The 427,807-nt window shown below is 69.1% G+C and carries 330 protein-coding genes, 9 pseudogenes and 1 riboswitch; of the genes and pseudogenes, 199 read left to right on the top strand and 140 right to left on the bottom strand.

Translation table 11 applies throughout. The features are described 5' to 3' along the window. Positions 1 to 563 precede the first annotated feature (563 nt). From FHW79_RS14025 to FHW79_RS14000, 6 genes are all read left to right on the top strand, one after another. Positions 564 to 4,364 carry a M20/M25/M40 family metallo-hydrolase gene (locus FHW79_RS14025; RefSeq protein WP_183179489.1) on the top strand — a complete coding sequence of 1,267 codons (3,801 nt, stop codon included), beginning with the start codon at positions 564 to 566 and terminating at the stop codon, positions 4,362 to 4,364. A 25-nt stretch (positions 4,365 to 4,389) separates the two neighbouring features. Then, positions 4,390 to 6,579: a pyridoxal-dependent decarboxylase gene (locus FHW79_RS14020; RefSeq protein WP_211108269.1), complete on the top strand. Its 2,190-nt coding sequence runs from the start codon at positions 4,390 to 4,392 to the stop codon at positions 6,577 to 6,579. A 1-nt stretch (position 6,580) separates the two neighbouring features. After that, a complete protein-coding gene (locus tag FHW79_RS14015) occupies positions 6,581 to 7,543 on the top strand; it encodes a hypothetical protein (RefSeq protein ID WP_183179488.1) in 963 nt (320 codons plus the stop codon). Positions 7,544 to 7,681: 138 nt separating this feature from the next. After that, positions 7,682 to 11,602 carry a S8 family serine peptidase gene (locus tag FHW79_RS33260; protein WP_183179487.1) on the top strand — a complete coding sequence of 1,307 codons (3,921 nt, stop codon included), beginning with the start codon at positions 7,682 to 7,684 and terminating at the stop codon, positions 11,600 to 11,602. A gap of 79 nt (positions 11,603 to 11,681) precedes the next feature. Further along, positions 11,682 to 15,899 (top strand): phospholipase D-like domain-containing protein, encoded by a 4,218-nt coding sequence (locus FHW79_RS14005; protein WP_183179486.1) that lies wholly within the window; start codon positions 11,682 to 11,684, stop codon positions 15,897 to 15,899. Positions 15,900 to 15,996: 97 nt separating this feature from the next. After that, positions 15,997 to 16,206: a DUF2817 domain-containing protein gene (locus FHW79_RS14000; RefSeq protein WP_183179485.1), complete on the top strand. Its 210-nt coding sequence runs from the start codon at positions 15,997 to 15,999 to the stop codon at positions 16,204 to 16,206. Between the two features lie 18 nt (positions 16,207 to 16,224). Here FHW79_RS14000 and FHW79_RS13995 read toward each other — a convergent pair. The 3 genes and pseudogenes from FHW79_RS13995 to FHW79_RS13985 form a co-directional block, all read right to left on the bottom strand. Then, positions 16,225 to 16,848 (bottom strand): annotated as a pseudogene (locus tag FHW79_RS13995) (IS3 family transposase); the annotation flags it as partial. 54 nt (positions 16,849 to 16,902) lie between these two features. Further along, positions 16,903 to 17,617: pseudogene (locus FHW79_RS13990) on the bottom strand (IS6 family transposase). Positions 17,618 to 17,903: 286 nt separating this feature from the next. Beyond that, a complete protein-coding gene (locus FHW79_RS13985; RefSeq protein ID WP_183179484.1) occupies positions 17,904 to 18,818 on the bottom strand; it encodes a LysR family transcriptional regulator in 915 nt (304 codons plus the stop codon). A gap of 237 nt (positions 18,819 to 19,055) precedes the next feature. Here FHW79_RS13985 and FHW79_RS13980 point away from each other — a divergent pair, with 237 nt between their 5' ends. The 18 genes and pseudogenes from FHW79_RS13980 to FHW79_RS32710 form a co-directional block, all read left to right on the top strand. Further along, complete coding sequence (locus FHW79_RS13980) at positions 19,056 to 20,390, top strand: acyclic terpene utilization AtuA family protein (RefSeq protein WP_183179483.1); 1,335 nt, start codon at positions 19,056 to 19,058, stop codon at positions 20,388 to 20,390. 3 nt (positions 20,391 to 20,393) lie between these two features. Further along, complete coding sequence (locus tag FHW79_RS13975) at positions 20,394 to 20,738, top strand: hypothetical protein (protein ID WP_183179482.1); 345 nt, start codon at positions 20,394 to 20,396, stop codon at positions 20,736 to 20,738. Continuing rightward, on the top strand, positions 20,735 to 21,976 hold the full coding sequence (locus FHW79_RS13970; protein WP_183179481.1) for an ABC transporter substrate-binding protein: 1,242 nt from the start codon (positions 20,735 to 20,737) through the stop codon (positions 21,974 to 21,976). The genes FHW79_RS13975 and FHW79_RS13970 overlap by 4 nt, the downstream gene beginning before the upstream one ends. A 32-nt stretch (positions 21,977 to 22,008) precedes the next feature. Then, entirely contained in the window at positions 22,009 to 22,905 is an 897-nt protein-coding gene (locus FHW79_RS13965) for a branched-chain amino acid ABC transporter permease (protein ID WP_014199347.1), read from the top strand. Continuing rightward, the gene (locus FHW79_RS13960; protein ID WP_183179480.1) at positions 22,902 to 24,713 is read left to right on the top strand and encodes a branched-chain amino acid ABC transporter ATP-binding protein/permease; all 1,812 of its coding nucleotides are present in this window, start codon (positions 22,902 to 22,904) and stop codon (positions 24,711 to 24,713) included. Before FHW79_RS13965 ends, FHW79_RS13960 begins: the two co-directional genes overlap by 4 nt. Further along, positions 24,707 to 25,432, top strand: a complete 726-nt coding sequence (locus FHW79_RS13955; protein WP_183179479.1) for an ABC transporter ATP-binding protein — start codon at positions 24,707 to 24,709, stop codon at positions 25,430 to 25,432. The genes FHW79_RS13960 and FHW79_RS13955 overlap by 7 nt, the downstream gene beginning before the upstream one ends. Before the next feature lie 71 nt (positions 25,433 to 25,503). Beyond that, positions 25,504 to 26,964 carry an aldehyde dehydrogenase family protein gene (locus FHW79_RS13950; protein WP_183179478.1) on the top strand — a complete coding sequence of 487 codons (1,461 nt, stop codon included), beginning with the start codon at positions 25,504 to 25,506 and terminating at the stop codon, positions 26,962 to 26,964. 27 nt (positions 26,965 to 26,991) lie between these two features. Continuing rightward, positions 26,992 to 28,170, top strand: coding sequence for an iron-containing alcohol dehydrogenase (locus FHW79_RS13945; protein WP_183179477.1), 1,179 nt, complete (start codon positions 26,992 to 26,994; stop codon positions 28,168 to 28,170). 550 nt (positions 28,171 to 28,720) lie between these two features. After that, on the top strand, positions 28,721 to 30,562 hold the full coding sequence (locus tag FHW79_RS13940) for a TonB-dependent receptor (RefSeq protein WP_348984151.1): 1,842 nt from the start codon (positions 28,721 to 28,723) through the stop codon (positions 30,560 to 30,562). A 25-nt stretch (positions 30,563 to 30,587) separates the two neighbouring features. Then, positions 30,588 to 34,466 (top strand): cobaltochelatase subunit CobN, encoded by a 3,879-nt coding sequence (cobN, locus tag FHW79_RS13935; protein ID WP_348984149.1) that lies wholly within the window; start codon positions 30,588 to 30,590, stop codon positions 34,464 to 34,466. Next, positions 34,463 to 34,951, top strand: a complete 489-nt coding sequence (locus tag FHW79_RS13930) for a MotA/TolQ/ExbB proton channel family protein (RefSeq protein WP_183179474.1) — start codon at positions 34,463 to 34,465, stop codon at positions 34,949 to 34,951. Before cobN ends, FHW79_RS13930 begins: the two co-directional genes overlap by 4 nt. Further along, on the top strand, positions 34,951 to 35,277 hold the full coding sequence (locus FHW79_RS13925; protein ID WP_183179473.1) for a DUF2149 domain-containing protein: 327 nt from the start codon (positions 34,951 to 34,953) through the stop codon (positions 35,275 to 35,277). The genes FHW79_RS13930 and FHW79_RS13925 overlap by 1 nt, the downstream gene beginning before the upstream one ends. 96 nt (positions 35,278 to 35,373) lie before the next feature. After that, a riboswitch (cobalamin riboswitch) is annotated at positions 35,374 to 35,593 on the top strand. Positions 35,594 to 35,715: 122 nt separating this feature from the next. Further along, on the top strand, positions 35,716 to 36,582 hold the full coding sequence (locus tag FHW79_RS13920) for an ABC transporter ATP-binding protein (protein ID WP_183179472.1): 867 nt from the start codon (positions 35,716 to 35,718) through the stop codon (positions 36,580 to 36,582). 182 nt (positions 36,583 to 36,764) lie between these two features. Then, positions 36,765 to 37,580: an ABC transporter substrate-binding protein gene (locus FHW79_RS13915; RefSeq protein WP_247884352.1), complete on the top strand. Its 816-nt coding sequence runs from the start codon at positions 36,765 to 36,767 to the stop codon at positions 37,578 to 37,580. Next, the gene (locus FHW79_RS13910; RefSeq protein ID WP_183179471.1) at positions 37,577 to 38,605 is read left to right on the top strand and encodes an iron ABC transporter permease; all 1,029 of its coding nucleotides are present in this window, start codon (positions 37,577 to 37,579) and stop codon (positions 38,603 to 38,605) included. Before FHW79_RS13915 ends, FHW79_RS13910 begins: the two co-directional genes overlap by 4 nt. 14 nt (positions 38,606 to 38,619) lie before the next feature. Beyond that, complete coding sequence (locus FHW79_RS13905; protein WP_183179470.1) at positions 38,620 to 39,405, top strand: (2Fe-2S) ferredoxin domain-containing protein; 786 nt, start codon at positions 38,620 to 38,622, stop codon at positions 39,403 to 39,405. A 121-nt stretch (positions 39,406 to 39,526) separates the two neighbouring features. Continuing rightward, positions 39,527 to 41,686 carry a TonB-dependent receptor gene (locus FHW79_RS13900; RefSeq protein ID WP_183179469.1) on the top strand — a complete coding sequence of 720 codons (2,160 nt, stop codon included), beginning with the start codon at positions 39,527 to 39,529 and terminating at the stop codon, positions 41,684 to 41,686. A 170-nt stretch (positions 41,687 to 41,856) separates the two neighbouring features. Then, positions 41,857 to 42,078 (top strand): annotated as a pseudogene (locus FHW79_RS32710) (hypothetical protein); the annotation flags it as partial. Positions 42,079 to 42,133: 55 nt separating this feature from the next. Here the strand turns inward: FHW79_RS32710 and FHW79_RS33255 are convergent. Then, positions 42,134 to 60,016: a calcium-binding protein gene (locus FHW79_RS33255; protein ID WP_183179468.1), complete on the bottom strand. Its 17,883-nt coding sequence runs from the start codon at positions 60,014 to 60,016 to the stop codon at positions 42,134 to 42,136. A gap of 334 nt (positions 60,017 to 60,350) precedes the next feature. Here FHW79_RS33255 and FHW79_RS13890 point away from each other — a divergent pair, with 334 nt between their 5' ends. Further along, the gene (locus FHW79_RS13890; RefSeq protein WP_183179467.1) at positions 60,351 to 60,677 is read left to right on the top strand and encodes a hypothetical protein; all 327 of its coding nucleotides are present in this window, start codon (positions 60,351 to 60,353) and stop codon (positions 60,675 to 60,677) included. A 145-nt stretch (positions 60,678 to 60,822) separates the two neighbouring features. Here the strand turns inward: FHW79_RS13890 and FHW79_RS13885 are convergent, their stop codons facing one another. Next, on the bottom strand, positions 60,823 to 61,530 hold the full coding sequence (locus tag FHW79_RS13885; protein WP_183179466.1) for an FCD domain-containing protein: 708 nt from the start codon (positions 61,528 to 61,530) through the stop codon (positions 60,823 to 60,825). A gap of 244 nt (positions 61,531 to 61,774) precedes the next feature. On the opposite strand from FHW79_RS13885, the gene FHW79_RS13880 reads away from it, so the two are divergent. The 20 genes and pseudogenes from FHW79_RS13880 (at position 61,775) to FHW79_RS13790 (ending at position 83,305) form a co-directional block, all read left to right on the top strand. Continuing rightward, the gene (locus FHW79_RS13880) at positions 61,775 to 62,656 is read left to right on the top strand and encodes a fumarylacetoacetate hydrolase family protein (RefSeq protein WP_183179465.1); all 882 of its coding nucleotides are present in this window, start codon (positions 61,775 to 61,777) and stop codon (positions 62,654 to 62,656) included. 42 nt (positions 62,657 to 62,698) lie between these two features. Then, positions 62,699 to 63,463 (top strand): alpha/beta fold hydrolase, encoded by a 765-nt coding sequence (locus FHW79_RS13875; RefSeq protein ID WP_183179464.1) that lies wholly within the window; start codon positions 62,699 to 62,701, stop codon positions 63,461 to 63,463. A 181-nt stretch (positions 63,464 to 63,644) separates the two neighbouring features. Beyond that, positions 63,645 to 64,892, top strand: coding sequence for an amidohydrolase family protein (locus FHW79_RS13870; protein ID WP_348984148.1), 1,248 nt, complete (start codon positions 63,645 to 63,647; stop codon positions 64,890 to 64,892). 126 nt (positions 64,893 to 65,018) lie between these two features. Next, entirely contained in the window at positions 65,019 to 65,918 is a 900-nt protein-coding gene (locus FHW79_RS13865; RefSeq protein ID WP_183179462.1) for a CoA ester lyase, read from the top strand. Between the two features lie 118 nt (positions 65,919 to 66,036). Beyond that, entirely contained in the window at positions 66,037 to 67,746 is a 1,710-nt protein-coding gene (locus FHW79_RS13860; RefSeq protein ID WP_348984147.1) for an arylsulfatase, read from the top strand. 81 nt (positions 67,747 to 67,827) lie between these two features. Next, on the top strand, positions 67,828 to 68,877 hold the full coding sequence (locus FHW79_RS13855) for a formylglycine-generating enzyme family protein (RefSeq protein ID WP_183179460.1): 1,050 nt from the start codon (positions 67,828 to 67,830) through the stop codon (positions 68,875 to 68,877). Between the two features lie 105 nt (positions 68,878 to 68,982). Next, positions 68,983 to 69,168: pseudogene (locus tag FHW79_RS13850) on the top strand (DUF4347 domain-containing protein); the annotation flags it as partial. Further along, a pseudogene (locus tag FHW79_RS32670) lies at positions 69,125 to 69,325 on the top strand (hypothetical protein); the annotation flags it as partial. The pseudogenes FHW79_RS13850 and FHW79_RS32670, both read left to right, overlap by 44 nt. Before the next feature lie 63 nt (positions 69,326 to 69,388). Next, complete coding sequence (locus tag FHW79_RS32665; RefSeq protein ID WP_247884373.1) at positions 69,389 to 69,562, top strand: hypothetical protein; 174 nt, start codon at positions 69,389 to 69,391, stop codon at positions 69,560 to 69,562. Positions 69,563 to 70,422: 860 nt separating this feature from the next. Continuing rightward, on the top strand, positions 70,423 to 72,393 hold the full coding sequence (locus FHW79_RS13840; RefSeq protein WP_183179458.1) for a glycoside hydrolase family 15 protein: 1,971 nt from the start codon (positions 70,423 to 70,425) through the stop codon (positions 72,391 to 72,393). Further along, positions 72,393 to 72,887, top strand: a complete 495-nt coding sequence (locus FHW79_RS13835) for a hypothetical protein (RefSeq protein ID WP_183179457.1) — start codon at positions 72,393 to 72,395, stop codon at positions 72,885 to 72,887. The genes FHW79_RS13840 and FHW79_RS13835 overlap by 1 nt, the downstream gene beginning before the upstream one ends. After that, on the top strand, positions 72,884 to 74,677 hold the full coding sequence (locus tag FHW79_RS13830) for a GMC family oxidoreductase (RefSeq protein ID WP_183179456.1): 1,794 nt from the start codon (positions 72,884 to 72,886) through the stop codon (positions 74,675 to 74,677). The genes FHW79_RS13835 and FHW79_RS13830 overlap by 4 nt, the downstream gene beginning before the upstream one ends. 48 nt (positions 74,678 to 74,725) lie before the next feature. Further along, positions 74,726 to 76,579: a GMC family oxidoreductase gene (locus tag FHW79_RS13825; RefSeq protein ID WP_183179455.1), complete on the top strand. Its 1,854-nt coding sequence runs from the start codon at positions 74,726 to 74,728 to the stop codon at positions 76,577 to 76,579. Positions 76,580 to 76,627: 48 nt separating this feature from the next. Beyond that, positions 76,628 to 77,731: a ferritin-like protein gene (locus FHW79_RS13820; RefSeq protein WP_183179454.1), complete on the top strand. Its 1,104-nt coding sequence runs from the start codon at positions 76,628 to 76,630 to the stop codon at positions 77,729 to 77,731. Further along, on the top strand, positions 77,728 to 78,294 hold the full coding sequence (locus tag FHW79_RS13815; protein ID WP_211108268.1) for a hypothetical protein: 567 nt from the start codon (positions 77,728 to 77,730) through the stop codon (positions 78,292 to 78,294). The genes FHW79_RS13820 and FHW79_RS13815 overlap by 4 nt, the downstream gene beginning before the upstream one ends. A 79-nt stretch (positions 78,295 to 78,373) precedes the next feature. Beyond that, entirely contained in the window at positions 78,374 to 79,312 is a 939-nt protein-coding gene (gene iolE / locus FHW79_RS13810) for a myo-inosose-2 dehydratase (RefSeq protein ID WP_183179453.1), read from the top strand. Between the two features lie 2 nt (positions 79,313 to 79,314). Then, on the top strand, positions 79,315 to 80,325 hold the full coding sequence (locus tag FHW79_RS13805) for a sugar phosphate isomerase/epimerase family protein (protein ID WP_183179452.1): 1,011 nt from the start codon (positions 79,315 to 79,317) through the stop codon (positions 80,323 to 80,325). 52 nt (positions 80,326 to 80,377) lie between these two features. Further along, positions 80,378 to 81,334 (top strand): heme-binding protein, encoded by a 957-nt coding sequence (locus FHW79_RS13800; protein ID WP_183179451.1) that lies wholly within the window; start codon positions 80,378 to 80,380, stop codon positions 81,332 to 81,334. Positions 81,335 to 81,701: 367 nt separating this feature from the next. Then, positions 81,702 to 82,616: an aldo/keto reductase gene (locus FHW79_RS13795; RefSeq protein WP_183179450.1), complete on the top strand. Its 915-nt coding sequence runs from the start codon at positions 81,702 to 81,704 to the stop codon at positions 82,614 to 82,616. After that, positions 82,616 to 83,305 (top strand): DUF6064 family protein, encoded by a 690-nt coding sequence (locus FHW79_RS13790; protein WP_183179449.1) that lies wholly within the window; start codon positions 82,616 to 82,618, stop codon positions 83,303 to 83,305. Before FHW79_RS13795 ends, FHW79_RS13790 begins: the two co-directional genes overlap by 1 nt. Positions 83,306 to 83,505: 200 nt before the next feature. On the opposite strand, the gene FHW79_RS13785 is transcribed toward FHW79_RS13790, so the two are convergent. From FHW79_RS13785 to FHW79_RS13750, 8 genes are all read right to left on the bottom strand, one after another. Beyond that, positions 83,506 to 85,413 carry a VWA domain-containing protein gene (locus FHW79_RS13785; protein ID WP_183179448.1) on the bottom strand — a complete coding sequence of 636 codons (1,908 nt, stop codon included), beginning with the start codon at positions 85,411 to 85,413 and terminating at the stop codon, positions 83,506 to 83,508. 12 nt (positions 85,414 to 85,425) lie between these two features. Then, positions 85,426 to 86,238: a CbbQ/NirQ/NorQ/GpvN family protein gene (locus FHW79_RS13780; RefSeq protein WP_183179447.1), complete on the bottom strand. Its 813-nt coding sequence runs from the start codon at positions 86,236 to 86,238 to the stop codon at positions 85,426 to 85,428. Positions 86,239 to 86,325: 87 nt separating this feature from the next. Next, positions 86,326 to 87,678, bottom strand: a complete 1,353-nt coding sequence (locus FHW79_RS13775; protein WP_183179446.1) for a cbb3-type cytochrome c oxidase subunit I — start codon at positions 87,676 to 87,678, stop codon at positions 86,326 to 86,328. 16 nt (positions 87,679 to 87,694) lie between these two features. Further along, entirely contained in the window at positions 87,695 to 88,147 is a 453-nt protein-coding gene (locus tag FHW79_RS13770; RefSeq protein ID WP_014199532.1) for a cytochrome c, read from the bottom strand. Positions 88,148 to 88,424: 277 nt separating this feature from the next. Continuing rightward, on the bottom strand, positions 88,425 to 89,297 hold the full coding sequence (locus FHW79_RS13765; protein ID WP_183179445.1) for a ParB/RepB/Spo0J family partition protein: 873 nt from the start codon (positions 89,295 to 89,297) through the stop codon (positions 88,425 to 88,427). After that, positions 89,287 to 90,276 (bottom strand): AAA family ATPase, encoded by a 990-nt coding sequence (locus FHW79_RS13760; protein ID WP_247884351.1) that lies wholly within the window; start codon positions 90,274 to 90,276, stop codon positions 89,287 to 89,289. The genes FHW79_RS13765 and FHW79_RS13760 overlap by 11 nt, the downstream gene beginning before the upstream one ends. A 128-nt stretch (positions 90,277 to 90,404) precedes the next feature. Next, positions 90,405 to 90,989, bottom strand: a complete 585-nt coding sequence (locus FHW79_RS13755; RefSeq protein WP_183179443.1) for a hypothetical protein — start codon at positions 90,987 to 90,989, stop codon at positions 90,405 to 90,407. A gap of 10 nt (positions 90,990 to 90,999) precedes the next feature. Next, complete coding sequence (locus FHW79_RS13750) at positions 91,000 to 91,815, bottom strand: helix-turn-helix domain-containing protein (RefSeq protein WP_183179442.1); 816 nt, start codon at positions 91,813 to 91,815, stop codon at positions 91,000 to 91,002. A 769-nt stretch (positions 91,816 to 92,584) separates the two neighbouring features. Here FHW79_RS13750 and FHW79_RS13745 point away from each other — a divergent pair. Then, positions 92,585 to 93,883: a plasmid replication protein gene (locus FHW79_RS13745; protein ID WP_183179441.1), complete on the top strand. Its 1,299-nt coding sequence runs from the start codon at positions 92,585 to 92,587 to the stop codon at positions 93,881 to 93,883. Between the two features lie 61 nt (positions 93,884 to 93,944). Here the strand turns inward: FHW79_RS13745 and FHW79_RS13740 are convergent. Then, positions 93,945 to 94,112, bottom strand: a pseudogene (locus tag FHW79_RS13740) (IS5/IS1182 family transposase); the annotation flags it as partial. Positions 94,113 to 94,148: 36 nt separating this feature from the next. After that, positions 94,149 to 94,778 (bottom strand): TetR/AcrR family transcriptional regulator, encoded by a 630-nt coding sequence (locus tag FHW79_RS13735; protein WP_183179439.1) that lies wholly within the window; start codon positions 94,776 to 94,778, stop codon positions 94,149 to 94,151. Between the two features lie 67 nt (positions 94,779 to 94,845). Here FHW79_RS13735 and FHW79_RS13730 point away from each other — a divergent pair, with 67 nt between their 5' ends. Next, positions 94,846 to 96,039, top strand: coding sequence for a serine hydrolase domain-containing protein (locus FHW79_RS13730; RefSeq protein WP_183179438.1), 1,194 nt, complete (start codon positions 94,846 to 94,848; stop codon positions 96,037 to 96,039). 97 nt (positions 96,040 to 96,136) lie between these two features. Here the strand turns inward: FHW79_RS13730 and FHW79_RS13725 are convergent, their stop codons facing one another. The 11 genes from FHW79_RS13725 to dapA (FHW79_RS13675) form a co-directional block, all read right to left on the bottom strand. Next, complete coding sequence (locus tag FHW79_RS13725) at positions 96,137 to 97,684, bottom strand: PepSY-associated TM helix domain-containing protein (protein WP_183179437.1); 1,548 nt, start codon at positions 97,682 to 97,684, stop codon at positions 96,137 to 96,139. Continuing rightward, a complete protein-coding gene (locus tag FHW79_RS13720; protein ID WP_211108267.1) occupies positions 97,681 to 97,959 on the bottom strand; it encodes a hypothetical protein in 279 nt (92 codons plus the stop codon). The genes FHW79_RS13725 and FHW79_RS13720 overlap by 4 nt, the downstream gene beginning before the upstream one ends. Before the next feature lie 8 nt (positions 97,960 to 97,967). Next, positions 97,968 to 100,457 carry a TonB-dependent siderophore receptor gene (locus tag FHW79_RS13715; RefSeq protein WP_247884350.1) on the bottom strand — a complete coding sequence of 830 codons (2,490 nt, stop codon included), beginning with the start codon at positions 100,455 to 100,457 and terminating at the stop codon, positions 97,968 to 97,970. Positions 100,458 to 100,631: 174 nt separating this feature from the next. Next, positions 100,632 to 101,648: a FecR domain-containing protein gene (locus tag FHW79_RS13710; RefSeq protein ID WP_183179434.1), complete on the bottom strand. Its 1,017-nt coding sequence runs from the start codon at positions 101,646 to 101,648 to the stop codon at positions 100,632 to 100,634. A gap of 20 nt (positions 101,649 to 101,668) precedes the next feature. Beyond that, the gene (locus FHW79_RS13705; RefSeq protein WP_183179433.1) at positions 101,669 to 102,244 is read right to left on the bottom strand and encodes an RNA polymerase sigma factor; all 576 of its coding nucleotides are present in this window, start codon (positions 102,242 to 102,244) and stop codon (positions 101,669 to 101,671) included. A 217-nt stretch (positions 102,245 to 102,461) separates the two neighbouring features. Continuing rightward, positions 102,462 to 102,878 (bottom strand): DUF3830 family protein, encoded by a 417-nt coding sequence (locus FHW79_RS13700; RefSeq protein WP_040137713.1) that lies wholly within the window; start codon positions 102,876 to 102,878, stop codon positions 102,462 to 102,464. Between the two features lie 96 nt (positions 102,879 to 102,974). Beyond that, a complete protein-coding gene (gene hydA / locus FHW79_RS13695) occupies positions 102,975 to 104,399 on the bottom strand; it encodes a dihydropyrimidinase (protein ID WP_183179432.1) in 1,425 nt (474 codons plus the stop codon). 144 nt (positions 104,400 to 104,543) lie between these two features. After that, the gene (locus FHW79_RS13690) at positions 104,544 to 105,227 is read right to left on the bottom strand and encodes a GntR family transcriptional regulator (RefSeq protein WP_183179431.1); all 684 of its coding nucleotides are present in this window, start codon (positions 105,225 to 105,227) and stop codon (positions 104,544 to 104,546) included. Positions 105,228 to 105,237: 10 nt separating this feature from the next. Beyond that, the gene (locus FHW79_RS13685; protein WP_094305872.1) at positions 105,238 to 105,933 is read right to left on the bottom strand and encodes an amino acid ABC transporter permease; all 696 of its coding nucleotides are present in this window, start codon (positions 105,931 to 105,933) and stop codon (positions 105,238 to 105,240) included. Between the two features lie 72 nt (positions 105,934 to 106,005). Further along, entirely contained in the window at positions 106,006 to 106,833 is an 828-nt protein-coding gene (locus FHW79_RS13680) for an ABC transporter substrate-binding protein (RefSeq protein WP_183179430.1), read from the bottom strand. 34 nt (positions 106,834 to 106,867) lie between these two features. Next, positions 106,868 to 107,761, bottom strand: coding sequence for a 4-hydroxy-tetrahydrodipicolinate synthase (dapA, locus tag FHW79_RS13675; protein ID WP_183179429.1), 894 nt, complete (start codon positions 107,759 to 107,761; stop codon positions 106,868 to 106,870). A 139-nt stretch (positions 107,762 to 107,900) separates the two neighbouring features. Here dapA (FHW79_RS13675) and FHW79_RS13670 point away from each other — a divergent pair, with 139 nt between their 5' ends. From FHW79_RS13670 to FHW79_RS13660, 3 genes are all read left to right on the top strand, one after another. Then, entirely contained in the window at positions 107,901 to 110,858 is a 2,958-nt protein-coding gene (locus FHW79_RS13670; protein ID WP_183179428.1) for an FAD-dependent oxidoreductase, read from the top strand. 61 nt (positions 110,859 to 110,919) lie between these two features. Next, on the top strand, positions 110,920 to 111,648 hold the full coding sequence (locus tag FHW79_RS13665) for an amino acid ABC transporter ATP-binding protein (protein ID WP_183179427.1): 729 nt from the start codon (positions 110,920 to 110,922) through the stop codon (positions 111,646 to 111,648). A gap of 112 nt (positions 111,649 to 111,760) precedes the next feature. Further along, entirely contained in the window at positions 111,761 to 112,438 is a 678-nt protein-coding gene (locus tag FHW79_RS13660; RefSeq protein ID WP_183179426.1) for a GntR family transcriptional regulator, read from the top strand. Positions 112,439 to 112,444: 6 nt separating this feature from the next. Here FHW79_RS13660 and xylB read toward each other — a convergent pair whose 3' ends face one another. From xylB to FHW79_RS13625, 7 genes are all read right to left on the bottom strand, one after another. Continuing rightward, positions 112,445 to 113,920: a xylulokinase gene (gene xylB, locus FHW79_RS13655; protein WP_183179425.1), complete on the bottom strand. Its 1,476-nt coding sequence runs from the start codon at positions 113,918 to 113,920 to the stop codon at positions 112,445 to 112,447. Between the two features lie 28 nt (positions 113,921 to 113,948). Continuing rightward, positions 113,949 to 115,256: a xylose isomerase gene (xylA, locus tag FHW79_RS13650; RefSeq protein ID WP_183179424.1), complete on the bottom strand. Its 1,308-nt coding sequence runs from the start codon at positions 115,254 to 115,256 to the stop codon at positions 113,949 to 113,951. An 11-nt stretch (positions 115,257 to 115,267) separates the two neighbouring features. Then, complete coding sequence (locus FHW79_RS13645; protein ID WP_183179423.1) at positions 115,268 to 116,443, bottom strand: Gfo/Idh/MocA family oxidoreductase; 1,176 nt, start codon at positions 116,441 to 116,443, stop codon at positions 115,268 to 115,270. Positions 116,444 to 116,456: 13 nt separating this feature from the next. Next, positions 116,457 to 117,512 (bottom strand): sugar phosphate isomerase/epimerase, encoded by a 1,056-nt coding sequence (locus FHW79_RS13640; RefSeq protein ID WP_183179422.1) that lies wholly within the window; start codon positions 117,510 to 117,512, stop codon positions 116,457 to 116,459. Positions 117,513 to 117,590: 78 nt separating this feature from the next. Then, complete coding sequence (locus FHW79_RS13635) at positions 117,591 to 118,544, bottom strand: substrate-binding domain-containing protein (protein ID WP_035681887.1); 954 nt, start codon at positions 118,542 to 118,544, stop codon at positions 117,591 to 117,593. Positions 118,545 to 118,586: 42 nt separating this feature from the next. Next, positions 118,587 to 119,591 (bottom strand): ABC transporter permease, encoded by a 1,005-nt coding sequence (locus tag FHW79_RS13630; protein ID WP_183179421.1) that lies wholly within the window; start codon positions 119,589 to 119,591, stop codon positions 118,587 to 118,589. Continuing rightward, a complete protein-coding gene (locus FHW79_RS13625; RefSeq protein ID WP_183179420.1) occupies positions 119,569 to 121,116 on the bottom strand; it encodes a sugar ABC transporter ATP-binding protein in 1,548 nt (515 codons plus the stop codon). The genes FHW79_RS13630 and FHW79_RS13625 overlap by 23 nt, the downstream gene beginning before the upstream one ends. Before the next feature lie 189 nt (positions 121,117 to 121,305). Between FHW79_RS13625 and FHW79_RS13620 the strand changes: the two genes are divergently transcribed. The 9 genes from FHW79_RS13620 to FHW79_RS13580 all read left to right on the top strand — a co-directional run bounded on the left by FHW79_RS13620 (position 121,306) and on the right by FHW79_RS13580 (position 128,535). After that, positions 121,306 to 122,481, top strand: coding sequence for an ROK family transcriptional regulator (locus tag FHW79_RS13620; RefSeq protein WP_183179419.1), 1,176 nt, complete (start codon positions 121,306 to 121,308; stop codon positions 122,479 to 122,481). Between the two features lie 150 nt (positions 122,482 to 122,631). Continuing rightward, positions 122,632 to 123,780, top strand: a complete 1,149-nt coding sequence (locus tag FHW79_RS13615; protein ID WP_183179418.1) for a PepSY-associated TM helix domain-containing protein — start codon at positions 122,632 to 122,634, stop codon at positions 123,778 to 123,780. Further along, complete coding sequence (locus FHW79_RS13610) at positions 123,773 to 124,246, top strand: hypothetical protein (RefSeq protein WP_247884349.1); 474 nt, start codon at positions 123,773 to 123,775, stop codon at positions 124,244 to 124,246. Before FHW79_RS13615 ends, FHW79_RS13610 begins: the two co-directional genes overlap by 8 nt. Further along, positions 124,243 to 124,560: a hypothetical protein gene (locus FHW79_RS13605; protein ID WP_183179417.1), complete on the top strand. Its 318-nt coding sequence runs from the start codon at positions 124,243 to 124,245 to the stop codon at positions 124,558 to 124,560. Before FHW79_RS13610 ends, FHW79_RS13605 begins: the two co-directional genes overlap by 4 nt. A gap of 22 nt (positions 124,561 to 124,582) precedes the next feature. After that, positions 124,583 to 125,134 (top strand): DUF6162 family protein, encoded by a 552-nt coding sequence (locus FHW79_RS13600; protein ID WP_183179416.1) that lies wholly within the window; start codon positions 124,583 to 124,585, stop codon positions 125,132 to 125,134. Further along, on the top strand, positions 125,131 to 126,063 hold the full coding sequence (locus FHW79_RS13595) for a zinc ABC transporter substrate-binding protein (RefSeq protein ID WP_183179415.1): 933 nt from the start codon (positions 125,131 to 125,133) through the stop codon (positions 126,061 to 126,063). Before FHW79_RS13600 ends, FHW79_RS13595 begins: the two co-directional genes overlap by 4 nt. Further along, on the top strand, positions 126,060 to 126,788 hold the full coding sequence (locus tag FHW79_RS13590) for a metal ABC transporter ATP-binding protein (RefSeq protein ID WP_183179414.1): 729 nt from the start codon (positions 126,060 to 126,062) through the stop codon (positions 126,786 to 126,788). Before FHW79_RS13595 ends, FHW79_RS13590 begins: the two co-directional genes overlap by 4 nt. Then, entirely contained in the window at positions 126,785 to 127,675 is an 891-nt protein-coding gene (locus FHW79_RS13585; protein ID WP_014199230.1) for a metal ABC transporter permease, read from the top strand. The genes FHW79_RS13590 and FHW79_RS13585 overlap by 4 nt, the downstream gene beginning before the upstream one ends. Then, the gene (locus tag FHW79_RS13580; RefSeq protein ID WP_183179413.1) at positions 127,672 to 128,535 is read left to right on the top strand and encodes a zinc ABC transporter substrate-binding protein; all 864 of its coding nucleotides are present in this window, start codon (positions 127,672 to 127,674) and stop codon (positions 128,533 to 128,535) included. Before FHW79_RS13585 ends, FHW79_RS13580 begins: the two co-directional genes overlap by 4 nt. 124 nt (positions 128,536 to 128,659) lie before the next feature. Here FHW79_RS13580 and FHW79_RS13575 read toward each other — a convergent pair whose 3' ends face one another. The 6 genes from FHW79_RS13575 to FHW79_RS13550 form a co-directional block, all read right to left on the bottom strand. Continuing rightward, a complete protein-coding gene (locus FHW79_RS13575; RefSeq protein WP_183179412.1) occupies positions 128,660 to 130,597 on the bottom strand; it encodes a MacB family efflux pump subunit in 1,938 nt (645 codons plus the stop codon). Next, entirely contained in the window at positions 130,594 to 131,793 is a 1,200-nt protein-coding gene (locus FHW79_RS13570) for an efflux RND transporter periplasmic adaptor subunit (protein WP_247884348.1), read from the bottom strand. Before FHW79_RS13570 ends, FHW79_RS13575 begins: the two co-directional genes overlap by 4 nt. A 29-nt stretch (positions 131,794 to 131,822) precedes the next feature. Next, positions 131,823 to 134,333 carry a TonB-dependent siderophore receptor gene (locus FHW79_RS13565; RefSeq protein WP_183179410.1) on the bottom strand — a complete coding sequence of 837 codons (2,511 nt, stop codon included), beginning with the start codon at positions 134,331 to 134,333 and terminating at the stop codon, positions 131,823 to 131,825. Between the two features lie 112 nt (positions 134,334 to 134,445). Then, complete coding sequence (locus FHW79_RS13560) at positions 134,446 to 135,393, bottom strand: FecR domain-containing protein (protein ID WP_183179409.1); 948 nt, start codon at positions 135,391 to 135,393, stop codon at positions 134,446 to 134,448. Then, the gene (locus tag FHW79_RS13555; protein WP_183179408.1) at positions 135,393 to 135,899 is read right to left on the bottom strand and encodes a sigma-70 family RNA polymerase sigma factor; all 507 of its coding nucleotides are present in this window, start codon (positions 135,897 to 135,899) and stop codon (positions 135,393 to 135,395) included. The genes FHW79_RS13560 and FHW79_RS13555 overlap by 1 nt, the downstream gene beginning before the upstream one ends. Before the next feature lie 223 nt (positions 135,900 to 136,122). Continuing rightward, positions 136,123 to 136,581, bottom strand: a complete 459-nt coding sequence (locus FHW79_RS13550) for a DUF1810 domain-containing protein (RefSeq protein WP_183179407.1) — start codon at positions 136,579 to 136,581, stop codon at positions 136,123 to 136,125. Positions 136,582 to 136,826: 245 nt separating this feature from the next. On the opposite strand from FHW79_RS13550, the gene FHW79_RS13545 reads away from it, so the two are divergent. From FHW79_RS13545 to FHW79_RS13520, 6 genes are all read left to right on the top strand, one after another. Beyond that, a complete protein-coding gene (locus tag FHW79_RS13545; RefSeq protein WP_183179406.1) occupies positions 136,827 to 137,711 on the top strand; it encodes an AraC family transcriptional regulator in 885 nt (294 codons plus the stop codon). A 184-nt stretch (positions 137,712 to 137,895) separates the two neighbouring features. After that, positions 137,896 to 140,049 carry a TonB-dependent siderophore receptor gene (locus FHW79_RS13540; protein ID WP_183179405.1) on the top strand — a complete coding sequence of 718 codons (2,154 nt, stop codon included), beginning with the start codon at positions 137,896 to 137,898 and terminating at the stop codon, positions 140,047 to 140,049. 59 nt (positions 140,050 to 140,108) lie between these two features. Continuing rightward, a complete protein-coding gene (locus FHW79_RS13535) occupies positions 140,109 to 140,903 on the top strand; it encodes an ATP-binding cassette domain-containing protein (RefSeq protein ID WP_183179404.1) in 795 nt (264 codons plus the stop codon). Continuing rightward, positions 140,900 to 141,796 carry an ABC transporter substrate-binding protein gene (locus FHW79_RS13530; RefSeq protein WP_183179403.1) on the top strand — a complete coding sequence of 299 codons (897 nt, stop codon included), beginning with the start codon at positions 140,900 to 140,902 and terminating at the stop codon, positions 141,794 to 141,796. The genes FHW79_RS13535 and FHW79_RS13530 overlap by 4 nt, the downstream gene beginning before the upstream one ends. Next, positions 141,789 to 143,777 (top strand): Fe(3+)-hydroxamate ABC transporter permease FhuB, encoded by a 1,989-nt coding sequence (gene fhuB / locus FHW79_RS13525; protein ID WP_183179402.1) that lies wholly within the window; start codon positions 141,789 to 141,791, stop codon positions 143,775 to 143,777. Before FHW79_RS13530 ends, fhuB (FHW79_RS13525) begins: the two co-directional genes overlap by 8 nt. A gap of 43 nt (positions 143,778 to 143,820) precedes the next feature. Further along, positions 143,821 to 145,497, top strand: coding sequence for an ABC transporter ATP-binding protein (locus tag FHW79_RS13520; RefSeq protein WP_183179401.1), 1,677 nt, complete (start codon positions 143,821 to 143,823; stop codon positions 145,495 to 145,497). A gap of 41 nt (positions 145,498 to 145,538) precedes the next feature. Here FHW79_RS13520 and FHW79_RS13515 read toward each other — a convergent pair whose 3' ends face one another. Beyond that, entirely contained in the window at positions 145,539 to 146,456 is a 918-nt protein-coding gene (locus tag FHW79_RS13515) for a LysR family transcriptional regulator (protein WP_183179400.1), read from the bottom strand. A 166-nt stretch (positions 146,457 to 146,622) separates the two neighbouring features. On the opposite strand from FHW79_RS13515, the gene FHW79_RS13510 reads away from it, so the two are divergent. From FHW79_RS13510 to FHW79_RS13480, 7 genes are read left to right on the top strand one after another with little or no spacing between them, the layout of a single operon-like run. Next, complete coding sequence (locus tag FHW79_RS13510; protein WP_183179399.1) at positions 146,623 to 147,663, top strand: ABC transporter substrate-binding protein; 1,041 nt, start codon at positions 146,623 to 146,625, stop codon at positions 147,661 to 147,663. A gap of 34 nt (positions 147,664 to 147,697) precedes the next feature. Then, positions 147,698 to 148,489, top strand: coding sequence for an SDR family NAD(P)-dependent oxidoreductase (locus FHW79_RS13505; protein ID WP_183179398.1), 792 nt, complete (start codon positions 147,698 to 147,700; stop codon positions 148,487 to 148,489). Positions 148,490 to 148,527: 38 nt separating this feature from the next. Beyond that, positions 148,528 to 149,409 carry an ABC transporter ATP-binding protein gene (locus tag FHW79_RS13500; RefSeq protein WP_183179397.1) on the top strand — a complete coding sequence of 294 codons (882 nt, stop codon included), beginning with the start codon at positions 148,528 to 148,530 and terminating at the stop codon, positions 149,407 to 149,409. Further along, positions 149,406 to 150,179 carry an ABC transporter permease gene (locus tag FHW79_RS13495; protein ID WP_040137649.1) on the top strand — a complete coding sequence of 258 codons (774 nt, stop codon included), beginning with the start codon at positions 149,406 to 149,408 and terminating at the stop codon, positions 150,177 to 150,179. Before FHW79_RS13500 ends, FHW79_RS13495 begins: the two co-directional genes overlap by 4 nt. A gap of 52 nt (positions 150,180 to 150,231) precedes the next feature. Then, complete coding sequence (locus tag FHW79_RS13490) at positions 150,232 to 151,278, top strand: ABC transporter substrate-binding protein (RefSeq protein ID WP_211108264.1); 1,047 nt, start codon at positions 150,232 to 150,234, stop codon at positions 151,276 to 151,278. Between the two features lie 7 nt (positions 151,279 to 151,285). Next, positions 151,286 to 152,740: an amidohydrolase family protein gene (locus FHW79_RS13485; protein ID WP_183179396.1), complete on the top strand. Its 1,455-nt coding sequence runs from the start codon at positions 151,286 to 151,288 to the stop codon at positions 152,738 to 152,740. Positions 152,741 to 152,766: 26 nt separating this feature from the next. After that, complete coding sequence (locus FHW79_RS13480; RefSeq protein ID WP_183179395.1) at positions 152,767 to 153,726, top strand: acetamidase/formamidase family protein; 960 nt, start codon at positions 152,767 to 152,769, stop codon at positions 153,724 to 153,726. 48 nt (positions 153,727 to 153,774) lie between these two features. Here the strand turns inward: FHW79_RS13480 and FHW79_RS13475 are convergent, their stop codons facing one another. The 3 genes from FHW79_RS13475 to FHW79_RS13465 form a co-directional block, all read right to left on the bottom strand. Further along, the gene (locus FHW79_RS13475; RefSeq protein ID WP_183179394.1) at positions 153,775 to 154,188 is read right to left on the bottom strand and encodes a DUF3830 family protein; all 414 of its coding nucleotides are present in this window, start codon (positions 154,186 to 154,188) and stop codon (positions 153,775 to 153,777) included. A 14-nt stretch (positions 154,189 to 154,202) separates the two neighbouring features. Then, entirely contained in the window at positions 154,203 to 155,642 is a 1,440-nt protein-coding gene (locus FHW79_RS13470; protein ID WP_348984143.1) for a dihydroorotase family protein, read from the bottom strand. 215 nt (positions 155,643 to 155,857) lie between these two features. Beyond that, positions 155,858 to 156,361 carry a hypothetical protein gene (locus FHW79_RS13465; protein WP_183179393.1) on the bottom strand — a complete coding sequence of 168 codons (504 nt, stop codon included), beginning with the start codon at positions 156,359 to 156,361 and terminating at the stop codon, positions 155,858 to 155,860. Positions 156,362 to 156,652: 291 nt separating this feature from the next. On the opposite strand from FHW79_RS13465, the gene FHW79_RS13460 reads away from it, so the two are divergent. The 5 genes from FHW79_RS13460 (at position 156,653) to FHW79_RS13440 (ending at position 166,156) form a co-directional block, all read left to right on the top strand. Continuing rightward, positions 156,653 to 157,828 (top strand): efflux RND transporter periplasmic adaptor subunit, encoded by a 1,176-nt coding sequence (locus FHW79_RS13460; protein ID WP_247884363.1) that lies wholly within the window; start codon positions 156,653 to 156,655, stop codon positions 157,826 to 157,828. A 14-nt stretch (positions 157,829 to 157,842) separates the two neighbouring features. Continuing rightward, positions 157,843 to 161,094 (top strand): multidrug efflux RND transporter permease subunit, encoded by a 3,252-nt coding sequence (locus FHW79_RS13455; protein WP_183179391.1) that lies wholly within the window; start codon positions 157,843 to 157,845, stop codon positions 161,092 to 161,094. Positions 161,095 to 161,222: 128 nt separating this feature from the next. Beyond that, complete coding sequence (locus FHW79_RS13450) at positions 161,223 to 162,293, top strand: HlyD family efflux transporter periplasmic adaptor subunit (RefSeq protein WP_183179390.1); 1,071 nt, start codon at positions 161,223 to 161,225, stop codon at positions 162,291 to 162,293. Beyond that, positions 162,290 to 165,031, top strand: a complete 2,742-nt coding sequence (gene rbbA / locus FHW79_RS13445; protein WP_183179389.1) for a ribosome-associated ATPase/putative transporter RbbA — start codon at positions 162,290 to 162,292, stop codon at positions 165,029 to 165,031. The genes FHW79_RS13450 and rbbA overlap by 4 nt, the downstream gene beginning before the upstream one ends. Before the next feature lie 3 nt (positions 165,032 to 165,034). Continuing rightward, positions 165,035 to 166,156: an ABC transporter permease gene (locus FHW79_RS13440; protein ID WP_183179388.1), complete on the top strand. Its 1,122-nt coding sequence runs from the start codon at positions 165,035 to 165,037 to the stop codon at positions 166,154 to 166,156. A gap of 42 nt (positions 166,157 to 166,198) precedes the next feature. Here the strand turns inward: FHW79_RS13440 and FHW79_RS13435 are convergent, their stop codons facing one another. The 13 genes from FHW79_RS13435 to FHW79_RS13375 form a co-directional block, all read right to left on the bottom strand. Then, positions 166,199 to 168,529, bottom strand: a complete 2,331-nt coding sequence (locus FHW79_RS13435; protein ID WP_183179387.1) for a TonB-dependent hemoglobin/transferrin/lactoferrin family receptor — start codon at positions 168,527 to 168,529, stop codon at positions 166,199 to 166,201. A gap of 99 nt (positions 168,530 to 168,628) precedes the next feature. Further along, entirely contained in the window at positions 168,629 to 169,186 is a 558-nt protein-coding gene (hutX, locus tag FHW79_RS13430; protein ID WP_183179386.1) for a heme utilization cystosolic carrier protein HutX, read from the bottom strand. Between the two features lie 87 nt (positions 169,187 to 169,273). Next, complete coding sequence (locus tag FHW79_RS13425; protein WP_183179385.1) at positions 169,274 to 170,740, bottom strand: HAMP domain-containing sensor histidine kinase; 1,467 nt, start codon at positions 170,738 to 170,740, stop codon at positions 169,274 to 169,276. Then, complete coding sequence (locus FHW79_RS13420) at positions 170,727 to 171,395, bottom strand: response regulator transcription factor (protein WP_094302809.1); 669 nt, start codon at positions 171,393 to 171,395, stop codon at positions 170,727 to 170,729. Before FHW79_RS13420 ends, FHW79_RS13425 begins: the two co-directional genes overlap by 14 nt. A 62-nt stretch (positions 171,396 to 171,457) precedes the next feature. Continuing rightward, on the bottom strand, positions 171,458 to 172,279 hold the full coding sequence (locus FHW79_RS13415; RefSeq protein ID WP_183179384.1) for an ATP-binding cassette domain-containing protein: 822 nt from the start codon (positions 172,277 to 172,279) through the stop codon (positions 171,458 to 171,460). A 2-nt stretch (positions 172,280 to 172,281) separates the two neighbouring features. Next, entirely contained in the window at positions 172,282 to 173,391 is a 1,110-nt protein-coding gene (locus FHW79_RS13410; protein ID WP_183179383.1) for an iron ABC transporter permease, read from the bottom strand. After that, entirely contained in the window at positions 173,388 to 174,263 is an 876-nt protein-coding gene (locus tag FHW79_RS13405; RefSeq protein ID WP_183179382.1) for an ABC transporter substrate-binding protein, read from the bottom strand. The genes FHW79_RS13410 and FHW79_RS13405 overlap by 4 nt, the downstream gene beginning before the upstream one ends. 17 nt (positions 174,264 to 174,280) lie before the next feature. Next, positions 174,281 to 175,252 carry a ChuX/HutX family heme-like substrate-binding protein gene (locus FHW79_RS13400; protein ID WP_183179381.1) on the bottom strand — a complete coding sequence of 324 codons (972 nt, stop codon included), beginning with the start codon at positions 175,250 to 175,252 and terminating at the stop codon, positions 174,281 to 174,283. A 206-nt stretch (positions 175,253 to 175,458) separates the two neighbouring features. Then, positions 175,459 to 176,430 carry a carbon-nitrogen hydrolase family protein gene (locus FHW79_RS13395; RefSeq protein ID WP_183179380.1) on the bottom strand — a complete coding sequence of 324 codons (972 nt, stop codon included), beginning with the start codon at positions 176,428 to 176,430 and terminating at the stop codon, positions 175,459 to 175,461. Then, positions 176,427 to 177,155, bottom strand: coding sequence for a flavin reductase family protein (locus FHW79_RS13390; protein ID WP_211108263.1), 729 nt, complete (start codon positions 177,153 to 177,155; stop codon positions 176,427 to 176,429). Before FHW79_RS13390 ends, FHW79_RS13395 begins: the two co-directional genes overlap by 4 nt. Before the next feature lie 71 nt (positions 177,156 to 177,226). Continuing rightward, positions 177,227 to 178,285, bottom strand: coding sequence for an ABC transporter substrate-binding protein (locus tag FHW79_RS13385; RefSeq protein ID WP_247884347.1), 1,059 nt, complete (start codon positions 178,283 to 178,285; stop codon positions 177,227 to 177,229). Beyond that, complete coding sequence (locus FHW79_RS13380) at positions 178,282 to 179,124, bottom strand: ABC transporter ATP-binding protein (protein ID WP_183179378.1); 843 nt, start codon at positions 179,122 to 179,124, stop codon at positions 178,282 to 178,284. The genes FHW79_RS13385 and FHW79_RS13380 overlap by 4 nt, the downstream gene beginning before the upstream one ends. Before the next feature lie 17 nt (positions 179,125 to 179,141). Continuing rightward, the gene (locus tag FHW79_RS13375) at positions 179,142 to 179,915 is read right to left on the bottom strand and encodes an ABC transporter permease (protein ID WP_348984142.1); all 774 of its coding nucleotides are present in this window, start codon (positions 179,913 to 179,915) and stop codon (positions 179,142 to 179,144) included. Positions 179,916 to 180,276: 361 nt separating this feature from the next. Here FHW79_RS13375 and FHW79_RS13370 point away from each other — a divergent pair, with 361 nt between their 5' ends. Next, a complete protein-coding gene (locus FHW79_RS13370) occupies positions 180,277 to 181,026 on the top strand; it encodes a helix-turn-helix domain-containing protein (protein WP_348984140.1) in 750 nt (249 codons plus the stop codon). Positions 181,027 to 181,032: 6 nt separating this feature from the next. Here the strand turns inward: FHW79_RS13370 and FHW79_RS13365 are convergent, their stop codons facing one another. The 4 genes from FHW79_RS13365 to FHW79_RS13350 all read right to left on the bottom strand — a co-directional run bounded on the left by FHW79_RS13365 (position 181,033) and on the right by FHW79_RS13350 (position 185,281). Beyond that, a complete protein-coding gene (locus FHW79_RS13365; protein ID WP_183179375.1) occupies positions 181,033 to 181,923 on the bottom strand; it encodes a LysR substrate-binding domain-containing protein in 891 nt (296 codons plus the stop codon). A 97-nt stretch (positions 181,924 to 182,020) separates the two neighbouring features. Continuing rightward, positions 182,021 to 182,485, bottom strand: a complete 465-nt coding sequence (locus FHW79_RS13360) for a DUF1348 family protein (protein ID WP_183179374.1) — start codon at positions 182,483 to 182,485, stop codon at positions 182,021 to 182,023. Between the two features lie 48 nt (positions 182,486 to 182,533). Continuing rightward, entirely contained in the window at positions 182,534 to 184,609 is a 2,076-nt protein-coding gene (locus FHW79_RS33250; protein ID WP_183179373.1) for a pyridoxamine 5'-phosphate oxidase family protein, read from the bottom strand. A 57-nt stretch (positions 184,610 to 184,666) separates the two neighbouring features. Beyond that, positions 184,667 to 185,281: a glutathione S-transferase gene (locus FHW79_RS13350; RefSeq protein WP_183179372.1), complete on the bottom strand. Its 615-nt coding sequence runs from the start codon at positions 185,279 to 185,281 to the stop codon at positions 184,667 to 184,669. Between the two features lie 421 nt (positions 185,282 to 185,702). Here FHW79_RS13350 and FHW79_RS13345 point away from each other — a divergent pair, with 421 nt between their 5' ends. The 3 genes from FHW79_RS13345 (at position 185,703) to FHW79_RS13335 (ending at position 188,853) form a co-directional block, all read left to right on the top strand. Continuing rightward, the gene (locus tag FHW79_RS13345) at positions 185,703 to 186,386 is read left to right on the top strand and encodes a GntR family transcriptional regulator (protein ID WP_183179371.1); all 684 of its coding nucleotides are present in this window, start codon (positions 185,703 to 185,705) and stop codon (positions 186,384 to 186,386) included. Positions 186,387 to 186,480: 94 nt separating this feature from the next. Continuing rightward, the gene (locus tag FHW79_RS13340) at positions 186,481 to 187,530 is read left to right on the top strand and encodes a phosphotransferase (RefSeq protein WP_183179370.1); all 1,050 of its coding nucleotides are present in this window, start codon (positions 186,481 to 186,483) and stop codon (positions 187,528 to 187,530) included. Positions 187,531 to 187,536: 6 nt separating this feature from the next. Continuing rightward, the gene (locus FHW79_RS13335; protein ID WP_183179369.1) at positions 187,537 to 188,853 is read left to right on the top strand and encodes an aminotransferase class III-fold pyridoxal phosphate-dependent enzyme; all 1,317 of its coding nucleotides are present in this window, start codon (positions 187,537 to 187,539) and stop codon (positions 188,851 to 188,853) included. A 134-nt stretch (positions 188,854 to 188,987) separates the two neighbouring features. Here the strand turns inward: FHW79_RS13335 and FHW79_RS13330 are convergent, their stop codons facing one another. Together FHW79_RS13330 and FHW79_RS13325 are read right to left on the bottom strand one after the other, a co-directional pair. Continuing rightward, positions 188,988 to 189,608 (bottom strand): pentapeptide repeat-containing protein, encoded by a 621-nt coding sequence (locus tag FHW79_RS13330; protein ID WP_183179368.1) that lies wholly within the window; start codon positions 189,606 to 189,608, stop codon positions 188,988 to 188,990. 84 nt (positions 189,609 to 189,692) lie between these two features. Further along, positions 189,693 to 191,579 (bottom strand): methanol/ethanol family PQQ-dependent dehydrogenase, encoded by a 1,887-nt coding sequence (locus tag FHW79_RS13325; protein WP_183179512.1) that lies wholly within the window; start codon positions 191,577 to 191,579, stop codon positions 189,693 to 189,695. Between the two features lie 325 nt (positions 191,580 to 191,904). Here FHW79_RS13325 and FHW79_RS13320 point away from each other — a divergent pair, with 325 nt between their 5' ends. Further along, positions 191,905 to 193,269 carry an ATP-binding protein gene (locus FHW79_RS13320; protein WP_211108262.1) on the top strand — a complete coding sequence of 455 codons (1,365 nt, stop codon included), beginning with the start codon at positions 191,905 to 191,907 and terminating at the stop codon, positions 193,267 to 193,269. Beyond that, positions 193,266 to 193,913, top strand: coding sequence for a response regulator transcription factor (locus FHW79_RS13315; protein ID WP_183179367.1), 648 nt, complete (start codon positions 193,266 to 193,268; stop codon positions 193,911 to 193,913). The genes FHW79_RS13320 and FHW79_RS13315 overlap by 4 nt, the downstream gene beginning before the upstream one ends. Positions 193,914 to 193,934: 21 nt before the next feature. Here FHW79_RS13315 and FHW79_RS13310 read toward each other — a convergent pair whose 3' ends face one another. Continuing rightward, positions 193,935 to 194,975, bottom strand: coding sequence for a GlxA family transcriptional regulator (locus FHW79_RS13310; protein WP_247884346.1), 1,041 nt, complete (start codon positions 194,973 to 194,975; stop codon positions 193,935 to 193,937). 119 nt (positions 194,976 to 195,094) lie between these two features. Here FHW79_RS13310 and FHW79_RS13305 point away from each other — a divergent pair, with 119 nt between their 5' ends. The 5 genes from FHW79_RS13305 (at position 195,095) to FHW79_RS13285 (ending at position 200,001) form a co-directional block, all read left to right on the top strand. After that, entirely contained in the window at positions 195,095 to 196,165 is a 1,071-nt protein-coding gene (locus FHW79_RS13305; protein WP_183179366.1) for an ABC transporter substrate-binding protein, read from the top strand. Positions 196,166 to 196,191: 26 nt separating this feature from the next. Then, positions 196,192 to 197,274: an ABC transporter ATP-binding protein gene (locus FHW79_RS13300; RefSeq protein WP_183179365.1), complete on the top strand. Its 1,083-nt coding sequence runs from the start codon at positions 196,192 to 196,194 to the stop codon at positions 197,272 to 197,274. Then, positions 197,271 to 198,134 carry an ABC transporter permease gene (locus tag FHW79_RS13295; RefSeq protein ID WP_211108261.1) on the top strand — a complete coding sequence of 288 codons (864 nt, stop codon included), beginning with the start codon at positions 197,271 to 197,273 and terminating at the stop codon, positions 198,132 to 198,134. Before FHW79_RS13300 ends, FHW79_RS13295 begins: the two co-directional genes overlap by 4 nt. Next, positions 198,131 to 198,919 carry an ABC transporter permease gene (locus tag FHW79_RS13290; RefSeq protein ID WP_183179364.1) on the top strand — a complete coding sequence of 263 codons (789 nt, stop codon included), beginning with the start codon at positions 198,131 to 198,133 and terminating at the stop codon, positions 198,917 to 198,919. The genes FHW79_RS13295 and FHW79_RS13290 overlap by 4 nt, the downstream gene beginning before the upstream one ends. A 68-nt stretch (positions 198,920 to 198,987) precedes the next feature. Next, entirely contained in the window at positions 198,988 to 200,001 is a 1,014-nt protein-coding gene (locus FHW79_RS13285) for a proline racemase family protein (protein WP_183179363.1), read from the top strand. 126 nt (positions 200,002 to 200,127) lie between these two features. On the opposite strand, the gene FHW79_RS13280 is transcribed toward FHW79_RS13285, so the two are convergent. Continuing rightward, positions 200,128 to 200,829 carry a GntR family transcriptional regulator gene (locus FHW79_RS13280; protein ID WP_183179362.1) on the bottom strand — a complete coding sequence of 234 codons (702 nt, stop codon included), beginning with the start codon at positions 200,827 to 200,829 and terminating at the stop codon, positions 200,128 to 200,130. Positions 200,830 to 200,990: 161 nt separating this feature from the next. Between FHW79_RS13280 and FHW79_RS13275 the strand changes: the two genes are divergently transcribed. From FHW79_RS13275 to FHW79_RS13240, 8 genes are read left to right on the top strand one after another with little or no spacing between them, the layout of a single operon-like run. Beyond that, complete coding sequence (locus tag FHW79_RS13275; RefSeq protein ID WP_183179361.1) at positions 200,991 to 201,863, top strand: isocitrate lyase/PEP mutase family protein; 873 nt, start codon at positions 200,991 to 200,993, stop codon at positions 201,861 to 201,863. A gap of 26 nt (positions 201,864 to 201,889) precedes the next feature. Then, positions 201,890 to 203,305 (top strand): 3-isopropylmalate dehydratase large subunit, encoded by a 1,416-nt coding sequence (gene leuC, locus FHW79_RS13270; protein WP_183179360.1) that lies wholly within the window; start codon positions 201,890 to 201,892, stop codon positions 203,303 to 203,305. Position 203,306: 1 nt separating this feature from the next. After that, on the top strand, positions 203,307 to 203,933 hold the full coding sequence (leuD, locus tag FHW79_RS13265; protein WP_183179359.1) for a 3-isopropylmalate dehydratase small subunit: 627 nt from the start codon (positions 203,307 to 203,309) through the stop codon (positions 203,931 to 203,933). Positions 203,934 to 203,989: 56 nt separating this feature from the next. Then, entirely contained in the window at positions 203,990 to 204,949 is a 960-nt protein-coding gene (locus FHW79_RS13260) for an ABC transporter substrate-binding protein (protein ID WP_183179358.1), read from the top strand. 54 nt (positions 204,950 to 205,003) lie between these two features. Next, positions 205,004 to 205,864, top strand: coding sequence for an ABC transporter ATP-binding protein (locus FHW79_RS13255; protein ID WP_183179357.1), 861 nt, complete (start codon positions 205,004 to 205,006; stop codon positions 205,862 to 205,864). Further along, complete coding sequence (locus tag FHW79_RS13250; RefSeq protein ID WP_183179356.1) at positions 205,861 to 206,610, top strand: ABC transporter permease subunit; 750 nt, start codon at positions 205,861 to 205,863, stop codon at positions 206,608 to 206,610. Before FHW79_RS13255 ends, FHW79_RS13250 begins: the two co-directional genes overlap by 4 nt. A 5-nt stretch (positions 206,611 to 206,615) precedes the next feature. Then, positions 206,616 to 207,353, top strand: coding sequence for an ABC transporter permease subunit (locus tag FHW79_RS13245; protein WP_183179355.1), 738 nt, complete (start codon positions 206,616 to 206,618; stop codon positions 207,351 to 207,353). Between the two features lie 23 nt (positions 207,354 to 207,376). Then, on the top strand, positions 207,377 to 208,240 hold the full coding sequence (locus tag FHW79_RS13240) for an isocitrate lyase/PEP mutase family protein (protein WP_183179354.1): 864 nt from the start codon (positions 207,377 to 207,379) through the stop codon (positions 208,238 to 208,240). A 12-nt stretch (positions 208,241 to 208,252) separates the two neighbouring features. On the opposite strand, the gene FHW79_RS13235 is transcribed toward FHW79_RS13240, so the two are convergent. Beyond that, positions 208,253 to 214,012 carry an AAA family ATPase gene (locus FHW79_RS13235; RefSeq protein ID WP_183179353.1) on the bottom strand — a complete coding sequence of 1,920 codons (5,760 nt, stop codon included), beginning with the start codon at positions 214,010 to 214,012 and terminating at the stop codon, positions 208,253 to 208,255. Between the two features lie 264 nt (positions 214,013 to 214,276). On the opposite strand from FHW79_RS13235, the gene FHW79_RS13230 reads away from it, so the two are divergent. Together FHW79_RS13230 and FHW79_RS13225 are read left to right on the top strand one after the other, a co-directional pair. Further along, positions 214,277 to 216,571 (top strand): NAD(P)-binding protein, encoded by a 2,295-nt coding sequence (locus tag FHW79_RS13230; protein ID WP_211108260.1) that lies wholly within the window; start codon positions 214,277 to 214,279, stop codon positions 216,569 to 216,571. After that, the gene (locus FHW79_RS13225; protein WP_183179351.1) at positions 216,568 to 217,533 is read left to right on the top strand and encodes an acetoacetate decarboxylase family protein; all 966 of its coding nucleotides are present in this window, start codon (positions 216,568 to 216,570) and stop codon (positions 217,531 to 217,533) included. The genes FHW79_RS13230 and FHW79_RS13225 overlap by 4 nt, the downstream gene beginning before the upstream one ends. Before the next feature lie 58 nt (positions 217,534 to 217,591). Here FHW79_RS13225 and FHW79_RS13220 read toward each other — a convergent pair whose 3' ends face one another. From FHW79_RS13220 to FHW79_RS13205, 4 genes are all read right to left on the bottom strand, one after another. Beyond that, positions 217,592 to 218,971 carry an outer membrane protein transport protein gene (locus tag FHW79_RS13220; protein ID WP_183179350.1) on the bottom strand — a complete coding sequence of 460 codons (1,380 nt, stop codon included), beginning with the start codon at positions 218,969 to 218,971 and terminating at the stop codon, positions 217,592 to 217,594. Positions 218,972 to 218,984: 13 nt separating this feature from the next. Then, positions 218,985 to 220,994 (bottom strand): FAD-dependent oxidoreductase, encoded by a 2,010-nt coding sequence (locus FHW79_RS13215; RefSeq protein WP_211108259.1) that lies wholly within the window; start codon positions 220,992 to 220,994, stop codon positions 218,985 to 218,987. Between the two features lie 115 nt (positions 220,995 to 221,109). Beyond that, positions 221,110 to 221,907, bottom strand: coding sequence for an ethanolamine ammonia-lyase subunit EutC (gene eutC, locus FHW79_RS13210; RefSeq protein WP_183179349.1), 798 nt, complete (start codon positions 221,905 to 221,907; stop codon positions 221,110 to 221,112). Beyond that, a complete protein-coding gene (locus FHW79_RS13205; protein ID WP_183179348.1) occupies positions 221,904 to 223,298 on the bottom strand; it encodes an ethanolamine ammonia-lyase subunit EutB in 1,395 nt (464 codons plus the stop codon). Before FHW79_RS13205 ends, eutC begins: the two co-directional genes overlap by 4 nt. Positions 223,299 to 223,786: 488 nt before the next feature. Between FHW79_RS13205 and FHW79_RS13200 the strand changes: the two genes are divergently transcribed. The 13 genes from FHW79_RS13200 (at position 223,787) to FHW79_RS13140 (ending at position 244,574) form a co-directional block, all read left to right on the top strand. Further along, positions 223,787 to 225,265, top strand: coding sequence for a phage tail tube protein (locus FHW79_RS13200; RefSeq protein WP_183179347.1), 1,479 nt, complete (start codon positions 223,787 to 223,789; stop codon positions 225,263 to 225,265). Between the two features lie 136 nt (positions 225,266 to 225,401). Next, positions 225,402 to 225,854, top strand: a complete 453-nt coding sequence (locus tag FHW79_RS13195; protein ID WP_183179346.1) for a hypothetical protein — start codon at positions 225,402 to 225,404, stop codon at positions 225,852 to 225,854. Positions 225,855 to 225,916: 62 nt separating this feature from the next. Next, on the top strand, positions 225,917 to 226,249 hold the full coding sequence (locus FHW79_RS13190) for a hypothetical protein (RefSeq protein WP_183179345.1): 333 nt from the start codon (positions 225,917 to 225,919) through the stop codon (positions 226,247 to 226,249). Positions 226,250 to 226,335: 86 nt separating this feature from the next. After that, the gene (locus tag FHW79_RS13185) at positions 226,336 to 229,623 is read left to right on the top strand and encodes a phage tail tape measure C-terminal domain-containing protein (RefSeq protein ID WP_183179344.1); all 3,288 of its coding nucleotides are present in this window, start codon (positions 226,336 to 226,338) and stop codon (positions 229,621 to 229,623) included. Further along, a complete protein-coding gene (locus FHW79_RS13180) occupies positions 229,623 to 231,350 on the top strand; it encodes a hypothetical protein (protein ID WP_183179343.1) in 1,728 nt (575 codons plus the stop codon). Before FHW79_RS13185 ends, FHW79_RS13180 begins: the two co-directional genes overlap by 1 nt. Before the next feature lies 1 nt (position 231,351). Beyond that, positions 231,352 to 232,131 (top strand): hypothetical protein, encoded by a 780-nt coding sequence (locus FHW79_RS13175; RefSeq protein WP_183179342.1) that lies wholly within the window; start codon positions 231,352 to 231,354, stop codon positions 232,129 to 232,131. Beyond that, on the top strand, positions 232,131 to 236,168 hold the full coding sequence (locus tag FHW79_RS13170; protein WP_183179341.1) for a DUF1983 domain-containing protein: 4,038 nt from the start codon (positions 232,131 to 232,133) through the stop codon (positions 236,166 to 236,168). Before FHW79_RS13175 ends, FHW79_RS13170 begins: the two co-directional genes overlap by 1 nt. Positions 236,169 to 236,184: 16 nt before the next feature. Then, positions 236,185 to 236,625: a hypothetical protein gene (locus FHW79_RS13165; RefSeq protein WP_183179340.1), complete on the top strand. Its 441-nt coding sequence runs from the start codon at positions 236,185 to 236,187 to the stop codon at positions 236,623 to 236,625. After that, positions 236,615 to 236,842 (top strand): tail fiber assembly protein, encoded by a 228-nt coding sequence (locus tag FHW79_RS13160; RefSeq protein ID WP_183179339.1) that lies wholly within the window; start codon positions 236,615 to 236,617, stop codon positions 236,840 to 236,842. Before FHW79_RS13165 ends, FHW79_RS13160 begins: the two co-directional genes overlap by 11 nt. Further along, positions 236,839 to 239,019 (top strand): head fiber protein, encoded by a 2,181-nt coding sequence (locus FHW79_RS13155; protein ID WP_183179338.1) that lies wholly within the window; start codon positions 236,839 to 236,841, stop codon positions 239,017 to 239,019. Before FHW79_RS13160 ends, FHW79_RS13155 begins: the two co-directional genes overlap by 4 nt. A gap of 76 nt (positions 239,020 to 239,095) precedes the next feature. Next, positions 239,096 to 239,329: a hypothetical protein gene (locus FHW79_RS13150; RefSeq protein ID WP_183179337.1), complete on the top strand. Its 234-nt coding sequence runs from the start codon at positions 239,096 to 239,098 to the stop codon at positions 239,327 to 239,329. Positions 239,330 to 239,331: 2 nt separating this feature from the next. Further along, a complete protein-coding gene (locus tag FHW79_RS33510; protein WP_183179336.1) occupies positions 239,332 to 240,174 on the top strand; it encodes a lysozyme in 843 nt (280 codons plus the stop codon). Between the two features lie 350 nt (positions 240,175 to 240,524). Then, the gene (locus FHW79_RS13140; protein WP_183179335.1) at positions 240,525 to 244,574 is read left to right on the top strand and encodes a tetratricopeptide repeat protein; all 4,050 of its coding nucleotides are present in this window, start codon (positions 240,525 to 240,527) and stop codon (positions 244,572 to 244,574) included. Between the two features lie 28 nt (positions 244,575 to 244,602). Here FHW79_RS13140 and FHW79_RS13135 read toward each other — a convergent pair whose 3' ends face one another. The 10 genes from FHW79_RS13135 to FHW79_RS13090 form a co-directional block, all read right to left on the bottom strand. Further along, on the bottom strand, positions 244,603 to 245,373 hold the full coding sequence (locus FHW79_RS13135; RefSeq protein WP_183179334.1) for a short-chain dehydrogenase/reductase: 771 nt from the start codon (positions 245,371 to 245,373) through the stop codon (positions 244,603 to 244,605). A 3-nt stretch (positions 245,374 to 245,376) separates the two neighbouring features. After that, complete coding sequence (locus FHW79_RS13130) at positions 245,377 to 246,267, bottom strand: polysaccharide deacetylase family protein (protein ID WP_183179333.1); 891 nt, start codon at positions 246,265 to 246,267, stop codon at positions 245,377 to 245,379. Continuing rightward, positions 246,264 to 247,031, bottom strand: coding sequence for an ABC transporter ATP-binding protein (locus FHW79_RS13125; RefSeq protein ID WP_079285148.1), 768 nt, complete (start codon positions 247,029 to 247,031; stop codon positions 246,264 to 246,266). The genes FHW79_RS13130 and FHW79_RS13125 overlap by 4 nt, the downstream gene beginning before the upstream one ends. A gap of 15 nt (positions 247,032 to 247,046) precedes the next feature. Next, positions 247,047 to 247,928, bottom strand: coding sequence for an ABC transporter permease (locus FHW79_RS13120; RefSeq protein WP_183179332.1), 882 nt, complete (start codon positions 247,926 to 247,928; stop codon positions 247,047 to 247,049). Between the two features lie 79 nt (positions 247,929 to 248,007). Beyond that, entirely contained in the window at positions 248,008 to 248,994 is a 987-nt protein-coding gene (locus FHW79_RS13115; RefSeq protein WP_183179331.1) for an ABC transporter substrate-binding protein, read from the bottom strand. A gap of 51 nt (positions 248,995 to 249,045) precedes the next feature. Further along, complete coding sequence (locus tag FHW79_RS13110) at positions 249,046 to 249,855, bottom strand: enoyl-CoA hydratase (protein WP_183179330.1); 810 nt, start codon at positions 249,853 to 249,855, stop codon at positions 249,046 to 249,048. After that, on the bottom strand, positions 249,855 to 251,048 hold the full coding sequence (locus FHW79_RS13105) for a CoA transferase (RefSeq protein ID WP_183179329.1): 1,194 nt from the start codon (positions 251,046 to 251,048) through the stop codon (positions 249,855 to 249,857). The genes FHW79_RS13110 and FHW79_RS13105 overlap by 1 nt, the downstream gene beginning before the upstream one ends. Continuing rightward, the gene (locus FHW79_RS13100) at positions 251,045 to 252,418 is read right to left on the bottom strand and encodes an amidase (protein ID WP_183179328.1); all 1,374 of its coding nucleotides are present in this window, start codon (positions 252,416 to 252,418) and stop codon (positions 251,045 to 251,047) included. Before FHW79_RS13100 ends, FHW79_RS13105 begins: the two co-directional genes overlap by 4 nt. A 95-nt stretch (positions 252,419 to 252,513) precedes the next feature. Next, entirely contained in the window at positions 252,514 to 253,416 is a 903-nt protein-coding gene (locus FHW79_RS13095) for a LysR family transcriptional regulator (RefSeq protein WP_183179327.1), read from the bottom strand. Positions 253,417 to 253,537: 121 nt separating this feature from the next. Beyond that, positions 253,538 to 254,320, bottom strand: coding sequence for a FadR/GntR family transcriptional regulator (locus FHW79_RS13090; protein ID WP_211108258.1), 783 nt, complete (start codon positions 254,318 to 254,320; stop codon positions 253,538 to 253,540). 157 nt (positions 254,321 to 254,477) lie between these two features. Here FHW79_RS13090 and FHW79_RS13085 point away from each other — a divergent pair, with 157 nt between their 5' ends. The 9 genes from FHW79_RS13085 to FHW79_RS13045 all read left to right on the top strand — a co-directional run bounded on the left by FHW79_RS13085 (position 254,478) and on the right by FHW79_RS13045 (position 263,649). Continuing rightward, entirely contained in the window at positions 254,478 to 255,659 is a 1,182-nt protein-coding gene (locus tag FHW79_RS13085) for a four-carbon acid sugar kinase family protein (RefSeq protein WP_183179326.1), read from the top strand. Further along, positions 255,656 to 256,684, top strand: coding sequence for a 4-hydroxythreonine-4-phosphate dehydrogenase PdxA (gene pdxA / locus FHW79_RS13080; RefSeq protein ID WP_183179325.1), 1,029 nt, complete (start codon positions 255,656 to 255,658; stop codon positions 256,682 to 256,684). The genes FHW79_RS13085 and pdxA overlap by 4 nt, the downstream gene beginning before the upstream one ends. Positions 256,685 to 256,700: 16 nt before the next feature. Further along, positions 256,701 to 257,855 carry an iron-containing alcohol dehydrogenase gene (locus tag FHW79_RS13075; RefSeq protein WP_183179324.1) on the top strand — a complete coding sequence of 385 codons (1,155 nt, stop codon included), beginning with the start codon at positions 256,701 to 256,703 and terminating at the stop codon, positions 257,853 to 257,855. A 78-nt stretch (positions 257,856 to 257,933) separates the two neighbouring features. Continuing rightward, positions 257,934 to 258,836: a dihydrodipicolinate synthase family protein gene (locus tag FHW79_RS13070; RefSeq protein ID WP_183179323.1), complete on the top strand. Its 903-nt coding sequence runs from the start codon at positions 257,934 to 257,936 to the stop codon at positions 258,834 to 258,836. A 5-nt stretch (positions 258,837 to 258,841) separates the two neighbouring features. After that, the gene (locus FHW79_RS13065; RefSeq protein ID WP_183179322.1) at positions 258,842 to 260,092 is read left to right on the top strand and encodes a sialidase family protein; all 1,251 of its coding nucleotides are present in this window, start codon (positions 258,842 to 258,844) and stop codon (positions 260,090 to 260,092) included. A 19-nt stretch (positions 260,093 to 260,111) separates the two neighbouring features. Next, positions 260,112 to 260,918, top strand: coding sequence for an ABC transporter ATP-binding protein (locus FHW79_RS13060; RefSeq protein ID WP_247883135.1), 807 nt, complete (start codon positions 260,112 to 260,114; stop codon positions 260,916 to 260,918). Beyond that, complete coding sequence (locus FHW79_RS13055; protein ID WP_109138944.1) at positions 260,918 to 261,778, top strand: ABC transporter permease; 861 nt, start codon at positions 260,918 to 260,920, stop codon at positions 261,776 to 261,778. Before FHW79_RS13060 ends, FHW79_RS13055 begins: the two co-directional genes overlap by 1 nt. 76 nt (positions 261,779 to 261,854) lie before the next feature. Next, a complete protein-coding gene (locus FHW79_RS13050) occupies positions 261,855 to 262,940 on the top strand; it encodes an ABC transporter substrate-binding protein (RefSeq protein WP_183179321.1) in 1,086 nt (361 codons plus the stop codon). After that, positions 262,933 to 263,649, top strand: a complete 717-nt coding sequence (locus tag FHW79_RS13045; RefSeq protein ID WP_183179320.1) for an SDR family oxidoreductase — start codon at positions 262,933 to 262,935, stop codon at positions 263,647 to 263,649. Before FHW79_RS13050 ends, FHW79_RS13045 begins: the two co-directional genes overlap by 8 nt. A 15-nt stretch (positions 263,650 to 263,664) precedes the next feature. Here the strand turns inward: FHW79_RS13045 and FHW79_RS13040 are convergent, their stop codons facing one another. After that, positions 263,665 to 264,627: a bile acid:sodium symporter gene (locus FHW79_RS13040; RefSeq protein WP_183179319.1), complete on the bottom strand. Its 963-nt coding sequence runs from the start codon at positions 264,625 to 264,627 to the stop codon at positions 263,665 to 263,667. Between the two features lie 52 nt (positions 264,628 to 264,679). After that, positions 264,680 to 265,111, bottom strand: coding sequence for a helix-turn-helix domain-containing protein (locus FHW79_RS13035; protein WP_183179318.1), 432 nt, complete (start codon positions 265,109 to 265,111; stop codon positions 264,680 to 264,682). Positions 265,112 to 265,220: 109 nt separating this feature from the next. Between FHW79_RS13035 and FHW79_RS13030 the strand changes: the two genes are divergently transcribed. Continuing rightward, the gene (locus FHW79_RS13030; RefSeq protein WP_183179317.1) at positions 265,221 to 267,416 is read left to right on the top strand and encodes a heavy metal translocating P-type ATPase; all 2,196 of its coding nucleotides are present in this window, start codon (positions 265,221 to 265,223) and stop codon (positions 267,414 to 267,416) included. Positions 267,417 to 267,427: 11 nt separating this feature from the next. Continuing rightward, positions 267,428 to 267,955, top strand: coding sequence for a signal peptidase II (gene lspA, locus FHW79_RS13025; RefSeq protein ID WP_183179316.1), 528 nt, complete (start codon positions 267,428 to 267,430; stop codon positions 267,953 to 267,955). A gap of 8 nt (positions 267,956 to 267,963) precedes the next feature. On the opposite strand, the gene FHW79_RS13020 is transcribed toward lspA, so the two are convergent. Then, positions 267,964 to 269,361, bottom strand: a complete 1,398-nt coding sequence (locus FHW79_RS13020) for a PLP-dependent aminotransferase family protein (RefSeq protein WP_183179315.1) — start codon at positions 269,359 to 269,361, stop codon at positions 267,964 to 267,966. Between the two features lie 137 nt (positions 269,362 to 269,498). Here FHW79_RS13020 and FHW79_RS13015 point away from each other — a divergent pair, with 137 nt between their 5' ends. Continuing rightward, a complete protein-coding gene (locus FHW79_RS13015) occupies positions 269,499 to 270,359 on the top strand; it encodes a DMT family transporter (RefSeq protein ID WP_183179314.1) in 861 nt (286 codons plus the stop codon). A gap of 182 nt (positions 270,360 to 270,541) precedes the next feature. After that, positions 270,542 to 274,846, top strand: a complete 4,305-nt coding sequence (locus tag FHW79_RS13010; protein WP_247884345.1) for a response regulator — start codon at positions 270,542 to 270,544, stop codon at positions 274,844 to 274,846. A gap of 112 nt (positions 274,847 to 274,958) precedes the next feature. On the opposite strand, the gene FHW79_RS32645 is transcribed toward FHW79_RS13010, so the two are convergent. Next, positions 274,959 to 277,313, bottom strand: coding sequence for a hypothetical protein (locus FHW79_RS32645; RefSeq protein WP_183179313.1), 2,355 nt, complete (start codon positions 277,311 to 277,313; stop codon positions 274,959 to 274,961). Between the two features lie 195 nt (positions 277,314 to 277,508). Here FHW79_RS32645 and FHW79_RS13000 point away from each other — a divergent pair, with 195 nt between their 5' ends. Continuing rightward, on the top strand, positions 277,509 to 278,234 hold the full coding sequence (locus FHW79_RS13000) for a GntR family transcriptional regulator (protein WP_183179312.1): 726 nt from the start codon (positions 277,509 to 277,511) through the stop codon (positions 278,232 to 278,234). A gap of 30 nt (positions 278,235 to 278,264) precedes the next feature. On the opposite strand, the gene FHW79_RS12995 is transcribed toward FHW79_RS13000, so the two are convergent. The 7 genes from FHW79_RS12995 to FHW79_RS32640 form a co-directional block, all read right to left on the bottom strand. Beyond that, positions 278,265 to 279,248 (bottom strand): hypothetical protein, encoded by a 984-nt coding sequence (locus tag FHW79_RS12995; RefSeq protein WP_211108256.1) that lies wholly within the window; start codon positions 279,246 to 279,248, stop codon positions 278,265 to 278,267. Between the two features lie 17 nt (positions 279,249 to 279,265). Next, entirely contained in the window at positions 279,266 to 280,849 is a 1,584-nt protein-coding gene (locus FHW79_RS12990) for an exopolysaccharide biosynthesis polyprenyl glycosylphosphotransferase (protein ID WP_183179311.1), read from the bottom strand. Between the two features lie 10 nt (positions 280,850 to 280,859). Next, positions 280,860 to 281,693 (bottom strand): class I SAM-dependent methyltransferase, encoded by an 834-nt coding sequence (locus FHW79_RS12985; RefSeq protein ID WP_211108255.1) that lies wholly within the window; start codon positions 281,691 to 281,693, stop codon positions 280,860 to 280,862. Positions 281,694 to 281,788: 95 nt separating this feature from the next. Beyond that, entirely contained in the window at positions 281,789 to 283,126 is a 1,338-nt protein-coding gene (locus tag FHW79_RS12980; RefSeq protein WP_183179310.1) for a hypothetical protein, read from the bottom strand. Then, positions 283,123 to 283,935: a WecB/TagA/CpsF family glycosyltransferase gene (locus FHW79_RS12975; RefSeq protein WP_183179309.1), complete on the bottom strand. Its 813-nt coding sequence runs from the start codon at positions 283,933 to 283,935 to the stop codon at positions 283,123 to 283,125. The genes FHW79_RS12980 and FHW79_RS12975 overlap by 4 nt, the downstream gene beginning before the upstream one ends. Further along, the gene (locus tag FHW79_RS12970) at positions 283,932 to 284,672 is read right to left on the bottom strand and encodes a polysaccharide biosynthesis/export family protein (protein WP_247881774.1); all 741 of its coding nucleotides are present in this window, start codon (positions 284,670 to 284,672) and stop codon (positions 283,932 to 283,934) included. Before FHW79_RS12970 ends, FHW79_RS12975 begins: the two co-directional genes overlap by 4 nt. Further along, the gene (locus tag FHW79_RS32640) at positions 284,663 to 286,813 is read right to left on the bottom strand and encodes a hypothetical protein (protein ID WP_183179308.1); all 2,151 of its coding nucleotides are present in this window, start codon (positions 286,811 to 286,813) and stop codon (positions 284,663 to 284,665) included. The genes FHW79_RS12970 and FHW79_RS32640 overlap by 10 nt, the downstream gene beginning before the upstream one ends. Positions 286,814 to 287,091: 278 nt before the next feature. On the opposite strand from FHW79_RS32640, the gene FHW79_RS12960 reads away from it, so the two are divergent. Further along, complete coding sequence (locus FHW79_RS12960; protein ID WP_183179307.1) at positions 287,092 to 287,922, top strand: FkbM family methyltransferase; 831 nt, start codon at positions 287,092 to 287,094, stop codon at positions 287,920 to 287,922. A 17-nt stretch (positions 287,923 to 287,939) separates the two neighbouring features. On the opposite strand, the gene FHW79_RS12955 is transcribed toward FHW79_RS12960, so the two are convergent. Continuing rightward, complete coding sequence (locus FHW79_RS12955; RefSeq protein WP_247884344.1) at positions 287,940 to 288,272, bottom strand: hypothetical protein; 333 nt, start codon at positions 288,270 to 288,272, stop codon at positions 287,940 to 287,942. A gap of 149 nt (positions 288,273 to 288,421) precedes the next feature. On the opposite strand from FHW79_RS12955, the gene FHW79_RS12950 reads away from it, so the two are divergent. The 3 genes from FHW79_RS12950 to FHW79_RS12940 all read left to right on the top strand — a co-directional run bounded on the left by FHW79_RS12950 (position 288,422) and on the right by FHW79_RS12940 (position 290,458). Further along, a complete protein-coding gene (locus FHW79_RS12950; RefSeq protein WP_183179306.1) occupies positions 288,422 to 289,753 on the top strand; it encodes an oligosaccharide flippase family protein in 1,332 nt (443 codons plus the stop codon). Between the two features lie 61 nt (positions 289,754 to 289,814). Continuing rightward, the gene (locus FHW79_RS12945; protein WP_183179305.1) at positions 289,815 to 290,072 is read left to right on the top strand and encodes a type II toxin-antitoxin system Phd/YefM family antitoxin; all 258 of its coding nucleotides are present in this window, start codon (positions 289,815 to 289,817) and stop codon (positions 290,070 to 290,072) included. Next, entirely contained in the window at positions 290,072 to 290,458 is a 387-nt protein-coding gene (locus FHW79_RS12940; RefSeq protein ID WP_183179304.1) for a type II toxin-antitoxin system VapC family toxin, read from the top strand. The genes FHW79_RS12945 and FHW79_RS12940 overlap by 1 nt, the downstream gene beginning before the upstream one ends. A 185-nt stretch (positions 290,459 to 290,643) precedes the next feature. On the opposite strand, the gene FHW79_RS12935 is transcribed toward FHW79_RS12940, so the two are convergent. After that, the gene (locus FHW79_RS12935; RefSeq protein ID WP_183179303.1) at positions 290,644 to 291,726 is read right to left on the bottom strand and encodes a LacI family DNA-binding transcriptional regulator; all 1,083 of its coding nucleotides are present in this window, start codon (positions 291,724 to 291,726) and stop codon (positions 290,644 to 290,646) included. A gap of 209 nt (positions 291,727 to 291,935) precedes the next feature. Between FHW79_RS12935 and FHW79_RS12930 the strand changes: the two genes are divergently transcribed. From FHW79_RS12930 to FHW79_RS12905, 6 genes are all read left to right on the top strand, one after another. Beyond that, positions 291,936 to 293,780 (top strand): glycoside hydrolase family 2 TIM barrel-domain containing protein, encoded by a 1,845-nt coding sequence (locus tag FHW79_RS12930; protein ID WP_183179302.1) that lies wholly within the window; start codon positions 291,936 to 291,938, stop codon positions 293,778 to 293,780. 14 nt (positions 293,781 to 293,794) lie between these two features. Next, positions 293,795 to 294,787 (top strand): TRAP transporter substrate-binding protein, encoded by a 993-nt coding sequence (locus FHW79_RS12925; RefSeq protein ID WP_183179301.1) that lies wholly within the window; start codon positions 293,795 to 293,797, stop codon positions 294,785 to 294,787. 47 nt (positions 294,788 to 294,834) lie between these two features. Next, positions 294,835 to 295,344 (top strand): TRAP transporter small permease, encoded by a 510-nt coding sequence (locus FHW79_RS12920; RefSeq protein WP_183179300.1) that lies wholly within the window; start codon positions 294,835 to 294,837, stop codon positions 295,342 to 295,344. 31 nt (positions 295,345 to 295,375) lie between these two features. Then, positions 295,376 to 296,677 (top strand): TRAP transporter large permease, encoded by a 1,302-nt coding sequence (locus FHW79_RS12915; RefSeq protein WP_183179299.1) that lies wholly within the window; start codon positions 295,376 to 295,378, stop codon positions 296,675 to 296,677. 82 nt (positions 296,678 to 296,759) lie between these two features. Next, positions 296,760 to 299,138 (top strand): TIM-barrel domain-containing protein, encoded by a 2,379-nt coding sequence (locus FHW79_RS12910; RefSeq protein ID WP_183179298.1) that lies wholly within the window; start codon positions 296,760 to 296,762, stop codon positions 299,136 to 299,138. Positions 299,139 to 299,418: 280 nt separating this feature from the next. After that, positions 299,419 to 300,093 (top strand): TerC family protein, encoded by a 675-nt coding sequence (locus FHW79_RS12905; protein WP_183179297.1) that lies wholly within the window; start codon positions 299,419 to 299,421, stop codon positions 300,091 to 300,093. Between the two features lie 104 nt (positions 300,094 to 300,197). Here FHW79_RS12905 and FHW79_RS12900 read toward each other — a convergent pair whose 3' ends face one another. The 11 genes from FHW79_RS12900 to FHW79_RS12850 form a co-directional block, all read right to left on the bottom strand. Then, positions 300,198 to 300,545, bottom strand: a complete 348-nt coding sequence (locus FHW79_RS12900) for a RidA family protein (protein ID WP_035680290.1) — start codon at positions 300,543 to 300,545, stop codon at positions 300,198 to 300,200. 57 nt (positions 300,546 to 300,602) lie between these two features. Further along, complete coding sequence (locus FHW79_RS12895) at positions 300,603 to 301,382, bottom strand: transporter substrate-binding domain-containing protein (protein ID WP_183179296.1); 780 nt, start codon at positions 301,380 to 301,382, stop codon at positions 300,603 to 300,605. Positions 301,383 to 301,417: 35 nt separating this feature from the next. Then, complete coding sequence (locus FHW79_RS12890) at positions 301,418 to 301,780, bottom strand: RidA family protein (RefSeq protein ID WP_183179295.1); 363 nt, start codon at positions 301,778 to 301,780, stop codon at positions 301,418 to 301,420. A gap of 38 nt (positions 301,781 to 301,818) precedes the next feature. Next, positions 301,819 to 302,946 carry an FAD-dependent oxidoreductase gene (locus FHW79_RS12885; RefSeq protein ID WP_183179294.1) on the bottom strand — a complete coding sequence of 376 codons (1,128 nt, stop codon included), beginning with the start codon at positions 302,944 to 302,946 and terminating at the stop codon, positions 301,819 to 301,821. An 18-nt stretch (positions 302,947 to 302,964) separates the two neighbouring features. Next, positions 302,965 to 304,383: an NAD(P)/FAD-dependent oxidoreductase gene (locus tag FHW79_RS12880; RefSeq protein ID WP_348984136.1), complete on the bottom strand. Its 1,419-nt coding sequence runs from the start codon at positions 304,381 to 304,383 to the stop codon at positions 302,965 to 302,967. Further along, positions 304,380 to 304,676 carry a (2Fe-2S)-binding protein gene (locus tag FHW79_RS12875; protein ID WP_145675382.1) on the bottom strand — a complete coding sequence of 99 codons (297 nt, stop codon included), beginning with the start codon at positions 304,674 to 304,676 and terminating at the stop codon, positions 304,380 to 304,382. Before FHW79_RS12875 ends, FHW79_RS12880 begins: the two co-directional genes overlap by 4 nt. Further along, positions 304,657 to 305,790 carry an FAD-dependent oxidoreductase gene (locus tag FHW79_RS12870; protein ID WP_183179293.1) on the bottom strand — a complete coding sequence of 378 codons (1,134 nt, stop codon included), beginning with the start codon at positions 305,788 to 305,790 and terminating at the stop codon, positions 304,657 to 304,659. Before FHW79_RS12870 ends, FHW79_RS12875 begins: the two co-directional genes overlap by 20 nt. Before the next feature lie 8 nt (positions 305,791 to 305,798). Beyond that, positions 305,799 to 306,599, bottom strand: a complete 801-nt coding sequence (locus FHW79_RS12865) for an ABC transporter permease (RefSeq protein ID WP_183179292.1) — start codon at positions 306,597 to 306,599, stop codon at positions 305,799 to 305,801. Continuing rightward, positions 306,596 to 307,540 (bottom strand): ABC transporter permease, encoded by a 945-nt coding sequence (locus FHW79_RS12860; protein WP_183179291.1) that lies wholly within the window; start codon positions 307,538 to 307,540, stop codon positions 306,596 to 306,598. The genes FHW79_RS12865 and FHW79_RS12860 overlap by 4 nt, the downstream gene beginning before the upstream one ends. After that, complete coding sequence (locus FHW79_RS12855) at positions 307,537 to 308,580, bottom strand: ABC transporter ATP-binding protein (RefSeq protein WP_183179290.1); 1,044 nt, start codon at positions 308,578 to 308,580, stop codon at positions 307,537 to 307,539. Before FHW79_RS12855 ends, FHW79_RS12860 begins: the two co-directional genes overlap by 4 nt. Positions 308,581 to 308,647: 67 nt before the next feature. Beyond that, positions 308,648 to 309,682: an ABC transporter substrate-binding protein gene (locus FHW79_RS12850; protein WP_183179289.1), complete on the bottom strand. Its 1,035-nt coding sequence runs from the start codon at positions 309,680 to 309,682 to the stop codon at positions 308,648 to 308,650. A 160-nt stretch (positions 309,683 to 309,842) separates the two neighbouring features. Here FHW79_RS12850 and FHW79_RS12845 point away from each other — a divergent pair, with 160 nt between their 5' ends. After that, positions 309,843 to 310,748 (top strand): LysR substrate-binding domain-containing protein, encoded by a 906-nt coding sequence (locus FHW79_RS12845; RefSeq protein ID WP_183179288.1) that lies wholly within the window; start codon positions 309,843 to 309,845, stop codon positions 310,746 to 310,748. A 19-nt stretch (positions 310,749 to 310,767) separates the two neighbouring features. Here the strand turns inward: FHW79_RS12845 and FHW79_RS12840 are convergent, their stop codons facing one another. The 5 genes from FHW79_RS12840 to FHW79_RS12820 form a co-directional block, all read right to left on the bottom strand. Then, positions 310,768 to 311,532 (bottom strand): amino acid ABC transporter ATP-binding protein, encoded by a 765-nt coding sequence (locus FHW79_RS12840; RefSeq protein WP_183179287.1) that lies wholly within the window; start codon positions 311,530 to 311,532, stop codon positions 310,768 to 310,770. Positions 311,533 to 311,585: 53 nt separating this feature from the next. Beyond that, positions 311,586 to 312,248, bottom strand: coding sequence for an amino acid ABC transporter permease (locus FHW79_RS12835; RefSeq protein WP_183179286.1), 663 nt, complete (start codon positions 312,246 to 312,248; stop codon positions 311,586 to 311,588). 93 nt (positions 312,249 to 312,341) lie between these two features. Further along, on the bottom strand, positions 312,342 to 313,196 hold the full coding sequence (locus FHW79_RS12830) for a transporter substrate-binding domain-containing protein (RefSeq protein ID WP_183179285.1): 855 nt from the start codon (positions 313,194 to 313,196) through the stop codon (positions 312,342 to 312,344). Between the two features lie 156 nt (positions 313,197 to 313,352). Beyond that, positions 313,353 to 314,252 carry a 4-hydroxy-tetrahydrodipicolinate synthase gene (dapA, locus tag FHW79_RS12825; RefSeq protein ID WP_183179284.1) on the bottom strand — a complete coding sequence of 300 codons (900 nt, stop codon included), beginning with the start codon at positions 314,250 to 314,252 and terminating at the stop codon, positions 313,353 to 313,355. Between the two features lie 387 nt (positions 314,253 to 314,639). Beyond that, the gene (locus FHW79_RS12820; RefSeq protein WP_183179283.1) at positions 314,640 to 315,794 is read right to left on the bottom strand and encodes an alpha-hydroxy acid oxidase; all 1,155 of its coding nucleotides are present in this window, start codon (positions 315,792 to 315,794) and stop codon (positions 314,640 to 314,642) included. A gap of 206 nt (positions 315,795 to 316,000) precedes the next feature. Here FHW79_RS12820 and FHW79_RS12815 point away from each other — a divergent pair, with 206 nt between their 5' ends. Both FHW79_RS12815 and FHW79_RS12810 read left to right on the top strand, forming a co-directional pair. Further along, positions 316,001 to 317,437 (top strand): FAD-binding oxidoreductase, encoded by a 1,437-nt coding sequence (locus FHW79_RS12815; RefSeq protein ID WP_183179282.1) that lies wholly within the window; start codon positions 316,001 to 316,003, stop codon positions 317,435 to 317,437. After that, positions 317,434 to 318,129 carry an XRE family transcriptional regulator gene (locus tag FHW79_RS12810; protein ID WP_183179281.1) on the top strand — a complete coding sequence of 232 codons (696 nt, stop codon included), beginning with the start codon at positions 317,434 to 317,436 and terminating at the stop codon, positions 318,127 to 318,129. Before FHW79_RS12815 ends, FHW79_RS12810 begins: the two co-directional genes overlap by 4 nt. A gap of 57 nt (positions 318,130 to 318,186) precedes the next feature. On the opposite strand, the gene FHW79_RS12805 is transcribed toward FHW79_RS12810, so the two are convergent. From FHW79_RS12805 to FHW79_RS12770, 8 genes are all read right to left on the bottom strand, one after another. Continuing rightward, entirely contained in the window at positions 318,187 to 318,969 is a 783-nt protein-coding gene (locus FHW79_RS12805; protein ID WP_247884343.1) for a TonB family protein, read from the bottom strand. Positions 318,970 to 319,079: 110 nt separating this feature from the next. Next, positions 319,080 to 321,149: a TonB-dependent receptor gene (locus FHW79_RS12800; protein WP_247884342.1), complete on the bottom strand. Its 2,070-nt coding sequence runs from the start codon at positions 321,147 to 321,149 to the stop codon at positions 319,080 to 319,082. 39 nt (positions 321,150 to 321,188) lie between these two features. Beyond that, positions 321,189 to 322,613, bottom strand: a complete 1,425-nt coding sequence (locus tag FHW79_RS12795; protein ID WP_183179279.1) for a di-heme oxidoredictase family protein — start codon at positions 322,611 to 322,613, stop codon at positions 321,189 to 321,191. 3 nt (positions 322,614 to 322,616) lie between these two features. Then, complete coding sequence (locus FHW79_RS12790; protein ID WP_183179278.1) at positions 322,617 to 323,903, bottom strand: extracellular solute-binding protein; 1,287 nt, start codon at positions 323,901 to 323,903, stop codon at positions 322,617 to 322,619. A 190-nt stretch (positions 323,904 to 324,093) separates the two neighbouring features. Further along, positions 324,094 to 325,308: an ABC transporter substrate-binding protein gene (locus tag FHW79_RS12785; protein ID WP_183179277.1), complete on the bottom strand. Its 1,215-nt coding sequence runs from the start codon at positions 325,306 to 325,308 to the stop codon at positions 324,094 to 324,096. A 41-nt stretch (positions 325,309 to 325,349) separates the two neighbouring features. Then, entirely contained in the window at positions 325,350 to 326,132 is a 783-nt protein-coding gene (locus tag FHW79_RS12780) for a 3-hydroxybutyrate dehydrogenase (protein WP_348984134.1), read from the bottom strand. A 57-nt stretch (positions 326,133 to 326,189) separates the two neighbouring features. Beyond that, on the bottom strand, positions 326,190 to 327,140 hold the full coding sequence (locus FHW79_RS12775; RefSeq protein ID WP_183179276.1) for a 3-keto-5-aminohexanoate cleavage protein: 951 nt from the start codon (positions 327,138 to 327,140) through the stop codon (positions 326,190 to 326,192). Positions 327,141 to 327,198: 58 nt separating this feature from the next. Then, a complete protein-coding gene (locus FHW79_RS12770) occupies positions 327,199 to 328,110 on the bottom strand; it encodes a 3-hydroxyacyl-CoA dehydrogenase NAD-binding domain-containing protein (protein WP_183179275.1) in 912 nt (303 codons plus the stop codon). Between the two features lie 275 nt (positions 328,111 to 328,385). Between FHW79_RS12770 and FHW79_RS12765 the strand changes: the two genes are divergently transcribed. Next, positions 328,386 to 329,813 carry a sigma 54-interacting transcriptional regulator gene (locus FHW79_RS12765; RefSeq protein ID WP_183179274.1) on the top strand — a complete coding sequence of 476 codons (1,428 nt, stop codon included), beginning with the start codon at positions 328,386 to 328,388 and terminating at the stop codon, positions 329,811 to 329,813. 13 nt (positions 329,814 to 329,826) lie between these two features. Here the strand turns inward: FHW79_RS12765 and FHW79_RS12760 are convergent, their stop codons facing one another. The 7 genes from FHW79_RS12760 to FHW79_RS12730 all read right to left on the bottom strand — a co-directional run bounded on the left by FHW79_RS12760 (position 329,827) and on the right by FHW79_RS12730 (position 338,234). Then, positions 329,827 to 330,396 (bottom strand): hemerythrin domain-containing protein, encoded by a 570-nt coding sequence (locus FHW79_RS12760; RefSeq protein ID WP_247884341.1) that lies wholly within the window; start codon positions 330,394 to 330,396, stop codon positions 329,827 to 329,829. Between the two features lie 59 nt (positions 330,397 to 330,455). Then, on the bottom strand, positions 330,456 to 333,599 hold the full coding sequence (locus tag FHW79_RS12755) for a multidrug efflux RND transporter permease subunit (RefSeq protein ID WP_183179272.1): 3,144 nt from the start codon (positions 333,597 to 333,599) through the stop codon (positions 330,456 to 330,458). 6 nt (positions 333,600 to 333,605) lie between these two features. Next, the gene (locus FHW79_RS12750) at positions 333,606 to 334,748 is read right to left on the bottom strand and encodes an efflux RND transporter periplasmic adaptor subunit (RefSeq protein ID WP_183179271.1); all 1,143 of its coding nucleotides are present in this window, start codon (positions 334,746 to 334,748) and stop codon (positions 333,606 to 333,608) included. 183 nt (positions 334,749 to 334,931) lie between these two features. Further along, the gene (infC, locus tag FHW79_RS12745; protein ID WP_183179499.1) at positions 334,932 to 335,465 is read right to left on the bottom strand and encodes a translation initiation factor IF-3; all 534 of its coding nucleotides are present in this window, start codon (positions 335,463 to 335,465) and stop codon (positions 334,932 to 334,934) included. A 92-nt stretch (positions 335,466 to 335,557) separates the two neighbouring features. Next, positions 335,558 to 335,761 (bottom strand): 30S ribosomal protein S21, encoded by a 204-nt coding sequence (gene rpsU, locus FHW79_RS12740; protein WP_183179270.1) that lies wholly within the window; start codon positions 335,759 to 335,761, stop codon positions 335,558 to 335,560. Between the two features lie 287 nt (positions 335,762 to 336,048). Further along, positions 336,049 to 336,258, bottom strand: a complete 210-nt coding sequence (locus FHW79_RS12735; RefSeq protein WP_183179269.1) for a cold-shock protein — start codon at positions 336,256 to 336,258, stop codon at positions 336,049 to 336,051. Between the two features lie 242 nt (positions 336,259 to 336,500). After that, the gene (locus FHW79_RS12730) at positions 336,501 to 338,234 is read right to left on the bottom strand and encodes a sensor histidine kinase (protein WP_247884340.1); all 1,734 of its coding nucleotides are present in this window, start codon (positions 338,232 to 338,234) and stop codon (positions 336,501 to 336,503) included. A 239-nt stretch (positions 338,235 to 338,473) separates the two neighbouring features. Between FHW79_RS12730 and FHW79_RS12725 the strand changes: the two genes are divergently transcribed. The 3 genes from FHW79_RS12725 to FHW79_RS32635 all read left to right on the top strand — a co-directional run bounded on the left by FHW79_RS12725 (position 338,474) and on the right by FHW79_RS32635 (position 340,575). Continuing rightward, entirely contained in the window at positions 338,474 to 338,860 is a 387-nt protein-coding gene (locus FHW79_RS12725) for a response regulator (RefSeq protein ID WP_183179268.1), read from the top strand. 30 nt (positions 338,861 to 338,890) lie between these two features. Next, entirely contained in the window at positions 338,891 to 339,970 is a 1,080-nt protein-coding gene (locus FHW79_RS12720; protein ID WP_183179267.1) for a metal-dependent hydrolase, read from the top strand. A gap of 113 nt (positions 339,971 to 340,083) precedes the next feature. Further along, the gene (locus FHW79_RS32635; protein WP_247884339.1) at positions 340,084 to 340,575 is read left to right on the top strand and encodes a hypothetical protein; all 492 of its coding nucleotides are present in this window, start codon (positions 340,084 to 340,086) and stop codon (positions 340,573 to 340,575) included. Here FHW79_RS32635 and FHW79_RS12710 read toward each other — a convergent pair. Then, entirely contained in the window at positions 340,533 to 341,441 is a 909-nt protein-coding gene (locus tag FHW79_RS12710; protein WP_183179266.1) for a hypothetical protein, read from the bottom strand. The two genes, FHW79_RS32635 and FHW79_RS12710, sit on opposite strands and share 43 nt — an antisense overlap. Positions 341,442 to 341,615: 174 nt before the next feature. Beyond that, a complete protein-coding gene (locus tag FHW79_RS12705; protein WP_183179265.1) occupies positions 341,616 to 342,149 on the bottom strand; it encodes an RNA polymerase factor sigma-70 in 534 nt (177 codons plus the stop codon). A 154-nt stretch (positions 342,150 to 342,303) separates the two neighbouring features. On the opposite strand from FHW79_RS12705, the gene FHW79_RS12700 reads away from it, so the two are divergent. After that, on the top strand, positions 342,304 to 344,733 hold the full coding sequence (locus tag FHW79_RS12700) for a TonB-dependent siderophore receptor (protein ID WP_183179264.1): 2,430 nt from the start codon (positions 342,304 to 342,306) through the stop codon (positions 344,731 to 344,733). 13 nt (positions 344,734 to 344,746) lie between these two features. Here the strand turns inward: FHW79_RS12700 and FHW79_RS12695 are convergent, their stop codons facing one another. Next, positions 344,747 to 345,739: a FecR domain-containing protein gene (locus FHW79_RS12695; protein WP_183179263.1), complete on the bottom strand. Its 993-nt coding sequence runs from the start codon at positions 345,737 to 345,739 to the stop codon at positions 344,747 to 344,749. Between the two features lie 207 nt (positions 345,740 to 345,946). Between FHW79_RS12695 and FHW79_RS12690 the strand changes: the two genes are divergently transcribed. From FHW79_RS12690 to FHW79_RS12665, 6 genes are all read left to right on the top strand, one after another. Continuing rightward, positions 345,947 to 347,614 (top strand): cyclic peptide export ABC transporter, encoded by a 1,668-nt coding sequence (locus FHW79_RS12690; protein ID WP_183179262.1) that lies wholly within the window; start codon positions 345,947 to 345,949, stop codon positions 347,612 to 347,614. 90 nt (positions 347,615 to 347,704) lie between these two features. Then, positions 347,705 to 349,954, top strand: a complete 2,250-nt coding sequence (locus tag FHW79_RS12685; RefSeq protein WP_183179261.1) for a TonB-dependent siderophore receptor — start codon at positions 347,705 to 347,707, stop codon at positions 349,952 to 349,954. A gap of 10 nt (positions 349,955 to 349,964) precedes the next feature. Next, positions 349,965 to 350,918 carry an ABC transporter substrate-binding protein gene (locus tag FHW79_RS12680; RefSeq protein WP_183179260.1) on the top strand — a complete coding sequence of 318 codons (954 nt, stop codon included), beginning with the start codon at positions 349,965 to 349,967 and terminating at the stop codon, positions 350,916 to 350,918. Then, positions 350,911 to 352,905 (top strand): Fe(3+)-hydroxamate ABC transporter permease FhuB, encoded by a 1,995-nt coding sequence (fhuB, locus tag FHW79_RS12675; protein WP_247884338.1) that lies wholly within the window; start codon positions 350,911 to 350,913, stop codon positions 352,903 to 352,905. Before FHW79_RS12680 ends, fhuB (FHW79_RS12675) begins: the two co-directional genes overlap by 8 nt. Continuing rightward, complete coding sequence (locus tag FHW79_RS12670) at positions 352,905 to 354,008, top strand: siderophore-interacting protein (RefSeq protein WP_183179259.1); 1,104 nt, start codon at positions 352,905 to 352,907, stop codon at positions 354,006 to 354,008. Before fhuB (FHW79_RS12675) ends, FHW79_RS12670 begins: the two co-directional genes overlap by 1 nt. Next, the gene (locus FHW79_RS12665) at positions 354,005 to 354,793 is read left to right on the top strand and encodes an ATP-binding cassette domain-containing protein (protein ID WP_183179258.1); all 789 of its coding nucleotides are present in this window, start codon (positions 354,005 to 354,007) and stop codon (positions 354,791 to 354,793) included. Before FHW79_RS12670 ends, FHW79_RS12665 begins: the two co-directional genes overlap by 4 nt. Before the next feature lie 16 nt (positions 354,794 to 354,809). On the opposite strand, the gene FHW79_RS12660 is transcribed toward FHW79_RS12665, so the two are convergent. After that, the gene (locus FHW79_RS12660) at positions 354,810 to 355,421 is read right to left on the bottom strand and encodes a TetR/AcrR family transcriptional regulator (RefSeq protein WP_183179257.1); all 612 of its coding nucleotides are present in this window, start codon (positions 355,419 to 355,421) and stop codon (positions 354,810 to 354,812) included. 126 nt (positions 355,422 to 355,547) lie between these two features. On the opposite strand from FHW79_RS12660, the gene FHW79_RS12655 reads away from it, so the two are divergent. The 22 genes from FHW79_RS12655 (at position 355,548) to FHW79_RS12550 (ending at position 390,388) form a co-directional block, all read left to right on the top strand. Then, positions 355,548 to 356,303 carry an SDR family oxidoreductase gene (locus tag FHW79_RS12655; protein ID WP_014199259.1) on the top strand — a complete coding sequence of 252 codons (756 nt, stop codon included), beginning with the start codon at positions 355,548 to 355,550 and terminating at the stop codon, positions 356,301 to 356,303. A 28-nt stretch (positions 356,304 to 356,331) separates the two neighbouring features. Beyond that, on the top strand, positions 356,332 to 357,534 hold the full coding sequence (locus FHW79_RS12650) for an acetyl-CoA C-acyltransferase (protein ID WP_183179256.1): 1,203 nt from the start codon (positions 356,332 to 356,334) through the stop codon (positions 357,532 to 357,534). Between the two features lie 175 nt (positions 357,535 to 357,709). After that, the gene (locus FHW79_RS12645) at positions 357,710 to 358,996 is read left to right on the top strand and encodes an MFS transporter (RefSeq protein WP_183179255.1); all 1,287 of its coding nucleotides are present in this window, start codon (positions 357,710 to 357,712) and stop codon (positions 358,994 to 358,996) included. Positions 358,997 to 359,184: 188 nt separating this feature from the next. After that, on the top strand, positions 359,185 to 359,472 hold the full coding sequence (locus FHW79_RS12640; RefSeq protein WP_183179254.1) for a hypothetical protein: 288 nt from the start codon (positions 359,185 to 359,187) through the stop codon (positions 359,470 to 359,472). A 3-nt stretch (positions 359,473 to 359,475) separates the two neighbouring features. Next, positions 359,476 to 359,793 (top strand): hypothetical protein, encoded by a 318-nt coding sequence (locus tag FHW79_RS12635; RefSeq protein WP_183179253.1) that lies wholly within the window; start codon positions 359,476 to 359,478, stop codon positions 359,791 to 359,793. Positions 359,794 to 359,836: 43 nt separating this feature from the next. Continuing rightward, entirely contained in the window at positions 359,837 to 361,462 is a 1,626-nt protein-coding gene (locus FHW79_RS12630; RefSeq protein WP_183179252.1) for a PepSY-associated TM helix domain-containing protein, read from the top strand. A gap of 136 nt (positions 361,463 to 361,598) precedes the next feature. Beyond that, positions 361,599 to 363,602, top strand: a complete 2,004-nt coding sequence (locus FHW79_RS12625) for a TonB-dependent receptor (RefSeq protein ID WP_247884337.1) — start codon at positions 361,599 to 361,601, stop codon at positions 363,600 to 363,602. An 88-nt stretch (positions 363,603 to 363,690) separates the two neighbouring features. Further along, positions 363,691 to 364,953 carry an enterobactin transporter EntS gene (gene entS, locus FHW79_RS12620; RefSeq protein ID WP_183179251.1) on the top strand — a complete coding sequence of 421 codons (1,263 nt, stop codon included), beginning with the start codon at positions 363,691 to 363,693 and terminating at the stop codon, positions 364,951 to 364,953. After that, positions 364,950 to 366,050, top strand: a complete 1,101-nt coding sequence (locus FHW79_RS12615) for an efflux RND transporter periplasmic adaptor subunit (protein WP_247884336.1) — start codon at positions 364,950 to 364,952, stop codon at positions 366,048 to 366,050. Before entS ends, FHW79_RS12615 begins: the two co-directional genes overlap by 4 nt. A 177-nt stretch (positions 366,051 to 366,227) precedes the next feature. After that, complete coding sequence (locus tag FHW79_RS12610) at positions 366,228 to 369,383, top strand: efflux RND transporter permease subunit (protein WP_183179250.1); 3,156 nt, start codon at positions 366,228 to 366,230, stop codon at positions 369,381 to 369,383. Positions 369,384 to 369,614: 231 nt separating this feature from the next. Next, positions 369,615 to 370,826 (top strand): isochorismate synthase, encoded by a 1,212-nt coding sequence (locus FHW79_RS12605; RefSeq protein ID WP_183179249.1) that lies wholly within the window; start codon positions 369,615 to 369,617, stop codon positions 370,824 to 370,826. Next, positions 370,823 to 372,448, top strand: a complete 1,626-nt coding sequence (locus tag FHW79_RS12600) for a (2,3-dihydroxybenzoyl)adenylate synthase (protein ID WP_183179248.1) — start codon at positions 370,823 to 370,825, stop codon at positions 372,446 to 372,448. Before FHW79_RS12605 ends, FHW79_RS12600 begins: the two co-directional genes overlap by 4 nt. Next, positions 372,445 to 373,320, top strand: a complete 876-nt coding sequence (locus FHW79_RS12595) for an isochorismatase family protein (RefSeq protein WP_183179247.1) — start codon at positions 372,445 to 372,447, stop codon at positions 373,318 to 373,320. Before FHW79_RS12600 ends, FHW79_RS12595 begins: the two co-directional genes overlap by 4 nt. Beyond that, a complete protein-coding gene (dhbA, locus tag FHW79_RS12590) occupies positions 373,317 to 374,072 on the top strand; it encodes a 2,3-dihydro-2,3-dihydroxybenzoate dehydrogenase (protein ID WP_183179246.1) in 756 nt (251 codons plus the stop codon). The genes FHW79_RS12595 and dhbA overlap by 4 nt, the downstream gene beginning before the upstream one ends. Before the next feature lie 25 nt (positions 374,073 to 374,097). After that, positions 374,098 to 374,304, top strand: a complete 207-nt coding sequence (locus FHW79_RS12585; protein ID WP_035679370.1) for an MbtH family protein — start codon at positions 374,098 to 374,100, stop codon at positions 374,302 to 374,304. A 32-nt stretch (positions 374,305 to 374,336) separates the two neighbouring features. After that, on the top strand, positions 374,337 to 381,527 hold the full coding sequence (locus FHW79_RS12580; protein WP_183179245.1) for a non-ribosomal peptide synthetase: 7,191 nt from the start codon (positions 374,337 to 374,339) through the stop codon (positions 381,525 to 381,527). 14 nt (positions 381,528 to 381,541) lie between these two features. Next, a complete protein-coding gene (locus tag FHW79_RS12575; protein WP_348984132.1) occupies positions 381,542 to 383,143 on the top strand; it encodes an alpha/beta hydrolase-fold protein in 1,602 nt (533 codons plus the stop codon). Positions 383,144 to 383,284: 141 nt separating this feature from the next. Continuing rightward, entirely contained in the window at positions 383,285 to 384,283 is a 999-nt protein-coding gene (locus FHW79_RS12570; protein WP_183179244.1) for a LysR family transcriptional regulator, read from the top strand. Between the two features lie 128 nt (positions 384,284 to 384,411). Beyond that, positions 384,412 to 385,263, top strand: a complete 852-nt coding sequence (locus tag FHW79_RS12565; protein ID WP_183179243.1) for an alpha/beta hydrolase — start codon at positions 384,412 to 384,414, stop codon at positions 385,261 to 385,263. A gap of 21 nt (positions 385,264 to 385,284) precedes the next feature. Then, positions 385,285 to 386,466 carry an efflux RND transporter periplasmic adaptor subunit gene (locus tag FHW79_RS12560; RefSeq protein WP_183179242.1) on the top strand — a complete coding sequence of 394 codons (1,182 nt, stop codon included), beginning with the start codon at positions 385,285 to 385,287 and terminating at the stop codon, positions 386,464 to 386,466. Positions 386,467 to 386,558: 92 nt separating this feature from the next. Next, complete coding sequence (locus tag FHW79_RS12555; RefSeq protein WP_183179241.1) at positions 386,559 to 389,744, top strand: efflux RND transporter permease subunit; 3,186 nt, start codon at positions 386,559 to 386,561, stop codon at positions 389,742 to 389,744. 188 nt (positions 389,745 to 389,932) lie between these two features. After that, positions 389,933 to 390,388: a hemerythrin domain-containing protein gene (locus FHW79_RS12550; protein WP_014199267.1), complete on the top strand. Its 456-nt coding sequence runs from the start codon at positions 389,933 to 389,935 to the stop codon at positions 390,386 to 390,388. Positions 390,389 to 390,450: 62 nt separating this feature from the next. Here the strand turns inward: FHW79_RS12550 and FHW79_RS12545 are convergent, their stop codons facing one another. Both FHW79_RS12545 and FHW79_RS12540 read right to left on the bottom strand, forming a co-directional pair. Next, positions 390,451 to 390,705, bottom strand: coding sequence for a DUF1858 domain-containing protein (locus tag FHW79_RS12545; protein ID WP_211108254.1), 255 nt, complete (start codon positions 390,703 to 390,705; stop codon positions 390,451 to 390,453). A 53-nt stretch (positions 390,706 to 390,758) separates the two neighbouring features. Next, a complete protein-coding gene (locus FHW79_RS12540; RefSeq protein WP_183179240.1) occupies positions 390,759 to 391,502 on the bottom strand; it encodes a Crp/Fnr family transcriptional regulator in 744 nt (247 codons plus the stop codon). 218 nt (positions 391,503 to 391,720) lie between these two features. Between FHW79_RS12540 and FHW79_RS12535 the strand changes: the two genes are divergently transcribed. The 8 genes and pseudogenes from FHW79_RS12535 to FHW79_RS12500 all read left to right on the top strand — a co-directional run. Next, positions 391,721 to 392,233 carry a DUF2249 domain-containing protein gene (locus FHW79_RS12535; protein ID WP_183179239.1) on the top strand — a complete coding sequence of 171 codons (513 nt, stop codon included), beginning with the start codon at positions 391,721 to 391,723 and terminating at the stop codon, positions 392,231 to 392,233. Positions 392,234 to 392,382: 149 nt separating this feature from the next. Beyond that, positions 392,383 to 393,012 carry an SCP2 sterol-binding domain-containing protein gene (locus FHW79_RS12530; RefSeq protein ID WP_247884335.1) on the top strand — a complete coding sequence of 210 codons (630 nt, stop codon included), beginning with the start codon at positions 392,383 to 392,385 and terminating at the stop codon, positions 393,010 to 393,012. 4 nt (positions 393,013 to 393,016) lie between these two features. Beyond that, entirely contained in the window at positions 393,017 to 394,015 is a 999-nt protein-coding gene (locus tag FHW79_RS12525) for a peptidase U32 family protein (RefSeq protein WP_183179237.1), read from the top strand. A 12-nt stretch (positions 394,016 to 394,027) separates the two neighbouring features. Next, positions 394,028 to 394,936 (top strand): U32 family peptidase, encoded by a 909-nt coding sequence (locus FHW79_RS12520; RefSeq protein WP_183179236.1) that lies wholly within the window; start codon positions 394,028 to 394,030, stop codon positions 394,934 to 394,936. A gap of 83 nt (positions 394,937 to 395,019) precedes the next feature. Further along, a complete protein-coding gene (locus FHW79_RS12515) occupies positions 395,020 to 395,388 on the top strand; it encodes a cytochrome c family protein (protein WP_183179235.1) in 369 nt (122 codons plus the stop codon). 463 nt (positions 395,389 to 395,851) lie between these two features. Next, entirely contained in the window at positions 395,852 to 396,223 is a 372-nt protein-coding gene (locus tag FHW79_RS12510) for a c-type cytochrome (protein ID WP_183179234.1), read from the top strand. After that, positions 396,220 to 396,546: a c-type cytochrome gene (locus FHW79_RS12505; RefSeq protein ID WP_183179233.1), complete on the top strand. Its 327-nt coding sequence runs from the start codon at positions 396,220 to 396,222 to the stop codon at positions 396,544 to 396,546. Before FHW79_RS12510 ends, FHW79_RS12505 begins: the two co-directional genes overlap by 4 nt. A 384-nt stretch (positions 396,547 to 396,930) precedes the next feature. Next, positions 396,931 to 397,193, top strand: a pseudogene (locus FHW79_RS12500) (alpha/beta hydrolase); the annotation flags it as partial. A gap of 66 nt (positions 397,194 to 397,259) precedes the next feature. Here the strand turns inward: FHW79_RS12500 and FHW79_RS12495 are convergent. Then, complete coding sequence (locus tag FHW79_RS12495) at positions 397,260 to 398,060, bottom strand: Crp/Fnr family transcriptional regulator (RefSeq protein ID WP_183179232.1); 801 nt, start codon at positions 398,058 to 398,060, stop codon at positions 397,260 to 397,262. A gap of 907 nt (positions 398,061 to 398,967) precedes the next feature. Here FHW79_RS12495 and FHW79_RS12490 point away from each other — a divergent pair. From FHW79_RS12490 to FHW79_RS12475, 4 genes are all read left to right on the top strand, one after another. Next, positions 398,968 to 400,683 (top strand): sensor histidine kinase, encoded by a 1,716-nt coding sequence (locus FHW79_RS12490; protein WP_183179231.1) that lies wholly within the window; start codon positions 398,968 to 398,970, stop codon positions 400,681 to 400,683. 99 nt (positions 400,684 to 400,782) lie between these two features. Further along, a complete protein-coding gene (locus tag FHW79_RS12485) occupies positions 400,783 to 401,088 on the top strand; it encodes a hypothetical protein (protein WP_348984131.1) in 306 nt (101 codons plus the stop codon). A 77-nt stretch (positions 401,089 to 401,165) separates the two neighbouring features. Continuing rightward, on the top strand, positions 401,166 to 401,735 hold the full coding sequence (locus tag FHW79_RS12480; protein ID WP_183179230.1) for a hypothetical protein: 570 nt from the start codon (positions 401,166 to 401,168) through the stop codon (positions 401,733 to 401,735). After that, positions 401,732 to 402,925, top strand: a complete 1,194-nt coding sequence (locus FHW79_RS12475; RefSeq protein WP_183179229.1) for a GAF domain-containing protein — start codon at positions 401,732 to 401,734, stop codon at positions 402,923 to 402,925. The genes FHW79_RS12480 and FHW79_RS12475 overlap by 4 nt, the downstream gene beginning before the upstream one ends. 343 nt (positions 402,926 to 403,268) lie before the next feature. On the opposite strand, the gene FHW79_RS12470 is transcribed toward FHW79_RS12475, so the two are convergent. Both FHW79_RS12470 and FHW79_RS12465 read right to left on the bottom strand, forming a co-directional pair. After that, complete coding sequence (locus FHW79_RS12470; RefSeq protein ID WP_183179228.1) at positions 403,269 to 403,505, bottom strand: 4-oxalocrotonate tautomerase family protein; 237 nt, start codon at positions 403,503 to 403,505, stop codon at positions 403,269 to 403,271. Positions 403,506 to 403,546: 41 nt separating this feature from the next. Then, on the bottom strand, positions 403,547 to 404,257 hold the full coding sequence (locus tag FHW79_RS12465; protein ID WP_183179227.1) for an SDR family oxidoreductase: 711 nt from the start codon (positions 404,255 to 404,257) through the stop codon (positions 403,547 to 403,549). Between the two features lie 240 nt (positions 404,258 to 404,497). Here FHW79_RS12465 and FHW79_RS12460 point away from each other — a divergent pair, with 240 nt between their 5' ends. After that, on the top strand, positions 404,498 to 405,424 hold the full coding sequence (locus FHW79_RS12460; RefSeq protein ID WP_183179226.1) for a transcriptional regulator GcvA: 927 nt from the start codon (positions 404,498 to 404,500) through the stop codon (positions 405,422 to 405,424). 10 nt (positions 405,425 to 405,434) lie between these two features. On the opposite strand, the gene FHW79_RS12455 is transcribed toward FHW79_RS12460, so the two are convergent. Then, entirely contained in the window at positions 405,435 to 405,884 is a 450-nt protein-coding gene (locus tag FHW79_RS12455) for a MarR family transcriptional regulator (protein ID WP_183179225.1), read from the bottom strand. Positions 405,885 to 406,059: 175 nt separating this feature from the next. On the opposite strand from FHW79_RS12455, the gene FHW79_RS12450 reads away from it, so the two are divergent. From FHW79_RS12450 to FHW79_RS12440, 3 genes are all read left to right on the top strand, one after another. Then, entirely contained in the window at positions 406,060 to 406,479 is a 420-nt protein-coding gene (locus FHW79_RS12450) for an organic hydroperoxide resistance protein (RefSeq protein ID WP_183179224.1), read from the top strand. 149 nt (positions 406,480 to 406,628) lie between these two features. Beyond that, complete coding sequence (locus FHW79_RS12445) at positions 406,629 to 407,678, top strand: alpha/beta hydrolase (protein ID WP_183179223.1); 1,050 nt, start codon at positions 406,629 to 406,631, stop codon at positions 407,676 to 407,678. A gap of 84 nt (positions 407,679 to 407,762) precedes the next feature. Further along, a complete protein-coding gene (locus tag FHW79_RS12440; protein WP_247884334.1) occupies positions 407,763 to 409,544 on the top strand; it encodes a cytochrome c biogenesis protein DipZ in 1,782 nt (593 codons plus the stop codon). 213 nt (positions 409,545 to 409,757) lie between these two features. Here FHW79_RS12440 and FHW79_RS32630 read toward each other — a convergent pair. Beyond that, positions 409,758 to 409,882: pseudogene (locus FHW79_RS32630) on the bottom strand (IS6 family transposase); the annotation flags it as partial. Between FHW79_RS32630 and FHW79_RS12435 the strand changes: the two are divergent. The 3 genes from FHW79_RS12435 (at position 409,842) to FHW79_RS12425 (ending at position 414,838) form a co-directional block, all read left to right on the top strand. Then, complete coding sequence (locus FHW79_RS12435; protein WP_183179222.1) at positions 409,842 to 410,156, top strand: hypothetical protein; 315 nt, start codon at positions 409,842 to 409,844, stop codon at positions 410,154 to 410,156. The pseudogene FHW79_RS32630 and the gene FHW79_RS12435 overlap by 41 nt on opposite strands. A gap of 1,099 nt (positions 410,157 to 411,255) precedes the next feature. Next, positions 411,256 to 412,533: a formyl-CoA transferase gene (gene frc, locus FHW79_RS12430; RefSeq protein ID WP_183179221.1), complete on the top strand. Its 1,278-nt coding sequence runs from the start codon at positions 411,256 to 411,258 to the stop codon at positions 412,531 to 412,533. 148 nt (positions 412,534 to 412,681) lie between these two features. Further along, on the top strand, positions 412,682 to 414,838 hold the full coding sequence (locus FHW79_RS12425) for an acetate--CoA ligase family protein (protein ID WP_183179220.1): 2,157 nt from the start codon (positions 412,682 to 412,684) through the stop codon (positions 414,836 to 414,838). Between the two features lie 535 nt (positions 414,839 to 415,373). Here the strand turns inward: FHW79_RS12425 and FHW79_RS12420 are convergent. Beyond that, positions 415,374 to 416,975 (bottom strand): winged helix-turn-helix domain-containing protein, encoded by a 1,602-nt coding sequence (locus FHW79_RS12420; RefSeq protein WP_348984130.1) that lies wholly within the window; start codon positions 416,973 to 416,975, stop codon positions 415,374 to 415,376. A gap of 605 nt (positions 416,976 to 417,580) precedes the next feature. On the opposite strand from FHW79_RS12420, the gene FHW79_RS12410 reads away from it, so the two are divergent. Beyond that, the gene (locus FHW79_RS12410; protein WP_183179218.1) at positions 417,581 to 418,027 is read left to right on the top strand and encodes a carboxymuconolactone decarboxylase family protein; all 447 of its coding nucleotides are present in this window, start codon (positions 417,581 to 417,583) and stop codon (positions 418,025 to 418,027) included. 541 nt (positions 418,028 to 418,568) lie between these two features. Then, positions 418,569 to 419,774, top strand: coding sequence for an NO-inducible flavohemoprotein (gene hmpA / locus FHW79_RS12405; protein ID WP_183179491.1), 1,206 nt, complete (start codon positions 418,569 to 418,571; stop codon positions 419,772 to 419,774). 14 nt (positions 419,775 to 419,788) lie between these two features. Here hmpA and FHW79_RS12400 read toward each other — a convergent pair whose 3' ends face one another. After that, entirely contained in the window at positions 419,789 to 420,283 is a 495-nt protein-coding gene (locus FHW79_RS12400; RefSeq protein ID WP_183179490.1) for an Rrf2 family transcriptional regulator, read from the bottom strand. A 344-nt stretch (positions 420,284 to 420,627) separates the two neighbouring features. Between FHW79_RS12400 and FHW79_RS12395 the strand changes: the two genes are divergently transcribed. The 7 genes from FHW79_RS12395 (at position 420,628) to FHW79_RS33245 (ending at position 425,043) form a co-directional block, all read left to right on the top strand. Further along, positions 420,628 to 421,185: a substrate binding domain-containing protein gene (locus tag FHW79_RS12395; RefSeq protein ID WP_183179217.1), complete on the top strand. Its 558-nt coding sequence runs from the start codon at positions 420,628 to 420,630 to the stop codon at positions 421,183 to 421,185. A 222-nt stretch (positions 421,186 to 421,407) separates the two neighbouring features. Continuing rightward, entirely contained in the window at positions 421,408 to 422,163 is a 756-nt protein-coding gene (locus FHW79_RS12390) for an SDR family oxidoreductase (RefSeq protein WP_183179216.1), read from the top strand. Positions 422,164 to 422,234: 71 nt separating this feature from the next. Further along, entirely contained in the window at positions 422,235 to 422,651 is a 417-nt protein-coding gene (locus FHW79_RS12385) for a cupin domain-containing protein (RefSeq protein ID WP_183179215.1), read from the top strand. 87 nt (positions 422,652 to 422,738) lie between these two features. After that, on the top strand, positions 422,739 to 423,269 hold the full coding sequence (locus FHW79_RS12380; RefSeq protein WP_183179214.1) for an Rrf2 family transcriptional regulator: 531 nt from the start codon (positions 422,739 to 422,741) through the stop codon (positions 423,267 to 423,269). A gap of 399 nt (positions 423,270 to 423,668) precedes the next feature. Further along, on the top strand, positions 423,669 to 424,331 hold the full coding sequence (locus FHW79_RS12375) for an alternative oxidase (RefSeq protein WP_183179213.1): 663 nt from the start codon (positions 423,669 to 423,671) through the stop codon (positions 424,329 to 424,331). 20 nt (positions 424,332 to 424,351) lie between these two features. Continuing rightward, a complete protein-coding gene (locus FHW79_RS12370; protein ID WP_183179212.1) occupies positions 424,352 to 424,789 on the top strand; it encodes a group III truncated hemoglobin in 438 nt (145 codons plus the stop codon). A gap of 128 nt (positions 424,790 to 424,917) precedes the next feature. After that, complete coding sequence (locus tag FHW79_RS33245) at positions 424,918 to 425,043, top strand: hypothetical protein (protein WP_282183993.1); 126 nt, start codon at positions 424,918 to 424,920, stop codon at positions 425,041 to 425,043. Positions 425,044 to 425,166: 123 nt separating this feature from the next. Here the strand turns inward: FHW79_RS33245 and FHW79_RS12365 are convergent, their stop codons facing one another. From FHW79_RS12365 to FHW79_RS12350, 4 genes and pseudogenes are all read right to left on the bottom strand, one after another. Further along, positions 425,167 to 426,099, bottom strand: a complete 933-nt coding sequence (locus tag FHW79_RS12365; protein ID WP_183179211.1) for a L,D-transpeptidase family protein — start codon at positions 426,097 to 426,099, stop codon at positions 425,167 to 425,169. A 17-nt stretch (positions 426,100 to 426,116) separates the two neighbouring features. After that, positions 426,117 to 426,380: an alanine-zipper protein gene (locus FHW79_RS12360; RefSeq protein WP_183179210.1), complete on the bottom strand. Its 264-nt coding sequence runs from the start codon at positions 426,378 to 426,380 to the stop codon at positions 426,117 to 426,119. A 303-nt stretch (positions 426,381 to 426,683) separates the two neighbouring features. After that, positions 426,684 to 426,872, bottom strand: a pseudogene (locus FHW79_RS12355) (transposase); the annotation flags it as partial. A 300-nt stretch (positions 426,873 to 427,172) separates the two neighbouring features. After that, positions 427,173 to 427,807: RES family NAD+ phosphorylase (locus tag FHW79_RS12350; protein ID WP_183179209.1), on the bottom strand; the 635-nt coding region annotated here is incomplete at its 5' end.

Here is a 427,807-nt window from a genome sequence, read left to right as displayed (position 1 = left end):
ATAGGGGGACCTCGTCGCTGTGGTCCCTCCCGTGAATCACACCGCCCGGCTCAGCGGGAATCGCCGCATGAGTCGTACTCCGCAGGACTTGGTATTACCCGATCTCCGCCCGCCGGCAAACTTTGCAACGGAACCCTTCGTCCAATCGGCGGGCCGCTGCGAATAGGGAAGGCAATAAATGTTTGTGTCAGAGAATCGTGTACTCAAAATAGCGCGCGCAACCTATGCGACAAATCATAGGAAAAACTACGTATGGCCCCATCGGGATGACAGCAATTTTGATTATTCACAGAATAATGCGGGTGGTGGGCTGACATGATCTGCGTGACTTCATCGAGATAATAAAAATGAAAGATAATTTTCTTGACGGAAAGCATACTCGAGTATGCAATCCTGAACGGATTGGCGATCACCTCTTTAGCTTTGTTGACAGGACGCAATGTTTGTGTTGCGATTTGTTTCACAGCGAACGAAAGGCCGCCACGAGTGTCGCGGCCCATTCATTTGGCGCAAAATGGAATTGATCGCGCGTCGAAAAACGCGCGTCAATAAGGGAGGGCGCCTTGACCATAAAATCAGTCTTCTTCGACTTGGGGGACACGCTCGGCGAGGCTGTTCTTTCGCCGTCGCCAGCGCATCTTATCGGGTTCCATGCTTATCCATATGTTCCTCTGTTGCTCTCCCAACTGACCGCCCGACATCTCCGCTTGGGGATCATATCGAATACGGGGAACGATAGAGGCGTGCAAGTGAATCAGGTCCTTAATCAAGCTGGAATACTGGACCACTTTGACTCGGCGCTGTGCATCTACAGCGCGGATGTGGGCTTGCGTAAGGACAGCCCGGAAATTTTCCGCCAAGCGGCCGCAGGTGCGGGGCATGCCCCCTCGGAATGCCTTTTCGTCGGGGAGGATGCCGCTGAACGCGCACACGCCGCCGCTGCTGGGCTCCAAATCTGCCCCCATCCCTTGCTGGCCCAAGCTGTCATCGACGGAATACCGCTGCGCTACATCCGCGTGTCGGGCGGTCCGGACGCACCATTGGTTCGGCTCACCGGACGAATCGACTCAGCGGGATTGGTGCCACTCCACATCGCCGGGCGGGGCCACAGCCTGCTGTATGCAATCGCATCAGACGCCATCTTGCCAACTCTGGCCAAGGAGCCTTTGCGCGTCGATTTCCTCGGCGCAGCCGGGCTTCCGCTGCTCACCGATCTTTTTATTCTGCGTGACGCCGCCAGCCTCATGACGGGTGAGGAGGGCAGTCTGGTCCTCGCGACCGCCCCGGAAGGCCTTGTAGTGGCGCTGCCGGCGCACCGTTCGATGGCGGAGCTTCACCTCGACACCATGCGGCATGGCCATACGCTGAAACTCATGGCCGATCCCGATCTGCTGGCGCCGGCGCCCCCATCGACCTTGAGACCAGGCGTCGGCTTCGCTTCACTGGCGTTGGAGGAAAAAGCGGCCGCCGTTCTGCGCGCGCTCGACGGCACGGCAATCCGCGAGCGCGTTGACCGCTTTGCCGGCGTCACCGATCTGCGGGATGGGCGGACGCTGGTCAGTCGGCATCTCGCCCACCCCGACAATCGCCGTGCGGTGGACGAGGCGGTGGCCGAGCTGTCGACTCTAGGGCCGGACCTGATCACGGTTCGGTTGCACCGGTTCAGCCATCGGGGACGGGAACTGTTCAACGTCGAGGCAGAGATCGCAGGCCGGACGCCGGACATGGTGCTGGTTACAGCACATCTGGACTCCACCGCCGCCAACAGCTCGCCTTATGACGAGACAACCGACCGGGCCCCAGGGGCCGACGACGACGCGAGCGGCGTGGCCGCGGTCCTGGCCTTGGCCGAACAGCTGGCCCGTCTCGCCAAGGACAATCCGCCGGAGCGGTCGATCCGGTTCGTGCTGTTCAACGCTGAAGAGGAAGGGCTGGTCGGCAGTCGTGCGTACGCGCGGATGCTTCGGGCCCGTGGGGCCGCCATTGCCGGCGTCCTTCAGATGGACATGATCGGCTTCAACCGCGCCGAACCGCGGTCGTGGGAGCTTCATGTCGGATGCGCGACCACTCCCGACGTCGAAGGCCTCTCCTTTCGCCTGGCCGATTGCGTCCGCCAGATGGCCGGCCATGTGGCGCCCGCCCTGGAAGCGGCGCAGATCTACCGCACCGGAACAATAGGCGGCGACCCTGCGGACGGTCGCAGCGATCACAGCTCGTTCCACGCCTATGGCTACCCGGCGCTCGTCGCGTCCGAGGATTTCTTCGTCGGACCCGGCGACAACGCGCCCGAACCGGAAGCCAACCCGCACTACCATCAGCGCGACGACACCTTCATCGACGCCGACTACGCCGCCGACATCGCTCGGGCGATCGGGGCCGCTGCGTGGGTGCTGGCGAGCGCGCCATCCACAGCGCCCCCATCGCGCGCCTTTCATGTTGCCGCCAGGGAGGATCGCATGAGCAGCTCGCGCGAGTTCGACAGCCGCAAGACCGCCGCTCCGCCGGCCGGCACCGCCGCATCCGCGCCGCAGGCCTTGCGGGCGCGCACCAATCCGGTGACGGGCACGCCCTTCGCGGCCGCCGCACAGCCCTCCGGCGGGGAACCGGCCCTCGTCGCGAAGGCATTGTCGTTCGTTCAAAGCCAAAACTTTGGCGGTGCAACCGGGCGCGCCGAATTCGTTCCCGATCCCGCCATTCAGCGGACGAGCAGCGGCGCCACGGCCGTCAACCTGCACCAGTTTCACCGCGGCATCCCGATCTTCCAAATGACCCGCACCGTGCGGTTCGATGTGCAAGCACAGCCAGTCGACGCGCTCGGGGACAGCACGGCTGTTCCCAAGGATTTCAGCACCGTGCCGCTGCTTGCAGCGGATGCTGCGGTGCTGCTGGCGGCAAAGTTCCTGGCCGATGCGCCATCCTACGAGATCGAAAGCCAGTACGGAGACCGACACCCGGCGCCGACCATTGACATCAGCGCGTACGAGCCCCAAATCCTGACATCGTTTCCGTTGCTTCCGGCGGCCCCCACCATCATCAGCAAGGGGCCGTTCGAAAACGACATACAGGCGTTCCTGATCATCTTCGTCGAGTCCGGCGGTGTCCGGCTCGCCTGGCACGCAGTCCTTACCTTCCCGGATTACACGGACCAGTACGTGATGATCGTCGCCGCCGACAGGCCGGAGGGCGAGGTGCTGTATTCGCACAGCACCGTGCATCGCGCCAAGGCCCGGGGGGTCGTCCACGAGTTCAGCCCCGGCATTTCCGCCGAACGCAAGGAGGTGCCGTTTCCAAGGCCATTGGACGACTATCCCGTCATGCCCACCACGCCCCTGGCTCTCTTCCCGGCGGATTGGATCGATAATCCGGGCGAAACCATCGGCAACTCCACGATCGCGACGCTTGGATCCAGCACCGTCACGCTTAAGGGGACCCGTCAATCGGACGGCAGCTACCTGTTCGATCCCGCCGAGCCCTTCGGTGACGATCAGAAAATCCTGAACATCTTCTATTTCTGCTGCTACATGCACGATTTTCTTTACATTCTCGGCTTCGATGAGCCGTCGGGGAACTTCCAGAAAACCAACTTCACCCGCACCGGCCTCGGCAACGATCCGGTCCGTGCCCGCGCGCACAGCGGTCCGGTCTTCGGGACGGCCAACATGGCCACCGGGCCGGACGGCCAGCCCCCGACAATGAACATGGGCCTGGTGCAGAGTTCCAATCGGCACACCGCCTTTGACTTCGACGTGGTGGCACACGAGTACACTCATGGCCTGACCACCCGTTTGGTCGGTGGCCGCCTGAACGCGACCGCGCTCGACGCGCTTCAGAGCGGCGGAATGGGCGAGGGATGGAGCGATTATTTCGCCCTGACCATACAAAGCTATCGCCTCGGCAGAGAGAAAGTCGTGACCGGCGACTGGGTCGTGGACAATCGTAACGGAATCCGCCGGGCACCCTACGATGACGACTATCCCTTTGGATTCGGCGATCTGGCGTCGTTCCCGGAGGTCCACGACATCGGAGAGGTCTGGTGCGCGGCTCTCATGAAGATGACCAGACTCATCAGGGCGGCCCTCAACGACGACCAATCGGGTTACCGGCTGGCGTGGCAGATGGTCGTCGACGGCCTCAAGCTGACGCCGCCCAACCCAACGTTCCTCGATGCCCGCGACGCCATCCTGCGCGCCCTCGACGACATGGTGGAGGTCCACCACGTCACGGCGGAGGTCCACCGGACGGTGCGGCGGGCCGCCTGGGAGGCCTTTGCCAAGTTCGGTATGGGCGCTGCGGCACGCTCCGGGAACGCCGACATCGACGACATCGTGGCCGACAACAGCCTGCCCGCCGATCTGGTCGCCTGATTCTGGTCGTCTGATGGAGGCTTTGATGGACAGCGTCATGAAGGATCGGGCACGCCAAGGGTTCGCTGCTTTGCTTGGGCAATCGGGGGCGCCGCACCTCCGCACCGCCGGAAGCCGTGCCGTCGAAGCCTGGTTCCTGGGGCCGAAAGGAGAAAACGCCGAGCTGCTCGAAGCGCTCCTCGCTGAGGCCGTCCGCGACCAGGCTCATTGGCGGCGCAACTACCGGCCGGGCGATCCGACCCATATAACCGAGGCCATCAAGCGGTCGCCGGAATACCTGGCCGCGCTCGACGCCCTAAACGCCGGCTACCGGGAACTCCTGGCCTTTCTGAAGAAGTCGGTGCCCTTCTTCAGCATGCGCTACCAAGGGCATATGAACTGGGATCTGACGATTCCGGGTATCGTCGGCTACTTCGCCGCGATGCTGTACAACCCCAACAACGTCGCGTTCGAAGGGTCGACGGCGACGACGCTGCTCGAGTTGCTGGTCGGCGACGACCTCTGCCGCATGCTCGGCTACTCCATTCCCGAGCCGCACACCGCTGACGCCGTGCGCCCATGGGGCCATATCACCTGCGACGGTTCCGTCGCCAACATCGAGGCGATGTGGTCGGCGCGCAATCTCCGCTTCTATCCGTTGGCGTTGCGCCGGGCGTTGGCGACGTCGGACAAGCTGGCGGACGCCCGCGACGTCGACCTGCCCGTGCCGCAGGGTGGACGGGCCCGTCTTCGCGACCTCGGCCCTTGGGAACTGATGAATCTGAACCCGGACGAGGTGCTGAAACTGCCACGCCGCTTCGCCCAGGAATTCGGAATCGCGTCCCAGACCGTGTCCCAGGAAGTCGCCCCGTTCGGGCTGCAGACGTTGGGGCTGCCCAGGTTTGCCCGAGAGTTTCTGGCCGGTGTCCCCGACCCGGTGATCTTTGTTCCCGGAACGAAGCATTACTCGTTCCCCAAGGCGGGCGCTCTTCTTGGCTTGGGGGCCGGCAACCTGATCGACATCCCCGTCGACAACGACGCACGCCTCGATGTCGACATCCTCCGAGAAAGGCTCGAGGCCTGTTTGCAGGACCGGCGGCCGGTCATTGCCGTCGTTGGGGTGGTCGGCACCACGGAAGAGAGCGCGATCGATCCTCTCGACGCTATGGCGGATCTGCGTGACGCCCTGGCCGGGCGTGGTCTGGTCGTGCACCTGCACGTGGATGCCGCGTGGGGAGGCTATCATCGTTCGACGATCAACGAGCCGTTCGATATGCCGCGGCCGTCCGGTTTCAACGCTCCACCGCCGGCCGTGCCCCTGAGCCGCTACGCAGAACGGCATATGAGGGCGCTCGATCGCGCGGACTCGATCACCGTCGATCCTCACAAATCGGGCTATATCCCCTATCCGGCCGGCGCTCTGTGCTACCGCAACGGCGCCATGCGTCATCTCGTCGCTTTCAGCGCTCCCGTGGTTTTCCATGGCGAGGCCGAGCCGACGGTCGGCATCTACGGCGTCGAGGGTTCCAAGCCCGGTGCCGCCGCCGCCGCCGTCTATCTCAGCCATCGCGTGATCAGGCCGACCATCGACGGCTACGGCCGGATCATCGGCCAAGCGCTTTTCAGCTGCCGCAAGCTGTACGCCCGCTTGCTCAGCCTGGCGCGCCCGGACGATCCGTTCATCGTCGTGCCCGTTCCCCGGCTGCCGGCCGAGCGAAGCGGAGCGTCCGACGAGGTGGTGGTGGCGGAACGGAAGCGCATCCGCGAGGTGATCGACCTTCGCAGCGGGGACGAGATCCGAGCCGATCCGACTGCCCTGGACCTGCTCCGCGAGATTGGCCCGGACCAGAACATCCTGTCTTATGCCTTTAATTTCCGGCTGCCGGATGGCGCCGTGAATGGCGACCTTGCCCTGATGAACGCTCTGAATCAGGCGCTTTACAAGCGGCTGAGCATCGACCCGGGCCACGACATCCACGGATACGACCTCATCGTGAGTACCACGGACCTCGTGCGTGGGGCGTACGGCTCCGCGTTCATCGACGACATGAAGCGGCGCTTGGGTGTGGCCGGTTCGGAGGGTGACACCATCACGGTCCTGCGCTCCGTGATCATGGATCCCTGGGTGACGGAAACCGACCAGGGCTCATTCATTGATGTCCTGGAGCGTGAACTCCGCCGAGCCATCCTGGAGGCGGTGGAAACCGTCCGGCCCACCCAAACGAGAGGGCTGTGAGATGCCCGGACGCCGAATAGCCCTGTATTTTTCCTGGAACTGGCCAGCCGAGGCCGGTGCCGAACTGGGGGGCCTCGAAAACCGATACCCGACTCTGTTCGAATTCCGTCGCGCCCTCTGGCCCCATTTCGAGCATGCTGCCGATCCCAAACGTTTCGATCAAGGCATCGGCGGTTTCCTCAAAGATGTCGTGCTGGGGGATTTCGATCTCTTCCGTCGCGTGGTGAAGGAATCGACGGGGAACGAGGTGACGGTCATACACCGCACGGCGGATAAGGGTGTTGCGCGCGAACTCGACCGTGATTTCTTGGCCGGAATAGATACCCTCATCGTCGTGAGTCTTGACCATCGAAGGACGGCGCAGCGGCCAACCAGCGGCGAGGCCGAGATGCTTCGCGATTTCCTGGCGAGGGAGGAGGCGTGCCTCGTCGTCTGCCCGCACCACGATGTCGGCGCGAGCGAGGATCCGAGCACGCGGATTGCCGAGTTCACTCATCACGCGGACCGGCTGGTGCCCGCGCAACAAAGGATCGGTGGCTTCGCCTGCGGGATCCTGGAAGCGCTCGGTATCCCCGTGGTGAATTGCTACGGCTTGAGCCCCGCACGCGCGACGGACGGCTCACCGGAGCGCCTTGTCGTCCACACGGATTTGGATGTAGACGGGCTTCTCCGGGGTGTGATCACCTTCAACCTCCACCCCCACCTGCCTCATCTGGCGGTCCTGCCCACCGGCGCCTACACTGTCGATGTGCTGGCGGAGCGGGTGATCAACCCCGCAGCAACCGAGCATCCGTTCGTCTTGCAGGGACACCGAACCTTCAACGCACTGCTTCGCACACGTGCCGGCCTGGCAGGACGCGTTGTCATCGGCGATGCCACCCTGTGGAGCGCGGCTTTTCAGGGACTGGAGAGCCTGAAAGCATTCTGGCGAAACATTGCTGAATTGCCACTAGGAGAACGCTGATGTTTATTTCCCGATCTACAATGAATCGCTGCTGCGGTTGACGAAAGCGGCGACGTCAGGCCAAGCAACGGTCAAAGAACTCGTTTTTTTGGTCTGGCGAATATTGTGCTGCAGCGATGCAGACTGAGGGGATCCGTCATGGCGATGGGCGATCGGCCAAACCCGATGAGCAATCCGACCGACTCCAGTACGGATGCGCAAGCGGTCGTGCGGGACGATTCGAACCAAGGCGTTCCGTTCATTCCGGCAAGCGCCACCGGTCAGAGCGGGCTAAACGCCAACGTGGCCCCGCTATCGCCGGCGGTGGAAGACGTGGTTGTTGAGGTGGAGTTCGCCCGCGGCGTGGCGCCGGTTGGCGCCGCCCTTGCCGGCGATACAAGCGCCTTCCTGTCGGGAACCGGGGGACCATTCGCGCCAATCGAGTCGGAGTTGAGCGCTGTGCTTCGCCAATTCGGTTTGCAGGAAGCGCGGTTGGTGTCCTCGCCCGAGCAAGTGCGCACGGAACAGGCGCGCCTGGCCAGCTTGCGACAGGCTGCCGCAATGGGCGCTGCAACGGCCGAGCAGGTGAGCGCGCTCGAGAGCCTGCCCCCCCTCGACGGGTTCGTGCGCCTGCGCTTCCCGCCCGGAACGAAGGCGGCCGAGGTGACCGCCGCGCTGAAACGTCTCCCGGAAGTCGCGCGTGCGGTTGTCGTACCGCGCGCCATGCCGCCGGCGGTGAGCTTGGCGCCCCCACCGCTGAGCGATCCGCTGGTCGGAAATGACGGCGGTCCCCTCACCCAGGATCCGGCGACCGGACTCGAGTGGCAATGGTACCTGCACCGGACCCGGGCCCCGCACGCGTGGCGCTTCGCGCGCGGGGCCGGCGTTGTGGTGGCCGACATCGACTGGGGTTTCAGAACCACGCACAACGAACTGAGGGCAGGGATCGAGCGTCGTTACAACGCCGTGGATGGCGGGGCCGATGTCAGCCACGGCAATTTCGCGGCACACGGCACCGCGGTGCTTGGCATTGCCGGTGCCCGCGCGGACGGCGCTGGCATCGCGGGCTACGCCCCCGAAGCCGACCTCTGGGCCGTACAGGGCGACAGCGCCCCGACGCCGTCGGTTTTCGAGGAGTCTTGGGCCGAGGCTATCGACTGGGTGCGGCGGACCGATTCCAGTGGACGGCGCAAGGTGATCATACTCGAGGTGCAAACCGCCACTGGCGGCAACTACGAGCAGATTCCCGTGGTGCACCGGGCCGTCCGGGCCGCCATCGCCGACGGGTGCGTGGTGTGTGTCGCTGCCGGGAACGGGGATCGCCCGGCCGACAGGACCGACGCCGGCGACCCGTTCGATCCGACCGGCTCGATTCTCGTCGGAGCCACCGCCTACGCCCTCGACAGCAACAAGCGGGCATTTTTCAGCAATTATGGAAGGCGTGTGGTCGTCTCGGCGCCGGGCGATCCAGCGCACGACCTGACCTGCGGACAGGCAGCCGACAACGCTTACCGAAACGGCTTCGGCGGCACCTCCGGCGCCACCCCGAAGGTCGCGGGCACGATCGCGCTCATGCTGTCGGTCAACCCTGGCCTCTCCCACGCTGACGTGCGCGACATCCTGGCCGGCACGGGCATGCCGCTCCTCGAGGATCCCGGCAAGCCGGTCGGCGTCTTCCTGAACACGGAAGCCGCGGTCGCCGAAGCGTTGAGGAGGCGGGGCGAGATCACTCCTTCGCCGGTGCCGCACACACCCGGCGCGGAAGCTTCTCCCGAACCGGGCGGCTCGAGGGCCACGCATGGCGTGCGCCGACGCCAGCGCCAATTGGTGCTGCCGGACGATCCGCGCGGCCCCCTCGTCTGGCCGTCGGCAGCCCCTGAGGCCACGGCCGCCGATGCGTCTGCCGCTCCGGAGGACGAACTGCCCCCCGCCGGCGACCAGACGCTGCGGCGGTTCCGGGAAAGCGTCGAGGGCACACTGACGCAGCAGGACCGCATTCTCATCGTCGAGCAGGCGATCAAGATGCTCGACAACTTTTACGTCCACCGCCCCCTCAAAGAGGCCATTCACGCCGTCCGCCCCATCCAGCGCCTGCGGGTGCTGCAGCGGCGCCTTCAACAGCAATTGCAACAGCAGGCCGACATCCCGGCCGGGCAGCGGGACGAGCTGGCCTTCCACAACACACTGACTCAAATCTTCAATTCGGTCCGCGACCTCCACACCAATTATCTACTGCCGCGCCCCTACCGCGACTACATCGCCTACCTGCCCTTCGAGGTCGCGCCTTTCTACGAGGCGAACTGCCGGCGTTATCTGGTAACACGCGTGACGCCCGGCTACCGGTTCGCCGCTGCGGCTTTCGGACCCGGCGTCGAGCTCCTCAACTGGAATGGCATGGCAATCGAGCGCGCGGTGCTTGCCAACGCCGATCAGACCGCGGGGAGCAACGAGGCGGCGCGTCACGCGCGCGGCGTCAGCTCGCTCACCATCCGCCCAATGAACACTGCGCTGCCGCCGGACGCCGACTTCGTTGATCTGGAATTCGTCCCGCCCGGGACGGTCGCGGACGACCCCGCCGCCCGGGTCTCGATGCGCCAATCCTGGTTCGTGCGCTACGCCCCAGCAACGGTCGCGCAGGTCCAGGCCACCGTGGCGGCAGGAACGCCACCGAGCCGGGCGGCCACACCACCCGTCCATGCGCGCCACGCGCAGTCGTCGCTCGACCTCAGCCGCGAAAGCATCGCCCGATCGGCCGACCTGATCTTCGAACCGCCGAAGGCCGCTGCGCCAAGCCCAGCAAGCACCCCGCAGCCCCGCGCCAATCTCGCTTTGGCGGGGGCGCTGGGCCTTGATGTCACGGCCGACGCCGTGCGGGAGGCACGCCAGCTTCTCTTCGAGCCCGACATCTTGCGCGTGCTGCAGGACGCCGCCGACGGGCAGGAGATATGTGGCACCCGCAGCAGCGCCTCCCCCGAATCGGCCGGAGAGACGGCCGGCGCGGACGAGATTAAGGTGCGCGTGCCATGGAACGCGGCCTTTCGCGCCCGCTCCCTCACGGTCAAGGGGCACAGGTTCGGCCACATCTGCATCCGCACCTTTTACGTCGACAACCCGGACGGATTCATTGACGAGTTCATCCGCCTGCTCGGCCAAATTCCGGAGACGGGGCTCATCCTTGACGTGCGCGGAAATGGGGGTGGCCACATCTGGGCGGCGGAGCGGCTGCTGCAAACCTTGTCTCCGGTCGAGATCGAACCGGAGCGGATGCTGTTTGTGGTGACCCCTGGAACGGTGGATCTCTGCCACAACAATCCCGCGACATCACAAATCCCGCTGCACCTCTGGCAATCTTCGCTCGACGAAGCGGTGGAGACTGGCTCGGTCTATTCGCACGCCTTTCCCGTCACGGATCCCGCGAGCTGCAACGCGATCGGGCAATGCTACTACGGCCCGGTCGTGCTCATCGTCGACGGCAACTGCTACTCCGCAACCGACATTTTCTCCGCCGGGTTCCAGGATCACAGGATCGGCCCGATCCTTGGCGTGTCCGACAACACCGGCGCGGGTGGTGCCAACGTCTGGGAGCACTGGCTGCTCACCGCGGTGCTGCCGTTCGGCTGGGGGTTGAAACCGCTCCCCAACCAAGCCGGAATGCGCGTGGCCGTGCGCCAGTGTCTCCGGGTCAAACAGCGCGCCGGGGCATTGCTGGAGGATTTCGGAGTCGTTCCCGACCACATCCACAAAGTCACGCGCGCGGATGTGATGCACGGCGACCCCGACCTGCTGGCGGACGCTGCCGACCTGTTGCTGACGCTCAAACCGCGTGGCATCAAGCTCACGGTAGGCGCTTCCGACCCGGGGAATCCGGCGAACAAGTGCGTCGCGATCACCACCCGGGGGCTCGATCGGCTGGACTTCTTCATTGATGACCGCCCGCTGGCCTCGGTCGATCTGACCACCGATACGGCGGGAGTCGCCACGCTGCAGCCGAGCGTGCGCATTGGGGCGCGGTTGAAGCTCGTCGGCTTTGAACGAGAGAATCCCGAACAGGTCGCCTTGTACAAGGGGACCGTGTCATGACGGCCGGTCGGTGGTCGGCCGTCTCCCCCGGATGGGCGTGGCTGGTGGCCCGCCAATCGGTGCGACCGGGTGCCGCGCCATGACCCTTCATCGCGAGCAGCAGCGCTTCCCGACGCGCAATTATCCCTACGGGGGCTGCGACGCCCTCAGCGACGCGGCCCCCGATGCGACGGCGCTGCCACAGCCGAACGTTCTCTACCGGCGCATCGGGGGCCTCGACATGAAGCCGCGGCCAATCACAACCGACGAGCTGCCGGACCTCGACGATCCGTTTGGCCGGCTGCTGCGCTCGGGGCAGCCCTTCCCGCTGAGCTTGCGCGCGGTCCTCGCTGCGGTCGATGCGCTCGACGGCACCGCGTCGGCACTGCCCGACCAGCTGGTTTTCCTGGTGGCCGACGGCGGCCACATTCCGTGGTCTCCCGAAACCGACCGGCTGCAGCGGTCCTTCCGGTTTGCCGTCGCGCGCGGCAACGGCGACTTTCCGCTGTTGATCTCCTCGAGCACGGTGGTGAACTCGGCCGCCGATCCGGCTTTCCTGCAGGTCATCGGCTGGGACGCCACCCACGAGGTTTTCCACTACTACGAGCGCCTGCGCGGCACCTTTTTCTGGGCGGGAGCGTCGCCGCACGCCCTGGCGCCCCCGACGCGGGGGCACGGCCCGTTCGACAGCCATGTGAACGGCTCGCTGGTGATGAAGGAGCTGCGCTCGCCCTGGCAGCACTGGCACGCGCCGCAGGCGGGCATCAACAACGATGCGCTGGCCCCGGACGATCCTCTTCGCGACGATCCGCTGTTCACAGCGCGCGTGACCGCCGAGCGGCTCGAAACCGAGGTGGTGAAGCCGGGCATCCGGCGCTGGAACGCCGCTCGCGTGCGCAAAGCGGTCGGCCCCGATGGCGTCTGGCGGCAGGTGGGCGACTTCCTGCGCCAGGCGGTCTCCGACACCACGGTCAATCTCACGACTTCGGAGACGGCCAGCCACCTTTTGAACGACGCCTCCATCCTGCGGCCGCCGCTGTCGTTCTTCATCAACCGGGACACGCTGTTCGACACACTCGGGCTAGTGCCGGGCGACCCCGCCGTCGCCGACATCGCGATTCCGGGCGCGCTCTACCTCCAGTGCCTAACTCGTTACGGCGTCCATCGGTCGGACGGCGCCATCAGAATCGACGGCGACACGCACTTCGCCTTTCTCACGCCGGAGCCGGCGTTCGAGGATACACAGCTCGTCGATGAGATGGTGCAGGCGGGTCTGCTCGGCCCGCGCTTCGTCGCGTGTCTCGCCATGGTGGACTTCCCAAACCCGGTGTTCTCGCCGCGCCGCGCCGCGCTTTTGCGCTATATTCCGGACGCGGTCGGCGGTTCCGACCCGGCGCGGCAGCTCGAGACGCAGGTCGTCGCGGCGCTGGAGACGGCCGTCGCCACCGGCTCCGACGGCGCCGGACAGCCCGGCAGTCCCGAGCGCGAATTCCTGGCGAATTGGACCACAGAACATCACGAAGCCGCGTTCATCGCCCGAATCACCGCGTACTTCCAGGCGCTCCGCGCCGGCATGGTCGATGCGACCGTGGTCGACGGCTGGTTCCGCTTGGCCGAGCATCGCCGGCGCCGCTTCCGGTGTCGGCCGCTGGCCGAATTCACGCTGACGACACCGCGCACGAACATTCCCGCGGACGCACCCGCCTTGCGGATGACCGAAACCGGGCGCGTCGAGACGATCACAACGGTCCCATGCGCCTTGCAGGATCAACCATTGAGTGAGAGGAGGCCGCCCGTGCAGCGCTTCGACCCTCCAGGCTTTCTGAACGACTTCCGTGACGATGAGAAGGACCAGTGGAGCCAGCTCATCTCGGGGTGGCTGGACGAGGCGCGTGCCGGTGTGCCGGAGGAAAACGACGGACCGCGTCCCCAGTTCTTCAACGCGTTGACCAACCCGCCCGCCGCCGATGCACGGGTGGCCACCATCTCCTGGAACGCCTTTCCGCGCCAGGTGAAAAGCCGGGCTTTGAGCGACAAACAGCGATGGCGGGTGGCCGACGGTGACCGCAACCTCCAGGACGAATACTGTGAGTGGTCCGTCAGCCACGATCCGGCGAGCGGCAAGATCCTCCACGTCTCCTTCACCTGCGAAGGGCCGGAGTACTGGGAGGTGCTTGCCACGCTCAACCCGGACAAGGTGGTGGACCTGTACCGAGAATTTGTCTCCCCCCGGGTCAAACGGGAGGATCTGTTCCTCGGGGGGCGCTACAACCGCCAGAACCGCTTCAACCGCACCACCACGGACGGTGCCATGCACCTGATCCAGCGGGCGAATTCGCTGCGGGCGGAAATTGAGCTTGGCGCCGCCGCCACGATCCGCCGGATCAAGAGTGGCGTGGAACTGTCCGGCGCGCAGGAATTGATCCTCTGCTCGGCTTACGGGGAACCGGGCCGCAACAGCGATCCGTACATCGGCGAGCAGGTCAACGCGCTCGCCCGGCAGAGAGCGGAGATCACCCTCAACAACCCCGTTGGCCTCTATTTCGAAGGCTTCAACCCGGTCGGCTGGCGGACGCCCGACGGTGCCGATCCGCGCGAGTTCTGGCGCTACGTGCGGGGCAGCGACGAACATTTCGTGCGCGCGGTGTTCGAAGTGCCGCCGGACCGGGGCTACACCGTGAGCGACATAACGATCGCCGGCCGCCCCATTGAGTTCGGCGCACAGATCGTGGATTTCGTCACCATCAAGCTTGAAGGCCTCGCGACTCGTTTCGGCCAAGCCACCACCGCTCCGCTGTCGGGTTGCCGCGTGCGCGCGCCGGCCCCCGTTGTGGCCGCGGCGGCAGCGCCGTCCCCGTTGGCAGCGCAGCCGCCGTGCAGCCGCGCGCCATTGCCCGCCACGCCCATGGCCGCGGCCACCCCGGCGGCCGGCGGTGCGGGGGCCGCCGAGCGGACGCTCGCGGACCTGCCGGAGGCGCTCCGGCGTAGGCTCGACATCGAATTGACCGAGGGGGCCGCGCCGCCGTTCCTCGTTCCCTACCCGAAGCTGCCACCAGAGCAGCTTCGGACGCGCTACGTCTCCGGCCGGATCATGGCCTACGCATCGCCGGACTCGACCTACGCCGTCACGAGCAGGCTTATCGACAGCGCCCGGCAGTCGATCGTGATCGGCCTCTACGACTTCAGCGCCGGCTACATGAAGGAGCTTCTGAAACGGGCGTTGCGGCGCGGCGTCAGCGTGTCGCTGATGCTCGACACCAACGACGCAGACGACCCGAACCTGTTCGCCGAGCTCGGCAGACTTGGCGCGCGTTGCGTCAGGGCGCCCTCGAGTTCGGCCGGCCACCCGAACGCTTACTTTGGCAACGCTCATGAAAAGATCATCGTCGTTGACGGCGAGATCGTCATGATCCAGAGCGGCAATTGGTCGGAAAACAGCATCCCGTTCAACGAGGGCGACGGCGTTGTCGTTGGGCGGTTCGAGACCGGCAACCGCGACATGGGCGTTGCTGTGCATTCGCGGGAACTCGCCGACTTCTTTGCGGCGCTCGTCGCGCGGGACATGCGGCTGTCGGAAGGCCTGCCGCCGGAGAGCGCGGCGGCGGAAAGCGCCCCGGCGGCCGTTCTTGCTGCCCCGGGATCGGCGGCATCGCTGTTTTTCGAAGCGGCGCCGTCCAACCCCCCGACCAAGCTCTTTCCGAGCCTGACCGTCACGCCGGGGGAGCCGGTGGCAATCACTCCGGTCGTGACCCCGGAGAACTTCGAGGAGACGCTCGAGGCCTTTCTCGGCTCCGCCGTCCGCAGCATCCGCATCGAGCAGCAATACATTCGAGGCGGACAATCCACGGTGGACGCCATGCTGCGGACCATTCAGAAGGTCCGGAACGACCATCCGGAGCTTTCCGTCCAGATCATCGTTTCTCCCAAATATCTTTACGGTGAGAAGAGGCAGAAATTCCTCGATTCCATGGCGGAGTTTAAGCTGGATTTCGACGACAACTTCCGCTTTTTGTCGGCCCGGCATTTCGTGCATTGCCACAACAAGCTGATCGTCGTCGACGAGAGGAGGGTTCTGATCGGCTCGCAGAACTGGTCGACCACCGGCATTCAGTCGAACCGCGAGGCCAGCCTTCTCGTCGAACACGCGGGCATTGCTGGCTACTTTGCGAACATCTTTGACGAGGATTGGGCTCTGAGCGAACCGGAGGCCACATTCTCGCTTGATCCGCTGCGGCGGAGCGTCCCCGAGGTGACTGTGGCCGACTTCACGAAGGGCCGAGCCGTGGTTTCAAGCGCGCGGGACTATGCCGAGGTGTGAGGCCGCGGTTGCGTTTAAGCCGCTGCGATCTCCGCTCCGGGGATGTCCGTGCGGATGATCGTCAGAGCCAGAATGTTCGGACACAAGGAGGCGGGGAATGGATGCTTCTGAAAGTTTTGCGGCCAGTTACGAGGAAGCGCGAACCAAGTTCCTGGAAGCGGCGGCGGCGGTCAAAGCCGACATCGAACATGTGAACAATCGGCATCGCGGACCGAGTGGTGAGGCTCTTGCGACGGACGTTGCTTGGCTCGGTCCCCGCGACGCTGAGCTGGTCCCCGTTTCCCGGACAGAATTGCGGCTGGGATAAGCTTGGTTCAGGTTTTTGTCATGCCGCCAATCTGATCCGGTCCGGTGTGCCCTCGTAGGCCTCATCCGGTGTTTTGCCGCCGAGCGCGGAGTGCGGTCGGTCGGCGTTGTAGTAGTCGATCCACCGGCCGATTCCGGCCCTGGCCTCGCTGCCTGTCTCGAAGGCGTGGAGGTAGACGCACTCGTATTTCATCGATCGCCACAGCCGCTCGATGAACACGTTGTCCATCCACCGGCCGCGCCCGTCCATCGACACCCGAATGCCGGCTGCGGTCAAGAGGCCGGTGAAGCGCGGGCTGGTGAACTGGCTGCCCTAATCGGTGTTGAAGATGTCCGGCCGGCCGTAGCGCGCCATCGCCTCCTCCACGGCCTCGATGCAGAACTCGACGTCCATGGTGTTCGATAGCCGCCACGCCAGCACCCGGCGCGAGGCCCAGTCCATCACCGCTACCAGGTACAGGAAGCCGCGACGCATGGGAATGTACGTGATATCGGTGCACCACACCTGGTTGGGCCGGTCGATGGACAGGTCGCGCAGCAGTTACGGCCAGATCTTGTGCTCCGGATGCGGCACGCTCGTCTTCGGGCGCTGGTAGACCGCCTGCAGCCCCATCCGCAGCATCAGGCGGCGGACCCGCTTGCGGTGGTTCTGTTGCAAAGTCTGGCCTGGGATGATCGCGCCTCCGGTTCAGCAACTTCAGGCGGCAACACCGAACAGGCTGGCGATGAAGGTCGCCTGGGCGGGCATGTCGTTGGCGGGAATGGCGGCGACCTGCCCCTTGCGCACCATCGCCAGGATCTCGTAGCCGGCGATCGTCCGGCGCGCGGTGTGGAAGCCCTTGAACCCGAGCCCCGGCCGGACCAGCCGCTTGATCCGTCGGTAATCCTGTTCAACGATGTTGTTCAGGTACTTGACTTGGCGCAGCTTGGTGAACTGCCAGAGCTCGCCGCTCTTCTTCATCGCCTTGGTCGCGCTCGGATAGGCGGCGTTCTTGTCCACGGTCACGGTGCGCGGGTTCACCGTGTGCGCCTGCTTCAGCGCCTTGCGGAAGAAGCGCCGGGCGGTGGCGGCATCGCGCTTGGCGCTGAGCAGGAAGTCGATGGTCTGCCCGCGCGCATCGACGGCGCGGTACAGGTACATCCACCGGCCCTTCACCTTCACGTACGTCTCGTCCACCCGCCAGGAGCCGGCCGTCGTGCGCAGGTGCGGCCGGAGGCGCTTGTCCAGCTCCGGCGCATAGGCCTGGATCCAGCGGTAGAGGGTGGTGTGATCGACCGTTACGCCGCGGTCGGCCAGCATCCGTTCCAGATCCCGGTAGCTGATCGGAAATTGCAGGTACCAGCGCACCGCCCATAAAGATCACCGCCGCCGTGAACTGCCGGCCCTTGAACGGGCTCTTCCCGCTGCGCATCACCGTCTCACCCCAGCCGCCGAAAGCAGCCGGGTTTTACCCGATCTCCGCCCGCCGGCAAACTTTGCAACGGAACCGTTTTTCGAGGCGTCCGATATGCTCGGCTGGTTGGTCCATGAGTGTGGAATCGAGCCATACATCCCGGTCTTCGACAAATCCGAACGCCACGACTGGTCCTGCGAGCGGGCCGAGGCGCCGCGCCGGCTCCGGACCGACGGAACCCATGAGGGAGTAAGGATTCCTGCTTCCTATGCAGGAAAACCATCGCTTCAGGGGTAAGCTCCGTTCACCCCACCCGGTGAAACATCCGGCAATCGTTGAGAACACAGCAGAGGTGATCGAGGAACGCTCCGGCCAGCGGCGGCAGCGACCGCCCCGTCTTGCGGATGACCCTGACGGGACGGGAAAACCCGAACATGTCAATGGGACGCGAGCGCAATGCCGGTTCCGCGGCGATCTCGCGCGCGGAGCCCGGCAGGATCGTCAATCCCAGCCCCGCCCGCACCATCGCGATGGCTGTCATCATGTAGGTCGCCTCGCAAACCGGCTTGGCGATCCGTCCAGCGGACAGGAACGCCTCGTCGACGATCTCCCGGACGCTGGTCGCCGGGTCCATCAGCACCAGCGGCACTTCGGCCAGCGTCTCGATGGTCACCCGCGGAAGATCGCCGACGGCATGGCCCTTCGGGAAGACGATGTGCATCCGGTCGCGCACCTCCAGCACCGTGTCGATGTCCTGTCCCTTCGCCTCGCCCCCTGTGATCCCCAGGTCCACCTCCTCTGACCGGACGAGCCCGAGCACGCGGCTGGCGATGACGTCCTTCAAAACGAAGGTCACGCCGGGATGACGTTCACGGAAGGACTGGATGGCGTCGGGCAGCACGCCCGCCGCTATGGTCGGCAGCGCCGCCACGCGCACCACCCCGCGCCGCATGGCGGCGATCTCATGCGTGTCGACCACCACGGCGTCCAGGTCGTGGACCATGCGCTGGAAGACCGGCAGCAGTTCGCTGCCGATGCGGGTCAGCTCGACGGAGCGGGTGTTGCGGTCGAACAGCTTGACCGCCAGGGCTTCCTCCAGCCGCCGGATCTGCACCGTCAGGGTCGGCTGGGCGACGTGCAGCGACTCCGCCGCCCGCGTGAAACTGCGGGTCTGCGCGGCGGCGAGGAAGGCGCGTATCTGGCGGAGGCTGAGATCCATAGCTCAACTCTATTACTGGGATTGAATCAATTCAATTGTTTGCACGAACAATCTCGGCAAGGATGATCTGCATACAGCGGAATTCATCCCCGCCGGTGCGACGCGCCGGAGCGGCTGAACCGGAACGAACAAGAATGCAGGGGGGAGACCATGCCAGCCTCGATCACCGGCGGCACCCGAGCCGCCATGGGCGCCGCCGCGTCCCACGCCGTCCCTTCGCCGCGCTGAGGACCGTCGATGCACCGCATCAGGATCGGTTCCGGCGCCGGCTATTCCGGCGACCGCATCGAACCGGCAATCGATCTCGCGGAACGGGGCGGCCTTGACTACCTCGTCTTCGAATGCCTTGCCGAGCGGACGATCGCCCTGGCCCAGCAGGCGCGGCAACGCGACCCCGCCGGGGGCTACGACCCGCTGCTGACGGTCCGCATGACCGCCGTGCTCGGCGCCTGCCGGCGCAACGGGGTGCGGCTGATCACCAACATGGGAGCGGCCAACCCGCTCGGCGCCGCCGAGGCGACGCGGGCCGTCGCCCGCTCCCTTGGGCTGGACGGGCTGCGGATCGCCGCCGTGACCGGGGACGACGTGCTGGCGGCCGCGCGGGAACTCGACGTCGCTCTGGAGGACGGCGGCACCCTGCGCGGTCTCGGCGACCGCGTGATTTCGGCCAACGCCTACATCGGAGCCGGCCCCATCGTCGAGGCGCTGGCCGCCCACGCCGACGTGGTCATCACCGGACGGGCCGCCGACCCGGCCTTGTTCCTCGCTCCGATGGTCCATGAATTCGGCTGGCGGATGGACGATTGGGACGCGCTGGGGCGCGGCACCATGGCCGGCCATCTGCTGGAATGCGCCGGGCAGGTGACCGGCGGCTATTTCGCGGACCCCGGCGTCAAGGACGTGCCGGAACTGGCCCGGCTGGGCTTTCCCATCGGCGAAATCCTCGCCGACGGCACGCTCCTCCTGACCAAGCTGCCGGAGACGGGAGGCTGCGTCACGCCGGCGACGGTGAAGGAGCAACTGCTCTACGAGATCCACGACCCTGCCCGCTACTACCAGCCGGACGTGGTCGCCGACTTCTCCGCCGCCCGCGTCGAGGGCGACGGGCCGGACCGGGTGCGCGTCCATGGCGGGCGCGGCGCCGCGCGGACCGGGCTTCTGAAGCTGTCCATCGGCTACATCGACAGCTGCATCGGCGAGGGGCAGATCTCCTACGCCGGACCGGGAGCGGTCGAGCGCGGGCGGCTCGCGCTGGAGATCGTCCGCGACCGGCTGGCCCTGACCGGCGTGCGGGCCGAGGAGCTGCGGTTCGACCTGATCGGCCTCGACGCGCTGCACGGCGACCGGCGGTCACGCGGCCACACGCCCTACGAGGTCCGCCTGCGGGTGGCCGGGCGGACGGCCACGCTGGAGGAGGCGGCCCGGATCGGAAACGAGGTCGAAACGCTCTACACCAACGGTCCGGCTGGCGGCGGCGGCGCCTGGAAGTCGGCGCGCGAGATCGTCGCCGTCGCGTCTGCCCTGCTGCCGGAAAGCGCCGTGCGCACCACGGTCACCCTGCTGGAGGCGTAAGCCATGAAACTCCGGGACATCGCGCACGCCCGCTCCGGCGACAAGGGCAACATCTCCAATATCTCGGTCATCGCGTTGGACGAGACCGACTACCCGTTCCTGGCGGAGCATCTGACGGCCCAGAGCGTCGCCACGCATTTCCAGGGAATCGTGACCGGAACGGTGACCCGCTACGAGCTGCCGACCCTGGGGGCGCTCAACTTCGTGCTGACCGGGGCGCTCGGCGGCGGGGTCACCCGCTCGCTCGCCCTGGACGCCCACGGCAAGGCGCTGAGTTCCGCCCTGCTCGACCTCGAACTGCCGAACCGCAACCGGCAGAACAACCAACATGGAGGGGAACGCCCATGAAAAATACAACGTCCACCGGCACGGCGTCCAACAACACGGCGCCCGCGCGCCCGCGCCTGACGGCGCTCCTGGGAGCCGCCGCCGCCGTCCTGATGACCGCATCGCTTCAGGCCCAGGCCGCCGACCCGATCAAGATCGCCTACAACGGCGACATCTCCGGTTCGCCGTCGGCGGAATCGGGGCAGATCGGCGTGCTCGGCATCGGCGCCGCCGTGGAGGACATCAACAAGCGCGGCGGCGTGTTGGGCCGTCCCCTGGAGTTCCTGGTCCGCGACGACCTGGGCCAGCCGCCCAAGGCGATCCAGAACATGACCGACCTGATCGACCGCGAGAAGGTCTCGGTCGTCTTCGGCCCGACCAATTCGGGCAACGCCCTGGCCTGGAAGCACATCGCCAACCAGAAGCGCATGCCGGTGCTGGTCTCCAGCGCGTCGAGCACGGCCATCACCGAAGGGCCGTCCAGCGGCAACTACCTGTTCCGCGTCTCCATGGTGGACCGCGAGCAGGCCTCCGCCCTGCTGGCCTACGTGAAGAAGAACCCCGAGGCGAAGGCGGTCGGCTTCTTCGTGGAGACGACCGGCTACGGACAGGCGGGGCTGAAGGATCTGGAGCAGATCGCGGCGCTGCACGACATGAAGCCGGTGTCCATCGAGAAGTTCGACGCCCGCGACACCGATATGACCTCGCAACTGTCCAAGGCCAAGGCGGCGGGAGCGGACACGCTGGTGGTCTGGGCGCAGGCGGCCCCGCTCGGGCATCTCGTGCGCAGCATGGAGAAACTGGACTACTTCCCGAAGGTCTTCACCACCTGGGCGGCGTCCTTCAGCGGCTTCCCCGAGGTCGCGGGGCCGAAGCTGATGGAATGGCCGGTCTTCCTGACCACCTCCAGCGAGCGCAAGTCGGCGGAAGCGGAATCGCTGTTCGCACGGATCGGGCCGAAGCTGGCCAACCCGTCGATGTTCTGGGCGGCCTCGCAGGCCTATGACACCGTCCTGCTGTGGGCCGCGGCGGCCGAGCAGGCCGGCGACACCAAGGGCGAGGCGGTGCGCGCCGCGCTGGAATCCCTGAACAAGCCGGTCGCCGGCATGGTCAAGACCTACGACAAGCCCTTCTCCGCCACCCAGCACGAGGGGCTGACGGCCGCGGACTACCACTGGTCGCGCTGGAAGGACGGCAAGGTCGTCGATTTCAACGACCCGGTGCTGGCCGGGCTGCAACCGGCGGACTTCAAGAAGTGACGCGGCCCGCGAACCGTCACGGAGGGTGACCCATGCTGCAAGCCATCATCGGCGGGCTGACGCTGGGCAGCGTCTACGCCCTGATCGCCCTCGGCTTCAACCTGACCTACACCACCACGCGGACGCTGAACTTCGCGCAGGGTGACTTCGTGTCGGTCGGCGCCTTCGTCGGGCTGGGAACGGTGGGGGTGCTCACCGCGGCGCTCGGGGCCGACGCGGTCGGCTATGTCTGGCTCTACGCGCTGGCGGCGGTCGCCGCGGCGCTGGCGATGGGGGTGCTGGGGCTGCCGCTCTATCTGGCGGCGATCCGGCCCTTCGCCGGCAAGCCGGGCATGTCCTGGGTGGTCAGCACGATCGGCTTCGGCATCGTCCTGCAAAGCGCCGCCCTGTCGGTGTGGGGGCTGGGGGCGCGGATGCTGCCCGCCCCCTTCGGCGACGAGGTGTTCCGCGTCGGCGAGGCCGGCTTCCGCTCGCAGGAGCTGGTGGTGCTGGTCCTCGCCTTCGCCATCCTGGGGGCGTTCGACCTCGCCATGCGTCGCACGGCCATCGGCCGCTGCATGCGGGCGGTGGCGCTGAACCGCGACGCCGCCGCGCTGATGGGCATCGACGTGCCCCGCGTCATGGCGATGGCCTTCCTCGCCAGCTCGGCGCTGGCCGGGCTGAGCGGGGTGCTGGTCGCGCCGATCCTGTCGGCCTCCCTCTTCATGGGGGTCATCATCGCCCTGAAGGGCTTCTCCGCGGCGATCATCGGCGGTCTGACCAACCCGCGCGGCTGCATGGCCGGCGGCCTGCTGATCGGTCTGGTGGAGTCCCTCACGGCCCTGTGGAGCGCGCAATGGCGGGAAATCATGGTCTTTCTCCTGGTCATCCTGGTGCTGGCCATGGCGCCCAACGGCCTGTTCGGCCGGAAGCTGGTGGAAAAGGTATGATGGAGGCCTCCGTACTCCGGCCGGCGGCCCGCCGCTCCGCCCTGCTGCGGGCGGCCCCGACCCTGGGCATCGGCGCGGCGCTGGTGGCGCTTGCCCTGACGCTGAGCAACGATTTCTACCTCTACGTCGCTTTCATGGCCGGCGTTTACTACATCTGCGCCTCCGGCATGAACGTGCTGGCGGGTTATGCCGGGCAGAAGTCGCTCGGGCAGGCGGGACTGTTCGCGGCGGGGGCCTACACGGTGGCCCTGCTGACGACCCGGCTGGAGCTTCCGCCGGCGCTGGCGCTGGCCGCCGCCCCGCTGGTGGCCGCCGCGGTGGGCGTGCTGATCGCCCTGCCGTCGCTGCGGGTGAAGGGACCCAGCCTCGCCCTGGTCACGCTGGCCTTCGGGCTGGTGGTGGAGAAGCTGGTGACCGAATGGACCGACCTGTTCGGCGGCGCCCAGGGCATCTACGGCATCGCCCCGCTGGCGCTGGGGGACGAGCCCTTCGCGCTCAAGCATTGGGTGGTCCTGGTGATCGTGCTGGGCGTGGCGGTCCATCTCGCCTTGTCCCATCTGCTGAACGGGCGGTTCGGGCGCGCGCTGCTGGCGCTGCAAAGCGACGAGATCGCCGCGGAGTGCGCGGGCATCTCGGTTTACCGTTACAAGACGCTCGCCTTCGTTCTGGCCGCCGCGCTGTGCGGGCTGGGCGGCGCGCTGGTGGCGCAGCAGAACCAGTATTTCAATTCCGACTTCGTGACCTTCCACCTGTCGGTCTTCATCCTTCTGCTGGTGCTGCTGGGCGGGGCCGGCAACATCTACGGTCCCATCGCCGGTGCGGCGATCCTCACGATGACCGAGGTGTTCCTGGCGCAATGGCCGTCGGTGCAGCACTTCATCTACGGCGCGATGCTGCTGTTCGCGCTCTACCTGATGCCGACGGGCGTCGCCGGCGCGATCGCGCGCGTCCTGCCTCGCCGGATGGCGGTCCTGGATGGGATGGAGACTCCCCCGCTGACCGCGATGGAGCGCGGCCGGGCGGAGCCGTCCGCCGGCCCCCTACTGGAGGTGGCCGACGTCAGCAAGGCGTTCGGCGGCGTGGTGACCGCGGACAAGGTCGGGCTGCGGCTTCACGCCCACCGGATCCACGCCCTGATCGGTCCCAACGGCGCCGGCAAGAGCACCCTCATCAACATCCTGACCGGCGTGATCACCGCGGATTCCGGGACCATCCGGCTGGCTGGACAGGACATCACCCGCGGCGCGCCCCACGCCCGGGCCGCCAGCGGCATCGCCCGCACCTTCCAGAACCTGCGCCTGTTCGGCTCCATGACGGTGCTGGACAACGTGCTGATCGGCGCCCACGCGCGGATCAGCGTGACCGGGCGGGAGGAGGATGCCGTCGCCAAGGCGAAGGCCGTCCTGGACTTCGTGGGGCTGGGCGAGCACGCCGGGGCGCTGGCCGGCAGCCTGCCCTACGGCCTGCAACGCCGGGTCGAGCTGGCCCGCGCGCTGGCCGGAGACCCGGTCCTGCTGCTGCTGGACGAGCCTGCCGCCGGCCTGAACCCACGGGAGACCGCCGAGCTTGGGCAGCTCATCAAGCGCATCGGCCAGCTCGGCATCGCGGTGCTGATGGTGGAGCACGACATGGGCCTGGTGATGAGGATCTCCGACGAGATCGTCGTCCTTGACCGGGGCGTGGTGATCGCCGAAGGCGGGCCCCGCGACATCCAGACCAACCCCCGCGTCATCGAGGCCTATCTGGGCCGCGAGGACAGCCCGGCTCCGGACGGGCCGGAAGTTGACAAGGAGGAGCGCGCATGCTGACCGTCGCCGACCTGAGCGTCTCCTATGGGCCGATCCGTGCCTTGCGCGGGGTGTCCATCCGGGTCGGGGCCGGCGAGATCGTCGCCCTGATCGGTGCCAACGGCGCCGGAAAGAGCAGTCTCCTGCGCGGCATCACCGGCCTCGTCCCGGCGGCGGGGCGGGTGACCTTCGACGGCCGGCCGATCGACGGGCTGAGCACCCCGCAGCGCGTCGCGCTGGGCGTCGCCATGGCCCCGGAGGGGCGGCAGATCTTCACCGACCAGACGGTCCACGAGAATCTGCTGCTCGGCGGGCATCTGCTGCGCTCTCAGCCGCAGCGGATCGCCGCCAACATCGACCGTTTCTACGCGCTGTTCCCCCGGCTGTTGGAACGGCGCGACCAGATCGCCGGCACGCTGAGCGGCGGCGAACAGCAGATGCTCGCCATCGCCCGCGCCCTGATGACGGAACCCAAGCTGCTGATTCTCGACGAACCCTCGCTCGGGCTCGCGCCCATCATCACCGCCGACATCTTCAGAACGCTCGTCGGTCTGCGCCGGGACGGCATGACCATTCTGCTCGTCGAGCAGATGGCCAACCAGGCGCTGGCCATCGCCGACCGCGCCTATGTGCTGGAAGGCGGGTCGATCGTGCTGGAGGGCGCCGCCCCCGCGCTGCGCCGCGACCCCCGCATCCGCGAAGCCTATCTCGGCGGCGACCTCGCCCACCACGCCGCCTGACCGGCGGCTCCCGTCCCAATTGGCCGCCTGACCGGCGGCTCTGCCCTCCACCTCGGATTCGGATTCCCACCATGTCCCTGCCTTCCTACGACTGCTTCATCGACGGCCAATGGCGCCCGGCCCATTCGCGCGAGACGCTTGAGATCCTCGATCCCGCCGACGGCGCCGTCCTCGCACACATCGCCCGCGGCGGCGCGTCGGACATCGACGAGGCCGTGCGGGCCGCGCAGGCGGCTCTGCCGGGCTGGGCCGACTGCGTGCCGGTGCAGCGCGGGCGCGTCCTCCACGCCATCGCCCGCCGCATCCTGGAGGAGCAGGACCGCCTCGCCCGCCTCGAAAGCCAGGACACCGGCAAGCCGCTGGCGCAGGCCCAGGCCGACGCGGTCGCCGCGGCGCGCTTCTTCGAATATTACGCCGGCGTCGCCGACAAGGTGCTGGGCAGCTCCATCCCGCTCGGCCCCGACTACGCCGATTTCACGGTGCGCGAGCCGCTGGGCGTGACGGCGCAGATCGTCCCCTGGAACTACCCGTTGCAGATCGCCTCCCGCGGGTTGGCGCCGGCGCTGGCGACCGGCAACACAGTGGTCCTGAAGCCCGCCGAACTGGCCTGCCTGAGCGTGCTGGAGCTGACCCGCATCTGCCACGAGGAAGGGCTGCCGCCCGGCGTGCTGAACGTCGTTCCGGGTCTGGGGCAGGAAGCGGGTTACGCCCTCGCCGCGCACCCCGGCGTCAATCTGGTCGTCTTCACCGGGTCGGTCGCGACCGGCGCCCAGGTGATGCGCACGGCGGCGGACAACATCGTCCCGGTGCTGCTGGAGCTGGGCGGCAAGTCGCCGAACATCGTGCTGGCCGACGCTGACCTCGACGACGCGCTGCCGGTGCTCCTGAAGGCGGCCTTTCCCAACTCGGGCCAGACCTGCTCGGCCGGGTCGCGCGTCCTGGTGCAGCGCGCCCGGCACCGCGAACTGGTCGACCGGCTGGCGGCGCTCTGCCATGGCCTGAAGGTCGGCCCCGGCCTGCAGAACCCGGACATCGGCCCGCTGGTCAGCCGCGCCCAGCAAGGCAAGGTGCTGGATTACATCGGCATCGCCCGCGACGAGGGGGCGGAGGTCATCACCGGCGGGACTCCCCTGCCCGGCGCCGATCTCGGCCGCGGGAACTTCGTGTCGCCGACGCTGCTGGACGGCGCGCGCCCGGAGATGCGCGTCCATCGGGAGGAGATCTTCGGCCCGGTTCTGACCATCCTCCCCTTCGACGAGGTCGAGGAGGCGGCGGCGCTCGCCAACGCGACCGACTATGGGCTGGTCGCCGGGATCTGGGGCCGCGACGTCGGCGCCACCAACTGGCTGGCCCGCACCGTCAAGGCGGGGCAGATCTTCATCAACTGCTACGGCGCCGGCGGCGGCGTGGAGCTTCCCTTCGGCGGGTACCGCAAGTCCGGCTTCGGGCGCGAGAAGGGCCTCGACGCGCTGCTCTCCTACACGCAGGTGAAGAACATCTGCACCCGCATCGCCCTCCCCCGCCGCTCCTGAGCCCTTCCGCACCACGAGGCCCCCGCCATGTCCTCCCTCGCCATATCCGCCTTCCCCGTCTCCTCCTTCTCCTGCCCGACGAAGATCCTCTTCGGCGTCGGGGCGCACGAGCGGCTTCCCGACGTCCTGCGCGAATGGAACGCCGCGCGCCTGTTCGTCCTGCTGGACCCGGCCCTGGCGGACAGCGCCATCTTCCGCCGGATCGAGGCGCTTCTGACCGGCAACGGCGTCGCCCTGTCCGTCTTCACCGGCATCGAGCCGGAACCGGGCGACCGGACGGTGCAGGCCGCCTTCGAACGCTGCCGGGAGCAGGACGCCCAGGCGCTTCTCGGCATCGGCGGGGGAAGCACCATCGACGTGGCGAAGGCGGTGGGCATCCTGATGACCAACGGCGGCCGGATCGCCGACTATGAGGGTATCGAGAAGTTCGCGATCCGCCCGCTGCCGCTGATCGCCGTGCCGACAACGGCCGGCACCGGATCGGAGGTGTCGGGCGCCTGCGTCATCACCGACACCGCGCGCAAGACCAAGATGGCCATCCGCCACGCGGCCTTCAGCCCGGCGCAGGTCGCCATCCTCGATCCCCTCGCGGTCGGCTCGATGCCAGCCCACGTCGCCGCGCATGCGGGGATCGACGCCTTCGTGCACGCCTTCGAATCCTACCTGTCGAAGCGGGCGACGGTCTTTTCCGACGCCGTGAACCTGCACGCGATGACGCTGATCGCCGGCAGCATCCGCCCCTTCGTCGCCGACCGGACCAACGTTCCGGCGGCGCTGGACATGCTGTGCGGGTCGGCGCTGGCGGCGATGTCCTTCGGCGTCACCGGCCTCGGCAACGTGCATTGCATGGCGATGTCGGTCGGCGCCCTGTTCCCCGTCCCGCACGGCCTGGCCAACGCGGTCTGCCTGCCCTACGCGGCGGCCTTCAACGCGCCGGCCAAGCCGGAGCGCATGGCCCGGGTCGCTGCGATTTTGGGGATGGACACCGCCGGCCTGTCCCAGGAGCGGGCGGCGGAAGCCGCCGTGGACGCCCTGCGGACGCTGTGCGCCGATCTCGGCATCCCGCCGCGTCTGCGCGATGTGGGCGTGACCGAGGATCGGCTGGACGAAATGGCCCGGCGCAGCTATGCGGCCGATTACAACCGCTGGAACCCGCGCCACACCAGCGAGCCGGACTTCCAGGACCTGTTCCGCGCGGCCTTCTGATCCGAAGCGAGCGGACCGCCGCCGCGGCCGCAAGCCCATCCTTGCCGATGCGGTGGCCGGCTGCGGAGGTTCCCCAACCGCGGTCGAGCCCCGCCCCGTCCGGAGCCGCCGCCTCGGACACGCAGATCAGGCGCCCGTCCGCCAGGCGGCAGGTGGTTCCCGCCAAGGCCCCCCGGGCCCTCCCCCATGGCGCCGGTCAATTCGTAAAGGGGCAACTCCCGCCCGTCCTTTAACAGCCTGTTCGCCCGCTGGCCCCAGCTGGGGCTGCGGCGGCGCTTGCTCGACCGGCTGCGCCGCCTGCGGACATGCGGTTGCGCTCACGGAACAGAGGGGGTTGACGTGAAAACGATATGTAATGTTATAACGTAACATCGTTGGTGTGATAGGTTCTCACACGCCAGGGGGACTTTGGGGGATATTCATGAATCGCCGTGTAAGCCGCGCCCGCCCTCGGGCGGGGACGGTACTTTCTTGCCTTCTCGCCGCTTCACCGGCCCTGTTGTGCCCTGCCGGGGCATCGGCGGATGGTCCAGCCATTCTGGAACCGGTCGTGGTCAGCGCGACGACCACCGAACGCTCGCTGGCCGACGCCCCGGCGACCGTCACCGTCATCACGGGAGAGGAACTTCTGCAGCGCCCGGTGCAGGATCTGGCCGACGCCCTGCGCGGCACGCCCGGCATCATGGTCGGCGGCATCGGGCTGAACCGCCGCGGCATCTCCATCCGCGGCATGCCGGCGGAGCACACGCTGATCCTGATGGACGGCAAGCGCGTGAACACCGCCGGCAACGCCATCGCGCACGCCGATTACGACCTGAACTGGGTGCCGCCGGAAGCCATCGAGCGCATCGAGGTGGTGCGCGGGCCGATGTCGTCGCTCTACGGGTCGGAGGCTCTGGGCGGTGTCGTCAACGTCATCACCCGCCGCGCCACCGATGCCTGGCACGGCAGCCTGTCCGCCCAGGGCGGGCTGACGGCCGGGACGGGCGGCGACAGCGGCCAATTGGGCGCCTACGCCGGCGGGCCGCTGGTGCCGGGAGTCCTCGGCCTCAGCGTCACCAGCCAGAGCCAGGGGCGCGAGCCAACCCGTGCCCTGGCCGATCCGCGCCTGACCGAGTTGGAGCGGCGGCGGGCCGCATCCGGCGGCGCCACGCTGATCTGGACACCCGACGAGGCGCAGCGGATCGACCTGTCCTATGGGCAGGGGCACGAGACCAGGGCTTACACCGTCCAATCCGGCGCCACCCCCGCCTCGATCTACACAACGACCGACATAATTGACCGCCGACACCTCTCACTCGCCCACACGGGAGGCTGGAGTTGGGGCGACACCAGCCTGCGCGCCTACCGATCCACGCTCGACCGCACAAGCCGGCGCTCGTCCGGCGTGCCGACCGATCCGCAGACGCTCACCGACGACATCGTCGATGGCCATGTCAGCGTGCCGGTGCTGTCCTGGAACCGCGTGACGCTGGGCGGCGAATGGCACCGCGAGCGCCTGACCGACAGCACGGTCAACCGCGCCGGCTCGGCGGAGGCGATCCATCACGCCCTGTTCCTCCAGGACGAGATCAGCCTCGGCGCCGACTGGTCGCTGGTGCTGGGCGACCGCGCCGATCATCACGAGGCGTTCGGCTGGCAGCACAGCCCGCGCGCCTATCTGGTCCATCACCTGACCGACGCGCTGACCGTGAAGGGCGGCGTCGGCAAGGGCTTCAAGGCGCCGACGCTGAAGCAGCTCTCGCCGCAGTATCAGGCCGCCGCCGCCGCCGGTCGCTTCACCGTGGTCGGCAACCCGGCCCTGGAGCCGGAAACCAGCACCGCCTACGAGTTGGGAGCGGAGTACCGGGCCGAATCCTGGTCGCTTCGCGCCACCCTGTTCCAGAACGACCTGGAGAACCTGATCGAGTCCGCCTGCACCCGCTTCTGCGGCGTCCGCGGCCGGGAAATCCGCACCTATCAGAACATCAACGAGGCCCGCATCCGAGGAATGGAGCTGGGAGGAGGAGTCGACCTGCCGGCGAACCTGCGCCTCGACGCCAACTACACCTTCCTCGACAGCGAGGACCGCGGCACCGGTTTGGAGTTGAGTGAACGTCCCCGGCACCGCGCCAACGCCACACTGGCCTGGAGCCCGGTCGAACGCTTCACCGCACGGCTGCGCACCGAGTATGTCGGCCAACAGGCGCTCACCCCCTCCTCGGGCGCGGCGACGCGCCTGCCGGCCTACACGCTGCTGTCGCTCGACCTCAGCCGGGAGCTGACGGACAGCGTGGTGTTGCGCGGCGGCATCCAGAACCTCACCGACCAGCGGTTGGCCGAAAAATCCCCGATCTTCTCCTATGCGGAAGAAGGGCGGCTCTACTGGGTCGGCCTGAACCACAGCTTCTGACATGACGCTCCTTTCACGATTGATCGTGGCTCTGTGCCTGTGCGCCGCCGGGATGGCGGTGGCGCGGGCGACGGAGGTTCCACCGCGCCCAACGGTCCGGGTCGCCACCAACAGCTTCGTGCTTTCCGGCAAGCTGGAGCGCCTCGCCCGCTTCGCCGACGAGGCCGGGGTGACGCTGGACAGCCTGCGCGTCGAGACCGCAACGGGCGAGCCGGCGGCATGGCTGGCCGGCGCCGACCTCGTCATCCTCGACACACCGCGTCCAAGCGATCTCGCCATGGTGCGACAGGCGCTTGGGACGGCGTTGGACGATGCCGGCGTGCCCTGGCTCCAGGTCGGGGGCGGCCTTCCCGCCTTCGGAGGCGTGGCCCCGGAGCACGCGCGGCGCCTGATCGCCTATTACGCCAACGGCGGCGAAGCCAATCTGCGCCGCATGGCCGCCTACATCCGGGAATGGCGGACGGGCGGGGACGCTGGCGCCCTGGCTCCGGCGGAGCCCCTGCCGAAGAGCGGCGTCTATCATCCGGCGGCGCCGCGGCTTTTTCCACAGGTCGCGGACTATTTCGCCTGGGGCGCGGACCGCTGGCCCGCCGACGCGCCGCGGGTCGCCTTCGCCTTTCACGCCGGCAGCCTGTCGGCGATGCAGACCGGGGTGATCGACGCCCTGGTGGCCGGGGCCGAGGCCCGTGGGATGGCGCCGCTGCCGATCTGGTTCGACGCCGCCGACCCGCAGGCGCTGCGGTCTCTTCTGCAGCCGGCGGGCGCCGCGCTGCTGGTCAACCTGCATCACATGCAGAACGGTCCCGCCCGCCGCGCCGAGTTCGAGAACCTGGGCATTCCGGTTTTGCAGACCCTCGGCTATCGCGACGGCGGGCCGGAGGACTGGCGCCGCGCGCCCGTCGGCGTTCCGCCCCAGCTGGTGGCGCCGTTCCTGGCGGTGCCGGAAGGCTGGGGGATGAGCGATCCGCTGGTGATCGAGGCGGTGGAAAGGGGCGAACCCGTGCCCATCGCCGAACAGGTCGCGGTCCTGCTCGACAAGGCGGCGGCGCTCGCCGCCCTGCGCCGCACGGCCAACGCCGACAAGAACCTAGCCGTGATGGTGTGGAACTACCCACCGGGCGAGAAGAATCTGGCGGCCTCGAACCTGAACGTGCCGCGCAGCCTGGAACGGCTGACCGGCGCGCTCGCCGCCGCCGGCTACGACGTGCCGCCGACCGAAGAGGCCCGGCTGATCGAGGCGGGGCAGGCGATGCTCGGCGGCTTGTACCGGCCCGAGACGCTTGACCAGCTGTTGGCCGCCGGGCTGGCCGGGAGTTTCCCGGTCGCCCGCTACGCCGCGTGGTTCGCCGCCCTGCCGGAGACGGTCCGCGCCACCGTCACCGACCGCTGGGGCCGGCCCGAGGAGCATTGGGCGGTCCGCACCATCGACGGCGAGGCGCGCTTCGTGGTTCCGCGCCTGAGTCTGGGCAAGCTGACCCTGCTGCCCCAGCCGCCGCGCGGCGGAACGCCCGGCCACGCCTATCACGATGCCAAAATGCCGCCGGACCACTATTACCTCGCCGTCTATCTCTATGTGCGGCAGGCGCTGGCGGCCCATGCGCTGATCCATTTCGGCACCCACGGCACCCAGGAATGGACGCCGGGCAAGGAACGCGGCCTGTGGGCCCATGATTTCCCGATCCTGGCGGTCGGCTCCCTGCCGGTTTTCTATCCCTACATCCAGGACAACATCGGCGAGGCGATCCAGACCAGGCGGCGGGGCCGCGCCGTCACCGTCAGCCACCAGACCCCGGCCTTTGCCCCCGCCGGGCTGTATGACGAACTGCGCGACCTCCACGCGCTGGTCCATGAGCATGGCCAGCTCGACGGAGGCGCCACCCGTGACCGCACCGCCGAGCGCATCCGGACGGCGGCGGCGGAGGCCGGCATCACCCGCGATCTCGATTGGGACGAGGAACGGATGAGCGCGGATTTCAACGGCTTCCTGGCGGCGCTCCATGACCATCTGCACGAACTGGCCCGCCACGCCATGCCGCTGGGACTGCACACCTTCGGTGACCCGGCCGCCCCCGAGCATCGCATCGCCACGGTCATGCAGCAACTGGGAGAGCCCTTCTACCGCCGTCTCGGCCTCGAACCGCGGGAGGTCTTCGCCGACACGTTCGACACCCTCAAGGAGACGGAGCCTTATCGCTTGCTGCACCGCCATCTGCGCGAGGGGGTGGCACTGGACGCGGTGGCCGATCCGGAACTGCGCGGTCTGCTGGAAAGGGCCGCCGCCCTCGACCGGCATCTGGCCGACCCCCAGGAGGTGGAGGCTCTGCTGGTCGGCCTGTCCGGCGGCTTCGTCCGGCCGGGACCCGGCGGCGATCCGGTGCGCAATCCCGATGTGCCGAGCGGGCGCAACATCGCCGCCTTCGAGCCGGACAAGATCCCCACCCGCGCGGCCTACGAGGCGGGGGCCGACGCCCTGGCCAAGCTGGTCGACGCCTACCGGGCCGAGCATGACGGGGCCGTGCCGGAGAAGATCGCCGTCTCGCTGTGGTCATCGGAGGCGATGCGCCATCTGGGCGTGCTGGAAAGCCAGGTGCTTCACGCTCTGGGGCTGCGTCCGGTGTGGGACGGCGGAGGCCGGGTCACGGCGCTGGACATCGTGCCGGCGGCCGAACTCGGGCGCCCGCGCATCGATGTGGTTCTCCAGGTGACCAGCGTCTACCGCGACCAGTTCGACGGTTTCATGCGCCTGCTGGCCGGAGCCATCGACCGCTTGGCCCGGCTGGACGAGCCGAGCAACGCCGTGGCCCGCCACAGCGCCGAGACGGCGCGGAGCCTGATCGCGCAGGGCGTCGCGCCGGAACGGGCGCAGGAGCTGGCCGGGCTGCGGCTGTTCGGCAACGAGCCGGGGGATTACGGCAGCGGACTGACCGATGCGGTGCTCGATTTCACGCACTGGACGCATGACGCCGCGCTGGCCGACGCGTTCCTCGACCGGCTGCAATACGCCTATGGCGCGCGGGACTGGGGGGTGCGGCTGCCGGCGGAGGATGGAAACCTCTTCGCCGAGACGTTGCGCGGCGTCCAGGCGGCGGTGCTCGCCCGCTCGTCGCGGCTGCACGGCGTGCTGTCCACCGACCACCCCTTCGAGTATCTCGGCGGGCTGGCGCTCGCGGTGCGGCGTCTCGACGGCGGCAGCCCCTCGCTCTACATCGCCGACCTGCGCGAGACGCAGGCGCGTGTCACCGGCGCCGCCCGCTTCCTGGCCGACGAACTGAGGTCGCGTTATCTCAACCCCCATTGGATCGGCGCCATGCAGGCGGAGGGCTACGCCGGCACCACGGAGATCGTGAAGACGGTCAACAACCTGTGGGGCTGGCAGGTGACGGCGCCGGAGACGGTGCGGGCCGACCAGTGGCAGGCGGTCCACGACACCTACATCCGGGACCGCCGGAACCTCGGCATGAACGGCTGGTTCGAACGGCACAACCCCACGGCCCAGGCGCAGGTGATCGAACGGATGGCCGAAGCAGTCCGCAAGGGCTACTGGGACGCCGACGACCGGACGCGCCGCGAACTGGTCGAACGCTGGCAGGTGCTGGCGCGCGACCATGGGGTGAGCGCCGGGACTCCGGCCAGCGCTGCCTTCATGAAAGCCATGGCCGCCGGCCACGCCCCGGCGGTGGAACCATCCGCCCCCTCCCCTTCCGCGGAAATCACTCCGTCCGACGCCGTTTCCGAAGCCGTGCGGGGGGCGGTGATGACCCCGGTTCCGGCGGACGGCGGGGCCGAATCCGCGGCGTGGCGTGCCTGGGCCGGTCTGGGCCTTCTCTTCCTGTTCGTGCTGGGCGGAGCCGCCCGGCAAGCCGGCGCCAACCGCCGGCTCTCATCTTCGAGGACTCCATCATGACCATCCTGGAAAGCGGGCTTTACGACATCGCCCGTCTGTTCCTGCTGCCCGTCCTGCTGCTGATCCTGGCGTCGCTGGCCTACAGCCTGACGGCGCTGGGGGCCTTCGCGGTGGAGGCGTGGCAACGCCGCCGCGGCATGCACCGCTCGCCACTCATCGCCCACCGGAACCGCACGGGATGCGGCAGCGACGATCTGGAGCTGTGGATCATGAAGCGGCTGGAATGGCTGCGGGTGGTGGCCCGCAGCGCACCGATGCTGGGGCTGGTGGCGACGATGATCCCGATGGGGCCAGCCCTGCTGGCCCTGACCCGCAACGACGCCCAGGGCATCGGCGAGAACCTGACGGTGGCCTTCTCCGCGGTCATCCTGGCTCTGGTGGCGGCCAGCATCGCCTTCTTCATCCTGACCTTCCGCCGCCGCTGGCTGCTGGAGGATCTGCGGGCGGTGGAGCGGTCCCTGGCCGAAGCCGGGGGGGCCGGCTGATGCGCTTTCTCGACCATGACGACGCCGACGATCCGATCCTGTCGGTGGTGAACCTGATCGACCTGTTCCTGGTGGTCATCGGCATCCTGATGATCGTCATCGCGCGCAACCCGCTCAACCCCTTCTCGTCGACCAAGGCCGTCGTGGTGGAGAATCCCGGCGAATCCGACATGCGCATCACGGTGAAGGACGGGCGGGAACTGACCCGCTACGAATCGACCGGAACCATCGGTGAGGGCCGGGGGGTCCTTGCGGGAACGACCTACCGCCTGCCGGACGGGCGCCTGATCTATGTTCCCGAAACGGTTGCTCCCGGCACGCCGTGACCGGACTTCGCCACGGAAACGATCCGCATCGCGGTTCTCGAAGCTTTTCCTGGAATCCTTCGTTCACAAAGCTTGACCGGAACGGCGGGGTTCCCCATGAATGGTGCCGGTACTGGTTCTTCCGGCGGCTTCTGCCGGAAGCTAAGAGGGAACCCGGTGAGCCGCGCCCTGCGGCGAGACCGGGGCTGCCCCCGCAACTGTGAGCGGTGAGCCGTTCCGTCATTTTCCGCCACTGGCGCCCGTCGGCGCTGGGAAGGCCGGACGGAGCGGCGGCGATCCGCAAGCCAGGAGACCTGCCAGCACCACAACGAAACGTCCTCGGGCGGGGTGTCCCGGTGAAACGCTTGCCATGCGCCCAGCCGGATTCCGTTTTGGAAGCGGCATACGCTCCGCAAGACGTCCGCCTGCTCTCCCCGCCCGCAACGGCAGGAAGCATGGATGGCGCAACCGCCTTTCCCAACACCCCGTTCCACCGCGACCCCTTCGGCCCCGTCCGTCCGCGCGGAAGGCCGCCCGGCCGTCGCGGTCGAGGGGCTGCATTGCCGGCTGGGTGGGCGCACCGTGCTGTCGGACATCGGCTTTGCCGTCCCGGAGGGCGCCTTTCTCGGCATTCTCGGGCCGAACGGGTGCGGCAAGACCACGTTGCTGCGCTGCCTTGCCGGGTTGCAGGTCCCTGCGGTGGGACGCATCCGCATCGAGGGCGACGATCCGCAGACCCTACGCCCGGCGGAACTGGCTCGCCGGCTTGCGCTCCAGGCTCAGGACGCCACCGCGGCGCTGGGCTTCACCGTGCGCGACGTGGTTGCCATGGGGCGCCTGGCCCATCGCCGCTCCGCCTTCGCGGGAGCCGGAGCGGACGACCGCTTCATCGTCGAGGACGCGCTGACCCGCCTGGAACTGAGCGCCCTGGCGGACCGGCCAATCGAGCATCTGTCGGGCGGGGAGCGCCAGCGGGTGATGATCGCCCGCGCCCTGGCGCAGCGCCCGCGCATCCTGCTGCTCGACGAACCGACCAACCATCTGGACATTCACCACCGCTTCGCCGTGCTCGACCTGGTGAGAGGCCTCGGGATCACGGTGGTGGCAACGCTGCACGACATCGATCTGGCGGCACGCTGGTGCGACCGTGTCCTGCTGATGGCGGATGGGCGCCTTCAGGCCGACGCCGCGCCGGCGGAGGCGCTGACCCCGGAGCGGCTGACCGCCGTCTACCGCGTCGCCGCAACGGTGGACCGCCATCCCGGCGACGGCCGGTTGCGCATCGACCTGTCCCCTCTGACGGATCACAGATCGGACCGCACATGATCCCGTTTCCTCTCCGCGGCCTTCCTCTGGCGCTTGCCCTGATGCTAGGCGTTGGCAGCAGCGCCCACGCGAATGCCCACGCAAACACCCGTGCCCGGCCCCATCCGGTCGAGGTCGCCAATTGCTTCGAAACCGCCCGCTTCGCCTCCCCCCCCAAGCGGCCCATGGTCCACGACACCAACATGACACAGACCATGCTGGATCTTGGGCTCGCCGACCGGCTGGTCGCCGTCTCCGGCATCGAGGGGGCCGAGCACCGGCTGATCGCGCCGCCCGGCGTGGTGGCGGCTCTGCCCCGCCTTCCCGACCAATCCCCGAGCCTGGAAGCGGTGCTGTCCGCCGATCCGGACTTCCTGTTCGCCGGCTGGAGCTACGGCTTCAGCGAGGCGCGCGGCCTCACCCCGGCCCGGCTGGCGGAGATGGGGGTCGCCACCTACACGCTGCGGGAAAGCTGCATCCGCATCGGTCCTCGGGAACCGATCAGCATGGACACGCTCTACGCCGACCTGCTGGCGCTCGGAGGCATCTTCGGCATCGCGGAGCGCGCCGAGGCCATGGTTGCCGATTTCCGCCGCCGCGTCGCCGCAGTGACCGACCGAACCGGCACGGTCGCGGAGCGGCCACGCGTGATGTACTGCGACCAGTGCCACACCGATGGCGCGCCGCTGTCGGTGGGGCGCGAGGGGATGACCAGCCTTCTGATGGATCTGGCCGGCGGACGCAACATCTTCGACGACATTCCCAACAGCTACGTCCGGGTCAGTTGGGAGGACATGGTGCGGCGCGACCCGCAATGGATCATCGTCAGCGACCACCGCGTGCCCGCCGAGGCCGCCATCCGCCACCTGACCGCCGCTCCGCAACTGGCCGACGTCGAGGCGGTGCGCAAGCGTCAATTCATCGTGCTGACCTATGCCGAGCAGACGCCCTCCACCCGCAACGTCGATGCGCTGGAACGAATGGCGCGAACCCTCCACCCGGAGCGCTTTGCTCGATGAGCCGGTCACGCCTGCTGCACCTGTCCCTGGCGCTGGCCGCCGTCCTGGCCCTGTCCACGGTCGCCGCCGTCGGATTCGGCGCCGCCGGCATTTCCACCCCCAAGGTCTGGGCGGTGATCGCGCACGAGCTGTGGCCGTCGCTCGCCCCGCCCCCCGACGTCAGCCGGGCCGAACGCAACATCGTCTGGGAGCTGCGGCTGCCGCGCGTGCTGCTGGGCGTCCTGGCCGGGGCCGGGCTGGCGGCGGTGGGCGCCGTGCTTCAAGTGTTGACGCGCAATCCGCTGGCCGACCCCTACCTGTTCGGCGTGTCGGCGGGCGCCTCGGTGGGGGCGGTGATGGTGATCCTGTACGCCGGAACGGTCGCAGGGGTGCTCGGCCTGCCGGTCGCCGCCTTCCTGGGCGCGCTCGCCGCCATGCTGGCCGTCTTCGCGGCCGCGCGCGGACGCAGCGGGGTGGTGACCGGCGAGCGGCTGGTCCTGACGGGAGTCGCGGTCGCCTTCATCCTGCACGCCGTCACCAACGCCCTGATCGTCACGGGGACGGACCGCGGCGCCGACGCGGCGCTGTTCTGGATGATGGGCGGCTTCGGCACCGCGCGCTGGAGCGTCCTGCCCATTCCCGCCGGGCTGACCATCGCCGGGCTGCTCTGGCTGTGGCTGCGCGCCGAGACCATCAACACCCTGGCGCTGGGCGACGACGCGGCCCGCTCGCTGGGCACCGACCCGGGCCGCCTGCGGCTGGAGCTGTTCGTGGTCACCGCGCTGATGACCGGCGCGCTGGTGTCGGCCTGCGGCGGCATCGGCTTCGTCGGGCTGGTTCTGCCCCACATCGCCCGGATGCTGGTGGGCGGCCATCTGCGGGCGTTGCTGCCAGTGGCGGCGCTGGGCGGCGCTCTGCTCCTCCTGTGGGTGGATGTCGCCGCCCGCACCCTGTTCGCCCCGCGCGAGATTCCCGTCGGCGTCGTCACCGCGCTCGTCGGTGGCGCCTTCTTCCTGTGGCTCATGCGCCGCCGCCCGGCGGCCTGACGGAGGACCACACCATGACATCGTCCCATCCCGTACCCGTGCGCGCCATCGTTCTTTACGGACGCGCGTCCTTCGACCAGGGGCAGAACGTGAAGGCGCTTGCTGCGGCCCTCGCCGATCTCCACGCCGCGCGCGGCGAGACGGTGACGATGAGGACCGCACACGCCGACCTGTGCGGCCCCGCCCTGCCGGCGGTGCTGGCGGAGTTGGAGCGGGCGGGCGTGACGGAAGCGCTGGTGATCCCGAGCATGGTGCCCGCCGACCCCAGCCTGTCGGCCTGGTTGCCGGGCGCGCTCAGCCACTGGGCCGGCACGCAGGGCGCCGGCATGACGGTCCGTCTGGCGCCACCGGTGGAAAGCGCTCTGGACCTGCCCGCCGCGCTCGACCGCATCGCCGCCGGTCCGGCGGAAAGGCTGGCCGACGTGCGCGAGACGGACCCCAGCCTGGGCAAACCCGGCTGGTCGGCCATTCCCGAGCATGGCCGGCAGGTCTTCGTCTGCGTCGGTGCGCGCTGTCTGCACCGTGGTGCCGACGCGCTGTATCAGCGTCTGCGCGAGGCGATGAAAGGACATCGTGCCCTGAACGCCGGCCCGCGCCGGGTGATGTGCGCGCGGACGAGCTGCCTCTACCCCTGCAACCGCGGGCCGTTGCTGGTCGTGCAGCCCGATGCGGTCTGGTACGGCGATCTGACACCGGAACGGATCGACCGCATTGTCCATGATCATCTGCTGACCGGCTGCCCGTCCAAGGAGGATGTCCTGCACCGCAACCCACCGCCGGAGGAAACGGCCATGGGCTGACGCTGCCTGACCGTTCGCCCCGTCCCGATCGCCTGACCCCGCTTCACCCGGCCGCCGCGGAACGCACCCGTTCCACGGAATGCCGCTGCTCGTCCCGACCCAACTCCGCCGGAGAATATCCATGTCCACCTTTTCCACCTGCTTCGAAGGTTTCCGGCCACGGTCCCTGGCGCCCCTGCTCCTGCTGTCGGCCTCGTTCGGTCCGGGCGCCGCCCTCGCGGAGGACGGCGAGCCCCCGGTCACGCTTCCTCCCGTCACTGTGACTGGACAGCGCATGGAGGCCGTCCCTGCCGGGCTGACTCTCGACGCTCCGAACACCGGGGGCAGCCGCCTGGGCCTCACCCCGCTGGAGACGCCGGCCAGCGTCGAGGTGATCTCCGGCCAGACCATCCGCGACCGCGGGCAGACCAGCGTGACCGAGGCCGTCACCCAGAACGCCACCGGCTTCAGCTCGCTGGCCGCACCCGGCAACGGCGGCTCGTCCCTGGCGACCCGCGGCTTCTCCGGTCATGGATCGGTGATGCAGCTCTACGATGGGACGCGGCTTTATGTCGGGTCTGGGACCGTCACCTTCCCCTTCGACACGTGGTCGGCGGAGCGCGTCGAGGTGCTGCGCGGCCCGGCCTCCGTGCTTTATGGCGAGGGTGCGATCGGCGGTGTCGTCAACGTGGTGCCGAAGCGCCCGACCACGGACTTCCGCAACGAAGCCATGGTCGCCATCGGCACCGACGCCCAGCGCCGCGCCGCCTTCGGCAGCGGAGGTCCGCTGACCGAGACACTGTCCTACCGCCTGGACGTGAGCGGCAACCGGTCCAAGGGCTGGGTCGACCGGGGCGATACGAAAAACCTTGCGCTGTCCGGGGCGGTGACGTTCCGGGCCACGCCGGACGTGTCCGTCACCCTCTCCAACGACTACGGCGACCAGCAGCCGCAAGAGTATTTCGGAACCCCGCTCATCAACGGCGGCATCGACCGCGCGCTGCGGCATCGCAATTTCAACGTGGCCGACAGCGCGATCCGCTACCGCGACAACTGGACCCAGCTCAAGTCCGAATGGACGGTGTCGGACGCCCTCACACTGCGCAACACCGCCTACCACCTGACGAGCCACCGGCATTGGAAGAACGTGGAGAGCTACGCCTGGAGCGCCACCACGCAGCGGATCAACCGCAGCAGCTACATCGAGATCTATCATGACCAGCGTCAGGTCGGCGACCGCTTCGACGCGACGTGGCGCAGCCGGCTGTTCGGCATGAGGAACGAGCTGGTCGGCGGTTTCGACGTCAACCGGATCACCTTCAAGAACAGCAGCAATTCGCCCTATGACGGGACCAGCGGCGTTGATCCCTTCGACCCGTCGCCCGGCCTGTTCGTCAATCTTGCGGGCACCACGGCGCGGCTGCGGTCGAAGACCGACCAGTATGCGCTGTTCCTGGAAGACCGGCTGTCGGTCACCGACAGGCTGGCGCTGATCGGCGGGCTGCGCCACGACGCACCGTCGATCCACCGCGAGGATCCCGTCGCCCGCACCAGCTTTGACAAGGATTTCCACGCCACCAGTTGGCGGGCCGGCGCGGTCTACGAGGTGATCCCCGGCCTCGCCCTTTACGGGCAGTACGCCACGGCGGTCGATCCGGTAGGGAACCTGATCTCGCTGTCGGCGGCACAAAAGGATTTCGACCTGTCCACCGGCCGTCAGGTCGAGGTCGGCGTCAAGCAGTCCTTCATGGAGGGACGCGGCGAATGGACGCTCGCCGCCTATCACATCGTCAAGGACAAGCTGCTGACCACCGATCCCAACCGACCGGGGATCACCGTTCAGGTCGGCCAGCAGTCGTCACGGGGGCTGGAGGCGTCGCTGTCGCTCGGCCTGTGGGAGGGCGTGAGGGTGGACGTGAACGGCGCGCTGCTGCGGGCAAAATATGACGACTTCAGCCAAACGGCGTCGGGTCGCGCCGTGTCCTACGCCGGCAACGTGCCGACCGGTGTGCCGGAGCGCACCGCCAACGCCTGGGTGAATTGGGCCTTCCTGCCGGGTTGGGAGGCGCGGATCGGCATGCACTATGTCGGCAAGACCTACGCCGACGCCGCCAACACCGTCGTCCGGCCCGCCTACACGGTGGTCAATGCGGGCCTGGATTACCGGCCGACCCACAACACCAAGCTGAGCCTGCGCGCCGTTAATCTGTTCGACGAGATCTATGCGGTGGCAGGCGGAACGACAAGCTGGGTGTTGGGCCGTCCCCGCTCGGCCGAACTGGCCATCTCCATGACGTTCTGAGCTAGCGACCATGCGGCGAACGGCACCTGATCGCAGGCGCGGCTGACCGCGGGGAGTTCTGGAAACCGGGCCTTACACGGAACGGCGGGCGAGCGGCTGTAAGTCATCGCGTTCGCCCCGTCCTTGGGGTGGTTCAGCTCCTTCGTGTCCGCGGCGACGACAGCGACGACCAGTTCCGGCAACACCTCGCCGACTTCGTGGCTGCCTACAGCTTCGCATGCAGGCTCAAAACCCTGAAGGGGCTCGCTCCATCCGAGTTCGTCTGCGGAACCTGGCGGAAAGACCCCTCCTGCTTCAGCCAAAATCCACACCATCGAATGCCGGGGCGAAACATCCGCAAATTCGGCATCTCCTGTGCGCCGTTCGCCGCACAGGAGCCGCCAACGCGATAACCCGGACCGCTGCCGGACTCGCCTCGCTACACCTGGTTCCCAGCCGCAGCCGTCATCACCGCCACAAGGCGGTGATGACGGCGTCGATCTGCGGATAGGCCCCGGAGGAAATGCTCGTCGTGCCGGATGCCGGCGGGGCAACACCGGCCATGGCCTGAACCATCTGGTCCACCGACGACGCCTGCAACACCGGGCCGCCAACGATCTCAATGCTGTCCAAGCGATGAGTGGTGCCGGAATACCACCCGGCGACCGTCATCTTGTCGGAGGTTCCCACAAGCTGCAACTCCAGGTCGGTCCCGACTTTGCGGAACCACAGCTGGTGCGGATCGACGGCGCTGTCGAACAAGAGGCGGTCGGTGCCGGTGTCCGCGTCGTTTTCCACGATGCGGTCGCTGCCACCGCCGGGCGCGAACCGATAGATGTCGTTGCCCGGCCCACCAGCCAGCGTGTCGTTGCCGGCCCCGCCGTAGAGGTCGTCGTTGCCGTCGCCACCCGAAAGCTGATCGTTTCCACCGCCGCCGATCAGCGTGTCGTCGCCGGCCTCGCCGTACGCAACGTCGGAGGAACCCGAATCGCCACGGCAGTCCAGCAGATCGTTGCCGGCGCCGCCGTGCAGTTCGTCCCAACCGGAACCACCGATCAGCGTGTCGTTTCCACCCTCACCGAACAGCGTGTCGTTCCCCCCGCGGCCATCGATCCAATCGTCACCGGCATAGCCCCACAGCGTCTCCGTCGACTCGCTGCCGACCGTCAGCAGCGGCAGGTCCTGGGCCGACAGGTCGATCTCGGTGCCATCGGCGAAGCGGACGGTCTGAAGATAATTCACTCCGTCGCCGGTGCCGTTGAATCGGTTGGCGATCACGATCTGCTCATCCCGGTCATGGAAGCGCAGCACGAGGAAGGTTCCGAACCGCGCGAAATGGAGCTGGCCCGCCGAGAAGCCTTCACCCATCAACAGCACGTCGTTGCCGCCGCCGCCCAGGATCGTGTCCCGCCCGCCCTCATACAGGATCAGATCGTCACCCAGACCGCCGTCGATGCTGTCGTCGCCGGCACCGCCCGACAGCGTGTCGTCGCCGGCCTCGCCGAACAGGGCGTCGTTGCCGGCGCCGCCTTCGAGGACATCGTTTCCGCTGCCTCCGAAAAGCAGGTCGCTGCCGCTTCCGCCGGACAGCGTGTCGGTTCCCGCTCCACCGTCCAGGGAATCGTTCCCGCCGCCGCCATCGATGCTGTCGTCGCCGTCGCCGCCATACAGCGTGTCGTTGCCGCCACCGCCAATGATGGTGTCCTGCCCGGCATCGCCGTAGAGCGTGTCGAAGCTCGCACCGTCGTCGCTGCTGTCGATGAGGTCGTCGCCGTCGCCGCCGCGAACCAGGTCGGCGCCCGCCCCGCCATAGAGGCTGTCGTCGCCGCCATAGCCGTAGATCGCGTCGTCGCCGCCGTTGCCCCGGATCACGTCCGCAGACTTGTAGCCTTCCAAGGTATGGCGGACGTTGTCGTCCCGCGTGTCGATGACCAAGTCCTGACGGCTCAGGTCATAGGTCGAGCCATCGGCGAAGCGCATGGTCTTGAGATAGTTCACCCCGTCGCCGGCCCCGTTGAAGCGGTTCGCCACCACGATGCGGTCCGGCAGCCCGTTGAACAGAATGTGCAGGTCGACTCCGAACCGCTCGAAACGCAGGCTGGCGGCATCAAACCCTTCTCCGAAGGCCAGGGCGTCGTTCCCGCCGCCCCCGGTGATGGTGTCTCGTCCGCCCTGGTACAGGACCAGATCGTCGCCGGCTCCGGTAACGATCCAGTTGTTGCCCAGCCCGCCGGCCAGCGTGTCGTCCCCATCCTCGCCGTAGAGGGTGTCGGCATCGTCGCCGCCTTCGATCACGTCGTTTCCGGCACCGCCGTAGAGAGTGTCGTTGCCCGCATCGCCCGACAGCGTGTCCTGACCGGCATCGCCATACAAAATGTCATTGCCTGACCCGCCGTTGACGATGTCGTTGCCCGAACCGCCCTTGATGGTGTCGATGCCGGAACCGCCGTCCATACGGTCGTCACCGGCCCCGCCTTCCATGGAATCATCGCCGGCGCCGCCGTCGATCCAATCGTCGCCATCGCCGCCATAGAGAGCATCGCCGCCCGTCCCGCCGAGCAACGTGTCGTTGCCGCCGTCACCGTAGGCGGCGTCGCCGGCGGTGTCGTCACGGCCGTCGATCAGGTCGTCGCCGTCGCCACCGTACAGCCTGTCGACCCCGGCCCCGCCATACAGCGTGTCACCGCCCCCATACCCGTAAATCGAGTCCGTGCCGCCGTTGCCCCGGATCACGTCACCGGCGTTGTAGCCGTCCAGAATGTGGCCAGCGTTGTCGTCGTTCGTCGTGATGACGATGTCCGGACGGGACAGGTCGATCTCTGTGCCGTCGGCGAAGCGCAGGGTCTGCAGATAGTTGACGCCATCGCCGGCGCCTGTGCCGGTGAAGCGGTTGGCGATGACGATCCGTCGCGCCGTGGCAGCGAACACGAGATGGAGATCCTTGCCGTAACGCTCCAGACGCATGCCATCGGCGCCATAGCCTTCCCCAAAGACCAGCACGTCGTTGCCGCCGCCTCCGACGATGGTGTCGGTTCCGCCGCCATAAACCACGAGGTCGTCGCCGGCCCCGCCGTCGATGCCGTTGGCGCCCGTCCCGCCGTTCAACGTGTCGTTTCCGGCACCGCCGAACAGTGTGTCGTTCTCCGTGCCGCCGGACAGGCTGTCGTTGCCCTCGCCGCCCTCCAAGTAATCGGCGCCGGCCCCGCCGTCGAGCGCGTCGTTGCCCAGGCCGCCATACAGCGCGTCGGCACCGTCGCCGCCCTTCAGCGTGTCGTCACCGCCATAACCGAGGATCGAGTCGTTGCCCCCATTGCCCTCGATTTGGTCGCCGTTCCGGTAGCCGTACAGCGTTTCCGCCGCGGCGAGCCCATAGGTTTCCAGCGCGATGCCCGGCGCGGTGAGGTCGACCACCGTTCCATCGGCGAAGCGCAGGGTCTGGACGTAGTTGACCCCGTCCCCTTCGCCGTTGAAGCGGCCGATCACGGCGATGCGGTCGCCCGTGTCACGGAAGGCGAGGTACAGATCGTCACCAAAGCGCGCGTAATAAAGCTGATCCGCCGTCAGCCCGGCACCGAGTTCCAGCACGTCGTTGCCGCCGCCACCCCGAACCGAGTCCTGCCCCTGCCCAGGACCGGCATGACGGAACAGATCGTCCCCGGCGCCACCATCAAGAACATCGTCCCCGGCACCGCCGTCCAAAGTGTCGTTACCATCTTCGCCATAGAGCTTGTCGTTCCCGCCACCGCCAACAAGCAGGTCGTTGCCGGCGCCGCCATAGGCCAGATCAACACCGCCGCCGCCATAGATGGTGTCCGCTCCGGTGCCGCCATAGGACCGATCATTGATGCCGCCCGCATTGGGATCGTCGCGGTTGTCGATCAGATCGTCACCGGCGCCCCCGTACATCTGGTCGGAACCGATGCCACCAATGAGGGTATCGTTGCCCGCCCCGCCAAGAAGCGTGTCATGGCCGCTTCCGCCATCGAGAAAGTCGTCGCCAAGCCCACCACCAAGCGCATCGTTGCCATCATTTCCCCTGATGACGTCGTTTCCAGACGGCTCGTCCGGAGGAGGGTTCGGCAGCGCAGGTTCGAGGTTCCAGGTGTAGCTTTTGCCTTCCTCCACGAACCCAGGGGCTCCGAGGGGAACGCCGTTGACCTCCAAGCCAAGGGCTTCGACGCCACCCCAGCCGCTGAAGCCAGGCCATCTCTGATCCACGACGTGGAGGGACAAATAATTGGCGTCCGCCACCCCGACGCGGACAAATTCATAATCCGTCGTGCTTCCGTCAACTATGTAGTACGGATATTCCCAATGCGAATAAGGGACTGACACGACTTCATTCAGAAGCAAAGTGCCGTCAATCGTCAGCTGCACCCAGGGCCACCACTTGTAGTAATAGCCGCCAAGCCTGATCCGCACGATGACGACTTCGTTGCCGGTGTTCGAGATCACATCCCCCCAGAGGCGATCATCGCCAACGCCGCCGTTGACGGTGTCATCACCGCCGTCGCCGAAGGCCATATCGCTGCCGGTTCCGGCATCCAGAACGTCGTTGCCGGCGCCACCCCGCAGCCAGTCCGCATTGGCGCCGCCATAGACGGTATCGTTGCCGGCATCCCCGTACAGATTCTCGCCCTGGCCGGACCTGCCATCGATCAAGTCGTCGCCGTCGCCACCGTAGATGGTGTTGTAGCCCGCCCCACCGGTCAGCGTGTCGTCGCCGGCATAACCGAGGATGGTGTCATTGCCACCCTGGCCGTCGATGACGTCCCCGACCTTGTAGCCTTCGATCTTCTGGCCGGCGCTGGTATCGACGGTCGTCATCACCAGATCCTGCCGGGTCAGGTCCACCAGTGTCCCGTCCGCAAAGCGCAACGTCTGGACATAGCTTTCCCCGTCACCGCCCCCGTTGAAGCGGCCCGCAATGATGAGCTGGTCACTCCTTCCCTGGAACCGCACATAGAGATCGGTGCCGTATCGGACGAAATAGTGACTGCCTGACGCAAAGCCCGCACCGAGTTCGACCACATCGTCGCCACCGGTGTTGTAGAGCGTGTCCTGGCCACTGTCGAACCGGATGAGGTCGTTGCCGGCACCGCTGTGGATCACATCGTTGCCGGCCCCGCCGATCAGCGTGTCATCGCCGGCTCCACCCAGCAACGTGTCGTCGCCGTTCCCTCCTTCGAGCGTGTCGATGCCGTCGCCGCCATCCAGGCTGTCGCTGCCATCCCCACCGATCAGGCTGTCGTCACCCGCCCCGCCGTAAAGCGTATCGGCTCCGAGTCCGCCATCCAGCAGGTCGTCGCCGGCATAGCCATGGATGGTGTCGTTTCCGCCCAGCCCCCGGATCGTGTCGTTGACGTTGTAACCCTCCAGCTTCTCAGCCGAGTCGGTCGCCACCGTCTCCAGCACCAGCGCCGGATCGGTGATGTCCGCCAGCGTGCCGTCGGCGAAGCGCAGCGTCTGGACGTAGCTCGCCCCGTCCGCCGCGCCGCTGAAGCGGCTCGTCAGCACGATCTCGTCCGCCGCGTTGCGGAATCGCAGATAAAGGTCGTTGCCGAAGCGCGCGTAGTAGAGGTCCGCCTTGGACAGGCCGGCACGGATTTCCAGAATGTCCCGGCCGCCCTCGTTGGTGACGGTGTCCCGCCCGCCGCTGTGGCGGATCAGGTCGTCGCCGAGGCCGGTCGAAATCGTGTTGGTTCCGCTGCCGCCCAGCAGCGTGTCGTTGCCGTCACCGCCCTTGAGCGTATCGTTGCCGGTCGCGCCCTCGATCCAGTCGTCGCCGGCGTTGCCCTCCAGCCAATCGTTCCCGGCGTTGCCCAGCAGGCTGTCGTCGCCGTCGCCGCCGCCGAAGGTCTCGCCCCCGTCGCCGCCGATGATGGTGTCGTTGCCCGCCTCGCCATAGGCCACATTGCCCGAGGCCCCGGCTCCGACGTCGTCGCTGTTGTCGATCCAGTCGTTTCCGGCGCCGCCGTAATACTGATCGGCACCGAGTCCGCCGATCAGCGTGTCGTCGCCGTCACCGCCGTTCAGGCTGTCATTGCCGTCCCCACCCTGCAACAAGTCGCGGCCGGCATCGCCGTACAACTGGTCGGTCCCAGTGCCTCCGGTCAGCGTGTCGTCACCGGCTCCGCCATAGAGCAGGTCGTTGCCGGTCCCACCATCCAGAACATCGTCGCCGGCATAGCCGGAAATGGTGTCGTGACCGCCCAATCCCCGGATGGTGTCGTTGACGTTGTAACCCTCCAGCCTTTCCGTCGCGTCGGTCGCTACCGTCTCCAGCACCAGCGCCGGGTCGGTGATGTCCGCCAGCGCGCCGTCGGCGAAGCGCAGCGTCTGGACATAACTCGCTCCGTCCGCCGCACCGTTGAAGCGGTTCTTCAGCACGATCTCGTCCGCCGCGTTGCGGAAACGCAGATAGAGGTCGTTGCCGAAGCGCGCGTAGTAGAGGTCCGCCTTGGACAGACCGGCACGGATTTCCAGGACGTCCCGGCCACCCTCGTTGGTGATGGTGTCCTGCCCGCCACTGTGGCGGATCAGATCGTCGCCGAGGCCGGTCGAGATCGTGTTCGTGCCGGCGCCACCCTCCAGCGTGTCGTCGCCGGCTTCGCCGTACAGCCTGTCGTTGCCGTCGTCGCCGCTCAGACTGTCGTTGCCGGCGCCACCGAACACCGTATCATCGCCCGCGCCGCCGCTGACCGTGTCATCCCCGGCGCCACCCTCGACGTTATCGGTTCCGTTGCCTGCGATGATGACGTCGTCGCCGGCTTGGCCGTAGTGCAGGTCGTTGCCGTCCCCCCCTTCCAGCGTGTCGTTGCCGTCCCCGCCCTCCAGCCGATCGTCGCCAATGTTGCCCAGCAACCGGTCGTTGCCGGCGCCGCCATAAAGCAGGTCGTTCCCGGCGCCGCCGTCCAACAGGTCGTCGCCGGCATAGCCATAGATGGAATCGACCCCGCCCAGGCCCTGGATGGTGTCGTTGGCGTTGTAGCCCTCCAGCTTCTCATCCGCGTCCGTCGCCACCGTGTCGAGCACCAGCATCGGGTTGGTGATGTCCACCAGCGTGCCGTCGGCGAAGCGCAGCGTCTGGAGGTAGGACGCGCCGTCCCCCGCCCCGCTGAAGCGGTTGGCGAGGATCACCTCGTCCGACCGGCCGCGGAAGCGCAGATGGAGGTTGTCGGCGAAGCGCGCGAAATAGAGATCCGACGCCGACAGGCCGCCACCGATCTCCAGAATGTCCTGCCCCCCGCTGTTGTTGATGGTCTCGCGTCCGCCGTCGTAGCGGACGAGGTCGTCGCCGAGACCGGTGAACAGCGTGTCGGTGCCCTCCCCGCCGATCAGCGTGTCGTTGCCGTCGCCGCCTTCCAGCGTGTCGTTTCCGGCATCGCCGTTCAGAATGTCGTCATCGGCGCCGCCATACAGGTAATCGGCCCCGTCGCCGCCGGACAGCGTGTCGCGGCCCGCCCCTCCATAGAGGAAATCGTTGCCGAGACCACCGGACAGCGTGTCTTCGCCGGTCTCGCCGTCGAGGGTGTCGCCGCCGTCGCCGCCATCGAGGCTGTCGTTGCCGGTGCCGCCGAGGATGGAATCGCTGCCGGCCCCACCGTCGAGGGTGTCGTTGTCAGCGTAGCCGTAAATGGTGTCGTTGCCGGCCATGCCGCGGATGACGTCGCCGACGTTGTAGCCTTCCAACGCCTCGCTGGTGGGGTTCGCCACCGTCTCCAGCGCGATGTCCTTGCGGGTCACGTCGAAGGTTGACCCGTCGGCGAAGCGCAGGGTCTGCACAAAGCTGGTCCCGTCGCCCGCCCCGTTGAAACGCCCGGTCAGAACGATCTGCTCGCCCGAATTGCGGAAGCGGACGTAAAGATCCTTCCCGAAACGCGCGAAATACACATCCTCCGGCGCGATGCCGGGTCCCATCTCCAGAACGTCGTTGCCGCCTTCGTTGGTGATGGTGTCGCTGCCGCCGCCATAGCGGATCAGGTCGTCCCCGGCGCCGGTGTAAAGGGTGTCGTTGCCGGCCCCGGCGGCCAGCGTGTCGTTGCCGGCCCGGCCATAGACGGTGTCGTGGCCGCTCCCGGCGATCAGGAGGTCGTCGCCGTCCTCCCCGTCGATGGAGTTGTTGCCCTCCCCGCCGTCGATGCTGTCGTTCCCGGTGCCGCCGTACAGCACATCGCCGCCGCCGCCGCCCAGGATGGTGTCGTCGCCGTCGCGGCCATAGGCCACGTCGCGGGCGCCGTCGGTGCCCGGATCGTCGCGGCTGTCCAGCAGGTCGTTGCCGGCTCCGCCGTCAAGGGAATCCGATCCCCTCCCACCGACCAGCGTGTCGTCACCGGCGTAGCCGAGGATGGAGTCGTTGCCTGCCCCGCCCTCGATCCGGTCGCCGACGTTGTAGCCGAAGAGCTGCTCGTTGGCGGCGGTCGCAACCGTCTCCAGCGCGATGTCGGTCCGCGTCAGGTCGAAGCGGGTGCCGTCGGCGAAGTCGATCCGCTCCACGTAGGACGCGCCGTCGCCGGCCAGATTGAACCGCCCGGTCACGATGATCTCGTCGGCCGGCCGGCCGCGGAAGCGGATGTGCAGGTCGTTGCCGAAGCGCGCGAAGTAGATCCCGCCGCGGGTGATCCCCGGCCCCATCTCGATGGTGTCGAACCCGCTGGTGTCGAGCAGCGTGTCGCGCCCGTCGCCGGGCCGGTAGACATAGGTGTCGTTGCCCGCACCGCCGTCCAGCGTGTCGTTGCCGATCCCGCCGACCAGCGTGTCGTTGCCGCCGCTGCCGCTCAGCCGGTCGTCACCATCCTGGCCCAGCAGCACGTCATCGGTCGCCGTGCCGGTCAGCAGGTCGCCCGTCGTGCCGCCCAGCATCGCCAGCTCGCCCAGCGGCAGGGTGGTGCCGTCGGCGAACTGGAGCCCGGCCAGCCCGGTGGTGCCGTCGCTGTACGAGAAGTGGTTGACGATGCGGATCTGGCGGCCCGTCTCGCGGATCACGACGACAAGGTCGCTGCCCGAACGGGACAGCACCACATCCTTCCAGTCCAGCCCGGGCGGCAGGCCGACCGTGTCGCCGCTGCCGGGGAAGACCGTCTGGTCCGACCCCAGATCGTCGAGTTGGAAGACCGAGGGTCCGTCACCGCCGATCCACACATGCTCGACACCGAGATTCCACGACGGCCCGCCGGGGAAGGTCACCTCGTCGAGACGGTTTTCGAAATGGTTGACCACCAGGATGTTGACCGTGCCGTCCGCCGAGACGATGCGCAGGTCGTCGTGGATGCGCACCAGCCGCAGGTTGGCCGGCGGCACCCCGGCGGTGAAGCTGAGCCGGTTGAGATCGCCGCCCGGATGGATCGTGGTCGGTCCGCTGTTGGCGCCGACGTTGAAGGTGTTGTTGCCCAGGCTGCCGATCAGGATGCCGTTGCCGCCGACCGTCCACCTCTCGCCATTCCCATAGGCCAGCGTGCCCAGGCCCGAACCGGACCCCGCGACCCCGTTCGGCCCGAAATGGTTGACGGCGATCAGGTCGATGCGCCCGTCGTCGGTGAAGATGTGCAGGTCGACGCCGTCCCGCTCCATGCGGACGTCCGCCGGCGCGATGCCCGGCCCGAGGGTGAGGCGGTCGGTGCCGCCGCCGGGGAAGACGTAGAGCCGCCCCTGGCCGGGCAGGATCGTGAAGTCGTCGGTGCCGGCGTCGCCGAACACGACATTGTCGCCCCACACATTCACGACCTTGCCGCCGGAGAAGGTCACGGCCTCCAGGCCGCGCGACATGCCCTCGGTCGGCGGAGCGAACTGGTTGACGACGCGCACCGTCCGCCCGTTTCCGATGAAGACCACCAGGAGATCATTGCCATCGCGGGCGAGCGTCACGTCGCCCGGACCGACGTCGGGGCCGAAGTTGATGGTGCCGCCGCCGCCGGAATGGATGATCTGCTGGGCCGGGCCGGTCTTGCCGATCTGGAAGACGTCGCCCCGGCCTCCGCCGATCAGCGTGTCACGGGAAGAGAGGTCGAAGCTCCGCCCGTCGGGGAACGTCAGGTCCTTGATGGCGCCGTAGTAGTTCAGGACGGTGATGACTTGGTTCGTGCGGTCGATGTGGATTTCGAGGTCCGAGCCGGTGCGGAACATCACGACCTCGGTGCTGTCGATGTCGCCGAACACCAGCGAATCGCCGCCTTCGGCGTAGATCGTCCGCGAACCGGTGTCCCGCCCGACCAGGAACTGGGTCGGCCCCTTTCCGCCGAACACCACCTTGTCGCCGGTCAGCGGCATCACGCTGCCGTCCGGGCGCTGGATCGCCTCCAGCGGCGCCCCCGCGAAGTGGTTGACGATGGTCAGGGAGTCCTTCGTGCCGTCCACCGTCACGCGCAGATCGTCGCCGAAGCGGGTCACCCGGATCTTCGACCCGTCGACGCTGTCCACGATGCGCACCCGGTCGTCTCCGGACGTGTCGGGGTAGAGGATGACGTCGCCCATGCCGGCCTGGATGACGAACTCGTCATGCCCGGAACCGCCGATCAGCACTTTGCCGCCCTGAATGTTCCAGGTGGTGCCGTTGTCGAAGACGAGGTCGCCGACGCCGTCCATCGCGAAATGGTTGATGACGATGATCTCGTCCTGCCGTCCCTCGATGGTGATGTGCAGATCCGCGCCGACGCGCACCACCCGCGTCTTGCCCGGATCGGCGTCGATGCTCAGATGCTGGCCGGGACCGCCGGGATAGATGATCGGGGCGATCGGCAGGGTTTCCCGGCCGCCTCCGCTGATGTGGACGGTGGATCCGGCGATCGGCCAGACCACGCCGTTGAGGAAGATGATCTCCGGGATCATCACCACGCCGCCCGACGCGAACTGGTTGACGATGGTCATGCTGTCGGCGCCGAGCATGACGCGCAGGTCGTCGCCGACGCGGGTCAGCCGCAGGTCCTTCGGATCGACGCCGGGGGCCGCGACGATCCGGTCGCCGTTGGCCTTGCCGCCGCCATACACGATGACGTTGCCCATGCCGGGCGTCAGCGTGAACACGTCGTCGCCGTCGGTGCCGACCTGGACGCCGTTGCCGCCGACCGTCCAGACCTTGCCCTCCCCGAAGGCGACACTGCGGAGCGCGTTGCCGAGGAAATGATTCAGGATGGTGACGACATCGCTGCCGTCGCCCATGACGATCTCGAGGTCGCCGCCGGAGCGGCGCAGCACGGTGCCGAGGCTGTCGATGCGCGGATCGAAGCGCAGGACGTCGGTCCCGCCGCCGGGATAGATCGAGACGTGGCCGACACCCGGCTTGGCCTCGAAGGTTTCGGTGCTGCTGCCGCCGAGCTGGATCTGGTGGCCCCAGATGTTCCAGATGTTGCCGTCCACGAACCGGATGGAATGGACGCCGCCGCTGGCCCCGCCCGCGAAGTGGTTGAGCACGGTCAGCGAGTCGCCGAGGCCGTAGACGGTCACCACCAGATCATCCCCGACGCGCTGGAGCCGGACGTTGGCCGGGTCGATGCCCTGGCCGATGGTGATCTGGTCCATGCCGATGCCCGGCAGCACGATCCGCGAGCCGGTGCCGGGCGCCAGCGTGAAGCTGTCGTCCCCGGCGCTGCCGACCAGCACGCTGGGATCGGTCAGCCGCCATGTCCGCCCGCCGACGACCACATTCTCCAGCACCGACGCGCCCCATCCGGCTGCGAAGTGGTTCAGCACCGTGATCCGCTCGGCGCTGCCCTGCACGGCGATGACGAGGTTCTCGCCCTCCCGCACGAAGCTCAGCTTGTCGGTGGGGATGCCGGTGCCGAAGGTCAGCGTGTCGAAGCCCTTGCCGGCGAACATGGTCACCGCGCCGTCGCCGGGCTTCACCGTAAAGAGGTCTGCGGTGTCGCCGCCGATGCGGAAGCCCTCCGCGGCGCCGATGCTCCACACCGTGCCGTCGGCGAAGGTGATGGTGCGCAGCCCGCTGTTGCCGGCGGCCAGTCCGTCGAAATGGTTCAGCACGGTGACGCGGTCGCTGGTCCCGGCGATGCCGATGACCAGGGCGTTGCCGTCGCGGCCCAGCGCCACGTCGGCGGGGCGGATTCCGGCGCCGAGCACCAGCCCGTCCGTGCCGCCGCCGCCGGCCAGCACCCGCCCGCCCAGGCCCGCCGTGATGGTGAAGACCTCGTCGGTGCCGGTGCCGACGATCAGGCGGGTGTTGTCGACGGCCCAGGCCGTGCCGTCGCCGAAACGGATGGTCGAGACGCCGTCCGGGTTGCCGTCGAAGTGGTTCTTGACGATCCAGGAGTCGGAGCTTCCGGTGTAGGCGATGCGCAGGTCGTCGCCCTCGCGGGTCAGCCGCATCCGGTCGGGGTCGATGGTCAGCGCGAAACTGATGGTGTCGGCGCCCTCGCTGCCGTAGAGCGTCACCTCCCCGCCGCCGAGGCCGAACACGGTGGTGTCGTTGCCGGTGGTGCTGATGACAATGTCGGCGCCGCTCACCCGCCAAACGGTGCCGTCGGCCAGTTCGATGGCCTGAATGCCGCCATTGCCGGCTCCGGCCAGAACGTCGGCGGAGAAGTGGTTGAAGGCGATCACCGAGCGGTCGGTCCCGGCGATGCGGATTTCCAGATCGTCGCCGCGGCGCGACAGGCGCAGGTCGGCGGCGCTCACGTCGTCGCCGAAGCGGATAAGGTTCGTCCCGTCGTCGGCGTGGACCGTGCGGCTGGTGAAGCCCGGCTCGATGGCGATGGTGTCGTCGCCCGTGCCGCCCATCAGCAGGATGTCGCCCCACACCGGCCAGACCACGCCGTCCGCGAACACGAACTCCCGGATGCCGCCGATGCCCGCCCCCGCCGCGCCGTTGGCGGCGAAATGCTCCATGATGGTGACGCGGTCGCGGGCGTAGCCGTCCTCGCCCGCCGGGCCGCCGCCCGCGTCGAACAGGATGTGCAGGTCGTCGTCGATGCGCACCAGATGCGCGATCTCATGCCGGAAGCCCGCCCCCAGCCGGACAATGTCGTTCCCGCCCTCGCCGAAGACAACGACATGGCCGGCGCCGGATGGCGCGGTGATCACGTCGTCGCCCGGCGTGCCGGTCAGCACGAGGTCGCCGAACATGCGGACGCCGTCCTGGACGTTCACCACGCTGTCGCCGCGGCGGTAGCTGTTGTAGAGGACGCCCTCCTCGGTCAGCGTGCCGACCCGCCGCCAGCCCGACTCCTTGAAGGTCACGAAGTCGTCCCGGTCGCCGGTCACATAGAGCGGCGCGCCCCCCGCGTTGGCCCGCACACCCTGCTCGTTGAAGATCAGCGTCTGGTGGCCCTCGGCGGTCAGGTCGAACCGCTCGACCCCGTGAACGTTCACGGCGGTGCCCAGCAGCATCAGCCGGTTGCCCTCGAACCGCAGCGTGTCGTCGCCCGAACCGCCATCGACGGAGACGAAGCCCTCGTCCAGGACCCGCAGCGTGTCGTTGCCGGCCCCGCCCGCCAGCGCATCGGCCCCGCCCCGGCCGTCGAGGTAATTGTCCGCGCCGTCGCCGGTCAGGCTGTCGGCCTGCCCGGTGGCGATCACCCTTTCCACCCCGGACAGGCGATCCCCCTCCGCGTCGCCGCCGCTGCCGGTGCCCGCCGCGAGATCGACCGTCACCCCGGCGGCGGAGGCGGAGTAGTCCGCGGTGTCGATGCCCGTGCCGCCGACCAGCGTGTCGGCGCCCTCGCCGCCGATCAGCGTGTCGTCGCCCGCCGCACCGTCCAGCCGGTTGGCCCCGCCGTCGCCGATCAGAAGGTCGGCGTGGTCGGACCCCGACAGGTTCTCGACGCCGGTCAGGCGGTCGCCTTCGGCATCGCCGCCCAGGCCGGTCCCGGTGGTGAGATCGACCGTGACTCCCGCATCCGATCCGGAATAGTCGGCGGTGTCGGCCCCGCCGCCGCCCTCCAGCGTGTCGGCGCCCGCCCCGCCCTTCAGGACGTTGTCCAGGCCGTCGCCGGTCAACCGGTCGTCGAGCGCCGAGCCGATCAGGTTCTCGACCCCGCTCAATCGGTCGCCCTCGGCGGTGCCGCCGCTGCCGGTGCCGGCCGCAAGGTCCACGACCACCGCGGCGGCGGAGGCGGAATAATCGGCGGCGTCGATGCCCGCCCCGCCGACCAGCGTGTCGGCACCCTCGCCGCCGATCAGCGTGTCGTCGCCCGCGGCGCCGTCGAGACGGTTGGCCCCGGCATCGCCGGTCAGGCGGTCGGCGTGGTTGGAGCCGGTCAGGTTCTCGATGCCGGTCAGACGGTCGCCTTCGGCGTCGCCGCCGGCCCCCAGGCCGGTCGACAGATCGACGGTGACTCCATTGGCCGAGGCCAGATACTCCGCGGTGTCGGTGCCCTCGCCGCCGATCAGCGTATCCGCACCGCCCAGCCCAGCCAGCGTGTCGTTGCCGCCCTGCCCATCCAGCCGGTTGCGGTTGGCGTCGCCGGTCAGCCGGTCATTGCCGCCGGAGCCGAGCAGATTCTCGATCCCCGACAGCCGATCGCCCTGCGCATCGCCGCCGGTTCCCGTGCCGCTCGCCAGGCTGACCGTCACGGCGGCGCCCGACGCCGTGTAGTCCGCCGTGTCGGTGCCCGCCCCGCCGACCAGGGTGTCAGCGCCGGCGCCGCCGATCAGCGTGTCGTCGCCCGCAGCGCCGTCGAGCCGGTTGGCCCCGCCGTCGCCGACCAGGCGGTCGTTGCGGCTGGAGCCGGTGACGTTCTCGATGCCGGCCAGCACGTCCCCCTCCGCGTCGCCGCCCAGACCGGTCCCGGTGGAGAGATCGATGGTCACCGCGGCGGTCGAGGCCGAGTAATCCGCGGTGTCGGTTCCGGCCCCGCCGATCAGCGTGTCGGCCCCGCCCAGGCCGGCCAGGGTGTCGTTGCCCGCCCGCCCGTCGATCCGGTTGCCTCCGGCGTCGCCGGTCAGCCGGTCGTTGCCGTCCGAGCCGAGCAGGTCTTCGATCCCGCTCAACCGGTCTCCCTGCGCGTTGCCGCCGCTGCCGACCCCGGTCGTCAGGTTGACGGTGACCGCCACCGCCGAGGCCGAATAATCCACGGTGTCGGTGCCCTCGCCGCCGACCAGCGTATCCGCCCCGGCGCCACCGGCCAGCGTGTCGTCGCCGGCGCCGCCGTCGAGCCGGTTGCCGCCGCCGTTGCCGATCAGACGGTCGCCGAAGGCGGAGCCGATGACGTTCTCGATGCCGGTCAGGATATCCCCCTCCGCATCGCCGCCATGGCCCGTTCCGGCGTCGAGATCGACGGTCACCGCCTCCGGAGAGGCCGAATAGTCCGCGGTGTCGGTGCCCTCGCCGCCGATCAGCGTGTCGGCCCCGGCCCCACCGATCAGCGTGTCGTCACCCTCCGCGCCGTCGATGCGGTTGGCGCCGCCGTCGCCCGTCAGGCGGTCGTCGTGGCTGGAGCCGATGATGTCCTCGACCCCGCTGATCCGGTCGCCCTCGGCGTCGCCGCCGGCCCCGGTGCCCGCGGCCAGATCGACCGTGACGCCGCCGGCCGATCCACTGTAGGCGACGGTGTCGGTGCCCTCGCCACCGATCAGCGTGTCGGCCCCGGCACCGCCCTCCAGGCTGTCGTTCCCGGCGGCTCCGTCCAGGCTGTCGTCGCCGGCCCCGCCGGAGAACTGGTTGTCGCCCGCGTCGCCGATCAGGGTGTCGTTGCCGGCCCCGCCCCGGACATTCTCGATCCCGGACAGGCTGTCGCTCATCCAGCCGCCGTGCTGCACGCCCCCGTTGGAGAGGTCCACGGCGATGGGGCCGGAGCCCGCCCCGAAATCGACGGTGTCGATGCCGTCGCCACCGATCAGGACGTTGTGCCCGCCACCGCCGGACAGCACGTCGTCGCCGTCGCCCCCGATCAGCGTGTCGTCGCCCATTCCGCCGACCAGCGTGTCTGCGCCGTCACCGCCGTCCAGAAGGTCGCCGTTGTAGTCGTCGCCGACGCTGAGGCTGTCGTTGCCCGCCCCGCCGATCAGCGTGTCGCTGCCGAAGCCGCCCTCCAGCGTGTCGTCGCCGTCCCCACCGTCGTACAGGTCGTTGCTCCAGTAGGAGCCGCCCTCGCCCAGCCGGTCGTTCCCGGCGCCGCCCAGCAGCGTGTCGTCGCCCTCGCCGCCATACAGAACGTCGTTGCCGTCGCCGCCGTCCACATGGTCGGCGCCGCCGTCGCCATACACGGTGTCGTCGCCATCACCCGCGGTGATGCGGTCCGCGCCGCCGCCCGCAAGGACGACGTCGTTTCCGCTGCCCGCGTCGATGGTGTCGTCGTTCTCTCCGGCGTCGATCCAGTCGTTCCCGGCGCCGCCGCGGATGCTGTCGTTGCCGGTTCCCGCGATGATGCTGTCATCGCCGCTGCCGCCGTCCAGAAGATCCTCGTTGCCGCCCCCCAGCAGCGTGTCGTCGCCCGCCCCACCGTAGAGCGTGTTGGCGTTGGTGCCGCCGTCCAGGAGGTCGTCGCCCAGCCCGCCATACAGAACGTCTTCGTTGCTGCCGCCGATCAGCGTGTCGTTACCGGACCCGCCGTAGAGCGTGTCGTTCTCGCTGCCGCCGTCCAGGACATCGTCTCCGGACCCGCCGGACAGCACGTCGGACTGGCTGCCGCCGGTCAGCGTGTCGTTGCCGGACCCGCCGTCCAGGCTGTCGTCGCCCCAGTCGCCGGTCACCACATCGTTGCCGGCGCCGCCACGCAGGGTGCCGCCCCCGCCGCCGCTGGACAGGGTGTCGTCCCCACCGCCGCCGGACACGGTCTCGGCCTGCCAGCTGCCGGCGATGGCGACGGCGCTGCCATCCCGGGCCTCCCCCGCCTCCGCGGCCAGCTCCACCGAGGCCGGGAGGCCGTTCTCGTCGGCCGCGCCGTCGTTCCGGCCGTCCGTCACGTCGATGTAGAGCACCGTGTCCGTGCTGAGGCCGCCGTCATCGGTGACCCGCACCGTGACGGCGTGGGCGGGGGCCGCGCCGGCATCGAGGCTGGCGCCCTCCGCCACGGCGATCCACCCCGTGGCCGCATCGATGGTGAAGCGGCCACCGGCATCGTCGGTCAGGCTGTAGGCGAGCGCCCCGCCCTCCGGATCGGCGGCCTGCACGGAGCCGACGACCGTGCCCGCCGGCGCGGCCTCGTCCACGCGCCCGCCGGCCAGCGTCACACCCGTAGGGGCATCGTTGACCTCGGCCAGGGTGACGGTGACGGTCTGGGTCGCCACGCCGCCACGTCCGTCCGACACGGTGACGCGGAACCGGTCGGTGCCCGCGTAATTGGCGCCGGGCGTGTAGGTGAAGAGGCCCCCGGCGGTCAGGCTGAGGGTGCCGTGGGCCGGTCCCTCGGCGAGGGCGTAGGTCAGCGCGTCGTTGTCGGCGTCCACCGCGCCGACGCTGCCGGTCAGGACGGTGTCCTCCGTGCCGGCCAGGGTCTGGTCGCTCACCACCGGGGCGCTGTTGGCCCGGCTGGCGAGGCTGCCCACGTCGGCGGCCACGCCGTCCACCAGCACCTCCAGCGCGTTCCAGTTGCGGGCGGCGAGCTTGAGCGCGTCGCTGGTGAAGGTCTGGCCGTCGTCGCCGTGCTGCCGGATGAAATCGCGCAGGCGGACGAGTTCGCCCGCAACCGCCCCGGTGATCTGGGCCGAGGTCAGTTCGATCCGCAGCCGGTCGCTCCCCGCGCCGCCGTCCAGCGTGTCGGCGCGCGTTTGGGTGGACAGGCTCTGGACCGCCAGATCGTCGCCCCCGCCGCCCTGGACGAAATCGCCGCCGTCGCCGCCGATCAGCGTGTCGGCCCCCATTCCACCGGTCAGCGTGTCGTCGCCCGAGCCGCCGTCGAGCCGGTCGCCGTTGTAATCGTTGCCGACGGTCAGGCTGTCGTTGCCGGCACCGCCCAGCAGCGTGTCGCTGCCATAGCCGCCGTCCAGCGTGTCGTCGCCGTCACCGCCGTCGTAGAGATCGTTGTTCCAATAGCCGCCGCCCTCGCCCATCCGGTCGTTGCCGGCACCGCCCAGCACCGTGTCGTCGCCGTCGCCACCGTACAGAACGTCGTTGCCGTCGCCTCCGTCCACCCGGTCGGCGCCGCCGTCACCGTACACCGTGTCGTCGCCCTCGCCCGCGGTGATGCGGTCCATGCCGCCACCGCCATAGATGGTGTCGTCGCCGCTGCCCCCGTCGAGGGTGTCGTTGTTCTCTCCGCCGTCGATGCGGTCGTTCCCGGTTCCGCCCAGGATGCTGTCGTCCCCCCAATTGCCGGTCAGCACGTCGTTCCCGGCCCCACCGTCAATAACGCCGCCGCCGCCGCCACTCGCTATGGTGTCGTGGCCGGCCCCGCCCAAAAGGGTTTCGGTCCGCCAGTCGCCGGAAATGACTGCGTTGGTGGCTGAGGTGGTCGTGTCGGTCATCAGCGTCCCCTTTCCGGGTGTTCGGCCCGGTTTGGTCGGTTGGTTGGCAATGGGATCAGGCGGAGGGGTAAGACGTCGTCGGTGGGCGCGAGCGGGGTTCGACGACAGACGATGAGCGTGCAGATGCCAGCGGGCTGGATGGGCAACGGGGGCGCCTCACTTCAGCGGCCACCCACCAAAACGTGAAGATGCTACTGATAAGGCATCTTTGTTGCCCAATTTATCTCGATAATGTAGAAAATACAGAATTCACGCTAACTTAATTCTAGTCAAACGAGAATATATTATCTTTCCGGTGAGCCATTGTGTCGCATGGCTGGCGGTGACGAGAAATTTGGAAGAGACCGCCGCGACCCTGTTTCGGGAGAACCCGTCCTATGACGTGCCCGCATTGTCAGTCCGCGTCGACCGCCGAATAGGCGAAAACAAGGGGCTGGAACAGGATCGCCGCGGGGTGAAAGGACGCGGACGACCGATGCGCGGCTTCAAGGAGTTCGGTTCAGCCGATCGCTTCTGCCGGGCCTGCGATGAGGCTCGCAACGTCCTGCGTCCGACCGCCACCCTCACCCGGAAGGTTTCGCCGGCGCATCGCCGGGCCATCCACGCCCGGCGTGTCGCCGCGCTGCCGGACCTGATCTCCGCTGCCCGACACAGCTTATGATAGCGAATGACGCATCGACCGGCAGCTTGCCGCGAACGCTGACGGAACCGGTGGAGCGGGCCAAGGAGCAGAGGCTGGTGGGAAGAGCGTCATCATGCTCGGTTTCAGCCCCGGCCGCCTCCGAAAAACCCGCTGCGGTTCCGTATCAGCTTCCCAGAAGGTTGGTGCGGACCTGCAGCAGATGCTCCTGAAGGGCGGCACGGGCCTGGTCCCCGTCACGGTCCTTGAGCGCGCTGACGATGCGCCGGTGCTGGTCCTCATAAACGGCGCGCCGCGCCGGCGTGAGGCTGCGCACCTTGAGTCGCGCCCATTCCGGCTGGTTCCGGATGGCGTTGATCGCGTCGTAAACGTCTGACAGCAAGCCGTTCTTGGCGGCGCCAATGATCGCCACGTGCAGCATGCCGTCCCAGTGCTCGAACTCCGGAACGTCCTGGGCGCGCTCGGCATGGGCCAGGCACTCCTCCATCCGGTGGAGATCCGCCGCGGTGGCCCGACCGGCAGCCAATTCCGCCGCCTGCGGCTCGACCATCAGCCGAAGTTCCATGATCTCCGCGGGGCTGGCGCCGATGATGCGGCTGGTCAGGCTTTGGTCCTCGGCCGTGGCCTTCACCGTCGCTTCCGACGTGACGAACGAGCCGCGGCCCACATGGCGGACGATCTTGCCCTGCTCCTCAAGCACGCGAAGGCTCTTGCGCAGCGTGTTGCGGGAAACGTTGAAGCGCTTCTCCAATTCACGCTCGGTCGGCAGCTTGGTGCCCGGCCCCCAGGTTCCGTCGGCGATGCCTTGTTCAATCAACGCAACAACCGCGCTCGCTCCGGAAGCAGCCCGATCCCTGAGATTCAGCGCGTCCATACTCGTTCCACCGGCATTTTTGCTCCATTCTTCATCCAATATGGCGCGTCCTTAGCCGCCGTGCAATCTCAATTTCAGGGTTGCCAACACACGGATCCAGACAACCGGCACAGAAAAAATGGACCAGACGCATTTTCTTCTTGACCAATTATGAGCCGTGATCGTCATATTGGATCACTGATGGCGCTGATAGCGTCGCATTGGACCCGATAATGGATCATAATTGGATCAGCGGAGGCAGCGCATGAAATTCGTCACCTTCCAACATGATGGACGCCGCAAGGTCGGGGTCGTCGAACCGGACACGCAGCGGGTTTGGTCGATCGAGTCCGTTCTCGGCGAGCCGGTCCATGACATGCTGGACCTTATCCGCCGTTACGACGCGGCCAAGGGCGAAATGACGCTCGGCTCTGTTGGGATTCCGCTGGCCGACGTCCGTGTCGATGCTCCGATTCCACGCCCTGACCGCAATATTTTCTGCGTCGGCAAGAACTACCACGACCACGCCCACGAGTTTACCCGCAGTGGTTTCGATGCCGGGTCGAAGGTGGCGACCGACGCAATCCCGGAAGCGCCGATCTTCTTCACGAAGCCGCCGGAGACGGTGATCGCCAATGGTGATCCAATCCGTTATCCGCACGGGGTCAGCGACAGTCTGGACTATGAGGCCGAGCTGGGCGTGGTCATCGGCAAGGGCGGCCGCGGGATCACCAAAGCCGACGCCTACGACCATGTCTTCGGTTACGTCATCATCAACGACATGACGGCGCGTGACTGGCAGTCGCGCCATAAGCAGTGGTTCCTGGGCAAGAGCTTCGACACCTTCTGCCCGATGGGGCCATGGCTGGCGACGGCCGACGAGGTCGACGCGGCCAATCTGGCGCTACGCTGCTGGGTGAACGATGAACTGCGCCAGAACGCCAACACGCGCGATCTGATCTTCGACATTCCGACCATGATCGAGACCCTGTCGGCCGGAATCACGCTCTACCCCGGCGACATCATCGCCACCGGCACGCCGGCCGGGGTCGGCATCGGCTTCAACCCGCCGAAGTTCCTGAAGCCGGGCGACCGTGTGACGATCGAGATCGACGGACTCGGCCGGCTCAGCAACGTGCTCGACTGAGCACGGGCGGCCATTCTGCAACGGCAACAAGGGAAACACCTTATGGCACAGCATCTGGCTGTCGAGGTTCACGGCGCCGGCGACCCGGTGATCCTGGTCCATGGCCTGGGCGGCACCTCCAACGTGTTCACCCCGCAGGTCGGCGCGTTGTCGCGGTTCTTCCAATGCGTGCGCTTCGACCTGCCCGGTTCCGGGCGAAGCGCCATCACCGACGACGTGTCGATTTCCGGCTTCGTCGATGCGGTCGTGGCGGTCCTCGACAGCCGCGGCATCGAGCGCGCCCATGTGGTCGGCCATTCGCTCGGCACCGTCGTGTGCCAGCATCTCGCCGTCCGCCAGCCGGAGCGGGTACGCAGCCTGTCGTTGATCGGGCCGCTTCACGCACCGCCCGAGGCCGCCCGTCCGGCGCTCCGCGACCGTGCCGCCAAGGCGCGCGCCGAAGGCATGGTCGGGATCGCCGATGCGGTCGTCCAGGGCGGCACCTCGGCCGACACCAAGGCCAACCGGCCGGAAGTGGCGGCGTTCGTGCGCGAGATCCTGATGCGCCAGGACCCGGAAGGCTACGCCCGCACCTGCGAGGCCTTGGCCGCCGCCCAGCCCGCCGACGTGGCGCGGATCACCTGCCCGACGCTGCTCATCACGGGCGACGAGGACGGCACGGCCCCACCCCCGGCCGTGCGGGCTCTGGCGTCGAAGATCCCGGGATCGAACCTGCGCATTCTCGATCGCTGCGGCCATTGGACGACGTTCGAGCGTCCGGCGGCGGTCAACGAAGCGCTGGTCAACTTCCTGTTCTCCGTCGCCTGAGCGCTTTGCGGAAAAGCGCACCGCCGTGACGCGTGCCCATTGCGGAAGCGGCGGTGTGGGTCGGAGGGCGGAGCCACGGTCCCGGCAACGCCCATCCGAGGCACGAACGAGACAATAAGCCGGCAAACCGGCATTCCCGATCGACCAGGAGGAAACGATGCAAACGACTCTCTTCACCGACGTGCGCGTCCTCGACAGCACCGGCGAGCAGCCTTTCGCCGGCGAAGTGCTGGTCCAAGGCAACCGCATCGCCGAGATTTCCAGGCAGGAAGGGACGATCTCGCGCGACGCGCACCGCCAGGTGAACGGCGGCGGCGCCACGCTGATGCCGGGCCTCATCGACTCGCACCTGCACCTGTCATGGAACAACCAGCCCACGCTCGCGGCCATTCAGCAGATGCCGCCGGAAGAGCATGTCCTCTTCGCCGCCGACATGGCGAAACTGGTGCTGGACGCCGGCTTCACGGCGGGCTTCGGCGCCGCCGCCGCCAAGCCCCGCCTGGACGTGGTGCTCCGCAACGCGATCAACGCGGGCCAGATTCCCGGGCCGCGGTACCGCGCGGCGGGCCAGGAGATCGCCACGCCCGGCGGCCTTGGCGACACGTCGCCGCCGCACATCGAGCATGAGGGCCTGAATTTCGGCATGATCGTGTCCGGGCCGGAGGAGGTCCGCCGCGCCGTCCGCAAGTTCATCAAATACGGTGTCGACAACATCAAGCTGAACCTGTCGGGCGAGGAGATCACCGGGGTCGGGGCCGAGGTGACCCCGATGGCGCGCGAAGAGATCGCCGTGGCGGTGAGCGAAGCCAAGATGCACGGGAAGACGCTGTGCGCGCACGCGCGCTCCTCCAAGTCGGTCAAGCTGTGCGTCGAGTTCGGCATCGAAGGCATCTTCCACGCCTCCTACGCGGACGAGGAGGCCCTCGACATGCTGGAGGCGGTGAAGGACCGGCACTTCGTGGCGCCCGGCCTGGCGTGGCTGCTCACCACCGCCCGGGAAGCCGGCGCGTATGGCATCGCCCCCGGGTCGCCGCTGTCGCAGCAGTACGAACGCGAGTTGGAGATCGCCGTCGACAGCATGAGGAAGATGCACAAGCGCGGCATCCGGGTCCTCCCCGGCGGCGATTATGGGTTCGCGTGGCAGCCGCACGGCACGAACGCACGCGACCTCGAAATTTTCGTAAATCTGCTCGGCTTCACGCCGATGGAAGCCCTGGTGTCCGCGACCCGGTCCGCCGGGCAGATCATGGGCATGGGCAATGAGCTGGGCATGATCCGGGAGGGCTGTCTGGCCGACCTGCTGCTGGTCGACGGCGATCCTCTCGCGGACGTCACCATTCTGCAGGACCGGAAACGTCTCCTGGCGATCATGAAGGACGGCGTCTTCCACAAGGCGCCGGAAGCCCTCGCCCGACGCGAGCGCGTCTGAAACCAAACCCGACCCGGCCGTTCCCAGCTCATCACTCCCGGTGAGGACTCCGCCTTTTCCCGGAAGCATGAGCGCTCGCAGCGGCCGGGTCGCCGCACAGGCCAAGAAAAGGAGGGAGGACGCGCGATGGACGATCTCGGCTGGCGCAGCGTGCTGTTTGTCGCGGCATCGCGGCCCGACCGCTTCGACAAGGCGCTCGCCGCCGGCGCCGATGCGGTCTGCGTGGATCTGGAGGACGCCGTGGCGCCGGCTCACAAGCAGGATGCCCGTGCCGCGGCCATGCGCTTCCTGGCGGATGGCGGCAACCGTGGCGGCAACGGTGGCGGTGGCGGCCCCGACCGCGTGATACGCATCAACACGCCGCGCAGCGTGGCTGGGATGCGCGATGCGCTCGCCCTCATCGAGGCACGCCCCTCCTGTGGCACCGTGGTCGTTCCCAAGATCGACTCGCCCGAGGAGGTCTGTTGGATTGATCAGTTGCTGGCCGAGGCCGGGCTCGATCTTCGCCTGGTGGCTCAGATCGAGACGCTGCGTGGGGTCGATCAGGCCGCCGCCATCACGGCCGCATCCCGCCGGGTGAGCGCCGTCATGTTCGGAGGCTTGGATCTGGCGGCGGAACTCGGCGTTCCGGCGTCCTGGGATGGGCTTTTGTACGGTCGATCACGGGTCATCCATGCCGCCGCGCAAGCCGGCATCCCGGCCATCGACATGCCCTTCGTCGATGTGCGCGACGCTGAGGGCTGCCGCGCCGAGGCGCAACGCGCACTGTCTCTGGGCTTCATCGCGAAGATGGCCATCCATCCGGGCCAGGTTCCGACCATCAACGAAGCCTACACACCGACACCGGACGAGGTCGCCGACGCCGAGCGGATCGTTACGGCCTGGAAGGACGCTCCGGACGGCGTCATTCAAGTCGACGGGAAAATGGTCGAGCGTCCGATCGTGCTCGCGATGCGGCGCACGCTGGCCCGCGCGCAGGCTCCCGAACGCGCATCCACATCGACGCGGCATGGTGATGCCGCCTGACGACCTTGCGGCTGGCGTGGGCCGGCCTGCAAGGGCGGACTTTGAAATCAGAACGAGGGGGGAAGAGGCAATGCGCAGATCCGCATCATTCCGGACGAGGCTGGCGTTGGGAGCCATCGTGGCGGCGACCGCCAGCGCCGTTCTGGCGTGCCCATCCATGGCGGCGGGCGTCCGGACGGGCGCCGGCCCGTCGGGGGGCGACAACCGCCCCAACATCCTGCTGATCCTGGCCGACGATCTGGGCTATTCGGACATCGGTGCGTTCGGCGGCGAGATCCAGACGCCCAATCTCGACGCCCTGGCGCGCTCCGGTCTCCAGTTGACCAACTTCCATGTGTCGCCGGCCTGTTCGCCGACACGGGCCATGCTGATGGCCGGCACCGACAACCATGTGGCCGGGCTGGGGACGATGGCGGAACTGCCGACGCCGGAGCAGAAAGGAAAGGCGGGCTACGAGGGCACCCTCGGCACCAACGTCGTGCCGTTCCCGGAACTGCTGCGCGATGCGGGCTATCACACCTACATGGCCGGCAAGTGGCATCTGGGCATGACGGAGGAACTCAGCCCTCCGGCGCGCGGCTTCGATCGGTCCTACGCCATGCTCCAGGGCGGGGCGGGGTTCTTCGACCAGACCGGCAACGCGCCGCCGCCTGACGGCAAGGGCACGACCAAGGCACGCTACCGCGAGAACGGCAAGCCGGTCGAACTGCCGAAGATCGACTACACGACGAATTTCTACACGGACAAGGTCATCGAATACATCGGCAGCAACAAGGCCGATGGGAAGCCCTTCTTTGCCTATGCGGCGTACACGGCGCCGCACTTCCCCCTGCAGGCGCCCGACCACCTCATCGAGAAGTACAAGGACACGTACAAGGCGGGATACGAGGTCATCCGGAACGAGCGCTTCAAGCGCATGCAGGCGGCAGGGCTGGTCCCGGCAAGCATGACGCCGTCCGAGCCGCCCGCGCTCTGGCCGAAATGGGAGCAGCTTTCCCAGCAGCAGAAGGACGTCGAAGCGCGCCGGATGGCGGTTTACGCGGCCATGGTCGATTCCCTGGACCAGAACATCGGCCGGCTGGTGTCCTACCTGAAGGAGATCGGCGCGTTCGACAACACCATCATCGTCTTCCTGTCCGACAATGGCGCCGAGGGGAACGACATTCTGGACCTCGTCCCCGCCGCGTGGGTCGAGGAAACCTTCGACAACAGCCTGAACAACATCGGGCGTCCGGGCTCGTACGTCGGCTATGGGCCAGGATGGGGCCATGTGAGCGCCGCCCCCTTCCGCCTGTTCAAAGCGTTCCCGACCGAGGGCGGCGTGCGGTCGCCGACCATCATTTCGTATCCCAAGCTGGCGCATCGCGGAAAGATCGACGGTCAGATCGCCTCGGTGATGGATCTGGCGCCGACCTTTCTCGAGGCCGCCGGGGTCAAGCATCCTGGAAACAGCTACAAGGGACGCGCCGTTCATCCCATGCAGGGAAGCTCCCTCTGGTCCTATCTGAACGGCCGGTCCGATCGCGTCCACCCGAAGGATTACGCGTTGGGAATGGAGCTGTTCGGACGGGCCTCCGTCAGGAAGGGCGACTGGAAGCTGGTCTGGGTGAACCAGCCGTGGGGAACCGGCGGGTGGGAGCTCTTCAATCTTGCCGATGATCCCGCCGAGACCCGCAACCTCGTCGATGCCCGACCGGAAAAGGCCAAGGAAATGATGGCCTCCTGGGATGAGTACCGGGAGAAGAACGGTGTGATTTTCGATGAGAAGATCGCCGGCCAGCTTCAGTACAGCAATGGCACGCGCTACTACCAGGAGCTTGAGTGGTAGGGGATGCGACAACGGCGGCCGGGCATGGCACGGCCGCCGACCATGACCGGGACGCGGCTGATCGCAAGGAAAGACAGACTCATGGCCAACAAAAACGCAGCCTTCATCACGGCACTTGTGACGGCTGGGGTTGGCGTTGCCGCGGGGCTGGCGGTGTTCGCCTGGCCTGCCCAGGCCCCGGCCATGCCGAGCGTTGCGCAGGACCTGCTGTGCGATGGCTCCGCCGCACCCCCCGACACGAAGGAGGCGCCTCCCGGCATGGTGTGGATTCCGGGGGGCGATACTCGGATCGGTTCCGACCAGCACTACCGCGAAGAGGGACCGGTAACGTGGGTGAGCGTCGATGGCTTCTGGATGGACCGCACCGAAGTCACCAACGCCCAGTTCCGCCGGTTTGTCGAAGCGACGGGGTATGTTACCGAGGCGGAACGCGTCGTCGACGGAACCGGCGCCGGTGCGCGCCGGCCCTCCGGTTCCGTGGCCTTCGTCGATCCGACCTCCCAGGCCGGGAGGAGCGACACGTGGTGGCATCTGGTTCCCGAAGCGAACTGGGGCCATCCGGAGGGCGCCGGCAGCGACATCAGGGGCCGGGAGAACCACCCCGTGGTGCATGTCACGTACAACGATGCCGTCGCGTATGCGCGATGGCTCGGCAGGGAGCTTCCCACCGAGGCGCAGTGGGAACACGCGGCCCGGGGCGGGCTGGACGGCGCGCCATACGCCTGGGGCGGCGAGTTCACGCCGCAGGGCGTGGCGATGGCCAACACGTGGCAGGGGGTTTTCCCGATCCAGAACACGCGGGGCGACGGCTATCTGGCGACCGCCCCCGCGGGCTGCTTCGCAGCAAACGGTTACGGGCTGCGGGATATGATCGGCAACGTTTGGGAATGGACGTCGGATTGGTATCGTCCGCGGCATGACGGTCTGGGAGGCGTCAACCCAACCGGTCCCCGGCAGGAGGACAGTTACGACCCCCGGCAGCCCGGGGTCCCCAGCCGGGTGATCAAAGGAGGCTCGTTCCTCTGCGCGCAGAACTTCTGCCAGCGGTACCGCCCGGCGTCACGCCATCCGCAGGACGTCGGCCTCGGAACAAGCCATCTGGGGTTCCGGACGGTGCTGAAAGCGAGGTAAGGCCAACGCCGCGATGGACGTTGGTCGAGACATCGTGGCAACCGGGTTGCGTTGTTTCGACGTCCGGTTTGCTCCAGGGGGCGGTCGGGCTATGACGCCATCCATGTGCCGAGCCACGGCGCCGCTGGACAGGTCCGGCTGGGCGCGCTCCTTCTCGACACCGCCGCCGTGGCGGGCCGCTCCGCCGAACCGGCCGCGCTCGGCGGCGCGCTGACGCAAACGGGCGACCTTCTGCTCTACGGCTGCGATGTGGCGGGCGGAAACGGCGCGTCCTTCGTCGCCGCCCCCACCGATCGGACGGGCAGCTTCGCCATCGGGGCGAACTGGACCCTGGAAGCCGGAACCGGAAGCCTCTTCCCTGGCGTTTCAAAGCTACGCCTATGCGCTGGACACCCTCACCGGCAGCGACGGCAACAACCCCATCGTCGGCGGGGCTGGAAACGATACCCTCTTCGGCGGGGCGGGAAGCGACCTCTTCGCGTTTGGCAACGGGAGCGGCGGATCGGTGGTGATGGACTTCACCGCGGGCACCGATCGGCTCGCCCTGACCGACAGCCCGATCAGCCTCGCCGACGTGATCGCCTCGGCGCAGGTCGTCGGCGGCAGCACGGTGCTTGACCTGCGGCCCGGCAGCAGCGTCACCATCCAGGGCCGGACCGGGGATGTCGCGCGCTGGTTCGCCTGATCGGGCAATCGGGCGGCCCCCACATCCCGGAGGTCGCCCGCCCGCGAACCAAGCCGCAACTTCCACTCCACCGATGGATGCCGAATCCCCGGTGGAGCGCCAGGTCCGCCTCCGAATGGACCACCGCCGCCCGGTGGCTTCCGATGAACCGGTGCGCGTCCTGACGGAACGGCGGGTCGGGCCACATCGGGCCGGCCAGGAGGGTTCTGTCAGCGTTCGCGGCAAGCTGCCGGCCGATGCGTCATTCGCTATCATAAGCTGTGTCAGGCAGCGGAGATCAGGTCCGGCAGCGCGGCGACACGCCGGGCGTGGATGGCCCGGCGATGCGCCGGCGAAACCTTCCGGGTGAGGGTGGCGGTCGGACGCAGGACGTTGCGGGCCTCATCGCCGGCGACTTTGATGCACGTCTCATCAACATGCCAGCACCGGCCGGCCTTGCCGGTCCGTCCCCCCGGATCCGAGATCATTGCGTCGCCGCCATCGCGGCCATGTCAAATCAGACATCCAAGTCATAAGCACACACAACGAATTTCTTCCCTGATTACTTGCGTATGACCTGGAAAATATTATCCACACGTAAGCATGACATCACTTAATAAAATTTCACGCGTTTATTTTTTGCTTCCCTTCCGCAAATTGCTTTCGACAATATCTTAGAAAGAGACTGAAAAAACCATCATGCGCCGACGATCACTGAAAACGTGGTCTTCGGAAAGTGTTTGACGCGCGCATTAGCAATATAATTGGCGAACAAGGCGCCTTGATTTGATCGGAACCGGAAAAATGAGCCACAAGTTCAGAGACTCTTTTTGATATCTCGTTGATGAACAAACATCCCGAAACAAGAATGGATTGCGACCATGAGTATTCTTGTGGGGCAATGGCGATTGTCGGCTTGGCGCCGGATCGCGGGAGACGGCACCGTCACCTATCCCTTCGGTGAGGACGCGACCGGCCTGCTGATCTACACGGCGGACGGCCACATGGCGGTGCAGATGACGGCCGCCGGCCGGCCCAAACTGGACACCACCGATCCGCGCGGTGGCGGCACGGAGGAACGCGCCGCGGCCTATTCCACCTCCTTGGCCTATGTCGGCCGTTATGAGGTGAACGGCGGCGAGGTCACCCACCGGCTCGGCGGCTGCAGCTTTCCCAACTGGTCGGACACGGTGCAGGTGCGTCCCTTCACCTGCGACGGCGGCCGGCTGGTGCTGCGCACGCCGCCCAGCCAGATCGACGGCATCACCGTGGTGAACGAGATGGCGTGGATTTGGGACGGACCGCCCCGCGACCTCACCCATCACCCCGCGGCCGCAGATTCCGCCCCCCGCTCTGCGCCGTCCTCCCTGCCACCCGACCCGACATCGAGCGGAGACCGTCCGATGACCCAATCCCAGACTCAGCCCGCCCGCGCCCGGGCGGCGGCCCACACCGCCGTCCTGGACAAGCATCCGCCGCGGGCGGCGCACCAGCAGACCGACCTGGCGTCGCTGGCCCGCTACATGTTCCTGCTGATGCTCCGCAATGTGACCAGCGACGGCTACGTGATCGAGGACCCGACCCGACCCGGCCAGTTCTCGCTGCCGGGCTGCGTGGTCGCCGCTCCGTCCTATCCCGCCAACACGCCGGGCGTCGATCAGGACTACGTCTTCAACTGGGTGCGCGATGCCGCCATCACCGCGCTGGAACTGGTCGAGGGCGACCTGCCGGAATCGCCCGACGGCAGCATCGAGGCGCTGAACGACTACGTCCTCTTCGCCCAGACCTGCCAGAACAACGCCACTCCGACGCTGGCGCACGCCTGCTTCACCGTCGACGGCCAGTCACGCCCGTGGACGGAGCAGTCCGACGGGCCGGCGGTCCAGACCATCGCCCTCCTGCACGCCTACTCCCAGCTCAGCGGTTCGTCCCAGGTCATCGCCAAGCAGGTCATCGCCCGCAATCTGGAGTTCCTGCTGGGCAATTATCAGAACCCGACGACGAACCTCTGGGAGGAGCATCAGGGCCTGTCCTTCTTCGCCCGCGCGGTCCAGCTCCGCTGTTTCCGAGAGGTTGCCGCCAACACGCTCGGCATCCCGGTTCCGCAGGGAACCGCCGACGCGGCCAACTGGCTGGAGCGGGCGTTGGAGAACCACTGGAACGGCCAGTGTTACGTGACGCTGCTCGCCTCCGATTCCTCTCCCGGTGTGTCGGCGGTGGCGGGCAACCTGAATTACGACCCGAACATCGACATCGTCTGCGCGAGCGTCTACGGTGCCGTGCCGGTCACCGACACGAAGTTGCTGGCCACCGCGGCCGCGCTGCGCGGCCAGTGGGCGGACGATGGTTCCGCGTGGCAGTATCCGATCAACGCCGACGACCGGGCGCGCGGAATCGGTCCGCTGCTGGGCCGCTATCCCGGCGACATCTATGACGGGGACGTGTCCGATCCGGTGCAGGGCGGGCATCCCTGGGCGCTGTGCACCGCCAACCTCGCCGAGCTGTATTACCGGCTCGCCGCCGAGATCGAGAGCACGCAGGCGGTTCCGCTGGACGACCTGTCGCGACCCTTCTTCGCACAGGTGGGCATCACCGACCCCCAGCCGCCCGCCCAGGTGGCCGAGGCCCTGCGCGGCGCCGGAGACGCCATGCTGCGCGCGGTCGTCTTCCACAGCGACCATTACGAGCTGAGCGAACAGTTCGACAGCCGGTCCGGCTACGAGAAGAGCGTGCGCAATCTGACCTGGAGCTACGCCGCGTTCCTGTCCGCCGTCCGCGCCCGCACCCCGCAGCAGCCCGTGAAGACCGCCCTCCGCAAGACTGCGAAGGCCCGCCGGCCGGAGGGCGTCTGATGTCCGGTTCCGTGGAGTCCGGCCGGCTGGACGACTTCGTCGGCCTGTCGACCCTGCTGACCGGGTTCGACGCCGTCCACCTGCTCGGAACCGGCTTGGCTGCGGAGTATCTGGCGGTTCTGGACGCGGTGCTGCCGGAGGATGTCGTCGGCGATCTGATGTCCGCCTACCGGCAGTTGCCGCGGGGGCCGGAGCGCGAGCGGGCGGCGGAGGCCGAGATCCTCGGCGATCCCCGCCTGGGGCCGGTTGCCCGCAACCTGATCGTGCTCTGGTACTGCGGCACCTGGACCCAGCTTCCCCCGGCGTGGCGCGCCGCCTTCGGTGTGTCGCCGCTGGACACCAGCCGCGTGGTCTCGGCGGCCGCCTATCAGGCGGGTCTGCAATGGCTGGCCGCCGGAGCGCACGCGGCGGGAGCGAACCCGCAGGGTTACGGCGCGTGGGCCATTGGCCCGAAGGGCGCAGGGGGCATCGGCCCGGAAAGAGGTGCGGCATGAACAAGGACGCGGCCTTCGACGCGGTCATCGTCGGCGCCGGCGTTGCCGGCGCGCTGATCGCCAAGCGCCTGACCGACGCGGGCCTGACCGTGCTGGTCCTGGAAGCCGGCCCCGGGACGTCGCGCGGTCTGGACGACTACACGCGGCATCTGGAGCGGTTCTACGCGGCCAGCGCCAAGAGCCCGGAGTCGCCCTGGCCGCCCGCGGTGGGCGCGCCACAGCCGGACACCACGGCGCTGCGCAACAACGACGGCTACTTCGTCCAGCGCGGTCCCAACCCGTATGGCAGCAGCTACACCCGGCTGTGGGGCGGCTCCACGCTGCATTGGCTCGGCGTATCGCTGCGCATGCTGCCGGAGGATTTCCGAATGCGCTCCCTGCACGGCGTGGGGCGCGACTGGCCGCTGGACTACACGGCACTCGCCCCCTACTACGAGCGGGCGGAGCGGGCGATCGGCGTGTCCGCCGACGTCGCCGATCAGAGCTATCTGGGCGTGACCTTCCCGGACGGCTATGACTACCCGATGCGGCGCGTTCCGCCGAGCTATGCCGACCGTGTGCTCGGCGCCGCGGTCGACGGCATGCCGATCACGCTGGGCGACGAGGAATTCGCGATCCGGGTGCGCAGCTACCCGGCGGCGCGCAATTCCATCCCGCGCGGCGACTACCGGCCGGCCGGCGCGGTGGACATCCGGGCCGGCGATGGCTCGTCCATTCCCCCCCTCCAGGGGGAGCGCTGCCAGGGCAACACCTCCTGCACACCGATCTGCCCGGTTCAGGCGAAGTATCACGCCGGCAAGACGCTGGCGCAGGCCGACCTCCGCTTCCTGACGGTGCGGGTGCAGGCGGTGGCGTCGAAAATCCTTGTCGATCCGGCGAGCGGCGCCGTGCAGGGCATCGAATACAAACGCTACGACGACCCCGAAGCGGCGTCCCACACCACGCGGGTCGCCACCGGCCGCACCTACATCCTGGCGGCGCATGCGGTGGAGAACGCCAAGCTGATGCTCGCCTCGGGGCTGGAGGGGCCGCGCGGCCACGTCGGCCGGACGCTGATGGACCACCCGGCGCTGTATGCCTGGGGGCTGGCGCCGCTCGACGTCGGCGCCTACCGCGGGCCGCAGTCGACCTCCGGCATCGAGGAGCTGCGCGGCGGCGCCTTCCGTGCCCGCCATGCGGCCTTCCGCTTCGACGTGGGCAACGACGGCTGGCGCGCCAGCACCGGGGCGCCGGACACCGCCGTGTCCGACGCGGTCATGACGCGCAACCTGTTCGGCCCGGCGCTGCGGGCGCAGCTCGGCGCGACGCTGCCGCGTCACGTCCGCCTGTCGCTGGCGGTGGAGCAGCTTCCCGACCCCGACAACCGCGTCAGCATCGACCCGGGCTATCTCGATCCGTTGGGCAACCCGCGGCCGGTGATCGACTACCGGATCGACGACTACACGCTGGCCGGCATGGCCGCCGCGTCGGATGTGGCGCGCGCCGTCTTCCGCCGCGCCGGGGTCACCGACTGCACCGACCCGTCCAAGGGAAGCTGGTTCCCGTCGGTCTTCTACCGGGGCCGCGAGTTCCACTACCACGGCATGGGGCACTTCGCCGGGACTCACGCCATGGGCGCCGATCCCGCCGGATCGGTGGTCGACGCCGACCAGCGCGCGTGGGAGCACCGCAACCTCTTCCTGGTGGGCTCCGGCAGCTTCCCGACCATGGGCACGTCCAACCCGACGCTGACGCTGGCGGCGCTGGCGCTGCGCACGGCCGACCGGCTGGTCGAGAGTCTGCTCCCATAGAATCAGAATCATTCAACAAAATCAACTTGCTCAGAGTGGAGGATGCGCGTGCTGTTTCCAATTGACTCGGCGCGGCGGACGGACATCGATGCGGTGTCCGCGGATGACCGGTACGACGCTGTGATCGTCGGTACGGGCATCTCCGGCGCCATCATCGCGAACGAACTGAGCCGGGCCGGCAAGCGCGTGCTGGTGCTGGAGGCGGGAACGGGAACCGACCGGACGCTGTCCGGCTACGAGAAGTACCTTTCCAACTTCTACGGCGCGTCGTCGAAAGACAACCAGTCCCCATACCCTGCCAACCCCAACGCCGCGATGCCGCGCAGCCCGCTGCTGCGCAAACTCCAGCCGGGCGAGACGGACAGCTCCACCTACATGGTGCAGTCCGGCCCCTACGTCACCGACACGACCTTCACCCGCGTCTTCGGTGGCACGACCATGCACTGGGAGGCCAAGACTCCCCGCATGCTGCCCGAGGACTTCAAGATGCGCAGCCTGTTCGGGCAGGGGCTGGACTGGCCGCTCGGCTACGACGAGCTGGAGGCCGACTACCGCACGGCGGAGCGCGAGATCGGCGTGTCCGCCAACGTCGAGGATCAGGCCTATCTGGGCCTGCACTTCCCGAAGGACTATGTCTTTCCCATGAAGGGGCTTCCGCTGTCCTATCTGGACAAGCAGGTCGCCCGGGGCATCGACGATACCCGGGTCGAGCTGTGCGGGAAGTCCTACCCGATCAAGATCCGCCCCTATCCGCAGGGCCGCAACAGCATCCCCAACCCAGCCTACGACGGCGGCAAGGGCTACGTCCCCGTCGGCGCCGTCAACACGCACCAGGTCGAGGAGGGGGAGCGCTGCCAGGGGAACACCAACTGCGTGCCGCTCTGTCCGGTGCAGGCCAAGTATCACTCCGGCAAGACGCTGGCCAAGGCGCTTCACACCGGGCGCGTCGATCTGCTGGTGCAGGCGGTCGTTTCCAAGGTCGTCACCGATCCCGGCAACGGGAACGTCACCGCGCTGGAGGTCAAGGTCTACCGGGAGCCGCAATCGGCGGAGCACAGGACGATCACCGTCAAGGGCACGATCTTCGTGATCGCCGCGAACGCCATCGAGACGCCGCGGCTGATGCTGGCGTCGGGCCTGCGCGACAGCGCCGGGCTGATGGGCCGCAACCTGATGGACCACGCCTACCTGCTGAACTGGGGGCTGATGCCGGAGGTGTGCGGCACCATGCGCGGCACGAGCTGCACCGGCGGCATCATCGATCTGCGGGCCGGCGGTTTCCGCCGCCACCAGGCTGCCTTCAGCGTGGACATCCACAACGACGGCTGGGGCTGGGCGACCGGCGCGCCGTTCAGCGACCTGACCGAACTGGTGGACCAGCAGAACCGCTTCGGGGCCGAGCTGCGCCGCGGACTGATCGACCGCATTTCGCGCCAGCTTCTGCTCGCCTTCATGATCGAGGTGCCGCCGACAGAGAGCAACCGCGTCACCGTCGATCCGCAATACACCGACCAGCTCGGCAACATGCGGCCGGTGGTGTCCTTCACGGTGCCGGAATACTCGATGCGCGGCGCCGCCTACGCGCGGGAATTCTCGAAGACCGTGTTCGCCCGCCTGGGCGTGGCCGACCACACCCGCTACGACCCCGGCGACTACGGCTACGTGACGTATGAGGGCCAGGGCTACGCGATCCGCGGCGGCAACCACATCGCCGGCACGCACATCATGGGCACCGACAAGAGCAACTCGGTCGTCGACACCGACCAGCGCTCCTGGGACCACGCGAACCTGTATCTGGTCGGCGCCGGCAGCATGCCGACGATCGGCACCGCCAACGTGACCCTCACCCTCGCCGCGCTCTGCTACCGGAGTGCGCGCGCGATGCTCAAGCAACTGCACTGACGCAAGGCGCGCCTCCTCAGAGGCAGCGCAAGACGATCGGAGGAAACCGTGCCTTCCAGCAAGATCACGACACTCTCTGAACTGAAGGACTACCTGTATCTGGCGATGCAGTTGGAGCATGCGACGCTCCCGGCCTATCTCACGGCGCTGTATTCGATCAAGCCGGGAACCAACACCGACGCCGTCCACATCCTGCGGGTCGTGGCGGTGGAAGAAATGCTGCACCTGTCCATCGCGGCGAACCTGCTGAACGCCATCGGGGGAACGCCGGACTTGGCGCACCCGGGCTTCGTTCCGTCCTACCCGACCTACCTGCCGGACGGTGAGACGGACTTCAAGGTCGGCATCACGCGCTTCGGCAAGGAAGCCGTGGAGACCTTCAAGAAGATCGAACGGCCCAGCAAGGGCGACGGCCGGCTGGTCCGCCGGTCCTACGCGCCCGGCACCTCGGTCCTCGGCCGGCACCCGAAAAGCGACGAGATGCACTTCTACAGCATCGGCGACTTCTACAAAGCCATCGAGGACGGTTTCGAACTCCTGGAAGCCGAGGCGCAAGGGCTGGGCAAGACCATCTTCATCGGCGACCCCAAGCGGCAGGTCACGTCGGAATACTACTACTCCGGCGGCGGCGCGCTGTTCGCCGTGACCGACCTGGAGAGCGCGAAGCGCGCCATCACGCTGGTCATGACGCAGGGCGAGGGCACCCCGACCAGCATCTACGACAACGACGGCGAGCTGTCGCACTTTTACCGTTTCGACCAGTTGACCCACGGGCGCTACTACCAGAAGGGCGACGAGCCGCACCACCCCACGGGGCCGGCCCTCTCGGTCGACTGGGAGGCGTCCTACCCCATCGAGGCGAACGTCAAGCTGGCCGACTTCCCCGCCGGGACCGAGCTGTACGACGCGGCGCAATCGTTCAACCAAGCCTACGCGAAGTTCCTGAAGGCCATCACGCGGGCCTTCAACGGCAAGCCCGAGCTTCTGCTGACGGCCGTGCCGCTGATGTTCGATTTCCGCAACCTGATCACGGAGCTGGTGCGCAATCCGCTGCCCGGCAGCGCCGGCCGCAACGCCGCGCCGACCTTCGAGATCGACGCCGTGACCGCGGCCGAATCGCTCGCCGCCGCCCGGCAGGAGGTGGTGGCATGAGCGCGGCCAAGACGGGAGACGCAAGCCGTCTCGACCAATTCCTCGCCTTTTCCGCGGAGGTGACCGCCTTCGGCGTGGTGGAACTGCAGGGGACCGGCCAGGCCGAGGCCTATCTTCAGACGGTCGACGACGTGGTCGGAGCTGCGCTGGTGGACGAGTTGCTGGTCCTCCACGCCAAGGCGCCGCGCGCGACCGGCAACGAGGGGCGCGCGGCGCGCGGCGCCCACCTGCGCCGGACGATCTTCGGCGACGGAAAGCTGGGGCCGGTGGCCCGCAACATCGTCAAGCTCTGGTACTCCGGCGTTTGGTACGAGCTGCCGGGTGCCTGGACCGAAACTTACGGGCCGGCGCCGCAGGACGTCACCTTCGTGGTGTCGCCCTCCTCCTACGTCGAAGGGCTGCTGTGGACGGCCATCGGCGCTCACCCGGCGGGCGCCAAGGCTCCGGGCTACGGCTCCTGGGCCGCGCCGCCGCGCATCCCTCGTTTCGCGGACGACCCCGTATCTCCGCCGTCCGCCGAGCCGGTGGACGGAACGGTGGATGCGGAGCGCGTTCCGGCCTGAGGCGCCGCCCCGCTCCCATGATCGTGATGCCCGGTCCCGCGCCGGGCATTCCCCGAATCTTTGCTGAAGGACCGTCACGATGAGCTTCACGACCCCCAAGCTGTCACGGAACAAGGTTTGGCTCGGCATCACGCCGACGCTCTGGTGGAACGACGACTTCCTGAACATCGACATCGGCATCCCCTTCGAGCAATGCGTCAGCGAGATGGCGCTGGCCGGTTATGTGGGGTGCAGCATCGGCCACAAATACCCGACCAATCCACAGACGCTGAAGGCGGCGCTGGACCTGCGCGGCCTGCGCGTGTCGGAGCCGTGGGTCAGCACCTACTTCACCATCGAATCGATGAAGGCGCAGACCATCCAGAAGGTCCGCCAGCAGCTGGCCTTCATCAACCAGGTGGAAGGCCATGAGAACGACCCGCGCCGCGCCGATCTGGTGGTGGCGGAGTTCGGCGGCGCCGTCAACCCGCTGCCGGTGGCGCTGTACCCCAACGCCCCGACCTTCAACGACCGCCAATGGGACGAACTGGCCGCCGGCCTCAACGAGATCGGCCGGATCGCCCGCGAGGAAGGCCGTCGCCTGTGCTATCACCCGCACATGGGCACCGGCGTGATGAAGCAGGCGGCGGTCGAGCGGCTGATGGCGGTGACCGATCCGGACTTGGTCTTCATGCTGCTGGACACCGCCCATCTCTACTGCGGCGGCGCCGACCCGCTGGAGATCACGCGCAAATACGCGACCCGCATCAAGCACATCCACCTGAAGGACTTCCGCGAGAGCGTGCTGAGGGAGATGCATGCCAAGGGCATGTCCTTCCAGCAGGGAATCGAGGCCGGCATCTTCACCGTGCCGGGCGACGGCTCCTACAAACACTTTCCGGAGATCCTGTCGATCCTGGGCGAGGTCGGGTTCGAAGGCTGGCTGGTCATCGAGGCGGAACAGGACCCGGCCAAGGCCAACCCGCTCCAATACGCCAAGATGGCGCGCGCCTATCTCCGCGAGCAGTTGGGGTGGTGACCATGAGCAAGACCGCCAAGAGGGACATAAACCTCAGCTTCTTCATGTTCACGGCGAACCTGCAGCCGGGCAACGAGGCCTACACCGAGGTCATCATCCGCCACATCAAGGCAATGACCGAGTTGGGCTACGACGGCTTCGACCTGCCGATCCACCCGGTGCAGACCACCGACCACGCGGCGGAGGTGGAAAGCTACACGCGCATGCGGCGGGCCTTCGACCGGGCCGGCCTGGAGGGCGTCCGCTTCACCACCAACGTCGGCACCACGCGCACCTTCGACCCCACGTCGCCTTACCGGCAGCAGCGCGAGCAGGCGCTCGCCTACCTGAAGTCGCGCGTGGACATCACCGCGGTCCTGGGCGGCGCGTCCGTCATGGCCGGGCCGTTCGTCTTCCCCTACGGCGTGTTCCCGACCACGGACGACGGCGACCCGATCTGGAGCGACGCGCTGCAGGAATGGCTGAAGCCGCGCTACGAGGTGGCCCGCCCCGTCCTGCAGGAGCTGGGCGAATACGCGGAGAGGAAGGGCGTCAAGCTGGGGATCGAACCGGTCGACCATTGGGAAACGCCGGCCCCCAACATGGTGTCGGACGTGCTGGACTTCCTGCGGGGCGTCCAGACCGCGCAGACCGGCCTGACCATCGACAGCGCCCATGTGGTGCTGGGCAGCAACGGCCCGCTGGTGTTCGAAGACAACCTGCGCACCGCGGTGGCGCAGAAGCGGCTGCATTATGTGCACATCTCCGCTCCCGATCGCGGGGCGGTGCACGACAGCTGGATTCCCTGGGGCACGTTCCTTCGCCCGATCCTGCCGGTCTATCACGGCCCGCTGCTGGTCGAGGTGTTCAACGCCGTTCCGCCCTTCACCAACCTTCTGCGCCTGACGCGGCGGAAGTTCTGGATTCCCGGTGAGGACGAGCCGGAGCCGGGCCTGCCGAGCGCCTACGACATCGCGCGCGAAGGGCTGGCAACGCTGGAGCGCGAGATCGGGCGCCTGAGCCACACCCACTGACCGGCCTCCCCATGACCACGGGCGCCCACGAGGTGCCCAGCGAGGACATCCAATGATCAACGACAGCCAGTCGATCCTGCTCGACAAGCCTCAGGACCCGGCGGAATGGAGCGCCGGCACGACGTTGCGCGGGGTGGCGCCGCAACTCGCCACGGCCGACCGCCTGGGCGCGCTCAAGGATCTGCCCGGTTTCTGGGAGGGCACCGGCTTCAGCCTGATCGCCCGCCCGGACTTCTCCGGCAACAGCCCGAACGGCTTCTTCCTGGAGTTGAACGAGCTGCGGGAAACCATCGAATTCACGACCATCGGCTCGCCGGTCTTCAACCGGGGCAGCCTGCAGGATGACATCGCCATCTTCGGGGTCACCTACCTGCACCGGGTGACCGATGGCGTCACCGGCGGCGCGCTGCACATCGAACCGGGCATGTGGCTGAACATCCCGGCGACCACCGAACCGAAGGCGGACGCCAGCGTCGCACGCCTGGCCACCATTCCGCACGGCAACGCCTTCACCACCGTCGGATTCGTCCAGCACGCGGAGTTCGACAGGCTGCCGGACATCCCGCCGGCCAACACCGTGCCGTTCGACGTCGGCGGCCAGCCGCCGGCGCCAGGCACGAAGAACCCCTACCCCGAGTACGACCTCGGCACGCCCAGCGCCTTCCGCAGCAGCCCGCTCCCCGCCTCCATCACGCAGGCCATCATCGACGATCCGAACCAGATGCTGCGCGACACGCTGACCCGGCAGGTGGACGAGCAGGGCATGACGCTCAAGACGATCACGCGCCTGATCACCTCCACGGCGTCGGCCGGCGGCATCGAAAACATCCCGTTCATCACCAGCAACGCCGACACGCTGAGCCTGGAATCGGTGTTCGCCATTGAACTGGTCGCCGATGCGTCGGGCACCGAGTTCCTGCAATTGCAGTACTCGCAGACCGCGTTGCTGAACTTCAGGGGGAAGAGCTTTCCGCATGTGACGGTCGGGACGCTGATCAAGGCGTTCTGATCCGGGTGGAGGTGCGGTCGGACATCCTCCGATCCGGGGCCAGGCATGGCCCTGAACGGCCTCCGGAAGACGCCGACAGGCCGGCCGGAGGTCAGCCAGGAGCGTCGGGGCCGTGGTCCAACACACCATGGCCCCGACGCTCCACCGTCATGACGATGGGCGGAATGCGAAAAAGCAGAAAAGGAGTCGGCACGTCTCACGTGTTGTCAGGTTGCTATCGGGACAGGAAGGACCGATTTCACCGAAAGCATGGCCTTGCGCGCCTGACCTGCTCAGGAGGCTCCTCGATCATGCCCGCGCTGTTCGCCGCGGGCATGAGTCGAATCCGTCGAGGAGTGCCGCGACACGGGGACGAAAGGAAAGGAGCATGAGAGCGACACGACGCGCCGTTCTGCACGGTGCCCTGGCCGGAGCCGCGTTGATGATGCCGTTGCGCGTCCGGGCACAGGTCGGAGACGCACCGGTTCGACGCATTCCATCCTCGGGGGAAGCCATTCCTCCCGTGGGGCTGGGCACTTGGATCACGTTCAACGTCGGCGACGACGCCGAACTGCGCGCGGAATGCGCGGCGGTCATGCAAGCCTTCTTCGAGATGGGGGGCCGGATGATCGACTCCTCACCCATGTACGGCTCCTCCCAGGCGGTGGTCGGAGACGGTCTCCGGAAGTTGGGGCGCTCCGCCGCCCCGTTCGCGGCGGACAAGGTCTGGATTTCTTCGGGAGCACGCGGACCGTCGCAGATCGAAGAGTCGCGCCGCCTGTGGAACGTGCCCCGCTTCGACCTGCTCCAGGTGCACAATCTGCTGTCCTGGGAAGAACATCTTGAGACGCTGTTCGCCATGAAGGCGGCCGGTCAACTCCGCTACGTTGGCATCACGACGTCGGAAGGGCGACGCCACGACCTGTTCGAAGACATCATGCGCCGACAGCCTCTCGATTTCGTGCAACTTACCTACAACATCGTCGACCGCGAGGTGGAGGAGCGCATCCTGCCGCTGGCGGCGGACCGCGGGATGGGCGTGATCGTCAACCGCCCGTTCCAGCAGGGCGTGCTTCTCCGCCGGTTGTCGGGCCGCCCCCTGCCCTCCTGGACCGCCGACATCGGCGCGTCCAGTTGGGCGCAGTTCGTCCTGAAATTCATCATCTCCCATCCCGCCGTCACCGTGGCCATCCCGGCGACCAGCCAAGTCGCGCATGTACGCGAGAACATGGCCGCGATGGCAGGGCCGATGCCCGATACCGCAATGCGACGCCGTATGGCCGATTACGTCGGGCACCTTTGATGACGGAATGGTGGACCTATTCGACCGAAGACTTCCTGCTCTTCAGCCCCCGCACCTACTGGCGGCTGATCGAACGGCACAACGAGGCGCTCTGGCCGGCGCATGTTCCGTTGCTGCTGCTCGGCGCCATCATTCTGCTGGGTCTCATCCGGCCTCGCCCCTGGTCTCATCGGGCGATCGCAGGAACCCTGGCCGTCTTGTGGGCGTGGTTGGCCTGGAGCTTCCTATGGGAACGCTACGCCACCATCAACTGGGCGGCATCCTACGTGGCGCCGCTTTTCGCGCTTCAGGCCGCTCTGCTGGCCCTGATCGGGAGCCGGCTTCGCTGGTCGCTCTCATGGACAGGGCGGGCGGCAGCGGGGCTTGCGCTGTTCCTCTATGCGCTTGCCCTGCACCCGCTCGCAGCGCTCCTCGCCGGACGGTCCCTGCGTGGAGCCGAAGTCTTCGGCATCACACCGGACCCGACCGCAATCGCCACCATTGGCTTGGTCATGATGGCGGACGGGCGATGGTGGTGGTTGCTGCTCGCCGTACCGATGGCGTGGTGCCTCGCCAGTTGGGTGACCTTGCACAGCATGGACGCACTGGAGCAATGGGTGTTCATGGCGGCGGCGCTGGTTGCCCTCGTCCCGGTCGTACGGCGTCGCACCGCCCAGCCGGCGCCGACCGGGCATTCCCGGCGGTCGTGACGCCGACCTGCCCATACAGCCGGCCCATGAACAACTCCATGATCGGCCGGCCGCATGGCCCTTTCGCACATGGCTGCGCCATGTGCTGCCGGGTTTGAACCGAAGGCATTTGGTGGACGCCATCAAATGCCTTCGGCATCAAAGGTTGCGCACCGCTCCACACATCATTGTGACCGGAACATCGGCGGCTCGACTGCCGCCTACCCCACCACCTGCCGGTACAACGCCGGCAGCGCTTTCGTCAGATGCGTGACCTGCGGGAAGATCGCATAGCCGCCGCGGCCGAACAGATAAGGAAAATAGTCTCGCGCCTCGGCGTCCACGGTAATGCCGAACAGGGCGATGCCCTGGCGGCGGGCCTCCTGGATCGCCACGCGCGTGTCCTCGATGCCGTAGCGTCCCTCGTAGTGGTCCACGTCGTTGGGCTTGCCGTCCGACAGCAGGATCAGCAGGCGGTGGCGGTTGGGCCGTTCCGCCAGGCGCGCGGCGGTGTGACGCAGCGCCGCCCCCATGCGGGTGTAGTGGCCGGGCTTCAGCGCCTGGACGCGGCGCTGCACCCGGGCGCTCAAAGGCTCGTCGAACGCCTTGACCGTCTGCACCCGAACCCAGTCGCGCTTCTTCGAGGTGAAGGCGAAGATGGCGTGCGGGTCGCCGCAGGCGTTCAGCCCGTTCGACAATGCCAGCAGGGCCTCCTTCTCGACATCCAGCACGCGGTGCCCGTCCACCCAGCCGTCGGTGGACAGCGAGGTGTCGACCAGCACCGCCACCGCCAGATCGCGCGCCGCGTTGCGCGCCGCCTGATAGACGCGGTCGCTGCCCGCCCCGCCCGCGCGCTGGTCGGCGCAACGGCGCACCAACGCCGTGAGGTCGAGATCGTCGCCGTCCGGCTGGCCGGTGAAGACCATACGCTTCGGGCGCAGCGCCTCGAACTGACGGCGGACCTGCCGGATGCGGCGCAGGGCGGCCTCGTCGGGCGCCCAGTCCTCCCCATCCTCCGGCGCGGGTTCGGCGACGACACGGCAATGGGCTGGGTGATAGGCGCGCCGGCGATGGTCCCATTCCGGATAGGTCAGCACCGCCGTCAGCGGCGCCGCGTCCACGGCGGCGGGAGCCAGTTCGAGGTCGAGCTTCAGCCGGGTCGAGGGCTTGCGCTGGTGCTGGGCGAGCGCGATTTCCTCCATGTCGTCAGCGGCCTGGCGTGCGGCATCCTCGTCGTCGTCATCGACCGGGCGGGGGATGTTCATCATCTCCGCCAAACCGAAGATCTTCTCGAAGCGGTTCAGGATCAGCGGGTCCTCGCGCTGCACCTGATCGCTGTCGCGCCGTGTCGCCTTCCGGCGCTGGCCATCGCTTTCGGAAGAGGGGGCCGCGCCTCCATCCTCCTCAGCATCGGAATCCGCCGCGGCACCGGACGGCGCGGGCGCCGAAACCTCGCCCCACAGCGGCACCGGCAGGAATGGCTTGTAACCGGCCGGGGCGTTGAAGCGGTCCAGCGGAACCGCCCCGTCCAGCACCGCGCCGCCGTTGCCGTCGCCCAACAGAGACAGCACCGCCGCCTCCACCATCGCCTCATCCTTCGGCAGGGAGCGCCTGGGCCGGACGGCGATCAGCCCCGTGCACAGATCCCCGTGCAGGCGGGTCAAACCCGGCCAGCGCGCGAGAACCCGCGCGGTGGTCGCGTGGGCCTGCCGCAGCGCCCGCACATCGGCCCGCAGCGGGTCGGTAGGGGGAGCGCCATCAACCTGCGCATGCGCGAAGTAGGCAGCCAGCCATTCGTAGAGCCGCTCGTTCAGCGCCGTATCTGGAAACACGTCGAGCAAGGCGGGAAGCTGCAGCACGTCACCGTCCAGCACCGGCCGCTCGAGCCGCTCCGTGCCGAGGCCGATGCGCTCCAGCACCGACAGGCGGTGACCGGAGGAAGCCCGCGCCGCCGCGGCCAACCTCACACCCCGGTCGCCGCCCAGCCCGCGGAAGAAGACCGCCAGCCGGGGCCGGATCGCCTCCAGCGTCACCGCGGCGTCCGGATGGTGCGGCAGGCTCGACCGCCCACCGACCAAGCGGTGCCAGTGGCGGCCGATGAACTCCTCGGGTTCAAGCAGCGACAGCATGGTCCGTTTCCCTTATCCCAGGGCGATGTCGGCGACGCGCAGCAGCGCCTGCCGCACGTCGGCATCATCGGTCAGCGGTTCGATCAGCGCGGTGCGGATGGCCCGCTCGGGCTTCACGCCGGAGCGGATCAGCGTGGCGCAATAGACGAGCAGACGGGTGGAGACGCCCTCCTCAAGATCCTGGCCCTTCAGGGCGCGCAGCGCGCCGGCCAGTCGGACCAGCGGGGCGACGCGCCCCTCCGGCAGGCCGCTCTCGCGGGCGACGATGACGGCCTCGTCCTCCGGCGCCGGAAAGTCGAATTCGATGGCGAGGAAACGCTGGCGCGTGCTGGGCTTCAGGGTCTTCAGAACGTTCTGGTAGCCGGGGTTGTAGGAGACGACCAGCATGAAGTCGTCCGGCGCCTCCAGCAGTTCCCCCGTGCGATCCAGCGGCAGCAGGCGGCGGTCGTCGGTCAGCGGGTGGAGCACGACGGTCACGTCCTTGCGCGCCTCCACCACCTCGTCGAGGTAGCAGACGGCCCCCTCGCGCACGGCGCGGGTCAGCGGGCCGTCCGCCCACACCGTGTCGCCGCCCTTGAGCAAGTAACGCCCGGTCAGGTCGGCGGCGGTCAGGTCGTCGTGGCAGGACACGGTGTAGAGGGGACGACCCAGCCGGGCCGCCATGTGCGAGACGAAGCGCGTCTTGCCGCAGCCCGTCGGCCCCTTCAGCAGCAGCGGCAGGCGGTGGCGGAAAGCGTGCTCGAACAGCTCGCACTCGTCGGCGACGGCCTTGTAGTAGGGGATGTCGAGGTCGTCCGCGACGGCCTTCAGGGCGCTGCGGGTCATGGGTGTCTCCTCGAAAACGAAGGCGAAAGCGGAAGGCGGAAAGGAGAGGTCCCCTCCCCCGGCGCGCGGAGGAGGGGAAGGTCCTGATCACTCGGCGGGCTGCACGGCGGCGCCGATCCCGGTGGTCTTGCGGGACGCGGGCACCGGCCCGAGCAGAGCGTAGAGATAGAGGACGGCGCCGATGAACACCGCGGCACCGGCGGCCAGACGCACCCAGTAGAAGGGGGCGATCTCCGCCTGGACGGTCATGTAGTCCATGCCCATCACGCGCTGCAGGTGGACCTGCACGACCCCGGCGAAGGTCAGGGCGAAGGTCATCACCGTCATGCCGCCGGTCATCAACCAGAAGCTGGCCTTGTTGAGGGTCTGGTGGTAGGGCGCGACGCCGCGCAGATGCGGCATGGCGTAGCTGAAGATGGCGAGGTTGATCATCACATAGGCGCCGAAGAAGGCAAGATGCCCGTGCGCCGCCGTCACCTGCGTCCCGTGGGTGTAGTAGTTGACCCAGGACAGCGTGTGCAGGAAGCCCCAGACGCCGGCCCCGAAGAAGGCCGTCACCGCGCAGCCGACCGACCAGAGCAGGGCGGCCTTGTTCGGGTGATCGCGCCCGCCCTTCAGCACCATCTTCACCGCGAAGACGACCATGAAGAAGAAGGGGGCGACCTCCAGCGTCGAGAACAGCGAGCCGATCCACTGCCAGTAGCCCGGCGTGCCGATCCAGTAGTAATGGTGCCCGGTGCCCAGCAGGCCGGAGAAGAGGGCGAGACCGACGATGGCGTAGAGCCACTTCTCGACGATCTCGCGGTCGACGCCGGTCATCTTGATCATCAGGAAGGCGAGGATCGAGGCCATCACCAGCTCCCACACGCCCTCGACCCACAGGTGGACAACGTACCACCAGTACATCTTGTCCAGCGCGAGGTTGGTTGGGTTGTAGAAGGAGAACAGGAAGAACAGCGCGATGCCCCACAGCCCCATCACCAGGATGTTGGTGATGACCGTGCGCCGGCCCTTCAGCACCGTCATGGAGATGTTGTAGAGGAACATCAGCGCGACGACGACGATGGCGACCTTGATCCACGTCGGCTGTTCCAGGAACTCCCGGCCCTCGTGGATGCGGAAGACGTAGCCGACCACGGCGGCCAACGCGCCGAACATGAACAGGCCGAATTGGATGTAGGCCAGCTTCGGGCTGTGCAGCTCGCGCTCCGCCTCCTCGGGGATCAGATAGTAGGCAGCACCGAAGAAGCCCATCAGCAGCCAGACGATCAGCGCATTCGTGTGGATCATCCGCAGGATGTTGAAGGGAAGCAGTTCCGACAGGACGTTGGGCAGCACATAGACCGTGCCGGCCAGCAGGCCGACCAGGAGCTGCACGCCGAACAGGGCCAGCGCGCCGTAGAAGTAGGGCAGCGCGACCTTTTGCGATTGGTATTTCATGGCCTTTCGTCCTTCGTCAGCCGGAAATCTTGGGCGGCCAGTTCTGGGTGTTGATGCGGCTGGTCCACTCCAGGAAGGCGGCGAGGTCGTTGACCTCCTGCTCCGTCAGGTGGAACTGCGGCATCTGGCGGCGGCCTTCGATGCCGCTGGGCTGGGCTGCCATCCAGCCGGCCAGGGCGGCGCGCGCGCCCTCCGGGTCCTTGTCACCGCCGTAGCGGATCCAGACGTTGCCCAATTCCGGCGCGAAATAGGCGCCCTCGCCCAGCAGCGTGTGGCAGTTGATGCAGGAGTTCTTCTCCCACACATGCTTGCCGCGGGCGACGCTGTCGGTCAGCCCCTTGCTGTCGGTGCCGGTGTTGACGACGTAGATGTGGCTTGCCGCCGTCAACGAGACGAAGGCGGCGAAGAAGAAGAGCGATCCGCCGTAAAAGATGTTCCGGGCGGCCGCTTTGGTGAAGCGTTCCGTCATGCGTTCGTTTCTCCTGGGTCAGGCCTTCGTAGAACGGAGGGGCCGTGAGCAGCGTTGGTTGTGCGCCATGCCGGAGAAAGTTGACTGATTTGGTGCGACTATCCTTGACGGCGGTCAAGTGGACAGCCGCGTTTCGAACGCGAGGAGTCGACGGTCTTTTGCGGCGATCGGTGCTGGGGAAGGACTGGGCATGTGGGACGTCCCACATGCCCAGTCTTTGAAAACACGAGAAGCGCTCCGTCGATGTGGGACGTCCCACATCAGGGGCCAAGCACCCTCACTCGGCGCTCTGGAGAATGGCGTCGATTTCCGCGCGCAGTTGAAGCAGGCGCTCGCGGTGTGCCGTGTCGAGCAGGTGACGCTGTTCGCGCACGACGGCCACGTCGCGGATGATGCGTTTGACACTCGCCTGGAGCGTCCGTTCCGGATCGTGCGGTCCCGCTTCGCGGAGGGAAGGCGACTGCCCTTGCGCGTGGTCGCGCTTGGCCTGCCGGACGGCCTTGACGGAGGCTCCCTCCTTCGCCTGGGCCCACAGCGCCGGGCGCAGGTCGGCCGGAGCGGCGGCGATCTCGATCAGCACCGACCGGGACACCCGCGTACAGGACGCCGCATACTCTTCCAGCATGTCGGCCGGCAAGGTCAGGATGGCCAGCAGCTTGGTGATGTCCGTGCGGTCCTTGCCGACGACCGCCGCCAACTCGTCGTGGGTGTAGCCGTGCTTCTCCACCAGACGGGCGAGGGCGGCGGCATACTCCACCGCGTTGAGATCAACCCGCTGGACGTTGTCGATCAGCCCGATCTCGTCCGGGTCGCCAGAGGTGAGAATGGCGAAGACCGTCTTGCGGCCGAGGATCTCGTGGGCGCGCACCCGGCGCTCGCCGCCGATCAGCAGATAGTCGCCTTGCGGCAGCGGCCGGACGAGGATCGGATTCTGCAAGCCGTAACGGTCGATGGACGCGGCCAGGCTGCGCAGCTCCGCCTCGTCGAAGTGGCGGCGCGGCTGGTCGGGATTGCGGTGCACCCGGTCGATGTCCAGCTCCACCACGTGCGGGAAGCCGGACGACGTGCCGAACAGCTTGTCGGTGCCGATCGACAGGGTGGAGGTGCCGCCCAGCAGCTCCTTCGTCTTGCGCTCGAACTTACGCGACATGGCTGGTCTCCCGCTGCGTGGCGTAGGCGCGGATCTGGCGGGCCACCTCGCGGAAGGTCTCCGCCCCCGGGGCGCCCGGATCGCCGGCCAGCGTGATCATGCCGGCGGCGGCGGCCTTGCCGTAGACCGTGGCGCGGGGGATGGGGGGGAACACCGGAACCTGCTTGGCGTAGGATTCGCGCAGCTCCTGAAGCGTCGCGCGGTCCTGGGTCAGGCGCTCGTTGTACATGGTGGGGATGATGCCGGCGATCTTCAGCCTGGGATTCACGCGGCGGCGGATGCGGCTGATGGTATCGACCAGCCGCTTCACGCCCAGCAGGGACAGCGCTTCGGTCTGAACCGGCACCAGGACCAGTTCAGCCGCCGACAGGGCGTTGGCCGTGACCAACCCCAGATTGGGCGCGCAGTCCATCACCACGAAGTCGTAGACGTTGCGGACCTCGTCGAGCTTCTCGCGCAGCACGAGCCCGCCGGTGGAGTCGGCGGCCAGCTCGACGTCGGCGTCGGCCAGGGAAAGCCCCGCCGGGACGAGATCGAGCCCGCGTTCCCCGGTCGGAACGATCACCGACGAGATCGGCTCGTCGGAGCGAAGCACGAAATAAAGCGTTTTGCGCCGCTGCTCCAAGTCGACGATGGCGGCGTTGCCGACACCGACATGGACTGTCGCGTTGCTCTGGGAGTCGCAGTCGATCAGCAGGACTCGCGCCCCTCCTTCCGTCAGGGCATAGGCCAGATTCACCGCCGTGGCGGTTTTGCCCACGCCGCCCTTCTGGTTGGCGATCGCCAGGAAGGTCGCGGTGCGTGCACGATCTTCCGTGGTCTGGTCCACCAGGAAATCCTGGACCTGCTGGGGGATGCGCTCCGCCCCGCCTTCCCAACGGCTGATCTTCGCCTTCGTGTAGCTGCGGCCGAGCTGATCGTTGAGCCAATCGGCAAACTGCGTCTGGTTTTCCCCACGGCGCTCACGCAATTGGCGCATGTCATCCCCACCAAGCGGCGGCATCGTCATCCCCTTCGTCCGGTTTGGGGGATTCTGCGCAAGTTGCCGGAACTTTGTCAATGGACGCCCGCCCAGTTGCCGGAACCGAACGCGCGCGCCGCATCCGGTCATCCCATCCGGCGGACGGGGATCACCTCGCCCTGACAGGCCCCGGCAATCGCGCGAAGCCGCTGCGCCAGGACACGCTCCCGCGTGCAGGCCTCCTCGCACAGGGCTCGCATCTCGGCGATGCTCGGCCGCCATTTCCTCGTCCGACGCCAAGCGCGCGCCGCCGCATCGATGGCCCAGACCGGAAATTCGCCGAGATCCTCAACCCAGTCCATGGCCACCAGCTGCTCGACGTCGGGCGTCAAGCCCTTGGCCGGGAAATGCGACAGCAAAGCCAGCACACGGCCAAGCAGACGATCGGGCTCGGCCGGAGCCAGGATGGAGTCCTCCAGATCATTCAGCATCCGCCGCGCCGTGGCGGCTTGCCGGGCCGAAACGGTCGCCGGCGGAAACCATGTTTCCTGAAGCCCTTCGAAACCGTTGTCACCGAAGCGCGGGCGGTGTTCCGAGTGACCGGTGGTCAGGACCTCCCGCAGCGCGTCCGGGAAGGCGGCGATGAGGAGCCGGGACCGCTCCGCCGGCGCCATCATCGGGTCGAAGGGCAATGGAGAGCACTCCGGCAAAGGCATCATTGCAACGGACATCGGGACCTCCTCAGAAACGGGGGCGGGTGGTGGGCGGGATGCGCTGAGCGTCCTTGAGCTTGGCGTCCTTCAGCCGGGCCGCCACGGCCATCCAGGCGTCGACGCGCTGTTCGGCCACGCTTTGGCGGGCCTGGCCGATGCCCGTCACGGCACCCGCGGCAGGCAGGGCGGTTCTCTCCGCGGGCGCCTTGCCAGCGGCGACGTCCTGGGACAGCCAAGCTCTCCAGGCGGCCGAGACGTCGCGGTAGCGATAGCCGTGCGCCTGACAGCGCAGGACGAACCCCTCGACGTGCCGATCGAGATCGATGGCGCCGAAACGGTTCTTGGCCCAGGCGAAATCCCCGGCGGTGGGCATCCAGTCCTCAGGCACATCGCGCACCGGCCTGCGCCCGCCCGAAGCGTGCGAGTCCGGAATCTGTTCGGAATGGAGTTGTTCCTGACTCGGCGTTGGACAGGGGGCGTTCGTTGGCGAGTCATCCCTGTCATGATCCCGAACAGGGCGGATCTGGGGCTGGGCCTCGGCCTCGTTCCGGGTGATGCGCAGGCGGTACAGGCAGGACAGCCGGGAGCCGTCGCGGCCACGGCGGTGTTCAATGCCGACCAAGCCGATGTCGTCGAGACGCTGCAGGATGCGGTTGATGGTCGGGCGTGAGCGTTTCAACTTTGCCGCAAGCGTCGACTGTGACGGCCAGCAGACACCGTTCTCATCGGCGAAGGTCGCGAGCGCCGCCAGGACCGCGAAGCCGTCGGCGTCGAGATCGGGGTGGTCCAGCCACCAGGCGGGTATCTTTCCCCAACGGCTGGGGGTGTCGGTCGTGATGGTCATCCGGGGCTCCGGCAAAATCGTGAAACCGGCATGGGCCGGCGGTCTTGCGGGCAGGATTCCCCGACTGCACCGGACTCTCCAAAGCGCGCCCGTCTCCTATCGGCAGGTGGCGGGCGCGTTTGTGGTAGGTGTCAGGCGCGCTTGCGGAGGTCTCAGGCGCGTCTCATGAAGGCAACAGGCGCGGACATGAAGGTCGCAGGCGCGGTTGACAGCGCGACTCGGGACGGGTCGAAACGCGCCTGCAACCTATCGGGTCGCCGTGCATGCTCCGGACGCGCCGAATCATAAAGGTCACAGGCGCGTTTTGGGGCTTGTTCCGGTAGGACACAGGTGCGTTTCGATTATCGGCAGCCATGTAAGGCGTCAGGCGCGTTTCGAATCGCCGGATTCCCCCGGATTCACTAGGTGGCAGGCGCGGTTGGCGATCGCGGCTGAACAGTAGGTGACAGGCGCGCTCCACGACGGAATCGGATGCCCCAATTGTGGTGCGGGCAGGAATCCGGTCAGCCGGGGTTTCGCGGCGAACCCGATGACCGATGGCCGCCGTCCCAGCCGATCGAGGCGCGTTGATGCTCGATTCGCCGCCAAACCGGAAAGCCGTCCGACAAGCGCGCCTGTCACCTACCCCCTGCGCGCCTGCCACCTACCGGAAACGCGCCTGCCACCCACGGGATGCGCGCCTGCCACCTACGGAACCGGACGCGACGTCGTTGCGTTGAACGGCGAAAGCGGCATAGGCTTGGTGTTCAGGATTGCGGAGAGGCACCAGATGTCGGGGCAGATCGTCGTCAAGCAGCGCCGTACGGAGACGCAGGGGCAGACTCTGCAGGGCACGCTGTTCGAACACATCGACGCCACCACGGGCCGGCGGCACAGCGTCAACATGGTCTCTCTGTACGATCTGGCCCCGAAATACGTGTTCGACAGCCCCGAATCGAAGGCCAACGGACAGGCGGCACACAGCCTGGAGCCGAGGGACCCCGCGGCGCAGGACGACCGCCTGCCGATGATCCATCGGCAGTTCTCCTTCGCCGACCAGATCTACCATCTTACGGTTGTGCCGGCGCGCATCCAGCGCCGGGTGAAGGGCAGGGATGGTCGTTTCGTCCGCGATGCCGGCGGGGCTCACATGGTGGAGGAGATCGACGCCTATCCGGGGGAACGCGAGCAGATCATCGAGGATGTGATCCGCAAGCTGGCCTCGGACCCGGCGCGCCTGTCGGTGGACAACGGCGAGGCGATCCTGCGCTTCTCCCTCTATGAGGTCTGGCAGGAGCTGCGCTCCGTCCGTCACACCCTCAGCATTCCCGAGATCAAGGAGGCGCTGATGGTCATGCGGCGCTGTACGGTCCAGATCGAGCGGCGGGGGCGGCGCAAGGTGATGATGGACTCCGGCATTTTCGCCGGTCTCGGGTTGCGGCAGCGTCCCAGCGAGACGGACGACGCCGACGACGCGTCCATTCTCGATGACGAGAGCGGCGATGCGGAAACCTTCGTGCAGTTCAACATGATGCTGCGCGAGGCGATCCGCCGCGTCGACTGGCATTCGATCTCCTACGAAGCCCTGATGAAGATCCGCAACCCGTTCTCGCGCTGGCTGTTCAAGCGCATCGCCGAGACCCTGCGGCAGGACCCTTCACAATCCGTCGTGCACATCACCGCCCGCGACATCATCCGCGATTCCGGGATGGCGGAGTGGTCGCGGTTCCGCGACATGCGGCTGCGGATCCACGACGTCGTCAAGGCGCTGGCCGACACGCAGATCGGTGCCCTCGACCGCATCGAGATCGAGGAGATCAAGGAAGGGCGGAAGTACGTCGACGTCGAGTACAATCTTTATCCCTCGCAGTCCTTCCTCGACCAGATCCGCCGCGCGGTGGCGGAGCGCTCGGTCAACGAGCGCGAACTCACCTTGGTGGTCGACAACGACGACCTCGACGAGACCGGTCGTCCCAAGCGCTTTGTTCCCGTCAGCCCGGAAGCGGCGAATCAAAGCCGGCGGCGGCGGCGGGCGGCGCTGCCGAAGGGAAGCGACGGGCAGATGCCCCTGCTGGACATTGTCAAGTAAGACAGGGGTCGTTGGTGCACAACCTGGCGCACTGACGGAGTCGGCGCTGTCCGATCGGCGATCAGGCGGCCTTGCGGAAGATCGGCATGCCCAAGCTGGTCATGATGTTCACGACCTTGCAGTTGACGGCGGCTTCAACCTTTTGCGCCGGCAGGGGCTGAGCGCTGAGGCTGCGGCCGATCAGCGGCTTGTGACTCGACATAGCCACCTCGCCCAAAGACCGCCATCCGCTTCACCACGATGCCGTGTGGATATCGTGCAAGCACTACACGCGATGCCGCTCGATCTCGGCAACGGCATGATCGGCGAGCGCCGACAGGGCCTCTGCGGGGGCGCCGTCCTGCGCCTGCACGGACATGCCTTGGATCATCGCGCCGACAAAGCGTGCGAGTGAATCGGCATTGGTTTCCCGTTTCAACTGCCCCTCGGAAATGCCACGCTCGATGCGCGCCCGGATGAGGTTGATCGTTGCCGTGCGCAGACCAGCGACATGACGCGCCACGGGTTCGTTTTCCGTCGCGCAGGTCAGCACGGCCGTCGAAACCATGCAGCCTTGCGGACGGTCCCGCCTGGTGAATTCCCCGGCCGAGTCCCGAAGGACACGCGTCAGCGCGACCACGGCATCACCCTCTTCGAGGGCCGACCTCATCGAACCGCCGACTGTCGCCTGATACCACTCCAGCGCCTCGCGGTAGAGATCGGACTTCGACGAAAAGGCGGCATAAAGACTTTGTGGCGTGATGCTCATTGCCGCCGTCAGATCAGCGATGGAGGCGCCTTCATAGCCCAGCCTCCAGAAGGTTTCGGCGGCCTTGGCCAACGCCTCGCCCCGGTCGAAGGCGCGCGGGCGGCCACGCGGTCGCGGCGCGGGTGTAGCATTTTTCACAATGGTCACTCTGGAAATAATCTCCAGGCTGCGTTATTCAGGAGTGATCGCTCCATATATACGGGGTTCCACAGACATGCGCATCCCCCTTGTAGCCGCTGCTCTCGCCGTCGCAAGCCCGGCCTTCGCCCAGCCGGCCATCGCCCCAGCGCTGGCGGCTCGCCTCGATCCGGTGATCGACAGGGCGCTGTCCGAAAAGCGGATCGTCGGCGCGGTCGTCCTGGTCGCGAAGGACGGCAAAATGGTTTATCGCCGCGCCGCCGGTTATGCCGACCGGGAGGCCGGCACCAAAATGCGCGAGGACGCGATCTTCCGCCTGGCCTCCGTCACCAAGCCGTTTGTGACCGCGGCCGCCATGCGGCTTGTCGAAGATGGGCGATTGGACCTCGACGCGCCCGTCACGCGCTGGCTGCCGGATTTCCGCCCCGCCTTGCCGGACGGTTCGATTCCGGCAATCACCATACGCCACCTGCTGACCCACACATCGGGGCTGGGCTATGCCTTCCTCGAACCGGCGGGCGGGCCGTATCATAGGCTGAACGTGTCGGACGGGCTCGACCAGCCGGGTCTGTCGCTGGATGAGAACCTGGCCCGCTTGTCGGCGGCTCCGTTGGCTTTCGCCCCCGGCGCAGGCTGGCGATACTCGCTCGGCATCGACGTGGTCGGCGGCGTGCTGGAGGCGATCGAGGGACGGAGCCTGTCCGACATCGTTCGCGATGAAGTCACGGCGCCGCTCGGCATCGACGACACCGGCTTTTCGGTGCGCGACGCCTCCCGGCTTGCCAAGGCTTATGCGGACGGCGATCCGGAGCCGGTGGCGATGACGGACGGGCAGGCCGTTCCGCTGAGGGGGCTTGCCGCGACCTTCGCGCCGTCCCGGATTCTCGATACCAAATCCTACCGATCGGGCGGTGCGGGCATGGCTGGAACGGCGTCGGACGTTCTCCGGTTTCTCGAAGCGATCCGCACCGGTGGCTCACCGATCCTGAAACCCGAGACGGTCGGGCGGATGATCCAGGATCAGGTTGGCACGGCGGCCGAGTCGCAGGGGCCGGGTTGGGGTTTCGGCTATGGCTGGGCGGTGTTGGTCGATCCGACACGGACGGGCACGCCGCAGGCCGCAGGGACGCTGCAATGGGGCGGCGCCTACGGCCACTCCTGGTTCATCGACCGTGAAAACGGCCTCGTGGTGGTTGCCCTGACGAACACCGCGTTCGAGGGCATGGCCGGGGCTTTTCCGACCGATGTGAGAAACGCCGTCTACGAATAGGCCGAGGCCGCCGTCCGCAGCCGGTCACCACCATCGGCGCCGGCCCCTGCGGTTGATTGGGCACGGCGCGGCTTTCGGGTCGCGCCCTGTCCGGCTGTCACGGTGCAGGCACGGACGCCGATGGCAGCGGTCGGTCGACGCGCCGGTGCGCGGCGCGGAAATGGCGCCACGCCAGCAGACCGAACAGGGCGCCTGTCGCCAGGGCGGTGAGGTCGATGCCCGCGATTCCCCACAGCCCGCGCGCCAGAGTCACCCCGAGATGGGCCTGACTGGTCAGCGCGTTCATCAGCGGCAGAGCCGCCCACAGCAGCGCCGCCGCCACCAGCTGCTCGCTCCAGGCCCGCTGGACACCGCGCAGCGCCGGGTGCAGGGCCGCGAGAAGCCAGGCGGCGAAGAAGGCGAGAGCCTCCGACGTCTCCCGGCCAGCCAACCCGGTGGGCAGCAGCCGATTGGCCCAGAAATAGGCGGCGATGGCGATGGGCAGCCCGACCATCACCGCCAGATTGGCGCCGTCGGCCAGCCGCAGGCCGAAGGACGGGGCGGCCTCGCGCTTGCGCCGCTTGATGATCCAATAGACCTGCCCGGTGCCGATCATCGCGGTGCCGGCCAGCCCGCACAGGATCATCGCCAGCCGCAGCGGCGTGTCGGCGAAGCGCATCATGTGCAGGCCGTAGGCGCCGGCCCGCGTCGCCGCCGCTCCGCCCGTCCCCTCCCAGACCGTCCGCACCGCGCCGGTCGTGCCGTCGAACAGGATGGCCTGCGGCCTGATCACCACCCGGTCGGAATCGGTGCGCTTGAGAAGGATGGTGGCGGCGGCGTCACCCGGGTTGTCGATGATGATCCATCCCGGCCGTCCGCCGTCCCACCGCCGCACCGCCTCCGCCAGCAGCGGTTCGATGGCGGTGAGCGGGGCGGCCCGTCCCGCCGGCGGCGGCGGCGGCGGTTCGGCGTAGACCGCCGTGTTGAAGGCCGCCGGCCGGTCGCCGAAGGCGGCCTGCAGGCCCCAGGGCATGTAGAGCAGCATCAGCGGCACCAGCCCGGTCACGGTGATCAGCGCGTGGTAGGGCAGCACGATGATGCCCAGGGCGTTGTGGACGTCCATCCACAACCGCGTGCGCGACCGTCCGGGGCGAAAGGCGAAGAAGTCCCAGAAGACCCGCCGGTGGATGACGAATCCGGTGATCAGCGCCACCAGCAGGGCCACCCCGGCGGCGCCGATCAGATAGCGCCCCACCAGGCCGGGAACGCGCAGGTCGAAGTGGAAGTAATAAAGGAAGTCGCCGCCGAAGGTCGCCCGCGCCTGCACCGGGCGGCCGTCGTCCGGCTCCAGCCACAGCTTGCGGAAGGCGGGCTGTATCCCCGGTGGGTTGTAGACGTAGACCTGGGTCGCGGTCCGCCGCTCGTCGGGCATGGTGATCAGCCAGCGCCGCGCCTGCGGCGCCTCGCGCCACAGGCTGGCGATCGCCGCCGCCGCCGCGTTGGGGCTGTCGGCCGCCTCGATCCGCTCGGGCTGCATCCAGCGGGTGATCTCGAAGCGGGCGTAGGCGGTGGTTCCGGTCAGGAAGACGCAGAACAGCAGCCAGCCGACCACCAGCCCGCCCCAATTGTGCAGCCACGTCATCGACAGGCGGAAACTGCCGTTCATACCCCGGTTCCCGTCATGCTGTTCAACAGTGAGACCGCCGCCCAGACCGCCGCCGTCAGCCCGGCGGTCCAGGCCAGGGCGCGCAGGGCGCTGGCCGCGGCGAACACCATCACCACGGTCAGGACGCAGGGCAGCAGCGCCGCCATGGTGGCGGTCAGCACCGCCTCCGCCCGGTCCTGCACGGCCGGCAGCGCCAGGGACAGCGCCGCCGCCGTTCCCGCCGCCAGGGCGTAGCCGCCGCCGACGGCGGTCGCGACCCGCAGCGCGATCTCCATCCTTCGCCTCACCAGGAATACTTCAGCGAGCCGATGACGGTGCGGCGCAGGCCGTAGTAGCAGTTGGTCGCCCGCGAGCAGGCCGCGACATACTCCTTGTCGAAGAGGTTGTTGGCGTTGATCGCCGCCTGAACGCCCTGGAGCTGCGGGCTCAGATAGGACAGGTCGTAGCGCAGGGCGGCGTCGACCAGCGTGTGGGACGGCACCTTGAAGCTGTTGGCCGGATCGCCGTAGGTGAAGCCGACGTAGCGCAGGCCGACGCCGCCGCCCAGGCCGGCCAGCGGGCCGTCCTGCACCGTGTAGTCGCCCCAGGCGGCGGCCGAATGGGTCGGCACGGCGACCGGCCGCTTGCCGCGGTCGGCGCCGTTGCTCTTGGTCACCTCGGCGTCGAGGAAGGTGTAGCTGGCCACCGCGTTCAGCCCGGCGGCGAGGCTGACGCGCGCCTCCGCCTCGAAGCCGCGCGAGCGGACCTCGCCGGTCTGGATGTTGTAGTTGGTGTGCAGCGGGTCGGCGGTGGTGACGTTCTGCTGGGTGATGGTGAAGGCCGACAGGGTGAACAGGCTGCCGGATCCCGGCGGTTCGTATTTCAGCCCGGCCTCGTACTGCTGGCCGGTGGTCGGCTCGAACGGGTTGCCGTAGAAATCGCTGCCGGCCGTCGGCTCGAAGGATTCCGAATAGCTGGCGTAGGGCGCCAGACCGTTGTCGAACAGGTAGAGCGCCCCGACGCGGCCGGTGAAGGCGTCGTCCTGCTGCGACGCCCGCCCCTGGTTCAGCCGGTTGCGCTGCTGCGTCTCGGCCCAGTCCTTGCGCCCGCCCAGCAGGACGGCGAGCCCGCCCCATTTGATCTGGTCCTGGGCGTAGACGCCGGTTTGGGTGATGCGGGTGGCGGTGCTCTGGTAGATCGGCGGGGTGGCGATCGGCAGCCCGTAGACCGGGTTGAACAGGTCGAGGTTCGGCGCCGCCGCCTGCCCGCGCAGCGTGTCGCTCCTCAGCCGCTGGTGATCGACGCCGGCCAGCACGGTGTGGCGCAGCGGGCCGGTGTCGACCTTCACCTGGACCTGGTTGTCGACGGTCAGGTCGTGGGCGCGCTCGCGGGCCGAGAAGGTGGTGCGCCGCGTGGTGCGCAGGTCGGGCAGCAGGCCGGACGCGTAGACCTGCTTGAGGTCGAGGTCGTTGTGCAGGTAGCGGGCGTTCTGCCGCACCGTCCAGCGCTCGTCGAACCGGTGTTCGAAGCGATAGCCGACGCTCATGGTCTTGCGGTCCCAGGTGTTGAAGTTGGGATCGCCCGTGAAGAGCTTGGTCGGCAGCGTGCCGTTGGGGTTGGGCAGCACCGTGCCCTGGGCCGGCAGGTAGTTCAGCGGCGAATCGTCGTAATTGTCGCGCTGGTAAAGGCCGATCAGGGTCAGGCTGGTGTCGTCGGTCGGCCGGATGGTCACGGTCGGGGCGGCGGCCAGCCGGCGGCGCTCCGCGATGTCGGTCTGGGTGTCGGTGTCCAGCGCGACGCCGGCGAACCGGTAGGAGAGCCGACCGTCGCCGGTCACGTCGCCGCCGACGTCCAGCGCGGCCTGCTTGCGACCTTGGTTGCCGGCCTGCAGCAGGATTTCATGCCGGGCGTCGGGGGAGGGCTGCTTGGTCACCATGTTGACCAGACCGCCGGGGCTGGTCTGGCCGAACAGCACCGAGGCCGGGCCCTTCAGCACCTCGACCCGCTCGAACAGGTACGGGTCGATGCCGGAGGTCAGGAAGCCGCTGCCCTTCAGCCGCAGCCCGTCGAGATACTCGTTGAAGGACACGCCGGTGGTGCCGTTGCCGCCGAAGCCGCGCACCGAGATGCCGTCGCCGCCGAAGGAGGAGGAGCCGCCGTTGCGGGCGGTCGTGACGCCGGAGGTGTAGTTCAGCACGTCGGCCAGACTCCGCACCGCCTGGGCGTCCATCTGGTCGCGGGTGACGACGGAGATCGACTGCGGCGTTTCCAGGATCGGCGTGTCGGTCTTGGTGGCGGTGGCGCTCTGGCGGGCGGCGTAGCCCATGACCGGACCGGTCGCCCGCTCGCGCGTGCCCTCGACGGTCACCGGGTCCAGCACCACCCCGCCGGTCTGCGGCCGCGACAGCACGGCGCGGCCGGGGCCGGTCATCTGGTACGACACGCCGGTGCCGGACAGCAGGCGGCGCAGTGCCTCGTCGGCGCTCATGGTTCCCGACACGCCGGGCGAGGACAGGCCGCGCGCCACCTCCGCCGGGAAGCCGACCTCCCAGCCGCTGGCCGTGCTGAAGGCGTTGAGGGCGGTGACCAGCCCTTGCGGGGCGATGTCGAAGCGCTGCCCCGTCGTTTGTCCGCCCATCGGCCCGGAAGCCTGGGCCACCTGCCCGCCGGTCTTCGCCGGTGCCGCCTGGGCGTAGCCCGCCGCCGCCACACCGATGCCGGCCACCGCCGACGACAGCAGCGCCGCCCGCAGCAGGGCCGTCCCCCGACGCCCCCGCGCACCCCAATCCATCATCCCCGCACCCATCGTAACGCATTCCCCATGATCGCGACGTATCGACCGGCCGGAGCGCACCGCTTATTGCAATTGCGACGCATTCCTAATAGCCGTGCCGACCTGACGTTTGGGGATGGTGAAAAGCGGAAATTTTTTTGAGGGCCGTTTTGCGGGCAGAGAAAGCTGGTGGACTCAGGGGCGCGGGCGCAGGATCAGCAGGGCGTCGGACACCCGCAGCGTCTCGGCCCGCACCAGCCCGGCGAGCGCCGTCGCCGTCCGCGCCGGATCGTCCAGCCGGTAATTGCCGGTGATCCGGCGGTCGGCAAGGGAATCGGGAACCAGGATCAGCCCCGGATAATAGCGGTCCAGTTCATCCAGAACCGCTCGCAGGGGGCGGTCCTCGAAGACCAGCCGGCCATCGACCCAGCCGAGCGCTGCAGACAGGTCGGCGGGGTGTTCCGCGCCGACTCCCGACGCCGTGACCACCACCTCCTCGCCCGCGCGCAGGCGCACGGCGGGGCCGCCGGGACGCGCCACGTCCACCGCGCCGTGGCGCACCGTCACCGTCACCCGGTCGTCCAGATAGCGGACGGCGAAGGCGGTGCCGACCACGGTCACCACGGCGGGACCGGCCGCGACCCGGAAGGGGCGGGAGGGGTCGGGCGTCACCTCGAAGAAGGCGGCTCCGCGCAGCAGCCGGGTCCGCCGCTCGCCCCCTTCGAGGTCGGTGGCGAGCGCCGTCCCGGTGTCCATCAGCACCTGCGATCCGTCGGCGAGTTGCAGACGCTCCTGCACGCCGGTCGCGGTGCGGTGATCGGCCTGCAGGCGCAGCGGCAGGTCGGCGGCCAGCCCCAGCCCGACCGCCACCAGGAGGCCCGCCGCCCATGCCATCGCCCGGCGCGCCAGCGGCCGGGAACGGCGCGACGGTCGGAGGGGGACCGTCGGCGCAGCGTTGCGCGGCGCCGCGTTCGGAACGGCTGTGGCCGAAACCGCTGTGGGCGAAACCGTTGTCGCTGCCAGCGCTTCGGTGAGGAGGGGCGAGGCCCACATGTCCTGCGCCAGGGCCCAGGCGCGGGCGTTGCGGGGATCGGCGGCGCACCAGTCGGCACAGGCCCGCCGGCACTCCTCTCCCGCATCCTCCGCCTGCAGACGGATGAACCAGTCGAGCGCCTGCTCCAGCGGCAAGGAGGGGTCGGTGTCGTCAGGCATGGGTGTCGCGGGTGGTGCCGTCACGGTTTGTCTCTTTGTAAGACGTTCGGGCCGGCGGAAACCCGCAATCCTTCCCGGTCGAGCCGGGCGAACACCTCCAGGCAGGCCAGCAGGGCGGCCTTCAGATCCTTCTGCACCGTGCTGACCGAGACGTCGAGCCGCTCGGCGATCTCCGCGTGGGACAGCCCCTCCATCCGGTTCAGCAGAAGAATGCGGCGCTGCCGCTCGGACAGGGTCGCCAGCGCGGCGTTCATCCGGGCCAGCCGCTGGCGGTCGCCCGTCTGGGTTTCCGGAGAGGGCAAGGGGGCGGCGACCTCCTCCACGCCTTCGACGGTGGTGTCCTGCACGACCACCCCGGCGAGCCTGCGCTCCCGCCGCAGATGGTCGAAGGCCAGGTTGCGCGCCGTCTGGAACAGGAAGGGCAGGGGATGATCCACCGGCCGGTCGCGTTCCGCCGCCCTTACCTTGAGATAGGCCTCGTGCGCCAGATCCTCGGCGGTGGCGGCGCTGCCGACCATGCGGGACAACAGGCGGACCAGCGTGCTTCGGTGTCCCATGAAAAGAGCGTCGAGCGACGGCTTGGCGGTGTCAGCCATGCACCACCGGACGAGGAACCGGCGCCTTCACGCGGTGCGGGTCGGGCAGGCGATGCAGATCGGGCATGGCGTCGCCCCGTTTCTCCACAGAAAAGCGGCGTCGCCGCGCCATGACCGGTGCATGACGGCGGCAATATACTTAGAATGCGTATCATTCGCAATGAAATGTTCCGCCTGGGGAACCGCCGTGCACCGGGGCACGGCGGTTCCCCGTGGGTCAGCGGGCCAGCTCGAAGCGGATCGGCTGTGCGCCCTGCCACAGGGTGCGCTTGCCGAGTTCGGCCAGATTCTCCAGCCCCTCGGTGATGGTGATGAAGTGGTTGCCGGCGAGCTGGCCCATCTTGCTGGAGAACTGCACGCCGCCGTAGGCCAGCAGGATCTCGGTCTCGCTGATGCCGCCCGGATAGAGGATGATCTGGCCCGGCGCCGGGTGGCTGGTGTGGTTCTCGTAGCCGAGGCCGAAATCGGTGTCGCCCAGCGGAATCCACACGCCTTCGCCGCTCCAGCGGACATGGACGATCTGGCCCTCGTAGGGCAGCAGGCTGCGGAACTTGGCGCAGGTCTTCGGCGCGGCGGCCGACTCAAAGCGGGCGCCGAAGGTGAAGGGGCCGGCGGTGATGGTCAGGGCGTCCATGGTGTGGCGGTCCTCATTTCTTGGTTTCTCATAGGCCCCACCCTAAACCCTCTCCGGTCCGGTGGGGGAGGGGCAGGGTGGGGGGAAGGTGCTTTCTCAGACCGCCGCCACCTTCGGCCGCGCCAGATCCGGCGTGTCGCAGCGCAGGAAGGCGCCGCGGCCGGGCTGCGCCACGCAGGCGCCGCCCTCCACCACGACCTCGCCGCGCGACAGCACGGTTTCCGGCCAGCCGGTCACCTCCAGCCCCTCGTAAGGGGTGTAGTCGACGTTGTGGTGAAGCATGGCGTTGGTGATGGTGACCTTGCGGTCCGGGTCGTAGATCACGATGTCGGCGTCGGCGCCGATGGCGAGGCTGCCCTTGCGCGGGTGCAGGCCGTACATCTTGGCCGGGTTGGTCGAGGACAGCTCGACGAAGCGCTGCAGGCTGATGCGGCCCTTCTTGACGCCCTCCGAGAACAGGATGGGCAGCCGCGTCTCGATGCCCGGCACGCCGTTGGGGATCCAGTTGAAGGGGGTGTTGGCGCCGTGCAGCATCTTGCCCTTGGGGTCCTGGTAGCGGAACGGCGCGTGGTCGGACGACACGATGTGGAAGGTGCCGCCGGCCAGCGCGTCCCAGACGTCCGCCTGGTTGGCCTTGTCGCGCGGCGGCGGGCTGCAGATGCACTTGGCCCCCTCCATTCCGTGGCCGTGCAGGTCGTGCTCGGTCAGCACCATGTATTGCGGGCAGGTTTCGGCGTAGATCCGCATGCCGCGGCCCTGCGCCCAGTGGATCTGCTCGATCGCCTCGCGGCCCGAGACATGGACGATCAGGATCGGCACGTCGGCCAGCTCGGCCATGGCGATGGCGCGGTGGGTCGCCTCGCGCTCCACCAGCATCGGCCGGGAATCGGCGTGGTAGCGCGGCGCGGTGTGGCCGGCGGCGAGCAGCTTGTCGGTCAGCCAGCCGATGAAGTCGGCGTTCTCGGCGTGGATCATCGCCATGGCGCCGTCGCGCCGGGCGACGCTCAGCAGTTCCAGCACCTGCCGGTCGTTCAGCTTCATGTCGTCGTAGGTCATGTAGATCTTGAACGACGTATAGCCGTCATGGATCAGCGCCGGCAGGTCCTGGCCGAGAAGCTGGTCGGTCGGGTCGCTGACGATGAGGTGGAAGGCGTAGTCGATCACCGCCTTGCCGTCGGCCCGCCGGTGGTAGTCGGTCACCGCGTCGCGCAGCGACTGGCCCTTGAACTGGCAGGCGAAGGGGATGACCGTCGTGGTCCCGCCGCAGGCCGCCGAGCGCGTGCCCGTCTCGAAATCGTCGGCCGACTGCGAGCCGTCGCTGGTCGGCTGGTCGAGGTGGCAATGGCCATCGACGCCGCCGGGCAGCACCAGCTTGCCGGTCGCGTCGATCTCGCGCGCACCCGGTCCCAGCCCGGTGCCGATGGCGGCGATGCGGCCACCGATCACGCCGAGGTCGGCGGCGAACACGTCGGACGCGGTGGCCAGCGTGCCATGGCGGATCACGGTGTCGAACTGCGGCATGGAACTCTCCTCGGTCCCGAAGGACGGGTCTTGCGGTTGCTGGTTTATACCGTCGCGACTGCGGCGGCGCGCCCACATGGGCGCGGAAAAGCCTGCGTGGCGTTTGAACGCAATACGACACGCCGATTCATTGGCGTGTCGGTACTACAAAAAATAGCCGCCCGGATTGGCCTCGGCGGCGATGGCGCGGCGGGCGTCGTCCTGGAGGTTGCGCAGATGCGCCAGCATGGCGGCCTTGGCCGCGGCGGCGTCGCGCCGCTCGACCGCCTCCAGCACCGCCCGGTGCTCCGTGTCGATCTCGCTCTTGCGGTGGAAGGCGCTCGAGATGCGGAACAGGCGGGCGACGACGCGCATGCGCGTGATGGTCTCGGCCAGCGTCGCGTTGCCGCTGACGCGGGCGAAGAAGCTGTGGAAGTGGTTGTCGTAGAGCCAGTGCTGCATGTCGTCCTCGCCGCCGTCCAGCGCGTCGAGCCCGCGCCGCAGCTCGGCGAGGTCGGCGTCTTCCACCAGCGGCACCGCCGTCTCGATGGCGTGGCACTCCAGCAGCTCGCGCATCTGCATGCACTCGAAGAACTCGCGGGCCGAGACGACGCGGACGCGGTAGCTGCGCTCGCTGGTGCGCTCCAGCAGCCCCTCGCCGACCAGCCGGACCAGCGCCTCGCGCATCGGGGTGCGCGACACGCTCAGCCGCTCGGCCAGCCGCCCCTCCGGCACCTCGGCGCCGCCGGGGATCTGGCGGCTGAGGATCAGCTCGCGCAGATGCCCGTAGGTCTGGTCGCCGAGGTTGGCGGGCCGGGGGAACAGCGGATCGGCCGGGGGAGGGGTCATGACCGGAGCCTCACTGGCCGTCGACGATCGCGATGTTGCGGTAGGCGCGGCCGAAATGGCGCTCGATGCGGCGCTGGACGATGTCCCACAGCGAGGTCATCAGCAGATAGTAGAGCGCGGCCACCGTGAACAGCTCCAGCACCATGAAGCGTTCCTGGATGAGCAGCTGGGTGCTGCGCAGCAGTTCCTCCATCGAGATGACGGAGGTGACCGAGGTCGTCTTCAGCAGCCCGTTCACGCTGTTGCCGAGCGCCGGGATGATGATGCGGATGGCTTGCGGCAGCACGATGTAGACCATCACCTGGGCCGAGTTCAGGCCGAGCGCGCGGCCGGCGTTGCTCTGCCCGGCGGCGACGCCGAGGATGCCGCCGCGGATGATCTCGGCCAGATAGGCGGCCTCGTTCAGGATCAGGCCGATCAGCGCGGATTCCGTCACCGACAGCTTGATGCCGATCTGCGGCAGGCCGGTGTAGATGATGATGAGCTGGACCAGCAGCGGCGTGCCGCGGAACACCCAGATGTAGGCCTGCGCCGCCGCCGATACCCAGCGGTAGGGCGACAGCCGCAGCAGCGCCAGCAGGCAGCCGACCACCAGACCGCCGGCGATGCCCGCCAGCGTCAGCCACAGGGTCGTGATCGCTCCGCTGAGCAGATACCCGTTGAACAGGTAGTCGAAGAAGCCGTCCCAGTTCCAGCCGCTGGTCATTCCATCACCCTCTCGTTCTTATCCGGTGCGCGGGCAGCGGCCGGGACGAGCCCCGCCGCCGCCCGCACCCACTCACATGCCGGGGCCGTTGACCTTGAAAGCGCCGTCGTTGGGCAGCAGGCCGTACTCTTCCATCAGGGCCTTGTACGAGCCGTCCTTCTGCATGTCGTTGAGCACGCCGACCACCGCCTCGCTCAGCGCCTTGCTCTTCATCGCCAGGGCGACCGGGGTCGGGAACAGGCCGTGCAGGGCGCGGTCGAAGTCGCCGCGCTTGCTGTACTCGGTCGCCGTCGGGTCGATGGCCACCGACGCCTCGGTCTGGCCGGCGCGCAGGGCCTGGTAGGCCGTGGCGAAGTTGTCGAAGGTCTTGATCTCGATCGGCTTCAAACCCTTGGCGACAATCATCTTGTCGAGCTCGCGCAGCTTGCGCTCCTCGAAGCCGCCCAGTTCGACGCCGACCGGGCGGCCCGACAGGTCTTCCGGCTTGGTGATCTTCAGCGGGTTGCCCTTGGACACCGAGATGCTGATGGCCTGGGATTCATAGTTGATCATCGGCATCATCTTGGCCCGCTCCTCGGTCCAGAAGATGCCGGTGTTGATGAGGTCCCAGCGGCCAGCCTGGAGGCCGGGGATCATCGCCGAGAACTCGATGCGGACATACTCCGGCGTCAGGCAGAGCCGCTTGGCGATCTCGTTGCCCAGCGTGATGCGCATGCCCTTCAGCACGCCATTGGAGTCGACGAACTGCATCGGCGGCAGGGTCGGGTTGGTCGACATCACCAGCGTGCCGGGCTTGACCAGCTCGGAATCGGCGACCGCCGGCTTGCAGGCGGTTTGGGCGGCGGCCGGCAGCGCGAACAGGGTCAGGCCGGCGGCGATCAGCAGTGTACGAATGGTCATCGTGGTCACCTTCTCTCGTGTTCAGGCGAAGTGATCAGGCGAGGGAATCGATCAGCCCGTAAGCCGCCAGATCGGCGCGCAGGGCCTCGGCATCGCCCGCCGGCAGCGGCAGGCGCGGCGCGCGCGGATCGCCCACGGCCAGGCCCATCATGCCCAGCCCGGTCTTCGACGCGGCGACGTAGCGGTGGCCGCCGACCCAGCGGACGATCGGCAGCATCTTCTTATAGAGCGCCAGCGCCTGGTCCTTGTCGTTGTGGTCGGCCACCAGCTCGAACAGCCGGGCCGAATCCCGCGGGATCAGGTTGGAGCAGACGGCGACCCAGCCCTGGGCGCCGAGCCAGAAGGATTCGTAGCCGAGGATGCCGGCGAACACCGTCATGCGGTCGCCGCACAGCTCGATGATGTCGCGGACCCGCGTCACCTCCAGCGTCGATTCCTTGATGTAGAGCACGTTGTCGATCTCGCTCAGCCGCGCGACGATCGGCGGGGTGAGGTCGACGTTGGCGGTTGCCGGGTTGTTGTAGATCATCACCGGCAGCGAGATCGCCTCGCCGATGCGGCGGTAATGCTCGAACAGCTCGTCGGGCGTCGGGGAGCTGTAATAGGGCGGGATCACCATGATCCCGTCGGCGCCCATCCGCTCCGCTTCCTTGGCGTGGGCGACCGCGTCGCGGGTCCATTCGGCGCCGGTGCCGATCAGCACGGGCACGCGGCCCGCCGATTCCTGCACGCAGATCTCGATGACCTGTGCCCGCTCCTCCGGGGTCATCGACAGGAACTCGCCGGTGCTGCCGAGCGGGATCAGCCCGTGGATGCCCTGCTCGATCTGCCAGTTCACCAGCTTTTTCAGGGCCGGAACGTCCACCGCACCACCGTCGGCGGTGAAGGGGGTGATGAGAACCGTGTAGGTGCCGCGCAATGCCGTCATGGGTTCCCCCAAGCTCCTGCCTAATTTTTGACCTTGCCTAAATACTACTCGTATACTATCTGTATACAGGAATCCAGCGCATTTTGACGCACCTTCAAAAAGCCGCTTTCCACCGCAATCCGGACACAGCCGCCCGCCCATGCGCCTCGAACATCCCAGCGTCCGCCGCGACGGCGCCCTCATCGAGATCACCTACGACGGCGAGCGGATTCCCGCGCTGGCCGGGGAGACCGTGGCGGCCGCCCTGGCGGCGCACGGCGTCGCCGCCTACCGCCACACCCGCGACGGCGGGCGGCGCGGCCTCTATTGCGGGATGGGCGCCTGCTTCGAGTGTCTGGTGACGGTGGACGGCAAGGCCAGCCAGCGCGCCTGCCTGACCAAGGTGGCCAAGGGGCAGGTCGTCCGCTCGCAGCCGCCGGCCGGCACCGCCGCCGACCCGCTGGCCCCGCTGGTGCCGCCGCCGCAGGGTGCTGCGCCGGAGGAGCGGACGCCGGACCTTCTGGTGCTCGGCGCCGGCCCGGCCGGTCTGGCGGCGGCGGAAGCGGCGGCGCGGCGCGGCGCCGACGTGGTCGTGCTCGACGAGCGGCCGCAGAGCGGCGGCCAGTATTTCAAGCCACTCGCCCCCTCGTACCACGCCGACCGTCCGACCGACCGCCAGTTCCGCGCCGGGCGCGCCCTGGTCGACGCGGCGCGGCTGGCCGGCGCGACGATCGTCCAGGAGGCGACGGTGTGGGGCGCCCACGCCCCGGACGAGGTCGTCGCCGTCGTCGCCGGGCGCGAGACCGTCTACCGGCCGCGCCGGCTGGTGATCGCCAGCGGCGCCTACGAGCGGCCGGCGCCCTTCGCCGGCTGGACGCTGCCCGGCGTGATGACGACCGGGGCCGGGCAGACCCTGGCGCGCGCCTACCGGGTGGCGCCCGGGCGGCGGGTGGTGATCGCCGGCAACGGCCCGCTCAATCTGCAACTGGCCTGCGAGCTGGTGGAGGGCGGCGTCACGGTGGCCGCCGTCCTGGAAAGCGCGCCGCGCCCGTCGCCCGCCCAGTGGCGCGCCCTGTGGACGGCCGTGCGCTCGGCCCCCGGCCTGATCGGCGACGGCGCCCGCTATCTGCTGAGGCTGCGGCGCGCCGGGGTGCCGGTGCTGTGGTCGCATGGGGTTGTCGAAGCGGAGGGCGCGGCGGAGCGTCTGGAGCGTGTGCGCTACGCCCCGCTCGGCGCCGACGGCGCCCCCCGGCTGGCCGAGGCGGTCGCCGTCCCCGCCGACGCGCTGTGCCTGGGCTACGGCTTCATCCCCTCGACCGAGATCGCCCGCGCGCTCGGCTGCGCCCACCGGCTGGTCGACCGCCATCTCGGCTACCTCGCCACCGAGACGGCGGAGGACGGCGCCACCAGCCTGCCCGGCGTCTTCGCGGTCGGCGACGGCGTCGATCTCGGCGGGTCGAAGGTGGCGCAGGCGCGCGGAACCCTTGCCGGGATCGCCGCCGCCGCCCAGCTCGGCTTCGCCGACACCGACCCGGAGCAGGGCCGCCGGGCGCGGACCGACCTGCGGCGGGCCGAGAGTTTCCAGGCCGCGCTGTGGTCGATCTACCAAGCGCCGCCGCTGCGGCTCGACGCCGTGCCCGACGAGGCGGTGCTGTGCCGCTGCGAGGAGGTGACCTTCGGTCAGGTCCGCGCCGAGATCGCCGCCGGCCATGACAGCCTCGCCGCGCTGAAGCGCAACACCCGGCTCGGCATGGGCCGCTGTCAGGGCCGCTACTGCGCCGCGACCGCCGCCCTGCTGCTGGAGCAGGCCACCGGCCGGCCGCGCGCCGCCGAGCAGTATCTGGCGCCGCGCCTGCCGGCCAAGCCGATGCCGGCCGGCGCCTTCGCCTTCGAGAAGCCGGAATGGGGCGGCCACCAGCGCGCCATCACCCCCAACCTCGCCCGCCCGTTGGAGGATGGCCCTCTGCCCGACCAGGAGGCCGAGATCCTGATCGTCGGCGGCGGCGTGGTCGGTGCCTGCCTCGCCTACTACCTGACCCAGGCCGGCCGCGACGTGCTGGTGGTCGAGCGTGGCGACACCAACCTGCAGGCGTCGGGCGCCAACGCCGGCAGCCTGCACGTCCAGCTCCTGTCCTTCGACTTCGGCGCCAAGGCCGAGGCGGGCGGCGGCCCGGCGGCGGCGACGCTGGCGCTCGGCCCGCGCTCCATCGCGCTGTGGCGCGACCTGGAGCGCGCCTGCGGCGTCGACTTCGAGCTGGCCGTCACCGGCGGGCTGATGGTCGCCGACAGCCCGGCCGGCATGGACTTCCTGCGCGCCAAGGCGGCGCTGGAGCGGCGCTACGGCGTCGAGAACGCTATCATCGACGCGGCCGAGCTGCGCCGCCTCGCCCCCGCCTTGTCGGAGGAATTGGTCGGCGCCGAATACGCGCCGCAGGAGGGCAAGATCAACCCGCTGCGCGCGACCTACGCCGTGCTGGAGCAGGCGCGCCGCCAGGGCGCCCGCTTCCTGCGCGGGGTCAACGTCACCGGCATCGCCGCGGCCCCTGCGGTGGAGGGCGGCGGCTGGCGGGTGGAGACCCCGCGCTGCCGCATCCGCGCGAAGCAGATCATCAACGCCAGCGGCCCCTGGGCGCGCGAGACCGGGCGGCTGGTCGGCATCGACGTGCCGGTGCACAGCGCGCCGCTGCAGATGATCGTCACCGAGCCGGCGCCCAAGCTGGTCAGCCAGCTCGTCGCCCACGCCGACCGCCATCTCAGCCTGAAGCAGGCGGTCACCGGCGGGCTGATCATCGGCGGCGCCTGGACCGCCGTCTTCGACCCGGCGCGCCGCTTCAACACGGTGTCGCGCTCCAGCATCGAGGGCAACCTGTGGGTCGCCCGCCATGTGCTGCCGCAGATCGCCGGGCTGCATGTGGTGCGCGCCTGGGCGGCGATGAACATCAACATCGACGGCGCGCCGATCATCGGTCCGGTGCCTGGATTGCCCGGATTCTTCAACACGGTGACGTCGAACGGCTACACGCTGGCCCCGGTCGTCGCCCGCATGACCGCCGACCTGCTGCTGTACGGCCGCACCGACATCGACCCGACGCCCTTCCTGCTCGACCGGTTCCGCTGACCGCCCCTTCCCATCCAACGCCCGGCGCCGCAGGGCGCCGCCCATCCGCAAGAGAAGCCGCATGATCGCCATCGAGAACGTCAGCAAGCACTACGGCACCTTCCAGGTCCTGAAGAACTGCACGACCACCGTGCGGAAGGGGGAGGTCGTGGTGGTCTGCGGCCCCTCCGGCTCGGGCAAGTCGACGCTGATCAAGTGCGTCAACGGGCTGGAGCCCTTCCAGTCCGGCCGCATCCAGGTGGACGGCATCGACGTCGGCGGGCGGAGCACCAAGATGACGGCGCTGCGCGCCCGCGTCGGCATGGTGTTCCAGAACTTCGAGCTGTTCCCCCACCTGACCATCATGCAGAACCTGACCCTGTCGCAGCGCAAGGTGCTGGGCCGCCCGACGGTCGAGGCCGAGGCCAAGGGCGAGGCGCTGCTGACGCGGGTCGGGCTGGCCAGCCAGGCGCACAAGTTCCCCGGCCAGCTCTCCGGCGGTCAGCAGCAGCGCGTCGCCATCGCCCGCGCCCTGGCGATGGACCCGATCGCCATCCTGTTCGACGAGCCGACCTCGGCGCTCGACCCGGAGATGATCAACGAGGTGCTCGACGTCATGGTCGAGCTGGCCAACGAGGGCATGACGATGATCTGCGTCACCCACGAGATGGGCTTCGCCCGCAAGGTCGCCCACCGGGTGATCTTCATGGACCATGGCAGCATCATCGAGGACTGCACCAAGACCGAGTTCTTCGAGACCCAGCGCTCGGAGCGCGCCACCCAGTTCCTCGCCAAGATTTTGCAGCATTGAAAAGGGCGCCGCGCCGCATCCCGCCATCCGGATGGATCGTCGAGAAGCTTTGCAGGACAACGATTCGTCTGCTTTGTTAGAGAGAAATCAGCGTCAGGTGGCAGGACTTGGTATGAGCACGGACATGGACAGCCCGAAAACCGCGAGCCCGGCCGCCGCCGGCGTGAATCTGGCGAGCATGGCCTACCGGACCATCCTGGAGATGATCCTCGACCGGCGCATCCCCAGCGGCGAGGTGATCGTCGAGGACCGGCTGGCCACCGCGCTCAGCATCTCGCGCACGCCGATCCGCGAAGCGCTGGTCCGGCTGGCCAGCGAGGGGTTGATCCGCAAGGAGTTCAACCGCCCCTACCGGGTGCGCGAGGTCTCCAACCGCGAGTATTTCCAGAGCATGCGCCTGCGCGAGATCCTGGAGGGGGAGGCGATCGCCGCCGCCGCGTCGCGGGTCGATCCTGGCCGCTTGAAGGCGATCAAGGCCGAGATGCTGCGGCTGCGCGACGAGCCCAAGATCCGCTTCGAGGACCATTGGGCGGCCGACGAGGAGCTGCACACCCTGATCGCCGAGGCGTCCGGCAACGCGGTGCTGGCGCAGATCATCCGCGACCTGCGGGTGACCACGCGCCTGTTCGAGCTGTCGGGCCTGCCGTCGCGCATCCGCCCTGATTGCGACGAGCATCTCGACGTCATCGCCGCCCTGGAAACCGGCGACCCGGCGCAGGCCCGCGCCGCGATGGAGGGGCACATCCGCAGCCTCGCCAAGGACGTGCTGGGCGAGATCGCCAAGAGCTGAGAAGCCTTATTGCCCGTCGGCCTCGCGGAAGGCGGCGCTGAGGTCGCCGTAGAGTCGGCGGAACAGGCGACGGCGCGGCGCCAGGGCGGCGGCCAGGGCCGGGTCCGGCTCCACGGTGTGACGGATCTCCAGGGGCCGGCACACGGTTTCCGGTTCCTCGCCCGTCACCGCGAGGCGGGCCAGACGGGCCGCCCCGAAGGCCGGGCCGACCTCGCCCCCCGCCGGGTAGTCGAGCGGCCGGCCGAGTGCGCTCGCCAGAATGCGGCCCCACAGGGCGCTGCGCGCGCCGCCGCCGATCACCAGGAAGCGCTCGACGCGCCCGCCGGCCTCCTCAAGGGCGTCCAACCCGTCGGCGAAGGCGAAGGCCACGCCCTCCAGCACCGCGCGGGCGAGCGCCCCGCGGTCGGTGTCGTGGGTCAGGCCGAAGACGACGCCCTTGGCGTGCGGGTCGTTGTGCGGCGTGCGCTCCCCCGACAGGTAGGGCAGGAACACCAGGGCGCCGGGGTCGCCGCCATACGCTTCGGCCTCGCGCAGCAGCGCCGCCTCGTCCGCGGCGCCGGTGAGGCGGGCGGCGAAGGACAGGCAGCTCGCCGCGCTCAGCATCACCGACATCTGGTGCCAGCGGCCGGGCATGGCGTGGCAGAAGGCGTGCACCCCGCGCTCGGGGTTGGGCGCGAAGCGGTCGCCGCTGACGAACAGCACGCCCGAGGTGCCCAGCGACAGGAAGGCGTTGCCCGGCGCCACCACCCCAACCCCCACCGCGCCGGCCGCGTTGTCCCCGGCTCCGGCCGCCACCGGGATTCCCGGCGGAACGCCCCACTCGGCGGCGACCTCCGCCCGCAAGGCACCGGTGGGCTGGCACCCCTCGTACAGCCTCGGCATGTGCGCCTCGCCGAGCCCCGTGGCGGCCAGCAGCTCGTCCGACCAGACGCGCCGGCCGACGTCGAGCCACAGCGTGCCGGCGGAATCCGACAGGTCGGAGGCGTGGTCGCCGGTCATGCGCAGGCGCAGCCAGTCCTTGGGCAGCAGCACCTTGGCGGTCGCCTTGAACAGGTCCGGCTCGTGCGCCGCGACCCACAGCAGCTTGGGCGCGGTGAAGCCGGGCATGGCGCGGTTGCCGGCGATGGCGCGCAGGTTGGGGGCGCGGCGCTCCAGCTCCGCGCATTCGGCGCCGCTGCGCCCGTCGTTCCACAGGATGGCCGGGCGCAACACGCGGTCGCCTTTGTCGAGCAGGGTCGCCCCATGCATCTGCCCCGACAGCCCGATCCCCCGCACCGCCGCCATCGCGTCGGGATGGGTGGCGCGCAGACCGGCGACGGCGCGTCCGGTGGCGGCCCACCAGTCCTCCGGGTCCTGCTCCGACCACAGCGGGTGCGGGCGGCTGACCGCCAGCGGCGCGGTGGACTGGCCGACGAGGCGTTGCGCCGCGTCGACCAGCACCGCCTTGACGCCGGACGTTCCCAGGTCGATGCCGAGATACATGGACCCTTCTCCCAATCAGTCCGCGGCCTCAGACGAGGCGGTTCACCAGATTCTCCAGCATCTCCTGCCGGCCCGAGCGCGGCCGGGGGTCGAGGCCGAGCCCAGCGTCCGCCGCCCCGGCGAGATCCAGCCCGCCGAGGAGCTTTTGCCCGAGATCGCCCTTCCAGCCGGCGTAGCGCTCCGCGCGCAAACTCCGCAGCCGGCCGTCCTCGACGAGGCGCGCCCCGGCCAGCAGCGCGCGGGCCAGCGTGTCGATGCCGCCGACATGGGCGTGCAGCAGGTCGTCCGGCGCGACGCTCTGGCGCCGGATCTTGGCGTCGAAGTTGAAGCCGCCGGTGGTGAAGCCGCCGGCCTCCAGGATGCGCGCCATGGGCAGCGCCAGCTCCACATGGTCGTTGGGGAACTGGTCGGTGTCCCAGCCGTTCTGCGGGTCGCCCCGGTTCATGTCGATGGAGCCGAAAACGCCCAGCGCCAGCGCCGTCGCCACCTCGTGCTCGAAGCTGTGGCCGGCCAGCGTGGCGTGGTTGACCTCGATGTTGACGGCGACCTCCTTCTCCAGCCCGTAGCGCTTCAGGAAGCCGTAGACCGTCGCCACGTCGTGGTCGTACTGGTGCTTGGTCGGCTCCATCGGCTTGGGCTCGATCAGGATGGTGCCGGTGAAGCCGATCTTGTGCTTGTGCTCGACCACCATCGTCAGGAAGCGGCCGAGCTGGTCCAGCTCGCGCGCCATGTCGGTGTTGAGCAGCGTGTCGTAGCCCTCGCGCCCGCCCCACAGCACGTAATTGACGCCGCCCAGCCGCTGCGTCGCCTCCAGCGCGTCGCGCACCTGCGCCGCCGCGCAGGCGAACACCTCCGGGTCGGGGTTGGTGGCCGCGCCGGCCATGTAGCGGGGGTGCGAGAACAGGTTGGCGGTGCCCCACAGCAGTTGGACGCCGCTGCGCTCGATGCGGCCCTGCAACCGCTCGGTCAGGCGGGCGAAGGTCGCCTGCGTCTCGCGCAGTGAGCCCATCTCGGGCGCCACGTCGCGGTCGTGGAAGGTGAAGAAGGGCACGCCGAGCTTCTCGAACAGCTCGAACGCCACGTCCATCTTCGCTTCGGCCAGCGCCACCGGATCGCCGCCACCCATCCAGGGCCGGTCCAGCGTGCCGCCGCCGAAGGGATCGGAGCCGGGCCAACAGAAGCTGTGCCAGTAGCAGACGGCGACGCGCAGGTGATCGGCCATCCGCCGGCCCAGGACCATGCGGTCGGGGTCGTACCAGCGGTAGGCCAGCGGAGTGTCGCTGTCCGGCCCCTCGTAGCGGATGCGCTCGACGCCGGTGAAAAAGGCTTCGGTCATGGCAAATCCTTTCAAATCTCGACCCAGGCGGCGTCCCGGCGGCTCGATTCCACGGCGGCGTGGATGAAGCGCACGCCGCGCACGCCGTCCCGGACGGAGGGGACGAGGGCCGTTTGCTCACCGGCGGCGGCACCGCCCATGCGGGCGACGATCAGGTCGGCGGTGTCGCGGTAGATCTGGGCGAAGCCTTCCAGATAGCCTTCGGGATGGCCCGACGGGATGCGCGTGGCGTGCGCCGCCGCCCCATCCGATCCGGGACCGCCGCGGGTGATGGTGCGCGGCGGTTCGCCGAGCGGGGTGAAGCGCAGGTGGTTCGGCTGCTCCTGGAACCACTCCAGCCCGCCCTTGTCGCCGTAGACGCGCAGGCGCAGCCCGTTCTCGTGGCCGGGCGCCACCTGGCTCGCCCACAGCATGCCGCGCGCGCCGTTGCCGAAGCGCAGCATCATGTGCGCGTTGTCGTCGAGCCGGCGCCCTTCCACGAAGGCCGTCAGGTCGGCGGCGATCCGCGTGCAGCGCAGGCCGGTGACGAACTCGGCCAGCTGGAAGGCGTGGGTGCCGATGTCGCCGACACAGCCGGCGATGCCGCTGCGCGCCGGGTCGGTCCGCCATTCCGCCTGCTTCTGCCCGCTGTCCTCCAGCCGGGTGCTCAGCCAGTCCTGCGGGTATTCGACCTGAACGACGCGGAGGGCGCCCAGGTCACCGGCCGCCACCATGGCGCGGGCTTGCCGCACCATCGGGTAGCCCGTGTAGTTGTGGGTCAGCGCGAAGACGAGGCCGCTGCGCTCCACCGTCGCCGCCAGATCCTCCGCGTCCTCCACCGTGGTGGTCAGCGGCTTGTCGCAGATGACGTGGATGCCCGCCTCCAGGAACGCCTTGGCGGCGTCATGGTGCAGGTGGTTGGGCGTGACGATGCTGACCACGTCGATGCCGTCGTCGCGCGCCGCCTCGGCCCGCGCCATCTCGGCGAAACTGGCGTAGCAGCGCTCCGGCGGCAGGAACAGGTCGGCGCCGCTGGTCCGTGCCCGCTCCGGGTCGGAGGACAGCGCCCCGGCCCGCAGCTCGTAGCGGTCGTCGAGGCGGGCGGCGATGCGGTGCACCGCCCCGATGAAGGCGCCCCGCCCGCCGCCGACCATGCCCAGGCGCAGCCGGCGGTTCGGCCCGGAGGCCGTCTTCCCTTCGATGGTCATGGTTCCCTCCCGCTCAGCCGATGCCGAGCATGCGCCGGTTGGCCGCCTCATCGGTGCCGGCCCCGGCGAAGTCATCGAAGGCCTTCTCAGTCACCCGGATGATGTGCGCGTCGATGAATTGCGCGCCTTCGGCGGCCCCCTGCTCGGGGTGCTTCATGGCGCATTCCCACTCCAGCACCGCCCAGCCGTCGAAGCCGTACTGGGTCAGCTTGGAGAAGATGCCGCCGAAATCGACCTGCCCGTCGCCGAGCGAGCGGAAGCGCCCGGCCCGGCCGATCCAGGGCTGGTAGCCGGAATAGACGCCCTGGCGCGGGGACGGGTTGAACTCCGCGTCCTTGACGTGGAACATCCTGATCCGCTCGTGATAGACGTCGATGTAGCCGAGATAGTCGAGCTGCTGCAGCACGAAGTGGCTGGGGTCGTAGAGGATGTTGCAGCGCGGGTGGTTGCCGACGCGCTCCAGGAACATCTCGAAGGTCGCTCCGTCGAACAGGTCCTCGCCGGGATGGATCTCGTAGCAGAGGTCCACCCCCGCCGCGTCGAAGGCGTCGAGGATCGGCCGCCAGCGCCGCGCCAGCTCGTCGAAGGCGGTTTCGATCAGCCCCGCCGGGCGTTGCGGCCACGGGTAGACGTATGGCCAGGCCAGCGCGCCGGAAAAGGTGACGTGCGCCGTCAGCCCGAGGTTGGCCGAGGCCTTGGCCGCCATCAGAAGCTGGTTGACCGCCCATTCCTGGCGGGCCTTGGGATTGCCGCGCACCTCCGGTGCGGCGAAGCCGTCGAACGCCTCGTCATAGGCTGGGTGCACGGCGACGAGCTGCCCTTGGAGATGGGTGGACAGCTCGGTGATCTGCACGCCGGCCTCGGCCAGCACGCCCTTCACCTCGTCGCAGTAGCCCTTGCTCTCCGCGGCCCGGGCGAGGTCGAACAGGCGGCCGTCCCAGGACGGGATCTGCACGCCCTTGAAGCCCAGCCCGGCGGCCCAGGCGCCGATGGCCGGAAGGCTGTTGAACGGCGCCGCGTCCCCCGCAAATTGCGCGAGGAAGATCGCCGGCCCCTTGATCGTTTTCATGATGGGTCTCCCCGTGAGTGTACTGGTGTCCCCTCCACCGCCAAAGGCGGGGGAGGGTTAGGGAGGGGGCAGGCGCATTTAGAACGGCGAGTCCGGGTAGTAGTATTTCGCGGCGTTCTCCGGGGTCACCAGCGTCGCCTCGATGATGTATTCCTTCTGGATCGGCGCCTTCTCCACCAGATGCTTGGCGGTGATCTCCATGGCCTCGGCGATCATCGCGGGCGGGTAGAGGACGTCGGCGGGGACCAGCACGTCCTTGTCCATGACGCGCTTGATCATGTCCTTCATGCCGGCGCCGCCGAGGATGAACATCTCCTTCTCGCGGCCGGCCTGCTTGACGGCCTCGATGACGCCGAGCGCGATGTCGTCGTCCTGCGCCCATACCGCGTCGATCTTCGGGAAGCGGGACAGGAAGTCCTGCATCACTTTGAAGCCGTCATCGCGGTTCCAGTTGGCGTACTGCATGCCCAGCACCTTGATCTGGGTGCCCTCGATCTCCTTCATGAAGGCGTCGACGCGCTGGTTGTCGATCACGGTCGGGATGCCGCGCAGCACCACGATGTCGCCCTTGCCGCCCATCTTCTCCTTCATGAACCGGGCGGAGACCTCGCCCATCTGCGGGTTGTTGCCGGCGACGTAGAGGTCCTGGATGGACGGGTCGGTCAGGCCGCGGTCCACCACCGTGACGAACTTGCCGGCCTGCTTGACGGCGCGCACGGGGTCGGTCATCGGCGCGGATTCGAAGGGCAGGATGACCAGCGCGTCGATCCGCTGCACCGAGACCAGATCCTCCAGGTCGTTGGCCTGCCGGCCGACGTCGCGGGCGGTGACGATCACCACGTCGAGGTTCGGGTACTGCTTCTCCAGCCGCTTCTCGGCCTGCTGGGCGTGCCAGTTGAGGCCGCCGGCCCAGCCGTGCGTCGCGGCGGGGATGGACACGCCCATCTTGATCTTCTGCTGCGCCCAGCCGGCGACCGGCGCCACCATCAGGCCCGCGGCCAGCGCCGCGGCCAAACCGAAACGGAACGTCATGGTTGATTCCTCCCTGCCAGTGTTTTGTTGGAAAGAATTCTGTCAGCGACGCGCCACGGTCCCCCGTTGCAGGAGCACCGCGACGATGATGATCACCCCCTGGATGGTGCCGTTCAGATAGACGCTGACGGCGCCGGTCAGGTTGAGAATGTTGTCGATCAGCGTGAGCATGACCGCGCCCACCACCGTGCCCCAGATGCGGCCGTAACCGCCCTTCAGCATGGTGCCGCCGATGATGACGGCGGCGATGGCCTCCAGCTCCCACAGCAGGCCCGTGGTGGCCGAGGCGGAGCCCAGCCGCGGCACGTAGATCACCACCGCGATGGCGACGCACACGCCCTGCAGCACGAAGGCCAGCAGCTTGACCCGGTCCACGTTGATCGCCGAATAGCGTGCCACGTCCTCGCTGGAGCCGATGGCGGCGCAGTAGCGGCCGAAGCGCGTGCGGTACATGATCAGCGCGCCGATCAGCGCGACCACCGCGAAGGCCAGGATCGGGTAGGAGATGCCGAAGACGCCGCCGTAATAGACGGGCCGGTAGATCGTGCGGATCTCCGAATTCAGCGACAGCGTCCCGCCGTCGGCAATGTAGGTGACCAGGGATCGGAAGATGCCCATGGTCCCCAGCGTGACGATGAACGCCTCCATCCGGCCCTTGGTCACCAGCAGCCCGTTGACCAGCCCCGCCGCCAGCCCGAGCCCCAGCGCCACCAGGACGCCGACCAGGATGACCGGCAGCCCGGCGCCCATGGAGCCGACCAGCGCGTTCATCACCACGATCATCACGCCCGACGCGAAGGCGGCCAGCGAGCCGACCGACAGGTCGATCCCGCCGGCGGTGATGACGAAGGTGGCCCCCACCGCGATGATGCCGATGAAGGCGGTGCGGGTCAGCACGTTGCCGATGTTGCCCGGGCTGAGGAACACCGGGTTGACGATGGTGCCCAGCACGATCAGCGCGGCCAGCGCCAGGAATGGCCCGTAGAGTTTCAGATCGAAGCCGGAGGAGGGCTTCCGCGCGGCCTCAGGCATGACCGACGGCGTCATGCGCGTCTCCTTGTGATGGACGGCTTGATGTGCGGCCCTTCAGGCCGGTGGCGTAGCGGACGATCTCGCCCTCCTCGACCTCGTCACCCTCCAGGATGCCGGTCACCACGCCGGAGCGCATGACCATCACCCGGTGCGACAGCCCGATGATCTCGGGCATTTCCGAGGAGATGAGGATCACCGACCCGCCCCGGCGGGCGAAGTCGTGCAGGAACTGGTAAATCTGCTGCTTGGTCCCGATGTCGATGCCGCGCGTCGGCTCGTCCACGATCAGGATGTCCGGATCGACCTGCATCGTCTTGGCGAGCAGCAGCTTCTGCTGGTTGCCGCCGCTGAGGCTGCCGACCGGCACGTCCAGCGTCCGGACGCGGATGTCGAACTCCCGCACCGCGCGCTCCAGCGCCGAGGCCTCCCGCCGCTCGTCGACGAAGACCCGGCCGTAGCGGTCCAGCGCCAGCAGCGTCAGGTTCGGCTGCAAACCCTTGGCGAGCAGCAGGCCCTTGCCCTTGCGGTCCTCGGTCAGGTAGGCGATGCCGGCCGCCACCGCGTCCTCCAGGCGGCGGACGCGCAACGGCTCCCCGTTGCGGGTCAGCGTGCCGGCGGTGCGGCGGCGCAGGCCGAGCAGCCCCTCGGCGAGTTCCGTCCGCCCGGCGCCGATCAGCCCGGCGAAACCCAGGATCTCGCCGCGGCGCAGGTCGAAGCCGGCGCCCCGCACCCAGCCGGGAACGTCGATCCCCCGCGCCTCCAGCACCACGGGCGCGTCCGGCGCCGGCGGCGTCTTGGCCGGGAACAGGTCGCTGATCGCCCGCCCGACCATGAGCTGGGCGATGTCATCCTCCGTCAGTTCGGCGGTCGGGCGGGTGGCGATGTGGTGGCCGTCGCGCAGAACGGTCACCCGGTCGGTGATGGCCCGCACCTCGTCCAGCTTGTGGGAGGTGTAGACGATCCCCACCCCCTGGTCGCGCAGCCGGCGGATCAGGCTGAACAGCACGGCGGACTCGGTGCCGGTCAGCACCGCCGTGGGCTCGTCCATGATGAGGACGCGGACCTCGCGCGACATCGCCTTGGCGATCTCGACCATCTGCCGCTCCGACACGGCGAGGTCGCGGACCCGCGTGCGCGGGTCCACCGAACATTCCAACTCCGCCAGGACGGCGCGGGACCGCTCGCGCATGGCGCGCTTGTCGAGGAACGGGCCGCGCCGCAGCTCGCGCCCGAGAAAGATGTTCTCCTCGACCGTCAGGTGTTCGGCGAGGTTGAATTCCTGATGGATCAGCACGACGCCCGCCGCCTCGGCGGCGCCGATGCCGGAAAAGCTCACCGACCGCCCATCCACGCGCACGGCGCCCGAGGTCGGCCGGTGAAAGCCGGACAGGATCTTCATCAGCGTCGATTTGCCGGCCCCGTTCTCGCCGACCAGGGCGTGCACCTCACCGCGCAGGACGGTGAAATCCACCCCATGGAGGACCTCGACGGGCCCAAAGCTCTTCGTGACGCCGAACGCTGCCAGAAGCGGCTCGGCCATGGGGTCGCCCCCTCCCTGGATTGCGGCTTCTCGTGTGGCCGCGAATTAGATAGACGGTCTAACAAATGGGAGCGTATGATTCGAATCAGCCCGCGTCAAGCCATGTCGGGGCGACATCCCCCACCTTTTCGGTGTATGCCCCGCCCGGCGCCCAACGATTGCCGCCAGACGCGCGAGACAGGAATCCGCATGCTGCCAAGGGTCAACTCGGCCGCGATCCGCCGCCTCAACATGGTCCGCGTCTTCCACGCGCTGCGGGAGAACCCGAGTTGCGCGCAGCGCGACCTCAGCCGGCTGACCGGCCTGGACAAGGCGACGACCTCGGCCATCGTGGCGCAGATGATCGAGGAGGGACTGGTCGAGCGGAGCGAGGCGCCGCGCGCCCGCCGCATCGGAAGGCCGGAGACCGCGCTCGGCATCGCGCCGTCGGCCGGGCTGCTGGTCGGCGCCCGGCTGGAGCCGGGGACGATCCGCATCGTCTCCACCACGCTGGCCGGCACGGTGGTGAAGCAGTCGCAGATTCCCGGCAGCACCGACCTCGCCACGGCGCTGCGCCGGCTGCACGAGGGGATCGACGCGGTCGTGGCAGCGAGCCGGCCGGAGGGCGGAGTGCCGCCGCCCCTGCGCGGCATCGGCATCGGCATTCCGGCGCTGATGGACCGCGAGGGCCGGCTCGTGCTGGCACCCAACCTGGGCTGGCGCGACACGCCGATCCGCCCGCTGCTGGAGGAGGCGCTGGGCGCGCCGGTCCATGTCGACAACGACACCAAGGCCGCCGCCATGGCCGAGCGTCTGTTCGGCGCCTGCCGAGGGGTGGAGGATTTCGTTTATCTGACCGGTCATTCGGGCGTCGGCGGCGGGCTGTTCCTCGGCGGGCGGCTCTATCGCGGCGCGCAGGGCTTCGCCGGGGAGATCGGCCACCTGACCGTCGTGCCGGGCGGCCGTCCCTGCGGATGCGGCAAGCGGGGCTGCCTGGAAACCTACGTTTCGGAAACCTCGATCCTCGCCCAGGCCGGTGAGCGGGAGCGGGCCCTGCCGGACCTCTGGGCCGCCGCCGCCGCGGCGCGCGACGGCGATCCGGTTGTGCGGAGCCTGTTGGAGGCGGCCGGTGCGCATCTCGGCATGGCACTCTCCCACATGGTCAACCTGACGAATCCGGGTCTGGTGGTGCTGGGCGGCAACCTGTCGATCGTCGCCGAATTTGTTCTGCCGACGCTGAACGCCGCCCTCGACGAGCACGCTCTGGAACCGTTGCGCCGCGACCTGCGGCTTCTGGTCTCGCCGCTCGGCCCGGACGCCGTTCCCATGGGGGGAATCGCGCTGGCCATGGATGGCTTTCTGTCGGTGCCGAGCCCGATTCTGTAAGGCTAGGGCGTGCGCGGAAACCGGGTCTTGCCGCCGCCCTCTGTGCCGCGCCGCAAACGATAATGAGAATTCTTCGCATTTTGGGGTGAGGCGGGAGGCGTGCCCGTTCGTCTGAGCAGAAGGACCGGTGGTTCCTTCGGAGAGGACGAGATGAGCGTTGGCAAGTCGCGCACGCGGCTGTGGTTCCTGTGGCACTCCTGGTTGGCGATGCCCCTTTGGGCGTTTCTGTTCTTCGTCTGCCTGACCGGGACCATCGCCGTGGTCAGCACCGAGATCATGTGGCTGGTCAATCCCGCCATGCGGGCGTCGGGTGCCGGGGAGCCGCTGCCGGTCAGCGCTTTGATCGCCGCCGCCGAGGCCGCGGCGCCGGGCGGGCGGGTGAGTTCGCTGAGCTGGGGCGGCTCCCATATGGCGGTCGGAGCCCGGATGGCGATGCCCGACGGAACCTCCACCACCGCCTGGGTGAATCCGGTCAGCGGGGCGGTGCAGGGGCTGTCCACCGGCAACTCGTTCCAGAGCTTCTTCCGCGCGCTGCACGGCTGGCTGATGACCTTCCCGGTGGGCTGGTACCTCGTGACCCTGCTGGCCATTCCGCTCGTCGGGTCGCTGGTCACCGGGCTAGTGGTCTACAAGCGGTTCTGGAAATCCTTCTACCAGCCGCGCATCCGCTGGCGGCAGGCGCCGCGCGTGATGTGGGGCGACCTGCACCGCGTCGCCGGCACATGGTCCATCTGGTTCATCGCGGTCATCTCGGTCACCAGCCTGTGGTTCCTGATCTACATGATGCTGTTCCATCTCGGGATGGGGCTGGGCGGTGGGAAGGCGCCGGTGCTGCTGGCCCGCGATCAGATCCCGGTGAGCGCGACCGCGCCGAGGCCGGACGTCGACGCCGTCCTGGCCAGCGCCAAGGCGGCCCTGCCGGACATGCGGCTGCGCTACCTGTGGCTGCCCGGCACCGCCTACGACCCGGCGACGGTGGCGGGGTCCAGCGGGCAGGTGCCGCTGCTGCCCGACTATGTCCGGGTGAACCCCTTCACCGCCGAGGTGATCCTCATCGAGGGCGGGATGGAGGCGGCCTCGGGCATCGAGCTGACCCGCACCATCATGCGCGCCCTGCACACCGGCGATTTCGGCGGCTTGCCGGTCAAGCTGGTGTGGTTCGCCTTCGGCTTGCTGATGACCACGCTGGTCTTCAGCGGCATGCTGATCTGGATGAAGCGGACCGCCCGCGCCACGGTCGAGGCGGTGCGCGACGTCCGGCGCGGGTCCCGGCTGGCGGAGGGCTCGTCCAATGCGTAATGACTCAATGCGTCATTACTGGCGGCGCGGCAAGTTCCATCTCAGCGCCCTGATGATGCTGGTGCCGCTGCCCTTCCTCCCCGACTATTTCAGCCCGAAGCCGATCTTCGTGCCGCCCGAGATCCGGCGGGACGTCGCCGTCGGTCCCTTCCCGATCACGCTGGCGACCTACGACGAGGCGCCCGTCCGCATGCCGACGGGGGAACGGATGAAGGAGTACCGCATTCACATCCGTCCCGCCGACATCGACCGGGTGCGCGGCGTCTTCCTGCGCGTCGGCAAGCCGCGCAGCCTGCGCACCGCCGGCGCGCTCGCCTTCGGCAATCCCTATGAGCGGGAGGCCGACGTGACCGTGCCGGACGAACTGGCCGGCCGGGAGGAGCTGTGGGTGACCGTGGAGGACTGGAGCGGCGGGGTGCATCAGGCGGCCCTGCCGCTGAGCGAGATTTTCGGAGGAAAGCGATGAAGACCCCCCGCGTGTTCGCTCTGGCCGGGCTGTTCGCCCTGTGCGCCGCCGGTGCGGCGGAGGCCCATTACCCGATCTGCGAATGCCGGATGGTCGAGGGCGACACGGTGCAGTGCACCGGCGGCTTCTCCGACGGGTCGAAGGCGCCCGGCGTCGTGCTGGACGTCATCGCCTACGACGAGCAGGTGCTGGTGAAGGGCAAGCTTGGGCCGGACTCCACGCTGTCCTTCCCGCGCCCCGCGCAGGACTTCTACGTTTTGTTCGACGCCGGCCCCGGCCACACGGTCGAGATCGAGCACACGGCGATCAAGTAGCGCCCTCAGCGAAGCCGGAACCATGCATCACCAGATCGTCCGCCGCGCCGGGGCCGAGCGCGAGACCCTGTGGGTCCTGCTGGCCGCCGGCGTCATTCTCGCGTCCGCCACCCTGGCGGTCGGGCTGCGCGCCGCACCGGACGCGGAAGCCCCGCTGGCCGCCCACCTCATCGACTCCCGCACCGGCCTGACCGCCGCCGAGCAGGGCCTCTACGCCGACCTCAAGGCGGCGGGGGAGGAGATCGTCGCCCTGCGGACGGCGGCGGGCCGGGCGCCGACGCCTGAGGAACTGGCCGCCGAGGCCCTGCCGCCCTTTGCCGCCGACCCCAGCGCTGCGGCGCGCGGCGGGCACACCTGGACCTTCGCGGAGACAGGCCATGAGATTGCCTATGCCGGCGTTTCCGCCGCGCCGGAGTTGGCGGGGTCCCTGGTGCTGCGGTTGGACGGCCATGGCGCCGACATCTGGCTGAAGCGCGCCGCCGAAGCCCCGCCCGCACCGCCGGAGGACGCGGCGCTGAGCGCCGCCGGCTGGAAGCGGATCGTCTCCACCTTCACCGCCGGGGTGAACCGATGAGCCTCTTTTCCAACCGCCGGCCGAACCGCCGCCTGATCCTAGCCGGCGCCCTGGCCGCCGTGGCCCTGCCCGTCCGCGCCGTCGCTGCTCCCGCCGGGCGCCGCCGCTTCGGCGTCACCCTGCACCCTTACTATTCCTACGTCGCCAACATCGTCGGCGACGCGGCCGAGGTGGTGCCGATCATCCCCGCCGGCTTCAACCCGCACGCCTACGAGCCGCGCCCGGAGGACATCCAGCGCATCGGCGGGCTGGACGCCATCGTCCTGAACGGCATCGGGCACGACGACTTCGCCGGGCGGATGATCGCCGCCTCGGCGAAGCCGGCGCTGCCGGTGGTCGAAGCCAACGCCGACGTGCCGCTGCTGCCCGCCGCGGGAATGGCGGCGCGGGCGGCGGGGAAGGTGGTCAACCCGCACAGCTTCCTGTCGATCACCAACTCGGTCCTCCAGGTCGCGACCATCGCGCGCGAGCTGGGGCGGCTCGACCCGGACAACGCCGCCGCCTACGCCGCCAACGCCCGCGCCTATTCCCGCCGCCTGCGCCAGTTGCGGGCCGACGCGCTGGCGAAGCTGGCGACGGCGGGCACCGCCAGCCTGCGCGTCGCCACCATCCACGGTGCCTACGATTACCTGCTGCGGGAGTTCGGGCTGGAGGTCTCCGCCGTCGTCGAGCCCGCCCACGGCATCGAGCCCAGCCCGGCCCAGCTTGCCGAAACCATCGCGACGATGCGCAAGCTCGACGTGCAGGTGATCTTCTCGGAGCTGAACTTCCCCAGCGCCTATGTGGAGACGATCCGGCGCGAGACCGGCATCCGGCTCTACGCCTTTTCCCACATCTCGCACGGCGACTACGCGCCCGACCTGTTCGAGCGCGAGATGGCCCGCAACCTCGACACGCTGGTCCTGGCGATGGCCGAGGCGGCGCCGTGACGGGCCCCGCCATCCTGTTCGACGCGGTGGACCTGACGCTGGGGCGCACGGTGATCCTCGACGGTGTGTCCCTGCGCGTCGCCGCGGGCACCGTGCACGCGCTGGTCGGCCCCAACGGCGGCGGCAAGTCGTCGCTGATCCGCGCCCTGCTCGGTCAGGCGCCGCACCGCGGGACGATCCGGCTCGACTGGCCGGGCGACGGGCCGGGCACGGTCGCCTACGTGCCGCAATCGGTGGAGTTCGACCGCGGCCTGCCGCTGACGGTGGAGGACTTCCTGGCCGTGCTGTGTCAGCGCCGCCCCGCCTTCCTCGGGCCGGACCGACGCATCAATTACGGCGCGGCGCTGGACCGCGTCGGCATGGCCGGCAAGGCGCGCCGCCGCTTCGGCGCCCTGTCGGGGGGCGAGCGGCAGCGCGTCCTGCTCGCCCAGGCGCTGATCCCGGCGCCGGACCTGATCGTTCTGGACGAGCCGATGACCGCGCTCGACGAGGCCGGGATCGCCATCTTCAAAACGCTGCTGGCCGAGCTGTCCGCCGCCGGGACCACCATCCTGTGGGTCGAGCACGATCTGGCCCAGGTGCGCCGGCTGGCGACGCGGGTGACCGGCCTGAACCGGCGCGTGCTGTTCGATGGCCATCCCATGGAGATGCTGTCGCCGGAGCGGGTGTTCGACCTGTTCTCCGCGGTACCCCGCCGCGCCGGAGCCGAGAGGATCGCGTCATGAGCTTCGAGGCGTTGCGCGCCCTGGTCCAGGGCTGGGCCGGGGCCGGGCTGCTGCCCGCCGGACTGACCCACGGCTTTCTCGTCAACGCGCTGCTGTCCGGGCTGGTCATCGGCCCGGTGCTCGGCGGACTCGGCACGCTGGTGGTGACCAAGCGGCTGGCCTTCTTCTCCGAAGCGGTCGGCCACGCCGCGCTGACCGGTGTCGCCATCGGCATCCTGGTGGGGGAGCCCTACACCGGTCCCTACGCCAGCCTGTTCGGCTACTGCCTGCTGTTCGCGCTGCTGGTCAACTACACGCGCAACCGCAGCAACCTGACCGCCGACACGCTGATCGGCGTCTTCCTGTCGGTGTCGCTGGCGCTGGGCGCCAGCCTGCTGCTGATCCTGGCCAGCCGGGTCAACATCCACATCCTGGAGAATGTGCTGTTCGGCTCGGTCCTGACGGTGGACGACCGCGACCTGACCGTGCTGCTGGTGGTGGCCCTCGGGGTGACCGCGCTGATGCTGCCGCTGTTCAACCGGCTGCTGCTGGCCAGCTTCAACCCGGCGCTGGCGCGGGTGCGCGGCGTGCCGGTGAAGGGGCTGGACTATCTGTTCATCGTTCTGGTGACCGTGGTCACCGTGGCGTCGGTCAAGATCATCGGCGCCATCCTGGTGGGGGCGCTGCTGGTCATTCCGGCCGCCGCGGCGCGGGTCGTCGCCTCGTCGCTGCGCGGCTTCTTCCTGCTGTCGGTCGCCTTCGCCAGCGTGGCGGCGGTGGCCGGAATTCTGCTGCCCGTGCAACTCGCCCTGCCGGTGCCGTCGGGCGGCGCGATCATCCTGGCGGCGGGGCTGCTGTTCCTGGGCGCGTTGCTGGCGCGCCTGTTCATGAAAGGGGAAGAGGGATGAAGCGCGTCACGCTCGCGGCGCTCCTGCTGCTGTCCACGGTGGCGGGCGCCTCCGCCGAGACGGTGCTGGCCGGGCACCCGGTCACCGCCGGGCTGGCCCAGGCGCTGACGAAGGGAACGCCGGTGGTGGTGGAGGCGGTGGTCCCGCCGGCCATCCCCATGGGGCGCCAGCACGCCTTCCTGAGCGGGCGCGGCGAGGCGAAGCTGGCGGAGGCCGCCCGCAAGGCCGATGCGGTGCTGACCCTGCGCTCCGCCTGGGCCGAGGACCCGCTCTACCCGCTGGCGCGGCGCGCCAACATCCGCCTCGTCGAGATCGACGCCGCCCACCCGGTGGACGGCGCCCTGCCGGGGATCGCGGTCAACGGCGCCGCCGCCTTCCCCTGGCTGGGCATCGCCAACGCCGGGCGGATGGCCGACATCCTGGCCGCCGACCTGCGGCGCCTGTATCCCGGGTCGGCCGACGCCATCGACGCGAATCTCGCCGGCCTGAAGCGCGGGCTGCTGACGGTGTCGTCCCGGTCGGCGCAGGCCTTCGCCGCGTTGCCGGACCCGTCGGCGGCGGCGCTGTCCGACCGCTTCGCCACGCTGGCCGCCGATCTCGGGCTCGACCTGCGCCGGGTCTGGACCCGCGACGACCGCGACTGGACGCCGGAGCGTCTGGCCGAACTGACCGCGACCCTGAAGGCCGATGCGATTCCCGTGGTGCTGCACCACCGCCAGCCGGCTCCGGAAATCCTCAAGGCTGTGGCCGACGGCGGCGCCCGGCTGCTCGTGCTGGACAGTCTGGAGAGCGGTCCGCCGGCGGCGATGGACACGGCGCTGGCCCGGATGGCGGAGCAGGTGGAGGCGGGGCTGCGGTGAGGGAGGGCTTACCCCCTCCCGCCCCCTCCCTGACCCTCCCCCGCTATCGCAGGGGAGGGGACAAAACTCCCTCCCCTGCATCAGCGGGGGAGGGCCGGGGTGGGGGCAATACCTCGCCTCCCGATCACTCACTCGCCAGCGCCGCCACGGGATCGAGCCGCGCGGCGCGGCGGGCGGGGATCAGGCCGAAGACCATGCCGGTGAGCACGGCGGAGGCCACCGCCCCGGCAATCGCGGTCGCGGTGAAGACCACCGGCATCGCCAGCAGCCCGATCACCGCGCCGCCCGCCAGCCCCAGCGCCACCCCGGCCAGACCGCCCAGCCCGGCGACCAGCGCCGCCTCCATCAGGAACTGCCGCTCAATGTCGGCGGCGCGGGCGCCGACGGCCATGCGGATGCCGATCTCGCGGGTCCGCTCGGTCACGCTGACCAGCATGATGTTCATGACCCCGATGCCGCCGACCAGCAGCGTGATGACCGCGGCGCTGCCGAGCAGCAGCGTCATGGTGTCCTGGGTCTCCGCCGCCGCCTGGATGCGCGCCGTCCCGTCGTGGATCTGGAAATCCTCCTGGCCGTGACGCCCGGCGATCAGGGCGTGGATGGCGTCGCGGGTCTGCCCGATCCGCCCCACGTCGTGCACCGAGACGAGGATCATCTCCAGGTCCGGCTTGCCGATCAGCCGTTGCACGCCGGTGGACAGCGGCACGAACACCCAGTCGTCGGTGCTCTGGTTGCCGGTCAGGTCGCCCTTCTGCGCCATCACGCCGGTCACCAGGAAGGGAATGTTGTTCACCAGCACATGCTTGCCCAGCGGCGAATCCCCGCGCGGGAACAGCCGTTCGGCGACACGGTGGCCGAGAACCGCCACCGCCGCCCCGGACCGCTCGTCGGCGCGGGTGAAGAAGGCCCCCCGGGCGACCGGCCAGCGGTGGGTCAGTGGCAGCGACGCCGAGGTCGCCAGCCCTTCGGTCCGGTGGTCGATGTTGCCGTGGCGAACCATCACCGGCGCGTTGAGGAAGGGCATCACGCTTTCGACGTTGGGCAAGTCCAGGATGGCCTCGCCGTCCGCCTCGGTCAGCGGCGTGGCCGGCAGGCGGGGATCGCCGCTGCCCGCCACGACATAGACCAGATTGACCCCCAGCGCGCCGACCCGCGCCATCACCGCCTGCTTGGCGCCCTCGCCGATGGCGAGCAGGGCGATGACCGAGGCCACGCCGATGACGATGCCGAGCAGGGTCAGCGCCGTGCGGAAGCCGTTGGCGCCCAGCGACCGCAACGCCGCCGACAGCGCTTCCCCCGCGTCGGTCCACAGGGAGGCGCCGGCGACCGTGCGCTCCGCCGGGGCAGGGGAGGGGGCCGCCGGTGACGGGGCCGAGCGGCCGCTGTCGGCGACGATGCGGCCGTCGCGCATTTCAATCACCCGGCCGGCGGCCTCCGCCACCTTGCGGTCGTGGGTGATGAGGATCACCGTGCGCCCGGCGGCGGACAACTCGCGCAGCAGCGCCACCACCTCCGCCCCGCTGGCGCTGTCCAAGGCACCGGTCGGCTCGTCGGCCAGGATCACCGGGGCGTCGTTCATCAGCGCCCGCGCGATCGACACGCGCTGTTGCTGGCCGCCCGAAAGCTGGTTGGGGCGGTGATGGCGCCGCTCCTCCAGCCCCAGGCGGCCCAGCAACGCGGCGGCGCGGCCTTCGCGCAGCGCGGCGGGCAGGCCCGCATAGCGGCCCGGCATTTCGACGTTCTCCTGCGCCGTCGTGCCGGGGATCAGATGGTAGTGCTGGAAGACGAAGCCGAAGCCGTCCCGCCGCAACGCCGCCCGCTCGTCGCCTTCCAGCGCCGTCACGTCGCGTCCATCCACGCGGTAGCGCCCGGAGGTCGGCCGGTCGAGTCCGCCGAGGATGTTCATCAGCGTCGATTTGCCGGAGCCGGAGCTGCCGACGATGGCGACGAACTCCCCCGCTTCGACGGTCAGGGAGACGCCGCGCAGCACCTCGACCGCCAAACCGCCGCCGCTGGTGTAGGTCTTGCGGATGTCCTCCAGGACGAGGAGCGGGCCGCTCACAGCCGGAACCCGATCTTGGGCGGGCGGCCGTCGTCGGTCTTCCAGCCCACCACGATCCGCTCGCCCTCGGCCAGCCCCTCCAGGATCTGGGCGTTGAAGCGGTCGCGCACCCCGACACGGACCTCGCGCGTCTCGATGGTGCCGCCGCTGCCGATCAGCGTCACGCGGTACCGTTCCATGGCCGTGTCGGCCGGGTTCAGTGCGGCGACCGGAACGGTGACGGCGTCCTTTGCCGCGGCGGCCACGAAGAAGACCTGGGCGGTCATGTCCGGGCGCAGCTCCCCCCGGTCGTTGGCGATCTCGAACAGCGCGGTGTAGAGCACGACGCTGTTGGCCGCCCCGCCGCCCCCGGACTGGGACGAGCCGCCGCCGTTCCCCGTCGCGGGCGGTTTCGGCGGTGCGGGCAGAATCTCATGCAGGCGCGCGGTCCAGCGCCGCCCCGGATGGCCGAGCGTGGTGAAGTAGAGCGGCATGCCGTCCGTCAGCCGCGTCACGTCGGCTTCCGACACCTGGGTCCACACAGTCATGACCGACAGGTCGGCGATCCGCATCAGGACCGGCGCCTCGTAGGCGGAGTTGATGGTCTGGCCCTGGCGGGCGTCCACCGCGATCAGGGTGCCGCTCATCGGCGCGTAGATGCGGGTGTAGCCGAGCTGCGCCTCGTCGGCCTGGAGGGTCGAGTCCGTCTGGCGGATCTGCGCCTGGGTGGCCTCGACCTGGGCGGCGGCGATGCGCGCCTCCATGCGGGCCTGGTCGTAGGCCTCGCCGCGCCCCGACCCGCTGCGCCGCAGCGCCGCCTGACGGGCGAGCTGGGCCTCGGCGAAGTCGGCGCGCGCCCGCTGCTCGGCCAGCAGGGCGGTCAGGCGGGCGCGCTCGGCGCGCCCGGCCTCGACCTTGGCCTGTTGCAAGGCGGGGTCGATCTCGGCCAGCAGATCGCCCTCGCGGACCATCTGCCCGACCGTCACATGCAGCCGGGTCAACTGGCCGGACACCTGGGCGCCGACATCGACGTAGGCGCGCGGCTGGATCTTGCCGAGCGCGGTCACCGTATCCTCCACCGTGCCGCGGCCGACCACCGCCACCTCCGCCGAGGCAGCGGGATCGGCCGGGCGCAGCAGGGCGGCGGAGGCCAGCCCGCCGAGCACCAGCGCGGCGGCGGCGAGGGCGCGACGGCCCCGCCGGGAGCCGGAGGCCATCGTGGAGGCCGTCCCCCGCCGCCCCGTCATCACCACGTCGCCCGCAGGGACAGCAGGACGTTGCGCGGCTCGCCGTAGTAGCCGGAGACGTCGATGTTGCTCAGGTACTTCTTGTCGAACAGGTTGTTGACGTTCAGCGTGGCCGACACCTTGTCGGTGATCTGATAGCGGGTCATCAGATCGACCACCGCGTAGCCGTCGCGGTCGTAGCGCTCGGCGCCGGTGCCGTTGTAGACGTCGCCTTCCCACCGGACATTGCCGCCCACCGTCAGGCGGTCCCAGGCGCCCGGCAGGCGGTAGGTGCTGAACAGCTTGAAGGTGTCGCGCGGCACATAGGTCATCATCCGCTGGCCATTGGCGTTCTTGATCGAGGTGTGGCTGTAGCCGCCGCCGACCTGCCAGCCGGTCATCACCTCGCCGGCGACTTCCAGCTCGAAGCCCTTGCTTTCCGCACCCTTCACCGCCCGGTAGGCCTGCGTGCCGTCCGGAGCGAAGCGGCCGGGATCGACCTCGCCCAGATTGTCCTGCTGAATCAGGAACACCGCGGCGCTGGCGTTCAGGGCGCCGCCGAAGAACTCCGCCTTCACGCCGGCCTCGTAGGCATTCCCGTCCAGCGGGTCGAGGGACTGGCCGCTAACGTCCTTGTAGTTCTGCGGCTTGAAGATGCTGGTGTAGCTGGCGTAGACCGACCAGATGTCGGTCAGGTCGAGCACGACGCCGGCGTAAGGCGTGAGCACGCCGTTCTCCGACCGCTTACTGTAGCGTCCAGCCCCCGCGTTCGGGCTGCTCTTTTCAGTCTGCTCCCACCGGCTGATGCGGCTGCCGAGGATGACCGACAGGGCGTCGGTCGGGCGCAGGCGGGTGGCGGCGTAGGCGGCCATCTGCCGCTCGTCGGTCTGCGACCGGCCGGTCGGGTTGAGCGTCGGCTGGGCGATGCTGCCGTTCCAGGTGAAGTAGTTGGCGATCGAGGGGTCGTAGCCGGGGATCCTCCAGAGCGGGTAGTCGAGCCCCTCGCGCTTGGCGTAGTAGCCGCTGACCCCGGCCATCACGTCGTGCCGCCGCCCGAACAGGTCGAACCCGCCGTTCACGTCGGCGCTGACCGTGGTCTGCTCCAGGTCCGAATTCCAGCGGCCCGCCCAGACGCTCATGCCGGTGCCGTCCCGGTTCAGGTCGCCGTTGGTGCCGAAGCCGAGCAGGCTGTCATACTCGCGGTTGCTGCGCTCCACGTTCAGCGTCGCCGTCCAGCCGTCCCCGAAGCGATGCTTCAGCTCGCTGAAGATCGTCAGGTTGTCGTGCATGTGGTACGCCCAGCGGGCGCCGCTGTTGTAGGAGCGGGGGAGGTCCGTCTTCGTCCCGTCGCTGTAGAACAGCGGGAAGCCGGCGTTGGAGGCGTCGTCGGAGCGGTGCTTCTGGTACTCGACGCCGACCGTCCAGGTGGTGTCGTCGGTGACGTCGGCCTCCAGGACGCCGTAGAGCACCTTCTTGCGGCCGTGCAGGCGGTCGATGAAGCTGTTGTTGTCCTGATAGGCGCCGACGATGCGCCCGCGCAGGCGGCCGTTCTCGGTCAGCGGACCCGACAGGTCGGCCTCGCCGCGGTAGCGTTCCCAGGACCCGATCTGCCCCTCGGCGTAGCCCTGGAGGGCCGGGGTCGGGCGCTTGCGGACCAGATTGACCGAGGCCGACGGCTCGCCGATGCCGTTCAGAAGGCCGGTCGCGCCGCGCACCACCTCGACCCGGTCGAACACCGCCATGTCGGAGATGGAGTCGTCGAACCCGTACACGGTCGAGCGCGGGATGCCGTTCACCTGATAATTGGTCACGGGGAAGCCGCGCGCGTAGACCTCGTCTCCGTCGCTGCCCATCGCGCCGCGCTGCATCCGCGACACGCCGACCGTCTGGTTGAGCACGTCGCGGATCTCGTTCAGGCCTTGGTCGTCCATGCGCTGGCGGGTCATCACGCTGACCGACTGCGGCGTCTCGCGCGGCGTCAGGGTCAGCTTGGTGGCGCTGTCGGTCGCTCCGGTGGTGTAGGACCCGCTGCCCTCGCTGCGGCCGGGATCGCTGGACAGCCCGCCCTGGACGGTTACAGGATCGAGCACCGCCGCACCGCCGGCCTGGGTCGGCAGCTTCTCCAGCGTCACCGTGTCGGGATCGACGAAGCGCGCGATCAGGCCGGTGCCGGCCAGCAGGCGGATCAGCGCGTCCTGTGGCGCCAGAGTGCCCGTCACCCCCGGCGAGGAAACGCCCTGCGCGATGTCGGAGGGGTAGAGCACCTGGAAGCCGGTGGCCTGCCCGTAGGCGGCGAGTACCCCCGGCAGCGGGCCGGCGGCGATGGCGAAGGCGACGGTCCGGCCCTGCTGGGCCACCTGCACGGGCGCCTCATGGGTCGTTACGGGGGCCGCCAGCGCGCCGTGCAGCGCGGTCGATGCCAGCAGCATGCCCAACAACGCCGGAGTCCAGCCGCCCCGCACCTTGTTTCCCCACACCTTGTTCCCGCGCACCGTCTGCCCCCGCAGCCGGTGCCCCCCAACATCGATCATCACCGCGACCCCGCCTTTTTGCGAATGAGTTGCATTTTCGTGTATGCAGCTCATGACGACGGTCAGTGGGGTCCCCCTCACCTTGATTTTGAAAAAAGTTGATACGAACCGGCTAGATGGACCGGATGATGACCAAGCCGGGAACGGGACGCAGCGTGCGCAAGGGAAGCGTGCGGAGAATGGCGTTCAGGGCGGCGTCCGGCCGGCTGATGTCCACGCTGCCGTCGAAGCGCAGGCCGGCGAGCGGGCGGTCCCACAGCACGATGCGGGCAGGGTGGTAGCGGTTGAGATCGGCGATCACCGCGTCGAGCGGTTGTCCCTGGAAAACCAGCCGGCCGTGCCGCCACGCGTTCTCAACCGCCACACCCTGGCTCAGCAGCGGGCCGGGACCGTCGGGGCCGTAGGACCGGCTTTGTCCGGCGGCGATGGGAAGGGAGGGTTCCATCCCGGTGGTCAGGCTGGCCGTTCCGGACTCCACCGCCACCACCACGGAGTCCAGGCAGCGGTGCACCACGAAGCTGGCGTCGGCGGTGGTGATCCGCCCGTCGGCGCAGGCGACGATGAAGGGACGCGCCGGGTCGGGAGCGGTGACGAAATGCGCCCGCCCTTCGGTCAAACGGACGCGCCGTTCCGCGGCGGTAAACGCGACCGACACCGCGCTGTCGGCGTCCAGGGTGAGGACCGAACCGTCGTCCAGCGCCACAGTCCGCCGCTCGCCGATCCCGGTCTTCAGGTCGCCCGGCCAGCCGGTCAGGACGACCACGCCGCCCAGCGCCGCGGCGCAGGCCGCTGCCCCGCCGACGGCGCCGAACGCCAGGAAACGGCGCCGCGTCGGCGCGGCCCGGCGGTCCTTGCGCGGATCGGGCACCCGGTCCAGATCGCCCCACAGCCCTGCCAGCCGGTCGTATTCGCGGCGGTGGGCCGGATCCTGCGCCAGCCAGGCATGAAAGGCCCGGCGGTCCGCCGCGTCGGCGTCGCCGGACTCCAGGCGCACGAACCACGCCAGGGCCGCGTCCCGCGGGTCGTCCGGTAAGGCCGGTTGGTCGCGCTCGCGCTCCATCACAGCGCCAGCCGGTCGCGGCAATGGGCCAAGGCTTTCATGACATGCTTCTCCACCATGCTGCGCGAGATGCCGAGGCGGGCGGCGATGTCGGCATGGCTCAAGCCGTCAAATTTGTGAAGCAGAAACACCTCCCGGCAGCGCGGAGGCAGTTCGTCCAGCGCCCGGCTCAGCCGCTCGAGCCGCTGCTTGTGCTCCAGCGTCGTCTCGGCGTCCGGCTCGTCCAACGGACGGTCGAGCCCCAGTTCCGCCGGGGCGAAACGGCGCCCCCGACGCGCTTCCGCGCGCATCCGGTCCAGCGCGATGTTGTCGGCCATGCGGTACAGGTAGGAACGGGGATTGTCGATCTCCGGCAGCGCGGTCAGGCTGCGCAGGCGCAGGTAGGTGTCCTGCACGACGTCCTCGGCCAGGCACAGCGACCCCAGGCGCCGGGCCAGATGGCCCGTCACCTCCTCATAATGGTCGAGCAGCAGACCCAGCAGGGATGACCGGTCTCGTTCAGCCATGACCTCGGCAACACCCGTTCCCAGAACCGTGAAGGCCACTCCTAACCATGAATGCGAATCATTCGCAATCGATAGATCGACCGGAGAAAAAATCTTTGCCATGAGGGGGTGAGGGGGTGGCGGTCTGGGAACGTCCTGTAGTCGGGAGAGGCGCGCGTCGAGTTCGGCCTTGAGGTTGGGCCTTGGGACGCGACCTGAGTGTCCTCTGCGAACACCCCCTCTGTCAGGGCATCGGTCCGGTTGCCCGGTGACGCTCCAACAACTCCAGCGTGGCCCTGTCCATTCGGCCTTCGGTGTGGCGGGCGAGCGCTTCCCGGTAGGGAGTGGCGGCCTCTTCCGCGGCCAAGGCGAACAGCGTCATGGAGGAGTGGAACTTCATGTCGTCCGGAGACCCGAAGATCGCAGGAAGCGTTTGCCCCTGGATCGCCAGAACGGCCCGGGTCGCTTTTTCCAGTCGCGGGCCAAGAGATGGATGCGCCAGATAAGCCCGCGCCTCTTCGAGGGAGGCGATGCCGTAGAACTCCGCGGTCGTCGAGCGGCCAAGGCCGCGCAGCTGCGGGAAAACGAACCACATCCAATGGCTGCGCTTGCGCCCGCCCTGAAGTTCTTCCAGCACGGTTGCGAACACCGGGTCCTGTGCGTTCACGAACCGCTGAAGATCGAACGGGTCCTTGCGCTGCATTCCACCCTCCTGGCCCGAAGCATCGGCACGGTTGCCGTTTGGCTGTCTCGCCGTCGCGCGGTCACCGATCGCTCTTTTACGACAACAGGGCAATCCTCCCCGATGTCTCCGTTCGTGCCCCCTCGACCGTAGCCGGGTGGTAAATAAGAATGCGACTTGTTCGCAATTGCCTTTTGCCCTATAGGTCAGGCGGCTCGGGGAAGGATTCCGGGGACTGTTCAATCCGGTGGCTGGGAGGCCGATCCATGCCGTTCCATCCCAGAATGCAAAGCAGCACGGAAGGGTTCACCATCCTCGGTGACCTCCAGTGGCGCGCCTGGAACGGGATGATTGCCGACCTCTGGAACGTCGCCTGCGACCGGAATGGCCAGGGCGAATATGTGTCCGAGGCCCCGCGGCTGGTGGTGGTCCTCGATCAGGTGGGGGAGGGCGGATTGCACGTCACCGCCTCACCCGGACGCGGCGAGGCCGGCCGGCTCAGCCGGCGCGAGCCGCTGAGCTATGTGCCCGCCGGCCTGCGGGTGTGGTCGCGCACGGTGAACCTCCGCCGACTCACCCATCTCGACCTCCATTTCGACATGTCCGTGCTGGGGGGCCGCTTCGTGGACGGGCTGGACGTCCGGGGCATGGAGCGGCCACGGCTGAATTTCGCGGATGACCGGCTGTTCGCGCTGGCCCGCCTGATCGCGGCGGAATGCCGGACCTCGGCGAACCTGCACGACCTCTACGGCGAGAGCCTGATGGCCGCGCTGTTCGTCGGCCTCGCGCAGGCGGAACCCGTCGCCGACCGCAAGCGGGGGCAACTGCCGCCGCGCCAGTTGAGGCGCGTCACCGACTACATCGAGGAGCATTGCAGCCGTCCCATCCGCCTGCAGGAACTGGCGGAGCTGACCGGCTTGTCCACCACCCATTTCTGCACCGCCTTCAAGGCTTCGACCGGCCTGCCGCCCCACAAATGGCAGATGCGGGTTCGCGTCGAACGGGCCAAGAGCCTTCTGACCGGATCGGACATGACGCTGGCCGCCGCCGCAGTGATGGCGGGTTTCTCCGATCAGGCGCACCTGACGCGCGTCTTCCGTCAGATCGTCGGCACCACCCCCGCCGCGTGGCTGCGCAACCAGACCGGCTGAGCCGGGACATCGCCCGACGCATCCTGGGACCGACGAATGCCGGAAGATCGTCCAACCCATCCAAAGACCGTTCAATCGCCCCGCTTCATGCACATGCTAATCATTCGCAACAACGAGGGCGCTTCGGGACCCGCCGGTCCGAAGGCGTTCCGCGGATGCCGCATACAGTCCGAGGCCGATTGCGATGAGTGATATTTCCAACAAGCGACTGATCCGCTTCCTTTTGAGCAGCACGGCGCTCGCCGCCCTTCTGGTGCCGGCGCTCGCCCAGGCGCAGGACGCCACCGCCCCGGCGGTCCTGGCCCCCGTGACCGTCGAGGGCAGCCGGGCCGCCGACACCGCGACCAGCCCGGTCCGCGGCTATGTGCCCGGCCGCTCGGCCACCGGGTCCAAGACCGACATCCCGCTGGAGGCGGTCCCGCAATCCGTCTCGGTGATCGGGCGCGAGGAGATGGACGACCGCGGCGCGCAGAAGGTCGACGAGGCGCTGCGCTACACCCCCGGCGTCTTCAGCCAGCCCTTCGGCTCGGACAGCGACACCGACTGGATCTTCATCCGCGGCTTCCAGGCGACGCAGACCGGCATCTACCAGGACGGGCTCCAGCTCTACAGCTACGGCTTCGGCAGCCAGTTCGTGGACAGCTACACGCTGGAGCGGATCGAGGTGCTGCGCGGCGCCTCCTCCGTCCTCTACGGTGGCAGCAACCCCGGCGGCCTGGTGAATTACGTCACCAAGCGGCCAAGCGACACGCCGGTGCGCTCGGTCGAGGCGGGGATCAACCAGCACGGCACCGCCCATCTCGGCGTGGACATCGGCGGCGTCATCGACCCGACGCTGAGCTACCGGCTGACCGGGCGGATCGCCGGCGGCGACAGCTACACCGACTTCGCGGACGGTTTCCGCGGCACCATCTCGCCGAGCGTCAAGTGGTCGCCGAACGACCGCAGCACGCTGACGGTGCTGAGCAACTACACCGACATCGACGAGACGCACAACGGCGGCGCCTTCCTGCCCTATGTCGGCACGGTGAAGCCGGCCTCCTTCGGGCGCATCGACCGCAAGGCCAACTTCACCGAGCCGGACATCGACACCTTCCGGCGCCGTCAGGCCTCCATCGGCTACGAGTTCGAACACCGCTTCGACAACGACCTGACCTTCCGCCAGAACGCCCGCTACGGCTACAGCCGGGTCCATGAGGTCACGGTCTATCCCTTCGGCTACAACGGCTTCTCGGCGGTGCCGACCGACCCGGACAACCTTCTGTCGCGCATCAATTTCGAGCACACGACCAAGGTCAACACCTTCCTGATCGACAACCAGCTCGAATCCAAGTGGCAGACCGGGCCGGTCGCCCATACGGCGCTGGTCGGCGTCGATTACAAGTACTTCAAGATGGATCAGGTGCAGGCGTCCGGCTCCGCCACGCCGATCAGCGCCACCAACCCGGTCTACGGCGCCGCTCAGGGCCAGCGCTTCTCCTACATCGACCAGGAGCTGACGATGGGTCAGCTCGGCGTCTATCTGCAGGACCAGATGCGCTTCGGACAGGGCTTCCTGGTGACGCTGAACGGGCGCTACGACATCGCCTCGACCGACGCCGACGGCACGCCCGCCTACGACGGCAAGGACGGGAAGTTCAGCGGGCGCGCCGGTCTGGCCTACGAGTTCGCCAACGGCCTCACGCCCTATGTCAGCGCCTCGACCTTCTTCAACCCGGTGCTGGGATCGTCGGCGGTCGCCGGCGTGTTCAAGCCGGAGACCGGCCAGCAGTACGAGGTCGGCGTCAAGTACCGCCCGGCCTGGATGGACGCCATCTTCACCGCGGCGCTGTTCGACCTGACGCGCACAAACGTGGTGACCGGTCCGTTCAACGCCGAGACGCAGCTGGGCGAGGTCAATTCGCGCGGCATCGAGCTTGAGGCCAAGGCCAACATCACGCCGAACCTGAAGGCGGTCGCCTCCTTCACCGCGCTCGACCTCGACATCAAGAAGGACGCCAACCCGGCGCTGATCGGCAAGACCCCCTATATCGTGCCGCAGGTCCAGGGCTCGGCCTTCCTCGACTACACCTTCCGGGAAAACGCGCTGGACGGCGTGTCGGTGGGCGGCGGCGTGCGCTACGTCGGCTCGTCCTGGGCCGACAACGAGAACACGCTGAAGGTCCCCGCCGCCACCGTCTTCGACGCGCGGATCGGCTACAAGCCCGCCGCCTGGGGCGTGAATCTCGCCGTCACCAACCTGTTCGACAAGGAGTATGTGGCGAGCTGCCAGACCCAGTTTTCCTGCGGCTACGCCGAGGGGCGGACGGCTCTGCTGACCGTCAACATGACGTGGTGACGTGAACCCCCTCTCCCGCCCCGGGAGAGGGTCTCCAATAGGAACATCCAGAAAGACCGATGACCAGCCCGGACCAGACCCAACCCCTCTACGACCTCGCGGGCGTGAGCTTCTCCGTTGCCGGACGGGCGATCCTGTCCGGCCTCTCGCTGCGGCTGGAGCAGGGGCGGATCTATGGGCTGGTCGGCCCCAACGGGTCGGGCAAGAGCACGCTGATCCGCCTGCTGGCCCGCCAGCAGCCGCCGGGCGGTGGAAGCATCCGCTGCCTGGGAACGGATCTGGCGCGGATCGGCGACCGCGACTTCGCGCGCACCGTCGCCTACATGCCGCAATTCACCCCGCCGGCCGAGGGCATGACGGTGCGGGAGCTGGTGGCGCTCGGCCGCTTTCCCTGGCACGGCGCGCTCGGCCGCTTCGGGGCGGAGGACGCCGCCAAGGTGGCGGAGGCCATCGCCGAAACCCACCTGGACGCTTTCGCCGACCGGCTGGTCGACAGCCTGTCGGGCGGCGAGCGGCAGCGCGTCTGGCTGGCCATGATGCTGGCGCAGGACACGCGCGGCCTGCTGCTCGACGAGCCGACCTCGGCGCTGGACATCGCCAGCCAGGTGGAGCTGCTGGGGCTGGTGCGCCGGCTGAGCCGGGCGCGCGGCATCGGCGCGGTCATCGTGCTTCACGACATCAACATGGCGGCCAGCGTCTGCGACGAGATCCTGGCGATGCGCAACGGCGCGCTGATCGCCCAGGGCACGCCGGACGCCATCATGACCGGCGAGACGTTGGGGGCCATCTACCGCCTTGCCATGACGACCGTCCCGCACCCGGTGACCGGCAAGCCGATCGGTTGCGTGCTGTGACGGGACGCGCCACGTTCACCCGCCGCCGCGCGCTGGGGCTGGCCGCCGGAGCGGTGCTGCTGCCCCGCCTCGGGCACGCCGCGTCCGGGCGGCGGGTCGCCGCCATCGACTGGGCGGGGCTGGAGACGGCGCTGGCGCTCGGCATCGTGCCGGTCGCCGCGACCGAGCTGATCCAGTTCCGCAAGACCGTCGTCGAGCCGGAGGTCCCGGACCCGGTGATCGACCTCGGCCTGCGCGGCACGCCGAACTACGAGGCGCTGACGCTGGCCGAGCCGGACCTCATCCTCACCTCCAATTACTACGAGGGGCAGCGGGCCAGCCTGGAGCGGGTGGCGGAAACGCTGTCGCTGCCGATCTACCTCCCGGGCGAGCCGCCTTACACGCGCGCCGCCGAAGCGGCGCTGGCGCTGGGCCGCGCGCTGGGCCGGGAGGCGGAGGCCCGCGCCTTCGTCGCCGGGGCCGACGCGGAGATCGCCCGGCTGGGCGACTCCCTGCACGGCGTCGTCCGCCGTCCGGTGCTGGCGATCAATTTCGGCGACGCCCGCCATGTCCGCGCCTTCGGCGACGACAGCATGTTCGGCGCGGTTCTCCAGCGGTTGGGGCTGCGCAACGCCTGGGCCTCGCACTCCAGCTACAGCGCCGCGGCACCGCTGGGGATCGAGGCGCTGGCCCGCATGCCGGACGCCGTCACCGTCGTCGTTCCGCCGCTGCCGCCCGACGTGGTGCGGGGGCTGGACGACAGCGCCCTGTGGCAGGCCCTGCCGATGGTTCGGGAGCGGCGGGTGAGCGTGATCGAGCCGGTCAACCATTTCGGCGGGCTTCCGGCGGCCCTGCGCTTCGCCCGCCTCGTCACCGCCGCCCTGCTGCGGCCGGAGACCGTCCGTCATGGCTGAGCGCGTGGGACTCAACCGAATCCTGCTGTGGAGCGGGCTGGCGCTGGCCGCCGCCGCGCTGTCCGCTTGGCAGGTCGCCGGGCACGCCGCGGCGCCATCCATGCCCTTGCCGCCGGACGCCGCGTGGCTGGACGGCGTCATCCTCTATCACTCCGTGCTGCCGCGGATCGCGGTGGCGCTGGTTGCTGGGGCGGCGCTCGGCCTGTCGGGGCTGCTGCTCCAGCGCGTGCTGCGCAACCCGCTGGCCGAGCCCTCGACGCTCGGCGTGTCGGCGGGCGCCCAGCTCGCTTTGACGCTGGGGATGCTCTACGCCCCGGCGCTGATGGACGGCGCACGGGAGGGGGTGGCGCTGGCCGGCGGGCTGGCGGCGGTCGGGCTGATCCTCGCCATGACGTGGCGGCGCGGGCTGGAGCCGGTGGCCGTCGTGCTGGCCGGCATGATGGTCGCCCTGACCGCGACGATGGGCAGCGCCGCGCTGATTCTCGCCAACGGCGAATACCTCTTCTCCATCTTCATCTGGGGCGGCGGCGCGCTGGCCCAGCAGAGCTGGGGGCCGACGCTGACCATCGCCGTCCGGCTGGCGATCGGCGTCGGGGCCGCCTTTCTGCTGATGCGCCCGCTGGCCATCCTGGGGTTGGACGACGCCAGCGCTCGCAGCCTGGGCGTCGCCCTCAACGCCACGCGCTTCGGCGTCATCGGGGTCGCGGTCTGGCTGGCGGCCAGCGTGACGGCGGAGGTCGGGGTGATCGGCTTCGTCGGGCTGGCCGCACCCGCCCTGGCGCATCTCAGCGGCGCGCGGACCCAGGGCCAGAGGCTGGTCGCCGCACCGCTGATCGGCGCGCTGCTGCTCTGGCTGACCGACGGGCTGGTGCAGCTTCTGGCCGGCGTGGACGGGGAGCGGGTGCCGACCGGAGCGGCGACGGCGCTGCTCGGCGGCCCGCTGCTGCTGTGGCTGCTGCCGCGCCTGCGCATGTTCGAATGGCCGTCGCTGAACAGCCGTCCCGCGCCGTCGCGCCGCAGCCCGCACCCCCACCGGCTGATCGCCCTGTTCGCCGTCCTCGGCGCCGTTGCCGTGGGCCTCGCGCTCACGGTCGGCACCGGGCCGGGCGGCTGGACGCTGTCCACTGGCCCGCTGCTTGACACGCTGCTGGGCTGGCGCGGCCCCCGCGTGGCGGTCGCGGCGGCGGCGGGGGCGATGCTGGCCGCCGCCGGAATGCTGTTGCAGCGGGTCACCGCCAATCCGCTGGCCAGCCCGGAGATCCTCGGCGTCGGCACCGGGGCGGGGGTCGGGCTGACCGCCGCGCTGTTCCTCGTCGCGGCACCCGGCTTCGGCGTGCAGCTTGCCGCGTCGGCGGCGGGGGCGGTGCTGACGCTGGCCGCCATGCTGGCCCTGTCGCTGCGCGCCGGCTTCGGTCCGGAGCGGCTTTTGCTGGCTGGGATCGCCATGAGCGCCCTGTGCAGCGCCGTCCTGACCGCGGTCATCGCCACCGGCACGCCGCAGGCCTTTGCCCTGCTGCGCTGGCTGAGCGGATCGACCAACGAGGCCGGTCCGGGCGACGCTTGGTTCTGCGCCGGTGTGGCGCTGCTTCTGCTGGCAACCCTGCCGCTGGCCGCCAAGTGGCTGGAGATCCTGCCGCTGGGCGACGTGACGGCGCGGTCCGTCGGGTTGCCGGTGCGGCGTTGCCGCGCCCTGCTGGTGCTGCTGGCCGGGCTGCTGACCGCGGCGGCGGCGCTGTTTGTCGGGCCGCTGAGCTTCATCGGGCTGATCGCCCCGCACCTCGCCCGGCTGGCCGGGCTGGGCCGTCCGCTCCAGCAGGGGATCGGGGCCGTTCTGATCGGCGCCGGGCTGATGGTGGTGTCGGACTGGCTGGCCCGAACCGTCGCCTTCCCCTATCAATTGCCGCTGGGCCTGTTCGCCGCGCTGCTCGCCGGCCCCTATCTGGTCTGGCTGCTCGGCCGGTCCAACGCCCGCACTCCGTGAACCGTTCCATTCGCCCTTTTGCCGTTCCGCAATGAGAAGAGCCATGCTTCGCCGCTTCCTCTCCTACTACCGCCCTTTCACCGGCCTGCTGGTGCTCGACATCGTGTGCGCCATCCTGTCGGGCCTGCTGGAGCTGGGGTTCCCGATGGCCGTGCGCGCCTTCGTAGACCAGCTTCTGCCGACCCAGGACTGGCCGCTGATCGTCGCCGCCACGGTGGCGCTGCTGGCGATCTACATGGCGAACGGCGGGCTGATGGCCATCGTGACCTACTGGGGCCACATGCTCGGCGTGAACATCGAAACGGAGATGCGCCGCAAGAGCTTCGACCATCTGCAGAAGCTCTCCTTCAGCTTCTACGACAACAACAAGACGGGCCATCTCGTCGGGCGGGTCACCCGCGACCTGGACGAGATCGGCGAGGTGGCGCACCACGGCCCCGAGGATCTGCTGATCGCGGTGATGACCTTCGTCGGCGCCTTCACCCTCATGGCCGTCGTGCATTTGCCGCTGGCGCTGATCACCGCGGCGATCGTCCCGGTGATCGCCTTCGTGACCAGCCGCTACGGCGGGCGGATGACGAAGAACTGGCAGGCGCTCTATTCCCGCGTCGGCGACTTCAACGTCCGCATCGAGGAGAATGTCGGCGGCATGCGCGTGGTCCAGGCCTTCACCAACGAGGACCACGAGCGCAAGCTGTTCGCCGAGGACAACGACCGTTACCGCACCACCAAGCTCGCCGCCTACAAGATCATGGCGGCCTCGACGACGCTCAGCTACATGAGCATGCGGCTGATCCTGATCGTCGTCATGCTGACCGGCGCCCATTTCGTGCTGGTGGGCGAGCTGACCCAGGGCGGATTCTTCGCCTTCCTGCTGCTGGTCAACACCTTCTTCCGCCCGATCGAGAAGATCAACGCGGTCATCGAGACCTACCCCCGCGGCATCGCCGGCTTCCGCCGCTACACCCAGCTGCTCGACACCCAGCCGGACATCGCCGCCGCGCCCGGCGCCGTGGCGGCCCCGGCGCTGAAGGGCGACATCCGCTACGAGGGCGTGTCCTTCGGCTACGACCCGGCGCGACCGGTGCTGAAGGGCGTCGACCTGTCGATCAGGGCCGGCTCGACCGTCGCCTTCGTCGGCCCCTCGGGTGCCGGCAAGACGACGATCTGCTCGCTGCTGCCGCGCTTCTACGAGGTCATGGCGGGGCGCATCACCATCGACGGGCTGGACATCCGCGCCATGACGCTGGCCTCGCTGCGCCGGCAGATCGGCATCGTCCAGCAGGACGTCTTCCTGTTCGGCGGCACGATCCGCGAGAACATCGCCTACGGCCGTCTCGGCGCCGGCGACGCGGAGATCATGGAGGCGGCGCGGCGGGCTCATCTCGACGGGCTGATCGGCTCGCTGCCGGAGGGGTTGGACACCGTCATCGGGGAGCGCGGCGTGAAGCTGTCCGGCGGGCAGAAGCAGCGCCTGACCATCGCCCGCATGTTCCTGAAGAACCCGCCGATCCTGATCCTCGACGAGGCGACCTCCGCGCTCGACACCCAGACCGAGCGGGAAATCCAGAAATCGCTGATGGAGCTGGCGGAGGGGCGGACCACCCTGGTCATCGCCCACCGCCTGGCGACCATCCGCAACGCCGACGAGGTTTATGTCGTCGGCACCGAGGGCGGGCTTCAGCGCATCACCCACGAGGAGCTTGCGGCGCGCGGCTGATCGCGCGGTGTTCCCGGACGGCCGGCGGACTTGAGGCGGGTTCAGGCGAACTGCGGCGTCCGGCGCATCTCATCGAGGCGGCGGGACAGCTGCTCGGCGAATTTTGCGGCGGCGACCGGCAGGGTGCGGCCCTTCTGCTGCCCCAGCACCAGCGGGCCATGGGCGAGATCGACGTCGCTCAAGGGAATCACCGAAAGGCCCGGCTCCAGGGTCGGCGAGGGCGCCCCGATCTCGATCTGGAAGGTCACCACCTGGCTCATGCGGGCGAGGTTGCGCAGCATTTCGAAGGAGTTCGATTCCAGCTCGACCGACAGCTTCGTCGAGCTGACCGCCAGCACCTTGTCCAGGATGTTGCGGGTCCCGAAACTGGCGTCCGGCAGGGCGATCGGGTAGGGCGCGCAGTCCCGCAGGCGCAGGCTCGGCCGCCCCGCCAGAGGATGGTCGGCGGCCATGATGGCGACGACCCGTTGGCCGAGCGTCATCAACGGCTGGAATTCCGCCGTCCGGCGCGGGCTGAAGATGATGGCGATGTCGGCCTCGAAGTCGGCGAGCATCTTCAGCGCCGTGCCTTGGTCGACCACCAGGATTTCGAAGCTGACCAGCGGGAAGCTCTCGCGGAAGGACGAGATTTCCTCCGCCAGGAAGGAGCTGACCAGCGCCTGGCTGCAGGCGATCCGCACCTGGCCGCGCCGCATGCCTGACAGGTCCTCGATCTGCGACCGCACGCGCTCCAGGTCGGCGGACTGGGCGCGCACCCAGCGGATGAAGCTCTCGCCGGCCGCCGTCAGGCGGATGCCCTGGGCCGACCGCTCGAAGATGGTCGCCCCCAGATCCTCCTCGACATCCTGGATGCGCCGCTGCAGGGCGGAGGGCGTGATGTTCAGATGCTCCGCCGCCTTGCGCAGGGACCCGAACCGGGCCGCCTCGTCCACGTAGCGCCAAATCCGCATGTGCCGCATGCCGGCCGATCCCCCGGTGTATACTTTTCGTCATCACCCTAACAGAAAATCAGCGTTTGAGGTGCTGTTCGTGGCCGCATAGCCTCCCCTTGTCTCCAGGAAGCGCCATGCCGGACCGGCGGGGGCGACGGACTTCCTGTCACACCTTACGGGAGTTGACGGCCTCATGGACAAGCGGTTGCACACCTGGTCCGCGGCGTTGGCGGGCGTTCTCCTCAGCGTGGCCGGCGGCTCCACCGCCGCGATGGCCGAGACCCCGGTCAAGCTGGTGCTGAACTGGAAGTATCAGGGTCCCCAGGCGCTGATCCTGCTGGCCGAGGACAACGGCTACTTCAAGGCGGAGGGGCTGAAGGTCACCATCGACCAGGGCGAGGGCTCCGGCGCGTCGATCACCAAGGTGGCGACCGGCTCCTACGACGTCGGCTTCGGGGACATCAATTCCCTGATCACGCTCGCCGCCAAATCGCCGGACGAAGCGCCGATCGCCGTCTACATGATGTACAACACGCCACCCTTCACCGTCGCCGTGAAGGCCGACGGGCCGATCCGCACGCCCAAGGACCTGGAGGGCAAGACCATCGGCAGCCCGGCCAGCGACGGCGCACTGAAGCTGTTTCCCGCCTTCGCCACCATGGCCGGGATCGATGCCGGCAAGGTGACGCTGACCAACATGCAGGCGAACCTGCGCGAGCAGATGCTGATGCGCGGCCAGGTGGACGGCGTGCTCGGCTACGTCAACACCATCACCTTCGGTGCCAAGGCCGCCGGGATGAATCCCGACAAGGACTTCCGCTTCATCAAGTACGGCGACTACGGCATGGATCTCTACTCCAACGCCATCGTCGTCTCGCGCGCCTTCGCGAAGGAGAACGGCGAGGCGGTGAGGGGCCTGCTGCGCGCCATCAACCGCGCCACCAAGGACATGATCGCCGACCCCGCGAAGTCGGTGGGCTCGGTGATGAAGCGCGAACCCCTGCTGAACGAGGCGGTCGAGATCGAGCGCACCGAGGCCACCATCCGGCAGGAGATGAACCATCCCGAGATCGCGCGGATCGGCCTGGGCGACGTGGACCCGGAGCGCTTCCAGCGTTCCATCGAGATCGTGGTCAAGGCGAACGGGCTGGAGCGGACGCCGAAGGCGTCGGAGGTCTTCACCGACGCCTATCTGCCGCCCCGCGCCGACCGGCCGAGCCAAGTCGCCCCGTAACACCGCCCCAACAGCAAGACGACGAGCAACGACGATGAATCTGGAACTGAAGGGGCGGGTCGTCCTGATCACCGGCCCGGCGAAGGGCATGGGCGAGGCGGTGACGATGGCCTTCGCCGACGAGGGCTGCCGCTTGGCGCTGGTCGGGCGCGACACCTCGGCCATCGAACCCGTCGCGGCGCGGGTGCGCGCCGCGGGCGGCGAGGCCATCGTCATCCCCTGCGACATCACCGACGAGCGGCAGTGCCAGGGCGCGGCGGAGCGCACGCTGGCGGCCTTCGGCCGCATCGACGTGCTCGTCAACGTCGCCGGGGGCTCCGGTCCCATCGGCAAGACGGGATGGGAGACCAGCCAGGAGGAGTTCGACCAGATCGTCACCCTCAACATGACCGGGTGCTTCAACACCATGCGCGCCGTCATGCCGACCTTCGCCGCCCAGCGCTACGGCAAGATCGTCAACGTCGGCGGCACCTTCGGGATGCGCGGGCGGGCGGGCCGGATGGCCTATTCGGCGTCCAAGTGGGGCTTGCGCGGCATCACCAAGTCCTTCGCGCTGGAGGCCGGCCCCTTCAACGTCAACGTCAACTGCGTCGCCCCCGGCATGGTCGAAGGGCCGCGTTTCCGCGGCAAGGTCGTGCCGGAGATGGCCCGCCGCCTGGGCATCAGCGAAGAGGCCGCGGCGGAGCGCCACGCCGCCGACTACGCCCTGCGCCGCGTCTCCACGGGCGAGGACGTGGCCAACGCCTGCCTGTTCCTGGCGAGCGACGCCTCGCGGCAGATCACCGGCGTGGACCTTCCGGTCGACGGCGGATGGGCGGCGCTGTGACCGCGCCCCCGGAGGGTCCGAAGACGGAAGGGCACACCATGTTCCTGCAGAACGCCACACCGGCCGAAACGGCCGAGCTGACCACCCCGACCGGCCTCAAGCCGTCGGGCGGGGCGCGGCCCATCATCGAGTTCGAGCGCGTCACGGTCTCCTACGGGCGGGACGCCGCGGCGACCCAGGCGCTCGCCGAAAGCACCTTCCGCATCGACCACGGCGACTTCATCGCCCTGGTCGGCCCCTCCGGCTGCGGCAAATCCACGATCCTGAAGCTGGTGGGCGGGCTGTTGAAGGCCTCAGGCGGCCATGTGTTCGTCGCCCGGCGTGAGGTCGGGGCGGAGGACGTGCGCATCGGCATGGCCTTCCAGAATCCGACGCTGCTGCCCTGGCTCAGCATCCGCGACAACGTGATGCTGCCGCTGAAGATCGCGCGGCCCTTCCGCGAGGAGTGGCGGCAGAAGCGCAAGACCGAGTACCGCGACCGCGCCGACGCCCTGCTCGCCAAGGTCGGGCTTCAGGATTTCGCCAACAAGTTCCCCTGGCAGCTCTCCGGCGGGATGCAGCAGCGCGCCTCGCTGTGCCGCGCCCTGATCCACGACCCGACGCTGCTCCTGCTCGACGAGCCCTTCGGCGCGCTGGACCAGTTCACGCGCGAGGAGCTGTGGGCGACCCTGCAGACCCTGTGGATGGAGCGCCGGCCGACCGTTCTCCTGGTCACGCACGATCTGCGGGAAAGCGCCTTCCTGGCCAACCGCATCATGGTGATGAGCGCGCGTCCCGGCCGCATCCTGGTGGACGAACAGGTGGACTTCCCGCGGCCGCGCACGCTGGACACCACTTATCAGCCGGAATTCACCAGCCTGACGCACACGCTGCGCAGCCTCATCGTCGCCGCGCGGAGCGGCGCAGGAGCGCCGTCATGAGAGCCGTGAACCGCGAAAAACTCGCCTCCGCCGCCCTGATCGTCGGCGTCTTCGTCCTGTGGGAGGTCTCCTGCCTCGTCTTCGGCATCAGCGAGATCATCCTGCCGCGGCCCAGCCAGATCATCGCCACGCTGATCGACCGCTGGCCGGCGCTGATGCCGCACGCGGTGCAGACGCTCTACACCACGCTGGTCGGCTTCGCACTGGGCGTCGGGGCCGGGGTGGTGATCGGGTTGCTGATCGGTTCCTCCCGCCTCGCCTACAACGTCGCCTTCCCGCTGCTGGTCGGCTTTTCCTCCATCCCCAAGGTGGCGGTGGTGCCGATCTTCGTCCTGTGGTTCGGGTCGGGCACGGTGCCGGCGGTGCTGACCTCGGCGATCATCTGCGTCTTCCCGGTGGTGGTGAACATGGCGACCGGCCTCGCCACGACCGAGCCGGAACTGGAGGACGTGCTGCGCACCCTGAAGGCGTCGAAGCGCGACATCCTGCTGAACGTCGGGCTGCCCCGCGCCATGCCCTATTTCTTCGCCTCGCTGAAGGTGGCCGTCACCCTGTCCTTCGTCGGGACGGTGATTTCGGAGACGGTGGCCTCCAACCGCGGCGTCGGCAACATGATGCTGATCGCCTCCTCCAACTTCAACGTCCCGCTGGTCTTCGCCGGCCTGTTCATCCTGGCCGGGCTGGGCGTCGCCCTCTACGTGATCTTCTCGCTGATCGAGCGCCGCGTGACCGGCTGGGCCAACCGCAAGACGGAGTTCGCGGGTGGGTGACCGGACCCGCATCCACCTCCTCGGCCCCAAAATCCTCGGTATGGAGACAGGCATGTTCACCATCACCCGCCGCGCCGCGCTTCTGGCCGGGCTCGGCCTCTCCCTGGCCCTTCCCTTCGCCCCGGCCGTTGCGCAGGAGCGCACGCCGATCCGCTTCACGCTGGACTGGAAGTATCAGGGCATCCACGCCTGGTACTTCGTCGCCCAGGAGAAGGGCTACTTCCGCGAGGAAGGGCTGGACGTCACCATCGACCAGGGCGAAGGCTCTTCCGCCACCGTCACGCGCATCATGTCGGGCGCCTACGACGCCGGTTTCGGGGACATCAACGCGGTGATCCAGCAGGCAGCCCAGAAGCCCGCCGAGGCGCCGGTGATGGTCTACCACATCTACAACAAGCCGCCCTTCGCGGTGCTGACCAAGGCGGACAGCGGCATCACCGGCCTGAAGGACCTCGTCGGCAAGAAGGTCGGCGGTCCGGCCGGCAGCGCCGCCACCCGTCTGCTGCCCGCCCTGCTGGAGCGCAACGGCCTGGACCCGTCCGGCGTCGAGGTGCTGAACATGCAGCCCAACCTGCAGGAGCAGATGCTGATCCGTGGCGAGGTCGCCGCCTCGCTGGTCTTCAACGTCACCAGCTACGTCAACCTGATCCAGCAGGGGCAGAATCCCGACACCGGCTTCCGCTGGATCAGCTACGCCGACCACGGCCTCGACCTCTATTCCAACGGTGTGATGGTGTCCCAGGCGCTGGCGCGCGACAAGCCGCAGGCGGTGAAGGGGCTGGTGCGCGCCATCAACCGCGCCGTCCTGGACGTGATGGCCGACCCGGCCGCCGCCGTGAAGACTCTGGTCAAGGTCGAGCCGTTGATCGACGCCGGCAGCGAGCAGCGCCGCTTGCGGTTCGCCTTCGACGCCATGATGATCACCCCGGAGTCGCGTGAGATCGGGCTGGGCGACCTGTCGGACGACCGGCTGGCGCGCTCCATCGACGTGATGGCCGCGGCCTACAAGCTGCCGAACCAGCCGGCGCCCGGCCGGATCTTCGACCGTTCCTTCCTGCCGCCCCAGACGGAGCGGCGAATCGTTCCCACCGCCGGATGAGGTTGCCATGACGGTCCGTTCCATCGCCTGCACCGCCCTGCTCGATGGGCCCGGCTACACGCCGCGGGGGCCGGGGCGGCTGACGCTCCGCGACGGACGGATCGCGACGGTGGAGGCGCTGGGTGGGGGTGAGGAGGCCGCGGAGCCGCTGTTCGCCCTGCCGGCGCCGGTCAACGCGCACGACCACGGGCGGCCGGTCCGCTCCAGCTCCTTCGGGGCGGGGGGCAAGCCGCTGGAGGTCTGGCTGCACTATCTGGCGCTGCTGCCGGCGGTCGATCCCTATCTGGCCGCCGCCGCGTCGCTGGGGCGCAGCGCGCTCGGCGGCGCCGGGGCGGTCATGGTCCATTACACCCGCACCCAGGGGCTGACCGCCTTGCCGGAGGAAGCGGCGGAGGTCGCCCGCGCCGCCCGCGACGTGGGGCTGCGGATCGCCTTCGCGGTGGCGCTGAAGGACCGCAACCCGCTGGTCTATGGCCCGTCCGAGGAGCTGCTGGCCCTGCTGCCGGAGGAGGCGCGGCGGGAATTCGCCCGCCGCACCGCCGCGCCGCCGCCATCCCCCGCCGAGCAGACCCGGCTGGTCGAGGAGGTGGCCGCCGCCGCGGCGGGCGAACTGGTCGACGTGCAGTACGGCCCGACCGGCGTGCAGTGGTGCTCGCCGGAGCTGTTGCAGACGGTGGCCGACGCCTCCGCCCGCACGGGACGGCGCGTCCACATGCATTGCCTGGAGACGCGGTACCAGCGCGAGTGGGCGGACCGCGCGTTTCCCGACGGCCTGTTTCCGTATCTGAAGCGGATCGGCCTGCTGTCGCCGCGCCTCACGCTCGCCCACTGCACCTGGATCAGGCCGGAGGAGATGGATATCCTCGCCGAAACGGGCGTGACCGTGTCGGTGAACACCGGCTCCAACCTCGGCCTGCGGTCCGGCATCGCGCCGCTGGCGGAGATGGTGTCGCGGGGCTGCCGGGTGGCGCTCGGCCTTGATGGGCTTGCCTTGAACGAGGACGACGACGCGCTGGGCGAGATGCGGCTCGCCAACGCGCTGCACCGCGGCTGGGGCTTCGACGGCGCGGTGGAGGAGGCGCAGATGCTGCGCATCGCGCTGGCCAACGGGCGCGCGTCGGTCACCGGACGGGAGGAGGGCGGGGTCATCGCCCCCGGCCAGCCGGCCGACCTGCTGCTGCTCGACGCCGGCGCGCTCGATTCCGACCAGCTGCTCGACGGTTTGTGCCTGCGCGACCTGCTGTTCGCCCGCGCCGGTGCCGGCCACATCGCCGAGCTTGTGGTGGCCGGGCGGACCGTCGTGCGGCGGGGCCAGGTGACGGGCATCGACCATCCGGCGGTGCAGGCCGAGCTTCTGGCCCGGCTGCGCCACGGAATGGACGGCAGCGCCGCGCTCCAGGCCGCCCTGCCGGCGCTGGAGGACGCCATGCGGCGCTACTACGTCGCCGCCCCCTGCTGCTGACCAACCTTTTTCTTCGGAACCCTTCCATGCCGCTCGACCTCGCCCCGACCCCCGAATGCGTGCATTGGGGCTTCTTCGACGGAACGCTGCCGCCGGTCGCCGAGATCGCCAGCGGCGACGTCGTGACGATCCACACCGTCAGCGGCGGGACGGAAGATCTGCCGCCGGATGGGCGCGGCATGACCGTCCGGCCCGAGCACCGGCGCATCGCCGCCGCCGTAGAGCCGGGGCCGGGACCGCACATCATGACCGGGCCGATCGCCGTCCGAGGGGCGGAGCCGGGGGACGCGCTGCGGGTGGAGATCCTGGAGGTGTCGCTGCGCGACGACTGGGGTTTCAACCTGATCCGCCCCGGCGCCGGGGCGCTGCCCGATCTGGTGCCCGATCTGGCGCCAGGGGGGGGCCGTATTCATCTGCCCATCGACCGCGCGCGCGGCGTGATCCGGATGCCCTGGGGGCTGAAGATTCCGGCCCGCCCCTTCTTCGGCGTCATCGGGACGGCGCCGCCGCCGTCCGACGGGCGGCTGACGTCCATCGTGCCCGGCGCCTTCGGCGGCAACATCGACAACAAGGAGTTGACGGCGGGCGCGGTGCTTCACCTGCCGGTGTGGACCGCGGGCGCGCTTCTGTCCGTCGGTGACGGCCACGCCGCGCAGGGCGATGGCGAGGTCTGCCTGACCGCGGTCGAGACCGGCCTGACCGGGCGCTTGCGCATTGAACTCGTGAAGGGGGCTGGTCTGGCCGGCCCGTGGGCGGAGACGGCGGACCACGTCATCACCATGGGCTTCGACCCCGACCTCGACGAGGCGGCGCGGATTGCGCTCCGCGCCATGATCGCGCTGATTTCCCGCCGCACCGGCCTGTCCGCCGAGGACGCCTACCGCCTGTGCAGCGTCGCCGCCGATTTGCGGGTGACGCAGCTGGTGAACCGGCACAAGGGCATCCACGCCCTGCTTCCGCGCTGGGCGCTGAAAGGCGCGTCCTGAGACGGCCGGCGCGCCCTCTCCCCGCCGGAGGAGGAGAGGGCGGGGCGGTCAGCGCAGGGCGATCTCGAAGTCCTTGGCCCCTTCCCACAGGACCAGGCGGCCCAGTTCCGGCAGGTTTTCCAGCCCCGACGTCAGGGTGATGACGTGGTTGCCGGCGAGCTGGCCGACCTTGCTGGAGAAGCTGACGCCACCGTAGGCCAGCAGGATTTCCGTCTCGCTGAGGCCGCCGGGATACAGGATGATCTGCCCCGGCGCCGGATGGCTGGTGTGGTTCTCGTAGGGGACGGCGAAGTCCGTCTCCCCGAGCGGCACCCACACGCCCTCGCCGCTCCAGCGGACATGGACGATGCGGCTGCGGAAGGGAAGCCGCGCGCGGAGCGCGGCAACCGTCTTCGGCGCCCCGTCCGTCTCGAAGCGCGCTTCGAAACGGAAGGAGCCGGCGGTGATGAGGAGGTCGCTCACGGCCGGCGTCCCCGTCACGCCGTGGGCGTTGCGGCGGTGACCGCCGCGATGGTCTTGTGGGTGTTGCGCGGTTCGGCCGGCGGCATGCGCTGGATGGTGTGGACGGAGCGGCCGTGGCCCCTCATGGTCTCGACCAGGGCGCCGTCGCGCACCACGAAGGCCCCGCGGACCAGCGTGTGCTTGAGCTTTCCCTTCACCGTGCGCCCGTGCCAGGGGGAGATGCGCGACAGCGAGTGCAGCTTGAAGTCGTCGATCACCCACTCCTCGGACAGGTCGAAGAGCGCGAGGTCGGCGTCGGCGCCGGGCAGGATGGCGCCCTTCTGCGGGTAGAGGCCGAAGCTCTTGGCCGGGGCTTCCGAACTGGCGCGGACATAGTCGCGGATGTCCATGCGGCCTTCCGCGACGGCGGTCAGCATCAGCGGCATCTGGGTCTCGATGCCGGGGAAGCCGCAGTCGCAGTTCCAGATCACCGAGCGGGTCTTCTCCTCCGGCGTGTGGGGCGCGTGGTCGGTGGCGATCATGTCGATCGTGCCGTCCTTCAGGGCGTTCCACAGCGGCTCGTGGCAGTCGGCCTCGCGCACCGGCGGGTTGACGCGGATGACGCCCTTGCAGCGCGCGTAATCGTCGGTGCTCAGCATCAGGTAGTGCGGGCCGGTCTCGCCGGTGATGTCCACCCCGCGGGCCTTCGCCTCGGCGAGCGGCCGGAGTTCCTCCTTGGAGGAGATGTGCAGGATGTGGATGCGCGCACCGGTCCATTCGGCCAGGGTCGCGGCGCGCTCCACCGCCTCCACCGCCACGACGGCCGGACGGGAGTCGAGGTGGGCGAGCGGATCGTTGCGGCCGGCCTCACGCAGGCGCTTCTCCCGCCGCTCCATGATGGTGTTGGTTTCGGCGTGCAGGCTGACGCGCTTACCGGTCGGCGCGACGCGCTCGAACAGTTCGAGCATGGCACCGGTGTCCGGCGACGGGATGCGCCCGAAGGTGTTGCCCATGTAGAGCTTGAAGCCGATGACGCCGCCTTCGGCCAGCGCTTCGACGTGGTCGAGCGACTCCTCGCCCAGCACCGCGTAGAGGCCGTAATCGACGTAGGCCTTCTCGTCCGCGATGGCGTGCTTGGCGGCCAGGATCTCCGGCGTGGCCACGGTCGGGATGGTGTTGGGCATGTCGAAGACGGTGGTCACGCCGCCGAACGCCGCGGCGCTGGTGCCGCTGGCCCAGTCCTCCTTGTGGGTGTAGCCGGGATCGCGGAAATGCACATGGACGTCGATGCCGCCGGGCAGGATGGCGAGGCCGGTCGCGTCCAGCGTTTCGGCCGCGGGCGGCATCGTCTCCGGCGCGCCGATGGCGGCGATCCTGCCGTTGCTGATGGCGATGCTGGCCGGGAAACGCGCCGCGGAGGTGACGATTTCACCCCCGTGAATCACGAGATCGGCGATCGAATCGGTGCCTGCCACCGGATGTTCCTTCATCATTCAAGCCCGCAATGTGGTGTGGAGCGGTCACGTCGCGTCGTGGACTGGTGGCAGGCTAGGCAGCGTCGCGATTCACCTCAAACGCCAATTTCCGGCAAGGGTGTCGACAAAAAGTACAAGCCCACAGGCGCCCTGGGGGCGTGACGCCGCCCGCGCCGCCGCCTATGCCGCCATGGGATGTCTTTCCGGGTGGCTTGTCAGGACAGCGCCTTTTGCAGCTCCTCCTTGCTCATGCGGGAGCGGCCGGGCAGGTTCTGCTGCCGGGCTTTCTCGTAGAGGGCGGCGCGGGTCCATTCCCCACCCTCGTGGTGCCGGAAGGGTGCGGTCTTGCGGGCCACGTCGTCCGGCTGCCTGGAGAACTGCTTGCCCTTCTTCGTGTCGGCGCGTTTCTTGTCGCTGGTGCGCTGGTAGTCGGCCTTGGACAGATGCTGGCGGGCTTGCCGGGGCAGGTAGCGTTCCCCGGTTTCCGCGCTCGGCTTGCCGGAGCGGGTGCCCCACTCCTCCTCGGTCCATTGCTTCAGGCTGTTGTCGGTGCTCTTCGGCCCTTCGTAGCCGCCGCCGCACCGCTTGTACTCCTGGACGGCCAACTGGGCCTTGCGGGCCGACCACTGGCCGGGCTCGCCGCCTTTGTCGCCTTGCTGAATGCTTGCCTTGACCTTTTCCCACAAACCGGGGTCGGAGCGCTCGGCGCGCGATGCCATGGTGGCCTCCTGGCTGTGACTCAGTGCAGGAACAGGTCGGCGGGGGAGTGGTGCCGTGCAGAGGAGCGATTCCGTGGTTCCGCAGCCATGCCGCGCCATCCTCTCTCGCTTCGCCTCGCCAATTTTGCGAACGGATTCGGTGACTCTCCCCCTTTTTATGGATTAGCGGTTGCAACCTTCGCGTCCTGTGGAACTTTGCCGATCCATGCAACCATCCGGGCTCCGGGGACGGGAACGGAGACGGTCATGACGGCGGTTGGAACAGGAAGGGCTGCATCCGTTCGTCGGGTGATGGCCGGATTGGCGCTGTTGCTTGCCGTTCTCGCCGTGGTCGGCGGTCTGTCGATGGCCGGTTCGTCCGGCGACGGCGCCCGCGCCGCCGAGACCGCCCAGAATGCCCCGCCGCCGGTGACGGTCAGCCCGCCGCTGCGCAAGGAGATCGTCGAATGGGACGAGTTCACCGGCCAGTTCCAGGCGGTGGACTTCGTGGAAATCCGGGCGCGGGTCAGCGGCTATCTCGACTCCATCGCGTTCCAGGACGGCCAGCTCGTCAAGCAGGGCGATCCGCTGTTCATCATCGACCCGCGTCCGTTCGAGGCGGCATTGGCCTCGGCGCAGGCGGAGCAGCAGCAGGCCGAGGCCAAGCTGGACCTGTCGAACCGCCAGCTCGCCCGCGCGTCGGAGCTGCGGCGCAGCGACAACGTCGCGGCCAGCGTGTTTGACGAGCGCCAGCAGCAGGTCCGCGTCGACGCCGCCGGGGTCGAGGTGGCGAAGGCCGCCGTCCGGACGGCGGAGCTGAATGTGAACTTCACCCGCATCGCCGCCCCGATCGCCGGTCGCATCAGCCGGCGCGAGGTCAGCGTCGGGAATCTCATCGTCGGCGGGGACACCGGCACGACGACCCTGCTGACCACCATCGTCTCGCTCGACCCGATCTACTTCACCTTCGACATGAGCGAAGCCGACTACCTCGCTTATCAGCGCGCGGCGGCGCGCGGCGCGTTGCGGTCGCAGCGCGACGGCGGCATCGCAGTCGAAGGCCGCCTGTTCGACGAGCAGAACTGGACCCTGACGGGCACGCTCAACTTCATCGACAATCAGGTGAGCCCCGGCGCCGGCACCATCCGTGCCCGCGCCGTCTTTCCCAATCCGTCGCTGCTGCTGACGCCCGGCCAGTTCGGGCGGCTGCGCCTGCCGGGGTCCGAGCGCTACACCGCCACGCTGATCCCCGATCAGGCCGTGGTCAGCGACCAAGCCAACAAGATCGTCCTGACGGTCGGCAATGACGGGACGGTCGTGCCGAAGCCGGTGCGCCTCGGCCCCATCGAGGACGGGTTGCGCGTCGTGCGCTCCGGGCTGGAGGAGACGGACAAGGTTATCATCAACGGCCTCGTCCGGGCCCGGCCGGGCGCCAAGGTGACGCCGCAGGACGGACGGATCGAGCCACCGAAGCCGCCGGCCGGTTGAGCGGAGCCGGGGCCATGAACCTCTCGCACTTCTTCATCAATCGGCCGATCTTCGCGGCGGTCCTGTCGATCTTCATCACCCTGATCGGGATCTTCGCCTATCTGACCCTGCCGGTCGCGCAATATCCGGAGATCGCGCCGCCGACCATCGTGGTCAACGCGACCTACCCCGGCGCGTCGGCGCAGGTGGTCGCCGACACCGTGTCCGCCCCCATCGAGCAGGAGGTCAACGGCGTCGAGGAGATGCTTTATATGTCCTCGCAGGCGACCAGCGACGGGCGCCTCCAGCTCACCATCACCTTCAAGCTGGGCACCGACCTGGACACCGCGCAGGTGCTGGTGCAGAACCGCCTCGCCGTGGCCGAGCCCCGCCTGCCGGAGGACGTGCGGCGCATCGGCGTGACCGTGCGCAAGAACTCGCCCGACATGCTGATGGTGATCCATCTGAACTCGCCGGATGGAACGCGCGACCAGCTCTACATGTCCAACTACGCGCTGCTGCAGATCAAGGACGTGCTGGCGCGCCTGGACGGGGTGGGCGACATCCAGGTGTTCGGCGCCCGCGACTACGCCATGCGCGTCTGGCTCGACCCCGACCGGGTGGCGGCGCGCGGCCTGACCGCCGGCGACGTGGTGCGGGCGATCCAGGCACAGAACGTCCAGGTGTCGGGCGGCGTCATCAACCAGCCGCCGGTGCCGGCCCCCGGCGCCTTCCAACTGAACGTCGAGACGCTGGGCCGCCTGACCGACCCGCGCGAGTTCGGCAACATCATCGTCAAGACCGACGGGGCCGCGGTCACCCGCCTGCGCGACGTGGCGCGGGTTGAGCTGGGGGCGCAGGACTACAACCTCAACGCCTATCTGGACCGCCAGCAGGCGGTGCCGCTGGTCATCTTCCAGCGGCCGGGCTCCAACGCTCTGGAAACCGCCGACCGCATCCTGGCGACCATGGCGGACCTGTCCAAGGGCTTCCCCAGCGGCATGCGCTACGACGTGGTCTACAACCCGACGGAGTTCATCGCGCAGTCGGTGGAGGAGGTCTACAAGACGATCTTCGAGGCCGTGGCGCTGGTGGTGGTCGTCGTCATCCTGTTCCTTCAGACGTGGCGCGCCTCCATCGTGCCGATCGCCGCGATCCCCGTCTCGCTGATCGGCACCTTCACGGTGCTGGCGGCGCTGGGCTATTCGCTGAACACGCTGTCGCTGTTCGGGCTGGTGCTGGCGATCGGCATCGTCGTGGATGACGCCATCGTCGTGGTGGAGAATGTGGAGCGGTTCATCCGCCAGGGCATGAAGCCCAAGGACGCCGCGCACGAGACGATGAACGAGGTCGGTGGCGCGCTGATCGCCATCGCCCTGGTGCTGACCGCCGTGTTCATTCCGGCGGCCCTGGTCAGCGGCATCTCCGGCCAGTTCTTCCGCCAGTTCGCGGTGACCATCGCCACCGCCACGGTGATCTCCTGCCTGGTGTCGCTGACCCTCAGCCCGGCGCTGTGTGCGCTGCTGTTCAAGCCGCACGAGGCGCACCCGCCCAAGCCGTCGCCGCTGATGCGCCCGGTCAACGCCTTTTTCGGCGGCTTCAACCGGGGATTCGACCGGCTGTCCAACGGCTATGCCGGGCTGACCGGGCGGCTGGTGCGGCTGCCGGTGATCGTGCTGGCGGTCTACGGCGTGCTGCTCGCCCTGACGGCGTGGCAGTTCAGCCGGGCGCCGACGGGCTTCATCCCGAACCAGGACCAGGGCTACCTCATCACCGTGGTGCAGTTGCCGCCCGGCTCGTCGCTGGCCCGCACGGACGAGGTGGTGCGCACCGCGGTGGACACGCTGCTGAAGACGCCGGGGGTGATCCACGCCGTGCCCTTCGCCGGCTTCGACGGCGCCACTTTCACCAACGCGCCGAACGCCGGGGCGATCTTCGTGACGCTTGCCCCCTTCGCGGACCGCATTCCGAACGGCCAGACCGCGGAGTCCGTGCTGGGCGACCTGAGGACCCGGCTGGGCGCCATCGAGGACGCCTTCATCATCACCATCCCGCCGCCGCCGGTGCGCGGCATCGGCAATTCCGGCGGCTTCAAGATGATGGTCGAGGACAAGCGCGGCCGCGGCCTGCCCGCGCTGGAGGAGGCGGTGAACGAGCTGTCCGCTGCTGCGAACCGCATCCCCGGCCTCGTCGGCGTGTTCTCGCTGTTCAACACCAAGACGCCGAAGGTCTTCGCCGACATCGACCGCCAGCGCGCGGAGATGCTGGGCGTCACAGCCGATCAGGTGTTCGAGGCGCTGCAGATCTATGTCGGCTCCGCCTTCGTCAACGAATTCAACCTGCTGGGCCGCACCTACCGGGTGACCGCGCAGGCCGACGGGCGGTTCCGCCAGACCCCGCGTGACATCGCCAACCTGAAGACCCGCAACGCGCAGGGCGACATGGTCCCGATCGGTGCTGTGGCGGAGTTCGAGAACATCACCGGCCCCTACCGCGTCGCCCGCTACAACCTGTATCCGGCGGCGGAGCTCCAGGGGAACACGCTGCCCGGCTTCTCCACCGGCTATGCCCTGGCCGCGATGGAGAAGGCGGCGGCCGACACCCTGCCGGACGGCTTCGGCTTCGAATGGACCGAGCTGGCCTATCAGGAGAAGGCGGCGGGCAACACCGGCCTGCTGGTGTTCGGGCTCTCCGTCGTCTTCGTCTTCCTGGTGCTGGCGGCGCAGTACGAGAGCTGGGCGATGCCGCTGTCGGTCATCCTGATCGTGCCGATGTGCCTGCTGGCCTCGGTGACCGGCCTGCTGATGCGCGGGCTGGCGGTGGACATCCTGGCGCAGGTGGGGTTCGTCGTGCTGGTCGGGCTGGCCGCCAAGAACGCCATCCTCATCGTCGAGTTCGCGCGCCAGAACGAGCTGTTCGAGGGCAAGGACCGTTTCGAGGCCGCGGTCGCGGCGGCGCGCACCCGGCTCCGTCCGATCTTGATGACGTCCTTCGCCTTCATCCTGGGCGTCGTGCCGCTGATGATCGCGCAGGGGGCGGGGGCGGAGATGCGCCAGTCGCTGGGCACCGCGGTGTTCATGGGAATGCTGGGGGTCACGCTGTTCGGTCTGATCTTCACCCCGGTGTTCTACACGGTGATCCGCGGCCTGTTCAGCGGGCCGCTGGCCGTCAACCAGCACCCTGCCCCGGGCGCGGAGGCGTCCGCCCGGGCGCCAGGCGGCGGGTCGTCCTCGGGCGACTGGGGAAATGCCGGGCACATCCGTGGCGTCCCGGCCAAGGAAGACTGAGCGGACATGCCGATGCGGCGAAAAGCAGCGCTTTCCACGTCAGGCTGCAAAAGCCGGTGGCGCGACGCGGGTGGCCTGATAGGCTGAATGTCCTTGAAGGCGTTGCCTGCAGGCGAATGGATTGGTGGATGATGAAGAAGCCAAGCCGGTGGCTGCTCAAGGCCGCAGCCGCGCTGTCCATCGTCGTGGTCCTCTACGGGGCGTGGCTGTTCCTGCAACCCAGGGGGCTGCCCGCCGGTCTGGCCAGCGGCAACGGCCGGATCGAGGCGGTCGAGATCGACATCGCCACGAAAACCGCCGGGCGAGTCGAAGATATCCTGGTCGACGAGGGCGATTTCGTCACCGCCGGGCAGGTGCTCGCCCGGATGGACACCGATGTGCTCCAGGCCCAGGCCAAGCAGGCCGAGGCGCAGAAGCAGCAGGCGGTGATCGGCGTCGAGACCGCCCGCCATCAGGTGCTCCAGCGTCAGGCCGAACGCCAGTCGGCGCTGTCCCTGGTGGCCCAGCGCGAAGCCGAGCGGGACGTCGCCCAGAAGCAGCTCGCCCGGTCGGAGGAGCTGGAGGCGCGCGGCACGACGTCGCGGCAGGTGCTCGACACCGACCGCGCCCGCTTCGAAAGCGCGAACGCCGCCGTCAGTGCCGCCAAGGCCCAGGTCGCCGCGGCCGACGCCGCCATCGCCACCGCCGAGGCCCAGGTCGTCAACGCCCAGGCGGCGGTCGAGGCCGCCGCGGCCACCATCGAGCGCATCGAGGCCGACATCCGGGACAGCACACTGCGGTCGCCGCGCGACGGCCGGGTGCAGTTCCGGGTGGCGCAGCCGGGCGAGGTGCTCGGCGCCGGTGGCCGGGTGCTGAACATGGTCGATCTCAGCGACGTCTACATGACCTTCTTCCTGCCTACGGAGGCCGCCGGGCGGGTGAGGATCGGCACCGAGGTGCGGATCGCCCTCGACGCCTTCCCGCAATACGTCGTTCCTGCCAAGGCCACCTTCGTGGCCGACGTGGCCCAGTTCACCCCGAAGACCGTGGAGACGGCCAGCGAACGCCAGAAGCTGATGTTCCGGATCAAGGCGCAGATCCCGCCCCCCTTGCTTAAGAAATACATCCGCGACGTGAAGACCGGCTTGCCGGGGGTGGCCTATGTGCGGATCGATCCGGACGCCGAATGGCCGGCCAACCTGCAAAACCTCGTGCCATGAGCGACGCCGCCGCATCACCCGTTGTGCGTCTGAGGGACGTCGGTCTGGTGTACGGAAAGGTCCGGGCGATCGACGCGATCAGCCTCGACGTCCCGGCGGGGTGCGTCGTGGGACTGATCGGCCCCGACGGCGTCGGCAAGTCGAGCCTGCTGTCGCTGATGTCGGGGGCGCGCGCCCTGCAGGAGGGGACGGTCGAGGTGCTGGGGGGCAGCATGGCGCTGGCGGGCCACCGGCGTTCCGTGTGCCCGCGCATCGCCTACATGCCGCAGGGCCTCGGCAGGAACCTCTACCCGACGCTGTCGGTTGCCGAAAATCTCGGTTTCTTCGGGCGGCTGTTCGGCCAGGGCGGGGCCGAGCGCCAGAGGCGCATCGTCGACCTGACGCGGAGCACCGGCCTCGCGCCGTTCCTCGACCGGCCCGCCGGCAAGCTGTCCGGCGGCATGAAGCAGAAGCTCGGCCTGTGCTGCGCGCTCATCCACGATCCGGACCTGCTGATCCTTGATGAGCCGACCACCGGCGTCGACCCGCTCTCGCGGCGGCAGTTCTGGGAGCTGATCGACCGCATCCGGGCGGACCGGCCCGGCATGAGCGTGGTGGTGGCCACCGCCTACATGGAGGAGGCGGCGCGCTTCGACTGGCTCGTCGCGATGGACGGGGGGCGCGTGCTGGCCACCGGCAGCCCGCGGGACCTGCTGGAGCGCACCGGAACCGCGACGCTGGAGGCGGCCTTCGTCGCGCTGATGCCCGAGGAGAAGCGCCGCGGCCATAGGGCCGTGACGATCGTGCCGCGCACGGAGGACGGGAATGACATCGCCATCGAGGCGAAGGGCCTGACCATGCGCTTCGGCGACTTCGTGGCGGTCGACCATGTCAGCTTCCGCATCCCGCGCGGCGAGATCTTCGGCTTCCTCGGCTCCAACGGCTGCGGCAAGACGACGACGATGAAGATGCTGACCGGCCTGCTCCCGCCGAGCGAGGGTGAGGCCCGGCTGTTCGGGGAGCCGGTGGACGCCGGCAACATCGCGACGCGGCGGCGCGTCGGCTACATGTCGCAGGCCTTCTCGCTCTACTCGGAGCTGACCATCCGGCAGAACCTGGAACTGCACGCCCGCCTGTTCCAGGTGCCCGAGGACGTTCTTCCCGGCCGGATCGCGGCGGTGGCGGAGCGCTTCGGCCTGGCCGACGCGATGGAGACGCTGCCGAACACGCTGCCGCTCGGCCGGCGCCAGCGCCTCTCTCTCGCCGTCGCGATGGTCCACGAGCCGGCCCTGCTGATCCTGGACGAGCCGACGTCGGGCGTCGACCCGATCGCGCGCGACGCCTTCTGGGAGATCATGATCGGGCTGGCGCGCCGCGACCGGGTGACGATCTTCATCTCGACGCATTTCATGAACGAGGCCGAACGCTGCGACCGCATCTCGCTGATGCACGCCGGCCGCGTGCTGGTCAGCGACACGCCGGCGGCGCTTGTCGCGAAGCGGGGCGCCGCGACGCTGGAGGAGGCCTTTATCGGTTATCTGAAGGAGGCGGTAGCGGAGCGCGGGGATGGCGACGCGGTGACGGTGGCGGACCAACGCCGCCCGGTCCCGCCGCCCGCCGCGACCCCTTGCGGAAACCCTGCGGAACGCCGCTTCTTCAACCCGCGGCGGATGCTCAGCTACACGCTCCTGGAGGCGCTGGAGCTGCGGCGCGATCCCATCCGGGCGACGCTGGCGCTCATCGGCAGCCTCCTGCTGATGGTCATCATGGGCTACGGCATCAACATGGATGTCGAGGACCTGTCCTTTGCGGTGCTGGACCGGGACCAGACGACGGTCAGCCGCGACTACACGCTCAACCTCGCCGGCTCCCGCTACTTCGTCGAACGGGCGCCGATCATCGACTACGAGGATCTCGACCGGCGCATGCGGGCGGGCGAGCTTTCCCTGGCGCTGGAGATCCCGCCGGGCTTCGGCCGCGACGTCGCCCGCGGGCGCCGCGTCCAGATCGGCGCGTGGATCGACGGTTCCATGCCGACGCGGGCCGAGACGGTCAACGGCTACGTCGAGGGCATGCACCGCCAATGGCTGGCCTCGCGGGCCGACACGCCCGGCCTCGCCACCATCGAGACTCGCTTCCGCTACAACCCGGACGTCGAGAGCCTGAAGGCCATCGTGCCGGCGGTCATCCCGATCCTGCTGCTGCTGATCCCGGCGATGCTGGCCGCGCTCAGCGTCGTGCGGGAGAAGGAACTCGGCTCGATCATCAACCTCTACGTCACGCCGGTCACCAAGCTGGAGTTCCTGCTCGGCAAGCAACTGCCCTATATCGGGCTGGCCATGCTCAACCTGCTTCTGATGGCGGCGCTGGCGGTCACCGTCTTCGGTGTGCCGCTGACCGGGAATGTTCTGGCCCTCGCCGCCGGCGCCCTGCTCTACAGCTTCTCGGCGACGGCCATGGGGCTCCTGATGTCCAGCTTCATGCGCAGCCAGATCGCCGCCGTCTTCGGCACCGCCATCGCGACGCTGATCCCGGCGACCCAATATTCCGGCATGATCGATCCGGTTTCCTCCCTGGGGGGCGCCGCGGCCCTCATCGGGGAGGTCTACCCGACTACCCATTTCCTGACCATCTCGCGCGGGGTCTTTTCGAAGGCCCTGGGCTTCGGGGACCTGCACGCCGCCTTCGCCGCGCTGCTGATCGCCGCGCCGGTCCTGATCGGGGTGAGCGCGCTGCTGCTGAAGAAGCAGGAGACCTGAGCCATGCAGGCGTCCAACGTCCTGAACCTCGGCATCAAGGAACTGCGCAGCCTCGCCCGCGACCCGATGCTTCTGGCCCTCATCGCCTACTCCTTCACTCTGGCGATCTACACGGCGGCCACCGCCATCCCCGAGACGCTGAACAAGGCGGCCATCGCCATCGTCGACGAGGACCGCTCGCCGCTGTCGGCCCGCATCGCCGGGGCCTTCTATCCGCCCTATTTCCTGCCGCCGGTCCTGATCACGCCCGCCGAGATGGACGCCCGCATGGACGCCGGGCTCGACACCTTCGCGCTCGACATTCCGCCCGACTTCCAGCGCGACGTCCTCGCCGGGCGCCAACCGGCGATCCAGCTCAATGTGGATGCGACCCGGATGACCCAGGCCTTTTCGGGGAGCGGCTACATCCAGCAGATCGTCAGCGGGGAGGTCGGCGCCTTCGTGCAGCGCTACCGGGGGGAGCAGACCCTCCCGGTCGACCTCGCCCTGCGGGCCCGCTTCAATCCCGAGATGAACAAGGGTTGGTTCGGGTCGGTGATCGAGGTCATCAACCAGGTCACGATGCTGTCGATCATCCTGACCGGCGCCGCCCTGATCCGGGAGCGCGAGCACGGCACCATCGAGCATCTGCTGGTGATGCCGGTCACCCCCGCCGAGATCGTCGTCGGCAAGATCTGGTCGATGGCGCTGGTCGTGCTCGCCGCCTGCGCCTTTTCGCTGGTCTTCGTCGTCCAGGGGCTGCTGGCGGTTCCCATCGGCGGGTCCGTCGCCCTGTTCCTGGCCGGGGCCGCCCTGCACCTGTTCGCCACCACGTCGATGGGCGTCTTCCTGGGGACGGTGGCCCGCAGCATGCCGCAGTTCGGCATGCTGATGATCCTGGTGATGGTGCCGCTGCAGATGCTGTCGGGGGGCATGACGCCGCGCGAGAGCATGCCCGCCCTCGTTCAGGACGTGATGCTCGCCGCGCCGACGACGCACTTCGTCGCGCTGGCCCAGGCCATCCTGTACCGCGGCGCCGGCCTCGACGTGGTCTGGCCGCAATTCCTGGCGCTGATCGGGATCGGCGTGGCCTTGTTCAGCCTGTCGCTGGCGCGCTTCCGCAAGGCCATCAGCCAGATGTCATGAGCCGCTCCGGCGCCTGCGGCGCGGCTCAACGGGATCAAGGCGTCACCATTTCAGCGTGGCGTGCACCAGGAAGGAGCGGCCGGCCTCCAGATAGCGGCGGCGGTCGGGCGAGGTCTCGCTGACGCCGACGACGTTGACGTAGTTGTAATAGCCCTGGTTGAACAGGTTGTTGACCGAGGTGCCGAGGCTGATGTTTTCCGTCGGGTTGACGTAGGCGGCCAGATCCACCGTGGTGTAGGCCGGGGCCTTCAGGTAGGTCGGGTTGCTCACATCGCTCGCCGTCTTCGCCATCACATGGGTGGCGGCAACCTGCGCGCCCCAGACGTCGTCGGGCGCGGTGTAGGACAGGCCGGCGTTGACGGTGAAGGGCGCCACCTCGTCGATGGCGGTGCCGGCGTCGATGTCGAAGCCGCGGGCGAAGGCGGCCGCGCCGAACAGCGCCCAGCCCGGCTGGAACCGCCACTCGCCCTTGCCCTCGGCGCCGAAGATCTCGACCTTCGAGACGTTCTGCGCCTGATAGCGCAGGATGCCGCCGCTGCCGGTGCCGACCGCCCTCTGCAGGATGAAATCGCTGTAGCGGTTGTAGAAGCTGGAGACCTGGAAGCTCGACCCGTCGCCGAACTTGCCGCGCAGGCCGGCCTCGACGCCGTCGCTGCTCTCCGGCTTGAGGTCGGCGTTGGGCAGCACCTCGTAGCCGTAGGTCGGGTTGGAGAAGCCGAGGTTGGCGTCGTCGTAGGGCGGCGCGCGGAAGCCGTGCGCGTACTGGCCGAACAGCGCGTATTCCTTGGTCAGGTCGTAGGTCGCGCCGAACTTCGGCGACAGTGCCAGCTTGTCCAGCGTCTCCGGCTGGGTGGAGGGCCGGGCGGCGAAGTAGGCGGCGTCCTTGTCCGGGTCCATCCGGTAATAGTCGAGCCGCAGCGCCGGCACCAGCCGCAGCCGGTCGATGGTGATCTCGTCCTGCACATAGGCCGAGGCCATGAGCGTGTCGGTGTTGGGGAAGGTGCGGCTGGGGTAGGTATCGCCGTTGTAGCTCTTCGCGGTGGCCCCGGTCGCGAGGTTGGTCAGAGTCACGTCGCGCATCCGCTCGGTGCGGATGGAATCGACGCCAATGCCGTAGGAGATGCTGTTGCGCAGCCCGAAGAACTGGGTGTCGGAGCGCAGGTTGACGGCCCCGCCGACGATCGTCTGCTTGGATTCGTTGCTGGTGGATTCCCGCAGGCCGGTGCCGGCGGTGAACAGCGGGCTGGTGGAGGTGGCGACGCGGGCGTTGCGGGTGCGCTTCTCCTCGCGGTCGAACTGGGTGCCGTAGAGGCGCCAGTCGATGTGGTCGATGAAGCCGATCGGCGCGTCGTGCGCGTGCTCCAGGCTGACGCGCCAGCGGGTCGCCGTGTCGTCGGCGGTGGAGCCGGTGAAGGCGCCGCGCGTCATCCGCATCGGCGCCATGGAGAAGATGTAGCTGGCGCTGCCGCCGACGTCGTTGCGCAGCGTCGTGTCGGTGCTGCGGTGGAAATACTCGCCGGTCAGCGTCACCTTGTCCGGCCCATGGTCCCAGACCAGCTTGGCGAGGCCGTTGTTGCCCTCATAGTCCTGCGGGTTGCGGTAGGCCTTGTCCTTGGACTTGTACTCTTCCCCGTCGCGGCGCGTGTAGATGCCGAGCAGGGAGAAGTCGCCGGAGCGCAGCACCCCCGTGCCGGTCTCCGACAGGCTGGAATCGACGCTGTCGTAGGTCGTCTTCAGCGAGACGAAGCTGTCGCGGCCGGGCCGCAGATAGTCGGCCGGGTCCTTGGTCACATAGGTCACCACGCCGCCCAGCGCGTCCGAGCCGTAGAGCGCCGAGGCCGGGCCGCGCACAATCTCCACCTGTTTGACCGAGTCCAGATCGACCACGTCGCGGTTGTAGCCGGCGGAGGGGGCTGCGGAGGCCGGCGATTCCGGCAGGCGCGTGCCGTCGACCTGCATCAGGATGCGGTTGTTGCTGATGCCGCGGATGGTGAAGCCGCCGGCCCCGGCGCGGGACGGGGAGTTGCTGACCGTTACGCCGGGTTCGTAGCGCGGCAGGTCCTGGAGGCGGTGGACGCCGCGCTTCTCAAGCTCGTAATCGGGGATGACCGACACCGTGCCCGTGTTCTCGCCCACGCTGCGCAGGCCGCGCTCGCCATAGACCGTCACCGCGTCGAGGATGGTCGGTGGCGGTGAGGTGGTCGCCTGCGCGGTTTGGGTGGCGGTCTGGCCGGTGGCCTGCTGAGTCTGCTGCTGCGCTTGCGCGGCGGGGGCCAGCAAAGTCAGGGCGGAGGCCGACAGCCACAGCGCCGCGCGCAGGCGGGAGCGGGACGGTGGGAGGGCAGGGCGGTGGGACACAGGTGGCACGATCATCTCTGTCTCTCTGCACGAGGTTTTTCTGGCGTGTTGTTTTTATAGAAATGCGATTGCGTCTTATTCGCAATTGATGGGCTGAAGCCGCCCGGCGCTGGCTCAGTCGGTGCGGAGCGGCGCCCCGCACAGGCGCGCCTTCAGTGCCTCGAACCGCTCCACCTGATCGGGGAGAAGCTGCCGGGCGGCGTCGCGCCCGACGAAGACCTTGAACATCGCCTCCCCATCGCCGTTGAAGAAGACGACGGAGGCGCTGTCGGCGCTGCCCATGAAGGGCCGGCGGACGAAGCCGACGCTGCGGCAGCGGTCCAGCCGGATGTGACCGCCGATCGGGCTGCCGCCGGCGAGGTTGTAGAAGCCGCGCCCGAACTGCCCGCGCGGCAGCGGCCCCTTGCACTCCAGAACGAGGTCGGCGCTGTGCACCAGCACGGTGACCGTGCCCCACTCCGCCATGTCGAGCATCGCCGCCTCGGCCGTTTCTCCCGGCGCGAAGGCGCGGAAGCCGTCCGGCAGGCATTCGGTGACGGCGATCAGGCTGACGCCGGTTTCCACCGCGACCGCCTCCAGCACGCCATTCGGAGCGGCGGCGAGCCGTTCGCGCAGGGCGGCAAGCGTGTCGGGAGAGGGAACGGTGGGGCTGGTGGGGGTGCTGTGCGGCATGGAATCGGTCCGAAGCGTCGGTTGCGAACTCATTTGAGAATAGTTCGCATTTGCAAATTGGCTCAACGGCGCTTCGCTTAATTTCGCTTAATGGAGAATGCCGGTGATGGCGCCGGGAACGGCGGGGGCAGTCACCGGGCGGCCCCGGCGCTCCAGCCGGACCACCGCGCGCAGGCCCGGCCCGTTGTCTTCCAGCCGCAGGGCGCCGCCGTGCAGCCGGGCGATGGCGTCGACGATCGCGAGGCCCAACCCATGGCCGGGCACCCGGTCCGACGGGTCGAGCCGGCAGAAGCGCTGCACGGCGAGCGCGCGCTGGCCGGGCGCCAGCCCCCGGCCATGGTCGGCGACGGTGATCTCGTTCCAGCCGTCGCGCCGCCCGGCGGACAAGTGCAGCGCCTCGCCCGGCGCGTATTTCAGGGCGTTGTCCACCAGATTGGCGACGGTCTGGAACAGCAGCGTGCGGTCGCCGCGCAGATCGAGGTCGCGCTCCACCGCGACGGTGATGACGGTGCCGGTCCCCTCGGCCAGCGGCAGGTAGGATTCGGCGACCTCGTCCAGCAGCGCCTTGGCGTCCAGCGGCTCCACCGCCAGGGTGCAGCGCCCGGTCTCGATCTCGCCCAGCCGCATGATGGCGCGGAACAGGTGCTGGATGCGCCGCGTCTCCTCGATCCCCTCCTCCAGCTCGCGGCGCAGGGTGTCGTCGGGGCAGTTCTCGGCGATGGTGACCAGCCGGTTGTGCAGATGGGTCAGCGGCGTGCGCATCTCGTGCGCGATGCTGCTCGACACGCTGGACACCTCCTCGACGAGCCGGGTCACGCGGTCGAGCGTGCGGTTGATCTCGCGGCCGAGGCGGGCGAACTCGTCGTCCGGGCCGGTGATGGCGACGCGGCGGTCGCGGTCGCCCGCCGCGTAGGAAGTCAGCGCCATGGTGATGGCCGACACCCGGCGCAGCGTGCCGGCGCTGAAGCGGATGCCGAATGCGACGCTGGTCAGCAGGAACACCAGCACGCCGCAGCCTGCCGCCAGCGGCACGGCGCGGAGCTGGTCGAGCATGGGCTGGAGGTCGTAGGCGTTGACGTAGCGCCCGCCGTCGCCCAGCCGCACCACCATCCCGCGCACCTTCCAGCCATCGCCGCGCTGGTCGATGCGGCCGGTCTCGCAGGGGGCTGGGCCGCCGCAGGCGACGACGGCGAGCAGCCGTTGCGCCATCGCCTCGTCGCCGTAGAGCACGCGCCCATCGCGGTCGATCACCATGCGCCGCCGCGTGCCCTCCGGGGCGAAGCGCTCACGGCGGCGCAGCTCCGCGACCAGGGCGGCGGCGTCGCCGAATCCGCCGTGCAGACGATGCGTTTCCTGGTCGCGCTCCAGCAGGTCGCCGACATGCTCGTTGACCAGCTCCACCAGCAGGGCGCGGCTCCACAGCACGGCGGCGCCGGCCACCACCAGGAAGACCGCGCCGATGGCCATCGCCTGACGGAAGCTGCGCGTGTCGAGATGGCGGCGGACCCTCCGGACCCAGGACGGGCTAGCGTCGCGCGGCCTAGCCCAGGACATAGCCGATGGCCCGCACGGTCTTCAGGAGCGGCGGGTCGAAATCCTTGTCGATCTTCGCCCGCAGCTTGAAGACATGGACCTCCACCAGATTGGTCGGCGGGTTGAAGCCGTAGCCCCAGGCCTTCTCCAGCAGCATGCTGCGGGTCACGGTGCGGCCGGGGTTGCTCATCAGGATGTGCAGGAGCTTGAACTCCTTGTCGGTCAGCTCGATGGGCACGCCGCGCCGGGTCACATGCCGGCGGGTGACGTCCATCACCAGATCGGCGACCTCCAGCACGTCGCCGGCCCCAGCCAGGACGGCGCGGCGGGTCGCCAAATGCTCCAGCCTGACCAGCAGCTCGGCAAAGTCGAAGGGCTTGCCCAGATAGTCGTCGGCCCCAGCGCGCAGCCCGGCCACCCGTTCCGTCGTCTCGTCCAGGGCGGACAGCACCAGGACCGGCGGGTGGCGGGTCCCTTGCAGGCGCCTCAGCACCTCCATGCCGTCCAGCTTGGGCAGCATGCGGTCCAGCACCACCACGTCGAACGCCTCCTCGCGCAGCAGGCGCAGCGCGTCCTCGCCGTCGCCGGCGAAGCGGCAGGAATGGCCGGAGCCGCCGAGCTTCGCCCCGATCCAGTAGCTGACCGCCGCGTCGTCCTCAACGATCAGAACACGCACCGTCCCCTCCCTTTAGCGCCTCTATCGGGCGCCCCGTCTTGTCCCTTATTTGCTATTAATAATCATTCGCATTCAATTTTTCCAGACGCCGGGGCGCGTCCGGTGGCGGCGTAGACCACGCCCTCCGCCTCCGGCAGGTCGAGCCGGACGAAGGCCGTGCCGAAGACGCGCTCCAGCACCGGCACCGGCAGGTCCGCCATGGCGCCGCTCCAGGCGACGCGCCCGCCGGCCAGCATCAGCCCGTCGTCGGCATAGCGCGCGGCCAGGGTCAGGTCGTGCAGGATCACCGCGCAGCCGCCGCCGGTCCGCTCCACCCAGTCGCGCGCCGCCCGCAGCAGATGGTGCTGATGGGCGGGGTCGAGGCTGGCCGTCGGCTCGTCCAGCAGCAGGTAGGACGGCCCCGCCACGTCGCGCCCGTGGCGCCCCGCCGCCAGCTGGGCGAGCGCGCGGGCGAAGGCGACGCGCTGGCGCTCGCCGCCGGAGAGCTGGGGCATCAGCCGGCCGGCCAGCCCGCCCGCCCCGGCCCGCATCAGGCAGTCGGCGATCAGGGCGCGCCGGTCGCCGGGGCGGATCAGCCAGGGTTCGGTCGCCAGCTCCATCACCTCCTCCACCGAGAAGGCGAAGGCGACCGACTGGTGCTGCGCCACCAGGGCGCGGCGGACGGCCAGCCGCGGCGCCGGGATGGCCGCCAATTCCACCCCGTCCAGCAGGGCCCGCCCGGCGGTTGGCCGCCGCTCCCCGGAGAGGAGGGAGAGCAGGGTGGATTTGCCGGCCCCGTTGGGGCCCAGGATGGCCAGAACCCGGCCGGGCCGCAGCGCGGCGGTCACGCCGTCGAGCAGGCGGGCGTTGCCGATGGTCAGGCCGGCGTCGATCGCTTCCAGCATGGTCAGGCCCCTCCCAGCGCGCCGGCGCGGCGGCGCAGAAGCCACAGGAAGAAGGGACCGCCGACGGCACCCAGCAGCAGGCCGGCCGGCACGTCGGCCGGGGCGGCGATGGTGCGGGCCACCGTATCGGCCAGGACCAGCAGGACCGCCGCGGCCAGCGCCGTCGCCGGCATCAGCCGGCGGTGCACCGGTCCCAGCAGAATGCGCATGACGTGCGGCACGATCAGCCCGACGAAGCCGATCAGGCCGGACACCGCCACCGCCGCCCCGACGCCCAGCGCCACCAGAAGCACCGTGCGCACGGCGAAGCGGTGCGGGTCGAGCCCTTGGAGAAAGGCCTCCCGCTCGCCCATGGCGAACAGGTCGAGCCGCCGTGCCCCGGCCAACAGCCCGGCGGTCGCCAGCCCCATCAGGACCATCGCCGGCCCGATCTGCGCCCAGTTCGACCCGCCGAAGCCGCCCATCATCCAGAAGGTCATCTGACGCAGCGCGAGGTCGTCCCCGAGGTAGCTGAACAGCCCGATGCCGGCCCCACCCATGGCGTTCACCGCGATGCCGGCCAGCAGCATGGTGGCGGGGGAGTTGCGCCCGTCGCGGCGGGAGATCGCCAGGATCAGCACGGTGGCGGCCAGCGCGCCGAGGAAGGCGGCCAGCGGCAGCACGGTGGCGAGCGACAGGCCGCTGCGCGCCAGCCCCAGCCCCGATACCCCCAGCACCATGGCGGCGGAACCGGCCAGCGCCGCCCCGCTCGACACGCCGACCAGACCGGGATCGGCCAGCGGGTTGCGGAAGACCGCCTGGAGCGCTACCCCCGCCACCCCCAGCGTCACCCCGACCGCGGCAGCCAGGACGATGCGCGGCAGGCGCAGCATGGTCAGCACCATCCAGTCCCGCTCCGACAACGGCGTTCCGGGCAGGCCGAGCAGGGAGGCGAGGTGGGACAGGCTGCGGTCGAGCGGAACGGAGACACCGCCCGTCGCGACGGCATTCAGCACGGCCAGCGCCAGCGCCGCTGTCAGCGCCGCCAGCACGGGAATGAGGGGCGGGCGCCGGAAGGCCGGGGTCGCCCGTTCCCCTTTCCGGGAGGACGGCATGGACAAGGTCAGGCTCATGGTTGTTCCTGAGGAGAGGTGCCCTGGACGCGGGTGAGTTCCGCGACCGCCTCGGCCGTGCGGGGGCCGAGGCCCATCAGCAGCGCGCCGTCCACCACCGCCACCCGCCGGGCCTTGGCCGCCGGGGTCAGGGCGATCTGCGGCGTCGCCAGGAATGGGTCGAGCCCGCCCGAGCGGTCGACCAGCGACCGGCTGACCAGCAGGATGTCGGGTGCGGCGGCCAGGACGGACTCCGACGACATCGGCACATAGTCGCGCTCCACATCCAGGGCGTTGCGCGCGCCGGCCATGGCGATCAGAGCGGCGGGGACGGAGCGGCTGCCCGCCGCCATCAGACCGCCGGGCCCGCCGCCGACCACGCCGAGCACGACCGGCGCACCGTCCTTTTTTCCGGCTTCGGCGACGGCGGCGGCCAGCGCGGCGAGGTCGCGATTCAGCGAGTCCGCCAAGCGCCGTCCTTCCGCCTCCCGGCCGAGCAGGCGGGCGACCCGCTCCACCTTGTCGATCAATCCGGCCAGCGTCGGCGTCTCCGGCACGACCTCCACCGTGACGCCGAGCGCCCGCAGCTGGTCGAGCGTGGTCTCCGGGCCGGCGCCCTGGATCGCCAGGACGTGGGTCGGGGCCAGCGACATCACCCCCTCCGCCGAGAGGGCGCGCATGTAGCCGACGTCGGGCAGGCCGTTCACCGGCTGCGGATAATGGCTGCTGGTGTCGCGCCCGACGACCGAGCCGCCGTCGCCGAGCGCGTAGACAAGCTCGGTCACCGGCGGGCCGACGGTGACGATCCGCCGCTCCGCCGCCGTGGCCAGGGTGGCGGCGGTGAGCGCGAGGGTAGCGGCGATCGCCGCGGGGAGAAGGCGCAGGCGCCTCATCGGCCGGTCCCCGCCCGTCACAGGGACGCGGCGAGCGCGCGCCACTCCGCCCGCTCCGGCTTGTCCTCGTCGCGCTGGCCGCACAGGATGGCCGCGTTGTCGCCCCGGTCGTCGTACAACTCGACCGTGGTGATGCCGCCCTTGTCGGTCGGCTTGTGGACGACCCAGGCGCTGGACAGCCGCGCCTGGATGGCGCGCAGGGTGAAGCCGTGGTCGTCGATGCGCAGCAGCCCGTCTTCCGCCGCCGGGTGGTCCACCGTGCCGGTGTGGATCTGGATGCAGCCGGCGTTGCCGACGAAGATCATGATCTCCAGCCGGCGGTCGCGCGCTGCCTCCAGCAGCGGCAGCAGGGCGGTGGCGGGCAGCTCCCGCGCGAAGCCCGGACCGGCGAGGCGCAGCGCCTGCCGCCGCCCGACGCCGAAAGTCCTCAGCATGCCGAAGAACTCGTGCACATCGGTCATCGCGCTCCAGGCGGCGCGCAGCCCTTCCACGTCGATCTCGGCGTCGGGCCGCTCGGCGGCGGGGGCGGGCAGCGGTTCCAGGACCGGCGCGTCCTGGTCGGCGGCGCGGTGCAGGATGAGGAAGGCGTCCCAGGCGGCGCCGTTCGTCTCCGGGGTGCGGTGGATGGCGTGGACGGCGCGGCCATGCCGGTCGAAGACGCGGATGGCCTCGGCCTCGCCGTCCGTCTCCGGCGTGTGGACGGTGATGGCCCAGTGGCGCGGGAAGACGCGCAGGTCGACCTCGCGGTTCAGCACGATCAGGGCCGGGCCGTTGCCGTCGACGTTGCCGAAGCGTCCGGTCTTCTCATGGGTGATGCTGCGGTTGCCGGTGACGACCCGGACCGTCCCCAGGACGTCCAGCTTCCTCAGGGCGTCGGTCCAGTCCACCTCGAGCCGCGTCGGGCAGACGGCGCCGGTCTCCCAGCCGGGAAGGGTGGACAGGATCGGATCGGCAATTGGGAGGGCGGTCGGCAGGCGGGTGTCGGGCATTGGGGCTTCCCTTGACAAGATGCGGTGTGGTCGGCCCGTCCGGACAGGGCCAAATCTCCCGCAAATGATCATGAGAAGCATTATCAGTTACAAGGCGCCGATCATTAACCGGCATTAATCGCCCGGTGGGCCGGGGCAATCGCATTTGACCTTCATAGCCCTCTCCCCTCTGGGGAGAGGGATTTTGAATGCGATCACCCTGCCCGTCAGGCCGCTTCTTCGACCGTCTCGTTGCGCTCCGGAAGGGCGGCCTCGCGCACCGTGGCGACCGGCGCGCGCGGGGTCTCGTCGACGCGCATGCTGAACAGGTCCGGCCGCGCGTAATGGCCCACCGGATCGAAATCGAGCTTGGCGCCGACCAGATCCTCGACGTCGACCTCGGCGGTCAGGATGCCCTCCGCGTCGACCAGCGGGCCGGCGAGGATCTCGCCGAGCGGCCCGACGATGACCGAGCGGCCGTGCATCATCCACTCGTCCGGCCCGGCGTCGATGCGGCTGGCGTAGTCCTCCGGGAAGTCCGAGCGGCGCATCACCTGGCAGGCGCCGATCACGAAGCAGCGCCCCTCCATGGCGACGTGGCGCATGGTGGCGATCCAGCTTTCACGGTCGTCCGCCGTCGGCGCCGCCCAGAGCTGGACGCCCTTCGCGTAGTAGGCCGCGCGCATCAGCGGCATGTAATGCTCCCAGCAGATGGCCCCGCCGACACGGCCGAACGGCGTGTCCATGACGGTGAGGGTGGAGCCGTCGCCGAACCCCCAGACCAGCCGCTCCGACCCGGTCGGCATCACCTTGCGGTGCTTGCCCATCCGGCCGTCCGGCGACAGATAGAGCACCGTGCAGTAGAGCGTTCCGCCGTCGCGCTCGATGACGCCGACGACCGCGTGGATTCCGTGCCGCGCGCAGGCCGCCGACAGCGTCTCGGTCTCCGGTCCCGGCACGGTGATCGCGCCGCGGACGTAGCGGGCGAAGTCGGCGCGCCCTTCCGCCGTGCGCCGGCCGATCGAGCAGCCGAAATCGAGCCCCTTCGGGTAGCCGCCGATGAAGGCCTCCGGGAAGACGGCGAGCGACGCGCCGGTGGACGCCGCCTCGGCGATCAGGTCGACCGTGCGGGCGGTCGCCGCGGCGGCGTCGAACGGCACCGTCGCCGCCTGCACCGCGGCCACTTTAACCTTGGTCATTCTTGTCGTTCCTTGCAGTGTGTTTTGGTGGGTTGAGGCGGGGTGTCGGCCCAGACCGGCCGTACCAGATCGAAGACGTCGCGGGTGCGCAGATAGGCCGAGGGGCCGTGCATGCGGGCGACGAGGTCGAGCGCCTCATGGTCGATGCGGGGGCGGTCGGGGTTGCCGGTCAGGACGCGTGTCGCGACATGGGCGTGCAGCACCTCGCCCACGAACAGCCACTGTCCGGGACCGCTTTCGAACTCGTGGATCAGACGGCATTCGAAGGCGACCGGCGATGCGGCGATGCGCGGCGGCCGGACCGCGACGCTCGGCAGGGTGGCGAGCCCGGCGAGCCGGGTCTCGTCCACCTCGGGCGGCGCCTCGACGCAGGTGAGGTTCATCGCCTCCGTCAGGGCGAAGGGGACGAGGTTGATCACGAACTCGCGCGTCGCCCGGATGTTGACCGCCGTGTCCTTCGGCCGGTCCGGGCGTGCCAGCACGCCGAGACAGACCACCGGCCGGTCGGAGCCGAAGACGTTGAAGAAGGAATAGGGGGCGGCGTTCACCCGGCCCTCGGCCGAGCGGGTGACCGCCCAGGCGATCGGCCGCGGCAGGACCGCGGCGGTCAGCAGGCGGTAGCGGTCGGGCGCCGGCAGCGTGGCGAAGTCGAAATGGCGCATGGCGGGGGCAGGGGCGGCGTGGTCGGTTGCCGGCCGGGCCGCGTCGTCAAGTCTTAGGGTCATGAGGTCTCCTTCGGCAAGGCCCGGCATGGCCGCCGCCCCGTCCTGCGCGATGCGTCGGGATCGCCGGCCGGTCAGCCGACGATCTTGACCGTCTTCGGATCGAAGACCTGGGCGGCGAAGGCGGCGTCCACCTTGCCGGCGATGCTCGTGTCGACGAACTTCGACACGTCGGGCAGGCGAGGCAGCAGCTTCGCCTCGACGCCCCATTCGGCGAGCTGGTTCAGCTTTTTGATCTGCTCGTCGGAGAGCGCCGCCTTGATGTCGGTGGGCGCCTTGGCGTTCCAGGCGGGGTCGTAGCCCGACGCCTTTTCCAGCACGGCCTCCGGGATGTTCTTCGCCGGCTCCAGCGAGCGGAACCAGCTGTTGACGAGGTCGTGGTTCTGGCTGGCAAAATACAGCGCCTGGGAGTTGGCGAGCAGGAAGCGCTCCGCCACCTCGGGCCGGTCCTTGAAGAAGCGGTTGTTCGCGGTCAGCACGATGACCGGGGTCAGATTCTCCGAGATCACCTGGGCGAAGCCCGCGTTCTCGAAGAAGCTCACGAACGGGTCGTAGGTGAAGAAGGCGTCGATCCGCTGCGCGCCCACCGCGTCGGCCAGCTCCGCCGGCCCGACATTCACGAAGGTCATGTCGCGGCCGGGAGTGAGGCCCGCCTTGGTCATCGCCTCCTGGGCGTTCTGGAAGGCGGTGATGCCGAAGGTGCCATAGACCTGCTTGCCCTTCAGCCCGGCGACGTCGGTGATTCCCGACTTCTTGGTCACCAGCACCGCCGAGCGGAAGCGCGCCTGCGACGCGATGGTGGTGACCGGCGCTCCGACCGCCATGGTGGTGACGGCGGCGAAGTCGGACAGCGTGCCGACGTCGGCCGCGTTCGACACGATCGCCTCGTTCACCGCCGGCGAAGCGTTGAGCTGGATCATGTTCATCCGCAGGCCGTTGCGGGCCGCGATGTCCGTGCGCATCAGAACATGGGCGATCTGCGCCGAGACGGTGGTGGTGTTGAACCAGCCCATCTTGACGACGTCCGCGCCCTGCGCGCGGAGGATCGCCGGCTTGGCGAGGGTTGCGGCGGCGGCGATGCCGGCGGCGAGCTGGCCGAAACGACGGCGCGAGAGTGTCGAGGTCACGTTCATTCCCCTTTTTGCCATTCGGGTTTCAGGGTCTCCCACAGGTCGTTGACCGTGGAGACGAACCAGGGATCGGAGCGCATCTCGGCCGTGCGGGGCCGCGGCAGCGGCACGGTGACCTCCTCGCGCACCCGGCCGGGCCGCGGGCTCATCACCACCACGCGGTCGGCCAGGAACACCGCCTCGTCGATGCCGTGGGTGACGAAGATCACCGTCTTGCCGGCCTCCGACGAAATGCGGGCGATCTCCTCCTGCAGAAGCACGCGGGTCTGCGCGTCCAGCGCGCCGAACGGCTCGTCCATCAGCAGGATGTCGGGGTCCGGGGCGAGCGCGCGGGCGATGGCCGCCCGCTGCTTCATGCCGCCGGAGATCTGGTGCGGGTACTTCTCCTCGAAGCCGGTCAGCCGGACCATGTCGATCAGCGAGCGGGCGATCTCCGCACGCTCCTTCTTCGCCATGCCCTTGGCCTTCAGGCCGAACTCCACGTTCTGCTGCACGGTCATCCAGCCGAACAGCGCGTAGTCCTGGAAGACGACCGTGCGCGACGGGTCCGGCTTGACGATGGGGCGGCCGTTCTGCAGGAGCGTCCCGCTCGACGCCGACTGGAAACCGGCGACGATGCCGAGCAGGGTCGACTTCCCGCAGCCCGAGGGGCCGAGCAGCGAGATGAACTCGCCGCGGCGGATGCGCAGGTCGACCCCGTCGAGCGCGACCACCATGGTGTCGGACGAGGTCCCGCCATAGACCTTGCCCAGATTCCGGATGTCGATCTGGATGTCGGCCGGCTGGGCCTGCGGCGTGCCGGGGGGCGGGGCGGGTGTCTTGAGTGCGGTGTTGGCGGCCATGTTCCTTCGCCTCCTGCTCAATTGCGCTCGGAAGGCGCCCAGGCGTTCACCCGACGCTCGATCCGCTCGAGGACGGCGGACATGGCGAAGCCGACCAGACCGATGGCCACCATGCCCGCAACGACGTTGTTGATCTGGAACAGCATGCGCGACTGCTGGATCAGGTAGCCGAGGCCGGTCTGCGCCGCGATCAGCTCGGCGGTCACCACGCACATCCAGCCCACGCCCAGCGCGATCCGCAGCCCCGGCAGGATGATCGGCAGGGAGGCGGGGATCAGCACGTCGGTGAAGAGCTGCCAGGGCGTCGCGCCGAGGCAGAGCGCCGCGTTCATCTGGTTCCGGTCGAGGCCGCGCACCGCCGTGTAGGTGGCGACGAAGGCCGGGAAGACGGCGCCGAGGAAGACCAGGAAGTAGGACGCGGCGTCGCCGAGCCCGAACCACAGGATAGTGATCGGAATCCAGGCGAGCGGCGGGATGGGGCGAAGCGCCTCGACCACCGGCCGCACGAAGTCCGCGACGCCCCGCCACCAGCCGCACATCAACCCGAGCGCCATGCCGACGACGCAGGCGAGCGCGAAGCCGACCGCCACCCGCTGCAGGCTGGCGCCGAGATGGACCCACAGCGAGCCGTCGAGCGCCATGTCCCACATTGCCCCGGCCACCGCGGCCGGCGACGGCAGTAGGAAGGCGTCGATGACGCCGAGCGAGGTCAGCGCCTGCCAGACGGCGAAGAAGGCGGTGAGGCCCATCGCCGCGCGGAAGGACCGGTCCGTCAGAATGCGGGGACTCACGGCGCGGCGCGGCGCCCTCTGCATGAAAGGCGGTGCTGCCGCATGCGCTTTTGAATTCGCTTCCATCACCTTCCCTCGTTCCACCGTTCGGCGCCGCCTCGCGGGACGTCAACGTCCTTGGACGACGAAAAAACGATGACAGTGTCGGAAAAATCCGTCAATTCGAAAAATACAAACGAATGACGCTTGGTAGGCCGAAACTTGCCGTTTTAGCAGGCATTCAGCGGGATAATAGCCCATTTAAGCATCTTCTCGCCAAGGCGGCACCGCGAAGAGTCGGCAATTTATCGGCAGAAACCGACGATGGACGGGTGGCGCGGAATCGGGCATGTTGCGACGCGATTCAAAAGGGAGCACGTGGGTGAATCTTGAGGAGAAGCTGTCCCGGATCGGCATATCGGGGACGCTCTACAAGCTCTATCTGACGACGATCCGCCTCGGCGGCGGCTCCGTCACGGAGGTGGCCGCGGGCGCCGGCATGGCCCGCACCACGGCGCACGATGCTCTCGCCAAGCTGGAGGCGGAGGGGCTCGTCCGCTTCGTCGATCACGGGAAGCGCCGCTTCGTGGTCGCCCAAGACCCGGGCATCCTGCTGGAGCGCAGCGAGGCCCGGCGGCAGATGCTCGAGGACGTGATGCCGGTCCTGCGGTCGATGTACCATCACGAGAACGGCCAGCCGAACGTCCGCTTCCACCCCGGCCCCGAAGGCATCCGCACCGTCCTGTGGGAGACGCTGAGCGGCGACGAGAAGGAGCTGCGCGCCACCCTCTCCATGCGGGAGCTGATGGTCGAGCCGGGGCTGGAGGAGATGGAGCACTATTTGAAGGAGCGGGCGCGGCGCGGCATCTGGCTGCGGGTGATCCGCTCGGAGGAGCGCGACATCGCGCCGATCTGGCCGTCGAGCCAGGAGGAGCGGCGCGAGCTGCGCTACGCGCCCGCCACCTACAACCTCGCGATGACCTGCTTCATCCACGGCACCAAGGTTTCGGTCATCTCGTCGGGCCGCGAGAGCTACGGCCTGATCCTCGACAGCGCCGATTTCGCGGCCTTCCAGGCGTCCATGTTCGACGCGATGTGGAGCCTGAGCACGCCGGCGCCGACCATCCCCTGACCGGGCCTAGTTGAGGAAGCGGTTCTCGCGCAGGCGGGCCACGGCGAGGTCGACGAAAGCCCTCACCTTGGCCGGCGCGTGCCGCCCCTCAGGATGCAGGACGTGGATGGGCAGGGGCGGCTCCTCATGGTCGGCGAGCACGATGCGAAGCTCCCCGGCCAGCAGTGCCGGGCCGATCTGGTAGTGAAGAACCCGGGTGAGGCCCCAGCCCGCCTTGGCGGTCGCGATCACCGCCTCGTTGGTGTTGCATTGCAGGACCGGGTCGATGGTCACCCGCTGGTCGCGGGCGAACCGCCATTCCGGCGAGGCCCAGGCGCCGGTCGACACGGCGATGCGGTGGTGCCTGAGGTCGGCCGGGGTCTGTGGGACGCCGCGGCGCTCGAAATAGGCCGGGGCGCCGCAGACCACGCGCCGGACCGTGCCGACCCGGATGGCGGTGAGCCCGGAATCCGGCAGGTGCCCGATGCGCACGGCGACGTCGATGCCTTCCTCCACGATGTTCACCGGGCGGTCGACGAAGAAGGTCTGGGCGCGCATGCCGGGGTAGCGGTCCAGATACTCGGTCACGATCGGCAGCACATGCATCGGCCCGAACAGCGCCGAGGCGGTGACGGCAAGCGTCCCGGTCGGGGTGGCGTAGATGCCTCCCGCCGCGGCCTCCGCCTCCGTGATGTCCGAGAGAATGCGGCGGCAGTCCTCGAGGTAGCGTGCCCCGGCTTCGGTGACCTTCACCGATCGGGTGGTGCGCACGAACAGGCGGGCGCCGATCAGTTCCTCGAGGGCGGCCACGGCGCGGGTTGCCGCGGGCGCGCTCAGACGCAGGTGGCGGGCGGCTTCGGCGAAGCTTTCCGCTTCCGCGACCTTCACGAAGATCCGCATCGCCTGCAGCCGGTCCATGCGTGCCCCCGTTTCGCCGCGTCCCCGTCACAGTCTGTGGCGGAAGAGGCTGCGGATAGCAACCTCCGCCTGCGCCGCCGCGTCAGAAGCCGCCGGGTCAGAAGCCGAAATGGCTGAGGCCCGGATGGTCGTCCGGACGGCGGCCCAGCGGCCAACGGAACTTGCGGTCGGCCTCGGCGATCGGGTGCTCGTTGATGCTGGCGTGGCGGACACGCATCAGCCCGTCCTCGGCGAACTCCCAGTTCTCGTTGCCGTAGGCGCGGAACCACTGGCCGCTGTCGTCGTGGTATTCATAGGCGTAGCGCACGGCGATGCGGTTGCCGCCGAACGCCCACAGCTCCTTGATCAGCCGGTAGTCCAGCTCGCGGTTCCACTTGCGGGTCAGGAAGGCCTCGACCTCGGCGCGGCCGTTGGCGAATTCCGCGCGGTTCCGCCAGCGCGTGTCGGTGGTGTAGGCCAGCGTGACCTTGGCGGGATCGCGGCTGTTCCAGCCGTCTTCCGCGAGGCGGACCTTTTCGATGGCGGATTCTTCACTGAAGGGTGGCAGAGGGGGACGGGACATGGCGAACTCCTGTCGTTTCGCGGGGGAGGGGAGGGGTGAAGGGGAAGGTCAGAGCGCGAGCTGAAGGGGCGCGTCCTCACCGGTCTCCGCTTCGGCTGGGACGGCGCAGCACAGCAGTATCTCGTCGGCGGCGACCGCCGCGCTCGGCTCCTTGACGTAGGTCACCGCACCCTTGAGCAGCTTGGTGCGGCAGGTCCCACAGGTGCCCTCACGGCAACTGAAGGCGGGATCGAGGCCGCGCGCTTCGGCCAGATCGAGCAGCGTGCCGGAGCCGGGTGTCCAGCGCGCCTCCTTGAGCGCGGTCATGAAGGCGACCGGCACCGGCTTGGTCGAGGGCGGTCGGCGCGCCGGCGCGGCGGTTGTTGTGGTCTCACCGGTCCGCTTCAGGGACGACGGCCCGAACGCCTCGGCGTGAATCCGGCTGTCGGCGATGTTGTAGTCGCGCAAGCCGTCGTAGAGCGCCTGGGTGAAGGCGGGCGGCCCGCAGACATAGAAGTCGTAATCGTTGAAGCCGAGGATGCGCGTCAGCAGCGCCATGTCGATGCGCCCCGCGGCGTCGTAATCGGTGCCCGGCACGGCGTCGCCGGGATCGCTGAGGACGCGGAAGAGCCTGACGGCGCCGTTCGCCGCGGCGACAAGGTCGGCGATTTCCCGGTCGAACGGTCGTTCCGCTTTGGAGCGCGCGGCGTGGACCAGGATCGTCGGGCGGATTCGCTGCGTGCGCAGCCCCTGATAGACCACATGGCGCAGCATGGCGAGCAGGGGGGTGATGCCGACGCCGCCGGCCAGCAGCACCGCCGGCCGCGTCGCGCGGGCGTCGATGGTGAAGCCGCCCGCCGGCCCGCGCGCCTCGATGACGTCGCCGACCCGGACATGGTCGTGCAAGTGCCGCGACACCAAGCCCTCGCGCTTGACGCTGATGCGGTAGATCCCGTCCGACGGGGCGACGGACAGCGTGTAGGTCCGGACGACCGGCTTATCGGCGCCCGCCGGGATGACGCGGATGGGCAGATGCTGGCCGGCCAGATGCGGCACCAGCCCGGCGCCGTCGGTCGGCCGCAGATGGAAGGAGCGGATGGTGGCGCTTTCCTCCACGATGTCCGTCACCGTCATCGGCCGCCAGTGCGTCGCCGTTTCCTCCGCGCGCAGCCGGTCGGCGGCTTGGCCCCAATCGCCCGTCATCAGGGAGCTGGGCGACCAGCCGTCCGCCCGCAGCGTCCAGCGCAGGGCCAGGGCGCCGCGCCGGCGGACGACCTTGCGCGCCTTGAACGTCCACAGCCGCTCGGCGCCCTGGAAGGCGGCGATCTCCGGCGAGTCCAGGACCAGCGCGGCGTCGCCGGTCATCTGCAGCAGGTCGCCGCTGGCGAAATCGACGAAGAGCAGCCCCGCCTTCCCGTTGAGCAGGATGTTGCCGAGCGTGGCGAAGAAGAGGTTGCCGTCGAAGTCGGGAATGGTGAGCGTGCCGTCCCCGGCCACGCGGACGAACCCGGCCTTGCCGCCGCGATGCGACACATCAACCTGCCGATGGTCGCCACGGTCGGCGTAGGAGGCGACGAAGAAGGTGTCCGCCGTTTCGATCACCGCCCGTGCCGCCGGGTCGAGGGCCGTCAGCTCCTCGACGGCGCCGACGAAGGGCTGGGCTGGGTCGCGGGCCACCGTGGCGTCGCGCAACTGGATGTAGCGGGGGCAGTTGCCGAAACTCTGGTCGACCGCGACGCGGAAGCCCTCGGGCGTCGTCGTGGCGACGCCGTTCATGCGGTTGCGCCGCCGTGTGTTCATCTCGATGCCGAGGAGGCCGACCGGCGCGCCATCGGTTAGGCTGGCCGCCGCGGGATCGCCGGCGTTCGGGCGCGCGGCGATGTCGAGAAGGGTCGGCGACGGCGAGGACAGGAAGCCGGGCCGCCCTTCGAGGATGCCGGCCCAGGCGTCCCCGCCAGGGTCGGCGGCGCCGATCACGATGAAGGGGAGCTGGGCGTAGAAGTCGCGGTGCTGGTCGGGCATGAAGTTGCGGATGACCCGCTGTCCCACCATCGCCATCCGTTCGGCGACGTCGGCGCCAACTTTCTTCTGCAGGAACGTCTCGCCCTCGTGCCAGATCGGCTGCGTCTTCGCGGTCTCGCCCATATTCCGTCTCCTCGATGAAAGGCGCGGGCGCGCGGGTGCGCGCGCCCGGACGCAGCGTCAGGCGGCGGTGAGTCCGGCCGGCGTCTGGGCGAAGGGGACGAAGCCCGGCAGCCCCTCGACCCGGCGGAGGAAGGCGTTGACGGCCGGATAGCCCGACAGATCGACGTTGCCCTCCGGGGCGCGGGCGACGTAGCTGTAGATGGCGACGTCGGCGATCGTCGGCTGGACGCCGACCAGCCAGTCGCGGCCGGACAGGTGGCTGTCGAGCCGCTTCAGCAGGGTGTGCGCGCGGCCGATGACCTCGTCGGGGTTGAAGCCCGCGCCGAACACCGTGACCAGCCGCGCCGCCGCCGGGCCATAGGCGACCTCGCCGGCCGCGACCGACAGCCAGCGCTGGACGGCCGCCGCATTCCGGGCGTCCTCGGGCAGCCAGTCGCTGCGGCCGGCCTTCTTCGCCAGATAGACCAGGATGGCGTTCGAGTCCGAGACGACCACGCCCTCGTCCTCCAGCACCGGCACCTGGCCGAACGGGTTCAGCGCCAGGAACTCGGGGGTCTTGTGCGCTCCCGCCATCAGGTCGACCTCGACCAGCTCGTGCGGCAGTCCGAGCAGGGAGACGAACAGGCGGGCGCGGTGCGCGTGGCCCGAGAGCGGGTGATGATAGAGCTTCATGGCTAACTCCTGCGATGCCGGCCGGGATTATCCCGATCCGCACACCGAGAGTGCGCCTGTCAGCCGATCACCGGAATGACCCGGTTTGGCAGTTCATCATTACAACCAGCGCAATAATGCCGGTTGGGACGGGGCGTTTGGGGTGAGTGCGTTTGACGTTTGATCCCTCTCCCGCCTCGGGAGAGGGTGCCCGCGGAGCGGGCGGGTGAGGGTCGTGCGAGGATCAGTGGACCAATCCTTGTCCGCACCCTCACCCTTCCCGCGCTTCGCGCGGGCCCCTCCCCTCTCCCGGGGCGGGAGAGGGGGGAATCACTTGCGGCAGCGCTGTATGATCGCTCAGACCGGCTTGACCTTCGGTCGCTTCTGCGGCATTATGATGCATCATGCATCGAATGTCCTGCAACGGTGGGAAGGGCGGAAGATGAGCGGGTTCGATCTCACCCTTCTCGAACACGACAATCTCGGCGGCACGATTTACCAGAAATTGTGCGAGGCCCTGATGAAGGGCGCCTTCAAGCCGAACGACCGCCTCAAGATCCGCGATCTCGCCGACCGGCTGGGGACCAGCGTCACGCCGGTGCGCGACGCCATCCTGCGGCTGGTGCAGGATCAGGCCCTGGTGCTGCGCTCGCCGCGTGACATCCGCGTTCCGATGCTGACCCGGGCCACCTACCTGGAGATCCGCGATATCCGGGTCAATCTGGAGGGGCTGGCCGCCGCCCGCGCCGCCGAACAGGCCACGCCCGCCCAGATCGAAGCCCTGGAATCGCTGCTCAAGCGCAACGAGGAGGCAATGGCCGCCGGCAACACCGCGCTGGCCACCGAACTGAACCAGATCTTCCATTTCAAGGTGTCCGAGTTCGCGGACATGCCGGTGCTCGGCGACATTCTGCGGCGGCTCTGGCTGCAGATGGGACCGTTGATCGCCGACGTCTACGGCGGTGCCGGGCGCACGATGATCGACCACCATTACCCGCTGATGGACGCCATCCGCGGCCACGACGGTCCAGCCGCCGCCAGCGCCATCCAGGCCGACATCCTGCTGGCCAGCGGCCCGATCCTGGAGAGGATCGACGGCGTGCATCCCGAGGCGCTCGCCGTCTGATTCTCCGCCGATCCCATCCGCTTCCTCAGCCGACCCACCCGCCATTGTGATGCATCAAACATTGACCGATTCGAGCCACGAGGAGACACCGGCGATGACACCGGCCCCGACCCAGGGTGACGTTCTGACCACCGCCGCGCCGGCAATCTCCACGGAGGAGGCCGGCGCCATCCTGCAACGGTGGTTCGGCGTGGCCGGCACCGTCCGCGAACTGAGCAGCGAGCGCGACCGCAACTTCCACATATCCACGCCTGAGGGGCAGGGCTATGTGCTGAAGTTCACCAACCCGGCGGAGCCGCAACTCGTCACCGGCTTCCAGACCGGGGCCATGCAGCATGTGGCCGACCGTGACGCCACTCTGCCGGTGCCGCGGGTCGTGCCGACGCTGGACGGGGAAGCCCAGGCGATCGTCCACATCGACGGCAATGCCATGGTCCTGCGGCTGCTGACCTATCTCGAAGGAACGCCGCTCCACGCAGCACCGCCTTCGCCGGGGCTGATGCGGGCGCTCGGGACGACGCTGGCCCGGCTGGATCGGGCGCTGGCCGACTACGAACATCCCGGTTCGGAGCGCGACCTGCTGTGGGACATCACGCGCACCGCCAGCGTCGCCGACCGGCTGCACTATGTGGCGGACGACCGGCGCCGCGGAATGGTCGAGCGCTTCGTCGCCCGCTTCGCCGACGAGATCGCCCCCCGGCTGCCCGCCCTGCGCCATCAGGTCATCCACAACGACCTCAACCCCCACAACGCGGTGGTCGATCCGGTCGGGCATGAGGCGGTCACCGGGATCATCGACTTCGGCGACGCGCTGCGGGCGCCGCTGGCCAACGATCTGGCGACGGCGCTCGCCTACCACGTCACCAGCGGCGAGACGCCCTTTGGCTCGGTGGTCGAGATGACCCGTGCCTACAACGCCGTGCTGCCGCTGACGGAGGAAGAAGTCGAGCTGCTGCCCGATCTGGTGGCGGGCCGCCTCGCCCTGACCATCGGCATCACCGGCTGGCGGGCGGCCGAGTACCCCGCCAACGCCGCCTACATCCTGCGCAACGCCGAACGCGCCTTCGCCGGCCTGGACCGGCTGACCGGCGACGAGGCCGCCACCGCCCGCCGCCTGCTCCATCTCGCCTGCCAGAAAGTGTGAACCGCCATGACCATGATCAACGCCTACGCGCCCGACTCCGCCGGGTCCCTGCCGGAGCGCGAGCGCGCCCTGATCGCCCGCCGCGAGAAGCTGCTCGGCCCGGCCTACCGGCTGTTCTACGCCGACCCGATCCATGTCGTGCGCGGTGAAGGTTCGTCCCTCTATGACGCCGAGGGCAACCGCTATCTGGATGCCTACAACAACGTCGCTTCGGTCGGGCATTCCCGGCCGGAGGTGGTGGAGGCAATGGCCCGGCAGGCGGCCGTCCTGAACACCCACACGCGCTATCTGACCGACGGCATCCTCGACTTCGCCGAAGCCTTCCTGGCGGAGTTCCCGGCGGAGCTGTCGCACCTGATGCTGACCTGCACCGGCAGCGAGGCCAACGATCTGGCCCTGCGCGTCGCCCGCGTCCACACCGGCGGCACCGGCGTGGTCATCGCGCACAACGCCTACCACGGCGTGACCTCGGCGCTGGCCGAGATGTCGCCCTCGCTGGGTGCCGCGGTGAAGCTCGGCGACCATGTCCGCGTCGTGCCGGCGCCCGACGGCTACCGCATGCCGGAGGCCGAGGTGGGTGCGGCCTTCGCCCGCTCCGTGGAGGCGGCCATCGCGGATTTGCGGGAGAAGGGGATCGCTCCGGCGGCGCTGCTGGTCGACACCATCTTCTCCAGCAGCGGCGTCTTCACCGACCCGGCCGGCTTCCTCGCCCCGGTGGTCGAGGTGATGCGCAAGGCCGGCGGTATCTTCATCGCCGACGAGGTGCAGCCGGGCTTCGGGCGGCTCGGCACGCACATGTGGGGCTTCGCGCGCCACGGGCTGGTGCCCGACATCGTGACGGTCGGCAAGCCGATGGGCAACGGCCATCCGGTGGCGGGGGCGGTGTTCCGGCCGGAGGTCATCGAGACGTTCGGCAGGAGCCAGCGCTATTTCAACACCTTCGGCGGCAACCCGGTGTCCTGCGCGGTGGCGCTGGCGGTGCTGCGCGTGATCAAGGCGGACCGCCTGCAGGAGAACGCCCTGGCGGTCGGCACGGAGATGATCGACGGCCTGCGCGCGCTCGCCGCCAAGCATGAGCTGATCGGCGACGTGCGCGGCAGCGGTCTGTTCATCGGCGTCGAGATGGTGCGCGACCGCAAACTGAAGACTCCGGCGTCGGAGGAGACGGCCCGCGTGGTGAACGGGATGCGCCAGCGCCGGGTGCTGATCAGCGCGACCGGGCAAGAAGGGCACATCCTGAAGATCCGCCCGCCGCTGGTCTTCTCGTCCGAGGACGCGAAGCTGTTCCTCGCCACGCTCGATGAGGTGCTGGCGGCGCTGTGAGTGACGGCGCTTTACGCCACGCCGCCCCGCTGAGCCCCTTCAGGCGAGCGGTGTCCGCCCGGTGAGGGGCCTCGGCTTCCTCCCTCGGGCAGCCGTCGGTCGAACAGGCGAAGCTCCACCCGCCGGCCTTCCCGTCACCAGTCGGTGGGGCAGGAGCGGCAATCGGTCATCAGCGCGTCCTGGAAGATAGCGAAGCGGATCTTCGCGCCCTCCAGATTGGCCTGCGACAGGTTGGTCAGGGACAGCTTGGCTTCTTGGAGGTTGGCGCCCTCCAGGTTGGCGCCGGTGAGGTCCGCCTTGTCGGCGCGCAGCGCCTCCAGGTTGGCGGCGGTCAGGTCGGCCTGCCGCAGGTCGGCGCCGTTGGCGCGGGCGAATTCCAGGTTGGCGCCGCGCAGGCGGGCGCCGGACAGGCGCGTGCCCTGGAGGAAGGCGGTGCGCAGATCGGCGCCGTCGAGGATGGCCCCGCTGAGGTCGGCCCCGCGCAGATCGGCGTGGCGCAGGTCGGCGCGCATCAGGTTGGCGCCGCGGAGGTCGGCGCCGGCCAGCGACAGGCTGCGCAGGTTGCGGTGGCGCAGGTCGATGCCGGGGCAGACCGTCTTGGCCGTCAGGACACAGCCGGCAACCTCGGTGACGCGTTCCTCCTCGCCGCCGCCGAGGCTGGCGGTTTCCACCTCCGCCGCCAGCGGGGCGGTGAGCGGAGCGGACAGGGACAGCAGGGCGCACAGGGCGAAGGTGGGCCGGAAGAGGCGGTTCATGGGGAGAACTCCCATCGCTGCGATGCAGGAAGACCGGGGCGGGGAAGCGGACCGGTGCGCCCGTTTCCCTGCCCCGGCGGGCGGTCACTTGGCGCTGGAGACCTTCACGTCGGCCAGCTTGAACACCCAGAAGGAGCCGCCCTGTGTCACGCGGGTGGTCAGGTCGGCGAGATCGCCGCCCCACAGCGGCACGGCTCCGCCGTAGCCCGTGGTGATGCCGACATACTGCACCCCGTCCAGCTCCCAGGTGACCGGGGAGGAGATGATGCCGGAGCCGGTCTGGAACTTCCAAAGCTCCGCCCCGGACTTGGCGTCGAACGCCTTGACATAGCCGTCGCCGGTGCCGGTGAAGACCAGCCCGCCGGCGGTCGCCAGGGTGCCGGACCACAGCGGTAGCTCCTCCTTGTGCTCCCAGGCGATCTTGCCGGTCGTCGGGTCGATGGCGCGCAGGACGCCGACATGGTCCTCGAACATCTTGTGGATGCGGAAGCCCATGCCGAGATAGGCGGAGCCGGGGTTATAGCCGACATGCTCCGTCCAGTAGTCCTCCTTCCAGTGGTTGGCGGCGATGTAGAACAGGCCGGTGTCCTCGCTGTAGGACATCGGGTTCCAGTTCTTGCCGCCGAGGAAGGGCGGGGAAACCTCGACCGCCTTGCCGCGCTTCTCGCCCTCGGCGGGGGGCGGCGGGCGCTGGCCCTCCACCTCGATGGGGCGGCCGGTCTTCAGGTCGATGCCCTTGGCCCAGGTGATGCCGTCCACGAAGGGGAAGGCCGCCAGCACGCTGTTCGGCTTGTTCGCCTCGCCGCCCGCCGTCGCCAGCTTCGTCCGGTCGGTGACGTAGAAGAAGCCGTTGCGGTCGGCGTGGGCGGTCGCCTTCACCGTCTTGCCCGACGCGTCCTTGTAGTCGAACAGCACCAGCTCGTTGTTGCCGGAGAAGTCCCAGGTGTCGTTGGGGGTGTGCTGGTAGAAGCCCTTCAGCTCGCCCGTGGTCGGATCGACGTAGGCTTGGCCGGAGGTGTAGAGGCTGTCGCCGGGCCAGCGCGCCCAGCCGTTCCACGGCGCCGGGTTGCCGGTGCCGATGACGATGGTGTTGGTCTCCACGTCGAAGGTGGCGCTCTGCCAGGGCGCGCCGCCGCCGTGGTTCCAGGCCTCGACGAGCTGCCCGTCCTTGTCGCGCGGCCAGGACGGCGCCTTGGCGTTGCCGGTCGGGGTGCTGTCCTTGCCGTCGAGCCGGCCCATGTGCCCCTCGACCAGCGGGCGCATCCAGATTTCCTCGCCGGTGTCGGGGTCGCGGGCGAACAGGCGGCCGACCACGCCGAACTCGTCGCCGGACGAGCCGTGGATCAGCAGCATGCGCCCGGTCTTCTGGTCCTTCACGACGGTCGGGGCGCCGGTCATGGTGTAGCCGACCTTGTGATCGGCGAACTTCTTGCGCCAGACGACCTTGCCGGTGTCCTTGTTCAGCGCGACGAGCGAGGCGTCGAGCGTGCCGAAGAACACCTTGTCGCCGTAGATCGCCGCCCCGCGGTTGACCACGTCGCAGCAGGGGCGGATGTCGTCGGGCAGGCGGTGGGCGTAGGTCCACAGCCGCTTGCCGGTGCGGGCATCCAGCGCGAACATCCGCGAGTAGGAGGCGGTGACGTAGATCACCCCGTCATGGACCAGCGCTTGCGTTTCCTGCCCGCGCTGCTTCTCGTCGCCGAAGGAGAAGGACCAGGCGGGGACCAGCCGCGACACGCTGGTGGTGTCGATCTGCTTCAGCGGGCTGAAGCGCTTGCCCTCCACCCCCATGCCGTACATCAGCACGTCGCCGGCCGACTTGGCGTCGTTGGCGATGTCGTCCCAGGTGACCTCGGCGGCCTGGGCGGTTCCCCAAGCCGCCGGAGCGGTGGAAGCCAGGAAGCCGGCCATCACCGCGGTTATGATTCGGCGTCGAATTTGTCCGGCTTTGCTTCCTGACTTGGTGTCCAAGGATAAAGTCATGCGTTTCCCCCGTGAAAGGCCGTTTTTTCCGGGGCGGATCGTCCGCCCGATCCGCCCCGGTTCCGGCACCGCGTCTTGCGCCCCCAATGTTCGTCTTGGCGGTTCTTCGGTTCTATTGGACGATACGGGGACGACGTTCTTGCAACGCGCGTATGACGACGTCCCGGAGGGGGCGGGAAAAATTCCTGCCGCCGCGGCAGGAGACCCGTCTGCCGGCTTGCGTCTCGTTCGAAGGACGCATAGCGCGGAGACCAGTTGCTTGGTTAACATTCCGCCGATGGTCCTATAAGCGTATCGGAAGGATCAGACGGCGATGTCGTTGCGAATTCGCATGCTGGCCCTGATCGGGCTGTTCCTGGCGCTGCTGGCGGTGGCCGGCGCGGCTGTGATGATCGCCAACGCGCGCGACGCCGTCCGCGCGGAAATGGCCTCCGCCCTCGATCTCGGCATCGCTGTCGGGCGGGCGGAAGCCGGGCGGGGGCCAAGTCCGGACGCTGTCGTGGCGCTCGACCGGCTGGGCCTGCGCCACCTGCGTTTCATCGCAGGCGAGGCGCCGCCCGACTCCCTGGGCGAGGGGGATGCCGCCCATGGGGCCGTTCCCGGCTGGTTCGTGGCCCTGATCGGCGTGACGCCGCAGGCCCATGCGCTGACCGGTGCCGATGGACGCGTCCTGTTGACCGTGGTCGCCGAACCGCAGGACGAGGTGGCCGAGGTCTGGGAGGACATGCGGGACCTCGCCCTGGCGATGCTGGTGGCGGGGCTGTTGCTGCTGGGCGGCGCCTGGATGGCGGTGGGCCGGGCGCTCGCCCCGCTCGCCCGCATCGAGGCGGCGGTGCGGCGCCTGCGCGAAGGCGTTTACGAACCCGGACCGCGGGACGGCCTCACCGGCGGCGGCGTGCCGGAACTGGCCCGGCTGGGCACCGGCATCACCGCTCTGGCCGAGGAACTGGCCGCGGCCGGTCGGGAGAACCGCCGGCTCGGGCAAAGGCTGATCGAGGTCCAGGACCGCGAGCGCCGCGACATCGCCCGCGAGATTCACGACGAGCTGGGGGCGGCGCTGTTCGCGATCAAGGTGGACGCTGGGCGCATCCTGCGCCTGAGCGAGGAGCCGAAGCCGGAGGCCACCATCAGCGAGCGGGTGGAGATCGCCGGACGCGCCCGCGCCGTGCTGTCCATGGCCGTGGACGTGCACCGGTTGAGCCGGCGCATCCTGGTCCGCCTGCGCCCGGCCCTGCTCGACCAGTTGCCGCTGGGCGAAGCGCTGTCCGGGCTGATCGACGAGTGGGCGCGGCGGGAGCCGCAGGTGCGCTGGTCGCTGGACGTGGACGAGGACGGAACGCCGGACGGCATCGACGGGCTGGACGAGGTGCTGCGCCTGACGGTCTTCCGGCTGGCGCAGGAATCGCTGGTCAACGCCCTCCGCCACGCCCGGCCGACCAACGTGTCGGTGACGGTGCGGCGTTTGTCCGACCGGGTGGAGGTTGTGGTGATCGACGACGGGCCGGGGTTCAGGGAGGAGCTAGGCGCGGCGGAGCAGGGTGGATTGGGCATCGCCGGGATGGCGGAGCGGGTGAGGGCGCTGGGCGGCACGCTGTCCATCGGACCGGATGGCGGGCAGGGGACCCGTGTGGCCGCCTGCCTCCCCTGCATCCCGGCCGGGCTGGAGCGCGTTGCATGACCCCGACCATCCTTCTGGTGGACGACCATCCGGTGGTGCGCGCCGGCTGTCAGAGCCTGCTCGCCGAAGCAAGGCTCGGCCGCGTCGTCGAGGCCGCCGACGTGGCGGCGGCGCTGGCGTTGTGGCGCTCGGAACGGCCGGATGTGGTCATCCTCGACCTCAACCTGCCGGGTGGCGCCGGTGGAAGGGATGGGGGCGGGATGGAGGTGCTGCGCGTGATGCGGATGGAGAATCCGGCGGTGCCGGTGCTGATCTTCAGCATGCACGAGGACCCGGCCATCGCCGCGCGGGCGCTGAAGACCGGGGCCAAGGGCTACGTCACCAAGAACGACGCTCCGGAGACGCTGGTGACGGCGGTGCGTTGCGTGCTGGCGGGCCGCGTCCATCTCGACCACGCGCTGGCGCGCGAGCTGGCGCTGATGGCGCTGGCCCCGACCGACGACCCGCTGGCGGTGCTGACCCAGCGCGAGCGGGAAATTCTGGCGCTGGTGGGCCGCGGCCTGACCGCGGCGGCCATCGCAGAGGCGCTGGGCATCAGCCAGAAGACCGTCGCCAACGCCTGCACCCAGATCAAGGACAAGCTGGGCGCCGACAGCACGCGCGCCCTGATCCGCATCGCCATCGACCACGGGCTGGCGGCTTAAGCGTCCCCGTGGGCGAAACCGTCACGGTGCCTGGGTGGCGTCCTCACGCTTGCCCTTGCGCGCCCGGCTGGGCATCTCGCCGAACTGGGTCTTGAAGTCGCGCGAGAAATGGGCGGCGTCGGCGAAGCCGCAGTCGAAGGCGATTTCGGTGATCGTCCGGCGCGTGTGTTCCAGCAGCCAGCGGCCGTAATCCAGCCGCAGCCGGCGCTGGAAGGCCGACGGCGAGATCCCCAGCGCCGCCTGGAAGGAGCGCTCGAGCTGCCGGGCGCTGACCCCGACGTAGCGGGCGATGGCCTCGACGGAGGGCGGGGAGTCCAGCCGCTGTTCAATGAAATGCGTTGCCTGTCGGACGCGGCCGTCGGTCACGCCGTCGAGGTTCGCGTAGAAATGCGCCTGCGGCAGCGCGCCGGGGCGGATGTCCTGGAGCATCATGTGGCGGACGGCCTGCCGCGCCTTCTGCCCGCCGCAATGCCGCCCGACGAGGTAGAGGCCGAGGTCGATGGCCGCCGTCGATCCGGCGCAGGTGATCAGGTCACCCTCGTCGATGAACAGATGGTCCACCGAGGCGTTGGCGGTCGGGAAACGCTCGCGGAAGGTGTCCAGCACGTTCCAATGGACGCAGACGCGGCGCGTCCCGACGAGGCCGGCGCGCGCGATGGCGAAGGTGCCCGTGCAGATGCCGAGAAGCCGCACCCGCTGCGCCGCCACCGCGCGCAGATAGGCGGTCACCGGCCCCGGCACCTCGTTCCGGTAATCGTTGCCGCCACACACCGCGACGTAATCGAAGGGCGCCGGGGCGAGCAGATCGCTGTTGGGCGTCACCAGCACGCCGCAACTCGATCGGCGCGGCTGCCCGCCGACGCTCATCACCGTCCAGCTTGCGTCGATTTGACGGCTGCGCCCTCCAGGATCGGCGGCGAGCCGTACCGCGTCGATCAGGCCGGAAAAAGCCGTCAGCGTGAACTGGTCGAGAAGCACGAAACCGATGCGCAACCGGGGATCGGTCGACGATGAAGCATCGCGGTCCGGGGCGTCGGGCATGTCGGGTCTGGGCGTCGGCATGTCGGAATTATTCAAGGATTCGGCAGCATTCTTCTATCGGAAAATACGCAGGAGCAACTAGCTTTCGAACGAACCATGGCTCTGACGCCCGCTGGACCGACACCACGAAGGAACCGGTCATGACCCATCCGCGCGCCGCCACCCGCACCACCGCCCGCCTCTCCGCCCTGTCCGCCGTCCTGGCGGCCGGGGTCTCCCTTTACGCCCTGCCGGCCGCGGCCCAGGGCGAAATCCGCGTCGCCTGGTACGGCGGCAACTGGGGCGAGGCCTTCCGCACCTGTGTCGCGGAGCCCTTCACCAAGGCGACCGGCGTCCGCGTCGTGCCGGAGATCGGCACCTCGACCGTGACCTTCGCCAAGCTGCAGCAGCAGAAGGACGCGCCGACGCTCGACGTCGCCTACATGGACGGCGGCATCAGCGAGATGGCGCAGGCGGCGGGCGTGCTGGACGCCATCGACCCGACGGGCGTGCCGAACCTGGCGAAGGCGTTGCCGGAGGCGATCTACAAGGCGGACGGGTCGATCTTCGCCGTGGGGTCCGGCTACTACTCGCTCGGCCTGACCTACAACACCAAGGAGATCAAGACCCCGCCGACCTCGTGGAACGACCTGTGGAAGCCGGAATTCGCGGACACGGTGACGATCCCGTCGCCGGCCAACTCCTCCGGCGTGCCGTTCGTCATGTTCCTGAACCGCATGTGGGGCAACCCGCCGGGTGACCTGTCCAAGACCTTCGAAAAGCTGAAGACGCTGAAAACCGCGCTCTACTTCGACAGCTCGGGGGCGGCCAGCAACGCCTACCAGAGCGGCGAGGCGATCATCGGCGCGCATTTCAACGTCGGCGCCTGGGATCTGGCCGACAAGGGCCTGCCCATCGGCTTCGCCGTCCCGAAGGAAGGCGTCTGGGCCACCGACGCCCGCCTGCATCTGGTCAAGAATGCCCCGCACAAAGCCGACGCCCAGCGCTTCATCGACACCGCCCTGACCCCGGAAGCGTCGGCCTGTCTGGCGGAGAAGCTCTATCTCGGTCCGGCGGTGCAGAACGTGTCGGTGTCGCCGGACGTCGAGCGCAAGCTGCCCTGGGGTGTCGGCGGGTCGGTCAAGAACCTCCAGCTCTTCAACTGGGCGGACATCAACCGGGACCGCGCGGCGATCACCGACGCCTGGAACCGCGAACTCGCCCGCCAGTGAACCGCAGCCAGCCGGGGAGTCCTTCCATGTCCGACGCTCTGCTCTCCATTCGCGCCATCGACAAGCATTTCGGCACATACCATGCGCTGAGGGACGTGTCGCTGGACGTGGCCCATGGCGAGTTCGTCGCCCTGCTGGGGCCGAGCGGCTGCGGCAAGACGACCCTGCTGCGCTGCATCGCCGGCTTCCTCTCCCCCGATTCCGGGACCATCCGGATCGGCGGGGAGGATGTGACGCGGTTGCCGCCGCACCGGCGCCCGCTGAACACGGTGTTCCAGCACTACGCCCTGTTCCCGCACCTGAGCATCCTCGACAACGTGGCCTACGGGCCGCGCCGTCACGGGGTGGCGCGGGGCGAGGCGCTGGAGCGCGCCCGCGAGGCGCTGGAGCTGGTCGGGCTGGACTCCGCGGCGGGGCGCTACCCGCGGGAGCTGTCGGGCGGCCAGCAGCAGCGCGTCGCCCTGGCGCGGGCCTTCGTCAACCGCCCGAAGCTCCTCCTGCTCGACGAGCCGCTGAGCGCGCTCGACCTGAAGCTGCGCAAGCGGATGCAGATCGAGCTGAAGCACCTCCAGGAGAAGCTCGGCATCGCCTTCGTGTTCGTGACCCACGACCAGGAGGAGGCGATGAGCATGGCGAACCGCATCGTCGTCATGAACCGCGGCGTGATTGAGCAGGTCGGTGACGGTCGGGCCATCTACACCCGCCCGGCCAGCCGCTTCGTCGCCGACTTCATCGGCGAGGCCAACCTGCTGCCGGGTACGGCGGAGGGCAACGCCGGGGTGCGGCTGGCGGTGGGGTCGGCGCTGCTGCCCCATCTCGGCGCCGACACCCGGCAGCGCTACACCGCGGTGCTGCGGCCCGAGCATGTCGAGCTGCTGAACCAGCCGGAGGCGCCGGGCCTGATCACCGACCAGGGCTTCGTCGAGGACGTCATCGACACCGGCGGGCAGACCGTCGTGACGGTGCGCGTCGGCGAGCATCTGCTGGCCAGCCGCCGGCTGGGCATGGCGGGGGAGGGGCTGAAACCGGGGGCGCCGGTCTTCGTCGGCTTCCGTCCGGGGCACGTCCACATCGTCGCCGAACCGGCTTCGCACCGGTCCGGACCATGAGCACGACCATGAGCGCCGCCATGAACCGAGCCTTGCCCCTGCTGGCGGCCCCGGTCGCCTTCTTCGCCGCCTTCTTCGCCGTTCCGATGATCGTGGTCGTGTCGTCCAGCCTGATGGCGGGCGGCGTGCCGTCGCTGGGCAACTACGCGCGGGTGCTGTTCGACCAGTATCACTGGGACGTGCTGGCGGCGACCTTCCGCATCGCCGGGCTGACCACGGTGGCCTGCGCGCTGCTCGGCTACCCGCTGGCCTATTATCTGGTGCGGGTGGTCAAGTCGCCGGCGCTGCGGCGGACCTGCGTCATCCTGCTGGTCCTGCCGCTGTTTACCAGCAACATCGTCCGCTCCTTCGGCTGGATGGTGCTGCTGGGACGCAACGGCCTCGTCAACGACGCGCTGGTCGGGGTCGGCATCCTGGACCGCCCGATGCGCTTCCTCGGCACCGAGCTGGGCATCGTGATCGGGCTGGTCTACATCCTGCTGCCCTTCATCGTGCTGGCCGTCGGCAACGCGCTGGCCGCGGTGGACCCGGCGCTGGAGGACGCCTCCTCCGACCTCGGCGCCACGCCCTTCGACACCTTCCGGACGGTCACCTTCCCGCTCTGCCTGCCGGGGCTGATGTCGGGGATCGTCATGGTCTTCACCCTGGCGGTCAGCGCCTACGTCACGCCGGCCCTGCTGAGCGGCGGCAAGATCACGGTCTTCCCCATGCTGATCTTCCAGCAGTACAGCACGGTCTTCGACGTGAACTACGGCGGCGCGCTCAGCATGACGCTGCTGGTCATGACGCTGGTCCTGGTCGGTCTGGCCGGCTGGATCGGCAACGCCGGGGCCAGCGCAACGGGGAGGAAAGCCCAATGATCGCCCGGCTTCTTCTGCGGGTGGTGTCCTGGTCGGTCATGGCCTACCTGATCCTGCCGCTCCTGGTCATCGTCGGTTCCTCCTTCACCGCCACCAGCTACCTCGCCTTTCCGCCGCAGGGACTGACCCTCGACTGGTACGGGCGGATGCTCGGCGACACCTCCTATCTGGCGGCCTTCGGCACCAGCACCCTGCTGGCCCTGGTCGCCACGGCGGTGGCCCTGCTGCTCGGCGTTCCGGCGGCGCTGGCCATCGCCCGCTGCGAGTTTCCGGGCAAGAAGTTCCTCCTGTCGCTGCTGATGTCGCCGCTGGTCCTGCCGCACGTCGTGCTGGGCGCCGCCCTGCTGCAATACTGCGCGGCGCTGGGCCTGATGCGCAGCTTCACGGCGCTGCTGGTCGGGCACATCGTCATCATCATGCCCTTCGTCCTGCGCTCCGTCCTGCCGCAGCTGACGCCGGAGCAGCGGGCGCTGGAGGAGGCCTCCGCCGACCTGGGCGCCCGCCCGATGGAGACCTTCTTCCTCGTCACGCTGCCGCAGATCCGCAGCGGCTTGGCGAGCGGCGCGATCTTCGCCTTCATCTCCTCCTGGATCAACGTCGAGCTGAGCATCTTCAACACCACAGCGGAGATGACGACCATCCCGGTCAAGCTCTTCAACTACGTCCAGTACACGATCGACCCGGTCATCGCCGCGGTGTCCTCCATCACCATCGGCGTGGCGGCTCTGGCGATCATCATCCTCGACCTCACCGTCGGGCTGCACCTTCTGTCGGACCGGCGCTGACCGGTCCCGACACCCCCCGCTTCATCCCCCGATCCAACACTGAATCCGATCCACGAAAGGGTCCTTCCATGCGCATGCAAGACGCATTCGATGTCCTGTACACCCACACCGAGGGCGAGCCGCTCTGCATCATCCACAGCGGCATCCCCTATCCGGCCGGTTCCAGCATCCTGGAGAAGCGCCAGTTCCTGGAGACCCATTACGACTGGCTGCGCGAAGCCCTGATGCGCGAGCCGCGCGGCCACAAGGACATGTTCGGCGTCTTCCTGACCCCGCCGTCCGGCCCGGACTACGACGCCGGCCTGATCTACATCGACGGCACCCAGTACTCGCACATGTGCGGCCACGGCACGATCGCCGTCGCCATGGCGATGGTCGCCAACGGCCTCGTCCGCCGCGGCGAGAACGGGCGCACCACCATCCGCTTCGAGACCACCGCCGGCCTCGTCGTCGCCGAGGTGGCCCATGAGGGCGACCGGGTGCTGTGGACCAAGTTCGAGAACGTCCCGGCTTACGTCGCCGCGCAGGACGTGGAGTTCGAGCTGCCGGAGATCGGCCCGCTGAAGGCCGACATCGTGTGGGGCGGCAACTACTTCGGCATCATCGACCTGACCGGCACGTCGCTGCGCATCGGGCCGGAGAACGGCACCGCCCTGTCGCATTACGGCATCCTGGCGCGCGAGCAGCTCCGCCAGAAGGTGGCGATCCAGCACCCGGCGTCGGCGCACATCAACAACTTCAACTTCGTGACCTTCTGGCACGAGCCGACCATCGAGGGCGCCTTCTACAAGAACGTCCACGTCTTCAGCGCCGGCCAGCTCGACCGCTCGCCGGGCGGCACCGGCACCAGCGCGATGATGGCGATGTTCGAGGCGCGCGGGAAGATGGCGATCGGCGATACCATCCGTTCCGAAGGCCTGCTCGGCACCGGCACCTTCGAGGGCAGCCTGCTCGGCGAGACCCGCCTGAACGGCGTGCGCGCCGTGCGCCCGACCGTCAAGGGCACGGCCAGCATCCTCGGCACCGCCCGCTGGGTCATCGACCGCAACGACCCGGTCGGCGCCGGCTTCCTGGTCGCCTGACCGGTCCTCATCAGTCGCGTCCTCGACTTCGTCCCGGCGTCCCCTCAGGGCGCCGGGACCTTTGTGCTGCGCCGACGGGCGATCCATCTGCGCGTATCGGCGCACCGTCGTTGTATACAATGACGCTCACTCGGTGTTCGGGACCGTGAAGACGGCCCGCCCGGCGCGGACATGGGCGCGCATCACCGACGAGGCCCACTCCCCATCGCGGGCGGTCAGGGCTTCGACGATCTCGCGGTGGTGGTTCATGCTGCGGGCGAGGTCGCGCCGGCTGTAGCGGGCGAAGGTCCGCAGAACCAGCGGCATCTCCACCACCTGCCGGATCATCTGGCCCAGCCGCCGATCCCCGGCGATGTCGATCAGCAGGCCGTGGAAGCGGTCGTTCAGCGGCGTGATGCGCGAGAAATCCACCGCGTCGCCGTCCCCCACCACCGCCTCCATCGCGTCGCACAGCGCCCCCAGCTCCGCCAGATGCTGCGGCTCCACGCGGCTGGCGGCGAGGCCGGCCACTTGGCTTTCCAAAGTCGCGCGCAGGCCGAAAATCTCGTCGAGGTCCTGAATCGTCCAGGCGTTCACCTTGGCGCCAAGATTGGGGACGAGCTGCAGCAGCCCGTCGGCGGACAGCCGGCGCAGCGCCTCGCGCACCGGGGTGCGGCTGACTCCGGTCAACTCGGCCAGTTCCTGCTCGCGCAGATGGGCGCCCGGCGGCCAGCGGCTGGCCAGGATGCCCTCCCGGATGAAGCGGTAGGCGCGGTCGGCGGCGCGGTTGGAGCCGCCGCTTGATCCGTTGTCCCATTGGGGCGCCAGAGCCCCGGCGCTGTCCGCCATGCTGACCTCCCTTGCCCTTCTGCCCAGCAATCCGATTTTTTCGGGTTGCGTTGTATACAATGGCGCACTATGTTCGTGGGCACAACAAATTATACGCCCGGTTCCGGTGCGCTCTAGCGGAAGCCAACAGCGGAAGCGGCGGCAAGGGAGGGATACAACCGGTGACGACACCCGCACAACGCCTGAAAACGGCGCTGGAGGCTCCCGGCCTTCACCTGATGCCCTGCTGCTTCGACGCGCTGTCGGCGCGGCTGATCGAGCAGGCCGGTTTCCGCGTCAGCCTGATGAGCGGCTTCGCCGTCTCGGCGACCCGGCTGGGGATGCCCGACACCGGGCTGATTTCCTTCGCCGAGATGCTGGACCAGCTCCGCAACGTCTGTCAGGCGGCCCCCGGCCTGCTGGTGATCGGCGACGGCGACACCGGCTACGGCAACGCCATGAACGTGCAGCGCACCGTGCGCGACTACGCCCGCGCCGGGGCCGCCGCGGTCCTGATCGAGGACCAAGTGAGCCCCAAGCGCTGCGGCCACACCAAAGGCAAGCAGGTCGTCGGGCGGGCCGAGGCGCGCATGAAGATCCGCGCCGCCGTCGACGCCGCCCGGTCGGGGGCCGACGACATCCTGATCCTGGCACGGACGGACGCGCGCGCCACGCACGGCTTCGACGCGGCGCTGGAGCGCTGCCAGGATTTCGTGGAGGAGGGCGCCGACATCATCTTCATGGAGGCCCCCCACGACGCGGCGGAAATGGCCGCCTTCTGCGCCGGCATCGACCGGCCGGCCATGGCGAACATGGTGCGCGGCGGCCAGACGCCGATGCTGCCGCCGCGCGAGCTGGAAGCGCTGGGCTTCAAGCTCGCCGCTTACCCGCTGACCCTGATGTCGGCGGCCATCGACGCCATGCGCGCCGCCCTGGCCGCGGTGGCGGATGGGCGGGAGGGCCAAGTGGCCCAGGCCGATTTCGAGGCGCTGAAGAGTCTCGTCGGCTTCCCCGACTATTACGAGCGGGAACAGGCCTACCGGGCCGCAGAATGACCGGCCCAGTGAGGAGAGGCAACGCCATGACCACGCCGCGTTCCATCATCGACAAGATCTGGGACCAGCACGTCGTCGCCGATCTGGGCGACGGGCGGGTGCTGCTCCACATCGACCGCCACATGCTGCACGAGGTCACCAGCCCGCAGGCCTACGCCGGGCTGGCCGCCGCCGGGCGCCGGCTGCGCCGTCCCGACCTGACCTTCGCGACGGCGGATCACATCGTCTCCACCGAGAACGGCCGCACCGACGACACGGTGCCGGGCGGGCCGGAGATGATCCGCGCCCTGCGCGCCAACGCCGAAGCCACCGGTGTCGCGCTGTTCGACCTGGGCGACGTGCGCCAGGGCATCGTGCATGTGATCGCGCCGGAGCTGGGGATCGCCCTGCCGGGCGCCACCCTGGTCTGCGGCGACAGCCACACCAGCACGGTCGGCGCGCTGGGCGCCATGGCCTGGGGCATCGGCACGTCGGAGGTCGAGCATGTCATGGCGACGCAGACGGCCATCCTGCGCCGCCCGCCGACCATGCGCATCACCGTCAGCGGCACCCGGCCGGCGGGCGTGTCGGCCAAGGACATGGTGCTGAAGCTGATCGCCACCATCGGAACCGCCGGGGCGACCGGCTACGGCGTCGAATACGCCGGCCCGGCCATCCGCGCGCTCTCCATGGAGGAGCGGATGACCGTCTGCAACATGTCGGTGGAGCTGGGCGCGCGCTTCGGCCTGATCGCGCCCGACGAGGTGACCTTCGCCTATCTCCAGGGGCGGCCCTTCGCCCCGGCGGGCGCGCTGTGGGAGCAGGCGGTGGCGGCATGGCGCGCCCTGGCGAGCGATCCCGGCGCCCGCTTCGACGCCGAGATCGAACTGGACGTCTCCAGCCTCACCCCGCAGGTGTCCTGGGGCACCAGCCCGCAGGACTGCATCGGCGTCGGCGAGACGGTGCCCGATCCGGAGCGCGAGGCCGACCCCAAGCGCCGGCAGGCGATGCGCCGGGCGTTGGACTACATCGGGCTGGAGCCGGGGACGCCGATCCGCGACCTGCCGGTGGACATGGTCTTCATCGGCTCCTGCACCAACAGCCGTATCGAGGATCTGCGGGCCGCCGCCGCCGTGCTGAAGGGCCGTCGCGTCGCCGCCGGCCTGCGCGCTCTGGTCGTGCCGGGCTCCGGCCAGGTGCGCCGGCAGGCGGAGGCGGAGGGGCTGGACCGCGTGTTCACCGCCGCCGGCTTCGAATGGCGGGAGCCGGGCTGTTCCATGTGCGCCGGGATGAACGCCGACCGGGTGCCGCCGGGCAAGCGCTGCGTCGCCACCTCGAACCGCAATTTCGAAGGCCGCCAGGGGCCGGGGGCGCGCACCCACCTCGCCAGCCCCGCCACCGCGGCGGCCGCGGCCGTGGCGGGCCGCATCGTCGATGCCCGCAGCTTCGAAGGAGGCGCCTGACATGCCGGAACCGATCCATCGCATCACCGGGATCGCCGCACCGCTGCCGCAAGCCAATGTGGACACCGACGCGATCATCCCCAAGGCGCATCTGCTGACCATCCACCGCAGCGGGCTGGGCGCAGGCCTCTTCTCCGAATGGCGGTTCGACGACGACGGCCGGGAACGGCCGGACTTCGTCCTGAACCAAGTTCCTTGGCGGGAAGCGAAGATCCTGCTGGCCGGCGAGAATTTCGGCTGCGGCTCGTCGCGCGAGCACGCGGTGTGGAGCCTGATGGACTTCGGCATCCGCTGCGTGATCGCGCCCAGCTTCGCCAGCATCTTCCACGAAAACTGCCAGAAGAACGGTCTGGCCGCGGTGACTCTGGACGAGGCCGCGCTCGCCCATCTCGTCGCTTGCGCCCAGGCGACGCCGGCCGCTGCCACGACGGTGGACATAGAGATTTGCCGCGTTACCGCGCCGGACGGGCGGGCGTTTCCCTTCACGATGGAGGCGGCGCGGCGGCAGGCGCTTCTGGAGGGGCTGGACGAGATCGGGGCCAGCCTGCGCCACGACGCCGCCATGGCGACGTTCGAGGCGCGCGACCGGGCGCAGCGCCCGTGGATTCACGCCCTGCCCACCGCCTGACGGGTCCGGGTCAACGCGCATGGCCGGAAAGGCCGGCGGCTATTGGGAGGACAGCGATGTCGTTCATGACCACGATGAAGCGCAAGGCAGTCCTGGGTGCGGCGGCCATGGGAGTGGCGCTCGCCACCCTGGTCCCGGCGCAGGCCGAGGAGATCACGGTCACCCACTGGGGCGTCCTGATGTACGGCGCTCCCTACGCCGTCGCCATGGAGAAGGGCTATTACAAGGAGCAGGGGCTGGACATCACCGGCGTCCTGACCTCCAAGGGCGGCGGCACGACCATGCGCAACGTCATGGCGGCGCCGATGCCCTACGGCGAGGTCGCCCTGTCGGCGGCGGTGGCGGCGATCAACCAGGGCCTGGACGTGAAGATCATCCACACCGGCGTCCGGACGGCGGGCGAAATCCTGTGGGTGACCAAGCCGGACTCCCCGGTGAAGACCGCCAAGGACCTGGACGGCAAGAAGGTCGCCTTCACCAGCCCGAAGTCGGTCACCGACATGCTGCTGACCATGGTGAAGGACAAGCACGGCATCACGGTGGACGGCGTGTCGGCGGGCGGCGTCGGCGGCGGCCTGACCATGCTGGAGCAGGGCGCGGTGGCCGCCGCCCCGGTGATGGACCCGATCTGGGCGCGCGTGCAGAACAAGTACCGCATGGTGTTCGCGGTCGAGACCGAGCTGCCGACCATGGTGCAGACCGTGGGCGTCACCACGTCGGACTTCGCCGCGAAGAACGGCGACAAGCTGAAGAAGCTGATCGAGGCGCGGCGCAAGGGGGTGGACTTCGTCTACGCCAACCCCGAGGAGACCGCCAAGATCATGACCAAATACTACGACATCGACGAGGCGGTGGCGCTGCAGGCGCTGAAGAATCTGGCGACCATCAAGTACTGGAGCGCCGGTGACTTCGAGTATGACGGGATGAACAACCTGATCAAGGGGCTGCAGATCATCGGCGAGGTCAAGGGCGAGGTCGACTGGTCGAAGCACGCCGACGCCGCGTTTCTGAAATAACCGCTCCGAAGACCATCCGCCTGACGACATCCGATGACCGGGAGGAAGCCCCCGATGAAAGCCAACGTTGCCGCCAAGCGCGATCCGCACGAGGAGGCGGGGGCATACCCCGCCCCGGCCGCCCACGCCGAACTGAAGGGGGTGAGCCGCATCTACGGCGTCCCCGGCCACGGCGGGGTGCACGCGCTGGGTCCCGTCGACCTGACCTTGCGGCAGGGGGAGTTCTTCTCCGTCGTCGGACCGTCGGGCTGCGGCAAGTCCACGCTGCTCGACGTGCTGTCCGGCCTGTCCGTGCCGACCGAGGGGGCGGTGACCTTCGAAGGCAAGCCGGTGGCCGGCAAGGTCCCGGACGGTGTCGGGGTGGTGTTCCAGGAGGACGCCACCTTCCCCTGGCTGACCGTGTGGGACAACATCGCCTTCGGCCTGCGCCGGGCGGGCGTCGATCCGGCGGAGATCGAGCGGCGGGTGAATTACGCCGTCGGCTTCGTCGGTCTGAAGGACTTCGCCAAGGCCTACCCGGTGCAGCTGTCCGGCGGCATGCGCCAGCGCGTCTGCATCGCCCGCACGCTGGTGATGCGCCCACGCCTGATCCTGCTGGACGAGCCGTTCGGCGCGCTCGACGCCCAGACCCGCCTTATCATGGGCGACGAGCTGCTGAAGCTGTGGCGCGAGACCGGCGCCACGGTGATGCTGATCACCCACGCGCTGGACGAGGCGGCCATGCTGTCGGACCGCATCGGCGTCATGTCGTCCCGGCCCGGACGGATCATCGAGGAGATCGAGACGGGCTGGCCGCGCGAGCGCGATTCCCGCATCGCCAGCGAGGACGGCTTCGGCCAGATCACCGCCCGGCTGTGGCGCCTGCTGCGCGAGGAGAGCCTGAAGGCGGCGGGCCTCGCCGGGGGTGGGTCATGAGCTGGGCGGGCTGGCTCCGGCTGATCGTCGTGACCGGCGCCGTCCTGCTGCTGGAGGTGCTGTGCCGGGCCGGCGTCATTGCCAAGACGGTCCTGCCCGCCCCCAGCGTCATGGCCGGCGACCTCTACCGCCTTCTCGCCTCGGGCGCGGCCAGCGCCGACATCGGCGAGACGCTGGGCAACGTCGCGATGGCGGTGATCGCCTCGATCCTGCTCGGCTTCGTCGCCGGCGTGGCGATCCACGCCATGCCGCGGGTGCGCCGGGCGCTCGATCCCTTCCTGGCGACCTACTACGCGGTGCCCTTCTTCGTCTTCTATCCGGTGCTGATCGTGATCTTCGGGCTGGGGGCGGCGCCCATCGTGGTGATCGGCACGTTGTTCGGCGTTGTGGCGATGCTGATCAACACGCTGAACGGGCTCGATCGGATTCCGCGCGTTCTGCTGAAGACCGCGCGCGTCCACGGCATGGACCCGGTGCGAACGGCGCTGATGGTCAAGCTGCCCAGCGCGGCGCCCTATCTGTTCACCGGGGCCAAGCTCGCCATCGCCTACTGCTTCATCGGCGTCATCGCGGCGGAGTTCATCATGTCCTCCTCGGGCATCGGCTACAGCATCGCCTATGCCTTCAACAACTTCGACAATGCGCGGATGTACGCGCTGATGCTGTTCATCATCGTCCTGGTGACGGTGCTCAACGCGGTGCTCTTCACCTGGGAGCGCCGGATCATGCAGCGGCGGAGGCGCTGACGGCCATGCACAGAAAGACCGACACGCTTCTCGTCATCGTCGCGCTGGTGGCCCTGTGGCAGGTGCTGCACTGGATCGTCGGCAGCGTCGCCCTGACCTCGCCCGCCGATACGCTGGCCCGTGCGGTGGAACTGCTGGGCTCCGCCACCTTCTGGCCGCACGTCGCGGAGACCGGCGTCGCGCTGCTCTATTCGCTGCTTCTGGCGGTGTTCGGCGGGCTGACCATCGGCATCGCTCTCGGCATCAACCGGCTGGCCGGGGAGGTGGCGGAGCCGATCCTGGTGTCGCTCTATTCGCTGCCCAAGATCACGCTCTACCCGGTGATCCTGCTCGCCTTCGGGCTGGGACTGTCGGCCAAGGTGGCCTTCGGGACGATCCACGGCATCATCCCGGTGATCATCTTCACGATGAACGCGGTCCGCACCATCCCGCCGGTGATGCTGCGCAGCGCGCGGGTGATGCGCCTGTCGCCGCCCCAACTCGTCTCCACCATCATTCTGCCCGCCGCCTTGCCGGAACTGGTGTCCGGCCTGCGGGTGGGCTTTTCGCTGACCCTGCTGGGCGTGCTGATCGGCGAGATGTTCGCCTCGCAGCGCGGCCTCGGCTACCTCGTCATGAACGCCATCGGCGGGCACGACGTGCGCACCATGATGGCCGTGGTGCTGATCCTCGCCACCACCGCCGTGCTCATCAGCGCCGGCCTGCTGCACATCGACCGGCGCATGCACCGGCGGGCCTCGTGAAGACTTCCGGAGATTCCAACGACATGACCATTTCCCTCAAACAGCGCCTGTCGCAGCCGGGCCTGATCTCGGCCCCCGGCGTGTTCGACATGATCTCGGCCAAGGTGGCGGACGGCATGGGGTTCGACGCGCTGTACATGACCGGCTACGGCACCGTCGCCAGCCATCTCGGCCTGCCGGACGCCGGGCTCGCCACCTTCAGCGACATGGTCGGCCGGGTGCGGGCCATCGCGCGCGGCACCACCACACCGCTGATCGCCGATGGCGACACCGGCTACGGCGGCCTTCTCAACGTCGATTTCACCATCCGCGGCTACGAGGAGGCCGGGGCCGCCGCCATCCAGCTCGAAGACCAGGAATTTCCGAAGAAGTGCGGCCACACGCCGGGCCGCCGGGTCATTTCCATGGCCGATATGGTGCGCAAGATCCGCGTCGCCTGCGAGGCGCGGTCGTCGAGCGATTTCCTGATCATCGCCCGCACCGACGCCCGCACGACGCTCGGCCTCGACGAGGCGCTGCGCCGCGCCGACGCCTACGCCGAGGCCGGGGCCGACATCATCTTCGTGGAGAGCCCGGAGAGCGAGGCGGAGATGGAACGGATCTGCCGGACCATCGGCAAGCCGCTGATCGCCAACATGGTGGAGGGCGGCCGCACGCCGGTGATGACCGGGGCGCAACTGGAGGAGCTCGGCTATCGCATCGCCATCTTCCCGGCCACCGGCTTCCTGGCGATGGCCGCGGTGCTGCGCAGCGCCTACGGCGAAATCCTCGCCAAGGGGTCGAGCGCCGAGTATCGGGGAGAGCTTTATCCCTTCCCCGACTTCACCCGCCTGATGGGCTTCGAGCGCGTCTGGGCGTTCGAGAAGCGCCACCCCGAGACGGAGTAAGCGTCCGCCGTCTCAGCTCTGCGGCGTTTTTCCGGGGGCACGGCAGGGGAACTCGACGGTGAATCGCGTTCCCTCGCCGGGCCGGCTGTCGAGCTGGATGGTGCCGCCGAGCTGGCCGGTGATCAGGTTGAAGACGATGTGCAGGCCGAGCCCGGTCGAGCCGGTGCCCCGCCGCGTCGTAAAGAAGGGCTCGAACACCTTGCCGTGGTTCTCCGCCGGGATGCCGCAACCGTCGTCCCGGTAGACCAGCCGCACCCCGTCGTTCTCCAGTGTCTGCGCCGTGATCAGGATTCGGCCCTTCTCGCCTTCCCGGTAGGCGTGGTTGATCGAGTTGGTGATGAGGTTCGTCACGATCTGGGCGATCACGCCGGGGTAGCTGTCCAGTTCGATGCCCTTGGGGCACTCCAGACTCACCTCGTGCCCCGGGCGGTGCCAAGTCGGGCGCAGGCTGACCAGAACCTCCTCCAGATAGCCGCGCAGGTCGAACCGGCGGCGGTCGCTGCGCGTCTGGTCGGAGGCGACCTGCTTGAAGCTCTGCACCAGATCGGCGGCGCGGGTGGCGTTGCTGATCATCAGCGTGGCGGCGTCGCGCGCGGCCTGCATGAAGTCCTGGAAGTCGGCCCGGCGCATCTTGCCGGTGTCGGACAGCGTTTCGAGCGCGCTGATCTTCTCGCCGAGATAGGAGGCGCTTGTCATCACGATGCCGATGGGCGTGTTGATCTCATGCGCCACCCCGGCGACGAGCTGCCCGAGAGAGGCCATCTTCTCCGCCTGGACAAGCTGCTGCTGGGCGGACTTGAGCTGGGCGTGGGCGGCGTGGAGCTGCTCGTGGGCGTCGCGCAGCTCGCTTTCGCGGCTGCGGTCCACCGTCACGTCCACATAGACCTGGACCATGCCGCCGTCCGGCATGGGATTGCTGCGGACCTGGATGACCCGGCCGTCGGCGAACTCGATCTCGCTGGGGCTGCTGACCAGGGGCGAGGGCACCAGTGCGGTCAGAAGCTGGCCAGAGGCGTTCACCGCGGCGCTCAGCTCCTGATAAGGAACGCCGACGCGGCGCAGCGCGTCCGGCAGGCTGAAAAGAGCCATGGCGCGTTCGTTCCAGACGCGCAGCCGTTCCTCGGCGTCGAAGGCCGCCAGGCCGTCGTACATGCTGGCCAGGGTGGCGCGCAGAAGCTGCGACTGCTCGGCCACCTCGCGGGTCCGCTCGGCCACCTGGGCTTCCAGCGTGCGGTTCAGCCGCTCCAGCCCGTCGTAGAGGCGGGCGTTCTCGATGGAGATGGCGATCTGCACGGACAGAAGATCGAGCAGCTCCAGCCGCTCCGGGCTGAAGATGCCGGCGGCAAGGTTGTTCTCCAGATAGAGGATGCCGACCATCTGGTTGCGGTTGCGCAGGGGCAGGCACAGAACGGAGCGCGGCTGGGCCAGCCGCGTGTAGGGGTCGTACTGGAAATCGCCCTCGTTCGCGGCGTCGGCCAGAACGACCGGCTCCCCGGTCTGGATGACCGCGTCGACGACGCCGCGCACCAGGACCGGCGCCGCGTCGTCGAGGGGGCGGGATTGCAACACCTCCGCGGCGTCGCCCTCGCTCGTGGCGTCGGCCTCGATCCGCCACGCGCCGTCGGTCGGCAGCAGCAGGCAGCCCCGCGTCGCCCCGGCGTTGGTGATCATCAGCTTCATCAGCGTCCACAGCAGATCGCCCAGGCGGATGTCCTGCGCCAGCGCCTGCGAGGTGCGGATCACCGTCTCCACGTCCACCATGTGGGAGCTGGACCCGGAGGAGGAGCGCCGCCGCGACGAGGAGGTGACCGGGCGCTGAGGCGGGAAGCCGTCGTCGGCGGGGCTCTGGTCCGCCGCCGTCTCGCCGAACAGCTCGGCCAGCCGGGCGTCCAGCGCCCTGACCTTCGCCAGCGCGTCCCAGCGCCGGTAGGCGTGGCGGGCCTGGAACAGCATCGCCTTCGCCGTGAAGCGGTCACCGCGCGATAACGCGGCCTCGCCGGCCCGCTCGCAGGCGAAGGCCTCGTCGTGGGTGAAGCCCTGCTCGCGGGCGCTCTCGGCGGCGGTCTGATAGTAACGGTGCGCCTTGTCCAGCCGTCCCGTGGCGCGCAGCCGTTCGGCCACCACGAGCGCCAGCAGGTGACGGAAATTGATCGGCGCGTGGCGGACCGCGCCGCGAAGCCGGCGCTCCAGCCCGAGCGCCGCGGCCCGTGCGCGGAGCCGCTCGGCGGGGCGGAGGCGATCCCAGGCGGCAAAGTCGATCAGGGCGGCGACCACCCGCATGCGCAGGTTCATCACCATGCCCATGGAGGCGTCGGCGAAGGGGCGGCGCTTCGCCATGCAGCGCCGCGCCTCGTCGATCCGGCCGAACAGCAGGTTCAGATAGGCCAAGTGGCTGTGCATCGTGTCCAGGGCGAGGCGGTTGCCGCTGGCGGCCAGGGCCGGGACGTCGCTCGCTTCCGTAACGTGGGGTCCGGCGAAGGCGGTGGGGTCGTCGGACTCGCCCAGAAGATTGGCGATGAGCTGCTGGTGGGGCCGCAACACGCCGGCCGCGGTCTGCTGGTTCAGGCGCGCGATGGCGGCGGCGTGGCCCGCCGCGGTCTGCTGGAGCTGCCGCAGCGGGTGGCCAAGAAAAAGCCCTTGGGCGACCGCGTTGTTCAGGCAATAGGCGGCGTACTCGATGTCGCCGGTCTCCAGGCCGATCCGGTGGGCGTCGAGAAGGCCGGCCAGCGCCTTGGCCACCGGCTGGTGCCAGACCTCGATGAACAGATGGACCACAAACAGCGTCTGGGCGCGGCCCTGGTTGGCGTTCAGCCGGTCGAGCACGCGCAGCGCCACCCGCCCGTACATGGCGCCCGCCGGAACGTCGCCGAGCATTGCGCAGTGCAGCAGCCCGTAGGTGGCGTAGGTGATGCCGGAAGCCGGCAGGATTCCCTCGGTCGCCGACAGGCGGACCATGCGCAGCAACAGCACCGTGTAGAGGTTGGTGTCGTGCAGGTAGGCGCTCGCCAGCACGCGCGACACGATCCGCCCGATCGTCAGGAGGCGCGGGTCGGTGAGGGGCGGACGGTTGACGAGATCCTCCTCGCCCTTGCCGCGCAGCGCCAGCTTGGTCGTGGCGAGTTCCTTGAGCACATGCCGGGTGTCCGCCCGCTCCGGGATCGGGCTGCCGAGCTGGCCCAGGGCGGTGCGGCAGGCACCGAGCGCCGCCGGCAGGTTCTGCCGCGACACGTGCATCTGGATCTGCGTCTCGTAGGCCAGGGCGCGGTCGAGGACGGTGCGGGCGTTGGCCTCGATGGCCTCGGCCAGCGGCGTCGCCGCGGCGACGTCGCCGTTCACCGCCGCGATTTCCGCCGCTTCGGCGTGCAGGCTGAGCGCCAGGTCGTACAGGCGGGACCAACCGTCCGCGGGGAGCAGCCCGACCCCGGTGATGAGATAGTCGAAGGCCGGCCCGAGCGCCGCCGAGGCCCGCGCCGCCTGTCCAGCCAGCAGGTTGTAGCGGGCCAGCCGCTCCCTCTGCTCCGGCGACAGCAGGGTCACGGCGCGGTTCAGCTGGTTGGTGATGGCGAACAGCCGGTCCGCGGCCCGCTCGCTGGAGGTATCGCCGCCCCGCTCCAGGACGAGGCCGACGGCGAGATGGCAGGCCAGGGCGTCGGCGTCCGGAAGCATGCTGTAGGCCGCCTGCTGCACCCGGTCATGGACGAAGCGGTAGGTGGCGCGCGGCGACACGCTGTCCATGTCGGCGTAGCGGTAGGCGTCGCCCACCGGGACCACCAGACCGCTGTGCAGGGCCGGCCACAGCGCCGCCGCCGTCGCTGCGGAGGACCGCCGGCTCGCGTCGGCCAGCGTGGCGAGATCGAAGGCGCTGCCGATGCAGGCGGCGGTCTGGACAACCGCCAGCGTCTCGGCGGGCAGTTCGCGGATGCGGCGGACCACGAAGGTGACGACGTCGTCGACCATCCGTTCCATCCGCTGGGATTCGATGGCCTCCAGGTTCCAGTTCCACACCCCGGCGAGGCCGTCGTAGGCGATCAGCCCGCTCTGCTCCAGCGACTCCAGGAATTGCCCCAGGAAGAAGGGGTTGCCCAGCGTGTTGGCGATCAGCCGCTCGGCCAGAGGGCGCACGTCGTCGGGGGCCGCGTGCAGCGTGTCGGAGAGCAGCGCCACCACCGCGTCGGCGTCGAGTCCGCCGAGGGACACGTCGCGGACCGGCACGCCGCGCTCGCCGAAAACCTGGAGCGTGTGGCGCAGCGGGTGGAGCGCGTCGACCTCGGTGTCGCGGCAGGTGCCGACCAGCAGGAAATGGCCGAGGTCGGGATCGCCGGCCAGCCCCTCCAGGAGTTTCAGCGTGGCGAGGTCGGCCCATTGCAGATCGTCCAGGAACAGCACCAGCGGATGACCCGCCCCGGCGAAGACGCGGACGAAATTGCGGAAGACATAGATGAAGCGCTCATGCGCCTCCACAGGACCCAGCTCCGGCAGGGGCGGCTGGGGGCCGATCAGCCGTTCCACATGCGGGATGACATCGGTGATCACCCGTCCGTTGGGTCCGAGCGCGGCGAGAAGGCGGGCACGCCACAGCGCCAGCGACTCCGGTCCGGTGGCGAAGGTCTGCCGCACCAGGGTCTTGAAGGCCTCGATCACCGGGGCATAGGGGATGTCCCGCTTCAGCGGCTCGAACTTGCCGGTGATGAAGAAGCCGCGGCGGCCGATCACCGGCTTGTGCAGTTCGCGGACCAGCGCCGATTTGCCGACACCCGAATAGCCGGAGATCAGCAGGGCCTCGAACCCGCCCCCGGCGGCCCGCCCGAAGGCATCGAGCAAGGCGCGGAACTGCGCGGTGCGGCCGTACAGCTTTTGCGGGATGCGCAGCACCGGACGGACGTCCCGGCTGGCCAGCGCAAAGGGCGCAATGCGGCCGTGGCTGCGCCATTCGGTCAGACAGCGTTCGAGGTCGGCGCGCAGGCCAAAGGCGCTCTGGTAGCGCTCCTCCGGGTTCTTGGCCATCAGCCGCGCCACGATGGCGGCCAGCGGCTCGGGAACCAGCGGGTTGAGCTTGTGCACCGGGACGGGAGTCCGCGCGATGTGGCAATGCACCAGCTCCAGCGGGTCGCCGGACGGGAAGGGGGGCTGGCCGGTCAGGAAGTCGTGAAAGGTGGCGCCCAGCGCGTAGAAGTCGGAGCGGTAGTCCACCGACCGGTTCATCCGCCCGGTCTGCTCCGGCGCCATGTAGGCGAGCGTGCCTTCCATGCTGCCGACATCCGTGTCGCCCGCTTCTTCGCGGGACAGCTCCGACGCGATGCCGAAATCGATGAGGTTGAACTGGCCGGTCGCCGGGTTCCAGATCAGGTTGCCGGGGCTGATGTCCTTGTGGACGATCCCGGCCTCGTGCACGGCGGCCAGTGCCTCGACGGCCTGCATCGCCATCCGCAGGAAGACCGCCACGTCCTCCGTCCGCAAGTCGGGAAGGCTGTCCAGGGCGGTCCCGCCGATGTCGCGGAACACCATCATCAGCCCGTTGACATGGGGCACGCAATCCAGCGCCTCCACGACTCCGGCGTGGCGCAACCGGCGGGTGATGGTGAATTCGCGAAGGAACGCCGCCTTGTCCTCGCCGCCGACGTCCGCGCCCGACAGGAGCTTGCAGATGACAGGAAGGCCGTCGTCGCGCCGGACGGCGCGCAGCACGGTGGAGCGCGCCCCCACATGCAGCGTCTCGACAACGCGGAAGCCCGGTAACGCGGGCAAGGTTGCGGTGGGGATGGCCCCGATCACGACGCAGCATCCTTATGTCGCGTGGTTGCGGTATCCGTTATAGAAGGTCGCGCCACGGTGGAGCAAGCGCAGGGCGTGCCGGCCGGGGTTTTGCATGATTTTTGCTTTGCGATCGCACGAGTCATAGGCGGACAGCATCGGCGAAACGGCGTAATAGTTCAATTGCGCTACGACAATTTATGCTAACCTCCTCCGTAATTTCTGACGAGTGCCGCGAAATACCGCGGCGCCGTCGCGGGGATGCCGGATCTGCGGGGGGAGAGCATGGCGAAGACGAGGGTTGCAATTCTGGGTGGTGGCGTCGGCGCCCTCACCACGGCGCATTTCCTGTCCGACACGGACGAGAAGCGGGCGCGCTTCGACGTCACCATCTATCAGATGGGCTGGCGGCTGGGCGGCAAGGGCGCCACCGGGCGCGACCAGTGGAACCGCATCCAGGAGCACGGCCTGCATGTCTGGTTCGGCTTCTACAACAATGCCTTCAAAATGCTCCAGGACGTCTTCGGCGTCTGGAAGCGCTCGCCGGACAACACCTTCCAGTCCTGGCGGGATGTGCTGAAGCCGCAGCGCTTCACCCCCATCGGCATGGTGCTGGACGGCGGCAAGCCGGCCTATTGGCCGCTGACCTGGCCGGTGCTGGGCGGCGAGCCGGGCTCGGCCAACGTCATGCCGACGCTGCCGCAGGCCATCGCGTCGCTGGTCGGCGTGGTGCGCGATGTCTTCGAGAACTGGGACGCGCTGAGTGGCCTGATCGTCGACGGCAAGCTGGTCCACGTCGACGGCCGCACCGTCGCGCCCATGCCCGTCCTGCCGGCCGACCAGCAGGTTCTTCCGGCGCCGCTCGCCACCCGCTTCGCCGACGCGATCCGCGGCTGGAAGGACCGCGAGGTCCGTCATCTGGCGCAGGCCGAGGCGCTGCTGAAGGGCGCCGCCGTGACCACCGCGAAGGACGCCGCTGTCGCAGCCCACCGGCTGATCCGGGCACTGGCCGACGGGCAGCGAAATGGGCCTGGGTCCACGCCGTCGGCAACGGCGCCGGTCGAGCATTTCCACGACCTGATGACGCTGTTGCGGCTGATCGAGGCCGCCGCGGCGACCCTGCCGCGCAACCACGTGGCGCGCGACCTGCTGGCCTTCGTGATTCCCTTCACCGTCGGCGTCATCGCCGATTTCGGAATCGAGAAGCGCACCGCCGACTCGCTGGACGAGCTGGAGTTCACCGACTGGCTGATCCGCCACGGCGGCGACGCCGAGGCGCTGAAGCAGAGCTGCTCGCTGCGCACCTGCTACGACACGTTCATGCAGTACAAGGACGGCGACTACCGGCAGCCCAACTGGGGCGCGGGCGTCGCGGCGCAGTCCTGCGTGCGGATGTTCGCCACCTGCCGCGAATCGGTGATGTGGAACATGGAAGCGGGCATGGGCGAGGTCATCATCGCGCCCATCTACCAGACCCTGCTCCAGAACGGCGTAAAGGTGAAGTTCTTCCGCCGCGTCGAGGACATCGGCCTGTCCGAGGACCGCGCGCTGGTCGAGACCGTCCGCCTCGCCCGGCAGGTCGATCTGGCCGACGGCGGGGACGACTACCAGCCGCTGATCACCGTGCCGCTGGAGGACAGGAAGTTCCTGCTGGCTTGGCCGCTGGAGCCGCTGTGGGACCAGATCAAGGACGCCGACAAGGTCCAGGCGGCGCTCGCCACCAACAACTCCTCGCTGGAATCGCACTGGTGCGCGTGGGAGCCGGTCGGGTCGGAGACGCTGCAGCGCGGCCGCGACTTCGACGTCGCCGTCCTCGGCATCTCCATGGGCGGCTTCAAGGCGATGAACGACCAGCCGACGCTGGCGGCGGAGTTGCAGGCGGCCTCGCCGGCCTTCAACGCGATGACCAGCAACATCGGCATCATCCCGACGCTGTCCATGCAGCTGTGGTGCGGCCCCGACCTCCAGGGGCTGGGCTGGGAGCCGGGGCAGCCCGCCGCCGTCGCCGGGCCGGAGCCCTGGTCGATCTGGGCGGAGATGGGACAGACGCTGCCCTACGAGTTCCGCCCCGGCGAGACCGGCGCGCCGAAGTCGGTGCATTACATCTGCGGTGTCTGGCAGACCGGTCTGGTCGCCCGGCCGACCACCGACCTCGCGGTGCCGAAGGAGGCGCTGGACAACGTCACGAACAGCGCGGCGGAGTGGCTGGACGCCTACATGGGCAATTTCTGGCCAAAGGCGACGGTCTCCGGCCAGGGCGGCGTCGGCTTCAACTGGAACGTTCTCTACGACCCGTGGAACGGCACCGGGCGGGAGCGGCTGTCCCACCAGATCATCCGCGCCAACGTCGATCCGACCGAAACGCTGCCGGGCAGCGCCGCCGGCTCCACCAAGTTCCGCCTGCGCACCGACGACAGCGGGTTCTACAACCTGTTCCTGGCCGGCTGCTGGGTCCGCACCGGCTTCAACACCTCCTGCATCGAGGCGACGGTGATGTCCGGCATGCAGGCGGCGCGGGCGATCTCCGGAACGCCGCTGTTCATCTCCGGCGAGAACTTCCTGAACGGGGCGCCGTCGTGACCGCCCCCCTCTACGTCTCCTTCGCCGGGCACGGCGAGGTGTCGATCGCCGCACCCGGCGTCTTCACCGACAGCCTCGCCACCGCCTTCGTCGTGCGCAGCAACCCGGAGAACACCCAGGCGCTGGTCGACAAGCTGCTGAACGCGGCGCCCGCCGGGGCGGTGCGCTACACGGTGGCCGGTCCGGTGGCGCTGTGCACCTTCCTGTCGGTGGGGCGCTGCACCAGCCCGACCGAGCCGTTCGGCTGGATTCCCTACCGGGAAGCCTCGCTGTGGCTGCCGCTGATCGAGCATCGGCCCGGCCACTGGCCGCGACTGGTGCTGTGGATGCCCTACGTCTTTCCGGACGCGACCATTCCGTTGGTCTGCGGCCGCGAGGGCTGGGGGTTCGCCAAGTCGCTGGGCCGCATCACGCTGCCGGAGGAGGGGGCCGAGAACCCGCGCTTCGTCTGCGAGACGACGCTGTTCCGCACTTTGTCCTCCGACTGCGAGGGGGTGTTCGCCCCCTTGCTGACGGTGGAGGGCGGGCCGTGGACCCCCGGTTCGGCGTGGCAGAGCCTTGAGGATCTCGCCGCCGACCTCGGCGACGCGTTGAAGGCCCTGCTGAGCCCCGGCGGGCTGGTCGAGGGGGTGGAGGTCGCCGTCAAGGCGGTGGAATCGCTTCTCGCCGGCACGGTGCCGGTCATCAACCTGAAGCAGTTCCGCGACGCCCCGGACAGCGAACGGGCCTGCTACCAAGCGCTGATCGACTGCCCGATGCACGTCGACCGCTTCCGCGGCGCGTGGCCGATGCGCGGCGACTGGACGCTGCGGGTGGCCGACTACGCCAGCCATCAGGTCATCTCGGACTTCGGCTTCGCGGCCGGGCCGGATGGCAGCGCCACCGTCCATGTGGATTTCGCCATGCAGATCCACATGGACTTCCGCGCCAACCCCGGCCGGGTGGTCTGGCAGGCGGAGTGAGGAAAGAGGCGCCGGCCCGAGGGAAGGCCGGCGCCCGTTCTTCAGATATGAGAGGCCTTCAGAACGAGGCGCTGAGGCTCAGCGCCACGATGTCGGTCCCGTTGCAGAATTTCCCTGGATTGACGGCGGAGCCGTTGGGCGGCGTGCTGTTGCTCACGCACTCCTGGAAGCCGTGGGAAAAGGCGCCGTCCAGCCGCAGCGTCTCGGAGAAGGCGTAGCCGACGCCGAAGCCGGCGTGCTTGGTGATGACCACCGGGATCACCGAGACGATGTCCTCCGCCGGGGCGGTCTTGTCGGCCCAGCGGAAGCCGGCCCGCAGGGTCAGCGCGTCGGTCACCCGGTAGGCGGCGCCGACCGCGAAGATGTTGATGTCGCGGTAGCGTTGCGGCAGCGTCTCCCACACCGTGCCGAGGCCCGGCACGTCGACGCGGATGTTGTACTGGCGCAGCGCCTGCGCCCAGAAGGCGCGCCGGTAATCGAAGGCGAGGGTCAGGTCGGGCCGCAGCCGGTGGCTGACGCCGATGCCGAATTCGGCGGGGAGCTGGAAATTCCCCAGCGTGTACTTGGCAGGCTGTGTCAGCCGCGACCCGTCGGGCGCCAGCACGATCACCGAGCCGTCGCCGGTCAGGTTGTTGAGCGCCGTGCGGAACTGGTAGAAGGCGCCGACGGTGGTGTCGGCCTGCGGTTTCCAGGTCAGGCCGAGCCGGCCGCTGACCCCGTCGCCCTCCACCCCGGCGCGGGCGATCGACGGGTCGAAGATGTCGAAATAGACGCCGCCGCCCATCCCGACCATGGCGCTGGCCGCGCCCAGCATCGGCCCCTGTCCGGTCAGCCGTCCGCTGTTGGCGAGCGCGCCGAGCTGGTCGGCACCCTGGAGGACGCGGAAGCCCAGACCCGCCCGCACATAGTCGATGGCGCCCGCCACCGTGACCTTCGGCGTCACGTCCCAGGCGGCGGCCAGCGGGACGCGCATGAACATCGCCTCGCTGCTGGTGCGCAGCCCGCTGTCGACGCCGGACGGCAGGCGGGCCATGAAGCTGCCCTCGCCGTAATCGGTGCCGAATCCGCCCTGGGCGTAGGCGCCCAGCCCCAGGGCCAGATTTTCATGCCGCCAGACGAACCCGCCCTGGGGGATGTAGTAGCCCTGGAAGGGGAAGGTGTCCTTGCCGTGCGCCACCTCGCCGGTCCGTGTCTGCGTGGCGCGCAGCCCGGTCGGGGCGGCGACCACCAGCCCGCCTTCCAGGTAGGAGGAGGAGCGCTGCGTCAGGGTCGCCGGGTTGAAGATCATGGCGGCGCCGCCGATGTCGGACGCCGCCCCGGTGCCGCCCATGCCCATGGACACGGCCCCGAACCCTTCGAAGGTGTAGACGTCGGTGGCATGGGACGGAAACGCGGCGGCCAGAGTGGCCGCCGCGGCAAACGCTGCGATTACGCGCATTGAATCAGGGTTCTCAATCGGACGGGGTGAGGTCGATGGTCTGACGGGCGATGGCCTCGGCGGCCTGCTTTCCGGACAGGACGGCGATCTCGGCGCTGCCCGCGCTGAACCAGGTCCGCGTCCAGTCACCCGCCAGAAAGGCGTTGACGAAGCCGCTGTCGCCCGGCTTCAGGCGGGTCTCCACCGTCGCCGGGAAGCACTGCACGTAGAGTTCCGACGGGTCGAGGTTGTAGCGGTAGTAGGAGGAATAGACCTGGCTCTGGTCGAACACGCCGTCCTTGACCGTGTTGGGCCACAGAACCCCGATGTTGGCGTTCAGCCACTGCGTGGCGTCGCGGCGGACGTCCGCGGCCATCCGCTGCGGCAGGCCGCAGGCGTAGGGCGGGGCGCCAGCCGGCCAGCGGGCGGTGCCGCAGAAATACTCCACGGCCTTGACGGTGCCGGACGGCCAGGATTCGGCGGGGATGAGGTGGCTCATCTCGCCCCAGCTGTCGAGTTCCTCGACATAGCTGGTCATGGCGGTCGGACCGGCCTTCCAGCCCATCTCCTCGATGCTCGGCGTCATCCAGAGCTGGACCGCCTGGGTCGGCACCGCCGGGGTGACCTCGACCATCTGCTTGAAGCGCAGATTGGCGTCCATCAACTCGGCCGCCGGGTCGGCCAGCGCGGCGGGCGGCATGGCCAGGACGACGAGGTCGAACTCCTTGCCGACCTCCAGCACCGATTCCCCGGCGGTGCAGTGGCAGAACACCGATTCCAGGTTGATTCCGGCGTCGCGGATCTTGTCGCCGTCGACGATCTGGCTCCAGTCCGGCTCGGACGGCCAGCAGTAGAGCCATTTCCCGTCGTCGCCGTAGCCGACCTTGACGAACGGGTCATAGGCGCCGTTGACGAGATCGACCTGACGGTTCAGGTGCACCCGCTCCACCCAGGCGCCGTTTTCCGAGGTTTCCAGCTTGGTCAGGCGGTGGAACAGCTTGATGTCCACCCCGCGCTGCTTCAGCACGAACCAGGCGGGCGTGAAGACGGTGTCGCCCATGCCGGCGTTCATCTTCCACAGCGGCGCGCCCTTGTAGGCGAAGCCCATCAGCAGAAGGATCTCCGCCGCCGCACCGGCGGCGAAGCGCGCGTTCTCCGGCCCGTCGGTCGCTTCGCCGTTCTTGTAGGAAAAGCACATGTCGTAGAGCAGGCGCACCGGGGCCGACCACGCGAAGGTGTCGGAGATGCCGTTCTTCTGCAGCCATTCGCGGAAGTCCTCGCCGTTGATGCGGTCGAAGCCGCCCTTCCCATAGGGCAGCACCTCGGCGAAGCAGCCGATGGCGAAGGCAAGGCCGAAATCGGCAAAGCAGGCGAACTCCCAGCCCTCGTCCGACAGCTTCAGCAGCGGCTCCAGGACCGCCTGGAAGCCCTTCTGGACGATCTTGAGCAGATCCACGATCAGCCCGTGGTCCAGCGCGCCGTCGCCCGCCTCCTCGATGTGGGTCCGCGCCTTGTCGAGGGCGTCCAGCCCGAGCTTGGCGGTGAGGTGGCCGGGCAGATGGTCGTGCTTGGCGACCAGGTTCTGCAGCGCGCCGATCAGGAAGGCCGCGAAGCCGTTCGGGCCGAGCGACCGCGGATCGCCGGGCGTGCCGGGGCGCTCGGGGAAATTGAGGTTCCAAGAGTGCCAGCGGGTCTTGCCGAAGCGCGGAATATCCTGCATCAGTGTCACCTGATACAGCGGGCGGAAGGCGTCGGTCCAGGTCTGGAAGGCGTAGTCGGCGGGCTTGTCCCACTCCGCGTAGGCGCCGCGCACCATCCGGAAGGCATTGTCGTAGAAGCCGAGGAAGATGTGCAGCCCGTGCTCCTCGATGCGCTGGCCCTGCTTGGCGTTGCGGCCGCTGGCCCCTTTGCCGCCCAGCCGCCAGCCGTGGCTGACCAGCGTCACGTCGAACGTCTCGCGCAACGCTTCGGTCGCCGTCAGAGTCAGCGCGGCGGACACACCCCCAAGCCCGCCGCCAAGCACCAGCACACGCGTCTTTCCCATCGCAGCCACCCCGAGCCCCGGTTGTTTTGCCGGGGGATTGTGCTTGGCATCGCCGCTTGTCGCAATGGGATTAAGACGAATGCGAACATTCCGTCGCCGCACCGATGCGGATTGGTTACGGAACGGCGCCGCTTGGCAGTTCCGGTGGGGTGGCGGGAGTCGCGCTGTCGAGCAGGATGCCCGACCGCCGCTGCGCAAACATGGCGGCGAGCAGGGCGGCCGCCTGGGCGGCGGCGGCGGCGGGGGCGAGGCCGCCGGTTCGGACGTTGGAGATGCAGTTGCGCTCGCTGTCCACCCGGCCCGGCCGCGGTTCCCAGGTCAGGTAGAGGCCCAGCGAGTCGGCGGCGCTCAGTCCCGGCCGCTCGCCGATCAGGACGATGCTCGCCTGCGCCTGGAGCAGCGCGCCGACCGGGTCGCCCAGCGCCACCCGCGCCTGCTCCGCCACCACCACCGGCCCGACCCGCAGCCCGGCCGCCTGGAGCTTAGGGATCAGGGCTTCCAGCACCGCGACGGCGTTGGCCTGCACGGCGGTGCCGCTCAGCCCGTCGCCGACCACCAGCACGACGTCGGGGGCGCGGACCGGCTCCGACAGGCGGCGCTGCGACTCCTCGGACAATTGCCGGCCGAGGTCCGGGCGCTTCAGGTAGGCGGCGCGGTCGGGCGCCGCACTGGTCACCGCGGCCGCCGGCCAGCCGCGCTCCGCGAACGCCGCCAGCAGCGCCGCGGCGTCGAGCGGGGTGTGCACCGCGTCGCGCGCCTGGGCGTGGGCGGCCTGGAAGGCGAGGTGGGCGGCGGTGGGCAGACCGCTCCCGGCGTGGCCCAGCGCGATCCGCGCGTCGGTGTGGCGGCGCAGATGAGCCCAGCGATCGGGTTGGGCCGGGGAGGGAAGGGGCACCGGTTTGGACTCGGTCATGGCTGCTCCTCCGGCAGGGGCAGGGCGGGCAGAAGGCAGGACGCGGCGAGGTCGAAGCGCAGCCGCCCGGCGGAATCGGTGATCCCGGCGGCCTGCTGCCACGCCTCGAACTCCGGCGCCGGGCGGCGGCCGAGCACCTGACGGACATAGAGCGCGTCGTGGAAGGAGGTGCTCTGGTAGTTCAGCATGATGTCGTCGGCCCCCGGCACCCCCATGATGAAGGTGCAGCCGGCCACGCCGAGCAGGGTCAGCAGGGCGTCCATGTCGTCCTGGTCGGCCTCGGCGTGGTTGGTGTAGCAGACGTCGCAGCCCATCGGCAGGCCGAGAAGCTTGGCGCAGAAATGGTCCTCCAGCCCGGCCCGCGTGATCTGCTTGCCGTCATAGAGGTATTCCGGCCCGATGAAGCCGACCACCGTGTTGACCAGAAGCGGCCGGTAGCGGCGGGCGACGGCGTAGCAGCGTGCCTCCACCGTCTGCTGGTCCACCCCCTCGTGCGCGCCGGACGACAGCTCGCTGCCCTGGCCGGTCTCGAAATACATCAGGTTGTCGCCGACCGTGCCACGGTTCAGCGCCCGTCCGGCCTCCCACGCCTCGTCCAGCAGGGCCAGCGAGACGCCGAAGGCGCGGTTGGCGGCCTCCGTCCCGGCGATGGACTGGAAGACCAGATCGACCGGCGCCCCGCGCTCCATCGCCCGCAGCGCCGTGGTCACGTGGGCCAGCACGCAGGATTGGATCGGTGCGCCGGTGCGCAGGCGAAGCTCCTCCAGCATCTCCAGGAGGGTGGTCATCGCCTCCACGCTATCGGTGGCCGGGTTGATGCCGATCACCGCATCGCCGCTGCCGTACATCAGCCCGTCGAGGACGCTGGCCGCGATGCCGCGCGGGTCGTCCACCGGGTGGTTGGGCTGCAGGCGGGTGGAGAGGCGCCCCGGCAGGCCGATGGTGTTGCGAAAGCGCGTGACGACGCGGGTCTTGGCGGCGACGGCGATCAGGTCCTGCAGCCGCATGATCTTCGACACCGCTGCGACCATCTCCGGCGTCAGGCCCGGGGCGAGCGCCGTCAGGGCCGCGGCGTCCGCCGCCTCCGACAGCAGCCAGTCGCGGAAGCCGCCGACGGTCAGATGAGCGACCGGGGCGAAGGCGGCGCCGTCGTGGCCATCGACGATCAGCCGGGTCACCTCGTCCGCCTCGTAGGGGACGACCGCTTCGCTCAGGACATGGCGCAGTGGCAGGTCGGCCAGGGCCATCTGCGCGGCCACCCGCTCCGCCGCGCTGGCGGCGATCAGCCCGGCCAGCGCATCGCCCGAGCGCGGCGGCGAGGCGCGGGCGAGCAGCGTCTTCAAATCGGGAAATCTGTACCGCGTTCCGGCCAGAGTGTGGGCGAATGCCATGGCGTCCCCTCTCCCCCTCGTCGGTTCGTCCGTTCAACCCGCCTCCGTAGAGTTTGGCGATGCCGACGCGCCCCGTCCAGCGCCCACCCGAGCATCGACGCATCGATGATCCCGACTGCCGGATCTGGACCGCGCCGTTGGCGGCGACCACGGCGTTCGGGCGGTGCCGTCGACGCATCTGCTGGACGGAGCAAGAAAGTGCTTTACAAGTCGAGGAATATAATCCAATCTGTAGGAGACAATGCGTTACCCGCGCCCGCCCGGCTCCGCCGCGGCGGGCGTCGTTGTTTTGATCGTGTGCCTCTTCGCCGGGGTGGAACCCGTGTTCCCGTCGGCGGAGGAACCCAAGGACCTGGGTGTTCCCTTTGCCCCATCGGGCGAACCGGAACGGCACGATCCCAACGGAGGGACCATCCCACGACCGGTCCCATCCGCCGCCAAGCCGCCTTCGGGCGGCTTTTTTTTTTGGCCGAAAGGAGCCGTTCAACATGACCAGTTCGAACCGGGTGCGCCTCGCCGGTGTCCTCGAAGCGGTGCCCGGCACCACCCCCGTCACCCCGCGCCTGCGCCAGCAGCGGGTGACCTCGATCGGCCTGACCTACAAGACCGATTATGAGGAATCCGGGGAGCTGCGCGACGACCGTATGAACGCCGATCCGCTGAGCGTCGGCCAGAGCAACGGCGGCCAGATCGGCATCGAATGGCATTATCCGGTGCCGGGCAGCCTCCTCGACTCCGAGATCGTCAGCGCCTTCTGCGCCGACTGGGTGAACACGCCGTTCCGTGACAACGACGGCCTGCCGGCGTCGGCGGTGGCCTCGGTGAGCGCCGATGCGCAGATCGTCGCCGTGACCGACGGCCCGGCCTTCGCGGCCGGTCATCTGGTGCGCTTCAGCGGTTTCGAGGCCGCCAACAACGGGGTGCGCAAGGTGACCGCCGGCTCCGCCACCGCTCCGGTCTTCGCGGGTGGCGGCCTGCTGGACGAGGCCGCTCCGGGCGCCGCGGCGCGGCTGAAGGTGGTGGGGTTCGAAGGAGCCTCCGGAGATCTCGCCACCACGCTGACCGGGCTCGGGTCCACCGCTCTCGACTTCACCACGCTGGGCCTGTCGGTTGGGCAGTGGATCAAGATCGGCGGGACGACCGACGCCTACCGTTACGGCACGGCGGCGTGCAACGCCTGGGTCCGCATCGTCGGCATCGCGCCGCATGAGCTGGCCCTGGACAACCGGCCGGCCGGCTGGGCGGTCGATGCCGGCCCCGACAAGACGATCCGCGTCTGGCACGGGGACGTCATCAAGAACGGGTCGCTGGTGCGTTCGGTGACGCTGGAGCGCGGCTTCATGGAGCAGAACCCGCCGAGCTTCATCGCCCAGACCGGCATGCGGGTGAACAGCCTGGAATTTGGCGGCGAAGCGAAGAAGCCGGCGACCGGGACGGTGGCCTTCATGGGCATGAAGGGCGGCTCGTCCGGCGTCGCGCTCGACGTTGCGCCGGCCGACGCTCCGGACATGGTCGACTATCCGGCGATGGCCTTCTCCGCGAACTGCGGCCGGATCGGCGTCGGCGGAGCGGCGCTGGGCAATCCCGACTGGGCCCGCGCCATCAAGTTCACGATCATCAACAACCTGAGCACCCGCGACGCGCTGTCCGACGGCGACGGAACCGCCCCGGCGGCGGTGGCGATCCGCGACGGCGCCTGCGACGTGAAGGTGGAACTGGACACCTATTTCGGCTCCCGCGCCCTGCTGTCGCGGATCGAGTCCGGCGAGAAGATCGGCGTCAACTGCCGCCTGCAGAAATGCGGCCGGGCGATGATCTGGGAGTCGCCGCGCCTCACCGCCCGTGAGGGCGATCCGGGCGTCGGCGGAAAGAGCCAGGACGTCACGCTGCCGGCGCAGCTGACCGCCTCGCGCGATCCGCTGACCAACGCGCAGCTGATCCTGAACCGGATCGAATTCTTCCAGTAACCGGCATCCCGGCGACCAACGGGAACGAGGCTGCCCCACCGGGCGGCAGACGGTTCGCGCGAACCGGGGCGGGCGTTTGGTCGGCGCCCGCCCGCTTCCGCGCATCCCGACCAACGACCAAGCACGAGAGACGCTCATGACCTTCGAACATGTTTCGCACGGCCAGCCGGCCGCCGCCCCGCAGACCGACGACCTCGGCGACCTGCTGGTGGACGAGCGCGTCGCGCGCGACGGCGTGTGGATCACCCCGGACCCCGACCGCAGCCTGCGCATCAGGACGAAGGGCCTGCCGGACGCCTACTACGACGCCCAGGCCCGCCAGCAGCGTCAGGCGGCCAAGGGCTTCAACGGCGACACCAACCGGTTGCCGGTGTCGCACAAGCGCCGGATCAACGCCCGCTGCCTGATCGACCACAGCCTGGTCGACGTGGAGGGTTGCGTCATCGGCGGCCGCGAACTGCCCTTCGCCGAATTCTGCGACCTGATCCTGGAGCCGCGCGGCGCCAGGCTGCTCGACCTCGCCTTCGGTGCGGCCACCACGGCGCAGGACGGCAAGGCCGAGGAGCTGGAGGCCGCCCGGGGAAACTGACCGCGGCGCTGCGGGACTGGCTCGACCGGCGGGCCGAGACCGACGACCTGCTGGACGAGCTGATGGACGAGGATCCGGACGCCGTGGCGATCGTCGCGGCGCGCCGGGCCGGGCTCGGGGAGGCGGTGGAGGTCGAGCCCTGGTGCCGATGGGTCTGGCGCGCGTGGCACGACCTTACCGACGACCGGCATTGGCGTCCGGGCGGACTTGGACCCGCCACGCCCTGCCGGATTCCCTGGTCGGTGGTGACGGCCTACGCCGACCGCAACGCCGTCGACGCCGACCTCCTGCGGACGCTGCTCCATCACATGGACGAGCTGTACCTCGCCTGGTGGGCCGAGACGTCCAGGCAGAGCGCCGCCCAGACCGGCGGCGAGGTCGGGGAGGGGGCATGAGCAACGCCCCCTCCGTCCTGCCCGCCACGCCGCCCCACCGGCGGATTCGTCCGCCCTGATCATCACCTCTCGCCGCTGAGGCAGCCATGGCAGCAGAACAGCTGGTCGTCGGCTACGACGACTGGATATCCACCACCGTCCGCGCGACCAAATCCGGTGAGCAGCTTGCCCGCCAGTACGGGGATGTCGAACGGCTCACGACCAAGGTGACGGCGATCACCAGCCGCTTCGCGGATGAACTCACCAATCTGGAAGCCAGCGAGCACGCGTTGGCCGACAAGGAACGGCTTCGCGCGGCCATCCTGGTCCAGCAGGACGCCGCCGTCCGGAAGGCCACCGCCGCGCACGAGCGGTGGGTGGCTGGCATGCGGGCGGCGGACGCCGCCGCCGGTGCCCAGGCGGCCAGCACCGCCACCGCGACGGCCTCCGCCGGGTCCTGGGCCGGTGCGATGGCAAAGATTCACGAGAGCGCCGCCCAGGCCGCCGCGAATCTCAACGGTCCGGCCTTCGAGGCGCTGTCCGGCCGGATCGGGGACCTGACCAAGGCGCAGGGCTCCACGGGGTCTCTCCAGACCGCCGCGGCGCGGCAATCGGCTCCGGTGCAAACCAGTTCCGCCGGTGAAAAACGCGACGCCACGGTTGCCGCCGCCGCCAAACCGGCGGCCGCCAGTGATTCGTCGGCCGACCCGAAGAAGGCCGAGGAAACAGTTAATAAGGCTGGGGTGGCTCTGGCCGAAAAGTTGGAGAAGGCGTTCGACAGCATGGGTGACGCGCTGGTGAAGGCGTTCGTCACCGGCAAAACTGCGGCGCTGGACTGGGGCAAGACCACGAAGGCGATCATCGGTGAACTCGCCATCGATCTGGTCAAGATGGCGGCCATTCAGCCGCTGAAGAACGCATTCTTCGGAACCAGTGGTCCGACGCTGTGGGATGCCTTTGTGACATCGGGCAACGGCGCAGCCCAAGGTGGCAGCAATCCGACCGGACAGGTTTCCTCCATGGCGACCAACTGGGCCGGGGGGAAAGCGCTGTCATGGGTGGGAGACAAGTTGGGGCTGTCTGGACTTTACGACAGTGTGATGAACACCACTCTTTGGGGCGGCACGGTGGCATCGGCGGCCTTGCCCGGCAGCATCACCGGCAGTGGGTCTATCGCCATGGGTTCGGTGACCGGTGGCGGAGCGCATGCCGCCGGTGTGGCTGCGGTGCCAGGCGGGATGACCAACGCGATGGCTGGTGCCGGGAATACAACCGTAGGCCTGGGAGGCGTCCCGTCCGGTGCAAGCACAGGCGGAGCGACCATTGGAGGCGTCCTCGGCTCGGCTGGGGTTGGCTTTGCGGCTGGTTCGTTGTTCGGCGGCTGGGCCGGCACTCAAAGCAACAGCAAGGTGGTGGGGGCCGGGGCTGGAGCCTTGTCTGGTGCGGCAGCCGGCGCGGCCTATGGTTCAGTCGTTCCTGGCATCGGAACGTTGGCCGGTGCCGTGGTCGGTGCCGTCGCCGGTGCATTGGGCGGCGGCATCGGTGCGCAGAAAGCCTCCGTCGGCCCCAACGCCGCCGCCACCTTGCGGGTCGAGAACGGCAAGCTGGTCCGCATCGGCGCCGATGCGGACAACGGCGGAAGCACTGACCATGTGGTGGCGGTGACCGATGCCGTGGCCACCGCGGTCAACGCCATGACCCAGCTCGGCGTGCAGGTTCGCGAAGGACAGCAGTATTTCTTCGTGGACGGTGGCCCCAAGGTCGTGAACAACGGCAAAAGGGCCCAGACACCCGAAGCGTTCATCCGCGAGGTGATGGGCACGCTGACCGCCGATGGGCTGGTCGGCAAGGCCCTGGCGTCCGACGCTGCGCAGAACAGCGGCGATTTGAACAAGATCGTCCAGGGGCTGTCGCTGGCCAAGTCCATCGAGCAGGCGAACTCGGCACTTTCCAATTTGGACAATTCACTGCACGCAGTCCAGAAATCGGCCTTCGCGGCGACCGCCGAGAGCCTCCAGCCGATGGTCGACCAGTTCAGGCTGGCGCAGGAGTTTGGCCTGGAAGCGGACTACGCGTCCATGGCGACGGGCCAGCTGACCGCGATCCTGGACAACATCCGGGACCCGGTGCAATGGCAGACGGTGCAGGTGGCGGTGGCGGAGCTGGACGGGCAGATGGCCGCCTTCCGCGATCAGGTGGGGAAGGTGAATCCCGCCCTGGTCGGCCTGATCAACGATGTCGAAGCCGCCGCGAAGGAGAAGATCTACGGCGATTACCGCAAGACGTTCGACGCCGGGCTGAACAGCGCCCGCGGAGCCGACTACCTGAACCAGCTGACCGACGTGCGGACCTGGTGGAACAACAATTGGGCCAACAGCCTGATGTCGGGCCGCAACCCGAACGACATGTACGAGGCTCAGGCTAAGGCGATCTTTGCCGGCCTCGACGTCAACCAGCTGGGAAAGGCGGTCGAGTATTTCGCTCAGCTCGATCCGGTGATGTCCGGGCTGGCTGCCGCGGCGCGCGACATCGCCCGCCAGGATTCCCTGGCCGGCCTGGATCAGCGCTACCGGGCCGCCCAGGTGGCGTTGGGCCAGCTGTCCCAGGCGGAGTTCGACCGTTACCAGACCGAGCTGGAGCAGGCGCGGGAGCTGTCAGCGGTCACCGATCCGGTCGTCCGCGCCCGCCTGCAGGAGGTGCAGACTCTCGAGAAGCAGGCCCAGGCTTATGAAAAAGCGCGGCAGTCCGGAGAATCGCTCACCGACTGGCTGACCAACAAGCTGGGCACCAGCTCCGCCGGGGTCTCGGCGTCCACCGCCTACACCAACGCGCTGGGCGCGTACCAGGCGGATCTCGCGAAGGCGGCCGCCAACGACAACGACGCGCTGGGACGGATGGCCAGCACCGCCGACCGTCTGCTGACCGCCTACACCGATTACTTCGGCAGCCAAGGCGCTACGGCCTTCTGGCAGAAGATCATGGGGGAGGTCGCCAATCTTCCGGCCGTCAAATCCTATGACAGCTCCATCGTCGACGCGATCAACCGGCTTCCCCATGGCGCCGGCGGACCGGCCACCGGTCTCACCATGGTCAACGACGCCGGGCCGGAGCTGGTCCGGCTGCCGACCGGCTCGATGGTGATGACCAGCCGGGCCAGCGTCGATTTCCTGCGGCGCGGCGGCGGCACCACAACCTCGATGCCCGCCCCCGACACCGCGGTGGTGGAAACGCTGCGGCAACTGCTCCGCGCGGTCGTCTTCAACGGCGCCGACCTGACCACGGTCCTCGAAGGGCTGAAGGACAGCGGCTTGCGCCAGGAGAAGGCGCTGGCCGCGCTGCGCGGCCAGTTCAAGCGGGCCGGTGACGCCGGCACGCTGCCGGGGCGTGCGGCCTGATGCGTGTCTTCCTCGTCCGGATCGAGGAGCAGACCTTGACCGTGACGGAACCGGCGCCGCTCGTTCTGAGCGGCGTCGTCCGTCCGCCGCCCCGCGTCGAAGCGGGGCGGTCCCTGGCCATGGTCCGCGCCTTTACCCGCCGGCCGGTCTGGCACCCCCCGGTGCCGGCCACCGTTCCGCCGCCGCCATTGCGGGCCTCAGCCCGCACCACCCTCGCCACCGTCAAGGGGTACGTCATGTTCGGCGCCTCTCCCTTCGGCGCGGCCCCCTTCGGCGCCCGCCGCGACCGCCTGTCCCTCGCCATCGGAGACGTCATGCTGCGTTACGGGACCATAAATTACATCGACCGCGACCACAGGGAGTTCGAGGACGGGTTGCGGGCCCCCTCCTTCAGCCGCACGATCCTGACCGGCGGCACGGTCGGCGGCTGGGCCAACGCCAGCCTCGGCGACCTCGAACTGGACAATCTGGAGGGCGAGCGCAGCGACCTGCTGCGGCGCGTCGCCGTCGACGGGCGCCCGGTCGAGGTGCTGCAGCCGCGGCCCGACGGAACGACCGAGGTGGTCTTCGAATGCACGGCCCGGGACATCGTGCCCGGCGACGACGACACGGTGCGCATCCGGCTGCGGGACTGGGATTACCTGCTCGACAAGCCGGCCCAGACCGCCACCTACCCGGACGACGCCCCGCCGGAAATCGCCAACCGCCGCCGGCCCTTCGGCTATGGCCCGTGCAACAACGTGACGCCGACCCGGATCGCCACGACGGTTCCGGCCTACCAGTTCAACGACGGCCCGTCGCGCGCCCTGCGGGCGGTCTATGTCGCCGGCGTCCCGCAACTGCCCGCGGACCTTGCGTCCGTCGATCTGGCATCCTCGACCTTCACGCTGGCGGCGGAGCCGGCGGGCGACGTGACCTGCGATTTCAACGGTCTGGTCGTGAACGGGGTGTATCTCAACACCACCGCCCTGGTGATCGACGATCTGGCCTTCCGGCGCGGCGGGCTGCCGGCGACGCGGAAATCCGTCCGTCATTTCGAGCGATTCGCCTCCGACATGCCCGGCGAGGTGCAGCTTTACGTCTCCCACGGCGAGGAGCCGACCGTCCTGTCGCTGATCCAGCGCCTTCTGGCGCCCTGCGGCTGGGGGGCGTTCTCGTGGCGCGGCCAACTCCAGGTCGGTGTCTGGAAGGTGGCGACGGGATCCCCGCGCTGCCTGCTCTCCAAGGCCGAAGGGACGCTGATCAGCCTGCAGCCGGCCGAGCTTCCCACGGAGGTCTATCCGCCGCCTTGGCGGTTGCGCGGCGGGTACGATCGCAACTGGACGCCTCAGACCGCCAGCCAGCTCAAGGGCGACGACACCCCTGGCGCGGCCGACCCCGTCGGCGGGCCGGAGCGGCGGCGCTGGCTGGCGCGGGGGCAGGAGATCGCGGAAGCGAAGGACGAGGTCACCCGCGACCGCCTTCATCTGGGCGCGCAGGATCCGGCCGCCGTGGAGACCTGCCTCGCCGACAAGATCGGCTGCGAAACCGTCCTGCAGGCGTCCCTGGCCCACTGGCTCGGCAACCGGGCCCATTACCGGGTCGTGCCCGACACGCCCCCCTTCTTCTTCGACATCGGGGACGAGGTGGCGATCCAATGGGACGGCCATGGCCTGGAGGGCGGCCAGATCGGCGTGGTGGCGGAAGTCGCCGAGGGCGAATGGACCGAACTGGTTATTGAGGTGTGACATGGACAACCTGACGGCACGGGTCGGCTGGATCAACCACGCCGACACCGCCACCCTGACCGCCCTCCACCCCGGACCGGACACGCTGGGTGTGGAGCGGCTGCAAATCAAGCACGTGGCCCGCTATCACGAGCAGACCGGTCCCGAACTGGCGGTTCGCGCCGATCTTCACGCCGGCAAGCCGGTGGACGCGGTGGTGCTGCCTCTGGTCAACGCCGGACCAAGCGCCACCCTGCGGGTGCGCGCGGCCGCGACGGCGGCCGATCTGGCGGCCGCCCCGCTCTACACCTACGCCGGGCCGGGGCATGTCGACGACGCGCACAACTACGCCATCCATCTGTTGCCGGCGACGGTCACCGCGCGGGTGTGGGAGGTGGCCGTCACCGATGCGGAGTTGGGGGTTTCGCGCGCCGGCCGCCTGGTCCTGGCGCCGTTGCATCGCTTCGCCTTCAATTTCAAGGCGAACTGGGGCGTGCGCTGGGAAGACCTGTCGGAGGAGCGCGACGGCGCCGGCGGCCAGATGTACTCCCGCGCCGGGCCACGGCGTCGCGTTCTGAGCGCTGAGTTCGGCGAGATGACCCGCCGGGAGCGCGACGAGGTCGCGCTCGAGATCGAGCGGCTGGCCGGCAAGACCGGCGACATCCTGATGGTGGCGCGGCCCAACGCCCCGAACCTTGCGCACTACACGGTGTGGGGAAAGCCGGTGGACACCGGCGGCGTCAACGAAAGCCGCCTCGGCATCTTCACCAAAACCTTCCAGATCAAAGAACGGCGGTTCTGATGGCCTTCGTCTATCCTGACCGCGCCTCGGAAGTCACCACTTCGACCGGTGACCAGGGCGACATCATTCTTCAGGGGCCGGAGCCGTCCTTCTGGTCCTTCACCAGCCGGATGGCTGTCGGTGACGAGACCACGGTGTGCCGGGAGGACGGGCTCACCTCGGAGCTGGTCCGGGTGCGGCTGGTGGCGCCGGACCGGCTGCGCTATCTGGCGGTCTACGGCTCGTCCAACGGGGGTACCCGTGTCGTCTGGCCGGCGGGGCAGCAGCGGGTCTACGCCACGCAACTCGGCCGCTACGCTCTGCTGCCGCCCGACGCCGGACAGGCCGGGCAGCCTGTGGTGGTGCAGCCGGACGGGACGTACGGCGCCGGATCACTCGACATTCCGGTTCCGACCGGCCTGGCTCTGGGCACGCTGCTCGATGTCGCCTCGGCCGGCGGGCGTCCGGACGGCGTGGCGCTGATCCGGCTGGTGGTGACCTGGGACGAGGTCCCCGATCTGGATTACGAACTGGAGATCCGTGACGGCCTGACCACCGGCTGGCCGGGCACAGCGTCGAGTCCCGCCCTCATCCCGGCGGGGGGCGGCCGCTGCGTTGTCAACGTGGTCGGCGGCTACACCTACGGCGTGCGGCTGCGCGCCCGCACCGTCGGCGGTGTGTCCAACTGGACGCCGGAAAAGACCATCGCCGCGACGGGCGACGACGTGCCGCCGGGGCCACCCACGGACATGGTGGTGACCGAGGTCTACGGTGGCGCGGTGTTCACGTTCACGCCCCCCGCAGACGTCGACACCCTGGAGGTCCGTTTCTACGTGGCGCCCGTCGACGACAAGACCGCCGCCATGCTGATTGGGGCGGGCCTGCGCCGGGTGACGCTGACCGGTTTGCCGGCGGGGGCCACCCGTTGGGTCTGGGCCGCATCCGTGGACACCAGCGGCAACGAGGGTGAGTGGATCGCCCTTGGCCCGGTGACCGCGCTGCGCATCGAGCCGGGGGACCTTGCGGAGGAACTGGGCGAGCGCATCGAGCGCCTGCCGGCGAGCCTGGATTTGGCTGGTGAGGCCGCCCTTGAGGCTGTGCTGGCGACTCATGAGGTCCGGCAGAGCGCCCAGGCACGGCTGGACCGGACGGTGACGTCCATTGATAGCACGATTGATGACGTGCGGACGCTGCTGGACGATGTTGAAGGGGACGTCAAGACCCTGATCCGGACGGAGAGCTCGACCCGCATCCTCGAGTACGAGGCTCTGACCGAGAGCATCAACACGGTGGCGTCGTCCGTGGGGGACGCGGTCTCCCTCATCCAGGACGAGGTGCTCACCCTCACAAACGAGGACACGGCCCTCGCTGAGAGGATCACGACCATCGCGGCCCAGATGGGTGAGGACATCGAGGCGGCCATCCAGACGGAGGCCACGGCCCGGGCAAACGAGGACGGGGCCCTCACCCGCCGCATCGACACTCTCACCACCCAGATCGGGAAGGATATCTCCGCGGCCATCCAGACTGAGGCCACGGCCCGGGCAAACGAGGACGGGGCTCTCACCCGCCGCATCGACACTCTCACCACCCAGATGGGTGAGGACATCGAGGCGGCGGTGAAAGAGGAGACCAGCGCCCGCACGACGGCCCTCAACGCGGTGGCCCAGGATATCACCAAGCTGTTCGCCCGGTTCTCCGGTGGGACCAACCTTGCGCCGCGCCTGAACCGCTGGACGAGCCCCTTCCCAGTCACGGAAGACGTGGCCTTCGCCAGTCGGTACCGGGTAAGGGTCTCGGGTAACGCCCAGAGCGTCGTCTCCCCGGTCCTCACCGAGTTGAAGCCGGACACCGACTACGTGCTGTCCTTCAAGGCCCGGCTGGTCGCAGGTGCCGCAAGCGAGCTGCACGCCGACCTGAACCCGGACACCCTCCCCGAGACGGCGTTCGCCGTGACGTCCTCGGAGTGGACGACCTTCAGCACCATGTGGAAGTCATCCCTGGCGGCGATCAAGAACTGCCGGTTGCGCTTCTTCCAGTACAACCTCGCGGGCGCCCAAGTGGACGTGACCGACGTCCAGCTCGAGGAGGGCAACACCCCCTCCGCTTGGTCCCTGGCCCCGGGTGAGATAGTCGCGATGGTGCAGCAGGAGGCCGACACTCGGGCGTCAGCCCTTGGGGCCGTGTCCTCCCTCGTCAACTCCGTGCAGACCCTCGCGGAAGGCAACTACGCCGCGGTCCAGCAGCAGGCCACCAGCATCAACGGGCTGTATGCCCAATACACCGTCAAGGTGGACGTCAACGGCTACGTCTCGGGCTTCGGCCTCGCCTCGACGTCCGATTCCAGCACCTTCAGCGTGCTGGCGAACCGGTTCGAGGTCGTTATGCCCGGGGTCGCCAAGGTGACCCCCTTCTACGTGCTGAATGGCAAGGTCTACCTGACGAGCGCTGTCATCGGAGACGCCTGGATCGCCGACACCCACATCGGCCCGGCGGGCATTGACGCCGCGAAGATCCGCGCCGGCACCGTGCTGGCCGGCACCGTGCTGGTCGGGGGCACGGCCCTGTCCACCGTCGCCAGCAACGCCGCCACGGGAGCCCAGGACCCGGTCTCCCGCATCAATGCGGGCTCGACGTCCATCAACCCGGGCAAGGTCATCGTCAAGGGGTCCAACACCCTGAGCACCGTCGGGGGCTGGTTCTACGGCAACACCACCGAGATTGACGGTGGCAAGATCGCCGCCGACACCGTCACGGCCAGGGAGGTTAAGGCCCTGAGCCTCACCGGCGACCGCATGGCTGCGGGCACCCTGACCGTCGACAAGTTCGCCCATTTCTCGACGGGCAACAAGCTGTCCAACAGCGGCTTCGAGGCCGGCTGGGAGTGCTGGAACCGGACGGGCTACGTCAATGGTGCAGCGGGCATGCAGTGGGGCGTCGAGTTCCAGGCGGGGGGGCCAGGGAATGATTGGACCCTCTCGGGGGGGCACATGCTCTGGGTCCACCAGCTTGACGCCGTGAGCCCAGGCAATTGGATTGGATATTACAACCACCCCGACAACAATTGGCTCGGCATCCCAATCGACCCGACAAAATACTGCGAGTTCAGCATCTATACGGGAGCCCATCGGTGCAAGGTGGAGGTCGGGGTCGCCTTCTATAACGCCGCGGGCGTCAATATCGGGGAAGCCTTCGGAACCACCAACGACGAGCAGGGCGCCGGGGGACAGTCCTTGACAGGGTACAAGCGTCTCTGGGTCAAGGCCCTGCCTACTGCGGGGGCCGTAACAGCTCGGCCCCTCATTATCAAGCACCACACCAAGCCGGGAGCGGGAAATACCGACAGCTGGGCCTTCTTCGCCATGGCCTTCTTTGGGGAGTGTGCCCCGAACGCCACGGAGCCCCAGCCCTGGCAGCCCGGAGGAGTGACCAAAATCCTCGGCGGGAACCTCGTCGCGGAGACCATCACCTCGAACCACCTTGCCACGGGTTCCGTCACGGCTGACAAGATCACCGCACGGACCATCGTGGGTAACCACCTCGCGGTCGGCACGATCTATGGCGCCCTCATCGGCACCGCCGAGGTCACCACTCTGAAGATCGGCCCGAACTCCGTAACGGTGCCCCAAGGATTCTACAGTAACGACGAGCTGACCATCCACAACATCTTCACCACTCCCAATAATCATGACCACGACTACGGCACAACCAATGCGATCCGCACCGACGGGTCCCCCGTGCTGGTCATGGGCTCCGCGGCCGTGCGGATCGACACGGGCGGCAGCGTCAACAACAACATCGCGGGCTGGATCATCCGCTTCATAAACTACAACGCCGGGAACTCCGTGGCGGTGACCCAGGCCACCGTGGTGGTCCAGAACATCGTGGTCGGCGCGTCCTGGACGGCCAATGCCGGGTCCTTTTCAGCCGTCGCCGTGGACTACCCTCCCGCCAACGTCGATGTCCAGTACCGGCTGCTCTTTGCCAAGGGCTATTCGAACGGCTCCGCCTGCTACGTCCGCAACCGGGGCATCGCCGCCATGATGGCCCGCCGCTGATCGAGAGGAAAAGCAGATGACTGAAGGAACCCAAGGCCCCGAGGAGACTGAGGAGGCTCCCTCACCCTCCGTTGTGAGGGTCAGCCCCTACGATGCGGCCACCGGCCGCATCCTCGGCGTCTGGACGATGCCCGCGTCGCTTCTGGATATCCAGCGTGACCCCTTCTACCCCGAGGAGGTGAACGGGGCGACCCACTACATCGACGTCGCTACGGGCCAGCTGTTGGAACGCCCCCCTTTGGACCTCCAGGTCTCCAAGACCGAGCTGGTCGCCGACGGCGAGGACGTCGTGACGGTGACCGGCGTGCCGGGGGGCTGTTCGGTCGTCACCCCCGCCGGGCACTTCATAGTGGATGACGGCGTGGTGGAGTTCGCAACCATCCATAAGGGCTCCCACCGGCTGTTCTTCGACACCTTCCCTGAGCGCCCCGCGGAGGCCATCGTCCATGCGCATTAAGCATGCCCCCATCGACTGGAGCGGCATCAATGCCGAGGCCTCCCGACGGCTGTCGGACACCGACCGCTACATGCAGTCCGATTTCCCACTGACCGAAGCCTGCCGACAGGCCCTGACCGCTTATCGGCAGGCGCTGCGCGACCTCAACCACACCTTCGCCAGCCCGACAGAGGTCGTATTTCCCCCGCAACCCACCATCGAGAAGGCGAGAGCATGAGCTGGTACAAAGTTGGCCGCGTTGCGGTCACGAACGGGTCGACCGCCGTCGTCGGCACCGGCACGGGTTGGACGAGCAAGTTCAAGGAGGGGGACATCTTCGCCGTCGTGGGGGCCACCTTCACGCCCTACGAAATCGTCTCCGTCACCGACAACACCCACCTTACCCTGGCGACTCCCTTTGCGGGACCCAGCGCGGGCAACCTGTCCTACGTGGTCATCCAGAACTTCACGTCCACGACCAGTTCCGATCTGGCGATCCGGACGAGCAAGCTCTTGCAGATTTACGAGGCTGCGACGGCGGTTCCGACAGCGGCAATCGAGGCCCGCACGGCCGCTGAGACTGCCGCCCAGCAGGCCATTGCAAGCGCCTCGTCCGCCGCCGCCGACGCGGAGGAAGCCGCGAACAGTGCCATCGCCGCGGCGGCATCCGCCTCCCAGGCCATGATCGACGTCACCTTCGCGGTATCTGCTGAGGCGACCGAACGCCGCAACGCGGACAACTCCCTCTCCGCGTGGGTTACGAGCGTGGAGTCCAACAAGGCCAACAAGACCGACGTCTACAACAAGACGCAGATCGACGCGGCCCTTTCGGGCAAAGCTTCGACGGCGGTCGCCACCACGAGCGCCAATGGCCTCATGTCCTCGACGGACAAGAGCAAGCTTGATGGAGTACAGGCGGGGGCCAACGCCTACACGCATCCGGCGACGCACAGCCCGTCAATCATCGCGCAAGACAGCAGCAACCGCTTCGTCAGCGATGCGGAAAAGGCCGCCTGGAACGGCAAGGCTGGGACGGCGACCGTCACCAGCAGCGCCAATGGCCTCATGTCTTCTGCGGACAAGAGCAAGCTGGACGGGGTAGCGTCCGGGGCGAACAACTACGTCCTGACCGCCGCGACGGCCGCGGCCCTGGGCGGCGTGAAGGCCGGTGGCAACATCACCGTGGCCGCCGACGGCACCCTGTCGGTGACCAGCTCCAACGTGACTGCCGCCCTCGGCTTCACCCCGGTGTCCACGTCCGCCGTCGGCACGGCTTCGACCAAGAACGCCCCGGCCACGGGCAACGCGGCGGCTGGCGAGGTCGTGATGGGCAACGATACCCGCCTGACCGACGCCCGGACGCCTGCCTCCCACTCCGTTGCCTCCCACGGCGATTGGCCTGCCGCCGTGAGCATGACCGAGGTGGGCTATCTCGACGGCGTGACCAGCGGTATCCAGGGGCAACTCAACGGCAAGGCGACGGTGGGCAACGTGACCCCCTTGGTCGCCGGTACTGCGGCCGTCGGCACCTCGGGTCAGGCGGCCCGCGCGGACCACATCCACCCGGCCCAGACGTCCGTCTCGGGCAACGCCGGCACCGCCACCAAGCTCGCCACCGCCCGGACCATCACCCTGAACGGCGGCGTCGTGGGGACGGCGACCTTCGATGGCTCCGCCAACGTCGCCATCACCGCCACGGTCGACGCCTCCAAGCACACCCACCCCTTGCCCTTCGAAGTGCTGGTCGATGCGGGTACCGGCCTCGAAGTTAACCCTATGACCCTGGGGTACTCCACCGAGTTCTTTTCCGCCGAGGACATCCGGGCCATGGTCGGAGCTGTGAACCCCTGGGACGCGGGGTGCCGCGCCAACGGGGTGGGCGTCACCGGCCTGATACCGACCCTCATCGACATGCAGATTGGCATCGGCAAGCTGGATGAACTCCTGACCGCCGATACCTCCAGCCTCGTCAACGCGGTCAACGAGTTGAAGACCAACGGCGGGGGTCGGCATTCCATCGTGGTTGACAACCACGATGGAATGTACAAGACCACCCTGAAGGTCAACAACGACGCCTTTGGGGACCAGGAGTACCAGTTCCCCGAACAGGCTGCGGCCATACCCGTCATGGCCCAGGTCCAGAACCAGTTTGTGGAGATTGAGCGCTTCGGGAAGCGCCTGGACGGCGTCCTCTATGAGGGCGATACCGATTACACCATCGATTACATGATGTTCGGGTACAACGATCCGAACACCAGTGTGGTGGTGCCCCTCATGGTCGACTTCACGACGTTCGTGCAGGCCGCCTTCCCGAAGCTCCCCGTCTACTCGTCCAACGCAGCTGCGGCGGCCGGCAACTTGCCGGTGGGCGGCGGGTATCGCACCCCCACGGGCGAGGTCCGCGTCCGGGTCTGACGCCCGCGACAACACTCCAGCTGTCTGACGCCCGGCCGCCCTTGAGGCGGCTTTTTTCATGCCCGCAGGACCCGCCATGATCGCTCGCACCGCCTTCGACCTTCCCGCTGGCACCGTGGCGGCCACCATCCCCCTCTGGGCCGCCGACCTGACGCTCGGCCTCCAGCTCGCCACCGCCGCTCTGGGGCTGATGCTCGTTCTGGTCCGCCTTGCCCTGGCGCTCGGCGACGTCGCCAAGCGCCCTCCGGCGTGGTGGACGCGCCTGCGAACGCGCCGGAACGATACCCGCCCTGAATCATCACAGGAGTGACCATGACCGCCACCCTTCGGGCGGCCCCCCCGCCCGCCGCCCTCGATCTGGCCCGCCACTTCGAGGGACTGTCCCGAACCGCGTACCGCTGCCCGGCCGGTGTGTGGACCATCGGTTACGGCCACACCCAGGCCGTGACCGCGGGCGACACCATAACCACCGATCAGGCGGAGCGTCTGCTCGCCAGCGACCTGGCCGAGGCGGCGGCGGTGGTGGACGGTGCCGTGACCGTGCCCCTGACCGACGGACAGCGGGCCGCGCTGACCGATTTCGTCTTCAACGTCGGGCCGGGCCGGGCCAGGAAGGGCAAGGATTCCGGAAAGGACGGCTTCGTCCGCCTGCGCAGCGGAAAGCCCTCCACCCTGCTGCGCAAGCTGAACGCCGGCGACACCGCCGGGGCCGCCGCCGAATTCGGCGCGTGGGTCTATGGCGGCGGCCGTGTGCTGCCCGGCCTGGTGCGGCGTCGGCGGGCCGAGGAACTGCTGTTCCGTGGGGCGGACTGGCGCCGCGCGCTCGACGACGGTCCGATGGCGCAGACGGTCGAGCCGGCCACGCCCTCCGTCCCAACCGCCGCCGTCCGCGCCGCCGCCGGGACGCTGGCGATCGGCGGCTCGCTCGGCGTGGTGGCGGAGGTGCTGGCGCCGGTGCTGCAGGTCACTAAGCAGGTGCAGGATCTCGCCGAGCAGGCGCAGGGCGTGGCGGCCCAGGCGCAGGGCGTCACCACCCAGATCCATGGCCTCGCCCGGCTGATCGGGTTGGCGCCGTCGCCGGCGGTTGCGGTCTTGGCCATTGGTCTGGCGGTGACGCTGGCGCTGCTGTGGCGGGCGCGTCGGACCCGGGGCTGACCGCAAAGACGGCTCTTGCATGCTCTGATGGCAAGGCACGGGGCGTGTCCCGTCCTCGTGCCTTCTTCGCCGATCATGCAACCTCTTGAGCGGCGCGACATGCCGCTCAAGAGGGTTTTTAAAGCTGACGACACAATTCTGTGGAGAACGCAGACCGATCGCAGGATAGCATCCTGACTTCTGCTCGGAGCCTCTCCATGATGCCAACCTCCCTCGACCATCCGTCTGCCCTGGTTCGGGGGCGTTGCCCTCGCCTGGGCTGCGACGCCGCTCCCTCCGACGGCGGCCTGATCGTCGCGTTCGCGCCGCCAACCCTGCCGCATTTCCACGGTCCCTGATCCGGCGGTATCATGCCTCTCTCCCTTCCCCCCGGCGCGACCGTCAACCCCATCGCGAATGAGATCCGGCTCCAACGCTCCGGCCATCCGGATGCGGCGGAGGCGCTGCTGCGCAAGCTGCTGTCTATCGACGGTTCCAACGAGGGGGCATGGCTCCGGCTCGGCGGCATCGCGCTCGGGGACGGACGGAACCGCCTCGCCGCCCGTTGCTTCGCCCGTGTCATGCTGCTCGCGCCGGACCGGGCGCAGGCCATGCACAATCTGGGCGAAGCGCTGCGCCTGACCGGACGGAAAGGGCGGGCGTCCATCGCCTTCAGCCGGGCCTTGCGGCTGCGTCCGGACTATCCGAAGGCGCTGACGGCCTTCGCCATGGTGATGCGGGATCAGGGCGCGCGGCGCGCGGCGCGCCGTCTGGCCGCCCGGGCCCTGATCGCCGACCCGGCCTTCGCCACGGGGTGGCGCAATCTGGCGATGCTGTTCCAACCCCTGAACCAGCCAAACACCGTGGTCCGGCTGCTGCGCCGGGCGGTGCTGTCCGATCCCGGCGACGCCGGCGTCCAGGCCGCCTACGGCGTCGCCCTGTGCGAAATCAAGGAGTCCCGCCGCGCCGTGGAGGCGCTGCACCGCGCCGTCGCGCTGGCTCCGGACCAGCCCGAGACCCTCGGCCAACTGGCCTACGGCCTGATGCAGGCCGGCGATTGCGACGGCGCCCTGCTGGCATCGTCGCGATGCCGCCGCGTCGATCCAATGGCGGCGGCGGCGGACGCGCAGGAGTCGTTGGCCTGGATGATGATGGGCGACTTCCGCCGCGGCGACGCAGCGATCCGGCGCGCCGTCACGCTCGACCCGGGCAATTCCGGCGTCCTGGTCAACGCGGCGCTGCTCCGGCACACGCTGGGCGATGCCGCAGCCAGCCTGCGCTGGGCCAAGCGCGCCCTCCGGCTCGACCCGGACAGCGGCGTCGGGCGCTTCAACCTGTCGCTGACGCTGCTTCAACAGGGCGATTTCCGCCATGGCTGGGCGCTCTACGAGGCGCGCTGGGCGATGTGGGGCTCCTCCTTCCCGCGCCATGCCCCCGCCTGGGACGGCGGTCCGCTGACCGGGCGGAGCATTCTGCTGACCGCCGAACAGGGCCACGGCGACACGCTGCAATTCGTGCGCTACGCCACCTTGCTGGCCGAGCGCGGCGCGCGCGTCGTCCTCCACGTTCAACCCTTGCTGAAGCGGCTGCTCGCCAACACCCCTGGCGTCGCAGCGGTCTACGGCACGGACGAGGAGCCGCCGCCCTGCGAGCTGTGCGCACCGCTGCTGAGCCTGCCCGGCCTCGTCGGAACCCGGCTGGACAGTGTTCCCGCCGCCATGCCCTATCTGCGGCCCGACGAGGCCGACCGCCCGGCGTGGCGGGAGCGGCTGGCCGGGGAGCGACGGCTGAAGGTCGGTGTGGTCTGGGCGGGCGAGCCGCGCAAGGAGGACATCAAGGCCAACTCGGTCGACCGGCGGCGCAGCCTGACGCTGGCCGCCCTTGCGCCGCTGGCGGCGGCGACCGGCACCGTCTTCTACAGCCTGCAGATCGGCGCGGCGGGCGCCCAGGCCAAGGCGCCGCCGGCGGGGATGGAGGTCATCGACTGGACCGCTCACATCCGTGACTTCGCCGACACGGCGGCCTTCATCGCCGAACTCGACCTCGTGGTGACGGTCGACACCTCGGTCTGCCATCTGGCGGGCGGGCTGGGCAAGCCGGTCTGGGTGCTGTCGCGGTTCGACGCCTGCTGGCGCTGGCTCGGCCATCGCGAGGACAGCCCCTGGTACCCGACCATGCGCCTGTTCCACCAGGAGGAGCCGGGCGCCTGGGAGCCTCCGATCGCCCGGCTGGCCGCCGCGCTGACCGCCCTGTCCGCCGGCCGCCGCGCCCTTCCGGGACCGGAAGCCCCGCGGGTTGCGGTCCCGGCGCCGGACCCGCTGGGCGCGGGGCTCACGGCGGCCCTCACCGCCCACCGCTCCGGACGCCTGACCGAAGCCGCCGCCGGCTACCGTCGGGCGCTCGCCGCTGATCCGGGGAAGGGCGACGCGCTGCATCTTCTCGGGTTGACGGGGCTGGCTGGCGGCGTTCAGGACGGGGCCGGGCGTTGGCTCGACCGTGCCATCGCCGTCGAGCCGGGGCGCGCGGTCTTCCGCAACTCGCTGGGCGAGTGCCAGCGCTCCGCCGACCGGGTGGAGGCCGCCGGGAGGTTCTACCGGCAGGCCGTCGCGCTCGATCCCGCCTATGCCGAGCCGCAGGTCAACCTTGCCAAACTGTCGGTGGCCGCCGGCCGGCCAGGGACCGGAATCCGGCAGGCCCGGCGCGCGGTGCGCCTGTCGCCCCTGTTGCCGGACGCTTGGCGCAGCCTGGGCCACGCGTTCCTGGAGCAGGGGGAGGCCGTGGTGGCCGAGCGGGCCGGCCAACGGGCCCTGGCGCTCCTTCCCACCGATGGGGAAGCGCTGGGCCATGCCGCGCGGCTGGCCGGACGGCGCGGCGACCAGGATTTGGCGGAGCGGCTGCTCGGGCGCGTCCTGCGCCTCGCCGCGGAATCGGCGGCGGCGTGGCGCGAGCGGGCCGATCTGTGCCTGAAAAGGGGCGGCCACGCCGTCGCCCTGCCCATGCTGCAACGGGCGCTCGCCCTCGCCCCCGACTATCCGGAGGCGCTCAACAACCTTGGCGGCGCGCTGCTCGGGCTGCGCCGCCGCGAGGGGGCGGGGCGCCAGTACCGCCGGGCCATCCAGCTCCGTCCCGGCTATCCAGATCCGTGGAACAACGCCGGCAGCGCCTTGCAGGAGCGCGGCGACACCACATTGGCCCTTGATCATTACCGGCGCGCGGTGGCGCTGTCCCCCGACCATCCCGTGGCCTACGCCAACATGGGCGAGACGGTCCGCGCCTCCGCGGTCGGGCTGGCGGATTTCCGGATGGCGGAGGCGCTGTGCCGCCGCGCCCTGACGCTGGTGCCGGACCATGGCGCCGCCCTCAACGCGCTGTCGGTGCTGTGCCTCGATCTGAGGCGCCTGGAGGAGGCGGAGGCGGGGTTCCGCACGCTCATCGACCGCGACCCGCAGAGCGCCCAGGCCCGCTTCAACCTGTCGCTGGTCCTGCTGACCAGCGGCCGCCTGCGCGAGGGGTGGGAGCATTACGAGGAGCGCTGGCGGATCGGCGAGATTCCCGTCCCCAAGGCGCCCGGCCGGCTGTGGACCGGCGAGCCGCTGGAGGGCCGCAGAATCCTGCTGCACGCCGAGCAGGGCCACGGCGACACGCTCCAGTTCGTGCGCTACGCCCCGCTGGTGGCGGCACGGGGCGGCCGCGTCCATCTGGCCGTCCACAACGGCTTGCGGCGCCTGATGGAGCGCATCCCCGGACTGGAGGGCGTGTACGACCTCTATGGCGGGTTGCCGGCGACGGAGGTCCACTGCCCGCTGCTCAGCCTGCCGCGGGCCTTCGGAACGGAGCTTGGCAGCATCCCCGCGGCGGTCCCCTACCTGACCGCCGATCCGGCGGAGGTCGAGCGGTGGCGGGCGCACCTGCCCGCGGACGGGCGGCTCAAGGTCGGGCTCGTCTGGTCCGGCGACCCGCGCCCGCACAGCCCGAACGCCAACGCGGTGGACCGGCGGCGCAGCCTGACGCTGGCCGCCCTGGCCCCGCTGGCCGCCGCCGGGGACATTCTGTTCGTCAGCCTGCAGAAGGGCACCCCCGCCGTCCAGGCCAAGGAGCCCCCGCCGGGCATGGCGCTGATCGACCCGATGGGCACGGTGACGGATTTCGCGGACACCGCGGCGCTGATCCGCTGTCTGGACATGGTCGTCACCGTGGACACGTCGGTGGCCCATCTGGCGGGCGGGCTGGGCCTGCCGGTCTGGGTGCTGTCGCGGTTCTCCGGCTGCTGGCGCTGGCTTGACCGGCGGGCGGACAGCCCCTGGTACCCGACGCTCCGGCTGTTCCACCAGCCCAGCCCCGGCGATTGGGAGCCGGCCGTCGCCCAGCTGGTGGAAGCGCTGACGGAGCGCGTGCGATCGCACGAGGCCCGTCCGGCATGACCCGGGGAGGGCCGTCGCGCGATCCGGTTCAGCGGAACCGTCCGCCGCCGTCCATGTCGACCACCGCGCCCGACAAATAGGTGACGCGCGGCGAGCTGAGGAGGGTGACGAGGGAGGCGATCTCCGTCGGTTCGGCGAGACGCCCGAAGGGAAGGTCGCCCAGGGCTTCGGCCCAGCGCTCCTCGTCGTCGAAGCGCGTCTTGGCGCGCTTGCGGTAGACCGCCGCGACCCGGTCGGTGCGCGTCGCTGAGGGGTTCACCCCGAAGACGCGGACGTTCCAGTCGGTGCTGCGGGCGCCCACCGCCTGGGTGAAGGCGATCAGCGCCGCGTTGCCCGCCGAACCGCAGGCGTAGTCCCAGCGTGGCGTCATGCCCATCATGCCGATGACGTTGACGATGGTGCCGCCGCTACGCTGCCGCATCGCCTCGACGAAGAGCTTCGTCATGTGGATGTAGCCGAAGACCTTCAGCTGCCACGCCGCTTCCCATTCGGCCATGCCGAGGTCGAGGACGCTGCCGCCGGGAATCGCCCCGGCGTTGTTGACCAGCACGTCGATGCCGGGAAGCGCCGCGGCGAGGCGCTCGCGGGCCTCACCGTTCGCGAGGTCGGCGGCCATCGTCTCGACCGCCACGCCGTGACGCGCGCGGATGCCCGCGGCGGCGGTTTCCAGCGCCGCCGCGTCGCGGGCGACCAGGACGGGCAGGGCGCCTTCGGCGGCGAAGGCCTCGGCGCAGGCGAGCCCGATCCCCTTGGAGCCCCCGGTGACGAGGACCCGCTTGCCGGCAAGGTTCAAATCCATCGCTCAGTCCTCCCCCGATTCCGTCGCCGGTTCCGCCGCCGCGTACCAGTCCGCGATCTCCGGACCGGTGGCGAAGGCGACGTGCGGCGAGGCCTGCAGCAGGTCCAGCATGGCTTCCAGCTCGTGCAGCCGGTGCGGCACCGCGATCAGGTGCGGGTGCAGGCCGATGGCCAGGACGCGCGGGTTCTCCGCGCATTCGCGCTCGAACAGCCGCAGGGTGTGGCCGAGCCGGCTCAGCATCTCCCCCGTCGCGTGCTTCTCGATGGCATAGACGATGGAGTCGTTGATCTCCAGGTTGTAGGGCATGGCGAGCAGCGGGCCGTTCGCGGTGCGCATCCAACTCGGCAAGTCGTCCACCACCCAGTCGAACACATGGTCGATGCCCTGGCGGCGCAGCAGGTCGGGCGTCTGCACCGTCTCGCGCAGGCCGGGGCTCAGCCAGCCGCGCGGGCGCTTGCCGGTGAAGCGCTCGATGCGGTCCAGGGCGGCCTCGATCAGCGCCTCCTCGCCGTCGCCGGAGTGGTTAATCGCCTTCTGGTGCATGCCGTGGCCGATGAACTCCCAGCCGGCGGCGAGCATGGCCTCGGCGGCCTGCGGGTAGGCGTCGATGACGCCGGCGTTGAGGCTGGTCGAGGCGGGCAGGCCGCGGTCGCGGAACAGCGTCAGGATGCGCGGCAGGCCGCTGCGCATGCCGTAGTCGGCCCAGCTGAAGTTCGGCACGTCCGGCACCGTCTCCCGCCCGTGGGGCGGGGTGATGATGGTGCGCGGCATCGCCTCGTCGAAGCGCCAGTTCTCCACGTTGACGACCAGATGGGCGATGATCCGCCGCCCCTGGAAGTCCGGCAGCGCCGGCCGCGCGTCGGACAGGCGGTAGCTGATCCGGGGGTTGGTCATGCGTGTTCCTTCTGGGCTTCGCGCATCTCGGCCATGATGGCGGCCTTGTGCCGGATGAAGGCGGGGTCGGTGAGCTGGTCGACGGAGCGGGGCCGCGGCAGGTCCACGGTGATCTCGCGGGTGATCCGCCCCGGCCGGGCCGACATGATGCAGATGCGGTCGGCGAGCAGGATCGCCTCGTCGATGTCGTGCGTGACGAACAGCACCGTGGTGCCGAGCGACTGCCAGACGTCGAGCAGAAGCTGCTGCATGCTCATGCGCGTCTGGGCGTCGAGCGCGCCGAACGGCTCGTCCATCAGCAGCGCCTTCGGGTCCATGACCAGGGCGCGGGCGATGCCGACGCGCTGGCGCATGCCGCCGGAGAGCTGCGAGGGCAGGGAGTGGGCGAAGCGCTCCAGCCCGACGAGGCGGAGCAGTTCGCGGATCTTCGGCTCGTACTCGGCGCGCGGGCGCTTCTGGACGCTCGGCCCGAAGGCGATGTTCTGCTCCACCGTCAGCCAGGGCAGCAGGGCCGCCTCCTGGAAGACGACGGCGCGTTCCGGGCCGGGGCTGTCGACCGTGCCGCCGTTGAAGGACAGCGCGCCGGAGGTCATCTCCTCGAAGCCGGCGATCAGGTTGAGCAGGGTGGATTTGCCGCAGCCCGAGGGGCCGAGCAGGGCGACGAACTCGCCCTCGCCGATGTCGAGGTTGACGCGGTCGAGCGCGACGACCGGCTGCTTGCCGGGGTAGGTCTTCACGACCTCGCGGAAACGAATGGTGCCCATGTGTGTCTCCGTGCTTCAGCGCGAGGCGGATTGGAGCCGGCGCCAGCGCAGGGCCCAGTGCTCGACGGTCACGATCAGCCGGTCGCTCAGCAGGCCCATGGCCCCGATCGACAGCATGTCGGCGATGACCACGTCCATGCGCCCGACGTAGTAGGCGTCCCACAGCACGTAGCCGAGCCCCGACTTGACCGCGACCATCTCGGAGACGATCACCGCCGTCCAGGCGATGCCCAGGCCGATGCGCAGGCCCGTGAAGATGGCCGGCAGCGCCGCCGGCAGGACCACGCGCCGCAGCACGTCGAAGCGGCTGGCCCCCATCATCTCGGCCGCACGGATCCAGTTGCGGTCGACGTCGCGGGCGCCGTGCGTCGCGTTCACCACGATCGGGTAGAAGCCGCCGAGGGCGATCAGGAAGATCGCGCCCATGTCCTGGATGCCGAACACGGCGATGGAGAAGGGCAGCCACGCGGTGATGGGGATGGGGCGCAGAAGCTGGATCGTCGGGTCCACCGTGCCGGACACGGCGCGGCTCCAGCCGATCAACACCCCCGCGGGGATACCGATGGCCATGGCGAGCACGAAGCCCTGGGCGACGCGCATGGACGAGAACAGGACGTTGCTCAGCCAAGTGCCGCTGTAGGGGTTGAGGCCCATGCCCTGCGGGCCGAAGGCCCAGACGACCCAGGCGTCCCACACCCGGTCGGGCGTCGGCAGCACACCGCCGGCCAGCGAGCCGCCCGATCCGGCGAGCTGCCACGCCGCGATCACCAGGACGGGCAGCAGCGCCGCGCGCATCGCCGCCCCGGTCCGGCCCGCCGGGAACAGGCCCCGGCTCTTCACCTTGGGAGCCGCCGGCACGGGGGCCGCGTCCAGAGCTCTTGCGGGCGCGTCATTCATCACTCCAGTCCTCCGCCATTCTTGTCGGCCGCCACGCTGTCGGAAGGCCGCCCGCCGGAGCGGGCGGCGGCTTGCCGTGTCACTGAGCCTTCTCGACGAAGGAGGCGTCCCAGTACTTCTCGATGTCGCCCGACACGTCCTTCGGGATGACGCCCAACTCGTTGAAGGCCTTGGCCTGACGCTTGATCTGGTCGACGGTGGTGACGGAGCCAAGCTCGATCACCTTGGACGCCTCGGCGGCGAGCTTGGTGTCGAGGCCGGTCAGCGACGCGTAGGCCTTGGTGAATTCGTCCGGCGAGGCGGCGAGCTTCTTCTGCGCCTGGAGGTAGGCCCAGACGAAGCGCTCCATGGCGGGGCGCTTCTCGGCCATCGACTTGCGGTTGGCGGCCAGCATGCCGAGCTCCGCGCCGACCGACTTGGACTGGCTGTATTCGAGATTCTTGGCGAAGAAGCCGTAGCCTTCCATCACGGGGATGGATTCGAACGGCTCCCAGGTGACGATGGCATCGACCTCGCCGCGCTGCAGGGCTTGGTCGAAGTTGGCGCCGCCGCCCTGGATGTTCACGGCCTGGAAGCTGTTGTAGGGGATGTTCTTCTCGGTCAGGGTCGCGGCGAACTGGAACCACACCGCCGAGCCGGGGGCGATGGCGACCTTCTTGCCCTTCAGGTCGTCCCAGCTGTCGAGCGTCACGCCCTTGCGGCCGATCACGTATTTCGGGGAGCTGCCGACGCCCATCACGCCGACCATGTCGGTGGCGCCCTGGGCCAGCGAGATCGCGAGGTCGGCCGGTCCGACGGTGGCCATGTCGAGGGAACCGGCGAGGAGCGCCGTGCGCGCGTCGGCGTAGCGGGCGAACTCGACCGTCTTCAGCTCGACGCCGAGCTTCTTGAGGTCGTCGGTGATCATCACCACCGGGGCGAGATGGCCCACCTTCTGATAGCCCACCGTCAGCTCGACCGGCTTCGGCAGGGGAGCGGGTTCCGCCGCGCGCGCGGCGGGCGACAACGCCAGACATCCGGCGATGACCACGCCGATGGTGTTGAGACCCAGATGCTTCCAGTTCATGACTTGTCTCCCTGTTTATGGTTCGCCGCCCCGTGGGGCCGATCCTCCGCCTTACTCTCCCTTGAACCCGGGTTCTCTTTTTTGCGCGAAGGCGGCACGCCCCTCCGCGTAATCGGCGCTGGCGAAGCAGCGTGCGACGAGGGCGTCCACCGCGTCGGTGTCGGCCGGACCGTCGGTCCGCAGCGCTTCCAGCATGGCCCGTTTCGCCGCGCGCAGGGTCAGCGGCGCGTTTCCGGCGATCAGACCGATATAGTCCTCCACCGCGCCGTCGAAGGCGGACGCGGCGGCCACGCGCTGGACGATGCCGAGGCTTGCCGCCTCGTCCGCCGTCACGATGCGCGCGCTGAACAGCAGGTCGGCGGCGGCGGCCGCACCCATCCGTTGCACGACGAGGCGCACCAGGGGAAAGCCGTAGCCGAGGCCGAGCCGGGCGCCCGGCATGCGGAACCGCGCGCCGTCGTCGCTGAGCCGCAGGTCGCAGCACAGCGCCAGCTCCAGCCCGCCGCCGAAGCAGATGCCGCGGATGGCGGCGACCGTGGGCACAGGGGCTTCGAGAAGCGCCTCGGTCGCGGCCGACACTGCCTCCTCGTAGGCGGCGGCCTGGGCGGCGTCGGCGCGGACGGTGCCGAATTCGGAGATGTCGGCCCCGGCGGAGAAGGCGCGCTCCCCCGCACCGCGGACCAGCAGGACGCGGACCGCGGGATCGGCCACGGCGCGGCCGATGCGCTCTGGCAGGGAGCGCCACATCTCCAGCGTCATCGCGTTCAGCCGCCGGGGCTGGTCCAGCGTCAGGCGGGCGATCCCGCCTGACACCTCCAGCCCAACCACACCGCCAACCGCTCCCGGTTCCTGCTCGGCCATCAGACGATCCCCTGCGCCTTGAGGGCGGCGACGTCCGCCGGGGACAGGCCGATGGCGCCCAGCACCTCCGCCGTGTGCTCGCCCGCGTCAGGGGCGGGCCGCTCGATGCGGGCGGGGGTGCGCGACAGGCCGACCGGCTGGCCGACGAGGCGCATGGCGCCGCGGGCGGGATGCTCGCAGGGCACGGCGATGCCGAGATGCCCGACCTGCGGGTCGGCGAAGACCTCGTCCATCCGGTAGATCGGCCCCGCCGGAACCCCTTCCTCCTCCAGCCGCGCCAGCCAGTCTGCGGTCTTGCGGGTGCGGAACACCTCCTCCAGCAGCGGCTTCAGCGTCGGGCGGTTGCGGAAGCGCTGCTCCTGCGTGGCGAATTCGGGGGCGTTGGCGAGGTCCTCGCGCTCGATGGCCCGGCAGAAGGACTGCCATTGCCCGTCGCCGCCGACGCCGATGTTCAGGTGGCCGTCGGCCGTCGCCATCACGCCCATGGGGGTCGAATAGGGGTGGTCGTTGCCCGCCGGCTGCGGCACCTCGCCCTCCACCAGATAGCGGGCGGCCTGGAAGTCCATCAGGGCGATCTGCGATTCCAGAAGCGAGGTCTGGACCCATTGCCCCTCGCCGGAGCGGTCGCGTTCCGACAGGGCGACCAGGATGCCGATGGCCGCATACAGGCCGGAGGCGCTGTCGGCGACCGCGATGCCCGCCCGGACCGGACCCTGACCGGGAAGCCCGGTCACGCTCATCAGGCCGCCCATGCCCTGGGCGATCTGGTCGAAGCCGGCGCGCTCGCGGTAGGGGCCGGTCTGGCCGTAGCCGGAGATGGAGGCCAGGATGATCCGCGGATTCACCGCCCGCAGCGCGTCGTAGCCGATGCCGAGGCGGTCCTTGACGTCGGGCCGGTAGTTCTCGACCACCACGTCCGCCGTGCGCACCAGCTCCAGGAACAGGTCGCGGCCCTGCGGGGTGCGGAGGTTGAGCGACAGCGACCGCTTGTTGCGGTGCAGGTTCAGCATGTCGTAGCCGTGCCGGGGACCGCTCATCCCCTCGTTGCGGTCGACGCCCGGCGGCGCCTCGACCTTGATGACGTCCGCCCCGAAGTCGGCGAGCACGCGGCAGCAGGTCGGGCCGGCGCGCACGCGCGTGAGATCCAGGACTCGGATGTGCTCAAGAGCTTTTGCGGGTTCGGATCGGGTCATGAGCCACGCTGTGCAAGAGGGCTGGGAAAATCGGTGATCTCGCTGGGGCGCCGCCGGTGCCAGCCGGTCCGCGCCTGCAGCGCCGCGGCCAGCGCCAGCAGCGCGCCGTCCGTTCCGGGGCGGCCGACGATCTGGAGCGCCACCGGCATACCGCGGTCGTCGAACCCGACCGGGACGGCGACCGCCGGCAGGCCGAGCGCGTTGACGAAGCGGGTGTAGGCGCTGAGCCGGTAGAGCGTCGACGCGCGGAAGTCCGGGGCGGCCGGATCGGCCATGGCGACCGGCGGCGTGCGGATCGGCATGACCGGCAGCAGCAGCGCGCCGGCCTCGCCGAACAGGCTGTCCAGGACGGGTGCGGTGGCGCCGGACAGCGCCGTCTTCGCCGCGGCGAGGCGGTCGGCCGTGATGTCCATGCCCTTGGCGAGCCGCCGGGCGAGGGTCGGCTCCCGCGCGGCGAGGGCGTGCCCGCCGTGCTCGGCCGCCGCCTCGGCTTGGAGAATGAGGAAGAGGGGGTCGGACAGCGCGTCGATGGTCGGCAGGACCGGCCGTTGTTCCAACGAGACGCCGCAGTCGGCGATGGCCTCCGCGCCGTCGCGGCAGGCCGCCTGGATCGGCGCTTCGGAAGCCTCGAACGCGTCGGAGAGGAGCGCGGCGCGGGCCGGCGGTTCGGATGGGAACGCCATATCCGTCGCCAGAACGGGCGCCAGGAGCTGGATGTCGCGCGCGCTGCGTGCCAGAAGCCCAATGGTGTCGAGGCTGGGGGCCAGCGTCATCGCTCCGGCGACCGGCACCGCGCCGTAGGTCGGCTTCCAGGCGGTGACGCCGCAGGCCTGCGCCGGGATGCGCAGCGACCCGGCGGTGTCCGACCCCAGCGCGGCGAACACCGCGCCAGCCGCCACCGCGACCGCCGATCCGGAGGAGGAGCCGCCTGGGACGATGTCGCGGTTCCAGGGGTTGAGCGCCTTGCCCACGCCGGAGGGCTCGTAGGCCAGAGCCGTCATGGTGGTGAAGCCGATCCGCCGCGCCCCGGCCCCGTCAAGCCGTTCGAGCACCGCCGCCGCCCGCTCCGGTGCCGGGCCGGATGCGTCGTCCGCGGCGGCGGGAAGGCCGCAGCCGGGCGAGCGGCCCATGCTGTCGAACATATCCTTGGCGGCGTAGGGCAGGCCGGCCAGCAGGCCGGCGGCGTCCGTTTCGGCGGTGCCAAGCGCCACGAAGCAGCCGAAGCGGGCCTGAACCTCCTGCGCCCAGGCCATGCAGGCTGCGGCGGCGTCGAAGCGGGCCGTAGGCGGGAGCCCGCTCCAATCCGCGAAACCGGGACCGGCCCCGCGGGGGTCGTCAGGAATATCGGGGTTCTGGATGGTCCAGGACATTCGGCCCACTCCCTCATCTCCGGACCTGATGATGAGGGCCTGCACAGTTGCCTAGAAGAACAATTGCGACACACCTGATTTCGAATTTCTCGAAATCACGGCTTCGGCAGGGCCTGCTCCCGCAGGAAATCCAGGAGCCGTTGGCTCGGCGCATCCAGCGCGTCCGGTGAGCGAACGCAAATCTCGAAGCTGCGTTCCGCCCAGTCCTCGTCGAGGGCGACCAGCTCCACGCCGAGCGCGGTCGACAAGGGCTGGACGGCGCGCTTCGGCAGGACCCCGACGCCCAGGCCCAGGCTGATCATCTGGCACATCACCTCGAAGCTGCGGACCTGGACGCGCACCTTGATGAAGCGGCCCTCCGCCCGCGCCCGCTCGGCCAGCAGCCCGTGCACGGCGGTCCCGCCCTCCAGCGCCACATGCTCCTCGTCCAGAAGCTCGGCGAAGCGCAGGCTGGGCCGGTCGGCCAGACGATGCCCGCGCGGCAACGCCACCCACAGCCGGTCCTTGGCGTAGGGGTAGCGGACCAGCCCCTCGGTCCCCCGGCCGCCGACGATGACCCCGATGTCGGCCTTCTTGCGGTAGAGCGCGTCCAGCGTGTCGGCGCTGGGGCGTTCCTCCAGCTCCAGCTTGATGCCGGGATTCTCGGCGGCGAAGCGCGAGAGGTCGGCGGCGAGGCATTCCACCAGCGCCGAGGAGGAGGCGTAGACCCGGACATGGCCGCGCACGCCGGACCGGTATTCGGCGAGCATCGCCTCCAGCTGCGCCCCCAGATAGACCATGTCGTGGGCGTAGCGCAGAACGAGCAGCCCGGCCGGGGTCGGCTCGATGCCGTGCGGGCGCCGCTTCAGCAGCGGCATGCCGGCGTCGTGCTCCAGCAGCCGGATGCGCCGGCTGGCGGCGGACACCGCGAGATTCAGGGCCTCGCTGGCGCGGCTCAGGCTTTTCAGCTCGCAGGCTTTCACAAACAGCCGAAGCGTCGCCAAGTCATGGTGAAGCACGGTCCACACACCCCATCCGCAATCCGCCGGCCATCCGCAATCCGCCGGTCCCGACAGAGTGCCATTCCGGGCGCGTGTGGGCGAGTGTGATGACAGGGTGACGGGACTCAGGGTTCCCGGATCACAGCGACAGGTCGAGCACCCGTCCCTCAAACACGCGGTCGCGTGACCCTTCCAGATGCCGGCGCATGCGCGCCCGCGCGGTGTCGGCGTCGCGGTTGCGGATGGCCTCGAAGATGCCCCGATGCTCCTCCAGAACGTGGGAGAGCCCGCCGCTCGGCCCCAGCAGCGACGAGCCGTGGAACTTCATGCCGACGGCGATGTGGTCCTTCAGCGCCTGCATCGACGACGCGTAGTAATGGTTGTTCGCGGCGTCCGCGATGGCGGCGTGGAAGGCAAAGTCCGCGTCGTCCCGGTGTCGGTGGGCGCGGGTCGCGTCGGCCATCAGGTCGAGCGCCGCTACGATGTTGGACAGGGCCGCGTCGTTCCGGCGCAGGGCGGCGTGATAGGCGTGGTCGGGCTCGATGGTCAGGCGGAACTCGTAGCAGCGCTGGATGTCGGCGATGGTCTCCACCGGCGCGTAGCCGAGCAGCGGCCGGCTTTCCTCCACCGTCGCCCGCACGAAGCTGCCGGCGCCCTGGCGCGAGTAGATCATCCCCTCGTCGCGCAGCCGGCGCAGCGCCTCGCGCACGATGGGGCGCGACACCTGGAAGCGCGTGGCGAGTTCGTTTTCCCCCGGCAGCCGCTCGTTCGGCTGGTAGTCGCCGGCGCTGATCTGGGTCAGCAGGAGCTGGTAGACGCGCTGGACGAGAGGCGTGTGGCGCGCCCGCGCCGCGGTGTGGCCCTCGCCATCCTCGGGCATCGGCGAAGCGCCGTCCTCCATTCCCCGATCGCGTGACTCCATGCGGCCTTCTCCTGCGACGTCCTGTCAACTTGTAAAGATGTAAACCCATTCTGGCGGGTGGTTCAAGCGGAAAAGCAACAATCAACATTACAACATGTTGACAGGTGATTTGTTGTGTGTCTCAATGATCCGGCCTTGAACAACGGGTCGGGATGCCATGCCGCCGCTTCACCTGATCGCCGACGACCTGACCGGCGCGCTGGACAGCGCGGCGGCCTTCGCCGGCCCGGACCGCCTGGTCGCGGTCCATTGGGAGGGCGTTCCCGCCGGTCTGGCGGCGGGCGCCTCGGTGGCGCTCGACACCGGCACGCGGGACATCGGCGACGCGGCGGCGGCGCGGCGGCGGGTGACGGCTCTGGCGACCCGCCTTCCGGGCGGCGAGGCGCTGCGCTTCGCCAAGCTGGACAGTTTGTTGCGTGGCCATGGCGCGGCGGAGGTCGCCGCCTGGATGGCGGTGGACCGTCCGGACCATTGCATCGTCGCCCCGGCCTTTCCCTTCCAGGGGCGGGTGACGCGCGACGGTCGCCAGCGCGTCAAGGGCGCGGACGGCTGCACGGCCGTCGCCACGGATCTGGCAGCCACCCTGGAAGCGGAAGGCGAGCGGGTGCGGCTGTGCCGGCCCGGCGACCCGGTGCCGCCCGGCGTCAGCCTGTGGGACGCCGAGACCGACGCCGACCTCGCCGCCATCGCGGCCACCGGGCTGGCCCTGTCCGGCCGGGTGCTGTGGTGCGGCAGCGGCGGCTTGGCGGCGGCCCTGGCGGCGGTGATGGAAACCGGTCGCGGACCGGCGCCGTCGCCCGATCCCTTGCCCCGGCCATTGCTGGGGCTGTTCGGCACCGATCATCCGGTGACGATGGCCCAGCTCGACGCCTGCGGCGGCGACGTGATGATCCTGCCGGACGGTGGAACCGCCTCAGCGGCCCGCGTCGCCGGACGTCTGGCAGAGCGTGGCGCGGCGCTGATCCGCCTCGACTTGCCCGACGGGCTGGCGCGCGACGCGGCGGCCGAGCGCATCGGGCGGGAACTGGGCGCGCTGGCCCGCCGCCTCGTCCCGCCGGCGACCCTGCTGGTGTCGGGCGGCGAGACGCTGCGCGCGTTGTGTCAGGCGCTCGGCGCCGGTCGCCTCGACCTCGACGGCGCCCTGCTGCCCGGCGTGCCCTGCTCGACCCTGCGCGGCGGCGCTTGGGACGGGGTGCGCGTCGTCTCCAAATCGGGCGCCTTCGGCGACCTCCATCTTTTGCGCCGGCTGATCCGCGGGGGCACCCCCGACGCGGACCGGGCGGAACCGGAACCAACGCGCCGCGGCACGCCGTGGCGGCAGCGAGGAGAACGAGCATGACCCCCCATCTGGCCATCACCATGGGTGATCCGGCCGGCGTCGGACCCGAGATCATCGTGAAGGCCTGCGCCCGCCTGAAGGAGCGGCTGGACTCCGGGAGCCTGCGGCTTCTGGTGATCGGCAGCAACCCGGCGCTGATGGCGGCGCGCGCGGCGCTGGGCAGCGACCTCGCCTTCCCCGAGGTGACGGCGGACGAGGAATGGCCGGCGCTCGCCTGCCTGCAGGCCGGGCCGGAGGGCGAACCGATCCGCCCCGGCGAACTGTCGGTGGATGGCGGCCGCTTCGCCTATCTGGCGGTGGAGCGCGCGGTGCGGCTGGCCGAGGCCGGGCGCATCCACGGGCTGGTCACGGCGCCGCTGAACAAGGAGGCGATGAACAAGGCCGGCTACCATTTCGCCGGCCACACCGACCTGCTGGCCGAGCTGACCGGCGCCCGCGGCTCGGTGATGATGCTGGCCCACGGCAACATGCGGGTCAGCCACGTCACCACCCACATCGCGCTGGAGGACGTGCCGAAGCGCCTGACGCCGGAGCGGCTGCGCTACGTCATCGACCGCACCGACGAGACGCTGGCCGGGCTGGGTCTGGAGCGCCGCCGCATCGCCATCGCCGCCCTGAACCCCCACGCCGGGGAAGGCGGGCTGTTCGGCCGCCAGGACATCGAGATCACCACCCCGGTCATCGAGCGCTGCGTCGCCGAGGGGCTGGACGTGGTGGGGCCGGTGCCGGGCGACACGGTGTTCGTCAAGCTGCGCGCCGGCCAGTTCGACGCGGTGGTCGCCATGTACCACGATCAGGGGCACATCCCGGTCAAGCTGCTGGGCTTCCACGTCGATCCGGCGACCGGCCGGTGGGACGCGCTGAGCGGGGTCAACATCACGCTGGGGCTTCCGATCATCCGCACCTCCGTCGATCACGGCACCGCCTTCGACATCGCCGGCAAGGGCATCGCCAACGAGCTGAGCCTGATCGAGGCCATCGATTACGCCGAGAAGCTGGCCGCCGCCCGCCGGCTGGCCGGCTGAGGAAGGAGCACCCGCCATGACGGAGTCCATCCACGCCACCCCGCCTGACATGTTCGCGCCCATCGAGCTGGTCCGGCCCCCGCGCGTCCTGTTCGGCGGCGGTCTGGTCGCCTCGGTCGGCGCCTGGGCGCGGGAAAACGGCATCGCCCGCACGCTGGTGGTGGCCGACGCCTTCAACGCCGCCCGCATCGGGCTGCTCGACCTGCCGGGCGCGGTGACGGTCTTCGACCGCGTGCGGCCGGAGCCGGACACCGCCAACCTCGACGACCTGCTGGCCGTCGCCGAGGCGGCGGAGCCGCAGCTCGTCGTCGGCTTCGGCGGCGGCAGCGCCATGGATCTGGCCAAGCTGGCGGCGGTGCTGCCGGGCAGCGGCCAGACCCTCGCCGACGTCGCCGGGGCGGAACGGGTGCGGTCCAAGCGCGCCGCCCTGGCCCAGGTGCCGACCACCGCCGGCACCGGCAGCGAGGCCGGCACCCGCGCCCTGGTCACCGACCCGGCCACCGCCAGCAAGATCGCCGTGCAGAGCCTGCACATGCTGGCCGATCTGGCGGTGGTCGACCCCGACCTGACGATGAGCGTGCCGCGGGCGGTCACCGCCGCCACCGGGGTGGACGCGCTGGCCCACTGCGTCGAGGCTTACACCAACCGCAAGGCCCATCCGGCGATCGACCTCTACGCGCTGGCGGGCATCCGGCTGATCGGGCGCTGGCTGCCGCGCGCCGTCGCCGACGGGTCCGACCGTGAGGCGCGGGCCGGTCTGGCCCTGGCCTCGCTCTACGGCGGATTCTGCCTGGGGCCGGTCAACACGGCGGCGGGCCACGCCGTCGCCTACCCGCTGGGCACCCGCCACCATGTGCCGCACGGCGCGGCCAACGCCCTGGTCTTCCCCCATGTCCTGGCCTTCAACGCCCCGGCGGTGCCGGAGAAGACGGCGGGGGTGCTGGCGGCGCTGGGGCTGAAGCCGGTCAGCGAGCCGGCGGCGGTTCTTCAGGCGGCCCATGGCTGGTGTCTGGCGCTCGGCTGCACCATGTCGCTCTCCGACCTCGGCGTGTCGGAGGACGACCTGCCGCGCATGGCCGAGGAGGCGCACGCCATCCGACGCCTGCTCGACAACAACCCGCGCCCGGTCGGGCGCGACGACATACTGGCGATGTACCGCGCCGCCTACTGACGGCCGCCTACTGACGACGGTCCGGACCGAAGCCGGACCCCCAAGAAAACGCCCCTGGAAACGCCCAAGGTAGATGCGATGAGCAAGATCACAGGACCCTTCGTCGCCGTCGTCACCCCCTTCGACGCGGAGGAGCGGATGAACGAGGCGGCGCTGCGCCGGCAGGTGGCGCGGCAGGCGGCGGCCGGCAACGGCATCTTCTGCGCGGGCACCAACGGCGAGTTCTACGCGCTCTCCGTCGACGAGAAGCGCCGCGCCGCCGAGCTGTGCGTGGAGGCCGCCGACGGCCGCGTGCCGGTGCTGGCCCACATCGGCGAGATTTCCACCCACCAGACCATCGCGCTGGGCCGCGCGATCGCCCGGCTGGGCGTCAAGGCGGTGTCGGCGATCACGCCGTCCTTCATCGCCTGCTCGCAGGAGGAGCTGATCGGCTATTACCGCCGGGTGGCGGATGCGCTGACCGTGCCGCTCTTCCTCTACAACATCCCGGCGCGCACCGGGAACACGCTGACCCCGGAGGCCACCCGCACCCTGGCCGACCATCCCAACATCGTCGGCATCAAGGACAGCGCCGGTTCGCAGGACAGCCTGGACGGCTTCCTCGCCGTGTCCCGCGAGCGCGACGATTTCGACGTGATGGTCGGCCCGGATTCGCTGATCCTGCACGGGCTGCGCAACGGCGCCGCCGGCTGCGTCTCCGGTCTGGGGAACGTTGCGCCGCTGACGCTGAACCGCATCTGGACCGCCTTCATGGCGGGCGAAAACGAGGCCGCGGAGGCCGCCCAGGCCCATTTCGGCCAGCTCCGCAAGGACCTCTACGCGCTGGGCTTTCCGCCCTCCATGGTCAAGCGGGCGCTGTGCCACGCCATGCCGGAGGTCGGCCACAGCCGCGGCCCGGTGCTGATCGACGAGGAGGCCGACCGCGCCATCGCCACCCTGGCCGCCCGCTACGCCGAGGCCGCCGACGGTTCGCAGGAGTGACGACCATGACCACCGCATCGACCCTGTCCCATCAGGCCGCCCCGCCGCCGGCGCCGGAGCGCCGCGGCCCGCTCGTCCCGGCGGCCGACGATCCCCGGCGCATCGACGCCTACCTGCCGTCGCCCTGCGTGCAGAACCACGCCGCCAATCTGGCGCTGCTGCTCAGCGGCGACCTGCTGTGCGCCTGGTTCGGCGGCACGCAGGAGGGCATCCCCGACGTCTCCATCCACGTCGCCCGCCTGCCGGCCGGCGGCGACCGCTGGGAGGCGCCGGTCAAGCTGTCCGACGACCCCGCCCGGTCGGAGCAGAACCCGGTGCTGTTTCTGGCGCCCGACGGCACGCTGTGGCTGATGTACACCGCCCAGATCTCCGGCCACCAGGACACCGCCATCGTGCGTTGCCGTGTCTCGGCCGACCAGGGGCGGAGCTGGGGACCGGTGCGCACCCTGTTCGAGGCCGAGGGTCACACCGGCGTCTTCATCCGCCAGCCGGTGGTGGTGCTGGACAACGGCGACTGGCTGCTGCCGACCTTCCTGTGCCACGGCACGCCGGGCCGCGCCTGGGTGGGCGACCACGACACCAGCGCCGTGCGCATCTCCAGCGACGGCGGCCGGACCTGGACCGAGCACGCGGTCCCCGACAGCACCGGCTGCGTCCACATGAACATCGTTCCGCTGGCGGATGGGCGGCTGGCCGCCTTCTACCGCAGCCGCTGGGCCGACCATGTCTACCGCAGCCTGTCCAGCGACGGCGGGCGGAGCTGGACCGCGCCGGAGCCGACGGAACTGCCCAACAACAACTCCTCCATCCAGGTGACGGCCCTGTCCGACGGGCGTCTGGCCATCGTCTACAACCACGCCAGCGCCGCCGACGCGACCGGCCGCCGGCTGGGCCTGTACGACGACATCGAGGACGCAACTCCTGAAGCGTCTTCCGCAGAGCCTGTTGCCGAGCCTCCGGCGGAGGGGCGAACGGCCTTCTGGGGGGCGCCGCGCGCGCCGCTGACCCTGGCGCTGTCCTCCGACGGCGGGGTGACCTGGCCGCTGCGCCGCGACCTGGAGGTCGGCGACGGCTATTGCATGACCAACAATTCGAAGGAGAAGCTGAACCGGGAGTTCTCCTACCCGGCCATTCTCCAGACGCCGGACGGCCGGCTGCGCATCGCCTTCACCTATTTCCGGCAGGCGATCAAGTACACCGAACTGCCGCCCGGCTGGGTCGAGGCCGGCCCGGTCGAATCCGGCAGCGGGCGATAAGGGGGAAGGAAGCATGCCCATGAGAGCGACACAGATGGCGCCCATCGCCGGCCTGCGGCCGGTCGCACCGACGCTGATCCAGATCCGCAACCTGAAGAAGACCTACGCCGCCGGCCGGGTCCAGGCGCTGTCGAACATCAACCTCGACATCGCCGACGGCGAGTTCGTCTGCGTCGTCGGCCCGTCGGGCTGCGGCAAGAGCACGCTGCTGCGCATCCTGGCCGGACTGGACGATTACGACAGCGGGCAGGTGATGCTCGGCACTAAGACGGTCTCCGGCCCGTCGCGCGACGTCGGCGTGGTGTTCCAGCAGGCCAACCTGCTGCCCTGGCTGACGGTGCGCGAGAATGTGGCGCTGCCGCTGCGCGTCGGCGGCGGTCGGCCCGACGGGGCGGACGACGTGGACCGCCTGCTGGAGGTTGCCGGCCTGAAGGACTTCGGCGGGCGCTACCCCTACGAGCTGTCGGGCGGCATGCAGCAGCGCGCCGGCATCTGCCGTGCCCTGGTGCGCAACCCGCGCATCCTGCTGATGGACGAGCCGTTCGGCGCGCTGGACGCCCTGACCCGCGAGCGGATGAACCTGGAACTGCAGCGTATCTGGCAGAGCACCGGCAAGACGGTGATGCTGATCACCCACTCGATCTCCGAGGCGATCTTCCTCGCCGACCGGGTGATCGTGATGTCCGCGCGCCCCGGCCGCGTGCTGCGCGAGCTGACCGTGGACATCCCGCGCCCGCGCAGCAACGACACCATCATCAGCCACCCGGATTACCCGGCGCTCGCCAAGGAGATCCGCGCGCTTCTGACCGGACAGGGAGAGGAATGATGAGCAAGCCCGACATCACGCTGGCGGTCGCCGATCCCACCATCGAGAGCGCTCCCGCCTCCGAATCCCCGCCGCGCGCCCCGCGTCCGGTCAACGGCACGCTGATCGCCGGCCTGGGGCTGGTGGCGCTGTTCGCCGGCTGGGCGCTCGCCGTCCGCTTCCTCGACGTGCCGTCCTACATCCTGCCGTCGCCCGCCGCGGTGTGGAAGGCGCTGTGGTCGGGTCTGGCGGTGTCGCCCTCCGACCCGCTCGGCTACTATCTGCCGCTGTGGGGCACGCTGAAGAACGCGGCCATCGGTCTGGCGGCCGGCGGCGGGCTCGGGCTGCTTCTCGGCTCGCTGATGGCGGAGAGCCGCACCATCGAAAAGCTGCTGATGCCCTACGCCTTCGCCCTGCAGAGCCTGCCCAAGGTGGCCATCGCGCCGCTGGTGGTGATCTGGTTCGGCTTCGGCGACGGGTCGAAGATCGCCATCGCCGGCCTGCTGTCCTTCTTCCCGATCCTGATCAACAGCTTCACCGGCCTGCGCTCCGTCGATCCGGAGAAGATCGACCTGATGCGCTCGCTCTCCGCCTCGCGCTTCGAGACCTACCGCATCGTCAAGCTGCCGAACGCCGCCCCCTACATCTTCGCCGGCCTGGACATGGCGGTGGTCTACGCCCTGCTGGGCACCATCGTGGCGGAGTTCCTGGGCGCGCAGCAGGGCATGGGCGTCGTCATCACCCAGGCCCAGGCGGTGACCGACGTGGCCGGCGTCTTCGCGGCCCTGGTGATCCTTGGCGCCTTCGGCATCCTGCTGCACGGCATCGTGCGCGGTCTGGAGCAGCGCATCGTCCATTGGGGCAACCGCGGCCGTAAGTGACCGGCGGCCCGGACGACACGATTTCAAACCAAACAACACAAGCCCAAACAACACAAGCAAGGGGGAGGACACCATCATGACCAACTTCAGCGTCACCCGCCGCCAGTGCCTGCAGGCCGCCGGCGTCTTCGCCGCCGCCATGGCGCTCGGCCCGCGCTCGCTCTTCGCGCAGTCCGCCCCGCGCACCGTGCGGCTGGGCGTCGGTCTGAAGTCGCTGAACGCCAGCGTCATCAACCTGCTGATCGGCGAGGCGCTGGGCTACAACGCCGCCGAGGGCTTCACCGTCAAGGGGATGGCGGTGGGCGGCAACGCCAACGTCCAGGTCGCGGTGGACCGCGGCGACGTGGAGGTCGGCATCGCCGTGCCGTCCTACGCGCTGCCGATCCTCGCCAAGGGCGAATGGGGCGAGGCCATCAGCTTCTACCAGTACACCTACCCCTACAAATGGGACGTGGCGGTGAAGCCGGGCTCGGCGCTCAAGACCTACACGGACCTCAAGGGCAAGAACATCGGCGTGTCCGATTTCGGCGGCACCGAGTATCCGGTGACCCGCAACGTCCTGAAGAATCTCGGCATCGACCCCGACCGCGACGTGAAGTGGACGGCGGTGGGCGGCGGCGTGCCGGCCGGCGTGGCGCTGCAGCGCGGAGCGGTCGACGCGCTCGCCTACTACGACACCGGCTTCGGCCTGATCGAGGGGGCGGGCATCCCCTTCGAGATCCTGATCCGCCCGCAGGGCCTGCCGATGATCGGCGGCCAGTTCCTGATGACGCTGCGCGAGCGGCTGAAGACCGACCGCGCGCTGATGGTCGGCTTCGGCCGGTCGGCAGCCAAGGCCTCGACCTTCCTGCTCGCCAACCCGACGGCAGGGGCCAAGGCCTTCCTCAAGCTCTACCCGGAGACCGCGCCGCGCGGCAGCAGCGAGGAGGAAGCGGTCAAGGCGGTGCTGGTCGCGGTCAGCCGCCGCATCAAGCTCTACCAGCCGCCCTATCCGGGCTTCAAGATGGGCCAGATCAACCCGGACGAGTTCACCACCGAGATGGCGCTGAACGGTATGGAGGCGAAGGACCTGTCGCGCTTCTACACCAATGACCTGATCGACGGCATCAACGCCTTCGACGCCGAGGCGGTGAAGGCCCAGGCGATGAGCTACAATGGCTGACCGGCCGGAGGGGCGGCCTGCTTCGCCGGGCCGGGCGCTGGTGACCGGGGTCAGCTCCGGCATCGGTGCCGCCATCGCCGCCCGGCTGCTGGACGACGGCTGGGAGGTGGTGGGGCTGAGCCGCACCGCCCCGGCCATCACGCATCCGGCCTTGCGCTTCGTCGCCGTCGACCTGATGGACGCCGGGGCGCTGGCCGACGCCCTGGCCGGCCTGCCGCCGGTGCGGGCGGTGGTCCACGCCGCCGGCATCCTGCGCGTCGGCCGGCTGGGCGAGGCGGAGAGCGCCACGGCCGATGCGAAGGCGATGTGGCGCCTGCATGTCGAGGCGGCGACGCAGCTCGTGGAGCACGCCGTCCCCGCCATGGAGGAGGGTGGGCGCGTCGTGCTGATCGGCAGCCGAACCTCGGACGGCTCGGCCGGGCGCGGCCAGTACGCGGCCAGCAAGGCGGCGCTGTCGGGGCTGGCCCGCTCCTGGGCGATCGAGCAGGCGCCGCGCGGCGTCACGGTGAACGTGGTCGCCCCCGGCGCCACCGACACGCCGATGCTCGCCGACCCCAACCGCGCCGGCGTGCAGCCGAAGCGTCCCCCCATCGGCCGCTTCGTGAAGCCGGAGGAGGTGGCGGCGCTGACCGCCTTCCTGCTGTCGGACGCGGCGGCCAGCATCACCGGCCAGCGCATCGTAGTGTGCGGCGGTGCCTCCCTGGTGTGAAGCGCCTTTTCCGGTTCACCGCGCCGGCACGAGGCGCGGCACCCAGCGGACGTAGGTGAGCATCGCCACCAACTCCACCAGCGTCTGCGTCACCACCACCGCGGGCACCAGCGCCCCGCCGTCCGGGACGGCGAAGGCCAGCGGCAGGACGACCAGGGAGTTGCGCGTGCCGCCGCTGAAGACGACGGCCCGCGCCGCTTCGGTCTCCAGCCGGAACAGGCGCGCCACCGCCCGACCGGCGTAGGGCATCGCCAGCGCGAAGGCGATGTAGAGCGGCACGGCGAGGGCCACCGCCCGCGCCTGGGCGGCCACGTCGGCGGCGACCGCCGCGGCGACCAGGAACAGCACCACCGCCATGAGCGGCACCGGCAGCCACGCCAGGGCGTCCGCGGCGGTCTTTCCGGCACCGCCGCGCGCCGCCCAGGCCTGCGTCGCCCCGGCCAGCGCCAGCGGCACGGCGATCAACCAGACGAAGGCGTCGATGAAGGGTCCCGGCCGCATCAGGGCCGCCGCCCCCTCTCCGGCGAAAAGACCGAGATAGACCGGCAGAAGCAGCATCTGGACGAGCAGCAGCACCGGCGTCGCCGCCAGCACCAGCCGCGCGTCGCCGCGCCCGAGATGGGTGAAGACGACGACATAGTCGATGCAGGGCGCCAACAGGACCAGCAGCACGCCGAGACGCACCGGCGCCTGCTCCGCGGGCAGGACGGAGACCAACCCGAAGACCACGCAGGGCACCACCGCGAAATTGACCAGCAGCAAGGCCGACAGGAAGCGGGTGTTGGTCATGCTCCGCCGCAGGTCGCCCAGCGGGACCTGGAGAAAGGTGACGTAGATCAGCGCGGCGAGGGACGGGTTGATCCCCGCCCCCCAGCTGTCGCCCGGCAGCACAGCGGCGGCGAGCAGACCGGCGGCGACCGCAGCGAAATAGACGGGGACCTGATGGTTTTCCAGATCCGCGCGGGTGAGGGCGGCCATGGCTCGGTTCCTGTTGGTGAAATCGTGTTTTTCGGAGTCCGGGCCGGCCGGGTCACGGGCAGCAGTGGCCGTCTTCGTGGTGGGGCGACAGCGCCTCGATGATGCGGCACTCGGCCACCCGGCCGCCGCGCCGGCACTGGTGGGCCAGCCGGTCCAGTTCGTCGCGCAGGCGCTCCAGATCGGCGATCTTCCGTTCCACCTCGTTGAGCTGCCCGAGGACCAGGGCGTCGACCTCGCCGCAGGGGCGGTCCGGCTGGTCGGCGAGGTCGAGCATCGCCCGGACGGTCTCTAGCGGGAAGCCGAGGTCCCGCACCCGCCGGACGAAGGTCAGCCGCCGCACATGGTCGTGGCCATAGCTGCGGTAGTTGCCGGCGGTCCGGGCAGGCGCCGGCAGGATGCCGATCTTCTCATAGAAGCGGATGGTCTCGACCTTGGTGCCGGTCAGCTTGCCGAGCGCGCCGATGGACAGCTCCTGTTTCGCCATCACAAACCCTCTTGACCCTGTAGTAACTCCAGGGTCCATGGTAGCGCACGACAGGCAGCCGCGCACCCCGAAACGGCGCGGCCGGCCACACCGCCGGTCGGAGTGGATCATGCAGGACAGGACTTTGGAGGCCGACGCGCCGGGCACCGGGCAGGCTTTGCGCTACAAGGTGGCGGGCATGGACTGCCCGAGCTGCGTCGGCAAGATCGAAACCGCGTTGCGCCGCCTGCCGGGGGCGTCCGGCGTCGGGCTCAACCACCATTCGCAGATTCTGCGGCTGACGCTGGACGAGGCGGCGACGCCGCGCGCGACGGTCGAGGCGACGATCCGCGGGCTCGGCTTCGGGGTGGAGGCCGCCGACACCATTCATGTTTCCGAGAGCGACGGGGTGGTGACTGACAACGGCGCCGCGACGGAGCCCCGCTGGTGGCGGACCGGCCGGGGCCGCATCACCATCCTGATCGCCCTGCTGGTCGCCGGCGGCTATCCGCTGTCCTGGATGGCGCCAGGCGTGGCGGATTACGCGCCGATGCCCGCCGCCCTGTTCGGGCTGGCCGTCTTCGGGCGCCGCGCCGTCCGGCTCGCCCGCTCCGGTTCGCCCTTCAGCATCGAAATGCTGATGTCGGTGGCGACGCTCGGCGCGCTGGCGATCGGAGAGGCGGAGGAGGCCGCGGTGGTCGTCCTGCTCTTCGCCATCGGCGAGCTGCTGGAGGGCGTCGCCGCCGGGACCGCCCGTTCGGGCATCCGGGCTCTGTCGGCTCTGGTCCCGCGGACCGCCCTGCTGATCGAGGGGGAAAGCGCCCGCGCGGTGCCAGTGGAGCGGCTGGAGGTGGGGCAGCTCGTGCTGGTCCGGCCCGGCGACCGCGTGTCCGCCGACGGCGTGGTGGAGGAGGGCGAGTCCGACATCGACGAATCCCCGGTGACCGGCGAGTCCGTCCCGGTCGCCAAGACCGTGGGCTCCCCGGTCTTTGCGGGCGGCATCAACGCCACCGGGGTGCTGCGCGTCCGCGTGACCCGCAAGGCGTCGGACAACACCATCGCCCGCATCGTCCAGCTGGTCGAGGAGGCGCAGGCCGCCAAGTCGCCGACCGCCCGCTGGATCGAGCGGTTCAGCGCCCGCTACACGCCGGCCGTCATCGCCGTGTCGGTCCTCACCGTCCTGGTGCCGCCGCTGGCCTTCGGCGGGGACTGGCACACTTGGATCTACCGTGGTCTGGCGCTGCTGCTGATCGGCTGCCCCTGCGCGCTGGTGCTGTCCACCCCGGCGGCCATCGCCTCCGGGATCGCCGCGGGTGCCCGCCGTGGCCTGCTCATCAAGGGCGGCGCCGCGCTGGAGGCGATCGGCAAGGTGCGGACCATCGCCTTCGACAAGACCGGCACGCTGACCCTCGGGCAGCCGCGCGTCACCGACATCGTTCCGCTCGACGGAAGCGAGCGCACGCTGCTCGGCCTCGCCGCCACGGTCGAGAGCGGCTCGGCCCACCCGCTGGCCCGCGCCATCCTGGAGCGTGCGGCGGCGGACGGCGTGCCGCTGCGCCCGGCCCGCGACCGCAAGGCCGTGCCGGGGCGGGCGGTGCAGGCGGTTGTCGGCGGGCGCCTGATCGAGGTCGGCTCCCCCCGCCACGCCGTTGAGCGGGCCGGCGCCGGGTCCTTGCCCGCCGACACCGTCGCCGCCTTCGAGGAGGAGGGCAAGACAGTCGCCGTGGTCCTGGCGGACGGCCGGCCCGTCGGCCTGCTGGCGCTGCGCGACGAGCCGCGGCCTGACGCCGCGCGGGGGATCGCCGCGCTGCGCGGGCTCGGCGTGCGCAGCGTCATGCTGACCGGCGACAACCGCCGCACCGGTCAGGCGGTCGCCCGGACGCTCGGCCTGCCGGTCGAGGCCGAACTCTTGCCGGAGGACAAGCTGCGCGCGATCGCCGGCCTGAAAGGGCAGGGGACGGTCGCGATGATCGGCGACGGCATCAACGACGGCCCGGCGCTGGCCGCCGCCGACGTCGGAATCGCCATGGGCGGCGGCACGGACGTCGCGCTGGAGACCGCCGACGCCGCCCTGCTCGGCAACCGCGTCGAGGGGGTGGCCGAACTCGTCACCCTGTCGCGGGCGACCCTGGCCAACATCCACCAGAACGTCGCCTTCGCGCTCGGCCTGAAGGCGATCTTCCTGGTGACGACGTTGTTCGGTATCACCGACCTGTGGCTGGCCATCCTGGCGGACACCGGGGCCACCATCCTCGTCACGCTCAACGCGCTGCGCCTGCTCCGCCGCAAGGGTGCGAGCCCGGCGCCGACGCCGGCGATTGCTTGAAGGAGACCATCATGAGTTTGCCATGGGCGGCCCCGTCCGCTGGTTTGAGGTCGGCCGGTCTGAAACTGGCGGGCACCATCGGCGCCGTGATCCTGGTGCTCGACCAGCTCACCAAATGGGTTGCGCTGGACCAGCTCCTGGACCCGCCGCGGCTGATCGAGGTCGCGCCGTTTCTCAATTTCGTGCTCGGCTTCAACACCGGGGTCAGTTTCGGCCTGCTGGAGAACGACAACCCTTACGGCCCCTGGCTGCTGTCCGGCGCCGCGCTGCTCGTCGTCGCGGTTCTCGTGGTTTGGGCGGCCCGTTCGGACAGCCGCGCCGAGGCGGCGAGCTTCGGGGCGATCGCGGGCGGGGCGATCGGCAACATCGTCGACCGCCTTCGCCAGGGCGCCGTCACCGACTTCATCGACCTCCACGCCTTCGGCTGGCATTGGCCGACCTTCAACGTCGCCGACATCGGCATCACCGGCGGAGTCGGGCTGCTGCTGATCTCGGGTCTGTGGCCGCGCAAGAGGCCCGGCGACGACGCCCCCCGCTGACCCGGAGCCTATGGCTCCGCGGCCACCGTGGCGCGCTTCAGGACCTCGAAGACGCGCGGGTCGCCCATCTGGGCGACGTTGAAGCGCAGAAAGCCGGTGGCCGACTGGCTGGCGCTGAAGACGTTGCCGGGGGCGAGGACCACCCGTTCGTCCAGCGCCGCCCGCGCGACGGCCGCCGCGTCCCGGCCCTCCGGCAGGCGGCACCACAGATAGAAGCCGCCGCGCGGCATCAGCCAGGGCTCCAGGCCAAGGGCCACCAGCCGGTCCGCCGTCTCGCGCCGCGCCCGCGCCAGACGGCGGCGCAGCCCGTCGAGATGCTTGCGGTAGCCGCCGTCGCCGAGGATCGCCAGGACGAGGTCAGCGGCGACCGGGCTGGGGCCGCCGAAATTCGTCGCGACCTGGAGATCGACCAGCGCTTCCACCCAGTCCGGCCGCGCCGCGAGGTAGCCGCAGCGGACCGAGGCGGAGAGCGTCTTGGAGAAGCTGCCGATCCGGATGACCTGGGCCAGCCCGTCGAGGACGGCGAGGCGCGGCGAGGGGTCCGGCTCGAAACCGGCGAAGATGTCGTCCTCGACGATCGTGACGTCGTGGGCGGCGGCGGCCTTGAGCAGCCGGTGCGCCGTCTGCGCCGACATCGTGGCGCCGGTCGGGTTGTGCAGCGCCGCGTTGGTGATGTAGAGGCGGGGCCGGTGCTCGGCCAGCGCCGCGGCGAAGAGCGTGGTGTCCGGGCCGCTCGGCGTGTAGGGGACGCCGACGATGCGGACCTGATGGGCGCGCAGCAGGGCCTGGAAGTTGAAGTAGCAGGGGTCGTCGACCAGCACCGCGTCCCCCGGGCGCAGCAGGAAACGGCAGATCAGGTCGATCGCCTGGGTCCCCGATCCGGTCAGAAGGATCTGGTCGGCACTGACGGCGATTCCTTCCTCCGCGAACTGCCGGGCCAGGAGCCGGCGCAGGGCGGGCGAGCCGCGCGTGCTTCCATAATCCGCCAGCAGGGCATCGTCGGCGTTTGCGAGACGGCGGAGGGCGCGGCGCAGGGCGGTGTTGGGCATCCAGTCCGCCGGCAGCCACCCACAGCCGGGCTTCAGCATCTCCGCACCGGAATCGAGCGACTGGCGCGACACCCAGAAGGGATCGATGGCGCGGTCGCGGCGCGGTTCGGCCTCGGCCAGCGCCAGCGGCGGCAGGGCGCCGGACACATAGAAGCCGGAACCGGGCCGCGAGCGGATCACGCCGTCCGCGGCGAGACGGTCATAGGCCTCCACCACGGTCGAGGGCGACACGCCCATGGTCGCGGCGAAGCGACGGATGGAGGGGAGGCGCTCGCCCGGAGACAGGCGACGGTCCGCCATCCTCTGGCGGATCGCGTCCATAACCTCCGTCGTCCGTGTGCCCAGTCGGTTCGTCATCACGCCGCCTTCGACAGGTGTGTTGCACGCAGTACCAATACAGTTCGGTGCGATTGTATGGGACCGTCGCTGTCTCCGCCAGCGTCCGCCGCGTAGGCTCGCTCCGCGATAAGCGCGGGACGGGAAAGGATCACGGGATGCGGTGGGCGACAGCGGGTTGGGGCAGCGGGTTGCTGGGCGTGCTCATTTTCAGCGGATCGCTGCCGGCGACGCGCGTCGCGGTCGGCGGTTTCTCGCCCTTGTTCCTGACCTCGGCGCGGGCGCTGATCGCCGCCCTGCTGGCGGGAGCCCTGCTGGCCGCGCTGCGGCAGGCCCGCCCACGGCGCGGCGACCTCGCGCCGCTCGCGGTCGTGGCGCTCGGCGTGGTCGTCGGCTTTCCGCTGCTCACCGCGCTGGCGCTCCGCCACATCACCTCCGCGCAGTCCATCGTCTTCATCGGCCTCTTGCCGCTCTCCACCGCGCTGTTCGGCGTGCTGCGCGGCCGGGAGCGGCCGAAGCCGGTCTTCTGGCTGTTCTCGGGCCTTGGCAGCCTCGCGGTGGTCGGCTTCGCCCTGGCGCAGGGCGGCGGCGCGTCGCTCACCGGGGCTGCCCTGATGGTGGCCGCCATCCTGCTCTGCGGGCTGGGCTACGCCGAAGGCGCGGTGCTGTCGCGCCGTCTGGGCGGCTGGCAGGTGATCTCCTGGGCGCTCGTGCTGACGACGCCGGTGATGGCCGGCCTGGCGCTGGCGACCATGCCGGACGGCTGGTCGGGCATTGGGGCTTCGGCCTGGATCGGCCTCGCTTACGTCTCCGTCTTCAGCATGCTGATCGGCTTCATCTTCTGGTACCGGGGGCTGGCGCTCGGCGGCATCGCCGGGGTCGGACAGCTGCAACTGCTCCAGCCCTTTTTCGGACTGACGCTGGCGGGCTTTCTGCTGAACGAGCCGGTAGGCTGGAGCATGATCGCCGTGGCCGGGCTGATCGTGCTGTGCGTCGCCGGAGCGAAGCGCTTCGCCTGAGTGGCGATCCCGGTCTCCGACGCTGCTCCTTTCGGATTTGAAGCCCGACCTATTGCTATTGGGCTAACAAATCGTTTCTCGCCGCCGTCCCCCAGATCAGCTTAAAGTGGCGTCCCGCTGTGCACCAACGGTCACGCCCCTGTTGTGGGGGAATGAGAACAGGAAGGACGGGACGCCTACGCATGTCCAACGAGACCGACGTCTCCGCCGCTCCCGATTTCCTCGCCAGCGGCGGCGAGATGGGCGCGCAGATGCGCGCGTTCGACTGGGCGTCGACGGTGCTCGGCCCGCCCGAGGACTGGCCGCGCAGCCTGAAGACCGCGGTACGGATCATGCTGACGTCCCGCCAGCCGATCTGGGTCGGCTGGGGCCGGGACCTGATCTATTTCTACAACGACGCATACAAATCCATCATCGGCGGCAAGCATCCCTGGGCGCTCGGACGGCCGACGTCGGTCGTCTGGCGGGAGATCTGGGGCGACATCGGCCCGATGCTGGCGACGGCCATGACGGGCGACGAGGGGACCTACGTCGAGGGGCAGCTCCTCGTCATGGAGCGCAACGGCTATCCGGAGGAGACCTACTACACCTTCTCCTACAGCCCGGTCCCCGACGACGACGGCAGCCCCGGCGGCATCATCTGCGCCAACACCGACGACACGCAACGGATCATCGGTGAACGGCAGCTAACCTTGCTGCGCGATCTCGCCGCGGGCGCCGCTGACGCCCGCACCCTGCCGGAGGTGTGCGAGCGCAGCGCCCAGGCCCTCGCCACCAATCCGCGGGATCTGCCCTTCGCGCTGCTTTACGTGGCCGAGCCCGACGGTTCCAGCGCGTCCCTCGCCGGGTCCTGCGGCATCGAGCGTGGCCACCCGGCGGCTCCCGAGGTTCTGGCGGTGGACGGCACGTCGGTGTGGCCCTTCACCCCGACGCTCCACGACGCGGTGCTGGTCGATGATTTGGCGGCGATGTTCGGCGCTGACCTGCCGCCCGGCGTTTGGCGCCGCCCGCCCGCCCAGGCCGCGACGATCCCGATCCCGGCCAGCGGCGAGGCGGGCCGGGCCGGCCTCCTTGTCGTCGGCCTGAATCCGTTCCGCCTGTTCGACGACGATTACCGGCGCTTCCTCGGTCTGGTGGCGGGGCAGATCGCCGCGGCCATCACCAACGTCCAGACCTACGAGGCCGAGCGGCGGCGGGCCGAGATGCTGGCCGAGATCGACCGCGCCAAGACGGTGTTCTTCTCGAACATCAGCCACGAATTCCGCACGCCGCTGACCCTCATGCTCGGTCCGCTGGAGGAGGTGTTGCAGGCCGAGCCGGAGCGGATGCGGGACCATCGCGAGAATCTGGTGGTGGTCCATCGCAACGGGCAGCGCCTGCTCAAGCTCGTCAACGCGCTTCTGGACTTTTCACGCATCGAGGCCGGACGGACCCAGGCGCGCTATGAGCCGACCGACCTCGCGGCCTACACGGCCGAGCTGGCGAGCGGCTTCCGCTCGGCCTGCGAGCGGGCCGGGCTGCGCCTCACCGTCGACTGCCCACCGCTGCCGGCGCCAATCCATGTTGATCGTGGAATGTGGGAAACGGTCGTCCTCAATCTGCTGTCGAACGCTTTCAAGTTCACCTTCGACGGTGGGATCGCGGTCTCTCTTAAGCCGGTCGACGGGGGTGTCGAACTGGTGGTGCGCGATTCCGGAACCGGCATCCTCGAATCCGAGCTGCCGCGCCTGTTCGAGCGCTTCCACCGGGTCGAGGGCGCGCGGGGGCGCAGCCACGAAGGCACTGGCATCGGCCTCGCCCTCGTCCAGGAACTCGTCAAGCTGCATGGCGGGGCGATCCGGGTCGAGAGCGAATTGGGGCGCGGGTCGGCCTTCATCATCACCCTTCCGTACGGCACCGCCCATCTGCCGCAGGAGCGCGTCCTGTCGGAGCCGACCGGCGCCTCGACCGGCGTGCGAACCCAGACCTACGTCGAGGAGGCGCTGCGCTGGCTGCCCGGCTCGGCCGCCGCCGAAGGCGATGCGCCGGCACCGTTCATCGGCGCGGCGGAGACGGTCGTGGTGCCGGTGACAGGCGAGTGTCCGCGTCTCGTTTTGGCCGACGACAACGCCGACATGCGCGACTATGTGAGCCGCCTGCTGAATGGCCGCTACATCGTCGATGCCGTTCCCGACGGGGAGGCCGCCCTGGCGGCAATGCGCGCGAACCGCCCGGACCTCGTCCTGACCGACATCATGATGCCCGTTCTGGACGGCTTCGGCCTGCTGCGGGCGATCCGCGAGGATGCCCATCTGCGCGACCTGCCGGTCATCCTGCTGTCGGCCCGCGCCGGCGAGGAGGCGAGCGTCGAGGGGTTGTCGGCGGGCGCCGACGATTATCTGGTCAAGCCGTTCTCGGCGCGCGAACTGATCGCCCGCGTCGACACCGCCCTGGCGATGGTGCGCCTGCGCCGCGAGGCGGACAACGCGCTGCGCGAGAGCGAGGCGCGCTTCCGCAATCTCGCCGACCACGCCCCGGTGATGGTCTGGGTCACCGAACTCGACGCCTCCTGCACCTACCTCAACAAGTCCTGGTACGAGTTCACCGGCCAGACCCCCGAGACGGGGTTGGGGTTCGGCTGGCTGGACGCGATCCATCCCGACGACAAGCAGGCTGCGGCGGACGTGTTCCTGACCGCCAACGCGAAGCAGGAGGCGTTCCGGCTGGAATACCGGCTGCGGCGGACCGACGGGGTCTATCGCTGGGCGATCGACGCCGCCGCCCCGCGCTTCGGTTCGGACGGCGGGTTCCTCGGCTACATCGGTTCGGTGATCGACATCACCGAGCGCAAGGAGGTCGAGGATGCCCAACGACGGCTCAACGACCTGCTGGAGCAGCGCATCGCCTCGGCCATCGCCGAGCGGGAACGCGCCGAGGCGCAGCTTCGCCAAGCCCAGAAGATGGACGCGGTCGGCAAGTTGACCGGCGGGGTGGCGCACGATTTCAACAACTTGCTCCAGGTCATCTCCGGCAACCTCCAGCTGCTGGCGAAGGACATCGCGGGGAATGGCCGCGCCGAGCAGCGGTTGCAGAACGCGCTGAGCGGTGTCAGCCGGGGGTCGAAGCTGGTCGCCCAGCTCCTCGCCTTCGGCCGGCGCCAACCCCTGGCTCCTCGGGTGGTCAATTTGGGCCGGCTCGTCCGCGGCCTCGACGAGATGCTGCGCCGGGTGCTCGGTGAGGGCGTCGAGATCGAGACCATGATCACCGGGGGCCTGTGGACCACCTTCGCCGACGAGAGCCAGGTCGAGAACGCGCTGCTCAACCTGGCGATCAACGCCCGCGACGCGATGAACGGCCACGGCCGGCTGACCATCGAGGCCGGCAACGCCTTCCTGGATGACCCCTACGCCGCCCGGCACGCCGAGGTGACGCCCGGCCAATATGTCATGCTGGCGGTGACGGACACCGGCTGCGGCATTCCGCCGGACGTGCTGGATCACGTCTTCGAGCCGTTCTTCACGACCAAGCCGGAGGGGCAGGGCACCGGCCTCGGCCTCAGCATGGTCTACGGTTTCGTCAAGCAGTCGGGCGGTCACGTCAAGATCTACAGCGAGCCCGGCCAGGGAACCACGGTCCGCGTGTACCTGCCACGCGCGCATCAGGCGGAAGACGTCGTGACGGTGATCGACAACGGGCCGGAGGCCGGCGGGTCGGAAACCGTTCTGGTGGTCGAGGACGACGACGACGTGCGCGCAACCGTGGTCGAGATGATGGCCGACCTCGGCTACCGTGTGCTCAAGGCGCGGGACGCGCAGAGCGCGCTGGCCATCGTGGAAAGCGGCGTGCCGATCGACCTGCTGTTCACCGACGTCGTCATGCCGGGGGCGTTGCGCAGCCCGGAGCTGGCGCGCCGCGCGAAGGAACGGCTGCCGGGGATCGCTGTCCTGTTCACCTCGGGCTACACCGAGAACGCGATCGTCCATGGCGGGCGTCTCGATCTTGGTGTCGAGCTGCTGAGCAAGCCCTACACCCGCGAGGCGCTGGCCCGCAAAGTGCGGCATGTCCTGGGCAACCAGCAGCAGAGGACGAAGGGCCAGTCCGCCCCGGGGGGAGCGGCGGCGCAGCCGCCCGCCGAACCCGCGCCGGCGGGAACGGGCGACCGCCGGGGCCTGCGCGTGCTGCTGGTCGAGGACGATGCGCTGATCCGCCTCGTCGCCGTGGACATGCTGGCAAGCCTCGGTCACGCGGTCGTTGAAGCCGGCAATGCCGAGGAGGCCATGGCGATCGCCCGGACAGAGCCGGTCGACCTCCTGCTGACGGACATCAGCCTGCCGGGGATGTCGGGAGAGCAGTTGGCCGCCGCGCTGCGGAAACGTCACCCTGGCCTGCCGGTCGTCTTCGCCTCGGGGGCCGACCGGGCGCCCGACGGCGGCGTCCACCTGCCGAAACCCTACGACGAGGCAGCGTTGGCCAGGGCGCTGGACGAGGCGGGCGGGTCGTCCCGCTGAGGTTCCTGTCCCGCCGCCTCCAGGACGCGGGCGCGCATCGTCAGGGCCGGCCCCATGGCCGGACGCCCGCCGTTCCGCCACCGCGGACTTGGCAAGGTGCTGAGCGGAGGGCTCACGGCGTCAGGAACAGGGCTGAGGTCCAAATCCGCGACTGGTCGCGCTGGCGCGCGGTGAGGAACAGCGGATGCTCGCGGCCCGGAGCGAGGCTGAGGTCGGCGAGCGGGATGTGCCCGGCAAGGTCGCGGGGCAGCGGCGCCTCGGTGACGCGCTCCACCGTCACCTCCAACTCGGTGCCGGGCAGGGTGCGGGTGACGTGCCCGGCGTCCGCGTCGGCCAGCAGCGCGTCGCCGTCGATGTCCAGAACCGCTTCCGGGGCGTGCGGGTTGGGCGGCGGGGTCAGCGGGTTTCCCACCTTCACATAGGTGCCAATGGCGAGCCGCACCTGGAGGCGCGCGCCCGCCAGCCGCGACAGCGCCAGTTCCACCCCGTCGCTGTCGCCGTGGGTGACGGTGCGGATGGCGACGGTGGTCGCGTCGCGGCGCCAGCAGCCCTGCTCGGGGTGGTCGAAGCCAAAGGGCTCGACCCGCTGCACGGCGGCACCGGTGATGGTGATCCCGCCGTCCCAGTAGGCGCCGCGGTAGCGGTCCTTGATGCGGGCGCCGCCCAGCCGCAGGCGGATCCTCGTTTCCGACAGGCCCAGCTCGCGGTGCAGGTCGCGCTCCCAAACCAGCCGGTCGCCGTCGAACAGGCGCAGGTTCTCCCATCCCCGGTCGCCGAGCAGGCGGTAGTCCAGCGCATCCCCCGCCGTGCCCGAGACCACCTCGCCCATCCAGCGGTCGCCCAGCCGCAGGCTGGCGAAGCTGCGCTCCCCGGTGGTCGCGAAGGTCCGCCGCGCCCGCAGCGCCCGGCCCACCGACGCGCGGTCCAGCCGGTCGGCGAAGACGCCGGTCAGCCCGCCGCGCGCCCCGAACACGGCGGTCGCCGGCGCTCCGCCGCCGCAGCGTCCCTGATGCTCGTCACTGCTCGCCGAGGCGCCGAGCCGGTAGCCGCGGGCCAGAGCCTCGGCATAGACCCAGTGGAACTGGCCCCAGGCGGAGCCGATCTCGATCAGCCGCTCCAGCTCTGGATGGTGCCAATCGAGGTTGCAGCGCCGCCCGCCGACATGGGGGATGAGCAGATGGCCCTCGGGATCGTCCCGATAGGCGGCGTAAAGGTCGTCAAGCGGCCAGGCGCCGGGGCGCAGCGCGCCGCGGGTCGACTCGTTCCATTCGAAGGAGCGCACCGGTTGCCCCCGCCCGTTCGCCGGGAAGCGCGGCGCGCCGTCGCGCAGGAAGATCACGTTGTGGTCGCCGCCCGCCGCGGAGTTGCCGCACCATTCCGTGCCGGGGTAGCAGACGAAGCGGTCCGGCTCGTTGTAGCGGTCGATCAGGCCCACCGCTTCGGTCCAGGCGCGCTCCGTCACGTTGAAGTCGTTGGCGGTGTATCCCAGCACGTCCAGCCCGGCCACGTCACGACCGTAGGACAGGTTGTAGGCGGTATCGTTGGTGCCCACCGTGTCGTTGGAATGGACGTGCAGGTCGGCGTAGACGGAGCGCGGCGCCCCGTCCTCGGCGGTGACGAAGGCTTCGGCGGGGGCGAGGCCCGGCGCCGTCGCGGCGATCCGCCATTCCCCGGCGCCGAGGTCGAGCGCCTCGCGCCGGACCAGCCAGCCGTTCGCCTGGGGATCGGGAGCCAGCGCGACCGCAAGCGCTCTCTCGCCGCCCGGCCCGGTGACGGTCAAAGTGGCGTCCAGCGTGGTGTCGAGGCAGCAGTTGCCCCAAGCGTCGTCGGCGCGCAGCAGCAGCGAGGCCGGGCCGGGGGCGATCAGCCGTGGCGCGACCAGCCGCAGGGCGGCGGGAACGCCCGGCACGATGTCGATCACGCAATCGCCCGGCACCTCCGCGTATTTCTGGCTGCCCAGCGGGTCGATGAAGACACGGAAGCGGAAACCCTGCTCGACGAAGGTCTGCACCCGTGTGCCCGGCCCGCCCTGGCGCCGGTCGCCCAGCCGGATCACGATGCGGTCGCCGGGATTCAGGTAGCCGTCGATCACGTCGATGACGATGGCCTTCTGATAGGGCCGCTCGTGCCCCTTCTGGTCGAAGCGCACCTTCAGCGCCTGCACGGTCGCCGGGCTCTGCCCCGGAACCAGCGGTCCCGCCTCGTACTCGGCGGAGACGAAGTTGGCTGCCGTGGGGTCGCTGGTCTGGAACAGCGCCCAGTCCGAATAGAACTTCATCGCCAGCTTGATTCCCGCCCCGTCGGCGAGACCCGACCCGCCGACCTCGTAGGTCAGCGCCACCTCGGTCCACTCGCCGGCCACCAGCCGCCGGTGGGAACAGGCGGTCGCCCCGAGGAACGGGCGGGCCTTGTTCCGTTCGTAAAGGCCGGCGGGGGCGATGTGGCCGGCGGAGACGGGATCGCTCATGGGACGGGACCTCGGGCAAGGGGGCGGCGCGCCGCAACGGCTGATACATTGCATAACAAGTTTGATAATACAATATAAGACATGTGGGGCGTCCCACCGGGCGACGGCGACGAGTGGGCGCTTGAGCGGTCGGGGCTCCGGTGGCATCAAGGCGTGGACGGATTCGCCAGAAGCGGGGAGGGGACGGTGGCCCCGATGCGGGACAGTTTGGTGCGGGAGAACGCGACGGCCCTCTACCGGCAGATCGCCGACCGGCTGCGCGAGGAGATCGCGGCGGGCCGGTTCGAGCCGTCGGGCCGCCTGCCGAGCGAGAGCGAGATCGGCATCCGCTTCGCGGTCAGCCGGGTGACCGTCCGTCTCGCGCTCGACCGGCTGGAGACGGAAGGGCTGATCGAGCGGCGCAAGGGCAAGGGCACCTTCACGGTGGGCAAGCGCGTCCGCCACCCGCTGGACCGGCTGCGCAGCTTCCACGAGTCCTTGCGGCTCCAGGGGCTGAACGCCAGCATGCGTCCTCTGTCGGCGGCCATCACCGCCACGCCGCCGGACCTGACGGGCGCGTTCGGCCCGCGCTGCCTGGAGGTGCGCCGCCTGCATCTGGTGGACGGCGAGCCGGTGGCCTTGGGGCGCAGCCTGCTGTCCCCGGAACTGGTGGGCGTCGATTGGATGGCTGCGGGAGAGAAGCCGATCTACGCCGTTCTGAAGGAGGTTACCGGCAAGCCGGTGGTCGGCGCCGACATTGAGGTCAAGGCCGAAGCCGCCGGCGCGGCGGTCGCCGAACCGCTCGGCGGGACAGCGGGGATGCCGGTGCTGGTGATGATCCGGCGCTCCGTCTTCGCGGATGGCGCCTGCGCCGACCACGCCGTCTTCCACGTCCGGCCGGAGCGTTACAGCTTCGTGCTGTCCCACCGCTGGGAGGGCTGAGGCAGGGGGGCTGGGACGCGGCCGGATCGGTCAGCGCAGCGCCTCGGCGCAGCCGTCGAGGCCCAGCCCGCGGCACAGCGCCTGGGCCAGCAGGCGGCCATCCGGGTTGTCCGGCCCGAGCGTGCCGGGGGGGCGCCCCAGCAGCGGGTAGAGCATCATGCCGCCCTGCGGGTCCTGCGCGACGTTCCGGGCGAGCTGTTCCGCCAACGGCACCGTGTAGGTCGGCCCGCCGAGCTGGCTCGGCGGCACCTGGACCCCGAGGGCGAGCGGCCCCTTCCAGACCTGCCGGTAGGCCTGATAGGCCTGCCAGGGATCGAAGGTCGGGCCGGCCTCATAGGCCATGATGGAGACGAGGTCGATCGCCGCCGCCTGCGGGGAGCGCAGCAGGTTGAGGATCGACCCGGTGTGGGGGCCGCGCGGCTGGGCGTCCCGGAACGCGCCCTCGCCATAGGCGCCGATGCTCCAGCCCGGCACGGTCAGCAACAGAGGGCGCGGGAAGGCGTCGCGGAAACGCGCGACCAAGTCCAGCCAGAGCGCGTCGGACAGGCAGCGCACCCGCCCCCGGACCGAGCAGCCGGGGGACACCGGTTCGAAATCCAGATCGATTCCGTCGGCGCCCAGATCCTGGACCAGACGCACGAGAGCGTCGAGGTTCAGCGCGTCCCAATTCGCGTAGTTGGCGCCTCCGACGGCGAGCAGCACGCGGGTCTCCGGCTGGCGCCGCTTCAGCAGCGCGATGGCGTCCCTCAGCACCGTGCCGGAAAAGCTGTACTGCAGCCCGGTCCCCTTGAGGTCGAGGCGGCCGGGATAGGAAGCGTCCGGCCGGACGAAGGACAGGGCGACCAGATTCATATAGCCGGGGAGGGTCGCCAGCGTTGTGGCCGCCGGGCCGGTGGCCGGGCGTTCGTACCAGCTGTCGTGATAGACGAGCAGGGGACGCGCCGGCAGACCCTGCGCGCCCGTGCCCGCTTTCGCGTCCGCCACGCCACCCGCCAGCAGCCCGGCGGCCAGCATCCCGGCGGCCAGGGCGCCTAGAACACGTCGCGCCCGAACAGGCCGGTGGTCACGGTGCTGATGATGATCTTCGCATCGAGCCATAGCGACCAGTTCTCGATATAGTGGATGTCCATGTCAACCCCGACGCGCGCCTTCTCGACGGTGTGGATGCCGCCGCGCATGCCGTTGATCTGGGCCCAGCCGGTGATCCCCGGCTTGACGCGGCTGCGCGCCGCGTACTCGCGCGCCACCTCGGCGTAGCGCTGGTTGCCGACCCGCATGTTCGGGACATGGGCGCGCGGACCGACCACCGACATGTCGCCGGCCAGCACGTTGAAGAGCTGAGGCAACTCGTCGATGCTGGTGCGGCGGAGGAAGCGGCCGATGCGGGTGATGCGCGGGTTGTCGCGGCTGGTGCCGACGGCGCCGTCGTCGCTGTCGTCCACCTTCATCGTGCGGAACTTCAGCATCGTGAAGGGCCGGTTGTTGAAGCCCACGCGGGTCTGCCGGAAGATGATCGGCCCCGGCGAGTCCAGGCGGACGGCGATGGCCGCGGCCAGCATGAAGGGCGAGGCGACGAGCAGGCCGAGGCCCGCGACCACAACGTCCTCGATGCGCTTCACGACGATCTGCATGCCGCGCAGCGGCTGCCGCATCACCAGCAGGGCCGGGATGTCGCCGATGTGCCGCAGGTTGGCGAGCCGCAGCCGGATGCTCTCCTCGTCCAGCGGGATCAGGATGTCGAGGGAGATCATTTGAAGCTGCATGCGCAGGCTGTGGATGCGCATCGCCGCCCGCCAGGGCAGGGCGATGACGACCATGTCGACGCGGTTGTCCGGCAGGAAGCGCTTGAAGTCCGTCAGGTCGCCGGACACCGGAAGGCCGGCGAGCGACGCCGGCCGGCGGTCGCTGTCGCGGTCGTCGAACAGGCCGAGGATGCTGTAGTTCGCCCGGTGCTCCGGCAGGGCCAGATGCGCGATCATCCGTTCCGCCACGTCGGTCGCGCCCAGGATGACCACCCGGCGGCGCAGCACCCCGCGCTCCTCCAGAAGGCGCACGCCGCGCGCCGCCAGGATGCGGCCCGCCCCGAGGCAGGCGAGCGCCATCCCGCCCCACAAGGCAAGCATGTCCGAGGGGCCGACCTCCGGCAGGAAGGCCCAGACGAGGAGGGACAGGACGGTTCCGGCGGGCAGCAGGCCGCCGATCACATCCAGCAGCGACTTTCCCCAGTGCCGGTAGTTCTCGACACGGTAGGCGCCGATGGTGGTCATGGCGCGCAGATAGACGCCGAGCGTGATGGCCGTGAAGATGAGCGCCTGGAGAAGCAGGCGGCCGTCGTCGAACGACGCCCCGTCCGTCCGGCGGGTCCAGGCGGCCCAGGCGGCGAGACCGGCGACCGCCAGCAGGACGCCGTCCGCTCCCTTCACCAGCCGGTTGACAAGCCCATGCGTCCAGTGCAGCCAGCCATCCCGCGAGCCGGCGAAGTCGCCGGGGGGCGGCGCGAAATCCGGCGCAGAGTCCGGTGGGGCGTCCGGCGGCGCGTCCGCTGACGGCGCGGCAAGGTCCGGAACGGCGCTTCGCTCGTCTGCCGGAAAACGGACCTGCACGTCGTCGCGCATGGCAGTCTCTTTACCCCTGCACGAAGCGGCGGATGATCGGCTTCAGCGCCTGTCCCAGCGGATGGGAGCGAAGCCGGCGGGTCAGGCCGGTCTGCCGGATGAACTGCATCGGCGTCCGCGGCGTGCGGAACACGGTGACGGGCTGGCCGAACAGCTCGGTGTCGCGCACGAAGTGGCGCGACGGCATCGCCCCGACCAGCATGGCGCGGTAGCGCTCCGCCCAGTCCGGGCGGGCCAGGAGCAGCTTGTTGTCGCCGATGGCGAAGGGGGCGAGGGCTCCGGGCCGATCGGCCATGAAGCGGCACATCCCCTCGGACACAGCGGGGAATTCCGGGTTGAAGTAGTCGTCGAGGACGATCACCCCGCCGTCGCCCAGGCTGTCGTCGGCGATGCCCAGGTCATGGCGGGTGATGTCGGCCGTGTGGCCGCCGTCGATGCTGAACAGGCGAACCGCGGGCCCCAGCCGTTCGGCGAGTCCGGCCCAGGACAGGGCCATCGAGTTGCCCTTGACGACCTCGACCGACGCCGGCTCGATTCCGAAGCGGACGAGGTTGCCGCGGAAGGCCGTCTCGTCGCCCTGTCCCGACTGGTCGACGTTGAACTGCTGGTCGTCGAACAGATCGATGGCGAAGGCCCGCTCACCCGGCCGGCGCGCCAGAGCCAGAAGGATGAACAGCCGTCCGTGATGAACGCCGATCTCGCCGACGCTTCCCGTCACGCCCACGGCGCTCTGCCAGACGCCGACGGTGGCGATCAGGCTGGCGTCCAGGCGCGACAGCCAGCCGTCCACGCGGCGATGGCCGCCCTGGATGTAACGGTGCAGCGGCGATGAGGGCGCTATCATGGGTTGAGATGTCATGATGACCTATTACTACCACACTATTTAAAATGGATTAAGACAGCATTGACGTCGCTGGCACGATAATTTTCGACAAAGAGTCACAATCGGCTTTTGCGATTTCGTTGCATTTTGAAGAATTCCGGTGAGCGGTTGACTGATGGTTCCGTTGCGCCAGCCTGTTGACGGGCGGTGCGCCAGTAGAGGGCGAGCGCCATCACGCTGGCGACCTCTCCAGGCGTGAAGACGACGGAGTAGATGGTGGAGGTCGCCAGGGCGAACAGGACGTAATCGCCCAACGCCTGGGTCATGGGGTCGCCAGGGACGACGGAGCGGCGGGCGCTGCGCAGCGCCGCGATGTAGAAGGCCGCGATCAGCACCGCGCCGATGACGCCGTATTCGAAGACGACGCCGATCCAGCCGATGTCGGCGAGATAGAACTGGTTGTTGCCCAGGATGTCCGCCAAGGTCACGTTGCTGAAGCGGGTGATGGCGCCCACCCCCAGCAGCCAGCGCAACGGCGTCACCTCCAGGTAGTCGAGCGCCAGGACAATGGAGTTCTGGCGAATCGAGAGCGAGGCGCCGAGCATCTGCTCGGCCCGGCTGGCGAGGTCGGCGCTGTAGATGGCGGCCAGGACGATCGTGGACAGCAGGGCCATGCCGACCGCCAGGATTCGCCACCAGCCGCGCGCCGAGGTGATCATGGCGAAGCCGACCACCAGGACCACGCTGCCCAGGGCCGTGCGCTGCTTGTAGATCAGGACCATCAGCAGCAGCCCGACCAGCAGCAACGGGATGGTCCACCATTCCCGGTACGCGCAGAACCGCCGCGACAGGTAGAAGAGGAACAGCACGCCGAAGAACATCGGCATGTAGATGCGCGGGCCGCGCTCGACGTCGTACATCAGCAGCTTGCTCTTCAGCGGGTCGGTGGCGTAGGCCTCCGGCGGGAGGACCAGCCACAAAGCGAGCATGATGACGAAGGTGCCGGCGCCGAGCGCGATCAGTGCGCCGCGAACCTGGGGCAGCGTCGGGCGCAGCAGCGTCAGAAGGGCGGCGAGGGAGAAATAATAGGCGAAGGGCCAGACCTTGACCGTGGTCGCCATCGCGTCGGTCAGCCCGTTGCCGAGCTGGACCATGGACACCGCCGGAGTGATCGCCACGAGGTAGGCGAGCAGGGCGACGCACAGCGACTTGAACGGCAGCTCGATCTGCGCCAAGGCGTAGACGGCGAGCGGGATGGTCAGGACCGGCCAGCTTTTCGACAGGGCGTAGAGCGGCGGAATGTCGACCAGATAATGGAAGCTCTGTCCGAACAGCGGCAGCACCGCCAGCAGGATCATCACCGTCAGGGAGCGGGGCTGGGAACGGCGGGGCGCCGCCACCCGGACGGGCGACAGGATGCGGCCGCGCTGCCGGGCTCCCAGCTCGACGATCATGGGCGCGCCGCCGGCTTCGGGCGCGCTTGGCCCCGCTGCTCCGACCACCAGGCCGACAGCGCGATGCCGAGCAGCGGCACGGACTCCACGAAGACCCGCCGGGCGTGGCCGCGCGGGTTCTGGGCCAGCCGGTACAGCCATTCCAGCGCGAAGCGGCGGAACAGCGGCGGCGCGCGTTCGACGAGCCCCGTCACGAACAGAAGCGAGCTGCCGACGCACAGCCCGACGCCGGTGGCCTGTCCGGTGTTCCGGATGGCCAGAGACAGGCATTCCGACTGCGGCGCGCCGACCGCTAGGAAGACGAAGCGGGCCGGGTGGTCCAGCACGAAGCGGACGCAGCGCTCGACCTCCCGCGGGTCGGCGGAGAAGCCCATCGGCGGCTCGTGCCGGGCCAGCCGGGTCAGGCCGAAGCGGTCCAGCAGGCGGCGCTCCAGCTCGTCGCTGCCGCCGATCACGGTGACGGTATCGTCCGGCGTGATGACGTGCGCGAACAGGTGGGCGGTCAGGTCGCTGCCGCTGGCGCTGGGCAGCGGCTTGCCGAACAGCCGCCGGGACAGGTGCCGCATGATCTGGCTGTCGCACAGCCGCAGCCACGCACCGTCATAGGCGGCGCGGAAGCGGGCGTCCTCGCCGCGGTGAAGCCGCACCACATGCTGTGCGTTCGGCGTCACGACGTAGGCGAAGGGCTCCCCTGGCGCCCGCGCGGCGATGGCCTGCGCGGCGCCGGCCACGTCGAGGCGGGTGATGGAGACCCCGAAGACGGTGTCTGCGGGGTGCTCCTGCCCCGGTTCGGTCGGGGGCGTTGTCATGGGAAGGTCGTGATCGCGCCGGTTTGGCGGCTGATCGTGTAGTTGAACGTGCGCTCGAACGGGACGACGCGGTTGATGAACTGCTCGACCCACAGGCCGGTTTCGGCGATGGAGCTGCGCGGCACGAACAGGATGTCGCCGGCGACCAGCGGCACGTCGCCGGCCGCTGTCCCGGTCTCGATGAACCGGCGAGTGTCGATGGTGCGCAGCATCGGCTTGTTCTCGGGGTTGCGGCGGATCAGCACCACCTCCTCGTACCGCGCCTCGCGGTCGAAACCGCCGGCCAGCATGATCACCTCCATCACGCCGATGCGGCCGTTCAGCAGGTAGGTGCCGGGGCGGGCGACGGCGCCACCGATGTAGGCGCGGTTCGACGGAGTCTCCTTCAGCCCGATGCTGACCTGCGGGGCGCGCATCCAACGCCGCGCGCGCGTCTCGACCACGGTGGCCAGCTCGCCCGGCGTCAGCCCGGCGGCGTCGACCTGCCCGGCCATGCGCAGCCCGGCGGAGCCATCGGGACCGATCATCACTTCTTCGTCCATGTCGGGGGCGAGCATGAACTTGACCTGGAAGCGGTCGCCCGGACCCAGCCGGTAGGGCGGGGTGGAGTCCTCCCAGCGGGCGAAGCCCTCGGGCATTGTTTCCTTTGGAGTCAACGACTGGCCGGTGCACGCGCCGAGCGCCAGCAACGCCGCCAACAGGAAGCCCCGCATCGCGGCCATCCGCATCACAGCCATCGGTAGATCACCTGGGGAATGTGGAAGTGACGGCCGGTCAACACCAGGCCGACGATGTCGCCGCCGGACGCGAGGATGGAGTCGCGCATCCGGGCGGCGACCGGCGCACGGGTGTGCTCGGCGCGGGCGACCAGGATGTTCGCATCCACCATCGGCGACAGCCGGCGGGCAAGATGGCTGTTCCCGATCGGCGGCGACAGAATCAAAATGATGTCAAAGCGCTGGTTCAGCCGTTCCAGCATCTGGCGCGACTGGGCGATGGGGGTGCGCAGGCTGCCCAGCGCCGATCCCGTCGCCTGCCGCGACACCCAGAGCAGCGGCACGGCGGAGGGCAGGGTTTCGAGGTCGCCGGTGCCCTGCGGTTCGATGGTCGGCAGCCGCTCGCCGGCTCCGCCGTCCGCCTCATCGTCTGTCCTGTCGTCGGCCCCGGCGTTGATCGCGGCCAATTGGCCGGTGCCGTCGCCGCAGAGGTCGATGACCAGGGTCCGCAGGCCACGCCCCTTGGCGAATTCCAGGGCGAGCCCGCGCGCCACGATGGCGTCGCCGTCGCCGTCGTTGGCGGTCACGAACTGGATCAGCGCCATCGGCTGGTCGTCCAGGCCATGGTCGCGCAGCTGGGCGGCCAGATGGATCAGCTCCTGCTGGGCGCCAGGGGAGACCAGTTCGCCGTCGGTGTCGGTGAAGCTGGCGATGGCCGGAACGGCCAAATCGCGCTCGATCTCGTGCGGCAGGATGTAGACTTGGCGCAGCCACGTCGCCAGCACGCCGGCCGCCCCGCCGAGCAGGATGCCGCCGACCAGCCCGGCGATGATGAAGCTCGGCGCCATGCTCGTCCCGGTCGCCGGGGCCACCGCCGGCTGCACGACGCGGACGTTGGAGAAGCGCACCTTGGCAGCCTCCTCCTCGGCGCGGGCGGCCTCGGTGCGCTGGGCGTAATCGCGGTAGATGTCCTCCATCACGCCGCGCGTGCGCTCCAGGTCGCGCAGCTCGCTTTCCGCCTTGCGCAGGCGTCCGACCTTCTCCACCGCCACCGTGTGCTGGCGGTTCAGCTCGTCGAGCTGTCGGGCGACCGCGTCCTGTTCGATCTCCAGCGTCAGCAGATGGTTGTTCAGAAAGGGGATGGACGGGTTGCGGACCTCGCGGGTGGTGTTGAAGACCGGCTTGTCGCCGCCCTTCATCGACTGCCGGACCGTCCGGATCTTGCGCTCAATCTCCTGGAGGGGCGGGTAGTCCGGCAGGAACTGCGAGGCCATCCGGTCGCGTTCCAGCTCCAGGCGGAGCAGCACGTTGCGGTCGTCGTCGTTCTGGGTCTGGTTGCTCTGCTCGCGGAAGTCGAACACCCGCTCCGGCAGGGCGGCGAGCCGCTTCTTCGCCGCCGTGACTTCCGCCTGGAGGGCGGCTTGGCGCTCCTGGGTCTGCCGGCGGCGCTGCACGATGCTGTCCACCTGGTTGGCGGCCAGCAGGCTTTCCTGCCCGAGATCGACGATGTCGTATTCGGACTTCAGCGCCTGGATCTGCCCCTCGAGGCTCTTCAGCTGGTCGGAGTGGCGCGCCAGTTCGGAGGCGAGGAAGGGCGAGCGCGGGATGTCGAAGATCGCCCGGCGGCGCTTCAGGTAGGCGTCGGCCAGGGCGTTGACGGTGTCCGCGGCGAGGTCCGGGTCCTCGTGGCTGAAGCTGAGGCGCACGATGTTGGAGGAGGACTGCTGCTCCACCTGAAGGCGGCGCTTGAACTTGTCGATGGCCTTTTCGAGCTGGTCCTGCGGGCTGTCGGCGGGCAGCAGGCCGAAGAGGCGCGGGTGCGCGATCTCCGGGAACAGGGTGACAGGGTCCAGCGCGCTCAGCGTGTCCTCGATCACCCGGCGGCTTTCCAGGATGCGGATCTCGCTGTCCACCGACTTCAACCCGTCGATCGACAGGATGGAGGGCAGGGTCCCCGCCACGTCGCTGATCCCGGCGTGCGAGCGGTCGATCATCATCATGACCAGACTTTCCGCGGCGTAGCGGGTGCGCGCGTAAGTGGCGGCGGTGAGGCCGGCGATGATCGAAAGGAGGGCAACGATCAGAATGATCCGCTTGTGATAAAAAGCGAGTATCAGAAGGTCGCGCGGCGTAAATGCCGACACACCGCTTGAAAACAGCACGCCATGCGATTGCTGAGCCGGCGAGCCATCCAGCTGGTCAGCCGATTGACTTTGCCTGCGATTTTCCAGATGTTGGGACAGCATCTTTTATGGGTACCGTAGCGTGTGGATCGAACACTTAACCGGTATGGTTTACCACGCTTGGTGTAGAGCTGTCATGGGGTGGTTGGGCTTTTGAAGCATTTTGTCTCAATTTTTAGCTATTTGCTTTTTGCCGAAACCCCTCACTTTTGATTGGGTCCGAGGATGCCGGCCCCAGCCCCATCGAGCCACGCGCCATGAACCACACACTGTCCTCCCTGAAAGCCGCCATCGAGCTTCGCCACCCGCGGGTGTTCCGTCGCCTGACCTGGCTTCGGGATCGGCTCGCGCCCTATTACGCCGAGCCGGAGCTGCGCCTGATTCCCGCCCTGTGCGTTCCGGGGGAGGCCGCCTACGATATCGGCGCCAACAGCGGCATCTACACCTTCTGGCTCTGCCGGGTCGCGGCCAGCGTGACCGCCTTCGAGCCGAACCCGAAGCTGGCGTCGCTGCTGGAGAGCAAGTTCGCGCCGCTGATCGCCTCCGGCCGGCTGCGGGTGGAGGGCTGCGCGCTGAGCGACGGCGACGGGTCGATCGTGCTGCACATTCCGCGCTCGTCCGCCCTGGCCTCGGTCGAGGCGGAGGCGGTGGGCGCCCATGGCGAGGAGGTGGAGGCGGTCACCGTCCCGCGCCGCATGCTGGACGGCTACGACGATCGCCCGGTTGGCTTCCTGAAGATCGATGTGGAGGGGCATGAAGCCGCGGTGGTCGGCGGCGGCCTCCGCCTGATCGGGCGCGACCGGCCGAACCTGCTGATCGAGGCGGAGGAGCGGCACAATCCCGGAGCCCTGGCGGCTTTGCAGGCGCGGCTGGCCCCGTTGGGCTATCGCGGCTACTTCGTCCTGGCGGGACGGCTGTGCACGCTGGACGGCTTCGACCCGGATCGCCACCAATCCCGTTCGGCCCTCAACGCGGCGGGCACCCACCGCGTCAAGGGGCGGATCTACATCAACAACTTCATCTTCGTCGCGCGCGACGGCGTGGCCGACCGGCTGCGCGCCGCGCTCGGGCAATCAGGCGGGAACTGACCGCGCTGGAGGTGGCATCAGCGGCGGCAATCGACCTCGGGCCAGGGACGCTTCTGGTAGAAGGGGCGCAGGGTCAGGATCGTTGCCACCTTCCAGATGCGGCTCTGCCGCTCGGGGCACAGATTGTTCACCGCCGAGGTGGGGTTGCCGCGCCACCAATCGGGAAGGTGGACCTCGACCTCGTAGGTGTTCAAGTGCAGCTCGGGTTCGCGAATCCACCAGCCATAGGGCAGACGGTCGAAATGGGTGCGGATTTCCTGGAGGATGTCGATGGCGCGCCATTCCTCCACATCCTGTGCGGTGGCCGGGCGGCCATGCCCGAGCAGCGCCGCGGCAAGGCACAAAGCCAAGACCGCATGGACTTTCCGGCCCCCTCGCCCTTTCGTCACCATGGTCATCAACCGACTGTTCTCCCTGCGCGGCGACCCAAGACGGCGGGTCGCCACGCGTCTCCGGATCTCTTCCGCTTCCGCAACAACTCCTTATCCCATAGAGCGTGATGCGTCTCCAGACATGGCGTGCCCTCGGGCGTTACAGCGTCGGCCTCGGGCTGCGCGGGGTGGAGGTCGTCGGGAAGCTCGGCCTCTATATCATAGCGGCGCGTGCGCTGGGCGCCCATGATGCCGGCCTGTTCTTCCTGTGCCTGACCTGGATCGGCCTGGCATCGACCATGGCGCGGCTGGGGCTCGAACGGGCGATCACACGGCACATCGCCGCCGAACTGGCCATCGGCCAAGGGCGGGCGGCCGGCCGCGACCTGCGGACCGGCCTGGTCGTCACGGGCTTTGCCGCGACCCTGGCCGCGGTGGCGGCCTTCGCCCTGGCGGGGCCGGCGTCCCACCTGCTGTTCGGGGCGCCGGACCTTGAAATGCCGCTGCGCCTGTCGGCTCTGGTCCTGGTGCCGCAGACCCTGACCATCACCATCGGTTCGGCCCTGGCGGGGCTCAAGCGGGGCATCGCCGCGCAGTTCGTGCAGAACGCGCTGTGGCCGGCGCTGATGCTCGCCGCCCTTGCGATCGGAGTTTCCAGCCTCGATTCCCTGATCCTGGCTCTGGCCGGGGCATGGACCCTCTGCGTCCTGATCGGATTGGCCCTGCTCGCACGCGACCGCCGCCGATTCACCGACCATGCCACGCCCGCCGATGCCGCCGCGTCGGCCGATGAACGGGCGGACGGGCCGGCGGAGATTTTGCCGTCGCTCTGGCACACCGCGCGCCCCCTGTTCGTCGTCGAACTGGTGCAGGTGTCGCTGGCGTCTTTGCCGGTGCTCGCGCTGGGCGTTTTCGTGGATGCGGCCTCGGTTGGCGCGTTCAGCGTGGCGAACCGCATCTCCATGCTGATCTGGGTCGTCGTCATCAGCATCGGAACCTTCGCCGCGCCCAACTACGCCGAACTGCATCGCCGCGGCGAGACGTCCCGCCTGCTCGCCATGAACCGCGGCATCATGCTGACCGTCGCGGCGCTCGGCCTGCCCATGGTGTCGGTCATGATGATCGTGCCGGAGCTGTTGCTCGATCTGGTCGGGCAGGGGTTCGGCAGCGCGGCGACGGCGCTGCGCATCCTCGCCGCGGGCCAGATGATCCACTGCCTTCTGGCCTGCCAGGACATCCTGCTGGCCATGACGGGACACGGACGCACGCTGCGCCGGCTCAACCTGCTGCAACTGGCGGTGTGCGTCGTGCTCGGCGCCGTCCTGATACCGGTCTTCGGCATGACCGGCGCGGCGGTGGCGACCGCCCTGACGGTCGCCCAGGGGGCGATCGGAACGACGCTGATGCGCGTCCTTCTGTTCAAGAGCCACAAAAACGCCGCAGCGTTCGAACGCGCCTGACCAACTTGACCAAACCAGCGGGCGCATCCATATTGGCCAAGCTGGTTAAGGGAAGGTGACCATGGGCCATATCAGCCTGTACGACGCGAAAACGCACCTCTCGGGTCTGGTCGAGCGGGCGGCGGCCGGCGAGGAATTCGTTATCGCCAAGAACGGCGTTCCCATGGCCAAGCTGGTTCCGCTGCCCAAGGTGACGGCGCCCCGCACGCCGGCCCACGCGCTGGGCATCACCTGCATCGCGCCGGATTTCGACGATCCTGATCCGCAGATCGAGGCGCTGTTCGCCGGCGGCGAACCGGATGGCGCGGTCGAGCGCTGATGGACCTGCTGCTCGACACCCACGTCTTCCTCTGGTGGGACGCCGGCGCCGATCCGATCAGCCCGGCGGTGCGGGCGGCGATCGCCAACCCGGACAACCGCGTCCATGTAAGCGCGGCCTCCGTGTGGGAGATCGCAATCAAGAGCGGCAAGGGAAAGCTGGCCTTCACCGGATCGCCGAGCGCCGCCATCGCCTTGAACGGCTTCCTGCCGCTGGCCATCGACCCGGCGCATGCGGAACGGGCCGGAGGTTTGGAGTGGGCACACCCGGACCCGTTCGACCGCATGCTGGTGGCCCAGGCCCAAGCCCTGAATTTGACATTGGTTCATGCCGACGGCGTGATCGCCGGATACAAGGGCGTCGCGCACCTGTGGGCACGCCTGTAACGACTCAATGGACGGCTTGGACGCACCGAAAGCCAAACCATCGAGGAACCGTCTGTTTGCAATATTTTCCATAACCCATCTTATGGGATTTATATGCGTCTTTGAACAGAACCTCTCGGCAAATCCACCAACCGATTCCGTGCGAACGCTTTCCGGCCCATGGGGATCGCCGCCCCTGTTCCCGCTCAACGCCGCAGGACAGGCTCGGTTTCGCCGGGCAGGCGCCAGTTGCGGATGGTCAGCTGGTGGGCCAGCAGCAGCGGGTCCGGCCGCTCCTCCCCGCCCCAGAGCCGGTGCAGCATTTCCACGATGGCCGGGCCGAAGTCGTCGGACGGCACGCGGACCGAGTTCAGCCAGTCGGCGATCCACGGGTTGATCGGGTTGTCGTCGAAACCGAAGAAGGCCACGTCGCCCGGCACCTCCAGCCCGGCCTCCCGCGCGCGGCGGTAGGCGCCGTAGGCCAGCAGGTCGCTCAGGCAGACGATCACCGGCGGGCGGTCCGGCCGCTCCAGCATCGTCCCCATGGCGTGATAGCCGGCCACGATGTGATCCAGCCCCGGCCCGGTGGCGCAGGGAATCGCCGCCGTGTCCACCCCCGCCGCGGCCAGCCGGTCGAACAGGCCGAGCAGGCGCCAATGGCCAGCAGTGCGGTCCAGCGAGGCGTGGAGGACACCGATGCGGCGCACCCCGCGCTCCAGCAGCCGGTCGGCGATCTCCGCCCCGGCGCCCACATTGTCGATTCCGACATAGGGCGAGGACGGGTCGCCGGGGTCCGGACGGTTCACGAAGACCAGCGTGTCGCCGGCGGCCCGCGCCTCGTCCAGCGCCGGGCTGTCCACCGCGCCCACCAGGATCATCGCGCGGACGAGCTGGGCGCGCATCTCGCGGATGTACTCGTCCTGCACGTCGGCGCGCTCGTGCGTGTCGCACAGCGACATCACCAGCCCCTCCCCGCGCAGCGACCATTCGATGGACGAGGCGATGGCGGCCATGGAGGGGTTGGCGAGATTCGCGGCGAGGACGCCGACGATGCGACTCTCCCGGCGGCGCAGCGCCCGCCCGACGCTGCCGGGCCGGTAGCCCAATTCGCGGATCGCCGCCCGCACCCGCTCCGCCGTCTCCTCCGTCGCCTTGTTGGCGACGCCGTTGATGACCCGCGAGGCGGTGGCGACCGACACCCCGGCACGGGCCGCCACCTGGGCGAGCGACGGGACGAGCGACGCACGCTCCGTGCGCGAGGCGCGGTTGCGGTCGGATGGCGGGGGCATCGGCACCTCGGTCAGCGCAAGAGGGTTGGCGGCGGGCGGCGGCGTGAAAACCGGTTGCGTAGAGATGCACGCGCGCCTATTGTTTCGGCAAGGGTAATCGATTTCCCTCGGCGGTGATATCGCTATCGACGCCGGTGGACGGACGAAGTGCCCATCACGCCCCTCCGACAAGGCGGGCGCGGAAAAAGAAGATTTGGGAGAGGACGCTCATGACAGCCGAAGGCGCCGACCGCGCCACGGTCGTTGACCCTTACGACCATCTTCATGACGAAGCTTACGCCGACGCCTTCGCCCGCGGGCGGGTGGGCGCCGCGGCCCTGGTGACCGTCGCCGGGCGCGCCGTCGAGTCGCTGGATGGCGACTGGCGCTTCACCATTGATCCTCATGACGAGGGGCTGCGCCAGGGCTGGTACGCCGACGAGCCGGTGCCGGCCGCGGACTGGACCGTCCCACGCGACTACGACGACGGCGCGTGGCAGACCGCCCCGGTCCCCGCCTGCTGGAACATGCTTCGCCCGGAGTGGCGGCATTACGAGGGTGGCGCCTGGTACACGCGGACACTGGACCACGCACCCGGCGCGACGGACGAGCGCGTCGTCCTGCATGTCGGTGCCGCCGCCTACGAGGCGCGCGTCTTCCTGAACGGCCAATTCCTCGGCGCGCACCGCGGCGCCTCGACGCCCTTCTGCGTCGAGCTGACCGGGTATTTGCGCCTCGGCCCGAACCGCCTCCAGATCCAGGTGGACAACGCGCGCCAGCCCGACCGGGTGCCGATGCGCCACACCGACTGGTTCAACTACGGCGGCCTCTACCGCTCCGTCGCCCTTCTGCGCCTGCCCCCCGTGTTCATCCGGGACTTCGGCGTGGCGCTGGTGCCGGGCAGCGGCTTCGGCCGCGTCGCCGTGGACGTCACCCTGTCCGACCCGGTGGACGGCACGGCGACCGTCGCCGTCGACGGGCTGCTGCCGCCCTCCCCCGTTCCCGTCGCCGCCGGGCGTGGGCGGGTGGAATTCGACCTCTCCCCGGAACTGTGGTCTCCGGAGTCGCCCCGCCTCTACGGCGTCACCCTGCGCTTCGGCAGCGATTCCGTGGCCGACCGCGTCGGCTTCCGCGAGATCGCCGTGGCGGGGGAGCGCATCCTCCTCAACGGGCGCAACATCACGCTGCGCGGCGTCTCGGTCCATGAGGACGACCTCACGTTTGGCAAGACCAGCGAGGTGGCGGACATCCGCCGCCGCTACGCCGACGCCAAGGCGCTGGGCTGCAACTTTCTGCGCCTCGCCCACTACCCGCACGACCCGCGCGCGGCGGCCATCGCCGACGAGGTCGGGCTGATGCTGTGGTCGGAAATTCCCGTCTACTGGGCCATCGACTTCGCCAACCCCGACACCTACGAGGACGCCGCCAACCAGCTCGCCGAACTGATCGCCCGCGACCGCAACCGGGCCAGCACGATCCTGTGGGGCGTCGGCAACGAGAACGCCGACACCGACGCCCGCCTGTCCTTCATGGCGCGGCTGGCAGCGCTGGCCCGCAAGCTGGACCCGACGCGGCTGGTGACGGCGGCCTGCCTGATCGACCGCGAGCGCTTCGCCATCGCCGACCGGCTGGCCGACCATCTCGACGTGATCGGCCTCAACGAGTATTTCGGCTGGTACGAGCCCTCCTTCGACGGGCTGCGCCGGCTGCTCGCCAACTCCGCCCCCGGAAAGCCGGTGATCATCTCCGAGTTCGGCGCCGACGCGGTGGCCGGTCTGCGAGGCGGTCCGCGCGACCTCTTCACCGAGGACTGCCAGGAGGCGGTCTACCGCGAGCAGCTCGCCATCCTCGCCACCGCCCCCTATGTGCGCGGGATGACGCCCTGGGTTCTCTACGACTTCCGCACCGAGCGGCGGCAGACCGCCTTCCAGCGCGGCTGGAACCGCAAGGGGCTGATCGCCGAGGACAAGACCACCCGCAAGCGCGCCTTCGCCGTCCTTGCGGAGCATTACCGGGCGATGGCCGACGTTGAGGCGCCCGCATCGCCGCATACCCAAACCGTCAAATCACGATAACCGGAGGATTCGTCATGCTCGCGTTGAACCGCCGTCACGCCGCCCTTCTCGCCGCCGCCGTCGCCGCCGTCATGGGCCTGACCCTCGCCGGGCCGGCCGCCGCCAAGACCACGCTGCGCCTCGGCCATGGGCTGGCCAAGGGCCATCCGGTGGACGTCTCGCTGGACGAGTTCGCCAAGCTGGTGCGCGAGCGCAGCAAGGGCGAGCTGGACATCAAGGTGTTCCCCGCCGGCCAGCTCGGCCAGCAGCGCGAACTGATCGAGCAGATGCAGAACGGCGCCCTCGACCTCGTGCACGCCAACGCCTCGCCCCTCGCCGCCTTCGAGCCGAGCTTCGGCGTCTACGACATGCCCTTCCTGTTCCGCGACAACGACCATTTCTTCAAGGTGGTCGACGGTCCGGTCGGCGATGAAATCCTGGCCTCCAGCCGCGCCAAGGCCTTCGTCGGCCTCGCCTACTACGACAACGGCACGCGCAGCTTCTACGCCAACAAGCCGCTTGCCAAGCCGGAGGATCTGAAGGGCCTGAAGGTCCGCGTCCAGCCCGGCCCGATCGCCACCCGCATGATCAACCTGCTGGGGGCCACCGCCACCCCGCTGGCCTGGGGCGAGGTCTACACGGCCCTGCAGTCCGGCGTCGTCGACGGGGCGGAGAACAACGTGACCGCCCTGACCCTGGCCCGCCACGGCGAGGTGATGAAGGTCTACACCCGCGATGAGCACACCCGCGTCCCCGACGTGGTGCTGGTCGCCACCGCCACGATGGACCGCCTGAAGCCGGAGCAGCAGGAGCTTCTGCGCCAGGCCGCCCGCGACAGCGCCAAGTCCCACAACGCCCGTTGGGCGGCCGAGCTGGAGAAGGCCGAGGGCGAGGCGGCAAAGATGGGCGTCAAGTTCGTCGACGCCGACAAGGCCGCCTACCGTCAGGTGGTGCAGCCCATGTACGACGATCTGAAGGCCACCCCGGCGCTGGCCACCCTCGCCGACCGCATCCAGACGGTCAAGTAAGGCCCCGCCCCGCCCGCTCGCCGCGTCGAAACAGAGGAGCGCTTCCCATGCTGGACACCATCCACCGCACGCTCGACCGCCTCGTGCTCGCCATCACGATCCCGCTGACGGTCGCCATGCTGGGCTGCGTGGTGTGGCAGGTCGTCGCCCGCTACGCGCTCAACGTCTCGACATCGGCGACGGACGAGATCGCCCGCTTCGCCTTCATCTGGGTCAGCCTGCTCGGCTCGGCCTATGTGCTGGGCAAGCGCGGCCACATCGCCATCACCGGGCTGGTGGATCTCCTGCCGGCCCGTCCGCGCGGCGGCGTCGAGATCGCCATCGCGGCGCTGGTCGCCCTGTTCACCGTGACGATCCTGTGCGGCGGCGGCTGGCTGCTGGTGGACAAGGCGCGCACGCTCGGCCAGGTCACGCCGGCGCTCCAGCTCCCGATGTGGCTGGTCTACGCCGTGATCCCGCTGTCCGGCGTGCTGACCCTGATCTACATGGTCATCGCCTTGATGGAGAGCCTGCGCGAAGGGCCGGGCGTGACCAGCCACGCCGTCTCGCTCGACTGACGCCCACCCCTTCCGTCGCGGAAACGCAGCCATGGACTTTTCCCCCGCCCTCGTCCTCAGCGCCGCCTTCGTCGCCCTTCTGGCCTTCGGCGTGCCCATCTCCTACGCGACCGGACTCGCCTCGATCACGGCGCTGCTGACCATCATGCCGCCGCTGCCGGCGATCTCGGTGACGGCGCAGCGCATCGCCACCGGCCTGGACAGCTTCGCGCTGCTGGCGATCCCCTTCTTCTTCATGGCCGGCTCGATCATGAACCGCGGCGGCATCGCCCGCCGCCTGATCGACTGCGCCAAGGTCTTCGTCGGCTGGATGCCCGGACCGCTGGCGCAGATCACCATCCTCGCCAACATGATGTTCGGCTGCGTGTCGGGGTCGGCGGTGGCCGCCGCCTCGGCCATCGGCGGCACCATGCAGCCGTCGATGGACAAGGCCGGCTACGACCGCAGCTACACCGCGGCGGTCAACATCTCCTCCTGCATCACCGGCCTGCTGATTCCTCCGTCGGGCGCCTTCATCGTCTATTCGCTGGTGTCGGGCGGCACCTCCATCGCGGCGCTGTTCGTCGCCGGCTACCTGCCGGGCATCCTGCTCGGCTTGGCGGTGATGATCCCGGCCTGGATGATGGCGAAGAAGCGCGGCTACGCCCGCCTGCCCTCCCCGACCCTGTCCCAGTCGTCGCGCGCCCTGCTGTCCGCCCTGCCCAGCCTGGGTCTGATCATCGTGGTGATCGGCGGCATCGTCGGCGGCGTCTTCACCGCGACCGAGGGCTCGGCCATCGCGGTCGTCTACGCGCTGGCCCTGGCGCTCGCCTACCGGGAGCTGTCGGTGGCCGACATCGGGCAGATTCTGGTGGACACCATCGTCGCGACCGCGGTGGTCGCGCTGATGGTCGGCACCTCCATGGCGATGGCCTATGTGATGTCGCTGGCCGAGATTCCGCAGATCATCGGCGACTGGGTGCAGTCGGTGTCCGGCAACTGGATCGTCGCGCTGCTGCTGGTCAACATCGTCCTGCTGCTGATGGGCACCTTCCTGGACATCACGCCCGGCATCCTGATCTTCACGCCGATCTTCCTGCCGGTGCTGGTGGAGCTGGGGGTGGACCCGGTGCATTTCGGGGTGATCCTGGTGTTCAACCTGTCGCTCGGCATCGTCTCGCCGCCGACCGGCAGCGCCCTGTTCATCGGCTGCGCCGTGGCGCGCGTGTCGATCGAGCAGGTGATCCGGCCGCTGATCCCGCTCTTCGCCTGGAGCACGGCGGCGCTGCTGATCGTCACCTACGTCCCCGGTCTGTCGCTCTGGCTGCCCAGCCTGTTCGGCCTCATCAAGTAAGCGGGACTCAAAGCCGGGCCCCGTACCCGGGGCCCGGCTCCCCACAAATCCCAGGTCTCATGACGTCAGGAGTTCACGCGCCATGCGCACGCTGACCGGCGCCACCCTTGCCGCGCCCGCCCCGTTCCGCGACGGGGCGCAAGCCGGCCCCCAGGGGATCGCCTTCGACCTCGACCGCGGCTACCGCCTGACCCTGTTCCCGCTGGGGCCCGCGCTGGCGCGCGTCCTCATCGAGCGGCCGGCCGGACTGCGCGCCCCGCGCACCTGGTCGCTGGCGCCCGAGCTGTCGGGCGAGACCGACCCCGCGCTGGCCGATCCCATCGACGGGCGCGACCGCCGCGACCTGACCGGCTTCCCCGGCACGCCGGCGGCGGTGGAGGAAAGCGCCGACAGCGTCACCGTCACCACCCCCGGCTGGCGCGTCGTGGTCCAGCGCGCCCCCCTGGCGCTGCGCTGGTACGAGCCGGCGGCGGAGGGCGACGGCTGGCGCCTCGTCCTGGCCGACCGGCCGACCCAGCCCTACCTGTTCGACGACCGCTCCCCCCGCTTCGCGCACCATCTGGTCAGCCACGCCGGGGAGCGCTACCACGGCTTCGGCGACAAGAGCGGCGGCACCGACAAACGCGGGCGGCGCCTCGCCATGGGCACGACCGACGCGCTCGGCTACGACGCGGAGACGAGCGACCCGCTCTACAAGCACATCCCCTTCTGCCTCAGCGTGCGGCCGGAGCGCGGCGGGGCGGCGGTCGGCGTCTTCTACGACAACCTGTCGCGCGGCGTCTTCGACCTCGGCCAGACCATCGACGCCTACCATGGCGACTTCATCCGGTTCGAGGCGTCGGACGGCGACCTGGACTGCTACGTCCTGTTCGGCCCCAGCGTTCCGCAGGTGGTGGCGAACTTCACCGCCCTGACCGGCCGCACCTCCTTCCGGCCGCGCTGGGCGATCAGCTATTCCGGCTCGACCATGCAGTACACCGACGCTCCGGACGCCGGGGTGCGGCTGCTCGGATTCCTGGACGCGCTGAAGGAGCACGGCCTGCCCTGCGGGTCGTTCCAGATGTCGTCCGGCTACACGATGATCGGCGACAAGCGCTACGTCTTCCACTGGAACCGCGACAAGTTCCCCGAGCCGGAGGCGGTCACCGCCAAGTTCGCCGAGGCCGGCGTCCATCTCGTCGCCAACATCAAGCCGGCGCTGCTCAACGACCATCCGAAATTCGCCGAGGTCCAGGGGTTCGGCGGCTTCGTGCGCGACAGCGACGCCCCGGACAGCCCGCAGATCACCCAGTTCTGGGGCGGCGATGGCGCCTATCTCGACTTCACCAACCCGGCGACCACCCGCTGGTGGATGGGCAACGTCACGCGGGAGCTGCTGGAGCGCGGCATCGGTTCGACCTGGAACGACAACAACGAGTTCGAGATCTGGGACGACGCGGCGGTCTGCGACGTCAACGGCCATGGCGGCACGATGGCGACGCTGCGCCCAGTGCAGACTCACCTGATGATCCGCGCCTCGCATCTGGCGCAGGTGGCGTACGCGCCGGACAAGCGCCCCTACCTGATCTCGCGCTCCGGCGGGCCGGGCCTCCAACGCTACGTGCAGACCTGGTCGGGCGACAACCGGACGAGCTGGAAGACGCTGCGCTGGAACCTGCGCATGGGCCACGGCTTCAGCCTGTCGGGCCTGTTCGACTACGGCCATGACGTCGGCGGCTTCGCCGGTCCCCGGCCGGAGCCGGAACTGCTGATGCGCTGGATCGAGCAGGCGGTGTGGTGGCCGCGCTTCACCATCCATTCCTGGAACGACGATGGCAGCGTCACCGAGCCCTGGACCTATCCGGAGCTGCTGCCCCAGGTGAAGGCCGCGCTGGACTGGCGGGAGCGGCTGGTGCCGCTGCTCTACACGCTGCTGTGGCGGGCGCACCGCGACCATGACCCGGTGATGCGGCCGCTGTTCTACGACTTCCCCGACCAGCCCGGCGCCTACGAGGAGGAGGACAGCACCATGGTCGGCGACCGGCTGCTGGTCGCCCCGGTCCTCGACCCCGGACGGACGGAACTGGAAGTCTGGCTGCCGGCGGTGCCCGGCGGCTGGTACGACCTGCGCGACGGCAAGCGTTACGACGGCGGCGGGCGCGTCACCGTGGCGGCGCCGCTGGGGGTGTCCCCGGCCTTCGTCCGGGCCGGCACGCTGCTGCCGCTCGGCCCCGCCCCCTCCTGGGCGGAAGGTCCGCTGACCGTCCGCTGCTTCCCCGGACCGGAGGGCTACGCCCCGCTGACCCTGTTCGACGACGACGGGGAGAGCGTGTGCCGCGACGAGTCCATCTGCCTGCTGACCATCAGCGGCACGGACGCGGCCGCGCTGTCGGTGAGCCGCAGCGGCGGCCGGGCGCCGCGTTGGACCGCCCTGTCCATCGAGACGGCGGACGGCACGCCGGTCGGCAGCCTGCCTCTCTGACCGAGTGAAACGGCACGCCCACGTCCAAGGGCGTGCCGCCCCACCCCACACATGATCGCATGGCCGCCCTGGCGAAACCGAAGTGGTGGAATCCGGCGTGTTGGTATAAAGACCGGCTTACCAGGCCGGGCCCCTCTGACAGTTCCCTGAACTGTGATGTCGGACTGGAGACATTCAGAGTGGCCCCCGCCCGCCCGCCCCTGCCGGCAGCGTTTCTGCCCTGTGCCTGGTCCCGCCAGTGGGTGCTGCTCTCTTGCCCTATGCTAGAGGAAGGCACCGCATGACCGATCTGTTCACAGCCGACGCGCTCGCCGCGCTGCTCCAAGTCATCGCCATCGACCTCGTTCTGGCCGGCGACAACGCCATCGTGGTCGGTATGGCCGCCGCGGCGGTGCCGCTGGCTCAGCGCCGCAAGGTCATCTTCTGGGGAATCGCCGCGGCCATGGGGCTGCGCGTGTTCTTCGCCCTCATCACCACCCAACTCCTCGCCATCATCGGCCTGACCCTGGCGGGCGGCGTCTTGCTGCTGTGGGTGTGCTGGAAGATGTTCCGCGAGTTGCGCAGCCACGGCGCGGACGAGATCGCCCCCGACGAGGCGATGGACGCGCCCGACCCCACTTCGGGCACCGTCACCGCCGGTGTGGCGGGTAACGCCGCCGTCGCGGCGGCCGGTGCGACCACCTTCGGCGCCGCCATCTGGCAGATCGTGGTGGCGGACGTGTCGATGTCGCTCGACAACGTGCTGGCGGTGGCCGGTGCGGCGAAGGAACACCCGACCATCCTGGTCATCGGTCTGGTCCTGTCGGTCGTCCTGATGGGCGCCGCCGCCAACATGATCGCGCATGTGCTGCACAAGCACCGCTGGATCGGCTGGGTCGGCCTCGCCATCATCTCCTACGTTGCGCTCGACATGATCTGGCGCGGCAGCAACGAAGTCCTCCGCCACATGGCGTGAGGACATGGCGTGAGGCCGGCCGCCGATCACGGTCGGGAACGTTGACCGGGGGCGCCCGCCGCACCATGACGGTGCCGGGCGCCCCCGTTCTTTTTTATCCGCCGTCAGACGGCGGCCGTCACCACGACCTCAATCAGGATCGACGGGTCGCCCAGGTCGGCGACGCCGATGGTGGCGCGGGCCGGCAGGTCGTCGCCGTTCAGCCACTCCAACCACGCGGCGTTCATGCCGTCCTTGGCCTTCATGTCGGTGATGAAGAGCTGGGCGGACAGCAGCTTCGTCTTGTCCGTGCCGGCCATGGCGAGCACGGCGTCGAGCTTCTTGCAGATCTGGGCGGTCTGCTCCTGCATGCCGACGCTGACGTCGTCGGCGATGATGCCGCCGAGGAAGGCGATGCCGTTGCTGACGACGACGCGGTGCATGATCTTGGTCTTCTCAACGCGCTTGATCACGAGAACTCTCCCGGTTTTGGTTGGTATCGGTGGGGTTGCGGGTCAGGGGGTTGGTTTTCAGGGGGTGACGGTGAAATCGACGTACTTGGCGGCGATGCGGGCCAGGGTGCCGTCCTGGACGACCGACGCGATGGCGGCGTCGAAGGCGGCTTTGAGGTCCGCGTCCTCCTTGCGCAGGCCGACGCCCACGCCGGGGCCGAACACCTCGGCATCCACCAGCGGCTTGCCGACGAGCTGGAGCGACTTCGAGGCGTCGGCCTTCACCCAGTCGGACGCGGTGGCGCCGGTGGTGATGGCGGCGTCGATGCGCCCGCTCTTCAGGTCGGCCAGCAGATTCGACGCGGTGTCGTAGTTCTTCAGTGACACCGTCTTGCCGAAATGCTTCTCGACGTAGCGGTAATGGGTGGTCGAGGTCTGGGCGCCGACCGACTTGCCGGACAGGGTGGCCTCCGTCCCGTCGATGCCGCCGCCGGTGGCCGCCACGAAATAGGCCGGCACGACCATGTAGGGGACGGAGAAGGCGATGGCCTTCGCGCGCTCCGGCGTGATGTTCATCGTCGCCATGATCGCGTCGTAGCGGCGCGACAGCAGGCCGGGGATGATGCCGTCCCAATCCTGGGCGACCAGGGTGCAGCGCCGCTTCATGCGCTCGCACAGGGCGTTTGCCAGCTCCACCTCCAGCCCGCCGAGCGTGCCGTCGGGAGAGGTCATGTTGAAGGGCGGGTAGGCGCCCTCCGTCGCGATGCGCAGGGGCGGGCCATCGGCGCGCGCTTCCGAGGAGACGGCCGCCGCGAGGGCGCACAGGCCCATCGCCAGCCCGAGGGCCAGACGTTTCATGGTGAACTCCGGTTTTGAAAGTCGGTAGGAGCCGTTTAGAGGGCGGCAATCAACTGGATCTCGACCAGCAGGTCGGGATCGGCGAGCCTGGCCTCGACGGTCGCGCGGGCCGGGGCGTTGGCGCGGTCCACCCAGGCGTCCCAGGCCGCGTTCATCGCCGCGAAGGCGGCCATGTCGGCGAGATAGACCGTCGCCGTCAGCAGCCGGCTCTTGTCCGTGCCGGCGCGCTCCAGCAGGGCGTCGATCTGGCGCAGCACGTCGCGGGTCTGCGCCGTCACGTCGTGGGTGACGCCGCCCATGGCCTCGAAATCGGCGATCTGGCCGCACAGGTAGACGGTGCCGTTATGAACGACCATCTCGCTCATCCGCGGGCCGCAATCGAAACGCTGAATCGTCAAAACATGGATCTCCTGTAAAGGCCGCTCCGCTGGAGCGGTCACGCGGCGGCCGCCGTGTGGCGGAATCGCTGGATGCGGAAGGCGTCGATGGGCAGGTCGCTCGTCCCGCGGGTGATCAGGTCGGCGGTGATCCGCCCGACGATCGGACCGAGCTGGAAGCCGTGGGCGGAGAAGCCGAAGGCGTGGAACACCCCCTCCTCCGTGCCGCTGGGGCCGATCACCGGGATGTCGTCGGGCATCCGCGCCTCGATCCCAGCCCAGGCGCGGACAATGGTGGCGCTGCGCATGATCGGGAACAGGTCCCACACCGTGCGGGCGTTGGTGGTGACCTTGGCGAAGTCCAGATCCGTCCGGTTCTCGTCGCGGTGGGCGCGGCCCAGCAGCCCGCCGCCGATCAGCACCGTCCCGTTGGGAAACTGCTTGAAGGACAGGGTGCGTCCGGTCGCCCCGACCACCGGCTTCAGGAAGGGCGGCACGCGGGCGGTGATCATCAGCATGGGCGCGATGACCTCCAGCGGCACCGGCTCGCCGAGCTGGGCGGCCAGCCGGTCGGCCCAGGCCCCGGCGCAGTTGACCAGGACCGGCGCCTCATGCGCCACGCCGTCCACCGTCTCCACCCGCCAGTTGCGGCCCGAGCGGGCGACCCGCGCCACCGCCGCCCCCTCGTGGAATCGCGCACCCAGGCTCTCCGCCTTGCGCTTGAAGGCGAAGGTGGTGCGGTAGGGGATGGCCGCCCCGTCGCGACGGGACACCAGGGCGCCGAGGCAATGCTCCGCGATGGACGGGACGAGGCGGCGCAGTTCCGCCTGATCCACCACCTCCTCGTGCGTGAAGCCGAGCGCTGTGAGCTGGGCCGCCCGCTCCCGGCAGGACTCCAGCTCCGCCTCGGTCTCCGCGACCTTGAGCTGGCCGTGGCTTTCGAAGCCGCAGTCGTCGTCCACGAGGTCGCGGATGCCGTGCCACAGCGCCATCGAGGCGACGGACAGCGGCACCTCCGCGGCATGGCGGCCGAGCTGGCGCACCCCGCCGGCGTTCACGCCGGAGGCGTGGCGGCCGATGTGGTCCTTCTCCAGCACCAGCGCCCGGACCCCGCGCAGGGCGAGGTGCAGCGCGGTGGAGCAGCCGTGCAGGCCGCCCCCGACGATGATGACGTCCGGCTCCGCCATGGCGTCCCCCCTGCCCGGTCAGTGGTGCATCACGGCGGCCACCTCGTCCTCGGCCTTGGGCAGCGAGGCGAGTTCGGCCAGCGTGATCGGCTTCACCGGCGGGCGCAGCCGGTAATAGCCGACCTCCGCCGGGGAAACGCCGCGGGCGTCGGCGATGACCTCGACCACGGTCGGGCCGCACAGCCGCCCCTGGCACGGCCCCATGCCGCAGCGCAGGAAGGACTTGGTCTGGTTCGGCCCGCTGACGCCCAGTTTCACGGCCTCGCGCACCTGCCCCGCCGTCACCTCCTCGCAGCGGCAGACGATGGTGTCGTCGGCGGGCACGCGGAACTCCCGGCCCGGCCGGTAGAGCGCGTCGAGGAAGTCGCGGCCGCGCAGCGCCCGGTCCAGCGCCTCGCGGTGCGGGGCGGCGTCGCGGTCGCGGGTGGCGCGGTCGATGGCGCCCAGCCGGTGCAGGGCGTCCAGCGCCGTCAGCCGGCCGCGGTGTTCCGCCGCCAACGCGCCGCCGATTCCGGCCCCGTCGCCGGCGATGGAGACTCCCTCCACCGACGTGGCGCCCCAGCCGTCGACGTCCGGCACCCAGCAGCGCTGCGCCTCGTCCCAGGACTGGGCGCAGCCGGTGGCGTTGGCGAGGTTGATGTTGGGGATCACCCCGTGGTGCAGCAGGAGCGTGTCGGCCGGAAGGCGCTGCTCCGCCCCATCGCCCTGACGATAGACGACCGTCTGCACGCGTCCGTCGCCCTCGGCGCGCAGGGCGGAGACGTTGCCGATCACCTTGACCTTGCGCCGGACCTCAAGCAGCAGCTTCAGCCCCTTGCCGACATAGCCGGAGCGGGCGAAGGCCGGCAGAAGCGGCATGGCCTGCCGCCAGTTCTCACGCGGCGTGGTGTCGAGGATCGCGTCGATGCGCGCGCCGGCCCGCAGATACTGCCAGGCGAGCAGCCAGAGCAGCGGCCCGCTGCCGGCCATCACCACCCCGCCCGAGGCGACGAGGCCGGAGGTCTTCAGCAGGATCTGCGCCGCCCCCGCCCCCATCACGCCGGGCAGCGTCCAGCCGGGGATCGGGAAGGGCCGCTCCAGCGCGCCGGTCGCCAGGATGACGTGCCGCGCCGGCAGGATGCGCGCAGCCCCGTCGCGCGACAGGCCGATGTCGAGCGTGCGCGAGACGCTCCACACCGCGGTGCCGGGCAGATAGTCGGCGCCGCTGTCGCGGAACGGCCCGACCAGATCGGCGCCGTGCCAGTAGTCGGTCCCGAGCACGCTGGGATTCTTCACCGGCGAGCGGGTGATGGCGCGGTAGATCTGGCCGCCGGGGGCCGTCTGCTCGTCGAGCAGGACGGTGGACAGGCCGCGCGTGGCGGCCAGCGTGGCGGCGGCGAGGCCGGCCGGGCCGGCGCCGATCACCGCCAGATCGTAACGAGGCTTCAGGTCGGTCACCGCTCGATCTCCCGCTTGCCGTTCTGGGTTTCCACCCGCATGCCGGGGCGCACGCGGATCTGGCAGCCCTGCTGGTTGCCGGTGCCGTCGATGGTCACCAGACAGTCGAAGCACACGCCCATCATGCAGTAGGGGCCGCGCGGCGCGCCGGACACCGGCGTGGTCCGGCAGGCGCCGACCCCGTTGGCGAGCAGGGCGGCGGCGACGCTGTCGCCGGACAGCGCCTCGGCCGGGCGGCCGTCGATGGTGAAGGAGACGCGCTCTCCGCCCGCGTCAGGCAACCGCTGGAACATGGAACCTCCGGGCGCTGAAGGCCGAGAATTCGTCGGGCAGGGTGCCGGCGGCGATGTGCGGCGCCAGCGCCAGCGCGTGGTTGGCGGCGAGCGTCACGCCGCTGTGGCAGGTGGCGACGAAGGCGCCGGGCATGGTGGTGGACTGCTCGTAGATCGGGAAGCCGTCCGGGGTCAGCACGCGCAGCGCCGCCCAGGTCCGCACCACGTTCAGCTTGCCGAGCAGCGGGAAGATGCGCAGCGCGCGGTCGGCGATGGTCGAGGTGACGCCGTTGCGCACCGTGGTGTCCAGCCCGGCATCCTCGAAGCTGTCGCCGATCATCACCCCGCCCTCGTCGGTCTGGCGGATGAAGCCGACCGGGAAGTTCAGGAAGGGGGCGGTCTTCTCCGTCACGATGACGTGACCGCGCTCCGGCCGCACCGGCGCGTCCAGCCCGACCATGGGGGCCAGCCGGCGGGCGTCGTGGCCGGCGGCGATGACCACCTTGCCCGACCGCACCTCGTCCCCCGAGGCGGTGACCATGCGGAACCCGCCGTCGCGCGGCTCGATCCGCTCCACCCGGTGGTGCGGACGGTAGGAGACCCCGGAGAGGCTCATCCCGCTGTGCAACGCGCGCAGCAGCTTCAACGAGTTGCAATGGCCGTCGAGCGGGCAGTAGCTGGCCCCGACCACGTCCTTGCCGATGAAGGGCATCTCCTTCGCCACGGCGGCGCGGTCCATCATCTCGTAGTCGTAGCGGACGACGTTCGGCTGGTTGTGCAGGCGGCGGAGCTGGCCGGCGCGCCGTTCCATCTCCTCCTCCGACAGCAGGGGCAGGAAGCCGCCCGGCCGGCGGTAGCACACGTCGATCCCGGTCTGCTCCTGAAGCCGCTCGGCGAAGCCGGTCCAGGTGTCGGAGGACATCTTGGTCCAGCCGGCGTATTCCGGCAGGCCCAGCCCCTTGCCCTGCACCCAGACCAGGGCGAAGTTGCCGCGCGACGGGCGGACGGCGACGTCCCCCTCGTCGAGGACGGCGACCGTCTGCCCCTGCTGGGCGAGGCCCCAGGCGATGGCCGACCCGACCAGCCCGCCGCCGATCACGGCGACGTCGCAGTCGGACCTCGTTCTCTCGGTCATGGTGACGCTCACTCCTGTCCGCGGCCGACCAGCAGCCGCTCAAGCCCGTAGAGCCGGTCGAGCACCAGCATCGCCGCCACCGTCATGAAGATCAGCGAGGCGGACACCGCGGCGACCAGCGGGTCGATGTTGTCCTGGATGTAGAGGAAGAGCCGCACCGGCAGCGTCGTCGTCTCGGGCGAGGCGATGAAGACGGTCATCGTCACCTCGTCGAAGCTGTTGATGAAGGCCAGCACCCAGCCGCTCGCCACGCCCGGCAGGATCAGCGGCAGCGTCACCCGCCGGAAGGTCGTCCAGGAGGTGGCGCCGAGCGAGGCCGCGGCGTTCTCGATGGAGCGGTCCATGCCGGTGGAGGCCGCCAGGATCAGCCGCAGCGCGAAGGGCAGGATGATGACCACATGGCTCAGCACCAGCCCGGCGAAGGTGCCGCCCAGCCCGATCTGCGTGAAGAAGCGCAGGAAGGCGATGCCCAGCACGATGTGCGGCACCATCAGCGGCGACAGGAACAGCGCCGTGATCGCCTCGCGCCCCCGGAACTGGTGGCGGGCGATGGCCAGCGCCGCCGGGACCGAGAAGGCCACCGCGATGGTGGAGCTGACCGCTCCCAGCAGCAGGCTGTCGCGGAAGGCCCGCGCGAATTCCGGGTTGTCGCCGATGGCCTTGAGCCAGCGCAGCGACAGCCCCTCGGTCGGCAGCGACAGATAGCCCTGCGAGGTGAAGGCGACCACGCAGACCACCAGGATCGGCGCCAGCAGGAAGGCCAGGAACAGCGTGTGGAAGACCAGGGCGACGGGGCCGTTGCGGTTCATTCGAACACCTGCTTGTAGCGACGTTCGACCAGCCGGTTGCAGCCGACGATGATCACGATGTTGGCGAGCAGCAGAAGCATCGCGATGGCGGCGCCCAGCGGCCAGTTGAGCGTGTTCAGGAACTCGTCGTAGGCCAGCGTCGCCGCCACCTTCAGCCGCCGCCCGCCGATGATCGCCGGGGTGGCGAAGGCGCTGGCGGCCAGCGCGAAGACGATGATCGAGCCCGACAGGATGCCCGGCACCACCTGCGGCAGAACCACCCGGCGCAGCACGGTGAAGGGCTTGGCCCCCAGCGACAGCGCCGCGTTCTCGACCTGCGGGTCGAGCCGCTGCAGCGACGCCCAGACCGACAGCACCATGAAGGGCACAAGAACATGGGTCAGCGCGATGATGACGCCGGTCTCCGTGTACATGAACTCGATCGGCGTCGCGATCAGCCCGACCGCCATCAGCGCCGTGTTGATGATGCCGGTGGAGCCGAACAGCAGCGCCCAGCCGAGCGTGCGCGACACCACCGAGATCAGCAGCGGCCCCAGCACGATCAGCAGGCACAGGCCGCGCCAGGGAGACCGCATCCGGCGCAGGATGTAGGCCTCCGGCGCGCCGAGCACGGCGCAGAGCAGGGTCACCACCACGGCGATGCGGAAGGTGCGCAGGAAGATCTCGTGGAAATAGTCGTCGGTGACGATGTCGATGTAGTTGCCGAGCTGCCAGACGTCCTGGATGCCCGTGTAGAATCCGAAGCTGTTCAGCGACAAGAGGCCGGTCATGACCAGCGGCACCAGCAGCAGCACGGCGAACAGCGCCAGCGCCGGCAGGCTGAGCAGATAGGGCGCCAGCGGGCGGCGCTCCGGCCGCGGCGGCGGGGCGGAATCGGCTGCCGTGTCTGGAGAGTCGATGAGGGATTTGGCCAGGGATTTATGGGCGTCCACGGCGGTCATGCCTCACCCGCCATCACGCGCATGTCCTCCGCCCGCCAGCCGAGCATGACCGGCTCGTTCTCCGCCGGCAGGGTCTGGCCGTCGTGCTGGCGGATCACCGTCAGGTCGCCGGCCTCCGTGCGGATTTCGAACAGCCATTGGGTGCCCTGGAAGACCCGCGCCCGGACGAGACCCGGCACGCCGGCGCCGTCCACGAAGCGGACCTTCTCCGGCCGCACGGTCAGCAGGCCGGGGCCGTCCGGCACCTCCGCCGCGACCGGCCACGCCGTGCCGGCCACGTCGATCCGCCGCCCGGCGCCGTCGCGGCGCACCGTGCCCTGGAGCAGGTTGGTGCGGCCGAGGAAGTTGGCGACGAAGGCGCTGGCCGGGTTGTCGTAGGCGTCCTGCGGGGCGGCGACCTGCTCGACCCGGCCCTTGTTCATGATGACCACCCGGTCGGACAGGGCCATCGCCTCCGCCTGGTCGTGGGTGACGAGGATCATGGTGGTGCCGACGCTGCGCTGGATGCGTCGCAGCTCGATCTGCATCTCCTCGCGCATCTTGGCGTCGAGGTTGGACAACGGCTCGTCGAGCAGCAGCAGGCTCGGCTTGATGACCATGGCGCGGGCCAGCGCCACGCGCTGCTGCTGGCCGCCGGACATGCGCCGCGGGTAGCGGTCGCCGAAAGCCCCCAGCCCGACGAGCTGGAGCGCGTCGCGGACCATCCGGTCGCGGTCGGCGCGCGGGATGCCGCGCATCTCCAGACCGAAGGCGACGTTCTCGGCCGCCGTCATGTGCGGGAACAGGGCGTAGCTCTGGAAGACGATGCCGAGCCCGCGCTCGTTGGGCTTCTTCGCCAGCAGGTCGGCGCCGTCCAGCGTGACGCGCCCCGCGCTGGGATCGAGGAAGCCGGCGATCATCTGGAGCGTCGTGGTCTTGCCGCAGCCCGACGGGCCGAGCAGCGAGACCAGCTCCCCCTTCTCCACCGTCAGGGACATGTTGTCGACGGCGACCCAGGGGCCGAACCGCTTGGTCAGCCGATCGAGGACTAGGTAAGGCATGGCGTCGTCTCCCACCAAGAAGCCTGGAAAACTCCGGCCCGCCGCGGGTGCGGGCCGGAAGCGGCGGTCAGCGCTCGATCTCGCGGGTCCAGCGCTTGTTCCAGGCCTCGCGGTTGGCGTTGATGGTGTCCCAGTCCACCACCAGCAGCTTGCCCATCTGCTCGGGGCCATAGGGGATGCCCACCTGCTGGTCGGCGGTCAGGGTGACGGTCTTGTTGACCGGGCCGAAGCCGGCGCCGGTCGCCATCACGGTCTGCACCTCGGGCGACAGCATGTGCTGGATGAACTGCTGGGCCGCCTCCGCCTGCTTGCTGCCGGTGATGGCGCAGGCCGCCGAGGCGAGCACGACGCCGCCCTCCTTCGGGTAGACGAAGGCGGCGGGGAAGCCGGTGTCGGCCAGCGCCTTGGCGCGGCCCGAGCCCCAGACGGCGACGGTGGCCTGCCCGCTCTGGAACAGCTCGGTCATCTTGCCCGGCGACGGCTCGTAGGCGAGCACGTTCGGGTTCACCTTGTCCTTGAAGGCCTTGAAGCCGGGATCGATGGACTTCTCGCCGCCGCCGTCGAGCCGCGCCATCATCACCAGCGCGTGCAGGCCGTAGCTGTTGTTGATCGGCGGGACGACCAGCTTCTTGCGGAACTTGGCGTCCTCGATGTCCTTCCAGGAGGCGGGGGCGGCCCAGCCGTTCTCGTCGAAGACCTTCTTGTTGTAGACGATGCCGGTGCCGACCGCGCCGACGCTGACCGCCTTGCCCGAGGGGATCTTCGCCAGATCGTAGAGGTCGTCGTAGACCGGCGCCTTGGCGATGTCGGTGCAGAAGCCCAGCGCCACCGCCTGGTACATCGGACCGTCGTCCAGGATCACCACGTCGATCTGCTGGTTGCCCTTCTGGGCCTGGAGCTTGGCGAGGTTGTCGGTGGAATTGCCGGCGACATACTCGACCTTCACGCCCGTCTTGCTCTCGAAGGCCGGGATGATGTCCTTGCGCATCGTTTGCTCGAAGGACCCGCCGTAGGCGGCGACATACAGGGTCTTCTGCTGCGCCTGCGCGACACCGCATCCCAGGGCGGCGGTTGCCATCAGGCCGTACACCAACGCTCGCATCTGTCCCTCTCCTGTTCTGGTTCGTTTCCCAGCGGTGCGCGTTTTGTCGCACCCCCGAAGCGTCGCGCCCCGCTGGCATAATCGTCAAATCGAATTGTTGGCGGTGTCTATAAACAAATGTTATGCTGCAACGCATCCGCCACGTTTGGACCGCCCCCGAATGCTCAATCCCCGCCAGATCGAGGCGTTCCGCGCCGTCATGCTGAGCGGCGGAATCACCGCGGCGGCGGAGCTTCTGAACATCTCCCAGCCGGCGGTCAGCCGCCTGATCGCCGACCTGCAATACGCGCTGAAGCTGACGCTGTTCGAGCGGCGCGGCTCGCGCATCGCGCCGACCAGCGAGGCGATGTCGCTGTACCAGGAGGTGGAGCGCTCCTTCGTCGGGCTGGAGCGGATCGAGCAGGCGGCGCGCGACCTCCAGGAGCGGCGGGCGGGCACGCTGCGGGTGGCCGCCATGCCGGCGATGGCCATCGGCTTCCTGCCGCGCTTCGTCGCCCGCTTCCTTGAGGAGCGGCCGCGGGTGGACGTGTCGCTGTGGGGCAGCAGTTCCCCGCAGGTGCTGGATTGGGTGGCCGCCGGCCAGTGCGAGCTGGGCTTCGGCCAGTCGGCGGTGGAGCACGCGACGGTGCTGTGCGAGCGGATGCCGCGGGTGCGGGCGGTCGCCGTGGTGCCGAGCGACCATCCCCTGGCCGCGCGCAAGCGGCTGGTCCCGGAGGACTTCGCGGGCGAGGCCTTCATCGCGCTCGGCGCCGCCACGCTGATGCGCTATTCCATCGACGCGATGTTCGCCGAGCACGGCGTCGCCCGGTCCACGCGGGTGGAAACCCAGCTCACCATGATCGCCTGCGCCATGGTCGCCGCCGGGGCGGGGATCTCCATCGTCGATCCCTTCACGGCGCAGGAGTATGCCGGGCGCGGCGTCGCCATCCGCCCCTTCGAGCCGGCCATCACCTTCGAAATGGCCGTGCTGCATTCGGCGCAGCGGTCGCTGTCCACCCTCGCGCAGGATTTCCTGGGGGAGTTCCGCGACGCCGTCGCCACCTTCCGCCTGCCCGAGCCGGAGTGAGTCCGGATCAGCCCCGGATTCAACCGCGGGTGTGGAAGTGGCTGAGGAAGGCGCGGGTGGCCTCCTGCTGCGGCCGGTCGATGACGTCACGCGCCGGCCCCTCCTCCACGATCACGCCGTCGCGCATGAAGATCACACGGTCGGCGACCTCGCGGGCGAAGGCGATCTCGTGGGTGACGATGATCATCGTCATGCCCTCGGCGGCGAGGTCGCGCATCACCCCCAGCACCTCCGACACCAGCTCCGGGTCGAGGGCAGAGGTTGCCTCGTCGAACAGCATCACCTCCGGCTCCATGGCCAGCGCGCGGGCGATGGCGACGCGCTGCTTCTGCCCGCCGGACAGCCGGTCCGGGTAGGCGTCGGCCTTGTCGGCCAGCCCGACCTTGGCGAGCAGCCGGCGCCCGATGGCCTCGGCCTGCGCCTTCGGCATGTTCTTGGCGGAGACCGGCCCCTCCATCACGTTGCCCAGCACCGTCATGTGCGGGAACAGGTTGAAGTGCTGGAACACCATGCCGGTGTTGGAACGGAACTTGGCCTGCGCCTTGGGCCGGGGCAGCGCCTTGCCCGTCTCGAAGTCGAAGGCGTCGCCGCCGATGCGGACCCGGCCGCCGTTCGGCACCACCAGCAGGTTCAGGCAGCGCAGCAGCGTGGACTTGCCCGACCCCGAGGGGCCGATCAGCGCCACGACGGCGCCGGGTTCCACCGTCAGGTTGATGTCGCGCAGGACGACCAGCTCGCCGAACTGCTTCCTCAGCCCGGCGACTTCGATCTTGGGGATGTTCATGGAAAGGGGCCTCTCGCGTTGGATCGCCGGGTGACCTTTAATGACCGGAACCTTCAATGACCCGTCTGGAGCTGCTTCTCGCCCCGCTTCACGATGGCCGTCAGGGGGACCAGCACGACGAAGTAGATCAGCGCGACGATCGTGTAGACCTCCAGCGGACGGAAGGTGTCCGTCGCGGCGACCTGCCCCTGGTAGAGAAGGTCGGGCACTGCCACCACCGAGACCAGCGAGGTGTTCTTGAACTGGATGATCGACTGGTTCATCAGCGGCGGGATCATGCGCTTGATCGCCTGGGGCAGCACGATGCGCCGCATCACCTTGGCCGGCGTCAGGCCGAGCGCCAGTCCGGCCTCCGTCTGGCCGGCCTCGATGGAGACCACGCCGCCGCGGATCACCTCCGCGTAGAAGGACCCGCCGTAGAGCGACAGGGTGAGGACGGAGGCCGTGATCGCGTCGATCTGGATGCCGGTCAGCATCGGCAGCGCGTAGTAGAACCACAGAAGCTGCACCAGCAGCGGCGTGCAGCGGAACAGCTCGATGTAGGCCCAGGAGATCCAGCGCAGCACCGCGAAGCGCGAGAGCTGGGCCAGCCCGCCGACCAGCCCGAGCAGCAGGCCCAGCACGACGACGGCGGCCGTCAGGCCGATGGTGACCAGCGTGCCATTCAGGAACAGCCAGCGGTATCCCCAGAGCATCTCGAAGTTGAAGGTGTACATGGCGGGCCTGCTTGCAAAACTTCGGAACGGCGGCCGAACCCCGGTGGGGCCGGCCGCCGTGCGTCATCGGAACCCAGGTCCGTCGGGGGGCCTTTAAAAAGTGATGCCTTCCGGGATGTCGCTCATGGCGATGTCCACCTTGGCAAGGCTGTTCACCACCGCCTCGCGGATCAGGCCCAGGCCCTGGGCGTAGACGATCCAGGTGTTCACGAAGTCGCGCAGGGTCTTGTCCGTCTCGCGCCGCACCGCCGCGTTGGAGGTGGAGCCGAAGACCGGGCGCGGCACGATCACCTTGCCCAGCGACGGGTCGCGCTTCACCGCGCGCACGCCGCCCATCCAGAAGATCGACTGGGCGTCGGCCCGGCCACTGCGCACGGCCAGCGTCGCCTCGTCCAGCGACTTGAAGCGGATGAGCTGGGCGTTCGGGCAGAGGCGGCTGGCCACCTGGTCGTGGGCGGAGCCGACGTCCACCGCGATCTTCACCTCCGGCTTGTTCATGTCGGCCCAGCTCTTCGGCTCGAAGCCCGGCTTGGCGATGACGACCAGGGCGCTGTTGTAGACCGGGACCGTGAAGTCGACGGCCAGGGCGCGTTTCGGCGTCGGGTTCATGCCGAACATGACGTCGATCTTGTTGGCCTGGAGGTCGAGGATGGCGTTGCCCCAGGTGGTCTCGACCACCTCGATGCCGACGTCCATGTCGGCGGCGAGCGCCGAGCCGATGTCCCAGAACTGGCCCGACCACTGGCCGGTCGTCTGGTCCTTCATGATCCAGGGGGCGCCGGTCGCCACACCGCCGATGCGCAGCTTCTTGGCCTTCAGGACCCGGTCGAAGGAGCTGCCGCCCTCCTGCGCCGCCGCCGGGGCGATGCCCGCCGCCATGGTGGCCCCGAACGCCCCGACCGCCGCGCCGGCGCCCAGAAACCCAGCCAGTTCCCTGCGATTCACCATGTCCGTCTCCCTTGTGGTCCGTCGGGCTGTCCGACCGGATGTGTCGTGACGTGTGTGTTCAGGCCGTTCCGTGTTCGTTGACCGGCCGCCGCCGCGGCTTCGCGTTGTTGGGGCGGCCCGGGGGAAACCGAGGCGCCCGGAGTGTTCCCTCGGCCGTCAGGCGAGCGCGATGTCGCGCGCGTGCCGGGCGACGGCCTGGAGCTTCTCGGTGGTCTCATTGGTCGGCGCGGTCAGCGGCAGGCGCACCCCGCCGACCGGCATGCCGGCCATCGCCATGAAGGCCTTCAGCGGGCCGGGGTTGGTTTCCAGGAAGATGGAATTCACCACCGGGTCGATTTGGGTCTGCTCGGCCAGCGCCTCGTTCAGCTTGCCGGCGCGCGCCAGCTCGAAGATGCGCAGCCAGATCTTCGGGTAGATGGTCGCCGAGGCCAGCACGCCACCCCGCGCGCCCAGCGCGACGTGGGTGGCGAACAGCGGCTCCTCGCCGCTCAGCACCGAGATCTTGTCGCCGGCGTACTTCATCGTCTTGATGAATTCCGGCATGTCGTAGGAGGAGAACTTCATGCCGATGATGGAGCCGTCCTCGGCCATCGCCTGCACGCCCTCGGCGGTGACCGCCACGGTGGTGCGGCGCGGGATCTGGTACAGCATGACCGGCACGTCCACCGCGTCGCGGTAGGCGCGGAAATAGGCGCGCATGCCTTCCTGGGTGCCGGCGGCGTAATAGGGGGTGACGGTCATCACCGCGGCGGCCCCGGCGGTGGCGAAGTCGCGCCCCGCCTCGACCGCGTCCTGGAAGCCGGTGGACAGCACGCCGGGTATCACCGGCTTGCCGCCGGCCTCCTCCACGCAGGCGGCGACGACGCGCTTGCGCTCGTCCCGCGACAGGGCGGGATACTCGCCGGTGCCGCCGATCGGCACGACGCCGGATGCCCCGGCATCGAGCTGGTGGCGCACCAGCCGCTTCAGGCCGGCGACGTCGACGGAACCGTCGACCGTCAGCGGCGTGACGATGGCGCTGAACAGGCCGCTGATCTCCGAATGGGTGAGTGCCATGGGGTCCTCGGATTTCTTGAGCGTGGCGTTTGAATCGCGGCGTGGCGGTGCGGTGCGGCCGCAGGGCGGCCTTGCCCCCGCGATGCGGGAAGCCGGATTGGGACGATCGGAAAAACGCGCGATGAAAAGAGTTCGATGAAATCGACAAAGACCGGCGCACCGCCGGAAATCCGTGCCTGAACCCACACCCTGCGTGACGCGTCTCACCACCATGCTGGGCGGTGCCGGAGTGAACGGAGCGATGGAAGCGTCGCTTATGGGACCTTCGGACTGGCCCCGTTCACATCCGATGTCCAAGATGTCACATCATTTTTCACTTCGCTGCAACAACAAATCGTATCATGGACAAAAAAGTACGATACGATAAAAACGGCCGATCAGTACACGTCAACGTGGCCGTTCCACCGTCCCCGTGATGTCGGCAACGGTCGATGCGCCGAGGAATCCCATGGTGGTCAAAAGCTCGCGCCGGACCATCTCCAGCACCGCCTGCGCACCCGCCGCCCCGTCGGTGGCCAGCCCGTAGAGAACGGCACGGCCGAGCAGCACGCCCTGCGCTCCGAGGCCCAGATAGCCGGCGACATGGCTGCCGCGCCGCACCCCGCTGTCGGCCAGGACGGTCACGCGGTCGCCGACCCGCCCGGCGATGTCCGCCAGACAGCGCACGGGGTGAATGGCGTGGTCCAGGTTGCGGGCGCCGTGGTTGGACACGACGATTCCGTCCACCCCCAGGTCGGCCGCCTTCTCCGCGTCGTCGGCGCGCAGCACGCCCTTCAAAATCAGCTTGCCCTTCCAGGCGTCCCGCAAGCTCCGCACGTCGTCCCACCCCACGTCCTGGGCGAGGCCGATCTCGTTCCCGACGGTGACCCGGCCCAGCGCGGTGCGGAACTCGTCGGGATAGTGGGCGTAGGTCGGCACGCCGCCGTTGCGCAGATACTTGGCGAAGACCCCGGCGAACCAGCGCGGGTGGGCGAGACAGTCCAGCCCGGCGCGCAGCGACGGCTTGATCGGAATGCCGAAGCCGTTGCGGATGTTGTATTCGCGGTTGGGCGTCACCGCCGTGTCCACGGTCAGGACCAGGGCCTCCGCCCCGGCCCGTTCGGCGCGCCGCACCAGTTCGCGGGTGCGCTCACGGCTGCGCCAGACATAGAGCTGGAACCACAGCCGCGCCCCGGATTCCCCGGCGATCCGCTCGACGGAGGTGATGGACTGGGTGGAGACGCAGAAGGGAATGCCGACCGCGGCGGCGGCCTTGGCCAGTTCCACCTCGCCGTCGTACCAGACCAGCCCGGCCACGGCGGTGGGTGCCACGACCAGCGGCATGGGCTGGTCCACCCCGAACAGACGGGTGGCGGCGTCGCGTTTCGACACGTCCACCAGCACGCGCGGCTTGAAGACAAGGCCGTCGAGCGCCGTTTTGCTCGTCGCGATGCCGGTTTCGTCCTCGGTGCCGCGGTCGATGTACTCGAACAGGCCACGCGGCAGGCGGGACCGCGCCCGCCGCCGGGCCTCGGCGATGTTGAGCGGCGCGGTCACACCCATTTCCCCGGTTCGTGGGAGAGGACGCGCGCCTTGCGCGGTTCGCTGGATATGCCCATCGGGAGTTGCTCCGGCAAAAATTATCTTTTCAGGAAGAATTTTTCGTATGCTAGACATTGTGCAACAATATCGTCAACGTCCGATCGCGCCGGCCGATTGTTCGCGTCACCGATGTCCATCCCGGATCCGAAGCCACAAGGACCTGTCCGATGCGTGACCCACAGGCTCTGCTGACGTCGCTGCGTACGCTCCTGGGGGAGCGCCATGTGGTCACTCGGGCGACCGATCTCGAACCGCTGACGCGGGACTGGCGGGGCCGCTACCAGGGTACGGCGCTGTGCGCCGTCTACCCCGCGGACACCGAGCAGGTGGCGGCGACCGTCCTGCTGGTGCGCGAGCATGGCGGGAAGATCGTGCCGCAAGGCGGCAACACCGGCATGTGCGGCGGCGCCACGCCCTTCTCGGAGGAGACGGTGGTGCTGCGGCTCGATCGGCTGAACCGGGTGCGGCAGGTCAGCGCGCTGGACAACACCATGACGGTGGAGGCCGGCTGCATCCTGGCCGACCTGCAGGCCCGCGCGCAGGAGGCCGGGCGCCTGCTCCCGCTCAGCCTGGGGGCGGAGGGGAGCTGCCAGATCGGCGGCAACATCGCGACCAACGCCGGCGGCACGGCGGTTCTGCGCTACGGCCCGATGCGCGACATGGTGCTGGGGCTTGAGGTGGTGCTTCCCGACGGCTCGGTGATGAACGACCTGAAGCGGCTGCGCAAGGACAACAGCGGCTATGCCGTGCGCCACCTGTTCATCGGGGCGGAGGGCACGCTGGGCATTGTCACGGCGGCGGTGCTGAAGCTGTTCCCGCAACCGCAGGCAAGCGCCACCGCCATGGCCGGCGCCGGCCATCTCGACCAGGCGCTGGAGCTTCTGGCCTCCGTCCGCTCCCGTCTCGGCGACCGGGTCAGCGCCTACGAGGTCATGTCGCACTCCCAGATGCAGCTCGTTCTCGACCATATTCCCGGCTGCACCCTGCCCTTCGCGGAGCCGCACCGCTGGTACGTGCTGATCGAGGCGGAGGACAGCTTCGCCGCCATGGACCTGGCCTCAATTCTCGAGGACTGCCTTGCCGACGCGCTGGAGCGCGGCCTCGTCGCCGACGTCGTGATCCCGAAGAGCGGCGCGCAGCGCGAGGCGCTGTGGCGCCTGCGCCATTCGGTGTCGGAGGCGAACAAGGTCTCCGGCATCAGCGTCTCCTACGACACCGTGGTGCCGCTCGACGGGCTGGGCGACTTCGCGGCGGAGACGGAGCGCGGCGTGCGCGCCGCCTTCCCGCAGGCGCGGCTGCTGTTCGTCGGCCATGTCGGCGACGGCAACCTGCACGCGGTGATCCATTTCGACCACGACGCCTTCCCGTCCCGCGCCGATTTCGAGACGGCGGCGGGGCGGATCAACGAGATTGTCGACAGCGCGACGCTCGCCTGCGATGGTTCGATCAGCGCGGAACACGGGATCGGCTTCAGCAACCGCAAACGGCTCGCCAACTCCATCGACCCGGCGCGCTACCGGCTGATGACGCAGATCAAAGCGTTGCTGGACCCCGACCATATGATGAATCCTGGAAAGGTTCTGGTGTTCGAGGACCCTCAATGAAGCGGCCCGCCCTGACGACCAAGCATGTACGACGAATCGCGACACGACAGGCGGCGGACGACACCATGGATGTGATCGACAGGCCCGACGCGGCCACCGCCGCTTCTTCCTCCCAGAACGGGGCGGACGGGGAGCTGGACCTCGGCGTCCGGCTGAAGAATCTGCGCAAGCGGCTGGGACTGACGCTCCAGCAGGCGGCCGACCGCACCGGGGTCGGGGTGTCCACCCTGTCCAAGATCGAGCGGAACGAGCTGTCGCCGACCGTCACCACCCTTCTGAAGATCGCCGCCGGCTTCGAGATGGACGCCGCGGCGATCATCGGCGGGCCGACCCCGGCGCTGCGCGTCGCCGGCCGCCGCTCGGTGACGCGGGCGGGCGACGGCCGCCCCTTCCCGACCGGCACCTGCAACAACGCCTGGCTCTGCCCGGACCTGACGAACAAGGTCATGACCCCGATCATGACCACCGTCGTCGCCCGCTCCATCGACGCCTACCCGGAGTGGGCCAAGTACGACGCGGAGCTGTTCCTCCACGTCCTGTCCGGCACCCTGATCGTGCACAGCCAGATCTACGAGCCGCTGCGGCTGGAAGCCGGCGATTCCATGTATTACGACGCCAGCACCCCCCATCTCTGGGTGTCGGAAGGCGATGGGGACGCCCGAGTGCTCTGGGTCTACGCCAAGTACCAGTGATGTCCGGCATTTCGGCTGCGGCCGGATCACGGGGCTCCCAGTGGGACCTCGACGACCTCACCGAACCGACACGGCGAACAGCACCGGCACCTCGACGGTGGCCGGACGGGGCGGTGGCGGAAAGGGGGCGGTCCGGACGACCGTCTCCAGCGCCGTCCGCTCCAGCACCGCGATTCCGGGTCCGGACAGAACGGCCAGGGAGTCGCCCTGAACGCTGCCGTCGCGCCGCACGGTGAAGCGCACCAGCACCGTCCCGCCCAACCGCAACCGCTGCGCTTCCGCCGGCACGGCGAGACGGGCCTGAAGGCGGCGGCGCACCTCCTCCAGATAAACGCGCATGGCGTCCGCTCCACCGCCGCCCGCAGCGGCGTCGGCATCCGCCGGGGCGGGGCTGTTCGCCGTTCCGCCCGACGGGCCTGTTTCGGCCGGCCCCTCCCGCTCCCCAGGCATTTCGGCCCGCGGCGCGGGCGTCTTTGCCGGGCTGGCCGGTGACGGGTTCAGGGTGACCGCCGTCACCGGTTTCACCGCCGGCTTGCGGGCCGGAACCGGCGGCGGCAGTACCGATGGCGCCGCCGCGGGTTGATCGGAGACTTCGGGAACCGGCGCATCGGAGGCCGGACTGTCGTCGGGCGCCGGGTCCGGTTCGGCGGTTGCCGTGGCGGGCGGAGGCTCGGCGTTTGCTTTTCCGCCACTGTCCGGGCCTCCCCCCGCGTCCGCCGCCGCTTCCGCGCCGCTTCCCAGAACGATATCGACGCTGACCGCCTCCGGAACCGGCACGGCCGGCGTCTCGGCCGCGGCGATCAGCAGACCCAGCAGGGCGGCATGGGCCAGGGCGGACAAGGCGAATGCCCAAGGTGCCCACGGCCCATCCCCTTCACCAAGGCTCACCGTATCGCCGGCACGCATGCCGTCCATGGTCAGGCCCCGCGATCAACCCACCCTCCGCCGCGTCAGAACTGGTAGCGCGCCCCGAGGTAGAAGCTGCGCCCCTCCTCCGGATAGCCGTCCATGAGCTGGTAGTTGCGGTCGGTGATGTTGCGGACCACGGCCTCTGCCTCCACCCCCTTGACGATCTCGTAGGAGACCTTGAGGTTGGCCAGCGCGTAGGCGCCGGTGCGGTAATAGGCGGTCTGCGCGGAATTGCTGGTCCAGCGGGTCGAGGAAACCTCCAGCGACGGCACGACGTGCAGCGCCTCGACGGGTTGGACATCGGCGTAGGCGAACAGCTTGTGCGTCGGCGTGCCGGTCGGCTTGGGCTCCGGGGTGCCCGTGGCGTCGAGCGTGCGGACCAGCAGCGTGTAGTTGCCGCCGATCTCCAGCCACTCGGACAGCAGCGTGCGCGCCGACAGTTCGAAGCCGCGGTCGAAGCCGGACCCGACGTTGCGGTTCTGCGTCACCGACTGGCCGTTGTATATCATGTTGACCGACTGGATGGCGTCGGTCAGGTCGTTGACGAACACCGCCCCTTCCAGGCGGGTGTTGCCGAAGACCTGCTCGGACGCGCCGATCTCGTAATTGATGGCGCGTTCCGGCTTCAGCCCGGGATTCGACACGGCCCCGCCGAAGCGCGAACTGAAACGCTCGAACAGCGTCGGGAAGCGGGTGCGGCTGGACACGCTGGCGTGGGTCTCGCCGGTGGCGCTATGGTGCCAGACCACCGCGCCCTGCCAGTTGAAGGCGTCCATGTCCTTCGTCGGGTAAGTGACGAAGCGGCCGGTGTTGGTGCCGTCCCAGTCCTGGGCCTTGCGCAGGTCGCGCCAGTCGTAGCTGACGCCGGCCACCACATCCACCGCCCCGGTGGCGTGGAAGGTGTTCTCAAGCGCGACCGAATAGGTGTCCTCGACGCTCTTCTGGGTCGGCTCGCGGAAGCGCGGCGCGTAGAGGGTCTGGAACTCCTCGTGCTCGTCGCGGCGGACGTGGATGGCGCCCTTCAGCGTGTTGCGCGGGATCAGGTCGGTGCCCAGTTCCACGCCGCCGCCATAGGCGCGGTCGTCATAGATGCTGGTGAAGGCCCGCGACGTGCTCTGCCGGACGTAGCGGCGGTCGTCGTAGGAGTCCAGCTTGTTGTCGAAGGTCGAATGGAACAGCCGCGTCTTGATGTAGGACTTGTCGCCGAGCTGCGTGCGCGAATTGAAGGACAGGTTCTGCACCGCCCATTCCGGCCATTTCCAGTAGCGCATGGTCTGGCTGCTGGCCGGGTCGTCGGTGTGCAGCGGGGCGCCCTTCGAGCCGTTCTGCTTCAGCACGTTGAAGGAATATTCGTCGGTGTCGTTGGGCGTGATGCCGAACTTGGCGTTCACCCGCCAGTCGCGGCTGTCCGACCCCTCGCGCCGGCCGCCATTCTCGTTGGCGGTGGGTTTGTAGTCGTCGGACAGGCGGAAGAACGTCTGCTCGACCTTGGCGATGCCGCCCTGGACGTAGAAGCGCTCCTGCTTCGTCCCGGCGCTGGCGCTGGTCAGGTAGCCGGAGAAGGCGCCCGTGGCGTCGAGGTTGATGCCGGTGCGCAACTCGCCTTCCAGCTCGCGCGTCGGCTTGCGGCTGACGAGGTTGATCGAACCGCCGAGCCCGCCCGGCCCATCGAGAACCGACGCGTAGCCCTTGGCCACCTGGATCTCGGCGAGATCGCCGGTCAGGAAACGGCCGAGGTCGAAGCGGTTGTCCGCCGGCAGGTAGAGCTGCACGCCGTCCAAATAGAGCGGCACCTGGAACCGGTCATAGCCGCGCACCGTGACGTAGCGCTCGTTGCGCGGGCCGCGGGTGGTGGCGATGCTGACGCCCGGCAGCAGGTCGAGCGCGCGGTCCAGCCGCTCGCGGTTGAAGCGGGCGATGTCCTCCGACGTCAGGGCGGAGCCGCCGACCGGGGTGCCGCCGGCCGCCTGGGCCGTCGCGTTGATCTGGCCCAGCCGGTAGACGGGTTCTTCGGGTGCGGCGGTCTGAGTGGTGGATTGAGCCAAGGCGGGGGCGTTCTGCGCGGCGGCCAGCACGGCCGACGACGCAGCGGCAAGCAGCAATCGTCTCATCGGACTCCTGAGGGGATGGGCGTCAGCGGAAGGTGTGGATCAGAGCGAGGCGAGGAAGGCCAGCAGCGCCGCGCGGTCGGTGGTGGGCAGGGCGCGCACGGCGTCGGCGCTGCCCTGGGCCTCGCCGCCGTGCCACAGCACGGCCTCCAGCGGGCTGCGGGCGCGGCCGTCGTGCAGATAGGCGGGGTGATCGGCGATCAGCGGGACGAGGCCCAGCCCCCACAGTGGCGCGGTTCGCCATTGCCGCCCGCCGGCGCGGTGGTCGGGCCGCCCGTCGGCCAGCCCGTCGCCCAGGTCGTGCAGCAGCAGGTCGCTGTAGGGATGGATCGTACCTCCGCCGAGGCTGGGCAAACGCGGGTGTCCGGCCGTTTCCAGGCTGGGGGCGTGGCAGCGGGCGCAGCCGGCCTCCGCGAAGACCGCCTCGCCGCGGCGCACCGCCGGGTCGTCCGCGTTGCGCCGTGGCGGCGGCTGGAGCGCCAGCGTGTAGAGGTGGATGGTGTCGAGCATCGCCTCGGACAGTTCCGGCTGCGGTCCCTCCCCCTCGGCGACGTAGACGGCGCAGGCGTCCTGCGCCTCCGGACAGTTGGGCTGCGGGTAGAGGCGCGTGGTGATGCCGAGATCGCCGACGAAGGCCCCGGCGATCTGCTGGCGCACGGTCGGCTGGTTGGCCTTCAGCCCGAAGCGGCCGAGCGCCTCCACCCCAGCTTCGTGGTCCCAGACGTGGTTGGGCTGGCCGGCGACCACGCCCTCGCGCGCCTGCGCCTCGGCCAGAGCCAGGATGACGCGCTCCGGCACCGCCTCCAGCAGGCCCAGCCCGAAGACCGGTGGCCCCATGCGCGGCGAAACCATCACATCGCCGCCGAGCGGCCCGAAGGCCGGATCGGTGATGCGGATTTCAGGAGCGCGCAACGGCACCTCGGTGCCGTCGGCCAGACGCTCCATCCGCTCGTGCCACATGAAGAAGACGCGCGCCTCCGCCGGCACGCCGGGCACCGACTGGTCGTTGATCTGGTCGCCGTAGGCGGGGTGCGGCTTCGGCCCGCCATGCGCGTCCTCGCCGGGCACCGACAGGCGGACCAGCATGGCGCGCAGCGCGTCGTCGGGACCCTGCGGCGGCTCGCCCCGCCCGTTCTTGATGTGGCAGGCGGCGCAGGACAGCCGGTTGTAGGTCGGCCCGAGCCCGTGGAATCCGCCCTCCCCCGCGAAGCCGTTCTGCACCAGCGCCCGCCCGCCGGCCTGGGCGCGGCCGACGCCAGTCCCGGCCTCCGGGTCTGGGCCGCCGGGCGTCCAGACATGGTTGAACAGGATGCGCCCGATGGTGAATTGGACGCGCTGCGCCTCGTCGGTCGGCGGCAGGGTCTGGTCGAAGGCGGCGCGCGTCGGGGCGGCGGCCTGAACCGCCCCTCCCGCCGTCGCGGACAGGGCAACCGAGAGGCCGAGCAGCGCGTGAAGGGTCCGGCGCACGGGTCAGGGCTCCTTGGCGGCGGCCAGCACGGCGCGGGCCGTGTCCGCGGCGGCGGCGCGGGCCTTGCCGATGCGCTCCGCCCAGTCCTGGTCGAGCGCCGGGGTGACCGCCAAGCCGGCGGCCTCAACTTCCGTGACTGGAACCGCGGTGGCGAGGGCCAGCGCCTCCTCCGCTTTCGCGGCGAGGGCGGGATCACCCGTCCGGGCGGCGGCCCGCCGCGCCTCGTCCAGCAGGGCCAGCAGGTCGCGCAGTTCGTCCTGGCGGCGGGTGATCAGCGCGTCGAACAGGGCGGCGACCGCCGGCTCGCGGCGGCTCCCCCGCTCCGTCTCATAGGCGAAGGCGCCGGCCGCGGCGAAGGGGTTGCCGGTTCCCGCCGGGGCGTCCCGATAGACCGCCGGACGGACCGGGTGGCGGCGGATGTCCGGGTGGAAGAGAATGCGCTGCCCCTCCTCCGACAGGGCGAAGGTGACGAAGGCGGCGGCAGCCTTCGGGTGCGGAGCGGCGGCGGTCACGCCGATGTGGGCGGGCAGCCAGGCGGTGCGCTCCGGATAGAGGATGTCCACCGGCTTGCCGTCGGCCTGGGCGTTCAGCGCCTGGAAGTCGATGGTCGGCCCGGCGCCGCGCCGCCCGGAGGAGACGCTGTCGCCCACCCCCGGCCCGCGGTCGGCGAGTTCGGCGCCGGCGGCGATGCGTTGCAGCAGAGTCCAGCCCGCCGCCCAGCCCTCGGCCTGGAGAATGATGTCCACCAGCACCGGGGCGAAGCCGACCCGCGAGGGCACCGGGAAGGCGACATGCCCGGCCAGCGCGGGGTCGGCGAGGTCGGCCCAGCGCCGCGGCGTCGGCAGCCCGCGGTCCGCCAGATAGGCCGGGTTGACCACGATCCCGTAACCGGCGACCTCGAACGCCTCGAAGCGGCCTGAGGGGTCGGACAGGGTCTGCCCCCCGATGCGGCCCGGCAAGGCTTTGCGATCAAGCTCCGGTGAAGCGATGTCCAGCGGGCGGAGCCGCCCCTCGTCGCGCAGCAGCGGGAAGTTGCGCAGCGCCGGGGTCCAGTAGACGTCCACGCCCCCCTGGTCGGCGCTGCGCAGGATCGGCATCGCCTCCCGCCCGGTCTTCCAGAGGACGCGCAGGTCGGTGCCGGGATTCGCCCGCTCGAACGCCGCCTCGAACCGCGCGACCAGTTCGTCGGGGTAACTGGTCAGGACGAGCAGGCTCGATTCCAGGGGCTCCGTGTGCAGCGCACCCGGAAGGATGCCCACCGCCAGCACAACCAACGCACGCAGTCTCATCGCGGGCTCCGTCACAGGGGACCGATCAGGCGTATCCATTCGCTATGTTTGTTTGGATACAGCGCATACCGGCGTCTGTCAACGGCGCTATATACGTCCGGTATATAACCGTGAAGAAAATATGGAAATGGGAAAGGCGCCCGCTGACCGGGAAGCGCGCCCGCTCCCCGGCCATCCTCGCATCAGGTCGTCACTTCACGAGCGGGCAGCCGCTGTCCTTCGGGTTGATGTAGGCCTGCTCCCCGGGAATGGTCTTGAGGATCTTGAAGTAGTCCCAGGCCGCCTTCGACTCGCCCGGCGTCTTGATCTGCGCCAGATACATGTCGTTGAAGATCCGGCCGTTGTCGGCGATCTTCGCGTCCTTCATCATCATGTCGGTGATGGGCGTGGCGCGCATCTTGGCGGCGACCTTGTCCGCGTCGTCGGTTCCAGCCTCCTGCACGGCCTTCAGGTAATGCTTGACCGCCGAATAGACGCCCGCCTGGTTCATCGACGGCTTGCGCCCGGTCCGCTCCTCGAATTTCTTCGACCAGGCGCGGGTCTCGTCATTCATGTCCCAGTAGAAGGAGTTCGCCAGCATCAGCCCCTGCGCGGTGTCGAGACCCAGCGCGTGGATGTCGTTGACGTTCAGCAGCAGGCCGGCCAGCGTCTGGCCACCCTGGGGAATGCCGAACTCGGCGGCCTGCTTGACCGCGTTGATGGTGTCGCCGCCGGCGTTGGCGAAGGCGACGACCTCCGCGCCCGAGGCCTGCGCCTGCAACAGGAAGGACGAAAAGTCGGAACTCGCCAGGGGATGGCGGACGCTGCCCTTGATGGTGCCGCCGAGCTGCTTGACGGTGTTGGCCGCCTCCGTTTCCAGTGAATGGCCGAAGGCGTAGTCGGCGGTGATGAAGAACCAGCTCTTTTTGCCCTGCTCGACCAGCGCGCGGGCGGTGGAGGACGCCACAGCGTGGTTGTCCCAGGTCCACAGGAAGCCGTAGGGGCTGCAGTCCTTGCCCGTCAGATCGGTGGAGCCGGGGCCGGACATCAGGAAGATGCGCTTCTTGTCCTTGGTGATGCCCTGCACGGCCAGCGCCGCCGCCGAATTCGGCACGTCGGCGACGACGTCGACCTTCTCCACGTCGATCCACTGGCGGGCGAGGTTGGCGGCGATGTCCGCCTTGTTCTGGTGGTCGCCGACGATGATCTTGATCTTGGTGCCGTTGATGGCGTTGTCGAACTCCTCGGCGGCCAGCCGCGCGGCGACGGCCGAGCCCTCGCCGTTGATGTCGGCGTAGATGCCGGACCGGTCGGACAGCATGCCGATCTTGATGACGTTGTCCGACATCTGGGCCTGGGCGGTGCCGGACACCAGGGCGGCGAAGGCGACTCCGGCAAGAAGGCCGGCGAGACGGGTGCTGCGCATGGTTCACTCCCTAGGGTGTTGTTTTCTTGGTGGTTTGGGTGTCAGTGGGTGGTGTAGCCGCCGTCCACGGGGATCGCGGCGCCGGTGATCGACGCGGCGGCGTCGGAGCACAGGAAGGCGATGGCGGCTGCGACCTCCTCCGGCGGAATCAGCCGGCCGGTCGGCATGCGGTCGAGGAACACCGCCTGAAGGACCCGCTCCTCCGGCAAGCCGGTGACCTTGGCCTGCTGGGCGATCTGCTTCTCAATGATCGGGGTCAGCACCGTGCCGGGGCACACCGCGTTGCAGGTGATGCCGTGCTCCGCCACCTCAATCGCCACCGACTTTGTCAGGCCGATGATGCCGTGCTTGGTCGCGACATAGGCGGGCTTGTGCGGAGCGCCGACCATCCCGAGGACCGATGCCGTGTTGACAATGCGCCCCCAGCGGCGCTCGCGCATCGCCGGGACGGCCGCCTTGATGGTGTGGAAGGCGGCGCTGAGGTTGACGGCGAGCAGCAGGTCCCACTTGTCGTCGGGGAACTCGTGCACCGCCGCCACATGCTGCACCCCGGCGTTGTTCACCAGGATGTCGATGGGGCCGAGCGCCGCCGCGGCGTCGGCCATCATCGTACGGGCCTCCTCCGGCCGGCTGAGGTCGGCCCCCGAATAGACGATCGTCGTGCCGCTCTGCGCCGCGATGTCCGCGCACAGCCGGTCGATCTCCGCCCGGTCGCCGAAGCCGTTGAGCATCACATGGCAGCCCTGGCGGGCCAGTTCGCGGGCGGTCGCCAGCCCGATGCCGGTGGTGGAGCCGGTGACGACGGCGTTCCTGTTTCGCATCATTGTCCTTCTTTCGGTGGCCTTCTTTCGGGCGTCATGAAGTCTGAGGCGTCCTGCTGGTCAGAAAGCCACCTGATCGGCGCCCTTCAGGGCGAGCATGGCGCGCGCCTCGGCGGGGGTGGCGACTTCGAGCGACAACTCTTCGAGAATCCGGCGGATCTTCGCCACCTGCTCCGCGCTGTTCCGGGCCAGCCGGCCCTTGCTGAGATACAGGCTGTCCTCCAGCCCGACCCGGACGTTGCCGCCCATGACCGCGGCCATGGTCGTGAAGGGGATCTGGTGACGCCCGGCGGCGAGCACCGACCATTCGTAATCCGTTCCGAACAGCCGGTCGGCGGTTTCGCGCATGAAGACGAGGTTGCGCTGCTCCGCGCCGATGCCGCCGAGGATGCCGAAGATCGTCTGGACGAAGAAGGGCGGCTTCACCAGCCCCCGGTCGACGAAGTGCGCGAGGTTGTAGAGATGCCCGACGTCGTAGCACTCGAACTCGAAACGCGTCCCGCAACCCTCGCCCAGATGCTCCAGGATGTACGCGATGTCGCGGAAGGTGTTGCGGAAGATGAAATCGTCGGTGCTGCGCAGATAGGGCTCCTCCCAGTCGTGCTTCCAGTCCTTGTAGCGGTCGGCCAGCGGGAAGATGCCGAAGTTCATCGAGCCCATGTTGAGCGAGCACATTTCCGGCTGGGCCTGGAGCGGGGCGGCAAGACGCTCCTGCACCGTCATGTTGAGCGAGCCGCCGGTGGTGATGTTCAGCACCGCGTCGGTGGACTGCTTGAGGCGCGGCAGGAACTGCATGAACACCGCCGGGTCCGGCGTCGGCTGCCCGGTCCGGGGATCGCGGGCGTGCAGGTGGAGGATCGCCGCACCGGCCTCGGCGGCGCCGATCCCCTGCTCGACGATCTCATCGGGCGTCACCGGCAGCGCGTCCGACATGGTCGGGGTGTGGATCGACCCCGTCAACGCGCAGCTGATGATGACCTTCTTCTGTGCTGCCTTCTGTGGTGCGGCCATGGAACGTTCCCTGTGTGGGTTCAATTCGAAAGGAAAGGAGGCGGTGAACGGCGCGCGGTCACCCGCGCTCGACACCGTCCAGCCGCTGGAGGTGGGCCGCCAGACGGGCGTGGGTCTCGGTCCGCTGCGCCTCCGTCCAGGTCCGGAAACCGGCGCCGGATTTCATGCCCAGCCGCCCGGACGCGACGAGGTCGCGCAGCAGGGGCAAGGGTCCGGGCGTCCGGTCGAGGTCGGGCAGGACATGCTCGTGCACCGCCAGGGTCAGGTCGGTGCCGACGAGGTCGGCGTTCTCCAGCGGCCCCAGCACGGCGAGGCGCCGGCCGAAGCTGGCCCTGACCACCGCGTCCACCGTCTCGGCGTCGCACACGCCGTTCTGGACGAGCGCGATGGCCTCGCGCCAGAGCGCGTGCTGCAAACGGTTGCCGATGAAGCCGGGAACGTCCTTGCGGACATGCACCGGCGTCTTGCCGATGGCGCTCAGCAGCCCGATCATCGCGGCGACCGCCGCGTCGGCGGTGTCGGCGGTCTGGATGACCTCGACGAGCGGAATCTGGTACGGCGGGTTCCACCAGTGGGTGCCGAGGGCGCGGGTCTTGTCGCGGACCGGCTCCATGATCCGGGTGATCGGGATCACCGACGTGTTGCTCGCCAGAAGCGCGTGAGGCGGGGCGGCGGCCTCGATTGCTTGGAAAATCCGCTGCTTGAGCGGCAGGTCCTCCGGAACCGCTTCGATGACCACGTCCGCGTCGCCGACCGCGTCCTCCAGGGAGTCGCAGGGCCGGATCAACTCCGCGGCAGCGGTGTCCAATCCAAGATTCTGAAGGTTGCTTCGGACCCGCCCGACGATGCCGGCCCGGCGGCCGGGATCGGGCTCCTGGATGGCGACGCGGTGCCCGGCGACGGCGAACGCCTGGGCGATCCCATGCCCCATCAGCCCGGCACCGATGATTCCGATACGCTGCTGCGTCATGCCCTTGTCGCTTCCCCCTTGCCGGACCGTGCCGCGACGGCCGTTCGGCCAATTGTTCGCTGCACCCATATTTTCTTGATGCAATCAAAGCAAGGGGCGTGCCAATGATGAGAGGCGTTGCCAGGGAAGGGGGTGGGCCGGCCAAGCGGGCGGATTGTCTGGGGATCGGACCACCCGTCCGCCGAAGCCCTCGCAATCAGAGCTTCCGTCGTGTGCGGAATTTTGACAAACAGTGTTCAGTATTTTGACAGAAACGACGCGGCGGGAGGCGGGCCATGGCGACCGGACCAGACGAACACTTCGCGGCGGCGCGCGCCCTGATGGTGATGATCGATGAGATGATCGACGGCGCCATTCTTGTCGACAAGGACGCGCGGATCGTCTGGTCCAATGATAAGCACGTCTGGTTCGATGACAAGCGCAAGGCGCTGCTGGGCATCCGCTCCCTGGCCGAGGTGGTGGGGCAGCCCGTCGAGCGGGTCATCCCGCACAGCCAGATGCGCGACGTGGTGGAGACCGGCCGCTCCTTCCCGCTCGACATCATGCGCTACGGCGAGCACACGCTGCTGGTCAGCCGCCTGCCCCTGCGCGACGAGCGGGGCGAGATCATCGGCGCCCTCGCCTTCGCCCTGAAGAACAGCCTGACCTACCTCCGCCCCATCGCCGAGCGCTTCAACAAGCTGCAATCGCGCCTCGCGCGCATGGAACAGGAACTCGCCGCCAGCCGGGCGCCGAAATACTCGGTCGAGAATCTGGTCGGCTTCAGCCCGGCGATGCTCCAGGTGAAGCGGCTGGTGCGCAAGGCGGGCCAGATCAACTCGGCGGTGCTGGTGCTGGGCGAGACGGGAACCGGAAAGGAGCTGGTGGCGCAGGCGATCCACGCGGCTTCGGACCGGGCCGACCGCCCCTTCGTCGGCATCAACGTCGCGGCAATCCCCGAAAACCTGCTGGAGGCGGAGTTCTTCGGCGTCGCACCGGGCGCCTACACCGGCGCCGGCCGCCAGCCGCGGCCGGGAAAATTCCAGCTCGCCCACGGCGGCACTCTCTTCCTCGACGAGATCGGCGACATGCCGCTGCCGCTCCAGGCCAAGCTGCTGCGCGTGCTTCAGGAACGCGAGGTCGAGCCGCTCGGCTCCAACCAGGTCATCAAGGTCGATGTCCGCATCATCGCCGCGACCAGCCGGCCGCTGCCGGAAATGATGCGGAACGGCACCTTCCGCTCGGACCTCTACTACCGGCTCAACGTCTTCCCGATCCAGCTTCCGGCGCTGCGCGACCACAAGGAGGATCTGGAAATCCTCGCCTCGCTGTTTTCGGAACGGATGGCGGTCAGCCTCGACCAGCCGATGCGCGACCTCACGCCTGCGGCGCTCGACGCGTTGCGCGGGCACGACTGGCCGGGCAACGTCCGTGAACTGGCCAACGTCATCGAGCAGGTCTATGTGCGCACCGAAGGCGAGCGCATCCTGGCCGAGGACTTCGCCGACATCCTTCCCGGAACCGCCGCCCGGCCCACAACCCCGTTGGCGCGCAAGCGTCCCCTCGCCGACAGCATGGACGAGCTGGAGCGCTCGCTCATCCTCGCCGCGCTCGAAGACGCCCAGGGCAACAAGCTGGAAGCCGCGCGGAGCCTTGGCCTGTCGCGCACCAATCTCTACGCAAAGCTGCGCAAGCACGGCATCACCGCGGAGTCCGAGGCGTAGCCGGATCGCGGCGTCACAGCAGCAGGGCTTTCTCCCGCTGCACATGGCCCGACAGCCGGGCGGTCTCCCGCTGGTTCAGCGCGTCGCGCAGCTTTGGGAAATCGACCTCCTCCTCCTGCTGGACATGTTCCGCGATCAGCTGCCTCAGCGCGATGACGCGCCGCCGCCATGCGGGATCGTCCTTCGGCATATGTTCGAGGGCGTACAGGTGCATCTTCATGTCGGCGTGCTCGCCGTAGAGGTGCCGGGCGTCCGCCTCCTGATGCGCGTGGTCGTGCAGGAGGGGATAGACGACGTCCTCCTCGGCCATGGCGTGCGCGGCGAGGCGGCGCTTCAGGCGGAGCAGCAACTGCGTCCGCTGGAAAGTCTCGCCGGTGTGCGTCCGCTCCATCGCGTCCAACAGCGCCAGGATGTGGCGGTGGTCGTCCGTCAAGGCGTCGAACGGATCGCGCGCCATCGTCGTCCCGGCAGCCTGGGCAACGAGCGGCGGCAGCAGGCGGCTGGCGAGGATCGCCACGGCCGCACCGCTGGCGAAGGCGATCAGGCCGCTTGCGGACCAGAGGTCCGTTCCTCTCCTGGTCATGATTTCCGTGCCTCCCGGGTCCATGGGTGTGTCCGATGACCAACAGGGGCGGGACGGGGTCATTCCGCCGGAGATGTCTTTGCCGGGACGGCCGCCGGAGGGCGGTGTGGAACCAGCCGCTCGGTCAGGCGCTGGAAGGCGACGAACAGCACCGGCACAAAGATGATGCCGACCAGTGTCGCCGCGGTCATGCCGCTGAAGACCGTCGTGCCGATGGACCGCCGGCTCGCCGCGCCGGCGCCGGTGGCGACCAGCAGCGGCACCGCCCCCAGGATGAAGGCCAGCGCCGTCATCAGCACCGCGCGGAAGCGCTGGCGGGCGCCCATCACCGCGGAGTCGATGATCGGATGGCCGGCGGCGCGCTGCTCCCGCGCGAACTCGACGATCAGGATGGCGTTCTTGGCGGCGAGGCCGACCAACAGGACGAGGCCGATCTGCGCGTAGACGTCGTTGGCGATTCCGGCAACGGTCAGGCCGATGCCCGCCCCCAGCACCGCGATGGCCACCGACAGCAGAACGGCCAGCGGGATCAGCCAGTTCTCGTACTGCGCCACCAGGAACAGATAGCCGAACATCACCGCCAGCCCGAAGATGATGATGGTCTGGTTGCCGATGCGGCTTTCCTGATAGGACAGGCCGGTCCATTCCGTGGCGTAGCCCGCCGGCAGGGTGCGGTCCGCCACCTCCTGCATCGCCGCCAGCGCCTGGCCGGAGCTGCCGCCGGGTGCCGCGTTCCCGTTGACCGAGGCGGACAGGAACTGGTCGTAGCGGACGAGGCTGTCGGGGGCCAGCGTGTTGCGGATGCTCACGATGCTGCGCAGCGGCACCATGTCCCCCGACGAACTCCGCACATAGAGCTGGTCGATGGCCGCCACCTCGTCCCGGTGCTCCGCGGCGTCCTGCACCTGCACCTGGAAGACCCGGCCGTAAAGGTTGAAATCGTTGACGTACTGCGACCCGAGATGGGCCTGAAGCGTGGTGAAGACGTCGCCCGGCGAGACGCCGAGCAGCGCCGCCTTGGTCCGGTCGAGGTCGACGAACAGGTGCGGCACGTCGGGGCTGAAGGTGCTGAAGACCGCCGACAGGCGCGCGTCCTGGTTGGCGGCGACCAGCAGGCCGCGCAGCACCGCGCCCAACTGCTGCGCGGATTGCCCGCCCAACGCCTGGACCTGGAGCTGGAAGCCGCCGGTGCTGCCGAGGCCGGGAATGGAGGGCGGGTTGAAGGCAGCGATGGTCGCCTGCGGCACCGCCGCGAGCTGCGGCCTCAGCCGGCCCAGCAACGCGTCCACCGTCTCGGCAGCCCCCCGCTCCCCCCAGGGCTTCAGCACGACGATCTGCAGCCCGACGTTGGAGGCCGCCCCGCTGAGGATGCTGTAGCCGGCGATGGAGATCACGTGGGCCACACCCGGCGTCGCGCGCAGGCGCTCGGTGACGTCGTTCATCACCGTCTCGGTCCGGCTGAGCGACGCCGCGCTCGGAAGCTGCACGTTGACGAAGAAATAGCCCTGGTCCTCCGACGGCAGGAAGGCGGTGGGAAGGCCGCGCAGCAGCAGGACGGCTCCGGCGGTCAGCAGGACGAAGGCGGCGATCCCGACCACCAGCTTGCGCGACAGCCAGCCGACGAGGCCGGCGTAGCGGTCACGCACCCCGTCCAGCCCGCGGTTGAAGGCGGCCAGCGGACGCCAGGGCCGGCCCGGCGGGCGCAGCAGCAGGCCGCACAGCGCCGGGGTCAGCGTCAGCGACACCATGCCGGAAATCAGGAAGGAGGTGGTGATGGTGACCGCGAACTGCCGGTAGAGCTGGCCGGTGATGCCCGGTAGGAAGGCCACCGGCACGAACACCGCGGCCAGCACCAGGGTGGAGGCGACGATGGCGCCGGTCACCTGCTCCATGGCGATGCGGCTGGCCGAGGGGGCGGGCTGGTCGGGATGCTCCTCCATGACGCGGCGGACATTCTCGACCACCACGATGGCGTCGTCGACGACCAGCCCGATCGCCAGCACCAGCGCGAACAGCGTGATGGTGTTGGCGCTGTAGCCCAGCACCAGAAGCACGGCGAAGACGCCGATGATCGACACCGGGATCGCCAGGGTCGGGATCATCGTCGCCCGCCAGTCCTGGAGGAAGACGTAGATAACCACCACCACCAGCAGGAAGGTGATGCCCAACGTCAGCACGATCTCCTCGATCGTCGCGCTGACGAAGCTGGTGGTGTCGAAGACGACGGCGTAGTCCAGCCCCTCCGGGAAGCGGCCGGACAGTCGTTCCAGTTCGGCCCGCACCGCCTTGGCGACGTCCAGCGCGTTGGCGTCCGGCGACTGGTAGACGACCAGGGTCGCCGCCGGGTCGCCGTCCAGCCTGGCGGTGGAGCTGTAGCTCTGCGCCCCCAGCTCCACCCGCCCGATGTCGCCCAGCCGCACCACGCCGCCGTTCGGGTTGGTGCGCACGATGATACCGGCGAACTGCTTTGGGTCGTCCAGCCGGCCGCGGGCGAGGATGGTCAGCTGCTGCTGCTGGCCGTCGGGGACCGGCGGGGCGCCGATCTGCCCCGCCGAGGCCTGGAGATTCTGGGTCTGGATCGCCGCGACCACGTCCGCCGCGGTGATGCCCAGCGCGGTCATGCGGTTCGGGTCCATCCAGACGCGCATGGCGTAGGTCAGCGCGCCCATCACCTGCGCGTCGCCGACGCCGGGCACCCGCGCGATGGCGTCGCGCAGGTTGATGCTGGCGTAGTTGGAGATGAAGATCGGGTCGAACTGGCCGCCGGGCGAGAAGACGTTGACGGCCATCAGCATGTTGGACGACTGCTTGCGCACCGTGACGCCCTGCCGCGACACCTCCGCCGGCAGGGTCGGCGTGGCGAGCGACAGGCGGTTCTGCACGTTGATCTGGGCCAGATCCGGGTCGGTGCCCTGCGCGAAGGTGACCGACAGCGTGTAGGCGCCGGTGTCGGTGCTGGTGGAGGACATGTAGAGCATGCCTTCCACGCCGTTCACCTGCGCCTCGATCGGGGCGGCGACGCTGTCGGCGACGACCTGGGCGTTGGCGCCGGGATAGGTCGCGGAGACCTGCACCGAGGGCGGCGTGATCGGCGGAAACTGCGCCACTGGGATGGCCAGGATGGCCAGCGCGCCCGCGATGGTCACGACCAGCGCGATGACGATGGCGAGGTTCGGGCGCCGGATGAACAGACCGGAGAACATGGGCGCTTATCCTCGCGGCTGCTCGGCGGTCTGGGGGGCTCGTTCGGGCTGCACGGCCATGCCGGGGCGGACCTTCTGGGCGCCGCCGACGATGACGGTCTCGCCGGCCTGGACACCCTTGGGCACGGCGATCACCTGATCGAGCTGCGGTCCGGGCTCGATCGGACGGCGCTGCGCCCGGTTCTGCTGGTCGAGGACCAGGACGTAGCTGCCCTGCTGGTCCTGCTGGATGGCCGACACCGGCACCACCGGCTGCCGCTCGGTCTGCGCCGGGCGGATCAGCACGGTCACATACTGGCCGGGCAGCAGAAATCCCTTGGGGTTCGCGAAGTCGGCGTAGACGGGGATGGTCCCGGTCTGCGGGTCGATGCGGTTGCTGGCGAAGGAGACCTTGCCCTTCTGCTCGTACTCGGCCCCGTCGGCCAGCCGCAGGGCGGGCACGAAGCGGTTCACCGCGTCGGCCGAGGCGAGATCGGGGGCGGCGCGCTGGACCTCCAGGACGTCGCGGTCGCTGACCGAGAAGACGACCCGGATGGGGTCGAGCTGGACGACGGTGGCGAGCGGCCCGCTGGACGGGTTGACAAGGTCCCCCACCGTCATCGCGGTGGCGCCGATGCGCCCGTCGATGGGCGAAGAAATGCGCGTGTAGCCGAGGTTCAGCTCCGCCTGCCGCAGCTTGGCCTGCGTCTGCATGATGTCGGCGTCCGCCGTCTCCTGCCCCGCCTGGGCCTGATCGAGGTCAGCCTGGGAGATGTTCCCGCGGGTCCGCAGCTCCTGCGCGCGCTGAAAGGCGCGCTGGGCCTCGCGCTGGGTCGCCTGGGCGCGGGCGAGGTCGGCCTTGGCGCTGTCCACGGCGGCCTGATAGGGCGCCTGCTCGATGACGTAGAGCAGGGTGTCCTTGGCGACGTTCTGGCCTTCCTGGAAGGCCACCTGCTCGATAAAGCCCTCGACGCGGGCGCGGGCTTCGAAGTCCTGGATCGCCTGGACGCGGCCGATGAACTCGCTGGTCGGGGTGACGTCCCGTTCGCGCACCACCTCGGTCGTGACCGTGGGGGGCGGCGCGTTGGCGGGCTGCTGGGCCAGGACCCCGCCCGAAGGGAACAGGGCGAGCAGGCACGAGACGGCGAGGCCGTGGCGAAGGCGCAGCATCGAGGGGGCTCCCGTTCAACCGTGCCCTTTAAACAGGGCCGCGGCGATTGGGTTCAGCGATGCTGATGAAAAGTGGGTGCGATGAAGGCGGCCTGTCGCCGAAAACGCATGGGGACCACCCCACGAAGGGCGGTCCCCATGCCGTCGAACATGCGGTCAAACGCGCGGCCGGCCGGTGACCGGTCAGCGCGGGGCGATGACCATGACCATCATGCGCCCTTCCATCCGGGGCATCTGCTCGACCTTGGCGATGTCCTCGAACAGGTCGCGCACACGGATCAGCACGTTCATGCCCAAATCCTGGTGCGCCATCTCTCGTCCGCGGAACCGCATGGTCATCTTGACCTTGTCGCCCTCTTCGAGGAAGCGCCGCGCCGCCCGCATCTTCACGTCGTAATCGTGGTCATCGATGTTCGGCCGGAGCTTCAGCTCCTTGATCTCGATGATCTTCTGCTTCTTGCGCGCCTCGTTGGCCTTCTTCTGCTCCTCGAACCGGAACCGGCCGTAGTCGAGGATCTTGCAGACCGGCGGATCCGCCTGGGGGGCCACCTCGACGAGGTCGAGTTCGGCCTGAATCGCCGCGTCAAATGCGTCGCGCAGCGAGACCACGCCGATCATCTCACCGTCGGCACCGACGAGGCGCACCGTGCGTGCCGTGATTTCCCGATTGATGCGCGGGCCTTCGCGGACCGGGTCCGCATCGTAGAGTTTAGCTATGTCCTGTCTCCAACGGTCTGTCCGGCGAGGAACCGGAATGGGTGCTGACGGCCCTGACGCCGTCCCTCAAATTAAGGCATCGGCGGCCGCGGTCAATAGCCCTCGCGCAGCAAGCGCTTGCGCAGCAGCTTGCGCCGCCGCCGGACCGATTCCGCCGCCTGCCGTGCCCGGCGCTCCGAGGGCTTTTCGTAACGCCGATGCAACTTCATCTCACGAAACAGCCCTTCGCGCTGCATTTTTCTTTTCAGGGCGCGCAGAGCGCCCCCCACATCGTTGTCGCGGACCTGAACGAGCATAGGCCGGCTGTCCTCGCGGTTGTTTCTGTGGGAAGGCTTTTTTCGTTACGGATGAGGCGGTTAGCCCAAAGTGTCGAGAACGATCTGGCGAATCTCACGCGGGGTGAGACGGGGCCATCCGGGCGCCCACGCCGGCTCGACCGCGGGAACGGGGCGTTGATGCTGGGGCTGGGCGGCCTGGGCCGCTCCGGTCGAAGGAAGTTTGATGGTCATGCGAATCCTTTTGCCGACACGGGCGACGCCCGCCGGCCACTGTTCTTCTGCGTTGGAATCGGGGGCGGCGGCGCTCAGAGCGCGCGCAGATCCTCGGCCGACACCTTGCCCCGCTGCGGGTCGCGGACGGCCTCGAACGACAGCTTCTGCCCTTCGTTGAGGTGACCGAGGCCGGAGCGGTCGACGGCGGAAATATGGACGAAGACGTCCGCCGAACCGTCATCCGGCTGGATGAAGCCGTAACCCTTGGTGGAGTTGAACCATTTCACGGTGCCGTTGGCCATGGGTCTGTTCCCTTGCTGATGGTGCCCCGCCCGACATCGGGCAGGGATCAAATTCACTTCGGGAAAAGATACCCAAACCGGTTGGCCGTGGCTGAGGACAGCAGGCCCCGAAACAATCTTGATGGGTTGCAGATGGGAAGGACCATCGGCTTTTACAAGTGATTATTGAGCGGCCTGTTGCCGACCGGTGGCGTCCGGCTTTCCGGAAGGGAATTGAACACAGACGCAACTCTGGGATCACATCACGCGTGAACGGCGACGGGGCGGTTCGCGTCGGCGGTGAAGGGAACGCTGACGGTGGCGGTGCAGCCTGACCGGGCCTCGAAGGATATGGTGCCGCCGACCTGCCGGACAAGCGCATCGACCAGCGTCGTGCCGATGCCCCCCTTGGGCGGCATGTCCGGGCAGCCGATGCCGTCGTCGGCCACCGTCATCGTCAGATGGTCGCCCGCCTGCCGCAGCCGGACCGTGACCGTTCCGCGTCGCCTCTCCGGAAAGGCGTGCTTCAGGGCGTTGATGACGAGTTCGTTGGCGATCAGGCCGAGCGGTGTGGCGAGTTCGATGGAACAGGCCACGTCGTCCGTGTCGGCATGGATGGTGACCGCCTCGTTCGGAAGAAGCTCCTGAAGGGCGTCGCAGAGCTGGCGCAGGTGCGTTCCGAAATCGACGTTCATCAGGTCGCCGGAGGTGTAGAGCTGCTCGTGCAGGCGCCCCATCGAGGTCACACGCCCGGCCAGCGCCTCGATGCGGCCCCGCGACAGGTCCCCCTTGGGTAGGCGGCGCATCTCCACCATCATCAACCCGTAGATGACCTGCAGGTTGTTCTTCACGCGGTGGTGGACCTCGCGCAGCAGGACCGTCTTTTCGGCGACGGTGCCGCGGAGCCTCCGGTCCGCCTCCTGCAGGTCGCTCACGTAGGTGTGCAGCGCCCCGGACAGCGTGGCCGCCTCCGTGTAGCGGCCGGTCAGCGGCAGGACGGGCATCGCGCCATCCGGACCCGCAGCTTCGACGGCCCTGGACATGGCGCGCAAGGGCGCCGACAGCCACGTCGCCAGGACGTGACCGACGAGGACCGCCAGTAGGCTGGCGGCGATACCCCAGGCGATCACCCGGTTCCGCAGCTCCGCGACCGGCGCCATCGCCTGATCGACCGGCTGGCGGAGCACGACGCTCCACCCCAGCCCGGGATAGTCCCGGTATCCCTTCGTCCGAACCACGCTTGTCAGGAAATTCCGCCCGTCCGGCCAGGACTCGACCCACGCGCGCCGCCCTTGCGCCGACGCGAAAGCCAGCGGCTTGCCTACCAGGGGTTTGGGCCCGAGGATCACCGTGCCGTCGGCGGAGAGGATCATCGCCTCGACCTCGGCGTCATCGGATATCTGGCCGAGCACGGAGCGTTCGACCTCCGACGCCCAATCCCAGCTGAGATGGGCGGCGACGACTCCGGTCAGCGTCCCCTGCTCGTCGCGCACCGGCGCCGCCAGATCGACGAAGCGCGGAACCTCCATCCGGTTGGCGTACAGAAGCTTGCCCAGAACCACCGCGTCGTGCACGTCGCCGACATAGGGGCGGTCGAACCCCTGCTTCCACCAGTCGCGTGCGCTGACGTCCATGCCCTCATAGACGCGTCCCGTCGCCGCTTCGAGGAGGCCGGTCGGCCGGATGAAGCCGATCCAGGCATAGTCCGGGTAACTGTCCTGGAGCTTCTGGAGGACGGCGCGCCGCGAATCGCGGGAACTGTCGGTCGCGCGGATCGTCTCCAGACTCGTCACGACCAGCAGGTCGCGGTAACGTTCGAACATGCCGCGGTCGAGCTTGTCGGCGACCTGGCCTGCGTAGAGGTGCAGCTGCTCGCCGATCACACGGTGGAGTCGTTCCCCGGCTTCGACCTGCAGAATCGTGGCGGTGCCGGCCGTGAAAGCCAGCCCGACGCCCCCCAGACAGGCGATCAGCATCGTCCTCAGGCCGATTTTCAAGGTCGCAGGTCTTCCTTTGGTGAAGGCTTCGCCCGGCGCCGCCATGCCGGTTCCCAGCAGGAAGAATGCACACATCCCCGCGGAACGAACAAGGGCTAGCAGCCCCCCGAAATGGCTGGGGAAACAACCATAGCCCGTTCAGCTTTGTTTTTCATCGCGCTGCCGGTTACAATCGTACCTGGAGCTGGACCACACCGTCCCGCACCCAGGACTGTGTTTACTCTGTACGGTGAGCCGCCATGACCGAACCCCGCCACATCCTGCTGGTCGACGATGAAGCCATCGCGATCATGGCGCTGGAGCATGGCCTGATGGACGAGGGGTTCCGGGTCACCACGGCCTTCAATGGCCAGGAGGCTCTGAAGATCTGGCAGGACGATTCCTTCGACGCTCTGGTCACCGACCTCAGGATGCCGATGATGGCCGGCGACGAGCTGATCCGCAACCTGCGGAGCGAGGAGCCCGGCCTGCCCGTGGTGGTGGTCAGCGGCTACGCCACCGGCGAGATTTCCGAAAAGCTGAAGGTGAGCTTTCCGGACCCCATCGCGATCATGCCCAAGCCGGTGCGCGTCGAGGAGATATCGGACGCGCTGAAGCGGATGCTGGCGGTCGCCCCCGGCGCCTGATTCCGGCGCATCACGACATCACCAGGGACCATGGACACCGTCACCCAAATGCTTCTCGGGGCCACGGTCGCACAGGCCGGCTTTTGCCGCCGGCTGGGCCGCCGCGCCCTCGCCGTCGGCGCGGGCATCGCGCTGATCCCCGACCTGGACGTCGCCGCCGGCTGGATCGGCGGCCCCTTTGCCAACTGGGTCCATCACCGCGGCCTGACCCATTCGATCCTGTTCGGCCCCGTCGCCGGCCCGCTGTTCGGCTGGCTGGTCTGGCTCTGGCAGCGCCGGCGCCACGGCCCGGACAGCCCATCGGGCGACGGCGAGGCGCGGCGCGCCTGGATCTGGCTGGCCATCCTGGCGCTGATGACCCACCCGGTGATCGACGTCTTCACGTCCTACGGGACGCAATGGCTCTACCCGCTCACCACCACGCGCTTCGCCATCAACGCGATGCCGATCATCGACCCGATCTACAGCCTGATCCTGGTGGTCGCGTTGGTGACCGGCGTCGCGCTGCGCAAGCGGGCGGCCCTGGCGCAGGACATTGCGGGGGCGGCGCTGATCCTCGTGTCGGCCTACACGCTCGGCGGCTGGGCCATCAACGACCGCGTCGAGGCGATCGCCCGGGCGCAGATCGCCGGCACGGCCGAAGTGACAGCCAAGGTGACGGCCTACCCGACCCTGTTCCAGCCGGTGCTGCGCCGGGTGGTGGCCGAAACGCCGGACGCGGTGCTGGTGGGCTTCCACTCCGTGCTGAGCGATGGGGGCATCCACTGGGAGCGGTTCGAGCGGGGCCGCTCGCCGGCCATTGAGGCGGTCGCGGCGACCCCGGAGGCCGAGGTCTTCCGCTGGTTCTCGATGGACAATCTGATCTGGCGCGAACAGCCGCTGGAGGACGGGCGCAGGCTGGTCCAGGCGTTGGACCACCGCTACGGCATGCCGGGCGTCTCGTCGCTCGGCTTCTGGGGCATTCGGGCCGTCGTCGACCCGGCGGGACGGCTGGTCGGTCCGGTGGAGACCTTCCAGACGCCCCGGGACGCGTCGCGGGCGGCGTGGCAGGACCTGTGGGTCCGCATCGTCGGCACCGGGCCGGCGGACCGGACCGTCCGCGCCGACTGATCCCGCGGGTCCGTTACCCGGCGAGCGCGACGCCGAGGTGCCGCTCCATGAGGGCGTGGTCGTCCCGCAGATCGGCGACCACCCCCTCATGCACCACTTGGCCGCACCCGAACATGACCTCGCACGTGCCCGACGACGGGCATCTGGTCGACGTCATCCCCCGCATCGCCACCGACGAGGCCAAGCGGACGGCGCTTCTCGTCGACAACCCGATGCGGCTTTACTGGCGCGAGTGGCTGGCCGAGGTCAAGCCGGACGTGGCGATCGTGGTCTACAACGACCATGGGTTGAACCTCTTCCTGGACAAGATGCCGACCTTCTCCATCGGCGCGGCTCCCGAGTACCAGAACAAGGACGAGGGCTGGGGCCTGAAGCCGCTGCCGCCCTACCCCGGCGATCCGGAGCTGTCCTGGCACATCATCGAATCGCTGGTGAACGACGAGTTCGACATCTTGCTCCACAGCACCGCTGCCGGAGCGGCCATAGCAAAACTCAATAGCTCCACCTTACCGGCAGGGCGTCGGTCGTTAAAGAGCCGGACCGCGACGAAACGCGGGGGTCCTTACACTGCCGCCGCCCGCTTGACCGCTTCGATCATCCCCTGAAAGCCCAGGGCCGAGCGGTACGGCCCCTGCGGGTCGCCCACCTCGGCGAAGCAGGCGTGGAGCCGGTCCCAATCGGGCGTCGGGCACATCTCCTCGAACCAGGGGCCATGGTCGCGCCACCGGGCGAGCGTGGCCGTGACGTCGGCCGGCAAAACGCGTCCGCCGTCGCGCTCCTGCTCCATGAACGCCAGGGCCGACCGACAGTCGCCGGCCATGTTCTCGGCGAAGACCCCAAGGCTGTCCGGGTGCAGGCGGGGACGCCCATCCGGGTCGATGTAGAGGATGGGAAAGACCGGCGCCAGCCGCGGGAACAGGGTGTTTGCCCAGAGGGTGCCGCCCCAGTAGATCTGGGCGATCCGAGCGAAATGGGCCACCTCGACGACCGGTTCGAGTCCGCTCGCCTCCATGGGCAGGATCTCGACCTTGGGCTTGGTGATGGTCACGGTGTCGTTGGCAGCGTCGACGTAGAGGGCGCCGACCTGCATGGCGTTCTGGAAGTAGCTGCCGCGCAGCGCCCCCCAGATCGGGGACAGGCGCCCTCCCTCCCGTACGAAGGCCGCCAGAGCCTGTGTGACCGGCGTGTCCGGCGCGGCGATCCGCCGGCGCAGCCGCTCGAAGACGACGTCGCTGATCTCGCGGCAAAAGCCCTTGGGGTAAGGGTTGCGGCGATTCGGGAAGGTCAGCCGGCCCTCGTCCCGATCCCGGTCGACGCCGTGACGCAGTTCCAGCATCAGTGCTTCCAAGGCGGCAAGGTGGGGGCCAAGCCACCGCTCCGTCAGGGCGCGCATCCGCTCGTCGGGCGGAACCAGGCGGCGGTGGCCCTGCCAGAGACGCAACTGACGGTCCAACGGGGTTTCGGCATGCATCGGCGGGGAAGCTCCGGGAATGCGGCAACCGTCCAGCCGGTCCGCCAGACCAACCGGGAGGGACCAGCGCGCGGCATCCGCGACCCGGTCCTCACCCGGTCATATCCCGGACAGGGAATGCCATCGCCGGGCCGCAGGTCAAGCGACCATCCTGATCGGGCGCCGTCCCACCGTTCAGGCCGACGGGTCGACCCGCTTCATCGCCTTGCGGCAGTGAACCAGCGCGTCGCGGATCATGACGTTGACCAGCGTCGGCGACACGCCGAGGATTTCCGCGATGTCCTTCTGGCTGTGGCCGTGGATCCGGTGCATTTCGAAGGCGTAGCGGGTGCGCTCCGGCAGATCGGCCAGCGCCGATTCGAGCGTCTGCAAGAGCTGACGGTTCACATTCACGCTTTCCGGCGAGGCCGCCTCCGGCGTGCTCACCGCCTGCCCTTCCTCCTCCGCCGCCATCAGACGCGATTCCAGGCCTTTCCGGCGGTAGTGATCGATCGCCAGATTGCGCACGACCATCATCAGGTAGCCCGCCTTGGCCCGGATGGAGCCGGTCGATTCCGTCCCCAGCAGCCTCAGGAAGGCGTCCTGAACGACGTCTTCCGCATGGTGGCGGCACCCGGTGATCCGCTCGGCCACACCGATCAGCGACCGCCGATGCGTCGTGAAGACGTCGGTCAGGGTCTGGTTCTCGGCGATTCCTACCGGTCGCATAGGACGATCCTTGTGCAAAGCGACGCCGCGGCGGGGCGGCAATCCCCAAGGCTTGACAAGCCGTCGCAAGCTAATGCAACTGACAGTCATTTGCAAATGAGGAAAAGGCAGAATTTCCCAAGGTGAATTCTAGTATTCGTTGCACGAGCTCCGGATGATACCGCGTTCCGCAGGCTTCATGCTCGGCGGGCTGGCGCTCGGCTGGTCGGTGCTCGCCGCTCCGCCCGCAGCCCTGTCCGATCCCGTGCAACCTGCGGCCCAAGACAGGCCGCTGGCGATTCCGGCCCTTTCCCTCGGTGAGGCGCTGACCCGCTTCGGCCAGCAGGCCGGTTTGCAAGTCCTCTACAGCACGGACCTCGTGTCGGGCCGCCGGTCGCGCGCCCTGTCGGGACGGATGGCCCCGGCGGCGGCGCTTGCCCAACTGCTGGCCGGAACCGGCCTGTCCTTCGAGCTGCGGGACGGCATGGCGACCATCGGCCGACCGCAGGAAACCGCCGACGTCCTGCCCCCCTTGACGGTGGAGGGCCGACCGCTGGAAAGCGGCCAAGCAGCAAACCTCGCCAGCCCGGACCGCAGCGTCGGCCGCACCGAAATCCCGGTCGAAGACCTGCCGCAGGGGCTCTCCATCGTCACGCGCGCCGATCTCGACCGGCGCGACGTCCAGGACATCAACGGCGCGCTGGCTTACAGCGCCGGCGTGCGCCCCATCGACTATCCCGGCGGCCAGGGCGCCATCGACGTCTATGTCCGCGGTTTCCGCCAGAGTTCCGATTCCGTCCTGGTCGATGGGCTGCGCAGCGGCTTCAACCCCTATGGGCTGGAGTACGAGCCCTTCGGCGTGGAGCGGCTCGAGGTGCTGAAGGGGCCGGCCTCGGCCATCTACGGCGCGATGCCGCCCGGCGGCGCCATCGCCCTGACCAGCAAGCGTCCGACCGACGACCCGCTCCACCGGTTTCAGCTTCAGGGCGGCAGCCATGACCGGCGGCAGGTCTCCGCCGACTTGGGCGACCGCATCGACGCCGCGGGATCGCTGCGCTACCGGCTGACCGCGCTGTCACGGCGCAGCGGCACGCAGGTCGACCACACGCCGGACGACCGCCTCTATGTGGCCCCCGCGCTGTCCTGGTCGGCCGGCGAGGGCACCGAGATCACCCTGCTCGCCAGTCTCCTCGACTTCCGCAAGATGGGGGCGGAGCAGAGCGTCCCGGTGTCGGGCACGGTCCTGGACAACCCCTACGGCCGGCTCCATTCCAGCCTGTTCCTGGGCTATCCGGGGGTGAGTTCCTACCGCTCGCGCACCCTCTCGGCCGGCTACGAGGTCCGCCACGCCCTGGGCAAGGTCCTGGCCGGCGACTGGACGCTGCGCCACAGCCTGCGCCACAGCCGCAGCCGCGTCGGCTACCGGTGGAGCTGGTCGGACTCCGGCGCGCTGGAGGCGGACCGCTATTACCGGTTCGGGCTGCAGGACCGGCCCAAGACCAGCTCCACCCTGCTGGCCGACGCCAACCTGCAAGGCACCGTCACCACCGGACCGCTGCGCCACGGCCTGCTGGCCGGCGTCGATCACGCCCACTACCGGGTGCATGAAACGCGGCGGAACGGCACGGTGGCCGACCCGATCGACGTCTTCGCCCCGGTCTATGGCGGCCCCTACGCCTGGGACGCGGCGCTGCTCAACGACCTGACCGACCGCATCCGCCAGACCGGTTTCTATCTTCAGGACGAGATCGCCGCCGGGGGCTGGCGCCTGACGCTCGGCGGGCGGCTGGACTGGAGCCGCACGGACGTCCGCGGCCTGCTGTCCGACAGCGTGCCGGTGGAGACGACGCAGTTCGACCGCGCCGTCACCAAGCGCATCGGGCTCGCCCACCGCTTCGACAACGGCCTGACGCCCTACGTGGGCTATTCGACCTCCTTCCAGCCGACCAGCGGCAGCGACGCGCAGGGCCGCCCCTTCTCGCCGAGCCGCGGCGCGCAGATCGAAACCGGGCTGCGCTACCGGCCCGAGGGCTTCGACGCGCTGCTCACCGCGTCGCTGTTCCGCGCGGTGCAGCGCAACCTCACCACCGCCGATCCGGACCATCCCGGTTATCTGGCCCAGACTGGGGAGACACGGTCGCGCGGCGTCGAGCTGGAAGCGCGGACGGCGATCGGCGAAACGACCGATCTGACGGCGGCCTACACCCGCACCGACGCGCGGGTCACCCGCGACACCCCCGCCCCCGGCGGCACCGACAAGACGGGAAACCGGGTGGCCTCCGTCCCCCGCCACGCCGCGTCGCTCTGGCTGCGCCAGCGTTTCGAGGACGGACCGACCGACGGCCTGACTGCCGGCATCGGGCTGCGGTATGTCGGCGCGACATACAACGCTACGAACAGCGTGCGCGTCCCCGCCTACACGCTGGTCGATGTCAGCCTGGGCTACGAGCTGGACCGGCTCGGCCCGTCGCTCGACGGTGTCGGGCTGACGCTGACCGCGACCAACCTGTTCGACCGCCGCTATTTCTCGCCGGGCTTCTACGAGGATTCGGTCTTCGTCGGCAACCGGCGGGCGGTGCTGGCGACCCTCTCCTACCGCTGGTAACCGGCCCGCGGCTTCAGCGGGCGGAGAGGATCAGCGCGCCGTCCTTCGCGGCGATCGTCACCGGCAGCACCCGCGGCAACGACGCCACCACGCGGTCGAGGTCGGCGACGTCGTACACGCCGCCGATGCGCATCGCCCCAACCCGGCGGTCGGCCAGCCGCAGCGGTTGCGAGAGGTAGGGGTTCAGCAGCGGGACGGCGTCGGCCAAGGTGATGTCGTCGAACACCAGCTTGCCCTCGCGCCAGGACAGGACCCGCGCCGGATCGACGCGCGCGACGCTGCCGAACCGGCTGTCGCGGGCGAAGCGGCCCTGCTGGCCCGGCGTCAACCGCAGGGGCTCCTCCCCCGCTGCGGCGGCGGCGCTCACGGTCACCGCGCCCTCGGCCAGCGTCACGGCCAGCTCGCCGTCGTTGGCCCAGACGTTGAACCGCGTCCCCGTCACCCGGACCCGATGGGCGGCGGTGAAGACGGTGAAGGGCCGCGCGGCGTCGCCCGTGACCGCGAAATAGGCCTCGCCATGGTCCATCAACACGCTGCGGCGGTCGCGGAACTGGGCATAGACCAGAGTGGTGCGGACGTTCAGGTCCACCGTCGAACCGTCGGGCAGACCGACCACGCGGTGCCGGTCGCCGCCGAGGAAGACGTCCACCGTGCCGGGCAGTACACCGAACGACCAGCCCACCGGCCAGCCGACGGCGAGGACCGCCGCGACGCAGGCCGCCAGCGCCCAGCGCCGCCGTTTCGGCGCCCGGACAATGGGAGAGCGCACCGTCTCGACAGGCCGTGCCGGAGCGGGGGTCGCGGTCACCCGCGGCCGCAGTCCGGCGGACAACCCCCACAGCTCCCGCATCGCGTCGAATTCCGCCAAGTGGCGGGGGTCCTCCCGGCACCAGCGCTCGAAGGCGGCCCGGTCGGCGTCGCTCACCTCCTCCGCTTGCAGGCGCAGGCACCAGTCCGCCGCCTCTTCGGTCACGCGGTCGTCGTCGGAAGGATGGGACGGAGGCATACAGGCGCGCTCGGCTCCGGAAATCGTGTGCCAGCTATAGGGCAGACCGGGACCGGATCGCAAGACGGGGCGGATCGCCGCGCCCGCCCGCCGGACGCCGTTTCAGTTTTGCTCCGCTCGTTCGTCCTAGTCAGGAGGGCTGTGCGCGTCCGCCTCCAGATGGGCCTGCGCGCCAGCCGCCATCCGTCCCGTCTCCCAGGAAAGCCAATGCCGACGCTCCCCCGTTCCAGCGTTTCCGCGCTGCTTCATCTCCTGCGCCCCTTCTGGCCGCTGCTGACCGCCGCCACCCTTCTGGGAGTGCTGGGCGGGCTCAGCGTGACCGGGCTGCTGGCCGCCATCAACCGCATCCTGCACGCCGGGGACAGCCCCGGCGCCGGCCTCCTGCTCGCCTTCGCCGGACTGTGCGCGCTGGCGCTGGCCGGCTCGGTCCTGTCCGACATCGGCACCAACCGGATCGGGCAGCGGGTGATCGCGCGGCTGCGCAAGGATCTGGGCGACCGCATCCTGACCGCGCCGATCGACCAGTTGGAGCGCTACCGCAGCCACCGCCTGATCCCGGTGCTGACCCACGACGTGGACACCATCAGCGACTTCGCCTTCGTCTTCGCGCCGCTGGCGGTGTCGCTCAGCGTCACGCTGGGCAGCCTCGTCTATCTGGCGCTGCTGTCCTGGCCGATGTTCCTGGCGACGGCGGCGGCCATCCTGATCGGCAGCGCCGTGCAGTACATCGCGCGCGGCCGCGGCATCGACGGCTTCCAGGAGGCGCGCGCCCACGAGGACGAGCTGCAGAAGCACTACCGCTCGCTGGCGGAAGGGGCGAAGGAGCTGCGCATCAACCGGCCGCGCCGGCTGCGCCTGCAGAGCGCGGCGCTGCGCGGGACCATCGACCGCATCTGCGAGGTCCAGATCCGCTCGATCACCCTCTTCGTCGTCGCCAAGGGGTTCGGCTCCACGCTGTTCTTCATCGTCATCGGGGTGGCGCTCGGCGTCGAGGCGCTGTGGCCCAGCACCGACCGCGGCACGCTCAGCGGCTTCATCCTGGTCCTGCTCTACATGAAGGGGCCGCTGGAGCATCTGATCGGCACCCTGCCCATCGTCAGCCGCGCCCAGGTCGCCTTCCGCCGCATCGCCGAGCTGTCGGCGGCCTTCGCCTCGCCGGAACCGCATCTGCTGATGAAGGACGAGGGGCGGCCTCCCGAAACCATCGACTCGCTGGAGCTGCGCGACGCCCGCTACGCCTACCCGCCGGCCGGGCCGGACGTGGAGCCCTTCGTGCTCGGCCCCGTGTCGCTGCGCGTCGGGCGTGGCGAGATCCTGTTCATCGTCGGCGAGAACGGCTGCGGCAAGACCACGCTGATCAAGATGCTGCTCGGCCTCTACGCCCCGCAGGACGGGGCCATCCTGCTGAACGGCACCCCGGTCACGCCGGAGACGCGCGACGACTACCGCCAGCTCTTCACCACGATCTTCGCCGACTATTTCCTGTTCGACGACCTGATCCAGACGGGCGGAAACGTGCCGGAGGAGGCCCAGGCCTATCTGGAACGGCTGGAGATCGCCCACAAGGTCAGTCTGGTCGACGGCGTGTTCAGCACGACCGACCTCTCCACCGGGCAGCGCAAACGGCTGGCCCTGCTCCAGGCCTGGACGGAGGGGCGGCCGGTGCTGGTGTTCGACGAATGGGCCGCCGACCAGGACCCGGCCTTCCGTCGGATCTTCTACACCGAGCTGCTGCCGAGCCTGAAGGCGATGGGCAAGACGATCATCGTCATCTCCCACGACGACCGCTATTTCGACGTGGCCGACCATCTGCTCCGGCTGACCGCCGGGACGGTTGTGCAGGAAAAATTCACACCGACGGAAAAATCCCCTTAAGTTCCGCCTACCCCCTTCGTCTTAGAGCCAGGAGACGGGTTTCGCAGGACGCGGAACCCGCCGGATCGAGCGTCATTCGGGGGTTTGGAGATGGAGATTGGGGTTAGGGCGGCCGCAGCGGCCGGCCGTCCGGCGACGGGCAAGCGCGGGCGCCTGAAGGCGTTCCTGCTGGCGACGACGATGGCCGGAATGACGGCGTTGGCGCATCAGTCAACCGCCCTGGCGCAGCAGCCGCCGGCCAGCGGATCGGTCAACGGCGGATCGGCCGGCGACGCCACGGTTCTCGCCCCGCTCACCGTTCAGGGCGTCGTCGGCGGCACCGAAGGCTATGTCGCGACGCGCAGCGCCGTCGGCACCAAGGTGGACACGCCGCTCGTCGAGATTCCGCAGACCATCTCTGTCGTGACCCGCGAGGAGATGGACCAGCGCGCCGTTCAGGATTTCGGCGGTGCGGTCGCCTACTCGCCCGGCATCGTCGTGGTCGATTATCCGGGCGGCCCCGGCGCCCCGGACTTCTCGATGCGCGGCTTCCGCGACTTCAGCCTGTTTGGCATCTACCGCGACGGCCTGCGGGCCGGTTTCAACAACTACGACACCACGTTCGAGCCCTACGGGCTGGAGCGCGTCGACATCGTGAAGGGCCCCTCGTCGGTCCTGTTCGGCCAGACCGCGCCCGGCGGCGTGGTGAATCTGACCAGCAAGCGGCCGACCGCCGTGCCGCTGCACGAAATCCAGCTTCAGACCGGCAATTACAAGCGCCGTCAGGCCGCCTTCGATCTCGGCGGGCCGGTCGATGGCGAGGGCAAGGTGCTGTACCGCCTGACCGGGCTCGGCCGCCTGTCCGACACCCAGGTGGACCACGCGCCGGACGACCGCCTCTACATCGCGCCGGCGGTGACCTTCAAGCCGACCGACAGGACCAAGCTGACCCTGCTCGCCAGCTACCAGTCGCTGAAGATGAGCGGTTCGGAGCAGAGCATCCCGCGCAGCGCGCTCGACCTGATCGGCACCGACCTCTATTTCGGTGTTCCGGGCGTGTCCGACTGGCGGGTGAAGAACACGTCGATCGGCTACGAGGTCGAGCATGAGCTGAGCCCGAGCTGGACGATCCACCAGAACGCCCGCTACATGCACTCCCGGGTCAGCTTCCAATCCGCTTTCAGCACCGAATGGCCGGTCGAGCTGGTGGACGGCCGCTATTACCCGGTGGGGCTGCAGGACCGCCCGAAGAACACCGACACCTACCTGATCGACAGCAACATCCAGGGCAAGCTGACCACCGGCCCGGTCTCGCACACCATCCTGGCCGGCGTCGATTACGGCTACTACTCCGGCAAGGAGACGCGGCGGAACACGCTGAATTCGCTGGTCGTCGACATCTTCAACCCGACCTATCCGGGGACGGAGTTCCTCTACGCCGACCCCTGGGTGAACGGGAAGAGCAAGCTGTCCCAGATCGGCGCCTACCTCCAGGACCAGCTGCGCTACGACAACTGGATCCTGACGCTCAGCGGCCGTCAGGACTGGGTGGTCGGCAAGGAGGTCGACTATCTCTCCAACGGCTTCCAGACCACGCGCGACCACGACTTCACCGGGCGCGCCGGCCTCGGCTACGTCTTCGACAACGGCATCGCGCCCTACGCCAGCTATGCGACCTCGTTCCAGCCGAGCACCGGCACGCTGGCGCCGGAACGCGGCGGCGGCACCTTCAAGCCGACCACCGGCACGCAGTACGAGGTCGGCGTGAAGTACCAGCCGACGGGCTGGACCAGCTTCATCTCCGCCTCGCTCTACCACATCACCCAGCAAAACGTGTCGACCAACGACCCGCTCTACAGCGGCTACGCCGTGCAGGAGGGCGAGATCCGCAGCCGCGGCATCGAGCTGGAGGGCAAGATGGCGCTGACGGAGGCGTTCAGCCTGATCGCCTCCTACGCCTTCATCGACGCCGAGATCACCAAGGACAACCCGGCCGTCGGCTCCTCCACCAGCTCGGTCGGGCTGCGGCCGAAGGGAATTCCGCGCCACATGGCCTCGGCCTGGGGCGACTACACCTTCAAGGCGGGGCCGCTGGACGGCCTCGGCCTCGGGGCGGGGGTGCGCTATGTCGGATCGTCCAAGAACATCGCCAACACCGCGAGCATCCCCGAGCACACGCTGATCGACGCCGCCATCCGCTACGACCTGGGCGCCCTGCGTCCGGAGCTGGCGGGCGCCAGCGCCGCGCTCAACGTCAGCAACCTGACCGACAAGAAGTATTATTCGCCGGGCTTCTACGACAACACCGTGCTGTACGGCAACCGCCGCCAAGTCCTGGCGACGCTGAAGTACAGCTGGTAAGGCCTCCCCGATGCCCGGCATCAACGGCACCGTCGGCCGGCGCGGCGTCCTCCGCACCGCCGCTCTGCTCCCTGCCGCTCTGCTCCCTGCCGCCCTGCTCCCTGCCGTCCTGATGGCCGGCGGCGCATGGTCGGCGGAGCGAAGGACGGACGGCGGACTCTGCGCGCTCGACTGGACGAGCGCGCAGGCTCTGCTGGCGCTGGGGATCGTTCCCCGCGGCCTGCCCGAGCTCGACCGCTACCGCCGGGCGGTGATCGAGCCGGCGGTGCCGGACGGCGTTCCGGACATCGGCGCGCGGGCGGAGCCGAACCTGGAGCTGCTCGACCGGTTGGCCCCGGCGCGTTTCATCAGCGACGGCGCGCTGTCGGCGGTGCAGGGCCGGCTGGAACGGATCGCCCCCGTCACCGTCCATCCGCCCTTCGACACCCGGTCCGACGGGGATGGGGAGCCGGGGGGGCAACTCGCCTTCGCCATCGCGTCGCTGCGCGGGTTGGCCGCCGGCCTCGGCGTGCCGGAGGCGGCGGAGCGGGCGGTCGCCCGGCTCGACCGCACTCTGGCGGCGGCGCGCGACCGGCTGTCCGGCTGGGAACCGCGCCCGCTCTACATCCTCAGCGTCCTCGACGGGCGGCGCGTCCTGATCCACGGGCGCAACAGCCTCTATCACGACGTCCTCGACCGGCTGGGGATCGCGAACGCCTGGACCGGTCCCAGCGGCCCCTACGGACACGCCACGGTGACCATGGACCGGCTGGCCGGACGCCCCGACGCCAAGCTGGTCAACATCGGCAGCGAGGGCGGGCGGGCGCTGGAGGCCCTGGCCGCCCTGCCGCTGTTCGCCGGGCTGCCCTTCCTGCGCGAAGGCCGGGTCACCATCCTGCCGCCCATCCTGTTCTACGGCGGCGTCCCGGCGGCGGAGCGTTTCGCCCGCCTGCTCGGCGACGGGCTCGCGCCGCATCATGGCTGACACCGCGATGGCACCCCCGTCCCGCCGCTTCGGTCCCGGCTGGCCGGTCATCGGCCTGTTCCTGCTGGCCGGGCTGGTGTCCGCTCTGGTCCTTGAGCGGCAATTGCCGCTGGAGCTGTGGTGGCGGGCGCTCGTCGCTCCCGACCCGGCGCGGCTCGACCAGCTCGCCGCCCATTACGTCCTGTTCCCGCGCTTCGCGGTCGCCCTACTAGTCGGGGCGGCGCTCGGGCTCGCCGGGGCCATCCTGCAGCAGGTCCTGCGCAACCCGCTGGCCGAGCCCGCCACGCTGGGCATCTCCGCCGGCGCCCACCTGTCGCTCGCCGTCGCCACGCTGTGGCTGCCCGAGGCGCTGGCGCTGGGGCGGGAATGGGTGGCGCTGGCCGGGGCCGGGCTGTCGGCGGCGGCGCTGCTGGCGCTGTCCTGGCGCAAGGGGCTGTCGCCGGTCACCGTCGTATTGGCCGGCCTCGTCCTCAGCCTCTACGCCGGGTCGGTCAGCGGCGTGATGGTGCTGTTCAACCACGACTTGCTGATCGGCCTGTTCCTGTGGGGCGCCGGCTTCCTCGACCAGCAGGATTGGAGCATGGCCGCCTTCCTGGCGCCTCGGCTGGCGGTGCTGGCGCTCGCCGCCGCGCTGGTGCTGCGCCCGCTGGTCCTGCTCGGCCTCGGCGAGGGCGGGGCGCGCAGCCTGGGCCTGTCGGTGGCGGGCGCCCGGCTGGCCGGTCTGGTGATCGCGGTGATGCTGGCGGCGCTGAGCGTCGCCGCCGTCGGCGTGGTCAGCTTCGTCGGGCTGGCCGCCCCGACCATCGTCGGCATGGCCGGCGCCCGCCGGCTGGGTCCGCGCCTGCTCTGGGCGACGCTGTGCGGCGCCGCCCTGCTGTGGGCGACCGACGCCCTGGTGCTGCTGGCCCCGGTGACCTACCGCGAGCTGCCGACCGGCGCCGTCACCGCGGTGCTGGGCGTGCCGATGCTGTTGTGGCTGCTGCCCCGGCTGCGCAGCGCGGCGCCGCCGGTCACGTCCGCCGCCGCGCCGCCTTCGCGGGTGCCCCGCCCGGCGCTGCTGCTCGCCGCCGGCGCCCTGCTGCTGCCGCTGGCCCTGTGGGCGGCGGTCGCCGCCGGCCGCGGTCCGGACGGCTGGGAGTGGAGTGCCGGCAACGCCCTTGCCGCCGTTGAACCCTGGCGGATGCCGCGGGCGCTCGCCGCGCTGTCCGGCGGGGCGATGCTGGCGATGGCCGGCGCCACGCTGCAGCGGATGACCGGCAACCCGCTGGCGGCGCCGGAAATCCTCGGCGTCTCCTCCGGCGCGATCCTCGGCGTGATCGTTCTGATGTTCTCCGCCGAAACCCCCAGCCGCGGCGCCCAGATCCTGGCCGGCGGTGCGGGAGCGGCGGCGGTGCTGGCGGCGATGCTGGCGCTCGGCCGCAAGGACGGCTTTTCGCCCGACCGGCTGCTGCTGGCCGGGATCGCGACCAGCTCCATCTCCGGGGTCGTCGTCGCCGTCCTGATGGCCGGGCACGACCCGCGCCTGCAGACGCTCGTCACTTGGCTGTCCGGCTCGACCTACATGGTCGGCCCGACCGACGCGCTGGCGGCGCTGCTGCTGGCCGGGCTCGGCGTCGCCGCCATCCCCTTCGTGGCGCGCTGGCTCGACCTGCTGCCGCTCGGCGGCGGGGTGGCGGCGGCGCTGGGGGTCAGCCCGCCGCTCAGCCGCGCTGTCCTGTTCAGCCTGTCGGCGCTGCTGACCGCGGCGGCGACGCTGATCGTCGGGCCGCTGAGCTTCGTCGGGCTGATGGGGCCGCACCTCGCCCGCATGCTCGGCCTGCAGCGGGCGGCGGGCCATCTCGCCGGCTCCGCCCTGCTCGGCGGGCTGGTCATGCTGGCCGCCGACTGGCTTGGACGCGGCGTGATCTTCCCCTATCAAGTGCCGGCCGGGCTGCTCGCGTCCGTGATCGGCGGCCCCTTCCTCCTCTGGCTTCTGGGACGGCGCTGATGCCCCGCTTCTCCTGCGACACCGCGATTTCCCAAGACATCCTTCCCGACACCCCCGCCGCCGCCGCGGACTGGCTGGTCGCCGCTTCCGAGCCCTACGGCCTGACCTTCGCCCGCGAGGGCGACCGCCGGACGACGGACGGGCCGTTCGGCCGCCTGACGCTGACCGTGGGCACGGACGCCCTGCGTCTGCGGGCGGAATCGGACGACCGCGGCCTCCTGGAGCGGTTCCGCGGCTCCGTCACCGAGCAGTTGCTCGGCCTGCTCGGGGAGGATGCGGCGATCGTCTGGACTGGCGACGTCGAGACCGGGGCACTGTTCGCCGATTTCCGCGAGATCCGCGTCGCCGCCGTCCGCGACCTGACCCCGCGCCTGCGCCGCATCACCTTCCGCGGCCGCGACCTCGGCCGCTTCGCGACGTCGGACAACCTGCATGTCCGCCTCTACCTGCCGCCGCCGGGGCTGGAGGTGCCGTCCTGGCCGCGCCCCGGCCCCGACGGGCGGCCGGTCCTACCCGAGCCCGAGCGCCGGCCGGCGGTCCGCTACTACACCCTGCGGCGCGTCGATGCCGACGCCGGCGCGCTGGACATCGACGTCGTCCTTCACGAGGACGGCGGCCATGATGACGGCCATTCCGGCGAGGCCCCCGGCGCCGACTTCGCCCGGCGGGCGCGGCCCGGCGACCTCTGCGGCATGTCCGGCCCCTACGGACTCGGCGTGTCTCCGGCCTCCTGGTACCTGCTGGCCGGCGACGAAACGGCCCTTCCCGCCATCGCCCGCATCCTTGAGGAGCTGCCCGACGACGCGCGCGGCACCGCCCTGATCGAGGTGGAGGACACGGCGGACGAGCTGCCGTTGCAGGCCCCCGCGGGGATCGCCGTCCGCTGGCTGCACCGCCGCAACGCCGATACGGCCAGCCCGCTGGTCGAGGCGGTGCGCGCCCTGACCCTCCCGGCGGACAGTGCCACCCTGTTCGCCTGGGTCGCCTGCGAGTTCGACGACCTCGCCCGGCTGCGCGAGCATCTGCGCGGGCGCGGCATCGACCGCGACCGCATGCTGGCCGTCGCCTACTGGCGGCGCACACCGCCGGGAACCTCCACATGACGCCCGCCATGGAGCCGATGTTCCGCCTCGACGGGGTGCGCTTCGCCTTGCCGGGGCGCCTGCTGCTCGATCTGCCGTCCTGCGACCTGTTCCCCCACCGGGTGACCGCGCTGATCGGCCACAACGGCTCCGGCAAATCGACCCTGCTGAAGATCCTCGCCCGCCAGCAGCCGCCGAGCGGCGGGCGGGTGCTGTTCGACGGCCGGCCCCTGGACCGCTGGCGGCAGCGGGCGCTCGCCCGCCGCATCGGCTACTTGCCGCAGCACATGCCCGCGGCGTCCGGCCTGCTGGTGCGCGAACTGGTGGCGCTCGGCCGCTATCCCTGGCACGGCGCGCTCGGCGCCTTCCGCGCGGAGGACGCCCGCAAGGTGGAGGAGGCGCTGGCGCTGACCGACACCGCGCCCTTCGCCGATCGGCTGGTCGACAGCCTGTCGGGCGGCGAGCGGCAGCGGGTGTGGCTGGCCATGCTGATCGCGCAGGACGCCGGTTGCCTGCTGCTCGACGAGCCGATCTCGGCGCTCGACGTCGCCCATCAGGTGGAGGTGCTGGCCCTGGTCCGCCGCCTGTCGCGCGAGCGCGGCATCGGGGTGGTCGCGGTGCTGCACGACGTGAACATGGCGGCGCGCTTCTGCGACGACATCGTCGCCCTGCAGGGCGGTCGGCTGATCGACCGCGGCCCCCCGGTCGAGATCATGACGCCGGTCCGGCTGGGCGCCATCTACGGGGTGCCGATGGCGGTGATCCCCCACCCGGACAGCGGCGAGCCGGTCGCGCTGGTGCGCTGAGCGACGGCGGGCGCGCTCACGCCCCGTCATCTCCCAGCCCGCCATCTCCCAAAATCCCGAGCTGACGGCGCAGCGCCGCCAAAATCTCCGCCGACCGTTCGGGATCGGTCGGTGCGGTGGCGCGGGCCAGCGCCATGCCGCCGACCAGGGCCGACACGATGGCGATGGCGCGGTCGCGGCGTCCGGCGTCACCCTCCCCGCTCCGCTCCGGCAAGCGTTTTTCCACCGCCGCGAAGAAGCGCTCGACACCGGCGCCGAAACGCTCCTGCACCGCCGGGTCCTGCCGCGCCACCTCCCCGGCGAAGGCGGCCATCGGACAGCCGGCGTCCGGCCGGTCGCGGTGCCGGTCGCTCAGATAGCGCGTCAGAAAAGCGTCGAGCGACCCCTCCGGCGACGCCGCGTCGGCGGGCAGCCGGTCAAGGCTTTCCGCGAAGGCGGTCTCGCAGGCCTCGGCGGCCAGCGCGTCCTTCGAGGCGAAATGCCCGTAGAAACCGCCGTGGGTCAGCCCGGCGGCCTTGGTGATCTCCGCCACCCCGACCCTGTCGAATCCGCGTTCGCGGAACAGGCGCCCCGCCGCCTTGACGATGGCGGCGCGGTTCTCCGCCGCCTTTTCCTTGGAAACCTTCACGTCGTCACCCTGTGCATGGCTGCCACGCCCTCATCGTGGGAGGTCGCGGCGATATTCATGATGGACGCCATGAATAAGTCCATTCATGATGGTCATCATCATAACCCAGCGGGCATGGAGAGGACAATGACGGATATGAGCGGCGGCGTGGCCCTGGTCACCGGCGGCACCTCGGGCATCGGGCGGGCGACCGCGCTGGCCTTCGCCAAGGCGGGCGCCACGGCCATCGTCACCGGGCGGCGCGAGGCGGAGGGGCTGGAGACGGTGGACCTCGTCCGGCAGGCCGGCGGGCGTGCCGTCTTCGTCCAGGCCGACGTCGCCGACGCCGAGGAGGTCGCCGCCCTGTTCGCCCGGATCGAGCGGGACCACGGCCGGCTCGACTACGCCTTCAACAACGCCGGCATCCATTTTGGCCGCTCGGTGGCCGACACGACGGAGGCCGACTTCGACCGCATGGTCGCCGTCAACATCAAGGGCGTCTGGCTGTGCCTGAAGCACGAGCTGCCGATCATGCTGCGGCAGGGCAAGGGCGCCATCGTGTCCACCGGCTCGGTGCTGGGCCAGATCGGTCTGGCCGGCAACAGCGTCTATTCCGCCAGCAAGGCGGCGGTCGAGGGCATGACCCGCAGCGTCGCCATCGAGGTCGCCAAGTCCGGCGTCCGCGTCAACGCCGTCTGCCCGGCGATCATCCAGACGCCGATGAGCGCCGGGTCCTTCGGCGGGGAGGAGGCGGTGAACGCGGCGCTCGGCCCGCTGCACCCGGTCGGGCGCGTCGGCCAGCCGCGCGAGGTCGCCGACACCGTGGTCTGGCTGTGCTCCGACGCCGCGTCCTTCATCACCGGCCAGTCGATCAACGTCGACGGCGGCCTGACGGTGCAGTGATCCCCATCCCATAAAGGAGTTCGCGATCATGGACGCAACGGACCCCGCCATGGACCCTGTCGTCATCGTGTCCGCCGCGCGCACGCCGCTCGGCCGTTTCCAGGGCGAGCTGTCGGCCCTGCCCGCCCACGCGCTGGGCGCCCACGCCGTCCGCGCCGCCCTGAGCCGAGCGGGCTTGGCGCCGGAACGGGTGGACGAGGTGCTGCTCGGCTGCGTGCTGCCCGCCGGCCAGGGGCAGGCGCCGGCCCGGCAGGCGGCGCGCGGCGCCGGTCTGCCCGACGCGACCGGCGCCACCACCGTCAACAAGGTCTGCGGCTCGGGCATGAAGGCGACGATGCTCGCCCACGACCTGATCCGCGCCGGCTCCGCCGACTTCGTGGTCGCCGGCGGCATGGAGTCGATGTCCAACGCGCCCTATCTGCTGGCCAAGGCGCGTGGCGGCTACCGCATCGGGCACGACCGCATCCTCGACCACCTGATGCTCGACGGGCTGGAGGACGCCTATGAGGGCGGACGCCCGATGGGCGATTTCGGCGAGGCGACCGCCGACCTCTACGGCTTCACCCGCGCCGAGCAGGACGCCTACGCCGTCGAGACGCTGACCCGCGCCCGCGCCGCCATCGCGGGCGGCGCCTTGGCCGCCGAGATCGCGCCCGTCACCCTCGCCGTCAAAGGTGGCGAGCGGACCGTCTCCGACGACGAGAATCCGCTGAAGGTCGCGCCGGAGAAGATCCCCGGCCTGAAGCCGGCCTTCCGCCGCGACGGCACGATCACCGCGGCCAGTTCCTCGGCCAACGCCGACGGTGCGGCGGCGCTGCTGCTCACCCGCCGTTCGCTGGCCGAACGCGAGGGGCTGCCCGTGCTGGCGACCATCCTCGGCCACGCCACCCACAGCCAGGACCCGGCCTGGTTCACCACCGCACCCATCCCAGCGATCCGCAAGCTGCTCGATCGCGTCGGCTGGGGCGTCGGCGACGTCGATCTGTTCGAAATCAACGAGGCCTTCGCGGTCGTCGCCATGGCGGCGCAGCGGGACCTCGGCATTCCCCGCGACGCGCTGAACGTCAACGGCGGGGCCTGCGCGCTCGGCCATCCGATCGGCGCCACCGGCGCGCGGCTGATCGTGACGCTGCTGCACGCGCTGGCCGCGCGGGGGCTGAAGCGCGGCGTCGCCTCCCTGTGCATCGGCGGCGGCGAGGCCACCGCCATCGCGGTCGAACGGCCCGCCTAAAGCGAACTTTCGTTCGCTTTAGACTCATATCGCCTCATTCGCTGGCTCTCAGCGGATGCCTGTGGCATCCGCCTGCCGCCAGCGGGAACTCTGTTCCCGCGAAAGGCGGGCTCCGGTCGCATGTGCGACCGGGACCGCCGTCGCGGTCCCCTCCCGCCAGACCGGAAGCGCATCCATGCTGTCCTCCCCCGTCGCCGCCGCGCTGGCGCGGCGCAACGTCCATTACGGCTGGGCCGTCGTCGGCGTCACCTTCCTGACCATGCTGGTGTCGGCGGGTGCTGTCGGCGCCCCCGGCGTCCTGCTGCTGCCCCTGCAGCGCGAGTTCGGCTGGTCCACCGCCGACATCTCCATCGCCCTGGCGATCCGCCTGCTGCTGTTCGGGCTGATGGGACCGTTCGCCGCCGCGCTCATCAACCGCTACGGCGTCAAGCGGATGGTGCTGTCCTCGCTGACGCTGGTCAGTAGCGGGTTGCTGCTGTCGCTCGCCATGCGCGAGGTCTGGCAGCTGATCCTGCTGTGGGGCTTCGTCGTCGGCTTCGGCACCGGCCTGACCGCGATGGTGCTGGGCGCCACCGTGGCGACGCGCTGGTTCAGCCGGCGGCGCGGGCTGGTCGTCGGCCTGCTGACCGCCAGTTCGGCCACCGGGCAGCTCGTCTTCATGCCGCTGCTGTCGATGCTGACCGAGCAGATGGGCTGGCGCGTCGCGCTGGCGCTGCTGTGCGGGCTGCTGTGGGTGGCGGCGCTGGCCGTGCTCGCCCTGATGCGCGACCGTCCGTCCGACGTCGGGCTGGCCGCCTATGGCGAGGCGGGCGCCGCCGCCGCGCCGCCGCCCGCCGGCTCGGTGGTGGCCGCCGCCTTGGGCGCCCTGCGCGACGCATCGAAGACGCGGGTCTTCTGGGTGCTGTTCGCCACCTTCTTCATCTGCGGGGCGAGCACCAACGGGCTGATCCAGACCCACCTGATCCCGCTCTGCGTCGATTTCGGCGTGCCCGAGGTGCGGGCCGCCGGCCTGCTGGCGCTGATGGGTGTCTTCGACTTCGTCGGCACGGTCGCCTCGGGCTGGCTGTCCGACCGCTACGACAACCGCTGGCTCCTGTTCTGGTATTACGGGCTGCGCGGTTTGTCGCTGCTGTTCCTGCCCTATTCCGACTTTACGCTCTACGGCCTGTCGCTGTTCGCGGTGTTCTACGGGCTGGACTGGATCGCCACCGTGCCGCCGACGGTCCGGCTGACCGCCGAGCGGTTCGGGCGGGAGCGCGCCAACCTCGTCTTCGGCTGGGTCTTCGCCGGGCACCAGATCGGGGCCGCCTGCGCCGCCTTCGGGGCCGGCTACGCCCGCAGCACGCTGGACAGCTACCTGCCGGCCTTCTTCATCGCCGGGCTGCTCTGTCTGGGGGCGGCGCTGCTGGTCCCGACGCTGGGCCGCGCCCCGGCTTCGGCCAAGCCGGCGCCGGCCACCTGAGAACGACCCTCCAAGGCCGCCGCACCGGCGGCCCAACCCTCCCCCATTGAGACGGGGTGCCCGGCACGCCTCCGACCACGGCGCGAAGAGATGCAAATAGTAATCACTTGCAAATTCAATTTATGATGGGCAAAACGGCTGTTCATTTCACCAAATTGGAATGGCCCGCCATGTTTGAAAACGCAGCGATGGCAGACACAGCCTTTCACGGGCTGGCACTGGCCGCGACAATGGCCGGAATCGTTTGTCTCTACCTCTCCGCCCCGCGTCAGCAGTGGCTTTCCCGCCCCTTGGCCGGCCGTCGCAGCCGCGTGGTGGGAGCACTCGCCCTGTTGGAGGGGTGGCTGCTGTGGTCAACGGTGATGCACCCGGTGACCGCCCTCTTCACCAGCCTCACCATCGCGATGCTGGCTTTCACCATCCTGCCCTTCGCCGCCGCCATCCGCGGCGCGGCGCCGGCGCGGCGGGAGGGTTGAGCCATGGCCATTGCACCCCCCGCCGCAACGGCGCCCGCCCCGATCCGCCCCGACTGGTGGAGCAAGACCCTGGCCGGGGTGATCCTGGGCTTCCTGCTGGCCGTCGCCCTGGCGGGTCTGTTCGCCTGGATCGGACCCGGTGGGCCGGCGGCGGTGAACAAGCTGCAACTCGTCATGTGGATGGTCGCCCCGCTCTGGTTGGGGGTGGTCAGCGTCTGCTTCCTGTTCCGCAGCGGTCGCCAAGCCTGGCTGTGGCTGGGCTGCGCCACCGTCCTGGCCCATACGGCGCTGCTCGCCGCGCGCAGCCCCCTGCTGCCCTGATCCTCCGCCCACCCGTCCCGCCTCCACAGCCGCGAGCCGAGCCATGGCCATCCGCACCGACATCGTCCGCATCTACCGCCAAGTCCACACCTGGACCGGCATCCTGACCGGGCTGATCCTGTTCGTCTGCTTCTATGCCGGCGCCCTGACCATGTTCAAGGAACCGCTGGAACGCTGGATCACGCCGCCGGTGGCGGTGACTCCGGCGACGCTCGACCGGGCGGAGGATCTGGTCGCCGCCACCCGCGCCCTGCGGCCGGAGGTGCGGGACTTCACCCTCGCCGTGGAACCGGCGCTGGCCGGAGAGTCGCCGCTGCGCCTGACCTGGACGGAGGAGCGTTTCGACCCTGCCCCGTGGGCCGCCACCCTGGCGCCGGACGGAAGCGTGGCGGTGGAGCAGCTCAACCCGTCGGGCATCGGGCTTCTGGTGGACTTCCTCCATCGCACCGTGGGCATTCCGGGCGATCTCGACATCGGCACGACGGTGACCGGCGTCGCGAGCGCGCTCTATGTGGTGGCGCTGGTGTCCGGCGTGATCATCCTGCTGCCGTCGCTGGTCAAGGACTTCCTGATCCTTCGCGTCACACGCAACGTGAAGCGGATGTGGCTGGACGCGCACAATCTGCTGGGGCTGATCAGCCTGCCCTTCCACCTTGTCATGGCGCTGTCGGCGGTGGTGTTCGGGCTGCACGACCACATCTACGACACGCTGGACCGCATGGTCTATGGCGGGCAGATGCGCGCCGTGGCGGCGGCGAGCAGCCCCTTCCGCACGGTGTCGAAGGACATGGGCCCGGTGGTCATGCTGCCGCCGAAAGAGTTCCTGACGCGCGTCCACAGCCTCTCGCCCGGTTTCCAACCGGTCAGCCTGGAGTATCACGACGCCGGGACCGGGGCCGCCACCGTGCGCGTCTGGGGCCATGATCCGCGCTATCTGGTGCGGCGGGAGGGCTTCGTGCTGATGGGGGCGGCGGACGGCCGGATCATCGACACCCAATACATGCCGGGCCACCAGAACGGTTGGTCGGCCACCGTCTCCGCCTTCTTCGCGCTGCACTTCGGAACCTTCGGCGGCGGCATCGTGCGCTGGTCCTACTTCCTGCTCGGGCTGGCCGGGGCCGCGCTGTTCTACACCGGCAACCTGCTGTGGATCGAGTCGCGACGGCGGACCGAACGGCAGGCGAAAGGCCCGGTCGAGCAGAGCCGCGCCACCCGCCTGCTCGCCGTCGGGACGGTCGGAGTCTGCCTGGGCTGCGTCGCCGGCCTGTCGCTGACCATCGCCGCCGGGAAGTGGCTGAGCGGACTCGTGGACGACCTTCACGCCTGGCATTGGGGCATCTATTACGCGGCCTTCCTGGGCGCCTGCACCTGGGCCTTCCTGCGCGGGGCGGCCCGTGCGGGGGTGGAGCTTCTGTGGGCCAGCGCCGTAGCCACCGCCGCCATCCCGGCGACCTCGCTGCTCGGACTCGTCCTGCCGGGTCTTTGGCTGTCCGGTGGGCTGATCGGCGTCGATCTGGTGGCGCTGGTCGGCGCCTTGGCCTTCGCCGCCCTGGCCCGCAGCGCGGAACGGCGTGCCCTCAGCGGTCCGCGGGACAGCGTTTGGGCAGCCACGGTCGCGCGCCCGAAATCAGAGATGGGCATCCACCCGCTGACTCACCCGGCTGAGTGACTGTGGGCGGCCGAAAAACAACCGAGCCGAGTCATATCCCTTGCAGCCATAAGGGATATGCACTAACAATCAAACGACGTTATTGCGAATGATTCGCATTAGCAAATACGGATTTGCCTAATCAGGGGATATCAGCATGACCATTCGCACATCGGGGGCGTGTGCAAAGGAAGAGACGGGGGCCGTCCGTCCGGTGACCGTGGCGAAATCCGCAACCATGGTGGGTGCGGCTCTGGCGGCCGCGCTGGCGGGGGGAACGCCGGCGCTGGCCCAGCAGGCCGCCACGGAAGGGACGGCCGCCGGGGTCCAGACGTTGGGTCCGGTGACGGTCACCGCGACCGGCACGGCACAAAGCACGCTGACCGCTCCCGCCTTCACCACTGTCATCACGTCGGAGGACCTGAAGAAGGAGGGCGTGGCCTCCTCCGGCCTGCCGGAAGTCCTGGGCCGCTCGGTGGGCGTGAACGACCGTACCGACGCCACGGGCCGCGACGAGGTGGTGATCCGCGGCATGGGCCAAAACTATTCACTGGTGCTGGTGAACGGGCGCCGGGTGTCCACCTCCGACGCGCTGTGGCGCGGCGGCGACTTCGACTACCACTCGATCCCGATGTCGGCCATCGAGCGGGTGGAGGTCGTGCGCGGCCCGATGTCGTCGCTCTACGGATCGGACGCCATCGGCGGCGTGGTCAACATCATCACCAAGAAGCCGACCGACACATGGTCGGGCGAGATCAACGGCGACTACCGCGTCGTCGAGCCGGGCCGCGGCGGCACCCAGTACCGCACCGGCCTCTACGCCGCCGGCCCGATCGTGGACAAGGTGTCGGCCTCGGTCTCCGCCGAATACTTCAACCGGCAGGCCTGGTACGACGACTCCCGCTACAACGGCGTCGTTCCGGTCCTGGAAAAGAAGAACCTGGCCAACCTGCTGACCACGCTGGCCTGGGACGTCACCGAGAACCAGACGCTGGAAGCCAACTACGGCCTGAACCGCGACAACCGACCCCGCGGCTACTATGACCGCTGGCTCTCCTCCCAGAAGCAGGAGATCGTCCGCAACACCTTCGGCGCCGCCCATCGCGGCAACTGGGGCTGGGGCGACACGCTGGTGGAGGCCAACTACGAAGACGGCCGCATCGACGATTTCAACTCGTCCTTCAACGCGCCGCAGCAGCGGCACCTGAAGGAAAAGAACCTCTTCCTGCACGGCCGCAGCAACTTCCAGCTCGGCTTCAACCGGCTGACTGCGGGTGCTGAGTACCGCAAGCAGACGGTGGAGGACCCCAACACCTTCCTGCAGTCCGGCAAGTCGGAGATCGGGCAGAAGGCCGTCTATCTCCAGGACCAGATCGGGCTGATCGACGGGCTGACCCTGACGGTCGGCACCCGCTACGACCACCACGAGATCTTCGGCGGCAACTTCACCAGCCGCGCCAACGTCGTCTACGCGCTGACCGACGGGCTGTCGCTGAAGGCCGGCGTCAGTCAGGGTTACAAGGCGCCGGACGCCTACCAGCTCAGCCGCGAATACCGGGTGGTGAGCTGCGGCGGCCGCTGCTTCCTGTCGGGCAACCCGGACCTCGAGCCGGAGACCAGCACCAACTACGAGATCGGCCTGGAAACCCGCTATGACCGCTGGGACGGCAGCGTCGTGCTGTTCCACAACAAGGTCAAGGACATGATCCAGGCGGTCTACGATCCGGTGGCCGTCGCCCGCAATTGGAGCAACATCAACAACGTCGACATCTCGGGCGTCGAGGTGACCGGCTCGGTCAGCCTGACTCCGAAGCTGCTGCTGTCGGGCAACTACACCTATCTTTACACCGAGCAGAGCAACGGTGCGGAGCTGGACTACCGTCCGCGCCACAAGGTCAACGCCTCCCTGACCTGGCAGGCGCTGGACAATTTCAGCACGTCGGTGTCGACCAGCTACACCGGCCCGCAGTTGCAGGGCACCAGCAAGATGCCCGGCTACACCCTGCTGAACTGGGGCGTCAGCGCCGACGTCACCGAGGCGCTGACCGTCGGGGCCGGCGTCAAGAACATCACCGACGTCATCCTCAGCGAGAAGAACGTCAACTTCACGTCGGTGGAGGTGGGACGCAACTACTACGTCTCCGCCAACTACCGCTTCTGATCCACCGCCGCCCGTCCCCGGCTTTCCGCGGGGGCGGGCGCGTCCGCTTTTCAAAAAACGCCTTCGGCGATGCCGGAAAGGCCCGCCCATGACCCTGTCGAACCTTTTCGTCGACGTCAGCCTTCTGAAAACCAACCCCGATTTCCGCCGCGTGCTGATCGCCCGGACGATTTCGCTGATGGCGCTCGGCCTGCTGTCGGTGGCGGTGCCGCTCCAGGTCTACGCCCTCACCGGGTCGAGCCTCCAGGTCGGGATTGCCGCCGCCTGCGACGGCGTCGGCATGTTCCTGGGCCTGCTGCTGGGCGGCGTGCTGGCCGACCGGATGGACCGCCGCCGCCTGATCCTGGTCGCCCGCAGCGTCTGCGGCCTGGGCTTCCTCGGGCTGGCGGCCAACGCGGCGCTGCCCTCCCCGTCCCTTCCGGCGATCTACGCCCTGTCCTTCTGGGACGGCTTCTTCGGAGCGATCGGCGTCAACGCCCTGCTGGCCGCGATGCCCCATCTCGTCGGGCGCGCCAATCTGATGCAGGCCCGCGCGCTGGGGATGCTGTCGATGCGCGTCGCCACCATCCTGGCGCCGGCGCTGGGCGGCCTGCTGATCGCCGGGCTGGGCGTCGGCTGGGTCTATCTGCTGACGGCGCTGGGCACCGGATTGACCGTCCTGACCCTGCTCGGCCTGCCCCGGATGATGCCGCAGGGCGAGGCCGGGGAGAACCCGCTGCGCGCCATGGCGCAGGCCTTCGCCTTCCTGTTCGGCCACAAGGTCATCTTAAGCGTGGTCGCGCTGGGTTGCCTGACCACCGTCGCCACCTCCATCCGCATCCTCTTCCCGGCTTTGGTCGAGGAGGTGTTCGGCGGCGGCGCCTTCGAGACCGGGCTGATGTACAGCGCCGTTCCCATCGGGGCGACGCTGGGCGCCGCGCTCAGCGGCTGGGCCGCGCGACTGGAGCGTCCGGGGCTGGTGATGGGCGGGGCCTGCATGGGGGCCTTCGCCTGCGTCGCCGCGATCGGGGCCGCCGGAATCCTTCCCAGTGGTTTCTATGTGGCGCTGCCCGTGCTGGTGCTGTTCGGCTACGCCACCTCCATCGCCTCGCTTCTGGAATACAGCATGGTCCAGGGCCACACGCCGGACCATCTGCTGGGCCGCGTCAACAGCCTGTGGACCGCCCAGGACGTGTTCGGCGACAGCGCCGGCACCATCGGCATGGGCCTGCTGGCGACGCTGCTGAGCCCCGCCGCGGGAATCCTGGCGCTCGGCCTGGGCGCGTTGGCGCTTGCCGCCGCCGTGACCGCCACCGCCACCACGATGCGCGGAGCGCCGATGAGCGACCCCACCCTGGAGGGAACCGGATGATGAGGAAGCGGATGATGACGCGCGCCATGCCGATCCTGCTGACCGCCGCCTTGCTCGCTGCGGCCTATCCCGCCGCCGCCCAGACTCGGGTGAAGGTGACGGCGGTGGTCGCCGCCCCCGTCCGCCAGACGCTGCACCTCCCCGGCACGCTGGTGTCGCCGCAGAGCAGCGCCCTGTCCGCCCAGGTCGAGGGCCGGGTGGACACCCTGCTGGTCGAGGCCGGCGACCGGGTGGAGGCCGGGCAATCCCTGTTGCGGCTGGACGACACCATCGCCCGGCTGGAACTGGAACGGCTGGAACATTCCCTGGCCGAGGCCGAGCATCTCCAGCGCGACGCCCTGCGGCTGGCCCGCGAGGCCGAGGCGCTGGCCGGCGTGCAGAGCGTCTCGCAGTCCCGCTACCGCACGCAGCTCGCCCAGGCCGCCATCGAGGAGGCCAAGGTCCGCCAACTCCGCGCCGCCGTCGCCATCCAGCGGGAGCAGGTGGTGCGTCACGGGCTGACTGCGCCCTTCGTCGGGGTGGTCACCGAACGGCGCACCGAACGCGGGCAGTGGGTAGGGCTTGGCGGCTCGGTGCTTCAACTCACCGCCACCGACCCGCTGCGCGTCGTCGTCGATGTGCCGGAGCGCCAGCACGGGCGCATCACCGCCGGCACGCCGGTCACCGTTCTGGTCGCCGACGCGCCGGACGGGGCCGGCATCGCTGCGGCGGTCGAGCGGGTGGTGCCCATCGCCGATCCGGTCAGCCGCAGCTTCCGCATCCACATCGCGCTTCCCAACCCCGAGGGGCGGCTGATGCCCGGCATGTCGGCGCGCGTCGGCGTCGCGCTCGGCCCGGTGCCGGGAACGGCGGAGATCGCGCTCCAGGTCCCGGCGGACGCGGTGCAGCGCCATCCCGACGGAAGCGCCCGCGTCTGGGTGGTGCAGCGCGGCGGCGACGGGGCGGTGGCCCGCCCGGTGGCGGTGCGCACGGGCCGCCACTCCGGCGACCATGTGGAGGTCGTCAGCCCCGAGCTTCGCCCCGACGATCTGGTGGTCGTCCAGGGCAACGAAGGCCTGCGCCCCGACCAGCCGGTCGTCCCGGACATGGTGGGGTGAGGGACAAATCCCTCTCCCGCCCCGGGAGAGGGTGGCGCCGAAGGCGTCGGGTGAGGGTCGTGCGAGGATCAAAGCGCTGGTCCTTGGCGGCACCCTCACCCTTCCCGCGCTCCGCGCGGACACCTTCCCTCTCCCGGGGCGGGAGAGGGAACGTTCAAGTTCCTACCCGGAGTCGCGATGACCCGCCTGATCCTGCGCAACCCGCTGGCCGCCCTGGTGTCGGTCCTGATCCTGTGCCTGCTGGGCGCGGTGTCGGTCTTCCGCATTCCGGTGCAGATGATCCCCGACATCAGCCCGCGCCGGATCATGGTGGAAACCAACTGGCCCGGCGCCACCCCGCAGGACGTCGAGCAGGACATCCTGATCGAGCAGGAGAAATACCTGCGCGCCATCCCCGGCCTCGTCCGCCTGTCCTCCAGCGCCGAGTTCGGTAGCGGTCAGGTGGAGTTGGAGTTTCCCTCCGGCACCTCCATCGACGAGGCGCTGATCCACATCGACAACGCGCTGTCGCAGGTCACCGACTATCCGGAGACGGTGGACCGCCCGCGCATCGTCGCCGAGTCCGCGACAGCGGAGCCCTTCCTGTTCTTCGGTGTCGAGCGGCTGGACGGCGCCGCCGACCCGGTGTCCATCCAGCGCGAGACCAACTGGATCGAGAACGTCCTGCGCCCCCGGCTGGAGCGTGTGGCCGGCGTGGCCAAGGCCGAGGTGATCGGCGGCGCCGCGCAGGAGATCCACATCCTGCTCGACCCGCTGAAGCTGTCCGCCCGCAACCTGAATGTGGGGACGGTGCGCGACGCCGTGCGGGCGCGCAACCGCGACGTCTCCGGCGGCGACCGCGACTTCGGCAAGCGCCGCTACTTCCTGCGCACCATCGGGCGCTTCGCCGACCTGGAAGACTTGGCCGACCTGATCGTCGCGCGCGAGAACGGCACGGCGATCCGCCTGCGCGACGTCGGATCGGTGACCATGGCGACCCAGGAGGCGCGCAGCGTCGCCTTCGCCGACGGGCGCCCCACCCTGCTCGTCACCATCGGCAAGCGGGCCGGCGCCAACGTCATCGCCGTCAAGGAGGCGGTGACCGGGGCGGTGGAGGAGCTGAACCGCCACGCCCTGAAGGAGCGCGGTCTGTCCATGCGGCTGCTGTCGGAGGACGTGCGCTACATGGAACGGTCCATCGACAATGTGCTGAGCAACCTGATCGCCGGCAGCGTCCTGGCCGCGGTGGTGCTTCTCCTGTTCCTACGCTCCATCCCGGCGACCGCGGCGGCGGCGGCGAGCATGCCGGTCTGCACGCTGGCGACCCTGCTGGTCCTGGCGGCGGCCGGGCGCAGCATCAACGTGATCTCGCTGTCCGGCGTCGCCTTCGCCATCGGCATGACGCTGGACAACAGCGTGGTCGCGCTGGACGCCATCGCCCGCCACCTGCGCATGGGCAAGTCGAAGGCCGCCGCGACCGAGGACGGCATCGCCGAGGTGTGGCCGGCCATCCTGTCCTCCACCCTCACCACCGTACTGGTTTTCCTGCCCGTGCTGTTCATCACGGCGGAGGCCGGGCAGCTCTATTCCGACATCGCCATCGCCATCACCGGCGCCGTCGTCGTGTCGATGGTCGCCGCCCTCGTCCTGGTTCCCGTGGTCGCCGGGCGCTGGTCGGTGGCGTCCGCCGCCCCCTCGCACGGGCCGGCCAGGGAAGGCGCTCTGGGGGGGGCGGTGCGCTGGATGCTGCGCAGCGCCCGGCGGGAGTTGGCGATCCTCGCCGCCTCCGCCGCGGCCATGGTGGCCATCATGCTCACCATGGTGCCGCCCGCCGAATATCTGCCGGAGGGCGAGGAGGCCACCGTCTTCAGCTTCATGTCCGCCCCGCCCGGCTACAGCATGGAGTCGATGCAAGAGGTTTGGCGTCAGATCGACCCGCTGCTGAGCCGTCAGGTGGGTGCGGCAAGCACCGACGCCGAGACCGGCATTCCGCCGCTGCGCGTCAATCTGAGCTTTATCCGGCCCGGCTTCATCCGTTTCGTGACGGAGCCGATGAACCCCGCCGACACCGACGCGCTGATCGCCAACGTCACCAAGCGGATGCGGGCGATCCCCGGCATGCGCGGCTTCGCCGCGCGCGGGTCGATCTTCTCCGGCAACAGCGGCGGCGCCCGCGCCATCCGGCTGGAGCTGAGCGGCGGCGATCTGACCACGCTTTACGCCACGGCTCTGACGGTGCTCGACCGCGCGGGCGACCTGTTTCCCGACGGGCAGGTCAACAGCGACCCCTCCCCGCCCACTCTGGCCATGTCTCAGCCCTTCCTGGAACTGCACCCGAACTGGGAGCGCGCGGGCGAGATGGGCATCGGTCTGGCCGAACTGGGCTACACGCTGCGCGCCTATTCGGACGGCGCCTTCGCCGACGAGTATCTGCTGGACGACGAGACGCTGGACATCCATTTGCGGGTGGCCGGGGGCCTGGGCCGCGACCGCCAGAGCTTCGCCGATCTGGTGCTCCACACCGGCCGTGGCGCGCCGGTGCCGCTGTCCAGCCTCGCCGAGCTGCGCGAAACCGTGGGGGCCTCCAGCATCGCGCGGATCGACGGGTTCCGGACGGTCACCCTGACCATCATCCCGCCGCGCTCGGTGGCGCTGGAATCCGGCATCGCCGCGGTGCGGAGCGATCTGGTGGACCGGCTGCGCGCCGAGGGCGTGATTCCCGACGGGATGAGCACCCGCATCACCGGGGCCGGCGGGTCACTGGACGAGCTCCGCTCCGCCCTGACCGGCGGGTTCCTGCTGGCGCTCGCCATCACCTATCTGGTTCTGGTCGCCGTCTTCTCGCACTGGGGCTATCCGCTGATCATCATGGCGGTGGTGCCCACGGGGATCGGCGGCGGGCTGATCGGGTTGTGGCTCTACAACCTCGCCGCCGGCCTGCCCGGAGGCTTCGGCCCGCCGCAGCCCTTCGACGTGCTGACCATGATGGGATTCCTGGTGCTGGTCGGGACGGTGGTGAACAACCCCATCCTGATCGTCGAGCAGGCCGCCGTGAACCGACGGACGCACGGCATGTCCGGGGCGGAGGCCATCGCCGACGCCCTGCAGAGCCGATTGCGCCCGATCCTGATCACCACGGTGACGACCGTCGCCGGCCTGATCCCGATGGTCGCGGTGTCCAGCGCCGGCACGGAACTGTACCGCGGGCTGGGGCTGGTCGTGCTGTGCGGCCTGCTGATCTCCAGCCTCGTGACGGTGACGGTCCTGCCCGTGGTGATGTCGCTGGTCTTCCGCCTCTCAGACCGGCTGGGAGCGATGGCGCACGACCGGAAGGTGGCGGAAGCGGGCGACTGAGTCCGAAAGGGAGAAAAACCAGCATCGCGATGCAAAAAAAACTTGTGGGGCAGCGGACATATCCCTATATTGCAAATGAGAATCATTTGCAATCATGCGCACGCGATCCGCGGTCCTGGCAGAAAGCCGGCGGCGATTCCCGCGCCCGCCCGGACCGTCGAAGGCGCGTTTTTCCCAAACAAGTCAAGGTCGTCCGCTGTGGCGGACGGACAAATGGAGGCTCGTGTTTCCATGGACGTTCTACCCCTGCCTGCCGGGGAGCGGCCACTCGGCGGCCGTTCCGATCCGGAATTCGCCTTCGCCTCGCGCGGCCGCGTCCTGAAAGCCTACGGCGTGGATGAGCGGCTGGACGTCGCCCTCGACGACCGCCGCTTCGCCGATGGCCGGTGGGAGGAGGCGCTGGACCGCGCCTTCCGCCGCCGCAAGGCCCAGGGAGTCGAAAATCCGATCCTGGTCGGCGCCGTCCCCTTCGACGGGCGGCAGCATGCCCGCCTGTTCATCCCCCAGCATTGCGACCATGAGGACGCCGGCCGCATGGCCGCCGACCCCGACCCCGACCCCGTCGCCCTGGACGCCATCGAGGAGACGGTGGGGCGCGGCGCCTTCGAGGCGGCGGTGGTCCAGGCCATCGACCTGTTCCGCGACACGCCCTTGAAGAAGGTCGTTCTGTCGCGCCCGCTCGACGTGGTGGCGCGCGAGGCCTTCGCGCCGGGCCGCCTGCTGCGCGCCCTGCTGCGGCAGAATCCCGGCGCCCACGTCTTCGCGGCCCCGGTCGCCTATGGACAGACCCTGGTGGGGGCCAGTCCGGAGCTGCTGATCCGCAGGACCGGGCGGACCGTGGTCAGCAACCCGCTGGCCGGTTCCGCCCCGCGCAGCCCGTCCGCCGAAGTGGAGCGCCAGCGCACCGCGGCCCTGCTCGCGTCCACGAAGGACCGGACGGAACACCGCTACGTCGTCGATGCGGTGCGCGCGGCCCTCGCCCCCCATTGCAACCCGTTGTCCGTGCCGGACGCGCCCAGCGTGATCCGCACCCCGACCATGCTGCACCTGTCCACCGAACTGACCGGCGAACTGGCCGATCCCGCGGTGTCGTCGCTGCGTCTCGCCCACGCGCTGCACCCGACGCCGGCGATCTGCGGCACGCCGACCGGCCTCGCCCGCGACGCCATCGACCGGCTGGAGGGCTACGCCCGCAACTGGTACGGCGGCATGGTCGGCTGGATGGACAGCCGGGGTAACGGCGAGTGGGCGCTGTCCATCCGCTGCGGGCTGGTCCAGGGCCGGCATCTGCGGCTCTACGCCGGGGCCGGCATCGTCGCGGATTCCGACCCGGCGGCGGAGTGGGAGGAAACGGCGGCCAAGCTGACCACCATGCTGAATCTGTTCGGCGTCGCGGCCGCCCGGCCCTCCAACACCGACCTTCCGGTGGAGCTGGCGTCGTGACCATTCCCTTCACGCCTTGGCCCGCCGCGTTCGCGGAGCGCTACCGCGCCGAGGGCTATTGGACCGGCGACCCGCTGACCGACGTGATCGACCGCCACCGGGGTGCGGCGGCGGAGGCCACCGCGATCCTCTGCGGGGAACGCCGGTTCCGCTACGCCGACGTGCAGGGCCTGTCGGTCCGTCTGGCCGCAGCCTTCCGCGCCCGTGGCCTGCGCCCCGGCGACACCGCGCTGGTCCGCTTGCCCAACCGCGCAGAATTCTATCTGGTCTTCTTCGCCCTGCTGCGCTGCGGGGTGGTGCCGGTCAACGCGCTGAACAGCCACGGCGTCTATGAGCTGACCGCCTACGCGCGCCAGATCGAGCCGGCGCTGGCCGTGCTGCCGGCGGCGGACCAGGCTTTGGTCGCCCTGATGACGCAAACGGTCGGGCCGGAGCGGCTGCTCCTTCTCGGCGCCCCGTCAGACGACGGGATCGGCGGCTTCGCCTGGGCCGACGGCGATGCGCTGGCGGAGGACGCAGCCGAGCCGCCCCCTGCTGCCGACCCGTCCGGCGTGGCCTTCTTCCAACTGTCCGGCGGCAGCACCGGCACGCCGAAGCTGATCCCGCGCACCCACGACGACTATCTCTACAGCGTCCGCCGCAGCGTCGAGATCTGCGGGCTGGACGAAACCTGCCGCTTCCTCTGCGCCCTGCCGGCGCCGCACAACTTCACGCTCAGCTCGCCCGGCGCGCTTGGCGTGTTCCACGCCGGCGGCACGGTGGTGATGGCCGGCGACCCCAGCCCCGCGACCTGCTTCCCGCTGATCGCGCGCCACCGCGTCACCTGGGCGGCGCTGGTCCCGCCGATGCTGTCGGTCTGGCTGGAGGCCGCCGGCGGCGGCGAAGACCTGTCGAGCCTGGAGGTCGTCCAGGTGGGCGGTGCCAAGCTCAGCCCCGCCGTCGCCGAGCGGGTGCCGGAGCGACTGTGCTGCCGTCTCCAGCAGGTCTTCGGCATGGCGGAGGGGCTGGTGAACTACACGCGGCTCGACGACGATCCCTGGACGGTGGTCAACACCCAGGGCCGCCCGATGAGCCCCGACGACGAGATCCGCATCCTCGACGCCGCCGGCCACCCGGTCCCACCCGGCGCGGTGGGCGAGCTGTGGACCCGCGGCCCCTACACCTTCCGCGGCTACTACAAGGCCGAGGCGCACAACGCCCGCGTCTTCGACGCCGAGGGTTTCTATTGCAGCGGCGATCTGGTCAGCCTGGCGCCGGGCGGCAACCTCGTGGTCTGCGGGCGCAACAAGGACCAGATCAACCGCGGCGGCGAGAAGATCGACGCCCAGGAGGTCGAGGATTTGCTGGCCGCCCACCCCGCGGTGGGCCATGCCGCCGTCGTCGCCATGCCCGACGCGCTGATGGGCGAGCGGTCCTGCGCCTTCGTGATCGCCCCGCCCGGCACCAAGCCGTCGGAGCTGCGCCGCTTCCTGCGCGGCCAGGGGCTGGCCGATTTCAAGCTGCCCGACCGCTTCGTCTTCGTCCCGGACCTTCCCAAGACCGCCGTCGGCAAGGTCGACAAGCAGACCCTGCGCGAGCGGGCGCGCAAAGACAACGCCCTCATGGAAACGACCGCATCATGACCATCCGATCCATCGCCCCCTACGCCCTGCCCACCGCCGCGGAGCTGCCGCAGGACAAGGTGTCCTGGAGCGTCGACCCCGCCCGCGCGGTCCTGCTGATCCACGACATGCAGGACTATTTCGTCGGCTTCTACGGCGCGTCCAACCCGGCCATCGTCAGTTGCATCGACCGGATCGTCCGGCTGAAGCGCCACCTGAAGGCGCTGGGCGTGCCGGTGGTCTACACGGCCCAGCCGGCGGTGCAGTCCGACGCCGACCGCGGCCTGCTGAACGATATGTGGGGGCCGGGCCTGACGGCCAAGCCGGACCTCGCCGGCATCGTCGCCCCGCTGACCCCGGACGCCGACGACCGGGTGCTGACCAAATGGCGCTACAGCGCCTTCTTCCGCGCCCCGCTGGCCGAGATGATGGCGGAGGCCGGGCGCGACCAGCTCCTGATCTGCGGGATCTACGCGCACATCGGCGTGATGCAGACGGCGCTGGACGCCTTCATGCGCGGCATCAAGCCCTTCCTGATCGCCGACGCCATCGCCGACTTCTCGCGCGAGGACCACATGATGGCGCTGCGCTACGTCGCGCGCAACGCCGGGCGGACGATCCATTCCGACAGCGTTCTGGCCGCTCCCGCGGCGGTGCTGAGCAAGGAGGGCCTGCGGCGCATCCTGCTGGCCTCCCTGGATGAAGTGCCGGGGGACGACGACAACCTGATGGACTTCGGCCTCGACTCCATCGCGGTGATGCAGGTGGTGGACCGCTGGAAGGCCGCGGGGGTGGAGGTCGGCTTCGCCGAGTTGGCCGCGCAGCCGAGCATCAACGGCTGGTGGGCGCTGATCGAGCCCCGGCTGGCCGCTTCCGGGCGCGTCGCGGCATGACGGACTTCGCGGGCCGGACCGCCTGGGTGACCGGCGCCGGGCAAGGGATCGGGCGGGCCGTGGCCGACCTGTTCCACGCCCGCGGCGCCATCGTCGTCGCCTTCGACCACCACTGGCATGACGGCGGGGAGCGGCCCTACCGCGCCGTGACGCTGGACATCGCCGACGCCGGCGCGGTCGCCGGAACCTGCGAGGCGTTGTTCGCCGAGGGCACGCGGATCGACGCGCTGGCCAACGTCGCCGGCATCCTGCGCATGGGACCGGTGGAGACGACGACCGACGCCGACTGGAGCGACAGCTTCGCCGTCAACGTGGCCGGTCCCTTCCACATGATGCGGGCGGTGATCCCGGCCTTCAAAAGCGGCGGGACCGGCGGCGCCATCGTCAGCGTGTCGTCCAACGCCGCCCATGTGCCGCGGATCGGCATGGCCGCCTATGGCGCGTCGAAGGCCGCGCTGACCAGCCTGACCATAACGGTGGGGCTGGAACTGGCGCCCTACGGCGTGCGCTGCAACGTCGTCTCCCCCGGCTCGACCGACACGCCGATGCAGCGCGCGCTGTGGAGCGGGCCCGACGGTGCGGCACAGACCATCCGGGGCAATCCCGGCCAGCACAAGCTCGGCATCCCGCTCGGCAAGCTCGCCACGCCACGCGACGTGGCGGAGGCGGTCGTCTTCCTCGCCTCCGCCTCCGCCGGCCACATCACGCTCGCCGACCTGCTGGTGGACGGCGGGGCGACGCTGGGGCGCTAGCTTTTTCATTTCAGGGACATCCCCGATGACCAACGACCAGTACGTGAACCCCTTCGACGACGAACGCCACGACTTCCTGGCGCTGGCGAACGCTGCCGGCCAGTTCAGCCTGTGGCCATGCTTCGCTGCGGTGCCGGAGGGTTGGACCGCCGTCTTCGGCCCCGCCGGGCGCGCCGCCTGCCTCGACCACATCGAGGCCGCCTGGACCGACCTCACCCCCGCCGCCGCCTGACGGCTTTTCAAAGCACTCATGAGGACAGGGCCATGCGCATCATCCCCCTGCTGGGCACGCAACTGGGCATCTGGCTGGCGGATCAGGTCGCGGCCCGGAAGAACGCCTATGTCATCGCGCACGCCATCGAGTTGAACGGCGCCATCGACGCCGCGCGCCTGTCGCGGGCCATCCGCGACGGGTTGGCGGAGGCCGACACGGTGACCGCGCGCTTCACCGAGCAGGACGGCCGCATCGTCCAGATTCCGGGCAGCGGTGCGGTGGCCGATCCGGAGCGCGTGGACCTGACCACCGCCACCGACCCGGAGGCGGCGGCGCGCGCCGTCATGGCGAACGATCTGGCCGGCGACCTGCCCGCCGACGGCGACCGTCCGCTGTGCCGCCAGATCCTGTTCGACGTCACCGGGGCGGACGGGGCGCCGCGGTGGATCTGGTACCAGCGCTACCACCACATCATGCTGGATGGCTACAGCTTCAACGCGCTGACGCGCCGCATCGCAGAATTGTACGGAGCGGCTGTCGAGGGGCGGACGCCGGCCCCCTGCCCCTTCGTCTCCGTCGCCGCGGTGGCGGAGGAGGAAGCGGCCTATCTCGCCTCCGACGCGCTGGTCCGCGACCGCGCCTATTGGAGCGGGCTGTGCGGGGACTTTCCGGCCCCGCTGACCCTCTCGGTCCGGGGGGCCAAGCCGACCGAGCAGCAGGCGACGTCGGAGGTGGTGGCCCACGCCGCCGCCCTGCCCGACCCGCTGGCCCGCGCGCTCGCCAGGCTGGCCGAACATTGCGGCGTGTCGGTCGCCGATCTGGCGATGGCCGGCATCGCCGTCTATCTGCACCGGCTGTCCGGCGACCCTCGTCCGGTGGTGGGCGTGCCCTTCATGCGGCGCATGGGCTCCGCCGCCGTCCATGCCATGGCTCCGGTGGTCAACGTGCTGCCGGTGCGCATCGACCTGGCGGAGGCCGGCACGCTGGCCGAGGCTGCCGGTCGGGTTCGCTCTGCTCTGCGGGAGGCGCGCCGGCACCAGCGCTACGACGCGGAGCGCATCCCCCGCGACCTGGGGCAGGTCGGGTCGGGCAAGGCGCTCTACGGCCCGGTGGTCAACTACCGCCTGTTCGATTACGACCTGAACTTCGCGGGTGTGGAAGCGATTACCCACCATCTGGCGACCGGCCCGGTGGACGACTTCGAGTTCGGGCTGATGACCCGCGGCAGCGGCATCTCTTTGGAGCTGCGCGCCGACCGCAACCGCTACGATGCCGCCGAACTGGCCCGTCACGCCCGGCGCCTGATCCGGCTGCTCGACGCCGCGGTGGCCGGCGCTCCGCTGGCCAGCCTGCCGGTGACGGACGCCGACGAGGACGCCGCCATCGCCGCTTGGTCCAGCGGTCCCGTCTTCGCCGCGCCGGAGCGCCCGGCGACCCTGGTGGAGGTTCTGGACCGCCAGTCCGCCGAGACGCCGGAGGCCACGGCGCTGGTGTTCGGCGACACCCGCATCCCTTTCGCGGAGTTGTCGGGCGCGGTGTCGCGGCTGGCGCGGCTGTTGATCGCGCGCGGCGTCGGTCCCGGCGACGTGGTGGCGGTGGCGGTTCCGCGCTCCGCCGACGCGGTGGTCGCCATGCTGGCCGTGCTGGCGAGCGGCGCCACCCACCTGCCGCTGGACCTCGACTATCCCAGCGAGCGGCTGGCGATGATGTGCGAGGACGCCGGGCCGCGCTGCGCGCTGACCTGGGCCTCGGTGGCCAGGCGGCTGCCCGCCGGGCTGGAGGCGCTGTGCCTGGACGACGCCGATCTGCTGGCCGCCTGCGCCGCCCTGCCCGGCGGCCCCGTCGCGGCGGCGGAGCGCAAGGCGCCCCTGACGCCCGGCCACGTCGCCACCATCATCTTCACCTCCGGCTCCACCGGGCGTCCGAAGGGGGTGATGAACACCCACGGCGCGCTGCTGAACCTGCTGCTGTCGCACACGGCGACGGTCTTCGGTCCGGCGCTGGAGGCCGTCGGGCGCCGCCACGGCGTACGGGCCTTGAGGGCCGCGCACACCCACTCCTTCGCCTTCGATTCCTCCTGGCTGCAAATCTTCTGGATGCTGCTGGGGCAGGAGCTTCACGTCTTCGACGAGGAGATGCGGCGCGACGCCCACGCGCTGGTCCAGGAGGTGCGGGGCCGGTGCATCGACGCCATGGACCTGCCGCCCTCCTTCTGCGCGCAGATGCTGGCCTGCGGCCTGATGGAGCCGGGGCACCACCAGCCGACGTTGATCCTGATCGGCGGTGAGGCGGCCTCTCCGGCCCTGTGGGCGGAGCTCCGCGGCCATGCCGATCTGATGGCGGTGAATCTCTACGGCCCGACCGAGAACACGGTGGACACGCTGCGCGCGCCCGTCACGGTGGCGGAGCGGCCGGTGGTCGGGCGCCCGGTCGGCAATGTGCGGGTCCATGTGCTGGATACCCGGCTGCGCCCGGTGCCGGTCGGCGCCGTGGGCGAACTGTACATCGGAGGCGCCGGTCTGGCGGCGGGCTATGTGGGCCGTCCAGGGCTGACCGCCCAGCGCTTCGTCGCCGATCCGTTCGGGTACGGCGGGCGGCTCTACCGGACCGGCGATCTGGTGCGCTGGACCGATGACGGGCAGATCGACTTCATCGGGCGCGCCGATTACCAGATCAAGGTCCGCGGCTACCGCATCGAGATCCCGGAGGTGGAGGCCGCCCTGCACCGCCTGCCCGGCGTGTCCGGCGCGCTGGTGGTGGCGGAGGCGGTGAACGGCAGCCACCGGCTGATCGCCTATTGCACCCTGGCCGAGGGGGCGGATCGGACGTCCCGCGACCTGCTGCACGGCTTGCGCGAGCGGTTGCCCGACTACATGGTGCCCTCGGCGCTGGTGGTGCTGGACGTTTTCCCGCTGACCGTCAACGGCAAGGTGGACCGGGCGCGCCTGCCCGCCCCGGCGGCGGAGAGCGGTGGTGCTGCCCCCGCCACTTGGGCGGAGGCGCTGCTTTGCCAAGCCATGGCGACGGTTCTGCAATTGCCGTCGGTGGGCGCGGATGCCGATTTCTTCGCGCTGGGCGGCGACAGCATCAGCGCCATCGCGCTGGGCAGCGCGCTGCGTGCCCACGGGTTCGAGTTGCGCCCCCGCGACGTCTTCGCCGGACGCGACCCGCGGCGCATGGCGCTCGCCCTGAAGGCGCTGGTTTCGGAACGCCGGACCGTCACCGCGCCACCCGCCGTCGATCGTGCGGCGCTGGAGGCCCGCCATGGCCCGGTCGCGGCGGCGGTGCCGCTGCTTCCCTTGCAGAAGGGCATGCTGTTCCAGAGTCAGCTTGGCGGAAAGGCCAGCGCCTACAACGCCTTCACCGCGCTCGACCTCGACGGGCCGCTGGACGCGGAGCGGCTGGAGCGGGCCTTCGACGCGGTGCTGCGCCGCCATCCGCAGCTCGCCGGGCTGTTCGACCATGACGTCGGCGGCGACCCGCTGCTGGTCATCCCCGCCCTGCCGGACGGCGGCGCCGGGCTGTGGCCCTTCGAACGGCACGACCTGTCGGACGAAGCGCCGGACGCCCGCGCCGTGGAGCTGGCCCGCATCGAGGCGGCGGCGGCGGAGCGCGCCAACCCGACCGACCGCTTCCTGGGTATGGTGAAGGCCATCCTCGTCCGCACCGCGCCCGACCGTCATCGGCTGCTGATCGCCGTGCATCATCTGGTGGTCGACGGCTGGTCCACGCCGCTGCTGCTGCGCGACCTGCTGACCGCATACGCGCAGGGCCCCGACGCACTGCCGCCCCTGGCCGTCGGCTATCCGGCGGTGGTCAACGGCCTGCTGGCCCGCGACCGGGCCGCGAGCCGGGACGCCTGGGGCGCGGTGTTGGCCGGGGCCACCCCGACCGTGCTGTTCGACCCGGCCCGGTCTGGCGGCGACACGCCGATGGAGGAGTCTGAACTGGCCCTGCCGGCGGAGCTGACCGCCGCTCTCCTCTCCCGGCTGCGGGCGGAAGGGCTGACGCTGAACGCGCTGATGCAGGCGGTGTGGGGGCTTGTGCTGAGCAATCTGGCGGGGCGCGACGACGTGCTGTTCGGCACGCCGGTCTCCGGACGCTCTGCCGCCGTTCCCGGCCTGGAGGAGCAGGTCGGCCTGTTCCTGAACACGGTGCCGGTGCGGGTGGCGCTGGACCCGGCGCGGCCGTTGTGGGAGCAGCTTCCGGCCGTCCAGCAGCGCCACATCGCCTTGATGGAGCATGACGGCCTGGGCCTGTCGGAGCTTCAGGCGATGGCGGGCGGCGCCGCGCTGTTCGACACGCTGCTGGTGGTGGAGAACTACCCGGACAGCGGATACGAGGCTTTCGACCTCGGCGGCGTCCGCATCTCCGGCGTCCACAACCGCGGCTACAGCCACTACCCGCTGGCCCTGCTGGTCCTGCCGGGCCGTGAACTGACCCTGCTGGTGGAGAACCGCGGCGCGGTGCCCGGCGCGGCGGCGCTGGCGGAGCGGGTCCGCGGCCTGCTGACCACGCTGGCCCGCCACCCCGAGACGCCCGTGGCCGCCCTGCCAACCCTGACGGAGGAGGAGCGGCGGCACCTCGCCGCGGTGAACGCCACCGCGCGCGCGGTGCCCCGGACCACGCTGCGCGATCTGTTGGCCGAGCAGGCGGCGCGCACGCCGGACGCCCTCGCCCTGGTCGACGAGCGGGAGAGCCTGACCTTCCGCGACGTTCGGGGACGGGTGACCGCTCTGGCCAAGCGGCTGCGCGCCCTGGGCGTGCGCCCCGGCGACGTGGTGGCGGTGGGCGTGCCGCGCTCCGCGTCCCTCAGCCTGTCGATCCTCGCGGTCATCGAGGCGGGGGCGGCCTATCTGCCGCTCGACCTCGGCTATCCCGCGGAGCGGCTGGCCTTCATGCTGTCCGACGCGCGCCCGCGCGCCCTGATGACCGACGCGGCCTCGCGCCCGCTGTTCGGCGACGCGGTGCCGGTGCTGTTTGTCGATGAGGACGGCGGGGCGGGGGATGAAACGCCTGTCCTTGCGGACGGACTGACGCCGGAGCATCCGGCCCCCGAACACCCGGCCTACGTCATCTACACGAGCGGCACCACCGGGCGGCCCAAGGGCGTGGCGGTGTCGCACGGCGCCATCGTCAACCGCATCCTGTGGATGCAGAACGAATACCCGCTTGGGCCGAACGACGCGATCCTGCAAAAGACGCCCTGCGGCTTCGACGTGTCGGTGTGGGAGTTCTTCTGGTCCTTCCTGGTCGGGGCGCGGCTGGTCATGGCGCCGCCCGAGGCCCACCGCGACCCGGCGGCGCTGGTCCGGCTGATCGAGGATCACCGCATCACCACGATCCACTTCGTGCCGTCGATGCTGGCCCTGTTTACGGACAGCGTGGTCGAAAGCCACGGCCCCGATGCGCCGGTCTGCGCCTGCCTGACCCGCGTCTTCTGCAGCGGCGAGGCGCTGGGGCGGAGCCTGCCGCGCGCCTTCGCCGGCCGCTTCGGCGCGGCGCTGCACAATCTCTACGGCCCGACCGAGGCGGCGGTCGACGTGACCTATTGCCCGGCGTCGGGTGGCTGGATCGAGGGGGACGGCGGCGTTCCCATCGGCCGGCCGGTGTGGAACACGCAGCTCCGCATCCTCGACCATGCCCTGCGCCCGGTGCCGCCGGGCGCGGTGGGGGAGTTGCACCTGTGCGGCGACCAGCTCGCCATCGGCTATCTCGGTCGCCCCGGCCTGACCGCGTCGCGCTTCGTCGCCGATCCCTTCGATCCGGGGCGGCGCATGTACCGCACGGGCGACCTCGCCCGTTGGCTGCCGGACAGCTCGGTCGAGTATCTGGGCCGCACCGACCATCAGGTGAAGATCCGCGGCCAGCGCATCGAACTGGGCGAGATCGAGAGTGCGCTGGCCGCCCTGCCCGGCGTGGCGCAGGCGGTGGTGACCGCCGTGGCGCTGGGCGACGGCGGGTCCGAACCCGGCATGGACCGGCGCCAGCTCGTCGCCCATCTCGTTCCGGCGGCAGGGCAAACAGTGGACGAGGCCGCCATCCGCGCCGCCCTGCGGGACACGCTGCCGCCGCACATGCTGCCCGCCGCCTATGTGACGCTGGACGCGCTGCCTCTGTCGCCGAACGGCAAGCTGGACCGCAAGGCCCTGCCCTTGCCCGCGGTGGGTGCCCAGGGGGCCGCCCAGGGGGCCGCTGCGGGCCGTCCACCGGCACCGGGGCTGGAAAGCTGGCTGGCAGTCCTCTTCGCCAACCTGCTGGGACTGGCGCGCATCGGCGCGGACGACGATTTCTTCGCCATCGGCGGCCATTCGCTGCTGGCGATGCGGCTGGCGGCGCGCATCCGCCGCGACCTGGGCCAGCCGGTGGCGGTCAGCCAGATCATGGTCGCCCCCACCGTCGCCCGGCTGGCTGCGCTGCTGGCCGAAACGGGTGGGCGGGACGAGCCGGAGAATCTCGGTTTCGCGCCGGTGATCCGCCTGCGCAACGGGTCGGGGCCGCCGCTGATCTGCCTCTATCCGGGGTCGGGCCTGTCCTGGCAGTACAGCGTCCTGTCGCGTTACTTGAGCGGCGACCGGCCCATCGTCGGCCTGCAATCGCCGCGCCCCAACGGCCCGCTGGCGCTCAGCGCCGACCTCGACGAGCTGTGCGACCGCCAACTCGCCATCCTGCGCGAGGTGCAGCCGCAGGGCCCTTACCATCTGCTGGGCTATTCGCTGGGCGGCACGGTCGCCTACGGCCTGGCGGTGCGGCTGCGGCGGCTGGGCGAGCGGGTGGATTTCCTCGGCCTGCTAGACACCTATCCGGCGGAGGCGCACGACTGGAGCGGGCTGGGACGCACCGACGCCGATCAGGCGGCCGAGCGGGAGCAGGAACAGTTCCTGGCAAACGCCCTGGCCGACGTGATGGACGAGGCGCTGCGGCGGGAAAAGGTGGACATGTTCGGCCACATCTTCGGCAACTACAAGGACGCCGTGCGGGTCCTGTCCAAGGCCGTCACCCCGACCTACGACGGCGAGCTGACACTGTTCGTGGCGGAGAAGTCGATCCCGCCGGAGATTGATCGCGAGGGAAGCTGGACGGGTCGCGTCGGGCGCCTGTCCGTCCACCGTCTGTCCCACTGCTCGCACGAGGACATCATCGCCCCGGCGTCCCTGCGGATCGTCGGCCCCCTGCTCGACCGGGTGATCACGGCGGCGACGGCCGGGGTGGAACCGGTCCGTGCCGCGGCGGGCGGATGAGAAGGGACGGGCGAGTGAAGCGCCTGATGTTCGTGGGGATGGCGATGATGGCTCTGAACGCCTGCACGGGAGCACCGGATGGCTCCCCCCTGGTTCTCAATCGTCCCGTGTCAGGCACGGAACGCGGCGCCGTCCATTCAATGGACCTCGACGACGGCGACTATGTGGAAGGCGTGCTCGATTCCGGAACGGACGCGGCGGAGCTGCGGCTGGTCGACCGGGATGGACGCCCGGTCCGGCTGCTGCTGAACGGAACGGCGGGGCAGGTGGTCTTCCGCTTCGTCGCCGGACCCGGCACCGCGGCGCTGCGGGTCACACCGCGCGGGGCCGGCGGCTATCGACTGGCGCTGACCCGCCGCATCGCCGTGGCGGACCAACATCCGGTCCTTCAAGGGCATCCGAGCCCGACCATCGCCGCCCTCGCGGAGACGGTGAAGCGCGGCGGCGGCACCGATGCCTTCTGGCAGGACGTCGCCCGGCGCGGCACGCCGTTGGTGGAGCCGCTGATCGACCCGCCGGGTTCGGAGCAGGTCATGATGACCTTTCTGGCGCGGGGAGCGCGCCGCAATGTGCGCCTGCTGGGTGGTCCGAACTCCCGCCACGAAACCTTCGAACGGCTCGGCGGCACCGACGTCTGGTTCAAGAGCTACGTCGTCCCCGTCTCCACCCGTCTGTCCTACCAGATCGCGCCGGACGTGCCGGACTTTCCGGGAACCTGCCGCGAATGCCGGATGGCGATCCTGGCGCAGCTTCAGGCCGATCCGCTGAACCAGCGCCCCTGGCCGGCTGACGCGCCCGACCCCTACAATCAGGTTTCCCTGGTGGAACTGCCCGGCGCCCCGCCCCAGCCGGGCTTCGAAAGCGGATGGGCGGAACCGGCCGGACAGCTCGTTGCCGAACGGTTCACAAGCCACATTCTGGGCAACACGCGCGACGTCGCGGTCTATGCGCCCCCCGGAGTCGATCCGGCGGGGAATGACACGGTTCTGCTGCTGCTCTTCGATGGGCCGGACTATCTCGATCAGCGCGCGCCGGTTCCAACCATGCTCGACCGGCTGACCGGCGATGGCCGCCTGCCGCCGACCGTCGCCGTTTTCGTCGCCAACCCCACCGCCGATGCGCGTGAGCGCGAATTGCCGGGCAATCCCGCGTTCGCCGCGATGCTCGCCGACGAGCTTCTGCCCTGGTTGAGCGATCGGATGGGCATCCGGCCCCGGCCCGACCGCACGGTGCTGGCCGGGTCCAGCTATGGCGGGCTGGCGGCGGTGTCCGCGGCGCTGGCCCGTCCGGACCGCTTCGGAAATGCGCTGTCGATGTCCGGCTCCTTCTGGTGGCATCCGGCCGATGCACCGCCCGACCGACCGGAGCATGTGGCCGGTCTGGTGGCGTCGGGCGACCGGCGGCCGGTGCGCTTCTTTCTCAGCGCCGGCCTGTTCGAGAGCGGAAGCGACGGCGAGATCGGCATCCTTGAAAGCTCCCGCCACCTGCGGGACGTGCTGGAAGCCAAGGGCTACGCGGTCGCCTACCGGGACTACGCCGCCGGGCACGACCTCTTCGCCTGGCGCGGTGCGCTGGGCGACGGACTGCTGACGCTGTTCGGCGTGGCGCGGCCTTGATGGTTGGTGGAGATCTGTTGCCGGGCCACCGTTCCGCCCCACCAAAGCTTCATCGACTTCGGCCCGGGCTGTGCTTAGATTGAGCAGCTTGGCCCGCTCCATTCGTGTACGGGCCGTTCCCACTGCGTCGATGGACCGACCATGGACAAACTGCACGCGATGCGCGTCTTCGTTCGCGTCGTCGAGGTCAACAGCTTCACCAAGGCCGCCGACACGCTGGGCCTGCCGCGCGCCTCGGTGACGACGACCATACAGAATCTGGAGGCGGCGCTGGGCGTGCGCCTGCTCCAGCGGACGACCCGCAAGCTGAGCCTGACGCTCGACGGCGCCGCCTATCTGGAGGGCGCCACCCGCATCCTGTCCGACCTGGAGGAGATCGAAACCTCCTTCACCAGCGCCCGCAAGACGCCGCGCGGGCGGCTGCGGGTGGACATGCCGGGCTCGGTCGGGCGGCTCATCATCATCCCGACCATCCACGAGTTCCACGCCCGTTACCCCGACATCGAGATCATGATCGGGATGAGCGACCGCCCCATCGACCTGATCCAGGAGGGGGTCGACTGCGTGCTGCGCGTCGGCGAACTGTTGGATTCCAGCCTGATCGCCCGCCGGGTCGGCGCCTTCCGCCCGGTGACCGTCGCCAGCCCGGCCTATCTCGCCCGCCACGGCACGCCCCGGACCATCGAGGAGTTGGAGGGCCACACCGCCGTCAACTACTTCACCCGCACCGGCAAGATGCACGAGATGAGCTTCGAGCGCGACGGCGTCACCCACGAGGTGAAGCTGAACGGCCCGGTCTCGGTTAACGACGCCGACGCCTACGTCACCTGCGCGCTGGAGGGGCTGGGCATCGGGCAGATCGCCCGCTTCATGGCGCTGCCCCACCTGCGCAGCGGCGCCCTGGTGGAGATCCTGAAGGACTGGCGCCCGGCGCTGATGCCGATCTCCGCGCTCTACCCGCACAACCGCCACCTGTCGCCCAAGGTCCGCGCCTTCGTCGACTGGGTCGCCGAGCTGTTCGAGGGCTGCCCGCTGATGCAGGGCGAGGAGATCGACGGCTACGAGTGCCCGGAGCGGGAGAAGCCCGTGCCGGCTCCCGCCGCCGCCGAGCCGGAGGACGCCTGCCTCTGTGTGATGTGAGTATGCAGACCGGATTGTTCATCCGATCCGAATTGTGTTGCCGTTGACCGCGTATTTATTCCGACCGGCGTAACGCCCACACTCCCTCCTGTTGCAATGCGGGAGGGGTGCCGGGGCACCGTCGGATCATGGGCCGCTCGTCGGATCAGTCGAACACACGCACTACCGGAACGGAGCCATGCCGGCTCGCGGTCGATGACCGGACCATCGCCGGCCACGCCCAGGACATCCGGCTGCGGCTCTACCGGCCGCTGATCGGGCTGACCGTTCCGGCCCTGCTCTACCTGCACGGCGGCGGCTTCACCTCCGGTTCGCTGGAGGAGGCGGAGACCGCCGCCGCCGCCATCGCGGAGAGCGTGCCGGCGCTGGTCGTCTCGGTCGGCTATTCGCTGGCCCCGGCCCACTGCTTTCCCACCGCCGCCCACGACGCCCACCAAGCGGCGTTGTGGACGCTGGCCGAGGCGCGCGACCTGAACATCGCCACGGGCGGGCTGGGCGTCGCCGGGCACGACGCCGGCGGCCATGTCGCCGCCTCGCTGACCTTTCTGGCGCGCGACCAGGGCGAGGTCGACATCCGCGCGCAGGCCCTGCTCGGCCCGATGCTCGACCCCAGCCTGACCCGCGCCGGCGACGCCCAGGCGATGCAGTGCGACGTTCCGGCCACCGCCTACGCCCGCTGCTACCGCGCCTATCTGCCCGAGGCGGCGCAGCGCGTGCACCCCTACGCCGCGCCGCTGGATTCGCGCCGGCTGGCCGGGCTGCCGCCGACGCTGATCGTCACTGCGCAGAAGGACGTCCTGCGGATCGAGGCGGAGCAGTACGCCGCCAACCTGATCGCAGCCGGCGTGCCCACCGAGGTCACCCGCTTCCCCGCTATTTCGCACGCCGCCCTGCCGGGCCACCGCCCGGCGCTGCTGGCGGTTGCCGACTTTTTCCGCCGCCGTTTGTCCCCCGCGGACGGCCGCGGCGCCCTCGTCTGACTCCTCCAGGAGAGTGATCCCATGTCGTTGTCTCCGTCCAAGCTCGCCCTCCTTCTCGCCGTTGGCGCCGCGACCGCCGGTGTCGCCGGTGTCGTCGCCACCCAGGGCCACGCCGACGCCCCCGCGGCGGCCACCGCCGCCCCGCCGCCGCCCGAGGTGGACGTGGCGCCGGTCGTCGCCCGCAAGATCACCGACTGGCAGTCCTACTCGGGCCGCCTGGAGGCGGTGGACCGGGTGGAGGTGCGCCCGCAGGTGTCCGGCGCCATCACCGCCGTGCATTTCCGCAACGGGGCTTTGGTAAAGAAGGGGGATCCCCTCTTCACCATCGACCCGCGCCCCCACGTCGCCGAGGTCGCGCGCGCCGAGGCCCAGGTCACCGCCGCGCAGGCCGCGGTGCGCTTCACCGCCGCCGACCTCGACCGCGCCCAGCGGCTGGTGCAGAACAACACCGTCTCGCGCCAGACGCTGGATGAGAAGGAAAACGCCGCCCGCGAGGCGGCCGCCAACCTGAAGGCGGCGCAGGCGGCGCTCGACCTCGCCCGCATCGACCTGGAGCACACCCAGGTCACCGCACCCATCTCCGGCCGAGTCTCGCGCGCCGAGGTGACGGTGGGCAACGTCGTGGCGTCGGGCGCCTCCGCCGCCCCGTTGACGACCCTGGTCTCGGTTTCGCCGATCTACGCCTCCTTCGACGTCGACGAGCAGACCTACCTGCGCCACATCGCCAGCGTGAAGGACGCCGCCGACGTGCCGGTCCAACTCGGCCTCGCCAACGAGAACGGCTATTCGCGCGGCGGCACGGTGGAGCATGTGGACAACCGGCTCGATTCCGTGTCCGGCACCATCCGCGTGCGCGCCAAGTTCGACAATCCGGACGGGATGCTGGTCCCCGGCCTCTACGCCCGCGTCAAGGTCGGCGGCAGCACCCCGCACGACGCGCTGATGGTCGAGGACCGCGCCATCAACACCGACCAGGACAAGAAATTCGTCCTGGTGGTCGGCGGCGACAACACCGTGCAGTACCGCGAGATCATCCCGGGTGCCGCGCAGAACGGGCTGCGGGTGGTCAAGAGCGGCCTCGCCGCCGGGGAGCGCATCGTCGTCAACGGCATCCAGCACGCCCGGCCCGGAGCCCGCATCAGCCCGAAGACCGTGGCGATGGGCAAGCCGGCGGACGCCATCGAGACCGCCGCGAACCAGTAACAGCCCCGCCCCCTGCCCAACCGTCCGCCGCACCGCGGGGGACGGAGGGGGCCTTGCATCCAAACTCCATGCCGCCCGCTGGGAAGGCCATCATGAACATCTCGAAATTCTTCATCGACCGCCCGATCTTCGCGGGCGTGCTGTCGGTGGCGCTGTTCCTGGCGGGAGCGATCTCGCTGTTCCAGTTGCCCATCTCCGAATACCCCGAAGTCGTTCCGCCGTCGGTCGTCGTGCGCGCCCAGTTCCCGGGCGCCAACCCCAAGGTCATCGCTGAAACGGTCGCCTCCCCGCTGGAGGAGCAGATCAACGGCGTCGAGAACATGCTGTACATGCAGTCGCAGGCCAACAGCGACGGCAACATGGCGCTGACCGTGACCTTCCGGCTGGGCACCGACCCGGACAAGGCGCAGCAGCTCGTGCAGAACCGGGTGGCCCAGGCGCTGCCGCGCCTGCCGTCCGACGTGCAGCGGCTGGGCGTGACGACGGTCAAGAGCTCGCCCACCCTGACCATGGTCGTGCATCTGCTGTCGCCCAACGACCGCTACGACATGACCTACCTGCGCAACTACGCCATCCTGAACGTCAAGGACCGGTTGAGCCGGATCAGCGGCGTCGGCGAGGTGCAGGTGTGGGGCGCCGGCGACTATTCCATGCGCGTCTGGCTCGACCCCAACAAGGTCGCCCAGCGCGGCCTGACCGCGTCCGACGTGGTGGCGGCGATCCGCGAGCAGAACGTCCAGGTCGCGGCGGGTGTCATCGGCGCCTCCCCCTCCCTGCCCGACACGCCCCTGCAGCTCTCGATCAACGCGCAAGGCCGCCTGACGACGCCGGAGGAGTTCGGCGCGATCATCCTGAAGACCGGCGAGCAGGGCGGCGTCACCCTGCTGCGCGACGTCGCCCGTGTGGAGCTGGCGGCGGCGCAGTACGGCCTGCGCTCGCTGCTCGACAACAAGCCGGCGGTGGCGCTGGGCATCAACCAGTCGCCGGGCGCCAACGCGCTGGCCATCTCCGACGCCATCCGGGCGACCATGGCCGATCTCAAGGCCGACATGCCGGACGGCGTCGATTACAGCATCGTCTACGACCCGACGCAGTTCGTCCGCTCCAGCATCGACGCGGTGATCCACACGCTGCTGGAGGCCGTCGCCCTGGTCGTGCTGGTGGTCATCGTCTTCCTCCAGACCTGGCGCGCCTCGATCATCCCGCTGCTGGCGGTTCCGGTGTCGATCGTCGGCACCTTCTCGCTGATGCTGGCGCTCGGCTACTCGATCAACGCGCTGTCGCTGTTCGGCATGGTGCTGGCCATCGGCATTGTCGTGGACGACGCCATCGTCGTCGTCGAGAACGTCGAACGCAACATCGAGAACGGCCTGTCCGCCAAGGAGGCCACCTACCGCGCCATGCAGGAGGTCAGCGGCCCGATCATCGCCATCGCGCTGACGCTGGTCGCCGTCTTCGTCCCGCTGGCGGCCATGAGCGGCCTGACCGGCGAGTTCTACAAGCAGTTTGCGATGACCATCGCGATTTCCACCGTCATCTCCGCCTTCAACTCGCTGACCCTGTCGCCGGCCCTGGCGGCGGTCCTGCTGCGCGGCCACGACCAGCCGCAGGATTGGCTGACCCGCGCCATGAACAAGGTCTTCGGCGGCTTCTTCCGGCTGTTCAACCGCGTCTTCCACCGCGCCTCGACCGGCTACGGCCGCGGCGTCGGCGGGGTGGTGCGGCACAAGGGGCTGATGATGCTGGTCTATGTCGGGCTGCTCGGCGTCACCGTGCTGCTCGGCCGCACCGTGCCGATGGGCTTCGTCCCGGCGCAGGACAAGGAATACCTCATCAGCTTCGCCCAGCTTCCCAACGGCGCCTCGCTCGACCGCACGGAGGCGGTGATCCGCGAGATGACCGACATCGCGCTCGCCCGCCCCGGCGTGCAGAGCGCCGTCGCCTTCCCCGGCCTGTCGGTCAACGGCTTCACCAACAGCTCCAGCGCGGGCATCGTCTTCGTCACGCTGAAGCCCTTCGCCGAGCGCAAGGACCCGTCGCTCTCCGCCGCCGCCATCGCCGGTGATCTGCAGAAACGCTACGCCGGCCTGAAGGAAGCCTTCGTCGCCATCTTCCCGCCACCCCCGGTGATGGGCCTCGGCACGCTGGGCGGCTTCAAGATGCAGATCGAGGACCGCGGCGCGCTGGGCTACGAGGCGCTGAACGCGGCGGTCGGCTCCTTCCTGAAGAAGGCCATGGAAACGCCGGAGCTGGGGCCGGCCTTCTCCAGCTATCAGATCAACGTGCCGCAGCTCGACGTCGATCTCGACCGCGTGAAGGCCAAGCAGCAGGGCGTGCCCATCGGCGAGGTGTTCGACACCATGCAGATCTATCTCGGCTCGCTCTACGTGAACGACTTCAACAGCTTCGGCCGCGTCTACCAGGTCCGGGTCCAGGCCGACGCGCCCTTCCGCGCCGAATCCGCCGACATCGGCCTGCTGAAGACGCGCAACGCCCAGGGCGACATGGTGCCGCTCTCCTCGCTGGTCACCGTCAAGCAGAGCTACGGGCCGGAGATGGTGGTCCGCTACAACGGCTACACCGCCGCCGACATCAACGGCGGCCCGGCCCCCGGCTATTCGTCGGGCCAGGCACAGGCGGCGGCGGAGCGCGTCGCGCAGGAGACCCTGCCGCGCGGCGTGCGGTTCGAATGGACCGACCTGACCTATCAGGAAATCCTGGCCGGCAACGCGGCGCTGTGGATCTTCCCCATCAGCATCCTGCTCGTCTTCCTGGTGCTGGCCGCCCAGTACGAGAGCCTGACCCTGCCACTGGCCATCCTGCTGATCGTGCCGATGAGCCTGATGTCGGCGCTGGCCGGGGTGTGGCTGACGGGGGGCGACAACAACATCTTCACGCAGATCGGCTTCATGGTGCTGGTCGGCCTGTCGGCGAAGAACGCCATCCTGATCGTCGAGTTCGCCCGCGAGCTGGAGCATCAGGGGCGCAGCGTGGTCCAGGCCGCCATCGAGGCCAGCCGGCTGCGGCTGCGGCCCATCCTGATGACCTCCATCGCCTTCATCATGGGCGTGGTGCCGCTGGTCACCTCCACCGGCGCCGGCGCCGAGATGCGCCACGCGATGGGCGTGGCGGTGTTCGCCGGGATGATCGGGGTCACCCTGTTCGGCCTGATGCTGACACCGGTCTTCTACGTCCTGCTGCGTACGATGGTCGGGGCCGGCAAGCCGGCGGCGGTGCCGACCGGCCCGGCGCTCGCCCACGGGCATGGGGACGACTGAGCGTTCCGGAGAGTGCCTTCGCCTTAACCGCGGCGGGGAGCGGGGCCGAACGCCCCGCTCCCCGCCGCGTCGTTTCTTCGCCCACCCTTCCCCTGCTTGCTCTGGCACAACGAACGGCGACGCTCCCGCCGGCACTCTCACCGTCACGCACCGCCCATTCGCTGGCGGCCCCGGTTGGAGACCTCGTCATGTCCAGTGCAGCCATCAGCACCACCCTGTACCGCCATCACCACGCCACCGTCGGGCAGCTCGTCGACCGGATCGACTCCCTGCTGGCGGCACCGTCTCCGGTGGCGAACGCCGCCGCCCTCGCCACGGCGGTCCGCGACCTGTTCGGCGTGTTCACCGTCCATCTGTCGCTGGAGGACAGCGCGCTCTACCCGCGCCTGCTGGCCCACCCGACCCCGGCGCTGCGCGCCACGGCGGCGCGCTTCCAGGCCGAGATGGGCAGCCTGCGGGCGCGCTTCGACCGCTACCGGTCCAGCTGGCCCGGCCCGCTGGCGGTGTCCAAGGACCCGGAGACCTTCGTCCGCGAAACGCGGGAGGTGGTGACCGCGCTCAAGCACCGCATCGCCCGCGAGGACCTGGAGCTGTACGACGTCATCGACCGCGCCGCCCTCGCCGACAAGACGGCGAACCGCTGAGGGCGTCTCCCCCGAACCGCCCGAACCGCCGCGCCCGCCATGGCGAGCCGGCGGCGAAGGCCTCACCCCTCGGCCGCGATGGCCCGGGCGAACTCGTCGAGCAGAGCGTCGGTGTCCAGCCCATAGTCGTCCGCCACCTCGGCGATCGTCTGGAAACGCGCCATGGGGCAGCCCGGACAAGCCATCCGGTGCTTGAGGAACACGGGAATGGTCGACGGCCAGCGCTCCAGCACATCCTCGACAAGGTCGGAGGACGAGGGCAAGGCCGCGGTGGCGCAGTGTGATGGCGGGGCGATCATCCCGGCACCGTAGCACACCGGAACGCGCGTCTCTTTGCGCCGGCGCAAACGGAACGAAGGGTCCGCCCCGTCTATTTCCCGCCCGGCTTGGAGGCGTCGTCCGGCTTTTCCGGCTTGGGCAGATCCTCGGCGATGGCGACCAGGGCGTGCGGCTGGCGGATCGTCACCTGCTGGCGCCCGCCCTCGACGATCCCCTGCCCCTCCCAGCCGCTGAGGATGCGGCTCACCGTGTGCAGCGTGGTCCCGGTCATCTCCGCGATGTCCTGGCGGGACAGCGGAAAATCGATCTCGACGCCGTTCCCCACCCGGCGGCCAGCCTGACGCACCAGACGCAGGAGCGCGTGGGCGACCCGCCGCTCGACCCGCTCGGTGGACAGCTCGCGCAGGCGGGTCTGCACCTCCTGCAGGCGGCGGCCGACGATGTCCAGGGCGTTCAGCGCGATGCGAGGGTAGCGCTCCATCAGCTCGCCCATCGTGGCGGCGGTCCAGTGGACGCCGACGCAATCGACCGTGGCGAGCGCGTCGGCAGGGTAGATGCCGCCCGAGAAGACTGCGGCCGTGCCGAACATCTCCCCCGCGCCGATGTAGCGGACCACCAGCTGCTGCCCGTCGGCCCCGGTCTGGACGATCTTGACCCGCCCGTCGATCAGCGCGTGGCAGAGGGCCGCCCGGTCGCCCTGGGAAAAGATGGTGGTTCCCTTCTCGATCCGCCGGGTCTGGGCGGACCGGACAATCTCGGCCAGGGCCGCCGCGTCCAGACCGGAAAACAGCCGCAGGCCACGCAGACTGGCGGGATCGGGGGAAAGCGGCGTCATCGGACCATCCTCAAAAGGCCGTGCCGCCCACCCTTGCGGGCAGCCGTCACGGAAAGGTTGCCTTCCAAGATGACCGCCCGCGCGCCGCGCCGCAACCCGCCTGCGCTCCGCTTGAAACTCGAAGCCGGGACCAAGGTCTCAATTTGTCCTGGAACAAAGAGCCGATAGGACCGGTCCTTTAGGCTTGCCGCCACATCGCAACCCTTCGGACCTCCCCCATGCAGATCGCCGAACAGTCCACCGCGGCCGAGCCGGTCATCGACGTCCAGTCCATTCCGCCCCACCAGCGCCACCCGCTGATCCTCCAGGCCACGCAGGATCTGGCGCCGGGCCGCGGCTTCGTGCTGGTCAACAACCATGACCCGCGACCGCTCTATCTCCAGGTCCAGGCGCTGTTCGGCGATGCGGTGAGCTGGACCTATCTGGAGCGCGGGCCGGAGCGCTGGCGGGTCCGCATCGGGCGGCCCGAGTCCGGGACCGCGCCGGCGACCTCCCTGCGGGTGCGCATCGGGCGCGGTGGGCACGCGAGCGCGGTCGCCGCCGAGACGCCGCTCGGCGTGGCGGACGGCGGGCTGGTCTGCGAGATCACCGACTGCCCGCCGGGCACCAGCGCGGAGCAGGTGCTCGACCTGATGCAGGGGGTCATCCCACCGGCCGGGCAGCTGCACTTGTCTTACGAGCGTCTGGTCGCCCGGCGCTCCGGCTCCTGCTGCGGCGGCATGTGCGGCTGATCGCCCCAGGCGGTGTTTCGGGACCTTGGGCTTGACCGTCATCAAGGATGGTATGACCACCGGGCTGTATTGCCGAAGCCCGGCGGGCTCCGCCCGCCACACGACCATTCCGAAGGGAAGGAGACAGGCGTATGCGCGATCCCGGCTTTATGGCTCAGGATAAGGCCCAGGAGATGGCCCCGGACACCCGTGCCCGCGACGTCGAAGTCCAACTGACGCGGGCCGGGCTGGGGTTCGCGCGGCGACTCGGCGACCGGGCCGGCGGCCTGCTGCTCGACCGGCTGCTGCGGATTCTGGAGGCGCGCCACCCGCGCGCCTTCGCCGCCCTCGGCGAGCTGCCCGACGCCCGCCTGCTCATCGATCCGGTGGACGCGCCCGCCGCCTTGCTGCTCCGCGTCGGCCCCACCCTCGCCCTGCGGGTCTGCGACCGCACCGCCGAGGCGGAGGCCACGGTGCGCGGCCCCTGCGCGCGGTTGCTCGACCTGCTGGAAGGGCGCATCGACGGCGACGCGCTGTTCTTCCGCCGTGAACTCTCCATCGAGGGCGACACCGCGCTGATCCTGGCGCTCCGCAACACGCTGGACGGCGAGGAGATGGACCTGTTCGGCGACGTCGCCGCCGCGGCCGGTCCGCTGCGGCACGCCCTGCCCGTGGCGCGGCGCAACGCCGGGCGGGCGCTCGACCTGCTCGCCACGGCGCGCCGTTTCGCCCCGCCGCCGGTGCGCTGGGGCATGACCATGCTGGAGCGGCGGCTCATCGGCCCGCGGCAGGGAGCGTAACGGCATGGGGTCCTTCGAACTGATCTGCCCGGCGGGCAACCCCGCCGCGCTGCGCGCCGCCGTGGACGCGGGCGCCGACGCCGTCTATCTGGGCTTCCGCGACGAGACCAACGCACGCAACTTCCCCGGCCTGAACTTCTCGCGGCCGGAGCTGGCCGAGGCCATCGCCTACGCCCACGCGCGGTCGGTCCAGGTCTTCGTCGCCATCAACACCTACCCCCAGGCCGGCAACCTCGCCCCCTGGCAGCGCGCGGTGGACGACGCCGCGCGGCTGAAGGCGGACGCGGTCATCCTCGCCGACCTCGGCCTGCTCGACTACGCGGCGAAGCATCATCCGGAGCTGCGGCTCCACCTGTCCGTCCAGGCCTCCGCCGCCAACGCCGAGGCGATCCGGCTCTACCGCGAGGCCTTCGGCGTGCGGCGGGTCGTGCTGCCCCGCGTGCTGACCGTGCCGGAGATCGCCCGGCTGAACGCCGAGGTCGACGTGGAGACCGAGGTCTTCGTCTTCGGCGGCCTCTGCCCGATGGCGGAGGGGCGCTGCTCGCTGTCCTCCTACGCGACCGGGCTGTCGCCCAACAAGCAGGGCGTCTGCTCCCCGGCCAGCCATGTCCGCTACGAGCCGCGCGGCGAGGCGCTGGCGTCGCGCCTCGGCGGCTTCACCATCAACGTCTTCGGCGCCGGGGAACCGGCGGGCTACCCGACGCTGTGCAAGGGCCGCTTCGTGCCCGGCGGCGGCACCTCCCGCGATCCGGCCTACCTGTTCGAGGAGCCGACCAGCCTCAACGCGCTGGCCCTGCTGCCGGAGTTGAAGGCCGCCAAGGTGTGCGCCCTGAAGATCGAAGGGCGCCAGCGCGGCAAGGCCTACATCGCCGCCGTGGTCGCCGCCTACCGCCGGGCGCTGGACGCGTTCGACCGCGGGCTGCCCGTGCCGGCGCTCGACCTGGAGGCCATGGTCGAGGGCGGGGCCCAGACCACCGGCGCCTACACCCGCGCGTGGCGCTGAGGAGTTGCGTTCATGAAACCCACCCTGACCCTTGGCCCCGTCCTGTTCAACTGGCCGGCGGAGCGTTGGCGCGACTTTTACGCCCGCATCGCCGACGAGGCGCCGGTCGACGCCGTCGTCGTCGGCGAGATCGTCTGCTCCAAGCGCGCGCCCTTCCTCGCCCCGGTCATGGACGAGGTGATCGCCCGTCTGGCCGCCGCCGGGAAGGAGGTCTGGCTCGCCAGCCCGATCCTGGTCGGCAGCGACCGCGAGCGCACGGCGATGCGCGACCTCGTGGAGAGCGACCTGCTGCCGGTGGAGGCCAACGACATGGGCGCGCTGGCCCTGCTGGAGGGACGCCGCCACGCCGTCGGCCCCTTTATCAACAGCTACAACGAGGCGACGCTGGCGTGGCTGGCCGGGCGCGGCGCCGTCGCGGTGTCGCTGCCGGCGGAGCTTCCCGCCGCCTCCGTCGCCATGATGGCGAAGACGGGGGCGGCGCTCGGCCTGTCCATGGAGGTGCAGGTGTTCGGGCGGGCGCCGCTCGCCATCTCCGCCCGCTGCTACCACGCGCGGGCGCACGCGCTGCACAAGGACGGCTGCCAGTTCGTCTGCGCCAACGATCCGGACGGCATGCCGGTGAGCACCGTCGACGGCCAGCCCTTCCTGTCGGTCAACGGCACGCAGACGCTGTCGCACGGCTATCTGGCGCTGGCGGCGGAGATCGACCGGCTGCGGGCGATGGGCATCCAGCGCTTCCGCCTGTCGCCGCAGGACCTCGACATGGTCGCCGTCGCCACGGCCTTCCGCTCTGTTCTGGACGGCGAGCGCAGCGGACAGGACGTGATGGCGGAACTGCGCGGCATGACCGCGGTCCCGCTGGAGAACGGCTTCTTCCACAACATGGCGGGTGCGGCCTACGCCGACGCCCCGGCCGCCTGACGCGCCCGCCATCCGATGTCCGCCGGACCGTCGCTTCCCGCGTGGCCGGCTGACTTTTGAGTCCGTTGAACGAGGAAACCCCTATGAAGCGCATGTTTGCCCTGCTCGCCTTCGGGCTGGTTGCGTCGTCCCCCGGCTTTGCCGCCGCGCAGGACGCCGCCGCCGGCGAGAAGGTGTTCAACCAGTGCAAGGCCTGCCACACCATCGAGGCCGGCGGCCCCAACCGCGTCGGCCCGAACCTGCACGGCGTCGTCGGCCGCAAGGCCGGCTCCGTCGAGGCTTACAAGTACTCCGACGCCATGAAGAACGCCGGTGCCTGGGATGAGGCGACGCTCGACGCCTATCTGGCGGACCCGAAGGGCGCCGTTCCCGGCAACAAGATGGCCTTCGCCGGCGTGAAGAATGAGCAGGCCCGCAAGGACTTGATCGCCTTCCTGAAAAAGAACAGCTGACGAAATAAGCACGTTTCCTTGACGGCTTGACCGCCGTCAAGGATGGGAGGGCAACCAGCCGCTAGGATAACCGCACGATCGTTGATCGATTGCGTCCCGCTGGACGAGTAACCTCCCGTTTTTCTGCCCCCTTCAAGCCCATCGGCTCTTCGCCGGTGGGCTTTTTTCCGCTCAAGGATGGCCACGGACGAGAGGGCGGCCGGTCCGCCGGGAGGCGCGCGGTCCGCTGGTCGAAGGATTACGACAAGGCTACGCGGGACAGGTCACTGTCGTCTTACGCACTTTCGAGTGCTGTCCGCCATATACCTCGTCCGAAGCGTGGACGTCCTGTGCCCCCAAGTCCTAGCATGAACTGGATCATTGCAGACACGTTCCGGCTTGTCGCTGGCGTCGGGCCGTCGACCGTTTCGGCGCGAGACGCTGTATCCATTGCAACAGCCTTTTTGGCACAGGGAGGCCTGACATGGTCGACATTCCGTGCCGATTGCCCAGACTAGCGGTCGGAGCAACCATTGCTTCGTTGATGGTCACCGCGTTCGCGCACGCCGCGGCCGACGGGCCGGGCAGAGTCGGCTTCGGGCGCCGCCTGGTCGAAGAGGTCTGCGGCGAATGCCACCGCGTCTCGCAGCCCCCAACAGCCAAGCCGCCTCCCATGCAGGAGGATCTTGCTGCGCCAGACTTGGTGGAGCGCATGCGCGATCCCGGGATCACGGAAATGGCTCTGCGCAGTTATCTGCAGACATCCCACCCCGTCATGCCGAACATCCGCCTGTCCAGAGAAGAAACGGACGATGTCGTCGCCTACCTGATGTCCCTGAAGGGAGGCTTGCCATGAAAACGGGCCTGTGCGCGGGGGTGCTGGTGGTGGCGTTTCCCATGGCGGACGTGAGCCAGGCGGCGGACGCGGAAGCCGGCAGAAGCATTGCCGACCGTTGGTGCGCCGCCTGCCACGTAATCCCGGACGGCGATGCGGACAGCCGTGCCGTACGCGGCACCGACGCGGTGCCGACCTTGTCCAGCATCGCGCGCGATCCAAACCACAATCCGAATTGGCTGCGGCAATGGCTGATCTTTCCTCATCCGCCGATGCCCGACCTGAATCTTACACGATCGGAGACCGATGACGTCATCGCCTATCTGCAAGCGATGGCGCGCTAGGTCCGGCTCTTCCTCCCTGATCGTCGATCGGGCCACTCTCTCTCCCGAAAGCAGCCAATCCGCTTTGGGAAAGTGCATGTGACGGGGGATCAGCTCTTGATCGTGGACCCGTGATCCGAAGCGACCTGTCTATCCGCTTCCATCCGCTAGTGTGCCAGCGAGACGCCCATGACTCGCCGGAATGTTGTGCTGAAGGCGCTGTCCGGCAGGGTGCGCGCCCTCTCGCGGCATCCGAGCAGATCCTTACCGAGTTGAGCCACCACCTGAGCGCCGCGGGAATCGGCGGGGTCGATTGCGAGGATTGCGACGCCGCTCCGGTCCATAGCACGGCGACGGGACGGCGCGGCGTGCATCCCTGAGCTGTGCACGGCCTTGGTCAGCGTCATGCCGGTGAACGGCGTTTCGATCTTCTACAAGGATGGGGTCCCCGCAGCGGGCAGCCCATCGTCCTTCTCCATGGCTGGCCGCTCAGCGCGGACGACCGGGACAGCCGGATGCTGTTCTTCGCGGACAAGGGCTTCCGCGTCATCTCCCACGACCGCCGAGGCCACAAGCGTTCCGCCCAGGTCGGCGAGGCCACCCGCTACGTCGCCCGCCACGGCCGGGGGCGCGTCGCCACGCTTGTCCTCATCGGGGCGGTGCCCCCATCACGGTGAGGCGCTGCGGGACGACCAACGGAATGATGGTGGGATTACCGTCCCCCCTGCACAGGTTCAAGAATGGCATCCGGAAAGCTTGTAGCGGCCGGTCCCGCTCCCATCGATCTTGAGCGGCAACGACGCGTCCTGCTTGGATAGTGGCTGAGGTGCCGTGGCATCGCTCATCTCGGCCAGTTCCGTAAGCCGCATCCAATCGAGCACACGCAGGTGCCCTTTCGCAAAGGACAGCAGTCCGGCTGTCCGCATCTCTTTCAGCGTCCGACAGACGTGGACCGGTGTCAGCCCTGTGGCATCGGCAATGAGGACCTGACTGATCGGCAACGTCACGTCCGAAATGTCCGGTGCGGCCCTTTGCCGTTGCCGATTGTAAAGGGCGAGCAGAAGCCGGGCGATCCGCTCCGCGGCGGTGCGGGTGCCGAGCCCACCCAGAAGCCGCCAATCGGAGATCGTTTCGGCCGCGAGCAAGGATGCCATCCGCAAGGCAACGTTCGGCACCTGTTGGCAAAAGCGCATCAGGGAATGGCGTGGCATCGGACAGACGATCAGATCGGTGAGCGCTTCAACCGTGCAGGGCATGCCACCGTCGGGGGCCCGCTCGAAACCGATCAGATTTCCCGGCATGACGAAACGCAGCACCTGGCGCCGACCGTTCTCGTGCATCATGGACGCCAGCGCCCAGCCACGGCGAACGATGTAGACCATCTCGTTTTCGTCACCTTCGACAAACAAACTGGCGCCGGCGCGAATGGTGCGGACCGGGCGTTTGATCGCCGCCCAGCTGGGCAACTGTTCATTCGGAACGCTTGCACACAACCCGTCACGTCGCAGCGGGCACCCCTGGCAGTCTGATTGCATGGCCGCCTCCTCAGCCTGGAATCAGTGCGAAAGGCTTGGCCGCTCCAGCGGAAGCAGCTGAGCTTGGGCCATGGCGTCGAAAAAGGCCGACAGAATGACATGGGGCGCCACAGGACCTCCCGGCGCCTCCTGAGCCACTTCGAAAGCATCGAACATTGCGCATGCGACCGCCACTTTGCGGCGATCCCGAGAGGCGTGTGTGCCGGTGTGCAGACGAGCGACCGCAACACGCTTTGGCAGTTCATCTCCAGTGTCCGGTCCGGCGCCTCGCCTGCAACGGACCGGACGCGGTCCATTGCTTCGGTCTGTCCCACCTCGTGCACCCATTGAAAAAGGAACAGCAGATCCTGATCACGATGCCTGCCGCTCGCCAGGGCCAAGGCGATCGCGTTCATGAGTTCGGCATGGAGATTCTCGACTTCCGCAAGGTCACCGGTTGGCATCATGGCCGCCTCCTGTGCAATGCGCGGGGTTAAGCTTGAGCGCCGCTCTCATCAGGAAAAAGTGGCATCGAAAACTCGGCTGGGGCTAAGGTGCAGCCGCCGATTTTTCGCCGCCGATCTTTCAACGCTTGGGCTCATCACGGCAACAGTCTCTCATTGTGCCGCCGATTGACTTGATCTGGATCACCATCCGGCACGCCTGTGCCAATGAGATGAAACATAACCGCAAAATAGTCCGGCGGCATTCCATCAGGAGCTTTGCGTCATACGCAGTTAGTGTCATAATAAGCGCCAAATATAATAGCTTAAACTATGACAAAATACATGCTTCATATTTCCCATAAACGTCTACGCAAAAACGCTGTTCTGTATTATGAAATTATTTCCCGCGTTGGTTGGAAAATTATAAATACTTAAATATTAAAATTCAGTCGGAAACCTTTTGATGATCAAGAGGTTAGGCGATGCAACTCTTGACCAGTGTCTCACCGCTCTCTCCGCCCCTGATAGGTTTGGCGCGACGGAACATCAGCCGCCATCTTCTCAGCGTCGTGGTCACGGCCATGGCGGCCATGGCGGCCATTGCCATCAGCTTGGTCGCCTGGAATCTGGCAACACAACGGCGGTTTGCCGCCGCCGAGATGGCCATCACGGTCCGCGCCATCGCGGCGGCTCTCGATCAGCAATTGCTCGTCACCACCTCGGCCCTGGAGGCGCTTGCCGCGACGATGGTCGTGGATGGCGATCCGGAACGGCTTTATCGCGTCGCTCAAGCGGTCAAGGACAAGCATTCCCACTGGTCGCACGTAACGCTTCGCGATGCCGATGGAAGCGTGGTGTTCAGCACCAAAGTTCCATACGGAACATCCGTGCCGACGATTGCCGACATCGGTCCCGAGTTGGCCGAAGCGATGACCACCGGACAACCGCAGATTTCCGGCCTGTTGTACGGACCCATCGCCAACGAGCATGTCGGCGCCGTCCTGGTGCCCATTCAGGCAAAGGATAGCAAGCGTTACGCGCTCATCGCGGCGGTGACGACCTCGAAATGGGAGACCCTCCTTCGAGAGCAGCCGATTCCCGACGGTTGGGTGGCTGGGATCATCGACCGAAACGGGGTCGTCGTCGCACGAACGCGCGCCGCCGAACAGTTCGTCGGCAAACCAGCCCCTGGGTGGGTTCGGAAGGCGATCCAGACGGCGCCGACCGGGCAGGCGACCGGCCCCGCTTTGGAGGGAGAGCCGTTGTCGCTCGTTTTCTCGCGTTCAAAGGTTTCGGGATGGGCGGTCGCCTTCGCCGCGCCGGCCTCCGTGTTCGAGGATCCCCTGCGCCGATCGCTGTGGTCGGCGGCCGCCATCAGTGTCCTTGCGCTCGGCTGCGCCTCCCTCCTGGTGCTGCGCTACGCCCGTCGGCTGTCCAGGTCGGTGACCGGTTTGGTGCAGGTTGCGGAAGCGCTGCAGACACCAGGAGCGGCGTTGCCGCCGCCGCCGCCGATCAACCTGGAGGAATTGGCCTCGGTCTACGACACGATGCGGAACACCAGCGTGCTCCTGCGCCGGGCGGAAGACCAGCGGATCATGTCGATGCGCGAACTTCAGCATCGGGTCAAGAACGACCTCCAGGCGATCTTGAGCCTGCTTGCGTTGGAAGGCGGCCAAGCCAAGAGCGAAGAAACCATCCGCATCCTGGAGGAACTTCAGGGGCGCGTCGAGGCGCTGCGCCTTGTCCATTCGCGTCTGTATGAGGCGAGCCAGGTCGGCGTCGTGGAACTGGGAGACTATCTTGTGGAATTGTGCGCCAATGCCGTAGCCCTTCATGGACGCAACCTTGCCGGTGGAATCGCGCTGCGAACCAGCGTCGACCATGTGTATGTCGACCACAACACCGCCGTCTCACTGGGGCTGATCGCCAACGAGTTCATCACCAACAGTGCCAAACATGCGTTCCCACAGGGAAGCGGAACGATCACCCTCGCGTTGCTCGTGGCAAAGCCCGGGGAGATCCATCTGAGGCTGTCCGATAACGGCGTTGGCCTGCCGCCGGAGCGGATGCGCTCCTCCGGCCTCGAACTGATCGCCATGCTGGCCGAGCAGGTTGGCGCGGAGTCGGCGTGGACAACGTCGCCGCAAACCAGCTTGCGGCTGCTTCTTCACACGGGAGGCGCAGGACAAGCCAGTTGAAGACCCATTTGAAGACGTTGGGCCTTGCTAACCTGGGTTAAGGTCCACGCTGCTCGATCCGGCCAGACTCGTGTCACACCCGTGACCAGGGAGGCCGCCATGATGATCACGATCGAGGACTGCATCGGGTTGAGTGGTTTGACGCGCGAGGAGATCGACGCCATCGCCGAGCATGAGCATTTGCCGGAGATCGTCGCCGCGGAACTCGGCTCCTACCTCGACCAGACCCCGGAGGGGCAACGCACCATCCGCCGCATGATCGAGGATGACATTGCCCATGCCGTGGCCTGCCGGGACATGAAGCGCGCCGGTGTCCTGAAGATCGTTCTGGCGCATTACGTCCGGCACCACGAGAAGGACGCGGTGCGCAAGGGAGAGGGCGATGGTCACCACACAATCGCCTGACAGGGACGACTTGCGGGCCGCCAAGGGCAGCGCACCGCCGCCACCCCGGCTCGCACCCGCGCCGGGGCCTTAGGACGGTGCTTTTCCCGACCCGCCGGCCCGCAGCCGCGCCACCGCCCACCGTGGCGCAGCAACCGGTCCACAAGTCGACGACGGACATTCCGGGTGTTTCCCGAACGCACGCGCGCATCGTGCCTTTCGTCGCGCGGCAATGGCTGGACGTGTTCGCGCCCTCCAACCATCCGATGACGGACCCGGAGATCCTGCGTCCGGCCGTCGCCAGTCAAGGAATGAACTTCATGCGCGGGGCGGAGAACTGGATGCAGGACGTCCTGCGTTATCTTGCCGGCCAGCCGGCTCCGGGAGCCGAGCAATACCGGATCGGACGCGGCGCCGCGGCGACAGCAGGACAGATCATCGTCCGCAATGAACTGATGGAGCTGATTCAGCATGGCCCGACCACGGCGACGGTCGTCGCGGAGCCGGTGCTCTGCAACCGCGCCTACGGTGCCCGGAACGCCAACGTTAGCTCAAAACATCCCTGCTCTGCTGGAAACCGTTCGGCCTTATCGTGCGTATATGGCAAAGGCGGAGAGCCCGTTTTCTCTTTCCTATCACATCCTCTCTTCCAGGTAGCGGACGCATGAATTCCGACAGATCGACAGAGTCGCCTGGGGCCGACAGCCTCGCCAAGCTTCGCCATCACCAGCACATCGTCCGCGACTTCAGCCAACTCCTTGCAAGTTACATCCCGTTCGACCAGTTGCTGCCCCTCGTCGCCATCCGCCTCGCCCGCGGGCTGGGCGTCCAGCACAGCATGATCCTGCGCTACGACAGCGTACACGGCGACCTCCAATTGGCCGCCGGCGTCGGTTGGCCGCCGCAGGCGGTTGGCACCACCCGCTTCGCCATCGAGGCGACGAACCCGGCCGGACGCACCCAGCAAACCCGCCTGCCGACCTTCGTCGACGATCTGCGAAACACCGACGAGTTCCGCATCCCCGCGCTTTTGCAGCGGCATGGGATCCGCTCCCTGGTCAACGTGCCCGTCATCTGCAGCGGCACCCTATGGGGCGTGCTGGAGATGGACAGCACCGAGCCCGGCCGTTTCGATGCGGACGACGCGCATTTCCTCTTGTCCATGGCCAACCTGTTGGGCATAGCGATCGAGCGGAGCGCCGATCACGCCACCGCGACGGCCGCTGCCGCCGTTGCCAGAGCAGAAGCCAAGGCGGTGCAGGACGCGCAATCCTTGCGGCTTGACGAGTTGCAGCACCGCATAAAGAACAATCTGGCGGTCATCGCCTCGATGCTCCTCCTTGAACAGTACGAGCACAGCGACAGCTTCGTCAAAGCACGGCTGCGCGGTCTGATGGACCGGGTAATGGCGATCGGCTTGGCGCACGAACACCTGGCCATCCGCTTGGACGGGGCTGTGGTGGCGGTGGAGGCCTACATCAGCCGGTTGGCCCACGCCGCCTCCCTGCAGCATGTCGACATCCGCCTCGAAACCGACCTGCAGTCGGTCGTGATACCGCTCGACCGTGCCGTGCCACTGGGGCTGATCGTCAACGAGCTGATCACAAACGCTACGAAGTACGCCTTTCCGGACGGATCCGGCACCATACAGATCACGCTGCACCGAGACCCGGAGACCGCCGAAGCCACTCTGGTGGTAGCGGACGACGGCGTCGGGATGAAGGGAAAAGCACTTCCCGGAAATCTGGGCACGCGGCTGATCACGAGGCTGGCCGCCCAGATCAACGGCACCATCCAGCGGCCAGACACCGAACGCGGCACCCGGGTGGAGATTCTCTTCCCGGCACCGCAGCGCTGAATGGGCATCGGGAATACATACGGAGGAAGGCGCAAGTCCTTCAAATTTGATGTTAAAGACGCGCAAACAACAAGTATTTTAGCCAACCACCTGGATCGTGCTAGGTAAAACGTGGTTGCTTTCAGGACCTGCTTCGGTCGCAAGAAAGTTTTTAGGCCAAGCACTGTCCGCGAATATCTAAAATGGTCGATATAGACTCCATTTGAGGCGGGGAAAATTCTCAAGTGGGGGCAACAGAAAGCACAGCAATAGGTGTGTGTTGCCGGCCTCCTGTAACCTCCTCCCCCAGCCCTCTCCTCAAAAGGGGAGAGGGCCTTTTCGTGGTTGACCGCCGGGTGGCGGTTCAGGGCGTTTTGCCCGCCGTCTGGCGACGGTATTCCTCAACCGGCAACCCGCCCATGCCCCAGTTCTCCATGGGAACCTCGTCGATCACGACGAAGGTCGCCGCGTGCGGCTTGTTCAGCACCTCGAACAACAGGTCGCTGACCCCCTTGATCAGGGCCGCCTTCTGCTCCGGCGTCGCGCCGGTGGCCCCGGGACTCGTGCCCTCGCGGGTGATCTGGATGTTCACGTACGGCATCGGGTGCTCCTTTCCAACTTGATGGCGTTACCGCCAGGGCCTTACCAGCGACCGGCGTGCTGGCCGCCATCGACATGCAGCGTTTCGCCGGTGACGAAGTTGGCGGCGTCGAGGTAGAGCACCGCGTCCACGATGTCCTGAATGTCGCCCAGGCGGCCGACCGGGTGCAGAGCGGCCAGGAATTCGTGCGTTTCCGGGGCGTGCATCGGCGTCTTGATGATGCCCGGCGACACCGCGTTCACACGGATGCCCTTGCCGGCGTATTCGATGGCGAGCGAGCGGACCACCGCGTCCAAGCCGCCCTTGGTCAGGGAAGCCAACGCTGCGGGCACGCTGGCCAGCGGCTGTTCCACCAGCGTGGTGGTGATGTTGACGATGTGTCCGCTGCCCTGGTTCAGCATCTGCGCCGCAGCCATCTGGGACACATGGAAGAAGCCGGTCAGGTTGGTGGCGACGACCGCCGCGTAGTCGGCCGCGGTGTATTCGGTGAAGGGCTTGGCGATGAAAATGCCGGCGTTGTTGACCAGCGTGTCGATGCGCCCGAAGCGTTCACGGGCGGTCTCCACCAGACGCTTGGCGGTGTCCGGGTCGGCGACGTCGCCGCCGACGGTCACGACGTTCGGGTCGTCGCTGGCCCTGATGGAGCGGGAGTTGGCGACGATGGCGAAACCGCGCTGGCGGAAGCCCGCCACCAGACCCGCACCGATGCCCTGCGACGCGCCGGTGATCAGCGCAACCTTTTGCGTGCTCATGATGGTTCCTTTAGGTTCGAACAAGGGGCGTGTTTGGATGGCCCGCCACTCGCGGGTCGCTTCACGCCCCTTGGCGTGGATTGAAACGATGAGAATTTTTGTTGTGAGGCGAGAGCCGGGGGAGCGTCGGAACTTGCGACCACCCTGTCTTGCCGCCCCGCTTTCCCGTTGAAAAATGCCGTAGGACGCGTAGAACGGCAAACGAGCTTTCCTCATCGAATCGACAAGATGGATTTGTCGATGTCGCGACCGTTGCTGCCCCTCAGCGGGTTCCGCGCCTTCGAGGCCGCCGCCCGCCACCTCAGCTTCGCCCGCGCCGCGGACGAACTGCGCGTCACCCCGGCGGCGATCAGCCATCAGGTGCGGACGCTGGAGGATTATCTCGGCGTGCCGCTGTTCCGGCGCAGCGGCCGGCGCGTGCTGCTGACGGAGGCGGGGCAGATCCTGTTGCCGGACCTGCGGCGCAGCTTCGACCTGATGGAGGCCGCCATGGGGCAGGTCAAGCGGCTGGCCGCGGGCGGCATCCTGACGGTCAGCATGTCGCCGTCCTTCGCGGCCAAATGGCTGATGCCGCGCATCGAGCATTTTCGGACGCGCCACCCCGACATCGACCTGCGCATCGACGCGGACGTGCGGCTGGTGGATTTTTCCGCCAACGAGGTGGACATCGTCATCCGCTATGGTCCCGGCTCCTACCCCGGCCTGAAAAGCGTGCTGCTGTTCGAGGAGGAACTGTTTCCGGTGTGCAGCCCCCGGCTGCTGTCCGGCGCCGTTCCGTTGCGGAGCGTCGCCGACCTGCGGCAACACACGCTGCTGCACGACGAGACGATCAATTTCGCGGGGCCGATCCCGTCATGGCGGGTCTGGCTGCAAATGGTCGGGCTGGAGCAGGCCGTCGACCTCAACCGGGGACTGCGCTTCAATTCCTCGGTGACGGCGACCCAGGCGGCCGTCGACGGGCATGGTGTGCTGCTGGGGCGCAGCCTGATCGTTGCCGACGATCTCTCGGCCGGACGGCTGGTCCGCCCCTTTGCGGAGTCCTGCCCGGCGGGGTTCGGCTATTACCTCGTGTATCCGCCCCAGGTCGCGTCGCGAGCGAACGTCCACGCCTTCGTCGACTGGATCATCGAGGAAGCGGCCGGGGAGGAAACCGGCGGAAAGGGGTGACGGGGCGCCGTCACTCCCCTTTGCTCACCTCCAGCAATGTGTCGCGCAGGTCCGCGACGGCCTTTTGCAGCTTTGCAAACTCATCGGGCGGCAGGCCGGTCTGCTTGACGAGGGTCATGTTCAGGCCCTTCTCGCGCAGGCGGCGGCCGGCGCCGGTGAGGCCCACCCGGACCTGACGTTCATCCTCCGGATCGCGCTGCCGGGTGACGTAGCCCATCGCCTCCAGCTTCTTGAGGATCGGCGTGAGCGTGTTGGACTCCAGGAACAGTTTTTCACCCAGCCCCCGGACCGTCAGGTTGTCTTCCTCCCACAACGCCACGATGGTGATGTACTGGAGATAGGTAAGGCCGAGTTCCTCAAGGATTGGCCGGTAGGCCCGCCCGTAGGCGAGGTTGGCCGAATAGATCGCGAAACACAGGAAATCAGCCAGTTTGGGGCTCGCCGGGTCGTCTGGCATCATTGGGGGAGTCATCGTCATCCTCTCCGGCACACGAAAATGTGAAGGGCCTGGAGCCTATATAACTCGCATCCGATGAAATCGGAAGGTTGACTCTCCCGCGTTCCCTGCATAGACTCCAATCGTATCCGATACAATCGGATACGTTATAAAGGGCTTTCCCCGCAAGGACCCCACCATGCCCCAGCTGACCAAAGTGATTTACACCGGCCGGACCCGCACCTCCGCCGGGGGACGGGACGGCACCGCCCGCAGTGACGACGGCCGCCTGAACATCGCCCTGTCCTCCCCCGGTTCGTCGGGTGGGGGCACCAATCCGGAGCAGTTGTTCGCCGCCGGCTGGTCGGCGTGCTTCATCGGCGCCATGAACATTGCCGCCCAGAAGATGCAGATCACACTTCCGGCCGACCTCGCGGTCAACGCCGAGGTGGATCTCGTCACCACCGGCACCGGCTACGGCCTCGCGGCCCGTCTCAACGTCAGCCTGCCGGGGCTCGACCGCGAAACCGCCGAAACCGTGGTGCAGACCGCGCACGGAACCTGCCCCTATTCCCTTGCGACGCGCGGCAACATCGACGTCACGATCACCGTCGCCTGAGAACGCGCCTCCCGGTCCAGGATCGGAGGCGGTCAAATCGGAACGCTGCCGCGTGGACCGATCCGTAGATGTCAATCGCATCCGATTTGATCGCTTCCGTTTCCATGGCTCTCTCAGCCCCATTGCTCCATCGCACCGGAGACAGACAGATGCCCAACCCCATCAACCGCGACCGCCGCCGTTTTCTGGCCACCGCGGCCATGACTCTTGCCGCAACGCAGATCGGCCTCTCCGGGCCAGCCTCCGCACAGGCCGCCGAAGCGAAGCCGACGGCGCACCCCATCAAGCCGGGAACGGACACGCCGTTCGGTCCGCTGAAGCAGATCGACGCGGGCGTCCTGAACGTCGGCTATGTGGACGCCGGCCCTGCCGATGGTCCCGTCGTCGTCCTGCTGCACGGCTGGCCCTACGACATCCACAGCTTCGTCGACGTCGCACCGGCACTGGCATCGGCGGGCTACCGCGTGATCGTGCCCTACCTGCGCGGCTATGGCACGACGCGGTTTCTGTCCGGCGAGACCTTCCGCAACGGCCAGCCGTCGGCGCTCGCCCTCGATACCATCGCGTTGATGGACGCCCTAAAGATCGAGAAGGCGACGCTCGCCGGCTTCGATTGGGGGGCGCGGACCGCCAACATCGTCGCGGCGCTTTGGCCGGAGCGGACCAAGGCCATGGTGTCGGTCAGCGGCTACCTCATCGGCAACCAGGAGGCCGGCAAGAAGCCGTTGCCGCCGAAGGCCGAACTCGAATGGTGGTATCAGTTCTATTTCGCCACGGACCGCGGCCGTGCCGGCTATGACCAGTACCGGCACGACTTTGCCAAGCTCATCTGGCGGCTCGCCTCGCCGAAGTGGGAGTTCGACGACGCCACGTTCGACCGCTCCGCGGCGGCCTTCGACAACCCCGACCATGTCGCCATCGTCATCCACAATTACCGCTGGCGGCTTGGCCTGGCTCCGGGCGAACCGAAGTATGACGAACTGGAAAAGCGGCTTGCCGCAGCTCCGGTGATCGCCGTGCCGACCATCACCATGGAAGGCGACGCCAACGGCGCCCCCCACCCGGACGCCGGCGCCTACGCCAAGAAATTCTCGGGCCAGTACGCGCACCGGCTCGTCGCCGGCGGCACCGGCCACAACCTGCCCCAGGAAGCCCCGCAGGCCTTCGTGGACGCGGTCGTCGACGTTGCCAAGCTCTGACCGGTTCCGGCGCACGCGTTCCCCCCGCCATCCTTCTTCGCCGGAGGCGAGCGGCACAGGCTGCCGCTCCGCCCCAAGGAAACGATGATGACCCTTCTGGGTGTTGCCTACCTCGGGGGCATGCTGACCATCGTCAGCCCATGCATCCTGCCGGCTCTTCCCTTCGTGTTTGCGCGCGCGGAAAAGCCGTTCGTCACGAGCACTCTGCCGATGCTGGCCGGTATGGCCATCACCTTCGCCGCGGTCGCGACGCTGGCCGCGGTCGGCGGCGGTTGGGCCGTCCAGGTCAATGACCTGGGCCGCTTCGTCGCGCTGGCGCTGTTGGCCGTGTTCGGCGTGGCGCTGGTCTCCCCGCGGGTCGCCGGCATCCTGACACGGCCGGCCGTCGCCTTCGGGAACCGCATCCTGCATACGGCGGGCGAGCCCGGTCCGGCCCCGACCTTCGGTGGATCGCTCCTGATCGGGGTGGCGACCGGGCTGCTCTGGGCACCCTGTGCCGGGCCGATCCTCGGCCTCGTGCTGACCGGGGCGGCCCTGCAGGGCGCCAACCTGCAGACCACGCTTCTCCTCCTGGCCTACGCGGCCGGGGCGGCCACGTCGCTGGCGCTGGCGCTGCTGGTCGGCGGCCGGCTGTTCGCCGCCTTGAAGCGGTCGCTCGGTTGCGGAGAATGGGTTCGCCGGGGCCTTGGCGTGGCCGTCATCGCGGGGGTTGCCGCCATCGGGCTTGGCCTCGACACCGGGCTTTTCGCCAACCTGTCGAGCACCAGCACCGACCGGATCGAGCGCGCCCTGCTCGGCAATTTCGGTTCGGGGGATCAGGCGTTGGGCCAGGACCTTGAACTGGGCATGGTGGCCAGCAACGCCGTGGCCCGGACGGCGGGCAAGCCGTTACAGAACGACCTCCCGGTGGAGGGGACATTCCCGTCGCTCGACGGAACGGTGGAGTGGCTGAATTCGACGCCGCTGTCGACGGAAGCGCTGCGGGGCAAGGTAGTCCTGGTGAATTTCTGGACCTACTCGTGCATAAACTGCATCCGCGCCCTGCCCTATGTCCGCGCGTGGGCGGACAAGTACAAGGATCAGGGACTTGTCGTGATCGGCGTGCACACGCCCGAGTTCGCCTTCGAACGAAACGTCCAGAACATCCGGAAGGCGCTGACCGACTTCCAGATCGGCTATCCGGTCGCGGTCGACAGCAATTTCAGGGTCTGGCGCGCCTTTCGGAACAGCTATTGGCCGGCGCTGTACTTTATCGACGCCAAGGGCCGCATCCGGCACCACGCGTTCGGCGAGGGCAACTATCAGGAATCCGAAAAGGCCATCCAGGCGCTTCTGGCGGAAGCCGGCGATCGCAGCGCGTCCAACGACGTCGTGGTGCCCGACGCCAAGGGCGCCCAGGCCGCGCCGGACCTTGCCCACATTCGATCCTCAGAAACCTACATCGGTTATCAACAGGCGTCGAACTTCGCCTCACCGGAAGGAATGGGCGGCGACCGCGCCCGGAGCTACACGACGAAGCCACTGAGGCTCAACCAGTGGGGCCTGACCGGCAACTGGACGGTCGGTGCCGAACAGGCGACCCTCAACCAAGCCGGGGGTGGGATCACCTATCGGTTCAGCGCGCGTGACCTGCACCTGATCCTTGGGCCGGGCGCGGATGGCCAGCCGGTCCGTTTCGAGGTGACCATCGACGGCAAGGCGCCGGGCGAGAATCATGGCGCCGACATCGACGCCGAAGGGCATGGCACCGTCACCCAGACCCGTCTGTACCAACTCGTGCGGCAGAGCCGCGACATCGGGGAGCGCACGTTCGAAGTCCGCTTCCTGGATCCGGGTGTCGCGGCTTTTGCCTTCACCTTTGGCTGAGCGCCGCGCCGATGGAGATCCTGAAGGAGATTTCCGCCATGATTAAACTCGCCATCATCCTCGTCCTTGGGCTGTCGGTCCTGGCAGCCCCCTGCGTCTATGACGCCGACCCCCGCGAGCCGTCACCGCTCGCGGCCTTCTTCACCAGGAACTGATGATCCTGCCGCAGCGTTTCGTTGCAGAAGCACCTCCACCTGCCGGTCCAAGACCGCCGCGGTCGGCCAGCATCCGCTCAAGGTCGCGGTCGCTGATCGGGAACTGCAGATACCAGCGCACCGCACACAGGATCACCGCCCCGTGAACCGCCGCCCTTTGAACGGGCTCTTCCTGCTACGCATCACCGTGTCACCCGAATCGCCAATCCGGCCGAAGTTCTACGCAACGTCCGCCCTGTCGCAAACGCTGAAACAGAACCACCAATTGAACTCAGTGTTCACCACCGCAAGCTCGCAGAACCTTTTTAAGAAATCGTTTTGCTTTCCAGCGCTGGACTATGTTCCCGCGGCGCAGCACCATCTCGGCGTAATTCCTCGCCATGGAGGAAAAACACAGAACATCTTCCTTTTGTGCATCTTCGTCAGTGCATGCATACTGAGCTTGGCGGAGGCATAAGTAAGCGGTCCGGCACCCATCGAGCGCTATGCTTGGCGGAAAATCAACCATCGTGCAGCGCCTCTTAGAAGCAATATTGGACGAATTTTGCGCAAAACAACCAGGACAGTGGTGAACGATTCTGCATGGGTCGCGTTTTCAGATGAATGACCTCATGATTGCTACCTCTTGAGCCGCAACGACGGCACCGTCTTCTGCTCTTAAAGCCGCACCCCAGCCCGACGGCCCCCAGCCCGACGGCCGACGCAAACGAAGCTGTGCCGTCACGTCCGGTCCGCCTCCCACATAGGCGGAGTTGTCGAAGAGCGAATCGCCCAGCAGGACGATATGCGGCAGCGATGCGGATGAAACCATGCAGGTTCTCCCTCAGTGCCATTGCCACAACAGCGAACAACGGCCTTCCCTCCCGTTTCAAAGCGGAGCTCTCTCCATCTTCCTGCGTCCTCTGGTCGCTTGGCCTGCGCTGGCGCTGCAGGCGTTCACCAGGCAAGGGTACTTGAGTGCGGCTCGAGCCCAAATGCACATCAACGCCGAAGCGGGGGCTTCGGGAGGCGTGGTGCGCCTCAGGCCCGATCGGGCCGATTCACTGCCCCAAAATACTTCTTGACCTCAAGCGAGCTTGAGGTTTTAGCCTGATCGCATTGGATCTGGCATGCCAGAGCCGATGGCAACACGGACTGCGAAAGGCAGCGATCCCCAGCGCACCAAGGGAGGCGTGTGTGATCTCTCCAACTTCCGTCAACTGGACCATGCTCAACACGCTGCGCGCCATGCCGGGTCCCGAGGCCACGACACCTCCGGTCTCGCTGCTCGCTATCACGAAGGCGGCAAGCTTGAAGCCGGCCGCCGTGAGGCCGGCACTCTGCGAATTGGTCAGGCAGGGTTTTGTCCAGGAGTACACAACACAGTGCGGCAAACAATATGCGAGAACGAAAGAAGGTAATCAGCGAATATCGGAAATAAAGGGCTGGCTTCGGTAGCCATCGAGAGGCCCGCGGGACCAACCGCCCGCGCCTTCCACTCCTGCTCGTTTCAATGGCGAACGGTTTGGCAACGCCGCAAGGCTCCGTATGCCTGCGGCTCAACAAGGAGAGACGGCATGGGCAAGGCACTCGAAGGCGTGCGGGTTCTGGACTTTACCCATGTTCAGTCGGGTCCGACCTGCACGCAGCTTCTGGCGTGGTTCGGCGCCGACGTCATCAAGGTCGAGCGTCCGGGCGAGGGCGACATCACGCGCGGCCAGCTGCGCGACGTGCCCGAGGCCGACAGCCTCTATTTCACCATGCTGAACCACAACAAGCGGTCCATCACGCTGGACACCAAGAACCCGGACGGCAAGCGCGTCCTGGAGGATCTGGTGCGCATCTGCGACGTGATGGTCGAGAATTTCGCCCCCGGCGTGCTCGACCGCATGGGCCTGACCTGGGAGCGCATCCAGGAGCTGAACCCGCGCATCATCGTCGCCTCGGTCAAGGGCTTCGGCCCCGGTCCCTACGAGGACTGCAAGGTCTATGAGAACGTCGCGCAGTGCGCCGGCGGCTCGGCCTCGACGACCGGCTTCGACGACGGCCCACCGATGGTCACCGGCGCCCAGATCGGCGACAGCGGCACCGGCCTGCATCTGGCGCTGGGCATCGTGACGGCGCTCTACCAGCGCACCCAGACCGGGCGCGGCCAGAAGGTGCTGGCGGCCATGCAGGACGCCGTGCTGAACCTGTGCCGGGTCAAGCTGCGCGACCAGCAGCGGCTGGAGCGCGGCCCGCTGAAAGAGTACCCGCAGTACCCCAACGGCGCGTTCGGCGACACCGTGCCGCGCGCCGGCAACGCCTCGGGCGGCGGCCAGCCGGGCTGGATCCTGAAGTGCAAGGGCTGGGAGACCGATCCCAACGCCTACATCTACTTCATCACCCAGGCGCCCGTGTGGGCGAAGATCTGCGACGTCATCGGCAAGCCGGAGTGGGTCACCGATCCGGATTACGCGACGCCCGCCGCCCGCCTGCCGCGCCTGAAGGACATCTTCGCGACCGTCGAGGAATGGACCATGACCAAGACGAAGTTCGAGGTCATGGAGATCCTCAACACGTACGACATCCCCTGCGGCCCCATCCTGTCGATGAAGGAGCTGGCGGAGGATCAGTCGCTGCGCGAGACCGGCACCATCGTCGAGGTCGATCACCCGACGCGCGGCAAGTACCTGACGGTCGGCAACCCGATCAAGCTGTCGGACAGCCCGACCGAGGTCACGCGGTCGCCGCTTCTGGGCGAGCACACCGACGAGATCCTGCGCGAGGTGCTCGGCTTCGACGAACGCCGCATTTCCGAGGTCCGCGACAGCGGCGCGCTGGGTGTGGCGCGCAAGCCGCTGACCACCGAATAGGACGGGAGCGGTCCTCCCCGAAAGGGACAAACGCAATGGTCCGACAGCGCAACACCGGCGACGCGTTGCGCGAGGCCGCCGTCCCCGAAAATCCATCCGAGCTCGCCGTCAAGACGTGAGCCGTCCAGTTTGAAAAGGAGGAAAGGCCATGACCGCAGTCATCGATCCGCTCCACACCGAGCGACCAACGGATGTCGTCCGCCGCCTTCTCGACACCGCCAAGGCCGAGGGCCGCAACGCGCTGACCGCGCCGGAAGCCAAGCGGCTTTGCGATGTGTACGGTATTCCGGTGCCGAAGGAAGGCGTGGCGACGAGCGCCGAGGAAGCCGTCGCCCTCGCCGAGGGCATGGGTTTCCCGGTGGTCATGAAAATCGTGTCGCCGCAGATCCTGCACAAGACCGAAGCCGGCGGCGTTCTGGTTAGTCTCCGGAACGCCGACGCCGTCCGCCAAGGCTTCGAGGCCATCATGGAGAACGCCCGCGCCTATGACCCCGCGGCGGACTTGCTCGGTGTGCAGGTCCAGCAGATGCTGCAAGGCGGTGTGGAGGTCATCGTCGGTTCCATCACGGACCCGAGTTTCGGCAAGCTGGTGGCCTTCGGCCTCGGTGGCGTGCTGGTCGAGGTGCTGAAGGACATCACCTTCCGCCTCGCTCCGGTCAGCCGCGAGGAAGCCCTCTCCATGCTCGACGGCATCCAGGCCGCGGAGATGCTGAAGGGCGTGCGCGGCGGCAAGGCGGTCGACCATGAGGCGCTCGCCGATGTGATCGTCAACGTCTCGCGGCTCGTCGACGAGGTGCCGGAGATCGTCGAACTCGACCTCAACCCGGTTTTCGCGCGCGAGAACGGAGCCACCGCCGCCGACGTGCGCGTGGTCCTGGACTTCGCGGCCAGGACGCCGCGCTACCGCCCGTCGCAGGAGCAGATCGTCCGGCAGATGAACCGGATCATGAAGCCCGAGGCGGTGGCCGTCATCGGCGCCTCGGCCGAGGACGGGAAGATCGGCAACTCGGTGATGAAGAACCTCATCAACGGTGGCTACAAGGGCCAGATCTATCCGATCCACCCGAAGGCCGACGACATCCTCGGCTACAGGGCCTACAAGAGCGTGAAGGACGTGCCGGGCGACATCGATGTGGCGGTGTTCGCCATTCCGGCCAAGTTCGTCGCCCAGGCGTTGGGCGAAGTCGGCGAGAAGAAGATCCCCGGTGCCGTGCTGATCCCTTCGGGCTTCGCCGAGACCGGGAACGTCGAAGGGCAGGAGGAGATCGTCGCCATCGCGCGCAAACATGACGTGCGGTTGATGGGGCCGAACATCTATGGTTTCTACTACACGCCGAAGAATCTGTGTGCCACCTTCTGCACGCCGTACAACGTGAAGGGCAAGGCGGCGCTGTCGTCGCAGTCCGGCGGCATCGGCATGGCGATCATCGGCTTCAGCCGCTCCGCCAAGATGGGCGTTTCGGCGATCGTCGGACTCGGCAACAAGTCGGACATCGACGAGGACGACCTGCTGTACTTCTTCGAACAGGACGACAACACCCAGGTCGTCGCCATGCACTGCGAGGATCTGAAGGACGGCCGTGCCTTCGCGGAGGCCGCCAAGCAGGTTTCGAAGAAGAAGCCGGTGGTCGTGCTGAAGGCCGGGCGCACGGCGCTTGGCGCGCGGGCGGCCAGTTCCCACACGGGCGCGCTCGCCGGCAACGACAGGATTTACGAAGACGTGCTGCGGCAGTCGGGCGTGGTCCGGGCGCGCAGTCTGCAGGACCTGCTGCAATTCGCCCGCGGAATCCCGGTGCTGCCGACGCCGAAGGGCGAGAACGTCGTGATCATCACCGGTGCCGGCGGATCGGGTGTGCTGTTGTCGGACGCCTGCGTGGACAACGGCCTGTCGCTGATGGCGATGCCGCCGGACCTCGACGCCGCCTTCCGCAAATTCATCCCGCCTTTCGGCGCCGCCGGCAATCCTGTGGACATCACGGGTGGCGAACCGCCGTCGACCTACAAGAACACCATCCGGCTTGGCCTGGAGGATGACCGCATCCACGCGTTGATCCTGGGCTACTGGCACACGATCATCACGCCGCCAATGGTGTTCGCCAAGCTCGTTATCGAGGTGAAGGAGGAGATGAAGGCGAAGGGCATCGAGAAGCCCATCGTCGCTTCGCTGGCCGGCGACGTCCAGGTGGAGGAGGCCGCGAGCCACCTGTATGACCACGGTGTCGTGGCTTACCCCTACACGACCGAGACGCCGGTTGCGGTGCTGGGCGCCAAGTACAAGTGGGCTCGCGCGGCCGGGCTGGTTTAGCAGCGTTTGGATCCCGGAATGGGCAATGATCCGCGTTCTGCTTGGCAGGGCGAGTGTGTTCATAGCGTCGATGCGAAAAACGGGGGGCTGGCGATGGGCAGGGGGCATCGCCAGCACAAAGGGCTGAACAACCGGTTCCGTAGCAAGTTTTGGCCCCCTCCTGAACTGCACCGGGCTTCCCGGAGGCCATTTGGCTTGGGTCACGCCGCCATGGCAACGCTCTCGGTTTGATCGGTGCGGCAACGCGAGTACCTGAACAACATCGTTGAACAGGACCATCGGCGCATCAGGCCGCCGGTCCGGCCGGGGCTCAGGTCCAAGGCTTCTTCATCGTGCCTGTTCGGTCCTGCCGCCTGACGATACAGGCGCCGCAGCCCTCCGCGCCCGTCACCAGACTTTGCAACAGAACCTTCAGCGCTCCTCTCAGCGCCCTTTTTGCGCCAGCATCAGGGCGGACGAGCACACCCATTTCTGCCACAGCTTGAGTCAATGCCTGACGCGAAACGGCACCTGCTGAGTCGGACATGGCCTGAGTTCACTCGGGCAACCCAGCCAGTCTCAGTCCCTCCGCAAACCGCGTGAGATCCTCGGGACGGTGGATCGGCAGCCACTCCCTGAGAGTGGAGACACGCAAGGACGGGTCGAGCGCGCGCAATTGCTGCATCGTCTGCCGCGCGTCCTCCGTCCGCCCGGCGAGCGCGTGACTCGCCGCCGTCAGGGCGATGGCGACCAGGAGGCTGGGCAGGTTCCCCAACGCCTTGTCCGCCCAGGCCACGGCGCAATCGTAGCGCCCGGCGAAGAAATGCGCGAGCGCCGTCCCCGCCTGCATCCGGAACATCTCCGGGTCCAGCGGGCTCAGGCGGGCGGCATGGGCGAAATGCTCGCTCGCGCCTTCCGTTTCACCGCGGAAGGCGCGCAGGTAGCCGCCGAGGAACCAGGCGGGGGCGAAATTGGGGTTGAGCAGCACGGCCCGGTCGATGAGCGCGATGCCGCCATCGAGATCGCCGGCGAAATGACCAAGCGCGTGCCCGGCTCTCGTCAGCGCGACCGCGTCGTCGCGGCCGAACTCCACCGCCAGCCGCGCCAGCCGCACCCCCTCGGCGATCTCGCGGGGGCGGTCGGTCATCCAACCGTTCACCTTGCGCCAGAGATGGCACCAAGCCGCCCCGCCATAGGCCGATGCGAATTCCGGGTCGAGGTCCGTCGCCTTGTGGAACAGGGGCAGCGCCGCGTCGACCGCCTCGCGGGTTCCGCTGTGCAGTTTCGCCATGCCGCGGAGATAGTAATCGTAGGCGTCCAGGCTTTCCGTCGGCTTGCGCTTGGCGCGCTCGATCTCCGCCCGCTCGAGCTGCGGCGCGATCGCACCGACGACGCTCTCGGCGATCCGGTCCTGCAACTCGAAAAGGTCGTCGAGCATGCCTTCGAATCGCTCGGCCCAGAGATGCATCCCGCTCGTCGCGTCGATGAGCTGCCCGGTGATGCGCACCCTGTTCCCGGCCTTGCGGACGCTGCCTTCGAGCACGTAACGGACGCCCAGCTCGCGGCCGATGTCCGTCACATCCACCGCCCGGCCCTTGTAGGCAAAGCTCGAATTGCGCGCGATGACGAACAGCCAGCGGATGCGCGACAGGGCGGCGATGATGTCCTCCACCACGCCGTCGGCGAAGTAGTCCTGGTCCGGGTCGCCGCTCAGGTTCTGGAATGGCAGCACAGTGATCGAGGGCTTGCCCGGCAGGACCGGACCGGACGGCGTCTCCCGGCCTTCGCTGGAGGCACGGCTGGCGATGCCTGATCCGCCGGGCTGCGGTGTCTCCCCGATCGCGCCGACCTCGGCCGCGCCGACGTCTATCGCGCCGACGTCTATCGCGCCGACGAAGCGGAACCCTTTGCGGGGGACCGTGCGGACCAGTCGCTGCTCCTCGCCGCTGTCGCCGATGGCCTTGCGAACCGCGTTGATGTGGCTGGTGATGGTCGATTCCGAGACGATCCGTCCGTTCCACACCGCCTCCAGCAGATCGTCCTTGCTGACGACGCGGTTGTGGTTGCGGACGAGATGCAGCAGCAGGTCGAAGACCTGCGGGCCAACGCCCACGACCTGTCCGCGCAGGGTCAGTTCCCGGCGCTCCTGATCGAGCACACATTCTCCAAAACGGAACGGCAAGGCCTGCACCTCCCTGGACCGAACGCCCTCGCCTCCCTGTCCGGGGAGCCGGGCGAACGACGTGCGCCCTTGATAGCACGGCGGCGCGTTGCCGACTGCACCGTTCGCGTCGAGGCACGCCGCGCCGCATGGCTTCCATGGACGGAAATCCAAGCGTCCTTGGAGGACAATTCAAGCCCGCCGCAAGGACTTCCCCAGCGTGCGCGGGCACTCTCCCTTCCATCGACGGCGCTGGTTTCCGTTGAGGAGCTGAGAGTCCCCATGAAGATCGTCGTCATCGGAGGCACCGGCCTCATCGGATCAAAGCTGGTGCAGCCCCTCCGCGAGCGCGGCCACGATGCGCTCGCAGCCTCGCCAAAGACGGGCGTGAACACCATCACCCGCGAGGGTCTGGCTCCAGCGACGGACGGAACCGCCGCCGTCGGCCACGGTCGGCGGGGAAATCCGCCTGTCGCCGGCGCTGATTCAACCGATCGCCTTCGACGGCGTGGTGGCGCGCTGAGAGTCTTCGAAGACACCCGGCGGCCATGGGCCGGCGAAGCGGGAACCGCAATCCGTTGTTGTCAGGAAAGGCAAAGAACATGGCACGCTTGGCTTGGTACGAGGTTGCGCCCGACGGCGCGAAGGCTCTCTTCGGCGTCCACCATTACGTCACGAAGCGCACCACCCTGCCCGAGGAACTCATCCACCTCGTGTTCCTCAGGGTTTCGCAGATCAACGGCTGCGCTCACTGCATTGATCTCCACAGCCGCGACCTTCGGAAGACCATGTCGATCGACAAGGTCACGCTGGTGCCGGTGTGGGAGGAAGTCCCGCACCTGTTCTCCGACACGGAGCGCGCGGCCCTGGCTTGGGCCGAGGAGGTGACCCGTGTCAGCGAAACCCATGCGTCCGACGCCGCCTATGCGGCGGCATCGGCGGCGTTCGAGCCGAAGGATCTGGTCGATCTTACCATCGCCATCGCTGCGATGAACGCCTTCAACCGGCTGGGTGCCCCCTTCCGTCTCCCGGTGGCCGCCAAGGCTTGAGCCAATTCCCCACATCATCGTTCGCGCCACCCAGTTCTTGGAATTCTTCGCCGCCGTCGCCGCTACCGTCGTCGCCGCCCACATGGGTGGCGACACGGTGCGGTTGCCTGGAGACGGGGAAGCTGCAAACGGTGCTGGCGGAGGCGCCACCGTCCGCCGTGCCGGTTCAGGCGCGGCCCGCCTTCACGCGTCCCGCTATTCATCGACTTCGCCATTGCGCGGATTGCCGCGCTCGGCGCTACCGGTCCGCGCCAAACCGGCCCGGTGTGACTTTTCTCCAGGTCCATCGGAACCCGATGCCCTCACCGAGGTGACCGGACGATCAGCAGCGTGCACCGATGCACCATCGGGGAGACGGCACGGCAGTGGAGCCGACGTTCCCCAAGCGGACAGGATTCCGCCTATAAACATATATTTATATTGCATCTTAAGCGGCAAAAATACATTCATAAGGAATGAATGTTTGATCTGGCGGGAACCTCCTCGCCGCCACAATCCGAATGGGGCCATTGCCCCCGCCAACTCCGGAGCCCATTCACCAATGCCCCTCACTCAGCAGACCGTCGAGATTATCAAGGCCACCGTTCCCACTCTCGCCGAGCATGGAACCGTCATCACGCGGACGATGTATCAAATCCTGTTTCACGACCCCGAGGTCGCCGCGCTGTTCAACCAGTCGCATCAAGGCGAAGAAGGCGCACAAACCAAGGCGCTCGCCAACGCCATCCTCGCCTATGCCCGCAACATAGACAATCTCGGCACCTTGGCGCCCATGGTCGAGCGCATCGCGCAAAAGCACGTCGGGCTGCAGATTCTTCCGGAGCATTATCCTCATGTCGCAGCCGCCCTCCTCGGAGCGATCCGCGAGGTGCTGGGCACCGCCGCGACGGAGGAGGTGCTGAATGCGTGGGGAGAGGCGTATTGGCATCTGGCCCGCATTCTGATGGGACGGGAGGAGCGCATCTACGACGCCCTCGCCAACGAGAGCGGAGGGTGGAGCGGCTGGCGGGACTTCGTCGTCACGCGGCGGGCCAGGGAAAGCGGGACGATCACCTCCTTCCACCTGTCGCCGACCGACGGCGGCCCTGTGATCCGACACCGGCCTGGGCAATACCTGACGTTCCTGCTTCCCCTGCCGGGACGTGCGCCGTTGCGCCGGAACTACAGCATCTCCGCCGGTCCCGACACCCTCGGCTATCGCATCTCCGTGAAGCGGGAGCCTCACGGCGCCGGTTCCAATTGGCTGCACGACCATGCCCAGGAAGGGACCACGTTGAAAGTTTCCCCGCCCGCCGGCGACTTCTTCCTGCCCGAACAGCCGGAACGGCCGGTCGTTCTGCTGAGCGGCGGCGTCGGGCTGACGCCCATGGTGAGCATGCTGGAGGCGATCGCCGCCGCTCCGACCACGGTGGAAGCGCATTACGTCCATGGCACCCTGAACAGTGCCACCCACGCCATGGACGAGCACATCCGCAGGCTGGCCGCGTCGCGGTCCGGCATCAGGGTGTCAACCTTCTACAGCGACCCGCTGCCCGGGGATCAGCCGGGCGTTTCCCATGACACGGCCGGCTTCATCACGGTCGAGTGGTTGCGGGCGAACACGCCGTTCCACGACGCCGACTTCTATCTGTGCGGCCCGAAGCCGTTCCTGAAGGCCTTCGTCGGCGGCCTTGACCGCGCCGGCGTGCCGCGCACTCAGGTGCATTACGAGTTCTTCGGCCCCGCGGAGGATCTTGAGGCCGCTTGAACTGCCTGCCCCGGTTACGAGCCCGGATCCGCCTCCCCCCGTTCAGCCGCGGCATGGGGGAGGGGCGGCTGCGGCAGGCCGAGCAGGGACGCCATGCTGCGGCGATGGCGGACAATGTCGGCCAGCGTATAGTCGTCCAGGACGGCCAGAAACGCCTGCAATGCCTCGTGCAGGGCGGTGCGCAGGTTGCAAGCCGGACTCAGCCGGCAGACGGAGGCGTCCTTCAACGCGCCCATGCAGTCAACGATGGCCATGTCCTCCTCGGTGTAGCGGACGACGTCGCCGATCCGGATCTGCTCGGCCGGACGGCCCAGGCGCAGCCCGCCGTTCCGACCCCTCACGGTTTCGACGTAGCCGCCCCGTCCGAGGTCATGCACGACCTTCATCAGGTGGTTCTTTGAAATGCCGTACACTTGTGCGATGTCGCTGATGGTCGGCAGCCCCTCCTGTCGCACGGCCAGGTACATGAGCACGCGCAGCGCATAATCCGTATAGCTCGACAAGCGCATCGCCAACCAAAACTGCATGGGGAATGCATCAATATAGCCGTGCGGCCCGGAGCTTGCAATCAACCGATCCGATCTGTCCGGAAGGAACCCAGCTCCGTCAGGCGGCCTCAGCGGTCGCAGACACGCGGGGGGTGGCATTGTGTTCCTGATAGACATTTATTTTGCATGAATCTTAAAGCGCGAAACATCATCCCATCCCCAGGTCAAACAGCAGGCTGCTACCGAGGAACCGCCCCCCGTCCCCATCGCCGCCGGGCGCCTGGAACACCTCCGAGGTCGGGACGTGAGGCAGGTCCGTCTGCTGAACCGGACCACGCGGCGGGTCAGCCTGACCGACGCCGGCCATGCCTGTTACGACCGCTGCGTCACCATTCTCGCCGATCTGGAAGCCGCGGACGAACTGGCGGCACGTGCTGTGCGCGGCGCCGGCCTATCCGGAAAAGCACGGCATTCCCCAAAGCCTGGAGGATCTCGCGAACCATAATTGCCTGCGCTACAGCCATTATCCGTTCGGCAATGAGTGGCGCTTCATCGGATCGGAACAGTCGGGCGCGTCGGCACGGGTGTCCGACAATCTGGTGACCAACAGCGCGGAACCCCTGCTGCTGGTCGCTTTGAGCGGCGAGGGGCTGCTGCTGCCCAGCTTTATCGTGCTGGACGATTTGCGCAGCGGAGCCCTGTGCCGGCTGCTGCCGGACCACCGGCCGATGGAGTTCGCCATCAACGCCATCTATCCGCACCGCGATCACCTGTCCACCAAGGTGAGAAGTTCCATCGACCTGTTGGCCGTTGACCTGTTGGCCGTGCATTTCGCCCGGCATCGCGAATGGCTGAACCCCTTCGACCCCACCTCCACACGGCCTGAAGCCGGGCTCGACGGATTGCCCCTGCACCAGGACTGAACAGCCTTAGAAAGCGGCATCATCACGCGGCCGCCAAAAACGCTGACAAAGTCAGTCGGCGTTTTCTGGTTGCGCCGTTGAACGCAGACTGATATTGTCTGCGTTACAAGATGGGCGGCCGGATCACGGTGATCCGCAAGGTCCGAACGCCCACTGCCGCCTTTCGCCATTTCCCGGCTTTTCAATCAGGCAACGGCTTCCCGTCGGACAGGAGAGGGACTCATGAAAATCGTCGTCATCGGTGGAACGGGACTGATCGGTTCCAAGCTTGTCGCCAACCTGAGCGCCAGCGGCCATGAGGTCGTGGCCGCCTCGCCCAGCAAGGGCGTGAACACCGTCACCGGCGAAGGATTGGCCGGGGCGCTGGACGGCGCTGCGGTCGTCGTCGACGTGTCCAATGCCCCGTCCTTCGACGAAAGGGTGGTGACCGACTTCTTCCGGACCTCCGGCGGCAATCTGGCCGCGGCCGAGGCGAAGGCCGGCGTCCGCCACCATGTCGCCCTGTCGATCGTCGGTACCGACCGCGTCGCCGACCTCGGCTATTTCCGTGCCAAGGTGGAACAGGAACGGCTGATCGTGCAGTCCGGCATTCCCTACACCATTGTCCGCGCCACCCAGTTCCTGGAATTCCTCGCCGGCATCGCCGACGGCCATGCCGACGGCGACACGGTGCGGCTGGCGCCGGTGCAGTTCCAGCCGATTGCCGCGGACGATGTGGCCGCCATCCTGGCAGAGACCGCCCTGGCGCGGCCGCTCAACGGCCTTATTGACATTGCCGGCCCGGATCGCGGCCCCTTCTCCGACATCGTCGGCCGCTATCTGACGGCGGTGGGCGACCGCCGCAGCACCGTCAGCGATCCGGCAGCCCGCTATTTCGGCGGCGGCGTCACCGAGTTTTCCCTGGTCCCCACCGGCCCGGCCCGCCTCGGCCAGATCAGCCTGACTGACTGGCTCAATCGGTCCAAGGCCAGCGCCTGATCGACCTGCCGCCACAGGGCGTCGTTGACCGGCGTCCAATCAAAGCCATCGATTGCCGAAGGAGCAGAACCATGAAACGCTTTCTCGCCCCCCTGCTGGTCGCGACCCTGCCGTTCGCCACGGCTCTCGCCGATACGCCCCAGTCGAAAAATGCCAAGGTGACTTTGGTCTACGAACACGCGCTGCCCGACGTGCCCGGCAAGAGCATCAAGGGCGTGCTGGTCGAATATGGTCCGGGCGGCTATTCACCTGCCCATACCCATGCGAAGTCAGCGCTCATCTACGCCACCGTGTTGGAAGGGGCGATCCGCAGCAAGATCAATGACGGCCCGGCCAAAACCTATCGAGTGGGCGAGAACTTCACCGAACGGCCGGGCGACCATCATGGGGTCAGCGCCAACGCCAGCGACACCAAGCCGGCGAAACTCCTTGCGGTCTTCGTTGTGGACACCGCCGATACGGAACTGACCACGCCGGACAAGAAGTGACCGAGGCGTTGCGGAACAGGGACGGCTTGCGCTTTGAAACGCGGATTATTAATGTCCCCGTTCCCATGTTTTCTATCGGAACCGGCCATGGCACATCTCACTGTCAGCGTTGAGTACGGCATTCACTGCCTTCTCTGGCTGGTCTCATCGGGTAACCAGCCACTGAGCAGCCGTGACCTGGCCGAACTGCAGGGCATTTCACCGTCTTTTCTGGCGAAGATTTTCCCGAAGCTTGAAAAGGCCGGACTCGTCATGGCCAGCGAAGGCGTGCGCGGCGGCTATCGGCTCGCCAAAGCGCCGGAAAACATCACCTTTCTGGACATTGTCGATGCGATCGAGGGCGACAAGCCGCTTTTCGATTGCCAGGAAATCCGCGGTCGCTGTGCAGTGTTCAGCCAGCGACCGCCCTCCTGGGCGACATCCGGTGTCTGTGCGGTTCATGCGGTGATGATTCGCGCAGAAAAGGCGATGCGGGCCGTGCTGGCCCAAGAGACGCTTGCCAACGTCGCCAACACATTCGGCCGGAAGGCCCCGGCAGAGTTCTCCGACGAAATCGCTCACTGGATTCAGGACCGGTTCAGCGCCCGGACCTCAGCACGCACATCGCGATCCAGATGAAACGCCCTTCGATCCGGATGCGGAAGGCAGCGCATCAGGCATCAAACCTGGGTCCGCCGAAGAGACCGGCCCCCCGACCCATATACATTCCTATGGAATGAATATTTTTCAGTTTGCTATTGATCATTGCCCTGCGATGCAGCCCGCTTAATGCCCGCTCCAGCATCTGATATGCGTCCTATGAGGCGCCAGACACCGGGGATCCACGTCGAAAGCGGGCTGGTGCGACAATCTGCCCATTCATAAAGATGTATTTTTTGAGCATATTTATGCCATGGCATCGCACGATTGGCGCCACCGGCGACGCGCTCGATCCACCGGACATCCACTCACGCTGAAGACGCCGTCGGCCATCGTCGATCGGGCGTGCCAGCGCACCGGAGCCAAGGAGCTCACATCATGAAGACTCTCATCCTCACCACGCATCACACGCCGCGCGACATCAGTGACCGCATCGCCCTGGGCTTCACCAAGGCGCTGCGCCTGCTTGCCGACACCTTCTTCGCCAAGCGCTACGGCCATCGCGCCATCGTATTGGAAACGGTTGCGGCGGTTCCGGGTATGGTCGGCGCGACGTTGCAGCATCTGCGCTGCCTGCGCCGCATGCAGCACGACCAGGGCTGGATTCATACCCTGCTCGACGAGGCGGAGAACGAACGCATGCACCTGATGACCTTCATCGAGGTGGCGAAGCCGAACTGGCTGGAACGCGTCCTGATCCTGCTGACCCAGGGCGCCTTCTACAACGCCTTCTTCCTTCTCTACCTGATTTCGCCGAAGACGGCCCACCGCGTGGTTGGCTACTTCGAAGAGGAAGCGGTCGTCAGCTACTCCGGCTATCTCGCCGAGATCGACGCCGGCCGGCACGCGAACCCGCCGGCCCCGCGCCTCGCCATCGATTACTGGAAGCTTCCGGAAACCGCGACCTTGCGCGATGTCGTGCTCGCCGTCCGCAACGACGAGGCCAACCATCGCGACGTGAACCATGGCTTTGCCGACACGCTGGCGGGCCAGCCGTCCGCCGGCGCGGACCGCCGCGGCGAGCCGCGCAAGGCCGCTTGACCGTGAAGGAGCCATTCATCATGAACGCCGCACCCCATCGCACGCACCGGGACATCGTCATCGCCGAACGCGTCGCCGCGACCGGTATCGACGAAGCGATGATCCGGACGCTCGTCCATGCCTTCTACGGAAAGGTTCGAGCCGACGCGACGCTGGGGCCGGTGTTCGACCGGATCATCACCGACTGGCAGCCACATCTGCGCACCATGGAGGATTTCTGGTCGTCGGTCACCCTGCTTTCGGGCCGCTACCACGGCCGTCCGATGCCTTTGCATGCCAAGCTCGACATCGGGCCGGCACAGTTCGACCGCTGGCTGTCGCTGTTCTCCGAAACCGCCGCCGAGGTCTGCCCGCCCGCCGCCGCCACTTTTTTCACCGACCGCGCGCGCAACATCGCGCGCAGCCTGCTCACCGGGCTTGAGACCCTGAAAAGTTCCTCGGTTTCCCTGGCGTTCTGAATAGCGTCTCGCTCCATCTCCACGGGTGCCGGCCTTTCCGGCCCCCACCGCCGGCGCCCCGCCCCGCCAGTTCCCGCTGCGTCGGGACGCCGTCACCGTTCAAAACTCAGAAGAGAAAAAGAGGTCAGGTGGCCGCCCAGGTCACCAGCCGCCTTCTGCCCGGCAGCTTCGGCGCTCCCGGCAGCATCGCGGACGCGGCGCTGTTCCTTGCCTCGGACCATGTTGGCGACCGGACCGACCGGCAGAAGCCGTGACACTGTCGCCGCCCTGGGGGGAGGTCGGATCGACATGGACCACCTTGGTGACGATGCGCGCGACGCTCGTGAAATAGCAAGCGCGTGTGTCCGCTCGAGTTACGGTACCCCAACGCGGCATCGTCACGTGAATTTGAGCGATGCGCGCAGGATGGGCAGCGGGATGCCGCGCTGCTCCTCGACCGCCTTATGGACGGCGCCCCAATCCACCCGTGACGCCGCACGACCCGCAGCGCGGGTGACGGCCTCCTCGAGCTTCGGAAACTCGGGCGGCTCGAAGCGCCCGGTTTCCTCTAGGGAATTGGCCTGCTGCGTCGTCAGGTGCACCTCGATGTACAGGGTGTCGCCGAGCCAGCCGAGTTTCACCGGCTCGTCCACGACGCGAACCGGGGTGCCGACGGGCACCGCTTGGTAAAGGCGCTCGATGTCGGGGTTGTACAGGCGGAAGCAGCCATGGCTCACCCGCCGCCCGACACCATAGGGTTTGTTGGTCCCGTGGACGACGATGCCCGGCCAGTCCAGGTACAAGGCTTTGGGTCCCAACGGGTTGTCCGGCCCCGGCGGGACAAAGGACGGCAGTTCCGGATCCTCCTCCCGCATGCGTGCGGTGGGCATCCAGGGCGGGTCGACACGCTTGGCCCGGACAGAGGTGGAGCCGGTCCGCAGGTTGGCGGCCTCGGCACCGATTCCCACCGGGAAACTGGCCGCCGGCTTCCCCCGTGCGAAGTGATACAGGCGCTGCTCCGCAAGATTGATCACGATGCCATTGCGCCCTCCGGATGGAAGGATATGCGCCGTCGGCAGCACCACGAGTGTTCGGTCGCCCGGCAGCCACGGGTCGATGGCTGGATTTGCCATGATGATCTCCGTGTAGCCGAGATCATTGTCGATGGCGATGTCGGCCAGCGTGTCGTCCGCTGACGCAAAGAAAAGACCGAATGGCAATGTTCCAATGATGTCGGCCGCCGTCACCGGCACCGGAGCAAAGGCCAGGGCCGCCAGGGCAGTGACGAAACCTCCAATCGAACGCAACAGGATGGCAGCGACCACGGTCACCTACAGCCTCTGTCCGCCTATGAACGGATTTTCCGCTGGGTGCGGCTGAACATGCGTTCCGCCTTTTCGTTCGCCGCTCTGGCATCCGCCGCCGCGGCGCGCGCCTGTTCGGCCGACTGCTGGGCGGCGCTGGCGGCCCGCGCCGCCTCCGCCTTGGCGTCATTGGCGGTGGCCTGCGTCTGGATCAGAAGGCTGCGGTCTTCCGCGCTCAACCCTGAGCACCCAGCCGCGAGCAGGGTGCCCAGCACGACGACGGATACGTTGCGCAAGGACATCGCCATATCAATCTCCTGTCTTGGAGCCGAGAAACAGGGCGACGGGCCGGAGCGCGGGATCTCCGCTACAGGAGAGCCGTCCCGCCCAGTCACCCGCTCGCCCGGCATATCGAGCGTCGAGCATGGGCGAAGGCGGCGTCGATGCATTAACCCAGGTAAAGGTGGCGCATCGTAAAGACGCGGAGGTCGGGCGAAGCGTCCCTGTGGGCGCCGCCTTTTGCGGGTTAACTCCACCAACGAGCGCTGATCTTGACGCACGTTAATGTTGTAAAGGCCGAACGAGTTTGGTTCTCCCGCACTTTGCGTGGATCAGGCTGCGAGAAGGACGCGACGGCGTAGCAGATCGAAGTTGGCGCGTCCGTACATCTGGCGCTTGATCAGCTTCAACTTGTTGACCTGTCCCTCCGCCTGCCCGCTGCTCCAGGGCATGATGAGCGCCGCTTTGACGGCTGCCTCGTCCTGCCTCACGCCGAGGGCGAAGGTTTCGATGGCTGGGATGCCACAGGACAGGGCCTACTGTCATGACATGGCAGTCCGGGATCACAAAAAGCTCTTGCATGCTCCATTGCATGGGATCTCCCGGCGACGGCGGCTCCAGCGTCATCAGCCTGATCCACGCAAAGTGCGGGAGAACCATCGGTCCGGGGGAAGCTCACCCGGCAGTTCCCTGAGTTGAGCGAGACCGGAAGTTGCTGGACGCCCTCGGTCGTTTACCAGGACTTACATTGGAAGGCGGCATTCATTCTCCGTAGCTCTCGGTTTGCAGCCGATGCAAGCCGCAAGAATGGCACGCGAGTCTCACAGAACCTGCCTGCGTGCCACTACGGCTCCGACGACGGGTGCGGTGATCTCGAAATGATCGGCTTGGGTCACATCCAGGATCTGGCGTGGCCTATAGGTGACGGCGTTGACACCGCCGCTGTGGCGCAGGCTGTCGTAAGCAATGCCCGCTACCTGCCCTGCCCTTCGCACTGACTCACCGAACGCTTGGGAGGCGCGGTAGTCGCCCGTCGCATACAGTTCGGGCCGCGCGGCGCGCAGGCCGCGGATGTCTAAAAAGTCGCCGGAGAGACGGGCAGTATAAAGGCGGTAGGTCAACCGCATCTCCGAACGCCGACGATAAACAGCCTCGCGGCGGAGGTGATGGGCGACTTCGGCGATGGCCGTCTTGAGAGCCAACGCTCCGTACCACGCGCCGAGTTCACCACTGTTGAAGCGTCCCCCTGAGGGGGCAGCGTGCAGGAAAGCCGCCATCACCACGGAGGCGTTCTTAGTGCCATAGACCCACTGGTCCCGAGGCAACCGCGCAACGCGCTCCTCGACCAGACGGTCGTTTGTCCAGCCCTCCAACTCCATGACCGCCTCCAGATCGTCCGGCTGCGTCACGCTGTCGAAGGCCGAAATCGGCGGATACTGAGAGGGGATGAGGCGGT

The sequence above is a fragment of the Azospirillum sp. OGB3 genome (assembly GCF_014192915.1).
In the GTDB taxonomy this organism is placed as follows: Bacteria; Pseudomonadota; Alphaproteobacteria; order Azospirillales; family Azospirillaceae; genus Azospirillum.
Note: the sequence above shows the minus strand (reverse complement) of the source record. Positions and strands in the feature narration are given on the sequence as shown.

Bases quoted from the DNA above. Each gene is read 5' to 3' on its own strand.
- FHW79_RS14020 (WP_211108269.1), top strand. From the start codon at position 4,390: ATGGACAGCGTCATGAAGGATCGGGCACGCCAAGGGTTCGCTGCTTTG.
- FHW79_RS14015 (WP_183179488.1), top strand. From the start codon at position 6,581: ATGCCCGGACGCCGAATAGCCCTGTATTTTTCCTGGAACTGGCCAGCC.
- FHW79_RS33260 (WP_183179487.1), top strand. From the start codon at position 7,682: ATGGCGATGGGCGATCGGCCAAACCCGATGAGCAATCCGACCGACTCC.
- FHW79_RS14005 (WP_183179486.1), top strand. From the start codon at position 11,682: ATGACCCTTCATCGCGAGCAGCAGCGCTTCCCGACGCGCAATTATCCC.
- FHW79_RS14000 (WP_183179485.1), top strand. From the start codon at position 15,997: ATGGATGCTTCTGAAAGTTTTGCGGCCAGTTACGAGGAAGCGCGAACC.
- FHW79_RS13985 (WP_183179484.1), bottom strand. From the start codon at position 18,818: ATGGATCTCAGCCTCCGCCAGATACGCGCCTTCCTCGCCGCCGCGCAG.
- FHW79_RS13980 (WP_183179483.1), top strand. From the start codon at position 19,056: ATGCACCGCATCAGGATCGGTTCCGGCGCCGGCTATTCCGGCGACCGC.
- FHW79_RS13975 (WP_183179482.1), top strand. From the start codon at position 20,394: ATGAAACTCCGGGACATCGCGCACGCCCGCTCCGGCGACAAGGGCAAC.
- FHW79_RS13970 (WP_183179481.1), top strand. From the start codon at position 20,735: ATGAAAAATACAACGTCCACCGGCACGGCGTCCAACAACACGGCGCCC.
- FHW79_RS13965 (WP_014199347.1), top strand. From the start codon at position 22,009: ATGCTGCAAGCCATCATCGGCGGGCTGACGCTGGGCAGCGTCTACGCC.
- FHW79_RS13960 (WP_183179480.1), top strand. From the start codon at position 22,902: ATGATGGAGGCCTCCGTACTCCGGCCGGCGGCCCGCCGCTCCGCCCTG.
- FHW79_RS13955 (WP_183179479.1), top strand. From the start codon at position 24,707: ATGCTGACCGTCGCCGACCTGAGCGTCTCCTATGGGCCGATCCGTGCC.
- FHW79_RS13950 (WP_183179478.1), top strand. From the start codon at position 25,504: ATGTCCCTGCCTTCCTACGACTGCTTCATCGACGGCCAATGGCGCCCG.
- FHW79_RS13945 (WP_183179477.1), top strand. From the start codon at position 26,992: ATGTCCTCCCTCGCCATATCCGCCTTCCCCGTCTCCTCCTTCTCCTGC.
- FHW79_RS13930 (WP_183179474.1), top strand. From the start codon at position 34,463: ATGACCATCCTGGAAAGCGGGCTTTACGACATCGCCCGTCTGTTCCTG.
- FHW79_RS13925 (WP_183179473.1), top strand. From the start codon at position 34,951: ATGCGCTTTCTCGACCATGACGACGCCGACGATCCGATCCTGTCGGTG.
- FHW79_RS13920 (WP_183179472.1), top strand. From the start codon at position 35,716: ATGGCGCAACCGCCTTTCCCAACACCCCGTTCCACCGCGACCCCTTCG.
- FHW79_RS13915 (WP_247884352.1), top strand. From the start codon at position 36,765: ATGACACAGACCATGCTGGATCTTGGGCTCGCCGACCGGCTGGTCGCC.
- FHW79_RS13910 (WP_183179471.1), top strand. From the start codon at position 37,577: ATGAGCCGGTCACGCCTGCTGCACCTGTCCCTGGCGCTGGCCGCCGTC.
- FHW79_RS13905 (WP_183179470.1), top strand. From the start codon at position 38,620: ATGACATCGTCCCATCCCGTACCCGTGCGCGCCATCGTTCTTTACGGA.
- FHW79_RS13900 (WP_183179469.1), top strand. From the start codon at position 39,527: ATGTCCACCTTTTCCACCTGCTTCGAAGGTTTCCGGCCACGGTCCCTG.
- FHW79_RS33255 (WP_183179468.1), bottom strand. From the start codon at position 60,016: ATGACCGACACGACCACCTCAGCCACCAACGCAGTCATTTCCGGCGAC.
- FHW79_RS13885 (WP_183179466.1), bottom strand. From the start codon at position 61,530: ATGGACGCGCTGAATCTCAGGGATCGGGCTGCTTCCGGAGCGAGCGCG.
- FHW79_RS13880 (WP_183179465.1), top strand. From the start codon at position 61,775: ATGAAATTCGTCACCTTCCAACATGATGGACGCCGCAAGGTCGGGGTC.
- FHW79_RS13875 (WP_183179464.1), top strand. From the start codon at position 62,699: ATGGCACAGCATCTGGCTGTCGAGGTTCACGGCGCCGGCGACCCGGTG.
- FHW79_RS13865 (WP_183179462.1), top strand. From the start codon at position 65,019: ATGGACGATCTCGGCTGGCGCAGCGTGCTGTTTGTCGCGGCATCGCGG.
- FHW79_RS13855 (WP_183179460.1), top strand. From the start codon at position 67,828: ATGGCCAACAAAAACGCAGCCTTCATCACGGCACTTGTGACGGCTGGG.
- FHW79_RS32665 (WP_247884373.1), top strand. From the start codon at position 69,389: ATGGACTTCACCGCGGGCACCGATCGGCTCGCCCTGACCGACAGCCCG.
- FHW79_RS13840 (WP_183179458.1), top strand. From the start codon at position 70,423: ATGAGTATTCTTGTGGGGCAATGGCGATTGTCGGCTTGGCGCCGGATC.
- FHW79_RS13835 (WP_183179457.1), top strand. From the start codon at position 72,393: ATGTCCGGTTCCGTGGAGTCCGGCCGGCTGGACGACTTCGTCGGCCTG.
- FHW79_RS13830 (WP_183179456.1), top strand. From the start codon at position 72,884: ATGAACAAGGACGCGGCCTTCGACGCGGTCATCGTCGGCGCCGGCGTT.
- FHW79_RS13815 (WP_211108268.1), top strand. From the start codon at position 77,728: ATGAGCGCGGCCAAGACGGGAGACGCAAGCCGTCTCGACCAATTCCTC.
- iolE (WP_183179453.1), top strand. From the start codon at position 78,374: ATGAGCTTCACGACCCCCAAGCTGTCACGGAACAAGGTTTGGCTCGGC.
- FHW79_RS13805 (WP_183179452.1), top strand. From the start codon at position 79,315: ATGAGCAAGACCGCCAAGAGGGACATAAACCTCAGCTTCTTCATGTTC.
- FHW79_RS13800 (WP_183179451.1), top strand. From the start codon at position 80,378: ATGATCAACGACAGCCAGTCGATCCTGCTCGACAAGCCTCAGGACCCG.
- FHW79_RS13795 (WP_183179450.1), top strand. From the start codon at position 81,702: ATGAGAGCGACACGACGCGCCGTTCTGCACGGTGCCCTGGCCGGAGCC.
- FHW79_RS13790 (WP_183179449.1), top strand. From the start codon at position 82,616: ATGACGGAATGGTGGACCTATTCGACCGAAGACTTCCTGCTCTTCAGC.
- FHW79_RS13785 (WP_183179448.1), bottom strand. From the start codon at position 85,413: ATGCTGTCGCTGCTTGAACCCGAGGAGTTCATCGGCCGCCACTGGCAC.
- FHW79_RS13780 (WP_183179447.1), bottom strand. From the start codon at position 86,238: ATGACCCGCAGCGCCCTGAAGGCCGTCGCGGACGACCTCGACATCCCC.
- FHW79_RS13775 (WP_183179446.1), bottom strand. From the start codon at position 87,678: ATGAAATACCAATCGCAAAAGGTCGCGCTGCCCTACTTCTACGGCGCG.
- FHW79_RS13770 (WP_014199532.1), bottom strand. From the start codon at position 88,147: ATGACGGAACGCTTCACCAAAGCGGCCGCCCGGAACATCTTTTACGGC.
- FHW79_RS13765 (WP_183179445.1), bottom strand. From the start codon at position 89,297: ATGTCGCGTAAGTTCGAGCGCAAGACGAAGGAGCTGCTGGGCGGCACC.
- FHW79_RS13760 (WP_247884351.1), bottom strand. From the start codon at position 90,276: ATGCGCCAATTGCGTGAGCGCCGTGGGGAAAACCAGACGCAGTTTGCC.
- FHW79_RS13755 (WP_183179443.1), bottom strand. From the start codon at position 90,989: ATGTCCGTTGCAATGATGCCTTTGCCGGAGTGCTCTCCATTGCCCTTC.
- FHW79_RS13750 (WP_183179442.1), bottom strand. From the start codon at position 91,815: ATGACCATCACGACCGACACCCCCAGCCGTTGGGGAAAGATACCCGCC.
- FHW79_RS13745 (WP_183179441.1), top strand. From the start codon at position 92,585: ATGTCGGGGCAGATCGTCGTCAAGCAGCGCCGTACGGAGACGCAGGGG.
- FHW79_RS13730 (WP_183179438.1), top strand. From the start codon at position 94,846: ATGCGCATCCCCCTTGTAGCCGCTGCTCTCGCCGTCGCAAGCCCGGCC.
- FHW79_RS13725 (WP_183179437.1), bottom strand. From the start codon at position 97,684: ATGAACGGCAGTTTCCGCCTGTCGATGACGTGGCTGCACAATTGGGGC.
- FHW79_RS13720 (WP_211108267.1), bottom strand. From the start codon at position 97,959: ATGGAGATCGCGCTGCGGGTCGCGACCGCCGTCGGCGGCGGCTACGCC.
- FHW79_RS13715 (WP_247884350.1), bottom strand. From the start codon at position 100,457: ATGATGGATTGGGGTGCGCGGGGGCGTCGGGGGACGGCCCTGCTGCGG.
- FHW79_RS13710 (WP_183179434.1), bottom strand. From the start codon at position 101,648: ATGCCTGACGACACCGACCCCTCCTTGCCGCTGGAGCAGGCGCTCGAC.
- FHW79_RS13705 (WP_183179433.1), bottom strand. From the start codon at position 102,244: ATGGCTGACACCGCCAAGCCGTCGCTCGACGCTCTTTTCATGGGACAC.
- FHW79_RS13700 (WP_040137713.1), bottom strand. From the start codon at position 102,878: ATGGACGCCCTGACCATCACCGCCGGCCCCTTCACCTTCGGCGCCCGC.
- hydA (WP_183179432.1), bottom strand. From the start codon at position 104,399: ATGCCGCAGTTCGACACCGTGATCCGCCATGGCACGCTGGCCACCGCG.
- FHW79_RS13690 (WP_183179431.1), bottom strand. From the start codon at position 105,227: ATGACCCCTCCCCCGGCCGATCCGCTGTTCCCCCGGCCCGCCAACCTC.
- FHW79_RS13685 (WP_094305872.1), bottom strand. From the start codon at position 105,933: ATGACCAGCGGCTGGAACTGGGACGGCTTCTTCGACTACCTGTTCAAC.
- FHW79_RS13680 (WP_183179430.1), bottom strand. From the start codon at position 106,833: ATGACCATTCGTACACTGCTGATCGCCGCCGGCCTGACCCTGTTCGCG.
- dapA (WP_183179429.1), bottom strand. From the start codon at position 107,761: ATGACGGCATTGCGCGGCACCTACACGGTTCTCATCACCCCCTTCACC.
- FHW79_RS13670 (WP_183179428.1), top strand. From the start codon at position 107,901: ATGCGCCTCGAACATCCCAGCGTCCGCCGCGACGGCGCCCTCATCGAG.
- FHW79_RS13665 (WP_183179427.1), top strand. From the start codon at position 110,920: ATGATCGCCATCGAGAACGTCAGCAAGCACTACGGCACCTTCCAGGTC.
- FHW79_RS13660 (WP_183179426.1), top strand. From the start codon at position 111,761: ATGAGCACGGACATGGACAGCCCGAAAACCGCGAGCCCGGCCGCCGCC.
- xylB (WP_183179425.1), bottom strand. From the start codon at position 113,920: ATGTATCTCGGCATCGACCTGGGAACGTCCGGCGTCAAGGCGGTGCTG.
- xylA (WP_183179424.1), bottom strand. From the start codon at position 115,256: ATGACCGAAGCCTTTTTCACCGGCGTCGAGCGCATCCGCTACGAGGGG.
- FHW79_RS13645 (WP_183179423.1), bottom strand. From the start codon at position 116,443: ATGACCATCGAAGGGAAGACGGCCTCCGGGCCGAACCGCCGGCTGCGC.
- FHW79_RS13640 (WP_183179422.1), bottom strand. From the start codon at position 117,512: ATGAAAACGATCAAGGGGCCGGCGATCTTCCTCGCGCAATTTGCGGGG.
- FHW79_RS13635 (WP_035681887.1), bottom strand. From the start codon at position 118,544: ATGACGTTCCGTTTCGGTTTGGCCGCGGCGCTGGCCGCGGGCCTGATG.
- FHW79_RS13630 (WP_183179421.1), bottom strand. From the start codon at position 119,591: ATGACGCCGTCGGTCATGCCTGAGGCCGCGCGGAAGCCCTCCTCCGGC.
- FHW79_RS13625 (WP_183179420.1), bottom strand. From the start codon at position 121,116: ATGGCCGAGCCGCTTCTGGCAGCGTTCGGCGTCACGAAGAGCTTTGGG.
- FHW79_RS13620 (WP_183179419.1), top strand. From the start codon at position 121,306: ATGCTGCCAAGGGTCAACTCGGCCGCGATCCGCCGCCTCAACATGGTC.
- FHW79_RS13615 (WP_183179418.1), top strand. From the start codon at position 122,632: ATGAGCGTTGGCAAGTCGCGCACGCGGCTGTGGTTCCTGTGGCACTCC.
- FHW79_RS13610 (WP_247884349.1), top strand. From the start codon at position 123,773: ATGCGTAATGACTCAATGCGTCATTACTGGCGGCGCGGCAAGTTCCAT.
- FHW79_RS13605 (WP_183179417.1), top strand. From the start codon at position 124,243: ATGAAGACCCCCCGCGTGTTCGCTCTGGCCGGGCTGTTCGCCCTGTGC.
- FHW79_RS13600 (WP_183179416.1), top strand. From the start codon at position 124,583: ATGCATCACCAGATCGTCCGCCGCGCCGGGGCCGAGCGCGAGACCCTG.
- FHW79_RS13595 (WP_183179415.1), top strand. From the start codon at position 125,131: ATGAGCCTCTTTTCCAACCGCCGGCCGAACCGCCGCCTGATCCTAGCC.
- FHW79_RS13585 (WP_014199230.1), top strand. From the start codon at position 126,785: ATGAGCTTCGAGGCGTTGCGCGCCCTGGTCCAGGGCTGGGCCGGGGCC.
- FHW79_RS13580 (WP_183179413.1), top strand. From the start codon at position 127,672: ATGAAGCGCGTCACGCTCGCGGCGCTCCTGCTGCTGTCCACGGTGGCG.
- FHW79_RS13570 (WP_247884348.1), bottom strand. From the start codon at position 131,793: ATGGCCTCCGGCTCCCGGCGGGGCCGTCGCGCCCTCGCCGCCGCCGCG.
- FHW79_RS13565 (WP_183179410.1), bottom strand. From the start codon at position 134,333: ATGATCGATGTTGGGGGGCACCGGCTGCGGGGGCAGACGGTGCGCGGG.
- FHW79_RS13560 (WP_183179409.1), bottom strand. From the start codon at position 135,393: ATGGAGCGCGAGCGCGACCAACCGGCCTTACCGGACGACCCGCGGGAC.
- FHW79_RS13555 (WP_183179408.1), bottom strand. From the start codon at position 135,899: ATGGCTGAACGAGACCGGTCATCCCTGCTGGGTCTGCTGCTCGACCAT.
- FHW79_RS13550 (WP_183179407.1), bottom strand. From the start codon at position 136,581: ATGCAGCGCAAGGACCCGTTCGATCTTCAGCGGTTCGTGAACGCACAG.
- FHW79_RS13545 (WP_183179406.1), top strand. From the start codon at position 136,827: ATGCCGTTCCATCCCAGAATGCAAAGCAGCACGGAAGGGTTCACCATC.
- FHW79_RS13540 (WP_183179405.1), top strand. From the start codon at position 137,896: ATGAGTGATATTTCCAACAAGCGACTGATCCGCTTCCTTTTGAGCAGC.
- FHW79_RS13535 (WP_183179404.1), top strand. From the start codon at position 140,109: ATGACCAGCCCGGACCAGACCCAACCCCTCTACGACCTCGCGGGCGTG.
- fhuB (WP_183179402.1), top strand. From the start codon at position 141,789: ATGGCTGAGCGCGTGGGACTCAACCGAATCCTGCTGTGGAGCGGGCTG.
- FHW79_RS13520 (WP_183179401.1), top strand. From the start codon at position 143,821: ATGCTTCGCCGCTTCCTCTCCTACTACCGCCCTTTCACCGGCCTGCTG.
- FHW79_RS13515 (WP_183179400.1), bottom strand. From the start codon at position 146,456: ATGCGGCACATGCGGATTTGGCGCTACGTGGACGAGGCGGCCCGGTTC.
- FHW79_RS13510 (WP_183179399.1), top strand. From the start codon at position 146,623: ATGGACAAGCGGTTGCACACCTGGTCCGCGGCGTTGGCGGGCGTTCTC.
- FHW79_RS13505 (WP_183179398.1), top strand. From the start codon at position 147,698: ATGAATCTGGAACTGAAGGGGCGGGTCGTCCTGATCACCGGCCCGGCG.
- FHW79_RS13500 (WP_183179397.1), top strand. From the start codon at position 148,528: ATGTTCCTGCAGAACGCCACACCGGCCGAAACGGCCGAGCTGACCACC.
- FHW79_RS13495 (WP_040137649.1), top strand. From the start codon at position 149,406: ATGAGAGCCGTGAACCGCGAAAAACTCGCCTCCGCCGCCCTGATCGTC.
- FHW79_RS13490 (WP_211108264.1), top strand. From the start codon at position 150,232: ATGTTCACCATCACCCGCCGCGCCGCGCTTCTGGCCGGGCTCGGCCTC.
- FHW79_RS13485 (WP_183179396.1), top strand. From the start codon at position 151,286: ATGACGGTCCGTTCCATCGCCTGCACCGCCCTGCTCGATGGGCCCGGC.
- FHW79_RS13480 (WP_183179395.1), top strand. From the start codon at position 152,767: ATGCCGCTCGACCTCGCCCCGACCCCCGAATGCGTGCATTGGGGCTTC.
- FHW79_RS13465 (WP_183179393.1), bottom strand. From the start codon at position 156,361: ATGGCATCGCGCGCCGAGCGCTCCGACCCCGGTTTGTGGGAAAAGGTC.
- FHW79_RS13460 (WP_247884363.1), top strand. From the start codon at position 156,653: ATGGCCGGATTGGCGCTGTTGCTTGCCGTTCTCGCCGTGGTCGGCGGT.
- FHW79_RS13455 (WP_183179391.1), top strand. From the start codon at position 157,843: ATGAACCTCTCGCACTTCTTCATCAATCGGCCGATCTTCGCGGCGGTC.
- FHW79_RS13450 (WP_183179390.1), top strand. From the start codon at position 161,223: ATGATGAAGAAGCCAAGCCGGTGGCTGCTCAAGGCCGCAGCCGCGCTG.
- rbbA (WP_183179389.1), top strand. From the start codon at position 162,290: ATGAGCGACGCCGCCGCATCACCCGTTGTGCGTCTGAGGGACGTCGGT.
- FHW79_RS13440 (WP_183179388.1), top strand. From the start codon at position 165,035: ATGCAGGCGTCCAACGTCCTGAACCTCGGCATCAAGGAACTGCGCAGC.
- FHW79_RS13435 (WP_183179387.1), bottom strand. From the start codon at position 168,529: ATGATCGTGCCACCTGTGTCCCACCGCCCTGCCCTCCCACCGTCCCGC.
- hutX (WP_183179386.1), bottom strand. From the start codon at position 169,186: ATGCCGCACAGCACCCCCACCAGCCCCACCGTTCCCTCTCCCGACACG.
- FHW79_RS13425 (WP_183179385.1), bottom strand. From the start codon at position 170,740: ATGTCCTGGGCTAGGCCGCGCGACGCTAGCCCGTCCTGGGTCCGGAGG.
- FHW79_RS13415 (WP_183179384.1), bottom strand. From the start codon at position 172,279: ATGCTGGAAGCGATCGACGCCGGCCTGACCATCGGCAACGCCCGCCTG.
- FHW79_RS13410 (WP_183179383.1), bottom strand. From the start codon at position 173,391: ATGAGCCTGACCTTGTCCATGCCGTCCTCCCGGAAAGGGGAACGGGCG.
- FHW79_RS13405 (WP_183179382.1), bottom strand. From the start codon at position 174,263: ATGAGGCGCCTGCGCCTTCTCCCCGCGGCGATCGCCGCTACCCTCGCG.
- FHW79_RS13400 (WP_183179381.1), bottom strand. From the start codon at position 175,252: ATGCCCGACACCCGCCTGCCGACCGCCCTCCCAATTGCCGATCCGATC.
- FHW79_RS13395 (WP_183179380.1), bottom strand. From the start codon at position 176,430: ATGACCAAGGTTAAAGTGGCCGCGGTGCAGGCGGCGACGGTGCCGTTC.
- FHW79_RS13390 (WP_211108263.1), bottom strand. From the start codon at position 177,155: ATGACCCTAAGACTTGACGACGCGGCCCGGCCGGCAACCGACCACGCC.
- FHW79_RS13385 (WP_247884347.1), bottom strand. From the start codon at position 178,285: ATGAACGTGACCTCGACACTCTCGCGCCGTCGTTTCGGCCAGCTCGCC.
- FHW79_RS13380 (WP_183179378.1), bottom strand. From the start codon at position 179,124: ATGGCCGCCAACACCGCACTCAAGACACCCGCCCCGCCCCCCGGCACG.
- FHW79_RS13365 (WP_183179375.1), bottom strand. From the start codon at position 181,923: ATGGACCGGCTGCAGGCGATGCGGATCTTCGTGAAGGTCGCGGAAGCG.
- FHW79_RS13360 (WP_183179374.1), bottom strand. From the start codon at position 182,485: ATGTCCCGTCCCCCTCTGCCACCCTTCAGTGAAGAATCCGCCATCGAA.
- FHW79_RS33250 (WP_183179373.1), bottom strand. From the start codon at position 184,609: ATGGGCGAGACCGCGAAGACGCAGCCGATCTGGCACGAGGGCGAGACG.
- FHW79_RS13350 (WP_183179372.1), bottom strand. From the start codon at position 185,281: ATGAAGCTCTATCATCACCCGCTCTCGGGCCACGCGCACCGCGCCCGC.
- FHW79_RS13345 (WP_183179371.1), top strand. From the start codon at position 185,703: ATGAGCGGGTTCGATCTCACCCTTCTCGAACACGACAATCTCGGCGGC.
- FHW79_RS13340 (WP_183179370.1), top strand. From the start codon at position 186,481: ATGACACCGGCCCCGACCCAGGGTGACGTTCTGACCACCGCCGCGCCG.
- FHW79_RS13335 (WP_183179369.1), top strand. From the start codon at position 187,537: ATGACCATGATCAACGCCTACGCGCCCGACTCCGCCGGGTCCCTGCCG.
- FHW79_RS13330 (WP_183179368.1), bottom strand. From the start codon at position 189,608: ATGAACCGCCTCTTCCGGCCCACCTTCGCCCTGTGCGCCCTGCTGTCC.
- FHW79_RS13320 (WP_211108262.1), top strand. From the start codon at position 191,905: ATGTCGTTGCGAATTCGCATGCTGGCCCTGATCGGGCTGTTCCTGGCG.
- FHW79_RS13315 (WP_183179367.1), top strand. From the start codon at position 193,266: ATGACCCCGACCATCCTTCTGGTGGACGACCATCCGGTGGTGCGCGCC.
- FHW79_RS13310 (WP_247884346.1), bottom strand. From the start codon at position 194,975: ATGCCGACGCCCAGACCCGACATGCCCGACGCCCCGGACCGCGATGCT.
- FHW79_RS13305 (WP_183179366.1), top strand. From the start codon at position 195,095: ATGACCCATCCGCGCGCCGCCACCCGCACCACCGCCCGCCTCTCCGCC.
- FHW79_RS13300 (WP_183179365.1), top strand. From the start codon at position 196,192: ATGTCCGACGCTCTGCTCTCCATTCGCGCCATCGACAAGCATTTCGGC.
- FHW79_RS13295 (WP_211108261.1), top strand. From the start codon at position 197,271: ATGAGCACGACCATGAGCGCCGCCATGAACCGAGCCTTGCCCCTGCTG.
- FHW79_RS13290 (WP_183179364.1), top strand. From the start codon at position 198,131: ATGATCGCCCGGCTTCTTCTGCGGGTGGTGTCCTGGTCGGTCATGGCC.
- FHW79_RS13285 (WP_183179363.1), top strand. From the start codon at position 198,988: ATGCGCATGCAAGACGCATTCGATGTCCTGTACACCCACACCGAGGGC.
- FHW79_RS13280 (WP_183179362.1), bottom strand. From the start codon at position 200,829: ATGGCGGACAGCGCCGGGGCTCTGGCGCCCCAATGGGACAACGGATCA.
- leuC (WP_183179360.1), top strand. From the start codon at position 201,890: ATGACCACGCCGCGTTCCATCATCGACAAGATCTGGGACCAGCACGTC.
- leuD (WP_183179359.1), top strand. From the start codon at position 203,307: ATGCCGGAACCGATCCATCGCATCACCGGGATCGCCGCACCGCTGCCG.
- FHW79_RS13260 (WP_183179358.1), top strand. From the start codon at position 203,990: ATGTCGTTCATGACCACGATGAAGCGCAAGGCAGTCCTGGGTGCGGCG.
- FHW79_RS13255 (WP_183179357.1), top strand. From the start codon at position 205,004: ATGAAAGCCAACGTTGCCGCCAAGCGCGATCCGCACGAGGAGGCGGGG.
- FHW79_RS13250 (WP_183179356.1), top strand. From the start codon at position 205,861: ATGAGCTGGGCGGGCTGGCTCCGGCTGATCGTCGTGACCGGCGCCGTC.
- FHW79_RS13245 (WP_183179355.1), top strand. From the start codon at position 206,616: ATGCACAGAAAGACCGACACGCTTCTCGTCATCGTCGCGCTGGTGGCC.
- FHW79_RS13240 (WP_183179354.1), top strand. From the start codon at position 207,377: ATGACCATTTCCCTCAAACAGCGCCTGTCGCAGCCGGGCCTGATCTCG.
- FHW79_RS13230 (WP_211108260.1), top strand. From the start codon at position 214,277: ATGGCGAAGACGAGGGTTGCAATTCTGGGTGGTGGCGTCGGCGCCCTC.
- FHW79_RS13220 (WP_183179350.1), bottom strand. From the start codon at position 218,971: ATGCGCGTAATCGCAGCGTTTGCCGCGGCGGCCACTCTGGCCGCCGCG.
- FHW79_RS13215 (WP_211108259.1), bottom strand. From the start codon at position 220,994: ATGGGAAAGACGCGTGTGCTGGTGCTTGGCGGCGGGCTTGGGGGTGTG.
- eutC (WP_183179349.1), bottom strand. From the start codon at position 221,907: ATGACCGAGTCCAAACCGGTGCCCCTTCCCTCCCCGGCCCAACCCGAT.
- FHW79_RS13205 (WP_183179348.1), bottom strand. From the start codon at position 223,298: ATGGCATTCGCCCACACTCTGGCCGGAACGCGGTACAGATTTCCCGAT.
- FHW79_RS13200 (WP_183179347.1), top strand. From the start codon at position 223,787: ATGACCAGTTCGAACCGGGTGCGCCTCGCCGGTGTCCTCGAAGCGGTG.
- FHW79_RS13195 (WP_183179346.1), top strand. From the start codon at position 225,402: ATGACCTTCGAACATGTTTCGCACGGCCAGCCGGCCGCCGCCCCGCAG.
- FHW79_RS13190 (WP_183179345.1), top strand. From the start codon at position 225,917: ATGGACGAGGATCCGGACGCCGTGGCGATCGTCGCGGCGCGCCGGGCC.
- FHW79_RS13185 (WP_183179344.1), top strand. From the start codon at position 226,336: ATGGCAGCAGAACAGCTGGTCGTCGGCTACGACGACTGGATATCCACC.
- FHW79_RS13180 (WP_183179343.1), top strand. From the start codon at position 229,623: ATGCGTGTCTTCCTCGTCCGGATCGAGGAGCAGACCTTGACCGTGACG.
- FHW79_RS13175 (WP_183179342.1), top strand. From the start codon at position 231,352: ATGGACAACCTGACGGCACGGGTCGGCTGGATCAACCACGCCGACACC.
- FHW79_RS13170 (WP_183179341.1), top strand. From the start codon at position 232,131: ATGGCCTTCGTCTATCCTGACCGCGCCTCGGAAGTCACCACTTCGACC.
- FHW79_RS13165 (WP_183179340.1), top strand. From the start codon at position 236,185: ATGACTGAAGGAACCCAAGGCCCCGAGGAGACTGAGGAGGCTCCCTCA.
- FHW79_RS13160 (WP_183179339.1), top strand. From the start codon at position 236,615: ATGCGCATTAAGCATGCCCCCATCGACTGGAGCGGCATCAATGCCGAG.
- FHW79_RS13155 (WP_183179338.1), top strand. From the start codon at position 236,839: ATGAGCTGGTACAAAGTTGGCCGCGTTGCGGTCACGAACGGGTCGACC.
- FHW79_RS13150 (WP_183179337.1), top strand. From the start codon at position 239,096: ATGATCGCTCGCACCGCCTTCGACCTTCCCGCTGGCACCGTGGCGGCC.
- FHW79_RS33510 (WP_183179336.1), top strand. From the start codon at position 239,332: ATGACCGCCACCCTTCGGGCGGCCCCCCCGCCCGCCGCCCTCGATCTG.
- FHW79_RS13140 (WP_183179335.1), top strand. From the start codon at position 240,525: ATGCCTCTCTCCCTTCCCCCCGGCGCGACCGTCAACCCCATCGCGAAT.
- FHW79_RS13135 (WP_183179334.1), bottom strand. From the start codon at position 245,373: ATGGATTTGAACCTTGCCGGCAAGCGGGTCCTCGTCACCGGGGGCTCC.
- FHW79_RS13130 (WP_183179333.1), bottom strand. From the start codon at position 246,267: ATGACCAACCCCCGGATCAGCTACCGCCTGTCCGACGCGCGGCCGGCG.
- FHW79_RS13125 (WP_079285148.1), bottom strand. From the start codon at position 247,031: ATGGGCACCATTCGTTTCCGCGAGGTCGTGAAGACCTACCCCGGCAAG.
- FHW79_RS13120 (WP_183179332.1), bottom strand. From the start codon at position 247,928: ATGAATGACGCGCCCGCAAGAGCTCTGGACGCGGCCCCCGTGCCGGCG.
- FHW79_RS13115 (WP_183179331.1), bottom strand. From the start codon at position 248,994: ATGAACTGGAAGCATCTGGGTCTCAACACCATCGGCGTGGTCATCGCC.
- FHW79_RS13110 (WP_183179330.1), bottom strand. From the start codon at position 249,855: ATGGCCGAGCAGGAACCGGGAGCGGTTGGCGGTGTGGTTGGGCTGGAG.
- FHW79_RS13105 (WP_183179329.1), bottom strand. From the start codon at position 251,048: ATGACCCGATCCGAACCCGCAAAAGCTCTTGAGCACATCCGAGTCCTG.
- FHW79_RS13100 (WP_183179328.1), bottom strand. From the start codon at position 252,418: ATGTCCTGGACCATCCAGAACCCCGATATTCCTGACGACCCCCGCGGG.
- FHW79_RS13090 (WP_211108258.1), bottom strand. From the start codon at position 254,320: ATGGAGTCACGCGATCGGGGAATGGAGGACGGCGCTTCGCCGATGCCC.
- FHW79_RS13085 (WP_183179326.1), top strand. From the start codon at position 254,478: ATGCCGCCGCTTCACCTGATCGCCGACGACCTGACCGGCGCGCTGGAC.
- pdxA (WP_183179325.1), top strand. From the start codon at position 255,656: ATGACCCCCCATCTGGCCATCACCATGGGTGATCCGGCCGGCGTCGGA.
- FHW79_RS13075 (WP_183179324.1), top strand. From the start codon at position 256,701: ATGACGGAGTCCATCCACGCCACCCCGCCTGACATGTTCGCGCCCATC.
- FHW79_RS13070 (WP_183179323.1), top strand. From the start codon at position 257,934: ATGAGCAAGATCACAGGACCCTTCGTCGCCGTCGTCACCCCCTTCGAC.
- FHW79_RS13065 (WP_183179322.1), top strand. From the start codon at position 258,842: ATGACCACCGCATCGACCCTGTCCCATCAGGCCGCCCCGCCGCCGGCG.
- FHW79_RS13060 (WP_247883135.1), top strand. From the start codon at position 260,112: ATGAGAGCGACACAGATGGCGCCCATCGCCGGCCTGCGGCCGGTCGCA.
- FHW79_RS13055 (WP_109138944.1), top strand. From the start codon at position 260,918: ATGAGCAAGCCCGACATCACGCTGGCGGTCGCCGATCCCACCATCGAG.
- FHW79_RS13050 (WP_183179321.1), top strand. From the start codon at position 261,855: ATGACCAACTTCAGCGTCACCCGCCGCCAGTGCCTGCAGGCCGCCGGC.
- FHW79_RS13045 (WP_183179320.1), top strand. From the start codon at position 262,933: ATGGCTGACCGGCCGGAGGGGCGGCCTGCTTCGCCGGGCCGGGCGCTG.
- FHW79_RS13040 (WP_183179319.1), bottom strand. From the start codon at position 264,627: ATGGCCGCCCTCACCCGCGCGGATCTGGAAAACCATCAGGTCCCCGTC.
- FHW79_RS13035 (WP_183179318.1), bottom strand. From the start codon at position 265,111: ATGGCGAAACAGGAGCTGTCCATCGGCGCGCTCGGCAAGCTGACCGGC.
- FHW79_RS13030 (WP_183179317.1), top strand. From the start codon at position 265,221: ATGCAGGACAGGACTTTGGAGGCCGACGCGCCGGGCACCGGGCAGGCT.
- lspA (WP_183179316.1), top strand. From the start codon at position 267,428: ATGAGTTTGCCATGGGCGGCCCCGTCCGCTGGTTTGAGGTCGGCCGGT.
- FHW79_RS13020 (WP_183179315.1), bottom strand. From the start codon at position 269,361: ATGACGAACCGACTGGGCACACGGACGACGGAGGTTATGGACGCGATC.
- FHW79_RS13015 (WP_183179314.1), top strand. From the start codon at position 269,499: ATGCGGTGGGCGACAGCGGGTTGGGGCAGCGGGTTGCTGGGCGTGCTC.
- FHW79_RS13010 (WP_247884345.1), top strand. From the start codon at position 270,542: ATGTCCAACGAGACCGACGTCTCCGCCGCTCCCGATTTCCTCGCCAGC.
- FHW79_RS32645 (WP_183179313.1), bottom strand. From the start codon at position 277,313: ATGAGCGATCCCGTCTCCGCCGGCCACATCGCCCCCGCCGGCCTTTAC.
- FHW79_RS13000 (WP_183179312.1), top strand. From the start codon at position 277,509: ATGCGGGACAGTTTGGTGCGGGAGAACGCGACGGCCCTCTACCGGCAG.
- FHW79_RS12995 (WP_211108256.1), bottom strand. From the start codon at position 279,248: ATGCTGGCCGCCGGGCTGCTGGCGGGTGGCGTGGCGGACGCGAAAGCG.
- FHW79_RS12990 (WP_183179311.1), bottom strand. From the start codon at position 280,849: ATGCGCGACGACGTGCAGGTCCGTTTTCCGGCAGACGAGCGAAGCGCC.
- FHW79_RS12985 (WP_211108255.1), bottom strand. From the start codon at position 281,693: ATGATAGCGCCCTCATCGCCGCTGCACCGTTACATCCAGGGCGGCCAT.
- FHW79_RS12980 (WP_183179310.1), bottom strand. From the start codon at position 283,126: ATGATCGTCGAGCTGGGAGCCCGGCAGCGCGGCCGCATCCTGTCGCCC.
- FHW79_RS12975 (WP_183179309.1), bottom strand. From the start codon at position 283,935: ATGACAACGCCCCCGACCGAACCGGGGCAGGAGCACCCCGCAGACACC.
- FHW79_RS12970 (WP_247881774.1), bottom strand. From the start codon at position 284,672: ATGGCTGTGATGCGGATGGCCGCGATGCGGGGCTTCCTGTTGGCGGCG.
- FHW79_RS12960 (WP_183179307.1), top strand. From the start codon at position 287,092: ATGAACCACACACTGTCCTCCCTGAAAGCCGCCATCGAGCTTCGCCAC.
- FHW79_RS12950 (WP_183179306.1), top strand. From the start codon at position 288,422: ATGCGTCTCCAGACATGGCGTGCCCTCGGGCGTTACAGCGTCGGCCTC.
- FHW79_RS12945 (WP_183179305.1), top strand. From the start codon at position 289,815: ATGGGCCATATCAGCCTGTACGACGCGAAAACGCACCTCTCGGGTCTG.
- FHW79_RS12940 (WP_183179304.1), top strand. From the start codon at position 290,072: ATGGACCTGCTGCTCGACACCCACGTCTTCCTCTGGTGGGACGCCGGC.
- FHW79_RS12935 (WP_183179303.1), bottom strand. From the start codon at position 291,726: ATGCCCCCGCCATCCGACCGCAACCGCGCCTCGCGCACGGAGCGTGCG.
- FHW79_RS12930 (WP_183179302.1), top strand. From the start codon at position 291,936: ATGACAGCCGAAGGCGCCGACCGCGCCACGGTCGTTGACCCTTACGAC.
- FHW79_RS12925 (WP_183179301.1), top strand. From the start codon at position 293,795: ATGCTCGCGTTGAACCGCCGTCACGCCGCCCTTCTCGCCGCCGCCGTC.
- FHW79_RS12920 (WP_183179300.1), top strand. From the start codon at position 294,835: ATGCTGGACACCATCCACCGCACGCTCGACCGCCTCGTGCTCGCCATC.
- FHW79_RS12915 (WP_183179299.1), top strand. From the start codon at position 295,376: ATGGACTTTTCCCCCGCCCTCGTCCTCAGCGCCGCCTTCGTCGCCCTT.
- FHW79_RS12910 (WP_183179298.1), top strand. From the start codon at position 296,760: ATGCGCACGCTGACCGGCGCCACCCTTGCCGCGCCCGCCCCGTTCCGC.
- FHW79_RS12905 (WP_183179297.1), top strand. From the start codon at position 299,419: ATGACCGATCTGTTCACAGCCGACGCGCTCGCCGCGCTGCTCCAAGTC.
- FHW79_RS12895 (WP_183179296.1), bottom strand. From the start codon at position 301,382: ATGAAACGTCTGGCCCTCGGGCTGGCGATGGGCCTGTGCGCCCTCGCG.
- FHW79_RS12885 (WP_183179294.1), bottom strand. From the start codon at position 302,946: ATGGCGGAGCCGGACGTCATCATCGTCGGGGGCGGCCTGCACGGCTGC.
- FHW79_RS12875 (WP_145675382.1), bottom strand. From the start codon at position 304,676: ATGTTCCAGCGGTTGCCTGACGCGGGCGGAGAGCGCGTCTCCTTCACC.
- FHW79_RS12870 (WP_183179293.1), bottom strand. From the start codon at position 305,790: ATGACCGAGAGAACGAGGTCCGACTGCGACGTCGCCGTGATCGGCGGC.
- FHW79_RS12865 (WP_183179292.1), bottom strand. From the start codon at position 306,599: ATGAACCGCAACGGCCCCGTCGCCCTGGTCTTCCACACGCTGTTCCTG.
- FHW79_RS12860 (WP_183179291.1), bottom strand. From the start codon at position 307,540: ATGACCGCCGTGGACGCCCATAAATCCCTGGCCAAATCCCTCATCGAC.
- FHW79_RS12855 (WP_183179290.1), bottom strand. From the start codon at position 308,580: ATGCCTTACCTAGTCCTCGATCGGCTGACCAAGCGGTTCGGCCCCTGG.
- FHW79_RS12850 (WP_183179289.1), bottom strand. From the start codon at position 309,682: ATGCGAGCGTTGGTGTACGGCCTGATGGCAACCGCCGCCCTGGGATGC.
- FHW79_RS12845 (WP_183179288.1), top strand. From the start codon at position 309,843: ATGCTCAATCCCCGCCAGATCGAGGCGTTCCGCGCCGTCATGCTGAGC.
- FHW79_RS12840 (WP_183179287.1), bottom strand. From the start codon at position 311,532: ATGAACATCCCCAAGATCGAAGTCGCCGGGCTGAGGAAGCAGTTCGGC.
- FHW79_RS12835 (WP_183179286.1), bottom strand. From the start codon at position 312,248: ATGTACACCTTCAACTTCGAGATGCTCTGGGGATACCGCTGGCTGTTC.
- FHW79_RS12830 (WP_183179285.1), bottom strand. From the start codon at position 313,196: ATGGTGAATCGCAGGGAACTGGCTGGGTTTCTGGGCGCCGGCGCGGCG.
- dapA (WP_183179284.1), bottom strand. From the start codon at position 314,252: ATGGCACTCACCCATTCGGAGATCAGCGGCCTGTTCAGCGCCATCGTC.
- FHW79_RS12820 (WP_183179283.1), bottom strand. From the start codon at position 315,794: ATGGGTGTGACCGCGCCGCTCAACATCGCCGAGGCCCGGCGGCGGGCG.
- FHW79_RS12815 (WP_183179282.1), top strand. From the start codon at position 316,001: ATGCGTGACCCACAGGCTCTGCTGACGTCGCTGCGTACGCTCCTGGGG.
- FHW79_RS12810 (WP_183179281.1), top strand. From the start codon at position 317,434: ATGAAGCGGCCCGCCCTGACGACCAAGCATGTACGACGAATCGCGACA.
- FHW79_RS12800 (WP_247884342.1), bottom strand. From the start codon at position 321,149: ATGAGACGATTGCTGCTTGCCGCTGCGTCGTCGGCCGTGCTGGCCGCC.
- FHW79_RS12790 (WP_183179278.1), bottom strand. From the start codon at position 323,903: ATGAGACTGCGTGCGTTGGTTGTGCTGGCGGTGGGCATCCTTCCGGGT.
- FHW79_RS12785 (WP_183179277.1), bottom strand. From the start codon at position 325,308: ATGCGCAGCACCCGTCTCGCCGGCCTTCTTGCCGGAGTCGCCTTCGCC.
- FHW79_RS12780 (WP_348984134.1), bottom strand. From the start codon at position 326,132: ATGATGCGAAACAGGAACGCCGTCGTCACCGGCTCCACCACCGGCATC.
- FHW79_RS12775 (WP_183179276.1), bottom strand. From the start codon at position 327,140: ATGGCCGCACCACAGAAGGCAGCACAGAAGAAGGTCATCATCAGCTGC.
- FHW79_RS12770 (WP_183179275.1), bottom strand. From the start codon at position 328,110: ATGACGCAGCAGCGTATCGGAATCATCGGTGCCGGGCTGATGGGGCAT.
- FHW79_RS12765 (WP_183179274.1), top strand. From the start codon at position 328,386: ATGGCGACCGGACCAGACGAACACTTCGCGGCGGCGCGCGCCCTGATG.
- FHW79_RS12760 (WP_247884341.1), bottom strand. From the start codon at position 330,396: ATGACCAGGAGAGGAACGGACCTCTGGTCCGCAAGCGGCCTGATCGCC.
- FHW79_RS12755 (WP_183179272.1), bottom strand. From the start codon at position 333,599: ATGTTCTCCGGTCTGTTCATCCGGCGCCCGAACCTCGCCATCGTCATC.
- FHW79_RS12750 (WP_183179271.1), bottom strand. From the start codon at position 334,748: ATGCTGCGCCTTCGCCACGGCCTCGCCGTCTCGTGCCTGCTCGCCCTG.
- rpsU (WP_183179270.1), bottom strand. From the start codon at position 335,761: ATGCTCGTTCAGGTCCGCGACAACGATGTGGGGGGCGCTCTGCGCGCC.
- FHW79_RS12735 (WP_183179269.1), bottom strand. From the start codon at position 336,258: ATGGCCAACGGCACCGTGAAATGGTTCAACTCCACCAAGGGTTACGGC.
- FHW79_RS12725 (WP_183179268.1), top strand. From the start codon at position 338,474: ATGACCGAACCCCGCCACATCCTGCTGGTCGACGATGAAGCCATCGCG.
- FHW79_RS12720 (WP_183179267.1), top strand. From the start codon at position 338,891: ATGGACACCGTCACCCAAATGCTTCTCGGGGCCACGGTCGCACAGGCC.
- FHW79_RS32635 (WP_247884339.1), top strand. From the start codon at position 340,084: ATGACCTCGCACGTGCCCGACGACGGGCATCTGGTCGACGTCATCCCC.
- FHW79_RS12710 (WP_183179266.1), bottom strand. From the start codon at position 341,441: ATGCATGCCGAAACCCCGTTGGACCGTCAGTTGCGTCTCTGGCAGGGC.
- FHW79_RS12705 (WP_183179265.1), bottom strand. From the start codon at position 342,149: ATGCGACCGGTAGGAATCGCCGAGAACCAGACCCTGACCGACGTCTTC.
- FHW79_RS12700 (WP_183179264.1), top strand. From the start codon at position 342,304: ATGATACCGCGTTCCGCAGGCTTCATGCTCGGCGGGCTGGCGCTCGGC.
- FHW79_RS12695 (WP_183179263.1), bottom strand. From the start codon at position 345,739: ATGCCTCCGTCCCATCCTTCCGACGACGACCGCGTGACCGAAGAGGCG.
- FHW79_RS12690 (WP_183179262.1), top strand. From the start codon at position 345,947: ATGCCGACGCTCCCCCGTTCCAGCGTTTCCGCGCTGCTTCATCTCCTG.
- FHW79_RS12685 (WP_183179261.1), top strand. From the start codon at position 347,705: ATGGAGATTGGGGTTAGGGCGGCCGCAGCGGCCGGCCGTCCGGCGACG.
- FHW79_RS12680 (WP_183179260.1), top strand. From the start codon at position 349,965: ATGCCCGGCATCAACGGCACCGTCGGCCGGCGCGGCGTCCTCCGCACC.
- fhuB (WP_247884338.1), top strand. From the start codon at position 350,911: ATGGCTGACACCGCGATGGCACCCCCGTCCCGCCGCTTCGGTCCCGGC.
- FHW79_RS12670 (WP_183179259.1), top strand. From the start codon at position 352,905: ATGCCCCGCTTCTCCTGCGACACCGCGATTTCCCAAGACATCCTTCCC.
- FHW79_RS12665 (WP_183179258.1), top strand. From the start codon at position 354,005: ATGACGCCCGCCATGGAGCCGATGTTCCGCCTCGACGGGGTGCGCTTC.
- FHW79_RS12655 (WP_014199259.1), top strand. From the start codon at position 355,548: ATGACGGATATGAGCGGCGGCGTGGCCCTGGTCACCGGCGGCACCTCG.
- FHW79_RS12650 (WP_183179256.1), top strand. From the start codon at position 356,332: ATGGACGCAACGGACCCCGCCATGGACCCTGTCGTCATCGTGTCCGCC.
- FHW79_RS12645 (WP_183179255.1), top strand. From the start codon at position 357,710: ATGCTGTCCTCCCCCGTCGCCGCCGCGCTGGCGCGGCGCAACGTCCAT.
- FHW79_RS12640 (WP_183179254.1), top strand. From the start codon at position 359,185: ATGGCAGACACAGCCTTTCACGGGCTGGCACTGGCCGCGACAATGGCC.
- FHW79_RS12635 (WP_183179253.1), top strand. From the start codon at position 359,476: ATGGCCATTGCACCCCCCGCCGCAACGGCGCCCGCCCCGATCCGCCCC.
- FHW79_RS12630 (WP_183179252.1), top strand. From the start codon at position 359,837: ATGGCCATCCGCACCGACATCGTCCGCATCTACCGCCAAGTCCACACC.
- FHW79_RS12625 (WP_247884337.1), top strand. From the start codon at position 361,599: ATGACCATTCGCACATCGGGGGCGTGTGCAAAGGAAGAGACGGGGGCC.
- entS (WP_183179251.1), top strand. From the start codon at position 363,691: ATGACCCTGTCGAACCTTTTCGTCGACGTCAGCCTTCTGAAAACCAAC.
- FHW79_RS12615 (WP_247884336.1), top strand. From the start codon at position 364,950: ATGATGAGGAAGCGGATGATGACGCGCGCCATGCCGATCCTGCTGACC.
- FHW79_RS12610 (WP_183179250.1), top strand. From the start codon at position 366,228: ATGACCCGCCTGATCCTGCGCAACCCGCTGGCCGCCCTGGTGTCGGTC.
- FHW79_RS12605 (WP_183179249.1), top strand. From the start codon at position 369,615: ATGGACGTTCTACCCCTGCCTGCCGGGGAGCGGCCACTCGGCGGCCGT.
- FHW79_RS12595 (WP_183179247.1), top strand. From the start codon at position 372,445: ATGACCATCCGATCCATCGCCCCCTACGCCCTGCCCACCGCCGCGGAG.
- dhbA (WP_183179246.1), top strand. From the start codon at position 373,317: ATGACGGACTTCGCGGGCCGGACCGCCTGGGTGACCGGCGCCGGGCAA.
- FHW79_RS12585 (WP_035679370.1), top strand. From the start codon at position 374,098: ATGACCAACGACCAGTACGTGAACCCCTTCGACGACGAACGCCACGAC.
- FHW79_RS12580 (WP_183179245.1), top strand. From the start codon at position 374,337: ATGCGCATCATCCCCCTGCTGGGCACGCAACTGGGCATCTGGCTGGCG.
- FHW79_RS12570 (WP_183179244.1), top strand. From the start codon at position 383,285: ATGGACAAACTGCACGCGATGCGCGTCTTCGTTCGCGTCGTCGAGGTC.
- FHW79_RS12565 (WP_183179243.1), top strand. From the start codon at position 384,412: ATGGGCCGCTCGTCGGATCAGTCGAACACACGCACTACCGGAACGGAG.
- FHW79_RS12560 (WP_183179242.1), top strand. From the start codon at position 385,285: ATGTCGTTGTCTCCGTCCAAGCTCGCCCTCCTTCTCGCCGTTGGCGCC.
- FHW79_RS12555 (WP_183179241.1), top strand. From the start codon at position 386,559: ATGAACATCTCGAAATTCTTCATCGACCGCCCGATCTTCGCGGGCGTG.
- FHW79_RS12550 (WP_014199267.1), top strand. From the start codon at position 389,933: ATGTCCAGTGCAGCCATCAGCACCACCCTGTACCGCCATCACCACGCC.
- FHW79_RS12540 (WP_183179240.1), bottom strand. From the start codon at position 391,502: ATGACGCCGCTTTCCCCCGATCCCGCCAGTCTGCGTGGCCTGCGGCTG.
- FHW79_RS12535 (WP_183179239.1), top strand. From the start codon at position 391,721: ATGCAGATCGCCGAACAGTCCACCGCGGCCGAGCCGGTCATCGACGTC.
- FHW79_RS12530 (WP_247884335.1), top strand. From the start codon at position 392,383: ATGGCTCAGGATAAGGCCCAGGAGATGGCCCCGGACACCCGTGCCCGC.
- FHW79_RS12525 (WP_183179237.1), top strand. From the start codon at position 393,017: ATGGGGTCCTTCGAACTGATCTGCCCGGCGGGCAACCCCGCCGCGCTG.
- FHW79_RS12520 (WP_183179236.1), top strand. From the start codon at position 394,028: ATGAAACCCACCCTGACCCTTGGCCCCGTCCTGTTCAACTGGCCGGCG.
- FHW79_RS12515 (WP_183179235.1), top strand. From the start codon at position 395,020: ATGAAGCGCATGTTTGCCCTGCTCGCCTTCGGGCTGGTTGCGTCGTCC.
- FHW79_RS12510 (WP_183179234.1), top strand. From the start codon at position 395,852: ATGGTCGACATTCCGTGCCGATTGCCCAGACTAGCGGTCGGAGCAACC.
- FHW79_RS12505 (WP_183179233.1), top strand. From the start codon at position 396,220: ATGAAAACGGGCCTGTGCGCGGGGGTGCTGGTGGTGGCGTTTCCCATG.
- FHW79_RS12495 (WP_183179232.1), bottom strand. From the start codon at position 398,060: ATGCAATCAGACTGCCAGGGGTGCCCGCTGCGACGTGACGGGTTGTGT.
- FHW79_RS12490 (WP_183179231.1), top strand. From the start codon at position 398,968: ATGCAACTCTTGACCAGTGTCTCACCGCTCTCTCCGCCCCTGATAGGT.
- FHW79_RS12485 (WP_348984131.1), top strand. From the start codon at position 400,783: ATGATGATCACGATCGAGGACTGCATCGGGTTGAGTGGTTTGACGCGC.
- FHW79_RS12475 (WP_183179229.1), top strand. From the start codon at position 401,732: ATGAATTCCGACAGATCGACAGAGTCGCCTGGGGCCGACAGCCTCGCC.
- FHW79_RS12470 (WP_183179228.1), bottom strand. From the start codon at position 403,505: ATGCCGTACGTGAACATCCAGATCACCCGCGAGGGCACGAGTCCCGGG.
- FHW79_RS12465 (WP_183179227.1), bottom strand. From the start codon at position 404,257: ATGAGCACGCAAAAGGTTGCGCTGATCACCGGCGCGTCGCAGGGCATC.
- FHW79_RS12460 (WP_183179226.1), top strand. From the start codon at position 404,498: ATGTCGCGACCGTTGCTGCCCCTCAGCGGGTTCCGCGCCTTCGAGGCC.
- FHW79_RS12455 (WP_183179225.1), bottom strand. From the start codon at position 405,884: ATGATGCCAGACGACCCGGCGAGCCCCAAACTGGCTGATTTCCTGTGT.
- FHW79_RS12450 (WP_183179224.1), top strand. From the start codon at position 406,060: ATGCCCCAGCTGACCAAAGTGATTTACACCGGCCGGACCCGCACCTCC.
- FHW79_RS12445 (WP_183179223.1), top strand. From the start codon at position 406,629: ATGCCCAACCCCATCAACCGCGACCGCCGCCGTTTTCTGGCCACCGCG.
- FHW79_RS12440 (WP_247884334.1), top strand. From the start codon at position 407,763: ATGATGACCCTTCTGGGTGTTGCCTACCTCGGGGGCATGCTGACCATC.
- frc (WP_183179221.1), top strand. From the start codon at position 411,256: ATGGGCAAGGCACTCGAAGGCGTGCGGGTTCTGGACTTTACCCATGTT.
- FHW79_RS12425 (WP_183179220.1), top strand. From the start codon at position 412,682: ATGACCGCAGTCATCGATCCGCTCCACACCGAGCGACCAACGGATGTC.
- FHW79_RS12410 (WP_183179218.1), top strand. From the start codon at position 417,581: ATGGCACGCTTGGCTTGGTACGAGGTTGCGCCCGACGGCGCGAAGGCT.
- hmpA (WP_183179491.1), top strand. From the start codon at position 418,569: ATGCCCCTCACTCAGCAGACCGTCGAGATTATCAAGGCCACCGTTCCC.
- FHW79_RS12400 (WP_183179490.1), bottom strand. From the start codon at position 420,283: ATGCGCTTGTCGAGCTATACGGATTATGCGCTGCGCGTGCTCATGTAC.
- FHW79_RS12395 (WP_183179217.1), top strand. From the start codon at position 420,628: ATGCCTGTTACGACCGCTGCGTCACCATTCTCGCCGATCTGGAAGCCG.
- FHW79_RS12390 (WP_183179216.1), top strand. From the start codon at position 421,408: ATGAAAATCGTCGTCATCGGTGGAACGGGACTGATCGGTTCCAAGCTT.
- FHW79_RS12385 (WP_183179215.1), top strand. From the start codon at position 422,235: ATGAAACGCTTTCTCGCCCCCCTGCTGGTCGCGACCCTGCCGTTCGCC.
- FHW79_RS12380 (WP_183179214.1), top strand. From the start codon at position 422,739: ATGGCACATCTCACTGTCAGCGTTGAGTACGGCATTCACTGCCTTCTC.
- FHW79_RS12375 (WP_183179213.1), top strand. From the start codon at position 423,669: ATGAAGACTCTCATCCTCACCACGCATCACACGCCGCGCGACATCAGT.
- FHW79_RS12370 (WP_183179212.1), top strand. From the start codon at position 424,352: ATGAACGCCGCACCCCATCGCACGCACCGGGACATCGTCATCGCCGAA.
- FHW79_RS12360 (WP_183179210.1), bottom strand. From the start codon at position 426,380: ATGGCGATGTCCTTGCGCAACGTATCCGTCGTCGTGCTGGGCACCCTG.